Source organism: Chryseolinea sp. T2 (genome assembly GCF_037203685.1).
In the GTDB taxonomy this organism is placed as follows: domain Bacteria; phylum Bacteroidota; class Bacteroidia; order Cytophagales; family Cyclobacteriaceae; genus Chryseolinea.
Window position 1 is genome coordinate 1 of the sequence record NZ_JBBCAU010000003.1, and the last position, 461,373, is coordinate 461,373.

The following is a 461,373-nucleotide window of genomic DNA, read 5'->3' on the forward strand; positions in this document are numbered from 1 at the left end:
TGCGCAACATTACTTTTAATATATTGACTACGCTTACTAAAGCTTGAAGCAAAAGTAACGTCGCGTACACTTTTGTTAGCGGCAAGTTTCGTTAACGAGATTTACCACAAAGGGCTCACACGACGAATGAGGGTTGTTTTGACGATATCATTATTGCTTACCCTTGAATTTTGTTACGGACAGAATAAGTCGGAGGTAAAAACCTTTGAAACGCGTTGTGATTCAATTTATAAGAATAAAGGCTATAGAGTAGTTTTACAGCATTTTCCAGATGGAATAGGCGCAAATTCTGACGTCAACACTGTGTTCCAATTTATAAGGACAGCTGGCAAGGAACGGGAGATTGTACATCAAGACACAATCTATAGTCGGACTGGAGAAATTGAATTCAAAGATTTTAATAATGATGGAGTAAAAGATCTTTTGATTCAGAATACCTCTGATGTGAGAAGTAATTGGACTTATTATTTGTATTTGGTAGACAGCTTGAACAATAACCTAAAGAAAGTGAAGGGTTTTGATGAGATAAAAAATCCTAGATACTTATCACGGTATCACCTTATTGATAACTATGTAAATTCTGGACGGAATTGGACGAGCTTTTATAGAATAGTAAACGACACAATAAAGGATCTGAAAATTGTGATATACGATGATCAAAATAATGACGACAAGTCGACCTATGAACAAGAGTACAAAAAGGCAATTGCAAAAATAGTGGCCGAAACCAGCCGCTAACACCACATATGCGCCATTGCAGTTTGTTGGTGATTTTTAGGTAAACTGCAACGGCGCATATGTAAGCGTTGGCGGTAATGCTCAATAGGATTTTACTCCATGGGACAGAAAAATGTTAGCTTAGAAATACTAGACCGTTTAGTTCATTACAGTCTCGCTCTTACCTTCGGACTGCCAATACTATGCTTTGTTGGATACCCTCTTCTCGGACAGTTTGAGCTGTTCGGAATTAGCTCCTCGATTGATATTTGGGTTGTTGTCCTTCCAGGGATAATCCTTGCTCCAATTTCATTGCTATTCTATTTTATTCAGCACGAGAAGTTGCGATTTCAATTCCTCCGAACTGCGACAGATGTTGAAGATTCAAAAAAAATGATCAGGGACATTGCCAGAGAACAGAAATGGGCAATTCGATCATTTAAGGATAATGTGTTTACGATAAAGACGAATCCAGGATTTATAAATCAGTCTTGGGGGCAACACATAACGATACAAATTGTAAATGGCGGACTGCTTGTCAACAGCATATTCGACCCGAACAAGGGCAGTTGGTCGATAACATTTAATAGTAATCAAAAGAATATTGAACAAATTAGAAAACTAATTTCGGATAGGGCTAACTGACAAGAAATGACCGGCGGTGACAGCAAAAAGATATTAAGAGCGGTGGCGTGCGCACAGCCGGCAACAAGGTATATAAAACATGCCGGCACAGTTGCCATAATATATTATTTTGGTGTGCCGGCACGTTTTATATACAAACGTTGGGGTCATGGCTTAAAAGAAAAAATCTAATGGCATGGAATAAGGCAATATTGACAACAACAGGTGACAAGAATCTGATTGATGATTTGATTCCTGATGTAATGTTCAAAAGTAAAGAAGGACTTCATTTTGACGAGGCGATATCTGGTAAGATCGACCAAAATCTAACGGTCGGCTTTCATGACAATAGAATAATAATCAATGACGTACTTGGACGGTTTATTTCCAAGGATCAATTCCCAAAGGACATTTCCTTAAAAAATAGGGAATGCAAAGTATTCTGGATATCAGAAGATTGTATATACAGACAATATCAAAATGGCGAGTTGGCAAAAGAGATAAGAGGGCGGGAAGAAACGAAAAAGGAATTGACAAGACTCGGGATCAGGCCTATAGACGAGTGGGGCGAAACAATGATACTTCAACTATTGGACTATGAAGTCTTTGGAATAAAACGAGAACAACATGGTTTCATACTATGGGATGTTCCATTTGACTTATATCAATTCGACTAAAAGCCCCGAACGCCCAACAATGCAAATAAACCATGCCGGCAGAGCTTGATATTAATCCTCAATTTGGACTGCCGGCGCGCTTGATATACTCGCGCTGGCGCAAGACTAATAACGTTAGACGGACAGTAAGGAGATGAAAAGAGTTTGCTCTAATTACAAGTTATTCGGAGGATTCGGACTCCTCATTGCGCTCAACGGGATCATTGGATTCGGAGCTTACAAGCTTTTGACTTCGTCAAACATTAGTATCGACAAAGTTGATCTATTGAATGATAATGATGCGCGGTTTACTTATGCTGTTATTCTTGGGCTCCTGACATTGTTTCTTGTTCTGTTCATAACACAGAATCGTTTTATTATCGCAAGCAGAGAAGAAATTGTTTTTATCAATCCTCTGATTCCATTTTTAAGGAAGAAATATAAGTGGACTGACTTCGATTACTACGTAACAGTAGATGAGAGTTCACGGCACGCCAGTCACGAAGCGGTTTGGTTAATAAAAAATGGAAAACTAGAGGCTAGATTTTCAAGTTTTTATTACTCGAATTACGATGACCTCCTGGGACAAATATCAACCAGGAATGAGGGAGGAAAGGATTTTAGCGTGTTTGACCAGCTTCTTATTTTGCTGCGGCTGAAAAGGGTAAAGGACTAAGCGGGGAAGCCCAGCGCCCAACAATGTATACGCCGCCAGCAGGAGCTAAACTTATCATACCAAAGACATGGTGAGTCGGTACTGAAACGGAAGCGCGAAGTAAAAAAAAAGTTTCATTGAGATACTTATTTGCAATCACAAACATTCTCTTATTCATAAACTTGTTTGGACAAACCACAACGATAATTTATTGTTTTCCGGGACAGGGTTCAGACAAGCGCATATTCGACTCCCTTGAAATTGATCATAGCTATGAGATCAGAGTCATCGAATACGGAGCACCGGACAAACACATGACAATGAATTCATTTGCGAGACAACTTTCGGCGCAAATAGACACTACGAAGGACTTTGTCCTGATGGGTGTTTCCCTGGGCGGAATGATCTGCGTCGAATTAGCAGAAATGCTGAATCCAAAAAGGACGATAATAATTTCGAGCGCCAAAAACAGGAATGAACTTCCTGGGTCATACAAATTTCAAAGAGCCATTCCGCTTTACAAGATCTTTCCCGGGCGTATTCTCGTTGGTGGTGCAAAAATGCTTCAGCCACTTGTCGAGCCGGATCGAAACAAGTACAAAGAGACATTTAAGAGCATGTTGGGCAGCAAAACGGGTGTTTATATGAAACGGACGGTTGGCCTGCTGATTAATTGGGAAAGAGAAAATAACACAAAGCCAATTTGCCATATCCATGGAACAAATGACCATACCCTACCCTTTCGAAAAATTAAGCTACCGACTTACACAATTGACCAGGGTTCACATATGATGACTTTGACAAGGGCAAAAGAAATCAGTAGTATTTTGAATTCTATTTTGACAAGATAACTACGTTTAACGCTGATTTGACGATGGCACAAACGCCAACACAATTTTCGGTGGACAAGGTGGTGGACGCTGCGGCGCGTGCCGGCGCGTTTTACATACAAGCGTTATCGGTAACCATATGAGAGTGAAAGCGAACATATTTTCGTTGATGATCATGATTACACTTTTGGCTTGCGGACCGAGTTCAAGTGACGACAGGAGGACGGACATTCAAAGCGACAGCATTCAGGCAAGTGGCATTACGAAACAGCCAAAGCAAAGAGAAGTAAAGAGAGAAGAGAGTATTGACAGTATTCGACTTGACTTTGCATTAAATGACGCTTTTAGAATTGCACAAGCGGAGCTTAGTTCAGACCATTTCACTAAACAGTATGAATTGCTACCTGATGATAGTTCATTCACAATCGGCATTGAAATATCTATTAGCAAACTTTTTCAGGACCATGAAAAGTACCTTCTTTTACGAAGACACGTTCCCTGGGCAACTTACCTTGGCTTATATAAATTAAGCGAAGGCAAGGTAGAAAAGTGTATTGAAAGGGAACAAGGGGGAATGACTTATCTCAATGACACTATATTTGATGCCAATGGTGACGGACGCAAGGACTTTCTTGTTCATTGGTATCCTTCATCCGGGTGTTGCAGACGGGATGTCTATAATGTTTATTTAAATCAACCCGACAATGGGGGATTTACGAAAGACTATGAATTCATCAATCCAACATTTTCACCGAAAGAAAGAATAATTCGCGGTGTGCAATATGGGCACCCTGGAGAAGTTGGGCTTTATAAATACAGATGGAACGGACTTCAAGTTGACACTCTTGAATTCATCTATCCGGACGCATTAGTCAAAGGTCAGTTTATTAAAACAAGGAAACCGTCATACAGACCGACTGGAAAGGACGGTGTTCTCCTAAAAGCTGTCCCAAAGGAATATCATAGTATTGAAAGCTATGAGTGGTTTGCTGACTTTTGACATGGGGGCACGGATACCGCTAACAACGTATATAAAACATGCCGGCACGGTTGATTTTAATTTTCTATTTTGGAGCACCAACACGTTTTATATACGCTCGTTGTCCCATGCAGCATTTGCAAGAGAGATGAAAAGTACAATTCCCCTATTATTCTCAGCTGCTTTGGCCATATCTGCGACCACAACCTTCGGACAAATACCGAAAAGTGGGACATACGAGTATGAGGTTGCATTTGCGGAGTGGTCAGGCCAGTCTTTAGGGATAACAGTGACAGTTGTAATTTCAGGAGATTCGGTCAAGATTCTTAATAACGGTGGACTGTCGGGGAAAAAGGGTGACGTAATTGAATATGGTAAAATTGTGAAACATAAAACTACAGGACAGTGGATCATTGCTACTAAGCCAGAAGATGAATTTGCGAATGAGGTCGGAGGTTGTTCGGATGGACCAAGAGTCATTGATTTCAAGAAGAAGAAATGGCTGACCTGTTAAGAACGGAGAGCTCGAACACTCCATAACACCGTATATGCCTTATTGTCGTTTATTTGCTAATTTTAAAGGAAAGGACAACGCGGCTCATACTGGCGTTGGGCAACATTCTTAAAATGACGAGAGAGGACTTTTTATTCTTGCTATTAGGTGCCAGCTACGCATCATACAAGTTCGCACAGTCCTTTGTGACTGACGAACTGCCGACTGATTTCCGATATAATGTCCACTTGAGCGTTTCTAACGAGACGTCACACCTTAAACAGTTTGACATCTTTCCTGAGGACAATGGAAAACTTTTAGCGATGTTAAATGATAAAGAGGTAGTGAATTTGTTGTGCCGCAATAATAAGGTTCCCGTTTGGATTGACGTTTGTGTCGAGTCGACAACAAATCAATTCACAATATTCCAGCTGTTATGCGCAGGACGTTACTCTGACAATAGAAGAGAATTCTATTATGAAAAAAATGGATCGGGACCGTTCGGTATAAAAAGCCCTGTCTTTCCAGTTGGCTATAAGGAAGGGTCAAAATTCAAACTGACTGATAAAAATGTTGCCTAACAATGCCCTCAAGCATTCCGTTGCGTTTAAAGATTGATAATTAATTTCGTCTGCCGACGCACCCTATATGCGAACGTCGTGGCAAATTAAACAAGCGCGCACAAACCGTAAATGATTTGACAAAAAAGATGAAACTTAAGGACGTTCACACTGTTTCCATTTAGCGGACTAGTTTTGTTCGGAACATTGTTGGTCGCAACGTTTTGAGACACCCTGTGGTCATGGCTTTGAGAATGGAAAGCTGAGGCATTAGAGAGCGAAAACCAATCCCGACTGGCTCTTAACATCACTATACGCCATTGCAGTATGTTGTTTATATTTAGGCAAAATGCAACGGCGCATACGTCGTGCGCTGCGGCAAGCCACTTGGTCAAACACGAGACCTAGGACAAGCAAATGAAAGCATTTGTAATTTTCCCGACCATTTGCGTCTTCTTACTGACATTGACCTTAATGGCATTGGGAGGACGAACCAGACCCAGGATTTCATTTCTCTGGTCCGTGATGGTGACAGTTTTATTTGGCTCATTACTGACCTGGTTTTCAGTAGACGCATTTGTCTTTCTTTACTATTCAAATTTCATTGGAGTGTTGATCTGTATCCCCTGTCTGACCTATTTGACAAATCGGCTCTTTAGCAAGACGCGAGACGAGAGCATAAACTGGCTCAGAGTATTTGGACTTGGCATACTTTCGACTTTGGTGACGGTTGCGACAGCAGGATTTCTGATTTTTATGTCGTTCATGTACAATCCAATGGACCCACCGACAGACAAACAATCAATTGAGACAAGCGAATAAATGGCCGGCCGTTACCAAAAGCTATAATTCATGGCCGCACATTGGATGTGTAAAGGTTACACTTATATTTCTTCTTAAAAAAAGAAACTAATCAGACGTTTTTTCGTTACTTCGGCAATCCGGTCAATTCTTGTATTGAAAATTATCTCGGAGAATTTGAAGAACTTGTGTTGCCTACCATACTGGGTTTGGCTGGAAAAAAGGCGATTGCTGAAACTAAGAGTGCGCAGGATGAATTGTGGTTCCTGTCAAAAACTAACCCTTCGGTGAAATGAAACACCAGCCTCCAAAACTTGCCCGAAAGATTTTTGAGTGGTATTGCGGGCATGCAAGAGTCGATGATTTGCTGGGCGACATCGATGAGCTATTCTTTCTGAACCTGAAGAACAAGCCGGCATTTGTTTCCAAATGGATTTACTGGAAACAGATCTGCTCGCTCTTATTTTCGTACGCCGTTAAGAGAAGAAAAAATCAGGCTCAGGTAAGCGCCTTTGCTTCGTCGTCGTTTTCACCGGCTATGGTTAACAGCTACTTTAAAATAGCAGCCAGAAATCTTTACAAGCACAGATACTTTTCTGTTGTTAATGTTCTTGGATTGGCTGTCGGGATGTCGGTTAGCCTGCTCCTGATCGTACTATATCTTCACGTTTGCACCTACGACACTTTTCATGTTAACAAATCTGAAATTCACCGGGTAATTACCACGCACAGCAATAACAAGGGCGAATGGCAGCTGGCTGCCGCACCTTTTTCAATTGCCGATGACCTGGAGCACGGATTTGCAGGAGTTAAAAGAATCGTGCGCATACGCACCGGCTTTAACGCAGATGTTGTAGCCTCAAGCCTCGATCTGCCAATGCGCGGGCTGTATACAGATCCCGCTTACTTCGAGGTCTTCACGTTTCCGATGATATCAGGCAATCCTTCAACGGCACTAAGCAAACCGAATAGTGTCGTGATCACCGAATCAACGGCTAAAAAGATTTTCAATTCAGCAGATGTGTTGGGCAAAACGTTTGAATTGAAAAATGTGAAACGCACCAGGGACACGGTTGCCATATACGAGATAACAGGGGTGATGGCAGATCCCCCACCAAATTCACACATGGCGTTCGAAGTCCTGGTTTCGCTCAGCACGTTGCAAGCGGAACAGCAAACTTATACCGGCGATTTTAAAAATGTCCGCAGTTATGGAAATCAATATGTGTACGTCTTATTAGACGATAACCTGGTTCTACCCAAACTGCAGGCACGCCTTGATGAATTATCAGAAGCATCGGGCAAGCGGGCCGAAGCTAAGATTAAATTTCATTTACAGGCCTTAGCGGATATCGTTCCTGGTGTGGATTTAAGCTCATTGGGAGGAAGCCTGGGGCCTGAATGGGCAAACGAAGGCTTTATAGTTTTCGGAGTTATTTGTCTGATGATTCTTTTACCTGCATGCTTTAACTATACCAATATCTCCATTGCGCGTGCGCTGAAACGCTCGAAAGAAATAGGCTTACGCAAAACGATGGGCGGGTTAAGAAATCAGATATTCTTTCAATTTATTACCGAAACCATTCTCATAACATCTGTTTCTGTGCTTGTTGGATTGGTGATGTTTTATTTTGTAAGACAGGAATTTCGGGATATGATGATTAGTGGAAACGCACTTGATGAGAGCATGTTTGTTAATGGGAGCGCACTTGATCTGTCATTAACCTGGCCAATGGCATTCGCGTTTGTCGTGTTCGCTCTGTTCACAGGGTTGGTGGCGGGATTCGTTCCTGCGTTATACTTCGCAGGTCTAAGTCCGATTCAGGCGCTTCGAAATCAAACACATAAACATTCGTCACAAGGGCGGATTCGTAAAGGGTTAACAGTTTTTCAATTTGCGCTATCCTTTTGCTTCATCATCGGCTTGATTGTATTCTCACGACAATACAGCTATAACCTAAATTATGATTTTGGTTTTCAGCGTGAGAACATCCTCAACGTTACGCTTCAGGGTGTAAATCCGGAACAATTCAGGAATCAGTTTTCTCAGCTTGCATCTGTTCAGAACATGTCGATGTCGTCTCACGTTCTGGGTGTGAGTACCGGTGTTCAATCGGCAGCATCTATTGATTCGGGGGATTCATCAGACGTCCATCAGATATTTGCTGACCATAATTATATCGACGTAGTAAAGCTGGAACTTCTTACAGGCAAAAACTTTCCGAACGAAATCTGGCAAGGTGAAAAATACATGATCGTTAATGAGGAGTTTGTCAAGCGGTTTAAACTGGGCACACCTTATGATGCTTTGGGCAAGTTATTCCGAATAGAAAACAAGGAACTTGAAATTATAGGAGTGCTGAAAAATTTCAACTACAGGAGTCTGCGGAAACCAATTGAAGCGTTTATGATCCGCACGGATCCCAATCAATATCAACTGGCAAATCTATCGGTAGGCATTACTGATTCTTATAAATCCCTTTCGCAGATGGAAAATGCGTGGAAGGTCATAGAACCCGACAAGAAATTCGAAGCCGGTTTTTTCGATGACAAGATCCGTGACTCATACGGTTTTTATAAAACATTTCTAAAGCTCGTGGGGTATCTGGGAATTCTGGCCATCTCCATTTCACTTCTAGGTTTGCTGGGCATGGTGGTGTATACATCTGAAACAAGGACGAAAGAAGTTGGCATTCGAAAAGTGATGGGTGCTACCACAGGGAGTATTACGCTGCTGCTGTCTAAAGATTATCTAACCCTCCTGATGTGGGCTGCCGTGTTCGCCATTCCAGTAACGGTGTGGCTTGCCGGCATGATTTTCCCCGCGCTGCAGGCATATCATGTCACGCTGAATTTCTGGGACGTGTTAATTAGCCTGGCGATACTTTTAACCATGGGATTGGCTACCATTGTTTCCCAAACTTTTAAAACCGCATCAACCAATCCGGCAGAAACGCTTCGAACTGATTAGCTCACGAGTGCTGGCAGCTCCCCTACTCGTTAAAAAGGGTTGACGCTTGCGGATGTTACATGTCAATATTTAAGTCCAACACTATTCACAACCCGCCACGTTTTGCTTTACTCAAATCATAAAACCTATAGCCTGCCAGCAGCGTGAACATCAGGTTTGCAGAAGTAAGGTAAGTGGGCTGAATCTTAGAATACCCGATCCCATAGGACGACTGAATTCGTCCATACCACAAGCGTCCATTGTATCCAACATTAAGCAGAAAGTAGGCATCGTACTCCATATTAACATGGGTTCCTTTGTTTGTATCGGTCTTGTAGGTATTGAACGCTGCCCCGGCTCCAGCCAGGAGGATTGGCGAAATAAAGAGTCTTGAACTGTTGAATACAAAGTTCATCCCATATCCAGGCATTATTATCAACCCCGGTGCTCTTAAATATTCCAACCCGGTCTGCGGACCGAACCTCGTCTCTACGTCGTAAGCCTCGGGAATGAGTGGCTGCCCGTTTGCACCCAAGCTTCTATAAAAAATTTCGCCCCTGATCAGAAAAGATCCGGCAGTAGTCATTTGCCTTTCATTCTGATATAAGGCAGCGCGATAGGAGTACTTCGATTCATTGAAGATATAAGTAGCCTGCAGTCCGGCCAGGAACTCGTGTATTGACGGCGGACTTTGGTATTCGTCCTGGTTGCCGGAAATGATGACACCTTTGCTGTCTGATATGTAACCACGAAAAGAAATCCTTCGGCGTGTGTAAGATCCGGCCAGTCTGAACTGATCGAGATTAGATCGCTCCTCTTTAAGGTAGGTCGTACCAGGTAATGAAAAGTAGGCATCGCCGTCGAGCCATTTGTAACTGATGCCTACACCAATAAAGTCATTTGTATTGTGATAAATATTTCTTGTGAGGTCCGGGGATCCATCCCTTAATGAACCAAGAACCAATCGGTTGCCCTGCCCGCCGTAGAAGATGCGTATGTCATTCTTCTTTAGAAATGTCCTGATGTATACAGAGTCGGCGTCCGTTACCGCCCTGGTGCCCCGTATATTCTGAGCCAACAAGAAGTGAGTCAGAAACTGCAAAATTATAGCAATCGATCCGCGCCGGGTAATGGTGGTAATTATCGAATTGCGTTTGTAGTTCCTGCAATTCATAGGGAGTCGTTTATCCAGGGTGTTTCACTCGTTGACAAGCCAAGATAATATGTAAATAACAATAGGCCTTGTTATTATTTGGTTCCGAAGGGAATTACATACTTAAGAATGTGCCAGTTCAACTCATCATGATTGATGAGAAAAATGGTCTATCTTTAGGTATAAGTTATTAAAATGAAGACCATTCTCGCCCCCGTTGATTTTTCCACAGCGTCACGAAATGCATTACTGTTTGCCGCCGAGATAGCCAGACGATCTTCCGCACAACTCGTTGTGGGTACCGTAGTGCAGGCGGAACGCGATGAGTATGACGCCAGTACCCGGTTGGAAGATACCCTCACAAGCCTCCGGAATAGCTTCGGTGGAGAGGTTCAATGTACTCCTGCGATTGCGTCCGCCGACCTGATCGACGGTATCACGCAAATCATCGGCGAGCATCAGCCCGATCTGATAGTGATGGGTACCAAAGGCGCCAGTGGCCTGAAGGAAATTCTTATCGGAAGCAATACGGTAAAAGTAATTTCCAAAACAACGGTCCCGGTGCTTGTCGTACCTGAGTCAGCCCGCTTTGACGGATTCCTCAACACTGGCAGAAGCACTGTAGTTCTGGCAACTGATCTTGAGGCAGTGGAAAACGAATCTGCGTTAGATCTTCTGAAAGAGATTGCCCTGCTTATCATCAAACCCAAAGTTAAGGTGGTAAGCGTCCGCCCTAAGAACACGGAACTCGATTACATGAAGAGACTGCAACGTGATGCCTTGCTCGGACTATTCAGTCCTGAGATCGAGAGCGAGCGTGCGACAGTTTTCAGCAATAATGTAATGAGCGGTTTGAATTATTACCTCAGCAGAAATGAAGAAACCGGATTGGTCGCCATGATCGCCCGCGATACCGGCCAGTTGATACAGCGTCATTTCACTCACGAGATGGCCTCACATACGCACCTGCCTTTGTTGATTTTGCACGATAGTGCGGCGGGGTAGGATTTAAAACGGGTGTTCTTTTGGATCATCATTCTGTTGCTTACGATTTTGATCTTCCTCTCCCCTTTCCTTTCGCTTTGAATGAGGGCGTGCGTTGCGCGCGATGAGCGTTTGCGTTTCATAGGAAGGGCGTAAGTCGCGCGCTGTTTTTATTCGCCCTCTTTTGCTATTGATCAATGATGCCTACGGCATCCCTCACATCTTTCCTATTGATCTGCGATGCCTACGGCATCAAACGACGGCATCAAAAAAAATACCGGACGCTTTCACACGTCCGGTATTTACTACACACGCGCCGCTTGCTAAACCTTAAAATGCAAACTAAAAATTGGCGCACTACACGTTAAAAATTGGCACTCCGGCACCGGCAAAAAATTTTTACTACCAACAACCACTACGAATGGAGTAAAGACCAGTCGTGCCGGAAATGCCATGTCTTAAATATCAGTCTACATTGTCGTGCAGGAATTTATTGTTGCCCAACAAGTTGTTGTCGTCATTAAGATTGTACTTGGAAATCAGCGGCTCTGAAGAATGAGGTACGTTGTTCATTTTCACACCGCGACGCAGGTAAGCTGGCAGTGCCCACTGTTCGGCGACAGTCTTGGCATTCACTTCAGGCTTACCATTTTGCAGGATGCGTTCCTTGCGCTCCTGTCTTTGCATTTCGAGTCTTTCCTGTACGTTTCTTAGTTTCATAGTTCCGTCGTCGTCTATTACCTGGTCACCATAGCGCTCGTTAGCGGGATCGAAGTCATCATTGTCGAACAGTCCGGCTTCTCCATCATCTTCGTTGCTGGCGAAAGTCTTATCGGCAGATGGTTTGCTGAACGGTCCGGTGAAAGTGAACTCACGCTCACGTGGTTTCTCCTCGGCAGTAGGTGCCGGAGGAGGAGTTGGCGTTACCGGAGTTGGAGGTGTTACCGACACTGGAGTTACAGGAGTTACAGGCGCAGGGGGAACAGGCTGGCTGTACTGCGGAACAACCGGAGCCGCTACCTGTGGAGCTGCTGCCTGAACCGGTGCCTGTGGTTCAGGCGCTGGTGTGTTCACTACCGGAGTATTTACCGGAGTGACTACTGGCGTAACTACTGGTGCAACTACTGGAGTGATCGGTGCCTGAACAAAGTTTGTTTGCTGAGGCATCGTAAATACCTGTGGAGTCCTGAGAGGCTGAGGTTGAACTACCTCGCCCTTCATTCTTACCTCCATGTTATTATTCTGATTTACCGAGTTATCGGTTTGGAACAACCATCCCTGTGAACGCTCGAGCTCGTGAACTTTCCGTTCGTCCTTTGCCGGAGGGATCACTTTCGAATCGCTTGAAAAGCCAGTAGCAATCACGGTTACACGAATGCGATCGCCGAGATCCGGATCTACACCGTGGCCGAAGATCATTTCGGCATCTTCACCGGCCTGGTCCTGGATATATTCGGTGATCTCGGTAAGCTCGTCCATCTGCAGTTCGGCTTCTTCTCCTGATATAATAGAGAGGAGGATCCGTTTTGCGCCCATGATGTCGCGGCTGTCGAGCAACGGGGAGGCTAGTGCCCCTTCGGCTGCTTTCTGCGCGCGGTTGTCACCACGTGTTTCTGCCGATCCCATTACCGCTGCGCCTGCGTTCAGCATTACAGTACGAACATCCTGGAAGTCGACGTTAACGTATCCGGCGAGGGTGATTATTTCGGCGATGCTCTTGGCACCTGTTGTCAGGATATTATCCGCCTGTGCGAAAGCCGCACCGATGGAAAGGTTGCCAAAGATCTCGCGAAGTTTATCGTTAAGAATCACAAGTACGGTATCGCAATTCTGCCGGAGAGCTTCGAGGCCCAGTCCGGCCTGAGTCATTTTCTTTCGCCCTTCGAAAGAAAACGGCGCAGTTACGATACCGACTGTGAGTATATCCATGTCTTTGGCAATCTTGGCAATTACCGGAGCTGCGCCGGTACCAGTGCCACCGCCCATACCTGCTGTTACGAACAGCATCTTGGTATCCTGAAGCATCTCACGGATCTGCTCCTTACTTTCGAGGGCTGCGTTCTTCCCAACTTCAGGGTTGGCTCCGCAGCCTAGCCCTTCCGTGAGATTCGCACCGATCTGTAGCTTGTTGGGCACCGGACTTGTGTTGAGCGCCTGGTTGTCCGTATTGCAGACAATGAACTCAACATCCTTGATGCCCTGCTTGTACATGTGATTCACGGCATTGCTGCCGCCGCCGCCAACGCCGATGACCTTGATGATCGACTTGTGACTCAAGGTCTTCGGAATTTCGAACTTGTAAGATCCTGATTCAAACATGAGATGATTTTTTAGTGGTTGCCATGTTAATAGTCATTCTTCCCATCCAGATCATCGATCAACAAGCTCTTCGTCTTGTTGAGGATTTCGGTAAAAAAGCTTCTGGAGGAAGTTGGAGGACGTTTCACTTTCTCTTTCACGATCTCGCGAGCCTCCCTGTAACGATCTTCCCTTTCATCAAGGGAGCGGAATCCCGAAAGCACCAGGCCAACTGCCGTCGCATACATCGGACTTTTTACCATCTCGATCTTGCTCTTGCCCAGATGCTCATTTGGGTAACCGATACGTGTATCCATACCGGTCATGTACTCAACCAACTGTTTGAGGTTCGCCAGCTGCGCACCACCGCCAGTGATGACGATGCCGCCTGCAAGCCTGTTCTCAAAGCCCGAACTAATGATCTCCGCATGAGCCATTTCGATGACTTCTTCCATGCGTGCCTGTATAATATTGGAAAGGTTCTTAACGGAGATCTCTTTTGCTGCGCGATTCCTGATGCCAGGAATCGATACGATGTCGTTGGGGCTCGCTTCTTCTGCGATGGCCCTACCAAAGCGTGTCTTCAGCTGTTCCGCCTGTTGTGGCAGGACGCCGAGTCCTTGCTTGATATCATTGGTTATAATGTTTCCTCCGAAAGGAATAACTGCAGTGTGTCTGATAATGTTATCGTAAAAGATTGCAATATCGGTTGTACCGCCACCAATGTCAATAAGACAAATGCCTGCTTCTTTCTCTTCGTCACTTAAAACGGCCAGACTAGACGCCAACGGTTCAAGTATAAGGTCGGATATTTCCAATCCGCCACGCTTCACGCACTTGTTGATATTGTTGATCGCATTCGTCTGAGCTGTAATGATGTGGAAGTCTGCTTCAAGACGTACACCAGACATACCTACAGGTTCTTTGATACCTTCTTCATAGTCGACCATATAATCCTGCGGCATCACATGAATTATTTGACTTCCAGGAGGAACAACCATGCGATACATGTCCTGAGTGAGTCTTTCAACATCCTCGATACGTATTTCTTCGTCCTTCGATGTGCGTGTAATCCCTCCGTGCTGAATGAAGCTTCTGATGTGCTGACCAGCGATACCGACGTTGACCACACCGATGTCGATGCCCGCCTGATCGCCCGCCTCTTTGATGGCGCGCTCTATAGCAAATACTGTCTTGTCTATATTAAACACGATTCCCTTGACGACGCCTTCCGACTCCGCTTTGCCCATGCCAAGGACTTCTAGTTTGCCGAACTCGTTTTTACGACCGACGATAGCACAAATTTTCGTTGTGCCGATGTCTAGTCCTACTACGATTTTTTCTTGCTCCATTGCTGTAAGGTTTTATGAGTGGTTGTATGTTGTCGCTCTTACTCTGCTACGATCTGGTCTTCGTATTCAAGATTTACGCGAGAATACTTGTTCCATCCCATTCGTGGTAATATTTCTTTATAAAATATCATCAGTTTGTTAAACTTTTGCTCTACACGCTCCGGTTTACCGAATTCGATCCGTTCATTCCCTACTTGTGGCAGCATCGTTATGTTCATTTTGCTGTCGATGTTCAGCTGAGCAATCTGCGCGCTCCAGAACTCGTCATCGCGGATTGTTTCGATGACATGCATCAAAACGCGGCCCTCTTCTGTCGTGCTAAGGTTCTTTTGCTTCAGCATGGCTGGAACATACGACCCACTCACAAGTACAACACGCGAAGTAAATTTTTCAGACACCGGCATGATCGTACCATCGTCGGCAATGTACCCGTCGGGACCATCGTTACGAACGATCCTTGCTACGGGCCTGCGCAGCGAGGCACGCACAATGATATTGCCTTTCAGATCGCTGTAAAGCTGGGCATCCTGAATGAACGGCTGTCTCTTGATCTTTCGCTCCACCTCACGCATGTTCACTTCCGAGAACCGGGCGCCTTTCATAGCTACCTGGTCAAAGTCCATCAGCGTGACTATGTCCTGCTCATCGAGGAAGTGATTGCCATTTACGTTATCCATTCTCACGCGAACATCACCCACCACCAACTCGTCCTGTCTGCCTTCGGTGAAGGCAATAATCCCTATCACGACCAGCAAGGCCGCCACAATCCTGATTTCGCGCTTGAGATTGAATTTGAAATTAAACTTCATACCTGCTCTTCAGCATGTTCTTAATTGGTTCAACGAAAGTGTCGATGTCGCCTGCCCCTACCGTGGCCACAACTTCCAACGACGACTTTTCCAGCTTCTCCATCAGGTCCGCTTTGTTGCAGCGGATCTTCACGGCACTTGTGATGTCGTTCATCAGCATATCCGATGACACACCCGGAATCGGCAACTCGCGGGCTGGATAAATGTCCATGAGGAACAACTCATCCGCCAGGCTAAGGCTTTTTGAAAAACCCTGGGCAAAGTCGCGGGTACGTGTAAACAGGTGCGGCTGGAATACAACCGTGAGTTTACGGTTCGGATAAAGAGACTTTACCGAACGTAGGAATGCTTCAATCTCGGCCGGATGATGAGCATAGTCATCTATCTGAACCACCTTATCACTCTTTATTATATACTCGAAGCGGCGCTTCACACCACGGAATGAAGCGAGCGCCTTTACAATGACGGGGACTTCAACACCACAAAGGGATGCCGCTATCGAGGCCGCGAGGGAGTTCTCGATATTATGAAATCCGGGGACACCGAGCTTAACATGCTCAACCTTACCAAACCCGTGGAGGTCAAATTCAAAAAATCCTCCCACCGCTTTGATGTTGCCGGCAAAAAACTGCCCCCGGCTCATACTATATATCTTCTTTGTTACATGTGTTACTTCATTGGCCAGCAGTTCGGCAATCGACTCATGCACGATGAGTGTGCCACCCTGGTGGATCTGCGCGATGAAATCGCGGAATGATTTGACAACGCTCTCGTGATCGCCATAGATGTCGAGGTGGTCGGCATCGGCGGAAGTCACGATGGCAATGTTTGGAAACAGTCTGAGGAAAGAACGGTCGAACTCATCGGCTTCGACTACGACCAGCGTATCCTTCGTTACCTCTCCCTGCATCACCAGGTTTGTGCTGTAGTTGGCAGTGATTCCACCGAGGAACCCTACCATGTTCTTGCCGGCAACGTGCAGTATATGCGCGACCATTGATGAGGTGGTCGTTTTGCCATGAGTGCCCGCTACCGCTATAGTGAAGTTATCTTTGGTTAAGAGGCCAAGTGCTTCTGAGCGCTTGATGATCGTATAACCATTCTGCTTCAGGTAAGCGTGCTCTTGGTGATCCTTTGGAATCGCGGGAGTGAAAATCACCAATGTTCTGGCCGGCTGATCGATCACTTCGCGTGGAATGAGGGACACCTGGTCGTCGTAATGAACTGCCATGCCTTCTTTCTCCAGTTCACGTGTTAACGTGGTGGCTGTGCGATCGTATCCTGAAACACGCAATCCCTTTTTCATGAACCAGCGTGCAAGCGCGCTCATGCCGATGCCGCCGATGCCGAGAAAGTAGATATTATCGTATTGATTCAATGTCATCCGTTGCTTCTTTTCACTTTCACAGGCACTGGTATCAGTGCCGTTGCATTGAGTTGTTGTCCTTTATTTTGTCCCTGAACACCCTTTGATTGTGTTTCGCCGGCTTCACGTCGCTGAACGTTTCGTATCATTCCTTCGATCTCATTCACAATTGCAGCTGTGGCATCTGGCTTAGCAAGCTTAAGTATGTTCGCCTGCAGTGCAGTGCGGCGCGCCTGGTCCTGCATCAGCGAGAGCGCAGCATCCACAAGTTTGGCCGATGCGTCCACGTCTTTTACAAGCACTGCTGCATCCTTCGATACCAGTGCCTGCGCATTCTTGGTCTGGTGATCTTCAGCTACGTTTGGAGACGGAACGAGTATCACGGGCTTGCCGGCTATGCAAATCTCAGATACTGCTATTGCACCTGCACGTGAGATCACCACGTCGGCGACTGCATACGCGAGATCTACTTCCTTTACGAAATCCTGAACGCGGATACGACTCAGATCATATTTGTCCAGCCTGGCTTTATATGTGTCGTAGTATCCCTTACCCGTCTGCCAGATCAACTGAAAGCCTGAAGCGACAAGCTTATCAATTCCCTGGATGATGCTTTCGTTTATTGTCCGGGCACCCAGGCTTCCACCGACGATTAACAGGGTCTTGATATTAGCATCAAATCCGAAGTGCGCCAATGCACGATCACGCTTCGACGCAACGGTAAGGATATCCTTTCTTACCGGGTTGCCCGTCAGAACAATCTTGTCCTTCGGGAAGTATTTATCCATCCCTTCATAAGCCACGCAGATGCGCGTTACTCTTTCGGCCACCTGCTTGTTGGTGAGGCCGGCAAATGAGTTCTGCTCCTGTATGAGTGAAGGAATGCCCTGGCGTGTAGCCGCCATCATCATGGGACCACTTGCAAATCCTCCTGTTCCGATTACAACATCAGGACGAAAATCTTTAACGATACGACGCGCCTTGAAATAGCTGGCGATGACTTTAACCGGGAACAACAGGTTTGACCAGGTAAGTCTGCGCTGCAGTCCACTTATCCACAAACCCACAATTTTATACCCAGCCTCAGGCACGCGTGTCATTTCCATACGACCTTCTGCACCCACGAAGAGTATCTCCGTGTTGGGATATCGTTCTTTGAATTCATTGGCAATGGCGACAGCAGGAAAGATGTGACCACCGGTTCCTCCACCACTTACAATGAGACGATATGGTACACCACTGATCATGCTGCCTTCGCTGTCGGTACGTTCTTAGCTTCCTTAGTATCATCAGCAGCAGCCTTTTTCTGGAACTGCTTATCCTGTTCGCCGCGGCTCACACTCAATACTATTCCGAGCGAGAGTCCGGTAAACACCATTGAGGTACCTCCCATTGAAATCAGTGGCAATGGTTGTCCGGTAATCGGCCCCAACCCTACCACTACCCCCATGTTCACCATCGCCTGGCAGACAAGGTCAAAACAAAGTCCGGCTGAGAGCAGTCCTCCGAACGCCTTCTCACTATTATAGGATGCTTTCATTCCACGATGCAATAACAGGAGATAGAGTGCAAGCACTACGATGCCACCCACCATTCCATACTCTTCGATCACAATCGCATACACGAAATCTGAATAAGGATGGGGAAGAATGTTTCGCTGGTCGCTGTTGCCAGGTCCCTTGCCTGTTACCCCTCCCGTTGCCACAGCAATCCGGGCGTGTTTTGCCTGGAATGGAAGCTCCGAGTTATTCATAAAGTTCTTGATACGGTTCTTAGCCGTCTCGCCCCGCACACCGAACATGATGGCAAGAGATCCACAAAGAAGTCCCACGAAGATCAGGGCGCCCAGGTACTTCGTTGGTACGCGACCGATGAACATGATCAGCATGCAGGTGATGAAGAGCAACACTGCCGTCGACAGGTTGGTCAGCGCGATCAGCCCACAAATAATTCCGCACCAGAAAAGGATTGGCAACAGGGCCTCCTTCACATCGGTGATGTTTTGCTGTCTCTTCGACAACATGCTGGCCAGGTTAACAATCAACGCCAGACTGGCGAAATCCGAAGGCTGGAACGAGCCGATGATAGGCACATGGATCCAGCGTGCTGCTTCGTTAATGCTCACACCGTTGGTGAATGTATAGATCAGCAACGGGATGCTTACCCACAAAGCGATTTTGGAAATACGCGAGTAGTATCTGTAATCGACGCGATGGGCAAACCACATGGCTGCAAGCCCGACGAGTACGGTCATCGTATGTTTGATCAGGAAGCTCTCGGGACTCGCTGTGCGTTTGTATGCCAGGGTTCCGATCGAGCTATAAACCACCATGATACTGATGATCGACAGAGCAAACACCACCGCCCAGATCACTTTATCTCCCTGGAGGTTCTTGTCCGCCCAGGTCTTCACGCCACTTAAACTCACTTGCTTCGTCATCATATATCCAGTGCTGCGTTAATACCTTCAACTTCGTCTTTCAGATCGAGCACAGCGCGTCTGAACTGATTGCCACGATCTTCATAGTTCTTGAAAAGATCGAAGCTTGCACATGCAGGTGACAGCAACACCACGTCACCATCGTTAGCCGCATCCAGGGCCGTGTGTACAAGCTCGTGTACATTCTGCGTCTCAAAAATCTGGGGCACCACTCCTTTAAAATAGTGCTTGAGCTTCGTGTTGTCTTTGCCGAGGCAAATCAGCACGCGAACTTTATGCTTTACCTGTTCGAGGATAATGGAATAATCGTTGCCTTTATCGACGCCGCCGGCAATCCATACCAGGGGCTTCTCAAAACTTCCAAGAGCGTAAACAACTGAATCCACATTGGTTGCCTTCGAGTCGTTCACGAAGTCAACGCCCTTGATCGTAGCCACTGGCTCGAGGCGGTGCGGTGCATTCTTGAACGACTTCAACCCTGCCCGTATCGCTACCAACGGTACCCCTGCCTGAAATACCGCCGACACCGCCGACATGGTATTGATCAGGTTGTGAGGACCCTTCAATGTTGTCTCTGACTGGTCTATTTCAAACTTTTGTCCGAGGTCAAAGTGCATGCGCTTTCCAATAGCGTAGCATTTGGCGCTGGCCGGGCCGTGCAGCGAAACGGGAACAAGTTTCTGCTGGAGATTGCGCGACTTAACCTCGGCTGAAATGATCGGATCATCCAGGTAGTAGATGAAGTGCTGAGCTGAGCCCATATTCGCAGCGATGCGGAATTTGGAGTTCACATAGTTCTCCATCTTGTACTCGTACCGATCGAGGTGATCCGGAGTAATGTTCAGCAGCACGGCAATCTCCGGCTTGAACTTCTTCATGCCGTCGAGCTGGAAGCTGCTCACCTCAATGACGTACCAGTCGTGCAGCTCCTGCGCAACCTGACGCGCCATGCTGAAGCCAACGTTACCGGCGAGGGCCACGTTGAAACCCGCGTTCTTCATCAGGTGATAGGTCAGCAAGGTCGTGGTCGTCTTTCCGTTTGTTCCTGTGATGGCAATGATCCGGCCGGTTGCATACTGTGAAGCAAACTCTATCTCATCAATCACCTCGATGCCGGCTTCCTTAACCTTTACAACGATTGGTGACTTATCCGGTACTCCGGGACTCTTTATTATAAGGTCAGCATTCAGTATGAGAGATTCCGTGTGGAGCCCCTCCTCGAATGCGATCTTTTCGCGCGTGAGTTCAGTCTTGTATTTCTCGCGGATAGCAGATTGTTCGGACACGAAAACATCGAAGCCCTTCGCTTTCGCGAGCAGCGCCGCTCCCGTTCCGCTTTCGCCTGCACCCAATATGACCACGCGTTTACTCATCTCAGTTTCAGGATTGCCAGGGTTATGATAGCCAACAAGATTCCTACGATCCAGAAGCGTGTCACAATCTTCGCCTCAGGAATATTCTTCTTTTGATAATGATGATGGAGTGGCGACATCAAAAAGATCCTGCGCCCTTCACCATACTTCTTCTTCGTGTATTTGAAATAGGATACCTGAAGGATCACCGAAAGATTCTCCACGAGAAATATTCCACAGAGAACGGGGATCAGCAACTCTTTTCGCACGGCAAATGCCAGCACTGCAATTACGCCTCCCAGCGTAAGACTGCCGGTATCACCCATGAAGACCTGGGCGGGATACGCATTGTACCACAAGAAGCCAAGGCATGCGCCAACAAATGCAGTACAAAAGATTACCAGCTCACTCAGGTGAGGGATGTACATAATATTGAGATAGCTACTGAAGTCAATGCGGCCGGACACATAGGCAAAAATAGCGATGGTCAATCCGATGATACCGGAGACGCCCGCAGCAAGCCCGTCGATTCCATCAGTAATGTTTGCTCCGTTTGAAACTGCTGTGACAATAAGGATAACCACGAGTACATACACTACCCAGGTATATTCGTTAGGAATGAAAGGCAGGATACCGTAGTCAAACTCGTTGTTTTTGGCAAAAGGTATTGTCGTTCGGGTAGACTTGACATCCTTATACTTGAAGGGTATCGACTCTTCGCCGTCGACCGTTGATACAACCTGCTGGTTAGTGGCGCTGGTGCGATTGACCTCACGGATCACAACATCATCGTTGAAGTAAAGAGTAAGGCCAACGATCAGGCCAATTCCGATCTGGCCGGTAATTTTGAAGCGGCCGGCGAGACCTTCCTTATTCTTACGAAACACTTTGATGTAGTCATCCAGGAACCCGATGAGACCCAGCCATACCGTTGCAACGATCAGCAGGATCACGTAGATATTGTCGAGCTTCGCGAACAATAAGGTTGGGATCAGGATGCCGGCAATGATAATGATACCTCCCATTGTAGGGGTACCCTTCTTTTTCATCTGACCCTCCAGTCCGAGGTCGCGGATGTCTTCGCCCACCTGTTTGCGGCGGAGTATGTTGATGAGGTTCTTACCGAAAGTTATGGTGATCAATAAGGAAAGAAACGCTGCCATCCCCGCGCGGAACGAGATGTATTGAAATACACCGGCGCCGATCACGTCGAACTGCTTGTCCAGATATTCGAACAGATAGTACAGCATCCTAGTTTTCGAAAAGTTTCATCATTCGTTCCAAAACCTCGCGGTCGTCGAAGGGATGCTTCACCCCTTTGATTTCCTGGTAAGTCTCATGGCCTTTGCCGGCCACAAGTATGATATCCTTGTCACGCGCCATCATGCAGGCACTCTTGATAGCTTCCTCACGATCGGCCATTACGAGAGTCTTTCGCGCCTCCGTAGGAGTAACGCCAGCCTGCATTTCGTGAATGATCGCCATCGGGTCCTCATCCCTTGGATTGTCGGACGTAAGAATGACACGGTCACTGAACTTGCAAGCTATTGCCGCCATCAGTGGTCGCTTTGTTTTGTCGCGGTTTCCACCACAGCCCACTACCGTGATCACCTGCTCATTTCCGCTGCGGAACAATGCGATCGTCTCCAATACATTCTGCAGTGCGTCTGGTGTATGAGCATAATCAACTATTGCAGTGAAACGGCTGCCCGGCTGAACAAGCTGAAAGCGACCTGTTGCTCCATCAAGCGCAGAAAGCTTGGTGAGTATTTCATCGGAGTCGTAGCCCAACAGAACGGCTGCGCCATACACGGCAAGCAGGTTGTACGCGTTGAAGTCGCCGATCAGTTTGAACCATACGTGCTTCGATCCGATCTCAAGTTCAAGTCCTTCGATGGTGTTAGCCATGATCTTGCCTTTGAAATCAACCATCTTCTTCAGGCCGTATGTGTACTTGGTTGCCTTCGTATTCTGCAGCATCACCATGCCGCGCTTGTCATCGGCGTTTACCAGTGCAAAGGCGTCAGAAGACAGCTCATCAAAAAACTTCTTCTTGGCGGTGATGTAGTTCTCGAACGTTACGTGGTAGTCGAGGTGATCGTGAGTAATGTTGGTGAACAAGGCACCTGCGAACTTAATGCCTGCGATCCTGTCCTGGTCGATAGCGTGTGAGCTAACTTCCATGAAGGCATGAGTGCAACCAGATTCTACCATGCGGCGCAACAACGCGTTAAGCTGAATAGGGTCAGGCGTAGTGTGTGTTGCCGGAATAATCTCGTCTTCAATTTTATTTTCTACTGTGGAAAGCAATCCACGTCTTATTCCAAGAGAACCGAACAACTTGAACAACAAGGTTGCCACAGTAGTCTTTCCGTTGGTCCCTGTTACGCCGACGATCTTGAGCGAAGAAGAAGGATTGTCGAAGAAGTTTGAAGAAACAATACCCAGTGCGGCAGAGCTGTTCTTAACCGCGACATAGGTTACGCCCTCGCGTAAGGTGGCAGGCAACGTTTGACAAATCACAGCTGCGGCACCCAGGTCAATTGCTTTTTCTATGAAGTCGTGACCATCGGAAGTCGTACCCTTTACGGCAACGAACAATGCTCCCTTCGTCGACTTTCTTGAGTCAAAGCAAATGCTGCTGACGGGTGTTGTCATGTCGCCAACACTTGACGTGAGCGGAACCTTATATAATATGTCTTTCAGTTCTGGCACTGCTTCTATCCTAGTTTAATATAAATCCTGTCGCCTTTTATGGCGCGACCACCGGCTGTGAGTGATTGACGAACCACGCGGCCCGTTCCTTCATAGCTCACGCGAAGTCCATTGCGCTCCAGCAAATAGATTGCATCGCGAAACGACATGCCCGTAACATCAGGGACAATACCTGTGTTGGTATTCGTCTTCTTCCAGTTTACGCTGCTGCCATCTCGTGAAGTGCGCACCCACTCTTCTTCAGTTTGAGAATGATTTGATATGCCAAGGGTATTGCACACCAGCGTGAGTTCCTGTTGATTGCCACCGCGTATGGTAGGAAGTACATCCTGCTTAGCGAACTTTTTGATATCCATAGGCGCATGGAGATTGAGGTCGCGTGCGTAAATATTGTCAGCAATTTCTTTGAACACAGGCGCCGCCACACTGCTTCCGTATTGTGCCCATCCACGAGGATTCTTGATAAGCACGATTGCGCTGTACTTCGGCGCGTGTGCCGGGAAGTAGCCTACGAACGTGGTGATATACTTGCGCGCATAGCGACCGTTTTCAAGTATCTGCGCAGTACCCGTCTTTCCGGCAATCCGATAGTGAGTGCCCTTGATGTTTTTGGCAGTTCCGTTTTCAACCACACCTTCGAGCAACATCCTCAATTTACGAAGTGTTTTATCAGAACAGATGCTTGGGTTTAACACTTCTGTCTCAAATGCTTCCTGCTGATCGTCGGCGCGACTTATTGATCTCACGAATACTGGTTTGATCATCACACCGTCGTTGGCGACGGCATTGTACATGGCCAAAGTATGGAGAGGTGTCGTTTCGAAACCATAGCCATAGGCCATCCATGGGAGACTAATGCCGCTCCAACCCTTCTGCCCGGGGCGTTTTACTTTTGGCTTTGGCTCACCGGCAATTTGAAGTCCCAGTGGTTGCGATTGATTCAATTTATCAAGGTAGTCCACAAACTTCTGGGGACGCAGGCCGAAGTGTTTATCCACCAGCTTTGCCATGGCGACATTGGAGGAATGCTCAAACGCGGTTTGAACCGTCACAGTACCAAGTCCGTTCTCTTCGTGATCGCGTACGGCTTTATTATAGAACATGTACTCGCCGTCTCCAACATCGATGCTGTCGCTCAGTTCAACCGGGCTATCTTCCAGCAACGCGATCATGGTAAGTAACTTGAAGGTGGACCCTGGTTCGAACAAGTGTCCCGCAGCGTAGTTAAACTTCTCTACGAATCCGCCATTTCCATTTGAACTCAGATTGGATATTGCCTTCACTTCTCCAGTCTTCACATCCATCACTACAACCAGGCCATCGTCGGCGCGGTGATTCATCATCGCCTTATGCAACGCTGTTTCAGCCACATCCTGAAGATTAATGTCCAACGTTGTGTAGAGGTCGAGACCGTTCACTTCTTTTACGTTGTTTGCATCAAATACTGGCTTCCAGTCACCGCCGGCAATCTTTTGATAATATGCGTACCCATCCTGGCCACCGAGCTGTTCATTAAAACTGTATTCAAGACCTGCACCCTTATCGTTCTCATTGATGTATCCGATGGTACGGCGGCTCAGGTTTGTGAAAGGATGATAACGAACGTCAGACTTTTCGAAGATTGCACCGCCGCGAAGTCTTCCTTCACGGAAGATCGGCCAGCTGGTCATCATTTTCTTCTGCTGGTAGTTGATGCGCTTATGACTCAACACCATATACTTTCTCCCCTCTTTCCGCGCGTCGAGCAGCATGTGCTTGTAATCGCTCTTCGAACGACCGCCAAAGAACCTGGAGAGCTGGTAAGCCAGAGAGTCTACACCTTTATCAAAAACTTCTTCTTTGGGAAGCGTTGCGTCGAAAGCAACTTTATAGAACGGCAATGATGTGGCTAAGAGACTGCCGTTATCAGAATAGATATTTCCGCGGGTAGCTTTTACGCGTTTGTAGTCGAAGGTGATACGCTCGCCCATTTCTGCCCACTTCTCGCCTTCGACGAACTGAATGTGTCCTGTCTTGAACACAATGGCGACGGCGAACAGCACCACGAAAAGGAACGCAATCCGAACGCGAAGTAATATGGACTGTTTAATATTCACTTATCTTCGACAACTACTTTGTACGGCGGTTTCAAACTTTCTTTGAGGCCCATCTCACTCACCTTTCGTGCTACTTCTGATTGCTTGCTGGCAAACATGAGGTCAGCCTTAAGGGTAGTGTAGTCGGCCCTGAGATCTTCGACCTCAGCCTGCATGGCGCTGATCTTTCTTACAGTCTTTTCAGCATAGTGGGTATTGCTGATGTAGATCAGTCCGAGTCCAATCACAAACAAAACTTTCGGGAGATATTTAACGGGGAAGCCGTCCTCAAAATAATACTCAAGTTTCAGGCGCTTCTCGAGGGACGCAAACATTCCCTTGCCTGAGGCGGTCTTCTTTGCGGGTTTTATTTTGAACGAATTTTCTGACATTATTTTCCCTTACTCAAAAACTTTTTAACACAATCATCCTCACATTCCTGTCTCTTCTACAGCTTCTCTGCTACACGCAGTTTCGCGCTTCTCGCACGATTATTTTCTGCCACCTCATCCGCCGACGCCTCTATCGGTTTTTTGTTTACCGGTTTGAAAGGCCGCAATTCATTTCCATAAAAATCCTTCTCGACATCGCCAAACATCTTTCCCTTCATCATGTAGTTTTTTACCATGCGGTCTTCCAGAGAGTGATAAGACATCACAACCAGTCGACCGCCCGGTGACATGACTTCGCCGCATTGGTGCAAAAAATCTTCAAGAGCTTTCATTTCTTCGTTAACCTCGATACGAAGCGCCTGAAACACCTGGGCGAAATATTTGTTCTCCTTTCCTCTTGGGGCTGCTGACTGGAGTGCGCTTTTAAGATCCGTCGTCTTTTCTAACGGTCGGTCTACACGGAACTGAGCGATTAGTCTCGCTGCAGTGCGCGCATTCTTCAGCTCGCCATACATGCCCAAAATTTTATGGAGTTGATCTTCGGGATACTCATTCAATACCTTGGCTGCGGTAACACTCGCGTGCTGATCCATTCGCATGTCCAGGGGACCATCGAAGCGTGTTGAAAATCCACGTTCGGGCGAATCGATCTGATGCGATGATATACCCAGATCGGCCAATATGCCGTTTACCTGGGTAACACCGTTCAGCTTCAGGTATCGCTTCATATGCATGAAGTTGGCCTGACAAAATGTTAAAGAACGATTGCCGATTTTCTCAGCTTCAATTCTCGCGTCATCATCCTGGTCGAAAGCAATGAGGCGTCCGCCTTTGAGATGTTCGAGTATTTTCTTTGAGTGTCCGCCACCTCCAAAGGTGACATCCACGTAAGTTCCTTGCGGATCGATGCGAAGTCCTTCCAGGCATTCCTGCAGCATCACCGGCTTGTGATACTCCGTCATCTGCACTAGCCCTCCCGCTTCTTCGGCCCCATTACCTTCTCCGTGTACGCTGCAACCTGTTGAGCCGGAACCACATTGGGTTCCAGTTGCTGGTTATTCCAAACCTCAATCTTGTTACCAACGCCCAGCAGCTTTATATCCTTATCAATGCTTGCCCAGCTGAGCAGCATTTTCGGAATCAGTATGCGGCCACTTGAATCAAACTCCAACTCAGCGGAATTCGGTATAACACTTCTCTTTAAAATCCGGTGCTCCTCCACAAACTCACTCAACGCGTTAATCTCTTCAAACACCTTCTCGAACTCATCGGTAGGATAAATCGTCAGACAGGTCTCATAACCCTTGGTAATAACGAGCTTGTCGTTCGCAAACTGCGAACGATACTTTGACGGCAACGCCATTCGGCCCTTTGCATCAAGTTTAATCTCGTAAGTCCCGTAGAAGCGGATCATCAGACGTAGTGGTTGTCCTGTCCCCCGGTATTGGGTTCTTCCAAACAAACATAAGGGAATTCCCACCACTTTCCACCACTTTCCCCCACATTTTTACATTTTAGACAGAAAAAAGGCAAAAAGATCCACCAAGCGTCGTTTTCGGCGACGAAATGCAGGGAATTTCAAGGATACAAAGCGCTAAAATCCGGATTCCCGGTCTGGCAGGTCAGTAAAATTCATCGGACAGCACCGGCTTGAAGCAGCTCCGCAACGGTTTGAACATCGTAATTGAGCACCTGCGTCAATATTTCGCGGGTATGCTGCCCGGCGGTGGGTGGAGGCAGTAAATGAAACGACTCGGGGTGGGTAAAAGTGGGGCCCACATACGTCTTTACACCCCTGAGAGAGGCGCTATCCAGTATAAGTCGCCTGGCAGCTTCCATGTCGAAGACCTGAGCCAGGTTTTGAACTATTCCGGCAGGTATTCTTGCTGCCTGCATGGCCGTCATGAGCGTTGCGGTGTGCTGTTGCCGTACCGCCTCGCTCAAGGTAATATGTAAATCGGCCCTGTTATGAACGCGCTCAATATTGGTCTGGTAACGCGGATCAGCGGCTATTTCCGGAATATTCAATACATCGCAGAGAGAGGAAAACTGCCTGTCAGTGCCTACGGCCAGCAGGATTTCATCGCCCTCGAGAGTCGTAAACACGTCACCATAAGGGGCAATATTTGGATGCGCCGAGCCCTTCTTCTGGGGGATCTTCCCTCCGACCAGCCAGTTCGTACCCTGGTTCGCCAGCGAAGAAAGCGCAGCATCAAGCAACGATACTTCCACCAAATGGCCAGTGCCAGTCCTTTCAAGATTGAGCAGCGCCAGCAGCAGTCCCTCCTTAAGATGATGGGCAGCCAGTATGTCAATCAATGCTACAGGCATTTTCAGGGAACGCCCTCCCACTTCGCCGTTCATGAACATAAATCCCGCTTCAGCCTGGAGCACGGCGTCATATCCTACGCGGTCATCCTGGGGGCCATAGCCGGTAATCCGACCGTAGATTAATCGGGGGTTCAACTCACGAAGACTCTCATAGTCAACGCCAAGTTTTCTATCATCACCCGGCTTGTAGCTGGAAATAACGACATCGGATTGTCGGGCAAGTTCGCGAACGATAATCCGGCCCCGTTCCTGCCGAAGGTCAACCAAAATAGACTTCTTGCCCCAGTTCACAGAGGTGAAATAGGCTGAGCGATCATCAGTTGCCTCTCCTGGGACTTTCCATGTTCTGGTTACGTCACCCTGCGTCAACAGATTCTCCACTTTAATTACTGACGCTCCCAGTTCGGCGAAGAACTGACCAACAGAGGGGCCGGCAAGTACCGTTGCCAGCTCAAGCACTTTCAAAGAATCGAACATCTAAATCGATTGAATAAACGAACAACTTGCAAATTGCGATAGTAAGATATTTATGTAAATCATTTGAGGCATTTTTGTGTTCTTTATGGAATCTCTGCCTGACTGATAGATAATTAAATCCATGACATTGATCCATCGAACTGCGACCTCTTTCCTGACACTCGTAACCATTGGGTACCTCATGGCTTCGTGCCTTGCCAGGAAAGAAGAAAGTACTTTAAAGACGGGCGTCTGGCGTGCCACTCTTTCATTGCAGGAACAGGAACTACCTTTTCATCTCGACATCTCCAGGAATGGAGCTGACCAATATGTTGCTTACCTGCGGAATGCAGGAGAGAGAATATTGTTAGATGAAATCACCGTGCACGACGACTCTGTTAATATCGCTTTGCACGTCTTCGATGCAAACATCAAGGCCCGCATCTCAGATAACGAACTCGACGGGCTGTTCATCAAGAACTATGAAAAGAATTACCGGGTGCCGTTCCATGCAACGTTCGGCGACACTTTCCTATTCAAGAAGGGAAAGTCAGGCGCTGATGTTCCTGACTTTGATGGAGAATATGAAGTAAGGTTTGTGCATGAACAGGATACAACGCCTGCGATAGGCGTCATTCATCAGTTTAAGGATAGCGTAACTGCTACGTTCCTCACTCCTACCGGCGATTACCGTTACATCGGAGGAACGATCACGGATGGAACTCTGAGGATGAGCACTTTTGATGGTAATCACTCTTATATATTCTATGCCACCAAGCTTGCTGACGGGACACTTTCGGGGGAATTCTATTCCGGCAAGACCTGGAAAGAGTCCTGGACTGGTGTAAAAAAAGATCATCCGACCATGCCCGATCCCGAGAGCTTAACTTATCTGAAGCCAGGCCATGAAAGGATTGAGTTCAGCTTTCCGGATGTAAATGGAAACAAGGTCTCGCTTAACGATGAGAAGTACAGGAATCAGGTTGTAATCCTGCAGATCCTGGGAACGTGGTGTCCCAACTGCATGGACGAAACAAAATTTCTTGGTCCCTGGTACGAACAGAATAAAGATCGCGGTGTAAAGATCATTGGATTGGCTTACGAACGAAAAGATGACTTTACGTATGCCAGCGAACGTGTAAAGAAGATGATTGACAAGTTCGACGTTCATTACGACTTCGTTATTGCCGGCACAAATGACAAAGCGAAAGCGTCGGAGACTTTACCTGCTCTGAATAAGGTCGTGGCTTTTCCTACAACAATCTTCATTGGCAAAGATGGTAAGGTGAAAAAAATCTACACCGGGTTTAACGGCCCGGGAACGGGGAAATACTATGAAGAGTATGTGCAGCATTTCAATGAAACGGTGAATGAGCTATTAAGTGAGAAGGAGGTTGTAGGTGCACCTTAGGAATTAAGAATTAAGAGTTAAGAATTAAGAATTGGCTGTCAGCCTTCGGCTGGCTGCGGTCACGACCAAGGTCGTGGACATTGTAAGTGTAGGGCGGTGAATAGAGTAAAGTTGTAAATTAGGAATAGTTAAAAGTCAGGTCAGTGAAAGAGCGGGTTGTTGTTGGACTATCAGGTGGTGTCGATTCCAGTGTAGCTGCGTATTTGCTTCTTCAGCAGGGATACGAAGTTATCGGCATGTTCATGAAGAACTGGCACGATGACTCTGTTACTATAAGCGACGAATGCCCCTGGCTCGATGACAGCAATGACGCTATGATCGTTGCACAGCATCTCAACATTCCCTTTCAGGCAATTGATCTGAGTGCAGAATATAAAGAACGCATCGTTGATTACATGTTTGCTGAATATGAAAGAGGGCGAACACCAAACCCTGACGTACTATGCAATCGCGAAATCAAGTTTGACATCTTTCTGCAGGCCGCACTGAAGCTAGGCGCAAAGTATGTGGCCACCGGACATTATGCGCGTCGGGCTGTAACAGAAGACAATGGGAAACCCATATACCATCTGCTCAGTGGAAAGGATGGCAACAAAGACCAAAGCTATTTCCTTTGTCAGCTTACGCAGGAGCAACTATCCCGCTCGTTGTTTCCTATTGGCGAACTACAAAAATCAGAAGTTAGAAGTATTGCACGTGAGACCGGACTTGTAACAGCAGACAAGAAAGATTCTCAGGGACTCTGCTTTGTAGGCAAAGTGCATCTTCCTGAATTTCTGCAGCAACGGCTGAAACCAAAAAAAGGAAAGGTCCTTGAGGTTCCGGCTACTGCTGGTGTATTTAACAATGGGTTATCAGCTGATGATCTGGAAGGTATAACTGCCAAATACGAACTCCGTCCTGATATAGGCGAAGTGGTTGGCGAACACAGGGGCGCACACTACTATACTATTGGTCAACGCAAGGGCCTGCATATCGGTGGGTACGAAAAACCGCTATTTGTAATCGGTACAGATACGGAGCAAAACATTATTTACACAGGCATGGGCGACGAGCACCCGGGTCTTTACCGTAAGGGGCTATTTATACCGGCGAGTGATGTCCATTGGATTCGTAAAGACCTGGTGATGAACTCCGGGGAATCGCGTCCCTATCTGGCACGAATCCGGTATCGGCAGCCCTTGACTCCCTGCACTTTACATCAACGAGCTGAAGGGCTGTTTGTAGTCTTTGAAGTGCCTCAGCGGGGTGTCACGCCAGGCCAGTTCTGTGCGTGGTATGATGGCGAGGAATTGATCGGTTCGGGTGTTATCAGTTGATGACAATTTCCGGTTCAAGGCAACAATTTTCAAGTGTTTGCGTATTTTTACCCGAACTTTATAACAAATACGCTTTATGAAAAAATATTTCTCGATGCTGGCTGGCGCAATGATGCTCCTGGCGATTTCCTATTCCAATGTCAATGCACAGGATGGAGTTGCTAAGGGTGACTTCCTGCTTAGCCCATTCATTGGAGGACCGTATGTATACGCTGGTGGTGGCTTCACTATGGGCGTTCAGGGAGAGTATGCTTTCACAGACGAAATCAGTGGTGGTGGTTACTTCGCTTACACACGGTGGGACTATGGGTACGTTGGTAGCGACATCAGCTATAACTTCATCGACTTTGGCGTTCGTGCTTCTTACCACTTTGCCAAGTTGCTTAAAGTTCCCAATAAGAAATTCGATCCGTATGCCGGCGCGCAGTTGGGTTTCGTTGCATCCAGCTATGATTATAACGGCTCTTACAACGATCCTTACGATGGCGGTGTTCGTGCAGGTCTTTACGCTGGTGCACGCTGGTTCTTCAACGAAAAAGTTGGTGTGTTTGGTGAAGTAGGATGGGCTCTCGATGCGGTATCAATCGGAGCTACCTTCAAACTCTAATCAACCAGGGAAATAAAAAAGTGAGCCTTCTGCTAATGCAGAAGGCTCACTTTTTTATTAGTCCTTAGTCCTGAGTCCTGAGTCGTTAGTACTGGTTGGTAGTTGGGTTATACTATAGTAGTGGCTTAGTGTGAGTAGCTGTAGTTCTAGTAGTAGTATAGTAGTAGTAGTATAGTAGTAGTATAGTAGTAGTATAGTAGTAGTAGTATAGTAGTAGTGCAGGTGTACTCTAAACTACCAATACTACAAACCAATACTCAGGACTCAGGACTAAAGACTAAGGACTAATCTTCACGTCTGCTCCCGAAATCCACTCACCCCTCCTGAAACAATAAACTTCATGGCCTGCGGGCCGGATACGTTGAGAGGCTGAACATTCTCCTTCGAGACGAAATAGTGAAATCCGGAAAATGCATAAGAATGTGGAAAGTAAACTACAACCATGTCGTTAAGGCCGAGATCGTTCAGGTCAGGTTGTGTGATGAATCCTAATTGAAATAAGTTGTTGTCCTTGTTGATGCGAACAAGTACTGGCCTGTTGAACTTCTTTTTATCTCCAACAAATGCACCCAGCAAGTCCTTTAATGCTGAATAGATAAGTTTAACCAGAGGAATCTTGTTGATCACCTGATCGAGCCACATGCCAGCAGTTTTGAATGCAAAGTTTGTCGTCAGATATCCAAAGGCGGTAATGCCAATCAGAATAAGAAGAACACCCAGTCCCGGGTACGGCAATGACAGCAGGCTGTCCAGCCAAACGAAGGACACAAAAATGAAATATACGGTCGCCACCAGCGGTACGATGAAAAGCGTACCACTAAAAAAGTAGCGTACGAATCGTCTGAAGGTATTTTGCACGCTTGTTTTTGTTAACCAAATGTAGGATCAAACTTAGACTGCAGGTTGCAACATTTTGGCAATAGCCATTCTCACCACCTCGTCAACCTGCTCGTCGAAGCTTACATGTGTCGTATCAATCAATATCGCATCGGCGGCCTGACGGAGAGGGCTTTCTGCGCGGGTGGTATCGATCCTGTCACGTTCGAGGATATTTTCCAATACGTCATCAAGATCGACCATCTGATCGCGATCCAGTAACTCTTTCTGTCTTCGAAAGGCTCTTACCAGTATGTCCGCTTTCATAAACAACTTGAGTTCGGCATGTGGAAATACAACGGTACCGATATCACGGCCATCCATCACGACGCCTTTTTCACGTCCCATGCGGCGTTGCTGTTCAACCATCGCGACCCGCACATCCTTGATGGTGCTCACCTGGCTAACCATTTCAGAGACACGCATCTTTCGGATTTCATTTTCAACACTAAGTCCGTTTAGATAAGTCTCCGTCTTGCTCTTTGAGTTCACTTTAAAGGAAATGTGAATCTGCTCCAGCGCTTTAGACACCTCCTTTGGGTTAGTCAGCGCAATATGCTGGTCGAGAAAATATAGGGTAACAGCACGATACATTGCGCCTGTGTCAATGTATCGGTAACCAAGAACCTTCGACACTTCTTTTGCCGTCGAACTCTTGCCGCAAGCGGAGTAGCCATCGATAGCAACTACAATTTTCCGAAGGTTCATTAGCAGTCTTTTAGCGGGCAGGGTATTTCTTTTCCCGGCTTCAACTTCTTGTGCTTCTTATGATGGGACGCGCAGCTGTCGAGGGACAGCGTTATCATACAAATAGTTACAAAAGTCAGTACTCTCTTCACGGGACCAAAAGTAATAATTTAATGAGGTTTTGAGGCACTTTCCAGCGGCGACTTTGGTGCCGCAAGCCTATTTTTCAACAACATACAAAATCTTTAAAATCATTCGAGGCCGAAAGCCAATGACGACCAGTGACCACCAGTCCCGCCAATTGGATGGAGTTCCGTCCCAACCACCGGCGCCGATTAATCGTTAAATTGCCTTATAACATGTGTGAGGAAACACCAATTATGGAATCTGAAAAACAGCAAAACGAAAAACGATTCGAAAACTTTGGCAAGAAGGTCGACAACTTCATGGATGAACTGGACGAGGCCAGTGTACGTCTGCAAAAGGAATTCAGCGAAAGGTTTGAGGAGTTGAAAGTTTCGGCGGAGAAACTAAGAAAAGAAGCGGAAAGCAGCGATCGCTGGAAAGAAGTTGAAGCAAGCTTAAAGCGGGCCGGTGAAGAGCTGGGTAAGGCAGTAAAGGCAGCATTCAAGAAAAGAGAAGATGTGCCGCCCGGCTCTTAGCCAGGCAGCACGTCTTCAATCATATTTTTACTGCTTTCCACTTCCCCTGGCGGAATATGAGTATTCCCGCTACGGCCATTAGTGACTCTGCGAGAGATACTGCTATATACACTCCCATTGGTCCGGTTTCAAACACTTTGGCAAGCGTATAAGCCAATGGAATCTGGAACATCCAGAATCCTATGAAACTGATAACGGTTGGGGTACGCGTATCACCGGCGCCGTTAAAGGACTGCGTGATCACCATACCGTACGAATAGAGCACATAACCCAATGAGACGATCTTGAGGCATTGAATACCATTATTTAAAGCCTCTACATCCGTCGTGAACAGCCCCAGGATTGGCCCTGCCAGACTAAAGAACACAACGGTGATCACCGCCATGAACACCATGTTGAAAAACGCCGCGCGCCATACTGATTGCTCAGCGCGATCGGCAGAACCTGCTCCCAGATTTTGACCAACCAGTGTGGCGGATGCATTTGCCATTCCCCACGCGGGTAACAAGGCGAAAATAATGACCCTGATCGCTATCGTGTAACCTGCAAGGGCAGCACTTCCGAAATCAGATATTATTCTCATGAGGAAAATCCAGCTCGCTGATCCGATCAGGAATTGTCCTGTACCACCAGCTGATACCACGATAAGCTTTCTGATGATATCCAGCTTCGCTTTGAGATCAGTGATTCGCACTGCAATTCTTCCATGTCCTTTCTGAAGGTGATAGAGTTGATACAGCACTCCAATGCCTCTCCCGGTGTTAGTGGCAATGGCCGCACCCTCGACACCGAATGATGGAATGGGTCCCCATCCGAAAATAAACAGCGGATCCAAAGCAATGTTGACTGCATTCGCTATCCACAAAGAACGCATAGCTATTGTAGCATCTCCGGCGCCGCGAAAGATTCCGTTGATTACGAACAGCATCACAATGGTGATGTTGCCCGAAAGCATACCGCGTGTATAGCCAGAGTTGTTTTCAATCAGGCGCTCAGACGCACCCATGAAACGAAGGAGGTCTTCTGCAAAGAAGAAACCTACGAAGGCAATTACCAAAGACAGACAGACGCCCACGATAACGGCTTGTCCGGCGGCCACTTCTGCTGCCTGAAGGTCCTTCTCACCTACTCTTCTCGCCACCATGGCTGTAGCGCCCATGCCGATGCCCATGGCGAGTGAATACAAGACCGTTAGCATGGACTCCGTTAGCCCAACCGTGGCGACAGCTTCATTGTCGTGTAAAAGACTTACAAAGAATACGTCGACAACAGCAAACAAGGCTTCCATGGACATTTCCAGTATCATTGGAACGGCCAGAAGGAAGATTGCCCTGTCTATTGGAGTTTGTGTGTAGTCGTGTTCGCCACCGACAATAGCCTGACGAAATAGACGTGCGAAAGTTTTTATTTTATGATTAAGAGATGACATGATCAATGATTTAAGGATACGCAATTTGATAAAGAGGGATCGAATCCCTGTGCGGCGCTCCAAAAAACCATATCTGGAGGCGCCAGATTAAATGACCATGTTCATATGTAGTGTGGTTCGTGCCATAATGGGCTTGTAAAAAAAATACAACGGGCAATCACAATTAAGGTTGCCCGTTGTTCAAGAAAAATCTGAAAAATATTTGTGTCGCTAGTCTTTAGCGATAGAACTCGCACCTGAAACATCTGATTGAACAGCAGGGCTTCCCCGGTATAACAACCTGCTCGCGCCCGTTGCCTTCGCGTCGAGGTCGTCGCTCACGGTAACTTTGCCATAACTGGCACCTGATACATTAACAGCGGCAGCACGCACCGGATATTCAAACGCATTAAGCTCAGATGCACCGGAAATTTCCGCGGTCATCTCGTCGCCTAAACCTTCTATGTCAAGCTTCGACGCTCCTGACAACACGAGATTGATCTTCCGATAGCCGGCCTCAAGTTCACAAAGCGAGCCACCCGATAGATAAAAGTCGAGTTGCTGGTCACTTTCAAACTCTTCGATCTTTGAATAGGTGCCTCCTGATAAATTTACACTTGTCAGGGCGGGCATCCTGATCTCAATCCGCGTGGAGTGCTTTCGGTTTACACTGTTCTTGAATCGCGCGATGAGTGTTCCCCCATTCACAAACACTTCAAGATCGTCGAGGTTACGGGAATCACCGTGGGCCTCCACCTGAAAAGATGATGACTGCTCTACTTCTATACGGAATCCGCTGCCCATTTCGATGCGGTCGAAATCCATAACGGCAAAATCACGCTTATCTTCCCATAGGGGACCTGGGTCCTCGGTATGCGTACAAGAAGTGGCTACCAGCAACACTGCGGCAAGTGTGAAGCTCAGTCTGCTTAAATAACTGGACATATCTTTTCTGTTTGTTTGTTCTTAGACAATCGAACAAACGGCTACCCCTATGCAGGGTTAAAAGAAAAAGGAACAGTCCGTAAGAAACTCCTTCCCGCGTATGTTCAGTCCGATCACGAAGTATTCAGCACGGCGGGAAATGACTGAATGGTTAATGGTGGCACTTTCGATTTTGGAAATACTTCCGATCAGGAAATAGAAATTGTCTTCGCGTTTACAAACTCCTTAATGCCGGCCTCGGACAGTTCACGCCCGTAACCAGACTTTTTGACGCCGCCGAAGGGAAGTCTTTGGTCGGATTTCATCAGCGCATTCACGAATACGGAGCCTGAATCGATTTGACGCGCCACTCTTTCACCGCGGTCGCGATCTGTAGTCCATACCGAGGCGCCAAGTCCATAGCGACTTCTGTTCGCAAGCTCAATGGCGTGATCTTCATCCTTTGCTATCACGACGGCAGCAAGCGGACCAAATGTTTCCTCATCGAAGGCTGCCATGCCGGGCTGTACCCGATCGATCAGCGTAGGCTGAAAATTACTACCCGAGCGACTACCCCCTGCTTCCAGCACAGCGCCCGCGCCAATTGATTGTTTCATCTGCTTTTCCAAAGCCTCCGCGAGATCAACTCTCGCAACGGGCCCCATATTGGTCGACGTGTCGAGAGGATTGCCCTGTTTGATTTTCTTTATGGACTCAATAAAACGTTGCATGAATTCATCGTGGATCTCCCTGTGCACGATGAAACGCTTTGCTGATATGCACGACTGCCCGGCATTCTGCATGCGTGATTGCGTCGCCACCTTTACCGTGAGGTCAAGATCGGCATCCTTCAAAACGACAAACGGATCACTTCCACCTAACTCAAGAACTGACCTTTTGATATGCTTTCCTGCAATCGAAGCGACCTTGCCGCCGGCCTCCTCGCTTCCTGTTAAGGCCACTCCCTGAACGATATCTGACGCGAGAACATGCTCGACATCTTTGCTTTCCATAACCAGCGACTGAAAAGCTCCCTTTGGAAATCCAGCCTCAATGAACGCCTCCTCGAGCAGCAGTGAACACGTTGTAACACTGGAGGCATGTTTGAGAAGTCCGACATTTCCCGCCATCAAAGCGGGAGCAGCAAACCGGATCACCTGCCAGAATGGAAAGTTCCAGGGCATAACCGCCAGTATGGCACCCGTTGGATGAAACGACACAAGACTCTTCTTCGCTTCCGTTGGTATTACAATGTCTTTAAGGTATTCTTCTGCGCGTTCAGCAAAGAACCGCAGTGCCGCTGCGCTCTTTTCTATTTCAGCGATCGCCTCTGGCATGATCTTGCCCATCTCCAGAGAAATGGTTCTGGCATAACGTTCTTTGTTCGTCGTCAGCACCACTGAGGCCGCCAGCATCTTCTCTCTTCGTTCTGCAAATGTTGTCCGCTTCCATTGGCGAAACGTCTGGCCGGCGAGTTCTATCCGTGACATCAGCGCTGCTTTGTCCAGTGTTGGAAATTCTCCCACTACTGATTGATCATATGGATTGATGGTGGTAATCATGATTCAATTCTGTTAAGTCGTTCAAAACTGTCTGAAGGAATACGTATCCAAAGGCTATTCCGTTGGCAATCCCCTAATGAAAAAACCTGTAAGTGGAAAAAATAATTCACTCTGTCTTTCCAAGCTGGTCAAATCTGTAGAACCGGAGTCCGTTTCGGCTACATTCTTTCAGAATGAATTCAAGGAATGCGGGATCGAAGCGATAGATAGAATCGCCCTCCATTGCGGGGACATGACCATAAAGCATCAGTACTTCTTTGCGTTCTCTTGCACGTTTGACAGCACTTTTTACCATCGCTGGCGTGAGCCCGCTATTTACATCTATGCCAACAGCAGACAGTTTATCATCACTGTCGAAACGATAATATATTTCATCGAGCAGCGAGATGTCCATATCACCAATTGCCGACACAGTCCTTACCCGGTCGAATCTGCGAAGCAGGAGAAAATCAGTGAACCAATATTTAGCACCATAGGGATATGCAAAATCAACTGACTCAAACCCCTCTTGTTTCAACTCATCAATATTCTGGTCGATTTCGTCGTGCAGGTACTTCTTATAGCCGTGCTCTTTTATAAATGTCTCTGCATTAACATGCATGGCTCCATGACTTCCAATCTCGTGGCCTTTATCAGCCATTGCTTTAAGTCTCACGACTTCATCCGGCCGAAGCGAATCCATTTGTGAGATGAAGAATGTAACGTGTGCGTTATACTTGTCCAGCAACGGCATCATATCGTACCACTCATCGATTGTCCGATCGTCAAATGACAGGCACACGCCGGGAGCACGATCGGGTTCCGGCGCACAGGAGAGCAGGAGGAGGAGGAGGGAAGGGAGGAACTTCATAGGAGTCCTTAGTACTTAGTCCTGAGTCTTTAGTTTGGTTTGTAGTATTTATAGTACCAAGTAAATGCTGGTAGCTGTGATACTATGAAGCTATGAAAATACTTTGACCTCAGGAAAATACTTTAACCTTAGAAAAACTCTAATGATACTATAACACCAGATATTATGATCTACGATACGATAACATCAGGATACTATAATCTATCATACTACTAACCAAACTCAGGACTAAGGACTCAAGACTAAATACTCCTCGCTAGAAAGCACGAAAGCCGCTCAATACTGAGCGGCTTTCATCATTATCGTTTGTCGGAATTAATTAACCGATCGCCACGCGCTTGAACTCAGCTACAGTGAGACCTTTTGTTACGCTGTCAAGATATTGAGCAACGGTCTTAGAGTTATCTTTCACGAAAGGCTGAGCGAGAAGAGTATTGTCTTTGAAGAAGCGCTGGAGTTTTCCCTGAGCGATCTTCTCAACCATGTTTTCAGGCTTACCTTCAGCAAGGATCTGGGCCTTAGCAATCTCGAGTTCTTTCTCGATGATAGTCTTATCGACAGACTTATCGTCTACGCCAAGTGGATTCATGGCAGCGATCTGCATGCCAACGTCTTTGCCGGCATCAGTTACATCCTTGCCATTAACACCTTTCAGCGACACGAGTACACCAAGCTTGGAGCCAGCGTGGATGTAAGAAACTACAGCTTCACCCTTCATGTGCACGTACTCGCTTACTTCGATCTTCTCTCCGATCTTACCTACGAGTTCAACGATACGATCGTTGAGCGTAAGTTCACCTACCTTGATAGAGAGCAATGCATCCTTACTTGCTGGCTTGTTGCTGAAGGCTGTATCCACGATCAGCTTGCCGAGTGCCTGGAACTCTTCGTTCTTGGCAACAAAGTCGGTCTCGCAGTTCAATGCGATAAGTACTGCTTCTTTCTTGTCGTCGCTTGCTTTAACAAACACAGAGCCTTCTTTAGCATCGCGGTCAGAGCGGGAAGCAGATACTTTCTGTCCCTTCTTGCGAAGTATTTCAATGGCTTTATCAAAGTCTCCTTCGGCTTCAGTGAGGGCTTTTTTACAGTCCATCATACCGGCGCCGGTCATCTGGCGGAGCTTGTTTACGTCTTGTGCTGAAATGGCTGACATAATGTGATATTAATTTTCAGGTTAGCGTTGTTGGATATGGTTATAAACAAATCGTCCTACCAGCTTACGTGTAACAAAGCGGCAGGACGATCTTTAGATTGAGCGTATGTCTACTCTCTTATTTCGTTTCTTCTACGGCTTCGTCGACGCGTCTTTTCTCGTCTTCGTCTTTCTTATGCGCTGCATCTTCCTTGTCCTTCTTGCGCTCCATGAGTGATTCTTCAATCACTTTGCTGATGTGCTTCGTAAGGATAGAGATTGACTTGAAAGCATCGTCATTGGCGGGGATAGGGAAATCAACACCTCCAGGATCAGAGTTGGTATCCACCAATGCGAACACAGGGATATTCAATTTCTGCGCTTCTGTAACGGCGATGTGCTCACGCTTCACGTCGATTACGAACAAAGCGGCAGGAAGTCTGTTCAGGTCGGCAATACCGCCCAACAGTTTCTCAAGCTTTGCCTTCTCACGTGTGATCATGAGGCGCTCGCGCTTAGCGAGGTTGCCAAATGCTTCGTCCTTCATAAGCTTCTCGATCTGAGAGAGCTTCTTAAGAGACTTGCGGATCGTAGCGAAGTTGGTAAGCATACCACCCAGCCAACGTTCGGTAACGTAAGGCATGTTGAGGCGCTTTGCTTCCTCGGTAACGATATCCTTGGCTTGCTTCTTTGTAGCCACGAACATGATCTTGCGGCCAGAACGCACGATGTTGCGCAGGGCGAAAGTTGCTTCGTCGAGGCGAGCGAGCGTTTTGTTCAGATCGATGATGTGGATGCCATTGTTCTCCATGAAGATGAACTCTGCCATCTTTGGATTCCATTTGCGGGTAAGGTGACCAAAGTGTACACCTGCATCCAGCAATTCCTGATATGTTAAGTTTTGAGCCATTGTTCTTCGGATTAACGCTTGCTAAACTGGAATTTCCTTCTCGCCTTTCTTCTACCTGGCTTCTTCCGTTCAACCATACGTGAGTCGCGGGTCATGAAACCCTCTTTACGCAACGCGGGTTTGTGTTCAGCGTTTGCCTCAACGAGCGCGCGGGCTATGCCCAGGCGCACGGCTTCCGCCTGACCTGTGATGCCACCACCTTCTACATTGACAGTTACATCATAACCCGACTCCTGCTTCGTCGCAAGCAAAGCCTGCTTTACCAACGTCTGGTGAATCTCAGACAGGAAGTATTCTTTCAAAGCACGGTCGTTAACAGTGATGTCTCCCTTGCCTGGCTTAAGGTAAATCCGGGCTACAGAAGTCTTTCTTCTACCGATGGTGTTGATAATCTGCATGTATCAGAATTTTAATTCTTTAGGTTGTTGCGCTGCATGGGGATGCTCAGTGCCCGCGTATACGTGGAGGCTTCTGAACAATTCGCTGCCGAGACGGTTCTTAGGAAGCATACCGCGAACGGCGTGCTCGATAAGGCGCTCAGGGTGCTTGGCACGGATCATTGTAGGCGTGTGCTCACGCTGTCCACCTGGATAGCCAGAGTGTGTGAAAATAACCCGGCTTGTCCATTTCTTACCGGTCATTTTAACTTTCTCGGCGTTGATAACGATAACATTGTCACCGCAGTCAACATGTGGGCTATAGCTAGGCTTATGCTTGCCGCGAATAATATTCGCAACCTGGCTCGCCACACGACCCAACACCTGAGAATTTGCATCAACTACAACCCAGCCCTTCTCCACGGAAGCCTTGTTGGCGTAAGTTGTTTTATAGCTATTGTGATCCATCTTTTAATTAAGTGTAATTCAATCCAAATGCACTGCCCCTCAAAAAGGGACACAAAGGTAATTTCTCGCTATTTGAAATCCAAGCCCTTCCCCACCCGGAAATTTGCGAGGTCCCAAAAACTGCCAAATCGCTTCAATTTCCTCGATTTTGACACAATTAATTGAAGACATCAAATGAAAATGTCAGGCAAATTAGCGGTTTTCTCTATTTCCAGTGTCGCACACGCGGCTTCAACCTGTCAGTATGCCTCAAATCTGGCAGCGAACTGGCCGACACTGATGGCTGCGCAATCGACCACCGCACCCTTCCGGTGTCGTCGGCATAACGTCGACCTAAAGCCGACCTATCGTCGACCTAACGTCCACCTAAAGCCGACACAACGTGCACTCGAAGTGCACTGCCTCTCTAGTAGAAAGCCTTGGGAAAGTTTATCTGTTCGCTTCCAGTTGCTTTACAAGTGCTGCCATGTCCTTGTGATAGGGCGCCTCAACACTTACCTCGCTCCCGTCCACATCGAGAAACCGCAACGAAAAGGCATGCAGCGCCATCCGCTTCATAAAAGGCTCCTCCTCGGTTCCCTTTTTCAGATTGAAACCCCGTTTTACCTGCGACAGGTAGAAGGGTTTACCGCCATATACATTGTCCCCCATGATGGGCGCACCGGAAATTGACAAATGTATCCGGATCTGGTGCATGCGCCCCGTAACCGGCTTGCACTCCACCAGAGTGTGATTTCTAAAGGATTTTAGAGCGTTGAACCAGGTTTGGGCCGGCTTTCCCTCGCGGTTGCTGATCCTCACGGTGCCATCGTCCTGTTTCAGAATGGGCGCGTCTACCAGGAAGTCCGAAAACTGGTGCAGACCGTCAGTTACCGCGTGATATACTTTCGTGACCTCACGCTTTTCAAACTGGATGCTCAGATTTCGGTATGCCTCGGGATTTCTGGCAATGGCGAGCGCGCCTGAGGTCTCTTTGTCAAGGCGATGGCAAACCTGGGCGTCGGGATAAAACTGACGGGCGAGGCCCAACAGATTGACAGGTTCGTTGCGATCTTCAAGAGTCGCTATGAATGCCGGCTTATTAACGACAACATAATTGTCGTTTTCAAACATCACGATGTCCTCAAATTTTATCTTATGCAGCGACATATTACTAATTAGATACAGCTGTGGCCGGCGGCGGTTCGGGATGCTTCACATAACGCTCAAAGAACTCTATCGTCCTTAGAAGATGGTCCATCATTCGCCCCGGATTTCCACTACGGGTTAGCTCGTGCCCTTCTTTAGGATAGCGAATATATTCCACCGGCTTACCCAAAACCTTGAGGCTCTTATATAGCATTTCGGATTGAATCACGCCTGTGCGGAGGTCCTGGTCGCCATGTATAATCAACAGTGGGGTTTGAATTTTATCCACATAGGTGATTGGCGATTCGGATGCCAGCAACTTCTTCGTTTCAGGGTCCCACGGATAGCCACCAAAATAGTCTGGCACAAGCCGCCATGCATTGCCTTCTCCCATAAAGGTGGTCAGGTCGTAAACGCCGCGCTGAGCATTTGCTGCCTTGAACCGATTGTCGTGACCAATGATCCAGGCCACCATGTAGCCAGCGTAGCTTCCTCCTTCGATGACCAGCTGATCCTTATCAATCCACGATGCCTTAGACTGGGCGTCCTCCAGCGATGCCAGAATATCTCCCGCGGGGCCGTTCCCCCAATCCTTGAAGTTGCCCCTTTTGAATGCGTCCCCATATCCGCCGCTTCCCCGTGGGTTACAAAATACCACTCCATAACCCCAGGCTGCCTCCAGCTGAAACTCGTGCCACATCGAAACCGCAGATGGTCCCCACATCGCCGTAGGCCCTCCATGTATATTAAGGATGGTGGGATATTTCACTCCCTCTTTATGGTTGATTGGTTCCAGGATCCAATACTGGACTTTCGTTCCATCGGGACGTGTTATCCAGTACTCTTTTGGAAGTCCGATCTTCCGGTCAGCGACCCAGCTGTTAAATGATGTTAGCTTCTTCTTTTGCTTATCGCGCAGATTCAAAGAGTAAACTTCAAACGGATTGATGGTCTCCGTTTGAGCGTAGATCACCTGGCCGCTGCCGACGGCGAAATTCATCACGCCGAGATCGCCACCAATAATCTCCACAGCCTTACCCCCTTTGGTGGAAATATTGAGCAGCGGAACATCCCCTTCCGATTCTACCGTGAAGTACAATGACTTTGAATCGGCCGACCATTCAGCTGCCTGAACATCCCGATCTACTTCGTTAGTAAGGATTGTCGCCTCTCCGCCTCCAAATGGAACAACGCCCAGATCGTTCTGACGACCAAAGAAGGTGTCCGTGGTTCCGGCTACAAATGAGATGAGTTTACCATCGGGTGATATTCTCGGATCGCTGATAGGTTTATGGTCAAGCTTAAGTATCTCCTGCAGATGCGCTCCATCGGCATCCATCCGCCATAGCGACCCTGAACGCTCAAGGTCCGGTGCTTTTGAAAACTTTGTCGAGCTGCAAATAATCGCCTTGCCGTCTTTACTCCATTGCGCTCCTGCAAATCGCTGGAATCCAAAAGTGATTTGTTTTGCGTCAGACCCGGGCTGGGCTGCTGCTACAAACAGATGCTCAACCTCTTCTTCGGGATCGAGGTCCTGTTCGCCCTGCAGATCCAATCGGGTCAGCACGCGGGGATTTCTTTCGCTGTTGTTCTTAGCCAACCAGGCGCGGACATCTTCAAGCGACCCATCCGGGGAAGCTTTAATAGACGACTTCTCTGACTCTTTCAGTTGACCCCAAACAGGTTCGTCATGGGCTTTTCGGCCCGGACGCTCATACGCCCAGGGCATTTCCCCTTCGATGGCATTCAGCGGAATGGAAGACGTGAATAACAAAGATTTTCCATCGGGGCTCCATACGGGCTGAGTGGCACCGTACTTTGACTGCGTAACAGAAAATGCTTCGCCTCCGCTCATTGGAAGAATCCAGATCTGCTGCAAATCTCCATCGGCACGAACAAAGGCGATCGAAGATCCATCAGGGCTCCACCGGGGTTGTCCATCACGGCGATCGCCATAAGTAAGCTGCACCGGGGCCTTGTCGCCCTTGATGTCCAACAGATACAAATGCTGTGTATAGCTATACTCGGTCGTCTTCTTTACCGGATCCTCTTTCGATTTCTTTCGCGTCACGACCGCGACTGCCCTGGCACCGTCGGGTGAAATGTTAATCTGATTAACAGAAACGATATGCATCAGGTCGGAAGCCACGATGTAGGGCTTCTTGTCCTGAGCAAAGGTCGGCTGAACACCTATGATAAAGATGATCAGCGGCAGGATGCCAGCTTTCATGCTATAATTTGTCAGTTGGGTTTCGCGGTCTCGCCATCACTGTCGGGCTTGACACGCGGCAATTTAAAACTAAAAATTGACCCTGACCCCGGAGTACTCTGGACCTCTGCCCTGGAATTATGTCCTTCAAGAATGTGCTTAACGATGGCCAGCCCAAGGCCGGTGCCTCCTTTTTCGCGACTCCTGCTCTTGTCAACTCTGTAAAAGCGTTCAAAAATCCGGGAAAGATGTTCAGGTGAAATGCCTTCTCCGGAGTCTATTATGTGAATGTTGATGTTCTTCTTTCCCATTTCAAAATTCACTCTCACTTCACCGCCATCGAATGAATGCTTGATCGCGTTCGACACCAGGTTTGTAAGCACCTGGTTGATGCGCTGCCAGTCGGCCAGCACCCAGGCCTTGCCCGGCTCGCCATCAACACGAAGCTTTACATCCTTCTTGTCGGCCTTCTCCTCCAGCTGTTCAAAAACTTCTTCTGTAAGTTTGTATAAATCGATGCTCTCAAAGTGCATCTTGATTTGTCCTGTTTCAATATGCGATAGTGTGAGCAGATCCTGTACGAGCATGTCCAGGCCATCGAGACTCTTGGCCGCCTTCTTAAGAAATTTAGTGCGTACGTTCTTATCATTGACTGCACCATCGAGCAACGTATGTACAAATCCCTGAGCTGCGAAAATTGGTGTCTTCAATTCGTGAGAGACATCTGCAATAAACTCACGGCGAAACGCTTCAAGTTTTTTAAGCTCATCGATCTCCTTTTGTTTCAGCTCTGCAAATGAGTAGATATCCTCGTTGATTGTCCTCAGAGGATTGAGGGGCACAGATCTTTGTTTATCGATTTTTGACAACTCTCTTTTTCTCAGCTTGTCCATGAGTTTGTGTACTTTATTGATCTCGCGGAAAATGAGAAACTCCAGTACAACGAATACCAGCAGGTAGGCAACAGAGAAGCTCACACCAAAAGCTACAAGCAGTATACTTATATCGACACTCTTAAATAAGGATAGAAATAATGACGTGATCAGTGCAATGCAAACTGCCAGCAAGAGTGCTAAACCCCGTGAGCTATAAACCATGGCCGAAGATAGGTGATATCAAGTTTGCCAGTTTAAGGCAAATTGAAATTAAGTTGAAGGTTGAGAAAGGCCGGAGGCTGGTTTGAAAAAGCTAACGTATATCACGCCACGACTACCCGGACGTCAATGACTTACCCGGACGTGAATATGGCGGAGCTTCAGGATAGAAGCTTGCAGTAGTCGGGTCTTTGAAAAAGAGAAAGAGTTCCCGCATCAAAGCAAAGTATTTTCAGGAACCACACACCTATGGTTCGTCTTGAATGCAGTCTGAATTGAGATCAGTTAAGACTGAATTTATAACCGACTCCTTTTACGGTCGTGATGAAATCATCTCCAATCTTCTCGCGCACCTTCCGAATGTGTACATCAACGGTACGGGCAAGCACATAGACATCGGATCCCCAGATGTTCTGAAGGAGATCTTCACGACTGAAAACCTTGTTTGGATTTTGCGCCAGGAAATAAAGCAACTCAAACTCCTTCTTGGGCAAGTTGATTTCCTTGCCGTTCACCTTGATCGTATAGCTGGTGCGATCGATGGTGAGCTCGCCAATTGTTATGGTACTGGAAGGAGAAGTTTTCTTTGAATCGCGCCGGAATAATGCACTGATCCGGCTCATCAACGCACGTGGCTTGATGGGCTTGTTGATGTAGTCATCGGCACCGACATCAAATGCGGCCACCTCCGAGTATTCTTCAGAACGTGCCGTGAGGAAAACGACAAACGTCTTCTGCAACTCGGGGATGTCGCGGAGGAGGCGACATGTTTCCACGCCATCCATCTTCGGCATCATGATATCCAGCAAGACCAGGTCAGGCACAAACTTTTTGGCAATGTCAACAGCCCTTGATCCATCAAGCGCCGTTTTTACTTCGTATCCACTTTTCTCAAGATTGTATCGCAGAAGTTCCAGGATCGGTTCTTCATCATCGACGACAAGCACTTTGTGCATTGGCTTGCTTCCCATATCGTGCATTTTGCTCAAAATTAGATACAAACGGACCGAAACAAAATCTACAACAGTTTCTTAACAATTCCTTAAGCCACGGTAACAATTCTGTAACATGAAAAGAGCGGTAAAGATTCATGCAACGGTTTGAAAGGAATTAAGAGTTAAGAATTAAGAATTATGAATTGGAAATGCGGCTGCCCGCCGTAACAGGTATACAGGACCTATGGTCCTGCCGGGCAATCAGCCGCCAGGCTGGTGGCCAATTCTTAACTCTTAATTCTTAATTCTTAATTTTTAGAGAAATGGATACCTCTCACTCAAATACCTGATATATTCCCTTAACGAAGCAAACTTCATTCTCTCGTCCCAAAATACACTTTGTTTTTCCTGGTATTGGCGGAAGTTCATAAAGTAGGCGTTGTTGGGAAGCCTGCTTCTGAAACGTTCCGAAGGTTTTGAAGCCAACGCAAGGGATAGTGTATCGAGCTCATCCACGATATGCGAAATGGCTGCCTTTTTTCGCCCCCGTTTTACAGTATCAGAAAGTTCGGGGCCCATCCCCTTGTACAGACTATCGAGATAGCGGGCCCCACGAAGCATGTGATCAACGTATTTAAGATAATCCTTGTCCTCCCCGATGTAGGTCCTGTATTGCAAACTTATTTCGCCGTAGCGATCGGTCAGGAACTTTTCAGTGCCACGGTCGCCAATGAAGGTGGCCAGATTCTCATTGAAATCAATACTGTCCTTTACAAAGATTGTAGCGTGCGACATTTCATGAATGATCAGGTTTGCCAGATCGCCTTCACTTCGATTGAGCATCTTACTCAGGATAGGATCGGTGAACCAACCGAGCGTGGACCATCCTCCCGGATTGCGAATGATAACGTCCCACCCTTCTTTCTCAAGCTGGTCTTTCAACTGAACAGCAAGCTTCTCATTGAAGAATCCTTTATAAGGGACGGTGCCGACAATAGGAAACTCCCACTCTTTGGGTTCGAGTGCAAAAGGTTTGCATGCCATTACCACCCACATGATTTCCTTGCCCTTCTGATCGTACATCGTCTTGTAGTTCTCGGTATCCTTTAAGCCGAGAGAGTCGATGGCATATTTCCTGACCTCGTCGATGAAAAGCAATCGCTTCTTAAGTGAATCTGGAAAATCAGGATCAACCAGAAACTCCTCGACCGGTCGCGCTTTCCATACGATACTGAGCTGGCCGTAGCCCTGTCGCGCTGCATAGGACACCAGGTCCCAATACACGATGGTGAGGACTACAACGGCGGCCAGCAGCACAAGAACAATACGTTTGAATAGCTTACGACCGCGCATGGGAAATGTGAGTTAACAGGAAGCAGACTTCCGTCGTTAGAAGCGAGTATTGGATGCTTTCATTTTTGACCGATAAGGTAGCACGGAAGGTCATTTTGCAGCGCCGGAAGTTGCTATAAGGTTGCAATATAAAACGTTTGACAGTAGTTGTCACACGCAGATTTGAGTAGTCAACTGATTGACGTAAATTTGATTAGAGCAGTGAGGTTGAAGCGTTACGCACGATGGACAAAAGATTGTCATGTTTATCAGATTGCTGTATTTCAAGTGTTGTAGTAATTTCAACCCATGATCGATGCAAAAGTCAACGATCATAGCAGTGAAGAGGAAATATTATTGTTCTGCCTCCTGCCAAACCAATAAGTAACATAAAATATCGAAATACCTTATGAGCGACGCTAAAGAAAAGTTGAAGGCCCTCCAGCTTACTCTCGACAAGTTGGAAAAGACGTACGGAAAGGGTACCGTAATGAAGTTGAGCGATGAGCGAGTAGTGGACGTGCCTGCTATCTCGACGGGATCCCTTGGCCTCGACATAGCCTTGGGTATTGGTGGTATTCCTCGTGGACGTATAACTGAGATCTACGGACCTGAATCATCTGGTAAGACAACGCTCACATTGCATTGCATTGCCGAAGCGCAACGCAAAGGAGGACTGGCTGCATTCATCGATGCGGAACACGCCTTTGATAAGGCCTATGCAGAGAAGCTGGGTATCGACACTGAGAACCTTCTCATCTCGCAACCTGACAACGGTGAGCAGGCTCTCGAGATTGCCGATCATCTGATCCGTTCCGGTGCTATTGACATCATCGTTATTGACTCGGTTGCTGCCCTTGTTCCCAAGAGCGAACTGGAAGGTGAAATGGGCGACAGCAAGATGGGTCTTCATGCCCGTTTGATGTCGCAGGCATTGCGGAAGCTTACTGGTACGATCAGCAAAACCGGATGCTCCTGTATCTTCATCAACCAGTTGCGTGAGAAGATCGGTGTTATGTTCGGTAATCCTGAAACCACAACCGGTGGTAACGCATTGAAGTTTTATGCTTCCGTTCGTCTCGACATACGTCGTATAGGTCAGATCAAGGAATCTGCAGAAGACATCACTGGTAACCGCGTTAAGGTGAAGGTTGTGAAGAACAAAGTAGCGCCTCCGTTCAAAGTGGTTGAATTTGATATCATGTATGGCCGTGGAATTTCCAAGTCAGGTGAGATCGTCGATCTTGGTGTGGAACTGAATACTATCCAGAAATCAGGTTCATGGTTCTCTTACAATGGCAACAAGCTTGGTCAGGGCCGCGATGCCGTTAAGCAATTGATCGAAGACAATCCGGAACTGATGGAAGAGCTGGAGAAGAAGATCAAAGACAAGGTAGCTGGCTCACTTGCTGAAGAGACGACGGGAAAGGAGAAAGAGAAAGAAAAACCTGTGCTCGAAAAGGCGAGATAAAAAAGGTGATAAGCGAAGAAACAAAAAATGCAAGTGTGATGAACGCTTGCATTTTTTGTTTAGGTATCGACCTACGCCGCCCACCATGTAGTCCTGAGTAGTTAGTCCTGAGTAGTTAGTCTTGAGTATTTAGTCTTTAACGTAATGCGATCACGATCTTAGGCGCGAATCGCATTCACAGGGTCCAGCCTGGCAGCCATCGCCGCGGGCACGATACCGGACACGAGGCCAATCACAGAAGAGACTGTAAGACCAAGTACGATGTTCTTGATGGTAAGCGTTACGATGAGACTTCCCATCGGAATGAATGTGATCAGCCAGACCAGGAACAAGCCAGCGAGTCCTCCAATGAGACTGAGGAAGATTGCTTCGAACAGGAATTGAAACAGTATGAAGTAGTTCTTCGCGCCCAATGATTTCTGCAGGCCGATGATAGGCGTTCGTTCCTTCACCGACACAAACATGATATTGGCTATCCCGAATCCTCCGACGAGAATGGAGAATCCGCCTATGATCCATCCGGCAGTTCCAAAGACGTCAAACACGCCGCTGATAACATTGGCAATGGCCTCGGGTCGGTTCAGCACAAAGTTGTCCTTTTCTGCGGGACGTAACCCCCGCCTTACACGCAGAATACCACGTACTTCATTTTCAAGTTCGACAAGTCCCACGTCGGATTCGTGACCCTTGACGCCGATCCTTGAGGTAAGTTCGAAAGGTTTTCCTGTGCCTGTCTGATACAGACGCCTGAAAGATTGATAAGGGATGATCACAACGTAGTCGTTACTGGGTGTTCCAAGGAAGCTCTGTCCTTCTTTCCTGATTACACCAGCAACTACATATTTGAGGTTCTTTACTTTGATCGTCTGGCCTATGGGATCTGCGTCGTTCGGGAACAGGCCTTTGGCAACCTCGAAGCCGATAACGGCTACGTTGCGGCCGGACTCCAATTCCTCAGATGTGAAAAACCTGCCCCGCTCAACGTTGACTTCGAAGATATTGTCATAACCCTGACTGGCACCAACCAGCCCCACCTGGCCGATGCTGTTGCTTTCTCTCCGGATGGTCATGTTGCCCCTTCTGGAGAAGATAGCGATACCGTTTTCGTTGCGCAGGTTTGATTGCAAAAACTTGAACTCGTTGTAAGATGCGTTGGGGCGTTGCCAGAAATCCCACCAGCGGTATTCACCATTGTTGTCGGCCGTAAAAGGCCATTTTTCGATGTAGATCACGCCTGTGCCCAGAAAGTCGAGGCTATCCCTGATGTTCTTTTCGAGAGAATCAACAAGAGTAAGCACGGAAATGATGGCAAAAATGCCAACCGTCACGCCGAGCAGGGAGAGGATTGTCCGCAGCACATTGGATTTGAGCGCCTTCCAGGCAAATCGGAAACTTTCGTATATCTGGCCGAGGGTCTTCATGATCAACCTTAACGCAATGCAATTATTTTAGTTTGTCGGGGCTTTGGCCCCAAAATTACCGTGATAGACTCAAAAAACAGCATTTTGTTACAAGCCTGAAAAACCTCCGATGCTTTGTCGCAAAAGCCAAATATTGCCTTATTTTTGCAACCTCTTAAAAAATTTACCCTTGATTGGGCATCTTTTGCGTAAACCAACATGAAGTTATCAGAATTCAAATTTGAGCTCCCCAACAACCTTATCGCACTTGATCCGGCTGAGAATCGTGACGAATCACGATTGATGGTCGTTCATAAAGACAGTGGTAAGATTGAACATCGGATATTTAAGGACCTGGTTGAATATTTCGGCGAAGGAGATGTTCTCGTGGGTAACGACACAATGGTTTTCCCTGCACGCCTTTACGGACGGAAAGAGAAGACCGGAGCCAAGATTGAAGTATTCCTTCTTCGTGAGCTCAATGCAGAAATGCATCTCTGGGATGTACTGGTAGATCCTGCCCGTAAGATCAGGGTTGGTAACAAGCTGTATTTTGGCAACGGCGACCTGGTAGCTGAAGTCATCGACAATACTACTTCACGTGGTCGCACTATCAGGTTCCTGTTCGATGGAGATTCTGCTGCTTTCGATAAGGTAGTAGAAACACTGGGAGAAACTCCGCTTCCTAAATACATCAAGCGAAAGATTAAGCCCGAAGACAAAGAACGTTTTCAAACGATCTTTGCAAAAAATAAAGGCGCCGTGTCAGCGCCAACTGCAGGTATGCACTTCACACGTCAGTTGCTGAAGCGTTTGCAGATCAAGGGCGTGGATATGGCATATATCACGCTGCACATCGGTCTTGGTACATTCCGGCCGGTTGATGTTGAAGATCTCACCAAGCACAAAATGGACTCCGAGAACTTTATCGTTGGTCCCGAATGTGTTGAGGCCGTCAATAAGGCGCTTGATAACAAACATCGCGTGTGTGCTATCGGCACCACGACAATGAGAGCACTTGAATCTGCGGTCTCAGCAACTAACCGTCTGAAGGCGCGCGAAGGCTGGACAGATAAGTTCATCTTCCCTCCTTACGATTTCAAGATCTGTAATGCGATGATCACCAACTTCCACATGCCTGAGTCTACCCTTCTGATGATGGCTTCGGCATTTGCAGGATATGATCTCGCCATGGAGGCATACAAGACTGCCAAGAAGGAAAAATACAAGTTCCTGACGTATGGCGATGCCATGCTGATCATATAGTAGTTAGTCCTGAGTAGTTAGTCTTGAGTAGTTAGGCCTGAGTGGTTCTCAGTATTTGGGCTTGGTCAGGGCTGAATATTTTAGGTCTTATTGGCGGGCTTAAGGTTAATCAGATGACTGGTTCAGATTCATGCATTCGAAAGAAGTAGCCATCATCGTTGCCGGCGGAAAAGGGCTTCGCCTTCCCGGAGACATACCCAAACAGTTTATTGAAATTTGTGGACTCCCTGTCCTCATGCACACTGTTATTGCCTTCCGCAGCTACAGTGCGTCGCTGGAAATTATACTGGTGCTGCCTGCGGGCGACATCCCTCTTTGGAATGAACTATGCCTGAAACACTCCTTCACCGAGAAGATCACGGTTGTGAGCGGAGGTTCGTCGAGGTTCCATTCGGTAAGCAACGGTTTAAATCAAACATCAGGGCCGGGATTGGTTGCCGTGCATGATGGGGTGCGCCCGTTGGTCACGGCTGATATCATTGCTTCATCATTTTCCATTGCAAAAAAGTGTAGGTCGGCCGTTGCCTCGGTGCTGTTGAAAGAGTCAATCCGGGAAGTTGAAAGCCCCCTGTCAGCAAAAGAACCAGCTACTCTCCAGGAGATGCGCTCGGTGTCTCTGGACCGAACGAAATTCAGACTGATGCAGACGCCTCAGACTTTCGATATCGCGCTGCTTAAGGGCGCCTATGATAAGGCTCTGGGTGATTCTTTCACAGACGATGCGAGTGTTGTTGAAAGCACGGGGGATACGATCACTTTGTTTGATGGCAGCTATGAAAATATCAAGATTACGACTCCTGAAGATCTGATCGTGGCCGAAGCGATCATGCGGTCACGAAAGCAGAAATGACCAAAATGAAGAAGGCCGTCCCTCAAGACAGCCTTCTGAATGATCGTTTCGATTTAATATTCGTCTTCGTTGAAGAAGAAGTCCTCTTTGGTTGGATAGTCGGGCCAGATCTCCTCAATGCTCTCGTACGGTTGTCCGTCGTCCTCGAGTTCCTGAAGGTTCTCTACAACTTCCAGGGGAGCACCAGATCGGATAGAGTAATCAATGAGTTCATCTTTTGTGGCCGGCCAAGGCGCGTCTTCCAGATACGAGGCGAGTTCAAGTGTCCAGTACATATTTTTACCCTCCTAATTTTCCGCAAAAATAAAATTTTGCGGATCAAAACAAATTTTATTTTTCCGGTGCAAAGAGCACTCCAAACTTCTGTCGTATTATGGCGTTGCTCTCCAACTGACAAACAAAGCCCATTGAGGTGTCCTAATCAGCGAATTGAGATTCGTTTCTGCATTTCGATTGTCTAAACTCAGGATTCCGGCGGTTGTTTTTGACTTCTTAAATCATCAACTGATTCCCAATTCGGATATCTGCCTGCCATTGAAACCGCCTGCCTTTCGTCAATGTTGTCACAACGAGGTAAATCGCCAGGCATTGTAATGAGTCGCTGGGATTGGAGAGGCAAGGCATTGGAGACGCAAGGCGTTGGAGACGCAAGGTGTTGGAGACGCAAGGCATTGCGTCTCTACGCCCGGATGAAACAATGGCGATAACTTCCTATGTACCTTTAATGACGGCAAGGTTTTTTTACCATATTTGCGCCTTGACTTACAACGCCCGGCGCAGCCCAATCTGCTGTTGGGATATCAATTAATCATCAGCAATGGCAGACGAAAAGATCATTTTCTCGATGGCCGGGGTGAACAAGATTTACCCGCCCAGCAAGCAAGTTCTTAAGAATATCTATCTCTCATTTTTTTACGGCGCCAAGATCGGTGTGCTCGGTTTGAATGGTTCAGGAAAATCCAGTCTGCTGCGTATCATCGCCGGCATCGACAAGGAATTTCAGGGCGAAGTGGTTAGCGATTTGAGCTTCACGACCGGGCTTCTCGAACAGGAGCCTCAACTCGATAAGACTAAAACTGTCAGGGAAATTGTCGAAGAAGGAGCAAAAGAAGTCGTGGATCTGCTGAAAGAGTTTGAGGCGATCAACGAGAAATTTGCCGACCCTGCAGTAATGGAAGATCCTGATGCCATGGATAAGCTCATCACGAAGCAGGGTGAGATCCAGGAAAAGCTGGATGCCGCGAATGCCTGGGAACTGGATACTAAACTCGAGCGCGCGATGGACGCATTGCGTTGCCCTCCTCCTGATTCCAAAATTGAACACCTTTCTGGTGGTGAAAAGCGCCGCGTCGCTCTTTGCCGACTGTTATTGCAGGAGCCAGACGTGTTGTTACTTGATGAACCAACCAACCACCTCGATGCTGAGTCGGTGTACTGGCTCGAGCAACACCTCAAGCAGTATAAGGGTACCGTTATAGCCGTTACCCACGACCGGTATTTCCTCGACAATGTAGCAGGCTGGATCCTTGAACTCGATCGCGGTGAAGGCATTCCATGGAAAGGAAACTATTCATCATGGCTGGATCAAAAGCAAAAGCGTCTTGCGCAGGAAGAGAAGTCTGAATCGAAGCGTCAGAAAGCTCTCGAGCGCGAACTGGAATGGGTGAAGATGAATCCTAAGGGTCGTCACGCAAAAGGTAAAGCGCGCTTGAGTGCATACGAGAAGTTGTTAAGTCAGGAGACACGCGAGAAGGAAGAAAAGCTTGAACTGTTTATCCCGCCCGGACCTCGATTGGGAAATAAGGTAATTGAAGCCAAAGGTGTTGCAAAAGGTTATGGTGATAAGCTCCTGTATGAGAACCTTACCTTCTCACTGCCACCTGCAGGCATCGTTGGAATCATCGGTCCTAACGGGGCGGGTAAGACCACGTTGTTCAAAATGATCATCGGCAAGGAGCAGCCAAACGCCGGAAACTTTGAAGTTGGCGAGACTGTGAAAATTGCCTACGTGGATCAGGAACACGACGACCTTAAACCGGATGATACGGTATGGCAGGCAATAACGGGCGGCAATGAGTTGATAGAGCTTGGAGGCAAGCAGCAGAACTCAAGAGCCTACGTTGGCAAGTTCAATTTCAATGGCACTGATCAGCAGAAGAAGGTAAAGGAACTTTCAGGCGGTATGCGCAACAGGGTACATTTAGCCATCGCGTTGCGTCAGGGTGGCAACCTGTTGCTGCTTGATGAGCCTACCAACGACCTTGACGTAAATACATTGCGTGCACTAGAGGAAGCGTTGGAAAACTTCGGTGGCTGCGCGGTGATTATCTCTCACGACCGTTGGTTCCTCGATCGCGTTTGTACTCATATTCTCGCTTTCGAAGGCGATTCACAGGTGTTCTGGTTTGAAGGCGGCTTCTCTGAGTATGAGGAGAACAAGCGCAAGCGGTTAGGAGATGATCAGCCTCATCGGATCAAGTATAAGAAACTGGTGAAGTAATTTACAATTGATAATTGATAATTGACAATTATAAGGGCCCCTTACGGGGCCTTCTTATTCAATCTTTATGCGGTGGTTATATACAATTCTATTACTCATTCTGTCCAACACGTTCATGACTTTTGCGTGGTACGGCCACCTGAAGTTTAAAGACATGAAGTGGAGTGCTAACCTTGGGCTGGTTGCTGTGATATTCATCAGCTGGGGTATTGCGTTGTTCGAGTATATCCTTCAGGTGCCAGCGAATCGTTTGGGTTCGAAGGAATATGGCGGTCCCTATTCACTACTGCAGCTGAAGGTTATTCAGGAGGCGATCACGCTCGTTGTATTTGTTGCGTTTACATTGATTTTCTTTCGTGAGGAGAGCATCCGCTGGAATCACTTGATTGGAATGGTGTTCCTCATCCTTGCCGTGTTTTTTATGTTTAAGAAATAATCGGGATTGTGCAGGCGTCGTGGGTGTTGATCGAGAGGTGCGCAAGGGTTTGCGAATAGAGACGAAAGGCATGCGCCTTTCGTAGGGCCGTAAGGCATGCGCCTTACGAAGGAGACGCAAGGCATTGCGTCTCTACCGGATTTCCTGGCCGGGTTTGGTTTTCCAACGGTCGTGCATCCACACCCATTGATCCGGGTGCGCGCGAATCATGTTTTCGATAATGGTGGTAAGGACCTGGGTGTTATAGATCACGTCTGCTTCCTCATCTCCCGAGTCGCGCATGGGTACTTCGGGAAAGAATGACATGTGCTGCTTCCAATCTTCCCCGAGATAAATGGAAGTCGGAACCACTACAGCGCCTGTTTTCATAGCCAGGATCGTTGCCCCTACTGGTGTAGAAGCAGGCCTGCCAAAGAAGTCAACGAAACGACTCTTGACCTTCGTATCCTGATCGATAAGCAGTGCCACGCTGCCACCGGACTTTAGCACTTTAATTAGTCGGAATGTCTCTTTTCCCCTCTCGATAGCATTAGCCCCATACTTGTTCCGGTATTCCCACAACAGCTTGTTAAGGCGCTCATCCTTGATGGGAGTGCCTATGATGTTGGGGTTAAGTCCCCGCAGTGCCATATTCGTCACCTGGAGGTCGAATGCGCCTAGATGTCCCGTTATAAATACAATGCCCCTCTTCTTTGCAAGGGCATTTTCATAGATATCAAGATTGTGAGTAACAAGGAATTTCTCGACGTCAGCTAACGATTGAACTTTGGTGGCCCGCAGGATATCGCCTGCATTCCGTCCCATCATTTTGAACGTTTTTTTGGCCAACGCGCGGATTTGCTCATCATTAAGTTCTTTGCCAAAAGCGATGCCGATGTTCTTGATCATCAGATTCCTGGTTTGGGTTGCGAACGGGAATCCGAGGCTGGTAAGTCTTCCACAGAATTTCAGCCAGGCAACACGGGAAACGCTGTTCGAGATGGCGATTAAGAAACGCACCACTTGATAAAGGAGGTAGTACCGAACGCGCTTGAAGAAACTTTTTTTGTAGCCCGACATCGGCGCCAAAGATAAGATTTAGGATTTTGGAATTAAATTTAGTGCTGTGAAAACACTATATGTCATTCGCCACGCCAAATCCAGTTGGGACGTCAAAACGCTGGACGATATAGAGCGACCGTTGAACGAACGAGGGAAACGTGACGCGCCGCGCATGGCGAAGCGCCTTAAGGAAAAGGATATTCATCCCGATCTGCTGATTACAAGTTCGGCCAAACGGGCTACGTCCACTGCCAAAAGGATCGCCAAGGTCCTGAAGTATCCGAAGACGGACATTAAAATCATGGATAAGCTGTATCACGCGGACGAGGACATCATGCTCGACGTGTTAAACAAGCTTAAGGACAAACACAATGTTGTGTTCATGTTTGGTCACAATCCCGGGCTGACCGACTTTGTTAACTCGATCATGTCGGAGGAACTTGATATTGACAATGTCCCAACGTGTGGTGTAGTGGCATTTCAATTTCAGGCAGAACACTGGAACCAGGTTACCTGGGGAACAGGAAAGATGATGTTCTTCGACTATCCCAAGAGTCGTGAGGATTAATCGAACGCATATCCGCGTGTGTTTGTAGTTCGTGAGTAGAGACTACGTTGTTCTGAATATTACTATTCAGTTGAGTGATTGCTAAAGCAGTTGATCATGCTATTACTTTTTGTGGGTCCGTCAATTGCTCGCCGGTTCCCGATTATGCCGGTACTGCTGTTTCTCGTCACCGTGTGCCATGCTCAATCAAAAGAACCAGGGTTTAGAATTGATGGCATTGCGAAGGGAATGGCCGATAGTACGTTGTTATATCTTCAAATAAAGCGCGACAGTGGAGGCTATGAAGATTCTTCTTACGTATTAAACGAGCGTTTCAGCTTTTCCGGGAAGCTGAATGCGCCCGTTGAATATGCATTGATCCGAACGAGACCTCTCACCGACTATAAATTCGTCTGGCTTGAGAATACGTCGATGACGTTTAATGGTGAGAAGGGTTCTTTCAGGGAGGCGATACTGACCGGCTCTGCAACAGAGGACGAGGACCGCGCGCTGTACCTGTCGCTCGAAAAAGTCGATGAGTCAGACCGAGCGGATCGCAAAGCTGCGTATGTTTCCACTCATCCAGGATCTATCATCAGTGCACATCTTCTTTCCGTTTATGCAGCCACGTGGGGCAAGGAACGATCCTCAAAACTTTATGAAGGCCTATCGGCCGAAGTAAAAGAAACTCCGTACGGCAAGACTGTAGCACAATTTCTTTCATTAACAAAGGATCCAAAAGTTGGTGATCAGTACACCGATTTCACGCAGCCGGATATTAATGGCAAGCCTGTAAGCCTCTCCGATTTCAAAGGCAAGTTAGTACTATTGGAATTTTGGGGATCGTGGTGTGGTCCATGCAGAAAGTCCAATCCCGAACTGGTAAAAATCTATCACGAGTTTAGTGCGAAGGGATTCGCTGTTCTCGGTGTTGCGTCGGAAACGAACAGGAATGCCTGGATCAACGCGATTGAAAAAGACAAATTGCCCTGGACCAACGTTACAGAGTTAAAGGGTGATAAGAATAGTGCGGCCATTATCTATGCTATCTCCTACTATCCTTCGAACTTTCTTATCGATCAGTCAGGCACCATCATAGCGCGGGATATCACCGGCAATGAACTCAGGCGGATGTTGAAGAAGCATCTTGGCTCTAAACAAAAGTAGCGAGTCTGGTAAAGTGTGGGAAAGTCTGGAAGAAGTGTGGAGAAGTCCGATGTGAGTGCGGTAACAGTGGGGTGCGAGTGTGGTAAGAGTGCGGTCTGGGTGCGGTCCGGGAGCGGTAAAAGTGCGGTAAAACAGCGACGTGAGTGCGGACGAAGAGCGGAACAACAGGGGGAAAGACGGATGGCTGGTGCCTCTCTGGTGCCTCTCTGGTGAGGAGAAGTCTTGCCCACCGCAAGGCCACACGGCAGAGGTTCCAATCAAACAAGTTAAACGGAGGTTTCACCGTTAACTCTCTACTTTACCAGTCTGACATCTGGCGTTAGCTTTAATTGTTTTTATGTTAGTCTTCTCATAAACGTTGACTTATGAAAAGACCTTCTCTTTACTCAATCTGGACAATGCTCTGCGCGATCCTTTTCGCCGGCGTTCACGTTTTTGCACAGCAGAAAAAGCCGAATATCCTCGTCATCTTCGGCGATGATATTGGGCAATCGAACATCAGCGCGTACAGCCGCGGCCTGATGGGATTTACAACACCAAACATTGACAGGATTGGCAACGAAGGCGGAGTGTTTGTCACTTACTATGGGCAACAGAGTTGTACTGCGGGAAGGGCCGCATTTATTCTCGGTCAGTGTCCTTTCCGGACCGGGCTGACTAAGGTCGGATTGCCTGGAGCAACGGTTGGTCTACAGAAAGAAGATCCAACTATTGCTGAGTTCTTGAAGCCGCTCGGCTATAACACCGGACAGTTCGGAAAGAACCACCTTGGAGACCGGGACGAGTTTCTTCCCACTAAGCATGGGTTTGATGAGTTCTTTGGCAACCTCTATCACCTCAATGCCGAGGAGGAGCCTGAGAACGAAGATTATCCAAAGGATCCAGCGTTCCGTAAACAATTCGGACCGCGCGGTGTGATAAAGTCTACTGCGGATGGCAAGATCGAAGACACAGGTCCGCTGACCAAGAAGCGCATGGAAACTGTGGATGAAGAATTCCTTGCTGCTGCGAAAGGCTTCATCGATCGAAGCGTGAAAGGGAACAAGCCCTTCTTCTGCTGGTTCAACGCAACGCGTATGCACATCTTCACCCACCTGAAGCCCGCATCACACGGAAAGACCGGACTCGGTACTCAGGCTGATGGGATGACGGAGCACGACCTGATGGTTGGTGACCTTCTCAAGCTATTGGATGATTTAAAAATTGCAGATAATACCATCGTTATCTATACAACTGATAACGGTGCCATGAAAAATCAATGGCCGGATGGAGGTTCTTCTCCGTTCCGTTCAGAGAAAGATACAGGTTGGGAAGGTGCCGTTCGAGTTCCTGCTTTGATCAGGTGGCCGGGAAAGATCAAACCTGGAAGTAACTACACTGAATTGTTTTCTGCTGAAGACTGGCTGGTAACGCTGGTTGCTGCTGCGGGTGGTGATCCTAACCTCCGAGAGAATGCGAAAAAGGGAGTTACTGCCGGTGGCAAGTCTTTCAAAGTGCATCTTGACGGATACAACCAGCTGGATTACCTCACGGGCAAAACCAATAAGAGTGCGCGACCAGAGTATTTCTATTTCAGCGATGATGGTGACTTGCTTGCTTACCGGGACGAGCGATTCAAATATCACTTTGAAGTTCAGCTTGAGACCGGTATGAAGGTATGGCGATATCCGCTAACGCCATTACGTGCTCCTGTGATGATTGATTTGAAATCGGACCCATACGAGTATTCATGGGACAACTCGGCCTATTGGGAAAAGTGGGCGATGGAGCATACCTATCTCGTTTTGCCGGCTGTGGCTAAAGTCAGCGCTTACCTGCAGACATATAAAGAATTTCCACCGCGTCAGCGGCCAGCGAGTTTCTCGGTTGATCAGGTGATTCAGAAGCTGGAGGCGAGCAGTAAATAGTATTGATCAGTCCGCGGTGTAAATGGCCGCGGACTGATGTTATTCGAGATATGAAGATCGACTTCAGCCGGTCGAAAACACTTTGCTTGTGACTTTTTGCCTGAGCCGGATTTCGACAGGTAAAAAGACCATTCCAGATGTCAAAAACGGGTCCGAATCTGCCCCGCTTCATCTGCATTTTTTACAAGTGTTACCGATGCCATTGCAGTTGGTCGAAAGTTGGCGCGCACGGTATTTCATTTTGGGATTAAAGCGTTAGCTTTATTGGATTTTTTGGACCCCATTTTCTGTAATTTTTATCCCTCTTAGAGTATGAACCTGTCGTTACGGGAGTTCAGCGGTAGACGCGAAGGAAGTTTTGGAAGATTTGCTGGCGGATCAATACAAGTAACACCTGTGCGATTGGTCATGATTCTCGTTGGGTTGCTTTTGTCTTTTGAAGGCATATCGCAGACCACTACTCAAACATTTCCACCTGGCACGTCCACATTTACTGTGCCTGCTGGGGTGACACTCATCACTGTAGAAGTTTGGGGCGGAGGAGGAGCTGGCGGAGGTAATACAACGGCAAATGACGGTGCCGGAGGAGGAGGAGGAGGGGGATATAGTAGATCAGTCTTCAACAACGTTTCTGCTGGTAATTCATGGTCTGTTCAGGTCGGCACTGGAGGGACAGGTGGCACTGGTGTCGGCGGCAGTGGAATAGCCTCTTCATTTGGTTTGGGTACGGCACAAGAAGTTGTTGCTAACGGGGGAAATGGCGGAAATCCTCCAGTGAGCGGGAACGGTGGTGTGGGAGGTAATGGCGCGACTGCCGGGACTGGCCAATTCACTTCAACAGGAGGAAGTGGCGGGACTGGCCGCGACAATAATACAGGAAGAGGCGGTGGAGGTGGATCATCAGGTGGTTCGGCAGCCAACGGAGTTGGAGGAGGCAACGGTGGTGGTGCAGGTGCCGGAGCGGGAGGGACAGCACCAACCGGCGGAGGTAACGGGGCCGGTGGAGGGCTGGAAGGCGCCAATGGGAGCAATGCTACTCAAGTTGGTGGTGGAGGCGGAGGATCTGGAGATAATACGGGTACCAATCGCACTGGTGGCAACGGTGGCCCTGGTCAAATAGTAGTTACGTACTATTTACCGCAGACATTTTATAGTAGGCAGGACGGCAATTGGAACAACCTCGGTACTTGGTCACTCACAAACCACACAACCACGAATGCTCCGACTACGCTACCAACTTCTGTTGATGTAGTCCTCATAGGTGGACAGGACGACGTTACAATTCCGCAGGGTTACAATGCAGCAGCAGCGTCAGTTACAATTTCTGATGACAATACGACATCCTGTAACTTATTTATTGGTGATGGCACGGCCACAGACGCAGCCGCAACCGTTACAGTTAGCGGTGATGTATCCGTCAACAATAACGGCCTTATCAGGGTTGGCGGCACATCGAATACAGCTGCCCGGACATCAAGTCTTGCCGCAGTAAACATGACGCTAAATGGAACCAGTACCTTTACTATTGGTAATGATGGAAATGTCACCAATGCAGCTACCATTTCGGGTAACCTGACTTTGAACTCAGGAACCAGCTTAACCGGAGGTGGCAATAATGGATCAACCAACAACCTGAACTTACAGGGAAACCTTATTAACAACGGGACATTGGCTTTTAATAATGCATTCACGGATGTCCACAATTTTAATTTCACGAATACAGGAAGTATTACTGGCAGCGCCACTTCTGCCACTCTCTATAATGTTAACGTAACGGGAGGGATAAGGACGTTCGGAAATAATTCGAATGCACGTGCCTACACAGTAAATAACGATTTAACCATTAGCACAGGAGCAACGTTACAATCTGGTAATACAGGCGCAATAGCGCATACTATAAGTCTGGCTGGCAATCTTTCTAATGACGGAACGCTTGATCTAACCGTAAATACGCCTACTAACCAGCTGTTTTCTTTTATTAACAACACGTCCGCAAAAAGTATAAGTGGATCAGGGGTATTTACACTGCGCAATGTTACGTTTCAAAAAAGTGGAGCAACACCCAATGTCACGGTAAATGCAACCACGAATATTACAATCGTTGGAGTACTAGATTTCGCTTCCAATGGTCTTCTTATAGTAGGAGCAAACAGTAATATTGTTCTGGGCGCAGCGGCTACAATTACCAGCTATTCCAACAATCGCTACATCCAACTGGATGGAACTTCAGGAACAACCAGCCAGTTAATAAAAACGAGTGATGGCACTGTAGCATCCTGGCGAATTTTATATCCTATTGGAACGGCCACTGGCGGATATACTCCGCTGGACCTGAGTTCTTCCACCATCACAAACAATCCCACGGCAGGCAGCACCCTTGCTGTGAAGGCTGTTTATGCATCCGGCGTGCCCGGTCAATTGAGGCGGACCTTCCGACTGACAGTAAACGGTAACGCAGCCGGCACCACGTTAACCAATGGCCGTTTCAATTATAATTCAACAACGGATGTATCCGGCAGTGACAATATAGCCACGTACACTACGGTGTGGTTTAAGGCCAATTCCGGGAACTGGACAACCGTTACAGGGGCAGCGCCTGGCACTGGTCCGAATTACTATTTCTCGGCAACCGGGACAGCGCAGGCACTGAGTAGTGGCACTTATTATTATACGATAGGAACTTCTACGGTGCAATGCACACTGGGAGATCAGGACGAGTATGGTATTAATTCGTGGATCGGACATGTGTACGACGGTGCAAACAACTATGCAAGTGCGAGCTACCTCGGCCGGATGACCGAGACACAAAATTTCGATGAGAGCTTCGGTGGCGACAATGTGAATTTCCCATTTGGAACCGGCTGTCAGGTCAACACGGAGACATTCACCGTTCGGTTTCGCATGACCATTACCATATCGGCTGCCGACTGTGGGTTGTATCCTATTACGATCGGTGGAGACGACGGGATAAGATTATCCATTGACGGAGGAGCAAGTTATGTGATGAACACTTTGTATAGCGACCACGCTTATACGGAAGCAACACAAGCCATCTATTTCGCTGCGGGCACATACAATCTTGTACTTGATTATTACGAGAACCAAACGAACAACCGCGTCAGTTTCAAGATGGGCGTAAACGGTGGCCTTGTCACCGGTGATCAGACCCTCTGCGGGGCGACGGTTAACCCTGCCGCCTTCACAAGCGTTACAGACGCAGGCAATTGTAGCAACGGTGCCAATTCTCCTGCTTATCAGTGGCAATCCTCGCCAATTGCCGACTTCTCGGCATCAGTTACCAACCTTCCAGGTGCAACAAGCGCGGCCTATGATCCTCCGTCACAAGCTGCAGCAGGCACAGTTTATTATCGGCGTAGTGCCACATTTACAGCGCCCGCTGTTACATTATATTCGAACACTATCACCGTAATAATGGAAGCGCCTTCCGGCGATCAGACCACAGCAGGCACCAACACCTGGATCGGCTACGTCTACGATGGCGCGCAGAACTTCACAACAAATTATCTTGGATCCGTCACCGAGAGCCAGACTTTCAACGAGACTTTCTGCGGCGCCAACTGTATTCAACTAACCAGCGGCTGCCGGTTCCAAACAGAAACATTCACTGTCCGGTACAGAATGACATTCAATCCTGCTACCAGCGGCAACTACACATTCACGATTGGCGGCGACGACGGCGTGCGTTTGAGTGTCAATGGTACCACTGTTATCAACGGTTGGGCCGATCAAGGCTACACGCAGTATAGCTCTACCGCTGCTGTTTTTAATGCCGGAACTAACTATAATCTGATACTGGAATACTACGAAAATGGTGGCGATAATCGGGTGAGCTTTTCATTCACATCGACTCCCCTACCCGTAACCTGGTCCTTCCTCGACGGCTATCACACCGAAGGCAACAACATAGTTGAATGGAAAACCGCGAGTGAAAAGAACAACTCCGGCTTTGTCATTGAGCGCAGCATGAACGGTACAGCATTCGACAGCATTGGATTTGTTGCTGGTAACGGAACCAGCCTGACACCACATTCATACCAGTTTACCGATGCGTCACCGGGCCTGGGCTGGAACTACTACCGACTGAAACAGATCGATTACGACAAAGCGTTCGAATACTCTAAGATCATTCCGGTGTACGCGGATTCGGGCAAGAAGCCAAACATCTACCCCAATCCTGCCTCATCGAGCCTTTATATCTCACATACAGGAACACATCCTGCCTCAGAAGCGTATTTGTCGAACGCGACGACCGGACAGACCATTCCTTTAGTGCGCGACGAAAAGCAACCCGCCCGCTATGCGCTAGATGGAATTCAAGCGGGCACGTACATAGTTTCGTTTACGATTGATGGAAGGCGGTACAATGAGAAGGTAGTGGTAGTGAAATAGTCTTTAGTATTTAGTCCTGAGTCTTGAGTATTGGTTTTTAGTATTTATAGTTGCTAGTTTGATGCAAAGAACTTCTACCTACTACAGTTACTAAAAACCAATACTCAGGACTCAGGACTAACGACTCAGGACTAACATCGCAGGACTAGCCGAGGGCTAACGCCCTCTCAATTCCCGATTCCAAAAGCTTCCGGTATCTCTGTCACCCGTCTTTTCAGGAGACCGAATTCTTTCAGTCTGAATCCAAAGAGTATTTTCAACGTGCCTGTCGACGATCGCAGCCGTACTGATTCAAACCGCGCAGTGGTGGACTGACCGCCATAGCTGATTCCTGCAAAAAAGCGATCACCATTATACCCCATGGCTATACGCGCCACATAAAACGAATTGAACTTAACATCCTTGGCTTCGCTTCCGTCTACGGATTTGTATAGAATCCAGTTTGCTGCCGGCCCCAGCGCGAACACGCCATTGATGAAGAGGCCTGTCCGATGTATCAGACTATAAGTATATCCCGGTGCTGCTCCGAGATGAGTGGATCGTATCTCCATAATTTTCGCATCCGAGCCAAACTGCGATTGATATTCGGGTCCCAGCAATGCAGAGTCGCCACGTGTTTTAAATCCATTGAGAGAACCAAACAACAGGAACGATCCGGAACTCTTCAACTGACGTTCAGTGAAGTTATAAGCGGACCGCAATGAGAATTTCTTGTTATTGAAAGTATAGCTTAGAGTTCCGTAAATGTTGCGCGTGTAAATATCGGGGCGTTGTGGGAAAGGCGTCCCTTGTGCGACAGGATTGGAAGGATCAACGATATAAAAGCCCTCGTATTTTTGACGGTAAAGATCCAGTCCCCATTTCTTACCGAACATATTTACCTGAAAATCGCGTGCACGGGACTCACCATAAATTTCTTCGCTGTGTGAACTTACCGGAAGTGAACCGGTAAGTTCCAGTACAACCTCAAACATGTAAACACCCAATCCCAGTGAGTACGGGCGGTTGGGTCTATATATCAATCGCGCATCTCTGGTTTCAACATCTTCGATACGAAACTCGAGCTGGCGCTGTTTAAAGACAGGCCAGATAAAAAAGTGATCGGGAAATGATTGTATATATATCGAACGCGTAGAGTCGTACGCACTGGGTGCATGAGATTCCACCTGAACATCGCCCTGCGCGATAGCACGTACTGCGGCAACCAATAAAATGATTGCTAGTCCAATCCGCATTACAGAATATATTCGCTTAAATCCCTGTTCTTCACCAGGCCAACAAGCTTCGACTTCACCATTTCGGCGTCGATCGTCACTTTTGAATTGGCTGCGATCTTATCCGGCACATCGAACAAGAGTTCGTTCAATAGTTTGCTCATCACTGTGTGCAGGCGTCGCGCACCGATGTTCTCGATCTCCGCGTTTACTTCAGTCGCTGTTACAGCGATCTGCTCGATCGAGTCGTCCGTAAACTCAACCTCTACACCTTCCGCCTCAAACAAGGCCTGATATTGTTTTGTCAGTGCGTTCTTAGGTTCCTTGAGAATGCGTACAAAATCTTCACGCGTGAGGTTGTTGAGCTCAACGCGAATCGGGAAACGTCCCTGTAACTCTGGGATAAGATCCGATGGCTTTGAAATATGAAAAGCACCTGCAGCAATGAACAGGACGTGGTCCGTTTTAATCACTCCATGTTTTGTGCTCACCGTACTACCTTCGACGATTGGCAACAGGTCGCGTTGAACACCCTCACGGCTGACGTCAGGGCCGCCCCCACCCTTCTTGTTTCCCGAGGCAATCTTGTCAATCTCATCGATAAATATGATACCCGATTGTTCTGCGTGGCGGATCGCCTCCTCCTTCACTTCGTCCATGTCGATCAACTTAGCGGCCTCCTCTTCCATAAGAATATGACGGGCCTCAGCTACGGTCACCTTCCTTTTTTTACTCTTCTTCGGCATCATGCCGTTGATCATTTCCTGGAGGTTCATCATCGACACCTCATCCATCATGCCGGCGCCGATCATTCCGACATTAGACCCACCGTTGCCCTTGATGTTGATGTCGATCTTACGATCGTCCATTTCACCCTTACGGATCTTTTCGCGGAAGTGATTCCGGGTACGTTCGTTCAGTTCTGCATCAGATGCGGGTATCTCGTCTGTGTTTTCGGAAGAAAAGCCTGGCACTCGCGGAGACTGAGACTGCTGACGCAACGGCGGAATTAATGCGTCGAGTATGATATCTTCCACTGACACAGCCGCCTTCTCTTTCACCTCTTCTTTCTTTCGGGCCTTCACCATGTTGACTGCCTGTTCAACCAGGTCACGCACCATACTTTCGACGTCACGTCCCACATATCCGACCTCCGTAAATTTCGAAGCTTCCACTTTAACAAAGGGAGCATCCGCGATCTTGGCAAGCCGACGTGCAATTTCTGTTTTTCCAACGCCTGTGGCTCCGATCATTAATATGTTGTTAGGGACGATCTCCGATTGGATATCGCGCTTCACATGCATCCTGCGCCAGCGATTACGAAGAGCTATCGCCACATTGCGTTTGGCTTCGTACTGGCCTATTATGTATTTATCCAATTCAGCAACAATCTGCTTTGGTGTCAAATATTTGTCATCCATAAAAATTACCTCCGTCTCAAAAGTTTATTCATATTCTGCGATAGCGACAATGCATATCCCGCTTGTCCGGCAACAAAAGCACTGCGACTAAATGTAAATTCGAACGAACGAATATGCACTGAGAAGCCAAATGTGATGCCGGCACCGCCACCGCCATTATTTAATTTCAATTCCTGATGCATGCCGTGGTTGTAACCTACCAGCAGGTCCACGTTTCGATGCAACAAAACCTCGGCCGCAAAATTAAGATGTCGCAGCACTTGATCAAACGTCGATGGCCTTGACGCGTTTGATGCGGAATCATAATACGCTTCCGGATCAGTCAAACGCCAGGCCGTAATTGAAAACCGTACTGGCAGGTGCTCAGGTTTAAATGTGGTGCCCAATTGAACATTTAAAGGAAGTCTCGTATCACTCGTGCCTGAGTAATCAGACATCATAAATCCGAGATTTGTAACGGACATCCCAATCGTGAGCCTTCGGTTAGGATGGATAAAGAGCCCTCCCACATTGACAAGCGCCGCACTCGCCCTGAAACCTGCAAGATTTGAGAAGGCAAAAGTGGTCGTCACCCCGAGGCGAAAATTTCCCAGCTGATGCGATTTGCTGATCGTAATTGCCGACTCCCCTGCCTTGAAGTCTCCAATTTCATTCCCTGACGCATCATAGCTTTTTATCGTTCCATAGCTGAGATGTTGAACACCAAACGACACCGCTCCTACCCTGTCAAAGTTGTGAACATATTTTACTGATGAGTTTCCGATTCCGGCAACATAGAACTGATAGTTTACAGCTGCTACGCCACCGAGGCTGTCGCTATTTAATGCAGGATTAAACTGAACGAAATTGACATCGCGATCAGATAGCGACACGTTGATGTTTCCGAGGGCTGATAACCGGGCGGCTGAAGGGACCTGCAAAAATTCGAACGATTTTCTAACCACGTTCTGTGCCAGGGCTGATGAAGAGCTGCAAATCAACACATAAATCCAAAGCGCATTCCGCATGCGTGCCGTTGATGACCAATCCTTTCAAAACTAAGGATTTCATCTGTCTAATTCTTTTATTCTGTTGAGAATCTTATAGCTGAATCGTGCCGCTCAGCTGTGAGAATGATAGTACCGATGGAATGTAAATGCTTAGTTTTTGCCCCGGGTCTGACCTTTGATGATGAACATTTCAAGTGATAATATATTCCTTTTTGTTGAAAAGATGCGTGCAGACGCCGGTAGCATTGTCAAAGAGTTCGATAACAGTAATGGCGATTTCATGTGTCCAAATTGTTATTGAGATCACATGAAACCGCCACAAATTTGTTAGGGATAAGCGAAGTTAACCGTTGACCTTCTGCTCAGAAAGATTGAACGTCATCGGGTTGTCGATCTTGTCCTTTAGCAAAGCAATTTTCAACACTTCGTCGACATCTGACACATAATGGAATGTCAGTCCTTTGAGATAGTTCTTTTCAATCTCATCGATATCGCGCTTGTTCTTCGCGCTAAGGATAATTTCTTTGATACCGCTGCGCTTCGCAGCCAGGATCTTCTCCTTGATACCTCCAACCGGAAGCACCTTACCACGAAGCGTAATCTCTCCTGTCATGGCGAGCTTCGACTTCACCTTTCGCTGAGTATATATCGAAGCGAGTGATGTAAACATCGTTATGCCTGCTGAGGGTCCGTCTTTGGGAACTGCCCCTGCCGGCACGTGGATGTGTAAGTCATATTGTTGAAATACGCGATGATCTATTTCCAGACGTCCAGCATTTGACTTGAGGTACGAAAGTGCAGCAACCGCTGATTCTTTCATCACGTCGCCCAGTTGTCCGGAAATCGTTAATCCACCTTTGCCTTTGCTCAGGCTTGACTCCACGAAAAGAATTTCGCCACCGACCTGGGTCCATGCAAGGCCGGTTACAACACCTGCAATGTCATTGCCCTGATACAATTCTTCATCGAATATCTCGGCGCCTAACACTTTGCGTACCGTTTCCTCGGTGATGAGTTTATCAAACTCTTCCTCCATCGCTACCGACTTGGCAATACTTCTTACCACCGTACCGATCTTACGCTCCAGAGTACGAACGCCAGACTCGCGCGTATAACTATTAATAATACGGGCGATTGCCGGCCTGGATATTTTTATCTGCGATGCCTTTAGTCCATGTTCCTTCAGCTGTTTAGGGAACAGGTGCTTCACAGCGATCTCAACTTTTTCTTCCTGCGTGTAACCTGTGATCTCAATGATTTCCATTCGATCGCGCAAAGCAGGATGTATGGTATCCAAAGAGTTTGCCGTGGCTACGAACAATACCTTCGAAAGATCGTATTCGACTTCGAGGTAGTTATCTCCAAATGTGCTGTTCTGTTCGGGATCAAGAACTTCAAGCAACGCCGAAGAAGGGTCGCCTCTGAAGTCAGACTTCACTTTGTCGATCTCGTCAAGAATGAAAACCGGGTTGGACGACTGTGCTTTCTTAATGTTTTGCAAGATCTTACCCGGCATGGCCCCGACATAGGTCTTTCTGTGCCCTCTTATCTCGGCTTCGTCGTGAACGCCACCCAGAGACATGCGCACATATTTCCTTTGCAACGCCTTGGCTATTGATCGGCCGAGCGAAGTCTTTCCAACACCGGGAGGTCCGTACAAACAAAGGATAGGGCCGCGCATGTCGCGCTTCAGCTTCAGCACGGCAAGATATTCCAGGATCCTCGTCTTCACCTTGGTAAGTCCAAAGTGATCCTGGTCCAGGATTTTCTTTGCACGCTTCAGATCAAAGTCGTCGACGGTATAATCTTCCCATGGCATGTCGAGCATGAACTCAACATAGTTCATAGCTACCGGATACTCGGCAGCCATCGGGTTAATGCGTAGTAACTTATCAAGTTCTTTATTGAAATGCGCAGCTGCAGCCACAGGCCACTTCTTGGATTCGGCGCGCTTACGAAGTTTTTCAACTTCCTTGTCAGGGCCATCATAACCCAACTCGTCTTGCAGTACTTTGATCTGTTGCCTGAGGAAGTAGTCGCGCTGCTGTTGGTCTATATCAGTGTGAACTTTCTTCTGGATCTCGTTCTTGATCTCCAGCATCTGAATGTCCTTCAGCATGTATTGAAGCAAGAGCGTTCCCCGGTCGTTAAGTCCTTTTGTCTCGAGGATCTTTTGCTTATCAACAACCTCTACATTCAGGTTAGAAGCGAGGAAGTGCACCAGGAAAGACATGCTGGTAATGTTGTCGAGTGCGACCTGCGCCTCGATCGGTATTTCAGGATTGAGTTTCAGTATTTTTGTCGCTGCATCTTTCAGCGACTGAATCAACGCCTGCGTTTCCTTGCTGTTCGTATTTGTGGGCGGCTCGTGCTGGAGTTCTATCTGAGCTGTCAGATAAGGCTCCTCCTGAACAAACTCTTTCACGACAAACCGGCTCTTTCCCTGGATGATGATCGTTGTATTTCCATCGGGAAGCACAAGCATCTTGATAATGCGCGCGATCGTTCCTGTGCGATAAAGATCATCAACAGATGGTTCTTCCGCCTGAGGATTCTTCTGCGCGACTACACCGATTATCCGGTTTCCCTGGTATGCCTTCTTTACCAACTTAATGGACTTCTGGCGACCGACGGTGATGGGTATAACAACACCGGGAAACAGGACAGTATTCTTAATCGGAAGGATGGACAATTCTGCCGGAAGATCCTCCGGCTTGATATCTGAATCTTGTTCAGGGTTTATCAGTTGGATGAGGTCATCCGACTCCTCCTGTACAAGTTGTATGGGCAATGCTTTAAACATGTATGGATAGTGACAAACTGACGTTATTCCGAGTCAAGTAACCCGGATTTTATCAGGTCTGCCAGATAGGACAATAGTAGTGCCAAGAGAGTTGTAAAAGAAGCAAATTTGTTTCAACTTTAACGTTGGCGTGACTTTTAGCAACGGAGGTTTAGTGAAATCCTATTTTTTGATCCTGATTCCGGCTTTTTGCCTGATGATGCACGCTCCCCTGAAGGCCCAGAAACCAGGAAAAAAGTACAAACGGGCTGGAGCTATTCAACTGGACGATAGCCTGACAACATACAGCCAATCTGACATTTTTTTGTTCCCAAATGTGAACAAAACACTGTTCTATAGCGACCGTGCAAAGCTCGATCGAATCCGTAAGCTCATACGGGCCGGCGACGATCAGCAGGCGTACACTGACCTGCGTGCATATGTAAAGAATTTCGGTCCCGATAATTTTTCCATCGATTCCCAACTTCTCTGGGACCTTGCAAAATTGTCGCGGCGATATGGTCCTCCGGGCGAAGCAGTACTGCTGTACAAACTCATTCTTAAACACTTCCAAAAGACCAGTGATCAGACGCGGTCAAAGAAAGTTTACGACTCACTAACAAAGGACGACGTAGACCTTTACGTTCCATTAAAAGAGTATTACGAACTCGTTGCATATCGTAAAGAGATCGACACACTTCGTCCGCCTGCCGGAGTATTGCTTAACATGGGTGAGATGATCAATTCCAATAAGGAAGACTACGGTCCAACCATCGGGAATGTTGATAATATCCTGCTGTTCACATCAAAGCGTAACAAGCATGCAGATCCGATGAACAAGAGTTACAACGAAGATCTGTTCTTCACCATTCGACAGGATAGTCTTTGGGAATTTGCTGAGGAGTTTAAGAATGTCAATACACCCTACAACGAAGGTTCGGCCTGTCTCAGCACAGACGGCAAGCAACTTTTTTTTGCACGATGTAATTCTCCCAACTCAATGGGCAACTGCGACATCTTTGTCTCGCAGCTGAAAGCGGATAGTACCTGGGGTACTGCCAGAAATCTGGGAGCCGCCGTTAACTCTGCGGGATGGGATTCACAACCGTCACTCTCTCATACAGGCGACACCCTGTTCTTTGCATCTGATCGCATTGGTGGTTTTGGCATGTCGGACATCTATTACAGCGTGAAAGGCAGTGACGGTCAGTGGCAGAAAGCTCAAAACCTCGGTCCTATTGTTAACACACGCGGCTTCGAAGTAAGTCCCTTCTTTCATCACAGCCACAATGTCCTGTACTTTAGCTCGAACGGTCAGCCGTTGACATTTGGTGACTTCGACATCTATAAATCAAACAAACGAACCTACGCCTGGGATGAGCCGAAGAACATTGGTCCGTTGGTAAATGGTTCCGGAAGTGAATACTACTTCACCATCGATTCTGAGTCGCGCAATCTTTACTATGCGCGTTCTTCCAGCAACGATATTGAAAACCTCGACTTGTTTTCTTTTCCGGTTCCTATGGAAGCACAGCCAACAGCAGTCGCGAAACTTCATGGCTCACTGATTAATTCAGAGACAAAGAAACCGTTTACTGGTATCGTGTCTGTAATTGATCTTGACCGCGGCGTCGAGGTTGCTCCAAAGTTCCTTCGTGAGAATGGTTCGTTTGATTTTCAGCTAATCAACAAACGCAACTATCTCCTGGTAATTCAGGGTGATGATTTCTTTCGCATTGAAGAACTGTTCTTTATGGATGGCGACATGGAGATCAACAGGGAAGCTGATCCTATCGAAAGTCATATTGCCTTCAAGACGCTCGAGTTTGAGAACGGCAAGGCCAACATACTTCCGGCCATGCACGAAGACTTATCGAAGCTTGCCAACTTTCTCATAGACCATCCTTCATTCAAACTTCAAATATCAGGACACACTGATTCACAGGGAAAAGAAGACGCAAACCTCCGGCTCTCGGCAGCCCGCGCCGATGCCATCAGGGCTTATCTGATTAAAGAATTTAAGATCGATGGTGACCGTATCACCGCCCACGGCTACGGTAGTTCAAAGCCAATTGTTGAAGAGCGGACGGATGAGGACAGGAAGTTGAATAGAAGGGTGGAGTTTGAGATAGCAAGGGAGAATAAGAATTGATAATTGACAATTGATAATTGATAATTTTGGAGGGCCTTTCGGCCCTTTTTTAAATCAGATTGTCTGAAGGTTTTGTCAAGGCGTTACGTATAATGACAAGGTTGGCGTCGTGCATCCAGATAGTACAAACAAAGGTTTGATACAATCAATACAAGGGATATTGCGAAGAAGCGGGAAGGTTTAGAATAATAATAGCCAACGGGCGGCACCTATGAAAACAACGCAACCGCGCTTAAAAATAAACGGCCCCAAACGGGGCCGTCTCCAATTATCAATTATCAATTGTCAATTATCAATTCTCCTCCGTTACTTGCGCCTGATAAAGATGTCACCGTTGTAGTTCTTTATCGTGAGCTCCGGGCCGCCGCCGTTAATATCACCGCGCTTCCATTCATCGACGATAACTTTGTAAACACCTGCGTCCGTTTTCTTTTGCTGGACAGGGCCAGTGTTTTTGAATGCTACGTCGAAGTCGGAAAAGATGTCTCCTTGTTCGGTCTTCATCTTCAGAGAAGCCTTATGTGTGGCGGGTAATGCTATGTCAATGTCGCCATTATAGGTGGAGTAAGACATGGGTGTGCCTGCTGTCACTTTGTCGAAGGTTACTTTGATGTCACCATTATATGTAGTAGCCATCACTGAACCGCTGATGTTTGTGGCAGTAATTTCGCCGTTGTAGTTGGTGAGCACAGTCTCGCCCTGAATGTTCGAGATCACCAGATCGCCGTCGTTATAGGTTTTCACATCAAGATCAATTCCCGATGGCACCTCTACTTCAAGCATGAGTTTCTTGTTCCATGAGTTGGAGGAAACCTTCACGTTGTTGTCGCTCTCTGCGACTTCAAAGTCGATACCGCCACTGCCTATTTTTTTCAAGCCATTCTTGGTACTCTCTTTGGAATCCTCACCGTCGTCTGCTGCTTTATAGCGAACCAGTATGTCCTTGCGTGCCGTACCTTTCACGCTGATCGAGCCGTAGTTGATGTGCGCCTTCAGCTTACCGCGTTTCGCAGGATCGCTAAGTGGTACGGTGAACTCGTTCGAATTCTGCGCCAGGGTGTCAAATGCTATCGTAGTCAGGGCCGTGATGACGAGGATAATCGTTGTAATTAAAGTCTGCTTTTTCATATTCATTTCCATTTTCCAATCAGCCCCATCGTTCCCGATAAAGCCTCCGTTAATACTGTGTTTTACTTATGAAGTGTTAGTGTTTTACTACTTTGTTTGTTGTGCTGCGAAGGTCATTTGCGTCCCAGGTAAGCATGTGGTCTTCGCGTTTCCTGTTTATTCTTGTTTTGTACTTTGTTCAGTGCTTCTGCTCATTGTGTTACTGCGGAGCTTAGCTACTGGTTTGTTCTTTCCTTCAGATATACATTGCCATTGAAAGTCTCAAAGTCGAGCATTGCGGCACCGCCACTTCCGATTCGATATCGGTTGCCATTCACTTTGTACTTTAGTCCCTTACTCGTTGATTCCTTCTCAATAGCCGTAGGTAGATTTTCGAGGTTGGTCACGTTTGTATAAAAGTCACCATTAAAACTCTCGAAGCTCATGTTTGCTGCAAGTCCTTTTTGAAACCAGGCATTGATATCACCATTGAGGCTGTAGAACCGGCAGTCCTTTTTAGGGTTTGAAGTATATTCAATGTCGACATCTCCGTTGATGGTGCTTGCACTTGACTCGCGCATCAGGTCTGTGAGTTTAATGCTGCCGTTAACATTGTCTGCTCTCACTACCCCGCGGGTTTTACTGACAGAGATGTTTCCGTTGTTTACCGTGCCGGCCTCGACGTGAACATTGTAGGGGACCTTCACTACAAAATCCATTTTGTAATCAAAGTCCAGTCGGCAGTTGCACCCGTTGTTACAATTTCCACAGCACCAGTCGTATCCAAAGTTTCCTTTATAATGGTTGTTTGACTTACTGTTTTTCCTGCCAAAGGTAACGGCCGCTCCCTCTACGTACAGCACTACCGTATCGGCAAGGTCAATAACGCCGAGTTGTATTTGCTGCTTTCCCTTTTCGAGGCGTTCAGTTGTTTTAGCGGTTACCGTCTTTTCGACTTCCACGCGGATTTCACTTCCTTCGTAGCCTTCAACCCTTACGTTGCCGTTGATATTGGCAATGATGACGGCATTTGACTCAGAGGCCTTTTCAAACTTAAGTGTCTTGCTGATCTTCTCTGTATAAGATTGAGCATATAGTGGTGCCGTTGCGACCATGAAGGACATGATCATCCCAATGAGTTTCATGTGTTAGTATTTTATTTGTTTAGAGACATCTGGAATCGTCGGGCAAACTTTCATTCCTGTGAGGAACTACCTGCATGACGATTTCATATTGATATCGGCTTGTGTTTACAGGTGCACACGTTACGACAACACTTCAATGCTTTCCTGGATTTTCTTCTTCACTTCGTTAGGCGTATTGTCATCGTGAACGATCTTTTGCAGCTCCTTCACTGATGATTTGGCCTGCATGGCCGCCATCAATTCCGCCAGCGCAATCTGCACTAGTGGCGAGTCCTGTTTGGTAATAGATCGTATCAGTGCTTCGCGCACCTCGCCTTGCTGGGCATATTGCCGTAGTGCATCCAGTGCTGCGAGTCGCACGTTCACATTCTCGTCGTTGTTCAGAGTCTGAAGAAGAGCCGTTGTTACTTTCTTGCTCGCCTGGTCCATTTCCTCCGTGAGGCTTACTGCCTTCAGTCGTTCGGTGGGTGATTCTTTCTCCAGCATGGTCAGCATCATCATCTCCTTCATATCGCTGACTTCCTCGGTCAAACCCTTGATGGTCTCCTGGTCCGAGTTTCGCAGAAACATTCCCCCTGCTACCCCGAGCATAAGCAATACTGAAGCAAATGACAGCTTCGGTATGAGCCCTTCAGCAGAGAATAATGACTTCCATGAAAACAACGTGGAAGGGCGGGATCTGGACTTTTCAGTTTGCAGCATCGCGTGAAACTTGTCATCGAGCGACATTGAAGGCACTGGCGTTTCCAGCGACTCAATCCCTTCTTCTATTGCATGCAGTTCAACCAGATCAGAAATGTCTATGATTCCGCGTTCAATTAATTGCTCGATCTCACGAAGCTCCGAAGGGTCGGCGGTCATCGCGTTATACTTGGCAATCAGTTCCTGTATTCTTTCTACTTCCATAAATCACATGTGCTTCTCCAGCTGTTTATATACGGCCTTGAGATCCTGCAGCGCCCGGAACACTTTTACTTTCACCGCGCCCTCTGTACATCCCAACATATCGCCAATCTCTTTGTACTTCTTATCCTGATATTTGCTCATCAGCAACAACTCTCTTTTTTCTTCAGGCAACCTGTCCATGGCCATGGAAAGGAGTTGCAGTTCCTCGTCCTTCTGAATACTTGTTACCCGGTCATTGTCATCACGAATGTGATCCTCCCAGTCTTCGATCGGGTCTTTATGCCTGATCTTGTTCTTCTTGAAGTTGTCGTGACTCACGTTCCTCGCGATGTGAAACATCCAGGTCTTGAAGTCACCGTCGCCTCTGAACAGGTACCGATACTTGAGGATCCTGAAAAACACGTTCTGAACCAGGTCCTCTGCCAGCTCTCCGTCCTTGCTCATGTTATAAAAGAAGCCATACAATGGCCGCTTATAGCGTTCAAAGAGCAGGCCCAGCCTGTCCAGATCACCGTCTTTTACCTTGAGCATCAAGGCATTGTCTGACAATTGTTCCAATCTCTCCCTTTGTTTTTCAAGTTGGTAAACCTCGGTATCCCCTCATGGTTACAAAATAAAGTTAAAATTTCCTTCACATTCGTGAGCGTCCTGCTGGTCCGTATTCCCGCGCCGGTTTCGATTGATTGTTGCCTCAAAAAAAGCTAGTTTAACCAACCCATGAAGACTAACCGCGTTGCCAACCTGCTCGTTGCCTCCATCCTGCTGGCGTTGGTCAGCGCCGTGGTTAAGTACATCAATGTTTCGGAAAAGAAGCAATACATGGCCCTCATCAACCGGGCTTACGAGATCATCAGGCATTCAACGGAACTCGAATTCTTGCTGACCGATGCGGAGAACTGTGAACGGGCGTTTTTGTTAAAGGGCGACACTTCGGACCTGACCACTTACCGTCATGAGGTGGCATTCGTGCAGCATACTTATGACACCCTATTGCGTTTGGTTTCTGACAATGCGTCGGAGACGGCACTACTGCAAACTCACATCAAGCCCCATATAGAACGCTTCACCAGCCTTTCAGCAAAACTAATTTATGAGGGGTCTCAATCGGTTTCCTCAGAGACGTTCAATCTCCGTGACGACACGACCCGGAACGAGTTAAAGAGTTTGAAGGCGGAACTTCAGGGCCTGGTGAATGAAGAGGATGCTCTGCTGAAGTCAAGGGCCGCAAGCCTTAAGCAAATCACCACCATCAACGATATCTTTCATTATTCTTCTTTCGCCATGATCTGCATTATCTCCGGCCTCGCACTGAAGGCATTGCTGGACAAGGAAAAGAAGAATCAGGAGCTACTGGCATCGCTTCATGATGCCAACAAACACCTTGAGGAGAATGTGCAGGAACGCACGCTCGAACTGGAGAGGAAATCCAACCTTGCCGAAAAGCTCAATCGCGATCTTCAGGATAATTTTGAGGAGCTGCAATCATTTTACGAGACGCTCCATAATTCGAGCAAGAAGGCGGAAGACACACTCCGCGAAATGCGCGATTTATATGAAAACGCTCCAACGGGTTATCACTCTCTTGATGCTTCCGGTCTGATCGTACGGATGAACCAGACCGAGCTCAACTGGTTGGGCTACACGCATGATGAGGTCGTTGGAAAAATGCATATCACAAGTGTGCTGGCACCCGAGGAGCACTCCGAATACCGCGAGAACTTCGCCTCTTTTTTGAGACAGGGCTACGTCCGTAACCTTCGGCATACCTTTGTTCGAAAGGATGGCTCGCGTTTGAAGATACTTCTTAACGCAACGGCCATATATGATAATCGCGGAAAGTATGTGATGAGTCGTGGTGTGTCGTACCTGCTTAACAACACTTCAGAATTAACGGAACCAGACAAACATCTGTAAACTCACGTTCCAGTATCTATATCAACAACATGAACAACCTTGCATGCACAACTTGAAATATTCAATCGCACTAATCGTTATCATTCCGTTGTTCGCCTGTCATGACGGAGACCCTGGGGCCAATGCCGATTTCAAACAACTTGTTTGGTCAGACGAGTTCGATAAGCCCGGAGTTCCGGACGCATCCAAATGGTCTTACGACTTAGGCGATGGTTGTCCGAACGTATGTGGCTGGGGAAACAATGAGCTCGAATACTACACCAATGATCAGAAGAATGTGCGTATCGAGAACGGAAATCTTGTTATCGAGGCGCGCAAGGAAGACAAGGGCGGAAAGTCATACACGTCGACGAGGATAATCTCAAAAGGCAAGGGCGACTGGCTTTATGGTCGGGTTGAAGTAAGGGCTAAACTCCCTAAAGGAAAAGGCACGTGGCCTGCTATATGGATGCTTTCCACCGATTGGAAATACGGAGGGTGGCCCGCCAGCGGGGAGATCGATATTATGGAACACGTTGGCTTTGATCCGGGAGTCGTGCATGGAACGATACACACTGAATCTTACAATCATGTTAAGGGTACACAGAAGGAGGGCAAAGTCACGGTATTAGATGTATCCGATGCCTTCCACGTTTATGGTATCGAATGGACGAAAGACAAGATGACTTTCTTCGTTGACGATAATCGTTATTACAGTGTAGACAGAGCGCCGAATGAAGACTTCAAGGGCTGGCCATTTGATCAGAGATTTCATCTGATCATGAACATCGCTGTGGGCGGCAACTGGGGTGGTATGCAGGGTGTAGACGAGAGCATCTGGCCCCAGCGCATGGAGGTCGACTACGTGCGTGTGTACCAGTAGTTCCGAAAACAGACGCTGACTTTTGTTGGGGACTTTGCCTGGTCCCCGAAGTTTCCCGATTGGAAATGTAACAGACCTATGAATTGCGAATCATCGCCTGGAGCTTATTGCGCTCGTCCTGAAGTTCACGGGACAGCTTTGTTTGCTTGTCCATAGCCCGGTGTTTGTAGTCTTCGAATTCGGAAGTAAGCGCGCTAACGGCGAGGTTGCGTTCGCTTAGTGCGTTTGCCTGCAGTTTCATACGTCCAATGACCAGTACCAGGAACAACAATAGTGCGGCTATACTGATCGCCACGACCGTCAGAAGGGTACCCTTAAGCATTGAAATGCCCATGACATCGATGTGCGTGCTGTCATATTGAACCGCCGCCATTGACTTTTCCTTTTCGGCTACGGCCGCAATTTTCTGGTTGAGTTCATTCTTCAGTGCGTTTATGCCGCCATTTGCGGCTGCCAATGCTCTTTTCTTGGCCTCGAGGCTATCCTGGGCAATTTTCCATACGCCATCGAGAGTAGACTCCTTGATAACTTTATATGCACCGTATGACTGTGACTTTGATTTCATGTACAGAAAGCGTTCGCCCAGGGTGTGAGGTTCCGACGCCGCTGCATCAGCGGGAGCCTGGGAAAAACTTGCCGTGGACGACACTAGAAGTAGCAGAACAAAAAATGACCTTTTCATAGGGCAAGCAATTATGTTAGTCTTTAAGGTTTCAAAATTCCGTCAAATTTGTTTTACGAATCAAAGCTGAAACGACCAAACAAACCTTATACTCGATCAAAGCTCGCGCGCGGCGATTAATGCTCGTCGTGACCACTTCTAATCAACCGAAGTAATTACGACGCTGCCGCATCGTTAGCGTCGAACTTTATGTCCCGGATTCATTGCCAGAATGAACGGGAACATCGACATATCAGCAAACGACCAGGACACGAGTTAAGTATATCAAAAAATTGTCGGCACATGCCGACCTCATGTCAAACAATAAGGCAATATAGAAAATAATTGAGAATTGAGAGTTGAGACTCGAAAATTGAAGACGGCACACGCGTGCGGGCACCCACAGCTATTTCAACTTTCAATTCTCAATTCCAAACCACTTCAACGCATTCTCATAATAGATCTTATTGATCACGTCCTTCGGCAGCTGCAATCCTTTGAACGATCCATTTACCTCAGGGACAGTCAACATTTCCGAAGTAGCAAAGTACGTCCAGTCCCGAACCCAGGCATCGTGTTGACCTTGTTTGCTTTTATCAGGATCGACATCCGGACTGAGTCCGCCATCGGTAGCATAGATTAGCCGGTCTGCATATTTGATGATAAAATTTCTCACTTTCTCGCGGTCGTGTTGTGATTGTACCTGGAAGTGACCAATCCGTGCGGCCATGTCCACTGCCATTTTGGGAAACTTGTCCAGACGCCGCGCCAGTTCATCAACGCTCCACTCGAGGCTGCCGAGGTGTGCCCCTACGAAACGCAAGTCGGGATGTTTCTCCAGGAAACGGTCCCGGGCATTGATCTGATCTTCATATGAAGGGTACTCCGGATGTCGGAACATGTGATATTCCGGATGCCGCTCGAAATACGTTCGATCATTATTTACCGTCATCTGATCTAACGGGAGCCAGCAATTTTTCGGTTCACCGATGTGTCCCAGCACCATCTTGTCGCGGCCGATCACGAACTTGATTATCGGATCAAACATTGGATCGTCGATCATGATGAAACGATTCGCTGTGTCACGGTAAACCATGCCGATGTTCTTCCACACCTTTATTCCAAGTGCTCCGTTGTTGAAGGCTGAGTCGAGTTGTTTGATGACAAGGTCCTGCCATCCCGCCGGCTGGCCCTCCGGAATTGAGAAGGATGCAAGGAAGGATATGTCCTTGGGAAAGTTAGCCTTTTGCTGCAGCGCATAGGACATCTGTTGATGCAAGGACATTCGCGGCGCGTCGACATTCACTGTTACCAGTCTGAAATTGTCCTCCTCGGCAAGTTTCCCCATCGCGTTCGATGCGCTGTTCAGGTGGACGTGCGTGTCAATCTTTTTAACCTTTGCAAAATCTTCCTGAGTATAGTAAGGCCGGCACCCTGAAAGCAGCCAAAGAAGGGATAAGACGAGTGCAGACCTGAATGTGAGTACGTTTTTCGCGAGCATGCATCAAAATAAAGAAGTCTGCCCGCTATTGCCATGAAATTTTGATGAAGTCACTGATTGTTTATATTTATCCGTAGAACTTTCCCCTATGAACCAACCTATTCATTCGTCTCAGGCGGACCGCCCTTTGACCGAGCACTCACGTCTCTTATCGCTTGACTTCATGAGGGGATTAATCATGGTTTTATTGGTGCTGGAAAGCACCAGGCTTTACGAGAATTTATATGAAGTCTCGGGACCGAATTTCATCGGTGCGTTCCTTCAACAGTTTTTTCATCATCCCTGGCACGGATTAAGATTCTGGGATCTCATTCAACCTGGCTTCATGTTTATGGCCGGTGTTGCTCTTGCCTATTCCATTACGCGACAACAGTCCTTTGGAATGTCGTGGAATCAATCGTTTCTGAAAACACTCAAACGTTCGGCATGGCTCTTCTTCTGGGGTGTACTCGACTACGCCGTGCGCCGGGATGGTCTTTCATTTGAGCTTTGGGATGTGCTGACACAACTGTCGTTCACAACGCTTGTTGCATTTCTGATATTCGGATGGTCGATACAAGCTCAGATCGGTTTCAGTCTCGCCCTGCTCCTGCTTACTGAAATCCTCTATCGGTTCACTAACATACCTGGCTTTGATCAGCCTTTTACCGACCAGCACAATTTTGGAAACTACATGGACCTTGTACTGATGAATAAGATCAATGATGGAGGATGGGTGGCCATCAACTGCATACCAACAGCTGCCCATACTATATGGGGAGCTGTAGTTGGTAAACTTTTCATGTCGGACAAGCCTTCACGCGATAAGATCAGGTTGATGATCATTGGCGGCGTAATGGCTCTGGCGGTGGGGTATTTACTTGATCTGACGACAACACCAATTATCAAACGCATTGCCACGAGTTCATTTACTCTTGTGTCAGGTGGATGGTGTGTGCTGGCGCTTTGTTTCTTCTACTGGTGGATCGACATAAAGAACCATCGGAAGCATCTGCGCTTTTTTGTAGTGGTAGGTATGAATTCACTGTTCATCTACCTTTTCATAGAGATCGTTGCAAGCCGTTGGTTTAACGGATACATAGGTGCAATAACGACCGGACTATTGGAAATCATTTTGCTGCCTCACGCACTCATTGCAGTCATTACATCGCTGGTGATTTTTGCACTCGAGTGGAGCATGTGTAATTTTCTTTATAGAAAGAAAATCTTCTTCAAGATCTGACTTATTTCACAACCGCTGAGTGATCACTGCCGACTAGTCCAGTGCGCTACTTCATCTTTTACGATATCTTCCAATAACGGTAGATTTTCCTCAAATCTTTTTAACAGCGTTAGCTGATTGAGAGCGCGAATGTAGTTGTGCCCTTCGTAGGCCGCTCCATAATAAATATCATTGTTCAAATGATCGGCCAAAAAGCGGAGCGCCTGCATGTAAATCAAAAAGGATCCCGAATAGCAGAATAATTCCTTTTCATAGTTCGTCAATTCGCTGTGCATCGCCTTGAGATATCCCTGAACAATAGCACGGAAAAAATCCGCTCTCACTTCTATCTGGTCCATCTCCTTCACCTCTTCGCTGGCAGGAGACAGATATGTTCGCATCATATCGCCCACATCACTGATAAAGTATCCGGGCATGACAGTATCCAAATCAATCACACATATGCCTTTGTTTCCGGGATCAAATAATACATTGCTGATCTTGGTGTCGTGATGCATCACCCTCACCTTAGCGGCAGATGTATTTCTTATTTGCAGAAACTTCTCAACGATACTTCGACGACTGCGAAGTTCGTCTATGAGTCCGGCACTGTCTTTTATCCTCCTTGTATCGCCGACGTTGACGGCCCGTTCGAACTGGTCGTAACGCAGAGCAAGATTGTGAAAGTCGGGTATAGTAAGATGCAAGGCGTTCGCATCAAACGAAGAAAGCAATTGAGAGAACTTCCCGAATTGAAAGGCGGCCTCGAAGGCTTGCTGCGGCGATTCTACGACCGAGATTGTATGTGAGTTATGGACGTAAGGAATAAGACGAAAGAATCCCTCTCCTCCTATTTCGACCATGTCTCTCCCATCGCGATCAGGCGCCGGAGCGACAAACAGATAATCCGGCTGATGTCTCTTGAGGAAGTGATCAAGTCGATGTAGATTTTCAGCGAGCTTCCAGGGCTCTTTGAATACCTGATCATTGACGCGTTGGAGAATAAAAGTACCGGTTGGTGATGATACCTTCCAGGTGCGATTAATTAAACCGCTGACCAATGGGTGCGCTTCAAAGTCATTTATGCCATAATGCCTGAGTATCGACGAAAGCATTCGGCAAAATAGTTTTTCTTTGGACAACAGTGGATAATTTTAGCAAGAATGAAGTGGGGTTAAGTGGACTGTAGTTCAAATATTAAGTGTGCCTCGAAACACAATGGCGGAGCACATCACACACCGACTATGACGTTAAACGAATGCAATGAAAATAGGACTGCTATCTGATACCCACGGAGATCTTGATCCTAAGGTCTTTGAATATTTTGATCAGTGCGATGAGATATGGCATGCCGGCGACATTGGTGATCGAGCTGTTACGGACGCGCTTCGTGCATTCAAACCATTGCGAGCAGTTCATGGCAACATTGACAGCAAGGAACTTTGCATTCAGTACCCCGAAGACCTGAAATTCAAATGCGAGGGTTTAAACATTTTCATCACTCACATCGGAGGAAAACCGCCATCTTATAATCCACGCGTTAAGAAACTACTGACGCAATCGCCTCCCGACATTTTCGTCTGCGGACATTCTCACCTGCTCCTTATCAAGCGTGATGTCCTTTTTGCCAACATGCTTTTCATTAATCCCGGAGCTGCCGGCAACCACGGCTTCCACAAGATCAAAACACTGGTTCGCTTTGACGTAAACCAGCGACTGATATCAAACATGGAGGTGATTGAAACTGGAAAAAGAGGAACGATAACAGGCAACAGAGCGGAGGGGATGCCCTAGCGGAACGGCCATTACAAAGAAGCGTTCTGTCAGAAGCGATATCCTAAACCCAATTTTCCCGCAGGAATATATACGGCTTGTGTACTTTTTTCGACGTGCTTACGAAACTTGTTGGAACCGTGAATCCATACCATCACGCCGGGGACAATCATTCCAACACCTGCGGCTACCAGCAACTGGCCACCTGATTCGTGCGGGTCATCATTGTAGGTAGTTCCATAGGTGCCTTGCGTTGAATAGTTCGGGTCCCGATTATTATACACCAGTAACCCGGTGATTACCGTGGCCGTTCCAACGCAGGTTAAAATTTTCCCCACCTTCATCATTCTCTGTCCTGGCTCCTGCGGAATTTTATACATCTCGCGCTGCATTGAAAAGTATCCGGATGGTTCGGCCAAAGCTCTTTTGCTTTCAGTTAACTGGTGAACTTCGTTAGATGCAACCAGATTCATAAATGAATCCGACTCCGGAATGGCATTTTGAGCCCGGGCCACATGGCATAGCGACACGATGCCGAAAAGGAAAAGCACGAAAGTATATCTCATGATCTGCTCAAATAAACCACATACTGAACCAAACCAAACCTGAATACGGCCTGGTCGTCAAGTGTAACTCAAATGGGTAATGCTTTCAGGCGCCCGGGGCGCTTAAACGTATTGGTTTAGCATAACGGGCATTACGAGCATAAGGATGTCTTCGTTGTTATCTTTTTCTGCGGGTAAGATAACACCAGCCTTGTTAGGTGCCGACATCGTGAGCTTTATCTTCGGCGAATCCATGTTCGTCAACATTTCGATGAGGAACTTCGCGTTGAATCCAATTTCGATGTCTTCCCCGTCATGCTCGCAGGAGAGGCGTTCATTAGCTTCGTTTGAGAAGTCGAGATCTTCAGCAGAAATCTGAAGCTCGCTACCGGTGATTTTCAGACGCACCTGATGAGTCGTCTTGTTCGCATAAATCGAAATCCGTTTCAGCGCTCCCAATAAATCAGTCCGTTCAATAGACATTTTGATGCTGTTTGAACTAGGAATGACATTTTCATAATCAGGGAAACGCTCGTCGATCAGACGGCAGATCATGCGAATATGATTGAACTTAAAGTATGCGTTCGATAGGTTAAAGTTTACCGTAACCTCGGTATTTTCTGATGGCAATGTCGCCTTGAGCAAATTCAGGGCCTTGCGGGGAATGATGATTGAAGCACCGTTGTCGGACTTCACATCATTGCGACGGTAACGAACGAGACGGTGTCCGTCTGTCGCAACGAATGTAGTATTCTTGTCTCCAAGGCTTACGTATACGCCCGTCATTGCCGGACGCAATTCATCGTTGCTTGTAGCAAAGATCGTATTGTTAACAGCGCGCGACAGTACTTCCGTTGAGATAAACGCACTGAAGTCGTTCGATACGGTAGGTACTTTCGGGAAGTCGGTAGCATTTTCACCGGAGAGCTTATAGCGTCCGTTATCAGAGATGATTTCCACGCTGTAGGTAGACTCATCAATAGAAAAGGTCACTGGCTGTTCAGGAAGATTCTTTAAAGTGTCCAGAAGAATGCGGGCAGGAACTGCAATGCTGCCTTTCTCCTTTGACTCCACCTGAAGTTCGGTAATCATTGACGTCTGCAGATCAGAAGCAGTTACTGTCAAACTTCCTTTTTCAAGTTCAAAGAGAAAATTCTCAAGAATCGGTACAACCGGGTTAGTTGTAATCACACCATTGATATTGGAGAGCTGCTTCAGCAGATACGCCGAATTGACAATGAACTTCATTAGTGGTTAAATTTTAGAGGGGGTAAAGTTATAAAGAAAACCGAATTTTAAAATTCGGCAAACCTGTCAAAAAAACCAGCAGATTTTCAAGGCTTTGGCTCAAAAAACCGGCGCGGCCTGGAGATGCTCGTCACCGCACGCCGGTTAAACATGGCCCATTGTTTTTCGCCGATTAAACCGGCCACACGGCCCTGATTATCAGCATAAGGAAAAAGTTGTAACAGGTATGTCCGGCCAACATCGTGCACCGAAACTTCCATCACCGGCGGCGTTTTGGACAGGCTGTCTAAGGTCTTGTTAGTGTCAACAAACTCGTCGGCAGCGAGTTGAGACACATCGTTCAGATATTGGTTAAGGCGGGCGCTGTCAACTGTGCTCAGGCCCTGCACAGTGAGGAGCTGATCTTTCAATTCGACCCGGAAATTGTCTGCCTTATTTCGGGAGTAAGTCGTTTCAACATCTTTGAAATTCAGCCTCCAGTTAAAAGCGAAAATTCTTTTGTCCCGCCAGCCCGACTCGTTCAATTCGAAAATCCCGGACACGTATACCCGATAGCCCGGAATTACCATGATATATGGCACTTTGTCGTCGCCCCTCAGGAAATAAGACTGTGTTTTTGCCATATTTCCACCGGCCGAAAAAGAAATCCGGGGCTCACCGTCTGCCTGCATCGTAACCTGAATTCCTTCCTTTCGCAAAACACCGGCAATTGAATCCTGCCTAAGCGTCGGAACCGGGCGCTTGGGAATTGCCTGCAACATCGTTGCGAACATTACCTCGATCATTGCCGGATCGGCAGCGTACTGATCGTTTACAGTCCAGCGGGCACCATCATATTTCAGGTCAACAGACCCTTTTGGCGACTGAAGGTTGACCTGGTTAATGCTTTTCACATCAAAGCCGTTGAAAATGTTTTTATCATTCTCAGCGACATTCTTCTGGTCTCTAATCACCCAAATAACTGCCGTGATGGCGACCAACACCACCAATAACAGCATAAGCATCTTGTTGCGTTTTTCCTGCATAGTCAGAAACGGGCGTATTTTCTTTTGCGCCAATACATTCGTGCCGCGCCAAATGCAATTAACATCACAACAGGCAGGACAAGGTTGATCACCTGCCATTTGAGTTTGTCCTGTATCAGGGTCTTGTCCAACGGACGGATTTTGACCTGCTTGTTGCGCACCTGGATAAGGCCTTCTTCAGAAGTAAGGTATCCAAGGATGTTCAACACAAGCTCGCGATTTGCAAAGGTATAGTTCGAGGCCATATCGAAGCCCAGAGGTTGCGCCTGGTTTGTTCTGGGATTGAAGTCGTTTCGCACCAGATCACCGTCTGCTATCACAATAAGTTTTGCCGGGGTTCCGTCTTCTTTGAATCCGTCTTTTGAAATACCATCTGGCAGGAAGCGATTTTTGAAGAGTGAAGTGAAAGATCCCTCAAGCAGGTATCCAAGAGGTATTGAGGGTTTTGTGTATTGTTCGTCAGGCACCGGATTCCGAAGATCATTTACACTCACTTTGACAGGAGCGCCTATAACACGAGACAGTTGAGAGGTTAGCATCAATGGGGTCTTCCTGATACCCGGAGCCTTAACGGTATCCATACTGCTCACGAACCGGGTAAGGACTGCATCGAGGTTACGGGTAATAGGATGTTCCGGGTAATGATTGATAAGGGGAAAGAAAGGCCAATCGAGTAAACTCATTTGCGGCTTGCCTCCCCGTTGCCCTGTTACGATCGGGTAGAAACCAGCCATTCGATCCTGCACGAGATCAAGATTGATTCTGACGCCATATTTGAAAAGCATTTCGTCAAGCTCGGTATTGTAAGGCAGCGCGAAGTAATCGTCGCGCGACGCACTATCCATACTGGCATCCAGCTTATCAATCAGAAATAACACAGGCTTTCCCGACATGATGTATTGATCGAGAAAGTATCTATCCTGTGGTGAAAATCGACGGGTGGGTTTTGCAAGAACAAGAGCATCGAAATTTCTCAGCGAAGCATTCGTCAGTCTTGTATTAACCACATCATACTCTTCGCGTATATCCTGGAAAACGCTGAGTGTACTAAGTGAGTCCAGCTCTCCGTGCCCCTGAATGAAGGCAATTTGTTTTCTATCGTCCTTCGCCAGTTTGCTGATGGCACGGGCCACTTCAAACTCAATTCCCTCGATTGACTGATTGATTTCTTCAGCCGGGCTACCCGCCTTGTTGCCCTTTAACAACATGACGCCGCTTTCCATACCATCATAAGACACAATCAATCCCGGGAAGATTATTTTCTCTACGCGCTGCCCCTGGTTGTTGCTGATTACGTTTGTCGGTTGAATACCACGGGCATTCAGGTCGTTCATGAATTCTGCCTGAGCTTTTTGGCCGGCAGCTGCTGCGGGATCAGTGAATGAGAACTTGACGCGATTGTTGGAATAGACTTCAAACTCTTCCAGCGTTTCACGTATCGCCTTTTGGAAGCGCTTAAATTCGGCATTCAAATCACCTTCAAGAAACACTTCGATGTAAACATCATCTTCAAGTTGTTGCAACAGCTCGCGCGTCTGAGGTTTGATGCTATATCGCTTCTCCTCGGTAAGGTCGATTCTGAAAAAGTAAGATGAAAGCAATAGATTTAACAGGACAATCACCACAAGGCAATTGGCAAACACGAGCACGTCGCCCAGCTTTTTACTCTTCCAGTTTACCATTGCCTGCTTCCTAAGATTAGTTTAGTAACTGACAAGGCGAGAAAGATGACGCTTCCGAAGTAAACAAGGTCGCGTGAGTCTATTAGTCCCCTGCTCATGGAATCGTAATGAAAGAGCAGTCCGAGTTGCTTTACGGTCAACGCGCGTGTACCCCATACGTCGAGAGCGGACAGCGCATCAAAGGCGGCGAATGTTAAATAGCACAGGAAGGCTCCAAGAATGAAAGCGACGATCTGATTGGCGGACAGACTTGAAGCCATTACGCCGATAGCGCAAAAGGCTGCTGCGAGCATAGCCAGTCCGATGTATGAACCGATGACACCCGGTGTATCAAGGTTACCCTTCGGATTACCAAGAGTGTACAGAGAGTAATAGTAGACCAGTGTTGGCAACAATGCCAGCAGCACGAGAGCAAAGCAGGCCAGAAACTTTCCTGCAATGATGTCGAGATCAGTGAGAGGTTTTGTGAATAATAGCTCCATGGTTCCCCCCTTTTTCTCTTCCGAGAAACTTCGCATGGTGATCGCGGGAATGAGAAACACGAACACATAGGGACCCAATGAAAACAGCGTGCTCATGTCGGCGTATCCGTAGTCAAGGACTGATGAGTCTGGAAACACCCACATCAGCAAACCGATCGCTAGCAGAAATACACCAACGACCACATACGCTATCAGCGAATTGAGAAAACTATTGAATTCTTTAGAGAAGATCTGAAGCATCGGTCAAAGACCTCAAAAATAGAGTTTAATTTGTTACATCAGCGCCTTTGGTGGTCGCTGTTAGCATGCTAAAAATATTTTCGAGTGAGTTCTCCTCCTGGCGCAATCCGATGAGTGAGAGTTTCTGATCTGCAGCAAAACGGAATAGCTCTGGCCGGATGTCGACTCCAGCAACGGCCGTAATCCTGAACTTGTTTTCACTCTCACCAGTAACCGAGGAAACACCAGGCACTGTTCGAAGAAGATTGGCATCGACGGAGCCTTCAAATTCAGCAATGATAGTTTGAGAGCCGCTTCCACCCTTCAGCAAATTATCCAGCGAATCATCGGCGACAATCGACCCGCGGTTGATCACCACGACGCGATCACATAACGCCTGTACTTCCTGCATGATGTGCGTTGAGAAAATAACAGTCTTATTGTGGCTGATATCTTTAATCAATTTCCGGATTTCGATGAGCTGATTTGGATCCAGTCCCGATGTAGGCTCATCAAGAATAAGCACTCGTGGTTCGTGGATCAATGCCTGAGCTAGTCCAACGCGCTGGCGATAGCCTTTAGATAGTGCCTCCACTTTTTTGTTTTGCTCGAGCGTGAGGCCACACATTTCAATCATGTTGCCCACCCTCTTTTTCAAGGAGCTTCCGCGAAGACCGTATAATCCTCCTATGAACTCAAGGTATTCGTGAACGTACAGATCGAGATAAAGTGGATTGTGCTCCGGCAGGTATCCCGTGATCTGCTTCACGGCCAACGGTTCCTCTACTACATCAAGACCGTCGACAAGAACCTGACCTGATGTCGGGGGCAGGTAACATGTAGCGATCTTCATTGTCGACGATTTACCTGCGCCGTTAGGTCCAAGGAAACCAACTATTTCGCCATCCCCCAGCGAAAAGCTGATGTCATTTAGCGCCTTTTGCTGGCCGTATATCTTCGTGAGATGCTTAATATGAAGCGACATGAACGAGGATTTTATCGTTGCTATTGACAACCGCCCTGTTTGGCCGGATCGCGGGCATTAGTGCAACTTGCCCGAAATAGGGTAGTAACGCTCGCCTGGATGCATTAATTGTCATTGAAACGACGGGATTAATTCCGCAAATTTGCATTGAAAATCGAAATATATGCGGCTTCCTGTCCTTATAATTTGCATACTCCTGCCGCTAGCCGGCTTCGCACAAGCGGGTTATCACCTCAAATTGAAAATTGAAGGCCTCAAGGACACCACCGTTTATCTTGGCAACTTCTATGGTGAGACGACCTACATTAAGGATACAGCACGTGCCAACAGCCGTGGGGAATTCGAGTTTAAAGGAGCCAAGCCGCTTATCTATCGCGGCGTGTATTTCATCGTATTGATGCAAAATGGCAAGCCTGCCCGTCAGTTTGATTTTCTTATTGCCGACAAGCAGCAATTCTCAATGGAGACCAAATCCTCGGACTACGTCAAATTCATGAAAGTTACCGGAGACCCGGACAACACGTTGTTCTTTGAAAACATGGTATTCAACAGTGAGCTTCATAAGGAGGCGGACCCATTCATAAAGATCCTTCAGGACAGCACGCAGTCTACTGACAAAAAGAAAGAAGCGAGACTAGCCTACACTGCCATCAATGAAAAGGCCATGGCACATCAAACAAATGTAATCGCAAAGAATCCGAATACGCTGACAGCAAAGATCCTTAAAGCTCACCGCCCTGTGACGATACCCGATCCTCCAAAGCGCAAGGACGGTTCGATTGATTCAACGTACCAACTCAGATGGTACCGGAAGCATTTCTTCGACAACTTCGATCTGGCCGAGCCAGGCCTCATTTGCCTACAGACACCGTTGTATAAAGACAAAATCAACGAATATCTGGACAAGCTTTTCATTCAACAGCCCGACAGCATTATGAGCGCAATGGCAAGCTTCATCGATCGCGCGAAGGCAAATCAGGAAACATTTAAGTATGCAACCTGGATCACCTTGCTGAAATACCAGCAACCGGACATCATGGGACTCGATGAAGTATATGTGCGTATGTACGACAAGTACTATGGCTCGGGGCTTATGGACTTCTGGGTAAACGATAAGCTTAAGAAGAATTTGAAAGAGCATGCTGACCGTATGCGCAACAGTTTAGTTGGTATGAAGGCACCGAATCTCATCATGCAGGATGCGGCATTCAAAGCGAAATCCATGTATGACATCAAGAACAAGTATACTGTGCTTTACATCTTCGATCCGGATTGCGGACATTGCAAGGAGGAAACTCCAAAGCTTGTAAAGTTTTACAACGCACATAAGTACGACCTGCAGGTGTATGCAGTGAGTGCAGATACTTCGATGCAGAAGATGCGGGACTACATCAAAGACATGAAGATGCCGTGGATAACGGTAAACGGACCCCGCACTTATGTGGGCCCGTATGGCGACCTTTATGATGCGATCGTGACTCCATCCCTTTACATCATCGATGATAAGAAAAAGATCATTGCCAAGAAGGTACCCGTTGACAAGCTGGATGAGTTTTTCACCCAGTACGAGCGTTTTAAGAATGTCGAGAAGAGCAAGTCGGGCAAGCTTTGATTCAAATAGCTGCCTTTTTTGCGAACACTAACAGTTCATTATCGAACAGTTGGCATATTATAGGCCTGAAAAAATGCCCCGTATTACGTCAAAAAACGGGATTGTAACTTTTTTCCTGATTTATCAGTCTTATATGCAACTATTCACACGTTAGAGAGTATCTATTGATGAGAATACCAAACTATAAACTTTTTTAATATGGCCTTCCTGGACAAACTTCTAGGTAAAAAGAAAAAGACATCCCTTAAGGCGAAATGCCCGATCACGAAGGAGCCGATCGAAGAGGGGTTTGGATTTATGCTCACGACGGCGCAAATAGTTGCTTCTAAAAAGTTCTGGGATATGGTGATGACTGAACCTGAGACGATGTCTTATACGGTGTCGCACTTCAAGAACCAATCAAGCGGCACTCAGATGCGCAATATGATCTTTGAGAAACATAGCGGAGTGGAAAAGCCGTGGATGATTTCAGATTCTTGCATTAATCTTTTCGACGTGGACAAGCAGTCGGCCCGTGAGAATGCGAAGAAATGGTGGGCAAATGAAGGCAACTTCAATCCCGCTAATTCAGGACCTGCAGCCGCAGCGTTGGATGCGCAAACGTTCAAAAGTCTGAAAGACTATGCAGTGCTGGAGGCAGGACGGACGAGAGTAGTACTACAATAGTAGTTAGTCCTGAGTCCTTAGTATTTAGTGGGTCATGAGTATTTATAGTATTCAGGTACGCGTTATAGGCCGACTAAAGACTTAAGGGACTAATAACAACTCAGGACTCAAGACTGAGGACTCAGGACTAAAGATAGGTTTAGATCAGGTTGGAGAGGGTCACTGCAGGGTGACCCTTTCTTTTTTTAGATCGTAGAGTATCAGTTTAGGACTTCGCGCTTTATTTGTTTCTCTCTATTGTAAACTGAACCAGCTGAATGAGCGACGTCTTGTACTGTGACTCGGGAAAGGCGTCCAGTAATTCGAGAGCCTCCTGGTGAAATCTCTTCATGACCTGATGGGCATATTCTATTCCGCCTGATGCCTTTACGAAAGCTATCACCTCTTTTACCTTTTTTGGTTTCTCACTTTCGTTCTTAATAATGCGAATGATCTTTCGTTTCTCAAGCCACGATGCTTTTGAAAGTGCGTGGATGAGCGGAAGTGTGAGCTTCTTCTCCTTAATGTCTATTCCAACTGGTTTCCCTATATCGCCATCCTCGTAGTCGAACAGGTCGTCTTTGATCTGGAATGCCATTCCTGCCAGTTCACCAAAGCGTTTCATACGGTCAACGGCCGCTGTGTCTGCCCCCACCGAGCTGGCACCCATGCCACAACATGAAGCAATGAGAGATGCAGTCTTTTGTCTGATGATCTCATAATATACTTCTTCTGTAATGTCAAGTTGCCGCGCCTTCCCCATCTGTAACAGTTCTCCTTCGATCATTACTTTCACTGCCTCAGTACCTATGCTGAGTAAGTGAAAATCCTTATTCTCTACCGATAAAATCAGGCCGCGGGAAAGAAGAAAATCGCCGACAAGAACTGCGATCTTATTTTTCCAAAGTGCATTCACAGAAAAGAAACCGCGACGGTAGTTTGAATCATCTACTACATCGTCGTGAACCAGGGTTGCCGTATGAAGGAGTTCGATCAGTGAGGCCCCGCGAAACGTTGATTCATTGATCGTTCCATTCATACCAGCGCTCAGAAATACGAACATCGGGCGCATTTGCTTGCCCTTGCGCTTCACAATGTACTCCATGATCTTATCGAGAAGGAGTACCCGTGTCTTCATTGAAGCCCGGAATTTGGGTTCAAAATCCTCCATCTCTTTGGCGATGGGGGCTTTAATATCTTCCAGGCGTAAAGGCATGTGCCGCAATAATAACATGGATTCCTTTAACTTTGCACACACAGCAGTTATTTTCCAGTAGTTTAGGAGTTGAATGAGCACACACAATAGTCCTGCGAAGGTGCCGCATCCGCATCCAAACGTTATTCTTGAATTGATCACGTACGATCGGAATAATTTCGCAAAATACGACGACCTCGATATCACTACCCTCCTTTCTAAGCTTGAAAAAGACAAAGTCAACTGGATCAATATTGACGGCCTAAACAACCAGGAAGTCATCGATAAAGTCCAGGAACACTTCGGTTTGCATTACCTCCTGATCGATGACGTCGTCGCCGATCAGCGGCCGAAATCAGAAGAGTTCGAGAATCATTTGTTCTTCACGATGAAGATGCTTCACCGGATTGAAGGAATGCAGATCGACTACGAGCAGATCAGTTTTGTGCTTGGCCCAAACTACCTGATCAGCTTCCAGGAAAAGGAAGGAGATCTGTTTGAGGGATTCCGGGGCCGGATACAACAAGACGTAGGGAAGGTTCGGAAAAAGAATGCTGACTATCTCCTCTATCGCCTGATTGATATCATAACTGACAGCTATTATACGGTGCTGGACAAAATCGGAGACATCATCGACGACATCGAGGAGGATGCTTACGAGAACCCATCTACACGGTCGTTCAATCAGATCCAGCAGCTGAAGAAGGAAATCATATTCCTGAGAAAAGCTTTGTATCCTTTGCGTGAGGCTGTTGGCCGCATTGTTAAAGGCGAATCAGATTTCATTTCTGACGAATGTATCCGGTACTATTCCGACGTCTACGATCACATCGCCCATCTCATCGATTCGCTTGATACCTATAAGGACTTAACTGCAGGGCTCCTGGATATTCACATCAACGCGATGAACACTAAAATGAATGAGGTGATGAAGGTGTTAACCGTGATTTCGACCATCTTCATGCCATTGACATTTATCGTTGGTGTGTACGGTATGAACTTCAGGTTTATGCCCGAGCTGCACTGGAAGTATGGTTATTTCGCCGTCTGGGGAGTAATGGCCATTATATTCTTCGGAATGCTGGCGTTCTTCAGAAGAAAGAAATGGTTTTAAGTCTGGCGCTATCCGGATTGTCTGTGGGGTTTGCAGTACTGGTTTAATCCAATATCACTAGTCCGTTCCAACCTCTTCTTCCAGTGTTGCCTCAACAAGTTCTGGCAGCGTCTTATTCAGACGAAGGATCTTGAAACGATAATTGAACAATTTAAATGTATCACCTTCTTTCAAAGTAGGCCTGTGATACGTAAGCAAGCCCGACAGAGTCTCATAATCCTCCGACTCAGGGAACGGAACATCAACAAACTTATTGATGTCGTGAATGGATGATTGCGCCACGATCTGATAATCCTGCTTGTCGAGCAGAGTCACAATTTGTGTTTCATGGTCGTGCTCGTCCTGGATTTCACCAACCAACTCTTCGAGTATGTCTTCCAGTGTTACAATGCCAATGGTTCCTCCGAACTCGCTGACGACGATTGCCATCTGCGACTTACGACGCTGAAATTCGCGGAGCAATACATCAATTCTTTTAGACTCGGGTATAAAATGCGCGGGCCTCATAATCTCTTTAAGAGATTTATCGGCCTTCTGAACATAGGCAGCAATTATATCTTTGGCATGAACAATCCCGACTATTTCATCCAGTGAGTTTTCAAAGACAGGGAAGCGTGAGTATCCCTCGCGCAATACTACTTCCATGGTCTCCTGCATTGAAAGATTGGAGCGCAGGCCGCTGATCTTAACCCTGGGCACCATCACCTGTCGCACGATCCGATCGTCAAAATCGAAAACGTTTTGAATAAGCTCCCGCTCATTGGGTTCGATGGCTCCTCCCTCTTCACTTTCAGCGATGATGAGTTTAAGCTCGTCTTCAGAATGTATCTCCTGTTCCGTAACCGGCTTCACTCCAAAAATCTTCAATACCAGATTAGCCAATCCATTCAACATCCAAATGAACGGACGGAAAGTGTAGTAGAAGATCCGAAGCGCTACAGAAATCGTTAACGTGGTAGTTGTCGGATAACGAATGGCCAGCGACTTGGGGGCTAATTCACCAAACACGATATGCAGGATTGTAAGCATAGCAAACGCTATGGGTAACGCGATGCTGTGGGCCATAGTAGTGCTTATGGTCACGCCCAGTGCGGACATCAGGTTGAGTATGATTCTTGACATCACATCTTCACCTACCCAGCCTAGTCCCAAACTGGCGAGGGTAATACCAAGCTGAGTCGCTGCCAGGTATCCATCGAGATTATTAATGATGTTTTGTGCGGCCTGTTTTGAAAGATTGCCTTTTTCCAGCGCGATCTGTGATGACCGGACCTTTACGATAGCAAATTCGGCCGCCACGAAAAAGCCATTAAGAGCAACTAAGAATAAGGTTAGGATTACGTCGAAAGTCATAGCGGCAGAGCCAGGGACAAAGGTACTAAGAAAACGCGGCTGATCTTATTGTCGAAAAACCGTCTATCTTTATCGTAGCCTCCATCATCATGTTTTTAGAGTTCCTCCTGCTTTTTGTCGGTTTTTTGATACTGATCGGAGGTGCATTTTTTCTGGTCCGTGGAGCAACCTCAATCGCCCGAAGATACAATATTTCGGGTGCCATTATTGGCCTTGGTGTTGTTGGATTCGGTACCTCAACTCCAGAGCTGGTGGTAACGATTTATGGGACGATGCAGGGGCGCGACGACCTGACATTTGCCAATATTGTGGGCAGCAATACTTTCACGGTTCTTTTTGTGCTCGGAATCGCTGCCATTATTTTTCCTTTAATTATCCAGCGAAACACTACCCGGTTTGAAATTCCACTGTCTCTGGTCGCCGTCACAATCTTATATATACTTGTCAACGATCAGGTTATTACGGGAATTGGCGCCAATACACTAGGCCGACTTGATGCCTCCATAATGCTAATGTTGTTCCTGGGGCTGCTTATTTATATGTACCGTTCTCTACAGGCTGTCAGTGATTTTACCGAACCAACAGACAGGGCACAGGCGCCCCAGGCGGCAACGGCCAGCATATTGCTCGGTATGGGGCTACTGATTGGGGGCGCAATACTGGTTGTTGATTACGCCGTAGTCATCGCTGTTCATTTTGGGCTCGGCATGCGATTGACGGGGATCACTCTGTTAGCGGTCGGTACATCATTGCCAGAGTTAACGACTGTTGTTCTGGCCGCACGTAAACGCCACACAGATATGGCAATTGGCAATGTAATTGGATCCAATCTTTTCAATGTTCTCTTTGCTTTACCCGTTACGGCCATCGTCCATCCCATCGAGTACAATACCGCGCTCAATGGTGACATCGAAGTCCTGGGCATTTCGTTGATTGTTTTAATCCTGTTTATGTTTACGATCAGCCCGCGGAGATTGGGAAGGTTGGAAGCGATGCTGCTCGTCGCTGGCTATCTGACATATGTTGGGTACCGGTTGTCGGCCCAACTCAACGGCTAGCTCAAAAAAAAACCTCCGGTCAGGAGGTTTTTTATCGTTTGATGGAAACAGAATCAGAGTTTCTTTTCCAATGCAGTGATCTTATCCTGAGCTTCGGTCTTTCCAAGTGACAGAGCCTTCTTATACAGCTCTACGGCTTCACGAAGAGTTTCCTTCTTCTTCCGAGGAGCGAGCTTAGTCCGGGCTGCAGCTTCTTCAACGGCCTCACCACGCGCATAATATGCATCAGCCTCCGTCATCTTGCTCTGGATCATGAGCTCCTGAACACGGGCTTCGATGAGGGCAAGCTCCTGAGTCTTTGTTTCGATCTGTGTAGATTTATCAGCAAGTTCTGCTTCCTGCATGCCTACCGTTGTAACGAGGTTAGCATTCTCATTGCGATATTTTTCGACTTGCTCCTGAAGACCGGCGATCTCAACTGTCTTTGCTTCAAGATCAGACTTCAATCGGCGAATGGTCTTAGAGAATGCGTCAGAATTAGACTTCGACACCTTAAGCGATTTCTCGAGGTCCTCGATTTTCTTACGGGTCTCCTTTACGTAACCATTTATATCCTTCATTCGTGAAGAATAATCAGTATAGGTGGTTCCTTCCTTCATATTCACACGCAGCAACTGACGGCTGGCGTCGATAGAATCCATCATCGAACCAACTTCTGTCAACGTTTGCGCCATAGCCTGGCTCGTTTCCAGTTCTACCTTGAGTGAATCGATCTGGCCTTGTAGCATTTCGCGCTCTTTTGTACCACAGCCGACAATTAACATTGAGACTGGAAGAGCAAATGCAAGCTTTCTAAACATAATAACTTGATTTAGGGGTTATTAGCGACAAAAATACGGTTCATTTTGTTGCCGCGAGTTGTGATGGACTAAATTATTTTAAGGATTAGCTGAGTGTAAAGAAATAGCCACAATGAAGTCATTGCCCTAACAATAATTGCATTTCGTTTTGGCATTTTTCAAACCGGCTTAACTTTGCCCTGTTATTGTCAGTTCCCAGTAATTCTACATGCCCAAACTAATACCCACGCGTACGCGTATTGCAGACCTGGGCAAACCAAGAGTAGTCATCATAGGCGGTGGCTTTGGGGGGTTGGAGGTCGCTAAAGGATTGCGGAAAGCAAAGGTGCAGACAGTATTGTTTGATAAATTCAACCATCACTGCTTTCAACCGCTGCTCTACCAGGTGGCTACGTCTGCACTGGAAACCAGTTCTATCGTCTTTCCATTCAGAAGGAACTTCAAGCGTTTCAAAGATTTTTACTTTCGACTGGGCGAAGTCACTCACATCAACCCCGAAGAGAATTGTATTGAGACGTCTATCGGTAGCGTTAAGTATGATTACCTGGTAATCGCCAATGGAGCGGGTACAAATTTCTACGGAATGAAAGACGTAGAGGATAATGCCTTTTCGATGAAGACCATCACCGACTCCATTAAGCTCCGTAACAGTATCATCAGGAATTTTGAGAATGCTCTGCTGGTCGACGACCCTGTTGTGATGAATAGTCTCATTGATTTTGTGATTGTAGGCGGCGGCCCCACAGGTGTAGAACTTGCAGGAGCAGTTGCAGAGCTGAAGCTCCACGTCTTCCCGAACGATTACAAAGAGCTTGATATTAAGGATATGGATATCCATCTTATCGAAGCCAGTGGAAGGTTGCTCAATGGAATGTCAGACGCGGCATCAAACAAAGCCAAAGAATATCTGGAAAAACTGGGCGTAAATGTACATCTGAATCAGGCTGTAAAGTCGTATGATGGTACAACGATCACGCTAAGCAATGGTGAGACGCTTAACTCACGTATGATGATCTGGGCGGCTGGTGTTACTGGTCAACCGATAACAGGAATTCCTGCAGAAGCTTTTGGGCGAGGACGACGTATCAAAGTTGATGCGCATAACCGCGTTCAGGGCTACGATAATATTTTTGCTATAGGTGATGCCTGCATTATGGAAGCAGACCCTGAATTTCAAAACGGACATCCTCAAATGGCACAGCCCGCGATACAACAGGGAAAACTTGTGGCCGGGAATATCAAAAGGTTGCTGAGTAGTCAGCCGCTGCAACCTTTCTCCTACTTCGATAAAGGATCAATGGCAACTATTGGTCGAAACAAAGCAGTAGCAGATCTCAACAAAGTAAAAATACAAGGTTTTACTGCATGGCTCATCTGGATGTTTATTCATCTTGTTTCGCTCATTGGATTTAAAAACAAATTCTTTGTGCTGCTGTCATGGATCTTCTCCTATTTCTCTTACGATAAGTCTAACCGATTGATTATCGCTCGTCCAAAAGACGGTGTTCACTAAATGGCCTCATCTTCAGACAAACATCTCAATCCCCTTTCCGCCGCCGGCGTTCTTATTTCACTGGGGATTATTTACGGTGACATTGGAACATCGCCGATTTATACTTTCCGATTCATTGTCGGAAATCACATCATTACCGAGGACCTGATTTACGGAGGACTCTCGTGCGTAATCTGGACGCTGACTTTAATCACCACCATCAAATACGTTTACCTCGCTCTCAATGCAGACAACAAAGGTGAAGGTGGGATATTTGCCCTTTATGCTCTCGTACGACGTTACAAGGCAGGCTGGGTAATCTTTCCGGCAATTATTGGATGCGCCACACTGATCTCTGACGGTTTCATAACACCTGCAATCAGCGTTACCTCAGCCATTGAAGGTTTAAGAGCATTAAATCCCGAGATCTCGACAATAACAATTATATCCATCGTCATTGTCATTCTTGTCGGACTCTTCGTATTCCAGCAGTTCGGAAGTGGTGTTGTAGGCCGGACGTTTGGCCCGGTTATGCTCGTTTGGTTTGCTTTCATTGCCGTGATTGGAGCTCATCACCTTGTGCAGCGTCCCGAGGTACTGAAGGCATTTAACCCGATGTATGCTTATGACCTCCTCGTTAAGTATCCTGGCGGGTTTTGGTTACTGGGAGCAATCTTTCTCTGTACTACAGGGGCAGAGGCTCTCTATTCTGATCTTGGCCACTGCGGAAAACAAAATATCCGGGTTGGATGGGTCTTCGTAAAAGTGGCATTGATCCTGAGCTATCTGGGACAGGGTGCGTGGCTATTGCAGCATCAGGGTTCACGGTTGGGGGGCATCATTCCATTTTATGAGATCATGCCACAGGGCATTCTCATCTTCGGTATCATTCTGGCAACCTTTGCAACCATCATTGCCAGCCAGGCATTGATATCAGGCACATTTACACTTGTGAACGAGGCCATGAAACTGAAGCTATGGCCGGCCGTTCGCGTGCGATATCCGAGCCAGTTAAAGGGACAGATTTACATCCCTGCCATCAACTGGATCCTTATGGCTGGCTGCATTCTCGTGGTGCTGATTTTCAAAGAATCCACACGAATGGAAGGGGCTTATGGACTCGCCATCACATTTGATATGCTGATGACTACGTCCCTGTTGACGTTCTATTTCGCCAAGTCGAGAAACTCGACTTTCCGGGCGATACTCATTGCCGTTGTATTTGTTGCCATTGAAGGGTCGTTCCTCTTCTCAAACCTCAGTAAGTTCAGCCATGGTGGCTGGTTCACTTTCACGATTGCTTCCTGTTTCTTCCTGATGATGTATGTGCTGCTACGGGCACGCAGGCTGCGGGAGATTCACACCGAGTTCGTGGATTTGAAACACTACACTGGGATGATTCAGGATCTGCAGGCTGATCGTAGCGTTCCCAAGGATGCAACCAACCTGGTGTACCTGGCCGTGGCCGACAGCAAGCGTTATATTGACTCAAACATCATCTATTCCATCTTCAAGAAGCGTCCAAAGCGGGCCGATGTTTACTGGTTTCTCCATGTTGACACTGTGGATGCCCCTTACACCAGCAAATACCTGGTTGACACCATCATTCCAAAGAAATGCTTCTTTGTTCGGCTAAGGCTCGGATTCAAGACCGACCACCGGGTCAATCTGTTGTTTAACAAGATCATCCATGAGATGGCTGACTCGGGCGAGATCGATCTCGTGAGTCCCTACCCTTCGCTGCACAAGTACAGCATGATGAGCGATTTCAAGTTCGTGATCATACACTCGTGGGCGTCTTCCGACAGCGAAATATCTTCTTTTGACCGTTTCATTAACCAGGGATACCGCCTTTTAAAGGACCACAGCCTGTCTACGGAAGAGTTGTATGGTATTGAGGCCGCGAACCTGGAAGTTGAAAAAGTCCCGATTCAGGTAGGTCCTATGGCCAAGGTCAAAATCAAGCGGGAACGCGACTAGCTCACACCCTGCGCAATCGACTGATTTTGTTGCACAAACGGTTGCGTGTGTGCGCCAAAACACACACGGGCACACGGTTTTGCGTGTTAGACCGCATTTTTTACAACGTTCCTGCAAACGGTAGAAAAAACAAGGGTCAGTTTGACATTTTTAATTTGGAATCTCCTAGTTTTACAGGCAGAGCCCTAGGAACTATGACCAGTATTGGCATGATCGTTCCCGAACCGTGCGCCGGCCAGATCGGCGGAAAGATTTCAAACTGTATGTATTCACTATTAACCCATTGCGAATGGTCGTAGAACTCTACTAACCCACTCATTTTTTCCTATTGGTTGCAAGGCAGCCAGAGGTTCCGTGTCTACGGAAGACTTTCAAATTTTATCAAACCCAAAATTATCTATGAAGCAACAATACCAGGTATTGTCGGTCATGATGCTGCTTGTGCTAGCAAGTTTGACAGCTCTAGCGCAGCGCACAGTGACAGGTACAATCGTTGACTCACAGGGCACGTCAATGCCAGGAGTTAACGTGATCGTAAAAGGTACATCGGCGGGTACCACATCGGACGCCGACGGACGGTACTCAATAGCAGTTAATGATGATGCGGCCATCCTCGTTTTCTCGTTTATTGGATACACTAGCCAAGAAGTTGCCGCTGGCAGCCGTACATCAGTAGACGTAACTCTTGGAGAAGATGTTACACAATTGAATGAAGTGGTTGTTACTGCCCTTGGTATCGAAAGAAGCACTAAGGCCCTGCAATCATCAGTAACGCAGGTAAGTGGTGACAACTTCACACAAGCTCGTGAAAACAGCACGGCGAACGCCCTCGCAGGTCGCGTTGCCGGTGTGAACGTTACTAAAATCTCCTCTGGCCCAGCCGGTTCTTCACGTGTCGTAATTCGCGGTGCGAAGACACTGGGATCCAACCTGAACCAGCCTCTTTATGTTGTAGATGGTGTTCCAATGACGAACAACAACTACGGACAATCAGGTGTTTGGGGTGGTGCTGACCAAGGTGATGGTATGAGCAGTATTAACCCTGACGATATCGCATCAATGACTGTACTGAAAGGCGCAAGTGCTGCCGCTCTTTACGGTTCACGCGCTGCGAACGGTGTGATCCTCATCACAACTAAAAAAGGTACTAACCGCAAAGGCATAGGCATCGAGTTCAACTCGAACTACGTGTTTGAAACAGTTAACAACCTTACTGACTATCAGCACGAATTTGGTAGCGGTGGTATGACTGGTGCTTCCCTTGAAACACAGGTTGCTACAAAGGCGACAACTATGACTCAGGCATTCAGCGGATGGGGTGCTCAGCAATGGGGACCGCGTTTGGATGGCAGCTCTGTTTTGCAATTTGACGGTGTAACCAGAGAGTATTCTTACAAGGGAGACAACTGGAAGCGTTACTTCAGAACAGGTTCAGCATGGACTAACTCACTTGCTTTCACAGGTGGAAATGAGACGCAAAACTTCCGTGTCAGCATTGCAGACCTTAGAAGTGAAGCTGTAATTCCTAACTCTGGCTTCGACCGTTTCAACGCGTCGTTGTCTACGAACTCGAAGTTTGGCAAGCGCATTACTTTCTCTTCAGCAATCCTGTACTCAAACGAGAAGGCTAAGAACAGACCGAACGTTTCTGACTCGCCAGGTAACGGAGTATTGAGTGTGCACTACACTCCTGCTGACGTTGATATCCGGGACTATATTGGAGATCCTAACAAGCCAGGAGCCGTTCCTTCAGCTGAACAGCAGGCTGCGCAAGGCCTCGTTATCCAGGATAATAAGCCTCCAGGCGAAGAATTTCAGCGCTCAACCAACCTTTGGGGACAAAACCCATATTGGACTGCGTACCAGTTTCAAAACACTGACTCTCGCGATCGTGTAATCGCTAACGGAACCCTTCGCTTCGATATCACTGACTTCCTCTATATCCAGAGCAAGGCAGGTATGGACTGGTCTGTGCAGCGCCTCACACGCCTTACCCCTCAGGGAACTGGCTATCAGCGCGATGGTAACATGCAGGAATGGGAAACCAGCAACCGCGAATTTAACATAGACTACATGCTCGGATTCGATAAGGAGTTCGGCAAGTTTAATGTTAACGCATTCTTTGGTGGAAACCGTATGCGTTCTAACTGGGAGCAAATCCAGGCAAATGGTAACGGATTTGTAACTCCATATTTCGCTGCTATTAACAATGCCCGCGACAGGAATTATTCTTACGGATTTTCTGAAACAGGTATCAACTCACTCTTCGCGTCTGCCGAAGTTGCTTACAACAACTACCTGTACCTGACTGCAACCTGGAGAAGAGACTGGTTCTCGGTACTTAATCCATCTAAAAACAGTATTGACTACCCTTCTATCGGAGCATCTTTTGTATTCTCAGATGCCTTCTCTGGATTGCCAAGCTGGCTTAGCTATGGAAAAGTTCGTGCATCATGGGCGCAGGTGGGTAACGCAAACTCTGTAGGTGCGTATCAGACATTGCTCACTTATTCAGTTGATCAATTGCACTTAGGAAGGCCTCTTGGTGGTTATGCGGGTGGTAAAGGTAACAGTGCCAACCTCCCTAACCCCAACCTCGTTCCTTTCACATCTACTGAAACTGAAGTCGGCTTCGACGTTAGATTCTTCGATAACAGATTCGGCGTTGACTTTGCTTACTACAGCCAGAAGACCACTGATGATATCCTGAACGCAGGTATCTCCAGAACTTCCGGTTTTGGAACAACGTCTGTAAACCTTGGTGAAATCACCAACAAGGGTATCGAACTCTTGTTGACGGGTACTCCAGTAAGAGGTCCTCTGACCTGGAATATTTCGTTGAACTTTGCAAAGAACAACAACAAGGTTGAGTCTTTGATTGAAGGTCAGACACAATTGTTTGTTGAAGAGCCACGCACTCGTGTTGCCGCTGTTTATCACGTAGTTGGACAACCTTATGGCATGATCCTCGGATATCGCCAGAAAAAATCCCCTGATGGACAACTAGTTTATGACGATCATGGCACTCCACTTACAGACGGAACATTCCAAACACTTGGTAACGGTGTTCCTAACTTCACTGGTGGTTTGAACAACGAGTTGATCTACAAGAATTTCAACCTGAGCTTCCTCATTGACTTCAAAGCAGGTGGTGACATCTATTCAGGTACTGAAGTACGGATGACGCAAGCTGGTTTCACTAAGCAAACATTAGCTGGCCGCGAAGGCGAAGCTCCGCTTACTGTTTCTGGTGTAACCGAAGTTAAGAATGGCGCTGGCGAAGTAACAGGCTACGAGAATTTTTCGAAGACTCTTACTCCTGGTGAAGCAGCTAACTACTGGAACCAACTTGGAAACAATGCTCAGGAGAACTTCATGTATGATGCTTCATTCATCAAGCTGAGACAAGTTACTTTTGGATACAGCATTCCAAGGTCATTGTTGACGAAGACTCCGTTCCAAACACTGTCGCTCTCATTCGTGGGAAGAAACCTGGCGATTCTGTTTAAGAATACTGAAAACATCGATCCTGAATCTTCATATACAAGCAGCAATGCGCAGGGTCTTGATTACTTCGGTATGCCTCCTACACGCAGCTATGGTTTCAATCTGAGGGCAACCTTTTAATTAAACGAGCAAAGACATGAGACATTTAAATAAGTTTATACTCTCCGCTCTACTGACGACGGGTCTTGTAACAGGGTGTGATACCGATTCATTACATGAATTGAATATTAACCCTCAGACATCGGAGGAGCTCAACCTGAACTTCATTTTCACGTCCGTACAATTGGGCGCTGCATCCGGAGGTTCGGCTGGTGACAACCGATACATTGACTGGCGTACGAATATTGGTATGTGCGGTTATGCAATCCAACACCTCGCAAACGCGGGTGGTGGTATCGCTCCCGGTGACAAATACACCGAGAACTTTGAAACATCTAATGCTCCGTTTGAATTTCTGTACGGTGACGGTTTGAAAAACGTCGCTGAAATCCTGAAACAAACAGGAGAAGGTGGATATGACGAAGGTAATAAGAACAACCTGACACAGGCTACACGCATTATGCGCGCATTCCTGTTCCAGCGTTTGACTGATTACTATGGAAGTCTTCCATACACTGATGCATTGAAAGCAAGAGCAGAGACACCGATCTATACTCCTGCTTATGACAAGCAAAAGGCTATCTACACAGACTTGTTGAAAGAGCTCGATGAAGCTTCTGCAGCTATGTCTACAACTGAGCTGGATCAGGGCTTTGGTGCTGCTGACCTTTTCTATGAAGGCGACGTCGCTAAGTGGAAAAAGTTCGCTCACTCTCTGATGCTTCGTATGGCAATGCGTGTGTCGAACGTAGACCAGGCTCTTGCCAACACCTATATTGCCAAGGCAGTAGCAGGTGGTGTGTTCACGAGCAACCTGGACAACGTTTATGTACCGATGGCACTCACTCCAAGTGAATGGACAAACCAGAACGGTATCTCACGCGCATTCTATCCTGGTGACGGTGGTCAGCCTGCATTCCTCAGCAAGACTCTTGTAGACTGGCTGAAAGGCACTAATCTTTCCAGCACTGCAGATGACGATCCACGACTGATGATCATCAGCGGTGGTATTGCCGACTGGACGCCAACTGATTTTGATGTAATCAATGACAATCCGCTTGAGCAAAAGGGTATGCCTAATGGGTATGACGCTTCTGGTCTTGACGTGTTGGAAGGACATGAAGTCGATCAGGATGAAACGTACTCGAAGATCAACTTCAAGTTCATGCAGGATGATGAAGCATACCAACTTTTCAACTATGGAGAAGTGGAACTGATGCTTGCCGAAGCTGCTGAACGCGGCCTGGGTGGTCTTTCTGCTGGCGACGCAGCTGCACACTACAATGCTGGTGTAAAAGCTTCTATGCAGATGTACCTGAAGTATGATCCATCTTTGATTGTAACTGATGCACAAGTAACGGCGTACTTAACAACGTATCCTTATGCCGGTACACCGAATCAGAAACTGGAGATGATTGGTGAGCAATATTGGGTGAACCACTTCCTCAACTGGTGGGAAGCATGGTCCAACTACAGAAGAACAGGTTTCCCTGCTCTTACTCCTACCAACTATCCTGGTAACCTCACTCAAGGTAAAATCCCTACTCGTCTGAAGTATCCAGCTTATGAAGCTACGGGCAATCCGAATTACTCTGCGGGTGCTACACAACCTAACGATTACGTTACGAAAGTGTGGTGGGCAGGTGGTCCTGAATAGTAGGACGTCCTAAAGACAAACAACGAAAAGGCTACCAGAAATGGTAGCCTTTTTTATTTGTCATACTTAGCGCTTATACTCGAACACAGCCATGTTGGCATTGTTCCTCGCAACAAGCATCCTTTTAACTCCATTTGAATTAATCACGCAGGCATCACGAACTTCACCGCTGATCCAGGGACCCCCGGCTATCACGTAGTTACCTTTTCCATCACCCTTTAGAAACACCCCCCTGCTTGCATCCTGTCGCCCAACCTGAGGCTTTAATGCATAGAAATTTCCGCCCAGCCAGATGTCAGCATTCTTGTCATTGTCGAGATCTTCCGCGACAATGGCAAATACCGGAGACAACTGGGCCTCTATTGGTAGTGGCTCCAGGGTGAAATTCCCGTCACCACTATTTTTCAGTATTGAAGTTTGAAGAGTAGTGACGCGATAATTCAACGATTGCGAACGTAGGTCTGCCGGAAACAACGTCGAATAAGTCTTGGGGGCATAGTCATTATACTTAAGTATTGACTTTCTCAATCCCGGAAGCTGTGCTACCAGTTCAGATTTTGTGGCAAACGGATAGGCTACTGTGTCGCGTGGCGCGAACCATTCCATGATGAATTCGCTCTTTCCGTTGCCGTCGTAATCATTCACATGCATCGACATTGGACGGGAAGCACTCGCCTGAAACTTTGAATTCATACCCCAGTTGCCAACTATGAAGTCCATGTCACCATCGCTGTCAACATCTGTTGGTTCGATTCGTGTCCACCAACCTTCGCTATTGGCAATTGTCTGCCTGCCTTCGATCACGCCACGGTCGTTTCGAAATATGGTTATGGACATCCAGTCGCCTATCACTACGAGGTCCTTGTCGCCGTCTTTGTCGACGTCGGCCCAGGAGGCATCTGTAACCATTCCTGCATTACCGAGCTCGGGCGGAGCAACGTTCATCCACTGCCCTTTATCGTTAATTAACAAATAGCTTTGACCGGGTAATCCGTAGTTGCCCGGTACCGCCCGTGCACCTACAAAAACATCAACATCTCCATCGTCGTCATAGTCACAGACTTTGAGGGTCCCAAAATTCCCAATGATCGGTGGCACTTTCTGATCCCTTGTAAAGTTTCCCTTTCCGTCGTTGTGATAGATCCGAAGTAGAAACTCCTGCCGGGGCATCTCTATCTCATTGCCGCCGGAGCCAATGATGACGTCTAAATCTCCATCACCGTCGACATCCGCCAACGCACCGCAGGTGCTTTCGGCAACTTTGTTTTTGCCGAATGCGTCAGAAATCCTCTGTACAAAATTTCCCGACGCATTCTGTACAAAGAGTTTATCAGAGTCGCCCGATGCACCCAACAGGATAAAGTCTTCTCTGCCATCCTTATTAACGTCGCCTTTTAGAATTCGTGGTCCCTCCGTGGACAACATGCGATGCAATAAAATTTCCTGATTAAAGTCGTTCCTGGAATTCTCGTGATGAAAAGCTGCACCGATAACCTCACGCGATACGTCCTTGAAGTCCGGTTGTTTGGTCGCCGGTTTCTTAAAGACTTGAGTTGCTTTTTTTTCCTCAAACGTGACAATGCTATTTGACGGTACATTTGTCAATACCTGTACCTTTCCGTTCGGCCAAACAACTTTTAAGCTATCCACTTGCCTGGCCGGCCCAACACCGATGAGGATGTTTGGTTCAATGCTGCTTTGGAAACCTCGCGTGTTGAAATTCTGAGTAACCACCTTTCTATTTCCAATGGAAGCCGTAACACTAGCTCCAATACCCATACCGTTGGGAGCAGTCCCCTTGAAGCGAACTTTCAGATAACCATTTTTACCGGACTGATTACTCTCATTTCGATAGATAAAGCAAGGTTGATTTACATTGTTAACAATCAGATCAAGGTCTCCGTCGTTATCCAGATCACCGTAAGCAGATCCGTTGCTTGTCGATGGCGTTGCCAGTCCAAGCGCAGGTGCCTTGTCTACAAATTTCAGTTTTCCGTTGGCCACAAAGGCGTAGTTAGGAATGCGCTCCGCCGGCATGTATGAAATCATCGCGCGATCACCATACTCACCGCGCTGCGCAACGATTTGTGCTTTGCTTTCACTGTCAGCAATGAATTCCCTGAAGTCCATCGACATGATGTCTTTGTTAATCCCATTGCTTACAAAAATGTCGCGCTGACCGTCGTTGTCGAAGTCGAAGATCAGAGCGCCCCAACTCCAGTCCGTTGCTGCAACCCCGGACAAAAAAGCAATCTCCTGAAATTGTCCATTGCCATTGTTGAGGTGCAGGCAGTTTTGAACCATCTGGTAGTGGAAGTTTGCGCGATACTTCGCGTCTTCGAGATGATAAGGATCAAAAGCAATTGTTGTTTTTATGCGATGATTATCAGAGGGCAGCATATCGGTCGTAAATATCTCCGGACTACCATCTCCATTCAGATCTGCAATATCGGCTCCCATGCTCGACAGCGAGCTGTAGTTAATCCGTTCTATGAGGTCTTCCTTATATTTCCCATTTCCCTGATTGATGTATAGATAATCCCGCTCCCAAAAATCGTTGCTGATGTACAGATCGGGGAGGTTGTCTGCGTTGAGATCGCTGACCGCTATTCCCAATCCAAAGCCTGTCACGCTGCTGTAGATGCCTGCGTCCAATGTTACATCTGTAAAAACTCCACCATCATTACGCATGAGTTTGTCGCCAAGCGGTGACGGCACTTCACGCATTTTTTTATAGAGCTCAATCTTGCCAGGATCTTTAAAGCTATTGTTCAGAATGTAACAATCAAGATCGCCATCAGCGTCATAATCAAAGAATGCTGCGTGTGTGGAGTATCCCTCGTTGGCCAGATTAAGTTCCTTTGCGCGCTCGGTAAATGTCAGGTCTCCGTTGTTTATAAAAAGTTCGTTTTCCCGTTCCCCGCCATCCACATCTCCCGAATTGCAGACGTAAATATCCAGCCATCCGTCGTTGTTGATGTCGACCATTGTAACTCCGGTGCTCCAGGTCATGCTGCCTCCGACGCCGGCCTTGGAAGTGATGTCTTCAAATTCAAAGTTGCCTTTGTTCAGGTACAGTTTGTTGGCGTGTTGATTAGAAGTAAAGTACAGATCCGGAAGCGAGTCGTTGTTTATGTCTCCGATTGCTACTCCTCCGCCATTATAAAAATTCCGATAAGACAGAATGTTGAACCCATCCTTGTCTTCAACGCTATTTATAAATCCTACATGCGTGGCACTAGAATCCAGCAGGGTAAACAGCGGCGCTCCGGCCCTGACCTGATCCTGTTGATCTTGTTTTTTATCGCAGGATGGTAATGCGATCACTATCCAGAATGCCAGGCTCCAATGGCCTATGATGGTTCTCCTATTCATTGATGTCGCTTTTTTGGCTGAAGACATCGCGCTATTCGCCTTCCATGTCTTGTTCGAAACAACCATTGTAACTGGAACCCATATAAGCGCCCCACTTAACGGGCTTTCGTATCTTCACGGGCGTATCTATTCGTTTGATGTTCATGCCGAGAAAATTCAGCAAATCGCCCGCGTGAAAGTATTGACAGTGTACTACGTCAAGGTATCCGTCATCGTCCAAATCTCCAATCCACGGCGTAGAGAACACATTGCGCATCCTCTTTGCCTGATCAATCGCTATAACGGAGTGCTTTTTAAAATCAATAGCGATGAGTCTGTTCTCAATTACTGTCGGCGATTTTCCCACGAATCCCACGGAGCAGTCAAATTCATTCACACTGATGATCACTTCGTCAGTACCATCATTATCGAGGTCGTAAACTACCGGCGACGAATAGCCGGTGCATCCTATCGAATCTGTATATTGAATAGAACCACTCTTGCCATCCAGCATCACTTGCAGAGAGCCCGTACTGTTTGGCCACTGCCCTTTGCTGACAAAGGTAAAGAAGTCAGGCGTCGCATCTCCGTTAAAATATCCAACGGCGAGGCTATTGCTTGATTCAGTTCCCGGCACGCGTTGAGTCCACAGCACGTGGCTATCACGCCCATCCAGAGCAAAGACGGTACTGCCGTGAGAGATCGCGATCAGATCCAATATTCCATCGCCCGTAATATCTGCAGCCGTAGGGGGAGCTATAAAGCCATGGCCATTCTCCTCTGCGATTGCCCTTGCATTATGCAACTGATGCTTAGTCAGGTCCGATAAGTGGGCAATGTACAAATGACCGTTTATCGTTTCACCGCCCGTTCCAAAGACTATCGTTGGATCAGTTTCGCCCTTCTGTTCAAAAGCCAGCGGCGACATGTACGATTCCTTTCCGTCGGGCATTGTGTCAGCGGCTATCACGTTACCTGATTTAGAGTCAAATATCATGAGAACGCCTGGGAATCGTTCACGTTCATCGCCAGGGGCGGCCTTAGCATTTCCACCGTTAACAGTGAGCAGATCCTGTATTCCGTCTCCGTTCTGATCCGGCACCAGTACGCTATTGTTAAAATTAAAACGCGCATACTGCAAAATCGGGTCGGTCTGATGGTCGTACTTATATTCCCAGATTACCGAGCCGTTCTTACCATCGATCGCTTTAAAATGAGGGCCGCGTCCGCCTATAAAAACGTCCGGCACCCCATCTCCGGTAACATCGCAAAAGGTGGCGCTTCCATACACCTGATCAACCGATGCCTGTTGCCATAGAATCTGACCTGTCTTGCCGTCAAGTGCCAAAATACCCTGTTCACTTTTCTGAAACTCATTGCGGCCTGCCCCCATTACAATGTCCAGTACGTCATCACCATTCAGGTTGACGGCCCGTGGCGACGACTGCGATCCAATGGTCGGCAAACCGTTAGTCCATATAACTTTACTTTGTTTCTTACTGGTGCATGCGGTCGTTAAGATGGACAGTAGTGCCAGCACAATGGCGCAACTATTAAGATCCGGAACCCAGCAGGGTACCAGCGCTTTCCGATTCATCATAGGCATTGGAAACAATCCTTGGTTTGAAGTAGTGACGTCGGGTAACAACGTCGGGATTCTGCGCGAAGATAGGTTAAATTCGAAGCAAAACAGCCACTCAGCAATTGTCCTGGACCAGAACCTTCTTTCATAGAAAACTCACCATAAAAATTATCCCCAACGACTGCCTACTTAGGCTATTCTGTTTAAATTGTCTTCAATTTCCCCATCCCAGCCCTATGCTTGGAGACCCAGCTCAGTCATGTTTTTGAGGCGTATGAAGCGTGCTTATTGGATCGTTTTCTCGAATGTGCTATTTGCATTGTTGCCGTTCGGATCGTATGGACAGTCGACTCTCTTTGAAGCTCTCCCGGCCCAGAAGACAGGCGTTCAGTTCAAGAACTTGCTGAACGAAACTCCAAAGTCGAATGTGCTTACCTATGAATACTTCTACAACGGAGGGGGTGCCGCAATTGGCGATTTCAACAACGATGGTCTTGATGATATCTATTTTACAGGGAACATGAAGCCCAATGCCTTGTATGTGAACCAGGGCAATTTCAGATTTAAAGAGGTAGCTGCAGCTGCCGGGGTAGATTGTCCCAAAGGATGGAAGACAGGCGTCGCACTTGCCGATGTCAATGGTGATGGGTTTCTCGACATCTATGTCTGCTATTCCGGCAAAGGAGATCCCGAGCTACGCCGCAACAAACTGTTTCTTAATAATGGCAACCTTACGTTCAGGGAGGCGGCTGCAACTGTCGGGCTGGATGATCCCGGATATTCCACTCACGCGTCGTTCTTTGACTATGATCGCGACGGAGATCTGGACATGTATCTGCTCAATCACAACGTAGTGGTTATCCGTGAATTCGAATATGCCAATGCCAAGAAGGAACGACATCCCTACGCCGGACATAAACTTTACAGGAACGACAATGGCAAGTTTGTCGATGTGAGTGAGGCTGCCGGCATTAAGGGTAACCCGCTTGGCTTCGGGCTAGGCATAACAGCCGCAGATATCAACAAGGACGGGTGGATCGACCTGTATGTTTCGAACGACTATGTTGAGCCCGACTACATGTATATCAACAACGGCGACGGGACCTTTACTGATCGTATGACGGAATACGTACAGCATATCTCCTATTTCTCTATGGGGTGTGACATAAGCGACATCAATAACGATGGCCTGGCAGACATCTTTACCGTCGATATGTTGCCGGAGGACAACCGCCGCCAAAAATTGCTGTATGGTCCTGAGAACTACGAACACTACGCACTGATGGTGATGAACGGGTTCTACTTTCAAAACATGAGGAACATGTTACACCTCAATAATGGCAACGGTACCTATAGTGAAATCGGGCAGTACGCCGGCATTTCCAAGACCGACTGGAGCTGGGCACCCCTTTTTGGCGACTACGACAACGACGGATGGAAAGACCTGTTTATTACCAACGGATATTATCGCGATTACACCAACCGTGATTTTCTGAAATATAAAGGTGACTACTATTTCCAAATGGCCAAAGAGCGACAAAAGGCCGATACTTTTCACCTCGTTACATCAATGACCTCGACGCCGATACATAACTACATGTATCGTAACAACGGCGATTTGACTTTTGCCGACAACAGCACTGAGTGGGGGTTCGCTGAAAAGAATTTCTCCAGTGGTGCAGCATATGGCGACCTCGACAATGATGGAGATCTTGATCTTGTTATCAACCACCAAAACGAAACTGCTTCAGTATTCCGCAATCAACTTCGCGAACGCAATAGCAATGCACACTATCTTCAGATAACGCTTACCGGAAACGGTCAGAACAGCCAGGGAATTGGAACACAGATTACAGCCTGGGTTACGGGAAAGCAGCAATACTTTGAAAAAACTTCATCGCATGGCTTTCAATCCTCTATAGCAGGACGGGTACATATTGGCCTTGGAAACTCGCAGCTGGTAGACTCGCTGATCGTGCGCTGGCCGGACGGGAATATTCAACGTCTCACTAATATAAAAGTGGATCAATTACTTAATATTAAGTACGAAATTGCACCAGGCAAAACAACGCCACCCGCTGCAGCTGTATCCGGCTCAAAACTCTTTACACACGTCGACCCCATTATATCATACGAGCACATCGAAGAAGGGTATAATGATTTCAAGCGACAACCGTTACTGATGAGCATGCTCACAACGTGCGGTCCTGTGCTTGCTGGCGGAGATGTTAACGGTGATAAACGTATCGATGTATTTGTGGGAGGTGCACAGGGGAAGACCGGTGAGATTTTCCTTCAGGGCGAACAAGGCCGATTTACAGCATCTACTTCGAAAGGGATGTTTGATATTATTAATAACGATGCAGATGCAGCCTTTGCTGATATAGACAATGATGGCGATTTGGATCTATATGTAGTAAGCGGAGGATACAACGAGTACGAGGAATCTGATAAAGCATTGCAGGACCGTTTGTATCTGAATGATGGTCGTGGGAATTTCTCTGCCGCTAAAAACTGGCTTCCGTTAATGCAAACGAGCAAATCATGTGTTGCTCCTTTCGATTATGATCACGACGGACAGATAGATCTGTTCGTAGGAGGCCGCGTGGTTCCCGGGAAGTATCCTCAATCCCCAATGAGTTTTCTTCTTCACAATGAGAAGTCCCGTCTTGAAAGCAAACCGAACCTACTTCCGGATATGGGCCTTTTGGGTATGGTTACGGATGCGATATGGTCGGATGTAGATGGCGATTCATGGGAAGATCTGATCGTGATTGGTGAGTTCATGAATATAGAAGTATTGGGCAACAAGGCTGGCAAATCATTTGAGTCAATTACCAGCAAAGTTTTCGACAAACCCCTTCCAGGATTATGGAATACCATCATAGCACAGGACTTCGATAAAGATGGCGACCAGGATTTTATAGTCGGAAACTTTGGATTGAACTCGCAGCTTCGGGCCTCGGAAAAGCAACCTGTTAGTCTTGTATACAAGGACTTCGACAACAATGGATCAATTGATCCGATGTTAACGCATTACATACAGGGTGTTGCTTATCCGTTCGCCAGCCGTGACGAATTGCTTGATCAGTTTTATGGAATGAGACCTAAGTTCACAACGTATAAGTCATACGCCGATGCCCGGCTGGAAGATATTTTCAGTGCTTCGGATCTGAAGAGCGCAAAGGTTCTGAAGACTACTACGCTGGAAAGCATTTATCTCGAAAATAAAGCCGGCAAACTGGTGCCTCACTCGCTTCCGGCGCAAGCTCAGTTCTCGCCACTTTACGCCATTAGCGTCGCCGATGTCGATCACGACGGGAACATGGACTTCATTGCTGCCGGCAACCAAAGCTCCATACGCATTAGAATGGGAGTTATCGATGCCAACTTTGGACAGGTGTTTAAAGGCGATGGCAAAGGCAATTTCCAATACGTGAAACAACCTGAGTCAGGACTTGTGATAACCGGAGATGTTAAGTCAACGAAGATAATCATGGTTGCAGGTCACGAGTATCTCCTCGTTGGCGTTAACAATGTGGGGATCGACTGCTACGAGCTAAACAAATGAAAAAACAGATACTTGCTATTGCCCTGCTTTCAGGAGCGTCTTTTATTGGACCCTCCCATTTCTCTTTGGGCCAATCGTCTACCAAAGATGGCGGCAAGAAAGGATCGACACGTGCTTCTGAAGCTCTTACTGCGCACCAACAGCACCTAAAGTTGCTGAACGACGATGTGTTCAGCCTTTCGGAGGTGATGCTTCACGACGTTGCCAATCCTCCGGCGGCTAGTCGCTTCTATGCGTACTCATTGCTGGGGGCGTATGAAGCAATTTATTATGCAAAGGCCACCGTTCCGGATATCAACATACGTCTTAAGGCGAATCCGATTACCAATACTCCGGTGCCGCCTGCTCAACCTGATCTGTCCTTTTGCGCCAACTATACCATGCTGCAGGTTGGTAAGCAGATAATGCCATCAGGTCCAATGTTGGAAGAGCGTCAGAAAGCATTAACAGAAACGTTTCGAAAGAAATACAAGATGTCAAAAGGCTCGCTTGACGAGCACATTCGATATTGTCAGGAAGTGGCCTCACAGGTTATGCAATACGCGCGCAAAGATGCCTACAGCAAGTTAAGCACCTATAAGCGCTATACGCCATCAAAAGAAGAAGGACATTGGTATCCTACACCGCCGGAGTATATGGCTGCCGTTGAACCACAATGGAAAACGATCAGGCCTTTTTTCCTGGATTCAGCAAGTCAATTCAAGCCGGATCGCCCCGCTGCCTTTAGCAAAGACACAACCAGTTCCTTCTATCGTCAGTTGAAGGAAGTGTATATTACCGGGAAAAATTTAACGACAGAGCAGCGGAATATCGCAAGCTTTTGGGATTGCAACCCGTTCGCCGTGACCTACTCCGGTCATATGGCCTATGGTCTGAAGAAGATATCACCGGGCGGACACTGGATGGCAATTGCAGGGATAGCGTGTTACAAAGCAAATATTTCATTGGACTCTGCTGTGCTTGTCCACGCACTAGTAGCCCTAACGTTGCACGACGCATTTATCTCATGCTGGCAGGAGAAGTATACGAGTGACAGAATCCGCCCTGAAGCAGCGATCAACAAGCTGATGGATCCTTCATGGCGACCACTTCTTCAGACGCCGCCATTTCCTGAATACACCAGCGGCCACAGCGTTGTCTCTTCTGCTGTCTCAGTGGTTCTCACCCATCTGTTCGGAGATAACTTCGCTTATACTGATAATTCCGAATTGTACTTCGGCTTACCGGAACGTGAATTCAAATCCTTCTATCAGGCAGCGGATGAGGCCGCCATCTCGAGATTATACGGTGGAATACATTACCGTGACGCCTGCGAGAATGGTGTTAAACAGGGAAGGAACATTGGCCGATTTGTTCTTTCAAGCATGTTCGTTCAGCAGGGACATTAACCTGCATATTCCCATTCCCAAACTTTTCCATCTTCAGGGTCGACAACAGTTCCTTTCTTGACGAAGTTGTTCTTTCGGAGAATCTTCGTCGAGTGACTTTCCTTTCGAAGTGTACGCGCGGTAACAATGATTGCAGGATCGGTTGTCCTGGCAATATGAACTAACAGTTTGCAGATTTCTGTACCTATACCCCTGTGCTGATACAATGGTAAGGTGCCATAAGCAATTTCCACTCGTCCCTGTAAAGGCCGGCCCTTAAATCCGGCTGACCCAACGATGGCATCGTCGATCATTGCAAAATATCCTACCCAGGGCAGGCTATAGCCTACCCTCGCATAGAACTTAATGGTCATGTCCAATATTTCTGTGCTCTCGAGACGGCTCAGGAAATCTATGTTTTGCTCCAGGGTCGGTTGAATCAAACGAAGTTCAACGTTCATATAATGGCTACAATCAAAGGTACTTAAATCCCCATCGCTGCAGTGAGAATTCGCCTGATCTTGCGAACCGGTATGTCGCGACCGGGATCGATCAAAAGAATTTTCATTCTCGCCCGCTTCTCCTGTATGAGATCCGGGTCATTCACGAGTTTTCCATTGACTATTCCAAGATAAGGCACTGGTTCATTTCGTCTGATCCATAGATAGCAAAACATCTTCCCCTTGTACATAAACATTGGCATCCGGTACTTCCATGCCTCAACTATTTCCGAATCGTGTTTGAGAATGATATCACGCATGCCGAGCAAACAGCTGCGTATGGGTTCGGGCTGTTTGTGGTAGTACTCTGAGATTTCGCGCATCATGGCACTTGAATTGTCTGGTGATCACCGCAGCGTGTCTACAATTATCGCTAATTTGATAAACATGAAGAAGGCTACATTCAGGATCCTGGCGCGGATAAATAAGTTTCTGTTGCCCCGATACAGCAAGCGCGACATTAACAGGCTATCAAAGATTGACAAGGTGCTGGTTGCCTACCGGTATTGGGTAACGACAAATGCGCTGGATGGTTAAGAGCGGTTACAATGCCTAAAGGAGAATTCTAGCGCTCGAAAAGATAGTCAGGATCAAGTTCCATCTGGTCATAGCGGGTAAGATCATTCTGCTGAATCATCATCTTAAGCTGGCGCGTATATCCACCCCGTCGTTCGGAAAAATTTCTAAGGTAAGGTACCAGGGCAAATGGATCGGAAGTGTGATGGCGCGCCGCGCGCAGACCTTTGAATGCGCCGGAGGTAGACAGCATTTCAAAATAGCTAATGATAGATTCGGACATGTTGTTGTACGATCGAAGCCAGATGGTACGTTTGCCGCGCATCTCTCCTGCTGCTATCCGGGGTTCTGCCGGATTAAAGGACCAGATTCCAAAGAGGTTATTACCCTCCAGGAAAAATCGCGACTGCCCCCAGCCGCTTTCTACTGCCGCCTGTGCCAGCACAACTGAGGTGGGCAACGTACCAACCTTCTGAAGCAATTCCTTCAGGTCGGTGGTTTTGAACCGTTCACACGCATTACGAAACACCACGCTGTCTTTGTGATTCCAGGACCGCTTCCCTTCAAGCCTGATTAATTGCATGCGAATCATCGATAGCTCGTGCTTTGCCACCAGCACTGCTGGCAACACAGCGCTAATGAAAGTCTTCTTGGCGTCGTCAGTAGGAAGCGTTGATAAACCGGAAAGGTTTGTATAAAGCATCGGGCGAACATAAGGCTCCGATACAGGCAGCACCTGACTGATATCGGTGATGCGCACGGACTGCGTGCGAACGCCGTAAGTATAGCCCGCGAGAAATTTGTCCGACAGGAAGAGCAGGGTTAGCCCTATGGCTACTGTCAGATAAGGAAGCAGACGGTTAATGTATGAGATAAACATTCCTGAAGGCACCAGAAAAAAATGAGATCACGGCGATTCAAAAGTCTTGTTGTCAATCATCTCATTGATTTCAATATCAGTTACCGTGATTGTCAGTATCTGCTGCGCGTCTGACTCACAAACTGTTTTGAAGGGAAACTGAACGCCAGCCACGTCGCGATAATCACTGTAGTAGATGTTGAGTACCGCTCCACCCAATTCAGGGTTCTTCGCCTTAGCCTCCTTCATCAACAATGAGTACGATTGCTGATCAAAATAATACTTCTCAGTTTCTCCGGACTTACGGGTCAGGACGATCACGAAGCATTTTCGGTCAATCACCGAATCTTCGCCATGAAGTGAAATGGTATGTCCCTTGGCCTTATAGTTTATAAAAACGTTTTCCAATTCAACGTCGGCTTCGTTGGCCATAGCACGAGCCTCTTTTCCAGCAAGGCGGGTCGGTTTCGTTTCATTCTTGAAGGCATCAATCTTCCAGCCTTTCCCCGATGAGTAGGCCTGTGCATAGTATTTTCCATTGAACGGCACCACCAGTTTGTAACTATCGGGAATGCGAGCATAAGTTGTAAATGGGAAAGGCATTCCACCATAGTTGTATTCACCATGTGAAGTAATTGTTGCTATCGTCTTCCAGTTCTTCACTCCCCCCGTGAACGAAATATATTTCATCACAATGTCATCAGCAGTTTGTGCATCGACGGCAAATGGAATTATGAGGAATGCCATCACTACAATAAGATTTCTCGATTTCATAAGTTTCATATCAAAGTATTCTCAGTCAGTCATGATGCAAAATCCCGAAGAACGATGTGCCACGTGACACCATTAGGTGCCACATATTCCCGAACGGTCCGGAAGCCGACGCGACTATGTGCGCGCAACGATCTGGTATTCTTTGCATCGATTTCTGTAATTATATATTCATATCGCGACTTAAAGGTTTGCGCATAATGTTCGTAGATCCTGTCAAAAATACCTGTGCCCCTAAATGTCTTATCCACGCAGGCTTGTCCAACGACAATGTAAGTGGAGACTGCAAGCGGTTTGTTATTGTGAACAATTGAATCAATTACATTGAACATAGGAACAAGTATCGGAATATCATGACGGGACGCGCGGGTCATTGCAAGGAGATAAGCCACGACCCGGTCGTTATGAACAGCAATAACATGCCGTTCAATTGAATTCATCTTCTGCAAATCCTCCATGGAATGCTGGACAGTTACAAAACCCTGACTTAAAACTTCATGATCTCCCAGATTTTTGGCCAGGTTTCTTTGTTGCAGTTCAAGAATCCCCTGAAGATGTTGGTGACTAGTGGCCGAGGTGTATTCTACATGCCTATCCTGTGTGTCGATTACAGTCATAAGGAAAACGGGAATCGTTATGGATTTCGTATTCAATTATCAGTACAAATAATATATCGGAGTTAGCTCAACAGCAATGGCGCTGTCTAACGGATAGGATATCCGCTTCCCGCCTTTTGAGTTGCTGCTATCGCTCATGATTTATTCATTAAGAACGTGTTCCGGGACCAGCCGGGAAACGGACGGTGCCTGGGCTTCCTGGTAAAAGCGTGCACCGTGCGATATCGATCATTCCGTTCATTGAATAATTCAAATAACTAAAACGTCCGGATGGCTACCAACTTTTACCGCAAATTCACGAAAATTGTAGTCGCCCTTGTGTTACCCCATAGACATACCCGGGGCTTTGTTTAGTAATGCTGCAGAACTACCTGAAAATCGCTCTTCGCTTCATGCTGCGGCAAAAGGGGTTCTCCGTGATTAATCTTTCCGGACTAACCATCGGCATAACCTGTAGTCTCCTGATCGTATTATTCATCCAGGACGAGCTGAACTACGAAAACTTTCAGCGGGATCGCGACCGTACCTACCGCCTTGGGTTCCGGGGTAAACTGGAGGGCAAGGAATTGAATAGTGCGCAAACGGGGACGCCGGTGTCTAAGGCATTGCAAAAGGATATTCCTCAAATTGAAAGCACCCTTCGAATCGCAAGCTGGGCAACTTTTCCGGTTCGCTACCAGGACAAGGCTTACACGGAAGAAAAAATGCTTCTTGCAGACTCTAATTTCTTCAACTTCTTTACGTTTAAGCTGATTCAGGGCCACCCCGACTCTGTACTAAATCAGAGTGGAAAAGTCGTCCTCACCCAGTCAACGGCGAATAAATACTTTGGCTATGACGGGAAGGGTGAAAGCCCCGTGGGCAAGGTCCTTATGCTGGCGCAGGGCTATCCTGTAACCATCAGTGGCATTGCAGCTGATCCTCCCAGAAATTCACACTTCAGGTTCACGATGATCCTTTCTTTGAACACCTGGGTCGACGTGCATACAGGCGACTGGATTACGGGGCGAGTGCTTACCTATTTCAAGATCAAGCCCGGGGCTTCGATCGATTCAGTCAATCACGAGTTACCCCGATTTATCGAACATCATCTCAGTCGGGAATTGCATCAGCTCAAGAACATGAGCATGGCCGAGTTCAAATCCCGGGATAATGACCTGGAATTCTTTTCCCAGCCTCTGGCTTCTATTCACCTCAGGTCGCAGCTCAATGACGAAATGGAGGCCAATAGCAACATTCAATATGTTTTCATCTTTGGTTCAGTAGCGGTTCTGATCACATTACTGGCCTGTATCAATTTTATGAATTTGTCGACGGCCCGATCCGCGACCCGGGCAAAGGAGATCGGTGTAAGAAAATCGGTTGGCGCGCAGTATCACCGCCTTATCCTGCAGTTCCTGTTCGAGTCTTATGTCTATGTGATCGGCGCCATGCTGATGTCTCTGTTTCTGGTGATGGTGTTTCTGCCCGTTCTCAACATCGCCACGGCAAAAGATATCCATACTGATAAGCTATTCCATCCCTACTTCATCGCGGGAGCGATTGGGTTCACCTTTATTGTTGGTTTGCTCGCCGGCAGTTATCCGGCATTCTATTTAACACACTTCAATCCGGTTGAAGTTTTGAAGGGCGAATTGCGTGCTAAGCTGCGTAGCTATGGGATCCGGAACGCACTGGTGGTGATCCAGTTTGTGATTTCGACCGTGCTGATCATTGCGACAATGGTCATCTACCTTCAGCTGCAGTATGTGCAGCAGGCAAACATCGGGTTCGATAAAAGCAATATTCTCAACCTGCTTCACACAAAGAACCTTGAGAAGAACGGCAAGGACTTCAAACGGGACCTGATGCAATTTCCCGGCATCAGCTCCGCCAGTTATTGCAACAGACTACCTCCGAATGTTGAGTGGAAGTCAGTGTTTCGCGAGACTGACTCAACGCGAGAGTACTTCATGTCGGTTTACGAGATGGACGCTGATCATCTTGAAACCATGCGGTATTCGATGGTATCGGGCAGATTCTTCTCAGGTGTTACTCAGGCAGATACGATGTCCATTATCCTCAATGAGACGGCGGCAAAGGCCCTTCATATGGAAGACTTTGAGGGTCGCACCATTGAAACCAACTACGACCATGATGGCCGAAAGCGCAAGGTGATAGGCATCATGCGCGATTTTAATTTCCTTTCTTTCCGGGAGCAGGTCCAGCCATTGGCCGTCGTGCTTGGACCAGAACCCAATTGGGAGATGGCGATCCGGATCACCCGGGGAAATGTGGACGATAAGATCTCACTGATCGAATCGTTCTGGAAAAAATATGCTCCTAATGCGCCGTTTGAATACACTTTCCTCGACAAGAATTTCGTGGCGAAGCATAATGCTGAGCAAAGACTCGGCACACTATCGGCTGTGTTTTCCGGGTTAGTAATCTTTATTGCGTGTATCGGTTTGTTCGGACTGGCTGCCTTCACGGCGGACCAGCGGACCAAGGAGATCGGTATTCGAAAAGTCATGGGCGCCAGCGTGAACGACATCGTGATCATGATAAACAAAGACTTCCTGAGGCCTGTAATATTTGCGAACATTGTTGCATGGCCGCTCGCGGGATGGCTGATGTATATTTGGATCCGGCAGTTTGCTTATCACATCAGCTTTCCCTGGTGGGTTTTTGTACTGGCGACTCTGTTGTCTTTGATCATCGCATTCGTTTCCGTAAGTCTTCAATCACGGAAAGCAGCGATCGGTAATCCGGTTGACTCGCTTAGGAACGAATAAAATGTTCACTGCCACATCGTTCAGGATAATAGTAAACGCAACCTTTCGTTACGTATTTCAGTCTTAATACTCAGGACTGTCTCAGAGCTTTGCAGTCCGGCGAAAGATTTTTTTTGAACTCGTAGGGGGACGACACGGATCGGTTGTCTCACTAAAAAAACAAGAAAGACCCATGAAGACCCCATTCAGACTTCTGATCACAGCGATACTGGCCGTTATGTCCGTGGCACCGACGGTGGCACAGGAAATCTCAAAGTCCCTTAAGTCCTTTCGAAAGATTGTAGTTTCACCGCGCATCAATCTGGTCCTCGAAAAGGGGGACGAGGAGGGTATTCGTTTGGTATACGACAATGTGACCCCCGATAAGATCAATATCGACGTGAGCCATCATACTCTGAGGGTATATCTGGATGATGCTAAAGTCGGAGAACGCCAGGAAGTTGTGTCTTCGCACCCCACTGTGAAGCGCAGCATATACCACAATGCAACTGTAACGGCGTATGTGACTTATCGTGAACTTGAGCACCTGGAGATCCGCGGCAATCAGGAAGTTATCTGCAAGAGTCCTATTTCAGCGGAGCGGTTCACATTAAAAGCCTATGGAGAAACCGATATCAAACTGGCCTTAGTAAAAGTAGACTACTTACGCACCAGCCTGTATGGAGTAAATCATCTTCATATTGACGGAGGCAAAGCCGAATTCCAGAAGTACAAGCTGTTTGGCGAAAACAGAATTGACGCAAAGGCATTGAAGTGTTATTCTGCCATTGCCAATTCGTTCGGTGAAAGTCGCCTGAGACTAGCGACGCAAGACAACCTTAAGGTAAATGCGTTTGGCGAATCTCAGATCGAATATTTTGGCGATGCCAGCGTGAACAAAGGGTTAATCTTCGGTGAGACTCAAATCAACAAGCTTAACTAATAGCATTTTTCAAATCGCGAACTGGGGAACAAACATTCGCATGAATTTAGCAGCCACGCCCAAACGCGTGGCTGTTATTTTTAATTCATAATTTGCCGGCATGACCGACGACTATCCCATCAGGGAAGTTATTCCAGATATTAAGCGTCTGCTGGCCGCAAATAACCGTCTCATTCTTCAGGCTCCGCCTGGTGCAGGAAAGAGTACCATTCTTCCATGGAATCTGTTGAATGAATCATGGCTTGAAGGAAAAAAGATCATCATGCTTGAGCCCCGGCGACTTGCCACCAAGTCAGTGGCTGTGCGTATGGCTGAATTGCTTTCAGAAAAGGCCGGGCAAACCATAGGATACCGGATCAGGTTTGAACAAATGATCGGACCTGCGACCCGCTGCGAGGTTGTTACAGAAGGGATTCTCACACGGATGATCCAGGAAGATAATGCTTTGGAAGATGTCGGGCTTGTTGTCTTCGATGAATTTCACGAACGGAGTCTGCATGCCGACCTTGCGTTAGCCCTGTGCTGCGAGGTGCAGCAGATCATCCGGCCCGATCTTAGAATACTGGTGATGTCTGCAACGTTGGACACAGCCAACGTGTCGGCTATGCTAAAGGGTGCCCCAACGATTACCAGCACGGGCAGGCAGTATCCGGTGACAGTTAAATATGTAGCGCAGGAAAAGGACTTGTCTCTTATCGCAGGAGTGACAAGAACGATTCGTCGGGCGCTGACGGAGCAAAGCGGAGACATTCTCGTGTTTCTGCCCGGGGCAGGCGAAATCATGCGTGTAAAGGAGGCCCTGGAACAGGACAACGTGCAGGCTAAAGTTTGCGGACTATTTGGTGCACTGCCGTTTGATCAGCAGCAGGAGGCGATCTTTCCTGACCGCCATGGCAACCGTAAGATCGTTTTAGCAACTTCAATTGCTGAAACATCGCTCACCATTCAGGGCATTACTACGGTCGTTGACTCCGGGTATTCAAGGGTCCCCAGGTTTGATCCACGCAGCGGTCTCACTCGTCTTGATACAGTGCGGGTGACCAAGGATGCTGCCGACCAGCGCGCAGGAAGATCGGGCAGGCTGGGGCCGGGTGTATGCTACCGGATGTGGAACGAACATATGCAGCATATGCTTTTACCTTCGCGACAGCCGGAAATTCTGGAAGCGGACCTTGCCCCTCTCGTCCTTGAACTTCACAACTGGGGCATTCTCAACGCTGAGGCTATTGGCTGGGTAACTCCGCCGCCGGCCGGCACTGTTAATCAGGCTAAAACCTTACTTCAGCAACTCGGAGCAATTGATGATAATGGCATCACGCCACACGGGCGATTGATGTTAAGGCTTCCTTCCCACCCGCGCATATCTCATATGTTGTTGTCCATAGAACGCCTTAGAGCGTTGGCGGTGGACGTTGCCTCACTTCTTGAAGAACGCGATCCACTGGAAAAATCTGCGGGCTCGGATCTCACTCTTCGCGTGGACGCCCTCCGAAAATGGCGGCGTGGCGAAAGAGTGAACGTAGATACGCGTCTGCTGGACCGGATAGAACGTGCTGCTGCGGCCTGGAGGCGTATTCTCGAATGCAAAGTTGATAATGGCAATCCTGTTGACTACGACGTGGGTAGCCTGATCGCCATGGCCTACCCTGAGCGCATAGCCCGTCAGTTTGAAAAATTCAGTCCCCGTTACAAGCTCGCCAACGGTAGGGTGGCAAAGGTTCCCGACCATGATCCGCTCGTTCGCGAACCGTGGCTCGCGATAGCAGATGTCGACAGCGGCCAAAGTGAAGGCCGCATATTCCTGGCTGCAGCCCTTCACGAGAGTGACTTCGTTCACCTTGCATCACCTTCAAATGCTGTGGTGTGGGATTTTGAAAAGGGCGCACTATCGGCCACAACAGAATATCGACTCGGAAACATCGTAGTGAAATCTGAGCCGATGACCAATATCGATGCAAGGCAACGTGTCGCAGCAGTGTGTGCAGCCATTCGATCGGAAGGGCTCCGGATGTTATCCTTTAACGAAACCAATGAACAATGGCGGGCGCGGATTATGAGTCTGCGTGTATGGCGTTCCGACGAGGCATGGCCTGACGTCAGTGATGAGAACTTACTCAATACACTTGAAGAATGGCTGGGCCCGTATCTTGAAAATGTTTCCAGAAAGCAGGACCTCTCAAGACTCGAAATGGGTACCATCCTTGAGGGTATTTTGCCCTGGGAACTTACCAGCAAACTGAATTCCCATGCCCCCGCCCGACTGAACGTACCAAGCGGCAGCGCGATTAAAATTCATTATCACCATGACGGGTCGGCACCGTTTATTGAAGTACGACTTCAGGAGATGTTCGGACTTCAGGATACCCCAACCGTTAATGAAGGTCGCAACGCTGTAGTCGTTCACTTGCTTTCCCCGGGTTATAAACCAGTTCAGGTCACGCAGGATTTAAAAAGCTTCTGGCACTCCGCCTATCACGAAGTAAGAAAGGAAATGCGGCGACGATATCCGAAGCACCATTGGCCGGAAGACCCCTGGACGGCAGAGGCCGTAAGGGGAGTAAAGAAGAGGACCTAGATTGGTATTGAGTTCAGAGACGCTAAGCTATTGTTGATATCGCCGGTTGTTTGAAGTCGATAGAGCTATTGTCCGAGAAACTTATCAGGTGAGAAAACTTACGTTCAGAAGAACTTATTTCAAAGAAAGCTTAGTCACATACTCGTTTATGTAGTTATCAAGCTGCTTACGCCGGTATTGCATAACGAAGCGGGGATGCGCCAGTGGAATAATCTCGTCAAACCATTGATGCTGTTTGTTAAGAGTCGTCAGGAATTTAAAATTCTCTCCCTCGCCAATACAATAGGCTTTAGTACGGTCGACGGGTGCTTTCAATAGTTTCTCCATCGACCGAACTGCAAACGGTGAGATCGCATCCTGCAATTCACGTAAGTCGTAGTAATTAAGATTCTTCCCATTGAAGGTAAACCCCAACGGACTCACTGCTGTAAAATAGTATCGACCGTAAAATGCAGCGGGTCCCCCAAACGCGGCAACAACCCTGTAGATGAAATCAGCTGATAGTTCTGTTCTTTTTCCAAGCTCGTTAGGTATGCCACACAGCTGCGATAACTTCACAGGGTCTGTGAAAGGAATGCCAGTGATACCACCACCATGGCGGCCGGGGTTTATGCCAATGAGGATACGGCGCTCGTTGGTGTCGCAGTAAAACTTTCTGTAAAAGGACTCGCAGATTTCGATGACAATGTCTTCGCGATATGGGTTCAGTACTTCTACACCTTTTGGCAACGTCTTCCCTATGCGTAGCGAAAAGAGTATTTCAAGCACATGGTCAGCAAAGGTCATATCAACATATCACTTAGTACGCCAATTCAAATGCGCTTTTGTAATAGCCTCGCTCCTGAACGTATTCTATCAGGGCGAGATAGAAGGCGTGTGCGCCCAGGGTAGCAGAGTCTCCGACCATGATCAATTTCTTTCTGGCCCTAGTCATGGCGACGTTAGTACGTCTTATATCTCCCAGGAAGCCGACTTCACTTTTATCGTTGCTCCTCACAAAACTGATCGCGATAACATCCCTTTCCTGACCCTGAAAGGCGTCTACTGTATTTACGGCAATATGAGCATGCAAAGGCGTCAATGCTGCAGAAGCATCAATGAGCCCCACGAGTATGTCAACCTGGGCCCTATACGGCGTGATGACTCCCAGCGTCAGGCCTTGTGTCAACCACGTCTCCACACCGACTTCTTCCACAAGCAGTTCAAGCCGTTTGATCAGCAGCTGCGCCTCTTCTTCATTATATCGGCTTAGCGTTTCCGAGTCTTGTTTTTCTGCATAGCCTATGCCGGCCGTGTCAACGAATTCTACCGGCGTTTGATTTACCGCCAGCAACTGAGATCTCACTGAAGCATCTGCTGTAAGTTCGCCTCTGTAGAAATAGTCAGAAGAAAAGCGCATGATGTCCTCGTGCATGCGATACTGGACAGTGAGCATTGATGCCGCGGATGGATGTCGCTCAATAGCTTTTTCGAACAGTGTTTTAGCGAGTCCGTTCCTAGCTGCTTCTGCCGACTTAATCGTTGGTGGCAGCTGCTGATGATCGCCGGCAAGGATTACACGCTGGCACCTGAGCAATGGAATCCAGGTTGCTGGCTCCAGGGCCTGCGCGGCTTCGTCAATAAATGCCGTAGTGTATCGGCGACCCCGGAGCACAGGGTGTGATGATCCAACCAGAGTCGCGCATATAGCCTGTGCGTTTTGAAGAAGGTCGTTGATGATATAAAATTCCAGCACGTCAGCATCGGCTTTCAATGCCTTTGATTCCTGCAGCAGCATCTTTCGCTCCTGCCTTTCGTAATGTCCGAATTGTCGCTTAAACTTGAAGGCCGCGCTTCTCAATTGCTCCATCTTCTTTCGCATCGCCTTCAGTTCCTGATAACTCCCGTGTGCTGCAATGCGAACGTCCAGTGTTTTGCTTAATGATTGTTCAGTCACCCGCGCGGGATGGCCTATTCTAATCACATCTAAACCTTGTTCCGCCAGTTTCTCTACCAAAAGATCTACAGCTGCGTTACTGGGAGCGCAAACCAACACCTGGTGCTCGAGGCGGATGGTTTCGCGAATGGCCTGAACAAGAGTTGTTGTTTTGCCCGTGCCGGGAGGTCCATGTATCAATCCCACGTCGGCGGCGGTCATCACCTGCATAAGCGCCCGGTGCTGACTTTCGTTCAAACCAATGTCATGAAGATTTCCCTTAAACTCCTTTTTGCCTGCATGCGCGCCACCTAACAATATTTCGCGCAATTCCGAAATCCTGTTCTCTTCTGCCTTCATCACCTCACGCAGCGCAAACTCCATTTCGCGATATGACATCTCATCGAACATCACATCAACACCCAGGAGACTGCTTTCCGCCCACTCAGGTAATTCATCGCCATGAAGCGTAATCACCATGACGTTATCACGCACGTAGTTAATGACACCATTTACATGATCGCGTTCAGGCTTACCCCCACCGTTAGAAAAGAAACTAACAGACTTACCACTTTGAAAAGCATGTGGCTGGTCCAGCTGTGATGTCCGCTCGATCTCGATCATTAGCCTTTCGCCTGTGCCGATATAGTCACGTTTGAGTCTTACCGGGTACCATGTTGTTCCTTCTTTTGTACGCTGCTGCAAGGACCGAAGCAGTACCTTTTGCCGGTAGTACTCAAGATCAGCCTGACGCTCCAGAGCGATAAGATCCAGGGTATGTTGAAGCAGTTGTTTCGTCGACGGCATATTGGTCAAAGATAGGTCAGATCCCGGGAATGCCATCGTTTTATCAATACGCCCATTCAATTTCTTCAATTCTTTACTCACGCGGCCTTGACGAATTAGCAACCAAATCTTTACATTATAGTGCGCAATTCGTTTACTATGTACACTATTAAATTCAAGGCTGCCAGATTCAATGTGATAATACTGTTGATGCTGCTTACGTTGCCATTACTCGGTCAGGATTATGATGTTGTCATCTCCGGGGGAAAGATTGTGGACGGCTCGGGCAATTCATGGTTCTATGGGGACATCGGAATCAGAGACGGCAAAGTAGCTGCTATTGGCAATCTCAGCAGTGCTGCAGCAGCGAGGAAAATTGACGCCAGCGGTTTGATTGTCGCACCTGGGTTCATTGATGTTCACACGCATATAGAAACAAATGATTTGATAGTTCCGTCTGCGCCAAATTTTCTCTTCGATGGCGTAACCTCCGTCGTTACTGGAAATTGTGGCGGATCAAACACAGACATTGCTCAATATTTCTCCCGACTTGACAGCGTGAAGATGGGGATCAACGTCGCGACCCTTATTGGTCATAACAGTGTACGGAGAGCGGTCATGGGTGATGCGCAGCGCGATCCAACTTCTGATGAGCAAAGGCAAATGGAAGACCTTGTTGCCAGGGCAATGAAGGAGGGCGCTGTTGGATTGTCAACGGGGTTGATATACGTCCCGGGCACGTATTCCAGGACACCAGAAGTTATTGGATTGGCAAAGGCCGCCGCCAGTTATAATGGTGTCTATGCTTCACACATCCGCGACGAAGGTGATCATGTGACTGAAGCTATCGAAGAAGCTGTCAACATCGGGCGGGTGAATCACATGCCTGTCGAAATCTCTCATTTTAAAGTGACTTACAAACCCAACTGGGGGCGCAGCATAAGTACGATTGAGCAGGTTGAGCGTGCCCGAAAGGACGGTATAGATGTTACGGTTGATCAATATCCATACGTTGCAAGCAGCACCACGCTCAACACGCTGTTGCCTACCTGGGCATTTTCAGGAGGAAGTGATTCATTACAGTTTCGTCTTAAGGATCCGGAGACCAGGAAGCGCATCAAAACCGAGATGCTGAAAATGCTTAAGGGCAAACTGGTAAAAAATTATAGCTACGCCGTTGTGGCGCGCTATGGTGCAGACACGACAATGAACGGTAAGAACATATCAGAAGTAAACATTGCACAGGGAAAGAAAGCTAAGGCTGAAAACGAAGCTGAGACCATTATGGATATGGTAGCTAAGGGCAGCGCCCAGATGGTCTACTTCAGCATGAACGAAGACGATCTTCGAAACATCATGCGTTACCCATTCAACATGTTTGCATCGGATGCGGGTATTATTAAATATGGATCAGGAGTACCACATCCCAGAGGGTATGGTACCAACTCCCGCGTTCTTGGAAGTTATGTACGCGACCAAAAAGTTCTTCGGTTGGAGGAAGCTGTTCGCAGAATGACTTCGCTCCCGGCACAAAAGTTCAAACTTGAAGATCGCGGAATTCTAAAGGAGGGCATGGCAGCGGACGTAGTCGTGTTCGATGAAGCAACTGTCGGTGATCCAAGCACCTTTAGTAAGCCGCATGCTTACTCTACAGGATTTCGATATGTTGTCGTTAACGGGGCGCTGGCTATCGATGATGGAAAAATAACGACGTCCAGAAACGGCCAGGTCCTATTGGGTCCGGGACGTACAAAGCAGCAACAGTGAGCTCATTGCCCGCTGATTTCCGGGTTAGGAACGACAACACCACTTACGCCAAGCAGTTCCTGTAATCTTTTCAATGCGAGCTGATTGTCGTAAGCATTGATGGATGAAATGATGGCAACTTTCTCACGTGAAGTGAGTCGCCAGCTGAGACTAGCCCTGGCGTTATTTTGGCGAATGCTGTCCATCTTCTGAAGAATGGGAACATACATCTCTGCTTCGTATTGAATATCCACCCGCTCTATTGGCCCCTTAAACCAGGTGCGCGCGTGATTGATGACCATGTCGCTATTGATATCCTGAAAGTTTTCAAAATTGTTGTAGACGCTGCTGATAGGTTGGGTAAAGTCGTCGATCAGTGTTTGTCCTGTCTTTTGAACTATGGGATTCAACTTGGGTGAATCCCGGATTGAAACGAAAACGACGCCTGCGGTATTTTCAGCAATCCAATCCCGATACGCGAACATAAATCGCATGGCGTCAGAAAGTCCAAAGTTATCGGATATGCCGGCGTCCATGATTTTGATTGGTGGCTCTGTCGGCAGCGTTGTATTAGGCGTGATGTACGGGAACGTCGCGCTCATACGCAGCGCAGAAAGGAACCTGAGATCGCGGGCGTTGTGCTCGGCAAACAGAGTCTGAAAGTCCATCCCCGATAACTTCGAAAGTTTGTACTCCGGCGATTCAAGGATATCGTAGTTCATGAATGATACAGGTCGTGACGCGATGTATAACTTGCGTCCGTCATTCACAACCGTCGGAGCCAGAATCATCATCGGTATCGTTCCCTGCATCTCGACACTGTCGTATGCGTGCAGCGGCTTATCCATCATGCGGAGAGTAATATGATTTAGCTGCTCTTCGAACGTGTAAGCACGATCGCGATGATAAAGATTTCCGTTGTATCTAAATTTGGTGAGCGAGACGAAGAAGTCGTTAGCGAGAAGACTAAAGATCAAGGGATTTAAATTGTCCGTTGCAATCTGTTGCTGATGCGATCGTGAGTACGGCCTGGTGTTTTCGCCGAGTATGTCGCGCAGCTTCAACTCCCGAAAGAAACTGGCGCCGATCAATCCTCCGGACGCGCCAGTGATAAGAATGCTGTTCTTCATCAGCGCGCCCCGTGTAAGGCTGTCTGCCGCCTGAAGCGTTGTTAATGTCCAAAGCGCAGCCCGCTTTCCGCCGCCGCTCGCACAAAGAAAAACGATCCTCGGCTTCTCGTCAGCGGAGAACTTCTTTCTCCAATTTTGCAGCATCACCAACCCGGCCTTACGATCTCTTTCGATGTGGGTCGAATCATTTAAACCCTGCAATGCTGATATCGAATACTCGGCGTAGGGCCTGGTATAACTTATGCCAAAAGCTTCATAGCGTCTTGTGAAATATTCTTCTCCGATGAGGTAGTTGAAGACCAGAAATATCACCAGGGCAGCCGTTGCAGACCATCCCCCAAACCAATAGGTGAATGCTCCAGCCATCATCACGAAGATGGTGAGGAAAATAATAAAGCTGGCGGCAGCCGGTAGCTGAAAGGCAGGCGAATCTTTAAAGATGCCGAGCAGGAGAACAAACAGAAAAATGAACAGCTCAATGATCACCAGGTTGAAATGGTTCTGATCAAAGACCTGTATGATTGTAGCTTTATCGTAGAAGCTGGAGTCTTCGACCGGCTTCACCTTTAAGTCGTAGTCAACGTAGTAGTCAACCCGAATTTGTTTTTTTCGGGCAATGTCCAGCTTCTTCATGGCGCTGACACGGGTAACCTTTACCTTTTGCTTCAGCTTCTCGTCAATCTGGCACACCACGTACTTAAAGATGTCATTGTTTGTCGTCCAGAAATACACGAAGAAGATTGCAGACATGATCAGGAAGCCGAGGAGCAATCCCGAAAGATTTAGAAGCAAACCTGGTATTGTACTAAACTCGTTGTTGATCTGAAACTTTACAATTTCTGCGATGTAGACAATCAGAAATCCCAGCGGTATGACGCTGTTATTAATGAAGAACTTCGTAAAGGGTTTCCTCAGTGCGCCAATGAAAGAGAATCGATGGCCATCAATGATGTAACAAGTGATGTGAAAGGCCATGATAAAACCACCCAGCACGGTACCCATAATAAAGAAGCTTCGGAAGCCGACGCTGTTCTGATACTCCGGGTCCAGAAACAAATATGGAATGCCCAAATATTTCCCGAAGCTGCCGGTGATCATCGCAAACAACACTACCCAACACAACATGAGGATGTGATTGCGCTGAATGTTGTTAAGAAACAGCTGGACGGGAAACGAAAAAGCAATCTTGGGTGCTAGAAAATACAGTTTCCGCATAAAAAAATCTCCTCAATTTAAACAAAATCAATGGTCTTCCCTCGTCGGGCGACCGGTCCCTGGACCATTTATAGAATTTTACGGCATGGTCTTCGGAACCTGCTGAATTCGTAGCTATTCCGTCGGTTTCCCTATGTTTGCACAAATGCATCCGCAAGCAAATTGAATCCGGCATTCTCGATATATCGTTCGTCCGCAGGCTCAGGCAAGACGCGCACGCTTGCGAAAACATATCTGCTTTTGGCTTTGCGTTATCGCGCCGAGTATTTCAAGCATATACTGGCCGTTACTTTTACAAACAAGTCGACCCAGGAGATGAAAGATCGGATCCTGGCTTACCTGGACGACTTTGCGAAGGGTTCGACAAATGAATTGGCCCTGGAGCTGCAGACGGAACTCAACCTTGACGCCTCTACTTTTCAGCAGTATGCTCAGGATGCGCAGGCAGCCATCCTGCACAAGTACGATCGTTTTGCTATCAGCACAATTGATGCCTTCTTTCAGAAAGTGATCCGCTCTTTTACGAGAGAGGCAGGACTTGTCGGCGACTATCGGCTGGAAGTGGAACAGGACGTGATCCTGGAGGAAGTAATCGACAATCTCATCGATGAACTGGGGCTGAATAAAGACTTGACTGACTGGGTAGTGGAATTCGCCAAAGAGAACCTGGAGAATGATCGTGCCTGGGATGTACGATCAAGCTTACTCGATTTCGCTCAGCAAATATTCCGCGAAGAGTTCAAGGCTATCGACTCAGAGCTGTTGCGAACAACTGCCGACCGAAGTTATTTCTCCAACCTTAAGGGAATTTTACAGAAAGAAAAAAACAACTTCCTGGCTAGGGGACAAAAGCTGGCCGATGAAGTACTGAAGACAATCTCCGACGAGGGCTGGACTGCTTCAGACTTTTCTTTTGGACAAAACTCAGGCTTATTCACATTTCTGAAGGGCTTCACTGATGCCAGGGAAGTTAAGTCTGTGAAAGAACCAACTCCACGCATTCGAACTGTATTTACTGTTGCTGAAAAATGGCCGATTAAATCTGCGTCCAATCCATCGAAAATAGTCACTGTAGCGAGGCGCGAATTTGTTCCCCGTATCGAAGCGCTGATAGAGCTATACGACAATGAATACAGTGTTGCACTAACCTCTGAACTGTTGTTGCAGAACCTGTATGTATTCGGTCTAATTGCCGACATATCCCGAAAGCTTGCCGAATACAAGGACGAAAATAACATGATGCTTCTGGCTGACGCCCCGAAGTTCTTACATGGTGTAATCCAGGACAGTGACACGCCCTACGTGTATGAAAAGGTGGGGTCGTTCTACAGGAATTATCTCATCGATGAGTTTCAGGACACCTCGTACATGCAATGGAAGAACTTTCTGCCGCTGGTGAGTAATGGCCTGGACCAGGGTTATGCGAGCATGGTTGTGGGAGACGTTAAGCAGGCGATTTACCGGTGGCGGGGAGGCGATCTGAAACTTCTTCAGGAAACTGTGGGTCAACACGTGGGTGGTGAGCGTACCCGATCGGAATATTTGAATACGAACTATCGAAGTGCTTCCAATATCGTGTTGTTCAATAACAGGGTATTTAACAAAGCGGCGGCAGTGGCTGCGCTAGAAACCGGCAGTTCACTTTCCATCGATGCTTATCGCGACGTGGAGCAGCATGTAGCCCGAAAGGCAGAAGGATATGTGAACATAAAGTTTCTGCTGGATTCCGAGGAGAAGAAGTGGAAGGAAGCAGCCATGGATCGCATCCCGGAACAGCTTGAAATGCTGCAGGCAAATGGTGTGTCACTACGGGATATTGCCATACTTGTAAGACGCAATGACGAAGGTCAGCAGATTGTTGCCAGCCTTCTCAAGTACCGCGATGAAGGAAGAGTAAAGCCGGGCTTTTCTTATGAAGTAGTCTCCAACGAATCGCTATGGCTCGATGGTGCATCTTCAGTTAATCTGTTGCTGGCAGCCATGCGTTATTTGTTGAATCCTGAAGATGCCATTGCGCGTGCGCAATTATCTTATGAATTCGCCCGACAACATGCTCCAGACCGACCGTTGGAAGAAGTATTCAGTGTTTCGCGTCAGGCGATTTTCGAGGGGCTACTGCCGCCAGCTTTCGCGCAGGAAAAGGGTACACTAAAGAAGTTGCCGCTGATCGAACTTACTGAGACGCTCATCAGGATATTCAAGCTGAGTGAGAACCAGGGTGAGATTGCTTACTTGCTCGCGTTTCAGAATCTGGTATTGGAGTTTTATAGCCGTGAGCGCAATGACCTCGCTGCATTCCTGGAATGGTGGCAGGATGTACGTCACAAAAGGTCTGTTCAGTTGCCGGCAGAAATCAATGCCGTACAAATCCTCACTGTGCACAAGTCAAAAGGACTGCAGTTTAAATATGTCATTATACCGTTCTGCGCCTGGTCGCTCGACCATGACAATTTTCAGTCCCCTACTCTTTGGGTAAAGACGGATGAGCAGCCTTTCGATAGCCTTGGCTATATGCCCATCAGGTATTCGAGTGCATTGAATCAAACTGTGTTTGCCAAAGATTATGAAGAGGAACGGACACGTGCCTATCTGGATAACCTCAATTTACTTTACGTTGCTCTTACGAGGGCAGAGCAGGGACTGATCGTTACGGCGCCGCATCCATCAAACCGCTCGCAGAAGAAGTCAGTGGCATCCATGCTTCACACGAGTATATCAACGAGTTTTGATTCTGATCAGGGATGGAACGATCTCACGGACGAACTGCGGCTGGGCACTGTTGCTCCGTCCGAAAATGGTCCGGTCAAATTACAAAATTCTGTACAACTGAAGGGCTATCCAACGTATCCGTGGCGCGACAGGCTTGTTATTAAGAAGAGGGGAAGTTCTTATTTTGAAGACACTGATGAACTGCAAAAGGCAGGCATTGCGTATGGAATTCATATTCATGCTGTCCTTTCGCGCATTCGCTATGCCTCGGAAATGCACGATGTGATCGCTAAGCTGGTCATCGAAGGTTTCATCTCCCATGATCAGGCAACTGATTTGCTTCCTGCTCTTGATGAGCTTTTTTCGTTACCTAAGGTTGCCTCGTGGTTTACCGACGATTGGGAAGTACGGACCGAATCGCCCATCCTGCTTCCTTCAGGTGCCGAGAATCGGATAGACCGACTGTTGCTCAAGAATCGCCAGGCGATTGTCATCGACTTCAAGACTGGAAGTCCATCGCGGCATGATCAGCAACAAGTGCAGGAGTATGTTGACGTCCTGAGAAAAATGAACTATGTCGACGTTGAGGGCTATCTTCTCTATCTGAAATCAAAGGAAATCGTTCAGGTCCAAAACGGAAAGCCTAAGGCCGCTACCAAAATCAAGGATCAAAATCAGTTGGGGCTTGGCTTCTGACAGGCTGGTTTACCGTACCACGTGTAGGTGTAGACGCAATGCATTGCGTCTCTACGACGGACGGTTTAAACGTTAATGTGGTAAACGTCGGTAGGATTCCGATGAATGTTTTGAACATGAAATCCGCCAGGCTGTGGGATCTCCTCTATAAGATCAAACACCTTGCAAGGCTTCGGAAGCGCTTCAAAGATCAGCAGGAAAGTGTGTCTGTGCTGATCAGCAATGATGGTCCATATCGGAGCAAAGCTGATGTTCTCGGCATGGATCAGTTTTGACTTGGAGCCACTTACGCGATCAATAAGGAATGTTGTCTTCCAGATTCTGATGAGGGCGTCCTGCCACTCATTTTCGAAATGACAGTGCACATAAACGTAACCGTCATAAAGCGTTTCAGGGCTGATGCTTTCCAGGACCTGAACTTCGATGACCGGTTTTACCTGGGCAGGCGCTTCCTTAACGGAAGACTTACTCATTGCACGATGCATAATTCGTAAATAGACGCGTTAGGACAGATTCTAATGCTATTTACGAATTAAGTTCGAGCGCTATCTCTTAAGGGCTTCATTAAATTCTAATAAAGTACATCCGCGGCGAGTTCGAAAACTGCGTTGCCTTCCGGCTCAGACGTCCTGCGTCCCGAAAATTGCCGTATTATTGCCGTTACGTTAACTATGTCTATCACACTCATCATTGTTGGGTTCACGGTACTTGTGAGCATGTACGCTTTTCAAAAGCCTGCTGTATTGAAGCGGTTGATCCTCAATCCCTATGTGGTGACGCACAGGAAAGAATACTATCGCTTCCTCACGTCCGGATTCATTCACAAGGATCACATGCACCTGATCTTTAACATGCTGTCCATGTACTTCTTCGGCGGAGTAGTCGAGAAGCAGTTCAATTACATATTTGCTTCGAGGGGTGATCTTTATTTCATTCTTCTGTATGTACTTGGTATCATCATTTCGGATGTGCCCAGTTTTCTGAAGCATAAGGACAACCCGGGTTATAATTCACTCGGCGCATCGGGCGGTGTTGCGTCGGTAATTTTTGCTTTCATATTGCTGCGTCCGCTGGACAAGATCTGTTTGTACTTCGCGTTGTGTTTTGAAGGATTTATTCTGGGAGCGTTGTACCTGGTGTTTTCCTATTACCAGGGACGGAAGGCGAATGATAATGTCAACCATGACGCACACCTGTTCGGAGCGCTATTCGGCCTGCTGTTCATCGCTGTACTTCATCCGCAAGCCATTCCTGAGTTCTTTGAACAGGTAAGTCATTGGAGCTGGTTCAAAGATTAACGAAAGCCCGGAGCATTCGCGCGTTATTTTGGATCAAAGATTATTCAGATCTCTACTTATCGGCACGGCAAACAATCAGCCAATCCCAGGGATATGGTGCCTGCATCCATTTCGGAGGTTCTGCGAACTCACTGTCCCACTTGTAATTCAGTTGTTCCAGTTTGACAAGCGAGAGGCCGGCCCGTTGCATCAGCACCTGTAGTTCCGGGCCCGAGTAATGTTTCGTTGGAACGCCATCAATGCGAATGATGCCCTGCAAAAGGTCGCGCTTGCTGCCGCTGAAATAGGCGAGTTCGGAAGCCGGGATATCGTCAACGTCCACCTTCTCCTTGCGATACCAGTCAATCATTCTCCAGGCGGAGTAAAGCATTGAATCAGTTGACGGCACGACGATCATAGCAATGCCTCCAGGCTTTAATGACTTCTGAATATTGCTGAACATGCTTTCATTGCGCGCGATTTCCGGAAGCATGATGACGTTGCAGCAAAAAACAAAATCAGCCTGAGGAAGACGGACAGCTTTAGATGAAAGGTCGGCGCGCTTATATGTCACGTTGCCAAATCCTCTTGCCTTCGCCGCGGTAAGGCATTCACCTGATATGTCAGTCGCCACTACAGACCTGAACCGCGGTGAGAGAAGATGAAGCGCCTTCCCCGTACCACAGCCGAAGTCAATTGCCGTATCACTGGCCTGAATGTAACGGTTCATGTTCTTCACCAGCTTGCCGTCTTTGTCGCTTTCAAATACGTCAAAGATCTCGTCGTTATAACTCGGAGCTATTTTATCCCAATGTGTCCTTTCGTTCATTTCACGTAGTTTAGTTTAACACGTGTCATCTGAGTTGTGTGTTACTTTCAATCGTTATTCAAGCGTTCTATTTTTGTTTCCTGGCACGATCGAGTTCGCGAACGTAGTCAAACTGAAGGTCTTCAGGTAGCTTTTCCCAGGCGGTTTCGATCTTTTTAAGTTGCAAATTGTACATGTTCGAAAGCACGACGCTGGATTTAAGCGGAACACCCCGGTCGAGTATACGGTTGCAACAATGAAGTCTTACTTCGACTTCAGTCTGAGGAATACCAGAATACTTCAGATGTTTGTTCACGATCCTCAGCATCTTCCTCAGGGCCTTTTTGATGAAGTAAACATTTCCCTGGGGCAGATTTTCAATCATCTCGTCTATCTCCGTTTTGATCGATGACACGTAACCGTTTTCGTCATCGGCTTCAAACAGCATGTATGTGAGTAACTCCTTGTTCTCTACCTTATATCGCGCCAGACGTAAACACAACGCCTGAAGATCGCGCGTATTTTTTTCTGAAAGCTCCTTTTTAATATCGTTGATACTTGCTGCTTTCATTCTCTAGCGATGTAGACAGGCGGTTACACATATGCGAATTACGCTACCCATCAAAAAATTGTAATGCTCCATCTGCGCGTCCATGTTGCCTTCGGTGCAAGCTTCTCGATGCCTTCCTTCGTTGTGATATCATAATTGTGCCCCTGGTTGTCGGCGATGCCGCACCATGGCTCTATGCAAAGAAAGTCTGCATCTTTAGCTGCCCATATGCCGAGATAAGGAAAATCATGAAACCTGAATTCAAATCCATGAGGGTCCGTTTTGTGACGAAGTGTGACCAATGTTGATGAGAGATCTTTTAAGACAATTGCGTCCTTGTAGAACAATTCTTTCAACAGGTTGAGGCGGTCTGAGTTATCAAGGCACGGATTGGCCACGGGTTCAATCAGCCCGGCAGCGTCAATACGCCAGCGAGGTGCTGTTTCGCGCTGATTGAATTGAAGGTAATAGTCGCTGTAATGAAGTCCATCTGCGAGCGGCACAGCAAATGCGGGATGAGCGCCAAGGGAGAAGTACATATCCGTGTCACCGGCGTTGAATACGTGATAGTCAACAATCAACATGGCACCTTCGACAGAATAACCAATGTCGAGCCGGAAAGGAAAGGGGAATTTTGCCAGCGTTTTATCAGAGCTTTCAAGTGTAAATGTTGCAATGGTGTCGGTATTGGACCGAAGTTCAAAAGGCATTTCGCGGGCAAAACCATGCCTCGGCAGCGCGTACTCTTTGCCGTTAAATTTGTACTTGTTCTCCCGCAACGTACCGACTATAGGAAACAATACGGGCGAGGTCTTGCCCCAAAAGGCAGGGTCAGCTTTCCACATGTATTCTTTGCCCGACTTCCGATCCTGAATGCTGAATAGTTCCGCTCCCATCGGCTTGATGCCAACGCGGATTCGTTCGTTCTGAAGATAGGTATTCATTTAAAGATAGTTTAACAGTCGAATTTATCTTTTCGTATTTATTTCACCGAAGTCAACGCCATCATTACCCGCATGATCAATGAGCATTTCAAGGCAAGTCATCAAGTACTCGCCTGTGCCAGGACCATACCAGTTCATGAGTTGCGTCTCATAGTGATTAACATCGTAATATCTTTCGGGTGTGACGTATCCAATATACCCACCGTTGAAACTCGTCACCATCAGATTAAGGTCGCGCGTGGCAGCCATCGAATCCAGAGCAGGATAAAACTCACCGGAAAAATCACATGGTGTTCCGAGCATCAGCTGATTCCCAATCCTTAACCCCGTGATGTATTCAGGGTAGTCACCCATAAGCCCATTGAATGTTGATGGTCTCAACCGCCAGGTCTTTGACACTTTGAATTGTGCCTCTGTCAACGACAGCTTTACACGCCCCATCCAAAGTGTGGTGTCCGCTACAGGCTCAAAAGCACCGCTGTTCTGTTTCATGGCCGTTGCCAGTTTAGACGACATTTCCTCGACGCAAGGCCACTCACGTTCTTTGGTTTTGCCGGCATGGCTGCCGACAGCTCCAGCCATAAACATGGCGAACTTGTAGCCCTGCTGTTCGAGAGACTTTGTGAGAAGCCCGGGATAGTCGCCAGACAGCACGATGTTGTCGTCCGATAAGCAGGTAGCATGCGCTGTGAAGTTCAACAATAACAACTTCGCGCTATCGCTGCGTACTATCCGGATAACCCGCAAAAGAGAGTCAACCGGATTATTCTTATTGATCCTGTTCCGCACCGCATCTGTAACCGGAATGTGTGCTGCAGAAATTGAAGCTTTTACTTTAGAAGCATCGGCATTTTTTATTGCCAGGAGAATATTGTCCTTGATGTGATGGACTAATGCATCATCATAGTCACCATACATTACCGTCATCGCTCCATGGCTCCAGTTTCCTACACTGTTGTGGCTGTGCGTTGCGCCGAAGAAGGTGTTGTCTGGAGAAAAGCCAATCGATGAGAGTTCACTTTCGAGAAGAAGCGCGACTTCCGGCGGCATCAGAAGCAGGTCAGCCGTGACGATAGCTACTTTGCTCGCGCCATTGTCGACCACAATACATCGCACGTAGATGGAATCGTGAATCGATGTTACTTTCTTGCCGAGACGGTTGCCATATCCCGCTGTTGCAGTTAAGTATGTGGGTGTGATGTTTTCCTTTGCATAACCCACTGTGAAACCACGTGTACCTTCAACCGGCGTACCCAGGCTGTCTACCCGTTTGTGCATCTCACTAATCAGCGTTTCGTGATGAACCCCGCGATCCTGGGGAATAAGCACCAGGGCAGCAATGACCAGCACTACGGCCACCAGCGCACCGATAACAATCAGCAGTATTTTAAGAATGCGTTTGATCAGGGTCAGGACCATATCACGATTGGGCGCATTTACAATAATCGATTTCTTTACTTTTCGTTTCCAATGGCTAAAAACATAGTTCAATTCATGTCACCACGACGTAACGATATCGCCCTGTCTCAGCTCAATAAAATTATCGCTTCCCTTTTCTAAACTCCCATGGTGGGATTGCTTGCGCATCCTCCCATAAGCCGCGATGATGACTGCGTGCAATTTCCTCTAATCGTGCGATCTCCGGATCCGTACTATACTTCTTGAATTGCCATGCATATCCAGCGCGTACAATTTCGGCATTTACATGTGTTCCGTCTGACAAATATGCATCGCCGACAGTTCTGCCGTATCTGTCCTTGTCGCGCACTACGACACGGACCTGTTTGCCCGACAGTAACGAATCCGTAAACGCCTTTGCACGCTTGTTAAATGCCTGTCCCCGTTCGGGTGCATCTATGCCAAACAAGCGGACGCGCGTGGTGCTCGACTCATCGAGTATATCAAACGTGTCGCCATCCACTACTTTTACAACTTTCCCCGTACGTTCAACAGGAACATAAGAAAGAAAACAAATTGCAACCAGAGTAAAAAACCAGACACGCATGATGGCGCAAGGTAATAAGTCGCAGACAAATGGCAGCATTAGTTTAATCGTACCCTTATCTCTATTTTTGAAGCTGTAAATGCGGCTTTTACCGAAGTCTAAAGCGACGTTATTTATGAACAAAACTGTCACGCCTCAAAAGCGCGAATCGCAGCCAACGAATCCTGCCATATATACTCCGAAACACAAAGTTCGCATTGTTACTGCGGCCAGTCTTTTCGATGGCCATGATGCGGCAATCAACATTATGCGAAGGATCATTCAATCAACAGGTGTTGAAGTGATCCATCTTGGTCACGACCGGAGTGTGGAGGAAGTCGTTAACACGGCTATCCAGGAAGACGTTCAGGCAATCGCCATGACGAGCTATCAGGGTGGACACAACGAATACTTCAAGTATATGTATGACCTGCTTCATGAAAAGGGCGCATCACATATACGCATCTTTGGAGGTGGTGGCGGAGTGATTCTCCCTGAGGAGATCGAAGTGTTAATGTCATATGGGATCACGCGCATTTATTCGCCTGATGACGGACGCCGCATGGGATTACAGGGCATGATCAATGATCTGGTTAGTCAGAGCGACTTTCCGCTCGGCGCCGAATTGAAAGATGAGATCAGCAGGATAAAAGAAAAAGAGCCGTCAGCAATCGCGAGGCTCATTTCGGCGGCTGAAAATAATCACGACCAGCATAGTGGAACATTTGATGCGCTTCGTCAACAGGCGTCCGTATCCAAAACTCCTGTACTTGGAATTACAGGAACGGGTGGTGCTGGTAAATCGTCGCTGGTGGATGAACTGGTTCGCAGATTTTTAAATGACTTCCCTGATAAATCCGTGGGACTTATCTCGGTAGACCCTTCCAAGCGAAAGACCGGTGGCGCTCTCCTGGGCGACCGTATCCGGATGAACTCGGTAAATAATCCGCGCGTCTACATGCGTTCGCTCGCCACGAGACAAAGTAATCTTGCCTTGTCGAAGCATGTACAGCAAGCAGTGGATATTCTCAAGGCCGCGCAATTTGATCTCATTATATTGGAGACTTCCGGTATCGGCCAGAGTGATACAGAGATCGTAGAACATTGTGATGTATCGATGTACGTAATGACTCCGGAGTACGGAGCAGCAAGTCAGCTGGAGAAGATTGACATGCTTGACTTCGCTGATGTCATTGCCTTGAACAAGTTCGACAAACGGGGAGGCACAGACGCCTTGCGCGACGTGCAAAAACAATATCAGCGCAACCATCAGCGATGGACGGAGGAGGTATCATCAATGCCAGTGTATGGAACAATTGCCTCTCAATTCAATGATCCAGGAACGAATCGTTTATACCGCGCAGTTATTGGAATCATAAACGGGAAGACAGGCGCGTCCTTACAGTCAGGTCAATCCGTGGGGAACGAACCATCGGAGAAAATATACATCATTCCTCCACAACGGACCCGATACCTGAGCGAAATCACGGAAAGCAATCGCGCTACAGAGACGTGGATAAAGCAGCAGTCAGAAATTGCAGAAAAGCTTTATGCTTTAGAGACCACGAAAGGATTGTTGCAGGACGCAACCCCTGCCCTGGCCGAAGAGCTTGACACCAGGACTTTATCATTACGCGAGGGACTTGCTCCTGAAAACCAAAAGCTGATTGAAGCGTGGCCGGCGAAGGTGAAAAAATATCACGACGAGGTTTTTACATTCAATGTCAGAGGCCGCGAGGTCGGCATCAAAACTCATTTAACTACGCTTTCACAGACCAGTGTTCCTAAAGTGGCGCTGCCAGGTTATAAGGCGTGGGGTGATATTCTGAAGTGGAACCTTCGTGAGAATGTGCCCGGAGAATTTCCATATACCGCAGGTATTTATCCATTCAAACGCGAGGGAGAAGATCCAACCCGGATGTTTGCCGGTGAAGGTGGACCAGAGCGAACCAATCGTCGTTTTCATTACGTGAGCCATTCGATGCCGGCGAAGCGATTGTCGACGGCATTTGACTCTGTGACCTTATATGGAAATGATCCCGACTATCGTCCCGATATCTATGGAAAGATCGGCAACGCCGGTGTCAGCATCTGCTGTCTTGATGATGCGAAGAAACTTTACAGTGGCTTTAATCTGGCCGATCCGCGTACTTCAGTGTCGATGACCATAAACGGTCCTGCGCCGATGCTGCTTGGCTACTTTATGAATACTGCTATCGATCAGCAGTGTGAACTTTACATCAATGCCAACGGACTGGCCGCGGAAGTTGAAAAGAAAATCAAAGATTTATATTCAGGTAAAGAAGATGAAAGGCCCCGATACCAGGGAGAACTTCCCAATGGAAACGACGGCCTTGGTTTGATGCTGTTGGGAGTAACCGGTGATCTTGTCCTGCCTGCCGAAGTCTACAATCGCATCAAGGCGGAAACACTTTCACAGGTTCGCGGAACCGTACAGGCGGATATCCTCAAGGAAGACCAGGCGCAAAATACCTGTATTTTCTCTACTGAGTTTGCCCTTCGCCTTATGGGTGACGTGCAGGCTTATTTCATTGACAATAGCATTCGGAATTTTTACTCGGTATCCATATCCGGGTATCACATCGCAGAGGCCGGCGCCAATCCAATCACGCAACTTGCTTTCACGCTCTCCAACGGATTTACTTATGTTGAGTACTACCTGAGCAGAGGCATGCACATTGATGACTTTGCACCTAACCTCTCATTTTTCTTCAGCAACGGTATTGATCCGGAGTACGCAGTAATCGGACGTGTAGCCCGACGGATATGGTCACGCGCCATGCGCCATAAGTATGGAGCGAATGCACGCTCACAGATGCTCAAGTATCACATCCAGACTTCAGGGCGTTCGCTGCATGCTCAGGAAATTGACTTCAATGACATTCGCACGACGCTGCAGGCGTTGTATGCGATCTATGACAATTGCAATTCGCTGCATACAAATGCCTATGATGAGGCCATTACAACACCCACCGAGGAATCAGTGCGGAGGGCAATGGCGATTCAGCTTATTATCAACAAGGAACTTGGACTGGCGAAGAATGAAAATCCGTTGCAGGGTGCCTTTATCATCGAAACACTGACCGACCTCGTAGAAGAAGCTGTGCTTTCGGAGTTTGACCGGATCAGTGAACGCGGCGGGGTTTTGGGCGCTATGGAGACCATGTATCAGCGGGGTAAGATCCAGGAGGAAAGTCTTTATTACGAAAATCTGAAGCACAATGGTGACTATCCCATCATTGGGGTGAACACTTTCCTAAGCTCAAAAGGATCACCGACGATTATTCCCCGTGAAGTTATTCGCGCAACTTCAGAAGAAAAGGAGTACCAAATAGATATGCTCCACAACCTGCAGGATTTTCAGAAGGATAAATCACCGGTAGCATTGTCGTCCGTAAAAGAGGCAGCCCTTGTCAACGGGAATGTATTTGAGGCGATCATGGAGGCTTCAAAGGTGTGTTCCCTTGGTCAGCTTACCAATGCGTTGTTCGAGGTGGGTGGTCAGTACCGGCGGAGCATGTAAGAATCAGCGTGCATCAAGATGTGTTGTCCAGATCGGGATCTGTACATGATTCACAACGTCTTCTGCGATACTACCGATGAGCAGATGGCTGATGCCTTTACGTCCATGCGTTCCCATGGCGATCATGTCTGCTTCCTTTTGTTTGGCAAAGTTGATTACCCCGGTTTTTTCTTCTATGTCGTTGTAAATATTCAGGGTGAAGTTGGTCAGCATATAACGCTGAGCGAAATCCTTTAGCCTGACCGTTGTGATATTGTCTGGAGTAAAATTCGCAGGTGTATTGATCCAAACAATGTGCAACGTCGCTTTCAGCATTTGCTGAAGCTGCTTCAACCTGGTCACCAGAATCTCTTGTTCCGGTTCGAGTGAGTTGGGGACCACAATGTTTCTGATCACCTTAGGTGATACCTCCACGCGCACGGTGATTACCGGACAGGTAGCGCCGCGCACCACCTTTTCGGCGGTAGATCCGATCAGCAATTCCCTGAGGCCGCTTGCTCCTTTTGTTCCCATGACCACGAGCTCTATTTGCTTGTCTTCTATGTAGTCTGAGATCATCGCCGCCGGGCCACCGTAGAGTACTTCGGTAACGACCTGCAATGAAGAATACTCGGCCTTAATCTTTTCAAACTGCGTAAGGGCATTTTTTCTCAACTCGCTCATGGTTTCCTCCTCGAACGACAATGTTGGCATGAGCATGCTATCGTGCATCAGAGGCACCTCTACTACGTTCAGTATATGCAAAGCACTATCAGACTGTGTTGCAATTTCAGCAGCCATCTTAACTGCACTCATGGCCTGAGCTGAGAAATCGCATGGTACAAGTATTTTGTTCATAGACGATGCAGGTTAGCGTGGTGAAGATTGTTGAATTTATGGAAAATAAACACAATTTCACCTGAAGCTTAATCGCCAGGTAATAGTCGGATAATACAGATCGGTGATTTCTAACGGCTCCAGAGGCAATCTTACTCGACGCCGTAGCAGTATTGTTTCAGATAATCGCCTGCGTCATCGGTGCCGGCGGCGAAGGCTTTGGCGAGGCATCGGCAACCTTCATTGGTCTTTTCACTCTCAACAAGCGCGATGCCTTTGTAGAATATGAGCGTATTGTTCGCGGGATCCTGCTGGAGTCCTTTGTTGATATAGTTGAGCGCTAATGGAAAGCTTTCTTCCTCCAGCGCAAGAGAGGCGGCATAAACATAAGTCTGTGCATGCTCAGGATGAGAAGCGAGGACCTTGTCGAAAATGATCAGCGCACTATCGGGGTCGTTGTCGTAATAGTAAGTAAGACCGAGATATCCGGCCACGTCAGGGCCCTGGTCGATCATCATGATCTTCTTTATATCGCGGCGTGCGTCTTTATATTTCTCGGCATCCATCAGTACCGAAGCCCGCCATCGGAGTAAATCGAGATTGTCCGGATTATTCTGAGCCAGGCGGTTGATGTCGTTCAACTGATCATCTGATCGACCCAGTCCCTGATAGACGTATGCACGTAACAGGATTGCCTGGAGATCGTCCGTTTTTTCAATGTAACGGTTGATGTCCGTCAGGGCGTCGTCGAAACGCTCCAGGGTGTAGTAGCAATATGCCCTTTTGTAAAGAACGTGAGCTTCCTGAGGTGTATTGAGCTTTGAGGTCTCAATGACCTTAGTGTACAGTGCGAGGGCACCTGCATAGTCTTCGCGGGACATGAGTGTATCTGCCTGGACGACACGTTCGTCGACCTTCCTGGAAAACTGGGCCTGCGCGCTGATGCTGCACAGCAAAGCGCCAAAAACCAAAAGGAAAGGTAATACTGCGGTCAGGGGCTTCCTCATGCCTATGGAAACGGCCGATACCTACTTGCTGTTGCGTTTCCGCTCGTTCTCGTTAAGATAAATTTTGCGCAAACGGATAGACTGAGGTGTAACCTCTACGTATTCGTCGGCCTGAATGTATTCAAGTGCCTCTTCCAAAGTGTGCTTAATCGGAGGAGCGATCTTCATCTTTTCGTCAGCACCGGAAGCGCGCATGTTGGTGAGCTTCTTCGTCTTGGTAACGTTGATCACGAGATCGCCACTGCGGCTGTTTTCGCCGATTACCTGTCCTTCATAAACAGGTTCACCCGGGCTGATAAAGAACTTTCCACGGTCCTGCAGGTTGTGCAAGCTATAAGCAATGGCTTCACCCTGTTCCATCACGATCAACGATCCGTTGATGCGACCTGGGATCTCTCCCTTGTATGGCTGATATTCTTTGAAACGGTGAGTAACAATTGCCTGACCTGCAGTAACGTTCAACAGGTAGTTACGAAGTCCCATTATTCCACGTGAAGGAATGAGGAACTTGAGAATCATGCGATCGCCCTTAGGTTCCATGTTGAGCATTTCACCCTTGCGCTGTGAAACGGTTTCAATTGCCTTTCCGGAAACATCTTCAGGAAGGTCGATCGTGAGTTCTTCGACAGGCTCGCTCTTCACGCCATTGATCTCGCGGAAGATTACCTGAGGCTGTCCTATCTGAAGTTCGTATCCTTCACGACGCATGGTTTCAATCAACACCGAAAGGTGGAGAACGCCACGGCCAAAAACGATAAAGCTATCTGCCGAACCTGTATCTCCAACGCGCAAAGCGAGGTTCTTCTCAAGCTCTTTTTCAAGTCTTTCCTTGATGTGACGCGACGTAACGAACTTGCCTTCCTTCGCATAGAAGGGTGAGTTGTTGATCGTGAAGAGCATGCTCATAGTTGGCTCATCGATCGCGATCGACTTCAATGCCTCAGGCTTTTCCATGTCGGCAACAGTATCGCCGATTTCAAAACCTTCCAGGCCGACCAATGCGCAGATCTCGCCGGCATTCACTTCATCGACTTTCTTCTTATCAAAACCTTCGAAGACGTATACTTCTTTGATGCGGGTCTTCACGATCCGGCCATCGCGCTTCACGAGAGCAACCTGTTGTCCGGGTTTTACGGAGCCGCGCTGCACGCGACCGATCGCAACCCTACCGATGTACGCAGAGTACTCAAGTGATGTGATCATCATCTGAGTAAGGCCGTTGTCGATTTTAGGTTCAGGAATGAATTCGATCACGCCTTCTAGAAGGGCGTTAATGTCTTCAGTGGGCTTGCGCCAGTCGGCGCTCATCCAGCCCTGCTTTGCAGAACCATAGAATGTAGGGAAGTTGAGCTGCTCTTCGGTAGCATCCAGGGCGAACATGAGTTCGAATACCTGCTCATGTACTTCGTCGGGAGTACAGTTCTTCTTATCGACCTTATTGATAACCAGGATTGGCTTCAATCCAAGCTGAAGTGCTTTCTGCAGTACGAAGCGCGTTTGCGGCATCGGACCTTCGAAAGCGTCAACGAGCAAAAGACAGCCGTCGGCCATGTTCAGCACGCGCTCAACCTCTCCGCCGAAGTCGCTGTGACCAGGGGTATCGATAACGTTGATCTTGTAATCTTTGTAGCGCACCGACACGTTCTTGGCAAGAATCGTAATTCCGCGCTCGCGTTCCAGGTCATTGCTGTCCATGATGAGCTCACCAGGATTCTCGTGATCCTTAAAGAGGTGGCCAGCCATTAACAGTTTATCCACCAATGTCGTCTTACCGTGGTCAACGTGAGCGATAATGGCTATGTTCCTGATCTTCTTAACGTCCATAATTCCCGATTCTGCTTTTGATTTTAGGCCGCAAAGGTACGATTATTTGTTGATTTGCAGAATCACTGTGAAGACATTGGAAAACACTTTCCGGACGATTGATAACAATCAATGCTGACCAATTGCCGAACATTCATTGGAGACCTACACCTGTTTCAGTATTATGTTTTGACGGCAACGTTTGTTCTGGGATGAAAGCATTCAAATGTCGCAGCTTTCCGAATTGCGACTGTTAAGAAAATTCATTCAAGAAGTAACACAATGGTTAAATCCAGCACTTCAGTCTTCCCTACAGATACTTCGAGCCCGGATTGTGGTGAGGGGGACCGATAAACCCTGACTTTTAGGCAGGTCGATGGGGTGTTTAAGCCAGTTTTTTACGAGGTTTTAACTCTGCGTAGGTTTCATTGACCTTTCATTGACGCTTCATTAACGACCAGTCAAAGTACTAGGCCAATTACCTGTATGTCATCTTGACGCAATAGCCAGGCTGCGATTCAAACCAACCGCGGTGAATGTAAAGATCAATGCCGGTAAAAGTCTGGAATATACCGGGTGCGCCGCCACGCGATATGATGTCCTTCAACTGTCGTAGTCAGACAAATGAGGACTTATAGGAGGATCGGCGGGTAGCCAGCGGGGATCAGCATTGTTACCGTGGAATCTGGGTTTAATAGTTTTCCGGGCGCTGTTCCGGGGACAAGGGATGACTGGTTTTCCGCGGTTGTCAGTCTAAATAATTGTTCGGAGGGTAAGATGTCCGTTACCACTAATCTTGATGGCATCTCTTATCTTGATGTCGTTTTTCCCCTGATCCAGTTGACAGACGATAACGAAATAATTGTTACGTCTGAACCAGAGAGAAATTCGTTGTCACCAAAGCAGGTCACTTTTCGGGGCGACTCTCTGTATATATCGGGAGGCGGTCAGTATAGCAGTTGTTGTATCTACTTTTACAACGCCAGAGCCAGGCGGGTACAATAGTGGCAATGGTTCCAAAACTGTGGGCAAGTCTGGAAAAATGCTGGTGAAGTCTGGGCGTGCATTGGAAAAGTCTGGGAGGAGTGTGGGAAAGTCCGATAACAGAGCGGCATGAGAGCGTTGAGAGTGCGGCAAAAGAGCGTTGAGGGAGCGTTGAGGGAGCGTTAAAAGAGCGGAGGACCATTGGAGAAGTCTTACCTCTGGTAAGTCTCTGGTAAGTCTCTGGTAAGGCGGACAATGACCGTTCCTGGAGTTGCGAATTGATCGCACCTACGTATGCGGCTATTTGATTGCAGCGCTGTCCTGACTTCTGATCCTCAGGAACGTTCCCATGGGAAGATCCTTTCCATTGGATGACTTCAGAAAGAACTCGCCGTATTCCGCATGAGAAACATCAAAATAGCTCTTTGCAACATTGAGTCCCACGATGGCAGACAGGCCGACTGCATACATACTCATGATGAAAAAGTAATTCCTTTCATCCAGCAGGCCGTGGGCCATGCGAACCAGTTCTTCCAGTTGTTCCTGAAGCGACCACTTCTCCCCTTCCGGACCGCGGCCATAGGGTGGCGGGTCCATGATGAGGCCATTGTATTTGTTGCCCCTCTTCAATTCACGACGCACAAATTTGAAGGCGTCTTCATACACCCAACGAATGTCTTTGAGTCCGTTGAGTTCCATATTCTGTTTTGCCCAGTTCAATCCAGGGCGCGAAGCATCACAATGGACCACATCGGCACCGGCCTCGCGGGCAACGACTGAGGCAGCTCCCGTGTAAGCAAAGATGTTCAGCACACGGGGCGACGAAAGCTTCCATGAAGAGATGGTCTCATGAATAAAATTCCAGTTTGCTCCCTGCTCCGGAAAAATGCCCACGTGACCGAAGCCAGTCAATGCCAGACGGAGTTTAAGATCAAAAGCGGGGTGATGATAGTTGATAAACCAGCTTTCCGGCATGTCGGAATTCTTCTTCCAACCTCCTTTTACGTCATCAGTATATCTGAATTTGTCAGATTGTTCGCGAACGAAACGCGCATGCGCCTGGCGCTGCCAGTCAGCTTCAGAGAGTGATCTGCTCCATATGGCCTGAGGTTCGGGACGGATCAAAATGTATTTTCCGAATCGTTCAAGTTTTTCGAAATCTCCTGAATCAATGAGTTCATATTCTTTCCAGGAGGACGGGTGCAATAGTTTAAGCGCCAATGGAGTTCTTGCTTTTCGGAGCAAAGTTAAGAAACTTGGGCACTGATTACATACAGCCAGGTATCAGGTCTATGCATCCGTTGATCACCAGTCATCAAAATCCGAAGATCAAGCACGTGCTTTCGCTGGAGAAGCCCCGGGAACGGTCACGTGAACGACAGTTTGTATTTGAGGGAGTGCGGGAGGTATCTCTTGCCCACCGATATGGCTATAAGATCGTCAGCCTCTTTTTCTGCCCTGATATCATCAGCCGTGAAGAGGCAACAGCACTGGTGCAGGATGATCGTTTGCTCTTGCCGGTAGAACATTCTGTATTCAGTAAGATTGCGTATCGTGAAGGAACCGAAGGCGTTGTAGCGGTTGCCGAACAGAAAGTGCACACACTGGACAAGCTGAAACTATCTGCCACGCCCCTTGTACTCATTCTTGAAGGCGTTGAAAAGCCCGGAAATCTGGGAGCCATGCTGCGCACCGCAGATGCGGCACATATCGATGCCGTGATAGTGTGCGACTCAAAAACAGACCTTTACAACCCTAACGTTGTACGCTCCAGTGTTGGTTGCATTTTCACTACACAAACTGCTGTCGCAACACCCGATGAAGTCATGCAGTGGCTGAAGACGGAACGGATAAACGCCTTTGTTACCGATCTTCAGGGAGCAGTCCCCTATCACACTGTTGACTTCACTTCACGCGCTGCGATAGTAATGGGAACTGAATCGACTGGCATCTCAGAGGGCTGGAGAGAATTTTCTACATCCCGGATAATCATACCCATGCGAGGCGCGATTGACTCTCTTAATGTTTCCAACGCAGCGGCTATTGTTGTGTTTGAGGCGGCGCGTCAACGTGGATTCAGTTAAGCGGTCAACTTTTCCGTTAAGCGTTTTCGTGCGGGTTTTAAAAACATTAACTTTGCGCAATTAATTTTGAACAATTGCCCAAGACTTCAGTAGCTACGAAGATCGTTCAACAGGATCTATTCTTAAATGCCCTCGCGGATGCATTCAGGCTACAGGAATCTATAATCAGCACCACAGCGTTCTCCATTATTTCGATGGATGTGGACGGACGCATCACCAGCTTCAACAAGGCAGCCGAACAACTCACCGGGTACGCGGCAGGTGAAATGGTGAACAAGATGTCTCCGCTGATTCTTCACGACAATCTGCAACTCATTCAACGCGCTGACGAGCTTTCAGCTGATGTTGGCTACGAGGTCGAACCTAACATGGACGTGTTCACCACGCTGCCACGTCTCAGGAGGATCGCTGATCATCGGGAATGGACCTATATCCGGAAGGACGGAAAGCGTTTTCCGGTGCTTCTTTCAGTAAGTGGTCTCTGGGACGAGCGTGACATGCTGATGGGATACGCGGCATTTGCCATTGATATCACCGATCGCAAGCGTTCAGAAGAAGAGCTGCTGCGTTCGAAACAAAACCTGGAAGCGCTCGCGCTCAATCTCCAGGAACAAAATCGTCAGCTTGATGAGTTTGCCCATATCATTTCACACAACCTTCGGTCGCCCATAGGGAACATCAAGGGTCTGATCAGTTTGCTGGACGACAACAGTCCGATCAGCGACTATCGCGAGATCTTCAGCAAGCTTAAGAATGTATCTACGAACCTTTCAGACACCATGAATGACCTCATGGAGATGATCAAGGTGAAGAAGGAAGCGAATGTGGATCGGGCGTTATTGCGCTTTAAAGACATGTTCGATAAGGTTGTTCAAACACTTGAGGGTGATTTGATCCAATGCGAGGCGCATGTGACTTTTGATTTCATGCGGGCTCCTGCTATTGAATATAGCAGACCGTACCTGGAAAGCATTTTCCAAAATCTGATCAGCAACGCGGTCAAATATCGTTCACCTCATCGAACGCTGCACATTCATGCTGAAACATCGATGAAAGGCGATGCGATCGTGCTCAGAGTTACTGACAACGGGCAGGGCATTGATCTGGCCAAGCACGGGCATAAGCTCTTCGGGCTGCATAAGACATTTCATCACCACAAAGACGCCCGCGGTGTCGGCTTATTCCTTGTGAAGACGCAGGTGGAAGCCCTGGGCGGAAGTATCCGTGCAGAGAGTGAGCCCGGCATCGGTACAACATTCATCGTGTCGTTCTAGTATATTACTTAACGCATCCGTTCCAGTCCGGACAAATTTCCCCTTGTCCGGTAATCGTCGAAAGTAAAATCCTATCTTGGCTTCCGGAACACTTCCCTGTTATGGAGACCGCCATTTTCACACCGCTCACATCAGATCAAGGAGAGCAACGAACCCCTTATTATCTCATCGCGATTGTTCTGTCGTCGTTCAGCATAATGATCGGCCTTATCTGGGACATATCGTGGCACATCAGCATCGGCCGTGATGGATTATTCTCGGCACCTCACCTGGCGATCTACGCGGGAGGTGTTGTCGCTGGCATATTTTCGGGCTATCGTGTTTTAAGAATAACAATAACGGGCTCGCCCCTGGAAAAAAGCCGGAGCGTTCATTTCTGGGGCATATTCTACGGTGCGCTCGGAAATTTATTTTGTATCTGGGGTGCTATAGCCATGCTTACGTCTGCCCCGTTCGACGACTGGTGGCATAATGCGTATGGCCTTGACGTTACCATCCTGTCCCCTCCCCATACTATTCTGTTGCTGGGAATGATCACCATTCAATTTGGTGCCATTGTATCGGTGCTGACCTACAAGAACGTGCACGGCGACCGGCCGCTGGAAGCACGATGGCTCGACTCGCTCTTGCCTTTTTCGGAGGGGTTCATTCTGGCCATGACATTTACAATGGCGTCGGAATACATGGGAAGACATGACATGCATCAGGTGCTGTTTTATCAGATCACTGGTTTCGTTTTCCCGTTACTGCTTGTTGCCTTCTCTGTTTCCGCCCGTAAAAGATGGGGCGCTACCCAGGCGACAATCGTTTATAGTCTGTTCATGATGCTGATGAACTGGATACTGCCATTGTTTCCTGCAACACCGAGACTGGGACCTGTGCTGAATCCGATCACTCACTTTCAGCCATTCGAGTTTCCACTGTTGCTGATCTTTCCGGCGATGGCGATTGATGTGCTGACCTTGCGCTCCAAAACGAAAAATGACTGGCTGCGTGCACTCCGATACGGAGCGGTGTTTGTTTTTATTTTCTTCCTTGTGCAATGGCCATTCGGTTCACTCCTTATGGCTTCAAAGGGGCATTATTTCTTTGGTACATCACAATGGTATTTCGGATCTGATCCCAGCTGGGAATACCGGTATGCCTATGCGCCATGGATGACGTCGACGGCAAAAGAATGGTTGATCGGTATGCCGATCGCGTTCGTAATTGCAGTTTTGAGCGCACGCGTGGGCCTGATGTGGGGCAACTGGATGAAGCGAATCGTTCGTTGATTTGAATATCGTTTGCTGATTAAGATATCCCCTTATGAGAAAGTTTCTTTTGCTGTTAGCCATACTGTGTCCTTCGATACTGCTAGCGCACATTGGAAGCCCCGGTGTAACCTTTGAGGGAAATGCCGGATCAATTCCACTTATGGTGCTGATCATTCCGCCCCAGGTAATTCCGGGGACTGCAACGGTAGACATTTACACGGATGCAGATAAGATTCAATCCATCTTTGCTAAACCGGTATACTGGGCTATTGGTATGCAGGGCACACCACAGGCGGACCAAATGATGCCTGTTCCCGGAGAGCCCGGGCATTATCGCGGGAACATCTGGTTGATGGACCCCGGAACATCGGCAATTGAAGTCGACGTGCAGGGCACTGGCGGTGGTAAAGCTATGGTGCCTGTTATGGCCGTCTCGACGGTACAGCGAAAGATGGATGCTTCGCTCGGATGGACGCTGGTTGGTCTTGCAGTACTATTGGTCGGACTCATGATTACGATCATCGGAGCCAGCGTCAGCGACAGTGTATTGGCGTCTACTGCGGACGCGGCTGCGGTCAGGAAGAAACGCTGGAGAGGAATTATTGCCAGTGCTATATTCCTCGGCCTCCTCCTGTATGGGGGAAAGTCGTGGTGGGACGACTGGGCGGGGCACTACCAACGGTACATGTACAGGCCGTTTAAGGCAACCACCACCATAGTTCCGGGTACAGAAGGCCGTGAGTTACAATTTGTTGTAGACACCACCCGCCTTCGAACGCTGGCCGTGACGAGGAACATGAGTTATATCATTCCCGATCACGGGAAGCTGATGCACATGTTTCTGGTGCGCGCGGGAAGCCTTGACGTTTTCGCACATCTTCATCCAACCCGGAAAGACTCTGTGACTTTCACGACGCCATTGCCGCCGTTACCTCAGGGACGATATCTGGTATTTGCAGATGTTACCCGTTTAAGTGGATTTTCTGAAACGATCCCTGATACCATCGACATTGATAATAAAGCGACCCCTGTGTCGCTTGCTTCCGATCAACGCGGCGACTCTGACGATACTTACTTTTTCACCAATGCTGTGTCTCGTCCAGCCACTCCGTTGGATTCTGGTCCCGAAGTATTGATTTGCGGCAAGCCCGGCGTGCGATTGCCCCTTAGCGACGGGTCGATGCTTACATGGGAGCATGATCCATCTACAAAGCTTCAGGCGAATACATTGTATTCATTAAAGTTCAACCTGCAGGATGATCAGGGCAAACCGGCCACTATTGAACCCTACATGGGAATGCCCGGACATGCGGTAATCATGAAAGACGACGGGACTGTATATATCCATCTTCACCCTGTTGGAAGCTATTCCATGGCCTCTCAAAATACGCTTAAGGACAGGTTTGAGAAGCAGGCGGGACGAATCGAGGTGAAGAACCTGCCGCGCACCGCTGCGTTCAGAGACAGCATCGACCAGGTAATTGCAAAGTTCAACTCCATGAGCCAGGCGGAACGAGATACTATCCTTATGGCGGCCATGCAGCATCCAACACTGGATCCATCGCACCCACAGCACAGCATGGTGTCATTTCCATATGCGTTCCCATCGGCGGGCCACTATAGAATCTGGATTCAGATGAAGCGCAATGGTAAGATCGTAAATAGCGCGTTTGATGCGGATGTTGTCGAATAGACAGCCTGACACAGCCTGGTTCTATACTTCAGCGGTAGCTGAAAGAATTCGATAAGCAATACTCCGTTGCCATGATGCATACGACAGGCAACAAAAGAACAACGCCCTGAATAAATGCCAGGGCGTTGTTGTTACTGGATAAATGAAACCGGTATCGGAATCAAGGACTTGATTAAGCGACCTTCTCCATGTTAGGATTGTATACCTGAAGCTTCGGTACGAACACAGCAAACTGTCCACCCCATTCGCGAATGTAAGCGAGCTGATTCATAATTTCATCTTTGAGGTTCCACGGGAAGATGATCACATAGTCGGGCCGGTATTCGGCGATCTTTTGTTCGTTGTACACAGGTATATGTGAACCTGGCAGGAACTTTCCCTGCTTTGATGGTGCTGCGTCGACGACAAACTTGATGAGGTCATTGCCCTTGAGTCCGGCATAATTCATCAGTGTATTACCTTTTGCTGCTGCACCGTAGCCAATAACTTTTCCGCCGTTATCCTGGCATTCGATGAGGAAACGCAGGAACTGATTTTTAATAGCATTAACCTGTGCCTGGAACGACTTGTAATATTCACGCGTGAGCATGCCAGCGTCTGCTTCCTTCTTCAACATACGTGCGACATTGCTCGTAACTGCTTTTGAAGTATCGTTGACGTGCTTTGCAAAGATCCGGAGCGAGCCACCGTGGGTTGGTTGTTCTTCTACATCAAACAACTCCAATCCATGCGCAGCGAACACTTTTTGAACTGTTGTAAAAGACAAATAAGAGTAGTGCTCATGATAAATTGTATCGAACTGACATTGTTCAACCATCTTTAACAAATGAGGGAACTCCATCGTGACGACGCCTGTGGGCTTCAAAACGATTTTCAGTCCTTCGACAAAATCATTGATATTCGGAACGTGTGCAAGAACGTTGTTTCCCAGCACGAGGTCAGCACCTTTGCCGAGACTTACCAGTAATTTGGCAAAGTCTGCAGTAAAGTATTCCGTGAGTGTTGGAATACCTTTTTCAATTGCAACGCGAGCGGTATTGGTTGTTGGCTCGACGCCAAGCACAGGAACCCCTGCGTTATTGAAATGCTGCAACAGATAACCATCGTTCGATGCGATCTCTACAACAAGTGATTCCTTATTGTAGCCGAAGCGTGTAATCATCGACTCAACATATCGTTTGGCATGTGCCACCCAACTTGTGGAGTAGGATGAGAAGTAAACGTAATCGTTGTTGAAAATTTCCCTTGCATTCTTGTACTCATCCACCTGAACGAGGTGGCAGTTGGAGCAAGCATAAATGGTTAATGGGAAATAGGTCTCTGGCTCGTTCAATTGGTCTCGCGTCAGAAACGAATTGGATAACGGGCTGTTTACCAGCTCAGCAAATTTACTGCTGAGTGGCGCGCTGCAAAAGCGGCAATTCATTTGTTAATCGTTAAAGCCTAGAAAAAGTCTGAAAAACTGAATGAGCAGGTGTGGGCGAGACTCATCTTTGTGTTTTCAAATATAGAAAGTATAGTTAGAAGTTCTTTCTAGAATGGGTATTAATTATACACATTGTTGACAATGTCGCCAATTAAGCCCGGTAAGCAGACCAACTACTGCGATCAAGGCTTCTGTAAGTAATTGCCTCAGCAATGTGAGCGCTTGAAATCGCATTTTTTCCCTCGAGATCGGCAATAGTTAGTGCAACACGCAATATCCTGTCGTACGCTCTTGCAGACAATCCCAGACGTTGAATTGCGTTCTTTAGCAGTCGACGACTTCCGTCATCAATATTGCAGATTCTTTTCACCATGCCCGATGGCATCATAGCGTTACAATAAATTCCACCTGTTGCAACGAAACGTGTTGTTTGAAGTGCGCGCGCGATGACGACACGACCGCGGATGGCGTCACTGGTTTCGGGAATTCTTGAAGCTGTTAACTCATCAAAAGCCACTGGCACTACTTCTACATGCATATCTATGCGATCAAGCAGCGGACCGCTCACTCGATTTATGTACCGTTGAACCATTCCGGGCGCACACACGCATTCTTTGTCCGGGTGATTGAAGTAACCACAAGGACACGGATTCATACTTGCCACGAGCATGAAGTTCGCAGGGTATTCAATGGTATTGCGTGCCCGTGAAAGGGTAACGCGACGCTCTTCCATTGGTTGCCTCATCACCTCGAGCGCAGAGCGTCGGAATTCCGGAAGTTCATCCAAAAACAGCACGCCATTGTTTGCTAGAGAGATTTCTCCAGGCTGTGGATGACTGCCACCTCCTACCAGAGCGATATCACTGATTGTGTGATGAGGAGCGCGAAAAGGTCTTGCCGTCAACAACGTCGCTTCGCTGCTTAATCTGCCTGCTACTGAATGAATCTTAGTTGTCTCCAATGCTTCCTGCAAGGTGAGTGGAGGAAGAATTGTCGGCAATCTCCTGGCTAGCATTGTTTTTCCGGCACCCGGCGGACCAATCATAATGAGATTATGACCGCCGGCGGCTGCGATCTCCATCGCACGTTTGATGTTTTCCTGGCCCTGAACGTCTTTGAAGTCTGAATCGTAAACATTCTGATGTCTTTTGAATGTTTCACTCACATTGGTTATTACCGGCTCAATAGAAATTTTGTTTTCGAGAAATTCCACTGCTTGTCGCAGGTTGGTTAGGCCGATGACGTTCACGTCGTTTACAACTCCGGCCTCCTTCGCGTTATCAGCGGGTAGTAGTAACGCTTTAACCCGTTGACGACTTGCCTGAATTGCGATTGGCAACACACCGCGAATAGGCCGCAGTGTTCCGTCGAGCGTTAACTCCCCCATGATGAGGAAGTCAGCGATTGTGTCGCAGGAGAGTTGTCCTGAGGCCTTGAGAACGCACAAAGCGATCGGCAAGTCATAAGCAGCCCCCTCCTTTCGGAGATCCGCGGGTGCGAGGTTTACAACAGTTTTATTTCGCGGCATGAAGTAGCCACAGCTTTTCAGCGCCGACTCAACACGATGCTGGCTTTCCTTAACTGCACTGTCGGGAAGTCCGCTCATGAAGAACTTCGTTCCCTGTCCAACGTTCACTTCAACCATGATCGTCCTTGCGTCGACACCATGCACGGCGCCGCCAAAGGTTTTCGCGACCATACGACAAAAAAAATCTACTTGATATTCGGCGTGTTCTTCGCTGCTTCCTGCTGCTTCGCCACCTCCTGGATGTCGAACAATTTAGCCTTCAACGTGTTTAACTCATGCTTGAGTGCAGCATTCTCCTTTCTGGTATCGCGGTTGCCGATCCACGTCCAGATTATGTCAGTAACCATCAACATTAATCCAAAGAAGGTGATGAACTTGAACGACTTGATGTGTTCAAAAATTCTCGTCAAGAAAGAAAAGTCCTGTATGTAAAGCGTAAATATGAAAGAGGCCACATGAAAGGCCAGGAACACCAAATAAAATAATACGCGATTTCTACTCATCTTCTTTAACTAATATTTAAATGTAAAAGAAAAACTGTTGGCTACCAAGACGGCGTACCGTTTGCACGCAGATCGTCAGGTTTTCTTTACAGCTTTTGAATCTGGATAAGCTTTTTATAGAGGCCATCCTGATGCAAAAGTTCTACATGCTTACCGCGTTCGATCACCTGGCCTTGCTGAATCACGACGATTTCGTCGGCGTGCTGAATGGTGCTCAGGCGGTGAGCAATCACTACGGATGTGCGGTTCTTCATCAATTTAGTAAGCGCATCCTGAACAAGTTTTTCTGACTCAGAATCAAGTGCTGATGTAGCTTCATCGAGGATCAGTATTGGCGGATTCTTCAATACAGCACGGGCAATGCTGAGGCGCTGACGCTGGCCACCTGAAAGCTTCGACCCCCGCTCACCGATCATAGTCTGATAACCCTGTTCAGTCTGTATGATGAATTCATGTGCATTTGCGACTTTTGCCGCACGAATAACATCCTCTTCATTGATATTCGGCATCCCGAACGCGATGTTGTTGAATATGGTATCATTGAAAAGAATAGACTCCTGAGTCACTACACCGACCTGCTTACGGAGTGATTCAAGATCGTACTCCGGAAGCGCTATTCCATCGAGCGTAACGGTGCCACTAGACGGATCGTAAAACCTTGGTATCAGATCTGCGAGTGTCGACTTGCCGCCTCCTGATGGACCTACCAATGCGACTGTCTTACCTTTTTCGATGCGCAGGTCGATGTTCTTTAGAACAAGATCCTTATCGTAAGCAAAGCTCACGTCTCTGAACTCGATGCTGTCGCGGAATTCGCTCACTACGATGGCATTCGGTTTATTGCGTATCTCGGATGGAGTGTCTATTACCGCGAAAATCCTGCCTGCAGATATTGCTCCTTTTTGCAACGAGGTAAATCCGTTTGAAAGATTCTTTGCCGGCTGAATCATCATGGCATATACGGTAAGAAAAGTAAAGAACGAAGCAGGAGTTAATTCACCGGTGTTTGACAGAACAGACAATCCTCCGTAGAACAGAATACCTGCAACGATAGTTACCCCAAGAAATTCAGACAATGGCGATGCAAGCTCATTGCGGCGCGAAATAGAGTAGTTTACCTTACGATGATACGCGGCTTCATTTTCCAGCTTGTCTGCTATAAAGCCGCGAGCATTGAATGCTTTGATAACCCGCATGCCGCTAAATGTTTCATCGAGTATGCTCACAATCCGGCCCATCGCTTCCTGACTGAGCGTAGCCTTAACTTTGAGTTGCTTGATGATTGACGCGATGATAGCACCTGTAACGGGAAGTATGACAAGGGTGATCAGTGTGAGCTTCACGGAAATAACAAACAAGACAGTGATGAACACGATGAGAGTAACAGGTTCCCGAATGGCACGAAACAAATTGAGAACGGTGTTCTCCACTTCGCTGACGTCATTTGTGAACCGTGATATCAGATCACCTTTGCGCTGATCACTGAAGTAACCGATATGCAGTTTAGTAACGCTGTCGAACAAGTCTATGCGCAGGTTCTTCACCACATCAACTTTTACGCGGGAAGCTATAAGCCGCTCGATGTATCGCATGGTGTTCGCCAGCAGCACGAACAATACAATCAGAGAACAAACCATTAGCAACGTGTAGGCAGCACCTTTGTTCTGAAGCGAGTAATAGAACTGATACTGCAGCCAATCCTGAAAGTAGCTAAGGGACAATGAGAATTTAGGCTCGGGCGGCACTACAATGTTAATCTTCTGCCTGAAGAGCAGGTCAATCAATGGTTGCAGCATTCTAAGATACGCAGCACTGAAAAGCGCGCCGACAACAGAAAAGAAGAAAAACTTAACGAACTGTACTCCGGCTTTAGGAGTGTATTGAAGGATGCGTAGATAAATTTTCATTAATGGCTAGAATTCGTAAAGCCTGCGGGGGATATTCCAGCGCAAAGCTAGTGAAGTTAATGTTGTATTGTTGTTGTATACAGGTACTGGAGCCTCGCTCTTCCTGATGACAACATTTGCATCTATAAACAGATTGTGCTTAAGCATGTAGGACAAAGTAAGGGATCCGAACAGAACTTCAGTTCTGACGCCCTGACCGATTTCGTTATCGTATTGCTGCTTACGGGTGTTGTTATTCTTCATTATGTCTCCTCCCCAGTTCACGCCCACTGTGTCTTTGCCCTGAATAGAATAATTGAGCTTGCCGATGATTGAAAGTCTCGGGATCGGCTGGTACCTGAGGATACCTGCCAGTTCATATAAGTTTGCTCCAAGGGGATGCGCGATAGGCTGCCTGTAACTGCTATAGTTTCCATAAACTGAACCATGCGAATAGGTATATGGCCTGATCAGGTTAAACTCTCCCTGCAGGTCGAGATTAGAGACGCCAAAAGCGTCAACATATTTTGCGCCTGCCTGAATTGCATACTTATTAGCCCACCAGCCGTCGGCGTCTTTGATATGGTCGAGGACAAACTCATCGAGGACAAACTGCCCGTACATGGACAGGCGTCGGGCTATGTTCCATTTGAAATCCATTCCCAGGAGAACGTTGTCGCTGCTGCCGTTTTGCTGTTCGATGGCGCGGTAGAAGATGATGGGATTCAAATAGTCGAGACGGAATTTGCCTGCTCCCAGTGAATCGTCGGGGCTGAAGACTACAGACTCGAAAACGCTAAGATTAAGCTTCTTTCCGATGTTTATGGCCAGGTGGTGCGTAGCGACGAACTTGTCGGGATATCCACCATCTACGTCTCGCAGTCCACCTAGGCTCCCCGCAACATCTGCCGTCATCTGATTAAGCATGAAGAAGTAATTCAGCTTCCAGACCTTTACGTCGGCCTTCAAAAACCAGGCAGGTGGTGGATAGTCGGAATAGATCAGCGACCGGTAGCCATTTCCAATGTTGAAGCGGTCGTGCCCGAACTGAATATTGATGTGCTTAGTTGCTTCAAACGTGATGTATCCCCGGGCCTGAAAGTAATCTACGCCTTTGCCGTCCTTGAACTCCTTCCAAAAACCTTCGTGTGGGATCACGGGATTTGTTGCCATCTGATCCCAGACGTAGCTCGGTAAGACGCCCTGATTGTCGGTGAAATACGTATAGAAACCAACCTTGCCATCCACCATACCCCGCACTTCGACGCCCCGGGTATTGTAATACACCATTTCGTCGCGCCGGTTGTCATTACCGGCAGACAGCATGAGTACCGGATTTACGTGAAGGTCGAAGGCCTTTTCGTCCACATGGTAAAGGTCAGACTTCTTGCGGTAGAAGACTTTGAGAAAGGGCTTGTGCTTTGAATCACTGGTTGCGGACCGCGAAAACTCCCAGCTATCGTTCATGAAGTATTCGTAATTGAACCGGTCAGCGCGGGAGGTTATGAGCCCATTATGCTCCAGAGAATCAAAGAATTCTACGATTTCCGAGCGCTTATATGGTTTGACGTTCGTAAAAAATGCAGGCGTGATCACACCTGACTTAACTTCATATCGATCGATGTTGTGATAGTAGTCCTCGTTAAGGGGAGCAAAGCTGCTTTGCCCGTGAGTCAGACCTGATATGAGCATCAAAAGCGCGATGCAAACGTTGTTTCTTATCATTATGAAATAATCCAGCCCGCAAATTACGCCATTTTTAGCCACCTCTCTCCCATTGAAAATGCGGCGGCAGGTCTTGTTATTTTCGGAACTGTCCTTATCTTTGCAGTCCTTTTTAGGAGAAACACGATAAAGCTTATGAAAAAAGGTATTCACCCTGAATATAGAGACGTCATTTTCTGGGACACGTCAAGCGACACGAAATTCAAGAGCCGCAGCACGTCGGGAACGAAGGAGAAGATCACTTGGGAAGACGGTAAAGAATATCCTGTGATCAAGGTTGAAGTAAGCTCAGCATCACATCCGTTTTTCACAGGCAAGAAATTGTTTGTTGATACGGCTGGTCGCGTTGAGAAATTCAAGAACAAGTACCAGAAGAAGGCTTAATAATTGGCAATTTATAATTGACAATTCACAATTTTGGAGAGCCCGCTAGATGCGGGCTCTTTCTTTTTTCCGGAATCAGCTTGCTTTGCCAGGGCTTACGTATAATGTCCGGAAAGGCCATTCTCTGAGCGAAGGGTTTTATTTTCTGATCGACGCCGGAATATTGCTCCGATTCATTCCTGTTTTGCGTTATGCTTCTATTTTTGAGGCATGAACGTTATCCTCTTCGACGATCCCACCATACGGCTCAACCTCTATCCATTTACTCTCACGAGGCCGGTGGGTGCAATTCGGATTGGCATTCTGACGATAGCTGAAAAGTGGGAACGCTGGCTGAAGTCGCCGGTAAGCTTCCAGACGGAGGGTTATCTTGCACAAAAGTTTCCCCGTGAAGGTGGCAAAGATGAGCTTCTGATCAATGGCGCGTTGTGTCCTGATGCGGAGCTCAAGGCAACAGTGAACGCTCTGCCTCAGGGATACTTTCTCGTAAAGGATGCACTTCTGCTGGCCGCGCGAAACCCACAGGGGCCGATGACGGAGCGCAACGTTGTGGAGTATAAAAAATCTGTGACTATAATCGACCAGGTTTGGAAGATCTTCAACCAGAATGCAGCGCAGCTCAGGACAGATTTCGTGCTGGTAACGTCCGGTCGGAAATCGGCGGGCATACATGATCCTCACACACGCATTTACAATGCCGCAGATATCTTCGTCGAGGAAGGTGTTTATATTAAAGGGGCAATACTGAATGCAGAAACGGGACCGATCTATCTTGGAAAGAACAGTGTTGTTCAGGAGGGAGCGATCATTCGGGGGGCCCTTGCATTATGCGAGGGAGGGCATTTAAACATGGGAGCGAAAATGCGTGGCGACATAACGGTCGGCCCATGGTGTAAAGTTGGCGGTGAGGTTAGCAACTCGGTACTGTTTGCCCATAGTAATAAGGCGCATGATGGATATATTGGCAACGCGGTTATTGGAGAATGGTGTAACCTGGGTGCTGGTACGTGCGCATCGAACCTTAAAAACAACTATGCCCCGATCAAGATATGGAGTCACGCCCGAAACGAAATGGCGTCAACTGACCTGCAGTTCTGTGGATTGATGATGGGAGACCATAGCAAGGCTGCTATTAATACGGCGTTCAATACCGCGACCGTTGTGGGTGTATCAGCAAACGTGTTTGGAGGTGGCTTTCCGCCTTCGTTTGTGCCTTCGTTTAGCTGGGGCGGAGGAGAGGAAATAACAACGTATCGCGTGGATAAGGCGATAGAAACGGCGCGCATGGTAATGTCGCGACGTGAGATGAACATAGACAAATTTGACAGAGCAATCCTGGAAGAGGTCTTTCGATTGACTTCACCAGGGCGTGCGTGGGAGGTAAATGGGTAAAAAGAAAAAATGAGATTTGCAGATATACCAGGCGTTGAAGATGTGAAGTCGCTGCTAACGACAGCTGCGCGTCAGAATCATTTAGCACACGCGCAGCTTATGGTTGGCGCTGAGGGTGCGCTGAACCTGCCAGTTGCATTGGCGCTTGCGACATACATTCACTGCCTGGACCGGGGTGACGATGCCTGTGGCAAATGCGCCGCCTGTTCGAAGAGCGGAAAGTTTATTCATCCGGATACCCATTTTGTTTTCCCGCTCAGTAATGTGAAGGGAGATAAAGATGAAGATCGCTTCAAGGCGGAGATGTTAAAGATGTGGCGAACCTTCCTTACAGAACAGCCATTTGGAAACATCAATGACTGGACAGCATCGTACGGTGGTGAGGACAAACAGGCGCTGATCTCCCGTGACGAAAGTCGTGAAATCATCAAGACTTTATCGCTTAAGCCATTTGAGAGCCAATCGAAAGTGATGATTATCTGGCAGCCGGAGCTGATGCATCCGTCGGCGGCCAATGGGCTTTTGAAAATTCTGGAAGAGCCTGCTCCCTACACGTATTTTCTGCTGATCACCAATGCCGCTGACAAACTATTACCGACGATCATTTCCAGGACGCAGATCGTAACAGTACCTCTCCTCGACGATGAGATCATAGAAGATCAACTGGTCAGCAAAGGTATAGATGGAGCAAAGGCTGCGCGCGTCAGTCGATTGGCAGAAGGCAATCTTAACCTAGCATTCAAACTGTTGGATTCGGAGGAGGATGACAACGCTGCACGGTTCACTGAATGGATGCGGGCCTGCTTTAGAAAAAGTTATGGTACTTTGGTATCTCTTGCAGAGAATTACCACGCGCTCGACAAGATGAGCCAGCGGAACCTTATGCTTTACAGCATGAACATGATGCGGGAAACACTTCTCCGAATTTCAGGAGCAAATGATCTTAACCGCTCCCGTGGCGAGGAACTTAAATTTATACAGGACTTTAGTCGTGTCATGAATGTAGATAAGGTAGAACGCTCTTATACGCTCATGAACGACGCTGCCTATCATTTGGAACGAAATGGAAGTGCAAAAATGATCTTTCTGGACCTATCTCTTCAATTGTCAACTACAATCAATCCATGAACAAGGTAATTCGCATTGGTACGCGTGGAAGCAAGCTTGCACTCTGGCAGGCAGAACATGTAGCACGCCTGATTAAACCCTCCGGCTATACGACAGAGATCGTTCCAATTGAAACGCGCGGCGATACCATTCTGGACGTATCTATCGCTAAGATTGGTAGTAAAGGTGTCTTCACGGAAGAGATTGAGGCCCGGCTTATTGATGGCACTATTGACATTGCCGTCCATAGCGCGAAAGACTTATCGTCCGATTTGCCGGATGAACTGGAACTGATCTCGTTTACTGAGCGCGAGCATCCAAACGATGTGGTGGTAAGCCTCAGAAAAGATTTTAGTCTGTCGAATGGCAACCCGAAGGTTGGTACCTCGGCAACGCGCCGGGTGGCTTTTCTGAAACACTTTTATCCAAACGTTCAGGCGACTACAATACGCGGAAATCTTCAAACACGTTTTGCCAAACTGCAGGCGGGAGAATACGATGCCCTTGTTCTGGCATACGCCGGCGTACATCGTATGGGTTATGATGAGCTCATTGTTGAAAAAATAGAAACGAGTTATTTCGTTCCCGCCGTTGGACAGGGAAGCATTGCCATCGAATGCCACAAGAAACTTGACTATCAAAAAAAGGAAGTCATCGAGCGTTGGGTGAATCATGTGGAGACTGAAGATTGTCTTCGTGCGGAGCGGGCATTCCTGAAAACTCTTCAGGGCGGTTGCAGCATTCCTGCCTTTGGTTATGCGCATTTTGAAGGTGCATTACTTACGTTGAAAGCCGGCATCATATCGCTGGATGGGCAGCGAATCGTAAAGTCGAAGGGCACTGCAGAACCGTCAGCCGCCAAGCAACTTGGAGAATCTGTGGCACGTGAGGTGCTGAACAGCGGCGGCGGCGACATACTTTTCGAAATCAGGAACCTGGCCAGGCAGGCCGTATAGGGTATCCGTTGAACAATTCCAGAACAAACAGACATGTCAAGAATATCGATTATTACCTTACTGGTCTGCTGCATTATTGTAGCCAGCTGTGCGCAGAAGCGTGCAACGATTGCCACCATCAAAACCAACTATGGAGACATGGTTGCTGTATTGTATGATGAAACGCCAAAGCATAAAGAGAACTTTATCAAACTTGCGAAGAGTCATTACTTTGACAGTACACTGTTCCATCGCGTCATCAAGGGATTTATGATCCAGGGCGGTGATCCCGACTCAAAGAAGGCAGCACCCGGCGCTCCACTAGGACATGGCGGCCCAGGTTACACGATCGATGCTGAGATCGTTCCGAAATATTTTCACGACAAGGGCACCTTGAGTGCCGCTCGTTTGTCCGATATTCAAAATCCCAAGAAAGCATCCAATGGCAGCCAGTTCTTCATAGTTCAGGGTCGTGTGATGGATACTGAGGAGATGACGCTGGACCAGGTAAAGTATGATCAGGCGCTGCGAAAGTTTTTCGACAACCCAGCAAACAAGGGAGCCTTTGATTCACTGGGTGCAGCTTATCAGTCGGGAAATGAAGAACAGTTCAGGACATTGTTTCTTGCACTCAAGCCAAGGGTTGTAAAAGAAACAGGTATGGATGTTACGCAGACCGTTGCTCCGGAAAAACTTAAAGCGTATTCGACTGTTGGTGGGGCTCCGATGCTGGATGGCAATTATAGTGCCTTCGGGAAAGTTATTAAAGGTCTTGAGGTAATCGACAAGATTGCGGACATTCAGCGGGATGCAGCTGAAAGGCCAACAACCGATGTCCGGATGTCTGTCAGCGTAGAAGAACTTTCCGCCAAGGAAATCAGGAAGCGTTACGGTTACGAATTGCCGTAATTGATCAAGTAAACTCCATTTATTTCAACAGTGAAAATTCTTGTTACTGGATGCAATGGCCTGCTGGGCCAGAAGATGATCTCGCTTCTGGCATCGGTTCCTGAGGTAACGGTCATTGCAACCGCGCGAACGCCCTTGGCAGGATCATGGTCGGTGCCTTTCGAATTAATGAATATAACTGACGCGTCAGCTGTCGCACGAGTGGTGACTGCACATGCGCCAGATGTGATCGTGCACGCCGCGGCAATGACGCAGGTGGATATCTGCGAGCAAAACAAGGAAGAATGCTATCGCGTTAATGTTTCAGGTGTTGAGAACATGATCGAAGCATCAAGGACCTGCAATGCGCATCTTGTTCACGTGAGCACGGATTTCATTTTCGATGGCAAACGTGACAGGCTAGCGGAGGGCGATCAACCGGGGCCTGTTAACTACTATGGTCAGTGTAAGTGGCAGGCGGAACAACTCGTGGTGGCAAGCAACATTTCGTGGTCCATTGTTCGCACCGTGCTGGTGTATGGAATAATACCCGGAGTTCAACGGTCCAACATCGTGACTTGGGTAAAACAAAGTCTGGAACAAGGCAAGCAGATTCGCGTTGTTAACGATCAGTGGAGAACGCCGACTCTTGCTGAGGATCTTGCCTATGGCTGTTATCTGGTTGCAAAAAAACGCGCTAATGGCATTTATCACATTTCAGGTAAGGACTTCGTATCGATATATGAAATCGCTATGCAAACAGCAGCGTTTTTCGGTCTTGATGATTCACTCATAACGCCGGTAGAATCGGCTGCCCTCCCTCAACCTGCAAAGCGCCCGCTGAGAACCGGGTTCGATATATCGAAAGCTACAAGCGAGTTAGGTTACCATCCGCATTCATTGGCAGAAGGTATTTCAGTTCTCGCTTCTCAGATTGGTCGATAAACTTTCACAAGCTCAACCTTATTGCAGGTCATCGCATCCACCACAAGGATTGCAGATAGCGATAACCCAATTACAAGTTATCTAGTCAAAGAAGGCGTACGAATACTATGACTTACTGCTTCTTCTCTGGAGAGCTGCGTAGTAAATAGGGATGCCAATAAGTGTAATGATCAATCCTGGCCATGTGAACTTCGGCTTATAAACAATGAGCAGAAGACAAAAGGACACTCCCATAAGAATATAAATCAGGGGAAGCACCGGATAGCCAAATGCGCGATAAGGCCTGGGAGCATCGGGCCGCGTTCTTCGAAGTATAAAGATGCCCACGATCGTGAGCATGTAAAACAATACAACTACAAAAGAAACCATATCGAGCAGGTCGCCATACCTGCCGCTCAAAGACCAAAGGCATGCGAGCACACATTGCACCCAAAGCGCACGTTGCGGGACCGCGAAGCGATTGAGCTCACCAGCCTGACGGAAGAACAGACCGTCTTTTGCCATGGTATAGTAAACACGGGCACCAGCCAGAATAAGACCGTTATTACAACCGAACGTTGAGATCATAATCATGAGTGCTATGATTACCGTGCCGATGTTGCCAAAGATGACATGTGATGCAGCAACGGCCACCCTATCCTTTTCTGCAAAAGCGATTTCTCCCAGTGGCAGCACTGCGGTGTACATGATGTTCGCAGAAACATAAATGATAGTGACTATAAGTGTGCCGAGGAAGAGGGCCAGTCCAATGTTACGTTGCGGATTCTTGATCTCGCCTGCGATGAAGGTTACATTGTTCCATGCATCGCTGCTGAATATCGAGCCAACCATTGCTGCGGCGATTGCACCGACGGCAGCAATTGTCGTGTAGGCTTCCAGTGATCCATCAGTGTTCAGTTTGGTGAGGCTCCAGGCATTAGTCCAGTTGGCGGACCACACATCTCCCCGTGCCATGATAAGGCCGAAAACAATCAGTCCGAACAAGCTAACCAGCTTCGTTATGGTAAATGTTGTCTGAATGGCTTTGCCACCCTGAATGCCCCTGGTGTTTACATAAGTCAGAAATATAATAATGATGATGGAGACAACCTGTGCCGGTGAGATCGACATGAATCCGAGATTAACCAGCACGAGATCTTCGCTAACACCTGGTACGATGTATGCCATGAATTTGGAGAAGGCAACGCCCACTGCTGCGATGGTACCGGTCTGTATCACGGCGAAAAAACTCCATCCATATAAGAAGGCAATCAATGGATTGAATGCTTCCCTGAGATAAACATACTGGCCACCGGCCTTGGGAAACATACCGCTGAGCTCACCGTAGCTCACCGCTGCCGAGATTGTCATAAAGCCGGTAATCAGCCATACCGCGATCAGCCAACCCGCGCCTCCAACATTTCGAAGTATATCGGCACTGACTATAAAAATCCCGGAACCGATCATGGATCCTGCAACGATCATGGTAGCATCGCGCAATCCGAGCACCGGTTTAAAGTTCTCTTCGCTCATGTTGTTAGGTCTAAGTAAAGTTTTGAAGATAGCGAAAAGCAGGCAACTGCCACACTACTCGAATATTTCCACAACTGGTTGGCCGGTACATCCACTGGGATACTTAATCCGAAGTAGCGCTGAAATAGTAGGGGCAATATCGGTTATCGGATGGTATCGAACTGATGAACCTTTCTTTATTCCAAACCCAAAGAAAAGGGCCGGAACATTTGTGTCATAGGTATAGGGCGAACCATGAGTTGTGCCTTGTAGTGAAACCGAATCAAACCAGCCAGGCTCAAGTGAAATGATGATGTCTCCGGACCGTTTGAAGTTATAGCCCCGGGCAACAAACCCTTTGATTCCTCCATCAGTATAGCTTGCATCGCGAATCATGTCCGCAGTATAGTAACCTGCCACGCCGTCCATGGTCATCAGGAACTTACCAATCATTTCTGTAACAATTAGCAGTTCGATTGTTCCGTTACGCGGGTCCTGATTGAAGAGATCGTGATTCAGAAATATCTGACCGTTACTGATGTTTTCAATATAATTCTTGCCAGGGAAAGACGCGTTCAGATAGGAATCCAAACGGGTTTTCAATTGTCCTTCGCTAAAGTATCCCGCAGGAACTTTATTGTCTTTCAAATATTGTGGTACGTCGGCGACGGCGTGATCAGCAGTTAAGAAAACTGTGTACTTATTGGCACCAACTTCTTTATCCAATCTGTCGAGCAGGTCGGCAAGATTCTTATCCAGGCGAAGATACATGTCTTCTATTTCAACTGAATTGGGACCGGTTCTATGTCCGACTGCGTCCGGAGTTGAGTATGAAATGCAAAGGAAATCAGTGTCGTTGTCCTTTCCGAGCTGCTCATTCGTTAAGGCCGCCTTGGCAAATTCTGTGAGGAAGTCGTCGGCGTATGGAGTGTTGGCCAGAAATTCAAAGCTGTCTTTTACCCGTAAGTTGGCAATCTGATAAGGGAACGTTGACTTTGCCTGTCCTGAGAACTTGCGCTCATAAGGTGTATCGTCGGGACCACTTTCAGTATACTTCTCGATTGGATATAGTGTTTTCCAGTCCTGGGCCAGATATTTTTCAGGAAGCTTCTGTGCATTGAACTTCGCTACCCATTCAGGCAACGCAGATACATAGTAAGTACTGGTGATGAACTGACCCGACTTTCCATCATACCAGTAGGCTGCATTCGCCATGTGACCTGCGGGCAAAACTGCGCCGCGATCTTTTATGGACATGCCAATAACCTTTGAACGTTTCTGAGTGAAAAGCTTAAGCTCGTCTGTGACCGTAGACGCAAGTAACCTTGCTGGTGACACATCGCCTTCCAACGAAGCGCTGCCGACGGCCTTTCGCGTTGAATCTTCGACACAGTTGACGAACTTCTTTGCCTTCTTGTCATAGAATTCATTTCCTATAATTCCATGAATAGCCGGAGTTGACCCCGTGTATACAGAAGCGTGACCCGGGCCAGTTACAGTAGGCACATAGTTGTAATGCGCATTTCTCAGCATGAAGCCATCGTTCATGAGGCGCCTGAAACCTCCCTCCCCGAATTTGTCGTAGAATCTATAGAGGTATTCCTGCCTCATCTGATCAACAACAATACCCACAACAAGTTTAGGGCGTTCGATCGTTGATTGTGCCCAGCTGCTGACGGTTATCGACAGCAACATCAGAATGATTAGACGCTTCATAGCCATAGGGATGAATGAACAGGAAAGTTAATGAATACGGCAGCTTTTAAAAGGGAATTCTACCTGAATGGCCCATTAATTATTTGGGCAATAAATACGCTCGTACTCGTCGGGATTGTATGACTCTTTCCGTAGAAATCTGCCATCGCGGTCGTAGTAAATAACCACGTACAACGATGCCTCAGGTATGTGCTTTTCCGTAAAGAACAAAGGCCATTCAGCGGAACCTATATTGACGATGTCAGTGAATGTCAGCGGAATAACAGTGCCCTTGCGGCTATGCAGGACACCAAACGAGTCACCCGTGTTCACAATTGCCAACTGATCGTCTGTGTGCTGGCGAATAAACCGGATACCACGAACACTGTCGATGAGTACCTTATTCGTTTGCAGGCTAACGAGCGACCACCACGAGTCTTTGCGAACGAACGCGGCAGTGTCATTCCAGTATTTAACCTCATCATATTCGAACTTCGAAGCAGGTTTGCTGTCCCACTTGTACAAACCACTTTGTCCATTCTTTTGTACAACGACATACTGCCTGCCATATGGCGTGAGATTCGTTGGAAACTGAGGTTGAATTACTTTTCGAGTCAAACAATGAAACAAGCCAAAGCGACCGTCTTTAAGAAGAGAAACAGACTGGTTATTAATGGTGCCTATGGCGTCCATCGTTGTCGGAACTATAAGCTTACCATCAGACGAAACGAGTCCCACTTTTCCCCCCTTGAATACGCGGAAATATCCCTGGCCTAGTGCCTGTATTTTTTCATACGGAACCTGCATTATGGACTTACCGTTTTGCGCATAAAGGCGTTTGGGCTTTGGTTGCCCCATATCAATGAGAAGGTATGATGTACTATCAGGGCCCAGTACAGATGTAGCCTGCAGTTTACCTTTAAATTTTTGCGTCGGGCCCGACGAGAAAAAGATGTTAACACTATCCCGTCGCGTGCCGACCGCAAACGGACCTGTCCACCACAAAGAGTCAAACGCAGCACTTAAATACTGCCGGTGTACGGGATCAAACATTCTCCATCCCTGAGAGGTTTGAACTATCGCACGCGAGCCTGAAACACGTACCGATCGGAATGCTTCCGAGGATTCGCGGCGCCAGTTAACGGTATGGCTATTCGTGTCGTTCTCCACGACGACGACTCCAAAGCGAGCAGGTAATAATGTCCCGCCTGGTGAGTGTACCAACGTATCTGAATTTACATCGAGCAGGAGTTCTTCATTTCCAAGCCGTACCGACGTAATGCCGGCGGTCCAGCGCTGGATCCGATCGAATCGCACAAATGGATCTACACCTGCGGGTTCCGCCACATATATGGACAACTTTGCCGGAGTGCTCACAAACTTTTCGCCTTCAGATTCCAGTACAATCATCTGATGTACTGAGCTTACAGCATCCCATGCACGTTTCATAACTGGGCGTCCGGTGAGTGTTAGCAGACGCCACTTGCTTTGCTGCTGAACAGCAATGAACCGATCGGCAATGATCTTTGCCTGATCGACACAATCCGAAATCACGAGCCATCCGCTTTTATGTATGATCCGCTGACAGCCATCCATGCTAATCAACAACAACCCTTGTCCAAGGTCTTCCATCTCATCGACTTTGCCATAATAAATTACCTTGCCGTTCAGGGCAATGACGGACGAATCGAGTTGTATGACGTTGTCGGTAATGTTGCCACATAAATAGTCCTCCGGGATCGATTCGATTGTTGGTTCAAGAATCGTTTGCCCGCCCGGATCAATAAAACCGTAGCGCCCATTCACCAGAATTGGTGTGATGTATGCAGGATGGATACTTGCCGCTGCCCGAAGTGAATCGTTCCATGCCGAAGAGGGTAAGTTATCGGCGGGCGCGCCTGCTTCCAGATGATACAGGACATCTGTAGCTCTCCTGCTGTATGGGGATTGGGCCTTGAGATAATTCAGGTAAGCATCGCGGCTGCCGTCTGCTGTCCGAATCTCGAAAATATTACGATGGGCTTCCTTTTCAAAGGAGGTTCCCGGATGATCCCTGAGAAACCGTTCATACCCGGCAAGGTCTTTACCATTCGTGTAATCGTGGTAGAGCAGCCGTTCGTAGTTGGCCCTGGCATCACTTGTTCTGGATGACTGCGGATAGCGGTCGAGATATTGGTAAAACGCCTGATGGGTATTTGTGTTGACCGCGTCCTGAAAGGCTCTCTCGTCCCGTGATGCTATCGCATCTGCCTGATAGATAGACCCCGGGTGGATATCCAGGAATTGCTGATAGGCAGATGCTGATCCGTCTTCCCGGGTTTTCACAAGGGCCGCGCTGTCAATGCTATTTCTTTCAGCGACCAGAACGATGCTATCAATCGGAAATCGGCGTAGTCTTTCTCGTTGTTTTTCAGTTGTCTGACCGTAGAGATCGACGGAAGCGCGAATATATCGACTGGCGGAGTCCAGCGAATAATCCGGATTGTCTACAGCTCCAAAGTACAAGGCCCATGCGTAAGCTGAAGTAACGCGAATAGTATCCTTATTCCCGGCACGATCTAGTTGATAAAACGCTTTTTCCCATTTACCTTTCCAGATATTCTCTATGGCCTGGCGTTCTACCTGACCGAATGACTGTAAAGACCACGTCAGTCCAAGTGCGAGTATGATTAACTTTTTGCTCAACTATGGATCGTTCATAGTAAGTTATAAAACTACAAACACGGCCCTAAGTTTTTTGTTTACAGGAGTTAAGGCTGTTGTACGATGTAATAAATTTTGTAAATTTTCACATTGTTATAGGCTCAACGCATGGCAAAGCTTAAGAATATCATCAAGCAACTTTCGGAAAAGGACTTTAAAGCTATCTATGACTCACTTATCGAAAGCAATGCCGAGAAATCTGCCTACCTGCTAAAGTCTCTCCGTGAGCGGCAGCTGTCTGACAACAAGATCATGACTGAACTTGATGTCAATGCCAACGCTTACTATACACTCCGTTCCCGGTTGAACCTCAAGATAGAGGAATATCTCATGGGACAGCTGGAGAGCCCGCGTACTGATGTACTGCGGAAAGTAGCCAACATCACTGAAGTTTTGTTTACCAAGAAGCGCGCCATTTCAGTTGCCACGCTCAAGAAACTTGAAAAAGAGTTGCTTGATTACGATCTGGCAAACGAACTGACGGTGATCTACAAGTCGCTCAAGAAACTTCATATCAACTCGCCTGACTACTTCCAATATTCCCAGCTTTACAACCGTCATGTGGCGTACATGCTGGCCGTGGATAAGGCTGAGGATCTGCTCGCCGACTACTTCAGGAAGTATGGCGATTTCATGCTTAACGGCGGTGAGGCTGAGAAACTCGGACTCGGACTTTTGATGAAAGAAATGCAGAACGTGGCGAAACTTTATGAGTCGCATCGTCTGTATGTATACCAGAGTTGCATGTACATATTCCACCGCTTGTTTGTGGAAGTAGATGATAATATGCAACAGGATGGTGAGTCTATTGAAGACATCTTTGAGAAAGTCCAGAAGATGTTTGAGACCTATCACCTGGATTCAATTTATTACCACATGAATCTGGTGTTTGAATTCCTCAAACTTGAGTATTACAACCACTACAAGGTGTTCCGTCAGGCAGAAAAGTACTATGAGGAAGTCAATGACGCATGCGCTAACCTGCTTGTTAACTATTCGACGTATACGTTCCCTCCTCAATTTCTGATTTCGAAAATTGAGCGTCACTTACGGTCCGGAAACGAGTCGGAGTTATACACTGAAAACGAGGCCATATTTCTCGACTACGAAATCGATATGCAGGACCTTCCCAAGCATATCATCTATGTGGTTTACAGGGCACTATCGAGTTACTATGTTGGCAAGTTCGAAGAGGCTGCAAAGCTCATCAATGGCTTGCTTAACGATGTGAGTCTGAAGAAATATCCTTTTGCGCAGCTTGAGATTAAGTCGTTACTGGCCCTGCAATACACCCTACTTCGTGATTTTGAACTGTTCAATCAGTTGTCGAACAGTATCCAGCGGCAGATTCGCCTTTCCGGCAAAGACAGCTGCGAGAATATTCAATTGTTCCTAAAGATCCTGAAGATCGCTACGAGCGAGGCGAAGAAAGAAAAAGCCAAGAAGATTCAGGCAGTAATCCCAAGGTTAAACTCCATAACGGTACCTTACTTTGCTCCCACAAAGCTGATTAAACTTGATGACAAGTTTGTGGAGCTGCTTACTGATTTCTGATCTCTTTTAGAAGAAGTGCAGACAAATTGAAACGGGCCGTAAGGCCCGTTATATTTTCCAGCTTAAGGTATTAATCAATCGATTTGGCTGCCTAGAGATCTAGTTTCAGAATGCTGTCGTGTGACAGAGGCTTATTCAGATATAATTTAACAGCCTCATATTTCTTGGAGCGGTTAAAATCCTGAGGGTTAATCGATGATGTGAGCATGACGATCTTACACTTTCTCTTAGCGACATTTGAGAGCTTTTCGAATTCATCCAAAAATTGGAAACCATCCATTAATGGCATGTCAATATCGAGGAAGATGAGGTCAGGAAGTACCTGATCTGCCATCTCCAGCTTCTCCATGTTTTTAAGGAACTCGATCGCGCTTTTTGCGCCAGTATGGGTATAGATATTTTCGGTAATAGACGACGCTTCAATCATTTTTTGATTGATCAGGTTATCAATCTCATTGTCGTCAATGAGCATGACTGTGCGATACTTTTTTGCCGCCATAGTTACCGTAGTGAATGACGCACTAAAATAAGTCTTTGATATTGATTTGCAAACTTTCTCTAAATGTCAAATTTGATACCCTGTGCCAGCGGCAGAGAGCTACCGAAATTGATTGTGTTTGTTTGCCTGCGCATGTAATTCTTCCAGGCGTCGGAGCCGCTTTCCCGACCGCCGCCAGTTTCCTTTTCCCCTCCGAATGCACCACCGATCTCGGCCCCCGATGTTCCGATATTGACATTAGCAATTCCGCAGTCTGACCCCCGATGAGAAAGGAATAGTTCCATTTCCTGCATGTTGCTAGTCATAATAGAAGATGACAATCCCTGTTTGACACCATTTTGTTTGGCAATGGCATCATTGATATCGTGATAGGGAATCAAATAGAGAATTGGTGCAAAGGTTTCTGCCTGTACAATTTCAAAATCGTTCCGGACTTCCGCTATGCAAGGCTTTACATAACATCCTGAGTCATAGCCCTTGCCTTTAAGCACACCGCCGTTTACAACAAAACTTCCTCCTGCCTCCCTGATCTTGCGCAGTGCATCCTGATAGCTCTTAACCGCCTGACGATCGATCAACGGACCAATGTGATTTGCGGGATCCAGTGGATTACCGATAACGAGATTGCTATACGCACGGGTAAGTCTTTCTTTAACCGAATCAAACACGCTTTCATGAACGATAAGGCGTCGGGTCGTTGTACAACGTTGACCTGCTGTTCCAACGGCACCAAACAGCGCGCCTCGGATGGCAATATCGAGATTAGCGTGTGGTGTTATAATGATCGCATTGTTTCCTCCCAATTCCAGCAGGGTTCTTCCCAATCGTTGGGCGACAGTTTGGGCGACTGCCTTACCCATCCGGGTACTACCAGTAGCCGACACGAGAGCAATTCCTTCATTGGCCGCCAGGGCCTGCCCAATACGGACGTCTCCGTTGATCAGGCAGGAGACACCTTCAGGAACAACATTTTTTCTGAACACTTCTTCAACTATGTACTGGCATGCCACGCTGCACAAGGGAGTTTTCTCTGACGGCTTCCATATGCAAACATCGCCGCAGACCCATGCGAGCATGGCGTTCCACGACCATACAGCCACAGGGAAATTAAAGGCAGTTATTATCCCTACAACTCCGAGCGGATGCCACTGTTCGTACATACGGTGCTCGGGTCGTTCTGAGTGCATTGTAATGCCATGAAGCTGGCGCGACAACCCGACCGCGAAGTCGCAGATGTCGATCATCTCCTGCACCTCGCCAAGGCCTTCCTGATACGACTTACCCATTTCATAGGAGACCAGCATGCCCAGTGCAGATTTCTTTTGCCGCAATGCTTCACCTATCTGGCGTACAACTTCTCCCCTTCGTGGTGCCGGCCATGTTCTCCATTCGTCAAAAGCTTCTGTCGCCTTTGACATCAGCTTCTCCAACGATGAGGGATCACCTGCCTGAACTGTCCCTATTAACTTCCCATCTACGGGAGAGTAGGACTCCAGTTTGGCTCCAGTGGATCTTAACCACTTCACTCCTGTTGACACTCCGGGATTACTTTTTTTCAAACCCAGAGCAGACAATGCATCGCGTATGCCGAAATCCTTCATATGAACTTATTCTTTCAGAGTTGCCCGCAAAACTAATAAAATGGGCAGATGTGTCAGCGGCGTAGCGATATATCCCGGCTATTGATCTGAGTGACAGGGATCACCACTCGACCCCATATGTACCTTTTTGTCCTCCGGGGTAGTAGCCTTCGATCAGAATGCCTCCTTTTTTGAAATCGAGTATCCTGTTGAGATCTTCAACATTATCGACGGGCACTTTATCAATGAAGGCAATGACAAAGCCCTTCTTAATGCCGGTTTGTATCCACTTGGTGGATGCGACATCCTTTATTCGTACGCCTCCCTCAAGTTGAAGCCGGGCGAGTTCTTTGTATGGAACGTCCTCGATCTGTATGCCTCCAAGATCGTGTTTTACTTCCTTCTTCTGAACGGTTTCCAGGCCCTGAAAATTTCGAAGCCGTGCCATCACCTCGTGACGCTGATGATCCCGCAGATAGGTAACCTGAATTTCCTTGCCCGGCCGATGGCGTGCTACACGTTCCTGCAATTCCGCAACAGATCTGACTTCGTATCCTTCAATACCAATAATTACGTCGCCGCTTTGCAGTCCTGCTTTCTCTGCAGCACTCTCTTTGTTAACGTGGTCCACATAAACCCCCTGGTTCACATCGAGGTTGAAATTCTCCGCCATGCCCGCAGTTACGTTGACAATTTGTATACCCAGCAATCCTCGCTGCACAACACCAAACTCTAAAAGATCATCCATTACTTTTTTCACAAGGCTAACGGGAATGGCAAATGAATATCCCTGAAAACTACCCGAAGAAGTAGCAATCGCCGAGTTGATGCCAATGAGCTCGCCTCTAAGATTCACCAGCGCCCCTCCGCTGTTACCCGGATTAACGGCAGCGTCGGTTTGAATGAATGCTTCTACTTCAAGATGATTCTTATCTTCGAGTATTCTGATATTGCGGGCCTTCGCACTAACGATGCCTGCCGTAACAGTTGAATTGAGATCGAAGGGATTACCAACTGCCAGTACCCATTCACCGGGAATAATCTTATCAGAGTCTCCATACCGAACGAAAGGAAGATTGTCCGCACGAATTTTCAGCAATGCAAGATCGGTCGAGGGATCAGTGCCTATGAGTTTGGCAAAGAAACGTTGATTGTTGCTCATCACCACTTCGATGTTGCTTGCGTCTTCCACGACGTGATTGTTTGTGACGATGTATCCATCATCGGAGATGATTACTCCCGATCCGGACGAGCGTGCAGGCGATTCGAGATAAAGTTCCAGGGGGTTGGAGCTGAAATCACCAGGGCCGTAAGAGGTACGAATGTGCACCACCCCGGACGTTACTTTACTGGCTGCTTCGAGGAAGTTCAATCCCTGAGGGACATTATAAGCTGTGTCACGTGAATAGTTGGTCAGTACTGATTGTTGGCGACCTTCAATTGAAGTGTAACTATCGCCCGATATACCTAATAACCGAATAGTAACAAATGAGCCCACAAGACCGCCAATCCCCGCGGCAACGATTACCAAAAAAATCAAAATAGATCGCTTCATACCCGCCCTAAGTTTATGTCTGGAAAATCGGAGACAGTAAGTTAATCCTTCTTTTTAAAAAATTACAGCTTTTTGAAGATCCAGACCAGGCCTGTTAAGGCCCCTGGTTCAAGTGGAAGTTTTCTCATACTGATCCAATGTTTCAGGCAATGACCCTTCGACCAATCAGAAGGATTGCCAGGCTGATCCATGCACAACCGGCCATTACGCCTGCCATTGGCATCGCAGTACCATCGTGAAGCACGCTTACCATCGCGGACATCAGCGCCCCCGCCCCCATTCTCCAGGCACCCAAGAGAGCTGCCGCACTACCGGCATGATGTTCGAAGGGCGCAAGGGTGAGCGAAGTTGCATTGGGACCAATAAGGCCATGACCGCAAAGGAATAGAAACAGCAGGGCAATAAGGCCATACAGATTCCATCCACCATATAACGTACCGGCTACTAGTAAAACGCCGATCACTCCCTGCGACCACAATGCATTTCTTATTATGGTTTCACTTTTCCAGAAGCGCAAAAACATGTGGGTGAGTTGAGATGATCCAACCAAACCTGCGGCAAGAAAGGCAAACACCCATCCATATTGCTGCTCTGAGAGTCCGTAAACATTCATAAACACGTCGGGTGATCCAGCTATGTAAGCGAACGGCGCGGCCATGGCAAGACCGCTGGCCAATGAATAGACAAGGAACTGAGGATGTTTAATTACGAGGAAGAAATTCCCGATTACCGCGCGCGGCATAAGGGACAGAGAGGAGTTGGGGCCCTTCCCTGGGGGCAGGTAATAATATGCCGCGAGTCCTATTAGCGTTGTAATACTTGCGAGAATAATAAAAACCCACTGCCACCCTGCATGCGCAGTAACGTAACCTCCGATCGTCGGAGCAATCATTGGCGAAACTGCGATTACAAGCGTGAGAAGTGAAAACACCTGGGCCGTTTTGTTGGCCGGAAAAATATCCCGCACCAACGCCTGTGAAGCAACCATCCCCACGCAACCGCCGACTGCCTGGAGCAGCCTCAGCGCAATAAGAGACTCGACTGAGCCAGCTGCTGCGCACATGATCGAAGACACGACATAGATCAACAGCCCCAGATATAGCGGCCGCCGACGTCCAAAACGGTCCAAAAGCGGGCCGTAAAGCAATTGCCCCACCGAGACGCCGATAAAATAACTGCTGAGGCTGAGCTGAACCTTGTCGATTGACGTATTGAGGGCCTTTGCAATTCCGGGGAATCCGGGCAGGTACATATCAATCGAAAACGGACTGATCGTAGCCAGTGCTCCAAGAATGACAATGAGAACGAAATTGCCCGGCTTCTTCATCAAAATTTGTAGCGGGCAAAGGTCGTTACAAAAGTGAGGATAAAAAAAAGGCGCCCCAGCAAGCTGGGACGCCTAACCATCTGACTAATCTAAAACCCCTCAACCTTAGTTAACCTTGATGGTTGTCTTTAATGTTTTTTTCTCATCCTTAGGGATGAAAATTTCCAGGATACCGTTGTTGTAGCTTGCCTGTATTTTAGATGCATCTACGTTCTCAGGTAACGAAAACGAGCGGCCAAAATTGCCATACTGCGTTTCAACTACGTGGAGATTGGTCTCCTTCTTTTCCTTTGTAAACTTCCGCTCACCGCTTATGGTGAGGAAATTGTCATTTAAATCGATTTTGAAATCGTCTTTGCTAAGTCCTGGAACCGCGAGGTTCACTTCATATCCTTTTTCGTTTTCAAGGATGTCGACCTTTGGAACGAACGAGTAAGAAGACCCACCTGAACGCGCCAGCGAATCAGAAAAGAAGCGATCAATCAAATTGCTAAATGAAGTCGGTGCGAAATCACTAGCGGTGCTATAACGAACGAGGCTCATAGTATTGTTTTGTTTTAAATTCTTGTTTGTTTTCACTTACAGCCTCGTATTAGGGAAAAATGTGCCGATCCGCTTTTCAGCCAATTTTCATGTCAAAACGTCCAGATTTTAAGGTTTCTAGTTTCACTTTATGACATCCTGACATTTCATTCCGTCATTTGTTCACAGTTAAACCAATATCGTACCAAAATTGGAAAGACTCTCATGCTGGTTGGTAGGGGTATTCCCTTAAATTGAGTGCTGGAATTTGCCTGCTCTATGCCGCAATCGATTTTTTCACCTGCACCGTTATGGTCGGATACCGGACTAGCCACCTTAAGAATTATAGTAGGGTTGCTGATGGCTTATCATGGACTCGAAATTTTTCAGCCCGAAGTAATGGCGACCTATCAGAAGTGGGAGATCATCCAAAAAATGCCGGCTCCGGTATTCATGGTCTATTTGGGAAAGACACTGGAGTTTGTGACCGGGGTATGCTTTATACTCGGCATTTTCACCCGCATTGCGGCATTGCTAATGGCCATCGACTTGTTATTCATTTGCTTTGTGATAGGGAACGGCCGGTTTTACTATGAAGACCAGCACCCCTTCCTGTTTGCACTACTGGCCATCATATTCTTTTTTACCGGACCGGTAAAGTGGAGTCTTGACCAGCGCATATTCAAATGAGTTAACATCAATGCAGCAACTGCCCATCGCAGAAATTGAACGCAACGGCGTCGTAGATGCACTGCGGGGCTTTGCATTGCTGGGCGTTCTTCTCGCCAATCTCATCTCATTTGTTTCATTCACCATGCCACAGGTGGTAATTGATCGTGCTACAGAAGGCACTCTCAATCACTATTACGAATTGTTCATGCGGATCTTCATTGACAACAAGTTTGTAACACTGTTCTCTCTGCTATTCGGTTATGGCTTCGGTGTTTTGATGGATCGGGTAACCTCGAAAGGGCTGGATGCAGTTCCCTTCTACATTCGGCGAATGACAATTCTCTTTGCATTAGGATTCATTCATATCTTCTTCTGGTGGGGGGAAATCTTGCATGTCTACGCTTTTTGCGGTTTGCTCATGCTGCTATTCAGGAATGCAAGCAACCGAAGTTTGCTCATATGGGCTGTCTTTCTTATGCTGGTACCATATCTTATCGTGAGATATATCATGGTACAGATCAAGGCCTTTGATCACGAGATTTCGGAGGTTGTTTACCAGCATTATCTGGATCTTGCTCTGCAGCCGGACCTTAAAAGCGTCTGGTTGGCGAACTGGAGTATTCATCAATACGTCTATGTTCAATGCATATTTGAATGGATTGAGCTGACACAAGCGCTTGCTAAATTCCTGATTGGGTACTGGATCATGAGAGTTGGTGTCCTGAATAATATTGATCGAAATGTTTCAGTGATCAGACAAGTTTTGTATTTCAGTGCGGCAATTGCTTTAGCTTATATAATCGAGACGGCCTGGTATTTCGTCACTAGTCCCAAAATAGACTCCATCATTTTGAAGATGTCACTTCAGGGTTTCAATCGCATTGGGGTGTTGTCGCTCTCTCTTACTTATGCAGGACTGATTACACTTTGGTACCGCCGGAAGCCAGGCGCTTTTCTGCTGGTAGCGTTTCGGAATGTTGGCATGATGTCTCTGACGAACTATTTATGTCACACGTTGATCTATGTGACATTGCTCCATGGTATAGGCCTTGGGTTGATGGATAAACTAACGGTGACTCAAACCTTATATGTCGGACTTCTGATCTATCCCGTGCAGGTGGTCATCAGCATGTATTGGCTCAAACGCTACCGCTATGGGCCAGTCGAATGGATCTGGAGGCAGTTAAGCTATTGGAAGAGATTCCCTATTAAAAAACGAGCATAGCATAGCCCGGGCGTGCTAAGGCATCTTACAACTAAAAGTGCTATTCCGGCATCGTTACCAGAAATACTTTTTTTATCGTGCTCGAAAATTTCGATTTTTATTAAGTTATTATTCGCGAAATCTTATCGAATGACCAAGAAGATCAGGATCAAAGACATTGCCAGGCTTGCACAAGTATCCGTGGGGACTGTCGATCGTGTGATTCATAACCGTGGAGAAGTAGCAGAAGAGTCTTATAACCGTGTAATGGAGATCCTTCGCGAGACCGGCTACAAACCTAACCTTATTGCCCGGACGCTCGGGAGTCATAAAAGTTATCGCATCGCAGCACTTATTCCCAATCCAGATCAGGACGAATACTGGCATCAGACTTTCGATGGCGTGATGAAAGCGCGTGATGAGTGGGCGCAGTACGGCGTGGTGGTTGAAACTTTCCACTTTGATCTTTATGATAAGAAGTCGTTTGAGCAGGTGGCAGATTCGTTATTAAGCAGTCAGCCTGATGGCATATTAACGGCGCCTATCTTTCATCAGGAGGCCGTGGCATTCTTTAAAGCCTGCAAAGTAAATGGTGTTCCGTTCGTGGTGATCAATAACAATGTCGCAGAAGAGCCATCATCTGGATTCATTGGTCAGGACCTTTATCAAAGCGGTCGCCTGGGAGCAGAACTGTCACATCTTAACGACGATGCGGGTGGCATTTATGCGATCCTTCATGTTTACGATGACATCCATCATTCGCTTCACCTGAGAGAAAAGGAAAAGGGTTTTCGCGATTACTTCAGCGAGCAGCAGGGCGCGGTTTATAAGACCGTTAGTCTTGATCTGAACAATGCGCATGAGCCTACTCTTGAGAAGGAACTTGATGAATTGCTGTCGAAGACAGATCTTAAGGGTGTCGTGGTTACGACATCGCGCGGCGCGCACATCGTTTCACGCCTCATTGAACGCAGAGGAAAGAACAAACTTCGTTTTGTAGCATACGACCTCCTCGAAAAGAACATCCATTACCTCAACCTCGGAATAATTGATTTTCTCATCAACCAGAATTCAAAGAGACAGGCCTTTGTGGGTATTGGCAACATCGTAAATCACCTGCTATTTCAAAGAGAAATACCCCTGGAGAGACTATTCCCTCTTGAGGTAATTACCCGTCAGAATCTGGCGTCGTATCTGCAATCAGATCATCATTAGCAACGGTAGTTACTTACGAAGTAACTACTTGCCCTGTGCTCTTACTGTCTGCACTTCTTCCGCAGATATTGCTGTGCCTCCGTGATTAAGTCTGGTGCGTATATAGGTTAGTATTTCCGCAACCTGTTCATCGCTAAGGAAGTTATGCGCTGGCATTACGCCGTCGTATGGTTTCTTCCTGACGGTGATCGGGCCTGTGAGTCCATTCAACACCACGTTGATGAGACGCTTGCGGTCGCCATGCACCCATTCGGATCCAAACAATGGAGGGAAACGATTTCCGTCGCCCTGCCCCTGCGGCAGGTGGCACGAGGCGCAATAGCGAACGTAGGCAACCTGACCGGGTGCTGCCTTGCCCTTCAGGAGATTATCTTTCACTTCATCGGGAGTTTTTACATTCGTACGGTTCAGATGTTCTGCCATTGTAGCCAGCTGCTTGTCACCGAAAGAAGCCTTGTCTCCTTTAAACATTACTCTCCATATTTTCCCGCGCACGCTTTCAGTGATATACAGAGAGCCATCAGGTCCTTCTGAAAGTCCCATAGGTCGTGCTTTGGAGTCTGAAGTGTTCACAATAGTGTCGCGCTGTGCAAATCCATCTGCGAAAACTTCCCATGGACCAGCAGGCTTTCCATCTTTGAAGGGGACAAACGCCACGAAATATCCGGCTTGCGGATACGGTGCGCGTATAGTCGACCCGTGGAATGCGATGAACGCTCCGTGCTTGTAACGCTCAGGGAATTGGTTTCCTTTATAAAAAAGAAGATCGTTAGGAGCAAAGTGTCCGGGGAATCCTATCATCGGCAGTCCTACTGTATCAGCACCATCGTTCTTTTTGCCATCACCACCATATTCAGGGTTGAGCACTTTCTTATTACTCATCTGATCATAGTAATAGTATGGCCATCCACCGTTGAAGTTCTGCGTTACGCGGAAGAACTCTTCAGATGGAAGCATTGCGCTTTGCCAGGGTGTGTAGAGGTCGGGCCACGTGCGATAGAAATCATCGCGACCATGTTGTATGGCGAAAAGATTGCCATCATCCGAATTCCATGACATGGCCACGAGGCTGCGTATACCCGTAGCGTAGCGCTTGCCATCCTTTTGCATCTGACCAACCTTGTTGGCATCAAACTGCCATACACCACCGTGAATGGCAAGTTCGGGACAAGGAAACTTGCCGGGAGATCCTGGCGTTCTGTTTTCAACCTGGCAGACATCGCCTGGTGCTCCGAACGGAACATAAATGTGGCCTTTGTCGTCGAAGGCTATGGGCTTTGCAATGTGTTCAGTGCCATAGGGCCGGCTGCGGTAATCGTCGATTACTACAGCTTCTGTGGTTGTATCCGGTAGAAGCTGATCCTTTAAAAGCTTGTTACGATACACCGTGCCCGTAGTAGTGAAATAGATGTATCCATTATAGATACGCATTGCTGTACCATAGTTTCCAGGATCCTTGTAAGTTCCAAAGTATTTTATCACATCGGCCCTTCCATCTCCTGTCGTATCCCTTAGCGCTACGTTTCCACCCAAAGGCGTCACAGCTCTAAGTTTCACGTATATGTCACCATTTTCATTAACAGCAAGATGCCTAGCCCGTCCAATGCTGTCTACAACAACCTTGACATCAAAGCCGTCGGGTAATGCAAGTCCACCCTTGTCTGTGTCACCTGCAGGAAGGGCGGCATGCTTTTCCTGAGATGTGCATCCGTACAGTGAAAGTGTAATTACAATGAAGGCAAATAGACGGGATACTCTAAGGTCTGTGATGAAAAGTTTCTTCATTCCAATTGAAAGTTTTAAACGCGTGAAATGTATCAGGTCAAACCGATGCATCAGATCCAATTATTACGCTTACTATTTTGTTTCCTGTTTGTTGCTGGTGCACGTCAGGTCGCTGACTAAGCCCTGGTTGCTTTTGCCAATTCCTCGCGAAGACGGCGCCCAACGATCTCTTCCTCTCCCGGCTTGAGCATGAAGACAGTGAGCCGAACACTTTCCTTCTCTTCCCACGACACGATCTCAATTGATGGCGAGCCCTCTCTCATCCTTTTACCCAACTCGTCTCCAGTGAGACTTGTGACATTCGGATCCCAGGTGACTTTTAGCGATGGAGTATGATTGGCTACCGGTGGAATGTCTACGGCGGTTTTAACGCCTTTCACTTTCTTCACATTGCTATCGATTGAGGCTATCTTTCTCTCCCATTCCTTCCACTCCTTGTCATGATCCAGTTTCACGTAGCGTTCGATAGCAGCATACATGCCGATAATTTCTTCTTTGTTCACCTTATGCCCGCGTGCTATTCCGGCACGGGGAGGTGCATTGAGGCGGGCTCCGGCAATCAAGTCCTTTTTACCCATGAGAATACCAGCGCTTTGAGGCCCCAGCAATGCCTTACCTCCTGAAATACACACGAGGTCAAAGCCCATTTCATTATACTTCCACAGATTCTCTACAGGAGGTACATCGGCGGCAATATCAATCATTGTTGGAATGCCAAACTCCTTCGCCAAACTCAACCACTCTTCATGCCTGATCTGACCAACACCTGCTTCGCGATTTAGGAACCAGAGGCAGGCGGTTTTTTCGTTGACCGCTTTGCGCAGTTCTTCACGCGTTTCAATCATCACGATCTTTACGCCGGTATTTGTCAATGCGTTGTGATAGCCATTAGCATGAGACTTTTGAACGATAACCTCCGACTTCATGCCACTGCCTTCGAGGAAAGGAAGTTTCGCTGCCTTCTTGTCGTCGGTACCCGTGAGGATTCCAGCCATGCCCAGTACGAGGGCCGACCAACAACCTGCAGTTACCATGGCTGCTTCTGCCTTGCATATCTTAGCCAGTTGGGCGCCGACTTTATCCTGAACGTCGTCAAGCATGGCGAAGTGCTGACTTGAAGCACGAATTGCATCTGTTACCTCCTGGGGCATAAGCGACGCGGTCATAGCGGTGTAAGTACCAGCTGCGTTGATGAACGTTCGGATGCCCAGCTCTTTGAAGTAGTCACGCTCCGGCAATGTCGGTGATGCAGATGCCAAAGGTGCGCCCAGCGTTACCGTTGATCCACCCACCAGCGGCAGCATTGTTACGCCTTTCAAAAGATTTCGTCTGTTCATATGTAAGTTGGTTGGGTCTGTGTCTTCTGATTGTCCATCATTATTTGAAGGCAATGCGGCCAAAATATTCCGGCAAATGAAAGTTGGGGACCGGGTTCGAAACCGGCGACCACGTGTAATAATGCGGGTTACTGGTTTTGCTTCCTGTCTTGTAAAAGTTCGCTGGCCAGACGACACCAGCCTTTGGTAAGGTAACATTTGCAAATTGACGAAGCATCCGGATCGGAATTCTGTATTCGATCGTCCACGTCACCGGCTTCTGGATCTCCGGATCTACGACCTTAGGCAGGGAATGAGCTATTTCGATCTGACGGATGGCATCATCCGGAAGTCTCAGCACTTCTGTCCAGGGCTTTGTAATGAAAAATATCAATGGCGTGCCACCCGCGTTTATTTCCAGATTGAAGTAGTGATCAGGATGTGTAGTATCAGGAGAAAAAAAGAACTCAACGCATGAGTCGCCTGATACATTACCGTTGTATTCGGTTACGGTGCTTTTTACAAATTTGTCTTCAACTCGAAAGATGACATAGATGTTCGCTGAGTCGTAACAGGCCTTTGCCTCCGTTACAGGCGTAAACCGTGGTTCATCTCCCATCCTGTTTTCGACTTTCACAGACGGAATATCCTTCCACGGTCGCTTGTTCCAATTACCGTCAATCACGACTTGTTTCTCGATTCGTTTCACCGAATAAACAGATTGAGCGTTTGTCAACAGCGACGCACACGAGCACATCAGCAGAAGCACAAAATGAAATTGACACATGTGGATGTAAGTACAGTCGAATATGCGACGATATCGAAAATTTAGGGAGCATCACTTCATAAATCGTCTCAGATTTTTTCCATACGGCGTTTGTGCACATTGAGTGGCAACATAAAACTGAAGGTGCTATTCACACACAAGCACACTGCTTGTGAAGAGCTGTGAAGGTACATCCAACCGCTCAGATCTTAATCACCTTTAGAAACCACTCAAACACTTGCTGCGATCCTCGACAACCTCACCAGCTTTTGAACCCTTATTTAAGCATGCGTTTGGTGAATCCGACAGGATCGAAAGTTGCAACATTCACCCCTGTTTTTGCAGCTATCCCTGAATCCCGTGAAGCAGGGTATTATTTTCATCGTCCTTTGACCCTACCCCGTGAAAATGAACTATATTTTGTGGTTTTTTAGCCTTTAACAAAGCCATGCCTTCGATACTGCCGGGATTCGAGTACGACATATTCATCAGTTATCGGCACAACGATAACAAGTACGATCAATGGGTGTCTGACTTTGTTCACAATCTTCGCCTGGAGCTGGTTGCAACGCTTAAGGATCGCCTGTCGATATACTTCGATGAAAATCCGGAGGATGGGATCAGGGACATTCACAACGTTGACAAGTCGTTGGCCAGCAAGCTGAATGCGCTGATTTTTATTCCAATCATATCCAACACCTATTGTGATACATCGAGTTTTGCATGGCGTCAGGAATTTCTTCCTTTTAAATCACTTGCAGCCAATGGCGAGCTGGGCCCGGACGTCACGCTGACCAACGGAAACGTAGCCAGCCGGATGCTACCTGTTCGAATCCATGAAATCGATGTGGAAGATACCCGCCTTCTCGAACGAGAACTAAACGGAGCCCTGCGAACGATAGATTTTATTTATAAGTCTGCAGGAGTTAACCGGCCACTTCGTCAAAAGGATGATGGCCTTTTGGACAACCAGAGCGGAACGCTTTATCGCAATCAAATCAACAAAGTGGCTAATGCGATTAAGGATCTGATTGTGTCACTAAAGAGAGGCTCGGGACCTAATCCGACTCTTTCCTTACCAATACGACCGTTCTCAACGGCATCGATAAGCGCAAGCGTCCCAGAGACAATTCGATATGCGGTGTCAAACGGCAACCGAACAACAGTATACCTTGCCTGGACTTCATTCGAGCTAAAGGCTAAAAGGGAGGAAATGTTGATAACCTTGCAGAAGGCTGGTTTCGATGTAGTGCCAACTATCGATTGTCCTTCGGATGAAGATGCGTTCAGAGACAAAGTCAGAGAGTACATGGAAAAGTCGAAGTGCTCGCTGCACATATTAGGCAATGAGTATGGACGCAGATTTGAGGCCGATGACTCGATGTCATTCCCTGCGTTTCAGTTTGAGGAGGCGCGAAAAAAGTCAGAAAGTGAAATGGGATTTCAGACCTTCATTTGGTTTTCGCCTGAGGCCCGCGAGACATTAATGGGGGCACAGAGTGGCGAAGCGATGAAACCGGCACAGGCTACCTTTATCAATCACATCCGGAATAATATTACACGGGACATGGTCTTCTCCAACAGCACAGGCCCCATGCAGCTTGTGGAGGACATGCGCGCAATTACCGTCCAGAAGGAAGTGCCTCAGCTTGACACAAAGGATACAGATATCTTTTTTATATTCAATCAGCAGGATGAACAGGATGCAGAGTTGATCACTGATCTTATCAGCAATGTATATCCTATTGAGACAATGAACATTCTGCCCGACAGTGAAGAGGCCTATCGCGAATTGTCGAAGCAGCAGATCCCAAAGAGTAGGCTAGCCGTTGTGTATTTTAAATACGCGGCCGACTGGGCTATTCCGTTCGCCAAACAAATTTGGAAACAAATTGGCGGTGCATCATCCCCTACACCTATTATGCTAATTGGCGAAGATGATCCCCGCTCAAACATAGCCCGTACGTTTAAAGCACCGAAAGTTGTATCATCAATTGTACCCAAACAGGACGTGCCAGAGGAAGTGAAGCGAGTTTATGTAAAAGTTGTTCAACCTTAGCGCGGTGTGGCAAATGTCCTCTGAACAGGCTTTCTGTCCATACACTGGCTTGCGTCCCTTCACTGAAGATGAATCCATCTATTTCAAAGGACGGGACGTACATATCGACCAGGCTACTCAGCAGCTTGAACGCAACAAGTTCATTATCATTACTGGTGCTTCCGGCGATGGTAAATCTTCATTGGTTTATGCAGGCATTATTCCGAATGCAAAGGCCGGTTTTCTTAAAGCCAGCTATTCAAACTGGATAGTTGCTGACTTCAGACCTGAGCGTTCTCCCATGAAGAATCTCAGTCGATCACTTGCCAATGCCCTTGATCTCAATGTCAACACTGTGCAAACCGAACTCAACTATGGGTTCTCTGCGCTCGTGGACATGTACAAGGCATCTACTTACTATCTTGATCCGAATTCAGCTGAGCAACACGATCGCACTGCGAACAGAAAGGCAGCAAACCTTGTGATACTCGCCGATCAGTTCGAGGAATTCTTCACTAACCCGGAGAATTTTCATCTCGGTGTTCCCTCACAGGAGTCTGTATCAGTTACCAATATCTTACTGGAGACTGCACGCATAGCACTGACAGAACAGTTGCCCATATATGTGATCATGACCATGCGATCGGATTACATTGGTCAATGTGCTGCATTCCGTGGGCTGCCTGGCTATATTGGATTTTCTCAATTCTTTCTGCCCCGGCTCAATCGTAGGGAACTGCGCGAGGTGATCGAGGAGCCCGCTGTACTGAATGGAAACGCAATATCGCGGCGACTTACCGAGCGGCTGATCTATGATATCGAAGATGGATCGGATCAGCTGCCAATCCTGCAGCACGCGCTGAATCAAATTTGGAAGATGGCGGATAACGGTGCCGTTGAGATGGACCTTATCCACTATGCTAAGGTCGGAGGAATTGGTGCGAATGAATTGCAGACGGATGGTGCGGCAGAGTTTCGCGGATGGTTTGAAACACTGCCTCAAAAAGTAAAAGACTGTTACCATTCGCCCAACCTGAAGAATGTTCTCAACACCCATGCTAACAAACTCTACCAGCTTGCATGGGACTCATTGCCCGATAAGGATCGGCAAATTCTGACGGAAGAGCAGACACGAAGGATCATCAGTTATACTTTCAAGTGCCTGACAAAAATCGATAACACCCGGGCTGTACGCAACAGGATGACTTTAAACGACATCTGGAGAATTATTGACATGCCTGGAGTCTCTGTTGAGGTCATCGGAAGAACTCTGACGATTTTCAGAGAGCCGGGGAATACACTGCTTCGGCCGTTCACCGACAACGTTCATGACTTGCGACCTGACGACATCCTCGATATTACCCATGAAAGTTTGATCAGAAATTGGGACAAGCTGAATGAATGGGCGGCTGAGGAATTTGCTAGCTACACCATCTCACGTGACTTTGAAACACAGCTTAACCGCTGGTTAGAACAAAAGCAGTCGACCGACTTTCTGTTGTCGATCGGGGGCCTGACCTATTTTGAAGGGTGGCTCAAAACACAGAAGTTCAATGCCCCCTGGATTGCACGTTACCTTAAAGAGGACGATGTACATCGCCGCAATCAGGAGGCCAATGCCATCGAGGATAATTCACAAAAGTTTCTGAAGGCAAGTACTAAAAAGCATCGCCTAACCCGAACGTTGCTCCACTACAGCAACCGCAAGACCGGCATTGTTCTTGGCCTCATTGCACTTCTAACATTGACGTCGTTCGTTGCCAGGAACTATTACGAACGTCAGAACAAACAAGTCCTTCAGGAAATGATGACTGACGTGTTTGCTGACATCAGGAAGTACAACGTCAACGCAGTAACGCGCAGTCAGCTGGCCATTGAAGCTTTGCGACTCGGTCAGGCGACGTTACCTCACCTCGTTAACTCACTTGATGATCTATCGGAGCGCATCAAATTTTCGATTGCCATGGAGACTGTCATTGCATATCAGGGCAGAGGTAAACCTGCAGATATTCTCCTGCAGAGCATTCTTCTCACTGATAGCCTGCTGGAGAGTTTGCCTAAGGAGGAACGCTCCCCGGTTAAGATAGCTCAGCGTTTAAAAAACATCAGTGACTTCGGCGAGGGACTCGAGATTGCGTACGTCTATCTGCCCAATGAGAAAATAAATGAAATCCGACATAAAAATGCGGCACGAGGCGGGCAGTACGCACTGGACGTTTTGCGCATGCAACCGGCAGGTTTGGCGGATATACCCGCCATCAATCTGAACCTCGAACGGGCAGTGAGTTACAAAGCACTCAGTGTAAAGGACACAGAAGAGGCAATTGCATTGATGAGTCCCATCAATGGCAAACAGTCAGGCTGGATTGCCGAGAATTACAATGCAAATAAGGTTTCACGGATCGGCTTCTACGGCGGCTTCACACACAATGGCTTGTACCAGCAGCTTGGGTATCTCTACGCATCTCAAGGTGACGCCAAAAAAGCCCTGCAGTGCATCGACTCGTTACTGGAATACAATGATCCATACTTTCAGGACACCTACTCTTCAAACGCCGATAATGCCTCACACATCGCTCAGGCGTTTTATATAAACAACCAGACAACGGCGTTAGACGAGTTCGTAAATGGCTATTGCAAAAGGGCTGGAGTTACATCCGATAACTTTTATGCATTGCTCCTCGCACGGTGCAAGCTTTACGAGTTCGCGACTGTGGTAACACCGATGCTTCCCAACTACGACTTCAGGCTAAACCTTTCGCTTGAATACAGCGACAGTACTCAACTTCATTTCTTTTTTGAGAAGTATCGCGAAGCGGTTTTGGAAAACATTCAGCAATCGGACCCGAAGAACTTTACCCTCGCCCTTTCATATAAGGACGAAGCTATACTAAATGTGCGCCTGCTCGAAATCTCTTCGAAGACCGACCAGATAAAGAAGCATGATGTTTTGTTTGATAAGGCGATGCTACATTATTCGCTGGTTTCGGAAGATTACCTCAACCAGCATATTGACATTCCTGAGCTGAGTCACTACGCCAGAATCTCCGTAAAAAGAAAATTCCTATTCATCTTCCCGGACGTTCGCACTCCTTTCCATCCCAATGAGCCACGTCTTTATCACTTCTTCTATACATCGCAGGCGTTTCTTAAGTATATGCTGGAACGAAATATTTTTGATAAGTTATACAGCGACGCATCTGATATTGCCTATCTGAATATTTACCTGCGTGATTACTTATATGTCGAATCGTATCTGATGTATACATTGTCAAGGGACATCGACTACGATGTACTGGTGAATCTCGAGAAAAAAATATCAGCTCGTAATGATCGAAACATTCCGGCTCTCCCGATTCTTTACATGTATCTTGGACGCGGAGCTTCACAAAAGAATGACAAAGAAGCGGCACTATCCTATTACAACCATATTGCGTCAACGGACATTCGCGCAATGCTTGTTAGCGGTTTCGATCCTTCTCTTCCCGTTCGCCTGATGGCCAGATGCCTGGCTGACATGGCACAGTATGAGGACTCCAAATTAGTTGACAAACTGGTTAGCGCATTTGATCTCCCCGAAAATCGTGTCGCACTGTATTCGTATGCTTCTCAACTGCTGTCGCTTCAGCACGTTGAAAAAGGTCCTGACAAACTTATCGCGGACGCTGAAAAAGAATTAGTAAATGTCAGGTCAGGCAACAGAGGCAGCATGGATTTTCGCTCAATCGTGGTTTACGCAGAATTAGTACATGAGCAACAACCGAACATCACTGCGGCGTATGATATGATCAAGAACATCGAAGTGAAGTATATTGCTTTTTATCTGATCGGAAGAGGTGTTGCATTTCATGGTGACCTTTATGACGCATATAACACATTACCTGACGATGTTTCGGATTCCGAGAGCGTCACGCTGCTTACAGGTGTATACCGTGGCTTTAATGATTTTTTGAATACGCCGAACTCTTCATGGGCTGACTATCATGAAAGTCATCAATCGGCTTTAGATCTTCCTATATATTATGCATCAGAGACCGACTGATATTGACCTACTCTGTCCCTACACAGGTCTCCGGTCATTCACCGAGGAGGAGAGTATCTATTTTAAAGGCAGGGATGGGCAGATTGACCTCGTTGCCAAACAACTTTCGGAGCGCAAGTTCTTAATGCTGACTGGTGCATCAGGAGATGGCAAATCGTCGCTCATATACGCAGGCCTTGTTCCACAGGCGAAATCAGGTTTCTTTAAAGCAAAGTATTCAAACTGGTCGATCGTCGATTTCAGGCCGGAACGTACGCCGTTAAGAAACTTGTTGAACGCAGTGTCCCGCACCTTCCAACTTGATGTACTGTCCGTTGAAACCGAACTTAACCGCGGATTTTCCTCGTTGGTGGATATTTATCTGAATTCAAATCTATATGCGGACACGCACGAAATTGTTTCGGCCAATTCTGACGCGGAAAGAAGGCAGCTGAAGTACAAAGCATCAAATCTCCTCATCATTGTTGATCAGTTTGAAGAGTTCTTTACCAATCCCGAAAATTTCAGTGGAGAAGCACCAGGCCATGATGCTCAACTAGTCGTTAACCTGATGCTGGAAACAGCGAGGATAGCGCTTGAGCGTGAATTACCGATCTATGTTGTTTTCACCATGCGGTCCGATTATATCGGACAATGCAACACGTTCAGAGGACTTCCGGAATTTATTGGGTACTCTCAATTTTTTGTTCCGAGGCTGAATCGAAGCGAGCTCCGGCAAGTCATTGAAGAGCCCGCTGCTCTCAATGGCAACAGCATATCGCGTAGGCTCGCTGAGCGATTGATTTATGATCTGAATGAAGGAATCGATCAGTTACCCATTCTTCAGCATGCCCTACGACAGATTTGGGTACAGGCAGCGGAGACTGGCGAAGAAATGGATTTGATTCACTATGCCATGGTGGGTGGTCTGCCCTTCGAAGAACTGCCGGGCAATGACAAGGAAAGGTTCAACACCTGGATTCAGCAGCAACCACCCAGCCAGCGCGAACTTTATCAAAACGCGCGGCTCGGCAGCGTAATTGAAATTCATGCTCGAAAATTATATAACAACGCAATAGAACGTTATGCAAGCCAGGCAATTGTCGCACTTCATGCCAGGGAAATAAAAAGATGCATTGCCATCACCTTTGCGTGCCTTACAAAAATAGATAACGGCAGGGCTGTGCGTCATAGGATGTCTGTCCGTGAGATTGCAGCGATTATCAACGTTCCGTCAGTAACTCATGAAGTGCTGGCGGACATCCTGCAGATCTTCAGGCTGCCGGACAATTCGTTTATACGTCCCTTCACATTTGAAGTGCAGGGCAAACTTGCGTCTGATGCAGTTCTTGATATTACTCACGAAAGTCTCATTCGCAATTGGAGCATGCTTCTCCGATGGGCTAACCAGGAATACAATTTTTATACAACCTTTGAGGATGTATCTAAACATCTGAAACGCTGGAAGGATAGCGGCATGAACAGCGGCTATCTGATTCCAATAGGTCCCCTCACCTTTTTTGAGAAATGGTATAGTGAGTGCAAGCCCAACAGCGCATGGATAAAGCGTTATCTCGATAAAACTGAAAACACCACCGCAGACCAGTTACACGCCGAGTCGGTACTCACAGACCTGCAACGTTATTTGAAGCAGAGCGCTAGAAAGGTTGCTGTAAGCAGGTTGCTCGTTAAACATGGAGCAGGGAAAATAATTGGTTGGTTCTCAGTCGTGCTATTGGTCCTTGTCGGTGGGTTCTTCCTTTATAACCTGTACAGACGACAACCTGCAGTTGTCATTAAGCAGGTTATTTCCGAGGGGCGCACACTTTTCAGGAGCCCAAATGTCCCCATGGACAGCAAAGCGAATTACTTCTTCACCGAAGAATATCATTCACCTGGTGCCGGATTCGAGTTGTTGAAAACGGTACCATCGCTTGAGGATCGCATGATAGTATTGTGGGAGGCATACACGTATGGTTATCCCAGTCCCTCCTTTCATGGATCCAACATCAGAACGAAAATCATTGCCGAACTGCAAAGTTTAATGCAGTCACCTGACTTTAAAGCTTTGAAGCCAGGTACACAATTTCGAATTAAGGCGGCAATAACTCAGTTGTATGCTACCGAAAGCTACTATGACGGGGACAAGATTTCCGAGTCAACGCTTCACCAGAATGCCGGTGAGCTATTTGAATCGATCGAAAGTTTCTTTAAGAACGGACTACCTGCCGATAAATCAGTTCTCTTTGATCAAACGACAACCCTAAATGAAGGCGTTCAACTTTGGCTTGCGTTTGGGAATGCGACGCACGACCAAATCCTGCACTTGATTTCGTTGATTTCGCCCCGGCACCCTGGCAATAGATTCGATGAGATCTACAAGGCCGGTGCACGTGAAGTTAGCGGTTATCGATATCTCAGCTACGGAGGAGGCTATCACATGCTGGCAAGCCTGTATGCTTCAGTTGGGGATATTGATAATGTACTTTGGTGTTTTGAAAAGCAACTGGGCTCGACCGAATACTTTGAAGATCGTCTTTACAGTACGCGGTCCAACGTTATCGGATTTCTTTATCAATACGGACATCGCAACCTCGTGGGCAAAACCGTGTCATGGCTCGTTGAGCATTTCCCGCAGCTAAGCGCGCTTCAAATTTATGATGATCTGGTTTGTCGTTCGGCCTATCTCTCCGAATTTGACCGGCTGAAATTCGGACTTCAGTCAAACGGCTCCGAAGGTGGTACATATCCGCTGAACCTGTGTCGTGGTTCACGCGAACAGTATCAATCTATTGTCGAGGACTACGAACGTACAGTTGGGCAACTCTCAGATCCAGTCGAACGCGAGTTTCGTCTAGCCATGCACTACAAAAGGTTAGGTCTCTTCTCCGAACGATATCACAATGACCGCGGCATAGAAAATAACGACGATCTGAAAAGCTATTATCAAAAGGCATTCACTCACTTCTCGAATCTGAGTGAAACCGGCGAGGCAGTTGTTCTGACCTTCCCGTATTATTATGTGTTCGAGATCAGGACGCAGTCAATGTCACGGCGCCAGATGTTTCTTTATCCCGATGTCCTGGGAAACTGGCAACTGTCGCAACGACATGGAGATTCGTTTTTTGAATACATGATAAACAAGGGAACACTTGAATCGACGTATGCCTCGCTAACAGACCTTCGTCTTATACCAGTATGGGCCAATACTATGGGAAACAGGTGGCGGACGATACGGGGACATAACGAGGTACTTGCCCGCGCCATTAAGCTTGTTGATTCACATCCGCAGGGTTCACAGGTGGACATAAACAACCTCAAGATCATGCTGTCTCGCCAATATTTTGTTGACGGCGACACTGCAAAAGGGATGGCTGTCGTGCGGCAAATAGACATACCGTTACTCGAAGCATCCAAGCAGCGGTACTCCGTTGTAGAGAAAACTACATTTCTGAATGAACTAATGGCCCTTTCCGGTTTTGTGGCGGCAGCCGGTCATCCGGAGTTGTCTTCAACGCTCAACCGTACATTCTCGCCAACTCCCGCAAGGATCATTGCTTACCTGTATGGTGTGGAGATATCAATATTCAAAAATCAACCAGAAGTAGCACGAATTCTAATGGATTCTGCAACTCACATGGCCGAGCCTATTAAACTGAATGTCATCCCGTCATGGTTAAACTTTGCACAGCATTATAACTACAACGCTTTCGCTCTCGGGAACAGAGAACAAATCGCTTTAGCTGAAGAATTATACAGGAACAGTCCCACAATATATCGCGTAGCAATACTCGGACGAAGGAGCCGTGGTCTCATTCAGCGAGGTCAATTATACGAAGCACGACAGTTCATACCGCGCACTTTTACTGAAGGCCAGGACATTCTTTCACACGCGCGACTGGTGGAAAACTACACGCACGGAACCGAAAATGCCGATCCGGAGATCAGGCAGATTTACCGCGAGTTGTTCTACGTACGCTATTGGTTCACGTCATTCTATGGCGGAGGAGCCGGTTAAGGCTGCAATCCCGCCATTAGCTTTTCTTAGAATTTGTTCGCGCATCTGCGCCGAGCAACGTCATTCTTGTAAACATGGCAACCTCATAGGTCTTTCCCTTTTCGTCACGCAAAGGCTTATAGCTCGTCTTAACCGAATATTGTTGTCCAGCAACTTCGGCGGTACTCTCGAATTGAAAAGCCTCACCTTTGAGGGCGCGGTCATACGTCTTCTTATGTTCGTTCCTTGCATCTCCCTTCGGATACCATTCAAGGGTGTTGAATCCTTTTTCAACGCCACCTCCTGTATTCTTTGTGAAGTCCTCAAAGGTTTTGTTCCACGTCATCAGTCTATAGTCGCGGTCGATTGTACAAATGATATCATCAGACGCGTTCAGAAGATCCAGTGTATAACGTGATCTTACTTCCATCTCCTTCATCACACGTTCCATTTCTTCTTGCGTAGACGAAAGCTCTTCCATGTTCTGGCGCAATTCTTCCTCCTGGGCCTTTACCTCTTCGCTTTTTTCCTGTGCCTCCTTTGCCAGCCGCTCGGCATTCAGTTTTGCTGTAAATATTTCCGTTACATCATTGCCGAAAACCGAAACAGCAAACACTTCACCCTTTTCGTTGTACAATGGTGAATAGTTCGAAGAGTAGTACGACTTAATCCCACTCATGTCGAACTCACTGGTTATTTCGAAAGCCTCGCCATTAAATGCCCTCGCATAATTCGCGCGCTGTTCATTCTTTTGCTTTTCGTCAGGGAAGATATTCAGAAGGTTAAAGCCTGCGTCCACTTCGACTCCCATTTGCTTCAATCCCACTGTGAATCCGTCATTGAAACTGATCAGACCAAGTTCACGATCGACTGTAAAGATCGCGTCCCTGGAAGAATTGAGCAGTGACTTCAGATATGCTTCCTTCGACTGTACCTCATTCAGTATGCGCTGCATTTCGTCCTGCGTAGCAGCAAGCTCCTCCATATTTTGTCGGAGTTCCTCCTCCTGAGCCTTCAATTCCTCGGTCTGGTTCTGAGCATCGCGTGCAGCCTTTTCTGCCGTTTGTTGCGCGCTCACGATCTCACTCATGTCCTTGGAAAATACCGCGACCTCGAATACATCACCAGTCGCGTTCTTCAAGGGTGCATAAACAGACAAGTGATGGATCGTTTTTCCTTCCATCACTGATTGGGTCATGAAATCAAATGACTCACCAGCAAGTGCCCGGCGATAGCGGTTGACCTGGGCGTCGCGCTCAGCGCCCTGAAACCAGTCCAGAGTATTGGCACCCTTTTCCAATCGCATTCCGAATCGCTCAAGCGTTACTGCGAACGAAGAATTCCAGCTCACCAGTTTGTATTGCTTGTCGACAGAATAGATTGAATCAGTAGAAAGATTCAGTAATTGTGTAACATACGCCTCCTTGCCCTCTACTTCACGCAACACGCGCTGCATTTCCTCCTGGGTGGCTGAGAGCTCTTCCATATTTTGGCGCATCTCTTCTTCCTGCGAACGGACTTGTTCAGTCTGCACCTGCGTCTCGTGAAGAAGTTTTCTCGTCTGCTCGTTTACTTTCACGTTCGAGATGGTAGAAGCAATACTTTCAGCCAACTTCTCAAGAAAATCTCTATGGTACTGCTCAAACTTCGTAAATGATGCCAGCTCGATGGCACCGTACACAGTATTGTTGAGCAACAACGGAACAATCAAGAGATTCTTTGGAAGCGCTTGGCCCAGCCCTGACGTGATCTTCAGGTAGTCGGCAGGAAGGTTCGTCATGTAAAGAGTGTCCTTTTCGAGAGCACACTGCCCTACCAGTCCTTCACCCAGTGAGATGCGTTGCTCCCGGTGTTTCTTTCTGTCATAGGCATAACAACCTACGAGATCAAGATAGCTGTCATTTCCCTCCTGGTTCATTATGTAGAGAGAACCCTGATTGGCTGCCGTGTATTTGACTATGTTGCTTATGATCAATTGCGATAGCCCACTGAGGTCATCATTATTGGATCTCAGGATGTCCACGAATTTAGCCAGCCCTTCCGTTGCCCAGTTCCTTTGCTTTTCTTCTGATGATATCCGCCGCATCTGATCGCGCATACTCACCAACGACATCGCCAGTGCGTTGTCGTCATCCTGCCCGTCAAATTTTATCTCAATGTCGAGATTGCCCGACTCAATTTCCTTGATAAACCTGCGCGCAGAATCGATTTGTTCTACTAACCGCTGAGCATGCTTTCTGAGCTTTGACAGCTCCTGCGTTTTAACAACGCGATAGGGGATTCTTTTTTTAATCATTGGTCTTTGTTCTAAGCGGACGTCGACAAAATGTTAGCCCGCATCCACAATACGAAATAGCATTGTACAAAGCTTTCATTTTTCACTAACACCTCAGGACGCGGTACAAATGCAAGAATGTAGGTTGAAACCAATGATCTCATTTGATTTGCAAACGCTGCCAATCTCAGTTACGAAATGAACGGATTTGTAATACTCTAGTAATCAGGTAGGTTAAAATCACGCCAGCTGGAAACTGTAGAAGACCTTACTCATTCCACCGAGGCAAGGTTTACAGGAAATTGTGAATGTGTTTTACAAAAATCGCCCTGGCTTCGCCCCTGCTCCGGAAGGACACACCTCCTGTATAAAATGATATTTGAGTATTGGAACCTTAAGTCCACCAGGAATGACATTATATTGTATCGTTATGTTCAGAAGCTACTAGCGTTGTTATTACCAAAATGGATTGGAAGAAATTTTTAAACTACAGGGATATCAGGTTCTGGCTGATACTTCTCGCACTTGTCCGACTGTATGCAATTACGTTACCGCCGCTTGAGCACCAACACCCCTGGCGGCAGACAGATGGCTTAATGATTGCCCGAAACTTTGTTGAAGTCGATGCCAACATTATGTATCCCCGTGTTGACATTGCTGGCGAAAAGACCGGCATAACGGGCTCAGAATTTCCTTTGCTGAACTACCTCATTTATTTGGTATCGGCAGTATTCGGTTACGAGCATTGGTATGGACGACTAATCGTGCTGATCGTTTCCACACTTGGTTCTTTCTTTTTCTATAAGGCCATCCGGATTCACTTCAATGAAACTGTGGCGTTCAATGCAACCTTGTTATTGACGTGCTCCTTTTGGTTTTCCTATAGCAGGAAGATATTTCCTGACTGCTTTTCCGCGGGCCTATGTTTGATGGCTTTGTATTTCGTGTTGTCTTATCTCGAAGGAGGTAAGCCTTATAAACTTATCCTGTACTTGTTGTTCGCCAGTCTGGGATGCCTCACGAAGATTTCTTCGACGCTGCTGCTATCAGTTCTTATTGTCCCAATTGGGTTCATGGCGTATAGCAACATCCGTAAGATTTGGGTGATAGCAGCATCAGTTGTGGTTCTGGCATTTACTACAGGGTGGTATTTCGTTTGGGTCCCACACCTGAATGCGACTTATGGCTACGGCGATCACTTCACCAGTGGATGTCCCCTGTTCAGTATGGGCTGGGAAGAGATCAAGGCCAATTACAAAGGCGTGCTTCGAAGCATGTACATCATACCTATGAAATATACTGGTTTGGTTGCATTGCTCTGTTCACTGATTTACGTCTTATGGAAACGGAGATGGATCGTCTTCAGCTTGTTCATAATACCCTATGTGTGCTTTCTGGTGATCATTTTAAAAACCGGTAAGAGCATTATGATAGATCAGTATTATGTCCTTTGTGTCATACCCTGTATAGCGTTTATAGCCGGCTATGCGCTAAGTGAAATCAGGAACAGATGGATAATGTACTTATTTCTGCTGGCCGTCATAGGCGAGAATCTTGGCGACCAGATATATGACTTCAGGGCTCACAAGATGAATGCGCCATTCGCCAATCTCGAGAGCATCGTAGATACGTACTCTAAACGCGATGATCTTTTTGTAATCAACTCAGCTCCTCACTGCCCGACAGTGATGTATTTTGCTCACAGACGTGGATGGACGGTGATGCCCGACAAACTTCGCGATGCTGCGTTTATGAGTGACGTGAAGGCAAAAGGGTGCAAGTTTGTCCTGGTATGCAAAGAGATGTTTCGCGAAAACTTTGATGTCGTTCTCGACCTGCCGATGCTTTATGAGTCGGACGCGTTCAGAATCTACGCGTTGTCGGATGGTGCCACCGTTGCTACGGGGGATCACCAGTCGAAGTAACACTTTGAAGAAGCAATCGGTTGGATAATACACTCTATTACGGTCGGGTGATAGGGACCGGTCCATTGATAGCGAATGGGCTGGCTGTAAAAAAAGAAATATCCGGCCAAGGCAATGGCCGGATATTAAAAATCCTCAATCAAATTTTATCCGTAAAACTAAAACTCGACGAGGTTCGTCAAACGCCTCAATTCACCACACCTGTGAGAATTAGTGTTACGTTTTTCGATAAAATGTGCTGTGGACTAGACATGGTACCTCCTTTCTTTAAGTGAAACATCTGCGTCACGCTGCTGTTCAAAATAGCGTTATGAATCCGACGTGCCACCTGTAACGACCGTTACAGATCAAAGAACGTTGAAACATTCAAAAACGTTTAGAACGGCAAACTTTATAGAGATTTTTTTGGTCGTTCAGCGCCTGTTACGGCGATTCGTCGAAAGCGTTACCGAATACGGTCGGAGGTCTTGATCAAACTCTGTTGGCAAGGCGGCTTAGGATGTCAGAAACGCACAACTGTCATTTTTACACCAAATCAGCAAGGTTTCGGCGTCGCGCCGATCCGTTCTAGATGCTTGACGGAAGTTCATGCAAACGTTATCTTTACAATTGAATAGCACTCTCCCCTTCCCTCTCCGGAATAAGGCTTCAATTCTGAAGGCGAGCTGCAACAAAGACTAGGCTCTTTAACGGCTTTTATAGATGTATTTTATTCTTCGGTGGATTGCGCTTTCTGCGTTTGCCACATTCCTGCTCGGCAGCAATGCCTTTGCAGCTGGTACTAATTGGTACACTACTTCTGATGGGAAATGGTCATTGTCTCCGGGACCGGGAAATATTGCTTGTAACTGCGGTGAACCTGATCAGAGTGACTTTATACATGTCAGCAGCAGCATTGCACTATCCACTTCGTTTGTGGTTCAAGGTAGTCTTACAGTCGACATCGGAGCTACGCTGACTGTGAATGGAAACCTCACATTTAACAACGGATCATCTGTTACAATTGATGGAACATTAATCGTTAAAGGAAACTTTTTAAATAAGAACAACAGTAACAACGTGGATTTTAATGGATATGTCCAGATTGAAGGAGACTTTCAGAATGGTCAGGGTGGAACATCGGCGGTTATTGATTTTGGACCGGGTGCAACAATCAGCATAAAAGGCAGCTGTTCCAGTAGCGGTTACATCAACGCACCCGGCGGATATCATCAAACAGGGTGCACCACCGGTCCACTACCAGTCAAGTTGATTTCCTTCCACGCCGAGCAAGTCGGAACTGAAATCCTCGTCTCCTGGGCCACCGCTTCCGAGAAAAACTTCGAATACTTCTCCATCGAGCGCGCCGATGAACAACTGAACTGGGAAGAAGCTGGAACTGTAAAAGGGTCTGGCACAAGTCAAACACGTATCGACTACACCTTTACGGATGAGCATCCCGGCATGATCGGCATCATCTATTACAGACTCAAGGCGGTTGATTTCGACGGTTACACCGAGTATTTCCAGGTCGCCATGGTAAATTATCGTGCTCCAAAGGCGTGGTACATTTCGCCTAACCCTGTAAATGACGGCGACGTTGTGCTCATGAGAAACTTCGCGGAAGATGAAGTCGTTATGGCAACTCTCTATAGCATGAGCGGATCTGAGATCCTGCAGGAACAGATATCTGTAACTACTGATCGTTTCGTGATCACCTCCAATCTGAATGCCGGCCTTTATATTCTAAAACTCAAAGACAGCGGCGGCACCAAAAACATCCGGTTCGCGGTGGAGTAAATCCTAAGTCGGGAACGCTAGTATTAAAGGTTCTGCTTCTTCATCTCCTCAACAGCGTGATTTGCTGCACGCGCCGTAAACGCCATAAATGTCAGGGACGGATTTTGTGAACTGGTCGACACCATTGCTGCACCATCGGTGACAAATACGTTAGGACAGTTATGAAACTGATTCCATTTATTCAGCAGCGACGTCTTCGGATCCCTGCCCATTCTGACTCCTCCCATTTCATGGATATCAAGGCCGGGTGCCTGTTTGGTATCGTAGGACACAATGTTCCTGCATCCGGACTTGTCCAGCATGTCCGAACCTTGTTCAAGAAAATCGTGCAGTGATTTGAGATCATTTTCGTCGTAGTCGATGTCAGTAACCAACAACGGAATTCCCCAGGCGTCTTTCTTATCAGGACTCAGATAAACTTTGTTAGAGGCTTTTGGAATGGTCTCGCCCTGCATCATCATGAAAATGCTCCAGCCACCGGGTTGTGACACTTCCTCCTTCAATGCAGCACCAATCTGATCCGATCCCCGACTCCATCCACCCCTGCTTGCAGAATAGAACACCATGTACCCCCGCAGAAAATCCATTTCCTGCTTATGAACATTTCTGAATGACGGCATCATGATCGCCGCCGGCCTTCGTCCCTCGTAGTAGGTATCCTTGAATCCATCTATCGTTGCCGTGATGTTTCCCCGATAGTTATGGAACGCGACATACTTGCCAAGCAGTCCATTGTCATTTCCAAAGCCATCGGGGAATCTTGATGACTTTGAATTGAGCAACAATAGATTTGAATTAAGACATGCGCCATTAACAAATATTACGCGGGCAAAATAATCCGTTTCCTCCTTCGTGTTAGCATCTATGACTTTTACTCCGCTCGCCTTTTTTTTCGCTTCATCATAGAGGATGGAATGCACCATTGCATCGGTGCGCATCGTAAGGTTTCCTGTTTTTGCAGCCCACGGCAACGTTGCCGAATTGGAACTGAAGTAACCTCCATAGGGACATCCCCGATAGCAAAGCTCTCTTGCCTGACACTTGCCTCTTCCCTGCTGAAGGTGTACCTCTTGTGGCTGTGTAAGATGCGCACATCTGCCTATCACCGGGAATCGGTCGTTATAGTTCTTACGAATCTGCTCACTGACGTGCTTTTCAACGCAGTTCATTTCGAAGGCCGGAAGTGATTCGCAATCGGGAAGTGTTTCAAGTCCATCACGATTGCCGGCGATACCCACAAACTTTTCAACATGCGAGTACCATGGAGCCATTTCCTGATAGGTTACCGGCCAGGGTACAGCGAATCCATCCCGTTCAGGCGCTTCGAAATCAAAATGACTCCATCGTTGAGTCTGCCGCGCCCATATTAATGATTTGCCGCCTTCCTGATATCCGCGGATCCAGTCGAATGGTTTTTCCTGAACGTAAGGATGCTCATCATCCTTGACAAAAAAATGCTTGGTAGCATCATCGAAGGCATAACAGCGCTTAGCGATGGGGTTGGCATCCTGCTCTTCGCGTGTGAGCGCTCCACGGTTTTTGAAATCCCAAGGGTTCATAGTCGCGGTGGGATAATCCTTCAAGTGCTTCACAGGCCTGCCACGCTCGATTACAAGGGTCTTCAGTCCGTGCTCACAAAATTCCTTCGCTGCCCATCCGCCCGTAATTCCCGAACCAATCACAATAGCATCGTAAGTGTTGCTCTCTTTTGCTTTGCCCTGCAGATACATTGGTGGTGTGTTTGATGCGAGTAAGTTATACGAATTAACAATATGATGCCGGGTCATTCGCTGCCTTCCGAACCGATGCACGACCGTTTGGAGAAAAGAAGGTTTCCTCCGCCAATAAATCTAAATTGATTACTTCCAGGCTGGTCCCCGACGTTATGACAACAAACTGGACTGTAACACAAACAAACAGACATTTGTATCAATATCATTACACATTTACGCTTATGGTCTGTGCAGAACATCTATACAGAACTGTAATTCAAATACTTACACACATGGCACATCGTTTGGCGTATGGTTCTGAAATTTACAGGCTATGATCAGCAATTATCTCCAGATCGCGTTTCGGAACATGTTCAGGAATCTTCGGTTCACGGTACTTCACCTAACCGGCCTTTCGCTGGGCCTCGCCGCGGTGATGCTCATTGCCTGGTATGTATATGACGAAATGAGCTACGACGAACTTGCAAACCGTGATCGTGTGTTCCGCATCAATACGTATTGGGGAGATAATCCCGAAAGCGAAATATTCGCATCAACTCCCCCGCCGTTGGCACAAGCAATCAAAGAGGAGGTTCCGGAAATAGAAAAGATAGCACGCGCATTTACCTGGAACCATTCAACGATGAGGCTACCAGCTGATGAAAATCACTCACCGGACGAAGTGGTGTTCCGGGAGACGAGGATCTTCATTGTCGATCCCGAATTCCTCGAAGTATTACAATATCCAATGCTCCTGGGTGATCCTCAGAAAGCCTTCCATCGACCTGAGTCCATCGTGTTGACGCGCAAAACTGCGGAACGATATTTTGGTGAAGCCGCCATTAAGGACGGAAGCCTGATCGGGAAGTCCATTCTCTTTGGAGGCGACCGGACCGCCAGAGTTGTAACAGCCGTAGTTGATCCTCCTCAAAACACACACCTGCATTTCGATATGCTCGTGAACATCAATTTTGGATACGAGGAATTGGATACGATCAACGTATGGACCTGGAACATCATGCACACTTATGTTAAAGTAAAGGAGGGCATAAGCAATACAAATGATGGTTTGAAACAACTTCAATCAAAGCTCACTCACATTGCAGAAAGACATATCAGGGCAACCGAAGAACTTGAGGGAAGTCAAACGGCAGATTTCCGACTTCAGCCAATAAAAGACATACATCTTCATTCTCACTTTCAGAGAGAGCACGAGTCCAATGGTGACTACACAACTGTGCAGTTATTGGTTTCTATTGCTGCGCTTATCGTGCTGCTCGCGTGTGCCAATTTTGTCAATCTTTTTACAGCGCAATCAGTGAGACGGTCGAAAGAAATTGGTGTTCGAAAGACGCTCGGTTCGGCCAGGAAGACTTTAGCGGCTCAGTTTTTTATGGAATCTGCCATCTATGCGCTTATCGCAGCAGTACTCGCTTTGAGCCTTGTCGAAATTCTGCGACGTCCATTCAACGAACTCGTCGGCAAACAAATTGATTTTGCCTGGTTAAATCATCTCCCACTGCTGGCCGGTTTTGCAATTCTGTTGTTAATCGTGATCATCCTGGCAGGAAGCTATCCTTCGCTTTATCTGTCATCGTTCAACCCCTCCAAAGCATTGAAAGGAAAGCTCACTCAAGGGGGAAACTTCATGAGAAACGGACTTGTTATTTTTCAGTTCAGCATCTCAATTGGATTAATGATCTGTAGCGTATTCATCATGCGACAGCTAAACTATATGCAGGATCGCAAGCCAGGTTACGATAGGGAGAATGTCGTAGTTGTGAAAAACGACAAGGAGATCCAGGACAAATGGCAGATGTTCCGCGATCAATTGGAATCCCGTGAAGGAATCGCTGCCGTTAGCTTTAACTCCGGTGTTCCGGCTCAGCCGCTCGTTGCCATGCGCGATTTCAGAAAGAAAGGGAATTCAATCGGTACAGGTATTCATTTTTTCCTTGCAGATGATCGGTACCTGCCGGCGCTCGCACTGACTTTGCTCGACGGCAGCAACTTTTCCAGTGAACCAAAACAAAACAAAGGTAAGATCCTGATTAATGAGACAGCGGCAAAGGTTCTTGGTCTTGATCAGGCCGTGGGGGCCGCCGTGACTTTGAATGCCGGCGAAAATGACGAAGAACAGCTGGAAGTAATTGGCCTGGTTAAAGACTTCAACGTCGAATCTCTCCACAACGGCGTAAAGCCACTGATCTTGTACTATTACATACCGGATGCGATGATGGATTATATCGCCGTAAGACTTCGTCCTGGTAACGTCTCAAAAGGCCTTAACACTATTGAAGAGACCTGGAAGACATTTGAGCCGGAGAACCCGTTCAACTATTCATTTCTTGACCAGGATTTTGAGCTCCAATACATTTCAGAGCAACGATTATCAAAACTGTTCGGTGCCTTTACTGGCCTGACAGTAGCCATTGCGTTACTTGGGCTTACCGGACTCGCTTCATTCCTTGCAGAGCAGCGCACAAAGGAAATCAGTATTCGCAAAGTACTTGGCGCATCGGTAACAGGTATCATGGTCCTGTTCTCAAAAGACTTTACCAGACTTGCGCTCGTGGCAATGCTCATCGCAGTGCCTGCGGCCTATTTTGTAATGCAAAGCTGGCTCAATGAATTCGCTTACAGAATAGAACTTGGCGCAGGAGTATTCGTATCCTGCAGCATAATAACACTGGCATTGATATGGACAACGGTATCACTATTGTCTCTTAGAATAGCAAGGCTTAATCCGGCGAATACGCTCAAGAATGAATAAGCGAGAAGGATCACGATCTACATCACACTGGCACAACTAAGCGGCACTTGCCTGTTGGCCATTTTCCCGTCGGCGCATTTCCTCCTGGGTCGCCTCAAGCTCCTCCATGTTCTGCCGCATCTCCTCCTCCTGGGAGCGCAACTGTTCCATTTGCTGTTGCGACATTTCAAGTAATGTCTGCGTGCGGGCATTCGTTTGTATGGTACTTATCGACGCAGAAATGGATTTACCTGCATCGCCAAGAAAGTCCAGCGCGTATGAGTCCAGCGCAGTAAAAGAGGCAATCTCAATTAGTGCGACGACGATGTCATTGTGCTTAAAAGGATAAATCGTAAGCGAACGCGGGCGAGCCTCTCCTAAACCACTCGTAATATGAACATAGTTTTCGGGTACAGCGGTAATATAACTAGGCTGTCCTTCCAGATAAACCTGTCCCAACATTCCTTCGCCAATATCGACACGCTTAGTAACATGCTTTTTCTTGTCGAAAGCATAGCAACTCATCAATGAAAGGTGTGGATCTTCCGGCTGCTCTGAATTCAAAACAAAGAGTGAGCCCTGCTGAGCATTAAGATATTTGACTATAAACGAAACGGTCTTTTCGCAGAGCACTACGAAGTTAGTCTGATTATCACGAATTACATCCGCCAGTTTGTTCAATCCCTCGCTCACCCATTGCTGCCTGAGCGCGTCAGCCTGTCGTTGTTTCATCCCATCGCGCATGACGAGCAATGCGCCTGAAATGTTATTGTTATTAATAGCAGCGTTTGCCTTACTGAATCCGTCCCATTTAACTTCAAGATCTCCCTGAGCAATAGACTTAATGAATTCTTCCGATTTCTTAAGATTGTCGATCATGCCTGTGATCACAGCATCTTCGTCTTCAATATCAACAGGCTCGTTAGAGTCGAAGATCAATGTTCTGTTTTGACGATCCAGTTTCTCAAATAATGTTACTCGGCGCTTTTGCGTGCGCTGCAAATTGCGAATTGCATAAATCAAAGTTGGTACGCCAAGTATAAAGAGTACTCCCTGAAAGAACATACTTAGCGTAAGCAGACGACTATACTCCAGCTCTGATTCATTCTGCAAGTTTTGTATTACCGGATCAATCTTCTCAGACAGTTTTACATACGTTTGCCAGACGGCTGTTCCGTGATCTTCCTTAATTATGGTCAGCGCATCAGGAGCATTACCATTCCGATAGAGCGAAATTGCTTTGTCCATTAGCTCGAAGTATTTGTTCATCATGGCCTCCATATCCCGGAGAATAGATGCTTCAAGTCCGATTTCCGGAAGCGCTCCCTCGAGATAACTCATCGTCGGTCGGTTCTGATGTTTGATCTTATCGTATGTTCCCACGAAAGCCTCGTTGCCCACGAGCAGATATCCCCGCAGACTCATGTCAATGTTATTCAGATCGGAGATGATCGTGCCTTTTCTCGCAGCGATTTCGGTCAGCTTATGTTGCGTAGCAGTGTTGCTGGACATTGCCGACTTATAGCTGTAGGTAATTGCAGTATCAGCAAGAATCAGGGCGATCACGATAGCCAGAGCCACTTTGGCCCCATGCCGGGTCAAAAAATTCCTCACCATACCCAGATGTAAAATATAGTAAATATACTCAGGCAGTCACTGGCTTGAACCATTGCATGACCCCCATGGCATTCTGCCTCGACAAACGGCATTCCCACCCGTCGGGAGATTCACAGTTAGTTGTAGAGCGGACGCTGGTGTCAAATTTTGGGTGCGGCCAGCGGAATCCAGTCATTTATTTTGGGCAGATTTCAAGAGGGCAATTCCCAATATAACGGCACAGAGAACAATTCCACAGATAGCGTAAAATGCTTCATCAATACTCCATGCTCTGGCTGAAAACAGGGAAATAGTATTCGCGCTGATCCAAATGAGGTAAACACGAACCGGAGTGTGTTGAGGCTGACGCATCGTGTGGGCCATTTGGGGAATACCGGCCATTACAACGGCGACGCTACTGGCTACTATCGCTCCCGTATTCCCCGATGTATACCAAATGATCAAACATACAATTACCAGCAAACAGGTTAAGGTCTCGGTGGGCGACCATTCAAATTGCTTCTTGTACAACAACAACGCGGCAATAAAGAATGCACCAGCAACATTGCTTGCTGCAAGCCAGTAATTTCCATTTTGAAGAATTGCACTGATCATTGCAATTGCGTCCAAAAGCCCCCAAAGGAAAAACGCTGCAAAACTTTGCCTGGCAGTTCCCCGCAGAATGGCGATAGTAAGCGGTATATAGGCGCAAAATCCCACGATACCCGCAAGCAGCTGAAATAATTTCCAGGGGTCGTCGAAGTATTCCATTATGCAGGGCTCAAGATCATTGAAATATTAGCCAACATTTCGTAACATGAACTCACTTTGATCATTCTATTCTATTGCAAGAATAAAATATCGGGCAAATGATAGTCAAGGACTGACCACTTTTACGCTTGTCAGAATTTCGCGGTTATAACACAACCGTTGAGTCTGTACAAATCTCCGGCCATCCGGCCGTACCGGTCTTATTCTAAAGGCCGGAAGTGTTTCATATTATCAATTTTTGGAGGTATGGCCCAGAACCGGGCTCTATCCCACCATGCTTTTCTTTGTACGGACATTGTTCAGGGCGGAGAATGCATGGCCCATTCTATTGCAATTATGATAGCATCTGACAGTGTTTTATCCCGAATCCTTCGATTCTTTCAGTTCAACAGGGTATCCCGGATCCTAAAAGGTACCGGACCAGCAATTACTGATCAGGATAGAAGAGGCGACCCCACAAAGGAACAACTCATTTCTTCCCGTGAACTGGAAGCCAAGTTCAAACTTGCCTGGACACGATTGGCGCATATGGAAGTCGATGCAGGCGACTACCTGGAGTTTGGACCACGGCACGGTCAGGTATTACCAGGTATGCAACGAGTTGTCAGTAAGCTTGGATTAAATGTCCGGCTACTTGGCTTCGAGGTCACTGAGCATGCTTCGGGTAATTCCGGAATTCCACCTACGGATGACTCCAATTCCGTGGAACCATCATTAAAACACTTTCATAATAACCAAGATTTCAACCAATACTACGAGCAAAAAATAAGCGATGGCAGCCACGTAAATTCAGAAGCATTTAAAAAGCTTGAACTGAAGAGGGCTAGTGTGATCATGATAAATTGCACCTCGTACGCAGGCGCTAAACTGGCGCTAAGCTTTGCTGCGCCGCTAATTATTGATCATACTATGATTTTCATTAATAACGTCAGCAAGCAAACCGACGTTGACGCTGCCTCTGCGTATGCGGAATTTCTGGAGGAAAATGATCACCTTAAGTCTCTGTCTTTTCGGAGTTACAAACCGGACGGACAGATATTCTTTGTTACGTCTACGCGCGTTGGTTAATCAACGTGGTCGTGTATAGACACTCTTCGTGTTGGACCAGTTGTTCTTAAATGTTTTCTTAACGTATTCCTGGACCTTCGAAGGTTTAATTGTCGGCTTGGTTTGGGCAGCAGGCGCCTTTTCAGCATTTGTTTTCATGGCGACGCGGTTTTTCAACCAAGATAACAAATTTCCGACTTTATCTTCTACGTTGTTCGTTCGCCTAAGCTTTGCATTCTGAGGATGAATTATTTATTATTAACTAATTTTTTAGTTGTTATCCACGATGTTCAAATTCTTCTCAGCCCTGCTCGTTATCAGCATCCTCTCGTACTGTTCGTCACCAAAGAAAAGGGAAAGCATGTTGATGAACGACAACTTTGTTGATCTCAGGGGAAAGCCCACCTCCACTATTCTCATCAACTCCACCAGTGACACGCTGAAACTGGAGGCCGCTGTTTATGGAATGATCCCAATTGCAGAGCAGATTTTGAATGTAACCCTTATTCCGGGCACAAGAGACACCATCGTATTTAGTCTAAGCTATCCTGATTTCATCCACTTCAGCAACAGTGTCGTAGATCTGAAAATATTTAGTGCTCCAGGAAGGGAGTTGATCTGTGATATCAGAAATACCAGACCTCAAAACATTGTGGTCAGTTTCACCGGAGACTTATCCCAGGTAAATGATTACTACCTGGCACACCAAAACCACTTCGGTGCGTACTATGAACACAATCGTCCTTACTTCGAGGCAGGCGACATCGTCAGGAACTTTGACGATTACCCGGCAATTGTCGACTCTATCACCGGTGTTAGTCTTTCCTTTTTGAAGACGTACGACAAACCTCTTCCTGAATGGTTCACTTCCCATGAACGGGCTCGCCTTAAATTCAAGTCCGGATTTATTAAACACAACTGCCTGGCAACAAAGGAATTTTACGAGGCACGTACGATTCCCAAATCTCCTTCATACTTTGATTTCGATAATTCACTATCACTTTACGACAGCAATATTGTACTCTGTCACGAATACCTTTCTTATTCACTTCACAAAATTCAGCACATTGCAAAGAGTACGAAGAGCAGGGACAGCCTGCGGGAAGAATATCATGTAATTGACAGCCTATATGGAAAGAAGGAAGTTAGCGATCTGATGCGGATTCTTTTTCTTTCACACATGGCTTTTGGCTCTTTACCGAACTTCAGAGATCAGCTTGCTCAGGTAAATTTTGGAGATAGCAATAATCGCTCTTTGATCGATTCCTTGGTGAGAGCAAGACTAGGTGTTCCTAGCGTCGGCACATCCTGCCCCAATTCTTTTCTTGCAGACATTGAAGGCAATCGTCTTTCTCTTTCTTCTTACAAAGGCAAAGTGCTATTGTTAAATTTCTGGTCCACCTGGTGCGGTCCTTGCATAAAAGAATTTCCGAAGGAGAATGAGATTCATCTGAGGTATTCGGACAAGGGGTTGCTTATCCTGAATATTTGCGTTGAGTCCCGGGAAGACAAATGGAGAGACCTGACGAAGCAACACGATTTGAAAACAATCAACTTATTCTGCTCATCCAACGAGTATGAGTCGGTTAGAAGGATGTTTGACCTCAGCGGATATCCAAGGAGTGTGTTGGTGGGCCGGGATTTCGTGGTGCGGGAAAGTCATGCGGCCAGGGTGAGCGAACTGACAGACGCTGTGATCCGGGAATGGATCAGGAACGAATAAATAGCAAGCTTCGATCAATAAATTTGCCTACTGGAAACAAAAAAGGCAGTCACTTCTCGTAACTGCCTGATTCTCACTGCTCCTCCTCTTGGACTTGAACCAAGGACCCTCTGATTAACAGTCAGATGCTCTAACCAGCTGAGCTAAGGAGGACTGTCCCCTTGAAAGGGAGTGCAATATTACGGAGTTGGATGGCAATTAGCCAAAAAAGGCGGCCGGATTTTATGAACAAACTTTTTGTGTTGCGAAACCTTGTGCGTGGCAAGCCGTTGATTTACTTTGCAACACAAAGTACTTTTCAATGAAGGACGTATCCGAGTACGAGAAAGATCTGGCCTCCATCCGCAGCATGATGGACCGCTCCGCAAAATTCATTTCACTAAGCGGCCTCTCAGGAATTCTAGCCGGAGTCTATGCCCTCGGCGGCGCCACCGCTGCCTACTTCCTCATCCAATATCCGCGATCACCATTCAGCTACCGAACACAGACCATAAGTGAGCCGGTCACACTTATTCAGCTGATCCTCATCGCCTGCGTCGTTCTCGGCGCATCTGTATCAACAGGCCTGTGGCTCACTCAACGCAAGACTCTCAAAGAAAACACAAAATTGTGGACTCCCGCCAGTAAACTGCTCATGCAAAAGATCGCCATACCGCTCGCAACCGGAGGGCTATTCGTGCTGATCATGCTCTATACAGGACACTTCGGGTTGGCAGCACCAGCCTGTTTAATATTTTATGGTCTTGCGCTCATCCATGGTAGTTCAAATACACTGGATGAGATCCGCTATCTTGGCTTCTCAGAGATTATACTAGGCCTGATTTGCTCTTTGTATCCTGGTTACGGCCTGGTATTTTGGGCGGTTGGCTTTGGCGTCTTACATATAATATATGGTGCCATACTGTACAACAAATACGATTCGTGAAGAACCCATTCGAACAGCTGGATAAAGTACTGGAGCATCGCGTCAGGCTGCAGATCATGTCTGTACTGGCAGCGAATGATGGATTTGAATTTAATGCGCTGAAAGAACTGCTTAACGTGACCGATGGAAACCTTGCCTCAAATATTAAGGCCCTTGAAAAAGAGAAATATCTGGTTGTTAGTAAATCATTCGTCGACAGAAAGCCAAATACAAAATACAAGATCACCGATCGGGGCCGAACTGCATTCAAGAAACACATCGACGCCCTGGAGGGCGTCATAAAACAGCAGAAGTAATTTTTTTGCTTACATACTTTCAATTTAAAAGTACTTTCCACAAAAACATCTTAGGACTACAGACACAAAAAAATACAACGCTACCCGCTCGATACTTAATACTCAATACCAATACTCAGTACTCACGACTCAATACTAAATACTCAATCTCAAGCAATATGGAAAACTCAATTTCTCCCCTTGGCATCATTGAACGTTTCAATCGATGGCTCCAGGAATCGATCATGGTTAAACTCGCAAGCATAGGATTTCTTGTCCTCATCCTTCTTATCCCAGCATCATGGATCACGGGCATCATTGAAGAGCGAGAGGAGCGCTCTGATGAGGTGATCCGCGAGGTATCGGGCAAGTGGTCCGAACCTCAAACTTTATCAGGCCCCATACTGGTCGTTCCATTTGTCGTGAAAGAAGTAGTGGACCTTGGCAAACAGGGCAAAGAAACCCGCGAACATCTTGAACATGCTTACTTCCTTCCTCAATCGCTCGAAACGAAAGGCACAGTAATGCCTGAAGAACTTTCACGCGGACTCTTCGACGCCGTGGTTTATCAGTCTGATCTTACTATGACTGCCACCTTTACGGCACCTGATTTCAATGGCCTTGTATCCACAACGGATATCATTCAATGGCAGGATTCATACATGGTCTTTGGCATCAGCGACGTCCGCGGCATAAGTGATTCACTTTCGTTCAGGATCAATGGGAAAAGTTATACCGCAGAACCTTCAAGTAATATTGGTGTAAAAGTGTCGCCGATAAGCAGTACATCAATTGTGCGGTATGGACAGGATACAGCTGCGGCCGCGGAGCAGGGGGTATCGGGGAATGGGATCATAGTAAAGGTACCAGCCACAGACGCATCTGATCTGGCAGGTAAGGTGGATATATCATTGAAGCTCAAAGGCAGTGAGCGGCTCAACTTCACTCCAGTTGGAAAAACAACTACCGTGCGTATAGATGGGCCGTGGGCAAACCCCAGCTTTGATGGTGAATTCCTCCCTGAAAGCCGTGAGGTGACTAAAGACGCCTTTAAGGCTGAATGGAAAGTCCTCCACTTCAACAGACCTTTTCCGCAGCAATGGAAGAATGGAGACGAGTCTGTGGAAAACGCCGACTTCGGTGTAAGGCTGATAGTACCCGTCGACCAGTATCAGAAGAGCATTCGCTCGGCTAAATACAGCATTCTCGTCATCCTGCTCACGTTCATGGCTCTCTTCCTCGTAGAGATCACTCAACGCATTCGCATACATCCGTTTCAATATATCCTTATAGGCGCCGCACTTACTATTTACTATGTCCTTCTGTTAAGTATGTCGGAGCATTTGGGTTACAACACAGCCTATCTCCTCGCCTCTCTGGCAACAGTCATCTTAATTACCGCTTACTCCCGGACTTTTCTGAATGAACGTCGGCTGGTATCGCTCTTCTGCGGACTTCTGGGAATATTCTACACCTTCGTTTTTGTTATCATCCAGGACCAGGATTATTCATTGCTTATTGGAAGCATAGGATTGTTCCTGATCGTGGCGCTGCTCATGTACTTCTCTCGGAAGGTGCGGTGGTATGAGGGACAAGTAACGACCCAACACTAATAAACGAACAGAGACTTATAAAAACAGCGCGGGAAAAATCACATTTGATTTTATTCCCGCGCTGATTTGATAATGTCTAGCGGTCTGCCTTCTATTTGATGTCCGGCTGATGGAACGGATAACTATAGTCCATCGGAGGTACAAAAGTTTCCTTAATCGTGCGCATAGATACCCACCTGGAAAGGTTTGCTTTTGCTCCAGCCTTGTCGTTGGTTCCTGATCCTCTTGCTCCTCCAAATGGCTGCTGACCGACAACAGCCCCAGTAGGCTTATCATTGATGTAGAAGTTGCCGGCAGCATTTGAAAGCCGTTTCGTAGCCTCCTCTATTGCATAACGGTCGCCGGAAAAGATTGATCCTGTGAGTGCGTAAGGCGACGTAGTGTCAACCAAAGCCAGTACATCATCCCAGTTATCGTCGTTGTATACATAAACCGTCATTACCGGACCAAAGATCTCCTCACACATTGTCACCGAACTTGGATCTTTGGTCAGAATAACCGTCGGCTCAATAAAGTACCCCTTAGACTTGTCGTACTTGCCACCGACGACGATCTCATTCATTGGATTCTTCTTCGCCTGATCAATATATCCGGCAATTTTATCAAATGCCCGCTCGTCGATTACTGCGTTAATAAAGTTTGTGAAGTCTTCTGTAGGACCCATCTTGAAGCTCTTCACATCATCAGTCAGGTACTTTCTGACATCATCCCACAGACTGGAGGGAACATATGCCCTGGAAGCGGCTGAGCACTTTTGACCCTGGAATTCAAATGCGCCCCTCGCAATGCCTGTCGCCACTTCTCTGGCATCAGCGCTTGGATGTGCCAGTACGAAGTCTTTTCCCCCGGTCTCTCCTACAATACGGGGATAACTTCTGTATCGGTGAATGTTTTCACCGATCGTTTTCCACATTGATTGAAATACTTTGGTGCTCCCTGTAAAGTGTAGTCCTGCAAAGTCACTGTGCTGGAATACGACGTCTCCAACAACAGGTCCGTCAACATAGATCAGATTGATAACACCGTCCGGCAATCCTGCGCGTCTTAATACTTTCATGATCACATTGGCTGCAAACACCTGAGTGTAGGCAGGCTTCCATACCACAGTATTACCCATAAGTGCCATGCATGCCGGAAGATTTCCTGCTATGGCCGTAAAATTAAATGGAGTAATCGCGAGTGTAAATCCTTCGAGCGGTCTATATTCGGTCCGGTTCCATACTCCCGGCGACGATTCAGGTTGTTCATTGTACAACTGCTGCATGAAGTACACATTGAACCGAAGAAAGTCAATGAGCTCGCATGCCGAATCGATCTCTGCCTGATAGGCATTCTTTGACTGGCCGAGCATCGTCGCTGCATTGATTTCATAGCGATAGGGACCAGCGAGCAGATCAGCAGCCTTCAGAAATATGGCAGCGCGATGTTCCCACGCGAGATCCGCCCATAATGGCTTCGCATTAAGGGCCGCCTGTACAGCCTGTTCAACGTGTCCGCCGTCACCCTCATGGAAATAACCAAGCAGGTGCTGATGATCATGCGGTGGACGAATAGCAATCTTGTTTCCTGTCCGCACTTCTTCACCGCCGATGTACATGGGAATGTCTGCTGTTGTGCTTCGTGCTGCTTCAAGAGCCTGGCGAAGGGCAGCACGCTCCTTGCTGCCGGGACCATAGCTCAATACAGGTTCGTTCTTCGGGAACGGTACGTGATAAACTCCTTTAGGCATATCCTTCTGTTTTCTATGTTTTGGTTATGAGTTCAATAATAAAATCGGCGGCACCCTATAAGATGCTCTTTAGCTCCAGCAAACTCGTAATTTCAAAATCCAGTTCTTCATTATGCACGCGCTGTTCTGCATTGAAAAATACGGCATCGATGTTGGCTCCTTTTGCTCCGCCAATGTCAGTAATGAGATTGTCACCAATCATAATTGCTTCATGACATTGTGTTTCGTTATGTTGTAGCGCATATTCGAATATCTCCCGGGCAGGCTTCCGGTGTCCTGCCGTTTGAGAAGTGATGATGTGATTGAAGTACTTATGCAGATTTCCTGCTGCAAGCTTAAGCTGTTGTATCTCGTCAAAGCCGTTCGTGATCACCGCCAGCCGATAACGACCAGCAAGGTAGTCAAGTACATCAATAGCATACGGCATAAGTTGGCCCTTGCGTGGACATTGATCCAGATAGTCTGCAGAAAGGTCCCGGTCAAGTTTTTCGTCGCGAACACCAAAGTGACCGAGTATACGCTGGAATCTTTCTTTGCGTATCACATCACTGGCGATCCTGCCGGTATCAAACAAGTCCCAAAGTTCATTGTTTACCGTCCTGAATTGATTCAGAAATAATTGAACATCAGTAATTCCTCTGGTACTTAGTTCATATGTGTTGTGAAGCTCCTTCAGCGTATCGCAGGAGTTTGTCTCATAGTCCCAGAGGGTATGGTCGAGATCAAAGAATACGGTGCAATACTTCTTCGTTTTACCAACGAGTTGTTCTTTCATGTCAATCATCCTCACGTCACTTTCTCCCGCGTTGTCGCGCGTTGCCATTCCTGGATCTGCAATTTGTTTACGGCCAATTCGCGGTTCGTAAACAAGGTTTGATAAGTATGCTGATCGTGCATCAGCTGCTGATCCCTCTTCAAAAACTGAAACACCTGTTTGACAATATCCTCCACGCTATCCTTAATCTGGTAAAATACCCAGTGATTGTAGCGGCGCGAATTCAGAATGCCGGAGTTCTTCAGGTAGATCAGATGACGTGAAGTTTTTGCCTGTGTGAAATCAAGGATCTTTTCCAGATCCGAAATACACATTTCGCCATTCAACACAATCAGGCTGAGAATACGCAACCTGGATTCATCTGCGCAAGCCTTGAATATCTGCGCTCCCAACGACAGATTGAAGGTTTTTAGCCTCATGGAGAACGTTTTTGTCTCGGGGCCAAATGTAGGGTAAATTAGGGAGTTAAACGCCTTATATTTATATTTGAGGTCCGCGGACAATAAAGCCTGTGAAGTTGAATATCAAGCATATCCTGATTCCCGCACTCCTGGGTGCAATCATGTTGGCTGCCACTGTAAATGTGGTCGCTCAGCAAAAAAAACGCATTATTCAATTGTCGGGCGTTGTTCTCGAGGATGATTCCGTATCCGGACGCCCCATTCCCGGCGTACACGTTTACGTTCCTAAAGCAGGCCGCGGTGTTACTACCAATGGCATGGGTTTCTTTTCAATGCCTGTCCTTGAAAACGATGAAATTACTATCAGTGCTGTAGGCTATGCACGCCAGTTTTTCAAGGTGCCGGAAAATGCGAAAGAATACGAGACGATCGTCGTGACCATGGTTATGGATACGACCTACTTGCAGGAAGTTGTGATCATGTCATTCCCAACTGAAGAAGTGTTTAAACAGGCTGTGCTGGCATTGAACATGCCGGTTGACGACAAGGGAGTTGACAGACGAAATTTTAATGAAGAGTTGATGGCGCTCATGCTCAAGACAACTCCTATGGATGGTTACATGAATCAGCGCTACTATCTCGATCAGTGGGCAGGTTCTGCCAATAACCGCTTCCAACCTGTTACCAATCCTTATCTCAACCCGTTCAACTGGGCCAAGTTCTTTAGTCAGCTGAAGAAAGACAAGAACAAGAAATAACCGGCAACGTCAGAGTTACTGTGATTGATGGCTGCCACAGATAAATCAACGTGCCGGCTAAGACTTACCAAACTAATTATGTGCTTGTAAAGTGTGTAAAAGTACGCTGCCGTTTGCTTTGCGTAAAAATCAATAGACGACCGCCGCTGATTCCGCGACGAAACGTCAATTCTGAGCTAAGTGAGTGGGGTCAATAAAACGTTGAAGATTGTCCTTGTAATGTTCGCTGATGGGTACCTGGACTCCACCAATGCTGATTTTCCCTTTCCTTATCGAAATGATCTTCTCAAGCGAAACAATAAAGGATTTATGCACGCGGACGAACTTGTCCGACGGTAATTTCTCCTCTATCAGTTTCAGGCTCATTCGTGTGATTACCGGGCGCTGAACATTCTCCAGAAAGATTTTGATGTAGTCCTTGAGTCCTTCAACATAAACAATGTCCCTTACATTGATCTTTACCAGATTGTATTCAGCATTGACGAACAGGTAGTCCATCACTGGCGCTGGCATCTGTGGATTATTGCGATGATTGAACAACTCCTGAGCCTTATTAACAGCTTTAAGGAAACGATCAAAAGATACGGGCTTGAGCAAGTAGTCGACTACGTCGAGGTTAAATCCTTCCAGGGCAAACTGTTCATATGCAGTTATAAAAATTACCAGTGGTGGCGCGGCTACCGATTGAAGGAACTGCACTCCGGTGATCCCCGGCATTTGAATGTCGAGAAACATCAGATCGATCGGTTCACGCGCTAAGACCTCCTGAGCTTCGAATGCATTTTTGCATCGCTTCACCAAAGTGAGATACGGAATCTTGCGAATGTTATCCTCGAGTAGATCGAGGGCAAGTGACTCATCGTCTACGGCCAGGCAACGCATCATTTCAAAGTTAGTTTTAATTCAACTTTAAACCACAATCCATCCTGTGTGAGATTCAGCATGTACTTATCCCTGTACAGTAAGTCCAGTCTGCGCCGAACGTTTTGAATGCCAATTCCTGAGCTTGGGTCCTTCGCCTGTGTAGCCTGACTAAACTTGTTTCGAACCGTGAAGTTAAGAATCTGATCATCGGACACCAGGTCAATATGAATCGCTGGGTTCATCACAAGACCGGTACCATGCTTAAAGGCGTTTTCGACAAATGGAATCAGCAACATCGGCTCGATCGCCAGGTCTCCACGCATTACGTTGGTTTCGAACGTAATGTCGATGTCATTTCCAAACCTGAGTTTTTGCAGATCGATATAATTGGACAGATATTCAATCTCTTTACTAATCGACATACGCTTGTCGCCGGCATCATAAAGCATATAACGCATCAGTTGTGAAAGCTGAATAATTACAGGCTCAAGCTGATCCGATTTCTTCCGCGCCAATGAGGCCAGGCTGTTTAGCACGTTAAACATGAAATGCGGACTGATCTGCGAACGGAGAAGTGAAAGTTCTGACTTGAGATTTTCATTTTCACGCTGTTCACGTTCGCGCTCAAACTGGATCCGGTCGCTGGTAAGGCGCAACGCCGTACTAAGGCCAAATACAAGCAGAAAATTAATGGTCACAAAGTACCCGGGCCGCCCGGGCCGGAACCCATCCCGGATCAGCGCATAGTCGATCAACCTGTTTAATGCGAACAATACGAGGAAGCATAGCAAAATTACTCCTGCATAATACAGCCAGTTTTTCTTCGTCAGGATGCGCGGCACAAGAACATACATGTTCAGGTAGAAGAATGCTATAAGCACTACATTGAACAATATGGAATGCCACTGCATCGCCTTGATGTCCTGATGACGCATCTGACCCGGCTGAGGACGGTTGTCTGGAAACTCGTGACCTTCGCGTGGATGACGGAATCCTCTTTCGCTATTGGGTGGAGGTGGCATCCTGCGCTCATCATTACGGGGACCAAAGAACATCAGGGGAAGCACAATAAAAGTCACCGCTGCAACAACATGTAACAACACGACCAACCAACGATTGGTCCTTTGACTTCCGACACTTAGCCCTGATTGGTTCACCTTGGCAAAATACCAAATTAATGGTTTAGAATATGTGTATGCTTAGTCGACGTCTTCGGCAGTCGGATCGAACATCCACAGATCGTCATAACGTGCCGTTGAATTTCGTCCCGTAGTTATGTAGCCTTTGTCGCCGATCGAAAATCCAACTGGTGTCTCCCTTGAGGACCCTTCAAATGTTGTCATTTGAGTCCACTGGTCCAGAGCAGGCGTGTATTCCCAAACTCCGGCATCCAGTGATCCTCGGGCTCCTAAAGCAACATATCCTTTTCCATTGATAACAAAGGTGGCAGCAAGAGATCTCGCTATTGTATAGTCGTCATCATTCTCGTCATCATCATTGTCGTCGTCCTGCAAATCGTTCTTTTCTATCCAAAGATTGTTGATGGGATCATATTCCCAGAACTCCTGGTTTAATAATCCGTTGTTCATTCCCCCTCCCACATAGCCGCGGCCATCAATTGTAAAGGCAAATGCATTGATGAGCTTGTCGCCACTGTAGCTTGCCTTTTGCGTCCAGGTGTTTGTAGACGGATCATAAGCATAAAAGTCTTTAAGGTAGTTACCATCGTAGCCGGTTCCTACGTAACCGACGTTCTCAACGGAGAACGCCGTTGCCTGAAATCTCGCTGTGCCCATAAAGTCAGCTATCTGCGTCCAGGTGTCTGCAATGGGATCATACTCGTAAAAATCCTTCAGATAGTTGGTACCGTCGTAACCCGTGCCGACATAGCCCTTGCCATTTGCCGTAAATGCCACGGCAGCGCTGCGCGCAATACCAGGAAATTCGGCACGCTTAAACCAATTGTTCTTGTCAGCATCATATTCATAGAAGTCTTTCAACCATACTGTGCCAGTGTAACCTGTGCCAACATAGGCTTTTCCATCAATGACAAATCCAACGGCACCGCTACGCGCCACTCCCTCGTAAGAAGAACGCTTATACCACTCACCCATCAGTGTTGAATCAGCGTTAGAGCTACTGTCGCTGCAGGAAGCTGACAGACCGATCAACAAGGCCATTGTCATCATCCGACGTACTGCCTGCAAGCTGTTCCTCAGAAAAATTGTATTCATATTAGTTCGAATATTTGACTTCATTGTAGTTTCGTGTACCAGATCTTAAGTTTTATCCTATAGTCTCCTCCCGCGCCGAAGTATGCCCGGTTCACAGTAGTGTTCAATTGGCTGGCATCCGGCATGATGAGCAATCCACGATCCGTAGAACCGTCGGTGCTTAACAGTTGCTGTGCGAGCTGCGTTACGACAAACTGATATCCTGTTGACTTATCGAACTCTTCATCGAAGCTGATCGTTGCTGATTGATATGCGTTCGTGTTGTAGTTCGCGTATACACGTTGCAGCGGAAGGTTCCTCTTATCTGTATGATAAAGGGTTAAACTGGAAGGAAGCGGATGCTGATCGTTATAACTATCTTTGACTGGTTCGATCACCAGCAATGCCTGGTTTACCAATAGTACATCTGTGAGTCTTAACAATCGGAAGAGATAAGGAAACGTAACTTTTGTCACAAGGCCGGTGCCCGATTGCACAAATGCCATGTCATCTGTCTTGACGGAGGTGACCTCATCGGCCGCAAGTGACAAAGTATTCAATGAAGTCTGTGACCTGTCGGCCGTAAAGCGAGAGTAGTTAAACAGATTAGTCGTAAAAGTGTAGTCGTGATATTGTTGCGTCAATTGCTCGCCAACATACGTTTTGTAGTAAAGTCTTATCTTGATATTCTCCGTCTTTATTCCAATAACGCTTTCGTCAGTGCCGTCGGTACCCATACAAATTCCCTTGAAGTATTCAGAGAATCGGGAATCTTCAATCAAATCGGGTGAATTCTCCTTCGTTAACCGCAGCCATTCGCGACCCAGGTCATCATTTATCCGGACCATCAGCGAGTCGGAACTGTGAGCACGGATACGAACTTTCTTTGAGCCAATTGGCTGAGCGCTGTAGCGCATAGCACTTCCGTTAAATTTGCTGTTAGCTGTATAGAGTGCCGAATACTGTCCTTCGTTGATCCAGAATTGTGGCATTGAATAAACCTGAAACGGCTGGGTTACACGCCTGACTTCAATGTTGTGGGCGACCGTTGTATCTCCATAGGTATAACCGCTGTAATGGGCGATCAATACGAGTGAATCGAATATCGCATCCGCTGGTGGCGTCCAGGTGTTGCCTGTTCCTATCTGCATATACCCTTCGCCCTGCATTCGACCGAGTTTTGCATCGTTGTAGCCGCCCACAAGCAGGACACCCGTGTTGGATGTAGGAAAAGAATCCAGCAATACAGTAGAGACACGAACCGTAACTGTGTCGACAACAACTACATCATAGTCCGACGAAAAGGTGCTGTTCGACAACCCGAGTGTGTTCGGATCGTTCACACATTCTGCCAGCAGACTGAGACAAACCAGTACAGGGATGAATTGTATCTTTTTCATGATTGACAATTGCCAGGCTGAACGACGACGGTGAGAACCACCTCGTTTCAGCACTGTAGCAAAGTCAGTCTCCATACGTACCCGCATATCCAACGTTTCGAAGCGTGAACTTGGAGATTTCCGGGGGGTGCTGAAAAAAGAGTATATGAAAGCCGACTATGTGTCGACGAGGCAAGAAGGCAACAGGATGTAGAAAAGAGGCTTGGCGACGCACTATCAGGATCGGCCTCTGGTTCGTGCCTTCCATTTCAACGACAGTCGACAAAATTTGATATCTTGGCTACATCAAAAACTACCGTTATGGCTACCAAATGGTTTAACCGGATTGAGTTCTATCTATTGTGTGTGATACCGATTCCCGCACTTCAAATGGTCAATTTGACCTTAGGGTCCGGATTTTTCCTCGCTGGCTTACTACTTTACGTCTTGTGGTACAGGCCTTTTGTACACATCTACCGGCTTAGAAAACTTGGGGTAATTGAGGAAGCTGAAGCCTGGAGGTTCTTTATGCCGTTTTATGCAAACCGCTACATGCGCGAGCTGTGGCTTGGCTGATCACCTCATCAGTCGTCATTTAGTCCTCTAAAAGATGTCTGCGCGAAGCATCGCAAGCATTCAGGAATCGCCATCTTCCGGCTTTTGGTAGATAAGATCAATTTCTTAATATTGCACCCCGCTCGATAAGGGCGGATGCTCGGGGCGTAGCGCAGCCCGGTTAGCGCACCACGTTAGGGACGTGGGGGTCGGATGTTCGAATCATCTCGCCCCGACATAAACCGCTTTGAATGGAAGTTCGGAGCGGTTTTTTTGTTTCTGAACCTGGAAATCATTTAGGCCCGCAACTTGCATCAATCTTCATCGTCCTTTCAAAGTTTCCTTGTCTTTCAATGTCGGGTTCAACACTTCCTTCTATGATTGATCAAGATCTTTTACGGATCGACGTTCAGAGTTTTTGTGAGGCCTACAGCTTCAAAGAGGCCGTGGCCTACGATAAAAAAATTGAACGCGCCCTGACGTACAGCTTCGCTGATAACAGCAGAGAATATAACCTGCTATTTTTCAAGGAGATCTATAAAGGATTCAAAGCAAAGCTGGCCAATCAACTGCTTGTTTGTCACGGCAAAGGCTGCTCAGCCTGCGATTACTATAAGAATTGCATCTCGATTATTTACCAATTTCAGGCTACATTCTAGCCACCTCGCTCACAAATGTAAACGCCTACCAATGCGGTCTGACATAGATAACAGTCGGATGTGATACGGGTTTGACACGGGTTTGATACGGGTCTGATACGGTTCTGACTCCAGTATGCAACGAATGGGACAAGGCTTGAAATCCAACTATTGTGCTAACGCTGATCCGGAATCTATGATAGGACGCTCGGACGCTATACTAGGCGTGCTGATCAATCACCCGTTTGAGATACTCTGCCGGCACCACCCCAGACTGCCTCCATACAACATTCCCTGCCTTGAATAACATCAACGTGGGAACACTCTGCACCTGATAAGCTGCAGCGGCCTGCGGATTGCGGTCGATATCGATCTTCAGGATCTTCACTTCCTCTCCTACTTTCGACTTTAGCTCTTCCAGGATTGGCGCCATCATCTTACACGGACCGCACCATTCCGCAGAGAAATCGACAAATGTTGGCTCGTTTCTCTTGATTAGTTCGCTAAAAGACATCTTGGACATAACCTTGGCTTTTGTTGCTCACAACATATCAAAAAGTCGTCCAACCCTGATAGTGACGCCGTTGGGCAAAGCTTCCGGCGCAACCGCTGGTCCAATTTCGAACGATTGCTTCGGCATTTTTCAAAGAATTACTGTTTCTTAGCGTCAGGCTTTAGCACACAATGACCCCTGACATTATGCGCACAAGTACAGGCAACCCTGTCAATTCAGCACGAACTCATTTTCAAAATAGCATAACCAAAACGTTATGAATTCCGATCTATCGCAATTCCACCAACCGGTTTCAAAACTCTTCCCAAAACTGAAGCGTTCAGACTGGGAACAGTTTGCTCTCGAGCCTGATCAGATTGCCTTCTTTCGTGAAAATGGATACCTCGCCAACATCAGGTTGCTGGACGACGCTCAGGTTACGCAGCTGGCCACCGAACTCGAAGAGATCAAGGATCCCTCACATCCACTGCATCATCTGTTCTACGAATTTCACAGCAACGAATCAAGCAATCCAAACGCTGTCCTCTTTCATTCGCTCGGGCACTGGAGGATTACTGAGGGTTTTCACGATGTTCTGTGGAACCCTGCATTTGTTGTAGTGGCAAGTCAGTTGCTGGGCAATAAGGCAGTGCGGTTCTGGCACGACCAGCTCTTCTCCAAACCTGCTCATCATGGAGGCGTCGTTGCATGGCACCAGGACTACAGCTACTGGACGCGCACAACGCCAATGCAGCACCTTACCTGCTGGATCGGACTGGATGACGCCAACCGTGAAAATGGATGTCTTTGTTATATACCCGGAAGTCACAAATGGGGCCTGCTGGATAAGCCGGAACTTGCAGGTGACATGGATGGCCTGGAGCGCTTTCTCAACAATGACCAAAAGAAACAGTTTGCAAATAAGGTGTTCATCGAAATGAAGAAAGGACACGGATCGTTTCATCATCCCTTGCTTGTACATGGCTCATATGAGAACAAGTCGCCACGTTCCCGTCGTGCGTTTGTGATCAACGTATTTGCCGAAGGAACTGTCAGTGACTCCAATGATACGCTGCTCGAAGGAGTTCCTGCAATCAGTAAAGGAAACAAGATGGAAGGCCAGTTCTTTCCTTTGCTGGGCGACCCGCTGGCCATCTATTGATTTGTTGATCTGGGGCCAGCCTTCGGCTGGACAGGGTTGTTGATTGAAAGGTCGGGGCAAAAATCGTTCAATGCACAAGTTCGTGACCTTGGAAGCATAATGGATTGAGGCATATCGGACGGAACTCTTCCAGCGTAGCCCCAGCCAAGTCCCAGTTTAGCCCCAGTCCTTTCCCAGTCTTCCCCAGCGTGGCCCCAGTCTTTCCCAGACTTTCCCAGTCTCTTTCATTCGCCGTTCAGATTAACCATCCGACCTTAAGCCGCACCTTGCCGGTTACGGCAATAGTCTACTTTTTAGTAAACGCGTTCATCAAAGCATCGGCCTGCTTTGCGTCAACAGATCCTTCGTGAATTACGATCCTGTATTTGAAACTCACTTTCTCGCCTTTCTTCAGCTTAAGATCCAGTTCTTCTTTTCCCTTGCTGAACACTTTTTGTCCCAGGGGGTTAGCAGCAAACAATCCGTAGCCACGTGCGTGCCAGTATGTTGGATAGCCTGGGTTGGAAGGATGATCGATAATAATGATAGCAACATCCTTACCTCCTTCTTTACCTCTCAACAGAGCCCATTCAGATCGCTTACCCCATACGCTATCGCCCTGAATTCCTTCCCGGTTCACGTACAAACCAGTAACCTGGGAGTTGTCCATAGCGGGAACCTTGGTCACCTGGCCATGAGCATCTACGAAACTGCCGGCTTCTTTGGAAGGCATTTCCAACGCCCGCGATACACGTATCGCTAACATTCCGTCCTTCACATCTTTGAACTCTACATCTGTTGCCCCGGTAAGTGTGCTGGTCCTGTCAATGATGAAATCACTGCCCGACACCGAGAATTGAAAATCCGTGACTTCGTTCAGCAACACATTTCCACCGTGGTCAACCCACTGGCTACTCGTTGAAAGACTTGCACGATCGCCTTTGCCTGACGACGACAATACCTTCTGATGACGTATTGAACCATAATGATCAAGTTTCTCTTTTGCGATAGCTGTGCTGTTGTTCCAGAAGTCCAACCCATTCACGCTCTCGTAATTCAACCAGATACCAAGATGATGTGGGTGATCAGTTCGCTCGCCTTCCCTTGGTGCTACGGGATATCCACGGGTGACCGTGATTCCGGAAAGTGTTTTCACCGGATACAACACCGGCTTTTCGGTGGAATCAAAATAACAGTATGCCGTGAGCAACTTTCCGTTGTACAACACGCTTACCTTCTTTTTGGCGTCGTCTGTTTTTAAACTAAAACCCTTCTGGGCCATCGCGCAATGAGTCAGCAAGCCGAAGGCGGCTATGAACATGAGGATTCTCATGAATGTAACTTGTTTAGATAGATTGATGGAAGGCGTTCAAATGGGAGCGAACACAAATTGTACTCGCCCCATTTAAAACCATGACTTAAATGACTGCTAAATATTAAAGACTTTGGATCCGGCCATTACTTCCTGCCGTGATTCATCGAAGGTAACTTTCGTTCCCGTACGCGCCGCTGCATTAGCCATGATACAGGCAATTGCGTGCGAGTAGCCTGCTTCAACAGGAGCATTTGTCTGCTTGCGGCTGCGAACGCATTCCATCCAGTTACGCATATGGTTTGTTGTAAGAGCATCACCGCCAGTATTCGCAGATGTTTCAACCTTCTCCTCTACCTGCTTCAGGCTCATTTCAGGCAGAAGGTTTGCTTCCATGCCCATTGCCTTCGCATGCTTCTCGCTCAGTCCGCCGGTTGGTGAGATCATGTTGGTGTTCAGGTTCATTTCTCCACCGTTGCTGTAATAGAGCTCTTTCGGATCATCAGAACCATTATGCATACGTGAGGAGAATGTAACCTGGAATCCTTTCTTAGCATCGTTCTCAGGTCCATAGTCAAATACGGCAGTTATGGTATCCCAGTTTTCGCGACCATCTTTCCACATATAAATCCCGCCATTCGCCACCACACTGCGAGGATGTTTAAGACCGGTGAACCAATGCACCGTGTCGATCTGGTGACTCATCCATTGACCTGGAAGGCCTGAGGAATAAGGCCAGAACAGACGGAACTCGAGATGCTTGCGAGCGTTAAATGGCTCAAACGGACGATTCATCAGATAGCGTTTCCAGTCTGTATCTTCCTCTTTCAACAGTTCTACATCCTTGGTGCGTCTCCAACGGCCGGGCTGGTTAACGTTCCAGGTCAACTCCACCATAGTAACATCACCAAATTTTCCGCTCTGAACAAAAGACGCAGCGGCCTTATAGTTAGTACCGCTTCGGCGCTGAGAACCGATCTGAACGATCTTGCCAGTCTCCTTCACTGCCTTTAAAGCAGCGCGGTTGTCTTCCATGGTTTCAGCAAAAGGTTTTTCGATATAAGCGTCACATCCGGAACGTACTGCCTCAATGCCGTGCTGAGCATGCTGGAAGTCTGCTGTGCTGATGATTACAGCGTCGACAGACTTCGAAGCGTATAACTCATCGTTATTTCTGTATGCCTTTACTTCATGGCCCATCTTATCTTTGAGCTGAACAAGTGCAGCTTCACGACGCAGTCGCCAGATGTCAGACACTGCTACAATATCAAAGTTATTCTCTTTGTGTAAGGATGAAAATGCGGGCAGCAGAGATCCCCTGAAGCGATCAGAGAAACCAACAACCCCTACGCGCACGCGGTCGTTAGCTCCTATTATCCGGGCATAGCTTTTAGGGCTAAATGCAAAGGTACCGAGGTAGGCACTCGCCGTGGCAGCAGCGGATTTCTTCAGAAAATTACGTCTGGATGTACTCATAACGTTTCAGGTTTAGCGTTTGAAGTTAAGTGATGCCTAATTTCAATACTTTCTCACAAACATCAGCACCCTTTCATCACTATTTAAGGAACAAAATGCGCAGGCCCATTCGCAATGAGTTGCGATGGATAATCTCAATGAACTTACGCGGGGGTCATAAAAAAGAAAATTCCTGAGCAGGGGTGCTCAGGAATCTTGAATCAAACTAGTCTTTATCAACCTGGCTTTTTACCCGAACCCTTCTTTCCTCCCGGCTTGCGCATAAAGCTGCTCTTACCGCGCTTATAATCACGTGATGAATTATTAGGAGCCTTGCCTGTCAACTCCACCCTTACCTGCCGTCCATTGTATTCAATGTCCTTGAATCCATTGAGGATATCGTCGACCTTCTCCTTCTCCGCTTCAAAAAATGAATATGCACCTTTAAGCTCAATCTTTCCGATTGCCTTCCCATCAACTCCTGTGACATCATCAATGAGTTCGAGCAAGTCGCCCTTCTCCATTCCATCCATCTTGCCAAGGTTAATGAAGAACCTTCCTCCAAGACGGTAACGCTCATTCTCATGCTCACCGGGCTTCCGGTCTTCGATGTTCAGGTCAGGCGCGTTGCGATAGTAATCCAGGAAACGGTTAAACTCTATCGATGCAAAGCGCTTGATAAGATCGTTCTTGCTGAGGTCCTGTAACTCCTCGTATACCGCAGGAAGGAAAGTAGCAATTTCGTCTTCATTAACCTTCACCTCGCGGACCTTGTGCATCAGCGCGAGCAACTGACGTTGACATACCTGTTCACCTGTAGGGATGGGCATTTTGGTGAAGGTAGTCTTCAGTGCTTTTTCGATTTGCTTTACCTTACCCAATTCACGCCGGGAGATCATGGCAATGGATATCCCACGCTTTCCCGCACGGGCTGTTCTTCCACTGCGGTGAGTATAAAACTCCATTTCATCAGGTATGTTGAGGTGAATCACGTGCGTGATATCATCAACATCAATGCCCCGTGCAGCTACGTCGGTAGCCACCAGGATCTGAAGGCTTCTGTCTCTGAATTTCATCATCACTCGATCGCGTTGTTGCTGGGTGAGGTCACCATGCAAAGCGTCAGCGTTATATCCATCCTTCATCAGCATCTCGGCAATTCTTTGTGTATCGATGCGGGTGCGGCAGAAGATCAAACCAAAAATCTGAGGGTTGTCGTCGAGAATGCGCTTCAATGCGAGGTACTTGTCCTTCTCATGAACCAGCACATAGTTGTGAGTGATGTTCGCATTACTCGTGTTCTTCTCACCTACCTGCAACTCGAACGGATCGGTCATGTAGTTCTTCATGATCTCCCGCACTTCGCGAGGCATCGTAGCAGAGAACAACCAGGTCTGTTTTGTTTCCGGTGTAAACGACAATATCTTATCCAGCTCGTCCTTGAAGCCCATGTTCAGCATCTCGTCGGCTTCATCGAGGACGACGTAGCGAACGGTGGAAAGATTGATTGCTTTCCGGTCTACCAGGTCGATGAGTCGTCCCGGTGTGGCGACGATGATCTGTGCCCCTTTCTTCACCTTTCGAATCTGCTCACTGATACTTGCTCCGCCATAAACTGCCACAATGTTGAATGCCTTGAACTTCTCTGAAAAATTCTCAAGGTCGTTGGCGATCTGGAGGCCGAGTTCGCGTGTAGGCGCCAACACCAGGGCCTGTGTTTCGCGGATGCTGGCATCAGTCAACTCGAGCAGAGGCAGACCAAAAGCTGCTGTTTTTCCCGTTCCTGTCTGGGCGAGACCTACAAAATCGCGATTACCGCTCAGAAGCACTGGAATGGCCTGTTCCTGAATCGGTGTAGGGGTTTCAAATCCTATCTGGAGTACTGACTGGACAAGCGCCCCGGAGAGACCCAGGGATTCGAAAGATTTCATGTGTTAGTATTTTGTTTAATGCCAGGGCTCTTGCCTGCATATGATAGTGCATTCTGCCACGCAGACGCCGGCCTGAATTGTCATCCTGGTAGGATATTGCAGTGTACGGCGATTTCGTGCTTTTGCGATCAGGGCGCGAAGGTACACCAATAAAATCAAAAAATGTCGCCCGGCGCTGCACAGCTAACCAATCGCTCGTTTATATTTGCGGCCCCTGGGGCATTAGCTCAGCTGGCTAGAGCGTCACGCTGGCAGTGTGAAGGTCATCGGTTCGACTCCGATATGCTCCACGAAAGGCTGCCTGAAATCTATAAAGATCGACGGCAGCTTTTCCTTTTATAACCCATTGCGCTTCGCTCACACGTTGCCAGAACTTTAACATCACGGTTTTCTGTCGAGGTAAGACTCAGTTATCCGCCGGCCCTTTCGTAGCTTAGGGGGCCAAGTTCCCACAAGCTTTAGCCGTAACTACCGTACCATGAAAAGAAACGTATTCTTGTGGTCCGCATGGGCTGCTATCCCCGCAGTTTTTTCTTCTCTTAAAGCTTTCGCTATGCCACGAACAGCAAAAGGTTTTAAAGTAAATGCCGGTGACGCACGTTTTGGTGTTCACTATAAAATGAAGGGTGTAACCCTGAACATTCTCGACATCAAAATATCTGGCAAGGACACCGATGGTGATATCGCTGTGTTCGAGCAAACCGGCCTTACTCCGAATGGCGGACCACCCCTGCACATTCATCCCCAGCAGGACGAATGGTTTTACGTAGTCGAAGGTGAATACCTGTTCCAAGTTGGTGAAGACAAATTTCAACTGAAGGCAGGAGATACCATTTTCCTTCCGCGCAATGTCAAACATGCTTTCCTTCAAAAGACTCAGACGGGCAAGATGGTGGTAACTTATATGCCGGCAGGAAAGATGGAAGAGTTCTTTGTTGTGACCGATCAATGGAGTTCTCCCCCATCAAAGGAAACGATAGAAGCGGCTTTTGCTGATCATGGAATGCAGGTAGTAGGCCCTCCGTTAAGTGCCGGTTAAGGAATCAACCAGTAATTCTATTCCTGTCAATAAAATCACGAAATGACTTTTTGTAGGTCTCACCGATAGGGATCATTGTTGCTCCCACCTGCACGTCGTTCTTGTGAATGACGTCGATGGCATTGAATGCGACAATGAATGAATTATGAACGCGGATAAATTTGTCTGCAGGCAATTCCTCTTCGAGCGCCTTGAGACGTTGAAGAGAAACTATCTTTTGAGTTTTCGTGTGAATAGTAACGTAATCCTTGAGTCCTTCAACGTATTGAATGTCATCGATACGCAATTTGATGAGCTTCGTGCCGTCTTTCACAAAAACAAATGGTTGTGATGCCTCAACGCCCTGCTTATGCGCAACCGGTGCAACGGACGGCCCAGATGGCAATCGCTCTGCGAGTCGCTGCGTTATTTTTTCAACTGCCTTCAGAAAGCGTTCAAACGTAATTGGCTTAAGGAGGTAATCAGCGACATCGAGCTCATAACCTTCGAGTGCATACTCTGAATAGGCTGTAGTGAGAACAATGAGCGGTTTCTTTTGAAGAGCTTTTAAGAGCGAGATACCTGTAAGATCAGGCATCTGCACATCCAGGAACATTACATCGATCTCATTGTTCCTCAAAGCATCCATAACCTGGAGAGGACTGGAAAGAGTGTCGACCAGATTCAATTGTGGCACCTTGCGTACATAATCCGTCAGGAGATTACGCGCGAGCGGTTCATCATCAACGATCAGGCAATTGATTTTCAAGCTAATTCAAGATTCAGTTTAACAGTGTACTTCTCCGGAGTGTCGTTCATCTCAAGCGAATATGCTCCGGGATAGCTTAATTCAAGACGACGGCGCACATTACGCAATCCGATTCCAGACTTTTCAACATTCTCCTTCGATTCATTTCTCTTACTGTTCTCAACTGTGTACACGCAGGTCGTGTCCTTGAGACAGATCGAAATATTGACCCATGACTTCGGATTATTGTTGCTCACGCCATGCTTGAATGCATTCTCCAGAAAAGTTATGAAGATGAGCGGAGTTATCCACACATTCTCCGTGCTTCCGGAAACATTAAATTGAATCGGTACCTGATCATTGAGTCTCAATCGCTCCAGGCTAATATAGTTCAGCATGTATTCAATCTCTTTCTTCAACAACACCTTGGGATGGTTTGAGTCGTAGATCATGTAACGCATCATCTGCGAGAGCTTGGCTATTACCTCTGTTGTGTTTTCCGATTTACTGTAGGCGAGGTAATAAAGATTGTTCAGCGTATTAAAAAGAAAGTGAGGATTGATCTGGGCTTTGAGGAAATTGAGTTCAGCGATAAGCCGTTCATTCTCGACTTCCTTTTTCTTTGCCTCGAGATCGATCCATTCCTGTGCGAAACGCAGCATGGCAACGAAGATCACAATGAACAGATTGACCATGATCACCTGCACGACGAAACGCGTGCTGTAGATCCATTCCTCGCGCCCGCTGAAGCCATCGACGATATATCGATCAAGCGAGATCCTTACGACCATTAGTAAAGCGAAAGGCAAAATGAACTCAGCAATGTATCGCAAGAGGTTCTTGTGCCGTAGAAATCTTGGAAGCAGAAAGAAGAAGTTGAGGTATGCTGCAATCGCCGCAAACGTTATCTGAAGTGATGCGGCTGTAATTACACGCTCCCAATCAAATTCTTTGCCGCGAAATGAGGACAGCTGATAAAGGAAGAACGACAAATAAACACACCAGAAAGAAAGGTGCAGTATGAGGACTCGTCGCTGCTGAAAAAACGATGACATGATTCAACTATACGTTATGAGTGGCCTAAAGGTAATTCGTACGGTCGTATCATTGCGGGTATCAATTGTCTTTTATACCTATAACACTATCGGCTCGACGGATAGCCGGAAACAGAGCATTGTTTGGATCCGTCGAATAGGTGGCCGAGTCATCGAATCAAAGTGCCCGCTGGTATAATAACCATCAATGGTATAGAACAAAACACCTTGTTTTGCAGTATTAATTGTTGGCATCGGCATTGGGCTGTAATGCCGTTATCAGTTTAATCTATTTTTTTCTTCAATCACACATGAAAAAATTATTACCCGCACTGGTCAGCTTATTGTTTATCCAAGTTGCGGTTGCGCAAAATCCTGAGACACAGCAAGTGACGGGACAGAAGGGAAATGCGAAAATCAGCGGCAAGGTAATCGACGTGGATAGCAATCAGCCTGTAGAGTTTGCAACGGTGGCGCTTAATGATCCGACTACGGGAAAACCCGTAAATGGTACAGTCTGCGATGACAAAGGAGAATTCACAATCAACAAAGTAGCTGAAGGTTCATATAATGTACAGGTGTCATTTATAGGCTATGAGACACAAACGATCAACGGCGTAAGTGTCGACAAACACGGTGACGTCAATCTGGGGATCGTCAAGCTTGGTACAGGAACGAAGGTGTTGAAGGAAGTAGTGATTGAAGGACAGAAGGATCTAGTGGAAGAACGCGTAGACCGCACGATATACAACGCAGAAAACGACCAGACCACGAAAGGCGGCGATGCCACCGATGTATTGAAGCGCGTGCCGATGTTGTCAGTCGATATGGATGGCAACGTAACATTGCGCGGCAGTCAGAATATTCTTGTTCTCGTTAACAACAAGCCATCCACGATCATGGCGAGCAGTGTAGCCGATGCGTTGAAGCAGATTCCTGCTGATCAAATCAAAACCGTCGAAGTGATTACTTCTCCATCTGCGAAGTATGATGCAGAAGGATCTGGTGGTATCATCAACATCGTAACAAAGAAGAACACATTGCAGGGTGCTACGCTGAACGTTGACGCCGGCGTGGGCACGAGAGGATCAAACCTCGGGTTGAATGGAAATCTACGCACCGGTAAGATGGGATTCTCACTCGGAGGCTGGGGTCGAAGCATGTACAACATCAACGGCCGATTCGAGAACGCGCAGCTCACCACAGATCCTGCATCTTCGAATCAAACACTTAACCTGCAGCAGGCCGATACCAGGAGCCATGGTCTCTTTGGCAATTACAACCTTGGTTGGGATTACGACATTAACAAGTACAACACGCTTACAGCTTCAGTACGCATAGGTGCACGTAACAACATTTCCTATCAGGATGGCTTGTACACACAAATGCTTACCAACGACGCACTTACCAGCAGCAACCTGCGAAATGTAAAAACCAATGACCTTAACAACTCGGTCGATGCGAGTCTTACCTATACACACCTTTATGAAAAGCCACAGAAGGAATTTAGTCTGATGGCACTGTATAGCAAAAACAATCGTAACAACGACTTCAACAACACAACGCTTGAAGCAAATGGTGTCTCTGCTCCAAGTGGTTACAAGAACCTCAACGATAGTTACAACGACGAGATGACGCTGCAGGCGGACTTTCAAACTCCTATAGGCAAGAATCAAATGCTCGAAATGGGCGCTAAGGACATCATCCGTCATGCGTACAGTGACTATTCTTACTTCAGCGATCCTGAAGGCGATGGTAACTATGTACTTGTTGACAGTGTACGCCTCACAAACAACCTTAACTACAATCAAAACATAGCTTCAGGGTATTTGTCATACACGCTTACGCTTCCTAAAGGATATAGCTTCAAGGCAGGGTCGCGATATGAATACACAACGATCGACGCGTACACCCGCACTGAAGACAACATCGATATTCCGTCTTATGGTGTGCTGGTGCCCAGCGTTAACGTATCCAAGAAGTTGGGCAAAGGTGGCATGATCAAGGCTTCGTACAATCGTCGCATACAGCGTCCGTCTATACGATTCCTGAACCCTAATATTCAGAGCTCCAACCAGATCAATATATCGCAGGGTAATCCTGAGCTTGATCCCGAATACACAAACAACTATGAACTGGGGTACAATACGTTCATCAAAGGAGTTTCGTTGAACCTGACTTCGTTCGTACGGAATACAACCGGTTCTATTCAACAGGTTCGTGTCCCTCTGGAGAACGGAGGCATATTAACAACCTATCAGAATATTGGTACTGAGAATGCATATGGCCTCAGCCTGTTCGCCAACGTAAACCTCGGCAAACTATCATTGAATGGTGGTTCCGACATGTATTACACGGTGCTTGATAACAATATAGGATCGCGCAATGAAGGCTTTGTCATCAGTGGTCGCATGTTCGGTAATTATAACCTGGGCAAAGGGTGGGGAATTCAGGCGTTTGGTTTCGCAAGAGGACGCCAGATACAACTGCAGGGAACCCAGGGTGGCTTTGGCATGTATAGCCTTGGCGTCAGAAAAGAAATCTTTGACAAGAAAGGATCGATTGGTTTTGGCGCTGAGAACTTCCTGACAAGCGAGTTCAGGATTAAGAGCAAGCTCGAAACAGATTACATCCAACAAAACAGCCTTAACGTGATGCGCAACATGAGCTTCCGCGTAACGTTCAGCTTCCGCATTGGTAAGATGAGTGTTGAACAGCGTCCATCACGCAGACGCTCTATCAGCAACGACGACCTGAAAGAAGGCGGCGATGGCGGCGGTGGTGGAATGGAAGGCGGACAAGGTGGTGGTGGCCAGGGTGGTCAGCAACGCGGCGGACAAGGTGGTGGCAACCGTCCGGCCACTGGAACCCAGGGTAGTGGCGCAGCTTCCGGAGCAGCCGCTGCAGGGGCAGCCGCTGCAACATTGCCTGGAGCTGATGCAAATGCAGTCGTGAATGCTGAAGGCACATGGAATTATACAGTGGATTCACCTCAGGGTGGCGGTGGCGATGTGATGATCAAGAAAGACAACGGCACCTATACCGGCATCATTACGAACAAGCGCTTCAACCGCGAGACTCCACTTTCATCAGTATCCGTAAGCGGCAACGAACTTACATTCCAATACACTACAACCGGACAAGGTGGTAATGAGATGGTAGTAAAAGTAAGGTCGATCATCAAGGACAATGAGTTCGCAGGTGAAATGACCGTAGGAAGTTTTGGAACATTCCCGATAAAAGCGACACGTGCTAAGTAAAGGAAGCCGGAATAACTTCTGGCTCCCTGAGCATCTAAGCGTATAGGTAAATGAACTGCTCAAACGGGCAGTTCATTTTTTTTAATAATACGAATTTAGAAAGCGTAGGTAAACGTGTGCCTCCTGCAGGCTATGGCACCTTGTTCTGAATCGCCTCGACCGCCAGTGCCTTGATGTTCTTCACGCGGGAGGGGTCAACCGTCCTCAGCAAATACTCGCTGCCTTCATCTGATCCCATTCCCGCAATAGCTGGATTTTTATAAACCATCTTGCTGGGTTCACTGGCCATCGCAGAGAAATGAATCTCCTGTGCTCCGGTTTTAGAAATTATATCACCGACCGTGTTCTCATTCACACCCGATCCAGGCATGATGGAAATGCGACCGGCGGCCCGTACAATGAGCTCGCGAATAAGATCAACACCAGCAATTGCCTGGGGTTGCTGTCCCGAGGTAAGTATCCGATCGAATCCAACTTCGATACAATCTTCCAATGCCTGAAACGGATCCCGTGTCATATCGAATGCCCGATGACAGGTAATCTTTAAAGGCTTTGCCTTTTGAATGAGTTCAGCACAGCGCTTCTTGTCGATAGTACCATCGGGCAGCAAAATGCCGAATACAATGCCATCAATACTGAGTTTTTGAAACTGCGAGAGATCGCGTTTCATCGAATGGAACTCATAACTGGAATAACAGAAGTCGCCACCCCTGGGGCGAAGCATTGCAAAGACATCGAGGTTCACATGCTGCCTAACAACCTCCACGACACCTGCGGACGGCGTAGTCCCTCCCTCTCCCGGATTGTCACACAATTCTATTCTGTCTGCACCTCCGGCATCTGCCGCGAGCGCGGATGCTATATTATAAACTACAACCTCTGCTTTCATGAAAAGTAATATCCTGAATCGATCAATTTGTTTCCTGATTTATCGTGCACGGCATAGTTAAATCCTTTCTGCAGACAGAACGCTCCGTAGTCGCCGGTCTTATTTACAGCGAGGAATCCAACCTGGATTTCTTTCGCACGCTCGGGATTCTTTTTTGCTATCCGTTCAACTGCTAGTCTACACGCGTCTTTCGGGCTATTCCCCTGCCGCATTAGTTCTACCACCAGGTGGCAGCCCACGATCTTGATGACTTCTTCGCCCATGCCGGTGGCTGCTGCCGCTCCTATTTCATTGTCCACGTACATTCCTGCACCAATAATTGGCGAGTCCCCTACTCTTCCATGCATCTTATAAGCCAGTCCGCTTGTTGTACACGCACCGGATAAATTTCCACTTACATCGAGCGCCACGATACCGATCGTGTCGTGATTTTCGACATTGATGATTGGTTTATACTTTGCCGTCTTCAGCCATTCCTTCCATGCCTGCTCAGACTTTGGCGTGAGTAACTTCTCTTTCTTAAACCCATTGGCAAATGCAAAGCGTTCGGCACCCTCTCCAACCAACATCACGTGAGGCGTCTTTTCCATGACGGCCCTTGCAACAGAGATCGGATGAACGATGCCCTGCACAAATGCCACGGAACCACAGTTACCGTTTTCGTCCATGATGCAGGCATCGAGAGTAACCTTGCCATCACGATCAGGTAGCCCGCCAAGTCCCACGGATGTCTCGTTTGGATCACCCTCCGGTACGCGGGCGCCCGCTTCAACAGCATCCAGTGCCCGGCCGTTTGCGGATAGAACCTTCCACGCTTCCACGTTGGCCGCCAGGCCGAAGTTCCAGGTGGAAATAACGATAGGACTATTGGCCGCGGAATGCGGCATTGAATTCATTGCCGGCAGCATGGCTCCCATGGCCGACATCTTCAGGAAATCGCGACGCGTCTTCATGCGTGGTGTTCTGTTTGTTCAAGGACACATCGAAATCGCCAACCTTGACATTCATCGCTATTGATGAAAGGTGGCGCTCATGGATGTTGTTCCTGCCAAGGTAGCAAATTCCATGAGTGAAACTATCACTCCTTTATCACGCGACGTGCGCCGCGAAAGCGCTTCAGATAGTATTCCGCATAAAGATTGGTCTCCACCACGCCAAGCGAGCTTGACGAGTGAATAAACTTGATATTGTCGCGAGACTTTACGTCTGTTACGAGCCCCACGTGTGTGATGGTGTTCTTACTTTTTCCGGTAGCAAAAAAGACAAGATCACCGGGTTCAAGATCATTCATCTTCCTGATCTCCTTTCCAACTTTGCTTTGTGCTTCGGAGCTTCGGGGCAGTGCTACATCGACAGCCTTAAATGAATTCAACAACAGTCCAGAGCAATCCATGCCCGAACGTGTTGTGCCGCCATATCTGTAAGGCGTACCCAAATAAGTTCTTGCTGTCGAGATTACCTTGTCAACGTCAGTAGACGGAGTTGGCACTGATTCCGCTACATCCTCTGAAGTTCTTACATCAGGTTCAGATTCAACCTTTTCAGGTACGTGCGCAACTGCAGGTTCCTTCTTAGGCGCTGTACGCCTTGCTACGTTCTTGTTCGAAGCACACGAAGCAAAAAAAAGTGTTGCTCCAACGCAGGCGATGAGGGTAACCTTTTGCTTAATATTGTGTTGAAAAAATAGCATACAGCTAAGGTCAGCTTAAAAAATAGTTCTCCAAATATAGCTTATTAATGGCATTCACAGAAGTTACAACGGACATCACTGGTCGATTGTTATCCATCGTTGGCGAATCCAATGCAATACTCGACGAAGAGGGACGTTATCGGTATGGACATGATGAGACGGAGGACCATTCGTTTCTACCCGATGTCGTATTGAAACCAGGCACCGCAGAGGAAGTTAGTGCCATCATGCACCTGTGTAACCAATATTCAATTCCGGTTACGCCACGCGGCGGTGGAACCGGCCTGAGCGGCGGTGCATTACCCGTCCAGAAGGGTGTTGTGATCTCGATGGAGAGATTCAACAGAATATTATCCATCGACGAGCTGAATCTTCAGGCAACAGTTGAACCCGGAGTAATTACAGAAGTATTTCAGATGGCCGTAAAGGAGAAAGGTTTGTTCTATCCGCCTGATCCTGCAAGCCGCGGTTCCTGTTTTATTGGAGGCAACGTCTCAGAAAACAGTGGCGGTCCCAAAGCTGTAAAATATGGTGTGACCCGTGACTATGTCCTTAATCTGGAAGTAGTGCTGCCCAATGGAGATATCATTTGGACAGGAGCCAATGTACTGAAGAATTCGACCGGTTATAATCTCACTCAATTGATGTGCGGCAGCGAAGGAACACTGGGCATTATCACGAAAATCGTATTCAAACTGAGAGGCTACCCGCAGAAGACCGTTTTGCTTTTGATGCCATTCGTGACGAGCGCAGAAGCATGTCGCGCTATAGCGGAGATATTTCGTTCAGGCATTACTCCCTCAGGAATGGAATTCTTTGAAAGGGAAGCTGCCATGAAGACTATCAGCTACGTTGAAAAGATCACGAATGCGCGCGTCACGACTCCGTTTCCGGAAAACATGGATGCGTATCTTCTTTGTGAACTGGATGGAAACGACGACGAAGTTTTGATGCGCGATGCGGAACGCGTTATGAATGTGGTAGAGCAATTCATGGTGGGCGAAGTTCTCTTTGCCGACACCGAAGCGCAGAAGGACGAATTGTGGAAGATACGTCGTAACATAAGTCCTGCCGTGAAAGCATATTCGATCAATCGGGCGGAAGACGTTGTTGTACCGCGCGGAAACCTTCCGGCACTCATCAACGGCATTAAAGAGATCGGTCGGTCTGTTGGCTTCAATTCCGTTTGCTATGGACACCTTGGGGATGGCAATTTGCATGTAGATATACTCAAGGAGAATATCAGCGAGGAGGCCTGGAACACAACGGTAGTAGAAGGAATTGGGGACATATTTAAACTCGCGGTCAGCCTTGGCGGTACTTTGTCCGGAGAACATGGAATCGGTATTGCAAAAAGACCCTATATGCCCATCGCGATGAGAGAAGCTAACCTGGTTTTGATGCGTGGGATTAAGAGCGCGTTCGATCCTAAAGGCATTCTGAATCCCGGAAAGATCTTTTGATTGTATTCTTTTTGATTCCTTATCACCGAAAATTCCCGTAACATCGGAATCGATTCCATACGATCCGATGCCCTCTTCAAAACGAATTATTGTTGTTGGTAGCTCGAATACCGACATGGTTATTAAGACTGAGTCCTTTCCCAAACCTGGCGAGACCCTCATGGGTGGAGAATTCTTTCTATTTCCCGGAGGAAAGGGCGCAAATCAGGCAGTTGCTGCAGCACGGCTCGAAGGGCAGGTAACATTGATTGCGAAAATAGGAAAGGACCTGTTTGGCGAAAAAGCTCGTGCCCAGTTTAGCAACGAAGGAATCGTAACCGACTACATACACGTCGACGAGAAGCATCCGTCTGGAGTTGCATTGATCACCGTCGATGGAAAAGGTGAAAATACAATTGTTGTGGCCGCAGGCTCCAACGGCACGCTCTCCCCTGCGGATGTGAAAAAAGGGGCTGCGCTGTTCAGCACTGACACCCTTGTGCTCATGCAGCTGGAGATACCACTCGAAACAGTCACTTACACTGCGGAACTCGCGAAAAGCAGGGGCGCAACGGTCATCCTCAATCCTGCTCCAGCCCGGACGTTGCCAGGCGACCTGTTATCAAATGTCAGCATCATTACACCAAACCGTACCGAGGCAGAAACACTATCGGGTATCAGAGTACACGACACACCTTCTGCTACAGAGGCTGCGAAATGGTTTCAGAAAAAAGGCATTGCCACGGTCATCATTACACTTGGTAAGCAGGGCGCATTTGTATCCGACAACAACGGCAGCCGGATGATTGACGCTCCGGAAGTCCAGGCCGTGGATTCAACTGCGGCAGGCGACATATTTAATGGTGCATTAGCCGTCGCCTTATCAGAGGGCAGCACGATCGATGATGCTGTAAGGCTCGCGAACCGGGCGGCAGCTTTGTCAGTAACACGAATGGGCGCACAGTCATCTGCGCCTTATAAACATGAGCTTGCATAACGCGAGCTTACATAACATGAGCTTACACAATAGCAATAAGCACTAATAATCAACAGGTAACTATCAAATCATATGGCCACGATTCCCACAGTTAACAACAATCTCCTGGAACTTAACGGCAGACTTACACGCACAGTTAGCGCGATCACTGTTGCTGTTATGCTATTCTCTACGTCAATCTTATCCTTTGGCCAGCAAGGCACCTTAACCATCACCAAAGATGCATTGAAGGACAAGATCAAGGGCGGATGGGCAGGTCAAACAATTGGAGTAACCTTCGGAGGTCCTACGGAATTCAGGTTCTGCGGTACGATGATACAGGACTACGTACCCATCGAATGGTACGATGGATATCTGAAACATACTATGGAAAACAATGCAGGACTGTACGACGATGTTTACATGGATCTCACTTTTGTTGATGTTTTCGAAAAGCACGGCCTCGATGCTCCTGTCGAAGAATTCGCAAAGGCTTATGCTAATGCCGGCTACATGCTATGGCATGCAAATCAGGCTGGACGCTATAACATACTTCATGGCATTGGCGCACCCAAATCCGGGCATTGGCTAAATAACCCTCACGCCGACTGCATCGACTATCAGATTGAATCGGACTTTGCAGGACTCATGTCACCTGGCATGCCAAATACAGCATCCGATATCAGCGACAAGATTGGGCACATCATGAACTACGGCGACGGATGGTATGGCGGCATTTATGTAGGCGCTATGTACACGCTGGCCTTTACATCGAACGACATTCCTTTCATAGTGAAAGAAGCACTTAAGACCATACCAGAACAAAGCAGATTCCACCAGGTAATCAGTGACGTAATTCGCTGGCATGCCCAATACCCTAACGACTGGAAACAAACGTGGTTCGAGATCGAAAAGAAATGGACAGAAGACTTTGGCTGCCCGGACGGAGTTTTTGTACCCTTTAACATCGACGCCACCGTGAATGCGGCGTATGTTGTGTTGGGTTTGCTTTACGGCAACGGCGATTTCACACGAACGCTGGAAATAAGTACCCGTGCCGGCCAGGACTCTGACTGCAATCCATCAAGTGCTGGCGGCGTGCTCGGCGCTGTTTTGGGATATGACAAAATTCCTGCTTACTGGAAACAAGGATTGAAAGAAGCTGAACCTATTGACTTCAAGTACACAACGATGTCATTAAACGACGTATACGAAACCGGCTATAAGCATGCGTTGGCAGTTATCGCAAAGAATGGAGGCAAGACCGATGGAAACGCAGTGACTATACGCACACAGGCTCCAAAGGCAGTCCGACTGGAACAGTCGTTTGAGGGACATCATCCTATCGCTAAAAAGAATATTGGAAAAACCCTCACCTCTGATTACTCCTTCGACTTTGATGGCAATGGTTTCGTAGTGCTTGGTGAGTCTGCCAGGTGGGATTCAAAATCCACTTACGTAGGAAAAATGGAAGTATACATAGATGATAAATTATCTGAGACGGTTGAACTGCCGGCGAGCTATACAACACGACGATACGAACTCTGCTGGAAGTATCAACTTCCAAAGCAAAAGCATCGCGTAACGCTTAAACTATTGAATCCGGATAGTAGTCAGCCCGTGAAGCTTAACACGTACATTGTGTACTCTGACACGAAGGCTTCAACCGGCGCCGTTAAATAGCATTTGATAGAGACATACAAAACTTACATACATGTTTACCATTCAAAGTTATCCTGTTGCCGTACTGTTCTGTTTCGTCACAATGATCTGCTGGGGATCATGGGCCAATACGCAGAAGCTTGCAGAAAAGTCGTGGCGCTTTGAATTGTTCTACTGGGACTATGTAATCGGCATTTTATTGATGTCATTGTTTTTTGCCTTCACACTGGGGAGCATGGGTTCCACGGGGCGGAGCTTTCTGGAAGATCTTGCACAAGCTGAAGCAGGAAACCTGCGGTCTGCGTTTATTGGTGGCGTTGTATTTAACCTGGCCAACATACTGCTCATTGCCGCGATCTCGATAGCAGGAATGTCTGTGGCATTTCCGGTAGGCATTGGTATTGCCCTCATCTGGGGTGTACTCGACAACTATCTTAAAATTCCTACCGGGAATGCAACGTTGATATTTACAGGAGTAGCGTTGATCGCAGTTGGTATCATCGTAAATGCAGTTGCTTATCGCAGGCTGACAAATGCCAGTACAGGAAACCCATCATCAGTATCATCTCGCGGGCTGATGCTTTCCATCGTAGCAGGGATTCTTATGGCTCAATTTTATGGATTTGTTGTGAACAGCATGGTGGTAGACTTTGCACAGCCGGAGAATGGCAGACTCACACCTTATACAGCCATCGTCTTATTTTCAGTAGGCATTTTCGTGAGCAACTTTCTTTTCAACACTGTTCTTATGCGAATGCCCGTTCAAGGCAGTGCCGTACATTACAGCGATTACTTCGCTGGAGATTTCAAAAGTCATATTACAGGCGTACTTGGAGGAATTATCTGGTGTATCGGAATGGCATTTAGCATCATCGCTTCTGAGAGCGCAGGACCAGCCGTATCTTATGGACTTGGCCAGGGCGCAGTGCTGGTTGCCGCTATCTGGGGTGTCTTCATCTGGAAGGAGTTCAGGACAGCACCTCGCGGAACAAATACTCTGCTGTACCTGATGTTTGCCTTTTTCCTGGTGGGCCTTGGGCTCTTGATATACTCGAAGATGACGCCAGCATAAACTATAACAAAGGTGTCGCGAAATACTATAAAGCAATCTGAAACCAAGTGAGAGATGAAGAACCCGAAAATCAACAGAAACTATCAGTTGCTCGCAATAGCAACAGCCTTAACAGTCATCGTTTCCGCTTGCAAGACCCCAGGGAATAAATCGGAGACGCCCGCAGCGCCGATCGCTCATAGCAGGATGCCTGTTATTCTGGATACCGACGCCAACAACGAGCTCGATGATCAACACGCGATGGCTTACCTATTCTATAACCAGGATACGTTTGATATCAAGGGCATTACCGTCAACACAACAATGGGAGGAGGAAACATTGATGCTCAGTACGCCGAAGCAGAGCGTATCATGAAACTCTGTGCCATTGATTCCATCCCGCTTTTGAAGGGGGCCGACAAATCGTTCGCTGCGATCGAACCAACGATAGCCTCACCTGACTTCGACGGTCACGACGCCGTCGATTTTATTATCAGGTCAGCAAATGAAAACACAAATGGCAAGCTTGTACTCATTGCGGTTGGAAAGCTATCAAATATTGCATTGGCATTGAAGAAAGATCCAGGTGTTGCCGAGAAGATCAAATTAGTCTGGCTCGGCACTCATTATCCTGACCCGGGCGAGTATAATCTGGATAGCGACACAACGCCTGTCAACTACGTACTCGATTCTAAAATAGAAATGGAAATTGTTACAGTGCGGTGGGGCAAAAAGACAGGTACTGCCGCTGTTACTCTTTCAAAGTCTGAGGCATTGAAAATGCTTCCGGGTCTTGGTCCTAAGAACGTAGGACCGATCACCGGTCGTCATGGCGGAACATTTACAAACCTGGGAGACTATCTTGCAAACTTATTCGAACACATCCCTTACGATCAGGGATCTGACTCACGGGCGCTTTTTGATATGGCTGCAGTCTCAGTTGTCAAGAATCCGTCGTGGGCACAGAACATTACAATACCAGCTCCAAGGCTTGTAAACGGCAAGTGGGTTGAGCGACCTGGTAACACACGTATGATAAAGGTCTGGGAGAACTTCAACCGTGACGCGATTATTGGAGATTTTTTCAATTCTCTGCACTACCAGCAACCGCATTAGTTTATCTACTGCGGCTGATACGGTTATTACAACAGTCAGTCATATTTTATTAGCAATTGGCACAATCTGGATGAGCTATCTCTGTTGTCTTGAGCCGAGGAATTCCGATATAGTGGAGAAAGTATATTGCTGCCTGGTCATCCACGAAAGCATACGATCAAACCGGTCACGCATGAACTCACCAGAGTTTCTTCTTACGTACCATGGCATTCCTAAACCCGGCTTATTCAAATCGGTAAATTCCCAGGGATGAAAGTACAGGTTCAGATATCCATCGCTTTTCATAGTGGTAGCGCAGGCACGTAAATAGGCCTTTAAAGGAAAGTTGTGAAAGGAAAGCCAGAACAGTGGAACTCGTAGCGAAGGCGTTGCAGAAGCGGGCAATTGACTAACTTTTCCTAAGGCGAATAGTGTGCGTGGCTTGTTTCTATTATCGTATCGTCCAGGCAACCAAATGGGATTGATGGAAGAATTGTACCGATAACCTGCATTTTCAATTGCTGCATCATCAACAGGCATCATTCTCGGCATTCTGAATCCTGTCACTTCCATACCGGACAACCTTCCAAGCTCTTCTCTGGATTCGAGCAGATGTGAATTTGTGAACGATGAATGATAATATCCATGCGATGCCAGCTCATGATGCTCTCTCTGAATTCTACTGATGATTTCAACTGAGTTCTGCGCAAAAACAACCGTACTGAAAAAGGTTGCGGAAGCCTCATGCTTCTCCAAAAGATCAAGGATAATCTTGCACCCCTCCTGCGAAATAGACAACTGCTCTTTAAGAGGCAGATGCTTTCCGTACTCAAAGGGCATGTCGAATTCCTCGATGTCGAACGAGAGTAAAACCTTACTCATCGCTGAATCGTCTGAGGGTTGACCTCGCGCAGGCCTACATAGTTCGTATCGCGAATGAAATACAACGGACGATGCTTTGATTGAATGACGAGTTTGCTGATGTAAAGACCGACAACGCCGGTCATTAACAACTGAAGACTTCCAAAAAAGATCACCGAAATCATAAGCGATGTCCAGCCGGAAACAGCTTTCCCCATGAGATAACTGATGATTGCGTAGGGCGCGAGTACCATCGAAATGAAGAACAAAAGCATGCCAAGTGAAGCAATCATTTGAAGGGGACGAACGCTGAATGAAGTTATGCCCTTCAGCCCAAATGAAACCATTCTTTTCAGGTTATACTTGGAACGGCCCGCATATCGGGGGCTAGGCTCGTAGTCGATAGCCGTCTGCTTGAACCCAGCCCATTTCACCAGACCTCGGATAAACAGATCAGTTTCATTCAAATGTGCGAAAGCGTCAAGCACATTTCTGTTCATGAGTCTAAAGTCGGCGGTTCCGCGTTCTAGTTCGATGTCTGAAATGGTGTTCAGCAGGTCATAGAAAAGTGCAGATGTCTTGCGCTTTATCCAGGGTAGATTTTTATCGTCCTGCCGACGTGTGTACACAACGTCGTATCCCTCTTCCCACTTTGCAATAAGTCGTTTGGCGACCTCCGGTGGATGCTGCAGATCACAGTCCATCGTAATAACGCAGTCGCCGCTGCACAGGTCCAGGCCCGCCTTAAGAGCATACTGATGACCAAAGTTCCGCGACAATTCAACGAAAAATATTCTTGGATCTGCATCTGCGAGTGCCTTGATAATTTCAAGAGACTGATCGCGGCTTCCATCGTCGACAAAGATGAACTCCAGTGGATAACGAACATCCTTAAGCGCTTCATTGAGTTCATTCATCAGAACGCCAATGTTGGCAGCCTCATTGAATACCGGTATAACAAACGAGATTTTTCTGGAGTTACCTGCCATGCATTGAGATGTCTTTGGGCATTAAATCTACCTGTAACGGGATGCCGACTCAAAGGTAGGTAATTGAAATAAAAGAATGAACAACGCGTGGCCATTGCGTTAATGTTACGAAAGCCAGTCGGGATGCCCATTCCGGTACTCTAGCACGTTGTGCGCTATGACCTGACCGACATCGTTGGTCTTTTCAAAAATCTTGCGCTGACGCTGGGCGCTATTTCCTTTGAAACAGATATCCCGCAGAATGTCGGCGAAACGACCATAGTTCAATGCTGCAATGTAAGGGGACAACCTGTCGAGCCAATCAAGAACGTCTTTTCGAAGCGACCGTGTTCGACCAGTTGAAGTGACCACGATTTCGGCATCCAGTCCATAACGTAGCGTTCTCCATTTGTTCTCTCTGATAATCCATTTTTTAACCGAGGCGTGCTTTGAATTCCATTCCTCCTCATGATCGCGGAACCAAAATGCAAGCAGGTGAACGAACGCAACGATCGCCGTCATCTCATCGCGCGTGGCCGGTTGGTCACAAAAGCGAAGTTCAAGCGTCCCGTACTGCGGACTAGGCCGTATATCCCACCACAAGTCCTTCATTCCCTGGATTGACTTCGACCTTAAAAGAAACTGATACAACTTTTGAAACTCTCTCCAGTTCTTAACCAGATAAGGCATGCCCGCAGTAGGCAGCGCTTCATAAGTTGTAGGGCGACAAGCACAGAGTCCGGTATCTTTTCCTTGCCAGAATGGTGAACTCGCGGATAAGCCAAGAAGATGAGGCAAGAGGTGGAAAAAGAAGAAACTGTGTTTTATGCAATCGTCACCCGAGCGCATGCCTATATGGATATGCATTCCATATACAGCCATGCGGCGAACGATCCATTGGTTCCTATCAATAAGCTGCGCATACCGATCGGAAGGTGTGATCAGATGATCCCTATAGTCGGACAGAGGATGTGTTCCCGACGCACCTATTGCAAGGCCATTGGCGGCTGCCAGCATGTTCAGCTGATCAATGGATCCAGTGAGATCTTTTTCAACGTCATGAGCATCTTTACAGATGTCGGTCTTGATCTCCAGAGTGCTCTGAAAAAACTCCTTGTCAAATTTTTTATTCTCGCAGGCATCCAATAATGTCTGGGCCTTTGGCGTTAATCTTAGTTCCCGCTCATCGAGCACCTGTAGCTCCACCTCCACACCGAGCGACAATTGATCACCAGTTGTTTTAAATTCTAACGGCTCGTTCTGTGATTTCTTCATCAATATGTGCATTAAGCAGATTTTGTATATAAAATGGTGTGCCAAAGTATTTAACTTCACCGCTTTCAACCGAAATGCGTACATGTGCGGAATCACCGGAATATTTGCATTCAACCTGGTCGGAAAGTTTAACAAGATCCACGTCACTAATGCGACGATGGCGTTACAGAAGCGTGGCCCTGACTTTCAGGATATCTATCTTGATGATTCTGTCTGCCTCGGCCATCGCCGACTAAGTATCATCGATACCCGAGCCGTTTCCAATCAACCGATGTGGGATGAAACCCGACGCTACAGCATCGTCTTCAATGGTGAGATCTTTAATTACAAACAACTTCGTCAGGAGCTGAGAGCCGAAGGAGTTTCATTCTCCACCGAATCTGACACCGAAGTTTTACTGAAGCTTTACATTCGGTACGGCGATGCTTGTCTTAGCCGCTTAAATGGCTTTTTTGCGTTCTGCATTTTCGACAAACAAGATGATACCCTTTTCCTGGCCCGGGACCGCTTTGGAATAAAGCCATTGCTTTATGTATACGATGAAGACAAGTTCATCTTTGCATCAGAGATGAAGTCGATACTTCAGTATGGATTGGAGAAGAAGCTTGATTATAACTCACTTTACCTTTACCTCCAGCTCAACTACATCCCTTCGCCGGATACTATATTTCTTGACGTGAAAAAACTGGCGCCCGGACATTGTATAAAGGTGGGACGCAGATCTCTGGAGGTTAAGAGTTGGTATGGAATACCATATGACAGGGAGAAGTCTGCCGCTTCGAATCTCTCGTATCCCGACGCTATTCAGAAATTCCGGAAGCTATTGAACGATGCAGTCCATAAACGTTTAGTATCAGATGTTCCACTGGGATCATTTCTTAGCGGGGGTGTAGATTCATCTGTAATCTCAGCTCTTGCTGCAAAACACAAACCTGACCTTCATACTTTCTCGATTGGATATCGCGACGAAAAGTTCTTTGATGAAACCAGCTACGCTCGCCTCGTAGCTGAACACATTAAGACTAAACATACCGTTTTCTCTCTCACAAATGCCGATTTATATGGTCACGTCCACAACATACTTGATTACATCGATGAGCCATTCGCGGATTCTTCTGCAATAGCGGTATACATTCTAAGCAAGGAGACGCGCAAACATGCAACCGTAGCCCTATCAGGAGATGGTGCAGACGAAATGCTTGGAGGATACAACAAACATGCTGCATTCTACAGGATGATCCATCGCGGATGGAAAGAGCAACTTGTCGTGTCACTTGAAGGGCTATGGAACAAAATGCCTCAATCGCGAAACAGTGCATTTGCCAATAAGATGAGGCAGTTTTCCCGCTTTGCAGAAGGCGCCAAGATGAACTCCCGTGACAGATACTGGAAATGGGCAAGCTTTGCCAGCAAAGACGACGCATTAAAGATGCTTCATCCGGATCTCAGAATGAACATGTGGCTCAAAGAGTTTGTGCCCAGAATGAAGAACATTCTCAGACACCTGCCCGATGAAGGCGAGACCATGAACGACATTTTCCTAACCGACATGAACCTGGTACTTGGAAACGACATGCTTACCAAAGTCGATTTGATGAGCATGGCCAACGGCCTGGAGGTGCGTGTACCGTTTCTCGACTTCGAAGTGGTTAATTTTTTATTCAGCTTACCCGACCAGTACAAGATAAATTCGAACATCAGGAAGCGTCTCTTACAGGACGGCTTTCGCGATTTGCTTCCACCTCAATTATACAACCGACCCAAGAAAGGGTTTGAAGTGCCGTTATTAAAATGGCTCAGAACAGAAATGAAATCATTAATCATGGATGATTTGCTCTCCGAAGACTTTGTTGTGAACCAGGGCATTTTCGACTACAGTGAAATCAACCGACTTAAACAGCAACTGTTTTCGCCTAGCCCAGGCGATGTTCACGCCCGTATTTGGGGACTCGTAGTGTTTCAATGGTGGTGGAAGAAATACATGGGAGCAGGAACTGCTGCAGTATCGGAACTGGGTTAGTACAATATATTAACGAGAAACTCCAGAGGTGCCTATTGGATATTCAGCCGTTCTGATTGGCTCTCTAAATTCTATCAATCGGCTTGCGCTTGTTGTCTTTCACTTTTTTGAAATGCGACGGCGTAAGACCAGTTACTTTCTTGAATTGATTGCTAAGATGTGCAACACTGCTGTACCCAAGGTCGGATGCAATCTGACTTAGCGTAAGTTCGCCATAGACTAATAATTCTTTGGCTTTTTCTATTTTCTGAAGGATGTAAAACTGTTCAATGGTAGTTCCCTCTACCTCAGAAAACAAATTACTGAGGTATGAATAATCGCGTCCTACCAGTTGTGCGAGATGCTCCGATAAGTTAGTGTAAATGGGTTTTCCGCGTTGAACGATATCAATGATTGCATTTTTAATCTGTTCGATCGTCAACGACTTCTTATCATCGATAAGACTGAAGCCAACCGACGAAAGCGAGTCCGAAATACGCTGAAGATTGTCCGTTGACGGCTCGTCGCGCAGGGTCACTTCTCCCAGCGCGACGTGCAAAGGTTTCATTCCAATCTTCTCCAGTTCCTGGCGCACAACCATCGAACAACGATCACACACCATATTCTTTATAAAGAGCTTACGTACGGGTTCTGCCTTGTCATTCATTTCTTTCCAATCCAGCCCAGATGGGTGTGCTTAAAATCATCAGCGTATTTCAGCCCGTAACCGCATAATCGGTCAAAGGAGCTGTGACCATATAACACCAGACCGGCAAACTGAAGTTCCATCACATTCAGATACAAGCCCGCAAGCCAGCACGTCACCGCTATTCCTTTATGGTGTGCAAGATTGTATGCGACGGCACCCACTTTCGGATTAACCGTGTATCCGAGAAACGAAAGATCGGGTGCCAGAAAGAACGCCCAGTACCACCAGCCGGGGACAGGAAGCTGATAGTTTAAATATACTGTGGCCAGAAACTGAATGGCCTCTTCTATCCGCAATACATACTTCATGATCTGATATTCGTCACTGTCAGAATTTCAACAGACAAATTGATTTAATAACTGGTAACTTTATAGATACCACCAGCAATATCACATCTTGCCGATGCCAACATAACAAGTTAAAGAACGTCCTATTCTATTCCAGGCTGTTTAAGTACAAACCCAGTCTTGGCCTTCTCTTCGGCAACAATTCTTCTAACATCGGCCAACATCTTTTTCGCATCATAGATTATACCGTCCTTTACCGTGTATTTTACGCCGCCCACACGAACGACTTTATTATCGTCGGTTAATTTGATCGCGCCCGTACCGTAAAGCACCTGAAGATTTTGAAGTGGATTCTCCTCAACGATAACGAAGTCGGCAAGTTTGCCTACCTCAACAGATCCAATTTCTTTTTCTTTACCAAGTGCCTGAGCTCCATAGAGCGTAGCTGAGCGAATGATTTCTAATGGATGAAAGCCCGCTTCGCGAAGCAACTCAAGCTCGCGGATGTAAGCAAATCCATACAACTGAAAAATGAATCCGGAATCAGATCCGGTAGTCACGCGGCCACCGCGATTCTTATACTCATTTACAAATGTCATCCAAAGACGATAGTTCTCACGCCAGTTTACTTCCTCTTCAGTACCCCAGAAATGCCAGTAAGATCCGTGCGATACCTTGCTCGGCTGATAGAATTTCCACAGCGACGGAAGGGTGTATTCCTCGTGCCATTCGGCCCGACGCGCACGATGAAGGTCGCGACTTGCTTCATATATATTAAATGTAGGATCGATGGTAAAGTCGAGGGCCAACAGCTCGTCCATTACGCTGTTCCATTTTTCAGTATAGGGCGCCGCCGTTTGCTTCCACAGGTTACCAGCGCCTTCAAACCGATGCTGTTCATTTTGATAATTATAGTCGAGCCTGAAGTCCTGAATGGTACGGTCCGTAAACATTGCTTCAGGCAATCCGTACCAGTGCTCCATCGTCGTCAGGCCGGCTTTTGCCGATTTGACGACATTCCAGCGCGCAACGTCCATTTGGGCATGATGGCAGGCAGATCTCAACCCCAGTTCCTTGTTCTTGCGCAGGGCAGCATCCATAATTTCGGGTGGCGCTCCGAAGAACTTGATTCCGTCCGCTCCTTTATTCTTGTTCGCAATTACCCATGCAACGGCTTGCTCGGGGGTATTGATCGGCTCAGTACTTCCCATTCCAAAAGCTGTATAGGCCAGAATTCGGGGCGCAGTAATCTTATTTGCAGCACTCCTCTGTTTGTGATCAAGAACCCATTGCAGTCCATTTCCTGCCGATGGATCACGGATCGTCGTGATGCCATGCCCCATCCATAATTTAAAGACATACTCAGCATTCGGTGCCTGAGAGCCTCCAATGTGACCATGCATGTCGATGAAGCCAGGCATGAGGTACATACCTTCACAATTCAGCTCAATTCCGCCCGAAATCAGTTTAGGTCTCCTTTCGGGATTTATGCTTACACCTGGATAACCGACAGTTTTGATCTCTACTATCTTATTTTGCCTGACAACTATGTCTGTTGGGCCTATCGGTGGTGCACCCGTGCCGTCGATCAGCATTACTCCTCTAATAATGAGTTGAGGATAGGGACCCTGACCTTCTTTGGCGTCAGGGGCGTCCATCACCTTTTCTCTTTCCTGGGCGAAAGAAGAAGGGCCTTCACAAAAGGCAAGGCATACAATAACAATGAGTAGCAGTCTCTTCATTTAGGTTTTGAGTTTTTGAGAGGCCTCAAACTACACAACTTTGGGCATTTTTAAGGAGACATCTTATTTGGACGTTTACCAAAGTGGAGGAAACGCGTCGCAACGACGAATTGCCATTTTTGACCGTCGAGTTTCCTAAGCCTTCAAAGTTGCAATCCAATGAATTTGAAGCACATACAGAATTATATACGCTTCAACTAGAGAATTCAAAATATTATAAGGTCAAACCAACCTTTCACACAACGACTTTCTGGAACTAGGCTTGACTTTTGAAAAGTTCATAGAAATTGGCGTTGTAGCTTCAAATTTTACCCTACCTATAACGTTTTCAGTAATTTTTGTCACAAAGACGGTTAAATATTACCCTATTATTAAAAAATTGTGTCACCAAATCAATAAACACAACCAGAAACAAACCTAAAACCACACAACCATGAAAAACTCGATTGTCTTTCTAGTACTGCTAATCGCCATAAGCGTATTAGCGGTATTTATGCCGGCGGTTCCGACCACTATCGTGACCGAAGGCATTAACTCAGGCGACGTCGCCTGGATGCTTTGCGCATCAGCCCTGGTGCTGCTCATGACACCCGGTCTCGCTTACTTCTATGGTGGTATGATCGACACCAAAAATATCATTTCGACTATGCTCCAAAGCTTTGTAGCTATGGGCGTAATTAGTGTGTTGTGGATAGTTGTTGGTTTCAGTATCGCATTTGGTGATGACCTCGGAGGCGCTGGTCTCATTGGTAATCCTGCTACATATTTCATGTTCTCCGGAGTGCTTGACGCACCACTCTTCGGAACAATTCCGTTGGTGCTTTTCGCTTTCTTTCAGCTTAAGTTCGCGATCATCACACCCGCTCTTATTACCGGCACTTTCGCAGAACGCATTCGCTTCAAGTCTTATGTACTCTTTATAATTCTGTTCTCACTCTTTATATATGCACCCCTTGCACACTGGACTTGGCACTCAGGCGGATTCCTGTTCAAAATGGGTGTCCTTGACTTTGCAGGTGGAACAGTAGTACACATGTCAGCTGGTTTTGCAGCGCTCGCAGCTTCAATGTACCTGAAGAGCAAAGGTGAAGAGAAGCACACAATGACTCCTGCTAACGTACCCTTCGTACTTCTTGGAACTGGTTTACTGTGGTTCGGATGGTTCGGCTTTAACGCCGGTAGCGCGCTCTCGGCCGGTGCACTTGCAGCTTCTGCTTTTGCGACTACTAACACTGCTTCTGCCGCCGCTGGTCTTGCATGGATCCTGTTTGATATGGCAAAAGGCAAGAAGCCTTCAGCAATTGGTTTCTGTATCGGTGCCGTTGTAGGTCTTGTAGCAATCACTCCAGCAGCTGGTTTCGTAACAATCCCTAGTAGCTTGTTCATTGGTACTTTTGCAGCCATCATCAGCAACATAGTAGTACATTGGAAGTCTACAAAAACTTCATTGGAAGATACTTTGGATGTGTTCCCTTGCCACGGTGTAGGTGGAGCAGTGGGTATGATCATGACAGGTCTCCTTGCAACACAAGCTATCAACGGCGCGAATACAACTGGTAACGGCCTTCTCATCGATGGCAGCACGCACCTGATCACAATTCACCTTCTCGCTCTTGTTATCGTCGTAGCATTCAGCTTCTTCGGTTCACTCCTCCTGCTTAAAATCACCGACCTCATCTCTCCTCTTAAAGTTTCGGCTGAAGAGAAGAAGGCTGGTTCAGATTACAGCCAGCATGGCGAGAAACTGTTTCCTCTTGACTTTACAATGAAGGAAGAGATTGCATAAATCTAATCCAACGGTCCCGGTATTCGCCGGGACCACCTATAACTCAATTGACCTCATTAACCTAAACCTAACCTAAACTGATGACGGCTCTCTGACTTCTCACTTTCTTCTGCCTCTATTTGACAATTTGCTCTGATTCTACCTAAACCTAAACCTGTAAGCACTCGTCAAAAGTTGAAAGCGAAAGTTAGAAGCCGACATCATGAAAAGCCCAACTCTTAATGTCGCAACCCTAACGATGTTCTGAGTACACTACTACCCTAAAACCAAACAACACACTTATGAATTTTAGATTTTTACGTGCACTCTCGTGCCTGGCTGTGATAGGTCTGTCGATAAGTGCCTACGGGCAGGATTCAACAAGGTTCACATTCGGAGGCTCGGTTGATACCTATTTCCACTCATCATTCGGTTTGCGCAACGGATACCCTAGCGATGGTGACGGCGGATACAACGGAAGCGTCGCCCCTAACACATCGTTCGCAGATGGAAAAGGCTTTTCAATTGGCATGGTGAACCTTATTGCTTCATACGCCGGTGAAAAAGTCGGTTTTACAGCGGATGTCGTATTCGGTCCCCGCGGTAAAGCTGCAGTATTTGGAACAGCTTCAGGACAGGCAATTATTAATCAGGCTTTTGTTTACTACAAACTAGGCAAAGCAGTAACTCTTAACCTTGGACAGTTCAATACCTTCCTTGGATACGAGGTGATTTCACCAGCTGTCAACTTCCATTATTCTACCTCATACCTGTTCTCATGGGGTCCTTTCAATCATACTGGCTTGCGTGCCGATTTTGATTTGGGAAATGGATTCGTGGGTAAGCTTGCTATCATGAACCCCACTGACATCGTTGAATTCAACCCAGTAAATACATATACAGCCGGCTTACAACTCGGCAAAACAACGGACGCTGGTGGTATCTGGTTTAACTTCCTCTATGGCGATCAGGATGGAACTCTCGATGCAGATATTGATGGAGACGGTGCTACATCACGCGGTAACTTGTTTCAGGCAGACATCACAACCGGATGGAACCTTACTGACGCATTTTACCTCGGCGTAAATGCTTCTTATCAGATGATTGGCGATGGTGAAGTTGTAAACGGAACCTCAGTTAACAAAGCAACGAATACAAGCTCATCTTTCGCAGGTATTGCTGTATATCCTAAGGTTACTCTTAGTGAAAACTTTGCTCTCGGTCTTCGCGCTGAATACTTCTCAATCAAAGACTCACATCTCAACATTATTGCCCTTGATGATGGAGATACAGGCGATGGCAGCGTAATGGAGTTCACACTTTCCGGAAATTATAAAGTTGGAGGCTTGACATTCATCCCTGAAATAAGAATTGACAAGACTTCAGAAAACACTTTCTACAAAAAGGATGACGTGGGCACGATCACTGCCCCAGACAAAACTTTGTTCCCGACCCTGAACTTAGCTGCTGTCTATAAATTCTAAAGACTTTAAAAGTCCATGGGGAACCATGGCAATCTACACCAGAACAAAAAACGATAACCTATGTCAAAGACAAAACTTGAGTACATCTGGCTCGATGGTTACAAGCCAACCCAGAGCCTCCGTAGCAAAACGAAGATCGTGAAGAATTTCGACGGCGCGTTGGAATCATGTCCGGGATGGTCGTTCGACGGAAGCTCGACCGAACAAGCTGATGGACATTCCTCTGACTGCCTGCTGAAACCTGTGGCAATTTTCCCTGATCCGGATCGCAAAAGCGCATACCTTGTGATGTGCGAGGTTCTCAATCCTGATGGCACACCCCACTCCTCTAACGGTCGGGCTACTATCGAAGATGATGACAACGACTTCTGGTTCGGCTTCGAACAAGAATACTTCCTGTGGAGTCCGGAAACCAATAAGCCCCTGGGCTTCCCCTCTGCAGGTTACCCTGGTCCTCAAGGCCCGTACTATTGCTCTGTAGGTGCCAAGAATGCTTTCGGTCGTGAAATCGTTGAGGAACACCTCGATCTTTGCCTCGAAGCAGGTATCAACGTTGAGGGTATCAACTCTGAAGTGGCTACTGGTCAGTGGGAATTCCAGATCTTCTCAAAAGGTGCAAAAGGCGCTGGAGATCAGGTATGGGTTGCACGTTACCTTCTTGAAAGAACTGCGGAGAAGTATGGAGTTGCCATCAACTGGCACTGCAAGCCTCTTGGCGCTACTGACTGGAACGGTTCTGGTATGCATGCAAACTTCTCTAATGAAGTTCTCAGAACGGCCGGCTCAAAAGATGTCTATGACACGATTTGCCAGGCATTTGCTCCTTTCGTTAAGGAACATATCGCCGTATATGGTGCAGATAATCACCTTCGCTTAACAGGTAAGCACGAAACACAATCGATCGACAAGTTCTCTTATGGAATTTCAGATCGCGGTGCTTCAATACGCATTCCAATTGCAACCGTTGAAAACGGTTGGAAAGGCTGGCTGGAAGACAGACGCCCCAATTCAGCTGCCGATCCGTACAAAGTAGCTGCACGGATTATTAAAACAGTAAAGAGTGTTCCCGCTTACGTGAACGCTTAATAACTTTCAGGGCGTCTGGTTGTAGTTTGAAGTCGGGCAGAAATGCCCGGCTTCTTTTTTTAATCTATCCCCGGAATCTGATGCTGAGTGCCTACAAAGAGCATCAATTCCTCTTCCATCCTCTGTCGGTCTTTCCACAAGTTCCTGCTAAAAACCATATGATACTTCCAGTTCTTACGCGCAAGCAACGATGGAGTATAGGCATGCACATCCTTTGCGGATAAACTCGTAAAGTACCGGACATCGTCTGTGAGAATAACTCCGATGTGCTTCCCATCGCGTACTACACTAATATCGGTATAAGGCAATCCATTTGCATTGAAGTTGTACTCTTGCAGGCGCTCCATGCTCCACTGCTTCAGACGACTGGAAAGATACCATTCAACCGGATTGTGCCCAGTGTAATGGGCTCGGGGCTGGAACTTCTTTTCACCAACGTGCCTCGCATATTCCAGGTATTTTCTTAACAGACGTGGTCCATCATTCTTCATATTGGAAACCCTAAGCTGCTCAGGCGCAATGCTGGTGACAATGACAATCCTTTCCCGCGCGCGTGTGACCGCCACGTTAAGACGATTTTCTCCCCCCAGAGTATTTAGGGTTCCAAACTGCATCGACATCTTTCCTTTCTTGTCAGGGGCATACCCGATGGAGAAAATAATAACATCCTTTTCATCCCCCTGCACGTTCTCAATGTTTTTTACGAAAAGAGTATCCGGCAAACGAAGACCAGCACGCTGTGCCCGATCCTCAAGTTTATCAAGGATTAACATTTGCTGCGGCGCATTGAAGGTTACTACACCGACCTCTTTTTCCGGTTGCCTCGAAAGTATATCCATCACTTTCTCAACAACAGCATCCGCTTCGATTGTATTAATGTGGTTGTCCCAAACGCCGGGTACGAGGTGATATTCGATAGCCGGTTCGTCGTTATTCAACTGCTCACGATCTGGCAACAGTTGCAGGCGTCCTTCATAAAAGTGTGTATTTGAAAACTCGATAAGTTCCAGCGACCGGCTGCGATAATGGCCATGCAAGTGAACAGTCTCCAGATAGCGGCCTGAAAGCTCCAGCAGTGAATCAACCTCTTCGTCGGGACTGTCTGAATCATCATCCCAACGGACTTGATAAAGCTCGCTTGGGCGTAACTGTTTGTCGTCGCCGGCAATGACCACCTGCTTCCCTCTGAATATCGCGGGCAGTCCCCGCTCGGCAAAGCACTGGGAAGCCTCATCAAAGATCACCAGGTCGAACAGTTCGGTCATTGGAAAAATCGCTGATACCGATTCAGGACTTGCCATCCAGCAAGGAATCAGTTGAAACAACTCATAGTAGTACGTGGCGATCAGCCTTCGAATAGGCCATATCTTTTTCTTCTTTGTAACCTGGTGCAACAGATCCCGATACGTCACCAGATTGTTCAATCGATTATACTCCAGGCTTTCATAAACTCTCTCTCTGACACGTACCAGCAAAATCTGCTTACTCAACCGTTGCTTCTCCTCAACACATTCACGTAACTGCAGTTGAAGTTCTTCCATTTTCATAGAGGAAACTGCCCGAAGAATTGGATACTTCGTTTCAATGTGATCAATCCACGAGAGTCGTAAGCTATTAAGAAACAACTCCTCCATAACATCGACACTCCAACCGCTGACGTGATCGCAGAGACGCGTGATCACATCGCGCTCGTGAGGCTTCAACTCCGCCTTTAGCTTATCATATTCACATAAATTATCGAAGTCACGTCGGAGAACCTTTAAATACTCATCTTGCTTTTCAGGTTCCAGTACAAGTTGTTTCACCTGATAGGGCGTCAGATACTGATACCATTGTTCGCGTCTTGAAGGCACATTCTTGATCACCTTAAGAAGGTCGCGAAAAACATCTATAAATCGCTGACGGTCGTAACTGGTGATATTGATGATGCCTTTTATCTCGCGCAAGGTATTGTACACCAGTTTGGCGCGCATCGCCAGCTTTTGCTTCTCAAACCAAACCTTCAATTCGCCTTTGTCATAACTTACGGGTACATCGGTAAGCCAATTCTTGTTCTTAAGTTGCGTAAGATTATGTTCGAGATTTAACCTGCTGTCTATACGCCGTTCCAGTTCTCTCAAGCCGGCTGTATTATAAGTCAGATCATTTGCCACAAGCACGCGCTTGACCAAAAACTTCTCTTTACCTGTCAACTCCCACTTTATCCACTGAATAAGATTGCGTCGCGCTTCAGTACACTGCTGTAGTAAGGCAATGAACTTCCCCAGCTGATCTGCAGGCAATGATATCTCGGGAGTATTATCACCAAAACAATTCAGACTCACACGCTCGATGTTTGCCAGCCAGACAAGACTCGTCTCTTCATCGGTCTCTCCGACCATGGCCTGGAAAAAGCGAAAAACATCGTCGTCCTTCAACACGCTGATCATTCCAAGGATATCGTCCTCTTTCTGAAACAATGAGGCACAGTCCTCCACATTAAGTCCCATTCCGAGTATTTGTTCAACTTTCCCGGAAATTTCCTTCTGGTACGGTGGGATATCCATCAATGTCTTTTCAATTGCCATTTGATCAGACACGTGGTAGGATTCAAAAGACTTTCGCTCACGCCACACGAATCTTTCATCTTCCATGAAGATGGCATACTTCACATAAGCCTTCATCCGGCGGAGGAAATTAGGAACATCACGGAATGGAAAATAATGATACTCCTGCCGCATGTTAATTGAAGGTCCTTCCAGGTTCGAAGTGAGATAAAGTTCCTTTACAGCAATGCCGCACTCCTTATCATCAAACAAGGCAAACTTGAATTCCTCCAGCTCCTCTGAGATCTGATCCAGTCGTCGGCACAGCTGAAAAAACTTTCTCTCGGTTTGAATGACGTCGACTGTACGGTTTTGTGCTTTGAAGTCTTCTATTGCTTCGACCTGCTGTGCAATCTTCTGAAAGATCTCCTTGCGATCATTTCGGAAGTCATGCACCAGTCCCAGAAAATCAGAAAGCCCTGTTTTGTCAAGTCGTTCATATACCACATCAAGCGCAGCACGTTTTTGACACACGAGAAGAACCTTCTTGCCCGATGCAATAGCGTCGGCCAAAAGATTACAGATCAATTGTGATTTCCCTGTTCCGGGTGGGCCCTGCACGACAACAGACCGCCCGTTCTTCACTGCCTTAATCGCCTTTTCCTGCCAGGCATCCAGCACAAACGGCGTATAGATATTCTCCTCGCTAATGCTTTCATTAGCCGAACCATTGGGCTGTATGCCATCAATGTTCTTCCTGGAAAAGAAATCATCCAGGTCTGGCATCGACTGGTTCTCCATCATGTGGAGATAATCAGGCACAAGTTGTGAGCCCGACTGCGGAAATATTCCAAGCACTGCCTCCGGGAATAGTTTTAGTTCTCCCGTTCTATGTTGTGCCTCAAACTCCTGTCGCCTGTACGTTTCGAAAGGCTGGAGCTCATCCTGAAAGTTAGCGGAGTTAAAATTGATTTCTATTTTGTCCTTCAGCAACTGGTACAGTTGCGTTCTGAAAACTGTACTATCACTGTCAAATTCTTCGAAACTGGTTTCCAGTAATTCTTCATCGAGTTTGACATCATTAAAGAACGAAAAGGCGAGAAGAAATGACTTGTTCAGCGTAATGCCTGTATCTTTTCGTGGATTCAGTACCCAATGCTGGCCTTCCGCTACGAGAGTAACGGGAAAGAACAAGAGAGGACAGCGGATTAACGTGCCATCCATAAACTTGCCCCTTACAAATGGCCATCCTACGTGTAAGTCTCTCGATCCCGTCTCTTCAAAGATAAAGCGATCCACCCGTTGCAATTTCTTAAGCTTGTCGCTGGCCACATTATTGGCTTCCATTCGACTGTCAAGCAATTGACAAAGTTTTATGCCCTGTCCCGCGATCAAAGCGTTGATGATCGAGAACGAAGGTTCACCATTGAGATGGGCAAAATCCTTCACGTCGATCAACTGCTCCCCGGGAAGTCGGAGCAGCATCAATGAACGGCTGTTCCCGGAAAGGTTCGTGAGGCGACGCAAATAAGTAGCGAGTACATTCTTAGAAGGTTCTGTCATGCCCGTCAATTCGATCTTAACAGTTTACACACACGTCTATTTTGCTTGAAGGCCTTCCGATCAGGCTTGCCTACTCTATTATTTTCAAATAGGGCTCAAGGCGTCGCAGCTTGGTGCTGTCAAACATCGGAAGCACCACAAGATGCGAAACGGAAGTGAATCGTCCATGTTGAAATCGGTAGGCGACAATAGCTTTTGCTTCCTGCCGGCTCAGGTAAGGATGCGCTCCCAGTTGGCCCTCATTTGCCGCATTCAAGTCGATCCTATCTGGCAGAAAATCAGGGGCTACGAACGCCAACCGCACTAAGTTCGATAGTGCCGTCGAGTCCAGTCCGAACACTTCCGAAAGTTGATCCACCTCCACAAAACCGCCCAACGCACTTCGATATTTTATGATCCGCCTGGAAAGTTTTTCCCCTATGCCACGGACAGCCTCAAAACGGGCTGTATCCGCAATATTGATATCAAATGGTTCCTCCGGTTTTCGGGCCAGCCATTTGCTTTTTAAGGGCCATTTCGATCCGTCGGCCAGATGAGCTGGTTTCCTTTCTTGGCGAACCTTCTGAGCAATTTTTATATGCCCCTTTACCTTCCCATACAGTAAGGAATCCATGCCGTAGATCTTTAACAGGTCCTCTTTCGACCTAAAGGTCCCTCCCTTGTTTCGATAGTTTTGTATCCGACTGGCGGTCTTTTCATTAAACCCGAGCCGTATAAGGTCCTGCCCTGCTATCGTGTTAGGATCGAAATCAAAAAGATCAACAGGATGGCTCGAATTCCCAGTAGAATCCATTCGCACCGCCACCAGACGCCAGGCCTGTGTGATGCTGTCGAGCCGTGCTGAATCGGCTGCATCAGGTTTCCAATGTCTCAACTTCCACCATCGCCAAACTGGCTCCGAAAACGTTAACGCCAGAAGCACGGGAAGTAGTATCATGATGCCATTGGCCTGCGAACTGCTAAGTGCAAAGAACGACCGCACCCACCGTCTGGTACGTCTAAATAGTTTCACTATCGGATCTTTTCTTTCCGGGATCTTTTTCATGACACGTGCAGTTAGTCTCAAGGGGCAACCTAAACCCTTGAAATGGGAATATAGCTAGGGCATGATTCCGGAAATCCTGTCTATTTTTTCGATTGCAGCCAACTCATTTTCAGGTTTTTACGTACTAGGCTCCAGAACGTCCTCACATCATTATTTATACTGATTCTAAATTGATGTTTGGGTGACTTTTGTCATACTTCGCTTTTCATCAGACCGTACTTTTGTAGTCCAACAGATGACCCAGAATTTTAAAGCACTCGTCCTCACGTATAAGACCGCACCGGTAGAAATCCGGGAGCAGGTATCGCTAAATGAAGAAGGCTCCAAAAAGCTACTGGGGTTCATTCGCGATTTTGCTTCGACCAATGACGTCCTGGTGGTATCCACGTGTAACCGAACCGAAGTTTATTATTTGGCAGATCAGGATTATTCCGAAGTGATTTTCAGAGGCTTGGAAATGATCAAAGGACTTGATGGCGGATTTCGGGTCCATTTTCAACAATTGTATGGTCAGGAAGCCGTACAGCATCTCTTCGAAGTAGCGATGGGCCTCGATGCCCAGGTTATTGGCGATCTGCAGATCTCCGGACAGGTAAAACGTGCTTATCAGTGGACAGCCGACGAAAATATGGCTGGCCCGTTCCTGCACAGGCTCCTGCACACTATTTTCTTTGCCAATAAACGTGTCGTTCAGGAAACATCTTTCCGTGATGGCGCCGCTTCTATTTCGTATGCGGCTAAAGAATTGGCAGAGGACCTGATGTCAGCTGTACGTGAGCCGCGGATACTTGTGTTAGGGGTAGGCGAAATCGGTCAGGATGTTTGTCTCAACCTTACCGGTACACGCGCAGAGGTTAAGATCCTCAATCGCACTGTGGAAAAAGCGCAGACACTTGCTCAACGATGTGGTTTTGAATTCGGCAGCATTGAAGAGCTGGAAACTGAGCTTGGGCGCGCTGATGTGATCATCAGCTCAATATCAGCACAACAACCTCTGATTACTCCGGAGATGGTTTACGGGCTGAACATTCACTCACACAAGTATTTCATTGATCTTTCTATGCCACGGAGCGTCGCAGCTGAAGTGGATAACATAGCCGGGGTAGTACTTTATAACCTCGACGATATTCGCGAGAAAACCGATGTTGCTCTTGAGCGCCGTAAAGCATCCGTGCCAAAAGTGCAGGCCATCATTGAGCAGGCTAAGGCCGAGTTCGACGACTGGTCAAAAGAGATGATTGTCTCTCCTACGATTCAAAAATTGAAAAGCACTTTAGAGCAGATTCGTAAAGAGGAAATTGCCCGATTCATTAAGAATGCAAAGCCCGAAGAGGCCGAAAGGCTTGAGGAAATGAGCCGTTCGCTGATGCAAAAAATACTTAAGTACCCCGTACTTCAGCTTAAGGCGGCATGTAAACGCGGTGATGCCGAATCGTTAACTGAGCTTCTGAACGAATTGTTCAACCTGGAAGATCAGCACGAAAAGTCTCCAAAGTAGACCTGTATCATGGGCTTACTTCTTAAATGATTCCCATTGTATTTGCCGGTGATTACGTTATGCGTACAGGACGACGCGTGTAATTGAAAGCTATAGGCCAATCGCCTGGTCATTTTTTCAAGATCATCAACGGGCTGTAATTTTCTTTAATTACCTTCGACAGATTACAAGACGCTCACATACTCGCGTTGACCATATTCAGTAATGGGTGAGAAAGAATTCATTGAGCTGATTAATCAACATCAGGGCCTTATACATAAGGTGTGTATTATGTATGAGAACGACCCTGACGTGCGGAATGATCTGTTTCAGGAAATCGTCTTTCAGCTATGGAAATCTTACAAAACCTTCAGAGGTGAAGCTAAGATTACAACCTGGATGTATCGTATTGCACTTAACACCGCCATATCGGGTTTTAGAAAGCAGTCGCGAAATGTGAAGACAGAAGATCTCAGGGAGCTGCACTATAACATCTCCGACCATTGGGCCGACGAAGGGGAAGAAGAGCTTCAACGACTTCAGGCTGCGATTCGTCAGTTGTCAGAAATTGAAAGAGCCATGATCATGATGGCTCTTGAGGAAGTGCCTTACGATGAGATCGCAGAAACAATCGGCATTACTCAAAACAATGTGCGGGTGAGAATGAACCGCATACGTGAAAAACTTAAGAAAATTATGTGTCCCTGATAATCATGGAACTCGAGGAATTAAAGAGTATATGGAACAGCAGCGCACCGTCCTTTCAACCGAAGGATGCCGGCGAAATTGCATCAATGCTCAGCCGCAAGAGTGTGTCCATCGTTGATAAACTTAAACGCAACGTGTGGGTCGACTTAATCGTTACGACCTTAACCAGCCTCGGCTTGCTAAGCTATGCAGTAACGCTCCGGCCTGGTGCTCTCAAATGGGCATCAATTTCGATATTGAGCACACTGTTGCTCTACGTTTTTTACTATGTAAAGAAAATTCTCGTTTTGAATCGATTCAATCCCGTGACGAACAATGTAAGAGCTAACCTCGAATCGCTCATCGATACATTATCCGGCTACCTTCTATTCTATCAGAGAAGCTATACCGTTCTGTATCCGATATTCTTTTGCGTCGTGCTTATGTTTGTTGGAATTGAACTAGGCACGCAGAAATTCCTGGAAAATCTTCAGCAGCCCTCTACCATCGCACTATTATTGCTGTTTGCTGGTTTTTACTTTGTTCTAAGCACAAGGGTTGTGAAGTGGTTTCTTAATAAACTATACGGAAGGCATCTTGAAAAACTGAAGGCCCTCTTAACGGATATTCATGGGTAAACGAAAGTACCTTTCCTATGTAGCGGCGATACTTTTATGTATCCCAACCGTTGTACCGGCTCAGGAGTTGGTTGAGAATGCTTTGTTCTGGAAAATACAGCGCAAAGACCTTCCCGCACCATCGTATTTATTCGGCACATTTCACCTGATGAGTGCTCACTTCGTGGACAGTCTCAGCGGTGTTATTAACGGGTTTCATCAATGTCATGCTGTGGTGGGCGAAATCCTCCTCGACAGCACCATTACCACAAAGCTTATGCTTGCGGCACGACTCGAAGGAACGACGTTGGATAAGCTTCTCTCACCCGAAGACTACAAAGCTATTGATATCTGGTTCAAGGAATTGTCCGGTATGGAACTTGAACGTTTTAATTCAATGAATCCGGCTACGATTCAAAACCTTATGATGGTCATGCTCCAGCAGAAGTACTATCCATCATCAGAAGGTGGCAGTGAGCCAATGGATCTTTACTTTCAGCGCCTTGCAAAGAGCCAGGGAAAACAATTGAAGGGGCTTGAAAATCTCGATGTCCAGATTAATGCTCTCTTTAAACAATTCCCGATAGAAAGGCAGGCGGAGATGTTAGCCGACTTTGTTCGTAACAAGGACCGCGCTCTTGCTGAGTTAAAACAGATGAATGCAAGCTACAGAAGCGGCGATCTTCGAAAACTGGAGTCGTTGCTTGCCGAGCAAAATTATACAAAGTCAGAGTCTGCTATCCTGCTCGACGATCGTAACATGCAATGGATGGAATCTCTGCCGGGAATGCTGCGTCAACAACCTACATTCGTTGCCGTTGGCGCACTTCATCTTGCCGGCGAAAAAGGATTGGTGAGCTTGCTGCGAAAGGCGGGATATACCGTGACGTCTATTCCTACTAATCCCTGATGTCGACCGATCGGGCTTGTGTCAAAAACTTGCGGCGCGCCTCTGAATCACAAAAGACTCTATTGACGATCTAAGCCGGTCTTTCAGTTTGGTAGTCACCGAGATTCTGCGGCTAACGCATTCCTGAGAGTGTTCAGCAGAGCTGATGTCACCCTATCCATGTCATAAGTTCCGACAAACTTCTGGTTGATTTCAATCTCAATTCCCAGATACTCATCGTCGGGAAACTTAGTTCTCAAATATGTTGTGAATCCATCATCCGTTCCTTTGTATGGTTCGTTGAACCGGCATCGAAGGTCTTGTACTGTGTCCTGAAGTCCATCAAGCCACGCTACACAAAACCTGTTTTCTTGCGCGCGATCAGGGTCGAATAACAATCCGATGTCGACGTCACGCACCACTCCATTGAATACTGGTGTAAAACTATGAACTGAAATGTGGAGTATCGGCTTGGGCGACAACCGAACCCAGTCTTCAACAGCACTGCGATGAGGAAAGTAATACTGATTGAGCACTTCTTCCCTCTCCTCATTTGTTAACTGCTGAACATATTTCGAAAAAAGACTCTCACTATTAAGAGATCTGTTCGGCTCCACTAGCAATCTGGTGGATTCACATTTATAGAATGGTGCCTTCAGTTGCTGAGAAAGGAAAGCACCGATCTCGCGTGCACCTGGGTCCCACCCCAGGTGAGACTCCAGCTGTTCGGTTGCAGAAGAAAAAAAATGGATGAAGCGCTCCGGAACGTTGTTACCGGCGTGTTCACAAGTGATGACGGGAATATATTTATTCACAATGGATCGTACAATCTGTTCGATGCCAAACAATCTGCTAGTTGTCGATAGCCACGAATCAATGCCTCCGGTGCCGGCTGTGGACCCAATGCCCGAAGCAATCTTTTAGCAAGTACACCCTTGTCAAGGATGATATCGTAGGCATCCTGATATGTAGACAATGAACTATCGCCGGAAGCGACCAACCATTTCAGGAGATATTTCCATACTTCGCCGCCTGTTGCAGTCTGTGTTCTGATCCCGAAGAGTTCAAGGTATTCTGCATTATCAATAACCGCATCACCGCCTTCGACCATAGTTCGGTCAAGTATCTCTGCCAGTGCATCAGTCTTCCATCGCATCTGTGTTTCACTATCAACCAGCCGCTCGGATGCAAGCGCCTTGATTACCGCGATTACAAGTGAAGCAATAGCAAGATCGGCATGCGGACATTCCTGAATATCCATCACCCGGATCTCAATAGATCCCCGATCAAAGCGGGGAATGGCACCACGTGAATTCACCCAAACCGGATTTAAGTCACCTTCAGGATCGAACGGTGCAATGTCTGATTTGATCCTCTCATAAATCGTATTAAGGTAATTCCGCTTTGAGAACACAGCCTCGGGAATCACCTTTCCAGTTATAGAAGGAAGGCGTGCCTGATTTGTCTTGTAGTACTTAAGTCTGGTGTCTAGCAATCCCGTTGCCTTTCCATCGAGCATCGGTGAGCTTGCGCACATTGCAGGAAGCAACGGCAGTATTATTCGTATGGCAGCATGGAGTTTTGCGAACTCTTCGTCGTCATAGAACGGAAGGTTCAAATGCATGCTTTGAAGGTTGGACCAGCCATGACCCTTGCAATCAAAAATACGGTTGTAGATAGCGTATACTTCATTATTCTCGTGAGGCCATAACTGAGTTTCTTTGAGCGGGTCCATAGTTGGATGTGCAGCAGATGGCAAGAGCATGGCATTCCATTGCTCAAGAATCTTATTGATCTGCAACACATTTTCAGCAAACGCGGCCTCGAGTCCCACGAAGTCACTATCCGGTTTCGACGACTTTAGCTCCACCACATGCAAGACCAGTTCGTTCGACCAGGTGACCCGGCCATTTACGTAGTCACTCTCGTATGATCCTAACAAATGCTTCAGTAATTCATCCGTGATCGGACGTATCTGCAGTGTGTCACGATCTACAACCATGTATTCAAGCTCAACGCCATACGCCTGAAAAATGTGAATCCTTGTAGGTTCTGCCATTATCGCTCTTCTTTGATCTTATTGATAAATACGTCCATGATTTTCGAGTACAACTTGTCTTTTAATACTTTGTCCTCCAGTCCAGCATCAATATTGGGATTGTCATTGATTTCTATGACGTAGAATTTACCATCGGCCTCTTTAATATCCACACCATACAACCCCGTGCCTATAAGAGCGGTCGCCTTTAAGGCTGTTCGGATCAACCCTGCTGGAGCCTGGTCGACGGAAATCGTCTCCACAGCGCCTTCTTCCTGCTCCTTCTTACTGGCGTTCCAGTTCATGATCTGCCAATGAGAAGCTGCCATGAAATACTTACAAACATACAATGGCTTGCCATTAATGATACCTACGCGCCAATCGAAGGTAGTGGGCAGGAACTCCTGCGCAATGAGCAGCTCAGACTCTTCAAACATTGACTTGCATACCTGCTTGTACTGTTCCTCATCTTTGATCTTGAAAACGCCTTTGCTAAAGGCACCGTCGGGCTCCTTCAGAATAAAAGGATAAGGGAGCTGCGTCGACATCGTTTTGTAATTGTCCTTGCTGACGATGTATGACTTCGGAGTCAGTATCCGATTTGCCGTGAGCAGCTCATTGAGGTAAACCTTGTTTGTACATTTCAATATCGACTCGGGATCGTCGATCACCACCAGTCCAAGTGACTGCGCCTTCTTTGCAAATCTGAACGTGTGATGATTTACGAAAGTAGTTTCACGAATGAATAACGCGTCATACTGAATGAGCTCATCGAAATCATCTTTGGTGATTACTTCAACGTTAAATCCAGCAGTATCCCCCGCTTTGATAAATTTTTGTATAGCTCTCTCGTTAGAAGGAGGATTTTTATCGTTGGGATCAACCAGTATGGCCATATCGTACTTTTTCCGGTCCGGAAGAATGTCGCGTTTCCGCAGCAGATACCGCTCAACAGCCATTCTCAGCAATTGCCTGTCTTCATCCGGAACCTCTCCAAGGCTTAGAGGCTTGATGCTCTGCAGCACCCACTTGCTTCGCTTCGTGAAAGTCGCGATCAAACAAGGCGCCTGGATATATTGAAAAAGTTGCTTCGCCAGCTTGTTCAGTTCCTCCTGCTGCGTGATCCCAAAGTAAATGTCAAACTCGACCTTGTCAGTCGTTACATGTTTGAAAGAAGATTGAATGAGATCATCAAAATCCTGCGACTCCTCACGCAGAATGGAAGGGAAGCGAAGGTCCTGGATTGTCGATACACCAGGAAGCACCTTATGCTTGCGCGCCTCAGCCAGTAAGGAAACATAGTAGCCAAGGCTTTGGTATTGATATGACTTGCACATGTTGATCACTTTCAATCCCCGCGTCTCGGCCGGATACTCCCCCGAGATGTATTTTGACGGCGTGATCACCTCTACATCCTGAAGGCTAAACTTCCATTTATCAGGATTCTCTACTACTATTAGCTTTGGCATTTTTCTTCTTTTCTTTTGGCTCGATGATCAGCAGATTTGCGTCGTACGTTACGATGCCTAACAGAATGCTGTTGATCAATCTTCTAAAACTCACGCCATATACCTGGCCCTTACCCAGTGGGTTGGGCTCCATCGGATCAGCGATGTAAGCAATCTCCTTATTTTCGTCAAAGCCTGTAATCACGACAAAATGACCTGCAGGCTCTCCCTTAATACTATCGTAAATGTCAAACTGTGGGATCTCGCGGGCAGTGCCATACAGGTACGTGGCACTAAGTCCAGTAAGTATTGGAACTGACTGTCGCAGATAATCCTTAATCAGATCTTCGTCAAGCTCGGAATTGCGAAGTTCGCCACCGGCTTCCAGGAACTTTATGTACCCTTCGGATGCAACCAGCAGCTTTCTGCGTTTATGTTTGAACTCCATCTGTGCCTGCAGGTGCTGGATCATTTTCTTTGACGAGCTCTTGAACCAGGTGGGGTCAAACACGTTCAGGTTATAAGTATAGATATGGGCCTTATAGCCTCTGAGAAGCGCATGGTGCCCCAGCATAACGGCCAGGGTACCGCCAAACTTGAGCTTGCGAACGTCGCGGATCACATCCGTGAGCGGCACGTTGTCACCGTAGTAATTGTAAAGCGCCTGCAGGCAGGTAGGGCCGCACGTTACCTCATCGGGTTGTGCCTGAATATCGAAACCGAGTACCAGTTCTTTCTTCATCTCCGGCGTTCGCTCATGTAAGCTTAAGAAGTTTGGTGATCAACAGATCAAATACTTCCACGAGAATAAGAATGATGATGATCCATTCCAACAAACTACTCTCGCGTTGGTTAATAATTTCGCTAAACACACGCAGATTGTCTTCAATTATCCGGAGTGTATATTCAATTTCACTGAAACGAACTCTCAGGTCAAAATGTTTGCTCAGTCCCTGATGAAGTCGATCTAAAAATTCATCTTCCCACACCAGATCCGGCGCATCAAAAATATAGATGTTCTCCGCTATATCGTTTTGCGTGTTCAACGCTCGGCCGATAAAGCGCATCATGTTCTTTCGGCTGATTTTCAATCTGCCCGTTTGCTCTAGTTGGTTGGCGAAGCCTTTGACCTCGGTCAGAAGGTTCTCCGTCACTCCGTGATAATGATCCAGCGCGACCGACTGTGCCAGGTTGAACATGGCGATACGCATAACTCGTTCCTCCATTTTATTCAACACGAGCCGGTTGAAATCAAAGATGATGGGTTCGCCCTCCCTAACCTCCAGTTCGTAGTCGTCGCGCAGCGGCACAGTAAGGGGATTCTTTTGAAATGTCACAACCGTCTTGATCGCCCACTTCATTTCGTCTTCGGAGTAGCCGGCAAAGACAACAACACCGAAATTGAAGTAGTACTGAAACTTATCTGCTCCAAAACGGTAGTATAATTCAGACGAAGAGTCCGCCACTGGTTTGATATCCAGAAAGGTTTTTATGCCTTTGATATCGAGTTGATTGGCAACGAGAAAGGCAAAAAGTTTTACCGTCTGTGGCATAATTACGGGCCTGTTCCGATATAAATATAATTTAATGCCCCGGATAATCAGGACGACAACAAATTTGGTAACCTTGCCACCTGATTAGACTCGTATGCGGAAAATTATCACACTTATACTTTGCCTGGCAACAAGCGTTTGCACTCTTGCCTGGGGACCGACTGGTCATCGTGCCACTGGCCTCGTAGCTGAGAAACATCTTACGAAGAAGGCGAAGAAAGCACTGGAAAGAATTTTACAGGGTCAATCTCTCGCGATGGCCAGCACATGGATGGATGATGTGCGCTCGGACAGTACATTCGACTATATGGCCGACTGGCATTGGGTCACTATTCAAAAAGGTGAGTCTTATGATCAGAGCACCAAGAATCCAAACGGAGACGTCGTTCAGACTCTGGAGAGGGTAATTCAGGAGCTTAAATCGGGGAAGCTCAACCCTTCGGAAGAAGCTCAGCGTATTAAGATTCTTATTCACCTCGTAGGTGACCTGCATATGCCATTACACGTCGGAGGTGGCACTGATCGCGGAGGGAACGATGTCCGCGTTACCTGGTTCCGTACCGATAGCAATCTTCACCGCGTTTGGGACAGCGACATGATCGACGATACTCGTCTCAGTTATACCGAGCTTGCCGAATCGGTAAACAATGTCGACGATGCTGCTATCAAAAGGATGCAGTCAACAAATGTCCGCGATTGGGCAAATGAAAGCATGAACTATCGCCAACAAGTATATGCTTATGGCGATGGTCGCCTTGGTTACGCCTATTCATACAGGAATTTTCCTCTCATTCGTACGCGAATCCAGGAAGCGGGCATCCGACTTGCCGGCCTGCTTAACGATATCTATAAATAACAGAAACGGCTGGATCTAACGGATTTTGGAATCTACCTCAGGGCCGACAAATAGGGCGAACAAGCCTGCGACTTTTTTGTGATTTCTGGCTGCGTTGGTTAGGCTCGCTGGCCACTCTGTCCAGGCTTTGTGGCTGCTGCGCTTAGGCTAACCGTACGGTAGACGTCTGATAGCCGTAGACTTTCACTAAGCTCTGCATAGGGTTTCATTAGGCTTTCTCTAGACTTTGCTTAGGCTTTCTATAGACTTTGCTTAGACTTTCTATAGACTTTCTATAGACTCTGCTTAGACTTCTATAGACTCTGCATGAGCTTCCATTATGAATTGCCCGGGCTTCGTTGACGTTGCCTCCTACTTAACTACAGTTAACTGCAGTTAACTACGCTTAACTACAATTAAGTGAAAGTCATATTCCGGATAGTTGCATCTTTGTGCCATGCCGGCGGATGTACAGGATCACAGCCAGATCCTAACTAAAGTTGCGTGCTAAAGCGAATAGATCAACTCGTTAAGGTAAGATGACATCACGAAGACCAGGTATGTTATTGCATGCGTGATTTGCTGCTGGAAACCTCAGCTATCGCTTAAAAGGATACTCCAGGACATACGAACCTGAGCCAACTTTCAATATCACATCATTGCCTTCACTACCTGACTGGCCGATGGCATTGACCTTTCCGATATCAATGCCCTTTTCAATAATCTTTTTTCCGGACGCGGAAGGGAGCACTAGTGTGGCCGTTGTATTCGCTGGAACTGTTACCTCCATCTTCATTTTTCCATCAGCTATTTCCCAGGAAGACTTTGCCTTTCCATAGGGAGTTATATATTCCGCCACCGCCTTAGTCAACTTTGCACCCGGCTTCGGCGCCATGGAGAGCTCCTTGTAACCTGGCTGCATTTCCTGAAGTCCGGCGACCGTACGATACATCCAATCACCTATCGCACCATAGGCATAGTGATTGAAGGAATTCATGCCGGGTGTTTGAAATGTGCTATCGGGCTTCATTCCATCCCATCGTTCCCATATGGTGGTCGCACCCATTTTCACAGGATATAGCCACGATGGATACGTTTCCTGTAACAGCAGATCATAGGCAATATCTGTGTGGCCGAATCTTGTGAGCACATGACATAAGTAAGGAGTGCCCAGAAAACCGGTAGTCAGGTGGTTGCCATAATCTCTCACATTTTTCGCCAGGCGATCTGCTGCCTGGGCTCTCAGGTTTTCGGGTAGCATGTCAAAATTCAATGCCAGCACATACGCGGTCTGAGTTCCTGCAACGAGTCGTCCGCTGGGCGTCATGTATTCCCGCATAAATGCTTCCTTGATCTTTTTAAGCATGTCAGTATACAATGCTATGTCTTCCTTCTTACCTAACACAGTAGCCGCATTGATCATCAACTGTGTTGAGTGTGCCCAGAAGCACTGAGCAATTAAATACTTGTCAGTTACAGCCGCCCGGCCGTCGTTATCATCGAATGGCCGATAGAACAGCCAGTCTCCAAAATGGAATCCTGTATTCCACAATCCCTGCATGCTGGATTTGTCCATGTAGCCTACCCATTTCTTCATGCTTTCATACTGTTGTTCCAGTATGCGTTGATCTCCATAAGCCCGGTAAAGGTTCCAGGGAATGATGGTTGCCGCGTCTGCCCAGCCCGCTGATGCCGCTGCGCCTTTTCCCAATACATTTGGAATAACAAATGGCACGCGGCCTTCTTCGTCCTGTTCGGCCGACAGGTCCTGCAGCCATTTATTGAAGAAGGCCATTACATTCATATTGTACGTGGCAGTACGGCAGAAGGCCTGAGCATCACCAGTCCATCCCAACCGTTCATCGCGTTGCGGACAGTCAGTGGGGACGTCAACGAAATTTCCTTTTTGTCCCCATTGAATGTTATGCTGTAACTGATTTAACAGTGGACTTGAACTCGTAAATGTTCCTGTCGGCGCCATGTCAGAATATAACGCGATGGCTTCCAGGTTCTCTGCCTTTAGCTCGCCCGGAAAGCCAGTCACCCTTATATATCGAAAACCAAAGAAAGAAAGCCTTGGCTCGTAAACTTCCTGACCTCCGCCCTTAAGCGTATATACAATCTCCTGTTTGGCGGCACGCAGGTTGTCGATATAGAAGTTGCCTTCCTTGTCAAGGACCTCTGCATGATGTATGGTGACCTTGTCCCCCGCTTTGCCATTCACGGTAAGTCGAATCCATCCCACTAGATTCTGACCAAAGTCTACAATTGTCTCGCCTTTCTTATTGTGGATAATCTTCTGAACCTTGAAGATTTCATGCTTTTCAACGGGAGGACCATAAGCAGCGATCAGATTGTCCTTGCTCTCATCGCTCAGCTTTACTGCACTCCACCCCTGTTCATCAAACCCTGGTTCGCTCCAACCCTTGCTCTCCAACCGTGCATCGTAAGCCTCACCATAGTATATGCCGTTGCGTGTATAGGGACCGGTGTTATTTTTCCATTCGTTATCCGAGGTCACGATCTCCTTCGTGCCGTCGGTGTATTCAACTTCAAGCTGATATAGCAACCCAAGCGACTTGCCATAGATGTTCTTATTATTCTCCCAGGCGAGCCAGCCCCTGTACCAACCATCTCCCAACACTACGCCGGTTGCATTGCTTCCCTTCTTTAACATTTTCGACACGTCATATACCTGGTACTGGAGACGCTTACCGTATGTCGTCCAACCAGGAGTAAGAAATTGTTCACCGACACGGGCCCCATTTATATAGGCTTCATAGATGCCATGTGCGGTTATGTACAATCTTGCCTGCTTGACTGATTTCGCCAATTCAAAAGCACGCCGGACCATTGGCGCGGGTTGTCCGGCACTGTCTCCGGGAATATCAGCATTGATCCATTTAGCGCTCCAATCGCCGGATGTTACTAACCCCATCTCCCAGTATTGTACAGGACTCCAGCCAGAAGAGTTTCCTTTGTTATCAACCACTCTTACCTGCCAGTGGTAGCGCTTGCGTGATTCGGTAGCCGGACCGTTGTATGGCACGAGTACAGACTGGTCGGAATTGACAAGATTTGTTTGCCAGATGATCTTTTCTCCTTTTACAATTGCAACCGGATCCTCTCCTACCCGTAGTTCGTAGGACTGCTGCTTGACGCCGCGCAGAGCGGATACAAGTTTCCAGCTGAAACGCGGGACCTTCGTATCGATGCCTATTGGATTTGATTTATGTTCACAGGTCAGGTCTGTTACCTGCAGCTTCTTTTGAGCAAATGTGGTAACCGAACAAAACGCAATCAATACAAGGATGAGCGTACGCATGAGAATCGAATATTGAGAGTTGAGATTTGCCAAGACAGCTATGCGCAAAGCAGTTGTTGATAGGTACATCAACTCACAACAAACAACGGCCAGGTGCGCGGTAATACTAGTGACTTCTGCACAAGCAACCTACCTGTTGTCTCCGGTGCATTCTAGGGCTTAGTGTCACATAGCACTTCTGAACATCATATTCGACTGTTTGAATATCACATCAGATTGTGCAACCGAGCGTATTGCAATAATATCACGGTTTTCGCATCGCGGATTTCCCCTGTTTTGATCATGTCACAGGCGCGATTAAAATCCAATTCCAGCACTTCAATTCGCTCGTCTTCATCAACACCGCCACCCTCGCTCACCTTTTGATCGCGTGTGTATTCACCGACAAAAAAATGAAGAATCTCGGTAACAGATCCTGGCGACATATAGAGATCAAATATTTTTCGCACCTGCTGAATGCGATAGCCTGTTTCTTCTTCTGTTTCGCGACGAATACATTCCTCAGGATTGTCAAGATCGAGAAGCCCGGCGCATGCTTCTATAAGCATGCCTGACTCATTGCCATTTACCAGCGTGGGCAATCTGAATTGCTCCGTAAGAATTACAGTGCGCTTTGAAGGATTGTAAAGCAGGATAGTGGCACCATTGCCCCGATCATAGGCTTCACGGCTTTGAACATGTTCCTCACCGTTTTTGTCGATGAGGGCGAAAGTGTACTTATAGAGTTTGTACCAGTTCGCGGAAAGAATTTCTTTATTGAGGATCTTTACATTCATACTTATTATTGAGCAACCTGAACCGCTCGTCCCTTGAGATGTCTGTATATCTCGAGGCATACCCAAGCGTCTGTCGCCGCATATTCAATTTGTTTTTCAGTCAAAGTTGAAGCTTCCCAGTTGGAGGTTTGAGCACTCTTCGAGATCCTGAACCCCAGTAGCAGGCCAGCCAGCTTTTTCACGCTTTCAACCTGAAGCCCTGATGCTTTGGCCATTGTCGACAATTCAATGAATGAAGCCGGATCAAAGTGCATGATCTTCTGAAGCGCCTTTATATCATCGTGAATTGCAACGCCGGCCTTGATGATATCGGCGTTTTCGAAAATTGATATGATCTCCTTCGGCAGTCCTGTCTGATGAATCCTTATCAGGAAGACTTTGTCAGGAATAGCAAGCTGAAGCAAGGCGACTTTGAAAAACTGTCCCCGTTTAAAACTGGGGCGTGTTTCTGTGTCGAATCCTACAATACGATGCTTTTCTATCTCCCGAGCCACGGCACCTATTTTCTCAGGATCCGTGACTACGTTGACTTTGCCCACAAATGCTCTCAGTGGCAGGGCGTTTAATTCATCTGAAGTGATGGTTATTTTCAGCTCAGGATGCGGTGCCTTCTGCTGCTCATCTCCCGTTACGTGCATTAAAAAAAATCGATAAATCCCAGTTCTGTTAAAAAATACCTCTACACGGTCGTGCTAAGTTAAGTCAAAAAAATCAACTATTTTGAGCCATTCCTAATCCCGTAGTTGAATGCCCAGTCCGCTCTTCAGAAAGAAACCTATTTCGACAATTTTACACGATTCTCACGAAGAAGCTCATGGACAGGCTGGCCTCCGCAAGGTATTGGGCGTCAAAGATCTGACGGCAATGGGCATTGCGGCCGTCATTGGGGCTGGTATTTTCTCAACTATCGGACAGGCCGCCTACGACGGAGGCCCCGGTGTCGTATTTCTTTTCCTTATGACTGCGGTGACCTGTGGTTTTACCGCCCTTTGCTACGCCGAGTTTGCATCCCGCGTTCCCGTAGCCGGAAGTGCCTATACCTATTCGTATGTAACTTTTGGAGAGGTCATCGCATGGATCCTTGGATGGGCACTGATACTGGAGTACGCTATTGGCAATGTCGTTGTCTCCATCTCGTGGAGCAGCTACTTTGTTAATCTGCTGGAGGGTGCAGGAATAAACCTTCCCTCGTGGCTGGCGACCGACCCGGCAACGGCGAAAAGCCTCTATGAATCAGCTCTTGAAAGCAATTCACCCACCGCCGGAATGGCTTGGACAACGGCGCCCATCATCGCTGGCTACAAGCTCATCTGTAATCTACCTGCTTTCATTATTATAATCCTGATTACGATACTGGCTTACATTGGAATGAAGGAAAGTCGCTCGAGCGCAAATTTTATGGTCGGACTTAAGCTCGTCGTTCTTGCGTTCGTAGTTGTCATTGGGCTTTTCTACATCGATACTAACAATTGGAGTCCGTTCATGCCCAATGGATTTTCAGGTGTGCTGAAGGGTGTCTCGGCAGTGTTCTTTGCCTATATCGGATTTGACGCCATATCTACGACAGCTGAGGAATGCGCTAACCCGCAGCGTGACTTACCGAGAGGAATGGTCTATTCTCTGATCATTTGTACGCTCGTTTATGTAATCGTAACTCTGGTTATTACGGGTATGGTTAACTATTCTGAGTTCGAGGCAGTAGCCGATCCGTTGGCCTATGTATTTGAGAAGATCGATCTCAACAAGATCGGTTTCTTTGTGTCGGTTAGTGCTGTTGTTGCTGCAACCAGCGTGCTCCTGGTTTTTCAGATTGGCCAACCCCGGATATGGATGAGCATGAGTCGCGACGGCCTGATGCCGTCGCGTTTCGGAAGAATACATCCCAGGTTTCATACCCCAGGGTTTGCAACTGTTGTCACCGGAATAATTGTCGCCATCCCCGCTTTGTTAATCGAAAGCGCATTGATGACTGACCTTACCAGCATTGGAACCCTGTTTGCCTTTGCCATTGTTTGTGGAGGTGTACTGGCGCTGCCACCTAAAGAAAAAGGCACAAAAGGATTCAATCTGCCTTATATCAATGGACAATGGGTGATACCAATGTTGTTTATAGTTTTTATGTACACATTCCGGCTCCGCTTCATTGAAGCCATCACCAATTTCACGCATGAGGCTCATCAGGAAATACTGTTTCTCATCTTTATTTCCATTAGTGCAGTGATTACCGTTTTCACTTTCCTCAGGAAACTTTCGCTAATACCTGTTCTGGGCATGCTCTGCTGCATGTACCTGATGATCGAAATCCCTGCCAGAAGCTGGATAGTGTTCTTTGGTTGGATGGCATTCGGCCTGATTGTATATTTTTGCTACGGGTTCTGGAAGAGCAAGCTCGCTCCGGGAAGATAATTTGAGGAGGATCGGATATTTTTTTATCACATGTCACTATTTGTTGCATCGTTGAATTCGGGGAGTAATGGCAATTGCTATTACGTGGGAAATGATGATGATGCCGTGCTCATCGATGGTGGAATATCATGCAGGGAGATCGAAAAGCGGATGAAACGCCTGGGGCTGTCACTCCGTAAGGTAAAAGGTGTGTTTGTTTCCCATGAACATGGTGATCACATCCATGGTGTTCCGTCTCTGTCAAAAAAGCACCGAATAGCAGTATACATAAATGAGAACACAAGGAACGCTGGCAATATGCGGCTGATGGATGAGCATGTTCGAGCACTTCCGTCAGATACAACGGTGACCATAGGCGCGATTCGTGTCACTGCCTTTGCAAAGAAACATGATGCTGCCGATCCGGTCAGTTTCATGATATCGAACGACACAGTAAACGTCGGCATCTTTACGGATATCGGGATTGCGTGTGACAATGTCGTGGCCAATTTCAGGAAATGCCATGCAGCGTTTCTCGAATCAAATTATGATGAGTTAATGCTGGATCAGGGAGGTTATCCACTTGCCCTTAAGAACAGGATTCGGGGTGGATTTGGGCATCTCTCGAACAAACAGGCGCGCCAACTTTTTATTGCGCATCGTCCATCATTCATGAGTCACCTGTTTCTGGTGCATCTTTCACAAAACAACAATCATCCACGTGTAGTCCGCGATACGTTTTACCCGGTGGCTGGCGATACGCAGATCATTATAGCATCGAGAGAAAAGGAGAGCAAATTGTTCCACATCAGAAATGTAAGTTCTCCAAAGCGAGAACCGGTGCCGGCAAGATTTGCAGAACAGTTAACTATGTTCTAACAACTTCGAGATCCTGCACCGCCGCTGACAATTTTGCAACTGGCAAAGGCTTGCTGAGGAGTTCTTTCACTGTCTTGTTACTGGCCGCGCGTTTGATATCGCGGGGATCAAGGGTAGATGACAGCATGAAAACCTGGACAACTTGTTTTATGGATGTATCAAGCGTGTCAAACGCTTCCATAAACTGGAAACCATCCATGCCAGGCATCATGATGTCAACCAGGACAACGAGTTTTTGTCCTATGTTGTTTACATGTTTTTTGATCCAGTCGATACCTTCCAGGCCACCATTAACGGTATGAACGTCTGTCATGCCACCACTGGTTAGAAGCCTCGAAGTGATGAGGCGGTCGATTTCATTGTCGTCAATGACGAGAAACTTACAAGCAGATCCCATAGAATATATTTAAAAAATTGGGCTAAGAGACTGGGCTAGCGCATGCGTTACCTTGCCCGAGACCTCCAATCACTCTCCTGAATTTGATTGGGCGTTTAGAAACGACGACACGACTTCTGACCAAGGTAATAAAAATATTTTAATTATCACGGTATTCAGGGATATAAGTGGAGCAACATGAAATCTCCGCGGTGATCACAAGCATTCGTCGTATGGGGCAAGCGTTATCTTTTTTCACGCACCCGCTTGAGCGGAGATACATTTCTGACCGACATAAAACCATTACTTCAAACGCAATATTCGTTGTCACAACTTATTGATCTTGGGCTAAGATTGGGAATTCACTTATCGGGAATGGACAGCAAAATCAGCATTTATAACCCATTGGAAACGTTTGCAGATTTGATCAGCGAATCCGTAATTTGTTCGAAACCTAAATTGTATGCGGAAGATAGAACAGCTCCTTACAGAATACGGCGAAAGCCATCAAAACGAAACCAACAAAGCAATCCATTGGGTCTGTGTTCCGCTCATTTTCCTGAGTGTTATGGGCCTTCTGGCATCTATTCCAGCCAGCTCATTGTCGGCCTTGTTGGGTCAAAGTCCCTATGCCAACTGGGCCGGGGTTGCCCTGGTGCTGGTACTGGTGTACTATGTATCCCTTTCCGTTCCGCTGGCCGTAGGAATGATGCTTTTTGGTGCTCTGTGTATACTTATCCTTCAGAAATTAGCAGCGTTCCAGGTGGCACCTCTATGGTTGTTAAGTATTGCTATTTTTGTAGTAGCCTGGATTGGACAATTCTATGGCCACAAGGTGGAGGGAAAAAAGCCATCGTTTCTGAAAGACATTCAATTTCTGTTAATTGGACCTGCATGGCTTATGCACTTCATCTTTAAAAAAATTGGAATCCCTTATTAGTTGAAAGACGTCTCTTTTTATCATGCATGGCCTGACAAGGAAGCGTTGTACGATTATGAGCCAACGCTTTTTCATCTGCGCGATCACCTGATTTTACAATGTGCATCTGGTTGGAACTGCTATTATGCAGTCAATGATAAGAACGGAAAAATCGTCGCCTCATTGTCGATCAACATTAACGGCAAGAAGGGAAACACCGCTGTACGTAGTCCTTACGGAGGTATAGAGTGCTCTTCAGGTTTATCTGCAGAAACGCTTTATGAGTTTATCCGATTCATCGACGGGCACCTTGCAGACACGGTCGATGAAGCCGTAATAAAATTTCCACCTGAGGCCTATGCGCCCAGGTCTCAAGCGATGAGCTTCTCCTTTCTCCATGCTCTGGGTTTTACATCATCAAACGCTGATCTATCGTCATGTATCACGGTTAGTGGAAACTTTGTTGACGTCCTGCGGAAGACGGAGGAACAAGTCCTTAATAAAGCGCTGGAGGCTGGCCTTACGGCATCTGTAATGCCTGGTAACAAGCTCCATGACGCCTACTCGTTTATCGCCAATCATCACAACCGAAAAGGTTATCCGATGTCGATGACCTGGAATCAGCTTGAAGAAACTACCAAACTATTTCCAGGCAGATATCTTGCCTTCGCCGTCCATTCCAAGGAAGAATTGATCGGCGCTGCAATTGCTGTAAGAGTGTCTTCCAGTGTCCTGAGTCTATTTTACATTGATCACGATAGCCAGGCCGACAAGTTAAGTCCGCCCGTACTGCTCATCGCTTCATTATACGACTATTGCTCAACGAACCATATTCCCTTGCTGGACCTTGGAACTTCAAGCCTTCAGGAAGGACCTAACATAAGTCTGTTGTCGTTCAAAATGCGTATGGGGGCTCGGCCTTCTGTGAAACCTACATTGCGAAAAGTTTACACGCATGGCTAAGCCACTCGTGACGGTGATCTGTCTTTGCTATAATCATGGACGTTTCGTCCGTGAAGCAATAGAGTCGGTTTTACGACAGACTTATCCCGCCATTCAGATTCTCGTTTGGGACGACGCCAGCACAGACAATAGCCCGGCCGTTATTCGTGAGCTTCAGGACGAGTATCCACGCCTGGAAGTCACCCTAGCAACAGAAAATGAAGGGAACTGCAAAGCATTCAACCAGGCTTATGCGCGTGCAAAAGGAGAATTCATCATCGACTTTTCCACCGACGATGTGATGCAAGAACAGAGCATCGAAAAGCAGGTGAATTGTTTTCTGGCTACTGACGATAACACTGGCGTGGTATTTACAGACGCAACCTACATCGACGAGCAAGGTGTTGTTATCCGGCACCATTACGAACACCTGTTTCGGCATAGGTTGATCACGGACGTTGCAACCGGAGACGTATTTCGAAAACTCCTGACAACTTATTATATCGCCAGTCCCACTATGATGATGAGGCGTACAGTATTGGATGCTCTGAACGGCTATGACGAGCAATTGAGCTATGAGGATTTCGATCTGTGGGTTCGTTCTTCACGCATATTCCGATATACTTTCCTTAATGAACGGTTGTATTTCATACGACTAATCAATCATTCACTTTCGTCTGGGCAATATGCTCCGGCTAGCCGGCACCTTATCTCAACTTACCGCGTTTGTCAAAAGGCAATTGCGCTTTGCCGTGATAGTGGTGATCGCGGCGCTCTTGTACAGCGTATTCGCTATGAACTGCGGCAGTCGACGCTCTCTGACAATGCCATAGCTGCAAAAAAGTTTGGACAGCTATTGTATGCGTTGCGCAGTAAGAGCCTTGTAGATAGAGGATGGCTGTTGTTAAGTGCTTTCAGACTTCCTCTTTCGCGTATAAGGAAATGGTATCAGGTGATAAGGTTCGGGAGCCGGTAGCCTATTTACGATTGTCTTCTCCACTCGCCATCCTCACGTAATTGTCATACCTGCTTTGCGCTATTTTTCCTTCGGCAACAGCAGTCTTAACTGCACAGCCAGGCTCATTGATATGTAAACAACGTGACTGAAACTTGCAATCCAGACGCACGGTCCGCATATCCGGAAAGTAGTCGGAGATCTCCTGAGCATTCATATCAACAAGTCCCCATTCTTTTACACCGGGAGTGTCGATGATAAACGTTTTCTCTCCTATCTCGAAGGTTTCAGCAAAAGTTGTAGTGTGAACACCCTTGGCCGTAAAATCAGAGATGTCGCTGGTGGCCTGACCAATTTCCGGTGCAATGCTATTTAGCAGTGTCGACTTTCCCACACCGGAATGCCCTGCAATCAGCGTAGTCCTCCCCTTGAGCAAATCCTTTACGATATTCAAATCATCATGAAGGGCAGATACGATCACAACTTCAACACCAATTGAACTATAAAGTGATTGGATCTCTTCCGCCACGGCCCTGTCCTGCTCATCCATCACATCCCGCTTGTTCAATAGCAATATCTGAGGAATCCCGAAGGCCTCGGCGCTTACTAAAACCCGATCAATAAATCCTGTGGACGTTCGAGGCAAAGCCATGGTGGCGACAACGAGAACCTGATCAATGTTGGCTGCCAGCACATGCGCATGGCCGGTCTTTTTTACAGACTGCCTTAGCATATGATTTTTCCGTGGAAGTATCTCCATTATAGAACCAACATCTTGTTCTGTGTCGAATAAGACCTGGTCGCCTACTGCCACAGGATTTGTTTCTTTGATACCCTCCAGACGGATCTTGCCCCTCACCCTGCAGTTATAACGGATATGGTCTTCGCCAAGAACAGTATAGAATGAACCTGTGGACCGAAGTACTATTCCTTTCATTTCAGCAGCCGATTACAGTATGACAGAATTTTCTCTGTGGCGCCGGTGCGACTTACAACATATTTACGTGCTGCAGACGAAGCATGCGCATAGTTGTCGGGTTGATCGAGCCATTGTATTGTCCCTCTTAGTTCCTGACTGTCGGCAATGGCAAACGCAGCCTTCTCTGCGATAAGATCATTCGCCTCCTGATAAACATCGTAAGCTTTGTTGCCGAAACAGACGGGCACCCCATAGCAGGCCGCTTCGAGGATGTTGTGAAGTCCTTCGCGAAAGCCACCACCCACGAAAGCATATCTTCCATAACGATAAAGACTGCTCAGCATGCCGACGTTGTCTACGAACAGAACGTTGTACGACGACACATCTGTAACCTGTGCCCGAGAGAATCGAACGTGCTTCACTTTCAATGCATTCTCCATCGATGTCAAAAAGCGCTCTGATATTTCATGCGGCGCCACGATAAATTTCGCCTGACCTTCGTTCATTGCAGGCAACAAGGCATCAAAATCATCCGGCCAAATGCTACCTGCTACCAGGACAACGCTACCCCTACTGAACTCCGCTGCAAGATTAATTTCCCGGGCCTGACTAACAATCTGCATCACACGGTCAAATCGAGTATCACCTCCTAACGTGTGCTGATTAACACCGATTGATGTCAGCAATCGTTCTGAATCATCATTCTGCACAAAGAAGTGATTAACCTTTTTGAGTATTCTTCTGTAAAAACCACCATACCACTTAAAGTATATCTGATTGGGCCTGAAGATTGCTGAGATGGAAAGCAAAGGAATTTCTCTTTCTCTGATAGCGGCAATGTAATGATGCCAGTACTCATACTTTACGAAGATGACAAGCGAAGGATTTACAACACTCAGCCATTGTCGTGCGTTCTTCGATGTGTCCCATGGAAGGTACGATACAACGTCAGCCGCATCGTAGTTCTTACGCACCTCATATCCCGACGGTGAAAAAAACGAAAGCAGAACTCTATAACCAGGAAAGCTCTTGCGAATCTCCTCGATGACAGGCCTGCCTTGTTCAAACTCACCCAGTGAGGCGCAATGGACCCAAATATAAGGACCGGGTTTCGCCCCCACGTTGGCACGAAGCATTTCAAATGCGCTGATACGTCCTTTTACGAAGGCCGCTAATTTTGGACTAAACCAGGCGCCCACCCGAACTGCTACGCGCAGAAACAGAATCAGGCCGTCGTAAAATAACCTCATCTGGTCGCAAAAATACGAACCTTCGGCAACACCTTTAGCACACAGCACGATCAAACCTCCAATCACTTTGCGGTTTTGGTTATCTTTGACATTTAACGCTCGCATTTTTTAACCCTCTTTGTCAATGAAGCATCTTTTTCGGCTATGGATGGTGGCGATCTCAATGTCGACAACTGCCCTTTATGCCCAGGATGAAAACGACATCGTTTACTTCCTCGTCGCCGGTCCTCAGGACGCCAGCAAACTGACTCAGGCCTATCTGAATCCTGCCATTGAAGGCCTTTCATACGGCTTCAACGGCGGCTGGTATAACAGTGCAAAGACGCACAAGACTTTCGGATTTGATATCGGAGTTGCTGTTCACGGAGTTGGGATTCCATCTTCATACAATTACTTCGACCCGAGAAAACTAAATCTGCAGACGGTGACGGGATTCACCTCTACCGCGTCGAACGGACTGGCACCTGCAATTAGTGGACCCGAAGTAGCTACAACTTATACGGTTAACAATGGCCAGGCTTCGTTCCCGGGACCTAAGGGAGTTGACTTTAAAAAGAACATTGGCATTAGCGGTGTGCTTGCCCCTACAGCACAGTTGTCTTTGGGGATCTATAAGAACACCGACCTTAAAATCCGCTGGCTCCCGGAAATCAAATCTCATAACACAAGTATCAAAGCGTACGGCTTTGGAGTGATGCATGACATCAAGCAACATATAAAGGGGATCAGCATTCTTCCATTTGATCTCTCCTTACTGGTGGCCTATACGCACATAGATGGAGCAACGTCGTTGGAAAATGCCTTTGCCAAACCATCAATGGACCAGCGTAAACAGGAGATGACTTATAACATGGATGGATGGTTGTATCAGGCTTTGATAAGCAAAAAGATCGCCATCGTAACATTCTTTGGTGGCGTTGGTGTAACGACTGCAAGAACAAGCGCAAATACCCGAGGCTCCTATGTCATTCCAGAAGTTGGCACATTCAAAGATCCAATATCTCTCGATTTCAAGAACAACAGCATGCGTGTCGCAGCGGGAATGCGTTTCAACTTCGGCCCGATTTATTTAAGTGGAGAGTATAGCCTCCAGGAATACAGCATGGTAAGTGTGGGTCTTGGTGTTTCCGTTCGCGAAGCAAAGATCTACTAGGGAAAGCAACTGCAGTCTACAAAGCCTTTGTTGCCTTGCTGAACCCGACTATAATGACGTACGGAACAGGTAAATGGAAGGACTTAGTTTGAGGTTTACGCTCTATTGCTCTTAATTTGCCTCCCGATAAAGCTTATGGCAATGGTTAAGGTCGTTTTTGTTTGTCTTGGTAATATATGTCGCTCACCAATGGCAGAAGCCATTTTCAGACATCTTATAAAAGAACAGGGATTGGCAGACGTTGTTGAAATTGATTCCTGCGGGACCGCTAACTATCATGTTGGAGATGATGCTGATCCAAGAACGATTCAGGCAGTTCGCAGCAAGGGCATTGCCATCGATCATTGCGTAAGACAACTGGTCGCAGCAGATCTCGATGAGTACGATTATGTGCTCGCTATGGACAGAAGCAACTATCAGAACATTAAGCGCCTTGCCAATGCTCAAAACAGATCAAGGGTTATTATGATGCGTGACTTTGACCCAGGCCATGCGGGCGAAGAAGTTCCCGACCCATATTACGGCAACCAAAAGCATTTCGAGGACGTATATGAAATACTTTTTCGTTCCCTCTCTGCCTTTGTAGAGTTTTTGGTTAAGACCGAAAGCAAAAGGCTGGGGTAACGCCCGGGCTAAGCTACAGCCATCGAAATCAGTTGAGATACCTTTGGCTTAAGAGGAAGGTTGGAAACCTCTTCCTTTGCCCGCAAAGACATCTTTATCAATGTCTTTTTAAGTATATCCACAACTTTATCGTCATCATGTTTTGAGGCGAAATCATCAAGGTAATGCTCAACAAATACCAGACAGATGACGTCTTCGACCAACTGAGTTTCAGCATTGCGGTTCAATTCTTTTTTTAACAAAAGAAATTTCACCTTTTCAATGGTTTCAGCGTCGAATCCGCACGTTGTCAGAATCTCGCCGGCGATTTTTGCATGATGAAACTTCAATGCGTTTCTCCATTGCAGATAACCTTTCCGGTCCATTGGATACGTGTTACGCGGAATTTCCCATCTCCCGATGTGCTGGCATCTTACTGCCAGTCTGATGTGATCCGGAGAATCCGGTGCAAACTTCGAAAGGCGATCACTCATTCGAATTGAGTACAGCAATTCCTTTGGAAATGACTTGCCGTTCCAGACTTCGATATTGGGATCCCTATAATTGTACACATCAAAGTGAGAGAATGCCTGTTCAACCTGCTGTGTCCTCGTCATATTTGAGATTTGAGCCTGAAGTTACAACACATGACAATAGAACACAGAAATCGGGTTTGTTTTTAAACCAGGTTGCGTAAAAGAACCTCCACAATCCGGGTTCAATGCAGCCAGAAATCAAAGAATAGAAGGCATGACTGCAGACACCGGGAGTATTCACCGACCACCATCCTGTATTCACCTACCGGTGGCATGAAACGGCCTTTTTGCTATAGCCAGGGCCCATTCTTAAGCCGTTATTTACATCATAATCAAGCAACGAAATGGAAAATCAACAATATCCCAATACAAATTATGAACGACGTGGTGGTGATCAAAGATTCCGGAGCGGTCGCACTTTCGGAGGCCTTGTGATCGTCGCTGTCGGCACAATGCTGCTCGCCCGCGAAGTTGGTGTGTACTTTCCCGGATGGGTATTTAGCTGGCCGATGTGGCTTATTGTCCTGGGATTCTACATCGGAGTACGCCACCATTTCAGGAACATCGGGTTTCTGATTCCTATGGCAATTGGTACGGCGTTCCTGATCGACCAAATGGTTCCAGGCATCGAACTGCGCGAATATCTGTGGCCCATCATGATCATCGGAGTTGGCCTCATTATGATATTAAGATCAAGAACTCGCCCTGAAAACGATTCGCTTTTCAGAATTCTGGATCGCGGTAAGTCAAGTGCTGACAGGAGTGATTCCGGCATCTTCGAAACGGTAACCATATTTGGCGAGAACAAGCACCAGGTGCTGTCGAAAGAGTTTAAAGGTGGCGAAAGTGTGTGCGTTTTCGGTGGTGCTGAGATCAACCTTACACAGGCAGACATTACTGGTCGTGTACCCCTTGAGTTGGTGCAGGTTTTCGGAGGTACCAAACTGATCGTGCCTGCGCACTGGAAGATCGAATCTGAAGAGGTCGTTACCATCTTCGGCGGACTTAACGACAAACGTCAATTCAACAACACTGTTACTGATCCTACCAAAACATTGGTATTGCGCGGTACCTCGATATTCGGTGGTATTGATATCAAGAGTTTCTAATAAGTCTGCAACAACCGTTAGACTTATCAATATGGCCCAGGTTTTAATCATCTTTCAAGTCTTACTTATGAACTGGTATATAACAAAAGTAATATTCGCGATTAAGCAGGAAGGCAATGAGTCGACAAGTCAATTCGACGAACAACTAAGACTGATCTCGGCAGAAGATCAGGAGGAAGCATTTCTAAAAGCGCGGGCCCTCGGATTGAGCGAGGAGGACTGCTTCTATAATGAAAAGAAAAAGCAAGTGCGATGGGAATTTATCAATGTGTCTGAAGTGACACCATTGACAGCTCTGGAGGACGGCGTTGAGTTGCACTCACGCATCCACGAGACTGATGCAGGATCGAATTACATTCACTTCGTGCACATGAAGGCAATCGGTATCCGACTTGCGACCTTCGTGCCTAACTAGGTTGAAATACGTAACTTGCCCTGATCAGAAATGCACAGTACAGTAATTCGACCCACTGAAATTATGTCCAGGGAGCTGCTTAAGATATCAACCCGAAAGATTGTAATCGCCGTGTTGTCGTGGGTAGCAGCCTTGGTAGCAGTAGAAACGTACGCACTTTATGACACTTTCGGCTTTCCTGTATCTCTGGCGCTTGCTGATACAGTAAACTTCAATCTGCTTATTGCAACCGCCGGATACATCACGTTTGTCTCCATGCGGTACTATCAGCCAAATGCTAAGAATGCGGTTTATCTGATCGTTTGGGACATAGGCCTCGCCGTGTTATCGGTCATTGCGCACAATTACCTCATGACTAACGGTCCCTTTGGTCACACAGAAACGTATTTGAATTACCTGGCATCATCTCAGATTTTCCGGGGTGTCCTTGCATGGTTAATGATTACTTTGATGGGCATCATCAGCTGGACATGGTTCTTCATGCAGGATGTTCGAGCAGGAGAAAAACGAGAAAGCGACACCGTGCGACTTGCGCGCGATGCGGAGCTCGCGACTTTAAGACAACAATTGCAACCTCACTTTTTATTTAATAGCCTTAATTCTATCAGTGCACTCGCCGGTGTGCGACCCGAACAGGCAAGAAAGATGATTCAGCAATTATCAGACTTCCTTCGCGGCACGATTAAGAAAGATGATCAACAACTGGTGAGCCTGAAGGAAGAGTTGTCACATCTTCAGCTATATCTGGACATAGAAAAAGTGAGATTTGGACACCGGCTTAGCACCGAGATTGTTGCAGAGGAATCCGCCAGTCCTAATATGCTGCCGTCACTGTTATTGCAGCCGATCGTGGAGAATGCGATCAAGTTCGGCTTGTATGATACGACTGGGGAGATCGTGATCAGGATTGAGGCTCTTGCTGGAGATAAGCATTTAATCTTGCGTGTAGAGAATCCGTTTGATCCCGAAACCTCACAACCTCGTTCGGGAACAGGTTTTGGTCTCAGTTCTGTGCAACGGAGGCTATACTTGCTCTATGGGCGCAACGACCTTCTGTCCACGCGAACTCAGGAAAAGCTATTTATCACTGAAGTAAAAATTCCACAGTCAATATGATAAAGACTATTCTCATCGATGATGAACCGTTGGCACGTAGCATTGTTGTGGAATATCTCCAAAACTATCCTGAGATTTCGATCATGCAGGAATGCAACGACGGGTTCGAAGGTGTTAAAGCCATAACGCAACATAAACCTGACCTTATATTCCTCGACATTCAGATGCCGAAGATCAATGGCTTCGAGATGCTGGAATTACTGGAGCAGCCACCATCCGTAATCTTTACGACCGCCTTTGATGAATACGCAATCAAGGCTTTTGAATCGCACGCCATAGACTACCTGTTGAAACCATTCAGCAGAGAACGATTTGACAAAGCCCTTCAAAAGTGGCTTCAGCAACATAAGCATGCTGAAGCACCAAAGGCATTGTTGACAGAAGACGTTCGCCAGCCCGAAGAGCGCAACCGTATCGTTATCCGCGAAGGAAGCAACATCCGTATTGTACCGGTTCATGAGATCCATTACATCGAAGCTTACGATGACTATGTAAAGATCTTCACGCAGAAAGAAATGTTCATGAAGAAAAAGACCATGAGCTTCTATGAAAAGAGTCTGGATGAATCTCAGTTTGTGCGAGTCCATCGCTCATACATGCTGAATTTGCAGCAGTTAACAAAGATAGAGCCTCTTGAAAAGGACACGTACCTTGCGTTGCTAAAGAGCGGTGCCAAGGTTCCCCTCAGCAAAAGTGGTTATGCGAAATTGAAGGGTGTACTTGGCCTATAGCTCGGGTAAAATATCTCTCGTTATGATATAACTCGCCTTAAACTTGAGTTAGATAGGACCGAGAGCAAATGTAACTTCAACGGCGTACCTGGAATCGCTTAGTTTCTGAACGCGATCGAGGGTGGCGAACTGTCTTATCTCTCCATCAGAGTATACTATCTCCTGACCTGGCTCATACTTGACTTCCGGACCGTTGACCTTTTTGATCATAGCGACACCATCATTAAAATCAAGCGGTGCATCAATCGCGTCTGAGACTTCGCTCACCAACACGGCCGATTTGTCGAGCCAGTACATCATGTCTGCTGTGTCAGCCTTGAACCGATTAGTTTCGAAACGAAACGTAACTACAAAATATTCGCATCCTCCGTTAGTCACAACAAGCTTGTCGCCGTTTTGGAACTGCAATGTTTCCGACGCAACGTTCTTACTCTTGTCCAGCTCAAAGGTGGGTTGTGGCTCTATACTGGCCTTTACAATCCGTTCGGGCGTGCCACGCGGGCACTCAACGATTTCAATGCCATCGCCGGATGGTTGAGACACCGTGTCGACAAGCGCCTCGATTGTGTCATAAGCCGCAGACACATCGGATTGGGTTTCTTCATTACGCGACTGGCATGCCGCCACAAGTAAGAATACGACGCCTATTGAAAGCCTCGTCAAAAAATGGGTGTATTTCACTTCAAAAAATGGGATTGACAGATAAAGATAATCAAAAAGCCGGCATCTCAGACTGTAGCGACTCCTGATCAACTACGGACGACCACCAGTTGAAGTATTTGTCGACGGCTGGTTAATTGGCCACGCCCCGTCAATTGAAAACAAATGATCAGTAAGCGATAACAGGTGCTCCGACTATCACTCAATGACAAGCTTCCTTATCTCCGCCCTGCTTCCCTGCGAAACCCGGATCACATAGGCACCGGATGTTAGCTGATAGTTCAGGGGCAGATCACGAAGGTTGACTGGCTTTGACAAATCTAACATGCCTGCGTATAGTATCCGTCCAAGAGCATCGGTAATGAATACGCTACACATCTCAGTACTAAGCCCGCCGGACTTCAATTTGATCGGCTCGTTAACCCGGCCAGGGTTGGGATACAATGACAGGGCGTTACCAGACGTACCGTTGTACTCGATACGCACCACCTTTGAGTAGCTGAATTTCAGATCGAAATCAGTTTGCTTCAGGCGATAAAATGACACCCCCTGAAGGGGCGAATAGTCGACAGCTCCATAGTGCAACAGCAGCTGGCTGTCACCGGCACCGTCGATAGAAAACAAAGAGTCAAACTTAAGTGAATGGTCACTGCGTTCAACAGTGAAGTAATGATTGTTCTTTTCAGAAGCTGTCGCCCAGGAGAGCTCGACAAGATCGCTGATCAGTTGTGCTGTAAAGGAAACCAGTGTTACTGGTGTTACTTCGTTTGGATATCCCAGCGTAAAAAAGGTTCCACTAGTGATGCTCGTTAATCCAGAAGTGACGTGACCGGCTGGATCGGCGGGGAAGAAAACTCCAGATCCGCCTGCATCAGTCCACGGTCCAGACGAGGACGTTGACCGGAGCACGCGCGCGTTTGTAGGTGTTGCAATTGTTTCGTCAGCTGCACCATTGGTATTAAAACTAAGATCAACTGTTGGAGCATTCATGGTTCCCGACAACAGATTGATTGAATAGTAGCGAGCCTGCGACAGGCGATCGACTCCTGATGGTGGCGTGCCCGTTGGAGCTGTGTTGGTCATCCTTACCCGAACAACGGGAGCAGTAGACGAAGCAGTTTGCTGAATCGTGACCGGGCGGTATGCACCTGCAGACGCGATTGGATAAACCCGGGTCTCCAGGGCGGTATTAGGAAACGCGATTGAAAGGGCACCGTCGACATAGGCAGAAGCGCTATAACCTGTTACAGGCTGTGTCGTGCTATTCGTGAGCGAAAGCACATTTGCACTTGTTACAATATGACCATTGGAAAGCGTGAGTAAGCCACCAACGGTCACATCGTTGCTCAACGTGAGGTTTCCGCCACCGCGGCTTACGTTGTAAAAGGTGGTTGCTCCTGTGATCGTCTGATTGCTACTACCTGTAAAATTGACCGTACCTGTACCTGCGATAAATGTCGCACTGTTGGTCCAATTGCCATTAGTCGTGATGGAACCTGTACCTGCATTGAATTGGGAGCTGGTAGTAAGATTGACAGAACCATTAACGGTAACATTACTTGCGTTGGCCGCATAGATTGCGGACGCGCCGCTGTTTGTCAGTTGCCCCTGGACATTTATGGACCCTGCGCCTGCGCTGAAAGCAGCGTTGTTCGTCAGCGCGCCACCAACGCTAAGACTACCGGATGAACCATTGAAGGTGCCCGCCAGGTTTTGAAGATTCCCATTTACCCTAAGGGTGTTTGAACCCGAAGTAAACGTTCCTGAATTAGTCAACGTGCCGCGCACTCCTACGCTATCAGTCCCGGCAGTGAATGTTGTGCCGGCTCCGTTAACCAGGTTCCGCATGACCTTTAATCCCGTTGTACTGTTTGGGCCATTGAACACCGCGCCCGCACCGGTGTTAATCAGGTCGCGGCCTATTGTCACCGACCCACTTCCTGCATTGAACGTTCCGCTATTGGTAAAGTCGGCGGAACTGCTCGTCATACTGATATTTCGATTCACCGTATTATTGACTGTCCCTGCGGCGATATTTATACTTCCATTAATGGTGAGGTTCACGTTACCCAGCTCCTTGATTCCCGCTCCGGTAAACGACAGGTTGTTATAACTCGACTGCGTCGCCGAGAGAGTTACTGCGCCGTTGTATTCCACTGTACCACCTGCAGCACTGTTGAACTGAGAGAAGTCGCCCGCGGGAAAGAATGATGACTGAAGCTGCATAGTTCGTTCGCCAGCGCCCGTTGAGGTGACCGTTCCAAAGTTGTGACTGTTTGTTATACCCAGATTAACTATTCCCCGAACATTCATGGTTGCCATGCTTTTCCCGCTGGTACCTACCGATACCGTGGTACCCGCGCTGATGATGATAAATGAACCTGGAGGTGGTCCCGAATTTGCGCCCGGATCTGGAGACCATACTGCCGATCTCGCCTCCCATGGACCCGACGCAATGCTGGTGTACGTCGTGGCAGGCACGAATGCCAGTTGTTCTCCTGCGGTATAGTCGCTCGATATTTCAGTACTATTTGTAAATGTAATTACACGTGAACCGTTCGGGTTACTGGGACTGATACCCACCGACCACAAACCACCAAAGAACCTGGCATCGCGATAGTTGCTCTCGGTGCCATTAGCATCGGCCGCGTTGTAAGTGTAGGTGTGATTAAGCGAAGATATAGCCAGGCCTGTTGTTGCAACACGCCAGTAATATCGGATATAAGAAAGGCCAGTACCCGTAGCGTTGGGATGTTTGCTGTTTACCGGCCGTACGTTAATCGTTCCCGGCGTTCCACCATTGACAAGTGTATAAGTTGCTGGCGTATACTTTCCGGAAACGCCAACCGGGAAAGTAAATGTTCCGGATGCTCCCGCGGCAAATGCTTTGGTAACACCGCCATCGGATAAATTTCCAGACGTTGTGATATACGCGGTCGTGACATTGGAATTAACAATGGAAGACAGACTTGTATTTGAAAGATTAAGTCCGTAGCTACCGAGCATCAGTAAACCTCCGCTGAAAGTGAGATTGCTGGTAACTTCCTGGTTTGCTCCCAAATACGCGCCACCAGAATTCAGCACGACGTTACCAAACTTTCCTGAGCCATTGCCCGTCACCAACTGTAGTGAACCACTGGCCAGGGTAATGCTACCTGTGGAAGACGTATGAGTCGATGAATTCGAAACTGTTCCCACAACTGTTACGGTATTGGCCGCGCCAGCAAGTGTACCTGTGCTCAGTGTAAAATTTCCGTTGACACGAAGGTTGCTATTGGGCTGCAAGGTCACTATACCTCCTGTGAAAGTATTGCTGATAACCAGGTTGCCAAAGTTTGTAAGATTGCCTGCAACGCCGGTAATATTCTGATGCCCGGAAGAACCATTAAATGTTGTAGTCTGATTCAAGGTACCCGCACGGTACCCTCCTGTCGTTATACCTGTCGCATTGTCCGTGTTCGCATTCGTCATATCACCTGCGATGCTCACATTCAATCCATTGGCAAGGAACAGGCCTCCTGAAGCAATGGACAGCGATCCCCTTAGCGTTAACGCAGAGGATTGCAGATTTCCTGTACTGGTATTGCCTGCAACACTTACATTGAACAGCGGTACGGCTGTGACAATATCAATCACTTGCGACGACACAGAATTATTTCCGACCTCGATAGTTCCTCCTGTTACGCTTCCGCCGGAAGGCTGCAGGAACAACTCAGTCATGACGTCAACAGCAGCAGTGGAAGGATTATCAACCATTCGCTGCAGACGTAACAGTCCACCAGACATTGTAAATAAACTGCCAGTACCAAAGTCTTCAAACAGGGACCTTGATGCTGTGATTGCTGAGGATATACCGACATTCACTATGCCCGAGCTTTGATTGTACGCAAGTGTTCCCTGTGCGTTTGCGGCTGAGCGACGTATCTGCGCATTTACATTCAGTGTACCACCCGAGACACTTATTGTTGGAAGACCCGTTGAGGCATACTCTATGGAATTGTCGTTCGTACTGCCTCCCACGTTTACACCTCCGGCAAGTATCTCCAGTGTTCCTGCCAGTAACATGTCTATACCATCGATACCTGTCAGTTGCAGAGTTCCGCCGTTTGCTGACAGGCGGGTTGTCGCCGGTATGTTAAAGTCTACGCCACTTGCAATAGTGATGGATTGAGCACTCGATAGTCTGAATGTCCCGTTAGCTAAGACCAGGGGCGCAGCTAAGGGTGCAAGTGTAAAGTTTGACGCATTAATATCAAGAACCGTGGCCATGCTTGTGCCTTTCGCCACAGTGAGAACATTGAAATCGGTAGTAGCTCCTGTTCCTGTGACTGAGGCATTGGAAGAACCGTCGAATGTCACATTACAGTAGTTGCTGCCCACACTCATGTCAAAAGTGCCGTTATTGGTAATACTGCCTCCAACCGTTAAGCTGTTGGCCACAGCTGTGCCGGTGGCTGCTACGCTAAGGGATGCACCATTGCTTATTGCAATATTGCCATCTACATCCACGGCATGCGCAATACCATTTTGAAACGCCAGGGTGCCACCAGTTATTGAGAGATTTCCATTAACAAGCCAACTACGGGTAGCCGTGCCGTAAATAGCGGCAACGGCGCTTGAAGCAGCGCCCTGAATAGCCATATCGTTGTAAACGCGTACATTCTGGTTCGCCAATGTAATCGTGCGTGATGCACCGGGCTGTATATTCAGATAACGGTAGGTAATTAGAGGAAGGAGTGTTGGCGACGCCGACGAAAGGGGAATGGTAAAATTCTGCGTGCCCGTTGTATAGTAAACTATAGTGCCTCCACTTGCGCGGATAAAATTGCCGAAATCACCTGCAGGGAACTCGGCGGTAGCGGTGGCCGATGAAATGCGTAGTGTGCCACTACCTCCTATCGGGAGATCTTCGAGAGCACCAAAGTTATGGCCAGTAAAAGTTCCTACGTCGAGCGTACTTCCTGAACCGATTTCCAATCCACCAGATCTGGCGTTGTTTCCGCTAATAGTTATTGTATGATTGTACGTGCTGCCGTTCCCGATATAGACATGGTCGCCCGGACCAGGAGAAGTGTTTGCATCCGGCCCGGTATGGCTGGTGTTACTCCAGGGCGTAACCCCGGCGGTTGTATTGAACCAGTCACCGTTTCGTTTGCTATAAAACACTTTCACGGTTCCAAACGCTGACGACTGTCCAGCTGTGTAGTCACCATCAATATAGCTTACGTTCGCAAATCTGATTTCGTTCGTGGTTTCATTGACTTCCGCCAGGTTATTGATTACCGTCCAGCTTGTCGGATTATAACGTGCCGGAACATAATTGGTGTCGTCTCCGGAAGGACTAACGCTGGCTTCATCATAGTAATAGCGTTGTGTAAAAAGCGTGGCGCCTACAAAACCAGCGGACGAAACATTCCAGTACCAGTTCAGATTGTTGGTGTTGCCCGGCACGACAAATGGATTCCTTGAGTTGACAGGTCTAACCGTTATGCTACCATAACTGGATGGGACAGCTCCAAGCTGAATGCTTGCAGGCGTATACAAATTATTTGCGCCTACGGGATAAAGGAATGCGCTCAGGTTACCAAACGTCTTTCGTAAACCTCCATCTGACTGCAAGCCAAGCGTACGGATCATCTTCAGATTGCTGAAACCATTCTCAGTTGTGTTGATGGCTGTTGCTGAACTCGAGGTCATTGCAAGCCTGTATTGATTGATATCAAACAAACTATTGCCCATTCCTGCCAGCGTGAGTATGCCACTTATCGAGAGATTGGCAGACGCAAGCGCACCAGGGTTGGCATTGTTACTAAGGACTACGTTTCCGTACACCCCGTTTCCATCGCCAGCCAAAGTCTGCGTCGATGTTCCGGACAATGTGATGTTACCCGTACCGGTATGGGTGGCGCTGTTCGATACGTTGCCTGTAACCTGGATTATTTTTCCACCATCGTTTAAGACACCTTTGGTCAGAGTAAGCTGGTTACTAACGGTAAAGCTAGTGGCCGTGCCGCCCAGGGTCAGTGTACCACCTGCTTTGTCGACCGTTAGCCTGTACAAGCCCGAAGTGATAGTTCCACTGTTATCAAATTGCTGAGCGGCAGCTCCGTTAAAAGTAGTTGTGTTATTGCCCGGAGTATAAGTAGCGCCAGAACCAATAGAATAGTTGCCGCCTACCGTTACATCCAGGCTGGCCGCATCAAATATGGGAGTGTTTGTTCCATCGATGGTGAAATTATTTAAGACCTTAAGTGGCTGGGCTGTTAACGTCATGTCCACGTAGCCTGGAGGACCCGTAGGCATGCTGCCGAGGACGACTGTAGTTGGTACTCCAGATCCTGTTCGCGATATCGCGAGGTTATAAAATGGAACAGTTGATAGAATCTTGAATTGTGTACCTGATCCCGTCAATATTGCATTGAACGTGCCGCCAGTAACCGTATAGTTAGATTCCTTCACGCCGATATGGATTCCGCCCTGGTTTCCAGATACAGTGTTAGCGACATTGATCGTTCCTCCTGTCATAATGAAGACCTGATCTCTGAAGGGCATCGAAAACCTCGCATAGTCAGCATTTGAGCCCGTGCCGGTAGCATTTACAATTCCTCCCGTCATGATAAATGATCCGCGATGGCCTGAAGCCGTATTGGAAGGCCGGAACTTTTCAGTAGTAAAGGTGCCGCCTTCGATCATGTACTGCCCCTCCTCGCGAATTACAGTTCCTTCACTTCCGGTGGCAGTGAAACTTCCGGCGGTGATCCTGAATTTGCCGTAGACAACGAGAGGGCTATTGCTCATATTAACTGTAGCGCCATCGATCCAAAGCATGGGGCTATTAGAGCTACTGCCGAGGTCGTAATTTCCGCCGTTACGCAGACGCGGCAAATTAATATTAGCTCCGAGGCGAAGTGTTCCATTCGTGATGGTTACCTGCACGCCACCAGAGTTCAAAGTGAGGTTAGCCACATTCGTCGATGTTACAGACAAAATATTTGTAGACGAGGTCCCCTTATCAACTATAAGGGTGTAAAGCGTCGTCGTTCCGTTACAGGCCAGAACGTTGTCTGTGGCATTGATAAAATTCAGGTTAGCGCCACCGGTTCCATTACTAAAATTTACCGTGCCGCTATTCGTCATGTCGCCGGAGGCTGACACTGAGTGAAAGGCATTAAAAACGCCTGTGTTCCATGTCGTGCCGGGCCCAATGGTGATGTTACCCGCGATGTTAAGCGTGATGACATTCGTCGCAGCATTCCCAAGCGTTACTGTGAGTTGGCCGCTGCCGGATGCCTGCGTTGTAAAGTTACCACCGACGGCCAGCGTATAAGACGATGGATTACTAAGTGTGATCACGTAGTTGGATGCTGTAGTATTTACGAACCTCACATTGGGCAAAGTGCTGATCACCGGCACCGTGGCTCCAAAGTCAGCGTATTCGACCGTCGCACCGGCGGCGGCATTGTTTACAAAGGTGTTTGATGTAACTGTTGGGAAGTAACTCGACTTGATGCGCAACGTACCACTACCGGCCAGTGCATTAAGTGTCGTTACAGTGAAGGTCGCAAGATCGAGCACTCCGCCATTGTTGATTGTAATTGAGTGCCCTGTGGTGGTTACGGGTGCAGTCAGTGTGACTGTGAATCCGTTTAGGATCACAACGGCATCGTTATTCGCAGGCACGGCGCTGCCGGTCAACGTTATTCCCGAAGGGTCGGTGGTCCAGGTAGCAGCACTGTGCCAGGAGCCACTTGTAGCGGCGCTGGTGTAAGTATAGTATGTAACGGCATGGCTGTGCGAAAACATAGCTATGCCAACTGCAGTGAGCAGCATTAACCGTAGAAATCTGGGCATTTTCTCTGGTTTTGGTCTCCGAAAATCAATTCAAAAAATCCGGGTATCAGGCCACCCGTTGTTTTCATGGCCACTCAAAAATCATCCATTTGGCGAGGCACGAAAAACGTCGAATTTCAATAATACAAAATTCCCGCTGGGTAAACAATCACAACGGGCTGGCTATTAGCGCCTGGCCACGGCGCAAACGTTATTTTTTTATAGCTTTATAGTCAGGTAGTCGAACTCCGTCGCCTTTTTCAAATCTTAATCTACCCAGTAGATCACTTTATGGTAAAAAAATTACTAGTCATCATTCTGTGCCTCGGCTCCGGGGCACTCGCTCTTGGCCAGGCTCCCGAACGCGTACGCGCATGGTTCCCTGGCGGCACTGTTTTTCATCAGAACATTCCTTATGCAAATGATACGCTGAAGAAGCATCTCCTCGATATATACCTCCCGGCCAACGCAAAGGCACCTTTGCCCCTGGTTGTTTGGATACATGGAGGCGCATGGATGCTGAATGATAAATATGCCGACATGGGTTATATGAAACGGACAGTCAGCGGTTTTATCGAGGCGGGATATGCTTTAGCCTCAATCGATTACCGGCATTCTACGACGGCACCATTTCCGGCTCAAATTCAGGACTGCAATGCGGCCCTCGAATTTCTGCATAACAACGCATCCAAATACAACATTGACAAAACCAGGATCGTGCTTATTGGTTTCAGCGCAGGTGGACATCTTGCATCCTTGCAGGGTCTGGCCCTCAATAACAACGTAAGCGATTTTTATGCAGGAGGCAGGAAACCATCGTACAACATAAGAGGAGTCATAGACTTCTACGGTCCGTCCGATTTCCTTGCTATGATCGGAAGAGCGGATCCGGATAGTACCAGTGATCCTATTTCACGACTGTTGGGCGCGTCAGCGTTAAGACGTCCTGACTTAAGCAAGCGGGCAAGTCCTGTAACTTATGTCGACAAAAATGACCCACCGTTCTTCATTGTGCAGGGAGAAAAGGATGAATCGGTCCCCTACCAGCAATCAGTGCTGCTGCAATCGTATCTCAATCTTGCCGGGGTAAAGAATGAGCTCACTGTTGTGAAGGGTGCGCCACACTACGGAGAAATGTTCGACGCACAGGATATCCGCGATCGAATGTTCAAATTCTTAAAGGAGGTATTCAGATAGAGATTGTGCCCTCTATGCAACCTTAGGCAATAACGCCTGGGCTACCAGCTCGAGGGAACGAAGTCTTCTTTCATGATGTGGACTGATGCATTGAATCATTATTTCAGCAGCCCCAAATCCAACCGCTAGTTGCTGCAGCCAGAGTTTGATTTGCTCCGGTGTTCCGGTAAGCATTCGGGGTGGTGCCGTCGGATCAGTGAGTTCACCCTTTTGCAATGAGCTGCCCAATTGCCTGATTGCCTCTTCTTCAGTTGGCAACAGTCCATTGAGGTCGCCGCGTTGTTGAAGGCGCTGAATCATTATCTGAACAGGTGCACTAAGACGAATCGCATCCTCGGTCGTTTCAGAGCAGTATACGCTAACAGAAAGTATTACGTCCGGCTTCAGGGCACCCGTTGGCTTTGAAGATGCGGCAAACTTGTCCCTGTATGAGCTAACGATATCGTATGCTGATGATGGATTGATGAATGCAGCAAACGCATAACGCAACCCTAGCTGGGCAGCAGCCAAAGCGCTCCACGGACTCGATCCCAGAAGCCAGATTGCGGGAGGTGCTCCACTTCCGTGAACGCGGACCTTATAAAACGGATGTGATGGTTCGAAGTCGTGGTTGAACCAATTTAATAATTCAACAAGCTGCTCAAATGAGTCCTCCGTGTCCTGCCTGAACGTACGATTCCGCTGCAAAGCGATATCGGAGATCGGACCAGTATTCGCGCGGCCAATTCCCATGTCGATGCGACCTGGAAACATATCATTCAGAGTGGCAAAATTCTCAGCTACTTTATATGGGCTATAATGATTGAGCAATACCGAACCGGAACCGACCCTGATCTTCGACGTTTTTGCAGCAATCAGGGGAATCAGCACTTCAGGCGCCCTGCCAGCTAACGCACCAGTATTATGGTGCTCGGCTACCCAGATCCGCGTATAGCCAAGGCGTTCTGCGTGTTGTGCGCTCTCGATGGTCTGGTCAATCGCTTTCGTCCGATTACCATCCGGCGGCACAGGTGACAAATCCAAGAGCGACAGTCTCATAGAGATGAAACTACCAGGAATGAACTTTCGTTCCCCTGCATCGACACCAGGTCGGTGAAGGGCGCAAATGATCGGCAGACGTAATTGATCAATGTTTCGCCCGGCTGTGCGATCGATGGTCTCAGAGATGTTTTCTCTCCGAATCTTGCCGTTTAGAAAAAGCCTAATAATGAACGACCTTGCAATTTGGGTTGCTTTCCCGGAACTTATCAACTGCCTTGCCTGTGACCTTCGTGTTATAGCACTTTAATGATTTCAAAGGCAACGCAGACAGGGGATCGATCTTTTTAACACCCGTATTTGAGCAGTCCAGAGACTCAAGATTTGACAACTCTTCTAACGCACTGAGGCTACTCACCTGCGTGCCTGAGCAACTGAATGATTTCAGCTGCTGCAGACCCTTTATCGGCCGAAGGTCTTCAACAGGTGTATTTGAAATATCAAGAGAGGTCAGTTGCGCCATGGAACGCAGGGGCTCAAGATTTTTTATCGGACTATTAGTGGCTTTCAATACCCGTAGTGTTGGAATCTTAATCAACGGAGACAGGTCACTAATCGACGTTCCGGACAGGTCGAGTTCTTTGAGTCTGACGAACTCCTGCAACACCGAAAGATTGCTGACGGCCGCGTCTTTCACACGAACGACCTCGCCCTCAACCAAACGATGCAGGTCCTCTTTTTGATTTCCCTCTGTGATATTGACTGCTTCGTTCAAAACTTCTTTCCATGCTCCAGGAAGGTCTTTCCACCATCTTACAAGAGTGTCGGTCTTGAATACAACCAGGCACTTTGGCTGTCGGTGCAAGAATTCCTGAACAACGGAGTCGCTGATGGACGTACCATCCAAAAATACCTTCTTCACCGTACCTACATTTGACAACGCGCTTATGTTGTTCACTCCAGTGCGATCGGCCCTCAACAAACCAAGCTTCGTAAAATTACTAACGACATCAATGTTATTGACTTTCGTGTCGCTGATATCGAGAACAGTAAGCAATCGCTGATCGCGAATAGGACTTAGGTCCGTAACCGAAGTTTTATCGAGCTTAAGAGAACGTAGACGGGGAACGTTCCTTAATGGTTCAAGGTCTTTTATGGCGGTAACCCCTGACACGTTGAGTGAATCAAGATTGGGGATTCTAGCCAACTCTTCGTTGGTTGGATTCTGTCCGATAGCAGCGGTCTTGATGAATGCAGCCTTCCAGGGTTCAGGAAGTGCATTCCACCAACCGCGCATATCCTCCGAATCATAAATGACGAGTACCTGGGGATTAGCTGCCATAAAAGATTCGGCTACGTCCTTTTGAATCAATGTATGATCACAATATACGCGTTGAAGTTTCTTGAGTGGCACCAAAGCAGTGAGGTCTCCAACCTGAGTCCAGTTTACTGATAACTTCTCCAGATTCTCCAGGCCCTTCAACGGGGTTAACTGTACAACGCGGGAGCTGTCAAGATACAATGTCCTCAACTGTTTCAATCCTGAAATCGGATTGAGGTCCTCCACCATTGTGCCTGAGATATTGAGCTCTGAAAGATTCGACAGCTTCGTTATCGGATTCACTCCCTGAATGCCTGTTCCGGCTACATCGAGCATTTTGAGTGTCGTGAGATTTTCAAGCATCGTGAAGTCTGTGATGCGCGTACCTCTAATCTCCAACTGTTCGAGGTGCATCATCCGTTCTACAAAGCTGAGATCGGCAACCTTTGTAAAGCTGAGATTCAGCTTTGTCATGTTGTCTGAATAACGCAATGCCGTTGCGTCTTCGATGTTTGTATATGATGCGTTGAGTTCTATCAAACCGGTGAGGTTGCGTAGGGGGCTCAGGTCGACGATAGGTGTGTGTGAAATATTAAGCACCTGAAGGTTGACCAGGGCGGTGAGCGGCTCAATGTTTTGAACCAGATGATTCTGACTAAGATCGATTGATTCAACGTCCATGACGGATTGGATATCTGTAATATCCATCGTGTCGCTTACGACATTGATTCTCTTCTTGAAGAAAGACTGCCATTCGTATGAAAGTGAATTCCACCACGTTAGAAGCGACGTCCGTTCATCGAATTCCTTGGTATAAATGCTAACGATCTTCAGGTCCTTGGCATTCTGATCGTAATTGATCTCGACAAACCGGGGCATCGTGCTGTTTACAACGCGTCCTTCCATAGTTGTGCCCCTCATATTGCGTACGATAGATACTTTGTAAAACAGTTTGCCGTTAGAATTAACGCTGCCCTTGATATCTTTAATGTTGAATTCAAATTTCACATCCTGAAAGAAGAAATCGACGTCTTTCAGATAGGCCTGAACATCCTTGTTGGTGATGACGTTGCGTTTTTCCACGAGATCATCCTCCACCTGGACTTTGCCGTCGCGGAAAATTTTAGTATAGCTCTCGGTTACGAGAACGTCTTTATCCCGGGCAGATGATTCGCTGCTTCCAAGAGTATTGAGAATATACTCAAGGAACTTAATGATATCCTTTACTTCCTGCTCGTGCTGTTTTATTTCTGATTTCGCCTGCTGAGCAGATACATTGGCGGTACAGAAAACCAGAAGAAGAACAGCGAGCGCGTTAGCGACCTTCATAGTAGAGATAGCGTTGCAGAATTTTCCTTTCCTGATCATTGTTCAACTTAACAAGGTTCGAAATCAACCATCCGGTATTGTAACCTGATCGATTGAATTCAGAGATTTCAAAGTACCATCCTTTCACCTGGAAGAAATGGAACTTTACGGACTCTACCGTCTTAAATTTCATATTGCCACGCTTTACTTCATAGAAAAGAAGTGTGAGGTGGTCTGGTCTGAAACGTCGCACAGAGAACTGGGCAATGCTGTCAGTATAGTTGAAAGCCTTGCGCAGATTCATAAAATCGAGTTCATGGCTCATCGGATGCATGAACCTGCCCACGCGGGTTGTGTCTCTTATAAAATAGGGATCAAACACGTCGGCATGGGCCCGGCTGATCACCCACTTACTCCCCACCTGAGCTTTTTCAATTTCCATGAACAGCGTAACAGTTTCTGACTTGCCATTCAATGTAAATGTTGTATTCACTTCGGCGAACCAGCTGCCTCCATGAAATTCCAGCACCGCCGGAGGCGCGCTCTCGAGTACGTCTTTTGCAAATTGTACTTTGAGGTCGCCTCCGATGTTGTTATTGCTGGCATCGAAAAGCATTCCGATGTATTTCTTCCGGAGCTTCTCGCTGCGATACTGTTTGTCTTTTGGATAATAGCGGTCGCCTTTTTCGTTTTCCTCTCCGTTGAAACGGCGGAAGAATTGATTTACCTGTTTGGTCTCAGCGTAAAGGCGACTTTCGTCCTCCTTGTCAAGGAGTTGCGCATGCAATCCAAATCCGCTGATCAGCAAAACAAATAATACTACTAAAGGCTTCTGGAATCTCATGCACTCGTTTCGCTAACACGGATATCGCCCAACAACACATCCCAAAACTCCACTGTTCTTCCGGCGATCTGAGTCTTCTTCCGCTCCACGTAGATCGTGATGTCCTTTTTAGTAGTGTCTTTGTATTTCATTCCATCATCAGATGTTCCTTCAAACTTCTGATAGATAGTAACGACTCCAACGTAACGGCCATCGGGCTGACGCTCGAGGTCGCTGATGTAATGAATATCATACCATGAAATGGTTACGCGATCATAGTTCAAAGCGATAAGGCGTTCAAAGTACTTGCGTACTTTGTAGTAGTTAATCTCTTTTCTATTGAGAGAAGACACGCCCATTTCGCTCTCGGGCGCAAAGAGTTCCTCCGCGCGATCCATTACGCGCTGTGCTTCAGAGTAAGGAGTCTTCTTACTTCCAATAATAGAGATGTACTTACTTAAGTCGCGCACTTTCTCCAGGGCAAGAGAATCGATTGCCTGCTTGCGGGCTGGGCTTATGTCGGCGGTTTGTGCTGATGCACTCGCTGCAGTCAGGACAATGAAGAAAATGACGGAATATATATACTTAAACATGGTGTGGATTTTTAGAATGATGGTGTTATTGTTTTACAAGTTCAACTTCTGTGATCTTACCGGAGCCATCGAACTTGAGCTCACCGATCTTATCTGCCTTTTTCTTCTGATCCTTCAGATAGTTGAGATAGTTGCGTATCGTCGTAGGGCGATCGTAGTCTTTTTGACCTGCTGCCTCGTGGATGACGATGAGTACAGGAGTTTCTGAAGAAGAGAACAGTGTAAGAGCCTCATTGATGCTGGCATTGGCTGCATCTGCCGACGATGCACTGCTGATTGAATTAAAGTAGCCTTCGAGCTTCGCATAAGGGGCGCGCTTTCGTTCCTCTGCTTCACGCGCTGCGCGCTCTTCCGCTTCACGCTTTTTGCGGGCCTCTTCTTCCTGTTGGCGTTTTAGTGCTGCTTCCTTCTCAAGGCGTTCGCGTTCCGCCGCTCCCGCATCTACTTCCATAGCCTTCTTTTTGCTTTTACAAGCTGTGCCTACTGAGGCCAGGGCGACAAAGAGGGCGAAGAAAGTTAGCCTTGGAAGCGTTCTCAGGAATCGGATCGTATTATATTTCATGGGTTGTAAGTTGTTTTTCCAGATGATGGCCAATCTTGCTCGTTGGGTTCAACGAATAATTATGCCAGAAATAGCCAAAGTTATCTTTGCTAACGAACTAAAAAATAAATTTGGTATTCACGCGTTAGCTTATTGCGGAGAAAATTCCGCAATGTTTGCAACAATAGCAAACTAATTTTTTTGAGCTGCCGCTGAGGTAGTTGAACCGTCTACACTGTGGTGGTCGCCGGTCTGTCCTTACCCATCATCGTCCGCTTGAGATTTCTTCGGGCAAGCAGTGTCGCCGTTATACTCAAGACGGCACCAAGCAACATCGGGGCTCCGGGAAGATACGTATGTCCGGGCATTGTGAAGTAGGCGAATATGCTGGTCATGAGTAACGGACCGATGATTGAAGTTACGCTCATCAGACTGGTAAGTGCTCCCTGCAGTTCGCCCTGTTCATTCGCAGGCACCTGAGTTGATATGATACCCTGTAATGCCGGCCCTGCAATCCCTCCCATGCAATACACCACCGTGAATGTAAACATCATCCATGTTTTGGTTGCCAGTGCGTAGAGTACAAAACCGGCAGCGGTGAATCCTAATCCAACGTAAACACTTCGTGCCTGACCAAGCTTTGGTATAATGATTCTGATCAGTCCCCCCTGAACAATTGCAAACATGGCACCTACTAGAGCCAGTGAGATTCCAACGGTCTTGTGGTCCCAGGCAAACTTCTCTTCCGTATAGTACACCCAGTTGGTCTGAACGGCATGGGCGGAAATATAGATGAGTATCAGTGAAACTACCAGCCCGAGGATAACCGGATAACGTTTCAGTCTCGTCAGTGAGCTGACGGGATTAGCACGCGACCACTCGAACTTTCTTCTGTTCTCTGGCTTAAGTGATTCCGGTAAGATAAAGAAACCATATAACCAGTTAATGAGTGAGAGCGCGGCGCTCACCATGAAGGGCACGCGGGATCCATACTCGCCCAGCACACCGCCGAGGAATGGACCAATGATAAACCCCAGACCGAATGCAGCACCTATAATCCCGAAATTCTGAGCACGGGTCTCCGGAGTACTAACGTCAGCGATGTACGCCGCTGCTGTGGTGAAGCTGGCTCCCATGATTCCTGCGATCACGCGACCAACAAACAGCCATGCTAGTGTTGGAGCAAATGCCAGAAACAGGTAGTCCATACCAAACCCAAACAAGGACGCAAGAAGCACGGGACGCCTTCCAAAACGATCGCTCAATCCGCCCATAATGGGTGCACACAGAAATTGCATCAGGGCATAAGCGAACGACATCCAGCCGCCATAAACTGAAGCTTCGCTCACCGTGCCGCCGGTCAGTTCCTGAATCAATGCAGGTACAACAGGAATAATAACACCGAGGCCAATGATGTCAATCAGCAGCGTAATGAAGATGAAGATCAGTGCACTTTTCTTTTGAGCCATTCTTGATGGAGATTAGGATCTTGTGTATGCCAGGAGATTCAATGCTGGGATGGTAGCGCTGATGACCTGCTAACTTTTCTGCTAAAGTAATGTCATTTTTTTGAGTTGGCTTCCATTTTACTATCAGAGTATTTAGAGTTTGGGATGTTTGGAATTTGAGAAGCATAACCGCAAAATGTAAAACTCTGAATGTAAAACGTAAAAAGTTTGGTTTCGGAACTTCTTAATACCTTGTCTATTCCATTTTTACAGTAGTAGCCATTTCATGATAACGGCACAGGGAGTTTGCCCAGCGCATTTGTTCTATCGTATGGCATTCAGCCTCGAAGAGCCTGGGTGATGCTACAAGTATACAAATCCCGCGGGCCCTGCTCGTAGCAACGTTAAGCCGATGCGGATTGAAAAGAAAGCTCATGCCTCGCGGCGCATCAGAAACCGATGAACTAGTCATCGAGTAGATTACTACCGGAGCCTCCTGCCCCTGAAACTTGTCAACGGTACCGATATGCAACTCGGGCAGTTGGCCAAGCAAAGCCGATACCTGTGAGTTGTAAGGCGCAACCACCAGGATATCTTTGATGGTAAGTTTGCGCGTCCTATTTTCTGCATCAGTCCATGTACCCATTGCCAGCAGCTGATGCACGATCTTCTCTATCACTGATACCTCTTCATAGGAGCGATCCTGATTTGTGACATGATGCACCGGGACATAAAACAGACCAGCACCGTCAAATTTTGTATCGCCACCAACACGTTGACTAGTCAACTCCGGCAATGACCTTAACCGGCCTTCGTAGAACAATTCAGAAGTAAACGCACAGAGTGCAGGGCAGAGACGACGCGTTGTGGACAGAAAAAGTCCACGCCCAGTTTGAATGGTAGCATGACCGTCGAGCAGGTAATTCAGAGCAGAAACATCACTACCTTCCGGATGTGCGCCTCGCTGAGGTTGCTCTAGTTGTTGTGGGTCACCGAGAAGAATAATATTTCGTGAACAACGGGAAGCCGCCAGCACATATGAAAGCGACATCTGTCCGGCCTCATCCACGAAAAGGTAGTCAAGCGACTTATCAAAGTTCTTATCGGCCCATAACCACGCCGTTCCTCCTAGCGCAAATCCCTGATCCAGTAATGACCGGGCCGCCTTGTTATCCAGTATTTCCTGCACGTGCAGCGATTGAACATCGTCTTTGTCGCTAACCTTATGGGCAAGCCGCACATCAGTATCGCCAGACAGCTCCTTAACTTTATTAAGAAGGTTCCGGATAACCTTATGGCTAGTGGCCGTCACACCTATCTTCTTTCCGGCTTTGATCAGGGCAAGTATCATAGCGGCACCTGTGTGTGTTTTTCCGGATCCCGGGGGGCCCTGAATGGGAAGGATAGATTTATCCAGATGAAGTGCCCAGTGAACCGCTTCATCGAGCACGTCGGCATGGACAAGGGGCGAATATCCGCCCGTGGTGACTGGAGCGCGTTTCATCAAAAGGTCTTTGGACGCGGCATACGGCCAGCTATGTCCGAGGCCATCCTCTTCGAGCTGAACTGCGAGGTCCATCAATGCAGTAGGTAATGGCTCAAGCGGTGGCGTTTCAGCAAGATGAACAGACTCCGCGTGCATATTCAGAGACTGATCACGCTTCTTGATATCAACAAAGAGCTCTTTCAGAGAGATCTCCCTCACCGTGCCCAGCTTCTCTCCTTTGACTGCAACCACTTCATCGCCCTCATTCAATGAGGTTTCCTGTGGATGAAATGAATATCGATGCGTTGTGTTTCTTTCCTTGCCACGCTTTGGCTGTACGCCGACAAAGGTCATACCGCCTATTGCTTTGCGCTCCGATATAACATCTTCATCGTCGAGTTCATGAAGTCTGTAATATTCCCAGTAAGCACTCTTGGCTTCCCTGCGAAAATAATCGATCATATGGGCCAACAGCCACATTGCCCGGTTCTCATTGCTCCAGTTATTTCGATCCTCAGGTAACGCGCTGACGATGCTGTGAAAGATCTGTGTGCTCCTCGTTTCAAGCAGTTCAATTTCCTCGCCCGCCTCTCCTGTCTTCAGCAACGGGCGTTCGAATTTTTCACCTGCCGCCTCCCGTCGCGTACGAATCTTTTCAAGCCAATCGTGCAGGGCGGCCGTGGCGCGGCAATCGTCATCGTTGTATCGCTCAACAGTTTCCGATACGTCAGCCGGAAGATCGTTGAATTGATGGAGCTCAAGGGCGACTTCCAGGACTTTTCGGGCCGGCCCTGCATCGGTCAAATCAATCTGACGGGTATAGGTAGTAAACTTTTCAATCTCTTTCAGTGAGTAACGTTCAACGCTGGCCATTAACGATTCCTTCACCACGGCATGAAGGTCGATGAAGCGCTCTGCTCGTAATAACTGGTCGACCTCCTTTTCATAAATAGCATGCACACGCGCCAGTCGTTTGATGGCAGAAGGTTCGTAAGGAGCAAAATGGTAAATATGAAATCCAGGATATCGTTTCCATCGGCCCATCAGAAAGTGCATGAATGCGCCAAAGGCATCCCGCTCTTCCATTCGTGTGCGACTCCATCGACCTGAATACTTCAGATCATTGGCGTCCCGTACCACATAGCCCAACAGGTACTCAAGGCCGCCCGCATCAAAAAATGGATCGCCCTCGATATCAAAGTAAACGTCTCCTTCATTCGGTAACGGCAGTCTGAAAAGTCCTCTTCCAGACTCAATAGGAAGGTCCTTCTCCAGCAACTCTTTGGCTATACGCGCCTTGTATTGAAGTTCAGCTTGTGTCTTGCGCCGTAACAAAGCTTCGAGGTTACCCTGCAGCGGAGCCTGCACTTGCGTTGTCAGCGCAAATTGCTCAAGAGTCCGAATGTTCTGTCGCGAAAGCTCCTCTACCTGTGCATTGCGCATGCCTGCCACGAGCGACAGGTGATCATCATCTCTCCATTGTGTATCACAACGTTTCCACCATCGGCATACTCCACAATGTTCAACCGGCACAGGGTATGTCTTAACGCTATTGTCCTTGACGAATGATTCAAGCCGATCCTTCATCATCTGGTAATAGGCCCTGAAGTCGTCGAATCGATATGACTCAGGTTTGAAGTCAACGTCCGGCCTGATGATATGCATATACCCGGGAGTTGTGCCCAGCATTTTTGCAAGCAGGTCGGTATAGAGACACAGCTGGAGGATTGCACCACTTTTTGTTTGACGTGCCAGCTTTGTATCCTGTACTTCATACGTCCAGGGCCCAAAAGAACTATTTCCGTCAACTTTGATAATGATGTCGGCAATTCCACCCCACGCTCCTTCTGTTAACGTCGCCTGGATGAGAACGTCAGCACCGTTTTGCAATGCTTGGCTGGTTGCCTGGCTGTCTTTTCCACGCAAGTCGACAATGGTGAGCCCACGACTTCTTAAGTTTTCCACGTAAGCGGCTTCGTGCATGGCTCCGCGCTGAATCAGGGCTTCGATCGCAGGGTCTTTTCGATAGGGCCGTTTCAACTCACCCAATGCAACACGTTTGGATAACGAAGTGAGGTGCTCGCAACCCAGGTAATCCGACAGATCGGTGGCCGAAAACCTCAATTGATCATTCTGAAAATTCATCTTTTCACTCTCCCCTTCGTAAAGAAATAAAATCACACTGACAACCTTTGTCGTAACTTCACTGATGGTTAAAAATGCTGGTTAAAATTAGTCGGGAGATCTTGTGACCTAATTCGGCATATTTGATTATTGTCAAGGATCCAGGTCCTTTAACAGCTTCCTCCGAAGAACGATTAAAGCATCAAAATTCAAATTTTTGGATCCCAACATTAAGACAAAACGCGTTTTCCAGGCCAATTTCAAGACATTTTGGCGGCCGGACCTAATTTCCAGTTCAATTTCCCATAATTCGGGGACGCCTGACCTAGGATGAACCTAGGGTGGACCTACGGTGGACCTAGGATGAATAGTCAGAGCCGGGTGTTTAAGCAGTAGGACCGCGTCTCGGCGCGACTCCGGCCGGACCCTAAAGTTTTTCCGTCCGAAGTGCAACCTACTCAGGTCATTCTCGGTCTTATGAAACGGTTGCGACATCTTAACGGTTGCTGCAGCTTTATGATGAATCGTGACGAGAAACCGAGAACTTGCAATGAACACCTGCCAAATCTAATTCAGTCTTCTAAACAAAACAAAGCCATAACCGCATGAAGTATTTCGCGACCTGCCTGATGATCTGCATGATAGTATCCTCGGCCGTTGTCGGTCAATCCCGGCAAACAAAGAATGTCGACACCTTTACAAAGATCTCCTTCCGTGTGCCTGGAAAGATGTATGTCAGACAGGGAAGTCCTCAAAAGGTTGAGATCGAAGGCGACAAGGATGCATTGGAGAAAACCATTGTTAAGGTTGAAGGATCGAAGCTTATCGTGGGTCGCGAAGGCAAGTGGTCGAACTGGAACTTTGGCGACGATGATGAAGTGAACGTTTATGTTACTGTAAAAGACGTAAATGCGCTTAACGTCAGTGGCTCAGGCGACATCATTGTTGAAACTAAAATTGTCACCAATGAACTTGAGCTTAACGTGAGTGGATCTGGAAATCTCAAAGTAGAAGCCGAAGTATCGGGTCCTATGGAAGCCGATGTTTCTGGTTCAGGTGACCTCGATGTAAAAGGACGCTGCGCGTCGCTCAACAGCGATGTAAGCGGTTCAGGAAAGGTGACCGCAGGTGTTACTGTCAGCAAGAGTGCTGAGTTCGGAGTTTCAGGTTCAGGCAAAGTTGAAGCGAGCGGAAGTGCCTCGGATGTTAGAGTGTCCATCAGCGGCTCCGGTAAGGTATTAGCTTCCAACATGCAAACAAACACATGCAACGTGCGCATTTCCGGTTCCGGCGACGTAGAGATTTCCGTGAAGAACGAGATCGATGCCAACATCACCGGAAGCGGTTCGGTTCGCTACCGCGGTGAGCCAAGCAAGGTCAATAGCCATGCGACAGGCAGTGGCAGCGTACGAAAGATGTAAATCATACTTAAAATAACGAGAAAGCAATAAGACCTGACGATTGGTAGTCGTCAGGTCTTATTTTTTCCGTTTCGGCAGGAGATGCACAAAGGGCAATCGCCTTTAGTCCTGAACTTTCTCTTTCAGATACACCAGTTGGCCGGCATGGTAGCCCACGTGCGCGAGACGCGTTACGATAACATTGAGCTTATTTCTATTCGGCTCTTTAGCGAAGTCTGACTCGCTCACAGCAGTGTGACGATCAAGCCATTCGTGTGGATCCATCGCTTCGAGTTTCTCAGTCAATCGTTGGTTCACTTCTTTCCATTTTAATCGAAGGGATGCTGCATCGGGATAACCTTTACCGGCATCTGGTGTCCTGATGAAAAGAGCATCCAATTCAGGATAGAGCCGATCGCCAAAACCCAGTAACGGGTAGATACCATCGTGCACGGCAACCATATGTCCAAGAATGTAAATACCAGTGTTTCTGCCTGGTGCGGTTTGATTTGCCAAAGTCTCGTCGCCAAGTTCATCAACCACTTGTGTAAATCGTTTAAGCTGCAATGCCCAGGCCTTGAGGAATGTTTGAGAAAATAGTAATGATTCGGAAGATTTGGTGAGGGTTTCCATGTGTATTAGTTTAGTATGACACAAATGAAGCAACAACGACAAGGCATTATGCGTTCACGCAAATCCAATTAAAAAGTATGGGAGTAAACTACGAGCTGGAGACGGCCATCCAATTGGTTATCTCGTTTTTTATTGGAGCTATCATCGGCGCCGAACGCGAGTATCGGACGAAGACTGCCGGATTGCGTACGATGATCATGATCAGCCTGGGGTCTACCATTTTTACGGAGGTATCCATTACAATGGGAGTAAATTCTCCTGACCGGATTGCTTCGAATATTGTTACTGGCATTGGCTTTCTTGGGGCGGGTGTAATATTCAAGGATGGTCTGTCCATTAGTGGAATCACCACTGCGACAACCATTTGGATAACGGCTGCCCTGGGCATGTCAGTTGGAGCAGGGCAATATTTCATTGCTTTAGGCGGTACGGTTGTGGTGGTTATAGTGTTATCAGTGTTTGAAGTCTTTTCCAACAAGATCAACAGGATGCACCAGGAGCGGACCTACAAGATCACCTTTGCCCACTATAGCGACTTTGAAAGGACTATTATGAAACGAGTTTCGGAGTTAAATCTCTCTTATAAGAAGGAACGGGAAATGAAGACTGCCGACAGCTATGTATTGGTTTTTCACCTGCGGGGAAGTGAAAAGAGGCTCGACAATTTTAATGGGTTCCTGAAGGAATCGGATCAGGTGTCGGCATATGAATACTAGTCCTGAGTCGTTAGTCCTGAGTCCTGAGTAAGGTCGTAGTAGTTGAGTTCTTCATTTTCTGATGCTGCTAATATTATTAATACTCAGGACTAAGGACACAACGGGCGTGGCCAGCATCCGTACGAAATCGTTTTCGTAACTGAAGGAAATTGTTACCTTACCTGCAAAATCAGTGATCATGAAGGAGCAAGAACTTGGCGTCGAGATCCGCATTGACCGAAATTCCCGCATTCCCAGATACCGGCAAATCGTTAATTCCATAATTGACGACATTGAGAGGGGCGTGCTTTTGGTAGGTCAACGGGTGCCCTCCATCAATGAGATCAGTGAGGAGTATTATTTGTCGCGCGACACGGTAGAGAAGGCATACAATGTTCTGAAGGAGCGCAAAATCATCGTATCTGCAAAGGGAAAGGGCTACTATGTTGCCCGTAACGTGCTCCCTTCGAAGATTAATGTGCTGTTCCTTTTCAATAAGTTAAGTTCCTACAAACTTCAGATTTACAACGCGATGGTTACGCGACTGGGGCAAAATGCGCAGGTGGACCTTGTTGTTTACCACTGCGATCCCCGTCTTTTACTAAATGCACTACGGGAGAATAGCGGGCGCTATGACATGTATGTCGTGATGCCGCATTTCAAAGATGCCGCCCTCGCGCACCAGAGTACTGATGAGGAGGTAATAGAGGAACTGAAAAAGATCCCTGCTGAGAAGTTGCTCATTCTGGACAATCATATTGCGGCATTGGACGAAGATGTGGCGTCTGTATACCAGGATTTCAAAATGGACATTTTCGAGGCGCTGCAGGAGGGAATGGAACGCCTCCGTCGCTACGACAAGCTGATACTAGTTTATCCCACAAAATCACTATACCCCTACCCGCAGGAGATTCTTCAGGGGTTTCAAAAGTTTTGCACAGATTTTGGATTTTCATTTGAAGTCCTTAACGAGATCTACGCCGACATGGAATTACATGTACGCGATGCCTATATCCTTATTGAAGAGTCCGACCTGGTAAATCTTGTAAAGCAAATTCGCGATCGTAAAATGGTAGCGGGGAAGGACATCGGCGTAATTTCCTATAATGATACTCCGCTGAAGGAGCTATTGGGCATTACTGTGATTTCCACTGACTTTGAGACTATGGGAGAAACCGCCGCTTACATGATACTTAAAAGGAAGAAGGAAGTGGTCAAGAATGTTTTCCGCTTTATCAACCGCGATTCTATTTGATGCGACAGCGGTTATTATGGCAAATAGAATACCTCCTCAAGAGAGGTTGATACTGGCGAATAATCCGGATTTGTATCCATGATGTCCGCCATATGTTTCCACCATCTATGCACGATGGGGTTCTCACCCAGTGTTTGTGATCCACGACCGCCGGCCCTCTGCTTCTGAAAGGCAAAAAGTGTGTCTGTTTCATCATCCAGGAAGATTGAATATTCAAATACTCCTGCCTCGGCAAGCAACTGGCGAAGTTCGGGCCAGAGGGCATCATGCCGTTTTCGGTATTCCTCTTTGAAGCCCGGCTTAAGCTTCATCTTAAAGGCGAGACGCTGGACTTCCCCTGTCATGATGCCTGGATTTAAAACTTTGATACTGAAAAACTTTTGAGATTATTGCGGCGCCGGGCATACGGCTAAGCAACCTCTATGGCCCTAAGGATTTCCTTCAAACGCGACACATATTACACATTACGGCTGTTTTAACCGAAAATAATCAACCATGACAGTGCATGACGCGCTCCAAGTGCGACATGCGCAAATTGCTTTAATTCGACTATATGGGTGTTGTTCTCGGCGTCATCTTTCACTTCATAGGCGGCTTCGCCTCAGGTAGTTTTTACGTTCCATACAAGAAAGTCAGAAGGTGGTCGTGGGAAAGCTACTGGATCGTCGGCGGATTGTTTTCCTGGCTTATCGTCCCCCCCCTTGCAGCGTGGCTGACGCTTCCTGGTTTTGGTCAGATCATTTCATCTACACCAAGCAATGTTATTTTCTACACCATTCTGTTTGGAGTACTGTGGGGGATTGGAGGCCTAACGTATGGGCTGGGCGTGCGGTACCTTGGTATGTCACTGGGCAACTCGGTTGTATTGGGTTTCTGCTCTGCATTTGGTGCACTTGTTCCTTCCATCTATTATAATTTCTTCCCTGCGCCGGACAAAACAACCCTTTCACAACTGCTCACTGAGACCTGGGGACAGGTAGTCCTTTTGGGAGTTGTCATTTGCCTGATCGGCATATATGTATGCGGACGTGCCGGTGTTCTCAAAGAGCGTGAGATGAATGAAGAACAGAAAAAACAAAGTATATCGGAATTCAATCTGGGCAAAGGTCTTTTCGTCGCTATAACTTCCGGGATTCTCAGCTCATGTTTCAACTTCGGTATTGAGGCCGGCAAGCCAATGGCAGAGCAGGCTGTAGCCCTGGGGTTAAATCCTCTGTATCAAAACAATGTTACTTATGTAGTTTTGCTCTGGGGGGGGTTAACAACCAACCTGCTGTGGTGCCTGTTTCTGAATACGCGCAATAAAACGTTTGGTGATTATACCAACGAACGTGCCCCATTAACCAGCAACTATCTGTTTTCAGCGCTGGCAGGGACAACATGGTTTTTACAGTTCTTTTTCTACGGTATGGGTGAAAGTAAATTGGGTAACGGTGCAAGCTCGTGGATCCTTCACATGGCTTTCATCATACTCATCGCCAATACGTGGGGGATTATTTTGAAGGAGTGGCATGGTGTGAGCAGTAAAACCAGGAATACAATTATTGCTGGCATTTCATTGATCATACTTTCTGTTATGGTTGTTGGGTATGGAAATGCAATTAAGTGAGTGATTGCAATATCAAAACGCAAATCCTGGGTTTAACAACCCCCAGGTATTGAGTGAATGCGGAGTAAAGAGATATATCAACTTTTAACATATTTCAAATATGTCAACAAAGGCTAAAACAGAATTCAAGCACGTGAGCTATCTGTGGGATGACAAGAAAGCAGCAGCACTGGAAGGCGATGAAGTAGGACTTCTGATCTATCGATCAAACCTTCTGGGGGCCGATCTTCGACTCACCAACTATGGTGGCGGAAACACTTCATGCAAGGCGATGGCTAAGAATCCGCTGACCGGAGAATCAACGGAGATCATGTGGGTAAAGGGCTCTGGTGGTGATATCGGAACACTCAAGCGCAGTGGCCTTGCTGCCTTATACGTGAATCGCCTCCGGGCGCTTGAACGAGTTTACAGGGGTATTGAGCATGAAGATGAAATGGTTGAACTCTTTAATCATTGCATATTTGACCTTGCATCGAAGGCGCCGTCGATAGATACTCCGCTACATGCATTTCTTCCGTTCAAACACGTGGACCATCTCCATCCGGATGCAGCGATAGCAATCGCTGCGGCGAAAGATGGAAAGAAGATAACGCAGGAGTTATTCAATGGAACCATCGGATGGGTTGAATGGCAACGCCCCGGCTTCGATCTGGGACTTAAGCTGCGAGAATGTCTTAATGAAAATCCGGGTATTCGCGGGATCATGCTGGGTTCACACGGGTTGTTCACGTGGGGCGACACAGCCTATGAAAGTTATATCAATACATTAGAAGTTATTGAGCGTTGTGCTCAGTACCTGGAGGACAACTACGGAAAGAAGCGTCCGGTTTTCGGAGGATCGAAAATACAATCAGCGCCTGCGGATAAGCGAACAGCACAGGCATCTGTGCTTGCGCCTGTGCTGCGTGGGTTCTGCTCGTCACATGTACGCATGGTAGGACATTTCACCGATGACGAACGGGTTCTTGAATTCATAAATTCGAAAGATTTGGATCGTCTGGCTCCGATGGGAACCAGCTGTCCGGACCATTTCCTTCGTACGAAGATCAGTCCGTTGGTGCTTCCGCTTACTCCTGATCAGGACCTGTCGGATGCAAAAGCAATCAGAACAGCGCTAGCGCCTTCTTTCGATGAATATCGTAAGATGTATGCAGAGTACTACAACACCTGCAAGCATGCTAACAGTCCGGCTATGCGCGATCCAAATCCAGTGGTATTGTTATATCCGGGCGTAGGGATGTTTACGTTTGCCAAGGATAAGCAAACCGCACGTGTTGCTGCCGAGTTTTACATCAATGCGATTAATGTTATGAAGGGCGCTGAGGCTGTTTCTTCTTACACATCATTGCCAAGACAGGAAGCATTCAATATTGAATACTGGCTGCTTGAAGAAGCCAAGCTTCAGCGTATGCCTAAGCCGAAACCACTCTCTGGTCGTATAGCGCTCATTACCGGAAGCGCTGGCGGCATTGGAAAGGCCATTGCCAAAAAGTTTGTCGATGAAGGTGCATGCGTTGTATTGAACGACAACGATCCTCAGAGATTGAAGGAAGCGGAAGAGGAATTTAATAAGCTTTACGGTAAGGATGCGTTCTGCACGGCCGTTCTTGATGTTACAAGCGCATCTCAGATAACAACAGCATTTGAAACAGCCGCGCGCTATTTCGGCGGCGTCGATATTATTGTGAACAATGCCGGACTTTCTATTTCAAAACCAATCGATGAACATACTGAAAAAGATTGGGACATACTTTATGATGTACTGGTAAAAGGTCAGTTCCTGATCACACAGGCAGGTGTTAATGTCATGCGCAAGCAAGGTATTGGCGGCGATGTCATTAATATTGTGAGCAAAAACGCCCTTGTTTCAGGACCGAACAATGCTGGCTACGGGTCGGCAAAGGCTGCACAGCTTCATTTGAGCAGACTCAATGCAGCAGAACTGGGACCCGATAAGATTCGTGTCAATGTCATTAATCCGGATGCTGTAATTGCTGACAGCAAGATCTGGGCGGGTGCCTGGGCCGAAGGTCGCGCGAAAGCCTACGGTGTGAAAGTGGAAGAGCTGCCAGCGTACTATGCCAAGAGAACATTGCTGAATGAAATAATATTGCCGGGTGATATCGCGAACGCCTGCTTTGCAGTTGTTGGTGGACTGCTGAATAAGTCCACGGGCAATGTCATTAATGTTGATGGTGGGGTAGCTGCAGGGTTTGTACGTTGAGTGATTCGTATTTTCAATCTTGTTCAGAGCAGGTTTAGAGTTTTGCGTTTTGTGGTTCTTTAGCAGGAATGCAACCGCAATATGTAAAACTCTAAATGTGAAATGTAAAACCCTGGTAAGCTCGCGGGGTCATATCTGAAAAGACTCGTAGTGAACTACGTGCTCTTCGAACTCCAGCAGAGTGCCCTGATCTTCGGGATAGTAAACGGCCTTATCAAATTGTTCGCCTGCAAATTTCTTTATAGAGTCTATGCTATCCCATTCCGTGACGGTATAGAAATGAGCAACGTCATGCTCAACTTTGCGCCAAACGCGGACGGAAAGATTTCCCTTCACTTTTTTATAGTCTTCTGTTCCCTTTGTCAATAAGAACTGTAGGTATCGGTCGGAGTCTGAGAGGGAAGTTCGACCATGCCAAACGCGTGTGATCATTGTGCAGGAGTTTGTAACAAGATACCAATTCGCGCACCACAAAACTTGCGCGACAAGAAGCAAATCAGCTTGCAACGACGCGCTTTCTCGCCAATATCAGGTAAGAAAAAGCGATTATCGCGAGTGAGGCACATAACGCAAACGCGTAGGGAAATCTTGATGTATCGTTAGAGTAGATAAGTCCTGATGCTAACGCGCCCACACCGATACCAAGCTCCATAAAGATGTAAACTGACGCGACTCCCCTGCCCTTGTGCAGCGGATCACTGAGATCGGTTGCCCAGGCAATCAGCGTCGGCGACGTAGTGCCATGCGCCAATCCATATATCGTCATGCCGATAATGAGTTGCAGCGGCGAATCGGCAAACGCGATAGTTGTCATTGCGACGGCAATGAAGAGGCTGCATACGCGGAGAACGGGTTTTCTACCCCATCGGTCGGAGGCACGACCGCCAATCAGTCGGACGACCAGTGCAGCCATTGTCATGTAAGTGAACAGGAGTCCTTTGTTACGTATCAGCACAGATTCTCCGAAATCGGGAATCAAGGTGAATACGGTGCCATAAGAAAAGCCAAGACACACCATCACAATGCATGGCGCAAGAACACGTGGGTCGAACAAGTCCTCCTTCTTAACCTTAAGCATTGAGAAGCGAAATGACTGACGTTCCTTCAGCGTTTCGCGAATTCCCAGAAGAATAACGATGGACACCAGTCCAAATGCTGAAGCGCAGTAAAACACAGCATTCAAAGAGATTCTATTGGCCAGCATTCCTCCCAAAGCCGGGCCAGCTGCCATCCCGAGCGATCCAAAGGTTCCGAGCATTCCCATGGCTTCACCACGGCGATTGGCCGGTATAACGTCTGACATATACGCAGCAGTTCCGGTTGGTGTGAACCCAGTTGAGAATCCATGCACCAATCTTAGCAACATGAAGCCTGCAACGGTTGCCAGCAGCGGATATACAAGGCTGCAGAGGAAACAAACAATCGAGCCCACCATAATCACAGGTACACGGCCTACCTTGTCAGCAAGCTTTCCGCTGAATGGTCGTGAGATCATCGCAGTAAGTGTGAACAACGCAATGATCAGTCCCTTGTACCCGCCACCGCCGAGGCGTTCAAGGAAACCCGACAATTCGGGCAACAGCATATTAAAGCTTGCAAAGAACAGTAAAGCGCTTGCACACAGTAACCAGAACTGCGGCGTGTAGATCTTTTGGTCTTTCGAACTCACCTCTATGCTTGCTGAGGCTGTTCCTGGGCACCGAGCAAAAATGCCTTGATGAAATCGTCGAGGTCGCCATCCAAAACATTCTGCGCGTCGTGTCGCTCGACTCCTGTGCGCGCATCTTTTACAAGTTTGTATGGATGAAGAACGTAGTTTCTTATCTGTGATCCGAAATCAATTTTCATCTTGCCTGCCTCGATCTTATCGCGTTCAGCATGTCGCTTTTCCATTTCACGCTGATACAACTTGGATTTAAGCATTTGCATCGCGCGTTCACGGTTGGCATGCTGTGAACGTTCGACCTGGCAAACAATGACGATACCGGTTGGCTTGTGGGTCAGCTGAACCTTGGTTTCCACCTTGTTGACATTCTGTCCGCCAGCGCCACCTGAACGCGAAGTTTGTATCTCTATATCGGATGGATTGATTTCGATTTCAATCGAGTCGTCAACCTTTGGATAAACAAAGATGGAAGCAAACGACGTATGTCGTCGCTGATTGGAATCAAACGGTGAAATTCGTACGAGGCGATGGACGCCTATCTCAGATTTAAGTTTACCGTAGGCAAAAGGACCTTCAATCTCCAACGTCGCGGATTTGATACCCGCCACATCACCAGATTGATAGTCGATCTGACTAACGCGATAACCATTCTTTTCGCCCCACATGATGTACATCCTGTTGAGCATGTCGGCCCAGTCCTGGCTTTCGGTTCCGCCTGCACCGGGATTGATTTCAACAACGGCACCGAGCTGATCCTCCTCTTTGCTCAGCATTTTCTTGAACTCGAGTTCCTCGATTGCTGTGGCTGTACGCACATATTCAGCATCGAGCTCATCCTCGGTTGCATCGCCAGCCTCGTGAAACTCGTTCAATACATCGAGATCGTCTATGAGTTTGGTGACGTTTTCAAATGCATCTGTCCAAACCTTTTTGGTCCGGATGTTCTTTAGAATCGCTTCTGCTTCTTTTGGATTATTCCAGAAATCGGCTTGCTGCGTAATCAGTTCTTCATCTTTTACTTCGAGACTCTTACGGTCGTAGTCAAAGATACCTCCTCAAGGCGCTAACACGGGCCTTCAGATCTTTCAATTGATCTGTTGTCATTGGTTGTTGTTGATTTAATAAGCTGCAAATATACGAATCGTAAACTAATCACCTATCAGAACGCCATGTGACTGACTTCGTGCTTGTAAAACGGCGAATCGGATTCGACCGTAAGCAAATGATAGCCAGGCTTCATGCGCTGGGACTTTTTCCTGATAAGCTTCATGGGTAAGCCCACTCCGACCATGATTGCCGAAGTTGTGGCAACGTTTTCGTCGATGGTAAAGTCCTCCCCCTGTACAATAACTGTGTTCAGCTGGTCGATGAGAAAATATCCAACACCACCTATAATCAATGCAGTACCAATTTTATTCATAAAGCTGGTGTGTTCGAAATAGATGCGATCGATCTTCGAAAAGGGAATCAGTGTTTCATGCGCCATGAGCGCCGTATCGAAAAGATTATTGACATAACTATAGATTCGATCTTCACTGCCCCTCATCTTCAGCTCGATTTCATCGCCGGGATACAGTCGGAGGATAACCTTTTGGCCCTTCAACAAAACCAGTTGCTTCTGCGCACTTGCGCCCATGAATGCAGTGGTTAACAATATGCAAAAGCTGAGACCTAAAATATTCAAACGCATAGCTCTCAAAAGGTCGGCTTCCAGGGAGTTTCTACAATGCTCAATTCTGCAGCCATGGCGCGCGCCAGGACGAACAAATAATCCGACAGCCTGTTGATGTATTTAATTACAATCGGGTCTATCGTCTCAACTTTGTGGAGTGCCACAATTTTTCGCTCCGCACGCCGGCATACCGTCCGGGCTACGTGACAATGAGAGATTGAGACGTGACCACCTGGCAACACAAAATTTCGAAGTGGCTCGAGATGCGCTTCCATCTGATCAATTGCATCTTCGAGTGATACAATGTCTTGTTCTACCAGCCTGGGAATTTTGACTTTAGTGGCTTCCGGAAGTGTTGCCAACATCGATCCGATTGTGAACAATCGTTCCTGGATCTGAACGATGAAGTGCTCCCGCTTCTTATTGACTTCCTGATCGCGAACGACGGCAAGGAATGCATTAAGCTCATCTATCGTTCCATACGCCTCGATGCGCAAATCGGCTTTTGAAACACGACTGCCGCCAAACAATGCTGTGCTGCCTTCGTCGCCGGTGCGGGTATAGATCTTCATACCCTAAAGTTAAGAAGGCATATGGCAATTCCCAGCCTGTACTATAGCTCGAGCGTGCAGAAAGGCACTGAAAAGATCAATGTACCACCTGGCTACGGGTAACATTCTCATTCTTACGGTCCCATTCGATGAGCCCGTCACGAAGGCGAATAATCCGATGCGCATAGTGCGCGATATCATCCTCGTGAGTAACCATGATAATGGTGTTACCCTTGTCGTGAAGTTCCTGAAACAGTGCCATGATATCGTGTGATGTCTTACTATCCAGGTTACCAGTAGGTTCATCGGCAAGTATGATGGATGGATTATTAACTAACGCCCGCGCTATGGCAACGCGCTGACGCTGACCGCCTGATAGTTCGTTTGGCTTGTGATGATGTCTTGATGCGAGGCCCACACTTTCCAGCGCGGCCATCGCCATTTCTTCTCTATCGGAGCGGCTATACCCAGCATAGATCAACGGCAGCGCCACGTTGTCCAGAGCGGAAGCGCGGGGCAACAAATTGAATGTCTGAAATACGAATCCAATTTCCTTGTTACGGACTTCGGCGAGTTCGTTTTCAGTCATCTCACTGACCTCATGATTGTTCAGGCTATACGTTCCCGAACTTGGCGAATCCAGGCACCCTACAATGTTCATCAGTGTGGACTTTCCGGAACCTGATGGCCCCATAAAAGCGACGTATTCTCCCTTGTCGATTGAAATTGACACATCCTGAAGGGCATTAACAATGTTTGAGCCCATTCTGTACTCTTTGGCAAGGTGCGTTGTCTCGATGATCTTCATAGCTGGTTCAATATGTCTCTCAAAAAACGAATGAATTACAATATCGGCAGGAATTGTTGAAACTTCCCGCCCCTGAAATTAGTCAAAATTCCAACCCTGGCGCGCAGTTGCCCTCAGAGCACTTTCCATTGAAGACGCACGAGGGCCGTAAAAAGTTACGACCGGGCTGAAAATCGGTAGGTATTGTCCTGATGGGCGAAGGTGGAGGGGTCGTAGGTGCGTTCCGAAAACAGCCAGTTGTCGTCGTGGTCGACCGCGATAACGGTGGAGCACCTGGATCCGTAGTTGCCTGTTTTAATAAACATAGCCGACAGCGCCCGTTCCCTATCCTGGGTCAGGCCCGTCTCTGGCAGTTGTTCCGTCGGGGCGGTGGCATCATCATAAAGCAAGTCAAAGATCTCATGCACATCAATCACAGGCTTTGCAAATGCAGGACCGATCTTCTGCTTTCCTCTTACCACTTTGGGCCATGGTGTCTCCAGAAATTTGTTGCTGATGCCATAGAATCCCGGCTGAAGTCGTTCTACAATTCCCTGGTAGTTGGAATAGTAAAACAGTTCATCAGCGGTTCCAGCAAGGAGGTTAAATCCGTTGTACCGTATACCGCTGGCGTTAAGGTTTTGTAAATATCCTTCTGCACCAATGGTGTCCTGCAGATAGTCGCTGACCAGTGCCCCTCGTGAGGGCGCATTCGGATTAATGTTTTTTGGATCACGGTAATTTGTGAGCATGGAAATCCGTCCGGAGGTTGTAACTCCAAGCCATGTTCCACCGGCCTCAAGATCACGACCGGCCAATACGTTCTTATTGTCATCCCAGTAGCCAGCAGGTTGCGTTGGTCTGTTGTAGAACTCGTCGCGGTTTCCTGCGATCAGCAGCTTATACGAGGGGTGATGATTCAGTGAAATAAAAATGAGGCACATGATGGTCGCTTCAACTTAGTTGTCTTCATCGAAGAGCTCGAGCTGAGCCGGGAGTAAAGTAAATGTCTTACGATGAAAAGGGGTTACACCTATTAAGCGAATGCCGTCCCGATGCGCAATGGTGGGATAGCCGACATTGGTCTCCCAACTATATCCTGGAAACTGCACTGCAAGATTCATCATGATATCATCGCGGTGGGTCTTTGCCAGTATTGAGGCGGCAGCGATGGAAAGAAAACGTCCGTCACCCTTAATGATGCATTCGTGACGAATATCGGAGTATGGTTTAAACCGATTGCCGTCTATGAGAAGCAATTCCGGGCGTGTCTGCAATTGATCCAAGGCCAGATGCATGGCTTTAAAGGAAGCATTGAGAATATTGATTTTATCAATCTCCTCATGGTCTACTTCTGCAACGGCCCAGGCGATGGCATCGCGTTTAATATCTTCGCGCAGTTGTTCGCGCGCCGATCTATCGAGCTGCTTGGAATCGTTAAGCTTTTTGTGTCTGTACTTTTTCGGCAGAATAACAGCAGCAGCGACGACAGGACCGGCCAGGCAACCACGTCCGGCCTCATCACAACCGGCTTCAATGAATTCCTTCGAAAACGATGACTTCAGCATTGTCACAAACTTAAACGTCGAAATGAACATCCACAAAAGAAATTCTATAGCTTTGAGGTCAGCCGATCCGATCTGTCAAGTATGCCCGATAAAAACGCCAAAAATCCCTGGACAACACTTTCCGGCGAAGTGAAGTATGAGAACAAATGGATTAAAGTCACAGAGTATCAGGTGATCACTCCCGGTGGTAATTCCGGCATCTATGGAAAGATTCATTATAAGAATATTGGTATAGGCATCCTTCCGCTGGACGAAAACGATAACATCTGGCTTGTTGGACAGTATCGGTACACGCTTAATGAATTTCATTGGGAGCTTCCCGAGGGTGGAGGTCCGCTCGACGAAAACACTCTGGAGGCGGCCAGACGCGAATTGCTGGAAGAGACTGGAATAACGGCCACACGCTGGACTCAATTACTTACCGTGAATCCATCCAACTCAACAACAGACGAAGTTGGTGTTTTATATCTGGCCGAGGGGCTTTCTTTCGGAAACAACAGGCTCGAGGACACTGAAGCTGACCTGAAGGTTAGAAAGATTTCTTTGCGCGATGCTATAGCCATGGTCGATAGCGGAGAGATCAGTGATTGCCTTACGATGCTTGGTCTTCTGAAGATGGCCAGGCTTCGCGGATTGTAAGATTTGCTAACAACAAACAAATGAACGACGCCGGCAGAACCGTTGACTTTTCAAGAACGACTATTACGGAGCTCATGATTCCGTCCTATGCGAATTTTGGAGGTAAAATCCACGGAGGAATTTTGCTTTCGTTGATGGATAAGGCTGCCTATGCCTGTGCCAGTCGTCATGCGGGCACATATTGTGTAACTGTGTCGGTAGATCGGGTAGAATTCCTTAAGCCAGTAGAAGTTGGTGAACTGGTATCATTACACGCATCAATTAATTATGTGGGACGTTCTTCTATGATTGTGGGCATTCGAGTAGAAGCTCAGAATGTGAAGTCGGGAATTGTTCGCCATACTAACTCTTGCTACTTCACGATGGTAGCAAAAAATGACAATGATCAGCCGCAGGTAGTTCCTGAACTGGTACTGCAATCGCACGATGACGTGCGTCGCTTTCTTGAGGCGATGAGAAGAAAAGAAATACGCAGCAAGGCACTCGTAGAACTCGACGAAGCCAAGTCATCGCTGAAAGTCGAAGACGCAATGCCGTTGCTAAGTGGCGAACGTTGCCTTATAAACCTGATCGCATAGGAGATGAAGCACACTCTGATTACAACGGTATTGCTAATCGCAGCTGCAACGGTGAGCGCGCAGCACGCCAGAATTTTGACACAACGTGAGCAGGCGGTTGTAGTTGACGACATCTTAGAGGACCGGCTGCGCAATCTTCTTCCAGAGCTTATGCGCCGCGAAGGTTTCGACATGTGGGTTGTGATGTCGCGTGAATACAATGAAGATCCGGTTATCAAGACCCTTCTTCCTGCCACCTGGCATGCCGCACGACGAACGACTATGCTTGTGATGTATGATCCAGGCAACGGCAAGGAATTAGAGTACTGGGCGGTGGCCCGTTATGACGTTGGAAAAATGTTTAAGCGGGCATGGGATCCCGAACATCAACCCGACCAATGGGCGCAACTTGCCTCCATAATTACGGAACGAAATCCCAAAAAGATCGGAGTAAACAAGGCCCCGTATTACGGTCATGCTGATGGCTTGACTGCAAATGACTACGACCAACTCATTAAAAGCTTAGATACACGCCTGCGTCCGCGTGTAACTTCGGCTGAAAAGCTGGCCGTTAGCTGGCTGGAGACACGAACAGAAAAGGAGATGACATTGTATCCGCATATCTGTCGCATTGCGCACGACATTATCCAGGAAGGCTTCTCGGAGACAGTGATTCAGCCCGGAGTAACGACAACCGAAGATGTAGTTTGGTGGTTCCGCGAGCGAATTAAGGAGTTGAAACTTGATACGTGGTTTCATCCATCGGTATCGATCGAGCGCGCGGAGTCCGATGCTATCGCTTCAAAAAACGCACAGCCACTGGTAATCATGCCCGGTGATTTACTACATGTAGACTTCGGCATCACTTACTTGCGCCTTAATACAGATACACAACAGCATGCCTATGTGCTGTTGCCTGGCGAATCAGATGCGCCTCAGTTTCTCAAGGATGCTCTGGCCAAAGGCAATCAACTGCAGGATTTGCTAACGAATAACTTTCAGCTTGGTAAGACGGGAAATCAAATTCTTGCCGACACCCGAAAGCAGGCAATCGCCGCAGGCTTAACGCCCTCAGTGTATACTCATCCTATCGGATATCACGGACATGCTGCAGGCACAACAATAGGTCAATGGGACATGCAAAATGGTGTTCCGAATACTGGTGACTATCCGATGCACTTTCGAACTGCGTATTCCATCGAACTGAACGTCACTACACACGTTGATGCCTGGAAGAAAGACATTCAGGTGAAACTGGAAGAAGACGGCTACTTTGATGCGAAAGGGAAATTCAGATATATTGATGGCCGGCAGGAGAAATTGATCCTTATTCCTCGCGCAAACGAGATAAACAAGGTTCGTTAACGGTATGGCTAGATTATGAAAGCTCTCAGAGCAATCTATACAGGATACGGCGTTATTGTCTTTGGCGTGTTGTTTCTGCTGTCTCTTCCGTTTCTTGCCATCCCCATGTATTTCCCATCTCAACACAAAATTACCGGCATCGTTAATCGCTGGTGGGCGCGTCTGCTGTTTTTCTTTATCGCTATTCCGATATCAATAGAATATCGCACCCGGCTTGACAAGCGAAAGACTTATATCTTTTGCCCGAATCATTTTTCCTACCTCGATATCCCCACTGTTGGTTTGGTCAGACACAATTCCATTTTTGTCGGAAAGACAGGTATAGAACGGATTCCGTTATTTGGTTACATGTACGGGCGGCTGCACATTACAGTAGATCGCAAACGACTAAAGAGCCGTTATGAGTCACTAAAACGCTCTATGGCTGCGATCGATGAAGGAAAGAATCTTGTAATCTTTCCTGAGGGTGGCATCGTGAGTGAAAAAGAGCCCGTGATGGCCAAATTCAAGGACGGAGCGTTCAGGATTGCCATCGAAAAACAAATCGCAATTGTACCTGTCACGATTCCCTATAATTGGATAATTTTGCCCCCTGATCGGTTCCTGCTCCGTTGGCATAAGCTGAAGGTCATCTTTCATGAACCTGTTGAAACGACAGGAATGACTTTATCCGATGTCGAAACGCTGAAGCTGCGACTGTTCACAATTATTGATCAAGAATTGAAACGACACATCGCATGAAGATCGATCGCACACTCCTTGACAAGATCGCTCATCTCTCCCGCCTGGAATTCGACGAAAAGGATGCGGAGAAGATGATGAAAGACATGACCGCGATCGTTGATTGGGTTGAAAAGCTCAAGGAAGTAAATACAGACGGCGTTGAACCGCTCACTACAATGAGTAGTGAAATAAACGTATTTCGCGAAGACGAAGTGCGAGAGCATCTGAGCCACGAGCGCGCACTGCGGAACGCTCCTAAAAAAGACGCGGACTATTTCCGGGTACCCAAAGTGCTTGAATAATCGATGCGGGTTGATCTATTCTGGAGAAGCTGGGTAACAACGTACCGGCGTTTATGGTATGTCATCGCCGGAGTCTTGCTGGCATCCGTTGCATTTTTGTGGCTGCATCGATACGATGGCGCAGGCGGCGTAACTCAATGGATCAAGTTGCAGGAGCAAAAGATGATTGACAGTGTGATTCACACTTTCACACTTGGCCCGTTCAAACTTACGATCCCGGCCGAAAGCTATGTCATACTTGAGTATTTCCATGGCAGCAATATTGTTCCCGATACAAGTTCTGCCTACATATTCCTCTTCTGTCTGATCTTTGGAAGCGCCGTATTACTAACAGTAATCAGCACGCTTTCCCGTTATTGGTATTTTATCGGACTGGCATTTTTTCTGATGTTTATGCTGAGTCTTCGATTCGAAGTACTTGGCATCTTTAACATATATAGTCGGTCAGTCGACGGTGTGATAATTGGCCTATTCGCGCTGACCAGCTACTACTTTAACCGGATCCGTCCTTCGACCGCATTCCCAATACGATTGCTGATCATCTGTTCGTTATGGCTGCTCACAGCTTTGGTTGTGGGATTTGCCTCGAGTGTAAGCGTTCCCTTTTTTCATCTCGCACTGACTGGCTATGCCGCGGGAATGATCATAACGGTGTTGTTTATCGTGATCGTAGCACACGAAATCCTGGCAGGATTTATTTATATAATCAGCCAGAACCGCTCGCATAACCTACGTCATTTTACCTTAATCGCCATTATCTACATGGCGAATGTGATAGCGACCTGCTTACACGAGATCGGAGCAATCAACTGGAATTTCGTATACCTTGATTTATACCTGCTGCTGACGATATCTGCGATCCTTGGACTTTGGGGGCTACGACAACGGCAGGCCCAGTACGAGAATATCTTTTCGTTCGCTCCTGTCGGAGCCATTGGTTATATGGCACTGGCAATAGTTTGCTTCGGGACGATTGGCAACTTGCTGGCTAACTGGAATGACGCGGCGCTGAAGATTGTGCGCGATGGGATCATCTTCAGTCAGACGGGATACGGCATTATATTTCTCGTTTACATCTTTTCGAATTTTGTATACCTGCTTGCACGGAATATGCCGATCGATAAGGTGCTGTACAATCCCACTCGGATGCCCTACTTCACTTATCGCTTTGCTGGATTGATCGCGATGCTGGCATTCGTATTTTACTCAAACTGGCGAGAATATTTCTACCATGCCGTTGCCGGCTTTTATAATACAACGGGAGACCTGTATGGCATGCTGGATAATGAGTTGTACGCTGAATCTTTCTATCAGCAGAGCGCCCTGCAGGCCTTTCAGAACAACAGGGCGAATTACCAATTGGGCAACTTATCGGCGTCGAGGATGAGTTTCGATGTAGCGCATGACCAGTTCGAAAGTGCTAATGGCAAGCGCCCCACACCATACTCTCTCGCCAATAGTGGGAACGTATACATTTGGGAAGGAAATAATGAGCAAGCTATTCGCTCGTATTATACTGGCTATAACAGGCTACATGGATCCGGGGTGATGGCCAATAATCTTGGATTTGCCTTCGCCAAGAGTAATGTGCTCGATTCATCTCTGTTGTTCCTCAATATTGCCCGGGAAAATTCACTTACAAAGGCATCGGCTGAAACGAACTTCCTTGCGCTGGCTGCGCTAAAAGAAATTCCTCTGAATGCGGATTCTGTCCTTGGCATGTTCAACACGACAGATCCCTCTGTTCTCGCAAATGCTATTGCGGTGAGCACAGTAACTAAACAATCGCTGACGGAAAAAATCTCTCCGATGACTAACCGTCGTTTGAATCTATACACGGCAACATTGCTGAATAACTATGTGGTTAAGTTCGTCAAGTCCGTCGACACTGCATTCGTAGAACAGGCTTACAGGCTCGCATCTGATTCACTAAACAGCGATTTCAGTGAATCACTTAAGGCTTCGCTCGCACATGCCTATTATTACCAGGGCAATGTAGCCCGGGCGTTGGAGGTTCTTGCTGAGCTGGTTTATGTCACTCAATCGTATCAGGGAAAATTCAATTATACTATGGGGCTTTGGGCCCTTGAGCAAGGCAATCCTGAGCTCGCTTCGAGTTACTTCACCTATGCAGATACGTACGAGTATAAGGAAGCGCGTTTTTACAACGCCATAGCACTTTCTGAAGCCGGCGAAGTGAAGCAAGCAATAGAGGCGTGGGACTCAGTTGCCCTGACACAAAGAGGCGACTTACAGGCCATTGCAATCCAAATGAAACGGATATTGACCCTTCCCCGTGCCAACGCCAAAGATCTTAATGATACTGAACTATACCAATACTGCCGCTATCGCGTTCCCCTTTCCGATTCACTTGAGATGAATAGTTTACTCGAACGATTCGAAAGCAACGATTACAAAGCACAGACATTACTCGATTACAGCAAGAAGTATTATGAAGCCGGGCAGGTGGTTCCTGCAATACGCTGGTTCCGTCGCATTGGTGGGATGACGCTTACCAGCAAAGAACTCCATTATCAGATACAGCACTTTGAATTGCTGATGTTGGCGCATCAGAAAGATTTTAAAGGGCTCGCGAATAACATAAACACCGGCATAGCGTTCGATCAATCCAGGCAACTCCATAAATGGCTCTATACGGCTATGATCGCCGAGTCGAGTGGAGATTCGGTTGCCGCCAAAACTTATTACAATTTGTTGGCTGCGTGGAATCCATATCTGGAAGATGCTGTGATTGCTGCTTCCGACTATTTCAGGAAGCACGATAAGAACAAGCTCCGTGCATACGCAATATTAGCGGACGCCATACAGATCAACAGTACTTCAATTCCATTGTACGAAGCTTACATTCGCGAAGCAATCCGGGTCGGATTTGATGACTACGCCTCCAGCGCAACTGAACGGCTAAACGAACTTCGGGAGAAGCTTAAGCGATAGCGCCGAGTATCAGTATTATCAAACACATGTAACAAGGTATAAAAGCAAATGGGCTGTGAAATCACAACCCATTTGCACCTCAAACATTATGCGCTTTGGATTCTGGCAGCGCATTGCCAATAACTTTTAGAACTCGTAGCGAAGGGTTATTCCATAAGTACGTGGATCACCAACAACCGCTGCATACTGGCCGGTGCTACCACCTGCCACCAACAGCTGCTCGTTATAATTGTTGTTCAAAAGATTTCTTGACCACACCGATACCGAAAGTCCATCGAGGGCACGGAATCCTGCACGCGCGTTAACCAGGTAGTAACCATTAATATTTAGTTCTGAAGATGGAGAGGGGCTCGACGAAAAGTCTGAGCGGAAGAATGTATCACCTCCAAGGAAAAGATGCCCGGGGAGATTAAAGAACTGAACAGTCTTTGAAGTTAACTCTGCTCCTATTGAGCCAGCCCATTTGGAGATCCCAGGTAGTGCGCCACCAGATACGTCTTTGAAGGCAAGCTGCTGGCCATCCTGAGTTGATCCAACTTCTTCTAATGGAAGTGGGGCATTTGTGAACTTCTCGTATTTACCGTCCGTATAAGCAACGGACGTGAATGCTTTAAAATGCTCACTTATTCTCCAGTTCAGATCCACTTCCGCTCCTTTAACGCTCACCTGTTCTGCGTTGGCAATGTAACCGCGGTTTACACCAAGCTGCGGCGATTGCACGTTGGTCTGATAGTCATCGATGATTGTATAGAAGAAGGTTGCATTAGCCGTTAGTCCGCTGATTGGTGATGTCTTCACACCTGCTTCAAAATGCTTAACGTATTCAGGTTTGATTGTTGCCAGATCGAGGGCGGGTTGTCCATCGACCACAGGTAAGCCCGCAACGTTAACCCCTACTGGCTTGAAGGCAGTAGAGAATGTTCCGTATGCACTATAGTTTTCAGTGGCCTTGTAATTTACAGTCAACTGATAAGTTAAGTTAGTTTCATCTGCGCTTGTCGCGAAGGCCTGATCAGTGTAAACAAGTGCCTTAAGAGCGAGCAATGTCGGATCGGTTGTTTGCAGACCTCCATAGGTTTTACGATCATACTTAACATCCTTTTCATCATAGTTGAACCGCAGACCAGGCAATACGTGAAGTTTCTTCGTGATGGCCCAGTCAACATTGGCAAACACAGCGGCACTCAATGATTTGATTGACGACTCGGTCTTGATTCCGTATCCATCAAACAAACCAGGTGTTTTCCAAAGAGCACTTGTAGTGCTTTGAGAAAAACGCCATTGAGCTGTTCCGGATTCTTCAGTTCCATGCGTTTCTATTTCCTGTCCTAGAACGAAAACACCTACAACGCCACTGATTTTGTCATTGATCTCACCTGCATAGCGAACTTCCTGAGACCAGTTACGATGTTCGGAGGGGTTCTGTGATAATCTTAATGCCTGCAAGCCGGTGAAGTCACGGTCGTTGGAAGGTCCCCAGTTCCAGTAGCGCCATGCAGTTGTCGAGGTGAGGGTACCAGGACCAATCTTGAAATCCGCATTTAATGAAACTCCACCAAGTTCATTTTTGGATCTCCATGGCGTGTCGTGATCTATAACGCGATCGTAAGAATTGTCAGTAGGCAGTGTGTAATTCAAATCCTTGATGATTGCATTAAACTGCCGGTAGGCAGCTCGTTTGGTTACGGCAATACCTGCGATCGGCTGAGCGTAGCCATTGGGATTTTGTGATGAAGCATCACCAGAGAGAGTGATGGTAACATTTTCACTGGGAGTATAGAGGAACTGAGCCCTCCCGCCGAGGTTGTTTATGTCATTTACCCATTCATCCTTAACAATGTTGTGAATGGTTCCATCGCGTTGTGTACCTGAGAAAGAAAGCCGTGCGGCAAGTTTGTTTTTGATCAGGGGTCCTGTTATGGAAGCCTTGGCCTGCACGTAGCCCAGGTTACCATAGCTAAGTTCGAAACTCGCGCCAGGTGTGAAACCTGCTTGTCTTGTCTTAATATTAAATGCACCTGCAGTTGTGTTCTTTCCAAACAGGGTACCCTGGGGGCCGCGCAATACTTCAATTTGTTCGACGTCGATGAAATCAAGGGTAGCGAATGCAGGACGGGCAAAATAAACACCATCCACATAGAAGCCGACACCAGGATCGAGCCCGTCATTCGTCAATCCAAATGGTGATCCGAGACCACGAATGTTGATACCGGTGTTACGCGGATTCGAAGAATACAATTGAACCGATGGAACGTATTCCTTTACGCGGTTCACGTTGAAAGCACCGGCCTCATCGATAAGGTTACCACTAATCACTGAAATCGGAATAGGTACGCTTTGTGCCGTCTCTTCACGTCTTCTGGAGGTAACAACAATTTCCTCAAGGAGGTTGTCCTCAATAAGCGTTGCTTCGATCGGTGTTCCTGAAATTTCTCTTATCTGTATATCCTGAAATTTGAAACCTACGGCCTGAATGCGGATGATAAAAGGAGGTGCCTGAAGCACTTCCAGAGTAAAGCGTCCGTCTTCGCCTGTGTTGGCAAATGTGTTCGTGCCCCTGATTAGTACAGATGCCGCTTCGATAGGCTCATTGTTATAACCTTTAACGATACCGGTAATCTTGTTTTGACTTTTTGCTATACCCGTAGCGACGACGACGAGCAGCAGGCTTTGTAATAGTTTTTTCATTTAACAATTGGTGGTTTGATCTGAACAACTACTCATAGACAAGAAATGGCCTACTTCTAGCCTTGGAGCATTGCGCGGTATAAAGGTATGTAAAGATTTAAACTCTACCAATACGGTAGACATAATATAATAACAAATGTCTATTGATTTTATAGGCTATTGATCTATCTTTGACCTACTCTATAATATAAGACCACTACTTTTCCAGGAGATGTCGAACCAACAGTCAGCAGAATCGGCCGTGCAAACGGATGCAATAGTCTCTCAGTCAGGGACTTCAAACTCCGGCCGCTACATTTCCCGGAGACAACTTTTCGTCCTGGGAGTAATTGCACTGGTAATCATCGCAGTGATCAGCAGTTTATATCCCGCTTTCTTAGATCAGGGGATCCACGCAGTCAGAAGACTGGACACTATGTTTTTCATTTTTGTTGCTGGAGGTTTCGTAGCTCAAATGATAGATGGATCGTTGGGTATGGCATATGGTGTAAGTGCTTCCACGTTTCTGATGTCCTTCGGCGTGCCGCCGGCAGCGGCGAGTGCGAGTATCCACACGGCTGAGATCTTCACCAGTGGCATTTCAGGGCTTAGCCACCTGAAGTTCAGGAATGTCAACAAGAAACTATTTCGTAGCCTACTGATACCTGGAACACTGGGAGCTATTGCCGGAGCGTACATATTGACCTCTTTTGAATCATACAACTATGTCATCAGGCCGATAGTTGCTGTCTATACGCTGATACTTGGAATAATAATCATTCGTAAGGCGTTGGTTGCCCGAATGCAAAAACGGAAAACGAAGAACATTCCGGCACTTGCGGCATTTGGTGGTTTCATGGATTCGGTTGGCGGAGGAGGATGGGGACCAATTGTCGCGTCCACACTCATTGCAAAGGGGCGCAGTCCGAGATACACAATCGGTTCCGTGAACCTTGCTGAATTCTTCATTTCGTTTTCCAGTTCTCTTACGTTTTTCGCAACGCTTGGTATTTCCTACCTTCAAATTATTGCCGGCCTGGTCATAGGAGGAGCTATTGCTGCTCCCTTTGCCGCTTACCTCACTCACCGCCTGCCGCTTCGCCGCATGATGCTGGTTGTGGGCGTTGTGATCGTTCTCGTCAGTATCAGGTTGATCTACGTTTCGCTGACACGCTAGTGTAGCAGCCCCGTTGGCGTTTGATCGGCTCGGTTATGTAAAGCTTCTTTTCCCAAGCAATTTTTGTTTTATCTTGGCGCCCTTAATCAAAACAGGGAAAGAATGGCGCTATTGGAAAGACAACTAAAAGTTAAGACATCGCAGTTACCTAATTCCGGAAAGGGTTTGTTTACGACAAAGGCGATTCCTAAGGGAACAAGAATCGTTGAATACAAAGGACGTCGCTCCAAGTGGAAAGATGTTCGGGATGAGGATGGCAAAAACGGATACATCTTTTACATCAATCGAAATCATGTAATTGATGCACTTCCCACTAAGAGCGCATTAGCAAGATACGCAAATGATGCGCGTGGCCTTACAAAAATCAAAGGCGTCATCAACAATTCAGATTACGTGGTAGACGGGATCAAAGCTTACATTGAATCGAAGAGGGACATTCCTGCTGGTGCAGAGATCCTGGTTGACTATGGTAAAGACTATTGGAAGGTCATCCGCGATAACATGAAGCTCTGGAAATCTGAAGCAAAAGAAGAAAAGAAGCAAAGCAGTTCGCGGACAAAGAACGGCACGCAAACCAGGACGAAGAAAAAATCTTAGTTTCCGAACAGCAACGTTGCTACGATCAATGTTACAATGACATTGAATAGTTGGGCCACCAAAAACGCATACAGAGGTCGTTGTGTGGATGAGTTGAAGAGGTCTTTGAATTTCGTCTCGAGGCCGATGCTGGTGAATGCCAAAACAAACCAAAGGGTTTGGAGGCTCTTTAATCCATCCTTCACGGCACTTACCTGTCCTGAAGAAAGAAAGAAAGAGAATAGCAGAGAAGCGCCCATGAAGCCAATAATGAATTTAGGAAAGCGTTCCCATATCACGGCCAGGGTAGGCTTTTGCACCTGGCCCTGCTTATTTTCTTTTCGTGTATACGTCCAGTATATGCTTATCGCGAACGCAGCCAGGCCGAGCAGCACGTTCTGAGAGAACTTAACGATGGTGCTGATCTTTAAGGCGGTTTCACCGACGAGCGTTCCTGAGGCCACTACCGCCCCCGTTGTGTCAATGCTTCCACCCAGCCACGCACCCGTTACTTCTTCACTAAATGAAAACTGATGCGCCAGCCAGGGCATTACGATCATCATCGGAATTGCAGTTATTAACACGAGCGAGATTACATATGATAACTTTTTATTGTCACCTTGTATTGCTCCGGCAGTAGCTATTGCAGCCGATACGCCGCAAATAGAAACTGCGCTCGAAATCATCATCGCCAGCTCATCATCCACGGCCAGCTTCCGGCATATCCAATAGGCGAAGTACCATACGCTAACAACGACGACCAAAGCTTGCAGGAGACCAAGTGAACCCGCCTTAAGAATGTCGGAGAAGATCACCCCCGTACCCAGCAATACAAGGCCAATTTTAACATACAGCTCAGTTGACAATGCGGAGGAGAACCATGCCGGTAATTCGAATAGGTTACCGATAAGAAGTCCTATGGCAAGACTGAAAATTACGGCTTCGAGGTTGAGCGCTTTCACGCCACTGTTTCCTGCCAGTAGCAATGCAATAGCGGTCAGCAGGAATAATATCGGGAAAGTGATCAGCGTTGAACGCAGGTTTTTATTCGTGATAACGGCGGCGATAGCCGCCACTATGTATGTGAATAAGAATTGAAGGACAATGGCCCCGACGTTAAAACGCGAAAGTATCTTTTCTCCTATATCAGACAACGACGCCCACCCAAACGACGGCGCCTGAACCACAGCACCCAGCAGGAACACTATTATGATCAGCCCGCCAAGCACAACCGTTGCCCAATCTTCATGCAGCAACGGAATGCTGGAATTGCTTTTCTTCGTTTCGGTCATATACTTCAATTATTAAGCCGGGGTGAATAATATCGTCAATTTGAATAACTGCTACGCCTTTAAATAAGCGCAGCCTCAGGTTCAGTAGCCACTACAACGGGAGCAGCCTTTGACTTCTTAGACGAAAGATAAGAATACATTGCCGGTATTACGAACAGGGTAAGGATAAGAGAAAAGATTACGCCGCCAACAATCACAAGTCCCAGGGGAACGCGACTGCTCGAGGCCGCACCGAGCGACAATGCCAGGGGAAGCGAACCAAGTGCCATTGCAAGACTTGTCATCAGTATCGGCCGGAGTCTAAGTTTCGAAGCCTGAATAACGGCGTCTACCTTCTGCAAGCCCTCCGACTGCTGCTGGTTGGCAAATTCCACAATCAGAATTCCATTCTTCGTCACAAGTCCGATCAGCATGATGATACCTATCTGTGAAAAGATGTTCAACGTTTGACCAAAAATAAACAACGCCAGCAGGGCACCGGTCACAGCGAGTGGTACTGTAATCATAATGACCAACGGGTCTATGAAACTTTCAAATTGCGCCGACAACACAAGATATATCAGAAGTAAAGCAAGTATGAAAGCGAAGGACGTATTACTGGAGCTCTCAGCATAATCGCGTGATGAGCCTCCTAAAGATGTGGTGAATGAATCGTCAAGGAGCTTGTCAGCGATTTCACGCATCGCCTTGACTCCGTCGCCGATAGTTTTTCCAGGTGCCAGTCCGGCTGAAATGCTGGCCGATTTATAACGATTGAAATGATAAAGCGATGGTGGCGTTGTTGACTCAACGATCTTCACAACATTGTCGATCGATATCAGTTCTCCGGACGCCGTACGCACGTAAAGGCTCCGAAGATCGTTTGGGTCGTCGCGATTGAGCCGATCAACTTGTCCTATCACCTGGTACTGCCGGCCATCCTTCATGAAATAACCAAATCTCAGATTGCTGTAGGCAAGGCGAAGCGTCTGCGAAATATCTTCAACGCTGATTCCAAGTTCTGTGGCCTTAAGCCGGTTGATGACAATCTGAAGTTCAGGCTTATTGAATTTCAAATCTGTATCCACGCCCTGCAGCACCGGATGATTGGCAGCCTCTTCAAGAAAGCGGGGCAACACAGCTTTCAACTTTTCAAAGTTGTTGTTCTGAAGAACGAATTGCACAGGTTGTCCGGAACGTCTGTTGGTTGATATAGTTTGCTCCTGCAACGCATACGCCCTTCCTGCTGAAAACTTTGACAGATTTTTATTTACCATCTGAACAATGTCCTGCTGCGAACGGGTGCGTGTGTGAGGATCATCGAGGAATACACGAGCCATTCCGTTATTCACTCCGCTTCCCCCGGAATTAGAAGGGCCAGTAAGTGAATAAATGACGCGAGCTTCCGGAACAGAATCCATAAGAAAGACTACAACGTCATCGATATATGTCTCCATGTAATCGAAGGCGGTGCCTTCAGGTGTTGACGCCTGCACACGAAACTGGTTCCGGTCTTCCATCGGCGCTAACTCTGACTGAAGATTCTTGCCAATAAAATACGAAGCTCCGATGCAGACGACGACAATCACGATTGCCAGCCAACGGTGTTGCATAAACCTTTCAAGAGATCGCTTATAACCGTCCTCCATGGCTACAAAAAACGACTCAGTAATCGTATAAAATTTCGACTTCTTCTTGTGGTCACGGGTTAGTTTAACACTCAGTACTGGCGTTAGAGTAAGTGATACGAAGCAGGAGATCAATACGGCGCCGGCAACGACAAATCCAAACTCCCGGAATAAACGTCCGACAAATCCCTGCAGGAAGATAATAGGCAGAAACACAACGGCGAGGGTAATTGACGTGGCAATAACGGCAAAATAGATTTCCTTAGATCCTTCACGGGCGGCGGTCATCTTGTCCATTCCTCCCTCCAGCTTCTTATAGATATTTTCAGTCACTACAATTCCATCGTCTACTACCAGTCCTGTGGCCAGCACGATGCCCAGCATCGTCAGAACATTGATGGAGAAACCGCACAGGTACATGATGAAGAATGTAGCGACAAGCGATACAGGGATGTCAATCAGAGGCCGGATAGCGATAATAAAGTCTCTGAAGAAGAGGTATACGATCAAGACAACCAGTACAAACGACAGTAAAAGTGTTTCTTCAACCTCTACAATAGAACGACGAACAAATACGGTTTGATCGGTGGCAATGGTAAGCTGAATATCCTCTGGAACCTCATTGCGAATTTTCTCAAGACGACGATAGAATTCATCCGCGATTTCGACGTAGTTGGCACCGGGCAGTGGAATGATGCTCACATTCACCATTGGATTCAGCCGTGATTTGAATACAGTCTCTTCGTTCTCCGGTCCAAGCACTGCTTCACCAATGTCTCTAAGACGAAGGTTGCCGGCATTTGCTCTGCGAATCCTAACGTTGTTAAAGTCATCCTCGGTAAATAACCTGCCGAAGGTGCGTACAGTAAGTTCTGTTGATGTACCCGCGATCTTACCGGCAGGGAATTCAACATTCTCACGTTCCAGCGCTTGTTGAACGTCAAGCGGTGTGAGTCCATAAGCGATAAGCTTGTTTGGATTGAGCCAAATGCGCATAGCATACTTCTTCTCGCCAAGCAGGCGAACGCTGGAAACTCCGGGAATTGTTTGAAAGCGTTCAGCCAGTACGTTGTTGGCATATTCGGTAAGCTCAAGCTGATTTCTTGTATTGCTTTGCACCGACAGAGCAATTATGTAGTCGGAGCTGGCATCTGCCTTAGAGACCTCGGGTGGTGAATCAAGATCGTTTGGTAACTGACGCGTCGCCTGAGAAACTTTATCACGAACATCGTTTGCTGCTGCTTCAAGATCCACACCCAGATCAAATTCAATATTGATGCTGCTTTGTCCCTGACTCGAGCTGGAAGTAATGTTCTTGATGCCGGCTATTCCATTGATAGATTTTTCCAATGGTTCAGTAATCTGAGATTCCACAATCTCTGCATTGGCTCCTGAATAGGAGGTTCGTACGCTGACATTAGGTGGATCGATTGCCGGGTAATCCCGAACGCCAAGAAAAGTAAACCCAATCACGCCGAACACAACGATGATGATGTTCATCACGATGGCAAGTACAGGGCGATTCAGGCTGATTTCAGAAATGTTCATGACACGTTTGCTCCTACCCTATAAATTTAAATCACCCGCCTTTGCATTGCGAGCCGTCGGAATAATAATGGAGCCGAATCTAAAGGGGAACAGCTATGATTAGCGGCTTTAAGGCTGTATATAGGTCTCCACAAACGTGCGAGCGGCGCGTACGTCATAAGTATTGTCGTCCTGGGGTGTGACCGCGCGATCCGGAATCAGCAACTTAATCTGCGGCAATGCTGGCATGGCATCCTTTCCTAAATACTGCAAAACATTCAATGCCTGCACTCTCACAAAGGTGTGAGGATGAGTAAGTGCAGCCTTAAGACCCTGTAGTCCTAATTCCTTTTCACCCATTCGCCAGAGTGCCTCTGCTGCCGCGACCTGTACCGCTCCTTCTTTGTCATTCAGCATTGTTTTTAGTTCGCCTTTGTATTTTGATGCAGCCTTCGGTGATACAGAACATCCGATTGCAGACCAATAGCGAACTGAAGCATCAGGATCATTGAATCGATTCGCGAGTTTATTCAGGTCCTGGGCATTTCGCGACGAAGCAAGGCTGGCTGTCTCCACAATGCGCGGTAACTTAAAGTAGTCTATGCGTTCCATTAATGCGCCCTCCTTCGACAATTCATAGAGAATTGCTTCTGGAATGAATCCGATATCCCTTGTCGCGCTGATCCACGCTTCGTTCGCTTTGCGCAATCGTAACAATACGCTATCATATGCGCTGTTGCCTGCAAGATTTTTAATATTGAAAGGATCGGTGACAACGTCGTATAACTCTTCCGCCGGCTTCTCTTTCCAGAATGCAGATTGCGTTGCGTTGAGCTTTCCGGACTGGTACTCAGTCTCCCACGAACGCGTTGATGGCGCCAGCCATAGATAATGAAGGTGCTGTCCATAAATCAGATGGGGCAGGTAATTTCTAACATAACGATACCGCTTATCCCGTACCGTTCGCGACAGGTCGATTCGCTCATCCATTCTTCCCCGAAACCCATAGCCATATCGTGCTTGCGTACCGTTATAGGTACCAAGAAATGCGGCTCCCTGCATGTTTTGGGGCGGCTTTATACCTGCAATTGACAGAACAGTCGGTGCAAAGTCGAGAAACGTTACAATACGATCAGTTGAATTACCGCCGGATGTTTCTGCTAACTGCTTAAACTTCTGCGGCACCCGTACGATGAGCGGAACATGCAGTCCTGACTCGAACAAAAAGCGCTTGCTTCTCGGTAGTACTCCCCCATTGTCGGTATAATAAAAAACGATTGTATTCTCGTCTAATCCCTGTTCTTCAAGCTCCTTTAACAATGAACCAACCTGTTGGTCCATCGTTTCAACCTTGTCATAATATTGAGCCCAATCATGCTTTATGTCAGCGGTCGCTGGATGATAAGGTGGTAATGGTACTTTATTGGGATCATGATGAAGCGTATCGACTGGTTTATGCAACGAACTCTCGTGCGATACCATCAGATTGAACACAGCAAAAAAAGGCTGGCCCTGCTTTCTGTTTTTATAGGTCGCCTTTGTACTCGATTCATCCCACGCGTCCGTCTGGTCTATGGTGTTGTAATCTTTCTTTGTATTGTTGGTCGTGTAGTATCCAACCTCACGCAGATATCTTGGAAAGAACTTTACATAATCAGGTACTGCATATACGCTTCGCATGTGATCAGTTCCCAACGTTGGTGGATACATACCTGTAATGATCGTACATCGCGATGGCGCGCAAACCGGCGCAGTTGAAAAGGCATTTCTATACAGTACACCAGACTTAGCAAACCTGTCGATGTTTGGTGTAGTCGCAAACGAGTTGCCATAACATCCGATCATATCGGCATTGTTGTCTTCACTGACGATCCAAAGGATATTCGGCTTTTCCGTTTGTGCAGTCACATTGTCTGCTACAATCGCTACGAGACAAAGACCAAGTAACCACTTGCGCATAGTCGTTCGTTAATCAAAAGATAAGTTAAGAATTTTTCGCCCGGCGAATTCCAGTTTATGGTTTTGCGCCGGCCGCTGCGACAGGGGGAGCAGCCTGAGCCGGTTGTGGTGGAATAGGAAGTGGCACATAGTCCTCATTTAGGATCATCCACTCCTGTAGTTTCGCCTTGAGCCGATGCTCTATATCCTTGAACGCGGGATCACCTGAGAGATTCCTCGTTTCATCAGGATCGTTTTGCGTATCGAAAAGTTCAAACATAGAACGACGCTCACTAAAGAACAGTCGGTCTGCCTCCTTGCTCAACTTTCCTTCTACATGTTGTTGCGTAAGATCCAGCCAGAACGGCTGAGACCCGAAATCAACTGGATAGTAAGGTAGCTGCCACATCGCATTGTATACCAGCTTGAATTGTTTATCAAAGATTGTTCTGCCAAGATCAAAGTGTGCCGTATTGGTTGGAAGACCGGAGCCATGTGCGCCGCGAACCGCGTAGACATATTGATGAGGTTCAAATTTATTGTCCCGGAAAGCCGGAACGAGACTCACACCGGTCATATCTTTACCCCTGGGTAAGCCCGCCACTTCCAACAGCGTTGGTGCAAGATCTTCACCAGAGACGATTGATGAATTTATTTGTGCTGAGGCTATATGTTCCGGATAACGGATGATTAGCGGAACATTCAGCCCTGCTCTGTAAAGTGTACCCTTGCCTCTCAATAAAGCACCGCCATTGTCACCTATAAATACAACAATAGTATTCTTGTCAAGACCTCGACGTTTCAGGTCATCGAGTATCCTGCCAACTTCAGCGTCGAGTCGTTGAATCTCCCCTAAGTATGCTGCGAAATCTTCCCGTACCAACTTTGTATCAGGCCATGTTTGTGGCAAAGTAATTTTCGTTGGATCAGGCTCAAACTCCTTAGCGTCGAAGATGCGATGAGGATCGCTATAGCCGACCTGTAGGAAAAACGACTTGCCCTTTGGCACACGATCAAGAAACGTGCTGTACTGACCAAAGATACTATCACGAACAGCATTAACTTTTAAGAAGTCTACACGTTTGGCAAAAGTTTCAAGCCCATACTCATCGTACACATCGGCTGACTCTTTCACTCCACGATTTCCGTTCAGATGAAAGTTTCTGCCGCAAATACCAGTGTAATACCCGGCCTTTCTCAGGAGCTCGGGAAATGAAACAGCATCTGCAGGAAGAGGTGCCGAAAACCTTGTCATTCGAATATCAAGTGTGGATCTTCCCGTCATTAACGCCGCTCTGGACAATACGCACTGGGGTGCCGTAGTGAAAGCGTTCTTAAACAGCAGGCCCTCGCTTGCAAGCCGATCAATATTGGGCGTCTTTATATCCTGGTATCCGTAGCAACTTAAAAATGGCGCGCTATGATCATCTGAGACCAGTAAGAGAATGTTAACCGTTTCAGTCTTCTTACGCGTCTGGGCGTTAGAGGTTGGAACTACTGACAGCGAGAAAACAAAGAGCGCAACGAAGATTGAAATGGATTTCATTTAACAGCGATTATAGAGTAGATGGCTGGAATTCATTAGTTGCATATACGGTGGTATTGTCGTTGTGATAGATGACTATACGCGATTCCTTTTCAGCAAAACAGAAAGCTCTTTTATGCGCTCTGCGTATTTGGGATCCTTTGCCAGGTTATTAAATTCCCCCGGATCGGATTCGTGATCATACAGTTCAACACCAGCTTTCCCCTCATCCCATTCGGTATATCGCCATCTTTCAGTTCGGACGCTTCTTCCCATCAGGGTATTTCGACGCACTTGTGTATAAGCGGGTTTGTCCCACGCTGATTTGGGGTCTTCCAAAAGTTTGACAAGGCTCTTACCTTCCAGCCCATCTGCCTTAAGTTGTGTTAGCTCTGCAAGTGTTGGATAAATATCAAGAAGCTCAACGGTGCGCGCCGATGATGCTCTTGTCTTATAACCAGGCGCCACAACTATGAATGGTACGCGTGCTGAGTTTTCAAACAGGCTCTGTTTCATCCATTGTCCGTGCTGACCCAGGTTGTAGCCGTGGTCGCTCCAAAGAACAATGATCGTTTTATCTGTGAGCTTCAGTCTGTCCAGAGCATCAAGTACGCGACCGACCTGTGCATCCATGAAACTAATTGACGCATAGTATGCACGTTGTGCATTGCGGCGATCGCTTTCACTTACACCCCAATGAGGTGGCTTGGTAAACAGTGCCGCTTCCGGTACGTCGTCCAAATCATTTGGCTTTTCCTCTGCAAGTTTGATCCTTTCAGCGGGATAAAGATCGAAATACTTTGATGGTGCAACGTACGGTGTATGCGGGCGATAAAAACCAACCGCGAGAAAGAAGGGTTCATCTTTGCGTTGTTCCAGGATTTTAATTGCCTCTGTTGCAACTTTGCCGTCGGTCTGTTCCTCATCCGGAGTATTTTCTATTCGCCATGAAAGTGCACTTCCGAGACCACGATCGGGTGTCACGTTTGTGATGGAGGCTTCATCGACTTTGTCGTGTCCGATAGGATTGATACGTTGACTCCACGAGACGGAATCATCAAGACCGTTTGTTCCAATCTGTCCGGGCACGCCATAATGATAGATCTTTCCAACACGGGCACTGTGATATCCGTTATTCTTAAACAATTGCGGAAGGGTAACAACGTCTGGAAGATTCTTTCTAAAGTGCGTTTGCAGTTCGTAGATTCCGGTTACATCGGGACGCCTGCCGGTTAGCAGCGACGATCTGCTGGGACTACACAACGGAAATTGCGTATAGGCACGATCGAAGCGGACACCGCGTGTGGCCAGCCGATCGATGTTTGGCGACTTAACGACTGTGCTACCATAACAACCCAAATCATTGTTGAGATCGTCGACGGCAATGAAGAGGACATTCAATTTTTGTTCTTTTTTCTGTGCATGGGCATCAAAAGACAAAAGCAAAATCGACCCTGCGATCACAAGTTGAGAAAGGCCTCTGGAAATGTGTGTGACAATTTTCATAGTTAGATTTGTAGTACTCAGTTTGTGCCCGCAGGCAGTGACGGTTTAGCATAGGTAATAGTAACTTTTCTCAATTTGCCAGTAAAGGCAAACGGGACAGTGTACCGATCGGAAACTGCTACACGCTGATCTCTGCCAACGTCAGTTCCATCTATGAGATTGTTATTAGTGATCGACGCCTGCCCCTTTGGTATTTTGCGCTCGCCCACTTTTGTTCCATTTATCCTTAGCAGCTCGGTCCCCGCAAACCCTTCGTTCGGCGACAGATAATACTGAAGTTCTATTGTCTGCTTGCCGGCCTTGATTCTTTCAACCGATTCTAAGTGGGCAATGGTCCCGTTAACTTTGTGGGCTAATTGCAATATACCATCCTTAATAAAAAGACTTATTCCAGAGGACTCTCCGCCAATGGCAAAGAGTACACCCTGTTCGTCTCCCCGAAGGTCGACTTCAGTAGTAACTAAAAAGCTTCTTCCATCATACAATGGACTGTTAACCCCTACTAAATTATCGACGCCAGGAAACAATGTAACTACTGGCGACTTTCCATATATCGTGCGACCGGCGGGCATATCATGAGCAGTGAAATCCTTCAATGGATAGACATTATATTTACGGGCCTCTACATCAAAAACGGCCTGCAGCTCGTTCAACTTCTCAGGAAATTTTGCAGCCAGATTATTGCGTTCATTAAAGTCGTCATTCAGATTGTATAGTTCCCAAACATCCTGTGAGAAGTCAACCTTGCTGCCATCAGGCGCAACCTCGGACGCGGCAATATTTACACCACCACCTCCCCTATTCCCATCGATGGCATGGGCAGTACTCGCCTTCCATCCGTCCTTGTAGATGGAACGAGCGCCGGCAATCTCATAGTACTGCGTAGTATGACGAGAGGCAACGTTCTTGTCCTTCACAGTATACGCAAGGCTTGTTCCCTCAATGGGTTCCTGCTTGTACCCATTGATCGCCTGAGGCACCAGTCCATTGACTAATTCTAACGTTGTAGGCAGCACATCTATTACGTGTCCGTATTGATGACGAACCTCTCCTCTTGCCGCGATAACTTTGGGATAAGACAGAATCATGGGATTGCGAGTTCCACCTTCGGAGTTTGCATCGGTTTTCCAGTATCGAAACGGAGTATTACAAGCCATAGCCCAGCCAATAGGGTAATCGTTGTTAACCGACTGATCAAGCTCAGGGTCTGCATGTACCTTCAACAAGGCATCAATCCTTGCTTCACCCTTTAGTTGATTATCGATATCCGCTGCACCATTCACACCGCCACCTTTGCTCGCTCCATTGTCACCCAGTACCAGCACAATTAATGTATTATCAAGCTGACCAATGAGATCGAGATAGTTTGCTATCCTGCCTATCTCATAGTCGGTGTAAGAATAAAAGGCAGCGTATACTTCCATGAAGTGAGCATATACTTTCTTCTCCTTTTCAGACAACGTCGCCCACTCCTTTACATTCGGATTGCGCTCGGGTAACACGGCATTTGCCGGAATTATACCTGCTTTCCTTTGACGATCGATGACCTGTTCACGATACTTGTCCCATCCCATGTCGAACTTTCCCTTATACTTTGCTATCCACTCTTTCGATACCTGATGTGGAGAATGCGTTGCGCCCGGAGCGAAGTAAAGGAAGAATGGCTTATTGGGGTCGCCCGATTTCTGATTGGCTATATATTTGATCGCTTTATCAGCCAACAACTCGTTGACGTGCTTCTTATTTGGTTCAATGTCAAGCTTAGTTTGGTCTTCCCACAACTCGGGATGCCATTGATCGGTAGCACCTGGATGAAAACCATAGAAATGATCAAAGCCTCTGCCAGTAGGCCAACGGTTAAACGGTCCTGAAGGTCCGTTTTCTGTTACTGGTGTAAGGTGCCACTTACCCAGGGCAAATGTATTGTACCCGTTCTCTCTAAGAATCTCCGCGACAGTGGCTTTTTCAAACGGCATGCGTGTATCGTAGCCGGGGAAATCAATTGCGGCTGGTGTTAACAACCCGACGTGGACCGAGTGATGATTTCTGCCAGTGAGCAGTGCGGCTCTTGTTGGTGAACAGATTGCAGTCGTATGAAAATTTGTGAACCGGATTCCACGATTGGCAATTTTTTCAATGTTCGGTGTCTCCACCAAGCCACCAAATGCACTTGTGGCTCCAAAACCGGCATCATCAATGAGGATCCACAGCACATTTGGCGCTCCTTCCGACGCCTCCTTGTTATAATTGATGTGATATGGAATAGACTCCCTTAATGTATTCCCTGTCTTTCCTTTCCAATCTTGCCGTGGACTGTGCTGGGCACTTGCGTTAAGGGCGATGGAGATCATGCAAATCGCGCTGATATATCTGCTATTCATGGTGGATAATGTTTGACATTCAGAATTAAGTATCGGTCTGTTGGAAGTGAACGATTTCATAACAGTATTAATGTTAATCCAATGGGCGGCTTACTCTGCATAGCTCGATCGCATTTTCACGCCCCAACGTCCGTTTTCCTTAGTAAGGATATAGAGCGATTCGTATATACCGATCTTCTGACCACTTGCATTGAACCTGGAGAATTGTGTATCTACATGAACTTTATCAGCCGAAACATGTATGATATTTCTGTGCTCCCATTTACTGTGATGCCATCCCGTTTTGTGAAGTGCTGTAAATACCACGGAAGAGTCTCGCAATCCAGCCCTCTCCAGGACAAACATCTTACCGCTGGCAAGTCGATAATGCGGGAAGTGATATGTGTCTTCCCAGCCTTGAAGGTCGCGCGCATTGAACGTGTTCATATAGTTATCAAGTGACTTCATGATTGCTGCCTTTGTGATGGCGTCGATTTCATGCGAACCATGATCTACCAATGAAGTATTACTGGTCAAATTACTGCTGCCAATGAAACTTCCGGCAAATGAGAATAGTGCGATCACTAAAAGTGATTGATGCAATCGCATAGTCTTATCGCATTTCAAGTGAAGAGCCTGCACCTTTTCGCAACTCCAATGTTAGCTTGCTGATCGCTCCATTGAATGTGAAAGGCACCTGATATAAAGATGAAACGGTTGCGAGATCATCTAATCGGGGCGCACAAATAACAGTCGTATGAAAAATAATGTAGCGTAGGAATGCGTATATAGTTAGATGACGTAGTTTCATTGTGATTAACGTTTAGCCTGTTGTTCCTGACGCTTCCGTTGTTCGGCAAAACGCTGAGCTGCATACTCAATATCGATCAGCGGATAGATATTGTATTTTGCCGCCTCGGCATCAAATAGTGCCTTGAGTTCCTTAAGCTTTTCAGGATTCTTGGCTGCAAGGTTATTCAATTCATTGAAGTCCTCTTCAATGTGATAGAGTTCCCATACATCTTTGTCAGGATCACCGTCAAGATTCGGCCTTGTCTCACCGGCAAAGGTGAATAACTCAAGCGAATTCGGATGATGAGCAGCTCCAGCCTTCCAGCCGTCTTTGTAGATGGAACGATTGCCAAATATGGTATAGTACTGCTGCGTATGCCTTGAAGGTGCGGACTTATGGCTGAACGCATATGCAAGGCTTGTACCGTGTAATGGTTCCTGATTGATATTCTTTATCTGCTTTGGCTGATCAATTCCCGTAAGCTCAAGGACTGTCGGATACAGATCAATCAAATGACCATATTGATTGCGTACTCCTCCCTTCTCAGTAGCTCCTTTTGGGTAGTAAACAATCAAAGGATTGTGGGTTGCTCCTTCAGCATTTGCATCGCTCTTCCAAAGACGAAACGGCGTATTCGTAGCCTGCGCCCAGCCCAGGGGATAGTTTGCCACCTGAGCTACTTCCTTTGTCCCGATTTTATCGTATTCGCTCAGCATGAATTTCTTGTATTCCGCACGGGTAAGGCTTTCACCACCAAAGCGAATAGTTTTAGTGGTAACGCCGTACTCAAGTCCTTCCTTGCTGCCGCCATTGTCGCCAATCATGACAAACACTGCAGTATTTTCCAGTTGCCCTGTGCTTCTAAGGTGGCGTATCAAACGACCGATCTCGTGATCAGTATATTCGAGAAATCCAGCATACACCTCCATGAAGCGCGCATACAAATGTCGTTCGTCCGTGGGCAGGTCTTTCCAGGCCTTAAGAAAAGGATCACGGGCAGGTAGCTTAGCCGTCGCAGGTATTACACCAAGCTTCTTTTGATTGGCAAAAGTCTTTTCCCTGTACACATCCCATCCTTCATCGAACTTGCCTTTGTATTTATCACTCCACTCCTTGTCAACCTGATGGGGTGCATGTCCGGCGCCCGTAGCAAAGTACAGGAAGAAAGGTTTGTTGGGTGCGAGCTTTTGTTGTGTCGCCAGATAACTAATGGCTTTGTCAGCAAGAAGTTTGTTCAAGTGGCTTCCGTCAGGAGCAACGTGTTTATTATCCTCTACAAGGTCAGGTTTGTATTGGTCTGTTGCACCTCCAAGGAATCCAAAATTATGATCGAACCCTTTGCCTGACGGCCATCGTTCAAAGGGTCCCAGGTCAGTATTCTCATCATCAGGAGTAAGATGCCATTTTCCAAGCTGATATGTTGAATAACCGTTCTCCTGGAGTACTTGTGCGATCGTTCCAGTGTTTGGCTGCAGGTGCCCGTTGTAGCCGGGATAGTCTGCCGACAAATAATAATGTGGAAACAACCCCATGCCTACTGAGTGGTGGTTTCTACCGGTGAGCAATGCAGCCCGTGTAGGAGAGCAGATCCCTGCCGTATGGAAATTAGTAAAACGCAATCCGAGATTGGCTAATGAATCCAGTACCGGTGTTTGAATTAATCCGCCGAATGCGCTAGTGGCACCGAATCCAACGTCGTCGAGCAATATCCATAGTATGTTTGGAGATCCCGCTTTCGCTGTTTTAGCGTATGTTGCTTTGACAGGAGTTGTAGTCTTCCACGACTTTGACGGTTGCGCGAATGCCGCAAGCACCGGAGTCAGCAGAAAGAAGAGGCTAATTCTGAGGGCAGTTTTCATGTGAGTTGTTAATAATATTCAATAAGGATCTTTGTAAGGTCACCATTGAAAGGAAAGGGAACCTTGTAACGGTTTGATACAGCAGTATTTCGATCGCTACCGACATCGATAACGCCACCTAATCCTGATTCGTAAGTTCCTTTGATTTGCAAATGCTGACATAGTCACTCCTTAGTTGGTAAGAACTGAACCTGTGCTCAAAGGTGTCAAAGGCGCTTCGTTGCCTGCATGCAACGGCTTGGCTACTTCGAGCTCATCCGCCACCATGGGTCCATTCGCAGCAAGTTCGCTACCCTCCTTTGATGACTTAAACAACGGCCAGGCAAACTGGGCGTACCATTCTTCATGATGATAGTGTGCAATACCGTACGCGCTTGGATACTTTCTCGTTATAATGCCCGTCCCGAAAACGACATCCCAAAGGAAAAACATGTTGCCAAAGTTTCCTTTGTAATGTCCGATACCATCGTCGTTACTGGAAGCGTGATGAGCATGGTGCGTCGCAGGAGTGGATATCAGTCGCTCCAATACCCAGGCAATCGGATGGAGCCATTTCTTCTCATAAAATGGCTTATCCCAGGGAATGCTTGAATGGGCCAAAGTTGTGATTAATGACTTGATCCCTTTTGCAAACAAGGCAGGATAACCCAATCCGATATAGACCAGTGCTGTCGTGAGATAAGTTTGAGAAAAGAACAACGTGTAAATGATGTTCTGACGGCTGGCCATTGCCATGCCCATATAAGGTGCAGAGTGATGTGTCCGATGGAAGCGCCATAAGAACGGCACTTCATGATGAAGTCTGTGATACCAGTATTGGGTGAGGTCATCAGCGACACAGATGATCAGAAAACCCCACCAAAAGGGGACCCACTCGAACGCGCCCTTAAACTCCGGCAAGGCGATTGGCAGAAACTTTAATCCAAAATAGGCAACCAACGGCCGCACTACCAGCTTTGGAACGGTATAGCAAACTATGTCCAGTATGCGTTCATTTTTGTCCCAGTGCTTCTTGTATAGTCCCAATGAGAACTCAATGACACCCAGCACCAGAACCAGGGTGGGTAATCCCCATGTGCTTAAGTTTTGAAATACAGATTCGAGGATCTTGATCATGGTTTATATGGTCAGGTGTGACAGATTGATTTTAAAGTCCAGATGTTTCCTTACGCGCAAACACAATTGTTATTTCGGCGGGTGAGCCGCCTGCTCCGTTTTTTTCGTTTGCCATGGACGTTCGCCACGTATATAAAAAACAAGAAACATCACGAGCACAGGTAAGGCATAAATCAGCAGACTGATAAAAGCATTTCTTACAATTCTCCGAATGATCCTGGGTTCCATTTTCATGGCTTGACTGGTTTAGTTGTTATTTGAGTTTGCACCTCTCCAGATCCAAGCACCCGCTGCGTGATCCATAGCCCCCCGAGAATGATCAGGAATGGAATGACAGCGACGATGATGCCGATCAGAATCTTCTTAACAAGCAGTATGACGTCTGATAGAGAAAGCATCGTGACAGTTAAGTTTATATTGTGGTTGGTTTCCGGATATCGAATGTTCCTGTAAGCTTTACGATGGTCATCTCGTCACTTGCTTCCGAGCGTGAGCTGCGGGCTCAGGCTGTTTTCAACAATTATCTTCTTCAATTTGCCGGTGAAGGGATACGTCCCCTTGTATTTGTCAGAGACCTGAGTAACCAAATCGCTTCCTACACTGATCTCATCAGTATTTCGGATATTTGCCTGCGCTTTTACGATCGGGGCTTCTGCAACTTTCTGATCGTTGACGTACAATGCCTGCGTGCCTGCCTCGTCAGCAAGGTCTTTTGCCTCCTTGTAGCTGACAACATATTTTAGAGTAACTGGTCCGGTTGGCAAAGTCTTCGATACAATTGTCGATGTCTTCCATCCTACGTTGTTCGTGACCTGGAACTTTCCTTCTTTTACAAAGAGGCTAACGCCGCTAAATCTACCGCCAATAGCAAACAAGACTCCTTCGGCACCCTTCGATAGATCCGCTTCTGCAGTGATTGTGTATGATTTCAATGGAACAATCGGTGAAGCTATACCCGATAGCTGCTTAACTTCAGGATAGAATTCCAACCTTGTATTGTTGTTACCTACATAGAGCTTGGTGTAGTCAAGTTGCTTTTCGGTACCATCCTTCAACGGATAGATATTAAACTTCGCAGCTTCTGAATCAAAGAGCTCCTGTAGTTCCTTCAATTTCTCCGGATGCTTTGCTGAAAGATCAAATCGTTCATTAAAGTCCTCGTTAAGATTGTACAGCTCCCATCGATCCTTTGCAAATTCTTCACCCTTCTTGTGAAGAGTGCCTGCCTTCCATCCATCTTTGTAAATGGAACGTGATCCCATTATCTCATAGTGTTGAACGACGTGACGTGAGGGCGCTTGTTGATTGTTGATGCTATAAGCAAGGCTGGTGCCCTCTATAGGCTCCTGGCGGTAGCCATTTACTATTGTCGGAACTTTCGCATGCACCAGCTCAACCGTAGTTGGGAGTATATCAATCAAATGGGTGTATTGGGAGCGAATTCCGCCGGGATCCTTTATTCCTTTAGGATAAAAAACAATAAGCGGATTGCGTGTTCCTCCTTCCGAGTTTGCGTCTTGTTTCCATTGCTTGAATGGTGTATTCGCGGCCATTGCCCAACCCAGTGGATAGTTCGGCCTTGATGCTTCAGTGCCAATCAGATCAATATCCTCAAGATTCTTCTCAAGTCTTTGCGCATCCGTCCATGTAGGATCATTTCGATTAAGTATTCCCACAAACGTTCCTTCCTTGCTGGCACCATTATCACCGACGGATACAAAGATCAAAGTATTATCAAGTTGGTTGATCTTTCGAAGATGGTTGACAACACGACCGATCTCGTAGTCAGTATGCGATACGAAGCCGGCATACACTTCCATGAATCTGGCAAACAGTTTCTGTTCATTCAAAGACAATGAATCCCATGGCTTGATTCCAGCATTTCTGGGAGGAAGAACTGTTCCCTTCGGTACAACTCCAAGTTTGATCTGCTCTGCAAGAACAGCCTCGCGGTACTTATCCCAACCACCGTCGAATTTCCCCTTATATCTTTCAGACCATTGTTTTGCAACCTGATGTGGTGAGTGTCCCGCACCCGGCGCATAGTAGAGGAAGAATGGCTTTGCCGGATCGATCGACTTTTGCTCGGCGATGTATTCAATCGCTTTGTCTGTTATCCGCGTGGTAAAGTGCTTACCATCGGCAGGTGGCTCAACTTTACGCGTATCCTCCCAGGTGAGAGGATGCCATTGGTCTGTTGCGCCGCCGAGAAATCCATAGTAGTGATCAAATCCGCGACCAGTAGGCCACCGGTTAAACGGACCGATTGCAGTACCATCAGAGGGTGGCGTAAGGTGCCACTTTCCAACTGCGTAAGTATTGTAACCATTTTCTCGAAGTATCTCCGCAATAGTAGCCTTTTCGAAAGGCATATAACCATCATATCCGGGAGCACCGACGGCGGTGTTAGGAAAAAGACCCATGTGCACCGAATGAGAATTACGTCCCGTCAGCAAAGCTGCCCGTGTAGGCGAGCAGATTGCTGTCGTATGAAAGTTCGTGTAGCGAAGACCGTGATTGGCAAGACTGTCAAGCGTCGGTGTTTTGATCAGTCCGCCGAATGTGCTAATAGCGCCATATCCAACGTCATCAAGCAAGATCCACACAACGTTTGGGGCACCCGCTGTATGCTTGCTACGGTCCTGCCACCATTGTTGAGTTCCTGCGAGATCTTTTCCAACAGTACCCTGATACGTTTGCACAGGGTCGTATTGAGCTCTCAACGTCTGAGGCGACAATGCCAAACCAATTACTGCGGCAGCCCAGAGTGATGATTTGACGGCCACCCTTTGAAGTGTTGTTTTTCTGTTTATTCGAATGTTATCAGTTTTCATAGTGAGGGAATTCTTTATTCTATTTCCACAAATCATTCTGTACTAAGAGCGGATTGTTGTCTAGCTCAATCTGAGGAATAGGGAACCAACGGTTTCTATCGACAGCATTAGTTTTACCGGCTGCATGGAGCTTTTCCACAAAAGATGGATTGCCCGCTGCGTTACGTTGACGAATCAGATCAAACCATCGCTGATACTCGTACACTAATTCAAGTTCGCGATCGAGGTACAAAGAATCTCGGAACTGGTCTTGTGTCAAGCCACGGGTAAGGTCTGGAAGCCCCGCGCGATTACGAATACGATTCAGTGACTTATAGGCTTTGTCGGTTGGGCCATTTAGCTCATTTTCCGCTTCAGCGTGAATAAGAAGGAGCTCAGCATATCGGAGAAGAGTAACATTCGTTGCTGCTTCAGAAGGAATAGCTGTAAATGCCGAAGGATCATAGGTCTTGAAGAAGTACGGCGTCGAATCGCCAGGATAAGCCGGATTGGCAATCGGTGCGCCAAACTTTGCGCCAGTGCGCGGATTGACAAATAGAGTAGCAAATGTAACCTTGCGACGCTTGTCATTCTTCTTGAACAATTTGTAAACGCTGAACGACTTGTCAGCTCCTTTTGTGTAGAAGTTTACCTGATCTGCATAGTTGCCGATAATACCAAAGCTTGACGGGAATCGTGGAAGTGTTCTGGGAAAGTCGTTTCTACCCTGCGACTGGAAATTCGACATATACTGTGCTGAGAAGATGTGCTCTTCGTTATTCTTGAAGGCTGGTAAGAATACGTCAGCATAGTTCCTTCTAAGGTTATAGTTGTATACACCGGTTCCGCCATCAATTGGCGAAAGCACCTGTTCTGCGAGAGCAACTGCATCCTGGTAATGCGACTGTATTCTAAGAGGAAATGAAGCTTGGGTAAGATAAACCTTAGCGAGCAAAGCCTTCGCAGCGCCGGCAGTAGCCCTTCCGATATCACCACCACTATAGGAACTAGGAAGGACCGCCGCAGCCTCCTGCAGATCTTTCTCAATTTGCGCATATATCTCTGTTGCCGCCGACTTCGCTACATAATAGTCCTGCGCCTTAACATAGTTCTGATTCTCGGTAATCAGAGGAACGTCACCCCACAACCGAACAATGTTAAAATAGATAAATGCGCGATTAAACTTTGCTTCTCCAATGTAGCGCGCCTGCAGAGCTGTGCTGCTACCAAAATCTATCAACGGAATCTTTTCGATGGCGACATTGGCTCTCTTGATCCCCGCATAGTGTTGCTGCCAGTTCTCATAAAAGGTTCTGTTTGTCGATGAATGATTGTGAACGGAAAGCGAACGAACATCGGGGTTAGTAGCACCTGGGCCTGGATATTGCTCATCGGTAGCAAACTCCATACCTACTTGCAGGAGTGAGTTGTATGCTGTCTGACCTGATCCGTTAGGACCTCCACCATTGTAGAAGAAGTAGGTGGCGTTAACAGCTGTTAGAGCATCAGAAGGCGTCTTGTAATACTGATCTTCTGAAATCGTGGACTTAGGCTCCTCTGCAAGAAAGTCTGCGCACGACACAGCAACCACAACAACGAATGCAAGTGCAAAGGGAGTAAATATTTTCTTCATAAAATTCAATTCTTAAATGTTTTACTGTTCAAATGCCTTGATCTCTTAGAAGGTCAGCTGAACACCGCCCTGAATAGACTTGTTGTTCGGATACACACCGTTGTCGACACCACGGTTAATCAGCGCTTGTCCTGCATTACTTGCTTCAGGATCGTAGCCCGTGTAATCTGTCCATGTCCAATAGTTTTGCGCCGAAACATATATGCGCAATGATTTGATGAACGCCTTTGAAAGAACTGACTCAGGAATCCGGTAACCAAAGGAGACATTTTTAAGGCGTACGTAAGAGGCATCTTCTATAAAACGATCTGATACTGTAATCGCAGGATCCTGGTAGGCAGCTTTCACATCTGTATCGGTAAACCCGGGATCATCCGGACCTCGTGTGCCAGGCACACGGTAAGCATACTTAGCAGCATCCGATGCATTACCTGCACCGTTGTTCAGCTCGAGCTGTGCTCTGTTCTGGTTGTAAAGCTTTCCACCGAACGAACCCTGAAAGAATACCGAAAGGTCGAAGCCCTTATAGGAAAAGGTATTTGTAAGGCCGAGGTTGACACCAGGTTGATTAGCAATAACGATCCGGTCTCCTGCCTGTGTTATTACTCCATCTCCGTCCTGATCTATATACTTTTGCGCCCCTACTCCTTTAAACGCCTGTGGTGTTAATGCACTCGATCCTTCCTCTCCCGGCTGTATCAGCCCGTCTGTCTGATAAACAATGAACGAGCCCAACGGTTTGCCTACTTCAATTACAGAGGGTGCATTGGTGTTGGGTACTATCCGCGTAATACCATTTCCGAGGTCCAGGATCCTGTTTGTGTTCTGAGAAAAAACGAAGATGGTATTCCATTTAAATTCCCCCGCAAGATTTTGCGTATTGATACCGAGTTCCCAACCCTTGTTTTCTACCTCGCCGAGGTTCTGATAAACTGCTGCCTGCTGTCCGGAGTTTACGTTTCCTCCAACGGCAAGGCCAGACGTACCAGGAACAATTGCACTAAGAAGCAAATCACTCGTTCGTTTGTAATAGTAGTCAAATACCAGGTCCACACGGTTGTTAAACAAACCGATGTCAGCACCAATATCAACCTGGAAGGTTTTCTCCCAGCCAAGTCCAGGATTAGGTACGTTACTTGGCGCATAACCCGACACCGTTTGGTTATTAAAATTGTATCGGTAATAGCTTAACTGTGAAAGAGACGAGTATGGGGGAATAGATTGGTTACCGGTTATCCCCACGCTTCCACGAAGCTTCAGCAAACTAATAGCATTGACCTGCTTGAGAAATTCCTCCTCGTGAATATTCCAACCTACTGCTGCTGACGGAAAGTAACCCCACTTGTTGCTGGAACCGAAACGGGAAGAACCGTCGGAACGAATAGTTAACGTAAGTAAATATTTTTCAAGCAGACTATAGTTTACGCGGCCAAGCCATGAAGCCAACGACCATTGCGTGTAAGAACTGCCTGGAGAACTTGGAGTAACAGCAACACCAAGGTTGTTATATTCAAAGAAGTCAGACGAGAAATTCGTAGCACCTGCAGTAACGCCATCAGAGGTGGAACGCTGTGCTGTAAATCCACCCAGTACATTGAGACTATGAATATTGTTGAACGTCTTCGACCATGTGAGGGTGTTTTCGTTCAACCAGTTTACGGTGTTCAAAGAACCAATCTGTGCAATACCCTTGGATGCCAAACCCTCCTGAGTTGAGTTGGGCAGATATCTGTTTTGCTTGTTAATGAGTACATCCGTTCCGAACAATACTTTTGCGATCAGCCCTTCGGCGAGTTTATAATCGACAGAAATATTGGCTAGTAAGCGCTTGGTGTTTGTATCGTTGGTTTGATTGTATAATGAGTTGATGGGGTTTGCCAATGCCTGGTCGAGACCCGAGACCACGAGGAAGGTTCCATCATTCTTATATATAGGGACGGATGCCGGTGACTGTAACAAGTTGGGGACAATAGCGTCCGGCCCGACCTGAGCGTCCATGCTGCTTGCGTTCACATATGACTGAAGGCGAAAACGATCGTTGAACTGATGATCTATGTTAAACCGCGCAGCATATCGATTGAATCCGGTCTCTCTGATGACACCTTCCTGCTTAAAATAGTTGAAGCCGAACGCGACTTTAGTTCTGTCCGTTCCTGAATAAATGGAAATACTGTGGCTTTGAATAGCCGCTTGCTTGAACGCAGCGCCCTGCCAGTCAGTTCCTACGCCAGCAGTATCCAGAGTATAACCACCTGACTCGGCTGCTGCGAGATATGCCTTGTTAGCAGACTTCAGGTTGGCGACGGCAGTTGCACTGGTATTAAACGCTGCGTCCTTCCGGAGTTGCCACCACTCCCCTGCTGTTGCTAATGGCAACGTTCTGATTACCTCCTGCACGCCATAGTATCCATCATAGTGAATTGAGGACTCACCCTCCTTACCCTTTTTGGTCGTAATCAGAATCACACCATTCGCTCCGCGAGATCCATAGATAGCAGTGGCTGAAGCATCTTTCAGAACATCTACAGATTCAATATCTGCGGAGTTAATGGATGACATCGGATTGATCTTCGGTCCATTTGTGATGCCGGCATCAGCAATACTATAATCATTATTGATTGGGAAACCGTCGATCACATACAAAGGATCACTGGATGCAGTGATAGAATTACTTCCCCGGATCTGCACGCTTACCCCACCGCCTGGTTGACCTGAAGTTTGAGTAACAATTGCGCCTGGGATAGCACCTTGCAACAAGCGTTCAACAGAAGCAACCGGCTGTGCCTTAAGTTCAGTGGGAATGGAAGCTACCGAGCCCGTTATGTCGCGGCGTTTAATCTCTCCATATCCTATGACAACAACTTCATCAAGTACGTTATCAGACTTAAGGGCTACTTCAATAACTTCATCACTCAATTCATATACTTCTACGTCCTGAGTCTTGAAACCCACAGAGTTAACGACCAGGGTGATCGGCAGCTCTCCTGCTGGTTTGACCGAAAAGTTTCCATCGACGTCCGCAACGGTTCCACTATTAGTTCCTTTAACAAGAATCGTGGCCCCCGGCAGTGGCCCTCCCGCGTCGTCTTTAATTACGCCGCGAATAACTTCCTGTCCAAACACGGCAATAGAGGACAACGTCAATATAATGACGGGTATAAATTTTCTCATGTAATAGATTTATTAGGGTGGTGGCGCTGATTAATTAACTGCTACGTCAAACTTTGCTTTCTCGGCCTGAAGGCGCTTAGGGTCAAGCTTGAGGAATCCGAAACCTTCAAGGGTCTCCTGCCCATTGCTGGCGACCCATTGCAGAAACTTCAGCGCTTCTTCGTTTGTGCTATTCTTGGCAATTGAAAGATGTAGGAACTCGACTGGGATATTTTTGATCTGACCACTTTCGATCTTATCGAGAACGGTATCAAGGGTTCCATAGAAACGCTCGTCGTCGGAAACTTTTCCATTACCATCAGCATCTACAGGAATAATCTTGAGTCCTGCGAGCGGTTGCCTGGTTTTGAGATCGAAGAGCAAGCCGGGCACGTTATAGGATATTCCGGTGCTGTCCTTAAGCAAGGCTTTTACAAGATGTTCATCAGCACCAGCGATAGCCTTGCCTTTGATGTTTGTCTGCTCATATCCGAAATACTTTGCAAATGTGATTGGAGCACCCGCCTTTTGGAGACGGGTGTAAATGGTAAACTGAGATTTGATTTCCTTCTGCTTCTTTTTATCCGCGTAGATGTCGTTGAAATAGATCTGCTTGATCAATTCATTTGTCAGACCCTTCTCACCAAACTCAGATGCAAATGCCGATTGCGCATTTGCTACTGGTAGCAACGCATAGCGGCCGATATAAAGAAATTCTCTTGACTCTTTGATGTTCGCATCCTGATCAAACGCTTCTATCAGGAGGTCATACTTGGCAGGATCTGTTGTCGTCCTGGTCTCAATGACAACATTCACATCCGGGTTCACAACCTTATACGCCTCGATCCACTTCTCAACGAGAGGATATGAAAAGCGAACACCGGTGATGACCACCTTCTTCTCCGCATTCTGAGCAGAAGACGTTATGGCTGTTAGAAAATATATTGTAAGTATTGAAATGAAAGATTTCATGGTATGAATTCAGCAATAAATGAGCAGTAAAATATTTTGAGATGGGTGGCCACGGAATGCACCTAAGTTTGCAGACATACCACCAATACGACTGAAAGCTGGTGCATCCGAAAGCCATATATGCTATTCGGTCGTCGAATAGCCAACACGTTGGTCAACAGCAACAACAGCTGTTAATCAAAAGCAGAAGTTTTGAAGACGCGACTTCACTCTTGTCGCGGACAGACGAAATTGTTTTCATCGGTTTCATTATCTTTTATAGTTCCAATTATTAATTGGTAGGAGTTAGCACCTTATCCTGGTGGTGACAGGTTGCTAGAGGTTCTCCGAGCCTATTCTCTCCCCTCTTCTGTATAAAATCAATCTGGTGGGAATTGATTTATCTACTAAATCGATAGACAAATGTAGCCTACATGCGGAAATATCCAAACACAGTAGTAATATTTTTTTATTGTTATGAAAACATCGCCATCAAGCACTTCGAGCTTCTACCTTTTTATGTAATTCACACGAATGCACTGTTGTTCAGACATGGGCACTTTTTATTCGCTCAGTAATGTGCGGGAACTTAGTCAGGAAGCATTTCATAACATATCTTTGAATTCTTGTATTCGCTCCACGTTGCGTTCAGGATAAGTTATAAACTATTCTCGTGAACGGGTTTCACAACGCAGCGCAGAAGACAAATCAGAATCGTCACAACAATTACTTCAACAACCTTGAGACACTTTTTCCTCCTAATCAAATCAAGTCAACTTATGCTTCAACGGGTGTTGGCACTCCTACTTTTTGCTGTGGCAACGTGTTGTACGGGTAAATCAGGCCTATCCCAGGAACAGCTTGCTGAATATGAAAAGCAGATCAACGATTGGCATGCCCATCGCATTGAGCAGGTAAAATCGCGTGACGGGTGGTTGAATCTGTTGGGGTTGTACTGGCTGGAGCCAGGCATAAATACTTTCGGAACAGGTGGTTCAAACAAGATTGTGTTTCCGGATAGCACTGTCTCCGAAAAAGCCGGATACTTTCTTGTCGTGGAAAATAGAGTTGAGGTTCACTTAAATAAAATCGCTGATGCACGTATTAACGGGAGGGCTATTCAGAATGAAGTCGTCTTCAATTCGGACTCTACCAGGCAGCCACTTATGGAGAATGATCGTGCGGCATGGACAGTCATTCGTCGCGATGGAAAATTCGGCGTCCGCGTACGGGATTTAACCATGAAAGGTCTTAATTCGTTTCATGGCGTCGAACGATTTCAGATCAATCCTGCCTATCGGATCGAAGCCAAATTCCAACCCTCAGTGGGCAATACGATCGATATCACGAATGTCATAGGGCAGACAACGGCGCAGGCGTCGCCGGGTACGTTATCTTTTAAGTGGCAGGACGAGGAATATCGTCTTGATGTTCTGGAAGGCGGAAAGTCAGAATATTTTATCATCATAGCTGACGAAACGAGCGGCAGGGAAACTTACGCCGGAGGACGATATCTATACGTCAGTCATGAAGATCCAAACGGCAACATTGTACTCGACTTTAACAAAGCCTACAATCCACCTTGTGTCTTTACGCCCTACGCAACGTGCCCCCTGCCGCCTCGTCAAAACGTTCTGCCATTCAGCATTTATGCCGGCGAAAAGAACTACAATCACGAGCTAAATGCTGCTGAGTAAACACGCAGCACTTTTTTATTGACCATGTTCCAGAAACGCTAATACGTGGCGCGCATATTCATCGGGTCTCTCGACCATCGGCAAATGTCCGCATTCGTCAATGAACCTGACTGTTCCGTTTGGTAGCAAGTCATGAAACTGCAGCGCAACCTCCGGCGTAGTGATCTTATCTTGCAAGCCCCACACCAAAAGAATAGGTATCTTAAGTGTACGAAGAAAGCTTCTTACATCAGTTTCCTGTGATGATTGCGCAAAGTACTTCACATGAAGTCCATTGCTGGCCGTGTTCATCGTCTGATAGATGCTGTTCACCAGGTGAAACGAAGCGAATTTGTTTTCGTAGAATACTTGTTGGATTTGATTCCGGATTGCGGAATAGTCCAAACTATAGTCTAAGTTCTCGGAAATACCTGAGCTTCCCGACAACACGATGTGATCTACGTTTTCGGGATATAAATCTGCATAGCACAATGCAACTTGTCCACCAAGATCAGTACCTACCAACGTAACATTGCTAAGCTGATGCCATTCAATAAATTCATGCAACGCAGAAACCAGATTTTCAACGTTTGTTCTAAAGATAGATTCACCAAAGAAAGGCAACCGCGGCACCACGACGCGATATTTGTACTGTAGCGACTGAATAGCCGGGCGCCACATTGCAAGATTTCCAAATAGTCCGTGAAGCAATATCACAACAGGACCAGAACCTACATCCATGTAGGCCTGCGTGTAAAGAGGTTCCCGATATGTACTCATGGTCAGAACGGCCTACTCAACGTATATCCATCTCCACCGGTGTAGACCTTAGCAAGCTTTTCACGATACTCACGTTCAAAGGATATCATTCCCTTAAGATGAGTTCTGAACGAAAACTCCTGATTGATCCATGTCGTCACCTTCCCTAAGAACCTTATAAGCTCCGCCTGATTCACCTTCGATATGGTAGCATCAAAAGTTCTCTCCTCTTTATTGTAGGCAAAGACAAACTCTGGAAGGCGATGGAACTCAAGTAGTCCCTTGATGAGTACGAAATCCCGTTGGTGCAAGTTGCGAACTTCAAAAACTACTTTCAATCTGTCTCCATATTGCAGCTGCGATACGGAATTGAAATATGTACCTTCAAAGAATGTTGAATCAATCTCTGCCTTAGCCGAAACTTGAAGTTCTCTTAGCTCTTCCTTTACGGAATGAATTGTAAGAGGTGTCGATTGATTAGCATATATATTCAAGGCGTGGCCCGTAGTCCACGCAATTGCTGACTTTGTCATGTTGATAAGAAATTAAGATTGTTGTTAATGTGTGTGCGCTCCTGGCGCTAATTGAATTTTGCAGCTGCTAACAACAACAACACTTGATTACTCTGAGGGAATTTTCGTAGTTCATTTTGTAAGTATTTATATCTCCTTTGAGAAAGGCAGAATGATGCACCTTGCCCTTCGGCAGGTTGCACTGGGATCAGCGAGTCTGCTCTCTACCCCAAATCTTTATAAATCCTTACAAAGCTAATTCTTTTATCTACCAAATCAATAGGCATTAGGAGTATTTTTTCTGAGAATTGATCAAGCCCTTATACACTCCTAAAAATCAACTATTTACGCCTCACTGGTCGCTGATGTCGGAGCTTCAGCAGGGTCCTGACAAGAAGGTCAACGTCGCTGCAGGTGTTATAAAATGCAAGTGAAGGACGTACAGTCGTTTCCTGACCGAAACGTCGAAGTATGGGCTGTGCACAATGATGACCGGCCCTCACAGCAATACCTTCCTCGTTTAAAGCCTTTCCAACTTCATCCGTGCGATAGCCTTCAAACACAAACGACAGCACACTTGCCTTCTCGTTCGCCGTACCAATCATTTTTAATCCGGGCACATCCCTCATCAAAATCGTTGCATACTGCAGAAGATATGTTTCATACTGATGAATTGCTTCCATGCCAAGTCTTGTCACATAATCAATGGCGGCGCCGAGCCCGACAGCGTCTGCGATATTTCCTGTTCCGGCTTCGAATCGCGAAGGAGCTGGCTGAAATTTTGTGTCTTCAAAAGTAACGTCAGCGATCATATTTCCTCCACCCTGCCAAGGCTGCGTTTCGTTGAGAAGTGCTTCTTTACCATATACAACACCGATGCCGGTTGGGCCAAACACTTTGTGTCCGGAAAATACAAACCAGTCACAACCCAGGGCCTGCACGTCGACGGGCATATGCGAAACAGATTGAGCTCCATCAACAAGGACGCGGGCGCCCGCAGCGTGGCCCATATCAACAATTTGCTTTGCAGGAGTAACAGTTCCCAATGCATTGGACACTTGAGTGAAAGCAATCAGTTTTGTTTTCGGCCCGAGAAGCCTGGCGTATTCGTCTAACAAGACCTGCCCTGAGTCATCAACAGGAATGACGCGAATCTTTAATCCTTTTCGCCACGCCAGCTGTTGCCACGGAACGATGTTGGCATGATGTTCCAGATGACTTACAACAATTTCATCACCCTGTTGGAGAAATTGATCGCCCCAGCTTTTGGCAACAAGATTAATCGCCTCTGTAGCTCCGCGTACAAATATGATCTCATTGGGCGATGCTGCATGAAGAAATTGCTGGACCTTTTTACGCGCTTCTTCGTATGCGTCAGTTGCACGCGCTGCTAACGCGTGGGCTGCACGGTGAATGTTCGAGTTCTCGTGCGCATAGAAGTAGCTGATCCTGTCAATTACCTGCCTGGGCTTTTGCGTGGTCGCGGCATTATCAAGCCAAACAATAGGTTTTCCATTTACACGCTCCTGCAAGATTGGAAAGTCTTTCTTTACCAGGTTGGCGTCGAACGGCGGGGGAACCAATCCCGCACGGTCTTTTGCTCCGAGGTAAGTACCGCTCAAATTTCCCTGGCCGTAACTTAAGCCGGGAAAAGAATTCATAAAATAAAAAGCAGGCTCAGTCAAACCATCGGATGGGCTATGCGGGAAGGAACCATGCGAAGGAGAATTAAACATCCTGCTGACATGTTCCTGCAGCTCACCTTCAAGCGAAACATTTGAAAAAGGAATATCAGAATTATTAAGACCGACCGGTGCTGACGAATACGTAGTGGCCGCTGTTGGACTTATCCCAAGTCCAGGCATTGAAGGCGGAACTATTGGAGGCACCTGGAACGGAAAGCTCTCAAAACCGGCTTGTCCCTGACGAGAATTCTCTGGAGGAAATCCCCAGTTTTGATTTTGAAATGAATAGGAAGAGTCTTCTGAAATTCCACGTCCTGCCAATGAGCCGGGAACAACTCCAGGTGTACCTAAATGGGGATCCACATGACTGGTCTGCGGATCGTTTATGTTAAAGTTCTTGCCGTGCTCAGTCACTGAAGGCGATACACCGCTTCCGGCAACCGAACCCGGGACTACACCGTGAGTAGTTGTTTTGGTATCAGGAAGGGTTTGAGGCAACGCAGCCCCAAACTTGTTGGCCTGAGTTGCTTCAGGCGATATGCCGCTCCCGGCTACTGACGACGGCACGGGTTGTTTATCACCAAAGTGTGGGTCGTGCAGGCTTGTTTGTGGCTGCCGCACATTCACTCCATTTCTTTCAGCAGGCTGATAAGTATCCGGCGATGCATTGGGGCTTGCCGGGATAGCCGCAGCACGCTCGGAAGACGCGGTATCAGTTGCATTTTGTTCCTGCCACAATGAATTCAGCATGGCCTGCAACGCCCTCTCATCCGGCACGCCAATATCGCTAGTATTTGTACTCATAGAAATTGCCTGTGTCTACATCATCAAGGACTGCAATCGCGTCATCCACTAGCACAGCCAATGAACAATAAAGCGATACGAGATAAGAGGCAATAGCCTTATCGTTGATGCCCATGAAACGAACAGACAATCCGGGCGACTGTTCACCGGGCAGTCCAGGCTGATAAAGTCCGACAACACCCTGGCGGCTTTCTCCAGTTCGAAGCAGGAGGATCTTAGACTTACCATTCTCTATATTCACCTTGTCACAGGGGATTAATGGAATTCCACGCCACGTTATAAACTGAGAACCGAACAAGGAAATTGTTGGAGGTGGCACGCCGCGACGAGTACATTCCCTTCCGAACGCCGCGATAGTGATAGGATGCAGCAGGAAAAAAGCAGGCTCTTTCCACACTTTTGTTAATAGCTCATCCAGATCGTCTGGTGTTGGCGGCCCTTTTCTTGTTTTGATTCTTTGAGAAGGAGCAACGCTATGCAGTAATCCATACTCCTTATTATTAATCAATTCACTTTCCTGTCTCTCCTTAACCGTTTCAATAGTCAGGCGCAGCTGCTCGCTGATTTGATTATAGGGCTTACTGTAAAGATCCGACACGCGAGTATGCACATCCAACACCGTGTTGACGGCACTGAGATTATACTCGCGGGGATTCTCGATGTAGTCCACAAATGTCTGAGGCAGTTGCCGTTCATCTCTGCCAGAACAATCTACTGTTACCTGACTGGCATCCTTGACCTTGTTTACGCGGTATACACCCGACTCCACTGGAATCCAGCTCATCAACCGGGTGAGCCACCTCGGGGTGATCGTGGACATTTGAGGTACTGTGCGTGTGGCTATAGCCAATTGCCGCGCTGCTACATCGCCAAGCGCGGTTTGATTCCTGTTTTCGTCTGCCATGATAATATTCTTTAAGGGGCTTTATACTCTTTGCTCGGTGGCTTAAGATAGTAAATTGTGCAGTGTACCGCGATATTAATTTATCTTCAATTGGTCTTTGTTTGTTCCTGGCAGACCAATCAAAACAGTCGCCAAAATTCCCAGGCGATCATAGGTAGCTTCACTCAGTCCTTTCGTACAACAGTCGCAAGTACTGTTTCCTCCATTCGAATGCCTCAGCACTAACTGCGATCAACATCAGAAGCGATGCCTGAAATGGCACATTACCTACAAAAGCCGATAAGGAAGCTGCCAGAAGAATTAAGCGGGAGAACTCAATGTAGTAGATCCATCGACGCTGTTGTAACAGTGCACCGCAATTCACAAGGGTTATTAAAATAAGCAGAACAATAATTGTTCTGTCCACCAGTGAATAAAAGTCAAAGAACAAAGTGAAGAAAAACAAAACACAAATAGCGAGAAACAGCTGCGCATTTACGTATCTGGCAACCCGCAATGGTACGGGTGCTGCCTCGAACGGAGGAACAAATTTCCTTTCCAGCATCGGCCTTATACGTTGGTCCATGAGTTCCGGCGATCCAAATAATATTCTTAATCCGTCACTTATTCCACGCGACATGCGCACGGCATAAAACAGTTCAGCAAAATAGTGCACATGCTGCCATATGAAACTAAAACTCTTCAATGGATGAGTCAAGCCATATCGGGGTTCCTCGTCTTCAGCCTGGAAAGTGCCAAACATCTTGTCCCAAAAAACGAACAGGTCACCATAATTCTTGTTAAGATATCTTTCGTTGGAAGCATGATGAACACGATGATGAGACGGTGTAATTAACACAAGCTCGAGCCATCCCAAACGCGTCACCATCTGCGTGTGCGTAAAGAATGAATAAGTGCCGTGGATGATGAGTGTTACTGTGACCATTTCCGGCTTGAAGCCTGCAAGAGGAAGAATGCACCAAAACAAATTCCGGACAATCGCCTGGACCGTGGTTATTCTTGCCGATACAGTATAATTGAACTCTTCACTTTGGTGATGAACGACATGAGCCGCCCAGAAAAGATTAACCTCATGTCCAAAACGATGGTACCAATACCAAACAAGGTCAGTTGCAAGAAGCAGAAACACCCACACATACCACGTATCGGGCACACGCCAGATCGCGAACTCCTGATACACCCATCGAAATAACCCAAGGAAAGCTGCGGTAAGGAATAAGTTAAGCAATCGCTCAGCAACGCCAACGCTGATATTTACTACAGAACTTTCATACTGAAATACCGCCTTTCTCCTCTTGACTGCTGCGAAATATTCCAGGCCAACGAATACGAAAAAAGCAGGTATGGCAAATGCCGAATAATTTAACTTATCCCATATATGTCCCATACTCGAATGTGTTTGCGGTAAGTACTTCGCCACCACACAAAGCACCTCCGCAAACTCTAAATCAAACCCAATGGAACAAAAGTATGGGTTTGAATGTTACTTAGCAATAATATCTATCGAATTAATAGACTTTGTACTTGTTATGCTATTCAATCGTTGGCAGGCCACATATAACTGATCCACCAATTTTCTCTATTTTCGTAATAGCGAACTCTGCTTATCATCTACCTATACTCTAGTTTATGCTTTCAAGAAAATGCCAATACGCCCTGCATGCCCTCACCTATCTTGCTGACCTAAAGGAGGATGAATCTGTGACCATAGGTGAAATTGCCAAGGCGAAGAATATCCCGAAGAAATTTCTAGAGGCCATCCTGCTCGACCTGAAAAACTCAGGGATCTTAGGCAGCAAGAAGGGGAAGGCTGGCGGGTATTATCTTATCAAACCTGCAAATCAGGTGTCAATTATTGAAGTGATCAGGCACATAGATGGAGCTGTTGCTATGCTCCCCTGCGTATCACTTAATTTTTACGACAGCTGCGGAATGTGTGAAGATGAGCATACCTGCCGGATCAATCATCTCTTTGGGCAGGTGCGCGACGCAACGCTAAAAATTCTCACAGCCAGTACCGTAGCGGATCTCGCCAACACTAACAGGAAAATAAACGCTTAAAATAATAACGGCGCTCCGTCGGGAGCGCCGTCCTTTATAAATGAGTTCTCAGTTCGGTATAACCGTGAGTCAGTTCACAGCTTTTCTGAGATAGACGTTACCGTACTTGGATTCAAATGCATAGTGAGGGCCGCTTCCAGGTTTCGCCGAGACAGCAAGGTGAAAGTTCTTTTCACCTGAACCTCCAGTGAACCTCGTGTCAAAATTCGTATAGATCTCACCGAAGTTTGTTTCGGCTTCCACCAATCCAATACTCTTTTCTAACAATGCTGCGTCGACTCCTCCGTAGGTCGCCTCAACAGCCAGAGGTCCGTCAAAGCTCTTTACTTCAACCATTCCATACACTGATTCAACTCGGGTAGTTGCACCTTTGGGAACCTTGATATCTACAATGATCTCCATGTCGACACCCATTGATACCATTTCAAAGCTACTGCGTCCGGTTTCCTGCTGGTACTTAGTGTAATCAGCGTGCGTGCGGAAAGTGATCTTCTGTCCTCCATCGATAATAGTCGTTCTCTTCGGCAGGTTCTTCATGTCGCGGATGTGATTGCGTACTGACACAGTACCTCCATCTGTAGACGTCGATAGTTCAAAGGCTCCGTCACTTTCTCCGGAATTAATGCTCACGGAGGCATGGACGCTTACTTCATTCTTGTCCCAGGTTGTTACGCGGATAAGTTCCGGATAGTCAAAGTGAAGTAAAATATTCTGTCCTTTCTGTACCGGCAGTGTCTTATCGACCATTGTCTGTGCGCGTGTAGCCCATACGATGCTAAGCGCCAGCATGAGAATTATTACTCGCTTCATAGGCGTAGGGATTATTTTCCGTGCTCGGCTTGCACCATGAGCACGGAATGTTTGAACTTATTTTTTGCGCAGGTAAATGTTGTTGTGCGTCGAGTTGAGATTAATCTCAAGACCACCACCGTTGATTTTACCCGTGAAGTTGTCGCTGCTATACTTTTTCAGGGTACCGGCATTTGCACCTTCGATCTCAAGTTTGAATGCAGGATCTACGAAAATCTCACCGTAAACTGTGCCCAGGCGCATGGTAGCCTTTGTAGCAAGCGGTAACGCAACGTCTACGTGCCCATGTACCGAGATTATTGAAACGGGCGCCTTGATGTTGGCTGCAAGACTGGCGTCTATGTCTCCGTGTACGGTTTTGATCGTCATCGGTCCGCTTACATTTTCAAGGTTGACCCTGTTATGCACAGTTGAAACTTCAATTTCTCCTTCTACATTCTTGAACTCTACCTCTCCTCCATAGGGCGACGAATGTTGATACGACACAACCACACCTTTAGGAACTTTAATCAGTACTTCCGGGCCATCGGTGCGCTTCATTTGCTGTAACTCAATTTTGTCTCCTTTGTCTTGTACAGACAATCCTATTCCAGTATTGTCTTCCAGACCCTCGCGATTTACTGAACGAAGGCCCTCGGCTCGTACGTCACGGTCAGCTTTGCCACCTTTCGTGGACAATACAATTTCATTACCACTGTATCCTTCTACTGTTACATGGTTTACTTCTTTAATCTCGAGCCGTCCGCTACTCTTGGGTATTTTGTACTCCTGTGCCCTTACGGCAGCTATAGCAAAGCAGGCGAGAATAATTGTCAATATGCGTTTCATGTGTTTGTTGTTACTCTGTTAGAAATGTTACTCTTTGTTTATTGCATTATGTAGTCACTCGTCAGCGACGCAGGCCGGCCCGTATTGTCGCTTGAATGTTCTTACTCAGGATAATTTTAGCAGTCCTGCGTGCGCCTCATCTTTTACCGCGGGCAGCAGGCTGTCATCAGTAGTGATTTGTTCCAGTTGTTTTTTAAGACCCTGCGCACGCATATCTACCAACAGCCTGATAAGTGCGATCTGAACTACAGGATCCTTTTGTGTGGACAGAGCAGAGATGAGTGCCTGTCTCACGTGCGGCTGGTCATTAAACTTGGCCAGCGCCTCGATGGATGCAAGTCGGACATTTGAATTCTCGTCTTCATTCATTGCCTTAATCAGTGCTTTTATGATGTCAGCGTCGGCATGCGCGATATCATTATATGCCACAGTAGCACCCATCCATCGCTGACTTGCCGAGTTTTGATTATTTAGCAAGTCCATCATTTGCTTCTTAGTCTTCAGTATCTCCTCTTGCGCGGCAGCAAGTTGAGCCGCGTGTTCTCGTTGCTGATTAATGACAAAGCCAACTGCACCTGCCACTGCCAGCAAAACCACGGCGGCTGCCGCACGATAGAATGTTGGCGTAAGCCATACTGTCTTGCCTTTGTTGCTGCCAGCAAGTTCTGTTTGAAGAGCGTTTTCAAAGCTAGCCCTCAATCTCGCGCTTGGCTCCAACTGTGAGGACCTGTTCATTGCCTGCATGACTTCTTTTAACTGCTCATACAACTTATAGGTCTCGTCACTGCGTTGAAGGTGCTCCTGCTCGACCATGCGTCGCTCTTCAGGACTTAATTTCCCGTCGATGTAGTCGATCAGAAGGGTCTCCAATTTTTCTTTATCCATATCGTCAATTCGCGACTAGTGTCGCTTTGAAAATCCTTTTTAATTAAACTCTCTTTCAACAAGAGTGCCTTTACACGAAGATTTGTCGAGGTCAAATCTTCTCCATTTCAAAATAGAATTCGCGAAGCTTTCCTATTGCCCGATGCACCTTAACCTTGATATTGGCTACGGTTGTATCCATAATCGTTGCAACTTCTTCATACTTCATGTGCTGAAAGCGTGTCAGCACCAGAAGCTCGCGTTGTTCAGGATCCAGCCGGGCCAGGCTCTTGTGCAGCAGCTCTTCGCGTTCGTCCATCATCTGTGTGTCGTCGGAGTCGGCCATAATGCCTTCTATTTTTTCAACATCAATAAAGCCGCGCCGCTGGTTCTTCACGTCCTGGTAGTGATCGGAAAAAATGTTCCTCGCCACCTGATAGATCCACGATTGAAACCGCGCTCCCTCACGATACGAATTCCGGTATTTGATCATGCGCACGAACACATTTTGTGTCAGGTCTTCCGCCACGGTTCTATCCATGGTCATACGTGCAAGGAAATTGAAAATCCGTTTGTGATACCGCTCAAAAAGCAGGGAAGCTTGCTGAAGATCACCGTTTTTTACGGCCTCCATGATCATTTCATCGGTCATTCCTTTCAGCGCTTTTTTGTCGATTTCTGTGTTATCTACAAGGCCACCTGTAAAAGGTTACAGGACAGATAGAAAATTGATACGAATTGCCTCAAAAGGCCGAAATTGATGCACCAGACCCAATATTAGTCCCACCTGACTCTCATCTGCTTGTCATTCTTTTTGAAATGCGAAGGAATCGACTTTAGAATGGCATCGCGCAACTTGGTGATCAGCATCTCTTTCGCGAACCCTGAATGAACAGCGATACTCACCTCCCTGACGGGCTCCGGCGACAGAAAATGTTTAACGTGTTTACTCTTCGTGTTAACTGACAATTCAGGAATCAGCGTGTAGCCATAGTTATTGTCAACCATGGCCTTCAATGTCTCAAAAGATCCGCTTTGATAATTTAACTGATGATGGCTCGACTTTCCTTTCGCTGAGCATAGATTTTCAACCTGACCCCGAAAGCAATGCCCTTCTTCGAGCATCAGCAGATTATCATATGTAAGTGACTTCAGGTTGATTCGCTCCTGCTGATAATATTTTAGCTTTTCGGAAGTGTAAAGCAGAATCGGTTCATAGAAAACAGGAATCTCCCGGATCTCCTTGTCATCAATCGGTGTCACAAGGATCGCCAGATCAAGACGATTGGTTTTTAAATAACGGATGATATCGTCAGTCTGCAGTTCAATAACAGTAAACGAAGTTCCAGGATTCTTTTCGAGAAACTCATTCAGAAACCTTGGTAGCAGGTAAGGCGCCAGCGTTGGAATTACGCCAAGGCGGAACTCGCCTTCCAAAGATTCCTTTTCATTCTTAATGAAATCTTTGAGATTGCGGATCTCCTGAAGGATCTGACGCGCCCGGGAAATAATCAGTTCGCCAGATGCAGTCGGCTTTAACGGCTGGCTCTTGTCAAAAATCTTCACGCCCAATTCAGCCTCCAGCTTCTTCACCATCATACTGAGCGTAGGCTGTGTAACGTGACAATGTTCTGCTGCCTTCACGTGGTTGCGATGAATGTCAAGAGCGACGATGTATTCAAGCTGTTGCAGATTCATTGGTAGAAAAGATTAGACACGATCAAACGTCCTTAATTGAACCACTAGTAGCATTAGGCCCGGCAATGCTTCCCGCGAGTCCTCATAAATCCGGTTAATAATGCAATACTAAAATATTGACTCTATTTATAGCAACAATAATTCACGATCAGTCCGGCGCCCATTACACCTAAATCGGTCATGCATCGCCCCGGCATTGCCAGGCGATGTCTGGCGGCTTTCATGTTCGCAACTTGTGCTTTGCAGCATCGAAACATGCTCGGTGTATGTCCGATGCATATTGGATACAAAGCCGATATAAAGCCGATTTGACTCGATACAAAGTCGAGTTAACATCGATGAAGCCAGTCCCATTCTGGGAAACAAAAAATGGTCTATTCTTTCTCAGCATGCTTGAAAATTGATGATGGATTCAGCATCAATATTGACTTGCCTGCTCCTTAATTTTAGGCTGATTTCACCACCGGAGGCATCCATTCTCAGGGTTTTCCCTGATACGCCTAACCCCCAATCTCGTAATTTCATTCCCACTCTATGTCAACTCGTGCGTTCCGGCTGGCACCAATCACCGCAACCTGATATTTTAGCTAAACGATGACTTAGACATGCGTTCGCAATTTTTTAAGCTAACACTCCCTCAACGGCTTGCGCTTATTCTTGTCTTCCCTCTGATTACGGTTCTGATACTCTCCATCTGGACCTTCAGACATCATTTGGAAGGTAAAACGCTGGCCCTAATTGCTTTGATCCTCATAGCAGGAATCAGTGCCGCTATTGCATTGCTTCTCGTCCGAAAGGTGATCCGAAGCATCAGAACCGTGAACATTACTGCAAAAGAATTATCGAGTGGCAATTTTGAAGGGCTATCACGCGCCAACGGATTTCTGGAAACGACTGAAATTGGAAATCACCTGGATCTCGTTCGCCAGGATGTGGTTCGTCAAACGGCCTTCGCTGAAAAAATACGGTCCGGCAATCTGGATGCTACCTATGCAATCCGTCACGAACAGGATGTATTAGGTAAGGCATTGCTCGACATAAAGTCAAATCTCATCTCCATCAAGCAAGAAGATGAGCAAAGGAACTGGGCGTCTGAAGGATTGGCTCGCTTTGTCAACGTACTGCAGTCCTCGACGAATCTTAAGGCAATGTCTAACGACATTATTGTAAACCTTGTTCGCATTGTTAAAGTAAATCAGGGCGCCATATTTCTCTTAGCAAAGGATCCATCCGGACATGAATACCTTGAAATGCAGGCTTGCTATGCGTATAGCAGAAGTAAACACCTTACTCAACGAGTCGAATTTGGAGAGGGCCTGATCGGTCAGGCTTTTCTTGAGCGTGAAACTACCTATCTCAGGGAAGTACCTGACAATTTCATGAGGATAACCTCCGGGCTGGGCGACGCCAATCCGCGCTTTGTTCTGATTGTTCCCCTACTCATGAATGAGAACATTGTTGGCGTTCTCGAACTGGCTTCCTTCAAGGACTTTAGTAAACACGAAATTGAGTTCGTCGAAAAGATAGGTGAAAGCATTGCGTTCACGGTGTCATCCATACGTACTGCCGAACAAACGCAGACGATGTTAAAAGAACTGAACGAGCAAACTGAACAGATGCGCGCGCAGGAAGAAGAACTGCGCCAGAACCAGGAAGAGCTGCAGGCCACACAGGAAACAATCAGCAGAAAATACGACACTCTGTTCAAGAAACTGGGTGAACTAAACTATCAATCCAAGTTTGATCAGCTTCGTTCAATCACTTCCACAAAGAAGCGCAACGTTGAATACTACTTCGACATCATCAGAAACCAAATCGATACTTTTTCGGAAGACCGAATGGTACTGCATGCGATGAAAAAATTCAGGGAAGCATTTTATCAGTTTGAACCCCTTTCAGAAGAACGCCGTGAGATGCTGAAGAAAAGCGTCACTGATTACTACGACACTGAGTTCATGCCGCGGCTTCAGGAAAACATTCGCACGGACGTTTCGTCCAGTCATTACCTTCCGGCTGATGACCGCGCACTGATCCTTCAACACGCATATATTTCATCTAACCCCCACCCTACCGGGAAAAAGTCAAAACTAGATGCAGCTGACGACAACAGTGCATATAGTCAGGTGCACCAGGTTTATCATCCGCTGCTTAGAAATTTCCTCGAGAAGTTCGGGTACTACGACATATTTCTCATTGATGCTTCAACCGGTGACATGATCTATAGCGTGTTCAAGGAAGTAGACTTCGCGACATCACTGCTTACCGGCGTCTACAGTTCCACCAACTTCGGGCGTGTTGTAAAGGAAGCTATTGATTCAACTGAACATGATTTTGTAAAGCTCATCGATTTCGAACCATACGATCCATCGTACCACGCACCAGCATCGTTTATCGCCGCACCCATATATGAGGGTGAAGAGAAGATCGGCATCCTTGTATTTCAAATGCCAATCAATAAAATCAATCAGATCCTCACAGGCAATAATAAATGGCGCGACGACGGGCTTGGAGAAAGTGGAGAAACCTTCATGGTCGGAGATGACTATAAGCTTCGGTCTATATCGAGACCATTAATTGAAGACCTGGAAGAACATATCGTGTCGTTGCAACGCCTCATGTATGCGCCATCTGTACTTCAGCAAATCAGAAAAATGGAGACCAACATATTGCTTGAAGAGGTTCGGCAGGAATCAACGACGCTGGCTCTTAAAGGTCAAACCGGATTCAGGATTGAACCAGACGCAAGGGGCGTTCAGCTCCTGTGCAGCTATGCACCTCTTGAAATTTCCGACGTTAGCTGGGTAATCATGTCGTCTATGACTGAGGCGGAGGCATCCGCACCCATCAATAGCCTGCGTGACTCGTCCGACTAAACAGGTCGCGCAGCAATATCAGGCGATCCATTTCAATGTTCCCGCCACTCTTTCACCGTGAATAACTCCATTTAACCTGCAAATTCAAGATGTAGCCCTTAAATAGCGCAACCTTCGGATAAGGTTGATCATCTGGCTTCATATGAATGTATTGGTTCGCTTAGTTATTTTTTCGGTCGTGGGATTGTTTTTCAGCTCTATGTGCACGGTTTGTGCGCAGCAAACTGAAGCACCCCGTCCGGAGTTCAACAGAAACAAAGTAAGCCTTTCCATAACGCACACTCACGTTCCAACCGGTATAAACGAGAATGGCCAAAGCAGTTGGCTGATGCTTCCTAGCTGGAGTCTCGACTACGATTATTCATTAACAGATAAATGGGGAGCGGGTCTGCATACTGATCTTGTCATCGAGGACTTTCAATACGAAAAAGAAGAAGGCATCATTTTAAAACGTTCAAAGCCATTTTCAATGGCGCTGGTAGGTACTCGTAGATTCGGAGAGCACATTTCCATATTCGCGGGTGGCGGCATGGAAGTCGCTTCAGAGGGTACGTTAGGACTCTTCAGGCTTGGTGGTGACTGCGGATGGGAAATACCCAACGACTGGGAGCTCTCGCTGAGCCTCGTTTTTGATTTTAAAATTGATAACTACAACGCGTGGGTGCTGGGCTTTGGAGTTGGCAAAAGGTTCTAGGATCAATTGCAACACGACCTTAGTAAACTCTGCTATTTTCTGGCCAAACCTTTCGTCGCAGGCTTCTCACTATTAGTCACCTGGTCAGCGAGCTCCTTAAAGACCACTCACTGGGGGCTTTCCCAAACCTCTTCTTAAAAGAACTTGAGAAATGTGATAAGCTTTCAAACCCCAGGTCAAGGTAGATCGCCGATGGTTTCTTATTCTTGCTCTCGATAAGGTTCCTTGCTTCAGTAAGTCGTTTTTCCTGCAGCCACTGCCTCGGTGCCATTCCGAACATCTTTTGAAAGTCTCTCTTGAAACCCGCAAGACTTCGCCCAGTAAGCTCGGCAAACTCAGCGACAGGAATATTGTATTGATAATGGCTTAGCATAAACCTTTCCAGGTCGATCTTATGAGGTTCAGAAAAATCAAACAGCAAATTGCGCAACTGGGGCATTGTGTGCAGCAACAATTTCACCGCTTCCTTCACTTTGAGAATGCCTAGCTCAGCCGTTAGCTTTCTTTCAGCGTCCCGCGCATATGGTATCACGGACTGGAAGTATCCCCTCAGAAAATCATTGGCCGGTATCAGAACATTACGAGGTCCAACATATTTCTGCTGTAGTTCACTGTGCTCCTCCAATGCAATCTTTCGAAGCAGATCTTCCTGCAGTGAAATCACAATGGTCTCGTAATATTCATCCGGCTCTGGAGTCTTGGTGATTTGTCCCAACTGATTTCTTCCAATCAACAGCATCTCACCCTTGTTCATTGAAACTTTATGTTCGGATGTCTCCAGCATAAAATTACCCGAGACCAATAGCACAAGCGTGTGATTGCTGAGGAATCCCACCTTCTCCTTTCGTATAGTTGAATTATAAGAATAGAATATTACTCCCGGCACTATCTCATTTGGATTCGTCATGGTGTAAAGTTACGAAACAAACACGCCCGCGACGACGATCTATCTCTGCAGATAGGTACTACCCAGGATTGCTCCTGGTGCGAAGTGTGCATCAAGGGCATGCAACTCGTCAGAAGTGAAATTGATTTGCATAGCTTTCATATTCTCAGGTAGACGTGATCTGCGACTCATGCTAACCAATGGCATAATGTGATCCCCTTGAGTGTTTACCCAGGCAATAGCCAATTGTGTTGGTGTGAATCCCTTCGCAGCGGCCATTTGCTTCAGCAGTTCAACCTTCGCAAGATTCTTCATGAGATTTTCTCCTTTGAAACGCGAGAAATGACTCTGATAGCTCCTGGTTGGAAGAGGAGCCTTCATATCGCCTGTAAGCAACCCTTCGGCTGTGTTTGCAAAAGCCACAACACTAATTCCCAGTTCCTTCGCTGCAGGCAGGAGATCGCCTTCTATCTGACGGTCGGCTAAAGAATAGCCTATCTCCAGTGCAGAAACCGGGTACACACTGTTTGCCTTACGAAGCTGATCAGCCGTTATTTCAGAAACACCGAGGTAACGCACCTTGCCCTCTTTTATCAGGTCTCCTATCGTTCCTATCACGTCTTCGGTCGGGACGCTATTGTCCAGCCGGCACGGCTGATATAGATCAATAGTATCGATGCCTAAACGCACCAAAGAATAATTAATGAAATTTCTGATAGCGATTGGACGCAGGTCGAGGCCAAGCCAGTGCCCGCCGTAAAAGATTGCTCCAAACTTTACGCTAATGAACGCCTGTTCTCTTCGTCCCTTGATTGCCTTTCCTACCAGCAATTCGTTATGGCCGCTTCCATAAAAGTCACCCGTGTTCAGAAAGTTAATTCCATTGTCCAGGGCCATCTGAATCGTAGCAATACTTTCACTCTCTTCATTATTCGTCGGTCCCCACGTCGGTGACATACGCATGCACCCTAGTCCCAGTTTGGATACGAGTGGTCCGTTGTTACCAAGGCTTATTTTTTTGATTGCTGTTGTCATGTTGTTCGCTATTGATTTATGACAACAAAGATCAGCGTAAGCTATTTTTTGAGCTTTCGTAAGCGGCTCAATTTATTTGCCTGGGCGGCTCAATATTCCATGAATGAATGGAGGCGGAGAGCTGCATTGCGTCGCATAAAAAAAAGAGATTGTCCACTACGAACAATCTCTTTGCGTCGGGGCGACTGGATTCGAACCAGCGACCTCTTCGTCCCGAACGAAGCGCGCTACCGGGCTGCGCTACGCCCCGAACTCACCTCAGTAAAGCCTCGCATCTTGAAATTTTATCAATATTAGCGAAGGCGAAAAGGTCAACCAAAGTAGCGATTTCGAATAATGCCCACAACTGCAAAAGGAGAATGCAATCCCCGACATCGATCCCCTTGATAATTTCGTACAGGCATTATTAATGACCCTCTTCTTCTTCGCTGTTCTTGATTTTCGATAGTATCGCATAAGCACCTTCAACTACCACAGCAGCCGTGCCTTTCGTCTCTGGAAAGGTGACTTCTGTAAAACCAAGTTCACTGCTGCCAGTTTGTATCTCCACCATCTCAAAGTGATGTAGCTGTCCGTTCTGCTTTTCATTTTCACTCGCAGTAGCAGTGTCGTTGGGAACAAAAACATATTTCTTTCCCTTAAAATCGACAATCGCTCCGTCTGGCAGCGCGGGAACCTCTACTCCCCCAGCCTCCACGATGGCTTTCAGGTACATGCCCGGAAGAAGATTAGTATCCTCTTTATCAATGTGACAGTGTATGCGTATAGTTCTGTCGCTGCCAATTTCCCGACCAATAAGATATACTGTTGCAAAGCGCTCCTTATTTTCATTTGTAAGGGTGAAGCGGACCTTCTGCCCTATCTTGATCTTTGGTACATCCCGTTCAAACACGATAAGCTCTGCATGAAGGTGTTCAGTATCTACGATTTCAAACAAGACATCCGCAGGGTTTACGAACTTTCCAATATTAACATTTACCTGGGTAACGTACCCGCTAATGGACGAATAAACATTAGCCGTACTCGTAATATCTCCGCCTGAAAGTTTGTCGAGATCGATATTGAGCAGACGAAGCTTCGCAAGAAGGCCATTCTTCTTGGCAAGCCAGCTCTGATACGTCGCTTTCGATTGCTGCAGCGTCTTTGTAGAATTTACATTCTCGGAAGACAGCTGTTGCTGTCGCTCATAATCTGCCTTCGAAAACTCAAACTGCGTAAGTGCCTCAAGGTAATCCTGCTGCAACTGGATATATTCTGTATTCTCAATGACAGCAATTAGATCACCCTTTGAAACCCGTGAACCCTGAAGCATCGATGTACTCTTTAGAAAACCTCCAAAAGGTATTGACACACTCACCTTCTGCTGAGGTGGAACATCCAGCACTCCATTGACCTTGATAGTACCACTGATCACCTTGTGCTGAACACCGCCCAGCTTTATGCCGGCCATTGCCAGTTGATCATCGGAAAATTCTGCAACATTAACTTCGTCCTCATGCTGAACTTCTGCAGTCTTTTCCTCTTGCTTATTACAGCCCGTTAGAAGAAGAATCCCAAGCAGAACGACAAAAAGGTATTTATATATGAGATGTTTCATTATAGTGCATTATTGATTGTTGTTGGATCCAGCCAGAAACTCCAGATAAATAATTGACTGGTTTACGTCGTTTAAACTAATGAGGAAGTTCTCTCGAATCTGTATGGCACTTCGCGTCGACAACAGAAACTCCATGTAGTCAATCTCGCCATTGCGAAAAGCGAGTTCGGATTGCTTCAAAATCAGTTCCGCATTCTGCAATGCAGCAGTCTGATAATACGCAAGGCTGCTCTTGCTCTTCGCGTACTGCTGAATCGCCTGTTGCCATTGCCCTTTCAGTATGGTTTGATTGTATTCGTACACAGAGCCGGCGCGCTGCTCGTTAATAGAGGCCGCCTTTACTTTCGCCGATTGAGGTCCAAACCATAGCGGCACCGACAGACCAATCTCAAATCCCTGAAAGCGGTCGCTGTGTGTAGCCAGATCTCCATTGCTGTTGGCAGGAGTACCGATCAGTGTTTGATTAAAATAGCCTACAAGGATGTCGGGCAAAAACTTCGCACCGGCAACCTTTCGCTCGGCTTCAGCTATCTCTGTCTGCTGTTTCAGGAACGCAAGCTGCGGATTATGCTTCAACAAAACTGTGTCTGCATTAAGATCGAACTCCCTTTCCTGAAGGATCTCGTTTGCCGCATCCATGGGCATTCCATTGTTGATGAGTGTCCCCAGAAGTTGCTGGTATATGGTAACATCCGCTCTCGTTTGGTTCAATTTGTTCGTGACTTCACTACTTTGAGTCTCCGCTGTAGTCTTCTCCAGCAAATTGGTTTCACCGGCACGATAACGGGCATCTGCCGCCCTGGCAAAGTTCTGGTAGATGCTGTCCTGCCTTCTAAGAAGAGACTCCTTTGCTTTCAGATAGACAAGTTCGTAAAAGGCCTGTTTTACCTGGTACATCAATTCGTTCTGCACCGTTGATTTATGAAGTTCGCTTCCCTTGATCAACGATTGATTGAGTTTGCTCTGCGTTGCAAACACAGTTGGAAACGGAATACTTTGAGAGATTGTAACGTTGTTATCGTCCTTCGCAAAGCTGTTGTATTGGCCGCGCATATAGACTACGTTCGTCTTGCCAATATCGGTTGACGTTCTCTTCAGCTGACGTTGGTATTCAATACCCAGGTCCGCGGCCTGTATGCTCTTGTTAATTTGAACGGCCTGATTCATGGCTTGTTCAAGAGTAACTTTTTGGGGCTGCGCCGCTACGAGTTGCCCACAAAAGATCAGGGTTGCTGCAATGAGGTATCTCATAGGTCACATCTTTATGGTGTCGTTAATTCGATTAATCAATTCAAATGGAAGAGATGTACGCTTATCATCCCGTTGCTTCAGTACACCTGATAATCCGCTCACCGTAATGAGCAGAAGGATAATCGCAGTTGTGCGTGATCTGAGTTTGAAATGGAAGCGTTCAAAATAAATATACAGGCAGGGAAGTACGATCAGCGTGAGTACAGTAGAACTTACCAATCCTCCGATAACCACCGTTGCCAGAGGCTTCTGAACCTCAGCACCGGCACTGGTAGCCAGGGCCATGGGCATGAATCCGAGCGATGCTACCGCCGCCGTCATCAACACAGGACGCAAACGAACTTCGGTACCTTTTCTCACAATCTCATAGAGATCAGTCATTCCGTCCTTCCGGAGTTTATTAAACTCAGCAATGAGAACGATACCATTTAATACTGCAACTCCAAACAGCGCGATAAACCCAACTCCTGCTGATATACTGAATGGCATGTCACGAATCACCAATGCCAGCACTCCTCCGACAGCTGCCATCGGAATAGCCAGAAAGATGAGCATCGACTGTTTAAATGATCCGAACGTTAAATAAAGAAGGACGAGGATCAGAAACAGTGCAGCTGGTACTGCGATCAGGAGTCTTGCCTGCGCCGCCTCAAGGTTCTCAAACTGTCCTCCGTACGTGGCGTAATAGCCCGGAGGAAACTTTACTTGTTGTTCAACCTTCTGCTGAAGTTCTTTCACCACAGATGCAACGTCGCGGCTACGCACATTGAACCCGACAATGATCCTCCGTTTCGCGTCCTCCCGCTGGATCTGGTTAGGTCCTACTTTAAATTCAACCTCGGCAAGCTGCTTCAACGGAATCTGATTCCCCGTTGAAGTTGAGATAAAGATGTTTCGTACATCATCTATGCTCTGCCTGCTTTGTGATGAAAGCCGAACGGAGAGTTCGAAGCGCTTTTCTCCTTCGTAAACAACACCAGCCACCTGCCCCGCAAACGCCGTATTGATGACCTGATTGATCGTCTCAACGTCAAGTCCATTCTTGGCTACCTCATCGCGATTGATTGAAACTACAATTTGCGGAAGGCCCGTCACCTCCTCTACATACAGATCACGGGCACCGTTCACAGTAGCAATAACTTTTGCAACCTTCTTTGACAGCCCTGTAAGCATCTCGAGGTCCTCTCCAAATATCTTCACTGCAACGTCCTGCCGGACACCAGTCATCAATTCATTAAAACGCATTTGAATTGGTTGCTGAAAACTGAACGTAACGCCTGGAAGCAACTCAAGTGCTTCGGCCATCTTGTCGGCCAGCTCCTCCCTGTTTGATGCCTTTTTCCATTGACTTTTATCTTTCAGAATTACGATCACATCGCAGGCCTCAATAGGCATAGGATCGGTAGGAATCTCAGAAGAACCAATTTTCCCAACTACCTCCATTGCCTCGTCTGGAAATTCGCGAAGCAGAATTCCCGCAGCCTTGGAAGCCATATCGGTTGTGTATGAAAGACTACTGCCCGTTAGCGTCCGGGTTTCAACAGCAAAATCACCTTCCTCAAGAGTAGGCAAAAACTCGCCACCCATTTGCGAAAACACAACAACACTTCCGACGAACAACGCTACGGCTATCCCCACTACAACGATCTTACTCTTTAATGCAACATCAAGAACGGGCTTATACATACGATGAAAGAACTCCACCATCCTGTCAGAAAAGGTTCTCTTGTGCTGAGGTTCTTTACTCAGAAAAAGTGAAGACATCATCGGCACGTATGTCAACGACAGAATAAACGCTCCCATAATCGCGAACCCCACCGTTTGCGCCATGGGCTTAAACATCTTGCCCTCCACTCCAACCAGCGCCAGAATGGGCAGGTACACAATAAGAATTATGATTTCACCAAATGCTGCTGAGTTCCTGATTGCAGAAGCTGATTGATACACCTCAACATCCATCTCCTGCTGCGTAAGCCTCCGTCCGATATTTCGCATTCCCAGATGATGCATAGTTGCTTCTACGATGATCACAGCGCCGTCAACTATCAAACCGAAGTCTATCGCGCCAAGGCTCATGAGGTTCCCCGATACACCAAATACGCGCATCAACGAAACAGCAAACAGCATGGCCAGAGGAATAACCGATGCAACGATGAGACCGGCTCTGAGGTTTCCGAGGAAAAGCACCAACACAACAACGACGATGAGTGCACCTTCGATAAGGTTCTTTTCAACCGTACCAACGGCCCGCTCAACAAGTTTGCTCCTGTCAAGATAGGCATCGATCGTAACGCCTTCAGGCAACGTCTTTTGTATCTGATCCATCCTGGCTTTCACTCTGTTGACAACAGCGTTGGAATTCTCGCCCTTCAGCATCAGCACAATCGCTCCTACAACCTCACCCTCTTCGTTATATGTCATCGCTCCATACCGCGTTGCATATCCGTAGCTGACAGTCGCCACATCCTTAATGAGTATGGGTATACCGGAGTCTGTGTTCCTGACGACGACCTTGTCTATATCGCCGAGTGAATTAATAAGACCTTCGCTGCGGATAAACCAGGCGTTGGGTTTCTTGTCAATGTATGCGCCCCCAGTGTTCTGATTGTTCTTCTCCAGCGCTTTGAATACATCTGATATCCCTAAGTTGAAACTCCGAAGCTTATCTGGATCCAGCGAAATTTCATACTGCTTAAGATATCCACCAAAGCTGGCGACATCCGCGACTCCTGGAGTTCCCAGTAATTGCCGTCGTACGATCCAATCCTGAATGCTGCGCAATTCCATGGCATCGTACTTCTTCTCATATCCTTTCTCAGGTCTGATGATGTATTGATAAATTTCGCCCAGCCCTGTAGTGACTGGCCCCAGCTCCGGAACGCCTACACCTGGTGGAATCTGCCCTGCAGCGATAGAAAGCCGTTCGTTAACTTGCTGACGCGCCCAGTAAACGTCTATCTGATCCCCGAACACTATCGTGACAACGGAGAGACCAAATCTCGAAAAACTCCGGATCTCTTCGATCCCGGGAATCGTGGCCATAGTTTGCTCCACCGGAAACGTTACGAGTCGTTCTATGTCCAGTGCCGATTGAGATGGTGCAACCGTTATGATCTGAACCTGATTGTTGGTAATGTCCGGCACCGCATCAATGGGAAGCCTGGTGATCGAATATATTCCCCAGGCAACTAAGGCGACCGTTGCAAATCCAACAATGATCTTATGCTTTATTGAATACTGAATGATCTTGTCTAACATAAATAATTAATGATGATCCCGACTGGATTCTTAAGCAGTTGTCGGTGATGTTGATGAATTACTAAGCCCCGTTTTCACCGCAAGGGATGAAACTAAATGCACTTTATGCCCGGCAGAAAACGAGTATTGCAGACATTGCATGGCAGCGCTGCGCTTAATAGGAGGAAATGCTTAAGATATTCTCGGCGGTTGCCAAATGCTGCCTGCCTGACTGGCAGGGCGGCTGATCACATACGGTGTGATGCTTGTTATATTGTATTTGTACAGGCAGCAGCTTATGCAGGCAACGTAGCTTAGCTGAATGTGAGAAGCACAACAGGAGCAATTGCAGAAGGGTGCACACAAGTCCTGATCCTGATGACCCGCAATAGGTGTCACTACAACGGCGGTATTGGTTCCAGTATCGGAATACCCATCTGCACAGGGCATCACTGCCAGCGACAAGATATAGAGCGCAAAAAGGAGCCGGAACGCCATACAGTTTCAAATCTACAAATAAAACTGACGCAACCGGATTGCAAACGCCGGACTATCGGTGAACTGCCAAATAGGCCAAAGGATACCCTGCTAACCACGTTATTTTCCACCTTGCAAACGTGGGATCCATCCTGATCAGAGCGAGTCACTATCGTTTGGCCGTCGTCAGTTGCTTTTCCACTCCATAAAGTTTCAACTCGCGCATGTTCCACACCACCTCGAAATCAAAGGGCTGACCCCGCCTCTCGCCATGAATTATTTGTTCCGATTTCGTAAGCGTCATACGAAGGAATTTCGCGTCAACCGGTGTGAAACGAATTGTCGAGTTTTGTCCCGTACCCTCACCGTTAGCAATGACTGTCCCCCACGTCTTTCCATCGGTCGACACCTCTACCTTAAATCCTCTCGGCGAAGTTTGGATCGGCGGAGGCTCATTTCCTCTTCCCCTCCTGATTGGTGGTGATTTGAATTGCATCTCCGATAGTGTTACAACCTGAGGTAACTCCACCTGGAACCACATTCCGGATTGCTGTGTCACGCCGGTGGTCCATCCCTCAAAAGTAAATGCAGCCTTCGGTGAAGCGGTACTACCTTTCCGGACCTCGCCCGTATGACTTGCTGTAACTTTCCATGCGTCGGTTGGTTCAATGATCTTGGGAACCGTCGCCCAAAGGGCATCAAATGTATAAGGCTTTGTCTGCACAGCAGTCTCCTTCCGTAATCTCGCCACATCTTTCGCGGTCACAAGCGAAGATTCATTTTCAAAGTTGGCTCTGATATATGAAGCAACAGATGCAATCCATTCATCAGAGTTTTGTCCCATGGGTGCCATCATCACACCGGCGTAGTGTGTGCCACTAATCTCACCCGTCATACCGCGAAGCAATACCTTCGTTACGTAATCAGGATGCGCCTGTACGTGAGAAGAAGCAACCAATGAGGGCGCCATCAACTTGCCTTCGCCGAATGGAAGTCCCGTTCCAAGCGCGCCATGACACGTTGAACAAAGGCTTGAATAAATGTCAGCACCCTTAGCAACCAATGCCTTTTCTTCATCAGTGAAGTTGGGATTACTTCTTCCAAAGAAGGAATTCACTTCGATCGGAGTCAACACCTGCTCGCCCACCAACTGGATGCCTTTCGACTTGTCTGTAGCTAAAAGTTTTTTTACGGCATCCTTCGAATCGGTGATCTTAAGAAGTCTGCAAGTCATCATTGCCCTTATCCTTACATCCGTGTCGGGATCGTTGATCATGGCTACATACTGATGGGCCAGCTTCTTGTCGCCACCTTTATATAACGACTCACTTACCCAAAGCGCCTGAATACGCATGCGGGGATTGCTGTCCTTCATCATATCAGTTACCAGCGGTGACTCAAGCTTTCCAATACCTTCAAGGACCCAAAGTGCATGAAACCGCGCAAGCAGATTGTCGCTTGTTCTAACGATACTCATCAGTGCTGGTGCTACAGATACATCCTTTCTCTGAACGAGAACCTGTTGAGCCATGTCGCGCCACCAGCCATTAGGATGACTAAGATATTTCAACAACTCCGGCGATGACTCATCATACATGCGGGGCTTTGTTTCATCGCGTTCAAAGTCCTTGTGCTTTAAGCGCCAGATGCGACCAAGACCAATCACTTTGTCAAGCTGGTACTGATCTATCTTTGCGCGCAGGTATGATCCAACGGGAGTCCACTCGCCTTCCTGAATGATGCCATGATACATATCGCAGATATACATTGTTCCATCCGGAGCTGTTGCCATGTCAACTGGTCTGAACAATGGATCGGTTGACCTTATAAACTCAGACTTCTCCTGTTGGTAAACGTTGTGCAGCGTAGTCAGGCCTTCTTTGACTTCAGGATGAACGCGGCGTACAATTCGCGCAACAGGTTCGCCATAGAAATATTCACCCTTGAGTTCATTCGGGAGTCTGTGTCCACGGAATACATCATTGCCGGCGGCACCGGTCACGCGATTCAACGTTCCCTCTGGCAACCGAACGGCACCCATACCACCCTGCATATCAGAAACCAACACTGGCGCGCCCCAGGGCACGTCGAAGCCTTCCTCGAAGTTATCTTTCACCACATAGTCCCCATAATGAACAGGAAATTGAAAGTAAGAAGGAAGCCCATTCGATCCTCCCTGAAACCAAAGCTTGCCATCATCATCATGTGTTATACCCCATTGCGCATGATTAGATGCTGTAGATTCACGAATCACGCCTTGTTCAGTCTCCCGTATGCGAAAAGGATTGACAGTGCTATAGAGCCAGTTGTCCATGCCCCAATAGAGAAACGCCTGCTGATGCTCCACGTTACCGGCACGTCCGAAGTTATCTGTGAAGAATTCCTTTTTATCTGCATGTCCATCACTGTCCGTATCGGTGTACTTGTAAATATTATCACCATTAGACTCCATCGTCAGAATGCTATTGGGGCCCACAGGTAACACAAACCTGGGGAATACAAGGCTATCGACGAACATCGTACCTTTTTCATAGACGCCATCGTTGTTCGTATCTTCCCATCGGGATATCCCGCTCACTGGATTTAGAGTTCCATGCGAATCCGCGTCGAGCATGTAGGTACGAAGTTCAAGCACATACATTCGTCCATTACCGTCGAACGTGATGGCTGCTGGTTGTTGAATTTGCGGCTCTGTAAGGACTGGTTCCAGGGTATAACCTGGTGGCAGTAAAAACAGTTTTAGCTGATCGTTAACGGAAACAGGCTTAACAGGAGGCTTTGGTTTGAGATCTACTCCTTTCCAGTATTCACTTGTAGTGTCAGCACCGTCGGGCAATTTTACAACGGGCCAGTCTTCCTGAGACTGCTGTTTGGTACATGAGCTTATTCCCATGAAGACAGTGATCAATGCAAAGATCAAAGTGAATGAGCAGGCAAATTTCACTGAATATTTGGATTACCGTCAATATGATAAGGAGTAGCTACGAATACTACTGCATCAGTTGCCATCGGCAATTTTCCTGTTTGGAGGAATGCAACCGGGAATGCAACTGACTATGCAACCATGACATTAATTGCATACGTTCCACTGGTAAAAATCAGTTTGCAGAAATTTCAAATTGTTAGTAGCTATCGTTTAACAACACATCAGGTACTACTATGATAAAAAAGTCTCTTCTCACGGCAGGCCTATTGATAGCCGCCTTTCTGGTTTCAATTTCATTTCACAATACTGAAGCACAGGCAATCGGTATGCAGATGGGCACCATGCGCGAGATGTATAAAGATGGAATGCCCGCGGTGTTCGCCAAGCTAAAGGAATTGGGGGTGACGGAACTTGAAGGAGGTGGCGGGCGTGGCAACCGGGAAGAATTTAAGAAGCTCGTTAAAGATTATGGAATGAAGCTCGTTGTTACCGGCGCCGGATTCGACAAGCTGGAAAATCCAGATAGCCTCAGGAAGGTGATTGCGAATGCCAAAGACCTTGGAGTACCGTATGTTGTATGCTACTGGATACCACACGATGGCGATAACTTCACCTTTGCCGATGCTAAGAAGGGCGTCGAGGTATTTAATGCAGCGGGAAAAGTTCTGGCCGAAAATGGAATTGGCCTTTGGTATCACGCGCATGGTTACGAGTTCAGACCGTATGAAGGCGGTAAAGGAACTCTCTTTGAATACATCATGGACAACACTAACCCAAAGTATGTCAATCTTCAAATGGATGTATTCTGGATGAAGAATCCAGGACAGGACCCGGTTGCACTTCTTAAGAAATATCCAACCCGTTGGAAAAGTCTTCACCTCAAAGACCGCCGGATAGGCACGCCTAACAACCTTAACGGAAGACAGGACAAGGAAACAAACGTAGTTCTGGGCACTGGCGATGTTGGAATTGAAGCCGTGATGAAAACCGCCGTCGGCCTGGGTATTAAGCACTTCTTTATTGAAGATGAATCCTCCAGGGCGCTGGCACAAGTACCACAGCACATTGCCTTCCTAAAAAGTATTAAGTATTAAGGATGGGTCGATAAACATAATCGCGTGTTATCGGGCCAATTTCGTACCTTCCCGGCAATCAAAAAACCCCCATGACACGCGTTATATTTTGCTTGGTCAATCTGCTGCTTGTCAGCCAGTTTCTGTTCGCCCAGGAAGCGCTTGAGTCACGCGACAATACAGTGAAGCTGGACTTAACGTCGCAGATACTATTCAACAAATCTCTCGCCGTAAGTTATGAGCGCTACATCAAATCGAGGCAGACCGCAGGCATAACTGTTGGTTACCATACATTTCCGTCGCTGCGTTCAATAGGAAACGGTGTCGAAGTGAAGGACGAAAAGTCCAGTAGTGGATACGTTGTAGGCGCTGAATACAGGTTCTATCTCGGGAAGGAAAATCGCTATGCCGCTCCGCGGGGGGTTTATATAGGTCCTTATTTCGCTTATCACAATTTCAAAAATAACCGGGACATCGCACTTACAAATGAAGATGGCACCGTAAGTGAAGCATTGCTGAAAACAAAGGTTGGTGTACTTAATATCGGGGTTGAACTCGGATATCAGTTTATTATCAACCAACGCTGGTCGATTGACCTGGTCTTCATTGGCCCCTCAATTTCCAAATACAAGATCGACATGGACTTGAACGGAAACATTGACCCCGCTAAGCTTCCGGAGAAGCAACAAGAAATCCTTCAGACTCTTGCTGACAGGTTTCCGTTTGTTAAAGACCTTCTGGAAGACCAGAATGTATCTGCAACGGGCAGGGCTGATACTTGGTCTTTCGGCTACCGTTATCAATTACAGGTAGGGTACCACTTTGGTAGAAAGAAAACTCGTTAAGACCTTGCCAGGCAGGACCAATTGAATATAAAATGCTTCCGCATGGGCGGCGTGTCAAACTTCAGTGAACGCAGCACTGGCATAAGGCACACTCTTCCGGGTGTTTTGTGAAGTAAGGAACGCACAATCATTATTCTTAAGGCTGTTTCGTGAAGCATTCAGCTATATCGGGAAACAGCAAGGTTGTCAAATCCCTCTAACAATATGGACAGCAAAAGCATAGAGGCCTTTTTTCTCAACACGCTATTGAAATTCGCCACAGCTGGCGTTTTCATTATCACAATGGTTGACTTTCTATTCTATCCGGAGGATAGGCTTTCGATAATTATCGACCTCATCATCCTGGGCACGTGTTTGATTTCGTACGCAATCAGACAACAGATGCCTGGCATTTCGATGTTGATATTTACGTCAGTGATTCTCATCGCAATGATCTATCAAAGTCTGGTCGTACCCCTTAATACAACGATCTCACTTTCTATCATCCTGCTTGATGGCTTTATTGTTTCTGTAATGCTGAAAGGGAATTACAAAGTAGTGATGCACACTCTTATCGTGGCTTCGGTCATCGTGATATTCATTATCCAGTTCATCACTCCTTCCCTTCGTTTTTCGTCGAACCCGAACGAAATGCTTACCGTTTTAATCACCTACCTGATTGTCTATTTTAATCTGGCCTATCCTGCCGCAGTACTCAAGAAAAAGTATGATGTGATCAACCAGAATCTTACCACTACAAACGAGGCACTCACGAGAAAAACGAGCGACATGGCGGATCAAAATGCGGTGTTAACTCAGGCACAAACTGAGTTGAACAGCCTCAACACAAATCTGGAGCGGATCCTCAATGAACGGATGGCGAGGATCCAGGCACAAAACGAAAAGCTGGTGCGCTACAGTTACAACAATGCACATCACTTACGCGGTCCGGTTGCCAGGCTTTTGGGACTGGCTGCAATCTATAAGGTAGACGCCCAGGCAAATGCTGATTTTATCATTGCCAAAATGCTTGACCAGGCACACGAGATCGATGCTGTGGTGAAGATGATCAACGAGGACCTTGAGGCCCAGGATTTTACTCCTCACTAGGTTTTGGGCCACTAAGTGCAGCACAGAACCTTTTTGGTTAAATTTAACGTTGTTCGAAATAAAGATCATGCCTGGCTATGTTGCAGCTTATTTCATGAGGTTCTTCAATCAAATGAATTAAAAGGGTATACCAGTTGATGAAGATCCGCTGAGGCACGACAATACGTAGATAGAGCATTCACAGGAGTAAATGAAATTGATTCCCATGAAAACAATATTCGCCCTCGCATTCGCATCCACTCTGCTTTGCTGTACGGCCAGACCAGAAACAGGTAGCGACACGCCGGTCCTCAGCGCGGCTCTTGCTGATTCGTTGCCTCAGGGAAATCCGAATCCCTATTACTCGCGCACCGACACAACCCATCTCCAGGTAAGCAATGCAGAATGGAAGAAAGTACTTCCTCCGGATGTGTATGAGGTTGCACGTAATAAGGATACCGAGCGCGCCTTTACAGGCAAGTACTGGGACTTCACAGGCGTTGGAATCTATTACTGCGCCGTATGTGGAAATAAGTTATTCACCTCCGATTTAAAATATGCAAGTGAATGCGGCTGGCCCAGTTTTTTCGAAGTTGAACGGAAAAATGCCGTCCGCTACGAGCATGACACATCATATGGCATGCAACGGGTCGAAGTATTATGCGGCAGATGCGACAGTCATCTTGGCCACCTTTTCGACGATGGTCCACCACCAACGGGCAAGCGTTATTGTATGAATTCAAACGTTCTTGAGTTCGTTCCTAAGATCGGCCTCTCCTCCAAGCAATAACTTTCAGAGGACCATACCCTCGTCCGTCACCAATTCCGTGTCGGGATCCCAATTTGATGGGCAACAATGACAAAGATTAGTATATTGACTTCAGCAATCTTTTTCATTACTAAACTAGCCCATCAAACCAATGAAGTCACGTCGCGATTTTCTGCATAAAGTGTCCGCAGCTGCTGCTGCATTGCCATTCGTTCCCTCTCTTGCCCTGGCCGACCAAAAAGAAGGCAAAGAAGAATCTTATCAGGGGCCGGTATTACGCGTAGCCATTTGCGGCCTTGGTAGCTATGGAACGCGTGTAGCCGATGCGATGCAGGCCTGTACACGTGCTAAGCTCGTTGGTGCCATCAGCGGCACACCTTCCAAATTGAAAGAGTGGCAGTCGAAGTATGGCATTCCGGAGAAAAACTGTTACAACTACGAAAATTTTGATAACATCAGGAACAATCCGGACATCGATGCAGTGTATGTAATTACTCCAAATGCCCTGCATAAACCACAGGCTATACGAGTGGCAAAAGCTGGAAAGCACGTCATCTCTGAAAAGCCGATGGCCCTTAACGCCGCAGAAGGACAGGAAATGGTCGATGCTTGTAAAAAGGCAAACGTAAAACTGCTGGTGGGTTATCGCATGCATCTCGAGCCTAAGACACTTGAGATCATCCGGCTAAGAAAGGCCGGCGAATTTGGCAAGACACCTTTCTTTCAGGGACTTTGTGGTTTCAAGATCGGCGATCCAACTCAGTGGCGCCTTGACAAGAAACTTGCAGGCGGAGGTTCTCTCATGGATATTGGTATATATGCCGTAAACGGTTCCCGTTACATGCTTGGCGAAGAACCCACGTGGGTTACGGCACAGGAAGTGAAAACAGACCCCGTGAAATTCAAAGAGGGAGTAGATGAAACCATCACGTTTCAACTGGGATTTCCCAGTGGCGCTGTTGCTTCTTGTCTGTCCACATATTCGATGAATAATCTTGATCGTTTCTTCCTGAACGGCGATAAAGGCTTTGCTGAAATGTGGCCTTCAACTGGCTACGGTCCCATAAAGGCTCACACCAACAAGGGGGAGATCGAATATCCTCACGTAACTCATCAGACGGTTCAAATGGATGAAATGTCTGACATTATATTGAAGGGCAAGAAAGTTGAAGTTCCACTTGACGGCGAAGAGGGCGTGAAGGATCTCAAGATCATGGACGCCATCGTCGAAGCAACAAAGACAGGAAAGAAAATCCCAATCAAACTTTAGCAATCAATCTTTCAGCCCTGCAGTTCGGGACGCAACGGCTGCAATAGGCGGCAGTGACGACGTCGGCGTGTCTAAATAAAAATAGGCCGTCGCCGACACGTCATCACTTCTGTAAAAGTTAACCCAGCCATTTGGAAAGGATTTCTCTTCCAATGGCACCGGGTTATCCAATAACTTCACTAGTCCATTTTCTATCCCGACCGTCACAGGTGTGAGCTTCGCGCCATTCTTTTTGTAGGTACGCACTTTGTCAAGCATGTCGCCTCCAATCAACTGAATCGTCACCTTGCAATCCGATTTAAAGTATACAGGGTCTGGAACGTGATACCTGTAGAAAGCCCATTCCCTGGTCAACGTGTCGGCTACCAGACAACCCTGATAAGAGTGCGCGAACTTCCCTTGCCCCCAACCGGTACCGATATAATCTTCCGTTCCTGTACCATTTAAAGTAGGTAGCTCTTTATCTCCGTCGAGGTAAACCTTTACTTCTCCCTCTCCCCACCAGCTGTTTTTATAAGAAGCGTCTGTGATAATCCCCATGTTCATTCCGAGATAACGCCCCTTACCTTTCACGTATGGCAAAATCTCAAAATCCTCTCCCAACTTTGACTCTGCCTTTCTACTCCAGAAGGTATGAAAGTATAGCGTCCCCGCTTTTTGTTCCCTCATTTGCAGGAAGTCAATGTCATAAAAAAGATGAATCGACGATTTGCTCTCGTTGATGAGCAGCACTCGCGCCCCGTTTCGAAAGGGCATCGGAATATAGCTTGTGAATGAACGGCCTTCGGGATCGGAAAAGAGGGCATTTTCAAAGGGCGTCTTTCTGCCCAATCCTACTCCGAAGAAATCCCCTAATGGGGCAGACACTGCAGGCGTTGAAGCGCCATCCCAATACATTTCCAACCGGATTGCCCGAAGCGTTGCCTGCGTACGGCGACTGACGGTGATCCAGATTCTTCGGATAGTTCCAGCTCCGTTATAATTCATCAACTCCTTTGTCTCCCCTGGCGCCATAAACTCTGCGGGATGCCCCTTCGCTTTCTTGTTTTCACTCCCGCCCTTTCCTTTCTCTGCTTTCTGATTTTCGAAGCTCGACCATCGTGTCTCTGTGTCCGGCGGAAGCTCAAACCACTCCTGTGCTTTCAATATGCCTGTGTTGACAAGAAGTAGGAACAATGTCAGGACTGGGCCTATGGAGTGTTTCTTTAAAGTCATGTTTGACGGATTTTTCATGAAGTTACTAGCCTGACACATAATCACGCCTTTTGCTATGAAAATTGTTCGCCGCCAAAGCAAATATCTTTCCCGGATCTGGCACTCGCCCTTTGTATGCCCACCATTCAACAGTATGGTTAACAAACTCCACAACGTGCCTCATGCCTCGAAGCAAACATCGCCCGGTTACGACTGGCACGGTATTTCAGAATTCAAAAGCGTCTGTCATTCTCTCTCTGTCCGGGCCATCCATTGGATGGTCCGGTACTTTTTCTGCAAGTCTTATAAGAGTTAAGTGTTAAACAAATAATCCCACTTTACCATGAAAACAGAATCAAGCAAAAACACCAACAGTTCTAAGAATACAGGAACTTCTAAGAACAGGGGAGTGAAACCGATACCTGATGGATTTCATACCATCACACCATTTCTAATAGTGAATGACGCTCATGAACTACTATCATTTATAGAAAAAGGCCTCGGTGGAAAAACGCAATATAAACTCGAAGATGACGATGGAAAGATTGTCCATGCATCTGCCAGAGTTGGCGACAGTGCCATCATGATCAGCGATACCATGCAAGGGATGGAACCTGTTACCGCGATGTTGTATCTCTATGTTGAAAACGCAGACAACTTGTACAATCAGGCACTTGCTGTAAATGGTGTGACGTCAGCCAGAGAAGTTCGAACAGAATTCTACGGCGACCGCGCCGGTTGCATTCAGGACCAATGGGGTAACAAATGGTGGATTGCTACGCACGTCGAAGACGTAAGCAATGAAGAACTTGAAAGAAGGAAGTCGGAGATGTTAAAAGAAGCTCACGCCTGATGCGTCTCTCGGCGTCAGGCCATTGCTGCCTCCATCGCCTCAATTCTGGAGCTACCCGATAATGTATAGCTCTGAAGTCGTGGAGTACCCTTGTACCTGAGCACGGCTTCATCCTGCAGATTGGCCCGGCTGATTATTTTCGTCGGGCCAATCATAGTCGTTGAATTATCACGTAACGACACACAACAAACTTCGGAACTTTCAAGGTCACTGAAATCCAGTATGCAATTTCCCTTCACAATGTGAATGATGATCTTGCTGCAAACTCCATGAAACTTAATACGACCATTCCCGACAATATTAAAAGCAACCGACTTCTTGGAATAGATCATCCCCGAAAGCTCGAAATTGCCCTTCGCCGTAAACTCAACATCGCCGAAATTACCAATGAGAAGAGAATCATTTTTATGATCTCCTTCATACTCGATTTTTCTAAGTTGCTTTTGAGTCTTCATATAATAAATCGTTTGTCTCTCTATTAGTTTATGGCTTTGAAACGAATGGCAGTTCCGCCTCCGGGAGCTAACCACAATTTCAAAGACTGACTGTTGTCTACTTCCTGATTTGTAATTTGTATAGCCAGAGGATTCGCCTCCATATTGGCTGATTCGCCGTCGCGATAGATCTGCGCTGCATACTTTTTCCCTGGTGCGAGGAAGTTGAGTTTCAGATCAATTGCCCTTTCACTCTCATTGGTAATTGCGCCCAGAAACCAATCTTCGCTCTTCCGATCTTTTCTTGCTGTCACAATGAACTCACCGATAGTGGCGTCCAAAACTTTCGTTGCTTCCCAATCAGTCGGAACGTCTTCAATAAACTTGAATGCTGGCTTGCCTTCATAGTTTTCCGGAAGGTCTGCCGCCATGTGCATTGGACTATAGATGACCACATACAGAGCCAGCTGTTTTGCCAGCGTGGTGTGGACTCTAAACGTGCCTTCGGTCTTAAACTGGATGTCGAATATGCCAGGAGTATAGTCGAACGGACCTCCAAGGCATCGCGTGAACGGAATGATCGTAGTGTGCGAAGGCGGATTGCCCGTGCTCCATGCTTCGTATTCAGTTCCCCGCCCGCCTTCCCGGGTCATCATGTTAGGATACGTTCTTCGCAAACCAGTATCCTTAATCGGCTCGTGCACATCGAGCATAATCTTATAACTGGCCGCGAGCTCCAAAACCTTCTGATAGTGGCGAACCATGTACTGGCCCTGGTGATACTCACCTGCAGGACGCATATTAACATAACCGGTCTTTAACCGATGAATGTCATACTGCTGACAGAGCTTAAATGCATCTTCAATTTGCCGCTCGTAGTTGTCGACATTGCCTCCAGTTTCGTGATGCGCGATAAGTCCGATGTTCCTTTGTTTCGCGTAGGTGCTGATTTCACCAAGGTCGTAATCAGGATAAGGCGTTGTGAAATTGAAGTTTCCTGATTTCGTCCAATCACCTTCCCATCCAAGATTCCAACCCTCGGCAAGCGTAGCCGACAACTTATGATCAGCAGCAAAATCAATAAGCTTCTTCATGTTCTCAGTCGTAGCACCATGGTTTGGTCCCGCTTCCCACGTATGCGTTTTAATATGCATGCCCCACCACATTCCATTGTATTTACCTGGTTGTATCCAGGAAACATCGTCTAGCTTGTTCGGTTCGTTAAGATTTAGGATCAGATAAGAAGTAATCAGATCTCCGGGCTTGTCCGCAATTTGAATTGTCCTCCAGGGCGTGCTGAGCGGAGCTTTTGCAACAACACGATCTCCATTGGCCCAGGGGATGAGATCGCACTTCAATACTCCTTTGCCTGAATGTTGTAAGGCCATCGCGGCGTAATCAATAAGAGCGGCCTCATGTATGCTTACAAACAATCCCTTTGATTCCAGGGTCAACGGTGTGTGTACCTTTTCGGTCAGCTTATTTACCGGCGACTTTGTAAAGAGATATTCGGAATCCATTTCCTTTCCATATGCAGGGATCCACCAACCACTCATCTCGTTGGCGAGAGCAAATTCAGTAAGCTCGTCCTTGATGACGAATTCTGAGGTGCCATTTTGCACCGGTATTTGATACCTGAATCCAACGCCATCATCAAACACACGGAACTCGATGTTTAGCTTCTGCTTGCTGGCGTTTTCAAGGCTGATCGCCAGAGCGTTGTAGTGGTTTCTAATATCTTTGACCTCACCCCAGGGCTGCGTCCAGGTCTCATCAAACGACCTGGTCCTGGCATCCAGCACCGAAAATCCTTTAGCGAGGGAAGTACCGTCTTTCAAAAGAAAACCAAGCCTGGAAGCATTCAGTACGGGCTTTCCATCCCGCGAAATCTGATAATATGGGACGCCGGCATTCAACCTGAACTCTAATTTGATTCTTTGGCTGGGCGAATTGACAACTTGCGCGGCTCTGTTTTGCGCTATTGCAATTCCTGCAACTCCTATCAGCAATACTGTAAAAAGTACTCTCATGCGGGTGTTAGAAATAGGATCAGCAAATGGAATAAATACGAGACCGCATCCGTTTGCAATACAAATGACGCGAGAGCACCATCGTGGAGGAATTCTCCCAGTAGGAATATAAACGGAGGGACTGGTTTTATAGAATCAACGATCTAATTATCAATCAGATACGTTTTTGTCCGTCGCTGAAAATATAAACGGATTACAAAGGATTTTACCCCTTATAGTCATTGAAAATGTCAGAAAAAGGCAAATGAATGGTTGACGGATCCCTTAATTTTATGGCCAGGAAAGTTCCAAAAGGAAAGCGCCTTCGACTTTTGCGCAACTACTCGTTGCGATGCGCATATTTGACCAAAGCTATATTGCTTTTATTTCCATAATCCTGGCCTCGAATTCTTCATTCGGAAGAGTCGACTTACTCTTAATACGCGCCTTATAACTGTAGATGGTATTGATGGAATAGTCCAGGATCTTCGCAATTTTTTCAGTATCGTGAATACCCATCCGTATCAGGGCAAAGATTCGCAATTCAGTATTTAACAAATGTCCGTCCTTCGGTACTATGCGGTCTTCCTCGCGGAAGTACGAATTAAAAGTATCCAGGAAATCCGGAAACAATTTGAGAAACACCTTATCAAAGCTCATATACAACTCTTCCCGTTCCTTCTTGAGATTGATATTATTCACCACAAACCTGATGTCATCGTATTTCTTGGTCATCAGCTTGTTGTCGATGGCCTGCTTAAACGACGCGATCTTCATCAGATACTCTGAGTTGATGTTGAAATAGTAGCCGATGTATTCCTCTTTGATCTTATTCGCCTCCACCAGGTGCTTGTTCGCTTCCTGTAGTAACAAATTAGCTTCGTGCAGGCTGCGATTGGCCTCCTGAATATTCTTATCCGACTCGCGAATCTTTTGGGATTGCTTATAGATGATCACTGCAAAACCTACTATCACAAGTGATAAAACTGTGACTACGACCGCATACCCAATTAACAGCTTGCGTTGCCGCTCGACAGTACTAAGCCTGTTCCCCTCGATGATCGGAAAGATAGCGGCGACCTGTACTTTCCTATGTCTTGCCCCATAAAAATTGGCGTCGTTCATAGCAATCTTCACGTACTCATAAGCATGATTAAGATCACCGCGAGCGTACAACAGCTCAGCAAGCCGCAAAATGGCAAGTGTCTCCTTCGTCGACGCAAGGTTATCGGCAATGGAAGCTTTTATGTGCATGCCTATTGCTTCGTCCGTCTTGCCCTCAAGCTGAAACGTATGTCCCAATGTACTTGTGGCAATTGCATATTGTGGATAGTTCAACTTAAAATTGGACAACATGAACAAAAGGTCCTTTCTGGCTTGCTCAATGTTTCTGGTCCTTACGTTTCGCATGGCGCTGAGCGCATAATACTCTGCCGATTGAGGTACGGTGTGCGTCAATGCTGAGTCAACATATCTTAGACCTATTCCTGTATACCTGGAGGTGAAATAGTCATCGCTATTAAAATCCACAAGGTCGAAATAGGTGCGGGCGAGAATTGAATAATACTCCTGGCGAATAGAATCCGCAAGACCAACCTGATGGATGGTGAGCAAGGTATCGAGAGCCTCGTTAAACATGCCCGACGACAGGAGAATAAAACCCCTCTTCATTCTGGCATAGGCAACTTTTGATGGGTCGCCAGAACGCTGTGCCGCCTCCTGCATCTTCCTGATGTAGACCGATGCTGAATCATACACAAACTTCTCATATTCGCGGCTGATGCGAACGTAAAGATCAAATCTGTCGGAGGCCGGCGCTTTCACAACGGCCGATTTAAGCTCGTTGATACGTTCGAGTTTTTGCTCCACGTATTGATTGCGATGCGCCAGCACCTGATCCAGTTTGCGTATAAGACTATCAATCTCGGCCCCCCTGGCAACACAGACCACCGCGAGTAATCCCAGAACTAGCCCAAAACGCATTGTCAGCACGATCAATTCTTATCGAAGCGTTCAAAATACGATATAATGTCGATTGCGTAAACTGGTTTCCTTATGAAAAATAGCGGGCGACACGTATTGGTGTCATCCCCCCTTAAGAATGAGCACGGTTGCGATCATTCCGGCAATCGCTGCAAGTGAGAGGGCAAATTGCAGCCACAGATTAGAAAAAAATGAAGGGGGATCAAACGAATAGGGCCGAAAAGCATCGATGTCTTCAAAAGTCGATTTGGAGCTAATCAGCAACTTATAAAGCCGTTCATCATCAGGCATAGCAAACGTGCTCCCCGGTACTCTGTTGTCTTCCATCACCTGAAGCCATCGTAAAAGCTTGTCCCTTGCTTCACCATCCAGCTCTCCTTTCAAATACCTTTCCAGAAGCTGCTCAAGGTTCGTTTTAGTCATAAATATTTCTATTGTTTCGTCTTTGTACTATAATGGCAGTGCTCCCTGATCAACCACATTCTGATGCTATCCCTTCTCCTGGTCTCTAAACCAAAAGCAGGTAATAAGTACATGCCAGGAAAACAGCCACCACACACACCAGGAAGAATTTTCTCAACCCTTTAAAAAAGAGAATTCGATATCGCATCCACGGATAGAAGATGTACTCAATGCCGCGCCAGCAATAAAAGATCGACTGGTCAAAATCAAACTTGTCATAACGCATCGGCGAATTTTCGATAATGAGCTTAACATCGTCGTTGTCTGAAACGTTGTCTGGCGGAGTCTCTTTGTGCAAGCCGTTCTTTCTGTACCAGGCAACGCGATAGGCAAAAGTGATTCGCGCGCGGTGCTTTACTGTGCCTACGAGATAATGCTGTACTGACTCAAACTTATCAATCCTCTTTTCATGATGTCGGAACCACAACTCTGCAAATGTGTACTGCACAACTTCTTCTGCTGCATGAATATCGCGGGTGTGTCGCTGTGCAATGTAGGTAAGGGCATCATAGTAATTGTCGAATAATAGTCTGATAGCCTTTTCTGGCCATAAGTAGAGTAGCCTCTTCAGCGGTTCGGTTTGAATAACAGGAAACATATTATAAACTTCTGATGCAAAGGTCGTCCTGAAAAAAGGCATAGTCAATCAGCTTGTCAATGATGTGTATAACTCTAATAGTCTGAACTTAAATTGACCGCACGACTAAAGGCTGTTTTCTGCATTAAAATCCACATCTTTAACATTTGGAGCGTTTTTACCTGTCTACATTTTGATAGGTAAACCGTACAGCCTGCATCCTGCTGGCAACATCATTCTAATTGATTCTGCATGAAAAAGTTTGTTCTCACTTTGACAACGCTGGTGATTTGGAACCTCTGCCTGGCACAAAGTGACAGCGTAGCGGTCAATTACCTTGGGGTTGCGTATTTTAGTGAGGGCGGATTCTATCCGGGCTTTACTTTAATTGGTGAGCGTTCTCTATTAAGAAACAGGAATTTCGAGATGATGGCCGCCGCTCGCCTCGGCGCCTACTTCCATTACAGAAATCAAACTGGAGTTTTCCTGATGATACAATCAGGGCAACGGATACGACTCTATCGCCAACTCTATTTTGAACACTATGTTGGCGTCGGCTACCTGCACACCTTTCTTAACGGGGGCGATCCTTACTATGTAGACGCAACAGGAACCATTCACAAGAAGTCCAACGCCGGGCAACCACACTTCATGCCTTCGGTCAGCTTCGGCCTGGGGTTCAACTCTCACATCAATCAAAAGCCCTGCAGGTTTTTTGCGAGACCAATTGTGTTTTGGATGATACCTTTCAATCAGACTTCTCTCGTGCAGTTCGGTCTTGAAGTAGGGGGCTTAATGCGATTCAACCGATGACCGGCCGGCTGCTGATACTTTTAACGATAGGTCTATGCGCCTGTTTCGACGACACGTTTTATGAAGGCGATTTCTTCTATCTGGTTAATAAAGATGCCCAGATGCCCGTGTCCGTTCGGGGAAATATTTCATCCGGAGTCCTCATTGTTTTTTTACATGGCGGCCCGGGTGGAACTGCCCTCCAGAAAATAGGACTCAAGGCTTTTAATGAGTTGGAAAAAAACTATGGTATGGTATTCTGGGACCAGCGTGCATCAGGTTCATCGCAGGGCAACAGCGCCATAAGCGACCTCAATCTGAACCAGTTCACCGAAGATCTCGACAAGCTTATTGACCTGCTCAGATATCGCTATAAGAATTCAAAGATCTTTCTGATGGGACATAGTTGGGGCGGATGCCTCGGTACCAACTACCTTCTTGATCCTGACCGCCAGGTGAAGATAACAGGATGGATCGACGTGGATGGTGCTCACGACAATCCCCATGGTGATGACCTTTCAATGCAGTTTGTAATCGAATATGCCAACCAGCAAATCGCCAGAGGAAGCGAGGTGGACTTCTGGCAATATGTTATTTCGTGGTATGCCGCGAATCCAAACTTTACAACGGACCAACTGGAGCATTATTCATTCGTCGACAAAGCACACGGCTACATCTATGATCCCTCGCTTGCAGATGAAAAATTTCCCAACTACTCATTCTCATACCTGTTTGAATCTCCGGCCAACCTTACTGCGTCCTTAACTAACTACAATAGCGTCATTAAGAATTTCATTATCTCCGATATCGATCTCACTCCGCGCATGAATGCAATACACGTTCCTTCGTTGATTATTTGGGGCGCTCACGACGGGATCATTCCTTTCCCGATGGCGCAGGAAGCTTTCGATGCATTGGGCACCTCTGTTGATCAAAAACGAATTGTCAACCTAGCGAACTCTGCTCACAATGGATTTCATGAAGAGCCATCTGCATTTATTGAAGCCGTTGTGACATTTGTTGAAGAAAATAATTAAAAATTCATTAATCACTCCTACGGGAAAGCCCACCTGAAGCAATACGCCATCATCAATCCTGTTGGATTACTTTAAATAATGTGCGATGTTGAAATATATTTCCCACGTACGCAATAAACCTGGCCTCGTGCTCTTATGAATGCCCGCAAATTATCCGTGCTGCTCCTTGCCTGTGCTCTGGGAATCTCAGGGTTCCAGTCTTCAACGTCTTCTTCTTCTTCTTCTGCCCCTAAGGCGTCGTGGAAACCGATTTTCAATGGCAAGAACCTGGACGGTTGGAAAATAAAAATTGCCGGCTATCCCCTTGGCGAGAACTTTGGCCAAACCTTTCGGGTCGCTGATGGCATCCTGAGCATTCGCTACGACCAGTACGGCGACAACTTTAATAACCGGTTTGGGGCCCTGTACTTTGGACGGAAACTCAAGAACTACAGAATAAAGGTAGAATATCGTTTCGTTGGTGAAACCGCACCCGGCGCCCCAGTTTGGGGATTCAGAGACAGCGGAATTCAATACCTCGGACAATCGGCGGAATCAATGGAGTTAAAACAACAATTCCCGGTTTGCGTCGAATACAATCTTCATGGAGGAAACGGTAAAGATGATCGGCCAACGGGAGAGCTGTGCGTACCCGGCACTTATGTTGAGTTTGCCGGTAGCCGGAACAGCCAGTTCTGCACTCCACCCGATGTAAAGAAAACATTTCATGGAGATCAATGGGTAACTGCCGAGATTGAGGTCAGAGATGGAAAGATCCTTCATTTCGTAAATGGAGAACAAATCCTAAGCGCAGCTAATGCTCACTATAATCCGGAACATGAATTCGGAAAGGTCTTCGCAGCAAAAGACCCAGGAATAATTCTTGAAGGATTTGTTTCTCTGCAGTCAAATAGTCATCCAATTGATTTTCGTAAGATCGAGTTGATGGAATACTAATTTGTACTGTTCTGTAAATGCGATCAGACCTGCCATCGATAAGTCTGCCAACGTTTACGATTCATTGCTTTAATCCGACAGTTACTGCCTCAATCGCCTGTTGTGATAAGTGGTTAACGACGAAGCAGAAAATAATTCATATTTTGACCCGGCCTAAACCCTAAAACTTGATCGCCATCAATCAATTCCTTGAAGATGCAGCCGCTATTACGTGGTGGCCGGTCTTGTTCCTCATCATTGGCGGAGGCATCTACTTTCTTTTCTATTCAGGATTCATTCAATACAAATACTTCTTTCACGCGGTGAACGTACTTCGCGGCAAGTACGATGATCCAAATGCACCCGGTCAAATCACTGCCTATAAAGCTCTTTCAACTGCACTTGCCTCAACGGTGGGGATGGGTAACCTGGCAGGAGTGGCAGCAGCAATCGCCATGGGTGGACCCGGTGCACTCTTCTGGATGTGGGTGACCTCTTTCATCGGAATGTCTACTAACTTCTTCACGAGCGCATTGGCAGGAATGTACCGGGGACGCGACAGTGCGGGTGAACTTCAGGGAGGACCAATGTATGTAATACGCGAAGCATTGGGAAAGAGATGGCAACCACTCGCAACTCTGTTTTGCGTTTGTTGCATGGTCGGAGCTCTCCCCATTTTTCAAACAAATCAGTTAACACAGGCCATAGTCGATATCGGTCTCAGGTCAGCTGGCATTGAGCAGTCGTTCGTTCAACTCGGCGACATTCAACTCAGCATCACAAAAGTGATCATCGGAATTTGCGTGATGGTTTTGTGCGCGATGGTAATCGTCGGAGGTATAAGGAGAATTGGTGACTGGGCAGGCAGGCTCGTGCCAGCCATGATCGTGCTTCATTTTTTGTCTGTTGTGATCATTCTCGTTGGTTTTGCCGATAGAATCCCTCACTATTTAAAACTTATCGTGACAGATGCTTTTACAGCAAACAACTATGACGGTCAACCTTTCCTGGGTGGTATCGTCGGTGGATTGATAATGCTTGGTGTCCGGCGAGCAACATTCTCAAATGAAGCCGGCATTGGAACAGCGCCCATGGCAATGGGCGCATCGAAGAGTACCGAACCGATTCGCGAAGGCCTTATCTCCATGCTCTCGCCGGTGATCGATACCATCATCTCCTGCTCGCTCACCGCTCTTTCAATTCTGGTAACGGATGTTTGGATGACAAAAGGTGCGAACGGCATCACGCTAACATCGCTTGCCTACCGTGCCGCAATGCCTTCTGGCGGCGATTATATTCTATTGCTCTGTACATTTGTATTCGCGATAAGCGCTTTATTCGCCTACAGCTACTATGGCCGGAAAGCCCTTTCGTATCTGGTAGGCGAACGGCGAAGTGTCTGGTACGACTATTTTTACCTCTCCACGATTGTACTCGGCGCTGTTGTCCCAATGGACTTCGTAATCAATCTTATTGACATTGCTTTTGCCCTGATGGCTATCCCTACGATGCTTTCAGCATTTGTGCTTGCACCCCGTGTTATGGCAGAAGCAAAAAAATACTTTGCTAAAATCTGAACGTGCTGAGATGAGTGTTAGACTGCGCCTGATTGTCATGAACTTTCTTGAGTTCTTTATCTGGGGAGCCTGGCTGATTTCCCTCGGTGGCTACATGATTATCACGCTGAAATTTACAGGTTCTCAGGTCGGTAGCATTTATGCAACCATGGGCGTTGCCTCGGTATTCACTCCCTCCATCATGGGTATTATCGCCGATCGATGGGTCAATGCCGAACGTGTTTTAGGCATCTGCCACATCATTGGTGCACTGCTTTTGTTTTGGGCCGCAAATGAAACCGAGTACAGTATGATGTATGTGATCATGCTGCTGAATTCCATGTTCTATATGCCCACACTTGCTCTGAACAATGCGGTGTCGTACGCTGCTCTGCAGAAACGCGGCATTGACATTGTCCAGCACTTCCCTCCGATCCGCGTTTGGGGCACTGTGGGTTTTGTTGCAGCTATGTGGGTAATCGACTTCGGAAAGTGGACGCTGGTCCCAACACAACTTTACGTCTCTTCAACGGCCGGCCTATTGCTCGGACTTTATGCATTCACTTTGCCAGCGTGCCCTCCGGGCCACGGACGTCCCACGGGTTCGCTCATTTCCTCTTTGGGGTTCGACGCCATCGTGCTGTTCAAACGTGCACGGATGGCTGTGTTCTTTCTTTTCGCCATGATGCTGGGCGCGGCTCTGCAAATCACGAATACATTTGGAGAAGCCTTCATTCATGACTTCACAGACACCTATCCGAACTCCTTTGCAGTTCAGCATCCCAGCTTACTGATGTCGGTGTCTCAGATTTCAGAAACGTTGTTCATTTTAACAATTCCATTCTTTCTGAAACGATTTGGAATTAAGACGGTCATGATGATGAGCATTCTCGCCTGGGTTCTGCGGTTTGGTTTGTTTGCGTTCGGAAATCCCGGCGACGGGCTCATTTTACTAATCATGTCAATGATCGTCTACGGAATTGCATTCGACTTCTTCAACATCTCAGGGTCTTTGTTCGTGAAAAGTGAAACAGATAATTCCATTTTGTCGAGCGCACAGGGCCTATTCATGCTGATGACCAATGGCATTGGCGCATTTGTTGGCGGAACGCTTAGCGGGTGGGTTGTAGATTATTTCACTATAGACGGGGTTCGCGACTGGCAGAGCATCTGGCTCTCGTTCGCCGGCTATTCCCTGGTCCTGGGTATAATTTTCCCTTTGTCGTTCAGGCAGAATCCCAAACCAGTCGCAACTGCGAACTAACGGGACGAAAGGGTGTCGGATTGTGTCTGACGGAGGTCTTGCTCAAACTTCCTTTTGTTCTTCCTGATATTGTCCTTCACCGATTTGGGCATGTACTTTTTGGAACCAGGCCGCGGGCAGTCCCATTCTTCCATGGACACATTTTTTATATAATGTTCGGCGCCAGGGCGTGAGTTCTGATTCACAGGCTCCTCTTCAACGCGATCTGCACGCGCCGACAAAAGCGATGATGATGGTGGCTTGTACGTCTTGTGCAGCTTGGCTGTCTTAACTCTTGGGCACGGTATCATGCCACTATGGCAAGCCGAGCACACCACAAGCAATCCGATTAATACGCGAGTTATCATAGGAACAAACGTCGGATACTATATGAATAATGATGGAGAGTCGGCTTTATTGCTTTAAGTAAATTAATTCTTTTTGGCATGAAAAGCCAGTGGCCCGTATAATAGTTGAGCTCAGTGGCCGCCAGCCTCTGCAATACCTATTTGTAAGCAGTAGATAATCAGAGGCTTATCACATAACCACAAATGCTGTCGAAACAAGCAGATGAAAATTCTTTCCGCAACGTTCGGGCTGTTTGTAACACATCGCGGCCACTATTCGTACCAAAATACAAGGATCATTTTTAAACGGAAGGCCCTTAACTTGTAAACGCAGTGGCCACACGCACCGCCATCTATGTCGTCGAAAAATACAATCCAAATTCTTGACAGCATTCTCAAGCGCATTGGCAAACCCGGGTTGGCCGAAACGCTGATACATGAACTTTCTGGCACAGAATTCAACACACTGATGCTTGAGGTTCTTGCTCAACGCGCAAATAATTTATCACCAGGTGATCTTCTCAGGAGTTATAAAAACAATCGTCTTGTTAAGCCTGTTGACCTGCCGGTTTTGCCGTTACGTGAAATGGAAATTGAATACCTGCGTTTATTCAATGACTCGGCGTTTGAACCAATTGAGTTATCGCCGGTTAGCTCATTTGGTTCATGTGCCGTCGTTGGGACCACGAGCCAAAACAAAATACTCAGCGCAATACGCAACACCGAAGTTCTCGCCGATGCAACAAATGCGGTCGCACTTCACATAGCTCACCTGAAGAAACAAGGTACATGGAACCCTTCACCTCAGGATCGCCGGCACTTCGTAGTCATACAACGGCACCTCCGTACGCAGGCACTATCGAATTCAGGATTTACTCCTCATTTTAAAATTGCCGCCCTCGTCACTGCCGGGTATGATACAGGCAACCACAGTTTTGAATGCGAAACCGTTCTTCATCACATTCTGGCGGTGAGAAGATTGTATGTGAACTTTCATCGTGTAACTGGTATACGCTTCAGGCTGCTGTGCCGTGATGGCTATCCCGATAGTCTTTCGCTCGCCTTAAAAGTGAAACAGCATCTGAACACGTCTCCTGAGAACATCGATGTACAGATCATTGAGCATCCTGAAAAAAACAATGCCTATTACCAGGGTATTCAATATAAGATTGACATTGACCATCGCGGCCAAACATGGGAGATCGGCGATGGCGGGTTTGTCAACTGGACCCAGTCACTGCTGCAGAATAAGAAAGAACGGATGTTTACCACGGGGCTCGGCTTCGAATTCATGTTCCGTATTGAGAACGGTTTGCTGTAAATCAACTCACCTGCTGGCTGAGCCTTCTTCTCCCAGGTCTCTCTAAAGTACCAGTCTTCGGCCAGCTTTCGCCCAGTGCTCTCCCAGTCTTCTCTCAGTGTTCTCCCAGTCTCACCCAGTCTTCTCCCAGTCTCACCCAGTCTTCTCCCAGTCTTTCCCAGTCTCCCGGGCCTTCTCCAGTCTTAGCCGGTTTCTCCCAGTCTTCTCCAGTCTCAGTCAGTCTTGACAGCCTTTCCAACGTAAATTCCAGTCTTTTTTGTGACTTGACAGTCGCTCAATCGTCCCCCTGGAATTCTTTCGTTCGCAGCCGCGCTCAGCCCACACGGGAAATCCGGTCTCCCAAAAGTCCACCTGAAGACCCCAGATGTGAGATGTAACCTCGGGCTTAAGCATGCTGTCTAACACTCTGAATCGCCTGCAAACACATGATAAAAAACTACCTGGTCATCACGATTAGAAATCTTGCGCGCAACAGGATTTTTATGCTCATCAATCTCTTCGGGCTGGGCATAGCCATAGGCTGCTGCATTGTTGCTTACCTCAATTGGAATTTTGCAGCATCATTTGACAAGATCCATATACGTGGTGATGTGGTCTACCGGGTACAGGCCAATCACGTAACTTCCGATGGAAGCGACCGCTACGCAGTCGTACCTGCGGCCCTGGGAGAAATAGTGCGCAACAACTTTAACGACGTCCAGGGAGTTGTTCGCTACGCTGCCTCTACGGCCGACTTCAGAATAAGCGACGACGTATTCAATACTTCTGTCGCATTCGCGGATACTCCATTCTTTGAATTCTTTTCATTCCGCATTATTGATGGCAGTTCAGCATCGTTCAAAACGAAAAGCACCATCATCATCAGTGAATCGCTGGCGCGAAAGTACTTCGACGATGTGCTGGTCTCGGGCCGGCAGATCACGCAGCTTATCGACGGCATGCCAAAAGAGTTTACCATCGGCGGCGTGTTTGAAGATCAGCCGCTAAACTCAAGCTTTGGTTTTGACGCGATCATGCCATGGCAAAACTACGAAGACCTACCTGGCATCGCTGAGAATATCGATCAAAGTTGGAGCGCAATGACGACACTGTTCCTCCTGATTGAACGCAACGAAGATGTCGCACAAATAACAACGCAACTACAGCGCTACCTGAAACTTCAGAACGAGGCCCGTGATGATTTTAGACTCAGCAGCTTTTACCTCCAGCCTTTCAGCTCACTCGCCGCCAGCTTTCATGGTGATACTTGGTTACAAGGTGAACAACTTCGCTGGGGAATTCCGCCATCGTCGACAATCGGACCTGCTGTTATGGGGGCATTTCTCCTGCTACTCGCCTGCTTTAACTTCACCAACACGTCGCTTGCCGTTTCAGTGAAACGATTAAAAGAGATTGGTGTCCGAAAAGCAATTGGCGGTCAACGATCACAGTTGATTACCCAGTTCATGAACGAGAGCGTGTTGCTTTGCCTGCTGGCGTGCGTAATCGGGTATGTCATTGCACTCATTCTTACGCCGGCGTATAATTCGTTGTGGCCTGGCATTAAACTGTCAATGCGCGAGTCCTCGGATATGTTGTTTTTTGGATTCTTCGTTGCACTGCTGCTAATAACATCGGTGATTGCTGGTGCCTACCCGGCGCTTTATGTCACTTCGTTTCGCCCCGGTACAATTTTAAAAGGTAATGCAATGCTGAAAGGAACGAACTGGCTATCAAGGGTCCTCCTCACGCTGCAGTTTGCTATTGCCTTGCTTTGTCTTGCATCCGCGGCTGCGTTCCTGAGCAACGCATCCTTTCAACGCGACTTTGATATTGGATATCTGAAAGACGGAAACATTGTAGTTCCTGTAGCTGACCGCAACCAATATGAACAACTTAAAAATTCACTTTCAGGCAACAAAGACATTGATGCCATAGCAGGATCGCATACACATGTGTCTGATCGCTTCGACAGAGGCACCGTAAAATACATGACGGATGAGCATCAGGTTGAAATCGTGGAAGCGGGCACTGGTTACCTTGATGCTATGGGCATACGGCTGATCGAAGGGCGGGACTTTCACATCAATGCTTCTTCGAATGAAATGGCGTCTGTGCTTGTGTCAGAGGAATTCGTAAAACAATTCGGATGGAGCAAAGATGTCATAGGAAAGATCATAACATGGCACGACAGCATTCAGTTAAACGTCGTTGGTGTACTGAAAAACATTCATACCGAGGGCTACTGGAAACCCGTAGCTCCGGTGATGATTCGCTATGCAAGTGAGGATCAGTATCGCCAGCTGGTGGTCCGTACAACTCCGGATAAAGTTGCGCGGGTAAACGATGCCATGAGAGAGGCCTGGAAAAACGTATCAACAAATTCAGTCTATCCGGGAAAATTCACCGATGGAAACATTGCAACTGCGCTTATGATCAACAACAACACTGTTCGCATTTTCGGCTTCCTTGGGATTGTTGCGTTGATCTTATCAACAACTGGCCTATACGCAATACTCTCGCTCAACATCGCAAGACGTAAAAAGGAAATCGGTATCAGAAAGGTGATGGGGGCGCGGGCTTTTTACATTGCCAGACTTATCAATACTGAGTTCATATTCATTTTGCTGATTGCCTCACTACTGGGCGGATCGTGCGGCTATCTTGCCTCTGATAAAGTAATGAACATCATATGGGAATATTATCAACCATCAGGCATCGGCACCGTTGCCATGGCCGTTGGTGTGATGTTCGCAACGGCACTGCTTGCTATAAGTCGCATCACGCTGGAAGCTGCCAGATCAAATCCTATACATGCGCTGCGTGATGAATAGCACCGCCTTTTTGATAGATTAGGTTAAACGTTATTATCTCATCATTGAAGTTTTCTAAAACTTCTCCCAAATTGCGCCAAAGCATGACACGATGAGAATTGGCGTAGACCTTGGAGGTACAAATGTAAGGGCAAGCCTGGTAGATGACAACGGAAACATTTACGAGCATCGCAAGGAGCGATTTAACAACAATGCTTCTCTGGATGACACTCTATCGCAGCTAATCTCATTCATCAGACCATTGATGAATTCCACAGTGCGGGGCATTGGTATAGGAGTGCCTTCGGTTGTCGAACCTGTAAGAGGCATTGTGTACAACGTAACAAACATTCCTTCATGGACGATCGTACCTTTGGCCGCAAAACTTCAACAAGCATTTGATACGCAGGTGGCCGTGAACAATGACGTCAATTGCTTTGCTCTTGGCGAGTATCATTACGGTGTGCTTTCCGGATATAGCCATGCCGTTGGAATGTCCTGCGGAACAGGATTGGGTACCGGAGTCATTGCAAATGGCAAACTGCTAACAGGTGCACGCTGTGGAGCAGGAGAAGTCGGGCTTATGCACTATCTCGACAAGAACATTGAGTACTATGCCAGTGGCAACTTGTTTCGCGTCCAGTTTGGCGTAAGTGCCGAAGAAGCTAACCGGCGAGCATCCGAAGGTGATCCACAAATGTTAGAGGCGTGGGCTGTCTTCGGCAGGCACATGGCCGAAGCCATCAAGACTGTAATGTATGCCTACGATCCTGAAGCTATTTCCATCGGAGGATCTTTGGCAAAAGCATTCAGCCTCTTCGAAAGGCCAATGCATGAAGCGCTGCTTACCCGATTCGAGTTTCCTGAATCCATTCGACAGGTACGCATCATGCAATCCACCAACGAAAATATTTCGGTGATCGGTGCAGCGTCGCTGATTCCGTAACTATTTCGCATCCAGCCACACTTCCGCTTCAGACTGGGCCTTGAAGGTTCTCTTTGGAAATTGCGTTGTCTTGGCAACAGCGTCAAGCTGCATTTCCGCCACATCATCTTTTATGATCTCGGCTACCTTACTCACGCCGGCCTTCAGCAGTATGCTCTGCGCCTCCTCATGCAGTGATCTGACTGTAGCGGGGTGCGTCTTCATTTCAGATGCATCCGTTAGCAGTGTAAATCCCTTCTTTAGCTGTGATACGGCTTTCGTCCAGTCTTTAATGTAATCCGGAACCACGTCAGGTCCTCTCCAGAAACCAATAATCTTGAGATAGGCACGATTCTTAGCTGGCGAAACAGCAATCGTGTACTGTTTCGTCCTGTTAATGTCAATGAGGGTCATAACAGAGGGATGTCTTTACCTGCAAATTTAGAAAATCAAATTACTGCACCTAAGCAATATCCCGACGACGCCTACCGCTTAACGACTTTACATCCTGCTTTTCGCGTTCCCGACAGTCGCAGGAAATAGTAACCGGGAGCAAGCTGCTCCACGTCGAGCACGAGCTTTGAGTTTTGAGTTTGCCCGACAGTACGGTTCAAAACGGACTGTCCGGCAATGTTAAACATCTGGACTGTACCTCCCGTCAATGTGGGATCGTTGATGTCGATGGTCAATTCACGCTCGAACGTGTTGGGATAGCAGGACAGCACTTGTTCTTCATTCGGCTGTTCCGGAATGTCGGTAACAACTTCGTCGCCAATCTCACGTTCTCCGGTCGCATAAAAGACGGGCCATTTGGTCGATCCATACAATCCTACCACTTGTCCGTTACCTGATATTTTATCAGCGTTCAACGAAACATAGCCTGTACTGTAGTCATTGGTGGTCTCGCTCCATCCCGTAAATGCCAGCCTGTCATCTGTCTTGTTGAATGACGGCCAACCCAGGGAGTTGTTCTCAACAATCACATCGACTTCGTTCGTTTCGATATTGCACCCTACGATCGCATAGCTGTCATCGGTCTCATCAACATAATCGAAAGCCAGAATCATCGGTGAGTTCTTTGCAAACGACGGGTTGCCGATGCTTACTCCGTCGGGCAGGCTGGCAAACAACTTCTCGATCGTTCCGTCGGCAAAGTCACCGGCATCATTGTCCCACACATGAATAAAATTCACGTCCCAGTATTCGATATCGTCTCCCGTCTCGTTGTCGATCCGGTTAAAGCAGTCATAGACGAGAAACTGACCACTGTAATCGAACTCAAGAGCGTCAGCATAAACCGGCCCCGCGCTTACAACGCCGTCACTATACGTCGGATTGTACAGTTGAAATTGTGACCATTCCTGCTGACCAAAATCGTAGACATAGATGATTGCATCCTGGTCGGTGCTCACCGCAGCAAGCTTGGATCCTCCTTTTGAAACAACAACGTTGGACCACATCGGAGTGTCTTCAATAACCGTCTCGATGGCATCCGATCCTGGCAGGGTCTTGATAGCATGGATCGTATTATCTGATGCTACAAACACAGCCACATCTCCCTGGTCCGTAACGCTGGGTCTGCTGATAAAATCAGTAGTTGTCAAGTCTTCGATTGAGCCACTAGCGGCAACCGGCGTACGATATAATGTATTTGGATCGGTTTGTGCCGTGTTATAGATCAACAGGAATTCAGTACCGGGATTGATGGGCAGGGACTCTTCATAGTTGCCACCCTGTCCATTCGTAATACCGACCTCATCGAAGGCAACTCCGGCCTGAACAACTTCAGGTGAACCAGCACCATACAGATCGGTCGCAGCTTGAATCACAGCAAGACGCAGATCGATGAACTGTGACGATTTTGTCAGGTAATCGTCAAGTGCCTTGTAATAGACAGTTGCCGCCTTTGTCCTCGTAATCGCAGTCGCATATTTATAAAACGCATGGTTTGCTATACCACTATTGATATGCACGCCTCCATTGTCGCTTGTACCCTGATACTGCTCGCTCACGTGCTTCGGCTGAAAGCCTGGCATTCCAAACTGCGTTGCACCATTATGCGGATCGCTCAGCGAACGCATGGCACCACTTGGGTATGCCGCCAGACGCACCACATCCTCTCCAATAAGCCAGTCACCATCCGGATCGATCATTGCACCAAAGATGTCGGCCATTGACTCATTGATTGCACCCGACTCTCCCTGATATTCAAGGTTCGCTGTAGTCTGAACAACTCCGTGTGTCATCTCGTGACCAGCTACGTCTATACCCGCTGACGTAGGTTTCAGGGCAACATCACCATTTCCGTAAAACATGGCCTTGCCATTCCAGAAAGCATTGTCGAGTCCTTCTCCATCCTCATCAGGGACATTCACAATTGAAATGATCGTTCCTCCTGCCCCATCAATTGACTGACGCCCATGCTTGGTCAGATAATATTCATATGCAAGACCTGCATTGTAGTGGGCCGATAATGCTTTGACAGCTGTAGATGTTGTCCATTGGTTATTGGCCGATGCCACGCGGCGGATAGTCTGGTTGTCGCCGAAAGTGTTATTCATATCGACAGTGATGATGCCACCAACCGGATCGTCAGGAAGCGTTGATTGAGCGGCCTTGTACATCGATCTTGAAACATCAAGCATGATGTAGCCCGTTCCGAACTGGTAAGTTTGTACAGTTCGAGTTACACCGTTAAGATCGGCACCTGTTGCAGTGCGTGGTCCATCGGCCGAACAAATATTTTCATACTTATGCAGTACCGCACCCGTTGTAGCGTCTACAAAATACTCCCAACGCTGACTAACGGTTGGGCACACCGTTACATGATATGCCAGTACGTCGCTCGTGACAATCCCTGTCTCCTGGTAAATGCACAGCTCAGCCTGAGGATCTTCAAACATCACAAGTTGCTTTTCAAACTCACTCAACGTCCTTAAGCCCTTTCCTTTACCAAGGTGTGTATTCGCCCGTTGAATTGCTTCCGCCTTGGAAAGAGCAGGCGATACCTCCAGATCTTCGCGAATAATTCTATACTGCCCATTGAACGTATCCTCTTCACGGCCAAGATGCACCATCACTTCTGATCCATATACGGGAACGCCGCGATACAACTGTTCCATGCGCACGTGAGTACGATTGGCGGCATCTATATGAAGCGAACGAATAGAAAACTCCTCCTGTGGATTTTTCACTTTTAATGTTTCTTTCAGCTCCTCCAGGAATGAATATGAGGCAACCCTGGCATCACTCTGCTGACCAGAGCGGGCAGTGACCGCTTTGCGGCCAGATTGAATGAAGGATGGCAGGCCCGTACCAGTGGCGTACCGGATTGTCATACCCGACCTTTGAAGGTTTGGCGACGCCCAGTTGGGTTGCTGAGAAAGATACCTTTGTGTGAGTTGGGAGCGACCAGCTGACGACGCTGACGGAGGCGTAATTTTCTTCGCTTTTAACGGCGAAGGGTTTACGTGCGTTTGTTTATGTTTTTTTGAGTCAAAGGTCTGTTGGGCAAACAGCGACTGATTCAGCGCAAAAGCCATACAGGCTGCCACTGTCGCCTTGAGGTAACTGTTCATAGAGGGATTTTATTAAGTACCTACTTACGGAGTTCTTTGTGAAAGGTTAACCTATTTAAAGATGCTTGTATCTTTTGATAAAGTTTTTGCGCCTCAGCAGGTGTTTCCTGAGCAGTACCGCCCCAGACGAGTTTGGTCTCCTTTTGCCCTTCTACCAATGTAATGGCCTTGTACATGTTGCCCGGATTATTTAACGTGTGTTCCCTGACCAGCACGCGCGTTTTCCTGAAGTATTTTTTTGTTTTGCCCTTGCGAAGGTGTGCAAACTCGCTGAACTGAGGTTCGGCCATGCCAGAACCTTTGGCTACCTCGCCTCCACTGGAAATACGAAATACGGTGGTGTTGCCCGTAACACCTCCACCCTCTGTTAATAAAATAAAGTGTTGACCAAGTGCATCTTTCACGCCTATCAGACTGGCCACAGTGAGCGCCAGGACCAATATTCCACTTGTTTTGGAAGAGAGGGACAACATATTTTGATTTTATAGGTCCGTTTAACGTGTATTCGGGCGATACGGTCGGAATATTGCCCACTTTTTTTTCTGCGCTTAGGGCCAACGTTACAAGGCGTATTTCTTTTTCAACTGCAGCGTTGAGTCGTGTGTCGTGCTAAAGATCCTTTGAAAGCTGTCTCAAGCCATCAAGATTTCGCTTCAGCACAACCTCAACATCCTCAGTCTCTATGTGTCCAAGAATTCCTATTGGCCCCTTATAGCCCCCCTTTATAAGCACCTGGAGCATCCCCCTCTCCTCGTCACCACTTCCCACCGGTAGAATCTGAGGCCCCGAACGTCTCATCCCATCGATATTGACTGCAAGCAAGTAAGGTTTCATAGCCGCAAACAAGGACGGAAATTCATCAATCTGTGCATGAGCATGATGGAAGTTGTAAACTAGGCCTACTGCCGGATCCGATACTGCTTTAATGATTTTTAACTGATTAGCCGGATGACCAAACCAGTCACCGTGATTGTAAAGTCCTATCCTGCTTGCAAAAGCTCCCGTCCGTTCGCGTAGGTATTTTACCATGGCCTCTCCGGCAGCGATCCGACTGGCCTCATCAAGTCCTTCAAAATAATTGTGATTGAAACCCACCCATAACTCAGTTCTTAAACCAGACGCCTTGAGGATGGCCAGCATCCTCTCATTGTCTTCACTAAGCTTCCCCGGCTGATCGGCGTTCTTGTCGATCCATAGCCAAACAGCAGACATCGCTATGCCATTCTTCTTTGCGATATCAATTTCAGAAGCAAAAGTATCCAGATGCTGTTGCCGCCAGTCATAAGCGTATTGGGAAAAGCCCAGTCGTTTCAGCATCTGGATTCTCTCTTCTGGTGTTCGATTCTTACTATCAAACGGGACGATGCACCATGCAACCAGGTTGCGTTTATCGAACAACTGACGTGCAGTTTTCGTTTGTGCATTCAAACTGTTACTAACAAGAGACATAACAACCAGCAATGCCAGAACACCAGTACTGTACTGTTTCATAAGAAGTGCGTAGATTTCAACGGAATGTAGTAATATTTAATCCCATCAGGGAACCATTCACAAAATCAAATGACTCATGTTTAGAAATTCCACTACGGACGAACGACAGGACCGTCGTCAGTTCCTGGCAGCAATCACCTCTTCGATTGGCATGATGGCAATTCCGACAATGTCTTCGGCATTCAATTCAAACAGTGGCCCACACGTTGTGGCTGCAATAACTGTGCAGCAGGTAATTGACCTCATCCTGAAGGAGATTCCCGGAGCACCCTTCCAGCAAACCGTGGACACCTTGAAATCCGGGAACGGGCAGCAGGTCGTAACCGGAATCGTTACTACCATGTTCTCCACCATCGATGTAATACAGAAGGCTGCGTCGCTGGGAGCGAATTTTATCATTGCCCATGAGCCAACGTTCTACGGGCACACCGACGAAACACAATGGATTGAATCAGATTCTGTGTACAAATTCAAAAGAGACTTACTGGACAAGCACAAAATTGCCGTATGGCGTTTTCACGACTATTGGCATACATATCGTCCGGATGGTGTTTTAATGGGCGTATTGAAAAAGCTGGGATGGGAAAAAATGTACAACAGTGCCAACCCTCCTATCGTTGATCATACTGGGATAACACTCGGCGCATTAATTACTCATTGCAAAAAAAGCCTTGGAATTCGTCAGGTGCGATTCATTGGTGATGCCTCACAGTCATGTAAGCGAATTGCATTGATACCAGGTGCAGCTGGTGGGCGTGCTCAAATGCAGCTTCTGATGAAAGAAAGACCTGACGTCCTGATCGTTGGCGAGGTTCACGAATGGGAGACGGCTGAATATATTCGCGACGCACAAGCTTCAGGCCTCAAAATGTCTCTCATTGTTTTGGGGCATGCCGAAAGCGAAGAGCCTGGAATGGAATGGCTCGAGTCGTGGCTGTCGCCCAGGATAAAAGAAATAAAGGTTACCCACGTCGCTTCGGGAAATCCGTTTCGCGAGGGTTAAATCATTTCCAATTTTTCGACCTGACGGGCATTTATTAAATCTAACTTCCTAACTTCGAATATTCACCAAACACCTTTCATTATGGGATTATGGGACAAGATCAAGCATGAACTGATCGACATCATCGAATGGACAGACGACAACAGCAATGACACGATGGTTTGGCGGTTTCCAAGATTTCAAAACGAGATCAAGAATGGCGCTCAACTCACGGTGCGCGAGAGTCAGGTTGCTGTTTTTGTCAGTGAAGGAAAGATCGCTGATGTGTATCAGCCCGGACGTCATGAGCTGACGACAGCAAACATGCCTGTGCTCACTACCATAAGAGGATGGAAATATGGATTTAACAGTCCCTTTAAAGTGGAAGTATACTTCGTTAACACGAAGAATTTCACGGATCAAAAGTGGGGCACCAAGAATCCGATCATGCTTCGTGATGCTGAATTCGGTCCCATCCGACTTCGTGCATTTGGAACGTATGCATTACGCGTATCTGACGCTGCGTTGTTCATCAAAGAGATCGCAGGCACACAGGCCCACTTCACAACAGAAGAGGTCACAGAACAATTGCGTAATCTGATTGTAACGCGTTTCAGTGATGCCGTAGCCGAAAGTAAAATCCCAGTGCTGGATCTCGCGGCAAATTATGATGAACTTTCGAAGTTCATCAGCTCGAAGATTGATCCTGAATTCGGTGAATATGGATTAAAGATCACCAAGTTCCTTGTTGAGAATGTATCGTTGCCCCAGGAAGTAGAACAGGCGCTTGATAAACGAAGCAGCATGGGCATACTCGGCAACCTCAATCAATACGCACAATTTCAGGCAGCTAATGCCATGGAAGCTGCAGCTAAGAATCCGGGAGGCGGCGCCAGCGATGGCATGGGCCTGGGGATGGGGTTCGCAATGGCCCAGCAAATGGGACAAATGTTTAATCAGCAAGGCAACGCGTCTGCACAAGGTGGTCCTCCGCCGCTGCCAGCATCTGGCGTACAATATTTTGTCGCGGTGAATGGCCAGCAACAGGGGCCCTACACGCAGAATAACTTGCAACAAATGGTTCAGCAGGGTACACTAACTCGCGACACACTGGTTTGGAAAAATGGCCTGGCGTCATGGATTAAAGCAGGCGAAGCCAGTGACCTGAGCAGTTTGTTTGGTGCGGTACCTCCCCCACTGCCTTAATAAGCATTTCTGCCAGTAGCCTATGAGTGATTTTTCGGAACCAACGCGTTCCATAAGCAGCGAGCTTGCCTGTACTGGATGTGGTGCATTATTGAAGTTCAAGCCCGGAACACATCACCTGGTTTGTGAATATTGCGGAGCCAGTAATGAGATAGCAAAACCTGAGGCAACGGGTACTCTTCAGGAGTTGAGTCTCGACGACTTTCTTGAAAAGAACTTTCAGAAGACTGAAACCGTCGAAGTCGCTGTTGTGAAGTGTGAGAACTGCGGAGCAACCACCACACTCAATGAACGTGTAAGCTCAGACAAATGTCCGTTTTGTGCGTCCAGCCTCGTCATCAGGAGCGGTACCACTGCGTCGCTTCACAAGCCGCAATATGTGCTGCCATTTGGAATCGACGATAAGAAAGCTACGGGCAATTTTAAGCGCTGGCTGAAAGGACTCTGGTTTGCTCCCAGCGATCTCAAACACTATCCAGATTCCGCGAATCGACTCGCGGGCATGTATCTGCCATTCTGGACATTTGACTGCAATACCAATTCATCCTACACTGGCCAAAGGGGAGAAAACTACACCGTCACTGAATCCTATACTGCCGTTGAGAATGGACGCAACGTGAACCGTACACGCCAGGTTGTGAAAACTAGGTGGTATCCGGCGTCAGGAAGGGTTAACAACACATTCGACGACGTGCTTATTGAAGCAACAACCTCTCTTCGAAAGGACAAGCTTCGTGCGCTCGAGCCCTGGGACCTGAAAAATCTGGTAAACTATCACGACGGATATCTGAGTGGCTTCAGAACAGAAACATATTCCGTCGATGTGAAGGGAGGATATCAGGAAGCTAAACATGTAATGGAACCTGCTATTCACAGTACCATTCGCGCGGATATCGGCGGAGATCAGCAAATGATTCAATACGTCAATACGACCTACCACAACCCGACATTCAAACATATCCTTCTACCGGTCTGGCTAAGCGCATATCGTTACAACAATAAAGTGTATCAGTTCCTCGTAAACGCGCGCACAGGTGAGGTTCAGGGCGAAAGACCGTACAGCGCAATTAAAATCACTCTTGCCGTGATTGCTGCACTTGTCGCGATTGGCATCATTGTCTTGTTGGGCAACAAGTGACAAATTACTATTTATCTCCGATGACCTATACTCATATGCCTTTTTATGGCATAAAGACACGTCAAGCAAGTCGGGTCGGAAATAACTATATTTAACTATTAATCCTGTTCGTCACTAACCCGGAACACACAACACAGTGAACTAAGTAACGTTATATTTCCATGAAGACAATTCGAATCATCATCATTGCGCTACTATTGGGATCAGGGTTCATTGCCCGCTCGCAATCACCTTCGCATATTGAAGATCTGGGCTGGCTGGTAGGCTCGTGGAAACGGTTGAACAACAAACCGGGCCAGAAAGGAAATGAGCGATGGATCATCGATCCCGATATCGGCCTCCGCGGCTACGGCGTAACCACCAAAGGTTCGGACACACTTTTTATTGAGAAGATGCGAATCGTTCCCGGCGATAACAGCTCGCTGTATTTTGTGGCCGACGTCATCGAAAATCCGATGCCTGTTTACTTTCGGATTACTTCTATTCAGCAGAATGACTTCACCTGTGAAAATCCTGATCATGACTTCCCGAAACGAATCACGTATAGGCGCAAATTAAAAACGCTTCAGGTGACAATCTCAGGGAACGGCAAGACAATTGACTACGAGTTTGAGAAAGTAGACTGAAACCGATGGTATTGGTTACATACTGATGTCAGTGATTTGCATGGTGTTCACGATGAACAGCTACTCTCGCTGGCCTCTGGATAAAAATGTACTTTCAGGAAGATCATTATCTCAAGTGTACTATAGACATGTAACAGCCTATGTCCGAAGTCCTACGCGTTCGCAATCTGCTCATGAGATCACTCCCTGTCATTTTTTTCCTGCTCAGCGGAATTGCCTTAACTCATGCTCAAGTTGAGCCCATCAGTTTACATCCTGACAATCCCCATTACTTCAAATATCATAACAACCCGCTCATACTCATCTCCAGTGGAGAACATTATGGCTCAGTACTGAATCTTGATTTCAATTTTACAAAGTATCTCAATGAGTTGTCAGCACGCAAACTCAATCTGACCCGCACGTTTACAGGAGCATACATTGAACCGATTGGTGCCTTCAACATCGAGAATAACATGCTTGCACCTGCCTCGGGTCGATACATTTCTCCGTGGAAGCGTTCCTCAGTGCCGGGATTTCAGGGAGGCGGAAACAAATTTGATTTAACAGCGTGGGATGAAGCGTACTTCGATCGGCTCAAGAGATTTGTACGGGAAGCGGAGCAACGGAACATCATTGTCGAGCTAACATTGTTCTGCCCATTCTATGAAATGAAACAATGGGTGCTCAGTCCAATGCATCCGTCAAATAATGTAAACAACGTGCCGTTCGTCGGAAAGGATAGTGTTTACACGATGGATCACAGCGGGCCTCTATTGCAAATTCAGGAACAGCTTGTCGCGAAGCTTGTATCTGAACTGAACGGGTTCAGCAATATTATTTTCGAGATTTGTAATGAGCCCTACTTCGGTGGAGTAACTATAGAGTGGCAGCATCACATTGCAACTCTCATTGGAGAAACTGAGAAAGGCCTGCCATGGAAACATCTGATATCTCAAAACATCGCCAACGATTCTGCCCTCATCTCCAACCCTCATCCCGGCGTTTCTGTATTTAACTTTCACTATGCGACTCCCCCAACAGCCGTCAAACAGAACTACCATTTAAACAAAGTGATTGGTGATAATGAAACAGGATTCAGAGGACAAGCAGACAGCACTTATCGAAAAGAAGGTTGGGAAATCATTCTCGCTGGTGGAGCGCTGTATAACAACCTTGATTATTCCTTTGCCCCTGGATACGAAGACGGAACCTTAAAATATCACACGCAACAGCCAGGTGGCGGCAGCACTGCCTTGCGAAATCAACTAACGCAGCTCAAGCAATTTATAGAACACTTCAACTACCTGTTGATGTCGCCGGATAAGGACTTTCGAATTACCGCGGAGCAGAAACCACGTATACATATGCTTTCTGAACCAGGCAGGCAATATGCCGCATACATTGTGCGCGGCGGACGCGCAACGGTCGCGATACCTCTTCCCGCCGGCAGATATGAGGTTCGCTGGATCGATCCTGCAACGGGCAAAATCGTCGCAGAAAAAAACATAACCCAGAATGGCAAGAAGCAAAGCAAGTCGTACTTTTCACTTCAGTCTCCGGCTTACGCGTTCGATATTGCTTTGAGTATCGCCCGGAAACAGTAATTCATCACATTAACGCGTCCAACCACGAATGTCCTCACGCTCATTCGATGTAGTCATTATCGGGGCAGGCCCGGCCGGGACTGCTGCAGCAATTGCATTGAGGGCAAGCTCATTATCGGTGGCGCTGATTGACAAAGCAACATTCCCAAGAGATAAGATCTGCGGTGATGCGCTTAGTGTTGATGTGGTTCGCCAACTGAAAAAACTATCACCTTCGTTAGCGACTTCATTGGAAAACTTGCCGCACAAAACAATTTCCGGTGGCGTGCGCATCGTCGCTCCGGACGGCGAGGCCGTAGACATCCCATTTATCACTGAACATCATTCCGAAAAAGGATACGTTTGCCGACGCAAAGACTTCGACATGTTAATGATCTCAGAGGCCCGGAGATGCAGCAACGTTTCAATCTTTGAATCCTGTGAGGTGAACAACGTGCTTGTCGATGAAAACCAGGTACGCGTCGAAACCACGCTTGGCCCATTCACTGCTAAAATGATCATCGCCGCGGATGGAGCACATTCTGTGGTTAAAAGAAAACTCACGACTTCAAAGATCAATCCAAGCTACCATAGCGCGGGTCTTCGATCTTATCATCGCAGGGTCAACGGCTTCAACAAAGGTAACTTCATTGAACTGTATTTCCTCCGCGACATTCTGCCAGGATATTTGTGGATATTCCCTCTGCCAGGCGATCACGCAAATGTCGGAATCGGAATGCTGACATCGGCTGTTTCTTCCAGCAAGGTGAATCTTGGCAAAACTTTCCGGCAACTACTGCAATCACATCCGGCGTTGTCCAAAAGATTTGAGCATGCCGAAGCAATTGAAGCTCCGTTGGGCCACGGTTTACCTCTCGGAGGGAAAGTGCACACATTGTCCGGACACCGATACATACTCACGGGTGATGCAGCGTCGCTAATCGATCCGTTCTCCGGAGAAGGTATCGGGAACGCTATACGCAGCGGACGTTTTGCAGCCCGTCAGGCAGTTGAATGTTTCAGCAAAAGCGATTTTAGTGCTAAGGCTATGAGTCGCTACGACTCGATAATGTATAAAATGCTGCTGAATGAATTCAAAGTTAGCCGGAGCATGCTCAGTCTGTCGCGATACCCGTGGATATTGAACATGATTGTGAGGAAAGCCAATAAGAATGAAAGTCTCAGAAAAACATTAATAAATGCACTTGCCTTTCCCGAGAAAAAGGGGTGGCTCGTAAATCCAATGTTTTATTTCAACCTGATTTTCCGTTCATGAAAGGTCGTGGACACGAAACCAGGACCGCCCAACGCTAGCGATCGCCGCGCTCAATTGCCTTTGTTATGTTTCTCACCACATTGTCGAGCTTCTCACCTGAACACTGCATGTGATCTACGATGTCACGTGCTTCCCTGGGTAATTTGGTTTTCGAAATAAGATTAACGAGACCAAGTACACTGGCAACAGGTGCCCGGAGTTCATGTGCTATTATGAAGGCTGCCTCTTCAGAAGCTTTATTCTTCTTTTCCAGTTCCTGAGTACGCGCCAATACAATCATTTCAAGATTGTCGTTGATACCCTGAATTTCTTCAGCCTGAGACTGGATCTCTTCATTTTGCGCCTGGATTTCCTCAGCTTGCTTTTGGATCTCCATTGTTCGTTCGAGTACCTTCTCTTCCAGAATTCGGTTGTCGCTAATTAGCTTTCGCTCGCGATAACTTATGAACGCGACGCCCGACGCTATTGAGGCGATTACTGCCAGCACAATGAACCAACCTGTCTTCCAGAAGGGTGGATCAATCGTAAAAGCTATGTTAACTTCGGGTGCGTCGGTAAAGTCTTCAGTGTCGCTACTACGAACCTTGAATACGTAATCACCTGGCTGAAGGCTTGAATAGGTGGCCGCACGATCGTGGCTACGGATCCAATCCCGGTCGTAGTTTTCCAGTCTGTATTCAAAATTGAGATTGGCAGGGTTTTGAAACCAAAAACCGATGTATTGAATAACGACACTGTTCTCGTCATGATCGAACTTAAGGTTACCAGCCAGAGAAATCTTGCGATCAAGCACTTTCATTCCAGTAATCAGCGGCCGTGGCGCTGGAGGAAGATTTAACGACAGGTTTGCGTATCGGACAATTCCTTTGTCGGTACCGACGTATACTCTACCCGTTGCATCCGTGGCCAATGCATTTAGATTCGGACGTTTATCCTGAATACCAACTTCATCGCCATAGTATCTGACCTTCTTTCGCCTCGCGTCATATATATCAATGCCCAGGTCATGCATGATAACAAGGTTGCCCAGCTTATCACTCGAAACGCAGTTTATGTTCTTTTCCCGCAGTGGAGTTTCTGTCTTCATCGGCTCGAACGTTCTGCCGTTGAAACTGAACAACCCTTCACCCTGCAGGTTGGCCCAAATTGTGTGGTTCCTGTCTTCGGCAAAGCCGTACACAACCTTAGATGCGAGACCACTTTCGAAATGATGAAATCCCTCCTGGTCAAGCATTCCTACACCTTTCCCGTCCGTCGCGAACCAGACACGATTCTGACTGTCTATAAATACCTGGTAGATATAATCTGAAACAAGTCCTTCCGCACGACCAAAGTTTTGGAAACTTAATCCATCTTCATTCTGCACTATTCGTGTTGCACCACCCAAAGTTGCAAGCCAGATTGTGTCTCCGTTGCCGGTAATGTTGAGGACGTTGCCATTTGATAGTTGCTTCTGAAAGTAGTCTATATGCCCCGTTTCAGGTTCAATTCGCAGAAGACCTTCTCCATAAAGGCCAGCCCACACGTAGCCCTCGTCGTCTGTGTAGAGACTAATCGCAATATATTTCTGAAACCTGCTGTTCAGCAGCGGGCGTTGAATGTTTTGATCACCCGAAGTATCGAGCTTCTGCTTGAACAATCCTTCACCTGTTGAGTACCAAAGGTTGTTATCCTGATCAACGGTCAGTGCTAATACATTTGTGTTCTTGAAAGGATAAAACGAATCCACATAGTCCACCTGATCTCCAAGTGTTCTGATCAGTCCCGACTTGGAGCCTACCCAAATGTTTCCTTCAAAATCTGATATAACCGAGTTCGCAGCGCTAAGGTCAATACTTCCTGCAGAGTGAAATGACTTTTGTTGCCTTGTTGCAGTGTTATATACGACGAGTCCTTTTTGTGCTGACGTAATCCACAATTGATCATCGAGAATTACGAAGTCGGTGAGTGATCCGAATTTCCATCCCTCCTTTACAAGAGGCATTGTTTTACCAGTGGACGGATTGTACGAAACAAGTCCGGCATCCTCGGTGCCAAGCCAGATCATGTTGTTCTTATCGATGAGAATCTTCTTGACGATGTTGTCCGTTAAGCCCTGTCGGTGATCAAGCACACGGATTTGAACCTGACTATCTTTTAACCGGCATATTGCAACGCCTCCGTCTGTACCCGCCCAGATGTTGCCGCGGGGATCTTCCATCAGATCATATACAAACAGGTCGGGCATTCCTTCTTCTTCATCTACACGATAGAGTCGTTTGTTTTTGAAGTAGTATAGTCCGTCGTCCAGCGTCGAAAACCAAAGGTTTCCTTCGCGATCAAAAAGGATATCGGAAATTTCGTGTGTCGATGTTCCCTCCTGAGGGTTGAATTTTACAATCTTGCCATTTTCGAAATAAGCAAGCTTTCCATTCCGGAAGCCGGTCCATATCCTGCCCAATGAATCCTGACCAATAGCCGTAACGTGATTATCGGGCAAACTGTCCTTCTGCTCGTAGTGCGTAATGTTGATTCCATCCAGCCGAAAAAGCCCCTGATTGGTTCCGCACCAAATGAAGCCGGATCGGTCCTGGAAAACAACGTTCACCTGAACCTGTTCACGCTTTAGTAGTCGATAATGTTCAAAGAATGGAACCTGTGAATAGACAGTCGCCGCCGACATCAAAATCAAATACGTGACTATCCATTTTTTCATATCTGATTAATGAAGTGCCATCACTGCGTTAACAGTGACTTCAATCTCAGTGGCAATTTTTTGATTGACGATGCGTGGAATCGAAATGTTATGATCAGAAAGAGGAACTCTGAAAGAGCTTTCGATGCTGAGCGATCCATCCTCGATTGTGATCGTGCTTTTAATTATGCGTGTTTGCTTCTGACCATGAATATCGAGCTCACCCTTTGCACGTACCTCATAAATCCCGTTGATGTCATAGTCGACGGCTTCAATGATTTTTCCTGAAAAAGCCATTCGAGGGAACGACTCGCTTTCAATATATTTTTCATTGAAGTGTTCGCGCTGAAGGTCGCTGTTGAAGCCCTGGAAAGACCTCACGAGCACCGTAAATGCAAATTGATTGTTATGTGTATCGATGATCCCCTGCAGATTACCTGACGCTGCCTGAATAACTTCAAGCTCTGCATTTGACACAAACTTTATCTTGCCACGTTCAGTAGTGAACTTGGTTTGCGCAACTGCATAAATGCTGCAAAAAATGGCCAGGCAGCAACAAAAACCCTTTATCATCACGTTCGGATTAAGAATGGCGGACAGCGCCGCAACTTTTCATACCGCAAGGGTAAAGTTAGCCAATTCCCTACTGGTCTCACGGGCCGTAAAATGCTGTTCGTCGGCGGATTGATACCTCCCAACGGGAGTCAAAAAAGAAAGCCGCCCCGCAATATTGCGAGGCGGCTTTGGCCGGCATTGGTTTACAAACGTTACTGCTTCAGACTCTTCAGGTATGCAATGCTCTGAGGAACCTGCTTGATTACGCGACTGCTCTCATCTTCAATAAAATAATGTTTGATGCCGATCTTCTTTGCTTCGCGAATAATGTTCGGGATATCAATTTCACCAGTTCCCAATGCGACATCGTTCTCCTGCGATGTGCCGCCTGAAAGGTCCTTAGGAGTTCCCTTGCGAAGATCTTTCACGTGCAAAAGCTTCCAGCGATCCTTATATTTTTTTAATAAGGCAACGGGGTCGCCTCCACCAAAATGTGTCCACAGCACGTCCATCTCAAATGATACGTACTCCGGGTTACTCTGCTGAATCATATAGTCAAGCAACGTTCCTTTTTCATAAGGCTGAAACTCGTATCCATGCACGTGATAGCAAAAGGTGATTCCGTTTTCCTTTAACACTTTTCCGGCCGCATTAAAATCTGCGACAGCCTTTTTCGCATTGTCCAGATTGAACTTTGCCTTCTCGTGAGGGATCCATGCCACCATAAGATATTTCGACCCGAGGGCCTTTGCCATGTCTGCAGCTGCCTGAGGATCCTTCACAAGCGACTCATAGCTGGTGCCTGTGCCTGGAATGGAAATACCACGTTCGTCGCAAAGCTTCTTAAATTCAGCAGGCGGCATGTTGCCACCAGAGCCCTCAATCTCGGTAATGCCCATTCCCTTGATTGTGTCAAGCGTCGCAGCCACTCCATTCGGAAAACTCTTCCTGAAAGTGTACGCCTGAACACCAAACGGGAAAGTATAAAGCGGTTTACCCTTTTGCGCAGTCGCTGTATTCTGGCACGCTGCAATCACTGCCAGTGCTATCAAAAATCGAAACATTCGTCTCATTCTTTTATTTGTTTTTTAGTCAGTTCCAGAGTTAAAGATTGTTCTTTTTTAGCTCGTCAACGGCATGGCTAACTGCACGCGCTGTCAATGCCATGTATGTAAGTGTGGGATTTTGCGTACCTGTCGAGGTCATGCATGCACCATCGGTTACTAACACGTTCTTACAGTGATGAAGCTGATTCCAACTGTTCAACAACGACGTCTTTGGATCCCGTCCCATACGAACACCACCCATCTCATGAATATCCGAACCCGGGGGAGATTTTGAATCACTCACCTGAATATCCACAAAGCCGGCTTTCTCAAACATTTCACGTTGCTGCTGCAAATAGTCGGCCACCATTTTGTCGTCGTTGTCGCTCCATTCGCAGGAAATCACAAGTTGCGGAATGCCATACTTGTCTTTTAAATCAGGGTGCAGGCGGACGTGATTTTTTTCCAATGGAACAGTCTCACCCATCATCCAACTGCTGATGTTCCACCTCCCAAGTTTTGGGTTGAGCAGATTTTCGCGCAACTGATCTCCTATCATGGTAGTATCAGACCCGCGTCCTCTTCCTCCGCCGATGCCAATGGCATATCCTCGTAGAAAATCAGACTCTTGCTTCTTTACGTTTCTAAAGCGTGGAATGTAACTGTGACTGGGGTTCCTGCCGTCTGTCATTTTATCCTTAAAACCCTCATAACTGGCGCTGCCTCTTCCACGATAATTGTGCCATGCTATAAATTTACCCAACAAACCACTGTCGTTCCCTAATCCATTGGGAAAGCGGCTTGATTTGGAATTTAGTAAGATCGCATTGCTATTCAGGGCGGACGCATTCACAAAGATGACCTTTGCATAGAAGTCGATGGTATCTTTTGTCTGAGAGTCAACGATGCGTACGCCGACTGCCTTCTTCTTTTTGTCATCATAAATGACAGAATGAACAACCGCGTGTGGACGTACCGTTAGGTTGTTTGTTTTCATTGCCCAGGGAAGCGTGCTGCTGTTACTGCTGAAGTAACCTCCGAACTGGCACCCTCTGTTACACATCGCCTGATTCTGGCATTTATGTCGCCCCTGTTCCTGGTGGATCTTTTGCGGATCCGACAAATGCGCGCATCTCGCATGAATAAGATGGCGATCGTCATAGTTCTTACCCAGACTTTCTTTGAAGTAGGTTTCGATGCAACTCATCTCAAACGGAGGCATGCACTCGCTGTCGGGAAGCTCAGGTAATCCATCGCGGTTGCCGGCAATGCCTGCAAACTTTTCAACATGAGCATACCATGACTCCATGTCTTTATAACGTATAGGCCAGTCGACAGCAAAACCATCTCTCATTGGTCCCTCATAATCAAAGTCGCTCCAGCGCTGAGTTTGCCGGGCCCAAAGCAACGACTTTCCTCCCACGTGGTAGCCACGTACCCAGCGGAATGGTTTTTCTTCAACGAAAGGCTGTTCATCATCCTTAAGTGCCCAGTGCATGGTTTCTTCCCTCATGAACCGCGCGAACTGATGATCTTTCTTCTGTTCGTTCGTAACGGTACCCCTATACTGAAATTGCCATGGTGCTTTACCAGCTGTTGGATAGTCCTTGATGTGCTGCACATCGCGACCGCGCTCCAGCACAAGAGTCTTCAATCCCCGCTCACATAGTTCTTTGGCAGCCCATCCGCCACTTGCCCCAGACCCGATCACTATAGCATCGTAGGTCCTCTTCTCTTCAGATTCGATAAGGTTAGCCATGATTAACTGGTTGCGTCGACACAGCCATAATAATGGCCTGGTACAACTTTATATTTTAAGTAACCGAGCATTACTTCCTTCGAAGTGCTAAAGCCCCGAATCGTTTCCGACTTCATGAGCTCAAAGAAATCTTTTTCCGCTTTGTCCGATGACGTCGCAAAAGTCAATAGCAGTTCTTCCCTTTTCGCCTGTTCACAAAGAGAAAAATCCTTGCCTGTTGCTGCTTTCGCTTTGTCGTTCAAGCCAGCAACCTGCTTCCTTACATTCTCCTGAACATCGGTATCATAGCAATTCTCTAGTAGCCCGATAAGAAACTTATCAACTCCAATTGAGAGCGCACCGATATCCTTCCCCTTAGGGATAATGGTATCAGCGATTGAGGCAATCATTTGTTGTTCACTTGGACTGAATGAACCAAGTGCAGCAGGGAGTGATAGTCGTGTCCATTCGGTTGCCCACACTGGTAACGAAGCAAGGCCACCGGCAGTCGCAAGTATTGCTTTAAAGGAGGTCCGCCTGTTCATAAAGCGATCTTAAAATAATTCATGAGGATGATCCGCATATCTATTTCAACAAATTGCAGAAGCTCAAAATATGCAGTCGGGGCACTGCACAGAAATGAATATTCTATGAACGCCCCGCGGCTGTTACAAATGGGAACAAAAGGCATTGCAGACAGGATTGCATCATCGCAACACTCACGCCGGCAGGGTCAGCTCCATCTTAATATCTGCCGTCTCAAACGGACTGTTGCTAACGGGCACATACCTGAATCCAACACTTTCGTAAAGCTTTAATGCTGGCCCAAGCTGATGGTTTGAAAACAACTCAATTTTCTCCGCACCAATCGACCGGGCCTTTTCAATACAGGTCGTAATTAACATTCGCCCAACTCCTTTACCACGAAACTCTGGCGCAACAGACATCTTCGCGAGTTCGTAAGTCCCATGCTCCTCTTTTATCAGCGCTGCCGTTCCAACGACTATTCCATTGCTTAAAGCAACCCAGATGAATCCGTCTTTTTCCAGGATTTGCCCGCGGGGATCTGATAAAACTCTGTAATCGGGCTCCTCCGCCAGATTGTACAAAAGGAGCCATTCCATGTTCAGATCGCGAAATGCTGCGAAATGAGAATCGTTGTACGGCTCAATGAGTAGCATTGTAATCCTTGAGGAGTGCTGGGGGTGGCATCGCTTCGTCGATCATCCGTTCGAGATCGGCGTGTGTAAACTTAGTCTTCGACGATCGCTTTACTAGTTTCTCGTCATTTGTCTTTCCCTTCTTACCCGGGATAATAAGATTTCCTTCGGTATCGATGAGATAGACAATATCGTCGGAAGTTTCTATCCGATCTTCGTACTGCTTGCATCTGGTTACCTTGACGTCACCCATCAGATAATAGGTGATTTCGTTACCCTCAATGATCCATGTCTTCATGACACCCATAAAAGGTTCTTCGGCGATGTAAACGCCATCATGCTGATGATTGGCCCTGCAACCGACAAAAAGTAGGAAGACTATAAATAACGAGCGGAATTTCATATAAAATGCGACTTGACTGACACAGCCCTGCCTACAAATCTAAATGAACTTCCGTGACTTGCAATGAACGACGGAATTAGGAGTTTGAAGTCTGCTCACAAAGCAGCTCGCACTAATACCGAGATTCCATGACCTGAAATACTAATCAGCGAATGATCATCCGTACCACGCTGTTGCCGTTGTCAGTGACAACCAAATTGCCGTGGCTGTCTACGGCAACCCCAAAAGGTGAAGAAAGTTGAGCTCCAAGGGCGAGACCGCCATCGCCTGAAAATCCCGGTATGCCTGTACCCGCTATTGTTGTGATGATTCCCGACGGATCAACTTTACGAATAACGTGATTACCATGATCAGCAATGAGAATGTTCCCTGAAGCATCTATGCAAATGCGTGTAGGTGAGCTGAGCTGGGCCGCAGTAGCCAACGCGTTGTCGCCGCTATATCCCGCTGTTCCTGTTCCTGCGAATGTATTGATCTTTCCGCTGCCGGATTCCACGCGACGAATCACATTGTTACCGGCGTCAGCGATATAAAGATCACCATTCGCGGCTACCGCTATTCCCTGCGGAGTATTTAGCATTGCTTGTGTAGCAGGACCATTATCACCAGCGTAACCCTTCTTAAGTGGGCCGCCACCCGCCACAGTGTTGATAACGCCTGAACCTGCAGTCACTCTCCGTATCGCGTGATTGTCTTTGTCGGCTATGAAAACATTTCCTGACTTATCTATGGCGACATCATATGGAGTATGCAAGGAAGCAGAGGTCGCCACTGCACCATCTCCGGTGTAGCCCAGCGGCTGATTGTAGTTTCCGGCGAAAACCTCGATTTTCCCCGTCGTAGCATCAATGCGACGCACAACCTGATTCCCTGCATCGGCAATATAAATATCGTTGTTATTACTGATTGCAATACCGAAAGGAACATTGAGATGTGCCTGACTGGCAGCGCTGCCATCTCCGGCATGAGGAGTTGGATCCGCCGAGTTAAATCCGAGAAAAGTCCCGGCAACTGTTGAAATCTTCTTATCGCTGACATTAACCTTTCTTAACACGTTGGCCGCTCCGTCAACAACAAAGAGATCACCCTGACCATTTAAAGCCACTCCCGTAATGTACCCCAGTCGGGCATCGGTCGCCACTCCTCCGTCTCCGCTATAATCGAAGACACCACCTGCCCCGACAATGGTCTCTATTTCGCCTTCTCCAGCAGACTCGTCTGCTTCATTGTCGCCTTCGCATGCCGACATCAGGGCAACCAACACAGTTGTCAATAAAATCGCTGCCACAAAAATAAGGCGGTTATGCCTGTTGATCCTTGCCCTCGACGACTCTCGTTTTATTGCCGCAGGGTTAGCTTTTACAAGCCTGATGTAATTGCCGGTATCATTCATGGTTATGTCTTTAAAGCTTTACATAACCAAAACGCCACTGCGTAAAAAAGATACAGTGCCATCTGGAAATTTGGTTACGGCGCGGCGTAACCAAATGGCTATCTCTTGCGCCGGTCGCGAATTACCTCGATGATTGGCGGAAGAATTGAAACAAAGATGATCGCGAAAATTACTAGAGTGAAATTTGACCTGATCATTGGAAGCCCTCCGAAGAAATATCCAGCAAACAGAAAAAGTGTCACCCACAATATGCCGCCAACAATATTGAAAGTAGCGAACCGGCCGTAAGACATGGTGCCTATGCCTGCTACAAAGGGAGCAAACGTCCGGATAATGGGAATGAATCGCGCATAGATGATGGTCTTGCCACCGTGCCTGTTATAAAAAGCTTGAGTTTTTGTGAGGTATTCTATCTTCAAAAATCTATAACGACCACTGAACGCGTGAACACCAATGTATTTTCCTGCGTGGTAATTTACCAGGTCACCCAATACGGCTGCAATCATCAGCAGACCCCACATGACCATTACACTAAGTTGCGTTTCCGGCTTGGCGATGATCGCACCCGCGGCAAACAACAGCGAATCACCAGGAAGAAATGGTGTGACTACAAGACCGGTTTCCGCGAATATTATGAGGAAGAGAATGAGATAAGTCCAGGTCTGATAATCATTCACAATCTCTACAAGGTGATGATCAATATGAAGAATGAAGTCGATAATCGATTTGATGAGCTCCATTGAGTGAATTTTGAGGGCGCAAAATAACAAGTTTAGTCAACATCGCGTGAATGCCTTCAATGATCCATCGATGAACATTTGAGTTTGGTGGTCAGTTTACCGGCCTGCAGCAATTGGTCGGATTATTTCTAAATTGACGCTCCTCATAAGATCGACGGACCATGAAGAAGAAAACACTCGCCTTAACGCTGGCAATTATAGCAATTGTTGCTGCACTTGGATGGTGGTTTACCCGCCCGGCCAGCCCCTCAGGTAAATCCTCAATTTCACATAACGGTTTAGACATCTCAATTACATATAGCAGACCTTACAAGAAAGGACGAGTTATTTTTGGTGAGGCATCTACTGGTGCGTTGCAAACCTATGGTCAATACTGGCGGCTAGGCGCCAATGCAGCGACGGAAATCACATTCAATAAAGACGTAACATTCGGCGGGCAACCAGTAAATGCGGGAACGTATCGTATGTATGCAGTTCCCGGGGCCGGCTCATGGCAAATAGTATTGAACAGCGCCCTTGGGAAAAGTGGTTCAGAAGCACCAGATCCTGCTCTTGACGTGCTAAAAGTAGAGATACCGGCCAACGTGACTTCAGATGTTCAGGAACAGTTTGTCATCGATCTGAAGCCGACCGGCGCCGGTGTATTGATGGAATTGAAATGGGACCGTGTCTCTGTGGCCGTTGAAATATCCTGAAGTTTCATAACAGCTTGGTTCACAGGATATAGCAATATCCATCAACTCGCTGATAAATATTTTGGGAACGCCCCTCCCAAAAGCCCAGAAACGGCTAATTTTAGGCATGATCATCAACATCTTTGAAGATAATTCTGTCATTTGTGAGCTTGATGACTCATTGCCCGTGCTTCGTCATAGATGGAAGCACGCCATGGAGGGACCGCCCTTTCGAACCTACCTGATGCGAGTCCTCGAAGAATACAAAAAGTTAAAGCACTCCTACTCAATGCTTGCCTGGCTGGCCGATACGACGCTGCTTGGTGAACTTGACGAAGAAACGGAGATCTGGCTGGTTGAGGTTTGGGAAGACCTGCTGTTCGCGCAACGTGAGGTTAAGATCCATGCCGTCATATTGGGTAACAGTATTTATGCGGATTATCCGATGGAAAATTTCAAACAGGATGCTGAGCAAAAGTTTGAGGAATTTGATGTTCACCTTGGTGTATTTTCCAATCAACATGATGCTTACGTATGGATCCGCGAGCAACAACTCGCGATCGCCAGGAACGCAAATTAATTTCAGCAGCGTTTGTCGAAAGCTGCCATAAACCGAAGGTGTAAGTTCGACAAACACCCTTCTCTATTCCATTTCGATTCGCTACACTTGTAAAACTCACAAGCCCTATGTCGTATTGGCTGGAAGCTAAGTCACTTGTTATTATTGGTGGAACATCCGGAATAGGCCTTGCAGCCGCGCGCGCTTTTATAAGAGAAGGAGCCCAAGTGATTGCCGTAGGCCTTGATGATGAAAGTGTGAGCAATGCAAGAAATGTTTTACCGGCAGAGGCTCGCGTTATGAAAGGAAACGCAACACTTCAACAAACTGCCGTTGAGGCCATCGATATGTGCGTAAGTGTATTCGGCTCTTTTGATGGGCTGTATCACGTTGCTGGTGGAAGCGGCAGAAAGTTTGGAGATGGACCACTCCACGAACTTACTCTCGATGGATGGAACCAGACCATTAATCTGAACCTTACTTCACTCATGCTCTCAAACCAGGCAGCGATACGAAAGTTTATTGAACTGGGAGTGAAAGGAACCATTCTTAACGTCGGAAGCGTACTGGGCTATTCGCCATCACCACGTCACTTTGTTACCCACGCATACGCGGCGAGCAAGGCAGCCGTTGAAGGCTTTACAAGATCCATTGCTGCGTATTATGCTTCCTATGGAATTCGCATCAATACATTGGCACCAGGCCTTGTTGAAACTCCAATGTCCGCAAGAGCAGCAAGCGACGCAGGCATCATGGCATTCATCAAAACAAAACAGCCTTTAGATCATGGACGTGTCGGGCTTGCAGATGACCTCACCGGTGCGGCAGTTTATTTTATGTCAGACTATTCAGCGTTCACGACAGGTCAAATATTATCTGTCGATGGAGGCTGGTCGATCAGCGAGGGACAATACACATCGTGAAAGAAACTTTAGCCATCGGTATTGATTTGGGCTGTACCAACATAAAAGGTGTGTTGGTAAACCAGGCTGGTGCCCTGCTGCATGAACGCAAAGTGCAGACCATCGAGCACGACGAAAAGCATTGGAAGAGGGCGGTAACTGAAATGATTTCATCGCTGGAATCGAAAGCAGAGATTAATATCGCGAACATTGGATTGGCCGCTCCCGGCCTTGCAAACGACAGTAACAGTTGCATATCATTTATGCCTGGACGCCTGCCTGGTCTGGAGAATTTCGACTGGTCAAAGCACGCCTCTCGACAGATTCATGTTCTCAATGATGGTCATGCCGCATTAATGGCGGAAGCCGCATTCGGTGCAGCGAAAGGAGTGAAACACGCAGTGCTCTTTTCTCTCGGTACAGGTGTGGGTGGCGCTGTGCTTATTGACGGAAAGCTTTACCAGGGCGCGTTCCAAATGGCGGGCCATCTTGGTCATATTACCGTTGACTCAGGCGCAGGATCACGCGATGTGACGAACATGGTTGGAAGCATTGAAGATGCTATCGGTAACGTGTCTTTACAAACGCGGACCTATGGCAGGTACACAGATACCAACGACCTTGTTGATGATTACCTGGGAGGCAACGTATTAGCTACCTGGTGGTGGCTCTCAGCAGTTCAAAAGTTATCCACTGCCGTAGCGTCGACAATTAACGCGCTGTCACCGGAGGTCGTCATTCTTAGTGGCGGCATCACGCAAGCCCGTGATGCACTCTTAAAACCTCTCGAATCTTTTCTTGACTTGTACGAATGGCGTCCTACGACGAGAAAAGCTGAGATACGTCTCGCGCATTTCTCGGATCTTGCCGGTGCTATCGGCGCCGCTGGATTTGCCTTAACGAAAAACCAATGAACATGACCCCTGCACAGCAATATCTTGAACACTCCCGGCAAATAATCGAAACGGTAAGCGCACAACAACATCTCATTGAACAAGCGGCAAACTGGTTTGCTGAGAGTATCCTTTCCGGCCGAATGGTTCACGTGTTCGGTTCGGGCCATAGTCGTATCATGGTCGAAGAAATGTGGCCACGATACGGCTCCTTTCCCGGATTCAATCCCATCGTTGAATTGTCATTAACATTTCATAACCTGGTTGTCGGGGCAAATGGTCAACGTCAGGCGATGTTTCTGGAAAATGTTTCAGGACTTGCGGAACGCATTCTGAGAAACTTCGACCTTTCACCGAATGATACGGCCCTTGTGATCTCCTCAAGTGGATGCAACATTGTTCCGATCGAAATGGCTGAAGAGTTTCAGAAGCACAACGTAAAGGTAGTAGCGCTCATCACAAAAGCACACGCTGCTGCCAGCAGGAGCAAGGACAAGCGGGGAAAGAAACTGGAAGACTTTGCTGATCTTGTCCTGGATACCGGTGCGCCGGTTGGCGACGCTATGGTGCGTCTGAACCAACTGGATACACCCGTTGCGCCTGGCTCAACCGTTGGAGGTGCGTTGATCGTAAACTCAATTAAAGCGGAGGTGGCCCAGCGGCTGGTGAGCGCAGGTAGCCCTCCACCCGTGCTGACTGCCGGCGCCATTGTAGGCGATTCACGGGCAAAAGAACTTTTTGAAGCCGCCTACGATGAGCACGCGCATCGTCTGGCAAAACTCTATCAACATGTCGGAGACAATAAATCATAGACTATGCAACCTATCCCTATACGCACCACTGTGATCGGCAGTTATCCATTCCCTGGATGGCTGGAATTCGCTGTTCGCAATCTTCAAGAATTTGGCAATGCGGACAAAGAAGAAATGATTGAAGACGCGGTCATCGCTGCAATTCACGATCAGGTCGCCTCCGGACTTGATGTGATTACCGATGGCGAGCAAACGCGGCTCGATTTTAATTTATCCTTCTACGGATACATTAAAGGGATTCGCGAAAACACTGACGATCTTCGCCGTTTTGGTCCTGCGGCCCATGATCAACGCGGGAAGAACACAATCACTGAAACGCTAATCGCTCCGGGGGGACTTGGTGCAGTAAAGGAATTCAAACGACTGCAACGGCTGGCTCCAACCGGTCCGGTTCTGAAATGCAGCGTACCGGGTCCGTATACACTTAGCGGCCGCCTGCTTCCTAACAGCCAGTATCCCGACCGTTACGCAATCACAGAGGCGCTATTGCCCTTCATCAGAAAGGAACTTGAAGACCTTGTCGCGGCCGGATGCCAGGAAATTACTGTCGACGAACCATCCATGAGCTGCTACGCTTACAAGGAAGACACCCGACGATTTGTAGACATCTTCAACCGCACGGTTTCCTCCGTGGCTGGAAAGTGCCGGCTTTCAACACATCTGTGCTTTGGGAATTATAAAGGACGTCCTGTTGGCTATCGGAGCATTGCTCCCATGCTTCCGGACTTCCTGGATCTTAAGGTCGACGAAGTGCACGTTGAGATGGCCAATCGGGAGTTTGCCGAGATCGAACTTCTGCGTGAGTTCGCCCAGCGCATGGATGTCGCAGTCGGCATCATCGATGTTAAGAACTATTACATAGAAACTGTTGACGATGTGGTGGAAAGAATTAACCGCTGCCTGGAATATGTACCTGCTGAAAAGCTTGCTGTCGCGCCAGATTGTGGTTTGAGCCAGACCGCCCGCTGGGCGTCGCGTCAGAAACTCGTGAACATGGTAAAGGGCGCAAGAAAGGTTCGTGAACTGTTACGTTGATGAGAGAGGAATTAATACGACCACTTTCTTCAGGCGCATCTCTCAAGAAACAAATCGATGCATCAAAAAGCAATCCTCAGGAAGACAGCTTCGATATATGGTGGCTAGGTCAGAGTGGATTTCTGATACAATGGAATGGCTATTGCTTATTGCTGGATCCTTACTTGTCCGATTCACTTACGGTGAAATACGCGAATACAGACAAACCCCACGTGCGACTGAGTGAGCGGGTAATCGACCCTTCACTTCTTAACAACATTGACATAGTAACCTCAAGCCATAACCATACAGATCATCTCGACGCCGATACGCTCAATCCGTTGATGAAAGTCAACCCGCAGATTCGATTTATCATACCAGAAGCAAATCGGGAATTTGTGTGCGATCGCATCAGGTGTGATCGTGGCTATCCCATTGGATTAAACGACAAAGAAAGCGTCGTAGTTCACCCTTTTACTTTCTTTGGCATTCCCTCTGCGCACAATGAAATTGAACGTGACCCCGAAGGCCGCTGCAAGTTCATGGGATTTGTTGTCCGCTTCGGTTCCTTCAATGTTTATCACAGCGGTGACACCCTCTTGTATGAAGGACTGGACTCATTGCTCAAGCCTTTTAAAATTGATCTCGCTTTGCTTCCGATCAATGGCAACGTACCGTCCAGACGCGTGGCGGGTAACATGAATGCCGAAGAAGCAGTTTGGCTGGCAAAAGAAATTGGTGCAGCCCTTGTGATTCCACATCATTATAACATGTTCGCTTTCAACACTGCTGATCCGGAACTATTCGCAACTGCAGCTAAGCGCGAGGGACAACCCCATAAGGTATTGCAGCTGGGTGAAAATATCACCTTTAAGAAAGCGCTCTAGTTTGTGGTCCGGCAACCACGCACGATATACTGATTGTATAAATTATCACTCCTGATCAGATTGAAAAAGTCTTTGAGATATCTTTTCATCCCGGATATTTCCTTCTCGCTAAACAGAGCGTGATGCTCATCGACAATGCCCATTATCCTTGGCTCCAGCGCGAGATATTCGCGACGTACATTTTCTGATACTCCTTCACCCCGACAAAATCCCCGATACACGCGCTCCCGTACACTTTGAATTCCAAGGGCCGGATCTACTGTAGCATAGGGCGCTGAAACAATTCCCGACATATCAAAGTCATAGGCAACCGGAAGCAATACATTGGACTTTGTTCGAAGTACCTTGGTATTGTGAAAATAAGCAGTAGAGAAATCCGTATTACCGATCATGAACTGAAACAGATCAAATCGCACTGCACAGGTATCCTGCAGCATAAAAGGATTCACCTTGCTTGTGTTGACGACTTTAGATTGAAGACGTCGTGCGGCGTCATCATCATCCTCAATGAGGAACCCGACGAACTTCATCACTTCGCGTCTACCTGATGTTTCAATAAGCGTTACATTGACCAATCTCGTTTTAAATACATATGGAGTTACCGGCTCATATAGTTGATAACAGAGATACTCCCTCATCAGTAAATTACCCGCTCCTTTGTTATTTTGACATGGAACTACCAGCTTAAGACTCTTCACGCCAGTGAATACATCTCTCCTGTCCTCTTTGTGAATCTTGATCCTTAGAGGCGGCAGGGAGCAGTTCTTACGCCTGAAATTTCCGCGTGCACGTAATCCAATCTTAATACTGTCGACAGAGCCATCAGATTTTCTGAAAGCCAGTGTAGTAGCAAAATATATCGAATCCTCGTCCTCATGCTTCAGCTTGCTCAGCGGCGCGGTGAATGATATTTCAAGAGGTGATTTGTCCTGAAACAAAAGTGCAGGCTGCTGAGCAAGAACAAAGCTGCGTGTAATTGCCAGCATAAGGGTCACAACGATATTGCCTTTCATGAGAGGGGAGCTCTTATGAATTAAACGAAACCGGGGCGCAATTCCAAGGTTCGGCCTCCCTGTTTATCTTTGACACATCAGCTAACGACAATGGAATTATCAACGGCAACCAGATTGATACAGGGAGCAATCAGAACGAAAGGTCCTCAAAACTGGGCCGATCTCGGTGCAGGCTCTGGACTATTCTCGCTGGCATTAGGCGAGATTCTGCCTGTCGGAAGCAGCGTTTTTGCCGTAGACAAAGACCAGAACGCACTTGATGGAATATCCTGGAAATACAAAGACAAGAATCTTGTCAGAATCCATGGTGACGTTGAAGAAGAGCTTTCCTTGCCCCAACTGGACGGAGTGCTCCTTGCCAACGTCATGCACTACATCGTGAGACAGGAGGACTTCTTCAAACGACTTGGTGGTCGCCTCACTGAAAATGGCATATTGATAATCATTGAATACGATACTACGAGATCCAATCCCTGGGTACCATATCCAATATCACTCGATGCCATGAAAAAGATGGCAGCAAAGGTTGGCTACGATATCAGGTTGCTCGGAACCGTACCTTCAAGATTTAACAGTGGAAAACTTTACAGTGTAGCACTGCATCCAACAAGAAATCCAGGCCGTTAACGTCCTTTCTGCGCTCACGGCCGGTGGCAATACTCTGTAAATTGATACGAGATTAGTCTTTAAATCTCAACTTAAAGAAGAGCAATGTAGAGGCGAGCATGAGCGTAAGCATGTTTGCAGCAATTACCGGGATGTCCCACACCAAAATTCCGTAGGCGAGCCACAGTGCTACGCCAACGCAAAAGAGAGAAAACATACCCAGTGAAAGATCCTTGGCAGAACGGCTTTTCCAGGTCTTGACAACCTGCGGCAAAAAAGCAATAGTGGTTAACATACCAGCAGCAAGTCCAATCAATTGAATCGAGTCCATAGTGTTTTATCGGCGCCATGAATAAATTGCTCATGACAACTTCGATACAAACATAACGCTCGCCACCGCAATAGGTTTGAAAATGTAATTTTATCTTGCTTTTTTCAGCTTATAACGATTGCATAAAAAAGTTGACGCACCTCGCATTTGAGAACTGGTATCCTTCGAAAAAATGTGTATAGAACTAATTGGCGAGACTCATTACAATTCTATTTCTGGTGCAATCGGATTCGCCAGCGATCGCATATTAAGCTGATTAACCTTAACTCGCGTTGAAGTTGAAACATTCATTCCAAATCATCTTAACAAATGACAATCAGACAAGGAAGAGCGGACGATGCAAGGTCACTGGTGATTTTGCTTGAGCAACTAGGGCATCCGTTATCTGAGGAAATCGTTCTGCAAAAGATAAAACTGTTTACAAAGGAAGACTTCAGGTTACTCGTCTGCGAGGTGGATCGCGAAGTTGTTGGATTCATCTCCCTGCATTGCTTTGATAAGTTTCACTCTGAAGGCATGACTGCCAGGATTACGGCATTATGCGTGCACGAAAAGGTCCGTGATATGGGAATTGGAGGGGCGCTGCTTGCTGCTGCAGAAAAGTATCTAACCGACAATGGCTGTCGTGAGATCGAAGTCACCACCAATATGCGACGTGCTCTCACTCCTGATTTTTACAGGAAGCACGGCTACGCAGAGCACTCCCGCCACTTTATCAAGAGCCTTCGCTGAACGCCCGAATCGAACAAAGCGATAGTCCCGGATAATCGACATTGCCTTCCCGATCACCTCCAATCGTGAATTATCTTAGCCAATGTTTTGATTCCACCCTCTATTGCCGGCGACCACGGCGCACCGTAACTAATCCGGAAACAATTTTCGTATGTTCCCTGAGAAGAAAATATTTGTCCCGGTGCAATGCCAATGTTATGCTTCAGTGCACGCTTATGAAGCTTGAATGCGTTGATCTTCTTGTTCAATTCAATCCATAGCGTGAAACCACCCTGAGGACGAGTGATCAATGTGTCTTCGGGAAAATGTTCACATACCGCCTGAAAGTAACGCAGCGACTGAGTATGAAGTGCCTTACGCAAATGGCGAAGGTGAAGTTCATATCGGCCGTTCTCCAGAAAATTAGCTACGGCCGCCTGTGCAAGACTGTTTGTTGACACAGTGTGCATGCGCTTAAGACGAAGCACAGCATCCTTATAAATACCGGGAATGGTCCAGCCAATGCGATAGCCAGGTGCCAATGACTTGGAAAAAGAACCGCAGTGCAGAACGAGCCCCTTCTTGTCAAAAGTCTTGCAGGTCTTGGGACGAGTCTTGCCAAAGTACAACTCCCCATAAATGTCATCTTCGATGAGAGGGATTTCCTTCAGTGCGAGCATATGCACCAATCGTTCCTTGCGGTCGTCGGGCATGCAACTTCCCAATGGATTATTGAAATTATTGACCACCAAACACGCCTTGATATCAAATCGCGTTATCGCCTGCTCCAAATGATCGATATCAATGCCAGTGACCGGATCGGTAGGAATCTCAACTACTTTCAATCCATAGCTCTGCATGAGTTGAAAGATCGCGAAGTAGGTAGGACTCTCAATTGCAACTGCATCGCCTGGACGGGTAACTGCTTTGATGCACAATGAAAGCGCCTCCACGCAGCCTGCTGTTACCACAATATCATTTTCGCCTGGCGTACCTCCCCAATTGAACGCCTGACGCCCGATCTGCTTTCTAAGAGCAACACTTCCCTGAATATGTTCATAGTGCAGACAACTGGTCTCCGACTCACGTAACGCATGGGCTACAGCTTTGTTCAGCTTGGCCACCGGCAGCAATTCAATGGCAGGTGCCGCCATTGAAAAATTCAACAAACTGCCGGAGTTCAGATTGACATAGACACTGTTGATCATGTCATCAATTGTGACAGGCAGAGCTTCATCAAGCGGCTCAGAGGGCCTGGGCAGGTCCCTCATGAACCGTTTTGAATGCTTCACGTAATAGCCAGACTGAGGACGAGCCTCTATCAGACCTTTGCTTTCAAGCGCGTAGTATGCCTGAAATGCTGTGCTCAGGCTTATCCCCTGTTCTTTACTTAAAGCTCTTACTGAAAGAAGCTTATCGCCAACTTTCAGTACTTCATTTTCTATCTGAGTTTCAATACGCTCGGCAACCTCCACGTATTTGTGATCGGTTCTGGTTATTTCGTCGCGCATAATCTGGAGTTGAACCGTAATTTCGGAATGCTAATATACTAACTGATCTGGGGAGTTGTAACAAAATGGCAACTGTTCGATCAAAGGGGTTATGTGACAATAAAAAAAGCCACCCCCACGGATGGCCCTTCCCTATTACACACTTTAAATATTAAGGTCTTCCTTGATATTAGTTCTTGCCGCTGATCTGGTCCTCGGAATTAAAATACTTCTTTTCAGGAGTAGTTGACTTTTGGCGCTGTATCTTCTGCACGCCCTTGCTGATCTGCCAATCGGATGATCCGCCAGCGATGTTAGCCTGCCCAACAGCCTCAGCACGATTAATGCTTGCTACACCCTTAGATATGTTCCAGCTGGGACTAAGCACAATGGCATGAATATGCGAGCCCTTGATGCTTGAATCCTCGAAAAGCTGCTTATTGGAAACTTTTTGAACACCTTTCGTAGACGACCAAACGGTCTGATCTGCAGTTTGGGCATTTGCAACGCCAACTCCGAGAAATAAAATGGCTAAAATACTGCCTGTCAGAATGCTTGCTTTCTTGCTCATAACTTCGTTGTTTGATTCTATACAAATAAACGAAGAATGGGGCCGGAGGTAACTCCGTACTTACCCGACAAACGGGTCCGTATTTACCCGGACCTTGAACACTAACTCATTGATTTCCAAAGGGATAAGTCCCCTAAAAGCGTTCTGCTTGTGCCTGCACACCACGGGGCGTTCCCTGCTGTTAGGAAGATCACAACAGTTTCAACTCAAGAGCTTTTCGAATCAGCTCAGCAGAATTGTTGACTTTCATTTTCTTCAGCATGTTTATCCGATGAGATTCAACGGTGCGGATGCTTATCTTAAGCATGTCTGCGATCTGTTTGGTACTGTGACCATTGGCAACAAGTTCCAGCACTTCCTTCTCGCGGGCGGTCAACTCGCCTACTTCACCACCATCGGGACGAAGGACTGCCTCTGCCAGGATATTGTTGATGGACGGACTGAAGTATTTTCCTCCCTCATGAACGGTAATAATGGCGTGCTCTAATTCAATACGTTCGGTATTCTTCAGCAAGTAGCCAGAGGCACCGGCCTTGATCGCGCGCAAAATGTATTCCCGCTCCTCATGCATCGTAAGAATCACAAACTTGACGTCTCGGTCAGCCTTACGAATCTCATCCATCGCCTCGAATCCATTCATCCGTGGCATGCTCAGGTCGGTCAAGATTACGTCTGGCTTCGTAGACAAAGCAAACTCAACAAGTTCTACACCGTTTTGCGGCTCGGCAACAATGACAAACCGATCACTTTGTCCAAGGATGGCTTTAAACCCCTCTCGGATGAGTGAATGGTCGTCGGCAAGAATAATTCGAATGGGGGTCATGAGTGCATATCAAAGTTAATGGTCTGTCACGTATTCCGGCATCGGAATATGAATTTCTATAACAGTGCCGTGGCCAGGTGTAGATTGTATGTCGGCCGAGCCATTCATCAGCTGAGCCCGTTCACGAATATTGCGCAGTCCGCTACCCACAACACTGCTTGTGGAAGTCAAATTAAAGCCGCGCCCGTCGTCCTCAAGCACGCAATAAAGCTCGTCGGCTTTATCCAGTACGTGCAGATTGACATGACTGGCACTGGCATGCTTGACGATATTGTTCAGCCCCTCCTGCATGATACGATATACAGCGATGCTGACTTCGAAATCAAGCGTATGTTCTGCCTCCCGTATATAACGAAAATCAATTGCTATCGACGAATATCTCCGTACTGACTCACACAGACCATTCAATGCTGCTTCAAGGCCAAAATCGACGATCGCCTGTGGCATAACGTTGTATGATATTCGCCTGATTTCGGCAACCGCTTCATTGATGTACTTTTTCAAGTCTGCCTTTTTTTCTCCGGGGCCGTCAACAAGGTCTAACTGCATGCTGATCGCGGTGAGCAATTGCCCTACCCCATCGTGTAACTCCTTTACGATTCGTGTTCTCTCGGTCTCCTGACCTTCCAGCAACGCGGCAGCACGAGAACGGGCTGATTTAAGTTCATGTGCATGAAAGGCCTTGAGCTCATCTCTCATTTTGATGAGCGCGTGCCCCAACGAATCATCGTGGCTTAACGCAACATAGGATGCATCAAAATTTCCTCTTCCAATCTCACTTGCAAAAAGAGTTGTCCGCTCAAATCCTTCAATGAGTTGCCTGATTGCAGCGCCCATCTCGCCAATCTCATCGGAACTATATACACGTGGCTTAGGAGAAGGGATGATTCCACGTGACAAAGTCTGTATTGCCTGCTGCAACTCGACTATAGGACTGACAATCGCATTAGAGATCAGATAAGTAACCAGCAGAACCAGGAGCATGATGATCACAGTAACGAGCATAAAGTAATTCCGCAATGCTACTATAGGGCGCATAGCTTCAGCCTCGTCCATTTCAGAAAGAATGAACCACTTAAGATCCTCGTTGCTTACGCTTCGATAAGCACTGAGCACTGATACGCCACGATAGTCCTTCGTTATGCCACGCCCCTCCTGCCCCTTCATCAAATTTCTTACCGCCTCCGTTTCAACCATGATGCTACCGGGTGTACTGTCGGGAAAGAAGCGCGACTTTGAGCGCAACAGAAAGTCGCTGCCCGCGATATACGACTCGCCTGTCGTTCCCATGTCCGTATTCTCCAATAGGATCTGCTGTACTTTTTCAAAATTCTCCTGCACAAGAACAGTTCCAAGCAGAGAATCCCGAGACACTATGGGTACATAGTAAAACAACATCGTCCCTTTGCTGGAATTCATCGACGCATCAATCACGTGAATGCGATTGGGCTCAGCATGAATGGCATCGTCAAGCTTGTGAAGCAGACTATCGGGATACATTTTCTGATCAGTACTGAATAACTGCCGATGCTGCCTGTCAAAAATGTGGAGATTGGCAAAATCGTAGAGTTTACAAAGGCTGTAGATGTCTTTTATGTCTCTATGGTCCTCCGACTGGCCGTTTGTAACATCGTAATAGATGGAAAGAAACTTTTCCTCGACCTGTAACGCCTCCAGATTTAATCGCGATCTGTAAAGATAGTCTTCAATGAGGTGCTTCTTAAGGACGTTGATGGAAGAGAGTTGGTCCAACGCCCGGTTTATGAGCGCGACCCGGAGAATGGAATAAAAGATGACGGATACAGCGATGATGGCGATCAAACCGACAGAACTGTGCGAGATGAACAGCTTTCCAAAGATCTTAAAGCCTTTTTCTGACATGCCAGGAGGAGACATTTTTCCAATTTATGAATAAAACAGTCCCCCGTCAACGAACCAGTGTTAGGAATAGGCATGCTGGCATTAAACAAAAAAGGCCATCTCTGTGAGACGGCCTTTTATTGTAATTCAGTTGAATTACTTCTTTTTCTTAGCTGCTTTCTTAGCAGTTTTCTTAGCTGCTTTCTTCGCAGTCTTCTTCGCTGTTTTTGCCATAGCGTTCAAAGATTTTAGTTAAACATTTGATTTTTTGTTCAAGCACAACAAAGTCATGCTAAAACAGACACACAAATATAGTGTAGTTATCAAGGAATACAAACTTTATGACATGTTAGTACACCTTACTGCATGTTCTTGCAGCTTTGTGAACGTATAGATCGGTCGGAATACTGATAGTGTCTTTGAAAATTATGTGATAAGTACTCTTACGATGCTCCAATAACCTTAACCGCCAATCATCCGCATCATTCGAGGTCCGCCTCTGCGACCTTCCATTGGGTTAAGTTGTTTGTTGAGTGAATAAATGAAGCTCACCATAAAATACCTGCCAAGAGAGTTTGATGTAACGCGCTCTACGTAGTTCACACTTGATGTTTGATTAACTCCAAGAGCTTTATCCAGCAGATTGCTCGCCGAAATCCTCACCTCACCTGACTTGTTTTTCAAAACAAATCTGGATAGCGAGAGATTCAGCAGGGGAATTTCCTGTCGGTAGTTAGTCGATTGATTGTCATAAATAAGGTATTCGAGGGAGGTAACAAGTTGGAAATTGCGCAGGAATGAGAAAGTAGCGTCTGCATTGTACGTCGTATTGAAATAATGCTGATCCGGTTGATCGAATTCATAAGCTGTCGTCTGATAACTTAATTGTGCACCCAAATTGATCATCAGCACTTCCTTGTATCTGAAATCGTATCTGACATTTCCGCCTGTACGGCTTTGTCTGATATTGTAATGCACCGCATCAATCACGTTTTGCCCATATGTCTGTCGCCATCTGCCCGTAACACTGAAGCGGCTTTTGATTGCATTAACAGGGAAGCCAAAGGTTGCATCCGTATCGATCGATGTATTGCTGGCAACATTCACTGGCATTGTTGTCCGGATGAAATTCTCGTTAAAAACTGCATTTGTGATTGCATTTGTTGTGTAATCGACGTCGACGAATGTGAAGAAACTGATCATCGACCCGGGATCAAACGCGTTAAAGTGTAGTCGCCAGCTCTGCTGATATGCCGGCTTCAGCGCAGGATTACCGACGTATGGGTTCAATTGATCGCGGTTGTCTACCACAGGTTGCAGCTGTGTAATCGTCGGCTCCTGTATGGTGGTTTCATAATCGAATCGCAGGTGACGCGTTCCCGAGAAATCGTAGTTGAAGCGCACAGCAGGTATTGCGTTCAGATAATTCCTCCTGATATCCGTGTCGAGACGATTCAGATGGCCAACCAGTTCGGTCGATTGAGCCAATGCGCTCAAAGTAATCGAATACTTCCGACGATTAAGCCTGAAGTTTAGTCCGCCGCGCTGATAAGTGTATGTGCTGCTGTAGTCATTGCTCAGGCTGTCGTTGTATAGTTCACCTGTCTCATCTACATCATACACAGGTCTGTCGACCGCGTTATTGTTTCGCCTGATGCTGTATGTTCCCTCGAGATACTTTCTGTTTCCAAGCGGCTCAGTATAAGAAACTGTGGCTCCAACGGATAGTCCAGACGTCTTCTGTTCATTGCGCTGCCGTATTCGTTGATTGCTGGCCTCTTCGAGGTAATCGTAGTTGGCTTCCAGGGTGCCATCCCGATCGTCGTCCAGAACATTTAACAATAGATTCGTCGAGAACGTACGCCCTGCCTTCGCAAACTTGTGCCTGAACAAGAGATTGGAATTCACTGAAAGCGCCTGCCCCACCGTTGTTGAATTACTGAGGTTACTGTTCAGCTGGGCTCCCTCCGGATCAACATTTTCACTCACCGTTGAGGTGTTCACATCGGTCTGGCTATAGGTCGCCGTCGTGGTAAGCCGGATCGAATTCATGGAATCGATCTTATGATCGAGCACAAGGTTCAGACGATGATTGTCGTTCGCGTTATGTTGCTCGGACACATCCTGATAAATATACTCTCCGTCCTGCAGGAAGTTTTGCCTGTATGTTGATTGAATCCTGTCATGATCGAGGTGGTTGAAGAAATAACTTGTCGTCAGCTCCGTCTTCTTGCTGAAAGTATTGCTGAAGTTCAATCCGGCTGCATAGGTGTTCATGATTCCATTTGCCCGGTTCCCCATGTTTAATGGAATTCCTCCCTGATCTCCGGCATTCACCTGTACACGCATTCCCCCTCCGGCGGCCATTTGTTGAGATCCACCCGTAAAATTCATGTAGTCGTCAAGGCCAAAACCCTGTTCGTTGATATTGTTGGCCATTCCAAGAAAAGACAATTGTTGTCCCTGTGAGAACTTGTTGATGCTTGCCTTGGCCTGGTATCTCTCTTCTGTGCCATAACCTGCCTGAAGGTTCCCAAATGCACCGTGTCTCTTCTCCGGCTTCAGCTCGAGGTTGATGGATTTCTCCCTTTGCCCATCGTCGATTCCGGTGAATTGTGCCTGATCAGATTTCCTGTCATGTACCTGCACTTTCTGTATTGCATCTGCAGGTAAATTTCGAGTGGCGATCTTCGGATCAGTACCGCCGAAGAAATCCTTCCCATCGACGGTTACGCGTCGCACCTGCTCTCCCTGCGCTGTAATGTTTCCATCATTGTCGACTTCTACACCAGGCAGTTTTTTTAACAGATCCTCGACCACCGCGTTGGGGTTGGTTTTAAATGCAGCTGCGTTGTATTCAATAGTGTCCTTTTTCACAACAACAGGAATTACATCCTCCACCACCACTTCTTCCAGTTGAGTTTTGGCTTCTGTGAGTCGTATCGGTTCTACGATGACCTCGTTTCCATCAGAAGGTGGATCAACGGTGGCAGAGTATGTCTTCTGACCTACGAACGTAACCTTCAGCAAATAGCTGGACCGTGGCAGTCCATTGATCGAAAAGTCGCCCCTTGAATCGGTGACTCCGAAATTCACGAGAGTCGAGTCAACAGGATTGAGTAAGATGACTGTGGCCGAGGGCAAAGCTGTTCCCAGCGAATCGGAAACATGTCCCCGAATACTCATTTTTTGCGCTGCCACAGAAAATGAAAGACCGGTCAGTAGTAACCACAAAACGGTTCGCATGAGTAACGATAAGTTTAGTTCCTGATAACTATGTTCGCTCCGTTTGCTCGCATGCGCTGAACCTGTTCTTCACGCATTTTCTGAAACGCCGATCTCGTCGTCTTTATCCCTTTGTCCGGAATACGCAATTCATTCTTTTTGAGATTTCGGGCCTCAAGGGATTTAGCAAGGACTACCCGCTCGCCATCATTTATATCAACCATCAGAACAGCTCCGGGAAGGCTATTGAAAACTTCAGGGCCGAGCGCTGGACGCAGTTTGGTTGTATACCATGCAACCACCTGCTGCTTCCGGTTCTCGTCAAAGTAGGAAGCCTTCTGACAATCGAATTCCATTATCCTGCGTGCCTCTCCACTAAACTTCCAGGGAATGACAGTAATCGAATCTTCAATAAGGTAGTCTTTACCCATAAACTCTTCTTCTATGAGCCTCCTCTGAATGGCAGCATCGTAATAGATCTCGACATGAGGTTGTTGCATGCGGATATGCATGCCGCCCCCGCTTGCCTCCATTGGCTCCTCATCTTCAATCACGGCCTTGTACAGCGACTCATGCGTATTGAAGAACAATTCATGCTTTGTTGTCCTGAACTCGGGAATCATGTTTTTCATTTCTGCCCGTTCAGGTGGCAACGTACGATGAAGGTTAACTTTTACTTCGTAATCGATGATACCTTCATTCACCTGCGCTTGCGCCATTGCAGAAATTACGAGGCATATCAGGGTGATAAGACAATAAATATTGCGCTTCATGGTTCGTTTGTTTTTAAGGCAAGGTACGCGACCCGAATATGCCGGTGGGTTAATCGCTGCTAAAGGAATGTTAATTAAGGTTAAAGAAGCAAGCAGGTGCGACATAACCGTTAACTTTGAAGACGAAACTCATTCAAATTGTGGATGGCATTTTCAGGAGACAATAAACATTCGTCAGCCCGTGTCGTCAGGTTGGTGCTTATGGTGAGCAGCATTGTGTTGTTGTTATTGTTCCAGGCATTCTGGCTGGCGTCATCTTATGAGCAGGCGTATCGAGGTTTTCAGAGGGAAACCAGCGCGATGTTCCGGTCCACCGTTTTCTCTATTCGCGATTCATTATTCCTGAGTGACCTTGAGCATCTGTTGCCCCATCCGGACTCTGCTCGGAAATACGGCCTTACAAAAAAGGTGACCGTATTAAGATCGGAGACTCCTGAAATGGGTGTGCGCCGCGACGTTATGTGGGAAGATAACATGAGTATCGCTGGTTCCGTTTCTAATCAACATGACAGTAGCATCAGACATAAGAATTATGTCATCCGCATCCGCGCAGACGATACTTTGTCCATTGTTGCACTACGAGAAAGGTTTAAAAGTGTAATTGCACAAGCAAACTATACAACACCATTTACCATTGACCACAACATTATGCCTGTTCGTCAGTTTAATGAGGAACCAGCAGACCCATTAAATCTGCCCGTGATCCAGGAGGAAGGCAACGGCTCCATTAGACGCCGATCCATATCGATTGGTTTTCCACGAAGCAATGAGCAACGGTTCTGGAGAATAGCTTCCGCCTTTAAAGACACTCTTACTACTGAGCAGATTCCCATTGGACCCATTCACGCATATGCTGCCGTCTTTCCACACATGCGATCAAATATTATCAGGCGAATTGCACCGCAGCTTCTTTTCAGCGTGTTCCTTTCAGCTCTGACTGCAGCGGCATTTATTATCATGTATCGTAATCTGCGTTCGCAGGAACGGGTGGTGGAAATGAAAAATGATTTCATCAGCAACGTTACTCATGAATTAAAAACTCCCATTGCCACCGTAAGCGTAGCTTTGGAAGCGTTAAAGGATTTCAATGCCCTGAAAAATCCAGCTAAAACATCAGAATACCTTAACATCGCACAACACGAACTGAATCGATTGTCGCTCATGACTGACAAAATATTGAAGGCGTCGGTGTTCGAGCAGAACGGAGTCTCGTTTGTCATTGGAGTCGTCAAAGTTGATGATATAGTTCGACAGGTAACAGAATCATTAACGGTTGTTCTTGATAAGAAGCGTATAAAAGCAAGCATCAAACTGACCGGCACTCATTTCGAAATGGAAGGAAGCGACATGCACTTGACAAACGTCGTTTACAACCTTCTCGACAATGCCATTAAATATAGCCCGACCGACACGTCGATTGACATTGAGCTTATGGAATCCGGAGATGAACTCATTCTCAAAATTCTGGATCAGGGCATTGGCATAGATCCGGCTCATCATAAGCGGATCTTTGAAAAATTCTTTCGCGTTCCCACTGGCGATGTACATAATACGCGTGGCTATGGTCTCGGCCTCAACTACGTTGCTAATGTCGTAAAGAGCCATGGAGGCAACATCTCTGTGGAAAGCGCACCAGACCAGGGCAGCAGCTTCACCATTTATCTTCCAAGAAAACATGGCAGTTAAAGTATTCTACGTAGAAGATGAGCCCTTCCTGGGTCAGATCGTAAGAGAAAGCCTGGAGAGCCGCGACTTTAGTGTCACGATGGTAGACAACGGGACCGCTGCTGTGGCGACGTTCTTAACCTGTCAGCCCGACATCTGCGTACTCGATGTAATGCTTCCCGGTAAAGACGGATTTGCAATTGCCCAGGAGATCAGAAAACATAGTCCTTCAATCCCAATCATATTCGTCACCGCGAAAAATCAAACGGAAGATGTACTTAAGGGGTTTCAGTCAGGCGGCAACGACTACCTCAGGAAACCATTTAGCCTCGAAGAACTGATCGCGCGCATTCAAAATCTGATGAGGCTATCCGTGAAAAACCCCACCAGACCGCTTGATACCATCGAGATCGGCCGGTACCGTTTTCTACCATTGCTGTACGAGTTAAGGCTGGGAGAAACGGTCCGTAAGTTGTCACATCGCGAAAGCACATTGCTTCAGTTTCTGAATGACTCGCGTAATACAACAGTTCAACGCAAAGACATCCTGCTAAAACTTTGGGGCGACGACTCGTTCTTCAATTCCAGAAACCTCGACGTATACATAACAAAACTTCGCGATTACCTGAAAGAAGATTCATCCGTCTCAATAATCACCATAAAAGGAATAGGCTACCAGTTTACGGTAGCCTAAAAACAAATCTCAAAATCAACAAATCTCAAAATCAACAAATGATCAGTGTCCAATATCCTTCATGTCCACCTTGTTTTTGGCTGGCTTGAGAATGAGAACAAACGGAATACAGCACAGAAAGAAAATTCCAATCCCCACGAACACGTCCATATATGTGAGCAGCTGTGCCTGCTGAGATACCATTCCATCCATCAGTTTGGTTGCCTGTTGTGCCGCAACATCAGGCGTAAAGCCGTGTGCAATAAAGTTTGCTTTCATTCCGGCCAATCGCGTTTGCACGTCGGTACTATAAGCCGAGACGTGGTTCACCAGATCTGAACGATGCTGCACCGCTCTGCGACTGATGTAAGTGCTGATCAAAGCAATACCAAATGATCCACCAAGCTGACGAACCATCCCCGTAAAGGCAGCACCCTGCCCAATTTCCTTACCCTTCAAAGACGACAATGCAAGTGTCGTTGTAGGTACGAACAGGAAACCAAGGGCTACACCACGGAGCATAAGAGGCCAGAAGAAATCACCATCGCCGGTGAAGGGTGTAATGATGGTATATGACCACAGACTAAAGCCAAAGAATATTGAGAAACCCAAAGCAATAAGATACTTATGCGGAACTCCGCCCTGGACGGCGCGCCCAACGATGGGCATCATGAGCCCTGTCATTATCGAAGCGGGGACGAACATTAGGCCCGATTGAAACGCCGTCCAGCGGAGAGCGTTTTGCGTGAACAGAGGCAACACGAACGTCGACCCATACAATCCGAATCCCAGAATAAAAGACAGGATCGTCCCTATGGCCAGATTTCGGTCTTTCAACACGCGAAGCTCAACGACAGGGTTAGACGCAACAAGTTCCCTCCAGATGAAAAGGTAGATACCCAACACACCTATTACGGCGAACGTAAGAATCCAGCCATTCTCAAACCAATCATGTTCCTGCCCTTTCTCCAATACGAACTGTAACGCACCAACCGCGACGATAAGGAAGAATATACCCAGCCAGTCAACCTCGGACCATGAACGTTTGCCTCCATAGTTGGGGCTCTTCACGTAGGAAAGGGTCAGCAGGGCAGCTATTATACCTATCGGAATATTGATGTAGAAAATATAAGGCCATGAAAAATTGTCGGTGATGTACCCTCCAAGAGGAGGTCCGAGAGTCGGTCCCACAATTACACCCATACCATACAACGCCTGGGCCATACCCCGCTTCTCAGGGGGATATACTTCGGTGATGATAGTCTGCGAGGTCACCAGCAAGGCGCCACCGCCAAGTCCCTGGATGAAACGGAAGAAGACCAATTCCCAAATCGTAGTTGAATTACCACAGAGGAATGACGAGACCGTGAAGATCACGATCGACATTGCGAAGTAATTCTTTCTGCCGAACTGTTGCGACAGCCAGCTTGTCAGCGGAACGATGATGACGTTCGCGATCGCATAAGCGGTGATTACCCAGCTTACGTCGTTCAGCGTCGCCCCAAGATTTCCGCGCATCTCATTGAGCGCCACGTTTACAATCGTGGTGTCAATGATCTCGAGCAGGGCACACATAACGGCGGTGATCGTAATGATCACGCGCCTCCAGCCATGCTCAACCAATGATTCCTGCAATTGCATTGCTAGTTTTTTGGGTCAATTATTAGTCGAGGTGCACATCAACCACCACGTTCATACCTGCTCTTAAAAGGCTGGCCTGGTCGCTATTTTCAAGCGTGATTTTTACTGGCACACGTTGCACTACTTTTACAAAGTTACCAGATGCATTATCGGGAGGCAGCAGTGCAAACTTTGCTCCGGTGGCCGGTGAAATAGACTCGATTGAACCATTGAACTTGTGGCCTGGAAAAGCATCAACTTCAATTTCTACTTTCTGCCCCGACTTCATTTTCGTAAGCTGTGTTTCCTTGAAGTTGGCAATCACCCACATTTGCTTTTCGCTTACCAGAGCAAAAAGTGACTGTCCTGCCACAACAAACTGACCCGGCTGAACATTTTTTCGTGATACAACACCAGATGCCGGTGCAATAACATATGCATATGACAGCTGTAATTTCGCGAATTCAAGCTCAGCCCTGCGCTCCTTCACAACAGTCTCGGCCAGCGCAATGCCCTTGTCACCAGCATTGCGTTGTGACTGACGTGACGCCATCTCTCTTGATTGAGCCTCACGCTGACGCTTTGCCACTTCAAGCTGCTTCACGGCTGCATCTCTGTCAGCTTCCGCCTGTTCGAACTGTTGCTGCGTAACAGAATGAGTCTTCACCAATTCCCCGTAGCGCTTATAATCCTGCTCAGCACGACGTGCACGTACTTCGGCAATTTCAATAGAAGATTCCGATGCATGCAGGTTTGATTGTGACGTCAATACGTTCTCTGACGATGTTGTCTTATTGGCACGTGCAGTTTCAATGCTCGCCATCGAGTTTTCCAATGCTGCCTCTGCCTGCATCACACGCAATCTCAAATCCCGGTCGTCCAGTACAAGCAATGTGTCGCCCTTCTTAACAACTGTGTTGTCATCAACCAGAAGGCGATCTACATAACCAGATACCTTAGGAATGATCGGACTGATTTCGCCTTCTATCTGCGCATCGTCAGTTTCTTCATGATGCTGCCCATGGATGTATTTAGTTACGCCGAAAGCGATCCCTGCTATCGCCAGGCCCCCAAGCACAATCCCAAATGTCTTATTCTTCTTTTTCGTCGTCGTTTCCATATCCTCTTGTGATTCTTTAATTATTGAAGGGCTCCAATTGATTCCTGTAATTCGTAGTATGCGACCATGGTTTCGGCGCGTCCCGTTGCGTAGTCAAGTCTTGAACGAAGAAGCGACACGTTGGCATCGAGATAATCCGAAAGCAGCATTAGTCCCTGATTGTATTTGTTATCTGATATTTGATAGTTCTCCTGCGCCTGCCTTACAGACTTATCATTGATGACAAGTTTGTCCTGCATTTCAAGATACCGGAGATATTTCCCGCGGATCTTAATGCGAAGATTGTCCTCCTGCAGGGCTTGCGCCGACGCAGCCTGATCTGCACGGGATCTCGCCTCGCGTATTCCATGCGTTGCATGGAAGGCACCTGTAATACTATACTTTAAAGAAAGGCCGGCATTTAATGCATTGTAAACGTTGAACACGTTTGGTACATATGCATTCACATATCCTGTCGAAATCCCTACCGTTGGATACCTTGCTGACTTGGCGATCTTGTAGTTCGTGTCAGCCGCCTTAACCTGCAGACTCGCTGATTTAATGTCACTGCGATTGCTAAGTCCTGCGTTTAGGTAGCTATCCCACGTGTCAGTAGGTTTAATCATGAACAGACCCGCCGTATCCAATTGGAGCACGGTGCTTTCAGGCAACCCGAGGAGAATGTTCAGATTATACGCAGCAAGCTCAACTGTATGGTTGACTTCTGTTAAACCAAGCTCAACACGGTTGGCCTGAAGTTCCGTCTTCAACCGATCATTTCTCGCCAACACCCCCTGCGCTTCCTTGTTCTTGAACTCCTCAACCAGCTGCTGTTGCTGGCGAAGGTTTTCTTCAATCACCTTACGGCTTTCAAGAAGTTCATAGTACTGATAAATCGCCTTGATCGTATTTATTGAAACTTCGCTTTTCGTTGTCTGCTCGTCGTAATGCGATGCCTCACTGAGGTACTCATTCATAACGCGTGTATTCCGGATCTTCAATCCATTGTAGATCGGCATTGATGCAGTTACCTGTACCAGACCGATGTCATGAAGGTTAGAGAATGCAGCCAAAGGTGATTCTCCTCCCGAACTTCCACCGCCATCCGAAGCATTAGCCATCGATATCGTGGGCGTATTGATGTGCATGTAGTTTCCGCCAACTGAAACATCAGGGAGCTGGCGATCCTTCGCCTGATCAAGTTTAGCCTGAGCTTCCTGCACTTTAGCTTTTGAAATGGCCAGCTGTTTGCTGTTCGCATAGCCCAATTCGATCGCCTCGCTGAGCGTGATCGTTCGTACTTCCTGAGCGAAGACGCCCGAGGCCAGCAGTACGCAGATTGACAATAATCCTATTCTATTCATAAAACCCTCTATTTCTTAAGTTGTAGCAATAGCAATTCGTAAGCGAACTTCTCCACGCGGGCACGGAACGCATCGTCCTTTTCGTTTGGCTTCCGGTAACGCTTGGATATAAACTCGTGTGTCGTCTGATACAGTATTCCAAACAGCGTCGCGATGATGAGATCAACATCAACATCCTTCTTGAACTCCTTACTTTCCTGTGCACTCTCTATAAAGTGCTTAAACTCTTTGTTGTTCTTGCTCACGATCCGGGTCATATGCTCACGTAATTTGTGGCGATCCGGATTCTGAAGTTCACGCTGTACGAAGTGATAAAACTGGCAGTGTGAAAACACCTTCTCAGCGTACACGGCAACCACTTTACGCAGCTTCTCCTCCGCTGGATCACTGCCGTCATTTATTGACGTCAGTTTCATACGCGTTGCATCCAACGACTGCTCCAGGATTGCCAGAAAAAGGTTCTCCTTGGATTCAAAATGGTAGTTGATAAGCGCAACGTTGACATCTGCCAGGGTGGCGATATCGCGCACGCTGGTATTGTCATAACCCTTCTGCTCAAATAGCTTCCGGGCGGCTGATAGTATCTTTTCGCTGGTCATCTTGAATACAAATTTAAACGAGCGTTTAATTTTAAACAAGCGTTTAAAATACACCTGTTCTGGAATACCGTTACCCGGCTTATTTCAATCGGTTGTACTGGGAAAAATATTTTTAAACAACTGCTTAAAAATGTCATCACATTTCAGAAAAATCACCCTTTCGCCATAGCGTGTGCGGGCCAACACGTCTTTTTGAACGGCAAGGAAATCCGGCCTTTATGCACTAACTTGAGGTATGCATACAACCAATTATACCAACACCTTTATTGAGGTAGCAGAAGATTGTCCTGTAAGCAAGGCTGAACTACCCCCGAAGAAGGCCGACAAGGCCACCGTTGCAAACATGCAGTTTGATATGATCTATGATCATCCTTACCAGCACACTTCCGACGATGTGATCTTCAAAACGCACGCGATCCGGAATGAAATACCCAAAAGCGAATGGAAAGAAGCCCGGGAACAATTCTTTTCAAAAGGACAGGCATGTATGAGATCATCGCCCCTTGGAAAACGTTACGGCTGGGGAATTCATCACGATAAGAGCGGCAAAGTAGCTCTCTACCC

Annotated in this window: 364 protein-coding genes, 4 tRNA genes and 2 riboswitches (1 of these 370 only partly in view); of the genes, 153 read left to right on the top strand and 215 right to left on the bottom strand. The window is 47.2% G+C overall.

What is annotated here, in order from left to right; all coding sequences use genetic code 11:
- Positions 1-126 precede the first annotated feature (126 nt).
- The 8 genes from WBG78_RS09885 (at position 127) to WBG78_RS09920 (ending at position 9,286) form a co-directional block, all read left to right on the top strand.
- A complete protein-coding gene (locus WBG78_RS09885) occupies positions 127-738 on the top strand; it encodes an XAC2610-related protein (protein ID WP_337326257.1) in 612 nt (203 codons plus the stop codon).
- A gap of 99 nt (positions 739-837) precedes the next feature.
- Positions 838-1,362 carry a hypothetical protein gene (locus WBG78_RS09890; RefSeq protein ID WP_337326258.1) on the top strand — a complete coding sequence of 175 codons (525 nt, stop codon included), beginning with the start codon at positions 838-840 and terminating at the stop codon, positions 1,360-1,362.
- Between the two features lie 170 nt (positions 1,363-1,532).
- Positions 1,533-2,018 (top strand): hypothetical protein, encoded by a 486-nt coding sequence (locus WBG78_RS09895; RefSeq protein WP_337326259.1) that lies wholly within the window; start codon positions 1,533-1,535, stop codon positions 2,016-2,018.
- Positions 2,019-2,151: 133 nt separating this feature from the next.
- Positions 2,152-2,673, top strand: a complete 522-nt coding sequence (locus WBG78_RS09900) for a hypothetical protein (RefSeq protein ID WP_337326260.1) — start codon at positions 2,152-2,154, stop codon at positions 2,671-2,673.
- A 116-nt stretch (positions 2,674-2,789) separates the two neighbouring features.
- Complete coding sequence (locus tag WBG78_RS09905) at positions 2,790-3,503, top strand: alpha/beta fold hydrolase (RefSeq protein ID WP_337326261.1); 714 nt, start codon at positions 2,790-2,792, stop codon at positions 3,501-3,503.
- Between the two features lie 124 nt (positions 3,504-3,627).
- Positions 3,628-4,482: an XAC2610-related protein gene (locus tag WBG78_RS09910; RefSeq protein WP_337326262.1), complete on the top strand. Its 855-nt coding sequence runs from the start codon at positions 3,628-3,630 to the stop codon at positions 4,480-4,482.
- Positions 4,460-4,975, top strand: a complete 516-nt coding sequence (locus WBG78_RS09915; protein WP_337326263.1) for a hypothetical protein — start codon at positions 4,460-4,462, stop codon at positions 4,973-4,975. The genes WBG78_RS09910 and WBG78_RS09915 overlap by 23 nt, the downstream gene beginning before the upstream one ends.
- 1,632 nt (positions 4,976-6,607) lie before the next feature.
- Entirely contained in the window at positions 6,608-9,286 is a 2,679-nt protein-coding gene (locus WBG78_RS09920) for an ABC transporter permease (RefSeq protein WP_337326264.1), read from the top strand.
- 85 nt (positions 9,287-9,371) lie between these two features.
- Here WBG78_RS09920 and WBG78_RS09925 read toward each other — a convergent pair whose 3' ends face one another.
- The gene (locus WBG78_RS09925; protein ID WP_337326265.1) at positions 9,372-10,439 is read right to left on the bottom strand and encodes a DUF4421 family protein; all 1,068 of its coding nucleotides are present in this window, start codon (positions 10,437-10,439) and stop codon (positions 9,372-9,374) included.
- A 174-nt stretch (positions 10,440-10,613) separates the two neighbouring features.
- On the opposite strand from WBG78_RS09925, the gene WBG78_RS09930 reads away from it, so the two are divergent.
- Positions 10,614-11,423, top strand: a complete 810-nt coding sequence (locus WBG78_RS09930; protein WP_337326266.1) for a universal stress protein — start codon at positions 10,614-10,616, stop codon at positions 11,421-11,423.
- 444 nt (positions 11,424-11,867) lie between these two features.
- On the opposite strand, the gene ftsZ is transcribed toward WBG78_RS09930, so the two are convergent.
- The 14 genes from ftsZ to WBG78_RS10000 form a co-directional block, all read right to left on the bottom strand.
- Positions 11,868-13,721, bottom strand: coding sequence for a cell division protein FtsZ (ftsZ, locus tag WBG78_RS09935; protein ID WP_337326267.1), 1,854 nt, complete (start codon positions 13,719-13,721; stop codon positions 11,868-11,870).
- A 26-nt stretch (positions 13,722-13,747) separates the two neighbouring features.
- On the bottom strand, positions 13,748-15,052 hold the full coding sequence (gene ftsA / locus WBG78_RS09940) for a cell division protein FtsA (RefSeq protein WP_337326268.1): 1,305 nt from the start codon (positions 15,050-15,052) through the stop codon (positions 13,748-13,750).
- Positions 15,053-15,090: 38 nt separating this feature from the next.
- Complete coding sequence (locus tag WBG78_RS09945; protein ID WP_337326269.1) at positions 15,091-15,861, bottom strand: cell division protein FtsQ/DivIB; 771 nt, start codon at positions 15,859-15,861, stop codon at positions 15,091-15,093.
- A complete protein-coding gene (gene murC, locus WBG78_RS09950) occupies positions 15,851-17,245 on the bottom strand; it encodes a UDP-N-acetylmuramate--L-alanine ligase (protein WP_337326270.1) in 1,395 nt (464 codons plus the stop codon). The genes WBG78_RS09945 and murC overlap by 11 nt, the downstream gene beginning before the upstream one ends.
- Positions 17,242-18,474, bottom strand: coding sequence for an undecaprenyldiphospho-muramoylpentapeptide beta-N-acetylglucosaminyltransferase (murG, locus tag WBG78_RS09955; protein ID WP_337326271.1), 1,233 nt, complete (start codon positions 18,472-18,474; stop codon positions 17,242-17,244). Before murG ends, murC begins: the two co-directional genes overlap by 4 nt.
- Positions 18,471-19,670, bottom strand: coding sequence for an FtsW/RodA/SpoVE family cell cycle protein (locus WBG78_RS09960; protein ID WP_337326272.1), 1,200 nt, complete (start codon positions 19,668-19,670; stop codon positions 18,471-18,473). The genes murG and WBG78_RS09960 overlap by 4 nt, the downstream gene beginning before the upstream one ends.
- Entirely contained in the window at positions 19,667-21,040 is a 1,374-nt protein-coding gene (murD, locus tag WBG78_RS09965; protein ID WP_337326273.1) for a UDP-N-acetylmuramoyl-L-alanine--D-glutamate ligase, read from the bottom strand. The genes WBG78_RS09960 and murD overlap by 4 nt, the downstream gene beginning before the upstream one ends.
- Entirely contained in the window at positions 21,037-22,269 is a 1,233-nt protein-coding gene (mraY, locus tag WBG78_RS09970) for a phospho-N-acetylmuramoyl-pentapeptide-transferase (RefSeq protein ID WP_337326274.1), read from the bottom strand. Before mraY ends, murD begins: the two co-directional genes overlap by 4 nt.
- A gap of 1 nt (position 22,270) precedes the next feature.
- Positions 22,271-23,734 (bottom strand): UDP-N-acetylmuramoyl-L-alanyl-D-glutamate--2,6-diaminopimelate ligase, encoded by a 1,464-nt coding sequence (locus WBG78_RS09975; RefSeq protein ID WP_337326275.1) that lies wholly within the window; start codon positions 23,732-23,734, stop codon positions 22,271-22,273.
- A 5-nt stretch (positions 23,735-23,739) separates the two neighbouring features.
- Positions 23,740-25,830, bottom strand: coding sequence for a penicillin-binding protein (locus WBG78_RS09980; RefSeq protein WP_337326276.1), 2,091 nt, complete (start codon positions 25,828-25,830; stop codon positions 23,740-23,742).
- Positions 25,827-26,201, bottom strand: a complete 375-nt coding sequence (locus WBG78_RS09985) for an FtsL-like putative cell division protein (protein WP_337326277.1) — start codon at positions 26,199-26,201, stop codon at positions 25,827-25,829. Before WBG78_RS09985 ends, WBG78_RS09980 begins: the two co-directional genes overlap by 4 nt.
- Positions 26,202-26,257: 56 nt before the next feature.
- Positions 26,258-27,163 carry a 16S rRNA (cytosine(1402)-N(4))-methyltransferase RsmH gene (gene rsmH / locus WBG78_RS09990; protein ID WP_337326278.1) on the bottom strand — a complete coding sequence of 302 codons (906 nt, stop codon included), beginning with the start codon at positions 27,161-27,163 and terminating at the stop codon, positions 26,258-26,260.
- Between the two features lie 5 nt (positions 27,164-27,168).
- Entirely contained in the window at positions 27,169-27,615 is a 447-nt protein-coding gene (gene mraZ / locus WBG78_RS09995) for a division/cell wall cluster transcriptional repressor MraZ (RefSeq protein WP_337326279.1), read from the bottom strand.
- A 218-nt stretch (positions 27,616-27,833) separates the two neighbouring features.
- Positions 27,834-29,009 (bottom strand): CaiB/BaiF CoA transferase family protein, encoded by a 1,176-nt coding sequence (locus WBG78_RS10000; protein WP_337326280.1) that lies wholly within the window; start codon positions 29,007-29,009, stop codon positions 27,834-27,836.
- A gap of 121 nt (positions 29,010-29,130) precedes the next feature.
- Between WBG78_RS10000 and WBG78_RS10005 the strand changes: the two genes are divergently transcribed.
- From WBG78_RS10005 to WBG78_RS10015, 3 genes are all read left to right on the top strand, one after another.
- Complete coding sequence (locus WBG78_RS10005) at positions 29,131-30,399, top strand: peroxiredoxin family protein (RefSeq protein WP_337326281.1); 1,269 nt, start codon at positions 29,131-29,133, stop codon at positions 30,397-30,399.
- A 143-nt stretch (positions 30,400-30,542) separates the two neighbouring features.
- Complete coding sequence (gene mnmA / locus WBG78_RS10010) at positions 30,543-31,718, top strand: tRNA 2-thiouridine(34) synthase MnmA (RefSeq protein WP_337326282.1); 1,176 nt, start codon at positions 30,543-30,545, stop codon at positions 31,716-31,718.
- A gap of 76 nt (positions 31,719-31,794) precedes the next feature.
- Positions 31,795-32,325 (top strand): outer membrane beta-barrel protein, encoded by a 531-nt coding sequence (locus tag WBG78_RS10015; protein WP_337326283.1) that lies wholly within the window; start codon positions 31,795-31,797, stop codon positions 32,323-32,325.
- A 291-nt stretch (positions 32,326-32,616) separates the two neighbouring features.
- Here WBG78_RS10015 and WBG78_RS10020 read toward each other — a convergent pair whose 3' ends face one another.
- Positions 32,617-33,183 carry a DUF502 domain-containing protein gene (locus WBG78_RS10020; RefSeq protein ID WP_337326284.1) on the bottom strand — a complete coding sequence of 189 codons (567 nt, stop codon included), beginning with the start codon at positions 33,181-33,183 and terminating at the stop codon, positions 32,617-32,619.
- Positions 33,184-33,216: 33 nt separating this feature from the next.
- Complete coding sequence (cmk, locus tag WBG78_RS10025; protein WP_337326285.1) at positions 33,217-33,909, bottom strand: (d)CMP kinase; 693 nt, start codon at positions 33,907-33,909, stop codon at positions 33,217-33,219.
- 359 nt (positions 33,910-34,268) lie between these two features.
- On the opposite strand from cmk, the gene WBG78_RS10030 reads away from it, so the two are divergent.
- Complete coding sequence (locus WBG78_RS10030) at positions 34,269-34,550, top strand: hypothetical protein (RefSeq protein ID WP_337326286.1); 282 nt, start codon at positions 34,269-34,271, stop codon at positions 34,548-34,550.
- A 19-nt stretch (positions 34,551-34,569) separates the two neighbouring features.
- On the opposite strand, the gene WBG78_RS10035 is transcribed toward WBG78_RS10030, so the two are convergent.
- The 13 genes from WBG78_RS10035 to WBG78_RS10095 all read right to left on the bottom strand — a co-directional run bounded on the left by WBG78_RS10035 (position 34,570) and on the right by WBG78_RS10095 (position 48,900).
- On the bottom strand, positions 34,570-35,979 hold the full coding sequence (locus WBG78_RS10035) for an MATE family efflux transporter (protein ID WP_337326287.1): 1,410 nt from the start codon (positions 35,977-35,979) through the stop codon (positions 34,570-34,572).
- Between the two features lie 210 nt (positions 35,980-36,189).
- Positions 36,190-36,903: a head GIN domain-containing protein gene (locus WBG78_RS10040; protein WP_337326288.1), complete on the bottom strand. Its 714-nt coding sequence runs from the start codon at positions 36,901-36,903 to the stop codon at positions 36,190-36,192.
- Between the two features lie 188 nt (positions 36,904-37,091).
- Positions 37,092-38,444 carry an NAD-dependent succinate-semialdehyde dehydrogenase gene (locus WBG78_RS10045; protein WP_337326289.1) on the bottom strand — a complete coding sequence of 451 codons (1,353 nt, stop codon included), beginning with the start codon at positions 38,442-38,444 and terminating at the stop codon, positions 37,092-37,094.
- Between the two features lie 106 nt (positions 38,445-38,550).
- Positions 38,551-39,294 carry a polysaccharide deacetylase family protein gene (locus WBG78_RS10050; protein WP_337326290.1) on the bottom strand — a complete coding sequence of 248 codons (744 nt, stop codon included), beginning with the start codon at positions 39,292-39,294 and terminating at the stop codon, positions 38,551-38,553.
- A gap of 319 nt (positions 39,295-39,613) precedes the next feature.
- Complete coding sequence (gene tsf / locus WBG78_RS10055; RefSeq protein ID WP_337326291.1) at positions 39,614-40,447, bottom strand: translation elongation factor Ts; 834 nt, start codon at positions 40,445-40,447, stop codon at positions 39,614-39,616.
- A gap of 118 nt (positions 40,448-40,565) precedes the next feature.
- Positions 40,566-41,336, bottom strand: coding sequence for a 30S ribosomal protein S2 (gene rpsB, locus WBG78_RS10060; protein WP_337326292.1), 771 nt, complete (start codon positions 41,334-41,336; stop codon positions 40,566-40,568).
- 11 nt (positions 41,337-41,347) lie between these two features.
- Positions 41,348-41,734, bottom strand: a complete 387-nt coding sequence (gene rpsI, locus WBG78_RS10065; protein ID WP_337326293.1) for a 30S ribosomal protein S9 — start codon at positions 41,732-41,734, stop codon at positions 41,348-41,350.
- Between the two features lie 3 nt (positions 41,735-41,737).
- A complete protein-coding gene (gene rplM / locus WBG78_RS10070) occupies positions 41,738-42,181 on the bottom strand; it encodes a 50S ribosomal protein L13 (RefSeq protein ID WP_337326294.1) in 444 nt (147 codons plus the stop codon).
- Positions 42,182-42,610: 429 nt separating this feature from the next.
- Positions 42,611-43,324, bottom strand: coding sequence for an RluA family pseudouridine synthase (locus WBG78_RS10075; RefSeq protein ID WP_337327150.1), 714 nt, complete (start codon positions 43,322-43,324; stop codon positions 42,611-42,613).
- Positions 43,325-43,334: 10 nt separating this feature from the next.
- On the bottom strand, positions 43,335-45,539 hold the full coding sequence (locus WBG78_RS10080) for a S9 family peptidase (protein WP_337326295.1): 2,205 nt from the start codon (positions 45,537-45,539) through the stop codon (positions 43,335-43,337).
- Positions 45,540-45,550: 11 nt separating this feature from the next.
- On the bottom strand, positions 45,551-46,615 hold the full coding sequence (locus WBG78_RS10085) for a sensor histidine kinase (RefSeq protein WP_337326296.1): 1,065 nt from the start codon (positions 46,613-46,615) through the stop codon (positions 45,551-45,553).
- A gap of 278 nt (positions 46,616-46,893) precedes the next feature.
- Complete coding sequence (locus tag WBG78_RS10090; RefSeq protein ID WP_337326297.1) at positions 46,894-47,583, bottom strand: response regulator transcription factor; 690 nt, start codon at positions 47,581-47,583, stop codon at positions 46,894-46,896.
- Positions 47,584-47,862: 279 nt separating this feature from the next.
- Complete coding sequence (locus WBG78_RS10095) at positions 47,863-48,900, bottom strand: aminopeptidase (RefSeq protein ID WP_337326298.1); 1,038 nt, start codon at positions 48,898-48,900, stop codon at positions 47,863-47,865.
- A 388-nt stretch (positions 48,901-49,288) separates the two neighbouring features.
- Between WBG78_RS10095 and recA the strand changes: the two genes are divergently transcribed.
- The gene (recA, locus tag WBG78_RS10100; RefSeq protein WP_337326299.1) at positions 49,289-50,350 is read left to right on the top strand and encodes a recombinase RecA; all 1,062 of its coding nucleotides are present in this window, start codon (positions 49,289-49,291) and stop codon (positions 50,348-50,350) included.
- A gap of 158 nt (positions 50,351-50,508) precedes the next feature.
- Here recA and WBG78_RS10105 read toward each other — a convergent pair whose 3' ends face one another.
- On the bottom strand, positions 50,509-51,771 hold the full coding sequence (locus WBG78_RS10105; RefSeq protein WP_337326300.1) for an ABC transporter permease: 1,263 nt from the start codon (positions 51,769-51,771) through the stop codon (positions 50,509-50,511).
- Between the two features lie 198 nt (positions 51,772-51,969).
- On the opposite strand from WBG78_RS10105, the gene queA reads away from it, so the two are divergent.
- Entirely contained in the window at positions 51,970-53,016 is a 1,047-nt protein-coding gene (gene queA, locus WBG78_RS10110) for a tRNA preQ1(34) S-adenosylmethionine ribosyltransferase-isomerase QueA (RefSeq protein WP_337326301.1), read from the top strand.
- A gap of 130 nt (positions 53,017-53,146) precedes the next feature.
- A complete protein-coding gene (locus WBG78_RS10115) occupies positions 53,147-53,866 on the top strand; it encodes a 2-C-methyl-D-erythritol 4-phosphate cytidylyltransferase (RefSeq protein ID WP_337326302.1) in 720 nt (239 codons plus the stop codon).
- A 53-nt stretch (positions 53,867-53,919) separates the two neighbouring features.
- On the opposite strand, the gene WBG78_RS10120 is transcribed toward WBG78_RS10115, so the two are convergent.
- Positions 53,920-54,141 (bottom strand): DUF2795 domain-containing protein, encoded by a 222-nt coding sequence (locus tag WBG78_RS10120; protein ID WP_039751840.1) that lies wholly within the window; start codon positions 54,139-54,141, stop codon positions 53,920-53,922.
- Positions 54,142-54,683: 542 nt separating this feature from the next.
- Between WBG78_RS10120 and ettA the strand changes: the two genes are divergently transcribed.
- Both ettA and WBG78_RS10130 read left to right on the top strand, forming a co-directional pair.
- Complete coding sequence (ettA, locus tag WBG78_RS10125; RefSeq protein ID WP_337326303.1) at positions 54,684-56,366, top strand: energy-dependent translational throttle protein EttA; 1,683 nt, start codon at positions 54,684-54,686, stop codon at positions 56,364-56,366.
- Between the two features lie 67 nt (positions 56,367-56,433).
- Complete coding sequence (locus tag WBG78_RS10130; RefSeq protein ID WP_337326304.1) at positions 56,434-56,802, top strand: DMT family protein; 369 nt, start codon at positions 56,434-56,436, stop codon at positions 56,800-56,802.
- 132 nt (positions 56,803-56,934) lie between these two features.
- Here the strand turns inward: WBG78_RS10130 and WBG78_RS10135 are convergent, their stop codons facing one another.
- Positions 56,935-57,861 carry a lysophospholipid acyltransferase family protein gene (locus WBG78_RS10135; protein WP_337326305.1) on the bottom strand — a complete coding sequence of 309 codons (927 nt, stop codon included), beginning with the start codon at positions 57,859-57,861 and terminating at the stop codon, positions 56,935-56,937.
- A 46-nt stretch (positions 57,862-57,907) separates the two neighbouring features.
- Here WBG78_RS10135 and WBG78_RS10140 point away from each other — a divergent pair, with 46 nt between their 5' ends.
- The 4 genes from WBG78_RS10140 (at position 57,908) to WBG78_RS10155 (ending at position 65,874) form a co-directional block, all read left to right on the top strand.
- A complete protein-coding gene (locus WBG78_RS10140; protein WP_337326306.1) occupies positions 57,908-58,411 on the top strand; it encodes a SixA phosphatase family protein in 504 nt (167 codons plus the stop codon).
- Positions 58,412-58,507: 96 nt separating this feature from the next.
- Positions 58,508-59,557 (top strand): AhpC/TSA family protein, encoded by a 1,050-nt coding sequence (locus WBG78_RS10145; RefSeq protein ID WP_337326307.1) that lies wholly within the window; start codon positions 58,508-58,510, stop codon positions 59,555-59,557.
- Between the two features lie 365 nt (positions 59,558-59,922).
- The gene (locus tag WBG78_RS10150; RefSeq protein WP_337326308.1) at positions 59,923-61,464 is read left to right on the top strand and encodes an arylsulfatase; all 1,542 of its coding nucleotides are present in this window, start codon (positions 59,923-59,925) and stop codon (positions 61,462-61,464) included.
- A gap of 312 nt (positions 61,465-61,776) precedes the next feature.
- Entirely contained in the window at positions 61,777-65,874 is a 4,098-nt protein-coding gene (locus tag WBG78_RS10155) for a PA14 domain-containing protein (protein ID WP_337326309.1), read from the top strand.
- 167 nt (positions 65,875-66,041) lie between these two features.
- Here the strand turns inward: WBG78_RS10155 and WBG78_RS10160 are convergent, their stop codons facing one another.
- The 4 genes from WBG78_RS10160 to lon form a co-directional block, all read right to left on the bottom strand.
- On the bottom strand, positions 66,042-67,109 hold the full coding sequence (locus WBG78_RS10160) for a DUF4421 family protein (RefSeq protein ID WP_337326310.1): 1,068 nt from the start codon (positions 67,107-67,109) through the stop codon (positions 66,042-66,044).
- Complete coding sequence (gene hslU, locus WBG78_RS10165; RefSeq protein WP_337326311.1) at positions 67,109-68,509, bottom strand: ATP-dependent protease ATPase subunit HslU; 1,401 nt, start codon at positions 68,507-68,509, stop codon at positions 67,109-67,111. The genes WBG78_RS10160 and hslU overlap by 1 nt, the downstream gene beginning before the upstream one ends.
- A 5-nt stretch (positions 68,510-68,514) precedes the next feature.
- The gene (gene porQ / locus WBG78_RS10170) at positions 68,515-69,516 is read right to left on the bottom strand and encodes a type IX secretion system protein PorQ (protein ID WP_337326312.1); all 1,002 of its coding nucleotides are present in this window, start codon (positions 69,514-69,516) and stop codon (positions 68,515-68,517) included.
- Between the two features lie 325 nt (positions 69,517-69,841).
- On the bottom strand, positions 69,842-72,301 hold the full coding sequence (gene lon / locus WBG78_RS10175; protein WP_337326313.1) for an endopeptidase La: 2,460 nt from the start codon (positions 72,299-72,301) through the stop codon (positions 69,842-69,844).
- 169 nt (positions 72,302-72,470) lie between these two features.
- Between lon and WBG78_RS10180 the strand changes: the two genes are divergently transcribed.
- Positions 72,471-74,432, top strand: coding sequence for an OmpA family protein (locus WBG78_RS10180; protein WP_337326314.1), 1,962 nt, complete (start codon positions 72,471-72,473; stop codon positions 74,430-74,432).
- Between the two features lie 306 nt (positions 74,433-74,738).
- Here WBG78_RS10180 and WBG78_RS10185 read toward each other — a convergent pair whose 3' ends face one another.
- The 4 genes from WBG78_RS10185 to WBG78_RS10200 form a co-directional block, all read right to left on the bottom strand.
- Positions 74,739-75,560, bottom strand: coding sequence for a DUF4097 family beta strand repeat-containing protein (locus WBG78_RS10185; protein WP_337326315.1), 822 nt, complete (start codon positions 75,558-75,560; stop codon positions 74,739-74,741).
- A gap of 215 nt (positions 75,561-75,775) precedes the next feature.
- Entirely contained in the window at positions 75,776-76,684 is a 909-nt protein-coding gene (locus WBG78_RS10190) for a hypothetical protein (protein WP_337326316.1), read from the bottom strand.
- Positions 76,685-76,804: 120 nt separating this feature from the next.
- Positions 76,805-77,590: a HEAT repeat domain-containing protein gene (locus WBG78_RS10195; RefSeq protein ID WP_337326317.1), complete on the bottom strand. Its 786-nt coding sequence runs from the start codon at positions 77,588-77,590 to the stop codon at positions 76,805-76,807.
- A 3-nt stretch (positions 77,591-77,593) separates the two neighbouring features.
- Entirely contained in the window at positions 77,594-78,121 is a 528-nt protein-coding gene (locus WBG78_RS10200; RefSeq protein ID WP_337326318.1) for an RNA polymerase sigma factor, read from the bottom strand.
- A gap of 186 nt (positions 78,122-78,307) precedes the next feature.
- Here WBG78_RS10200 and WBG78_RS10205 point away from each other — a divergent pair, with 186 nt between their 5' ends.
- Positions 78,308-79,504 carry a CHASE3 domain-containing protein gene (locus WBG78_RS10205; RefSeq protein WP_337326319.1) on the top strand — a complete coding sequence of 399 codons (1,197 nt, stop codon included), beginning with the start codon at positions 78,308-78,310 and terminating at the stop codon, positions 79,502-79,504.
- A 43-nt stretch (positions 79,505-79,547) separates the two neighbouring features.
- Positions 79,548-80,366: a glycoside hydrolase family 16 protein gene (locus WBG78_RS10210; protein ID WP_337326320.1), complete on the top strand. Its 819-nt coding sequence runs from the start codon at positions 79,548-79,550 to the stop codon at positions 80,364-80,366.
- A 76-nt stretch (positions 80,367-80,442) separates the two neighbouring features.
- Here the strand turns inward: WBG78_RS10210 and WBG78_RS10215 are convergent, their stop codons facing one another.
- Together WBG78_RS10215 and WBG78_RS10220 are read right to left on the bottom strand one after the other, a co-directional pair.
- The gene (locus WBG78_RS10215; protein ID WP_337326321.1) at positions 80,443-81,048 is read right to left on the bottom strand and encodes a hypothetical protein; all 606 of its coding nucleotides are present in this window, start codon (positions 81,046-81,048) and stop codon (positions 80,443-80,445) included.
- A 397-nt stretch (positions 81,049-81,445) separates the two neighbouring features.
- Entirely contained in the window at positions 81,446-82,528 is a 1,083-nt protein-coding gene (locus tag WBG78_RS10220; protein WP_337326322.1) for an amidohydrolase family protein, read from the bottom strand.
- Between the two features lie 88 nt (positions 82,529-82,616).
- Here WBG78_RS10220 and WBG78_RS10225 point away from each other — a divergent pair, with 88 nt between their 5' ends.
- Positions 82,617-83,750, top strand: a complete 1,134-nt coding sequence (locus WBG78_RS10225) for an acyltransferase family protein (RefSeq protein ID WP_337326323.1) — start codon at positions 82,617-82,619, stop codon at positions 83,748-83,750.
- Positions 83,751-83,773: 23 nt separating this feature from the next.
- On the opposite strand, the gene WBG78_RS10230 is transcribed toward WBG78_RS10225, so the two are convergent.
- Positions 83,774-84,844, bottom strand: a complete 1,071-nt coding sequence (locus WBG78_RS10230) for a phosphotransferase enzyme family protein (protein ID WP_337326324.1) — start codon at positions 84,842-84,844, stop codon at positions 83,774-83,776.
- A 148-nt stretch (positions 84,845-84,992) separates the two neighbouring features.
- Between WBG78_RS10230 and WBG78_RS10235 the strand changes: the two genes are divergently transcribed.
- Complete coding sequence (locus WBG78_RS10235; protein WP_337326325.1) at positions 84,993-85,523, top strand: metallophosphoesterase family protein; 531 nt, start codon at positions 84,993-84,995, stop codon at positions 85,521-85,523.
- Between the two features lie 29 nt (positions 85,524-85,552).
- On the opposite strand, the gene WBG78_RS10240 is transcribed toward WBG78_RS10235, so the two are convergent.
- From WBG78_RS10240 to gldA, 6 genes are all read right to left on the bottom strand, one after another.
- Positions 85,553-86,068: a hypothetical protein gene (locus WBG78_RS10240; protein ID WP_337326326.1), complete on the bottom strand. Its 516-nt coding sequence runs from the start codon at positions 86,066-86,068 to the stop codon at positions 85,553-85,555.
- Positions 86,069-86,170: 102 nt separating this feature from the next.
- Positions 86,171-87,295: a DNA polymerase III subunit beta gene (gene dnaN, locus WBG78_RS10245; protein WP_337326327.1), complete on the bottom strand. Its 1,125-nt coding sequence runs from the start codon at positions 87,293-87,295 to the stop codon at positions 86,171-86,173.
- A gap of 86 nt (positions 87,296-87,381) precedes the next feature.
- Positions 87,382-88,299 (bottom strand): DUF4340 domain-containing protein, encoded by a 918-nt coding sequence (locus WBG78_RS10250; RefSeq protein WP_337326328.1) that lies wholly within the window; start codon positions 88,297-88,299, stop codon positions 87,382-87,384.
- A gap of 23 nt (positions 88,300-88,322) precedes the next feature.
- Complete coding sequence (gldG, locus tag WBG78_RS10255) at positions 88,323-90,002, bottom strand: gliding motility-associated ABC transporter substrate-binding protein GldG (protein ID WP_337326329.1); 1,680 nt, start codon at positions 90,000-90,002, stop codon at positions 88,323-88,325.
- Positions 89,996-90,724, bottom strand: coding sequence for a gliding motility-associated ABC transporter permease subunit GldF (gene gldF, locus WBG78_RS10260; RefSeq protein WP_337326330.1), 729 nt, complete (start codon positions 90,722-90,724; stop codon positions 89,996-89,998). Before gldF ends, gldG begins: the two co-directional genes overlap by 7 nt.
- Positions 90,725-90,749: 25 nt before the next feature.
- Positions 90,750-91,688 carry a gliding motility-associated ABC transporter ATP-binding subunit GldA gene (gene gldA, locus WBG78_RS10265; protein WP_337326331.1) on the bottom strand — a complete coding sequence of 313 codons (939 nt, stop codon included), beginning with the start codon at positions 91,686-91,688 and terminating at the stop codon, positions 90,750-90,752.
- A gap of 163 nt (positions 91,689-91,851) precedes the next feature.
- Here gldA and WBG78_RS10270 point away from each other — a divergent pair, with 163 nt between their 5' ends.
- Both WBG78_RS10270 and WBG78_RS10275 read left to right on the top strand, forming a co-directional pair.
- Complete coding sequence (locus tag WBG78_RS10270) at positions 91,852-93,300, top strand: redoxin domain-containing protein (RefSeq protein ID WP_337326332.1); 1,449 nt, start codon at positions 91,852-91,854, stop codon at positions 93,298-93,300.
- A gap of 198 nt (positions 93,301-93,498) precedes the next feature.
- On the top strand, positions 93,499-93,966 hold the full coding sequence (locus WBG78_RS10275) for a hypothetical protein (protein ID WP_337326333.1): 468 nt from the start codon (positions 93,499-93,501) through the stop codon (positions 93,964-93,966).
- Positions 93,967-94,186: 220 nt separating this feature from the next.
- Here the strand turns inward: WBG78_RS10275 and WBG78_RS10280 are convergent, their stop codons facing one another.
- Positions 94,187-95,161, bottom strand: coding sequence for a polyprenyl synthetase family protein (locus WBG78_RS10280; protein WP_337326334.1), 975 nt, complete (start codon positions 95,159-95,161; stop codon positions 94,187-94,189).
- Positions 95,162-95,234: 73 nt separating this feature from the next.
- On the opposite strand from WBG78_RS10280, the gene corA reads away from it, so the two are divergent.
- Complete coding sequence (gene corA, locus WBG78_RS10285) at positions 95,235-96,254, top strand: magnesium/cobalt transporter CorA (RefSeq protein ID WP_337326335.1); 1,020 nt, start codon at positions 95,235-95,237, stop codon at positions 96,252-96,254.
- 57 nt (positions 96,255-96,311) lie between these two features.
- Here the strand turns inward: corA and WBG78_RS10290 are convergent, their stop codons facing one another.
- Positions 96,312-97,607 (bottom strand): hemolysin family protein, encoded by a 1,296-nt coding sequence (locus tag WBG78_RS10290; protein ID WP_337326336.1) that lies wholly within the window; start codon positions 97,605-97,607, stop codon positions 96,312-96,314.
- An 89-nt stretch (positions 97,608-97,696) separates the two neighbouring features.
- Between WBG78_RS10290 and WBG78_RS10295 the strand changes: the two genes are divergently transcribed.
- A complete protein-coding gene (locus tag WBG78_RS10295) occupies positions 97,697-98,665 on the top strand; it encodes a calcium/sodium antiporter (RefSeq protein WP_337326337.1) in 969 nt (322 codons plus the stop codon).
- 53 nt (positions 98,666-98,718) lie between these two features.
- On the opposite strand, the gene WBG78_RS10300 is transcribed toward WBG78_RS10295, so the two are convergent.
- On the bottom strand, positions 98,719-99,465 hold the full coding sequence (locus WBG78_RS10300; protein ID WP_337326338.1) for a hypothetical protein: 747 nt from the start codon (positions 99,463-99,465) through the stop codon (positions 98,719-98,721).
- A gap of 208 nt (positions 99,466-99,673) precedes the next feature.
- Here WBG78_RS10300 and WBG78_RS10305 point away from each other — a divergent pair, with 208 nt between their 5' ends.
- From WBG78_RS10305 to WBG78_RS10320, 4 genes are all read left to right on the top strand, one after another.
- The gene (locus WBG78_RS10305; protein ID WP_337326339.1) at positions 99,674-100,978 is read left to right on the top strand and encodes an NAD(P)/FAD-dependent oxidoreductase; all 1,305 of its coding nucleotides are present in this window, start codon (positions 99,674-99,676) and stop codon (positions 100,976-100,978) included.
- On the top strand, positions 100,979-102,937 hold the full coding sequence (locus WBG78_RS10310) for a KUP/HAK/KT family potassium transporter (RefSeq protein ID WP_337326340.1): 1,959 nt from the start codon (positions 100,979-100,981) through the stop codon (positions 102,935-102,937).
- Positions 102,938-103,336: 399 nt separating this feature from the next.
- A complete protein-coding gene (locus tag WBG78_RS10315; protein WP_337326341.1) occupies positions 103,337-106,564 on the top strand; it encodes a SusC/RagA family TonB-linked outer membrane protein in 3,228 nt (1,075 codons plus the stop codon).
- Between the two features lie 16 nt (positions 106,565-106,580).
- Positions 106,581-108,200 (top strand): SusD/RagB family nutrient-binding outer membrane lipoprotein, encoded by a 1,620-nt coding sequence (locus WBG78_RS10320; RefSeq protein ID WP_337326342.1) that lies wholly within the window; start codon positions 106,581-106,583, stop codon positions 108,198-108,200.
- A 66-nt stretch (positions 108,201-108,266) separates the two neighbouring features.
- Here the strand turns inward: WBG78_RS10320 and WBG78_RS10325 are convergent, their stop codons facing one another.
- Both WBG78_RS10325 and WBG78_RS10330 read right to left on the bottom strand, forming a co-directional pair.
- Entirely contained in the window at positions 108,267-111,575 is a 3,309-nt protein-coding gene (locus tag WBG78_RS10325; protein WP_337326343.1) for a VCBS repeat-containing protein, read from the bottom strand.
- Between the two features lie 31 nt (positions 111,576-111,606).
- Positions 111,607-113,154, bottom strand: coding sequence for an outer membrane protein assembly factor BamB family protein (locus tag WBG78_RS10330; protein ID WP_337326344.1), 1,548 nt, complete (start codon positions 113,152-113,154; stop codon positions 111,607-111,609).
- Positions 113,155-113,410: 256 nt separating this feature from the next.
- Here WBG78_RS10330 and WBG78_RS10335 point away from each other — a divergent pair, with 256 nt between their 5' ends.
- Positions 113,411-116,707, top strand: coding sequence for a VCBS repeat-containing protein (locus WBG78_RS10335; RefSeq protein ID WP_337326345.1), 3,297 nt, complete (start codon positions 113,411-113,413; stop codon positions 116,705-116,707).
- Positions 116,704-118,095 carry a vanadium-dependent haloperoxidase gene (locus WBG78_RS10340; protein WP_337326346.1) on the top strand — a complete coding sequence of 464 codons (1,392 nt, stop codon included), beginning with the start codon at positions 116,704-116,706 and terminating at the stop codon, positions 118,093-118,095. Before WBG78_RS10335 ends, WBG78_RS10340 begins: the two co-directional genes overlap by 4 nt.
- Here the strand turns inward: WBG78_RS10340 and WBG78_RS10345 are convergent.
- Positions 118,092-118,535, bottom strand: a complete 444-nt coding sequence (locus WBG78_RS10345) for a GNAT family N-acetyltransferase (RefSeq protein WP_337326347.1) — start codon at positions 118,533-118,535, stop codon at positions 118,092-118,094. The two genes, WBG78_RS10340 and WBG78_RS10345, sit on opposite strands and share 4 nt — an antisense overlap.
- A gap of 23 nt (positions 118,536-118,558) precedes the next feature.
- Entirely contained in the window at positions 118,559-118,900 is a 342-nt protein-coding gene (locus tag WBG78_RS10350; protein ID WP_337326348.1) for a DUF1801 domain-containing protein, read from the bottom strand.
- Positions 118,901-118,961: 61 nt separating this feature from the next.
- Between WBG78_RS10350 and WBG78_RS10355 the strand changes: the two genes are divergently transcribed.
- Positions 118,962-119,111 (top strand): hypothetical protein, encoded by a 150-nt coding sequence (locus tag WBG78_RS10355; protein WP_337326349.1) that lies wholly within the window; start codon positions 118,962-118,964, stop codon positions 119,109-119,111.
- A gap of 28 nt (positions 119,112-119,139) precedes the next feature.
- On the opposite strand, the gene WBG78_RS10360 is transcribed toward WBG78_RS10355, so the two are convergent.
- From WBG78_RS10360 to WBG78_RS10370, 3 genes are read right to left on the bottom strand one after another with little or no spacing between them, the layout of a single operon-like run.
- Positions 119,140-119,970, bottom strand: coding sequence for a glucosaminidase domain-containing protein (locus WBG78_RS10360; RefSeq protein ID WP_337326350.1), 831 nt, complete (start codon positions 119,968-119,970; stop codon positions 119,140-119,142).
- A gap of 27 nt (positions 119,971-119,997) precedes the next feature.
- On the bottom strand, positions 119,998-120,723 hold the full coding sequence (locus WBG78_RS10365) for a hypothetical protein (RefSeq protein WP_337326351.1): 726 nt from the start codon (positions 120,721-120,723) through the stop codon (positions 119,998-120,000).
- A 29-nt stretch (positions 120,724-120,752) separates the two neighbouring features.
- The gene (locus tag WBG78_RS10370) at positions 120,753-121,337 is read right to left on the bottom strand and encodes a GNAT family N-acetyltransferase (RefSeq protein WP_337326352.1); all 585 of its coding nucleotides are present in this window, start codon (positions 121,335-121,337) and stop codon (positions 120,753-120,755) included.
- Positions 121,338-121,693: 356 nt separating this feature from the next.
- On the opposite strand from WBG78_RS10370, the gene WBG78_RS10375 reads away from it, so the two are divergent.
- The 3 genes from WBG78_RS10375 (at position 121,694) to hrpB (ending at position 127,608) form a co-directional block, all read left to right on the top strand.
- On the top strand, positions 121,694-124,111 hold the full coding sequence (locus WBG78_RS10375) for an ABC transporter permease (protein WP_337326353.1): 2,418 nt from the start codon (positions 121,694-121,696) through the stop codon (positions 124,109-124,111).
- Between the two features lie 172 nt (positions 124,112-124,283).
- On the top strand, positions 124,284-125,033 hold the full coding sequence (locus tag WBG78_RS10380) for a GIN domain-containing protein (protein ID WP_337326354.1): 750 nt from the start codon (positions 124,284-124,286) through the stop codon (positions 125,031-125,033).
- 100 nt (positions 125,034-125,133) lie between these two features.
- Positions 125,134-127,608, top strand: coding sequence for an ATP-dependent helicase HrpB (gene hrpB / locus WBG78_RS10385; RefSeq protein WP_337326355.1), 2,475 nt, complete (start codon positions 125,134-125,136; stop codon positions 127,606-127,608).
- A 114-nt stretch (positions 127,609-127,722) separates the two neighbouring features.
- On the opposite strand, the gene WBG78_RS10390 is transcribed toward hrpB, so the two are convergent.
- Positions 127,723-128,394 carry a uracil-DNA glycosylase family protein gene (locus tag WBG78_RS10390; RefSeq protein WP_337326356.1) on the bottom strand — a complete coding sequence of 224 codons (672 nt, stop codon included), beginning with the start codon at positions 128,392-128,394 and terminating at the stop codon, positions 127,723-127,725.
- A gap of 13 nt (positions 128,395-128,407) precedes the next feature.
- A complete protein-coding gene (locus WBG78_RS10395) occupies positions 128,408-130,411 on the bottom strand; it encodes an AAA domain-containing protein (protein WP_337326357.1) in 2,004 nt (667 codons plus the stop codon).
- Between the two features lie 57 nt (positions 130,412-130,468).
- On the opposite strand from WBG78_RS10395, the gene WBG78_RS10400 reads away from it, so the two are divergent.
- The gene (locus tag WBG78_RS10400; protein ID WP_337326358.1) at positions 130,469-132,076 is read left to right on the top strand and encodes an N-acyl-D-amino-acid deacylase family protein; all 1,608 of its coding nucleotides are present in this window, start codon (positions 130,469-130,471) and stop codon (positions 132,074-132,076) included.
- Positions 132,077-132,078: 2 nt separating this feature from the next.
- Here the strand turns inward: WBG78_RS10400 and WBG78_RS10405 are convergent, their stop codons facing one another.
- Positions 132,079-134,400 (bottom strand): patatin-like phospholipase family protein, encoded by a 2,322-nt coding sequence (locus WBG78_RS10405; RefSeq protein WP_337326359.1) that lies wholly within the window; start codon positions 134,398-134,400, stop codon positions 132,079-132,081.
- A gap of 162 nt (positions 134,401-134,562) precedes the next feature.
- Here WBG78_RS10405 and WBG78_RS10410 point away from each other — a divergent pair, with 162 nt between their 5' ends.
- Entirely contained in the window at positions 134,563-137,805 is a 3,243-nt protein-coding gene (locus WBG78_RS10410) for a UvrD-helicase domain-containing protein (protein ID WP_337326360.1), read from the top strand.
- Between the two features lie 65 nt (positions 137,806-137,870).
- Here the strand turns inward: WBG78_RS10410 and WBG78_RS10415 are convergent, their stop codons facing one another.
- Complete coding sequence (locus WBG78_RS10415) at positions 137,871-138,278, bottom strand: hypothetical protein (RefSeq protein ID WP_337326361.1); 408 nt, start codon at positions 138,276-138,278, stop codon at positions 137,871-137,873.
- A gap of 198 nt (positions 138,279-138,476) precedes the next feature.
- Here WBG78_RS10415 and WBG78_RS10420 point away from each other — a divergent pair, with 198 nt between their 5' ends.
- Positions 138,477-139,103 carry a rhomboid family intramembrane serine protease gene (locus WBG78_RS10420; RefSeq protein WP_337326362.1) on the top strand — a complete coding sequence of 209 codons (627 nt, stop codon included), beginning with the start codon at positions 138,477-138,479 and terminating at the stop codon, positions 139,101-139,103.
- Between the two features lie 52 nt (positions 139,104-139,155).
- Here the strand turns inward: WBG78_RS10420 and WBG78_RS10425 are convergent, their stop codons facing one another.
- From WBG78_RS10425 to WBG78_RS10445, 5 genes are all read right to left on the bottom strand, one after another.
- Positions 139,156-139,911, bottom strand: coding sequence for a class I SAM-dependent methyltransferase (locus WBG78_RS10425; protein ID WP_337326363.1), 756 nt, complete (start codon positions 139,909-139,911; stop codon positions 139,156-139,158).
- 67 nt (positions 139,912-139,978) lie between these two features.
- A complete protein-coding gene (locus tag WBG78_RS10430) occupies positions 139,979-140,461 on the bottom strand; it encodes a hypothetical protein (RefSeq protein WP_337326364.1) in 483 nt (160 codons plus the stop codon).
- 50 nt (positions 140,462-140,511) lie between these two features.
- Entirely contained in the window at positions 140,512-141,384 is an 873-nt protein-coding gene (locus WBG78_RS10435; RefSeq protein ID WP_337326365.1) for an aldose 1-epimerase family protein, read from the bottom strand.
- 24 nt (positions 141,385-141,408) lie between these two features.
- Positions 141,409-142,803 carry a neutral/alkaline non-lysosomal ceramidase N-terminal domain-containing protein gene (locus WBG78_RS10440; RefSeq protein ID WP_337326366.1) on the bottom strand — a complete coding sequence of 465 codons (1,395 nt, stop codon included), beginning with the start codon at positions 142,801-142,803 and terminating at the stop codon, positions 141,409-141,411.
- Positions 142,804-142,924: 121 nt separating this feature from the next.
- Positions 142,925-143,389 carry a thermonuclease family protein gene (locus tag WBG78_RS10445; protein ID WP_337326367.1) on the bottom strand — a complete coding sequence of 155 codons (465 nt, stop codon included), beginning with the start codon at positions 143,387-143,389 and terminating at the stop codon, positions 142,925-142,927.
- Between the two features lie 115 nt (positions 143,390-143,504).
- Here WBG78_RS10445 and WBG78_RS10450 point away from each other — a divergent pair, with 115 nt between their 5' ends.
- Complete coding sequence (locus tag WBG78_RS10450) at positions 143,505-146,912, top strand: methylmalonyl-CoA mutase family protein (RefSeq protein ID WP_337326368.1); 3,408 nt, start codon at positions 143,505-143,507, stop codon at positions 146,910-146,912.
- Between the two features lie 3 nt (positions 146,913-146,915).
- Here the strand turns inward: WBG78_RS10450 and WBG78_RS10455 are convergent, their stop codons facing one another.
- From WBG78_RS10455 to WBG78_RS10470, 4 genes are all read right to left on the bottom strand, one after another.
- Positions 146,916-147,749 (bottom strand): universal stress protein, encoded by an 834-nt coding sequence (locus WBG78_RS10455; RefSeq protein ID WP_337326369.1) that lies wholly within the window; start codon positions 147,747-147,749, stop codon positions 146,916-146,918.
- A gap of 131 nt (positions 147,750-147,880) precedes the next feature.
- Positions 147,881-148,735 (bottom strand): tetratricopeptide repeat protein, encoded by an 855-nt coding sequence (locus WBG78_RS10460; protein ID WP_337326370.1) that lies wholly within the window; start codon positions 148,733-148,735, stop codon positions 147,881-147,883.
- A 21-nt stretch (positions 148,736-148,756) separates the two neighbouring features.
- Positions 148,757-150,559 carry a translational GTPase TypA gene (gene typA, locus WBG78_RS10465; protein WP_337326371.1) on the bottom strand — a complete coding sequence of 601 codons (1,803 nt, stop codon included), beginning with the start codon at positions 150,557-150,559 and terminating at the stop codon, positions 148,757-148,759.
- A 1,263-nt stretch (positions 150,560-151,822) separates the two neighbouring features.
- Entirely contained in the window at positions 151,823-152,767 is a 945-nt protein-coding gene (locus WBG78_RS10470) for a class I SAM-dependent methyltransferase (protein ID WP_337326372.1), read from the bottom strand.
- On the opposite strand from WBG78_RS10470, the gene WBG78_RS10475 reads away from it, so the two are divergent.
- From WBG78_RS10475 to WBG78_RS10490, 4 genes are all read left to right on the top strand, one after another.
- Positions 152,743-153,606, top strand: coding sequence for a TrmH family RNA methyltransferase (locus WBG78_RS10475; RefSeq protein ID WP_337326373.1), 864 nt, complete (start codon positions 152,743-152,745; stop codon positions 153,604-153,606). The two genes, WBG78_RS10470 and WBG78_RS10475, sit on opposite strands and share 25 nt — an antisense overlap.
- Positions 153,607-153,680: 74 nt before the next feature.
- On the top strand, positions 153,681-154,880 hold the full coding sequence (locus WBG78_RS10480; protein WP_337326374.1) for a sensor histidine kinase: 1,200 nt from the start codon (positions 153,681-153,683) through the stop codon (positions 154,878-154,880).
- A gap of 101 nt (positions 154,881-154,981) precedes the next feature.
- Complete coding sequence (locus WBG78_RS10485) at positions 154,982-156,154, top strand: hypothetical protein (RefSeq protein WP_337326375.1); 1,173 nt, start codon at positions 154,982-154,984, stop codon at positions 156,152-156,154.
- Between the two features lie 34 nt (positions 156,155-156,188).
- Positions 156,189-157,829: a hypothetical protein gene (locus tag WBG78_RS10490; RefSeq protein WP_337326376.1), complete on the top strand. Its 1,641-nt coding sequence runs from the start codon at positions 156,189-156,191 to the stop codon at positions 157,827-157,829.
- Positions 157,830-158,001: 172 nt separating this feature from the next.
- On the opposite strand, the gene WBG78_RS10495 is transcribed toward WBG78_RS10490, so the two are convergent.
- From WBG78_RS10495 to WBG78_RS10515, 5 genes are all read right to left on the bottom strand, one after another.
- Positions 158,002-159,255, bottom strand: a complete 1,254-nt coding sequence (locus WBG78_RS10495; protein ID WP_337326377.1) for a class I SAM-dependent methyltransferase — start codon at positions 159,253-159,255, stop codon at positions 158,002-158,004.
- A 151-nt stretch (positions 159,256-159,406) separates the two neighbouring features.
- Positions 159,407-160,954 (bottom strand): YifB family Mg chelatase-like AAA ATPase, encoded by a 1,548-nt coding sequence (locus tag WBG78_RS10500; protein WP_337326378.1) that lies wholly within the window; start codon positions 160,952-160,954, stop codon positions 159,407-159,409.
- Between the two features lie 14 nt (positions 160,955-160,968).
- The gene (locus WBG78_RS10505) at positions 160,969-161,286 is read right to left on the bottom strand and encodes a hypothetical protein (RefSeq protein ID WP_337326379.1); all 318 of its coding nucleotides are present in this window, start codon (positions 161,284-161,286) and stop codon (positions 160,969-160,971) included.
- 86 nt (positions 161,287-161,372) lie between these two features.
- The gene (locus WBG78_RS10510; RefSeq protein ID WP_337326380.1) at positions 161,373-163,193 is read right to left on the bottom strand and encodes an ABC transporter ATP-binding protein; all 1,821 of its coding nucleotides are present in this window, start codon (positions 163,191-163,193) and stop codon (positions 161,373-161,375) included.
- Between the two features lie 6 nt (positions 163,194-163,199).
- The gene (locus WBG78_RS10515) at positions 163,200-164,897 is read right to left on the bottom strand and encodes a hypothetical protein (RefSeq protein WP_337326381.1); all 1,698 of its coding nucleotides are present in this window, start codon (positions 164,895-164,897) and stop codon (positions 163,200-163,202) included.
- Between the two features lie 135 nt (positions 164,898-165,032).
- Between WBG78_RS10515 and WBG78_RS10520 the strand changes: the two genes are divergently transcribed.
- From WBG78_RS10520 to WBG78_RS10545, 6 genes are all read left to right on the top strand, one after another.
- Positions 165,033-165,281 carry a type B 50S ribosomal protein L31 gene (locus tag WBG78_RS10520; protein ID WP_337326382.1) on the top strand — a complete coding sequence of 83 codons (249 nt, stop codon included), beginning with the start codon at positions 165,033-165,035 and terminating at the stop codon, positions 165,279-165,281.
- Positions 165,282-165,491: 210 nt separating this feature from the next.
- Entirely contained in the window at positions 165,492-166,673 is a 1,182-nt protein-coding gene (locus WBG78_RS10525) for a GlmU family protein (RefSeq protein WP_337326383.1), read from the top strand.
- Between the two features lie 9 nt (positions 166,674-166,682).
- The gene (locus WBG78_RS10530) at positions 166,683-167,801 is read left to right on the top strand and encodes a DNA polymerase III subunit (protein WP_337326384.1); all 1,119 of its coding nucleotides are present in this window, start codon (positions 166,683-166,685) and stop codon (positions 167,799-167,801) included.
- Positions 167,798-168,736 (top strand): hydroxymethylbilane synthase, encoded by a 939-nt coding sequence (gene hemC / locus WBG78_RS10535; protein WP_337326385.1) that lies wholly within the window; start codon positions 167,798-167,800, stop codon positions 168,734-168,736. Before WBG78_RS10530 ends, hemC begins: the two co-directional genes overlap by 4 nt.
- 33 nt (positions 168,737-168,769) lie before the next feature.
- Entirely contained in the window at positions 168,770-169,624 is an 855-nt protein-coding gene (locus WBG78_RS10540; RefSeq protein ID WP_337326386.1) for a peptidylprolyl isomerase, read from the top strand.
- Between the two features lie 30 nt (positions 169,625-169,654).
- Positions 169,655-170,548 (top strand): SDR family oxidoreductase, encoded by an 894-nt coding sequence (locus tag WBG78_RS10545; RefSeq protein ID WP_337326387.1) that lies wholly within the window; start codon positions 169,655-169,657, stop codon positions 170,546-170,548.
- 105 nt (positions 170,549-170,653) lie between these two features.
- Here WBG78_RS10545 and WBG78_RS10550 read toward each other — a convergent pair whose 3' ends face one another.
- From WBG78_RS10550 to WBG78_RS10560, 3 genes are all read right to left on the bottom strand, one after another.
- Complete coding sequence (locus tag WBG78_RS10550) at positions 170,654-172,060, bottom strand: APC family permease (RefSeq protein WP_337326388.1); 1,407 nt, start codon at positions 172,058-172,060, stop codon at positions 170,654-170,656.
- Positions 172,061-172,114: 54 nt separating this feature from the next.
- Complete coding sequence (gene pafA, locus WBG78_RS10555; RefSeq protein ID WP_337326389.1) at positions 172,115-173,755, bottom strand: alkaline phosphatase PafA; 1,641 nt, start codon at positions 173,753-173,755, stop codon at positions 172,115-172,117.
- Positions 173,756-173,830: 75 nt separating this feature from the next.
- Positions 173,831-176,419 carry a hypothetical protein gene (locus tag WBG78_RS10560; RefSeq protein WP_337326390.1) on the bottom strand — a complete coding sequence of 863 codons (2,589 nt, stop codon included), beginning with the start codon at positions 176,417-176,419 and terminating at the stop codon, positions 173,831-173,833.
- A gap of 126 nt (positions 176,420-176,545) precedes the next feature.
- Between WBG78_RS10560 and WBG78_RS10565 the strand changes: the two genes are divergently transcribed.
- The gene (locus WBG78_RS10565) at positions 176,546-177,991 is read left to right on the top strand and encodes a hypothetical protein (RefSeq protein ID WP_337326391.1); all 1,446 of its coding nucleotides are present in this window, start codon (positions 176,546-176,548) and stop codon (positions 177,989-177,991) included.
- A 91-nt stretch (positions 177,992-178,082) separates the two neighbouring features.
- Here WBG78_RS10565 and WBG78_RS10570 read toward each other — a convergent pair whose 3' ends face one another.
- The 5 genes from WBG78_RS10570 to WBG78_RS10590 all read right to left on the bottom strand — a co-directional run bounded on the left by WBG78_RS10570 (position 178,083) and on the right by WBG78_RS10590 (position 183,495).
- Positions 178,083-178,490 carry a response regulator gene (locus tag WBG78_RS10570; protein ID WP_337326392.1) on the bottom strand — a complete coding sequence of 136 codons (408 nt, stop codon included), beginning with the start codon at positions 178,488-178,490 and terminating at the stop codon, positions 178,083-178,085.
- 59 nt (positions 178,491-178,549) lie between these two features.
- On the bottom strand, positions 178,550-180,091 hold the full coding sequence (amaB, locus tag WBG78_RS10575; protein WP_337326393.1) for an L-piperidine-6-carboxylate dehydrogenase: 1,542 nt from the start codon (positions 180,089-180,091) through the stop codon (positions 178,550-178,552).
- Positions 180,092-180,191: 100 nt separating this feature from the next.
- Entirely contained in the window at positions 180,192-181,625 is a 1,434-nt protein-coding gene (locus WBG78_RS10580) for a S1C family serine protease (RefSeq protein ID WP_337326394.1), read from the bottom strand.
- A 142-nt stretch (positions 181,626-181,767) separates the two neighbouring features.
- On the bottom strand, positions 181,768-182,952 hold the full coding sequence (locus WBG78_RS10585) for a multidrug effflux MFS transporter (protein WP_337326395.1): 1,185 nt from the start codon (positions 182,950-182,952) through the stop codon (positions 181,768-181,770).
- Positions 182,953-183,057: 105 nt separating this feature from the next.
- Positions 183,058-183,495 carry an Hsp20/alpha crystallin family protein gene (locus WBG78_RS10590; protein ID WP_337326396.1) on the bottom strand — a complete coding sequence of 146 codons (438 nt, stop codon included), beginning with the start codon at positions 183,493-183,495 and terminating at the stop codon, positions 183,058-183,060.
- 258 nt (positions 183,496-183,753) lie between these two features.
- On the opposite strand from WBG78_RS10590, the gene WBG78_RS10595 reads away from it, so the two are divergent.
- The 3 genes from WBG78_RS10595 (at position 183,754) to WBG78_RS10605 (ending at position 186,565) form a co-directional block, all read left to right on the top strand.
- Positions 183,754-184,164, top strand: a complete 411-nt coding sequence (locus WBG78_RS10595; RefSeq protein WP_337326397.1) for a DoxX family protein — start codon at positions 183,754-183,756, stop codon at positions 184,162-184,164.
- Between the two features lie 10 nt (positions 184,165-184,174).
- The gene (locus WBG78_RS10600; RefSeq protein WP_337326398.1) at positions 184,175-185,371 is read left to right on the top strand and encodes a DUF418 domain-containing protein; all 1,197 of its coding nucleotides are present in this window, start codon (positions 184,175-184,177) and stop codon (positions 185,369-185,371) included.
- A 129-nt stretch (positions 185,372-185,500) separates the two neighbouring features.
- Entirely contained in the window at positions 185,501-186,565 is a 1,065-nt protein-coding gene (locus WBG78_RS10605) for a substrate-binding domain-containing protein (protein WP_337326399.1), read from the top strand.
- Positions 186,566-186,589: 24 nt separating this feature from the next.
- On the opposite strand, the gene WBG78_RS10610 is transcribed toward WBG78_RS10605, so the two are convergent.
- The 3 genes from WBG78_RS10610 to WBG78_RS10620 form a co-directional block, all read right to left on the bottom strand.
- Entirely contained in the window at positions 186,590-188,350 is a 1,761-nt protein-coding gene (locus tag WBG78_RS10610; RefSeq protein WP_337326400.1) for a c-type cytochrome, read from the bottom strand.
- Between the two features lie 116 nt (positions 188,351-188,466).
- Positions 188,467-189,687, bottom strand: coding sequence for an aminotransferase class V-fold PLP-dependent enzyme (locus WBG78_RS10615; RefSeq protein ID WP_337326401.1), 1,221 nt, complete (start codon positions 189,685-189,687; stop codon positions 188,467-188,469).
- A gap of 40 nt (positions 189,688-189,727) precedes the next feature.
- Positions 189,728-190,375 carry a carbohydrate-binding family 9-like protein gene (locus WBG78_RS10620; protein WP_337326402.1) on the bottom strand — a complete coding sequence of 216 codons (648 nt, stop codon included), beginning with the start codon at positions 190,373-190,375 and terminating at the stop codon, positions 189,728-189,730.
- 505 nt (positions 190,376-190,880) lie between these two features.
- Between WBG78_RS10620 and WBG78_RS10625 the strand changes: the two genes are divergently transcribed.
- Genes WBG78_RS10625 through WBG78_RS10635 form a run of 3 tightly spaced genes read left to right on the top strand, consistent with a single transcriptional unit; the run spans position 190,881 to position 200,509 of the window.
- The gene (locus WBG78_RS10625; protein ID WP_337326403.1) at positions 190,881-192,491 is read left to right on the top strand and encodes a hypothetical protein; all 1,611 of its coding nucleotides are present in this window, start codon (positions 190,881-190,883) and stop codon (positions 192,489-192,491) included.
- Between the two features lie 13 nt (positions 192,492-192,504).
- Complete coding sequence (locus WBG78_RS10630) at positions 192,505-196,512, top strand: nSTAND1 domain-containing NTPase (protein WP_337326404.1); 4,008 nt, start codon at positions 192,505-192,507, stop codon at positions 196,510-196,512.
- Positions 196,493-200,509: an nSTAND1 domain-containing NTPase gene (locus WBG78_RS10635; protein WP_337326405.1), complete on the top strand. Its 4,017-nt coding sequence runs from the start codon at positions 196,493-196,495 to the stop codon at positions 200,507-200,509. Before WBG78_RS10630 ends, WBG78_RS10635 begins: the two co-directional genes overlap by 20 nt.
- A 16-nt stretch (positions 200,510-200,525) precedes the next feature.
- On the opposite strand, the gene WBG78_RS10640 is transcribed toward WBG78_RS10635, so the two are convergent.
- Positions 200,526-202,784 (bottom strand): PAS domain-containing protein, encoded by a 2,259-nt coding sequence (locus WBG78_RS10640; RefSeq protein WP_337326406.1) that lies wholly within the window; start codon positions 202,782-202,784, stop codon positions 200,526-200,528.
- 443 nt (positions 202,785-203,227) lie between these two features.
- On the opposite strand from WBG78_RS10640, the gene WBG78_RS10645 reads away from it, so the two are divergent.
- Together WBG78_RS10645 and WBG78_RS10650 are read left to right on the top strand one after the other, a co-directional pair.
- Entirely contained in the window at positions 203,228-204,688 is a 1,461-nt protein-coding gene (locus tag WBG78_RS10645; protein WP_337326407.1) for an ArnT family glycosyltransferase, read from the top strand.
- A 702-nt stretch (positions 204,689-205,390) separates the two neighbouring features.
- On the top strand, positions 205,391-206,467 hold the full coding sequence (locus tag WBG78_RS10650) for a T9SS type A sorting domain-containing protein (protein WP_337326408.1): 1,077 nt from the start codon (positions 205,391-205,393) through the stop codon (positions 206,465-206,467).
- Positions 206,468-206,490: 23 nt separating this feature from the next.
- On the opposite strand, the gene WBG78_RS10655 is transcribed toward WBG78_RS10650, so the two are convergent.
- The gene (locus WBG78_RS10655; RefSeq protein WP_337326409.1) at positions 206,491-208,197 is read right to left on the bottom strand and encodes a GMC family oxidoreductase; all 1,707 of its coding nucleotides are present in this window, start codon (positions 208,195-208,197) and stop codon (positions 206,491-206,493) included.
- Between the two features lie 316 nt (positions 208,198-208,513).
- Between WBG78_RS10655 and WBG78_RS10660 the strand changes: the two genes are divergently transcribed.
- Positions 208,514-210,952, top strand: coding sequence for an ABC transporter permease (locus WBG78_RS10660; protein WP_337326410.1), 2,439 nt, complete (start codon positions 208,514-208,516; stop codon positions 210,950-210,952).
- Between the two features lie 36 nt (positions 210,953-210,988).
- Here the strand turns inward: WBG78_RS10660 and WBG78_RS10665 are convergent, their stop codons facing one another.
- Together WBG78_RS10665 and WBG78_RS10670 are read right to left on the bottom strand one after the other, a co-directional pair.
- Positions 210,989-212,548, bottom strand: a complete 1,560-nt coding sequence (locus WBG78_RS10665; protein ID WP_337326411.1) for a CHASE3 domain-containing protein — start codon at positions 212,546-212,548, stop codon at positions 210,989-210,991.
- Between the two features lie 171 nt (positions 212,549-212,719).
- Positions 212,720-213,298, bottom strand: coding sequence for a hypothetical protein (locus WBG78_RS10670; protein ID WP_337326412.1), 579 nt, complete (start codon positions 213,296-213,298; stop codon positions 212,720-212,722).
- Between the two features lie 246 nt (positions 213,299-213,544).
- On the opposite strand from WBG78_RS10670, the gene WBG78_RS10675 reads away from it, so the two are divergent.
- Positions 213,545-214,366 carry a hypothetical protein gene (locus WBG78_RS10675; RefSeq protein WP_337326413.1) on the top strand — a complete coding sequence of 274 codons (822 nt, stop codon included), beginning with the start codon at positions 213,545-213,547 and terminating at the stop codon, positions 214,364-214,366.
- On the opposite strand, the gene WBG78_RS10680 is transcribed toward WBG78_RS10675, so the two are convergent.
- Positions 214,367-214,504 (bottom strand): hypothetical protein, encoded by a 138-nt coding sequence (locus WBG78_RS10680; protein WP_337326414.1) that lies wholly within the window; start codon positions 214,502-214,504, stop codon positions 214,367-214,369.
- A gap of 127 nt (positions 214,505-214,631) precedes the next feature.
- On the opposite strand from WBG78_RS10680, the gene WBG78_RS10685 reads away from it, so the two are divergent.
- A complete protein-coding gene (locus tag WBG78_RS10685) occupies positions 214,632-216,068 on the top strand; it encodes a TlpA family protein disulfide reductase (protein WP_337326415.1) in 1,437 nt (478 codons plus the stop codon).
- A gap of 79 nt (positions 216,069-216,147) precedes the next feature.
- Here the strand turns inward: WBG78_RS10685 and WBG78_RS10690 are convergent.
- Positions 216,148-216,221 (bottom strand) — tRNA-Asn (locus tag WBG78_RS10690).
- Positions 216,222-216,369: 148 nt separating this feature from the next.
- Here WBG78_RS10690 and WBG78_RS10695 point away from each other — a divergent pair.
- The 3 genes from WBG78_RS10695 to creD all read left to right on the top strand — a co-directional run bounded on the left by WBG78_RS10695 (position 216,370) and on the right by creD (position 218,881).
- Entirely contained in the window at positions 216,370-216,993 is a 624-nt protein-coding gene (locus tag WBG78_RS10695) for a hypothetical protein (RefSeq protein WP_337326416.1), read from the top strand.
- Positions 216,990-217,289: a winged helix-turn-helix domain-containing protein gene (locus WBG78_RS10700; RefSeq protein WP_337326417.1), complete on the top strand. Its 300-nt coding sequence runs from the start codon at positions 216,990-216,992 to the stop codon at positions 217,287-217,289. The genes WBG78_RS10695 and WBG78_RS10700 overlap by 4 nt, the downstream gene beginning before the upstream one ends.
- A gap of 158 nt (positions 217,290-217,447) precedes the next feature.
- Positions 217,448-218,881: a cell envelope integrity protein CreD gene (gene creD / locus WBG78_RS10705; RefSeq protein WP_337326418.1), complete on the top strand. Its 1,434-nt coding sequence runs from the start codon at positions 217,448-217,450 to the stop codon at positions 218,879-218,881.
- Positions 218,882-218,972: 91 nt separating this feature from the next.
- On the opposite strand, the gene pruA is transcribed toward creD, so the two are convergent.
- The 3 genes from pruA to WBG78_RS10720 are packed head-to-tail and all read right to left on the bottom strand — an operon-like array spanning position 218,973 to position 221,804.
- Positions 218,973-220,610: an L-glutamate gamma-semialdehyde dehydrogenase gene (gene pruA / locus WBG78_RS10710; RefSeq protein ID WP_337326419.1), complete on the bottom strand. Its 1,638-nt coding sequence runs from the start codon at positions 220,608-220,610 to the stop codon at positions 218,973-218,975.
- A gap of 55 nt (positions 220,611-220,665) precedes the next feature.
- Positions 220,666-221,433, bottom strand: a complete 768-nt coding sequence (locus tag WBG78_RS10715) for a YjjG family noncanonical pyrimidine nucleotidase (protein WP_337326420.1) — start codon at positions 221,431-221,433, stop codon at positions 220,666-220,668.
- Positions 221,397-221,804: an ArsR/SmtB family transcription factor gene (locus tag WBG78_RS10720; RefSeq protein ID WP_337326421.1), complete on the bottom strand. Its 408-nt coding sequence runs from the start codon at positions 221,802-221,804 to the stop codon at positions 221,397-221,399. The genes WBG78_RS10715 and WBG78_RS10720 overlap by 37 nt, the downstream gene beginning before the upstream one ends.
- Positions 221,805-221,896: 92 nt before the next feature.
- Between WBG78_RS10720 and WBG78_RS10725 the strand changes: the two genes are divergently transcribed.
- Positions 221,897-222,544: a carboxypeptidase-like regulatory domain-containing protein gene (locus WBG78_RS10725; protein WP_337326422.1), complete on the top strand. Its 648-nt coding sequence runs from the start codon at positions 221,897-221,899 to the stop codon at positions 222,542-222,544.
- Between the two features lie 165 nt (positions 222,545-222,709).
- Here WBG78_RS10725 and WBG78_RS10730 read toward each other — a convergent pair whose 3' ends face one another.
- From WBG78_RS10730 to WBG78_RS10745, 4 genes are all read right to left on the bottom strand, one after another.
- Positions 222,710-223,429, bottom strand: a complete 720-nt coding sequence (locus tag WBG78_RS10730) for a LytR/AlgR family response regulator transcription factor (protein WP_337326423.1) — start codon at positions 223,427-223,429, stop codon at positions 222,710-222,712.
- Positions 223,426-224,511 (bottom strand): sensor histidine kinase, encoded by a 1,086-nt coding sequence (locus WBG78_RS10735; protein WP_337326424.1) that lies wholly within the window; start codon positions 224,509-224,511, stop codon positions 223,426-223,428. Before WBG78_RS10735 ends, WBG78_RS10730 begins: the two co-directional genes overlap by 4 nt.
- A 96-nt stretch (positions 224,512-224,607) precedes the next feature.
- The gene (locus tag WBG78_RS10740) at positions 224,608-225,642 is read right to left on the bottom strand and encodes a Kelch repeat-containing protein (protein ID WP_337326425.1); all 1,035 of its coding nucleotides are present in this window, start codon (positions 225,640-225,642) and stop codon (positions 224,608-224,610) included.
- A gap of 20 nt (positions 225,643-225,662) precedes the next feature.
- On the bottom strand, positions 225,663-227,021 hold the full coding sequence (locus WBG78_RS10745; protein WP_337326426.1) for a DUF4270 family protein: 1,359 nt from the start codon (positions 227,019-227,021) through the stop codon (positions 225,663-225,665).
- Between the two features lie 276 nt (positions 227,022-227,297).
- On the opposite strand from WBG78_RS10745, the gene WBG78_RS10750 reads away from it, so the two are divergent.
- From WBG78_RS10750 to WBG78_RS10760, 3 genes are all read left to right on the top strand, one after another.
- Entirely contained in the window at positions 227,298-227,576 is a 279-nt protein-coding gene (locus tag WBG78_RS10750) for a hypothetical protein (RefSeq protein ID WP_337326427.1), read from the top strand.
- Positions 227,577-227,716: 140 nt separating this feature from the next.
- A tRNA-Pro gene (locus tag WBG78_RS10755) sits at positions 227,717-227,791 on the top strand.
- A 141-nt stretch (positions 227,792-227,932) separates the two neighbouring features.
- The gene (locus WBG78_RS10760) at positions 227,933-228,214 is read left to right on the top strand and encodes a hypothetical protein (RefSeq protein WP_337326428.1); all 282 of its coding nucleotides are present in this window, start codon (positions 227,933-227,935) and stop codon (positions 228,212-228,214) included.
- A 199-nt stretch (positions 228,215-228,413) separates the two neighbouring features.
- Here WBG78_RS10760 and trxA read toward each other — a convergent pair whose 3' ends face one another.
- The gene (gene trxA / locus WBG78_RS10765; protein ID WP_337326429.1) at positions 228,414-228,716 is read right to left on the bottom strand and encodes a thioredoxin; all 303 of its coding nucleotides are present in this window, start codon (positions 228,714-228,716) and stop codon (positions 228,414-228,416) included.
- Between the two features lie 247 nt (positions 228,717-228,963).
- On the opposite strand from trxA, the gene WBG78_RS10770 reads away from it, so the two are divergent.
- Positions 228,964-229,848 (top strand): phytanoyl-CoA dioxygenase family protein, encoded by an 885-nt coding sequence (locus WBG78_RS10770; protein WP_337326430.1) that lies wholly within the window; start codon positions 228,964-228,966, stop codon positions 229,846-229,848.
- Positions 229,849-230,134: 286 nt separating this feature from the next.
- On the opposite strand, the gene WBG78_RS10775 is transcribed toward WBG78_RS10770, so the two are convergent.
- From WBG78_RS10775 to WBG78_RS10785, 3 genes are all read right to left on the bottom strand, one after another.
- Positions 230,135-231,160, bottom strand: a complete 1,026-nt coding sequence (locus tag WBG78_RS10775; RefSeq protein WP_337326431.1) for a PmoA family protein — start codon at positions 231,158-231,160, stop codon at positions 230,135-230,137.
- A gap of 96 nt (positions 231,161-231,256) precedes the next feature.
- Positions 231,257-232,615: a Gfo/Idh/MocA family protein gene (locus WBG78_RS10780; protein ID WP_337326432.1), complete on the bottom strand. Its 1,359-nt coding sequence runs from the start codon at positions 232,613-232,615 to the stop codon at positions 231,257-231,259.
- 215 nt (positions 232,616-232,830) lie between these two features.
- Positions 232,831-234,525 (bottom strand): DEAD/DEAH box helicase, encoded by a 1,695-nt coding sequence (locus WBG78_RS10785; RefSeq protein ID WP_337326433.1) that lies wholly within the window; start codon positions 234,523-234,525, stop codon positions 232,831-232,833.
- Between the two features lie 216 nt (positions 234,526-234,741).
- Between WBG78_RS10785 and WBG78_RS10790 the strand changes: the two genes are divergently transcribed.
- Together WBG78_RS10790 and WBG78_RS10795 are read left to right on the top strand one after the other, a co-directional pair.
- Positions 234,742-234,815 (top strand) — tRNA-Ala (locus WBG78_RS10790).
- A 188-nt stretch (positions 234,816-235,003) separates the two neighbouring features.
- The gene (locus WBG78_RS10795) at positions 235,004-235,564 is read left to right on the top strand and encodes a cupin domain-containing protein (protein ID WP_337326434.1); all 561 of its coding nucleotides are present in this window, start codon (positions 235,004-235,006) and stop codon (positions 235,562-235,564) included.
- A gap of 4 nt (positions 235,565-235,568) precedes the next feature.
- On the opposite strand, the gene WBG78_RS10800 is transcribed toward WBG78_RS10795, so the two are convergent.
- On the bottom strand, positions 235,569-236,312 hold the full coding sequence (locus WBG78_RS10800) for a LytR/AlgR family response regulator transcription factor (RefSeq protein ID WP_337326435.1): 744 nt from the start codon (positions 236,310-236,312) through the stop codon (positions 235,569-235,571).
- A complete protein-coding gene (locus WBG78_RS10805) occupies positions 236,309-237,346 on the bottom strand; it encodes a sensor histidine kinase (RefSeq protein WP_337326436.1) in 1,038 nt (345 codons plus the stop codon). Before WBG78_RS10805 ends, WBG78_RS10800 begins: the two co-directional genes overlap by 4 nt.
- 290 nt (positions 237,347-237,636) lie before the next feature.
- Between WBG78_RS10805 and WBG78_RS10810 the strand changes: the two genes are divergently transcribed.
- Positions 237,637-240,585, top strand: a complete 2,949-nt coding sequence (locus WBG78_RS10810; RefSeq protein WP_337326437.1) for a TonB-dependent receptor domain-containing protein — start codon at positions 237,637-237,639, stop codon at positions 240,583-240,585.
- A 130-nt stretch (positions 240,586-240,715) separates the two neighbouring features.
- Here WBG78_RS10810 and WBG78_RS10815 read toward each other — a convergent pair whose 3' ends face one another.
- The 3 genes from WBG78_RS10815 to WBG78_RS10825 form a co-directional block, all read right to left on the bottom strand.
- The gene (locus tag WBG78_RS10815; RefSeq protein WP_337326438.1) at positions 240,716-241,474 is read right to left on the bottom strand and encodes a copper homeostasis protein CutC; all 759 of its coding nucleotides are present in this window, start codon (positions 241,472-241,474) and stop codon (positions 240,716-240,718) included.
- Entirely contained in the window at positions 241,471-242,427 is a 957-nt protein-coding gene (locus tag WBG78_RS10820) for an isoaspartyl peptidase/L-asparaginase family protein (RefSeq protein ID WP_337326439.1), read from the bottom strand. Before WBG78_RS10820 ends, WBG78_RS10815 begins: the two co-directional genes overlap by 4 nt.
- Before the next feature lie 125 nt (positions 242,428-242,552).
- A complete protein-coding gene (locus WBG78_RS10825; RefSeq protein WP_337326440.1) occupies positions 242,553-243,164 on the bottom strand; it encodes a C40 family peptidase in 612 nt (203 codons plus the stop codon).
- A 47-nt stretch (positions 243,165-243,211) separates the two neighbouring features.
- On the opposite strand from WBG78_RS10825, the gene WBG78_RS10830 reads away from it, so the two are divergent.
- From WBG78_RS10830 to WBG78_RS10850, 5 genes are all read left to right on the top strand, one after another.
- Positions 243,212-244,627: an FAD-binding oxidoreductase gene (locus WBG78_RS10830; RefSeq protein WP_337326441.1), complete on the top strand. Its 1,416-nt coding sequence runs from the start codon at positions 243,212-243,214 to the stop codon at positions 244,625-244,627.
- A gap of 67 nt (positions 244,628-244,694) precedes the next feature.
- The gene (gene rbsK / locus WBG78_RS10835; RefSeq protein WP_337326442.1) at positions 244,695-245,603 is read left to right on the top strand and encodes a ribokinase; all 909 of its coding nucleotides are present in this window, start codon (positions 244,695-244,697) and stop codon (positions 245,601-245,603) included.
- Between the two features lie 159 nt (positions 245,604-245,762).
- Positions 245,763-247,265 carry an ADP-ribosylglycohydrolase family protein gene (locus tag WBG78_RS10840; protein ID WP_337327151.1) on the top strand — a complete coding sequence of 501 codons (1,503 nt, stop codon included), beginning with the start codon at positions 245,763-245,765 and terminating at the stop codon, positions 247,263-247,265.
- A gap of 31 nt (positions 247,266-247,296) precedes the next feature.
- Entirely contained in the window at positions 247,297-248,316 is a 1,020-nt protein-coding gene (locus WBG78_RS10845) for a GRP family sugar transporter (protein WP_337326443.1), read from the top strand.
- 54 nt (positions 248,317-248,370) lie between these two features.
- Entirely contained in the window at positions 248,371-249,411 is a 1,041-nt protein-coding gene (locus WBG78_RS10850) for a nucleoside hydrolase (protein ID WP_337326444.1), read from the top strand.
- 75 nt (positions 249,412-249,486) lie between these two features.
- On the opposite strand, the gene WBG78_RS10855 is transcribed toward WBG78_RS10850, so the two are convergent.
- The 3 genes from WBG78_RS10855 to WBG78_RS10865 form a co-directional block, all read right to left on the bottom strand.
- Positions 249,487-250,272: a polysaccharide deacetylase family protein gene (locus WBG78_RS10855; protein WP_337326445.1), complete on the bottom strand. Its 786-nt coding sequence runs from the start codon at positions 250,270-250,272 to the stop codon at positions 249,487-249,489.
- Positions 250,269-251,240 carry a glycosyltransferase family 2 protein gene (locus WBG78_RS10860; protein WP_337326446.1) on the bottom strand — a complete coding sequence of 324 codons (972 nt, stop codon included), beginning with the start codon at positions 251,238-251,240 and terminating at the stop codon, positions 250,269-250,271. The genes WBG78_RS10855 and WBG78_RS10860 overlap by 4 nt, the downstream gene beginning before the upstream one ends.
- A 105-nt stretch (positions 251,241-251,345) precedes the next feature.
- On the bottom strand, positions 251,346-252,494 hold the full coding sequence (locus tag WBG78_RS10865; protein ID WP_337326447.1) for a carboxylate-amine ligase: 1,149 nt from the start codon (positions 252,492-252,494) through the stop codon (positions 251,346-251,348).
- 82 nt (positions 252,495-252,576) lie between these two features.
- Here WBG78_RS10865 and asnB point away from each other — a divergent pair, with 82 nt between their 5' ends.
- Complete coding sequence (gene asnB, locus WBG78_RS10870; protein WP_337326448.1) at positions 252,577-254,514, top strand: asparagine synthase (glutamine-hydrolyzing); 1,938 nt, start codon at positions 252,577-252,579, stop codon at positions 254,512-254,514.
- Between the two features lie 64 nt (positions 254,515-254,578).
- Here the strand turns inward: asnB and WBG78_RS10875 are convergent, their stop codons facing one another.
- The 3 genes from WBG78_RS10875 to WBG78_RS10885 form a co-directional block, all read right to left on the bottom strand.
- Positions 254,579-255,160 carry a helix-turn-helix domain-containing protein gene (locus tag WBG78_RS10875; protein ID WP_337326449.1) on the bottom strand — a complete coding sequence of 194 codons (582 nt, stop codon included), beginning with the start codon at positions 255,158-255,160 and terminating at the stop codon, positions 254,579-254,581.
- The gene (locus WBG78_RS10880; protein WP_337326450.1) at positions 255,157-255,510 is read right to left on the bottom strand and encodes a DUF4260 domain-containing protein; all 354 of its coding nucleotides are present in this window, start codon (positions 255,508-255,510) and stop codon (positions 255,157-255,159) included. Before WBG78_RS10880 ends, WBG78_RS10875 begins: the two co-directional genes overlap by 4 nt.
- Before the next feature lie 122 nt (positions 255,511-255,632).
- Entirely contained in the window at positions 255,633-257,231 is a 1,599-nt protein-coding gene (locus WBG78_RS10885; protein ID WP_337326451.1) for an amidohydrolase family protein, read from the bottom strand.
- A 433-nt stretch (positions 257,232-257,664) separates the two neighbouring features.
- Between WBG78_RS10885 and WBG78_RS10890 the strand changes: the two genes are divergently transcribed.
- The 3 genes from WBG78_RS10890 to WBG78_RS10900 all read left to right on the top strand — a co-directional run bounded on the left by WBG78_RS10890 (position 257,665) and on the right by WBG78_RS10900 (position 261,566).
- Entirely contained in the window at positions 257,665-259,017 is a 1,353-nt protein-coding gene (locus WBG78_RS10890; protein WP_337326452.1) for an ammonium transporter, read from the top strand.
- 281 nt (positions 259,018-259,298) lie between these two features.
- Positions 259,299-260,480 carry an outer membrane beta-barrel protein gene (locus tag WBG78_RS10895; RefSeq protein ID WP_337326453.1) on the top strand — a complete coding sequence of 394 codons (1,182 nt, stop codon included), beginning with the start codon at positions 259,299-259,301 and terminating at the stop codon, positions 260,478-260,480.
- 60 nt (positions 260,481-260,540) lie between these two features.
- Positions 260,541-261,566 (top strand): glutamine synthetase beta-grasp domain-containing protein, encoded by a 1,026-nt coding sequence (locus tag WBG78_RS10900; RefSeq protein WP_337326454.1) that lies wholly within the window; start codon positions 260,541-260,543, stop codon positions 261,564-261,566.
- A 59-nt stretch (positions 261,567-261,625) separates the two neighbouring features.
- On the opposite strand, the gene WBG78_RS10905 is transcribed toward WBG78_RS10900, so the two are convergent.
- Both WBG78_RS10905 and WBG78_RS10910 read right to left on the bottom strand, forming a co-directional pair.
- Positions 261,626-265,654, bottom strand: a complete 4,029-nt coding sequence (locus WBG78_RS10905; protein ID WP_337326455.1) for an AAA domain-containing protein — start codon at positions 265,652-265,654, stop codon at positions 261,626-261,628.
- A gap of 70 nt (positions 265,655-265,724) precedes the next feature.
- Positions 265,725-266,699 carry a helix-hairpin-helix domain-containing protein gene (locus WBG78_RS10910; RefSeq protein ID WP_337326456.1) on the bottom strand — a complete coding sequence of 325 codons (975 nt, stop codon included), beginning with the start codon at positions 266,697-266,699 and terminating at the stop codon, positions 265,725-265,727.
- 235 nt (positions 266,700-266,934) lie between these two features.
- Here WBG78_RS10910 and hemA point away from each other — a divergent pair, with 235 nt between their 5' ends.
- The 4 genes from hemA to WBG78_RS10930 all read left to right on the top strand — a co-directional run bounded on the left by hemA (position 266,935) and on the right by WBG78_RS10930 (position 270,390).
- Entirely contained in the window at positions 266,935-268,197 is a 1,263-nt protein-coding gene (gene hemA, locus WBG78_RS10915) for a glutamyl-tRNA reductase (RefSeq protein WP_337326457.1), read from the top strand.
- Between the two features lie 204 nt (positions 268,198-268,401).
- Positions 268,402-268,884 carry an RNA polymerase sigma factor gene (locus WBG78_RS10920; protein ID WP_337326458.1) on the top strand — a complete coding sequence of 161 codons (483 nt, stop codon included), beginning with the start codon at positions 268,402-268,404 and terminating at the stop codon, positions 268,882-268,884.
- A gap of 5 nt (positions 268,885-268,889) precedes the next feature.
- Positions 268,890-269,501, top strand: a complete 612-nt coding sequence (locus WBG78_RS10925) for a hypothetical protein (RefSeq protein ID WP_337326459.1) — start codon at positions 268,890-268,892, stop codon at positions 269,499-269,501.
- Positions 269,494-270,390 carry a TraB/GumN family protein gene (locus tag WBG78_RS10930; protein ID WP_337326460.1) on the top strand — a complete coding sequence of 299 codons (897 nt, stop codon included), beginning with the start codon at positions 269,494-269,496 and terminating at the stop codon, positions 270,388-270,390. The genes WBG78_RS10925 and WBG78_RS10930 overlap by 8 nt, the downstream gene beginning before the upstream one ends.
- A 95-nt stretch (positions 270,391-270,485) precedes the next feature.
- Here the strand turns inward: WBG78_RS10930 and WBG78_RS10935 are convergent, their stop codons facing one another.
- The 5 genes from WBG78_RS10935 to WBG78_RS10955 are packed head-to-tail and all read right to left on the bottom strand — an operon-like array spanning position 270,486 to position 275,408.
- A complete protein-coding gene (locus tag WBG78_RS10935; RefSeq protein ID WP_337326461.1) occupies positions 270,486-271,184 on the bottom strand; it encodes an N-formylglutamate amidohydrolase in 699 nt (232 codons plus the stop codon).
- Positions 271,181-272,428 carry a carboxylate-amine ligase gene (locus tag WBG78_RS10940; RefSeq protein WP_337326462.1) on the bottom strand — a complete coding sequence of 416 codons (1,248 nt, stop codon included), beginning with the start codon at positions 272,426-272,428 and terminating at the stop codon, positions 271,181-271,183. The genes WBG78_RS10935 and WBG78_RS10940 overlap by 4 nt, the downstream gene beginning before the upstream one ends.
- Complete coding sequence (locus WBG78_RS10945) at positions 272,428-273,876, bottom strand: RimK family protein (RefSeq protein WP_337326463.1); 1,449 nt, start codon at positions 273,874-273,876, stop codon at positions 272,428-272,430. The genes WBG78_RS10940 and WBG78_RS10945 overlap by 1 nt, the downstream gene beginning before the upstream one ends.
- Positions 273,845-274,597, bottom strand: coding sequence for a peptidase-C39 like family protein (locus WBG78_RS10950; RefSeq protein WP_337326464.1), 753 nt, complete (start codon positions 274,595-274,597; stop codon positions 273,845-273,847). Before WBG78_RS10950 ends, WBG78_RS10945 begins: the two co-directional genes overlap by 32 nt.
- A gap of 13 nt (positions 274,598-274,610) precedes the next feature.
- Complete coding sequence (locus tag WBG78_RS10955) at positions 274,611-275,408, bottom strand: RMD1 family protein (RefSeq protein WP_337326465.1); 798 nt, start codon at positions 275,406-275,408, stop codon at positions 274,611-274,613.
- A 94-nt stretch (positions 275,409-275,502) separates the two neighbouring features.
- Between WBG78_RS10955 and WBG78_RS10960 the strand changes: the two genes are divergently transcribed.
- Positions 275,503-276,264 carry a S1/P1 nuclease gene (locus tag WBG78_RS10960; RefSeq protein ID WP_337326466.1) on the top strand — a complete coding sequence of 254 codons (762 nt, stop codon included), beginning with the start codon at positions 275,503-275,505 and terminating at the stop codon, positions 276,262-276,264.
- A 577-nt stretch (positions 276,265-276,841) separates the two neighbouring features.
- Here the strand turns inward: WBG78_RS10960 and WBG78_RS10965 are convergent.
- From WBG78_RS10965 to WBG78_RS10975, 3 genes are all read right to left on the bottom strand, one after another.
- Complete coding sequence (locus tag WBG78_RS10965; RefSeq protein WP_337326467.1) at positions 276,842-279,568, bottom strand: glycoside hydrolase family 78 protein; 2,727 nt, start codon at positions 279,566-279,568, stop codon at positions 276,842-276,844.
- 206 nt (positions 279,569-279,774) lie between these two features.
- Positions 279,775-280,344, bottom strand: coding sequence for a GDP-mannose pyrophosphatase NudK (gene nudK, locus WBG78_RS10970; RefSeq protein WP_443092778.1), 570 nt, complete (start codon positions 280,342-280,344; stop codon positions 279,775-279,777).
- 5 nt (positions 280,345-280,349) lie between these two features.
- Positions 280,350-280,982, bottom strand: coding sequence for a 3'-5' exonuclease (locus tag WBG78_RS10975; RefSeq protein WP_337326468.1), 633 nt, complete (start codon positions 280,980-280,982; stop codon positions 280,350-280,352).
- A 109-nt stretch (positions 280,983-281,091) separates the two neighbouring features.
- On the opposite strand from WBG78_RS10975, the gene WBG78_RS10980 reads away from it, so the two are divergent.
- Together WBG78_RS10980 and WBG78_RS10985 are read left to right on the top strand one after the other, a co-directional pair.
- On the top strand, positions 281,092-282,750 hold the full coding sequence (locus tag WBG78_RS10980) for an amino acid permease (protein ID WP_337326469.1): 1,659 nt from the start codon (positions 281,092-281,094) through the stop codon (positions 282,748-282,750).
- 30 nt (positions 282,751-282,780) lie between these two features.
- Positions 282,781-283,608, top strand: coding sequence for an MBL fold metallo-hydrolase (locus WBG78_RS10985; protein ID WP_337326470.1), 828 nt, complete (start codon positions 282,781-282,783; stop codon positions 283,606-283,608).
- On the opposite strand, the gene WBG78_RS10990 is transcribed toward WBG78_RS10985, so the two are convergent.
- Positions 283,598-284,005: a response regulator gene (locus WBG78_RS10990; RefSeq protein ID WP_337326471.1), complete on the bottom strand. Its 408-nt coding sequence runs from the start codon at positions 284,003-284,005 to the stop codon at positions 283,598-283,600. The two genes, WBG78_RS10985 and WBG78_RS10990, sit on opposite strands and share 11 nt — an antisense overlap.
- A gap of 442 nt (positions 284,006-284,447) precedes the next feature.
- Between WBG78_RS10990 and WBG78_RS10995 the strand changes: the two genes are divergently transcribed.
- Genes WBG78_RS10995 through WBG78_RS11005 form a run of 3 tightly spaced genes read left to right on the top strand, consistent with a single transcriptional unit; the run spans position 284,448 to position 286,821 of the window.
- Positions 284,448-284,924 (top strand): Mpo1 family 2-hydroxy fatty acid dioxygenase, encoded by a 477-nt coding sequence (locus WBG78_RS10995; protein ID WP_337326472.1) that lies wholly within the window; start codon positions 284,448-284,450, stop codon positions 284,922-284,924.
- The gene (locus tag WBG78_RS11000; RefSeq protein WP_337326473.1) at positions 284,925-285,866 is read left to right on the top strand and encodes a hypothetical protein; all 942 of its coding nucleotides are present in this window, start codon (positions 284,925-284,927) and stop codon (positions 285,864-285,866) included.
- Complete coding sequence (locus WBG78_RS11005) at positions 285,859-286,821, top strand: glycosyltransferase family 2 protein (protein WP_337326474.1); 963 nt, start codon at positions 285,859-285,861, stop codon at positions 286,819-286,821. Before WBG78_RS11000 ends, WBG78_RS11005 begins: the two co-directional genes overlap by 8 nt.
- A 1-nt stretch (position 286,822) precedes the next feature.
- On the opposite strand, the gene rsgA is transcribed toward WBG78_RS11005, so the two are convergent.
- Together rsgA and WBG78_RS11015 are read right to left on the bottom strand one after the other, a co-directional pair.
- On the bottom strand, positions 286,823-287,737 hold the full coding sequence (gene rsgA / locus WBG78_RS11010) for a ribosome small subunit-dependent GTPase A (protein WP_337326475.1): 915 nt from the start codon (positions 287,735-287,737) through the stop codon (positions 286,823-286,825).
- A complete protein-coding gene (locus WBG78_RS11015) occupies positions 287,734-289,074 on the bottom strand; it encodes a 3-deoxy-D-manno-octulosonic acid transferase (protein ID WP_337326476.1) in 1,341 nt (446 codons plus the stop codon). Before WBG78_RS11015 ends, rsgA begins: the two co-directional genes overlap by 4 nt.
- 19 nt (positions 289,075-289,093) lie before the next feature.
- Between WBG78_RS11015 and WBG78_RS11020 the strand changes: the two genes are divergently transcribed.
- Both WBG78_RS11020 and WBG78_RS11025 read left to right on the top strand, forming a co-directional pair.
- Complete coding sequence (locus WBG78_RS11020) at positions 289,094-290,122, top strand: DUF6588 family protein (protein WP_337326477.1); 1,029 nt, start codon at positions 289,094-289,096, stop codon at positions 290,120-290,122.
- Positions 290,123-290,263: 141 nt separating this feature from the next.
- Complete coding sequence (locus WBG78_RS11025; protein ID WP_337326478.1) at positions 290,264-290,746, top strand: low molecular weight protein-tyrosine-phosphatase; 483 nt, start codon at positions 290,264-290,266, stop codon at positions 290,744-290,746.
- Positions 290,747-290,754: 8 nt separating this feature from the next.
- Here the strand turns inward: WBG78_RS11025 and WBG78_RS11030 are convergent, their stop codons facing one another.
- The gene (locus tag WBG78_RS11030) at positions 290,755-291,342 is read right to left on the bottom strand and encodes a DUF4202 domain-containing protein (protein WP_337326479.1); all 588 of its coding nucleotides are present in this window, start codon (positions 291,340-291,342) and stop codon (positions 290,755-290,757) included.
- A gap of 263 nt (positions 291,343-291,605) precedes the next feature.
- On the opposite strand from WBG78_RS11030, the gene WBG78_RS11035 reads away from it, so the two are divergent.
- From WBG78_RS11035 to WBG78_RS11050, 4 genes are all read left to right on the top strand, one after another.
- Complete coding sequence (locus WBG78_RS11035) at positions 291,606-292,370, top strand: LiaF transmembrane domain-containing protein (RefSeq protein WP_337326480.1); 765 nt, start codon at positions 291,606-291,608, stop codon at positions 292,368-292,370.
- A 67-nt stretch (positions 292,371-292,437) separates the two neighbouring features.
- Entirely contained in the window at positions 292,438-292,785 is a 348-nt protein-coding gene (locus tag WBG78_RS11040) for a DUF4288 domain-containing protein (protein ID WP_337326481.1), read from the top strand.
- Positions 292,786-292,848: 63 nt separating this feature from the next.
- Positions 292,849-293,901 carry a sensor histidine kinase gene (locus tag WBG78_RS11045; RefSeq protein WP_337326482.1) on the top strand — a complete coding sequence of 351 codons (1,053 nt, stop codon included), beginning with the start codon at positions 292,849-292,851 and terminating at the stop codon, positions 293,899-293,901.
- A complete protein-coding gene (locus WBG78_RS11050) occupies positions 293,898-294,632 on the top strand; it encodes a LytR/AlgR family response regulator transcription factor (protein WP_337326483.1) in 735 nt (244 codons plus the stop codon). Before WBG78_RS11045 ends, WBG78_RS11050 begins: the two co-directional genes overlap by 4 nt.
- A gap of 48 nt (positions 294,633-294,680) precedes the next feature.
- Here WBG78_RS11050 and WBG78_RS11055 read toward each other — a convergent pair whose 3' ends face one another.
- Both WBG78_RS11055 and WBG78_RS11060 read right to left on the bottom strand, forming a co-directional pair.
- Positions 294,681-295,313, bottom strand: coding sequence for a hypothetical protein (locus tag WBG78_RS11055; RefSeq protein WP_337326484.1), 633 nt, complete (start codon positions 295,311-295,313; stop codon positions 294,681-294,683).
- A 177-nt stretch (positions 295,314-295,490) separates the two neighbouring features.
- Complete coding sequence (locus tag WBG78_RS11060; protein WP_337326485.1) at positions 295,491-303,143, bottom strand: T9SS type A sorting domain-containing protein; 7,653 nt, start codon at positions 303,141-303,143, stop codon at positions 295,491-295,493.
- A gap of 270 nt (positions 303,144-303,413) precedes the next feature.
- On the opposite strand from WBG78_RS11060, the gene WBG78_RS11065 reads away from it, so the two are divergent.
- Entirely contained in the window at positions 303,414-304,319 is a 906-nt protein-coding gene (locus WBG78_RS11065) for an alpha/beta hydrolase (RefSeq protein WP_337326486.1), read from the top strand.
- Positions 304,320-304,331: 12 nt separating this feature from the next.
- Here the strand turns inward: WBG78_RS11065 and WBG78_RS11070 are convergent, their stop codons facing one another.
- The 7 genes from WBG78_RS11070 to WBG78_RS11100 form a co-directional block, all read right to left on the bottom strand.
- The gene (locus WBG78_RS11070; RefSeq protein ID WP_337326487.1) at positions 304,332-305,357 is read right to left on the bottom strand and encodes an LLM class flavin-dependent oxidoreductase; all 1,026 of its coding nucleotides are present in this window, start codon (positions 305,355-305,357) and stop codon (positions 304,332-304,334) included.
- Positions 305,358-305,520: 163 nt separating this feature from the next.
- Complete coding sequence (locus WBG78_RS11075; RefSeq protein ID WP_337326488.1) at positions 305,521-307,947, bottom strand: leucine-rich repeat domain-containing protein; 2,427 nt, start codon at positions 307,945-307,947, stop codon at positions 305,521-305,523.
- Entirely contained in the window at positions 307,934-308,770 is an 837-nt protein-coding gene (locus WBG78_RS11080) for a hypothetical protein (protein ID WP_337326489.1), read from the bottom strand. Before WBG78_RS11080 ends, WBG78_RS11075 begins: the two co-directional genes overlap by 14 nt.
- A complete protein-coding gene (locus WBG78_RS11085; RefSeq protein WP_337326490.1) occupies positions 308,767-309,342 on the bottom strand; it encodes a hypothetical protein in 576 nt (191 codons plus the stop codon). Before WBG78_RS11085 ends, WBG78_RS11080 begins: the two co-directional genes overlap by 4 nt.
- A gap of 25 nt (positions 309,343-309,367) precedes the next feature.
- Positions 309,368-309,904 carry a nucleoid-structuring protein H-NS gene (locus WBG78_RS11090; protein ID WP_337326491.1) on the bottom strand — a complete coding sequence of 179 codons (537 nt, stop codon included), beginning with the start codon at positions 309,902-309,904 and terminating at the stop codon, positions 309,368-309,370.
- 209 nt (positions 309,905-310,113) lie between these two features.
- On the bottom strand, positions 310,114-311,352 hold the full coding sequence (locus WBG78_RS11095; RefSeq protein ID WP_337326492.1) for a TCR/Tet family MFS transporter: 1,239 nt from the start codon (positions 311,350-311,352) through the stop codon (positions 310,114-310,116).
- A 235-nt stretch (positions 311,353-311,587) separates the two neighbouring features.
- On the bottom strand, positions 311,588-314,998 hold the full coding sequence (locus tag WBG78_RS11100) for a TM0106 family RecB-like putative nuclease (RefSeq protein ID WP_337326493.1): 3,411 nt from the start codon (positions 314,996-314,998) through the stop codon (positions 311,588-311,590).
- A 548-nt stretch (positions 314,999-315,546) separates the two neighbouring features.
- On the opposite strand from WBG78_RS11100, the gene WBG78_RS11105 reads away from it, so the two are divergent.
- A complete protein-coding gene (locus WBG78_RS11105) occupies positions 315,547-316,362 on the top strand; it encodes a head GIN domain-containing protein (RefSeq protein ID WP_337326494.1) in 816 nt (271 codons plus the stop codon).
- A gap of 102 nt (positions 316,363-316,464) precedes the next feature.
- Here WBG78_RS11105 and WBG78_RS11110 read toward each other — a convergent pair whose 3' ends face one another.
- On the bottom strand, positions 316,465-316,974 hold the full coding sequence (locus tag WBG78_RS11110) for a DinB family protein (protein ID WP_337326495.1): 510 nt from the start codon (positions 316,972-316,974) through the stop codon (positions 316,465-316,467).
- Positions 316,975-317,051: 77 nt separating this feature from the next.
- Between WBG78_RS11110 and WBG78_RS11115 the strand changes: the two genes are divergently transcribed.
- Together WBG78_RS11115 and WBG78_RS11120 are read left to right on the top strand one after the other, a co-directional pair.
- On the top strand, positions 317,052-317,690 hold the full coding sequence (locus tag WBG78_RS11115) for an MgtC/SapB family protein (RefSeq protein WP_337326496.1): 639 nt from the start codon (positions 317,052-317,054) through the stop codon (positions 317,688-317,690).
- Positions 317,691-317,868: 178 nt separating this feature from the next.
- Positions 317,869-318,924, top strand: a complete 1,056-nt coding sequence (locus WBG78_RS11120; RefSeq protein WP_337326497.1) for a GntR family transcriptional regulator — start codon at positions 317,869-317,871, stop codon at positions 318,922-318,924.
- Between the two features lie 14 nt (positions 318,925-318,938).
- On the opposite strand, the gene rhaM is transcribed toward WBG78_RS11120, so the two are convergent.
- On the bottom strand, positions 318,939-319,268 hold the full coding sequence (rhaM, locus tag WBG78_RS11125; RefSeq protein ID WP_337326498.1) for an L-rhamnose mutarotase: 330 nt from the start codon (positions 319,266-319,268) through the stop codon (positions 318,939-318,941).
- 209 nt (positions 319,269-319,477) lie between these two features.
- On the opposite strand from rhaM, the gene rhaT reads away from it, so the two are divergent.
- Together rhaT and WBG78_RS11135 are read left to right on the top strand one after the other, a co-directional pair.
- Complete coding sequence (rhaT, locus tag WBG78_RS11130) at positions 319,478-320,533, top strand: L-rhamnose/proton symporter RhaT (RefSeq protein ID WP_337326499.1); 1,056 nt, start codon at positions 319,478-319,480, stop codon at positions 320,531-320,533.
- A gap of 100 nt (positions 320,534-320,633) precedes the next feature.
- A complete protein-coding gene (locus tag WBG78_RS11135) occupies positions 320,634-322,757 on the top strand; it encodes a bifunctional aldolase/short-chain dehydrogenase (protein WP_337326500.1) in 2,124 nt (707 codons plus the stop codon).
- A gap of 129 nt (positions 322,758-322,886) precedes the next feature.
- On the opposite strand, the gene WBG78_RS11140 is transcribed toward WBG78_RS11135, so the two are convergent.
- The 8 genes from WBG78_RS11140 to WBG78_RS11175 form a co-directional block, all read right to left on the bottom strand.
- Entirely contained in the window at positions 322,887-323,189 is a 303-nt protein-coding gene (locus WBG78_RS11140; protein WP_337326501.1) for an antibiotic biosynthesis monooxygenase, read from the bottom strand.
- A 64-nt stretch (positions 323,190-323,253) separates the two neighbouring features.
- Positions 323,254-324,426, bottom strand: coding sequence for an MFS transporter (locus WBG78_RS11145; RefSeq protein WP_337326502.1), 1,173 nt, complete (start codon positions 324,424-324,426; stop codon positions 323,254-323,256).
- 2 nt (positions 324,427-324,428) lie between these two features.
- Positions 324,429-325,527 (bottom strand): peptide chain release factor 2 gene (prfB, locus tag WBG78_RS11150; RefSeq protein WP_337326503.1). Its coding sequence is split into 2 segments (ribosomal slippage): positions 324,429-325,466 and positions 325,468-325,527, totalling 1,098 coding nucleotides; the frame shifts between segments, so codons are not numbered across the junction.
- Between the two features lie 55 nt (positions 325,528-325,582).
- Positions 325,583-326,059, bottom strand: coding sequence for a hypothetical protein (locus WBG78_RS11155; RefSeq protein ID WP_337326504.1), 477 nt, complete (start codon positions 326,057-326,059; stop codon positions 325,583-325,585).
- A gap of 59 nt (positions 326,060-326,118) precedes the next feature.
- Positions 326,119-326,667 carry a cob(I)yrinic acid a,c-diamide adenosyltransferase gene (locus WBG78_RS11160; RefSeq protein WP_337326505.1) on the bottom strand — a complete coding sequence of 183 codons (549 nt, stop codon included), beginning with the start codon at positions 326,665-326,667 and terminating at the stop codon, positions 326,119-326,121.
- A 76-nt stretch (positions 326,668-326,743) separates the two neighbouring features.
- Positions 326,744-327,454 (bottom strand): ABC transporter ATP-binding protein, encoded by a 711-nt coding sequence (locus WBG78_RS11165; protein ID WP_337326506.1) that lies wholly within the window; start codon positions 327,452-327,454, stop codon positions 326,744-326,746.
- Between the two features lie 155 nt (positions 327,455-327,609).
- Complete coding sequence (locus WBG78_RS11170; protein WP_337326507.1) at positions 327,610-328,377, bottom strand: NRDE family protein; 768 nt, start codon at positions 328,375-328,377, stop codon at positions 327,610-327,612.
- 15 nt (positions 328,378-328,392) lie between these two features.
- Entirely contained in the window at positions 328,393-329,001 is a 609-nt protein-coding gene (locus tag WBG78_RS11175; RefSeq protein ID WP_337326508.1) for a ribonuclease HII, read from the bottom strand.
- Positions 329,002-329,082: 81 nt separating this feature from the next.
- On the opposite strand from WBG78_RS11175, the gene WBG78_RS11180 reads away from it, so the two are divergent.
- Genes WBG78_RS11180 through WBG78_RS11205 form a run of 6 tightly spaced genes read left to right on the top strand, consistent with a single transcriptional unit; the run spans position 329,083 to position 335,542 of the window.
- Positions 329,083-329,640, top strand: a complete 558-nt coding sequence (locus tag WBG78_RS11180; protein WP_337326509.1) for an NUDIX hydrolase — start codon at positions 329,083-329,085, stop codon at positions 329,638-329,640.
- Between the two features lie 20 nt (positions 329,641-329,660).
- Positions 329,661-330,218: an acyl-CoA thioesterase gene (locus tag WBG78_RS11185; protein WP_337326510.1), complete on the top strand. Its 558-nt coding sequence runs from the start codon at positions 329,661-329,663 to the stop codon at positions 330,216-330,218.
- Between the two features lie 3 nt (positions 330,219-330,221).
- Positions 330,222-331,562 carry a M24 family metallopeptidase gene (locus WBG78_RS11190; RefSeq protein ID WP_337326511.1) on the top strand — a complete coding sequence of 447 codons (1,341 nt, stop codon included), beginning with the start codon at positions 330,222-330,224 and terminating at the stop codon, positions 331,560-331,562.
- Between the two features lie 15 nt (positions 331,563-331,577).
- Positions 331,578-332,303, top strand: coding sequence for a lysophospholipid acyltransferase family protein (locus WBG78_RS11195; RefSeq protein ID WP_337326512.1), 726 nt, complete (start codon positions 331,578-331,580; stop codon positions 332,301-332,303).
- Positions 332,300-332,587 (top strand): Asp-tRNA(Asn)/Glu-tRNA(Gln) amidotransferase subunit GatC, encoded by a 288-nt coding sequence (gatC, locus tag WBG78_RS11200; protein WP_337326513.1) that lies wholly within the window; start codon positions 332,300-332,302, stop codon positions 332,585-332,587. The genes WBG78_RS11195 and gatC overlap by 4 nt, the downstream gene beginning before the upstream one ends.
- A 3-nt stretch (positions 332,588-332,590) precedes the next feature.
- Positions 332,591-335,542, top strand: a complete 2,952-nt coding sequence (locus tag WBG78_RS11205) for a hypothetical protein (protein WP_337326514.1) — start codon at positions 332,591-332,593, stop codon at positions 335,540-335,542.
- Between the two features lie 126 nt (positions 335,543-335,668).
- On the opposite strand, the gene WBG78_RS11210 is transcribed toward WBG78_RS11205, so the two are convergent.
- Positions 335,669-338,230 carry a TonB-dependent receptor gene (locus tag WBG78_RS11210; RefSeq protein WP_337326515.1) on the bottom strand — a complete coding sequence of 854 codons (2,562 nt, stop codon included), beginning with the start codon at positions 338,228-338,230 and terminating at the stop codon, positions 335,669-335,671.
- A gap of 211 nt (positions 338,231-338,441) precedes the next feature.
- On the opposite strand from WBG78_RS11210, the gene WBG78_RS11215 reads away from it, so the two are divergent.
- Both WBG78_RS11215 and WBG78_RS11220 read left to right on the top strand, forming a co-directional pair.
- Complete coding sequence (locus WBG78_RS11215; protein WP_337326516.1) at positions 338,442-339,386, top strand: sulfite exporter TauE/SafE family protein; 945 nt, start codon at positions 338,442-338,444, stop codon at positions 339,384-339,386.
- A gap of 102 nt (positions 339,387-339,488) precedes the next feature.
- On the top strand, positions 339,489-339,983 hold the full coding sequence (locus WBG78_RS11220; protein WP_337326517.1) for an SET domain-containing protein: 495 nt from the start codon (positions 339,489-339,491) through the stop codon (positions 339,981-339,983).
- Here the strand turns inward: WBG78_RS11220 and WBG78_RS11225 are convergent.
- The 14 genes from WBG78_RS11225 to WBG78_RS11290 all read right to left on the bottom strand — a co-directional run bounded on the left by WBG78_RS11225 (position 339,980) and on the right by WBG78_RS11290 (position 364,053).
- Positions 339,980-341,254: a YeiH family protein gene (locus WBG78_RS11225; protein WP_337326518.1), complete on the bottom strand. Its 1,275-nt coding sequence runs from the start codon at positions 341,252-341,254 to the stop codon at positions 339,980-339,982. The two genes, WBG78_RS11220 and WBG78_RS11225, sit on opposite strands and share 4 nt — an antisense overlap.
- A 59-nt stretch (positions 341,255-341,313) precedes the next feature.
- Positions 341,314-344,409 (bottom strand): efflux RND transporter permease subunit, encoded by a 3,096-nt coding sequence (locus tag WBG78_RS11230; protein WP_337326519.1) that lies wholly within the window; start codon positions 344,407-344,409, stop codon positions 341,314-341,316.
- Positions 344,410-344,517: 108 nt separating this feature from the next.
- On the bottom strand, positions 344,518-346,347 hold the full coding sequence (locus WBG78_RS11235; protein WP_337326520.1) for a sulfatase-like hydrolase/transferase: 1,830 nt from the start codon (positions 346,345-346,347) through the stop codon (positions 344,518-344,520).
- A 55-nt stretch (positions 346,348-346,402) separates the two neighbouring features.
- Positions 346,403-347,872, bottom strand: a complete 1,470-nt coding sequence (locus WBG78_RS11240) for a sulfatase family protein (RefSeq protein WP_337326521.1) — start codon at positions 347,870-347,872, stop codon at positions 346,403-346,405.
- 75 nt (positions 347,873-347,947) lie between these two features.
- Positions 347,948-349,357 carry a sulfatase gene (locus tag WBG78_RS11245; protein WP_337326522.1) on the bottom strand — a complete coding sequence of 470 codons (1,410 nt, stop codon included), beginning with the start codon at positions 349,355-349,357 and terminating at the stop codon, positions 347,948-347,950.
- Between the two features lie 17 nt (positions 349,358-349,374).
- Positions 349,375-351,738, bottom strand: a complete 2,364-nt coding sequence (locus WBG78_RS11250; RefSeq protein WP_337326523.1) for an arylsulfatase — start codon at positions 351,736-351,738, stop codon at positions 349,375-349,377.
- A 90-nt stretch (positions 351,739-351,828) separates the two neighbouring features.
- Positions 351,829-352,302, bottom strand: a complete 474-nt coding sequence (locus WBG78_RS11255) for a hypothetical protein (protein ID WP_337326524.1) — start codon at positions 352,300-352,302, stop codon at positions 351,829-351,831.
- A gap of 231 nt (positions 352,303-352,533) precedes the next feature.
- Positions 352,534-354,369, bottom strand: coding sequence for an arylsulfatase (locus WBG78_RS11260; RefSeq protein WP_337326525.1), 1,836 nt, complete (start codon positions 354,367-354,369; stop codon positions 352,534-352,536).
- Between the two features lie 171 nt (positions 354,370-354,540).
- Positions 354,541-355,485, bottom strand: coding sequence for a sterol desaturase family protein (locus WBG78_RS11265; RefSeq protein WP_337326526.1), 945 nt, complete (start codon positions 355,483-355,485; stop codon positions 354,541-354,543).
- 230 nt (positions 355,486-355,715) lie between these two features.
- Entirely contained in the window at positions 355,716-355,883 is a 168-nt protein-coding gene (locus WBG78_RS11270) for a hypothetical protein (protein ID WP_337326527.1), read from the bottom strand.
- A gap of 75 nt (positions 355,884-355,958) precedes the next feature.
- Positions 355,959-358,319, bottom strand: a complete 2,361-nt coding sequence (locus WBG78_RS11275; protein WP_337326528.1) for an arylsulfatase — start codon at positions 358,317-358,319, stop codon at positions 355,959-355,961.
- Between the two features lie 19 nt (positions 358,320-358,338).
- Positions 358,339-359,931: a RagB/SusD family nutrient uptake outer membrane protein gene (locus WBG78_RS11280; protein WP_337326529.1), complete on the bottom strand. Its 1,593-nt coding sequence runs from the start codon at positions 359,929-359,931 to the stop codon at positions 358,339-358,341.
- Positions 359,932-359,976: 45 nt separating this feature from the next.
- Positions 359,977-363,102 (bottom strand): SusC/RagA family TonB-linked outer membrane protein, encoded by a 3,126-nt coding sequence (locus WBG78_RS11285; RefSeq protein WP_337326530.1) that lies wholly within the window; start codon positions 363,100-363,102, stop codon positions 359,977-359,979.
- Positions 363,103-363,132: 30 nt separating this feature from the next.
- Entirely contained in the window at positions 363,133-364,053 is a 921-nt protein-coding gene (locus WBG78_RS11290) for a hypothetical protein (RefSeq protein ID WP_337326531.1), read from the bottom strand.
- Between the two features lie 253 nt (positions 364,054-364,306).
- A riboswitch (SAM riboswitch) is annotated at positions 364,307-364,413 on the bottom strand.
- 398 nt (positions 364,414-364,811) lie between these two features.
- On the opposite strand from WBG78_RS11290, the gene WBG78_RS11295 reads away from it, so the two are divergent.
- Complete coding sequence (locus WBG78_RS11295; protein ID WP_337326532.1) at positions 364,812-365,729, top strand: DUF1684 domain-containing protein; 918 nt, start codon at positions 364,812-364,814, stop codon at positions 365,727-365,729.
- A gap of 15 nt (positions 365,730-365,744) precedes the next feature.
- On the opposite strand, the gene WBG78_RS11300 is transcribed toward WBG78_RS11295, so the two are convergent.
- The 5 genes from WBG78_RS11300 to WBG78_RS11320 all read right to left on the bottom strand — a co-directional run bounded on the left by WBG78_RS11300 (position 365,745) and on the right by WBG78_RS11320 (position 371,759).
- Positions 365,745-366,488 (bottom strand): alpha/beta fold hydrolase, encoded by a 744-nt coding sequence (locus tag WBG78_RS11300; RefSeq protein WP_337326533.1) that lies wholly within the window; start codon positions 366,486-366,488, stop codon positions 365,745-365,747.
- 2 nt (positions 366,489-366,490) lie between these two features.
- Positions 366,491-367,000 carry a hypothetical protein gene (locus tag WBG78_RS11305; RefSeq protein ID WP_337326534.1) on the bottom strand — a complete coding sequence of 170 codons (510 nt, stop codon included), beginning with the start codon at positions 366,998-367,000 and terminating at the stop codon, positions 366,491-366,493.
- A gap of 123 nt (positions 367,001-367,123) precedes the next feature.
- Positions 367,124-367,225: riboswitch (SAM riboswitch) on the bottom strand.
- Between the two features lie 95 nt (positions 367,226-367,320).
- Positions 367,321-369,468, bottom strand: a complete 2,148-nt coding sequence (locus WBG78_RS11310; protein WP_337326535.1) for a family 2A encapsulin nanocompartment cargo protein cysteine desulfurase — start codon at positions 369,466-369,468, stop codon at positions 367,321-367,323.
- Complete coding sequence (locus WBG78_RS11315) at positions 369,452-370,372, bottom strand: family 2A encapsulin nanocompartment shell protein (protein WP_337326536.1); 921 nt, start codon at positions 370,370-370,372, stop codon at positions 369,452-369,454. Before WBG78_RS11315 ends, WBG78_RS11310 begins: the two co-directional genes overlap by 17 nt.
- A 160-nt stretch (positions 370,373-370,532) precedes the next feature.
- A complete protein-coding gene (locus WBG78_RS11320) occupies positions 370,533-371,759 on the bottom strand; it encodes a sterol desaturase family protein (protein WP_337326537.1) in 1,227 nt (408 codons plus the stop codon).
- A gap of 242 nt (positions 371,760-372,001) precedes the next feature.
- Here WBG78_RS11320 and WBG78_RS11325 point away from each other — a divergent pair, with 242 nt between their 5' ends.
- Positions 372,002-372,433 carry an RrF2 family transcriptional regulator gene (locus WBG78_RS11325; protein ID WP_337326538.1) on the top strand — a complete coding sequence of 144 codons (432 nt, stop codon included), beginning with the start codon at positions 372,002-372,004 and terminating at the stop codon, positions 372,431-372,433.
- A 69-nt stretch (positions 372,434-372,502) separates the two neighbouring features.
- Here WBG78_RS11325 and WBG78_RS11330 read toward each other — a convergent pair whose 3' ends face one another.
- The 5 genes from WBG78_RS11330 to WBG78_RS11350 all read right to left on the bottom strand — a co-directional run bounded on the left by WBG78_RS11330 (position 372,503) and on the right by WBG78_RS11350 (position 376,633).
- Positions 372,503-373,243 (bottom strand): hypothetical protein, encoded by a 741-nt coding sequence (locus WBG78_RS11330; protein ID WP_337326539.1) that lies wholly within the window; start codon positions 373,241-373,243, stop codon positions 372,503-372,505.
- 57 nt (positions 373,244-373,300) lie between these two features.
- Positions 373,301-374,071, bottom strand: coding sequence for a DUF4097 family beta strand repeat-containing protein (locus tag WBG78_RS11335; protein WP_337326540.1), 771 nt, complete (start codon positions 374,069-374,071; stop codon positions 373,301-373,303).
- Positions 374,072-374,176: 105 nt separating this feature from the next.
- On the bottom strand, positions 374,177-374,956 hold the full coding sequence (locus WBG78_RS11340) for a HEAT repeat domain-containing protein (protein WP_337326541.1): 780 nt from the start codon (positions 374,954-374,956) through the stop codon (positions 374,177-374,179).
- A gap of 91 nt (positions 374,957-375,047) precedes the next feature.
- Complete coding sequence (locus WBG78_RS11345) at positions 375,048-375,587, bottom strand: RNA polymerase sigma factor (protein ID WP_337326542.1); 540 nt, start codon at positions 375,585-375,587, stop codon at positions 375,048-375,050.
- A 125-nt stretch (positions 375,588-375,712) separates the two neighbouring features.
- The gene (locus tag WBG78_RS11350) at positions 375,713-376,633 is read right to left on the bottom strand and encodes a hydrogen peroxide-inducible genes activator (protein WP_337326543.1); all 921 of its coding nucleotides are present in this window, start codon (positions 376,631-376,633) and stop codon (positions 375,713-375,715) included.
- A 605-nt stretch (positions 376,634-377,238) separates the two neighbouring features.
- Between WBG78_RS11350 and WBG78_RS11355 the strand changes: the two genes are divergently transcribed.
- Together WBG78_RS11355 and WBG78_RS11360 are read left to right on the top strand one after the other, a co-directional pair.
- On the top strand, positions 377,239-379,506 hold the full coding sequence (locus WBG78_RS11355) for a GAF domain-containing protein (protein ID WP_337326544.1): 2,268 nt from the start codon (positions 377,239-377,241) through the stop codon (positions 379,504-379,506).
- Positions 379,507-379,648: 142 nt separating this feature from the next.
- Positions 379,649-380,200: a hypothetical protein gene (locus tag WBG78_RS11360; RefSeq protein ID WP_337326545.1), complete on the top strand. Its 552-nt coding sequence runs from the start codon at positions 379,649-379,651 to the stop codon at positions 380,198-380,200.
- 76 nt (positions 380,201-380,276) lie between these two features.
- Here the strand turns inward: WBG78_RS11360 and WBG78_RS11365 are convergent, their stop codons facing one another.
- From WBG78_RS11365 to WBG78_RS11395, 8 genes are all read right to left on the bottom strand, one after another.
- Entirely contained in the window at positions 380,277-381,107 is an 831-nt protein-coding gene (locus WBG78_RS11365; RefSeq protein ID WP_337326546.1) for a helix-turn-helix domain-containing protein, read from the bottom strand.
- Between the two features lie 39 nt (positions 381,108-381,146).
- A complete protein-coding gene (locus tag WBG78_RS11370) occupies positions 381,147-382,121 on the bottom strand; it encodes an aldo/keto reductase (protein ID WP_337326547.1) in 975 nt (324 codons plus the stop codon).
- Positions 382,122-382,297: 176 nt separating this feature from the next.
- Positions 382,298-382,371 (bottom strand) — tRNA-Pro (locus WBG78_RS11375).
- A gap of 156 nt (positions 382,372-382,527) precedes the next feature.
- Positions 382,528-383,718 carry an efflux RND transporter periplasmic adaptor subunit gene (locus WBG78_RS11380; protein ID WP_337326548.1) on the bottom strand — a complete coding sequence of 397 codons (1,191 nt, stop codon included), beginning with the start codon at positions 383,716-383,718 and terminating at the stop codon, positions 382,528-382,530.
- A gap of 9 nt (positions 383,719-383,727) precedes the next feature.
- Positions 383,728-384,969: a TolC family protein gene (locus WBG78_RS11385; RefSeq protein ID WP_337326549.1), complete on the bottom strand. Its 1,242-nt coding sequence runs from the start codon at positions 384,967-384,969 to the stop codon at positions 383,728-383,730.
- Positions 384,970-384,972: 3 nt separating this feature from the next.
- Positions 384,973-388,227: an efflux RND transporter permease subunit gene (locus WBG78_RS11390; RefSeq protein ID WP_337326550.1), complete on the bottom strand. Its 3,255-nt coding sequence runs from the start codon at positions 388,225-388,227 to the stop codon at positions 384,973-384,975.
- A gap of 171 nt (positions 388,228-388,398) precedes the next feature.
- On the bottom strand, positions 388,399-388,704 hold the full coding sequence (locus tag WBG78_RS30775) for a DUF6660 family protein (RefSeq protein WP_443092779.1): 306 nt from the start codon (positions 388,702-388,704) through the stop codon (positions 388,399-388,401).
- 148 nt (positions 388,705-388,852) lie between these two features.
- Positions 388,853-391,627 (bottom strand): DUF7133 domain-containing protein, encoded by a 2,775-nt coding sequence (locus WBG78_RS11395; RefSeq protein ID WP_337326551.1) that lies wholly within the window; start codon positions 391,625-391,627, stop codon positions 388,853-388,855.
- Positions 391,628-391,842: 215 nt separating this feature from the next.
- On the opposite strand from WBG78_RS11395, the gene WBG78_RS11400 reads away from it, so the two are divergent.
- From WBG78_RS11400 to WBG78_RS11420, 5 genes are all read left to right on the top strand, one after another.
- The gene (locus WBG78_RS11400) at positions 391,843-392,703 is read left to right on the top strand and encodes a sugar phosphate isomerase/epimerase family protein (RefSeq protein ID WP_337326552.1); all 861 of its coding nucleotides are present in this window, start codon (positions 391,843-391,845) and stop codon (positions 392,701-392,703) included.
- A gap of 71 nt (positions 392,704-392,774) precedes the next feature.
- Positions 392,775-393,527, top strand: coding sequence for a DUF3575 domain-containing protein (locus WBG78_RS11405; protein ID WP_337326553.1), 753 nt, complete (start codon positions 392,775-392,777; stop codon positions 393,525-393,527).
- A gap of 204 nt (positions 393,528-393,731) precedes the next feature.
- On the top strand, positions 393,732-394,616 hold the full coding sequence (locus WBG78_RS11410; protein ID WP_337326554.1) for a hypothetical protein: 885 nt from the start codon (positions 393,732-393,734) through the stop codon (positions 394,614-394,616).
- Between the two features lie 205 nt (positions 394,617-394,821).
- Complete coding sequence (gene msrB / locus WBG78_RS11415; RefSeq protein ID WP_337326555.1) at positions 394,822-395,385, top strand: peptide-methionine (R)-S-oxide reductase MsrB; 564 nt, start codon at positions 394,822-394,824, stop codon at positions 395,383-395,385.
- 130 nt (positions 395,386-395,515) lie between these two features.
- Positions 395,516-396,634 (top strand): Gfo/Idh/MocA family oxidoreductase, encoded by a 1,119-nt coding sequence (locus WBG78_RS11420; protein WP_337326556.1) that lies wholly within the window; start codon positions 395,516-395,518, stop codon positions 396,632-396,634.
- Positions 396,635-396,637: 3 nt separating this feature from the next.
- Here the strand turns inward: WBG78_RS11420 and WBG78_RS11425 are convergent, their stop codons facing one another.
- Positions 396,638-397,849 (bottom strand): glycoside hydrolase family 172 protein, encoded by a 1,212-nt coding sequence (locus WBG78_RS11425; RefSeq protein ID WP_337326557.1) that lies wholly within the window; start codon positions 397,847-397,849, stop codon positions 396,638-396,640.
- Between the two features lie 322 nt (positions 397,850-398,171).
- Between WBG78_RS11425 and WBG78_RS11430 the strand changes: the two genes are divergently transcribed.
- Positions 398,172-398,681 (top strand): VOC family protein, encoded by a 510-nt coding sequence (locus tag WBG78_RS11430; RefSeq protein WP_337326558.1) that lies wholly within the window; start codon positions 398,172-398,174, stop codon positions 398,679-398,681.
- A 14-nt stretch (positions 398,682-398,695) separates the two neighbouring features.
- On the opposite strand, the gene WBG78_RS11435 is transcribed toward WBG78_RS11430, so the two are convergent.
- The 5 genes from WBG78_RS11435 to WBG78_RS11455 form a co-directional block, all read right to left on the bottom strand.
- Entirely contained in the window at positions 398,696-399,136 is a 441-nt protein-coding gene (locus WBG78_RS11435) for a hypothetical protein (protein ID WP_337326559.1), read from the bottom strand.
- A gap of 23 nt (positions 399,137-399,159) precedes the next feature.
- On the bottom strand, positions 399,160-401,145 hold the full coding sequence (locus WBG78_RS11440) for a glycoside hydrolase family 97 protein (protein WP_337326560.1): 1,986 nt from the start codon (positions 401,143-401,145) through the stop codon (positions 399,160-399,162).
- 351 nt (positions 401,146-401,496) lie between these two features.
- Positions 401,497-403,107 carry a DUF6377 domain-containing protein gene (locus WBG78_RS11445; protein ID WP_337326561.1) on the bottom strand — a complete coding sequence of 537 codons (1,611 nt, stop codon included), beginning with the start codon at positions 403,105-403,107 and terminating at the stop codon, positions 401,497-401,499.
- A 102-nt stretch (positions 403,108-403,209) separates the two neighbouring features.
- Complete coding sequence (locus tag WBG78_RS11450; protein WP_337326562.1) at positions 403,210-403,530, bottom strand: hypothetical protein; 321 nt, start codon at positions 403,528-403,530, stop codon at positions 403,210-403,212.
- An 85-nt stretch (positions 403,531-403,615) separates the two neighbouring features.
- Entirely contained in the window at positions 403,616-404,209 is a 594-nt protein-coding gene (locus WBG78_RS11455) for a sigma factor (protein ID WP_337326563.1), read from the bottom strand.
- Positions 404,210-404,398: 189 nt separating this feature from the next.
- Between WBG78_RS11455 and WBG78_RS11460 the strand changes: the two genes are divergently transcribed.
- The 5 genes from WBG78_RS11460 (at position 404,399) to WBG78_RS11480 (ending at position 409,710) form a co-directional block, all read left to right on the top strand.
- Positions 404,399-404,959, top strand: a complete 561-nt coding sequence (locus WBG78_RS11460) for a hypothetical protein (protein ID WP_337326564.1) — start codon at positions 404,399-404,401, stop codon at positions 404,957-404,959.
- A complete protein-coding gene (locus WBG78_RS11465; protein WP_337326565.1) occupies positions 404,956-405,975 on the top strand; it encodes an alpha/beta fold hydrolase in 1,020 nt (339 codons plus the stop codon). Before WBG78_RS11460 ends, WBG78_RS11465 begins: the two co-directional genes overlap by 4 nt.
- A gap of 135 nt (positions 405,976-406,110) precedes the next feature.
- A complete protein-coding gene (locus tag WBG78_RS11470; RefSeq protein ID WP_337326566.1) occupies positions 406,111-406,911 on the top strand; it encodes a 3-keto-disaccharide hydrolase in 801 nt (266 codons plus the stop codon).
- Between the two features lie 167 nt (positions 406,912-407,078).
- Entirely contained in the window at positions 407,079-408,467 is a 1,389-nt protein-coding gene (locus tag WBG78_RS11475; protein ID WP_337326567.1) for an alanine/glycine:cation symporter family protein, read from the top strand.
- 10 nt (positions 408,468-408,477) lie between these two features.
- Positions 408,478-409,710 carry a nucleoside permease gene (locus WBG78_RS11480; RefSeq protein WP_337326568.1) on the top strand — a complete coding sequence of 411 codons (1,233 nt, stop codon included), beginning with the start codon at positions 408,478-408,480 and terminating at the stop codon, positions 409,708-409,710.
- Here WBG78_RS11480 and WBG78_RS11485 read toward each other — a convergent pair.
- Positions 409,707-410,057, bottom strand: coding sequence for a hypothetical protein (locus WBG78_RS11485; RefSeq protein WP_337326569.1), 351 nt, complete (start codon positions 410,055-410,057; stop codon positions 409,707-409,709). The two genes, WBG78_RS11480 and WBG78_RS11485, sit on opposite strands and share 4 nt — an antisense overlap.
- A 334-nt stretch (positions 410,058-410,391) precedes the next feature.
- Between WBG78_RS11485 and WBG78_RS11490 the strand changes: the two genes are divergently transcribed.
- The 3 genes from WBG78_RS11490 to WBG78_RS11500 all read left to right on the top strand — a co-directional run bounded on the left by WBG78_RS11490 (position 410,392) and on the right by WBG78_RS11500 (position 415,095).
- The gene (locus tag WBG78_RS11490) at positions 410,392-411,357 is read left to right on the top strand and encodes a hypothetical protein (RefSeq protein WP_337326570.1); all 966 of its coding nucleotides are present in this window, start codon (positions 410,392-410,394) and stop codon (positions 411,355-411,357) included.
- A gap of 425 nt (positions 411,358-411,782) precedes the next feature.
- Positions 411,783-414,170, top strand: coding sequence for an ABC transporter permease (locus tag WBG78_RS11495; protein WP_337326571.1), 2,388 nt, complete (start codon positions 411,783-411,785; stop codon positions 414,168-414,170).
- Positions 414,171-414,261: 91 nt separating this feature from the next.
- A complete protein-coding gene (locus tag WBG78_RS11500; RefSeq protein ID WP_337326572.1) occupies positions 414,262-415,095 on the top strand; it encodes an ROK family protein in 834 nt (277 codons plus the stop codon).
- On the opposite strand, the gene WBG78_RS11505 is transcribed toward WBG78_RS11500, so the two are convergent.
- The 4 genes from WBG78_RS11505 to WBG78_RS11520 form a co-directional block, all read right to left on the bottom strand.
- Positions 415,096-415,488: a hypothetical protein gene (locus WBG78_RS11505; protein WP_337326573.1), complete on the bottom strand. Its 393-nt coding sequence runs from the start codon at positions 415,486-415,488 to the stop codon at positions 415,096-415,098.
- A 71-nt stretch (positions 415,489-415,559) separates the two neighbouring features.
- Positions 415,560-418,652 (bottom strand): M4 family metallopeptidase, encoded by a 3,093-nt coding sequence (locus WBG78_RS11510; RefSeq protein WP_337326574.1) that lies wholly within the window; start codon positions 418,650-418,652, stop codon positions 415,560-415,562.
- A 20-nt stretch (positions 418,653-418,672) separates the two neighbouring features.
- Entirely contained in the window at positions 418,673-419,125 is a 453-nt protein-coding gene (locus WBG78_RS11515; RefSeq protein WP_337326575.1) for a hypothetical protein, read from the bottom strand.
- Positions 419,126-419,261: 136 nt separating this feature from the next.
- Positions 419,262-420,143, bottom strand: a complete 882-nt coding sequence (locus WBG78_RS11520; protein WP_337326576.1) for a sugar phosphate isomerase/epimerase family protein — start codon at positions 420,141-420,143, stop codon at positions 419,262-419,264.
- 76 nt (positions 420,144-420,219) lie between these two features.
- On the opposite strand from WBG78_RS11520, the gene WBG78_RS11525 reads away from it, so the two are divergent.
- The 6 genes from WBG78_RS11525 to WBG78_RS11550 all read left to right on the top strand — a co-directional run bounded on the left by WBG78_RS11525 (position 420,220) and on the right by WBG78_RS11550 (position 426,936).
- Positions 420,220-421,146, top strand: coding sequence for a Nif3-like dinuclear metal center hexameric protein (locus WBG78_RS11525; protein ID WP_337326577.1), 927 nt, complete (start codon positions 420,220-420,222; stop codon positions 421,144-421,146).
- Positions 421,147-421,227: 81 nt separating this feature from the next.
- On the top strand, positions 421,228-422,331 hold the full coding sequence (locus WBG78_RS11530) for an SPFH domain-containing protein (RefSeq protein WP_337326578.1): 1,104 nt from the start codon (positions 421,228-421,230) through the stop codon (positions 422,329-422,331).
- 22 nt (positions 422,332-422,353) lie between these two features.
- Positions 422,354-423,469 (top strand): hypothetical protein, encoded by a 1,116-nt coding sequence (locus WBG78_RS11535; RefSeq protein ID WP_337326579.1) that lies wholly within the window; start codon positions 422,354-422,356, stop codon positions 423,467-423,469.
- A gap of 161 nt (positions 423,470-423,630) precedes the next feature.
- The gene (locus tag WBG78_RS11540) at positions 423,631-424,095 is read left to right on the top strand and encodes a DUF6265 family protein (RefSeq protein ID WP_337326580.1); all 465 of its coding nucleotides are present in this window, start codon (positions 423,631-423,633) and stop codon (positions 424,093-424,095) included.
- A 140-nt stretch (positions 424,096-424,235) separates the two neighbouring features.
- Entirely contained in the window at positions 424,236-425,681 is a 1,446-nt protein-coding gene (locus tag WBG78_RS11545) for a hypothetical protein (RefSeq protein WP_337326581.1), read from the top strand.
- 28 nt (positions 425,682-425,709) lie between these two features.
- Positions 425,710-426,936, top strand: coding sequence for an NAD(P)/FAD-dependent oxidoreductase (locus WBG78_RS11550; RefSeq protein ID WP_337326582.1), 1,227 nt, complete (start codon positions 425,710-425,712; stop codon positions 426,934-426,936).
- A gap of 34 nt (positions 426,937-426,970) precedes the next feature.
- Here the strand turns inward: WBG78_RS11550 and WBG78_RS11555 are convergent, their stop codons facing one another.
- The 9 genes from WBG78_RS11555 to WBG78_RS11595 all read right to left on the bottom strand — a co-directional run bounded on the left by WBG78_RS11555 (position 426,971) and on the right by WBG78_RS11595 (position 436,645).
- Entirely contained in the window at positions 426,971-429,631 is a 2,661-nt protein-coding gene (locus WBG78_RS11555) for a two-component regulator propeller domain-containing protein (protein ID WP_337326583.1), read from the bottom strand.
- A gap of 6 nt (positions 429,632-429,637) precedes the next feature.
- Positions 429,638-430,183: a YceI family protein gene (locus WBG78_RS11560; RefSeq protein ID WP_337326584.1), complete on the bottom strand. Its 546-nt coding sequence runs from the start codon at positions 430,181-430,183 to the stop codon at positions 429,638-429,640.
- A gap of 194 nt (positions 430,184-430,377) precedes the next feature.
- Complete coding sequence (locus WBG78_RS11565) at positions 430,378-431,229, bottom strand: sugar phosphate isomerase/epimerase family protein (RefSeq protein WP_443092781.1); 852 nt, start codon at positions 431,227-431,229, stop codon at positions 430,378-430,380.
- A 40-nt stretch (positions 431,230-431,269) separates the two neighbouring features.
- The gene (locus WBG78_RS11570; protein ID WP_337326586.1) at positions 431,270-432,970 is read right to left on the bottom strand and encodes a GMC family oxidoreductase; all 1,701 of its coding nucleotides are present in this window, start codon (positions 432,968-432,970) and stop codon (positions 431,270-431,272) included.
- Positions 432,971-432,972: 2 nt separating this feature from the next.
- Entirely contained in the window at positions 432,973-433,494 is a 522-nt protein-coding gene (locus WBG78_RS11575; RefSeq protein ID WP_337326587.1) for a gluconate 2-dehydrogenase subunit 3 family protein, read from the bottom strand.
- A 174-nt stretch (positions 433,495-433,668) separates the two neighbouring features.
- On the bottom strand, positions 433,669-434,130 hold the full coding sequence (locus WBG78_RS11580; protein ID WP_337326588.1) for a GNAT family N-acetyltransferase: 462 nt from the start codon (positions 434,128-434,130) through the stop codon (positions 433,669-433,671).
- Positions 434,117-434,512, bottom strand: coding sequence for a hypothetical protein (locus WBG78_RS11585; RefSeq protein WP_337326589.1), 396 nt, complete (start codon positions 434,510-434,512; stop codon positions 434,117-434,119). Before WBG78_RS11585 ends, WBG78_RS11580 begins: the two co-directional genes overlap by 14 nt.
- 145 nt (positions 434,513-434,657) lie before the next feature.
- Positions 434,658-435,905 carry an NHL domain-containing protein gene (locus tag WBG78_RS11590; RefSeq protein ID WP_337326590.1) on the bottom strand — a complete coding sequence of 416 codons (1,248 nt, stop codon included), beginning with the start codon at positions 435,903-435,905 and terminating at the stop codon, positions 434,658-434,660.
- Between the two features lie 98 nt (positions 435,906-436,003).
- Positions 436,004-436,645 carry a DedA family protein gene (locus tag WBG78_RS11595; RefSeq protein WP_337326591.1) on the bottom strand — a complete coding sequence of 214 codons (642 nt, stop codon included), beginning with the start codon at positions 436,643-436,645 and terminating at the stop codon, positions 436,004-436,006.
- A gap of 161 nt (positions 436,646-436,806) precedes the next feature.
- Between WBG78_RS11595 and WBG78_RS11600 the strand changes: the two genes are divergently transcribed.
- The 7 genes from WBG78_RS11600 to WBG78_RS11630 all read left to right on the top strand — a co-directional run bounded on the left by WBG78_RS11600 (position 436,807) and on the right by WBG78_RS11630 (position 442,386).
- Positions 436,807-437,340, top strand: coding sequence for a DUF2911 domain-containing protein (locus WBG78_RS11600; RefSeq protein WP_337326592.1), 534 nt, complete (start codon positions 436,807-436,809; stop codon positions 437,338-437,340).
- 106 nt (positions 437,341-437,446) lie between these two features.
- The gene (locus WBG78_RS11605) at positions 437,447-437,899 is read left to right on the top strand and encodes a hypothetical protein (protein ID WP_337326593.1); all 453 of its coding nucleotides are present in this window, start codon (positions 437,447-437,449) and stop codon (positions 437,897-437,899) included.
- Between the two features lie 107 nt (positions 437,900-438,006).
- Complete coding sequence (locus WBG78_RS11610; protein ID WP_337326594.1) at positions 438,007-438,801, top strand: SDR family NAD(P)-dependent oxidoreductase; 795 nt, start codon at positions 438,007-438,009, stop codon at positions 438,799-438,801.
- Positions 438,798-439,694 (top strand): ROK family protein, encoded by an 897-nt coding sequence (locus tag WBG78_RS11615; RefSeq protein ID WP_337326595.1) that lies wholly within the window; start codon positions 438,798-438,800, stop codon positions 439,692-439,694. Before WBG78_RS11610 ends, WBG78_RS11615 begins: the two co-directional genes overlap by 4 nt.
- 2 nt (positions 439,695-439,696) lie before the next feature.
- Entirely contained in the window at positions 439,697-440,485 is a 789-nt protein-coding gene (locus WBG78_RS11620) for an SIS domain-containing protein (RefSeq protein ID WP_337327153.1), read from the top strand.
- Between the two features lie 3 nt (positions 440,486-440,488).
- On the top strand, positions 440,489-441,520 hold the full coding sequence (locus WBG78_RS11625; RefSeq protein ID WP_337326596.1) for a cobalamin-independent methionine synthase II family protein: 1,032 nt from the start codon (positions 440,489-440,491) through the stop codon (positions 441,518-441,520).
- The gene (locus WBG78_RS11630; protein ID WP_337326597.1) at positions 441,520-442,386 is read left to right on the top strand and encodes an MBL fold metallo-hydrolase; all 867 of its coding nucleotides are present in this window, start codon (positions 441,520-441,522) and stop codon (positions 442,384-442,386) included. The genes WBG78_RS11625 and WBG78_RS11630 overlap by 1 nt, the downstream gene beginning before the upstream one ends.
- Here WBG78_RS11630 and WBG78_RS11635 read toward each other — a convergent pair.
- Complete coding sequence (locus tag WBG78_RS11635; RefSeq protein WP_337326598.1) at positions 442,383-443,399, bottom strand: hypothetical protein; 1,017 nt, start codon at positions 443,397-443,399, stop codon at positions 442,383-442,385. The two genes, WBG78_RS11630 and WBG78_RS11635, sit on opposite strands and share 4 nt — an antisense overlap.
- A 90-nt stretch (positions 443,400-443,489) precedes the next feature.
- Between WBG78_RS11635 and WBG78_RS11640 the strand changes: the two genes are divergently transcribed.
- Entirely contained in the window at positions 443,490-444,026 is a 537-nt protein-coding gene (locus WBG78_RS11640) for a class I SAM-dependent methyltransferase (protein ID WP_337326599.1), read from the top strand.
- 52 nt (positions 444,027-444,078) lie between these two features.
- Here WBG78_RS11640 and WBG78_RS11645 read toward each other — a convergent pair whose 3' ends face one another.
- Positions 444,079-444,336, bottom strand: coding sequence for a SemiSWEET transporter (locus WBG78_RS11645; RefSeq protein ID WP_337326600.1), 258 nt, complete (start codon positions 444,334-444,336; stop codon positions 444,079-444,081).
- Between the two features lie 309 nt (positions 444,337-444,645).
- Between WBG78_RS11645 and WBG78_RS11650 the strand changes: the two genes are divergently transcribed.
- Entirely contained in the window at positions 444,646-445,068 is a 423-nt protein-coding gene (locus tag WBG78_RS11650; protein ID WP_337326601.1) for a GNAT family N-acetyltransferase, read from the top strand.
- Between the two features lie 53 nt (positions 445,069-445,121).
- Here WBG78_RS11650 and WBG78_RS11655 read toward each other — a convergent pair whose 3' ends face one another.
- The 6 genes from WBG78_RS11655 to WBG78_RS11680 form a co-directional block, all read right to left on the bottom strand.
- The gene (locus WBG78_RS11655) at positions 445,122-446,558 is read right to left on the bottom strand and encodes an aminotransferase-like domain-containing protein (protein ID WP_337326602.1); all 1,437 of its coding nucleotides are present in this window, start codon (positions 446,556-446,558) and stop codon (positions 445,122-445,124) included.
- Positions 446,559-446,727: 169 nt separating this feature from the next.
- On the bottom strand, positions 446,728-447,108 hold the full coding sequence (locus tag WBG78_RS11660; RefSeq protein WP_337326603.1) for a hypothetical protein: 381 nt from the start codon (positions 447,106-447,108) through the stop codon (positions 446,728-446,730).
- A gap of 190 nt (positions 447,109-447,298) precedes the next feature.
- Entirely contained in the window at positions 447,299-447,931 is a 633-nt protein-coding gene (locus WBG78_RS11665; protein ID WP_337326604.1) for a response regulator transcription factor, read from the bottom strand.
- 15 nt (positions 447,932-447,946) lie between these two features.
- Positions 447,947-449,812 carry a sensor histidine kinase gene (locus WBG78_RS11670; RefSeq protein ID WP_337326605.1) on the bottom strand — a complete coding sequence of 622 codons (1,866 nt, stop codon included), beginning with the start codon at positions 449,810-449,812 and terminating at the stop codon, positions 447,947-447,949.
- A 441-nt stretch (positions 449,813-450,253) separates the two neighbouring features.
- Positions 450,254-453,037, bottom strand: a complete 2,784-nt coding sequence (locus WBG78_RS11675; RefSeq protein WP_337326606.1) for an outer membrane beta-barrel protein — start codon at positions 453,035-453,037, stop codon at positions 450,254-450,256.
- A 14-nt stretch (positions 453,038-453,051) separates the two neighbouring features.
- Positions 453,052-453,789 (bottom strand): GLPGLI family protein, encoded by a 738-nt coding sequence (locus tag WBG78_RS11680; protein ID WP_337326607.1) that lies wholly within the window; start codon positions 453,787-453,789, stop codon positions 453,052-453,054.
- A gap of 144 nt (positions 453,790-453,933) precedes the next feature.
- Between WBG78_RS11680 and WBG78_RS11685 the strand changes: the two genes are divergently transcribed.
- Positions 453,934-455,475 carry a sensor histidine kinase gene (locus WBG78_RS11685; RefSeq protein WP_337326608.1) on the top strand — a complete coding sequence of 514 codons (1,542 nt, stop codon included), beginning with the start codon at positions 453,934-453,936 and terminating at the stop codon, positions 455,473-455,475.
- Positions 455,465-456,148 (top strand): response regulator transcription factor, encoded by a 684-nt coding sequence (locus tag WBG78_RS11690; RefSeq protein WP_337326609.1) that lies wholly within the window; start codon positions 455,465-455,467, stop codon positions 456,146-456,148. The genes WBG78_RS11685 and WBG78_RS11690 overlap by 11 nt, the downstream gene beginning before the upstream one ends.
- 42 nt (positions 456,149-456,190) lie before the next feature.
- On the opposite strand, the gene WBG78_RS11695 is transcribed toward WBG78_RS11690, so the two are convergent.
- Genes WBG78_RS11695 through WBG78_RS11710 form a run of 4 tightly spaced genes read right to left on the bottom strand, consistent with a single transcriptional unit; the run spans position 456,191 to position 460,809 of the window.
- Positions 456,191-457,768 carry a DHA2 family efflux MFS transporter permease subunit gene (locus tag WBG78_RS11695; RefSeq protein ID WP_337326610.1) on the bottom strand — a complete coding sequence of 526 codons (1,578 nt, stop codon included), beginning with the start codon at positions 457,766-457,768 and terminating at the stop codon, positions 456,191-456,193.
- A gap of 22 nt (positions 457,769-457,790) precedes the next feature.
- A complete protein-coding gene (locus WBG78_RS11700) occupies positions 457,791-458,867 on the bottom strand; it encodes an HlyD family secretion protein (protein ID WP_337326611.1) in 1,077 nt (358 codons plus the stop codon).
- A 20-nt stretch (positions 458,868-458,887) separates the two neighbouring features.
- Positions 458,888-460,210, bottom strand: coding sequence for a TolC family protein (locus tag WBG78_RS11705; RefSeq protein ID WP_337326612.1), 1,323 nt, complete (start codon positions 460,208-460,210; stop codon positions 458,888-458,890).
- 8 nt (positions 460,211-460,218) lie between these two features.
- Positions 460,219-460,809 (bottom strand): TetR family transcriptional regulator, encoded by a 591-nt coding sequence (locus WBG78_RS11710; RefSeq protein WP_337326613.1) that lies wholly within the window; start codon positions 460,807-460,809, stop codon positions 460,219-460,221.
- 235 nt (positions 460,810-461,044) lie between these two features.
- Between WBG78_RS11710 and WBG78_RS11715 the strand changes: the two genes are divergently transcribed.
- On the top strand, positions 461,045-461,373 hold the 5' portion of the coding sequence (locus WBG78_RS11715) for a DUF6157 family protein (RefSeq protein WP_337326614.1). The gene runs 82 nt beyond the window's last position; only the first 329 of its 411 coding nucleotides appear in the window; the start codon lies at positions 461,045-461,047; the stop codon falls past the right edge of the window.

Bases quoted from the DNA above. Each gene is read 5' to 3' on its own strand.
- WBG78_RS11460 (WP_337326564.1), top strand. From the start codon at position 404,399: ATGAAAAAGTTTGTTCTCACTTTGACAACGCTGGTGATTTGGAACCTC.
- WBG78_RS11320 (WP_337326537.1), bottom strand. From the start codon at position 371,759: ATGGGACATATATGGGATAAGTTAAATTATTCGGCATTTGCCATACCT.
- WBG78_RS10155 (WP_337326309.1), top strand. From the start codon at position 61,777: ATGAACCTGTCGTTACGGGAGTTCAGCGGTAGACGCGAAGGAAGTTTT.
- WBG78_RS10680 (WP_337326414.1), bottom strand. From the start codon at position 214,504: ATGAAAACAAATGCTGAAAAGGCGCCTGCTGCCCAAACCAAGCCGACA.
- WBG78_RS10365 (WP_337326351.1), bottom strand. From the start codon at position 120,723: ATGAAATCGAGAAATCTTATTGTAGTGATGGCATTCCTCATAATTCCA.
- WBG78_RS10890 (WP_337326452.1), top strand. From the start codon at position 257,665: ATGAAAAACTCGATTGTCTTTCTAGTACTGCTAATCGCCATAAGCGTA.
- WBG78_RS10655 (WP_337326409.1), bottom strand. From the start codon at position 208,197: ATGTATCTGCAGGGCAAAGCAAAAGAGAGCAACACTTACGATGCTATT.
- WBG78_RS10830 (WP_337326441.1), top strand. From the start codon at position 243,212: ATGGCATTCACAGAAGTTACAACGGACATCACTGGTCGATTGTTATCC.
- WBG78_RS11045 (WP_337326482.1), top strand. From the start codon at position 292,849: ATGTCCAGGGAGCTGCTTAAGATATCAACCCGAAAGATTGTAATCGCC.
- WBG78_RS11445 (WP_337326561.1), bottom strand. From the start codon at position 403,107: ATGCGTTTTGGGCTAGTTCTGGGATTACTCGCGGTGGTCTGTGTTGCC.
- WBG78_RS10380 (WP_337326354.1), top strand. From the start codon at position 124,284: ATGAAGACCCCATTCAGACTTCTGATCACAGCGATACTGGCCGTTATG.
- WBG78_RS10350 (WP_337326348.1), bottom strand. From the start codon at position 118,900: ATGATGCGCGAAATCTCAGAGTACTACCACAAACAGCCCGAACCCATA.
- WBG78_RS11410 (WP_337326554.1), top strand. From the start codon at position 393,732: ATGGACAGCAAAAGCATAGAGGCCTTTTTTCTCAACACGCTATTGAAA.
- WBG78_RS10665 (WP_337326411.1), bottom strand. From the start codon at position 212,548: ATGGTGAGGAATTTTTTGACCCGGCATGGGGCCAAAGTGGCTCTGGCT.
- WBG78_RS10500 (WP_337326378.1), bottom strand. From the start codon at position 160,954: ATGGTCGCGAAAACCTTTGGCGGCGCCGTGCATGGTGTCGACGCAAGG.
- WBG78_RS10430 (WP_337326364.1), bottom strand. From the start codon at position 140,461: ATGAAAGCAGCAAGTATCAACGATATTAAAAAGGAGCTTTCAGAAAAA.
- WBG78_RS09945 (WP_337326269.1), bottom strand. From the start codon at position 15,861: ATGAAGTTTAATTTCAAATTCAATCTCAAGCGCGAAATCAGGATTGTG.
- WBG78_RS10780 (WP_337326432.1), bottom strand. From the start codon at position 232,615: ATGAGTACATCCAGACGTAATTTTCTGAAGAAATCCGCTGCTGCCACG.
- WBG78_RS10985 (WP_337326470.1), top strand. From the start codon at position 282,781: ATGTCACTATTTGTTGCATCGTTGAATTCGGGGAGTAATGGCAATTGC.
- murG (WP_337326271.1), bottom strand. From the start codon at position 18,474: ATGATCAGTGGTGTACCATATCGTCTCATTGTAAGTGGTGGAGGAACC.
- trxA (WP_337326429.1), bottom strand. From the start codon at position 228,716: ATGTCCAAGATGTCTTTTAGCGAACTAATCAAGAGAAACGAGCCAACA.
- WBG78_RS11470 (WP_337326566.1), top strand. From the start codon at position 406,111: ATGAATGCCCGCAAATTATCCGTGCTGCTCCTTGCCTGTGCTCTGGGA.
- WBG78_RS11160 (WP_337326505.1), bottom strand. From the start codon at position 326,667: ATGAAGATCTATACCCGCACCGGCGACGAAGGCAGCACAGCATTGTTT.
- WBG78_RS10320 (WP_337326342.1), top strand. From the start codon at position 106,581: ATGAGACATTTAAATAAGTTTATACTCTCCGCTCTACTGACGACGGGT.
- WBG78_RS10145 (WP_337326307.1), top strand. From the start codon at position 58,508: ATGCTATTACTTTTTGTGGGTCCGTCAATTGCTCGCCGGTTCCCGATT.
- WBG78_RS10045 (WP_337326289.1), bottom strand. From the start codon at position 38,444: ATGATTACCACCATCAATCCATATGATCAATCAGTAGTGGGAGAATTT.
- WBG78_RS11275 (WP_337326528.1), bottom strand. From the start codon at position 358,319: ATGAAAACTGATAACATTCGAATAAACAGAAAAACAACACTTCAAAGG.
- WBG78_RS11525 (WP_337326577.1), top strand. From the start codon at position 420,220: ATGTTTAGAAATTCCACTACGGACGAACGACAGGACCGTCGTCAGTTC.
- WBG78_RS10450 (WP_337326368.1), top strand. From the start codon at position 143,505: ATGAACAAAACTGTCACGCCTCAAAAGCGCGAATCGCAGCCAACGAAT.
- WBG78_RS11600 (WP_337326592.1), top strand. From the start codon at position 436,807: ATGAAGAAGAAAACACTCGCCTTAACGCTGGCAATTATAGCAATTGTT.
- WBG78_RS10370 (WP_337326352.1), bottom strand. From the start codon at position 121,337: ATGACTGTAATCGACACACAGGATAGGCATGTAGAATACACCTCGGCC.
- WBG78_RS11455 (WP_337326563.1), bottom strand. From the start codon at position 404,209: ATGCCTTTTTTCAGGACGACCTTTGCATCAGAAGTTTATAATATGTTT.
- WBG78_RS10250 (WP_337326328.1), bottom strand. From the start codon at position 88,299: ATGCTTATGCTGTTATTGGTGGTGTTGGTCGCCATCACGGCAGTTATT.
- WBG78_RS10940 (WP_337326462.1), bottom strand. From the start codon at position 272,428: ATGGCAGAACCTACAAGGATTCACATTTTTCAGGCGTATGGCGTTGAG.
- WBG78_RS10745 (WP_337326426.1), bottom strand. From the start codon at position 227,021: ATGAAAAAGATACAATTCATCCCTGTACTGGTTTGTCTCAGTCTGCTG.
- gldF (WP_337326330.1), bottom strand. From the start codon at position 90,724: ATGCTTCAGATCTTCTCTAAAGAATTCAATAGTTTTCTCAATTCGCTG.
- WBG78_RS10290 (WP_337326336.1), bottom strand. From the start codon at position 97,607: ATGACTTTCGACGTAATCCTAACCTTATTCTTAGTTGCTCTTAATGGC.
- amaB (WP_337326393.1), bottom strand. From the start codon at position 180,091: ATGAAGGATTTCGGCATACGCGATGCATTGTCTGCTCTGGGTTTGAAA.
- queA (WP_337326301.1), top strand. From the start codon at position 51,970: ATGAAGTTATCAGAATTCAAATTTGAGCTCCCCAACAACCTTATCGCA.
- asnB (WP_337326448.1), top strand. From the start codon at position 252,577: ATGTGCGGAATCACCGGAATATTTGCATTCAACCTGGTCGGAAAGTTT.
- WBG78_RS11635 (WP_337326598.1), bottom strand. From the start codon at position 443,399: ATGAAAGGCAATATCGTTGTGACCCTTATGCTGGCAATTACACGCAGC.
- WBG78_RS10715 (WP_337326420.1), bottom strand. From the start codon at position 221,433: ATGGCAACGCGCGACAACGCGGGAGAAAGTGACGTGAGGATGATTGAC.
- WBG78_RS11120 (WP_337326497.1), top strand. From the start codon at position 317,869: ATGAAGGAGCAAGAACTTGGCGTCGAGATCCGCATTGACCGAAATTCC.
- WBG78_RS11035 (WP_337326480.1), top strand. From the start codon at position 291,606: ATGGAAAATCAACAATATCCCAATACAAATTATGAACGACGTGGTGGT.
- WBG78_RS10205 (WP_337326319.1), top strand. From the start codon at position 78,308: ATGAAGACTAACCGCGTTGCCAACCTGCTCGTTGCCTCCATCCTGCTG.
- rsgA (WP_337326475.1), bottom strand. From the start codon at position 287,737: ATGAAAGGAATAGTACTTCGGTCCACAGGTTCATTCTATACTGTTCTT.
- rbsK (WP_337326442.1), top strand. From the start codon at position 244,695: ATGCCCTCTTCAAAACGAATTATTGTTGTTGGTAGCTCGAATACCGAC.
- WBG78_RS10910 (WP_337326456.1), bottom strand. From the start codon at position 266,699: ATGAAAAAGATCCCGGAAAGAAAAGATCCGATAGTGAAACTATTTAGA.
- WBG78_RS10375 (WP_337326353.1), top strand. From the start codon at position 121,694: ATGCTGCAGAACTACCTGAAAATCGCTCTTCGCTTCATGCTGCGGCAA.
- WBG78_RS10130 (WP_337326304.1), top strand. From the start codon at position 56,434: ATGCGGTGGTTATATACAATTCTATTACTCATTCTGTCCAACACGTTC.
- WBG78_RS10635 (WP_337326405.1), top strand. From the start codon at position 196,493: ATGCATCAGAGACCGACTGATATTGACCTACTCTGTCCCTACACAGGT.
- WBG78_RS11180 (WP_337326509.1), top strand. From the start codon at position 329,083: ATGCCCGATAAAAACGCCAAAAATCCCTGGACAACACTTTCCGGCGAA.
- WBG78_RS10995 (WP_337326472.1), top strand. From the start codon at position 284,448: ATGCGGAAGATAGAACAGCTCCTTACAGAATACGGCGAAAGCCATCAA.
- WBG78_RS11220 (WP_337326517.1), top strand. From the start codon at position 339,489: ATGGCGCTATTGGAAAGACAACTAAAAGTTAAGACATCGCAGTTACCT.
- WBG78_RS11240 (WP_337326521.1), bottom strand. From the start codon at position 347,872: ATGAAATCCATTTCAATCTTCGTTGCGCTCTTTGTTTTCTCGCTGTCA.
- WBG78_RS10315 (WP_337326341.1), top strand. From the start codon at position 103,337: ATGAAGCAACAATACCAGGTATTGTCGGTCATGATGCTGCTTGTGCTA.
- WBG78_RS10355 (WP_337326349.1), top strand. From the start codon at position 118,962: ATGAAGAAGGCTACATTCAGGATCCTGGCGCGGATAAATAAGTTTCTG.
- WBG78_RS10080 (WP_337326295.1), bottom strand. From the start codon at position 45,539: ATGAAAGCTGGCATCCTGCCGCTGATCATCTTTATCATAGGTGTTCAG.
- WBG78_RS10540 (WP_337326386.1), top strand. From the start codon at position 168,770: ATGTCAAGAATATCGATTATTACCTTACTGGTCTGCTGCATTATTGTA.
- WBG78_RS11335 (WP_337326540.1), bottom strand. From the start codon at position 374,071: ATGAAACGCATATTGACAATTATTCTCGCCTGCTTTGCTATAGCTGCC.
- WBG78_RS10595 (WP_337326397.1), top strand. From the start codon at position 183,754: ATGCCGCAATCGATTTTTTCACCTGCACCGTTATGGTCGGATACCGGA.
- WBG78_RS11030 (WP_337326479.1), bottom strand. From the start codon at position 291,342: ATGACGAGGACACAGCAGGTTGAACAGGCATTCTCTCACTTTGATGTG.
- WBG78_RS11280 (WP_337326529.1), bottom strand. From the start codon at position 359,931: ATGAAGAAAATATTTACTCCCTTTGCACTTGCATTCGTTGTTGTGGTT.
- WBG78_RS11450 (WP_337326562.1), bottom strand. From the start codon at position 403,530: ATGACTAAAACGAACCTTGAGCAGCTTCTGGAAAGGTATTTGAAAGGA.
- WBG78_RS30775 (WP_443092779.1), bottom strand. From the start codon at position 388,704: ATGGCGTTCCGGCTCCTTTTTGCGCTCTATATCTTGTCGCTGGCAGTG.
- WBG78_RS10420 (WP_337326362.1), top strand. From the start codon at position 138,477: ATGTCTATCACACTCATCATTGTTGGGTTCACGGTACTTGTGAGCATG.
- WBG78_RS10695 (WP_337326416.1), top strand. From the start codon at position 216,370: ATGAAGGACGTATCCGAGTACGAGAAAGATCTGGCCTCCATCCGCAGC.
- WBG78_RS09915 (WP_337326263.1), top strand. From the start codon at position 4,460: ATGAGTGGTTTGCTGACTTTTGACATGGGGGCACGGATACCGCTAACA.
- WBG78_RS10905 (WP_337326455.1), bottom strand. From the start codon at position 265,654: ATGACAGAACCTTCTAAGAATGTACTCGCTACTTATTTGCGTCGCCTC.
- WBG78_RS10600 (WP_337326398.1), top strand. From the start codon at position 184,175: ATGCAGCAACTGCCCATCGCAGAAATTGAACGCAACGGCGTCGTAGAT.
- WBG78_RS11465 (WP_337326565.1), top strand. From the start codon at position 404,956: ATGACCGGCCGGCTGCTGATACTTTTAACGATAGGTCTATGCGCCTGT.
- WBG78_RS10650 (WP_337326408.1), top strand. From the start codon at position 205,391: ATGTATTTTATTCTTCGGTGGATTGCGCTTTCTGCGTTTGCCACATTC.
- WBG78_RS11570 (WP_337326586.1), bottom strand. From the start codon at position 432,970: ATGGCTAACCTTATCGAATCTGAAGAGAAGAGGACCTACGATGCTATA.
- WBG78_RS11575 (WP_337326587.1), bottom strand. From the start codon at position 433,494: ATGAACAGGCGGACCTCCTTTAAAGCAATACTTGCGACTGCCGGTGGC.
- WBG78_RS11675 (WP_337326606.1), bottom strand. From the start codon at position 453,037: ATGCGAACCGTTTTGTGGTTACTACTGACCGGTCTTTCATTTTCTGTG.
- WBG78_RS11140 (WP_337326501.1), bottom strand. From the start codon at position 323,189: ATGATCACACGCGTTTGGCATGGTCGAACTTCCCTCTCAGACTCCGAC.
- WBG78_RS11295 (WP_337326532.1), top strand. From the start codon at position 364,812: ATGCTTCAACGGGTGTTGGCACTCCTACTTTTTGCTGTGGCAACGTGT.
- WBG78_RS11710 (WP_337326613.1), bottom strand. From the start codon at position 460,809: ATGACCAGCGAAAAGATACTATCAGCCGCCCGGAAGCTATTTGAGCAG.
- WBG78_RS11270 (WP_337326527.1), bottom strand. From the start codon at position 355,883: ATGCTTTCTCTATCAGACGTCATACTGCTTGTTAAGAAGATTCTGATC.
- ettA (WP_337326303.1), top strand. From the start codon at position 54,684: ATGGCAGACGAAAAGATCATTTTCTCGATGGCCGGGGTGAACAAGATT.
- WBG78_RS11235 (WP_337326520.1), bottom strand. From the start codon at position 346,347: ATGCGCAAGTGGTTACTTGGTCTTTGTCTCGTAGCGATTGTAGCAGAC.
- WBG78_RS10795 (WP_337326434.1), top strand. From the start codon at position 235,004: ATGAAAAGAAACGTATTCTTGTGGTCCGCATGGGCTGCTATCCCCGCA.
- WBG78_RS11685 (WP_337326608.1), top strand. From the start codon at position 453,934: ATGGCATTTTCAGGAGACAATAAACATTCGTCAGCCCGTGTCGTCAGG.
- WBG78_RS11325 (WP_337326538.1), top strand. From the start codon at position 372,002: ATGCTTTCAAGAAAATGCCAATACGCCCTGCATGCCCTCACCTATCTT.
- WBG78_RS11680 (WP_337326607.1), bottom strand. From the start codon at position 453,789: ATGAAGCGCAATATTTATTGTCTTATCACCCTGATATGCCTCGTAATT.
- WBG78_RS10645 (WP_337326407.1), top strand. From the start codon at position 203,228: ATGGATTGGAAGAAATTTTTAAACTACAGGGATATCAGGTTCTGGCTG.
- WBG78_RS11380 (WP_337326548.1), bottom strand. From the start codon at position 383,718: ATGAAACATCTCATATATAAATACCTTTTTGTCGTTCTGCTTGGGATT.
- WBG78_RS11565 (WP_443092781.1), bottom strand. From the start codon at position 431,229: ATGTTTCGATTTTTGATAGCACTGGCAGTGATTGCAGCGTGCCAGAAT.
- WBG78_RS10775 (WP_337326431.1), bottom strand. From the start codon at position 231,160: ATGAGAATCCTCATGTTCATAGCCGCCTTCGGCTTGCTGACTCATTGC.
- WBG78_RS11365 (WP_337326546.1), bottom strand. From the start codon at position 381,107: ATGACGAATCCAAATGAGATAGTGCCGGGAGTAATATTCTATTCTTAT.
- WBG78_RS10150 (WP_337326308.1), top strand. From the start codon at position 59,923: ATGAAAAGACCTTCTCTTTACTCAATCTGGACAATGCTCTGCGCGATC.
- WBG78_RS10815 (WP_337326438.1), bottom strand. From the start codon at position 241,474: ATGAAAGCAGAGGTTGTAGTTTATAATATAGCATCCGCGCTCGCGGCA.
- WBG78_RS10675 (WP_337326413.1), top strand. From the start codon at position 213,545: ATGGCCCAGAACCGGGCTCTATCCCACCATGCTTTTCTTTGTACGGAC.
- WBG78_RS10925 (WP_337326459.1), top strand. From the start codon at position 268,890: ATGGAACTCGAGGAATTAAAGAGTATATGGAACAGCAGCGCACCGTCC.
- WBG78_RS10195 (WP_337326317.1), bottom strand. From the start codon at position 77,590: ATGGAAGTAGAAAGAATACAGGAACTGATTGCCAAGTATAACGCGATG.
- WBG78_RS11090 (WP_337326491.1), bottom strand. From the start codon at position 309,904: ATGAAATATAATACGATCCGATTCCTGAGAACGCTTCCAAGGCTAACT.
- rhaM (WP_337326498.1), bottom strand. From the start codon at position 319,268: ATGACAGGGGAAGTCCAGCGTCTCGCCTTTAAGATGAAGCTTAAGCCG.
- WBG78_RS11285 (WP_337326530.1), bottom strand. From the start codon at position 363,102: ATGAGAAAATTTATACCCGTCATTATATTGACGTTGTCCTCTATTGCC.
- WBG78_RS11530 (WP_337326578.1), top strand. From the start codon at position 421,228: ATGGGATTATGGGACAAGATCAAGCATGAACTGATCGACATCATCGAA.
- murC (WP_337326270.1), bottom strand. From the start codon at position 17,245: ATGACATTGAATCAATACGATAATATCTACTTTCTCGGCATCGGCGGC.
- WBG78_RS10295 (WP_337326337.1), top strand. From the start codon at position 97,697: ATGTTTTTAGAGTTCCTCCTGCTTTTTGTCGGTTTTTTGATACTGATC.
- WBG78_RS11480 (WP_337326568.1), top strand. From the start codon at position 408,478: ATGAGTGTTAGACTGCGCCTGATTGTCATGAACTTTCTTGAGTTCTTT.
- WBG78_RS11210 (WP_337326515.1), bottom strand. From the start codon at position 338,230: ATGAAAAAACTATTACAAAGCCTGCTGCTCGTCGTCGTCGCTACGGGT.
- WBG78_RS10615 (WP_337326401.1), bottom strand. From the start codon at position 189,687: ATGAACAGACGAAATCTTTTGAAAGGCGTAACAATGCTGCCGCTGGTG.
- WBG78_RS11370 (WP_337326547.1), bottom strand. From the start codon at position 382,121: ATGACAACAGCAATCAAAAAAATAAGCCTTGGTAACAACGGACCACTC.
- WBG78_RS10585 (WP_337326395.1), bottom strand. From the start codon at position 182,952: ATGAAGAAGCCGGGCAATTTCGTTCTCATTGTCATTCTTGGAGCACTG.
- WBG78_RS09985 (WP_337326277.1), bottom strand. From the start codon at position 26,201: ATGTCAGAAAATTCGTTCAAAATAAAACCCGCAAAGAAGACCGCCTCA.
- WBG78_RS11645 (WP_337326600.1), bottom strand. From the start codon at position 444,336: ATGGACTCGATTCAATTGATTGGACTTGCTGCTGGTATGTTAACCACT.
- WBG78_RS10090 (WP_337326297.1), bottom strand. From the start codon at position 47,583: ATGGGAAGCAAGCCAATGCACAAAGTGCTTGTCGTCGATGATGAAGAA.
- WBG78_RS10525 (WP_337326383.1), top strand. From the start codon at position 165,492: ATGAACGTTATCCTCTTCGACGATCCCACCATACGGCTCAACCTCTAT.
- ftsA (WP_337326268.1), bottom strand. From the start codon at position 15,052: ATGGAGCAAGAAAAAATCGTAGTAGGACTAGACATCGGCACAACGAAA.
- WBG78_RS10660 (WP_337326410.1), top strand. From the start codon at position 208,514: ATGATCAGCAATTATCTCCAGATCGCGTTTCGGAACATGTTCAGGAAT.
- WBG78_RS11300 (WP_337326533.1), bottom strand. From the start codon at position 366,488: ATGAGTACATATCGGGAACCTCTTTACACGCAGGCCTACATGGATGTA.
- WBG78_RS10730 (WP_337326423.1), bottom strand. From the start codon at position 223,429: ATGATGCGTTGCCTGGCCGTAGACGATGAGTCACTTGCCCTCGATCTA.
- WBG78_RS11005 (WP_337326474.1), top strand. From the start codon at position 285,859: ATGGCTAAGCCACTCGTGACGGTGATCTGTCTTTGCTATAATCATGGA.
- WBG78_RS10085 (WP_337326296.1), bottom strand. From the start codon at position 46,615: ATGGTTTATAGCTCACGGGGTTTAGCACTCTTGCTGGCAGTTTGCATT.
- WBG78_RS10975 (WP_337326468.1), bottom strand. From the start codon at position 280,982: ATGCACGTAACGGGAGATGAGCAGCAGAAGGCACCGCATCCTGAGCTG.
- WBG78_RS10495 (WP_337326377.1), bottom strand. From the start codon at position 159,255: ATGAATTGCCGCTTTTGCAGCGCGCCACTCAGCAGTAAATTTGCTGAG.
- WBG78_RS11105 (WP_337326494.1), top strand. From the start codon at position 315,547: ATGAAGTATTTCGCGACCTGCCTGATGATCTGCATGATAGTATCCTCG.
- hrpB (WP_337326355.1), top strand. From the start codon at position 125,134: ATGACCGACGACTATCCCATCAGGGAAGTTATTCCAGATATTAAGCGT.
- WBG78_RS11155 (WP_337326504.1), bottom strand. From the start codon at position 326,059: ATGGGCGCAAGTGCGCAGAAGCAACTGGTTTTGTTGAAGGGCCAAAAG.
- WBG78_RS11355 (WP_337326544.1), top strand. From the start codon at position 377,239: ATGCGTTCGCAATTTTTTAAGCTAACACTCCCTCAACGGCTTGCGCTT.
- WBG78_RS11630 (WP_337326597.1), top strand. From the start codon at position 441,520: ATGAGAGAGGAATTAATACGACCACTTTCTTCAGGCGCATCTCTCAAG.
- WBG78_RS10580 (WP_337326394.1), bottom strand. From the start codon at position 181,625: ATGAAGCGATCTATTTTGATTTTTTTGGTAATCGTTGCCGCGGGGATT.
- WBG78_RS10605 (WP_337326399.1), top strand. From the start codon at position 185,501: ATGACCAAGAAGATCAGGATCAAAGACATTGCCAGGCTTGCACAAGTA.
- WBG78_RS11060 (WP_337326485.1), bottom strand. From the start codon at position 303,143: ATGCCCAGATTTCTACGGTTAATGCTGCTCACTGCAGTTGGCATAGCT.
- WBG78_RS10740 (WP_337326425.1), bottom strand. From the start codon at position 225,642: ATGAATACAATTTTTCTGAGGAACAGCTTGCAGGCAGTACGTCGGATG.
- mraZ (WP_337326279.1), bottom strand. From the start codon at position 27,615: ATGATCCGCTTCTACGGGACTTACGAGATTAAACTTGATGCAAAGGGC.
- WBG78_RS11175 (WP_337326508.1), bottom strand. From the start codon at position 329,001: ATGCTGAAGTCATCGTTTTCGAAGGAATTCATTGAAGCCGGTTGTGAT.
- WBG78_RS11495 (WP_337326571.1), top strand. From the start codon at position 411,783: ATGATAAAAAACTACCTGGTCATCACGATTAGAAATCTTGCGCGCAAC.
- WBG78_RS11265 (WP_337326526.1), bottom strand. From the start codon at position 355,485: ATGATCAAGATCCTCGAATCTGTATTTCAAAACTTAAGCACATGGGGA.
- WBG78_RS11550 (WP_337326582.1), top strand. From the start codon at position 425,710: ATGTCCTCACGCTCATTCGATGTAGTCATTATCGGGGCAGGCCCGGCC.
- WBG78_RS11515 (WP_337326575.1), bottom strand. From the start codon at position 419,125: ATGTTGTCCCTCTCTTCCAAAACAAGTGGAATATTGGTCCTGGCGCTC.
- ftsZ (WP_337326267.1), bottom strand. From the start codon at position 13,721: ATGTTTGAATCAGGATCTTACAAGTTCGAAATTCCGAAGACCTTGAGT.
- WBG78_RS10400 (WP_337326358.1), top strand. From the start codon at position 130,469: ATGTACACTATTAAATTCAAGGCTGCCAGATTCAATGTGATAATACTG.
- WBG78_RS10860 (WP_337326446.1), bottom strand. From the start codon at position 251,240: ATGGCAGGTAACTCCAGAAAAATCTCGTTTGTTATACCGGTATTCAAT.
- WBG78_RS11400 (WP_337326552.1), top strand. From the start codon at position 391,843: ATGATAAAAAAGTCTCTTCTCACGGCAGGCCTATTGATAGCCGCCTTT.
- hslU (WP_337326311.1), bottom strand. From the start codon at position 68,509: ATGGATGACAAATATTTGACACCAAAGCAGATTGTTGCTGAATTGGAT.
- WBG78_RS10515 (WP_337326381.1), bottom strand. From the start codon at position 164,897: ATGATAAGAAACAACGTTTGCATCGCGCTTTTGATGCTCATATCAGGT.
- WBG78_RS10885 (WP_337326451.1), bottom strand. From the start codon at position 257,231: ATGAAGAGACTGCTACTCATTGTTATTGTATGCCTTGCCTTTTGTGAA.
- pafA (WP_337326389.1), bottom strand. From the start codon at position 173,755: ATGAAGCGTCTAATCATTCTGATGTTGCTGTCGATAACCGTCAGCAGC.
- WBG78_RS10990 (WP_337326471.1), bottom strand. From the start codon at position 284,005: ATGGGATCTGCTTGTAAGTTTCTCGTCATTGACGACAATGAAATCGAC.
- WBG78_RS11620 (WP_337327153.1), top strand. From the start codon at position 439,697: ATGACCCCTGCACAGCAATATCTTGAACACTCCCGGCAAATAATCGAA.
- WBG78_RS11315 (WP_337326536.1), bottom strand. From the start codon at position 370,372: ATGGCAGACGAAAACAGGAATCAAACCGCGCTTGGCGATGTAGCAGCG.
- tsf (WP_337326291.1), bottom strand. From the start codon at position 40,447: ATGTCAGCCATTTCAGCACAAGACGTAAACAAGCTCCGCCAGATGACC.
- WBG78_RS10850 (WP_337326444.1), top strand. From the start codon at position 248,371: ATGAAGAACCCGAAAATCAACAGAAACTATCAGTTGCTCGCAATAGCA.
- WBG78_RS11070 (WP_337326487.1), bottom strand. From the start codon at position 305,357: ATGAGACTGTCGCTCTTGGATTTGTCACCTGTGCCGCCGGATGGTAAT.
- WBG78_RS09960 (WP_337326272.1), bottom strand. From the start codon at position 19,670: ATGATGACGAAGCAAGTGAGTTTAAGTGGCGTGAAGACCTGGGCGGAC.
- WBG78_RS11020 (WP_337326477.1), top strand. From the start codon at position 289,094: ATGAAGCATCTTTTTCGGCTATGGATGGTGGCGATCTCAATGTCGACA.
- WBG78_RS10240 (WP_337326326.1), bottom strand. From the start codon at position 86,068: ATGAGATATACTTTCGTGCTTTTCCTTTTCGGCATCGTGTCGCTATGC.
- rpsI (WP_337326293.1), bottom strand. From the start codon at position 41,734: ATGCAGATTATCAACACCATCGGTAGAAGAAAGACTTCTGTAGCCCGG.
- WBG78_RS11110 (WP_337326495.1), bottom strand. From the start codon at position 316,974: ATGGAAACCCTCACCAAATCTTCCGAATCATTACTATTTTCTCAAACA.
- WBG78_RS11360 (WP_337326545.1), top strand. From the start codon at position 379,649: ATGAATGTATTGGTTCGCTTAGTTATTTTTTCGGTCGTGGGATTGTTT.
- porQ (WP_337326312.1), bottom strand. From the start codon at position 69,516: ATGCGGAATGCGCTTTGGATTTATGTGTTGATTTGCAGCTCTTCATCA.
- WBG78_RS10185 (WP_337326315.1), bottom strand. From the start codon at position 75,560: ATGAAAAAGCAGACTTTAATTACAACGATTATCCTCGTCATCACGGCC.
- WBG78_RS10960 (WP_337326466.1), top strand. From the start codon at position 275,503: ATGCGGAAAATTATCACACTTATACTTTGCCTGGCAACAAGCGTTTGC.
- WBG78_RS10190 (WP_337326316.1), bottom strand. From the start codon at position 76,684: ATGAAACTCATTGGGATGATCATGTCCTTCATGGTCGCAACGGCACCA.
- cmk (WP_337326285.1), bottom strand. From the start codon at position 33,909: ATGAACCTTCGGAAAATTGTAGTTGCTATCGATGGCTACTCCGCTTGC.
- WBG78_RS11545 (WP_337326581.1), top strand. From the start codon at position 424,236: ATGTCCGAAGTCCTACGCGTTCGCAATCTGCTCATGAGATCACTCCCT.
- WBG78_RS11425 (WP_337326557.1), bottom strand. From the start codon at position 397,849: ATGACTTTAAAGAAACACTCCATAGGCCCAGTCCTGACATTGTTCCTA.
- WBG78_RS10220 (WP_337326322.1), bottom strand. From the start codon at position 82,528: ATGCTCGCGAAAAACGTACTCACATTCAGGTCTGCACTCGTCTTATCC.
- WBG78_RS11050 (WP_337326483.1), top strand. From the start codon at position 293,898: ATGATAAAGACTATTCTCATCGATGATGAACCGTTGGCACGTAGCATT.
- WBG78_RS11485 (WP_337326569.1), bottom strand. From the start codon at position 410,057: ATGATAACTCGCGTATTAATCGGATTGCTTGTGGTGTGCTCGGCTTGC.
- WBG78_RS11225 (WP_337326518.1), bottom strand. From the start codon at position 341,254: ATGACCGAAACGAAGAAAAGCAATTCCAGCATTCCGTTGCTGCATGAA.
- WBG78_RS11670 (WP_337326605.1), bottom strand. From the start codon at position 449,812: ATGTCAGAAAAAGGCTTTAAGATCTTTGGAAAGCTGTTCATCTCGCAC.
- WBG78_RS11405 (WP_337326553.1), top strand. From the start codon at position 392,775: ATGACACGCGTTATATTTTGCTTGGTCAATCTGCTGCTTGTCAGCCAG.
- WBG78_RS10570 (WP_337326392.1), bottom strand. From the start codon at position 178,490: ATGGCGGCAAAAAAGTATCGCACAGTCATGCTCATTGACGACAATGAG.
- WBG78_RS10520 (WP_337326382.1), top strand. From the start codon at position 165,033: ATGAAAAAAGGTATTCACCCTGAATATAGAGACGTCATTTTCTGGGAC.
- WBG78_RS09885 (WP_337326257.1), top strand. From the start codon at position 127: ATGAGGGTTGTTTTGACGATATCATTATTGCTTACCCTTGAATTTTGT.
- WBG78_RS11085 (WP_337326490.1), bottom strand. From the start codon at position 309,342: ATGTTTAAGTATATATATTCCGTCATTTTCTTCATTGTCCTGACTGCA.
- WBG78_RS10425 (WP_337326363.1), bottom strand. From the start codon at position 139,911: ATGAACGAAAGGACACATTGGGATAAAATAGCTCCGAGTTATAACGAC.
- WBG78_RS11185 (WP_337326510.1), top strand. From the start codon at position 329,661: ATGAACGACGCCGGCAGAACCGTTGACTTTTCAAGAACGACTATTACG.
- WBG78_RS09920 (WP_337326264.1), top strand. From the start codon at position 6,608: ATGAAACACCAGCCTCCAAAACTTGCCCGAAAGATTTTTGAGTGGTAT.
- WBG78_RS10865 (WP_337326447.1), bottom strand. From the start codon at position 252,494: ATGAAGAAATCACAGAACGAGCCGTTAGAATTTAAAACAACTGGTGAT.
- WBG78_RS11165 (WP_337326506.1), bottom strand. From the start codon at position 327,454: ATGAAGATCATCGAGACAACGCACCTTGCCAAAGAGTACAGAATGGGC.
- WBG78_RS11190 (WP_337326511.1), top strand. From the start codon at position 330,222: ATGAAGCACACTCTGATTACAACGGTATTGCTAATCGCAGCTGCAACG.
- WBG78_RS11500 (WP_337326572.1), top strand. From the start codon at position 414,262: ATGAGAATTGGCGTAGACCTTGGAGGTACAAATGTAAGGGCAAGCCTG.
- murD (WP_337326273.1), bottom strand. From the start codon at position 21,040: ATGAGTAAACGCGTGGTCATATTGGGTGCAGGCGAAAGCGGAACGGGA.
- WBG78_RS11430 (WP_337326558.1), top strand. From the start codon at position 398,172: ATGAAAACAGAATCAAGCAAAAACACCAACAGTTCTAAGAATACAGGA.
- WBG78_RS10875 (WP_337326449.1), bottom strand. From the start codon at position 255,160: ATGAATGACAAGGCAGAACCCGTACGTAAGCTCTTTATAAAGAATATG.
- WBG78_RS09930 (WP_337326266.1), top strand. From the start codon at position 10,614: ATGAAGACCATTCTCGCCCCCGTTGATTTTTCCACAGCGTCACGAAAT.
- WBG78_RS10880 (WP_337326450.1), bottom strand. From the start codon at position 255,510: ATGAAGTATGTATTGCGGATAGAAGAGGCCATTCAGTTTCTGGCCACA.
- WBG78_RS10845 (WP_337326443.1), top strand. From the start codon at position 247,297: ATGTTTACCATTCAAAGTTATCCTGTTGCCGTACTGTTCTGTTTCGTC.
- WBG78_RS11250 (WP_337326523.1), bottom strand. From the start codon at position 351,738: ATGAATAGCAGATATATCAGCGCGATTTGCATGATCTCCATCGCCCTT.
- WBG78_RS11590 (WP_337326590.1), bottom strand. From the start codon at position 435,905: ATGAATGATACCGGCAATTACATCAGGCTTGTAAAAGCTAACCCTGCG.
- WBG78_RS10330 (WP_337326344.1), bottom strand. From the start codon at position 113,154: ATGATGAATCGGAAAGCGCTGGTACCCTGCTGGGTTCCGGATCTTAAT.
- WBG78_RS11585 (WP_337326589.1), bottom strand. From the start codon at position 434,512: ATGAAATTCCGCTCGTTATTTATAGTCTTCCTACTTTTTGTCGGTTGC.
- WBG78_RS11195 (WP_337326512.1), top strand. From the start codon at position 331,578: ATGAAAGCTCTCAGAGCAATCTATACAGGATACGGCGTTATTGTCTTT.
- rpsB (WP_337326292.1), bottom strand. From the start codon at position 41,336: ATGGCTCAAAACTTAACATATCAGGAATTGCTGGATGCAGGTGTACAC.
- WBG78_RS10720 (WP_337326421.1), bottom strand. From the start codon at position 221,804: ATGAGGCTAAAAACCTTCAATCTGTCGTTGGGAGCGCAGATATTCAAG.
- WBG78_RS11510 (WP_337326574.1), bottom strand. From the start codon at position 418,652: ATGAACAGTTACCTCAAGGCGACAGTGGCAGCCTGTATGGCTTTTGCG.
- WBG78_RS11505 (WP_337326573.1), bottom strand. From the start codon at position 415,488: ATGACCCTCATTGACATTAACAGGACGAAACAGTACACGATTGCTGTT.
- WBG78_RS10035 (WP_337326287.1), bottom strand. From the start codon at position 35,979: ATGTCATCTCTTAATCATAAAATAAAAACTTTCGCACGTCTATTTCGT.
- WBG78_RS10225 (WP_337326323.1), top strand. From the start codon at position 82,617: ATGAACCAACCTATTCATTCGTCTCAGGCGGACCGCCCTTTGACCGAG.
- WBG78_RS10000 (WP_337326280.1), bottom strand. From the start codon at position 29,009: ATGTTCGATTCTTTGAAAGTGCTTGAGCTGGCAACGGTACTTGCCGGC.
- WBG78_RS10095 (WP_337326298.1), bottom strand. From the start codon at position 48,900: ATGCGCGGTCGTAAGCTATTCAAACGTATTGTTCTTGTGCTGCTGGCC.
- WBG78_RS11610 (WP_337326594.1), top strand. From the start codon at position 438,007: ATGTCGTATTGGCTGGAAGCTAAGTCACTTGTTATTATTGGTGGAACA.
- WBG78_RS10005 (WP_337326281.1), top strand. From the start codon at position 29,131: ATGACATTGATCCATCGAACTGCGACCTCTTTCCTGACACTCGTAACC.
- WBG78_RS11170 (WP_337326507.1), bottom strand. From the start codon at position 328,377: ATGTGCCTCATTTTTATTTCACTGAATCATCACCCCTCGTATAAGCTG.
- WBG78_RS10490 (WP_337326376.1), top strand. From the start codon at position 156,189: ATGAGAAAGTTTCTTTTGCTGTTAGCCATACTGTGTCCTTCGATACTG.
- WBG78_RS10855 (WP_337326445.1), bottom strand. From the start codon at position 250,272: ATGAGTAAGGTTTTACTCTCGTTCGACATCGAGGAATTCGACATGCCC.
- WBG78_RS10235 (WP_337326325.1), top strand. From the start codon at position 84,993: ATGAAAATAGGACTGCTATCTGATACCCACGGAGATCTTGATCCTAAG.
- WBG78_RS10640 (WP_337326406.1), bottom strand. From the start codon at position 202,784: ATGATTAAAAAAAGAATCCCCTATCGCGTTGTTAAAACGCAGGAGCTG.
- nudK (WP_443092778.1), bottom strand. From the start codon at position 280,344: ATGAATGTAAAGATCCTCAATAAAGAAATTCTTTCCGCGAACTGGTAC.
- WBG78_RS11040 (WP_337326481.1), top strand. From the start codon at position 292,438: ATGAACTGGTATATAACAAAAGTAATATTCGCGATTAAGCAGGAAGGC.
- WBG78_RS11605 (WP_337326593.1), top strand. From the start codon at position 437,447: ATGATCATCAACATCTTTGAAGATAATTCTGTCATTTGTGAGCTTGAT.
- WBG78_RS10310 (WP_337326340.1), top strand. From the start codon at position 100,979: ATGGCCTCATCTTCAGACAAACATCTCAATCCCCTTTCCGCCGCCGGC.
- rhaT (WP_337326499.1), top strand. From the start codon at position 319,478: ATGGGTGTTGTTCTCGGCGTCATCTTTCACTTCATAGGCGGCTTCGCC.
- WBG78_RS10230 (WP_337326324.1), bottom strand. From the start codon at position 84,844: ATGCTTTCGTCGATACTCAGGCATTATGGCATAAATGACTTTGAAGCG.
- WBG78_RS10445 (WP_337326367.1), bottom strand. From the start codon at position 143,389: ATGCGTGTCTGGTTTTTTACTCTGGTTGCAATTTGTTTTCTTTCTTAT.
- WBG78_RS10300 (WP_337326338.1), bottom strand. From the start codon at position 99,465: ATGTTTAGAAAGCTTGCATTTGCTCTTCCAGTCTCAATGTTAATTGTC.
- WBG78_RS10820 (WP_337326439.1), bottom strand. From the start codon at position 242,427: ATGAAGACGCGTCGCGATTTCCTGAAGATGTCGGCCATGGGAGCCATG.
- WBG78_RS10825 (WP_337326440.1), bottom strand. From the start codon at position 243,164: ATGCTATTTTTTCAACACAATATTAAGCAAAAGGTTACCCTCATCGCC.
- WBG78_RS10200 (WP_337326318.1), bottom strand. From the start codon at position 78,121: ATGCTCAAGGTAAAAGACGGTGATCTGGACAGGCTGGGCCTGCTCTTT.
- WBG78_RS10120 (WP_039751840.1), bottom strand. From the start codon at position 54,141: ATGTACTGGACACTTGAACTCGCCTCGTATCTGGAAGACGCGCCTTGG.
- WBG78_RS11025 (WP_337326478.1), top strand. From the start codon at position 290,264: ATGGTTAAGGTCGTTTTTGTTTGTCTTGGTAATATATGTCGCTCACCA.
- WBG78_RS11660 (WP_337326603.1), bottom strand. From the start codon at position 447,108: ATGAGCAAGAAAGCAAGCATTCTGACAGGCAGTATTTTAGCCATTTTA.
- pruA (WP_337326419.1), bottom strand. From the start codon at position 220,610: ATGCCTAAAGGAGTTTATCACGTACCGTTCCCGAAGAACGAACCTGTA.
- WBG78_RS10670 (WP_337326412.1), bottom strand. From the start codon at position 213,298: ATGGAATACTTCGACGACCCCTGGAAATTATTTCAGCTGCTTGCGGGT.
- WBG78_RS11115 (WP_337326496.1), top strand. From the start codon at position 317,052: ATGGGAGTAAACTACGAGCTGGAGACGGCCATCCAATTGGTTATCTCG.
- mraY (WP_337326274.1), bottom strand. From the start codon at position 22,269: ATGCTGTACTATCTGTTCGAATATCTGGACAAGCAGTTCGACGTGATC.
- WBG78_RS11230 (WP_337326519.1), bottom strand. From the start codon at position 344,409: ATGAACATTTCTGAAATCAGCCTGAATCGCCCTGTACTTGCCATCGTG.
- WBG78_RS10275 (WP_337326333.1), top strand. From the start codon at position 93,499: ATGGCCTTCCTGGACAAACTTCTAGGTAAAAAGAAAAAGACATCCCTT.
- WBG78_RS11640 (WP_337326599.1), top strand. From the start codon at position 443,490: ATGGAATTATCAACGGCAACCAGATTGATACAGGGAGCAATCAGAACG.
- WBG78_RS10390 (WP_337326356.1), bottom strand. From the start codon at position 128,394: ATGACCTTTGCTGACCATGTGCTTGAAATACTCTTTTCGCTACGCATA.
- WBG78_RS11580 (WP_337326588.1), bottom strand. From the start codon at position 434,130: ATGCTACTCATTGAGCCGTACAACGATTCTCATTTCGCAGCATTTCGC.
- typA (WP_337326371.1), bottom strand. From the start codon at position 150,559: ATGGACGTTAAGAAGATCAGGAACATAGCCATTATCGCTCACGTTGAC.
- WBG78_RS11205 (WP_337326514.1), top strand. From the start codon at position 332,591: ATGCGGGTTGATCTATTCTGGAGAAGCTGGGTAACAACGTACCGGCGT.
- WBG78_RS10270 (WP_337326332.1), top strand. From the start codon at position 91,852: ATGCGGCTTCCTGTCCTTATAATTTGCATACTCCTGCCGCTAGCCGGC.
- WBG78_RS10340 (WP_337326346.1), top strand. From the start codon at position 116,704: ATGAAAAAACAGATACTTGCTATTGCCCTGCTTTCAGGAGCGTCTTTT.
- WBG78_RS11135 (WP_337326500.1), top strand. From the start codon at position 320,634: ATGTCAACAAAGGCTAAAACAGAATTCAAGCACGTGAGCTATCTGTGG.
- lon (WP_337326313.1), bottom strand. From the start codon at position 72,301: ATGTTTAAAGCATTGCCCATACAACTTGTACAGGAGGAGTCGGATGAC.
- WBG78_RS10280 (WP_337326334.1), bottom strand. From the start codon at position 95,161: ATGCCTTTACGCCTGGAAGATATTAAAGCCCCCATCGCCAAAGAGATG.
- WBG78_RS09890 (WP_337326258.1), top strand. From the start codon at position 838: ATGGGACAGAAAAATGTTAGCTTAGAAATACTAGACCGTTTAGTTCAT.
- WBG78_RS11340 (WP_337326541.1), bottom strand. From the start codon at position 374,956: ATGGATAAAGAAAAATTGGAGACCCTTCTGATCGACTACATCGACGGG.
- WBG78_RS11520 (WP_337326576.1), bottom strand. From the start codon at position 420,143: ATGAAACAGTACAGTACTGGTGTTCTGGCATTGCTGGTTGTTATGTCT.
- msrB (WP_337326555.1), top strand. From the start codon at position 394,822: ATGAAAACAATATTCGCCCTCGCATTCGCATCCACTCTGCTTTGCTGT.
- WBG78_RS11290 (WP_337326531.1), bottom strand. From the start codon at position 364,053: ATGAAATCTTTCATTTCAATACTTACAATATATTTTCTAACAGCCATA.
- WBG78_RS10345 (WP_337326347.1), bottom strand. From the start codon at position 118,535: ATGAACGTTGAACTTCGTTTGATTCAACCGACCCTGGAGCAAAACATA.
- WBG78_RS11705 (WP_337326612.1), bottom strand. From the start codon at position 460,210: ATGAATAGAATAGGATTATTGTCAATCTGCGTACTGCTGGCCTCGGGC.
- WBG78_RS11330 (WP_337326539.1), bottom strand. From the start codon at position 373,243: ATGAAGCGAGTAATAATTCTCATGCTGGCGCTTAGCATCGTATGGGCT.
- WBG78_RS10685 (WP_337326415.1), top strand. From the start codon at position 214,632: ATGTTCAAATTCTTCTCAGCCCTGCTCGTTATCAGCATCCTCTCGTAC.
- WBG78_RS11665 (WP_337326604.1), bottom strand. From the start codon at position 447,931: ATGACCCCCATTCGAATTATTCTTGCCGACGACCATTCACTCATCCGA.
- WBG78_RS11015 (WP_337326476.1), bottom strand. From the start codon at position 289,074: ATGCGAGCGTTAAATGTCAAAGATAACCAAAACCGCAAAGTGATTGGA.
- recA (WP_337326299.1), top strand. From the start codon at position 49,289: ATGAGCGACGCTAAAGAAAAGTTGAAGGCCCTCCAGCTTACTCTCGAC.
- hemC (WP_337326385.1), top strand. From the start codon at position 167,798: ATGAACAAGGTAATTCGCATTGGTACGCGTGGAAGCAAGCTTGCACTC.
- WBG78_RS10455 (WP_337326369.1), bottom strand. From the start codon at position 147,749: ATGAACAAAATACTTGTACCATGCGATTTCTCAGCTCAGGCCATGAGT.
- WBG78_RS10115 (WP_337326302.1), top strand. From the start codon at position 53,147: ATGCATTCGAAAGAAGTAGCCATCATCGTTGCCGGCGGAAAAGGGCTT.
- WBG78_RS11655 (WP_337326602.1), bottom strand. From the start codon at position 446,558: ATGCGCGACGAAATAACCAGAACCGATCACAAATACGTGGAGGTTGCC.
- WBG78_RS10405 (WP_337326359.1), bottom strand. From the start codon at position 134,400: ATGCGGAAACTGTATTTTCTAGCACCCAAGATTGCTTTTTCGTTTCCC.
- WBG78_RS10630 (WP_337326404.1), top strand. From the start codon at position 192,505: ATGTCCTCTGAACAGGCTTTCTGTCCATACACTGGCTTGCGTCCCTTC.
- WBG78_RS09895 (WP_337326259.1), top strand. From the start codon at position 1,533: ATGGCATGGAATAAGGCAATATTGACAACAACAGGTGACAAGAATCTG.
- WBG78_RS10840 (WP_337327151.1), top strand. From the start codon at position 245,763: ATGCTATTCTCTACGTCAATCTTATCCTTTGGCCAGCAAGGCACCTTA.
- WBG78_RS10460 (WP_337326370.1), bottom strand. From the start codon at position 148,735: ATGAGGAAGCCCCTGACCGCAGTATTACCTTTCCTTTTGGTTTTTGGC.
- WBG78_RS10945 (WP_337326463.1), bottom strand. From the start codon at position 273,876: ATGCCAAAGCTAATAGTAGTAGAGAATCCTGATAAATGGAAGTTTAGC.
- WBG78_RS10160 (WP_337326310.1), bottom strand. From the start codon at position 67,109: ATGCGGATTGGACTAGCAATCATTTTATTGGTTGCCGCAGTACGTGCT.
- WBG78_RS11555 (WP_337326583.1), bottom strand. From the start codon at position 429,631: ATGAAAAAATGGATAGTCACGTATTTGATTTTGATGTCGGCGGCGACT.
- rplM (WP_337326294.1), bottom strand. From the start codon at position 42,181: ATGGATCACAATAGCTATAAAACAACTTACGCCAACAAGGCTTCCGTG.
- WBG78_RS10030 (WP_337326286.1), top strand. From the start codon at position 34,269: ATGGAATCTGAAAAACAGCAAAACGAAAAACGATTCGAAAACTTTGGC.
- WBG78_RS11595 (WP_337326591.1), bottom strand. From the start codon at position 436,645: ATGGAGCTCATCAAATCGATTATCGACTTCATTCTTCATATTGATCAT.
- WBG78_RS10505 (WP_337326379.1), bottom strand. From the start codon at position 161,286: ATGAGTAGAAATCGCGTATTATTTTATTTGGTGTTCCTGGCCTTTCAT.
- corA (WP_337326335.1), top strand. From the start codon at position 95,235: ATGAGCACACACAATAGTCCTGCGAAGGTGCCGCATCCGCATCCAAAC.
- WBG78_RS11650 (WP_337326601.1), top strand. From the start codon at position 444,646: ATGACAATCAGACAAGGAAGAGCGGACGATGCAAGGTCACTGGTGATT.
- WBG78_RS11350 (WP_337326543.1), bottom strand. From the start codon at position 376,633: ATGAATCTGCAACAGCTTGAATACATCGTCGCTCTTGACATTCATCGC.
- WBG78_RS10930 (WP_337326460.1), top strand. From the start codon at position 269,494: ATGGGTAAACGAAAGTACCTTTCCTATGTAGCGGCGATACTTTTATGT.
- WBG78_RS11625 (WP_337326596.1), top strand. From the start codon at position 440,489: ATGCAACCTATCCCTATACGCACCACTGTGATCGGCAGTTATCCATTC.
- WBG78_RS11440 (WP_337326560.1), bottom strand. From the start codon at position 401,145: ATGAGAGTACTTTTTACAGTATTGCTGATAGGAGTTGCAGGAATTGCA.
- WBG78_RS10950 (WP_337326464.1), bottom strand. From the start codon at position 274,597: ATGAAGAAAGAACTGGTACTCGGTTTCGATATTCAGGCACAACCCGAT.
- WBG78_RS10325 (WP_337326343.1), bottom strand. From the start codon at position 111,575: ATGAATAGGAGAACCATCATAGGCCATTGGAGCCTGGCATTCTGGATA.
- WBG78_RS11260 (WP_337326525.1), bottom strand. From the start codon at position 354,369: ATGAAAACTGCCCTCAGAATTAGCCTCTTCTTTCTGCTGACTCCGGTG.
- WBG78_RS10305 (WP_337326339.1), top strand. From the start codon at position 99,674: ATGCCCAAACTAATACCCACGCGTACGCGTATTGCAGACCTGGGCAAA.
- WBG78_RS10625 (WP_337326403.1), top strand. From the start codon at position 190,881: ATGCCTTCGATACTGCCGGGATTCGAGTACGACATATTCATCAGTTAT.
- WBG78_RS11215 (WP_337326516.1), top strand. From the start codon at position 338,442: ATGTCGAACCAACAGTCAGCAGAATCGGCCGTGCAAACGGATGCAATA.
- WBG78_RS11420 (WP_337326556.1), top strand. From the start codon at position 395,516: ATGAAGTCACGTCGCGATTTTCTGCATAAAGTGTCCGCAGCTGCTGCT.
- WBG78_RS10760 (WP_337326428.1), top strand. From the start codon at position 227,933: ATGATTGATCAAGATCTTTTACGGATCGACGTTCAGAGTTTTTGTGAG.
- WBG78_RS10510 (WP_337326380.1), bottom strand. From the start codon at position 163,193: ATGAAAATTTATCTACGCATCCTTCAATACACTCCTAAAGCCGGAGTA.
- dnaN (WP_337326327.1), bottom strand. From the start codon at position 87,295: ATGAAGTTCATTGTCAATTCGGCGTATCTGCTGAAGCAGCTCTCCAAT.
- WBG78_RS10475 (WP_337326373.1), top strand. From the start codon at position 152,743: ATGGAGTTCTTGCTTTTCGGAGCAAAGTTAAGAAACTTGGGCACTGAT.
- WBG78_RS10900 (WP_337326454.1), top strand. From the start codon at position 260,541: ATGTCAAAGACAAAACTTGAGTACATCTGGCTCGATGGTTACAAGCCA.
- WBG78_RS11540 (WP_337326580.1), top strand. From the start codon at position 423,631: ATGAAGACAATTCGAATCATCATCATTGCGCTACTATTGGGATCAGGG.
- WBG78_RS10805 (WP_337326436.1), bottom strand. From the start codon at position 237,346: ATGTCATCGTTTTTTCAGCAGCGACGAGTCCTCATACTGCACCTTTCT.
- WBG78_RS11535 (WP_337326579.1), top strand. From the start codon at position 422,354: ATGAGTGATTTTTCGGAACCAACGCGTTCCATAAGCAGCGAGCTTGCC.
- WBG78_RS10980 (WP_337326469.1), top strand. From the start codon at position 281,092: ATGCCCAGTCCGCTCTTCAGAAAGAAACCTATTTCGACAATTTTACAC.
- WBG78_RS11690 (WP_337326609.1), top strand. From the start codon at position 455,465: ATGGCAGTTAAAGTATTCTACGTAGAAGATGAGCCCTTCCTGGGTCAG.
- WBG78_RS10335 (WP_337326345.1), top strand. From the start codon at position 113,411: ATGAAGCGTGCTTATTGGATCGTTTTCTCGAATGTGCTATTTGCATTG.
- WBG78_RS10360 (WP_337326350.1), bottom strand. From the start codon at position 119,970: ATGTTTATCTCATACATTAACCGTCTGCTTCCTTATCTGACAGTAGCC.
- gldA (WP_337326331.1), bottom strand. From the start codon at position 91,688: ATGTCGCTTCATATTAAGCATCTCACGAAGATATACGGCCAGCAAAAG.
- WBG78_RS11390 (WP_337326550.1), bottom strand. From the start codon at position 388,227: ATGTTAGACAAGATCATTCAGTATTCAATAAAGCATAAGATCATTGTT.
- WBG78_RS10485 (WP_337326375.1), top strand. From the start codon at position 154,982: ATGGAGACCGCCATTTTCACACCGCTCACATCAGATCAAGGAGAGCAA.
- WBG78_RS11345 (WP_337326542.1), bottom strand. From the start codon at position 375,587: ATGACCGATGAAATGATCATGGAGGCCGTAAAAAACGGTGATCTTCAG.
- WBG78_RS11075 (WP_337326488.1), bottom strand. From the start codon at position 307,947: ATGAAGGTCGCTAACGCGCTCGCTGTTCTTCTTCTGGTTTTCTGTACC.
- WBG78_RS11245 (WP_337326522.1), bottom strand. From the start codon at position 349,357: ATGAAAATTGTCACACACATTTCCAGAGGCCTTTCTCAACTTGTGATC.
- WBG78_RS11490 (WP_337326570.1), top strand. From the start codon at position 410,392: ATGTCGTCGAAAAATACAATCCAAATTCTTGACAGCATTCTCAAGCGC.
- WBG78_RS10920 (WP_337326458.1), top strand. From the start codon at position 268,402: ATGGGTGAGAAAGAATTCATTGAGCTGATTAATCAACATCAGGGCCTT.
- WBG78_RS10040 (WP_337326288.1), bottom strand. From the start codon at position 36,903: ATGTCCAGTTATTTAAGCAGACTGAGCTTCACACTTGCCGCAGTGTTG.
- WBG78_RS10965 (WP_337326467.1), bottom strand. From the start codon at position 279,568: ATGCGTACGCTCATCCTTGTATTGATTGCGTTTTGTTCGGTTACCACA.
- WBG78_RS11385 (WP_337326549.1), bottom strand. From the start codon at position 384,969: ATGAGATACCTCATTGCAGCAACCCTGATCTTTTGTGGGCAACTCGTA.
- WBG78_RS10015 (WP_337326283.1), top strand. From the start codon at position 31,795: ATGAAAAAATATTTCTCGATGCTGGCTGGCGCAATGATGCTCCTGGCG.
- gatC (WP_337326513.1), top strand. From the start codon at position 332,300: ATGAAGATCGATCGCACACTCCTTGACAAGATCGCTCATCTCTCCCGC.
- WBG78_RS10895 (WP_337326453.1), top strand. From the start codon at position 259,299: ATGAATTTTAGATTTTTACGTGCACTCTCGTGCCTGGCTGTGATAGGT.
- WBG78_RS10105 (WP_337326300.1), bottom strand. From the start codon at position 51,771: ATGAAGACCCTCGGCCAGATATACGAAAGTTTCCGATTTGCCTGGAAG.
- WBG78_RS10435 (WP_337326365.1), bottom strand. From the start codon at position 141,384: ATGAATACCTATCTTCAGAACGAACGAATCCGCGTTGGCATCAAGCCG.
- WBG78_RS10770 (WP_337326430.1), top strand. From the start codon at position 228,964: ATGAATTCCGATCTATCGCAATTCCACCAACCGGTTTCAAAACTCTTC.
- WBG78_RS10210 (WP_337326320.1), top strand. From the start codon at position 79,548: ATGCACAACTTGAAATATTCAATCGCACTAATCGTTATCATTCCGTTG.
- WBG78_RS10050 (WP_337326290.1), bottom strand. From the start codon at position 39,294: ATGAAGTTCCTCCCTTCCCTCCTCCTCCTCCTGCTCTCCTGTGCGCCG.
- WBG78_RS10440 (WP_337326366.1), bottom strand. From the start codon at position 142,803: ATGGTCCTGACCCTGATCAAACGCATTCTTAAAATACTGCTGATTGTT.
- WBG78_RS11305 (WP_337326534.1), bottom strand. From the start codon at position 367,000: ATGACAAAGTCAGCAATTGCGTGGACTACGGGCCACGCCTTGAATATA.
- WBG78_RS11310 (WP_337326535.1), bottom strand. From the start codon at position 369,468: ATGAGTACAAATACTAGCGATATTGGCGTGCCGGATGAGAGGGCGTTG.
- WBG78_RS10215 (WP_337326321.1), bottom strand. From the start codon at position 81,048: ATGAAAAGGTCATTTTTTGTTCTGCTACTTCTAGTGTCGTCCACGGCA.
- WBG78_RS11700 (WP_337326611.1), bottom strand. From the start codon at position 458,867: ATGGAAACGACGACGAAAAAGAAGAATAAGACATTTGGGATTGTGCTT.
- WBG78_RS10415 (WP_337326361.1), bottom strand. From the start codon at position 138,278: ATGAGTAAGTCTTCCGTTAAGGAAGCGCCTGCCCAGGTAAAACCGGTC.
- gldG (WP_337326329.1), bottom strand. From the start codon at position 90,002: ATGGTAAACTGGAAGAGTAAAAAGCTGGGCGACGTGCTCGTGTTTGCC.
- WBG78_RS10610 (WP_337326400.1), bottom strand. From the start codon at position 188,350: ATGAAGAAACTTTTCATCACAGACCTTAGAGTATCCCGTCTATTTGCC.
- WBG78_RS10565 (WP_337326391.1), top strand. From the start codon at position 176,546: ATGGCAAAGCTTAAGAATATCATCAAGCAACTTTCGGAAAAGGACTTT.
- WBG78_RS11695 (WP_337326610.1), bottom strand. From the start codon at position 457,768: ATGCAATTGCAGGAATCATTGGTTGAGCATGGCTGGAGGCGCGTGATC.
- WBG78_RS09925 (WP_337326265.1), bottom strand. From the start codon at position 10,439: ATGAATTGCAGGAACTACAAACGCAATTCGATAATTACCACCATTACC.
- WBG78_RS10550 (WP_337326388.1), bottom strand. From the start codon at position 172,060: ATGAGCGAAGAGAACTTTAAACCGGTGCTCGGATTGCGCGATGCTACC.
- rsmH (WP_337326278.1), bottom strand. From the start codon at position 27,163: ATGACGGAGTATCACAAGCCGGTGATGCTGCAGGAATGCCTGGAAGGA.
- WBG78_RS11080 (WP_337326489.1), bottom strand. From the start codon at position 308,770: ATGAGATTCCAGAAGCCTTTAGTAGTATTATTTGTTTTGCTGATCAGC.
- WBG78_RS11560 (WP_337326584.1), bottom strand. From the start codon at position 430,183: ATGATAAAGGGTTTTTGTTGCTGCCTGGCCATTTTTTGCAGCATTTAT.
- WBG78_RS10785 (WP_337326433.1), bottom strand. From the start codon at position 234,525: ATGAAATCTTTCGAATCCCTGGGTCTCTCCGGGGCGCTTGTCCAGTCA.
- WBG78_RS10135 (WP_337326305.1), bottom strand. From the start codon at position 57,861: ATGTCGGGCTACAAAAAAAGTTTCTTCAAGCGCGTTCGGTACTACCTC.
- WBG78_RS11095 (WP_337326492.1), bottom strand. From the start codon at position 311,352: ATGGCTCAAAAGAAAAGTGCACTGATCTTCATCTTCATTACGCTGCTG.
- WBG78_RS10810 (WP_337326437.1), top strand. From the start codon at position 237,637: ATGAAAAAATTATTACCCGCACTGGTCAGCTTATTGTTTATCCAAGTT.
- creD (WP_337326418.1), top strand. From the start codon at position 217,448: ATGGAAAACTCAATTTCTCCCCTTGGCATCATTGAACGTTTCAATCGA.
- WBG78_RS10590 (WP_337326396.1), bottom strand. From the start codon at position 183,495: ATGAGCCTCGTTCGTTATAGCACCGCTAGTGATTTCGCACCGACTTCA.
- WBG78_RS11065 (WP_337326486.1), top strand. From the start codon at position 303,414: ATGGTAAAAAAATTACTAGTCATCATTCTGTGCCTCGGCTCCGGGGCA.
- WBG78_RS10955 (WP_337326465.1), bottom strand. From the start codon at position 275,408: ATGCCACAGACGGTAAAACTTTTTGCCTTTCTCGTTGCCAATCAACTC.
- WBG78_RS11435 (WP_337326559.1), bottom strand. From the start codon at position 399,136: ATGAAGACTCAAAAGCAACTTAGAAAAATCGAGTATGAAGGAGATCAT.
- hemA (WP_337326457.1), top strand. From the start codon at position 266,935: ATGACCCAGAATTTTAAAGCACTCGTCCTCACGTATAAGACCGCACCG.
- WBG78_RS10530 (WP_337326384.1), top strand. From the start codon at position 166,683: ATGAGATTTGCAGATATACCAGGCGTTGAAGATGTGAAGTCGCTGCTA.
- WBG78_RS09900 (WP_337326260.1), top strand. From the start codon at position 2,152: ATGAAAAGAGTTTGCTCTAATTACAAGTTATTCGGAGGATTCGGACTC.